The organism is Nicoliella sp. ESL1113 (assembly GCF_058509245.1).
This window is the reverse complement of record NZ_CP196387.1, coordinates 865,069-1,326,441: the sequence shown is the minus strand read 5'-3', so window position 1 is coordinate 1,326,441 and position 461,373 is coordinate 865,069. Positions and strand designations below refer to the sequence as shown.

The following is a 461,373-nucleotide window of genomic DNA, read 5'->3' as shown; positions in this document are numbered from 1 at the left end:
ATTTAATTGCGCAAGGTGATAAGCCAAACGTTGCGATTAAGCAAGTTGCTAAGTTACACCAAATTAAAAAGCAAGAAGTTTATAACCTATATCACCATATTGAAAAGGAGGATTGACCATTTATCGTGAGTCGCTTTAGTGAAAAACATCGAATCACTTATTATGAAACTGATAATCAGAATCGAGTTACGTTACCAATGCTCCTTAACATGGCAATTTTAGTTTCTGAGGATCAAAATGAAGAGCTTGGGTTAACCAATGAATTTATTGCATCGTTTGGGGTAACTTGGGTGGTCATTCAATATGATTTAGAAATTAATCATCTTCCTAAGACGGATGAAAATATTACCATCCAAACCCAATCGACATCTTATAATAAATTTTTTGCCTTTCGAGAGTTTTGGATTTTAGATGAGAAGGGCAGTCAGTGCGTTTACATCAAAAGCTTATGGGTTTCAATGAATATTGAACAACGGCGTTTAGCACCGATCCCGCATCAAATTGTGGATCCTTATCAATCTAATGCTGTGAAGTTAACTCCTCGAATTAAAAAGCCACGCAAGATTGAATCATTATCTAATAGTCGCCAGTATCGAATCCGTTATAGCGATATTGATACGAATATTCACGTCAACAATACTCGTTATTTGGATTGGATGACTGATTTATTACCATATGATTTTTTAGTTCAAAACATTCCTGCTCACATTAACCTAAAATATGATAGCGAAGTGCGTTATGGCAACGTAATTGAAAGTAATTATGAACATCAAGAAATTGATGGAACCGTTGTTACGAAGCACGAAATTTATCACAATCAACAATTAGCAGCAATTGCTAATATTACTTGGCAACACGATGGCGAGGTAGATTAAACATCTGGTTCGCTTTTTTTAATGCTTTATAATGGTATATAATAAGCATGATAAAAATTAACAACAATAGGGAGATTATTTTATGAAGGTTTTAGCATTGGATACTTCCAATCGCCCCCTAAGTATCGCGATCTTAGAGGATCAACAAATTTTAGCAACAACGACAACAACGACGCATCAAAAACATGCTCAATACTTACTACCGATTATCGATAATCTAATGAAAGATTGTGGAATGCAGCCCAGCGATTTAGACCGCGTGGTAGTTGCTGATGGTCCTGGCTCTTATACCGGAATTAGGATTGCAACTGCGACTGCTAAGGTATTAGCATTTACCCTAGGGATTAAATTAGTGGGGGTTTCTAGTTTGCAAACATTGGCTTTGAATATCAATATTGAAGGTCAATTAGTGAATTCAGTGTTTGATGCCAGAAATGAGAACATGTTTACTGGATTGTATCGGATTCAAAACGGACGCCCAGTTGCAGTGATTCCTGATCAACACGTTTCATTATCCCGTTGGTTGAGTAAAATGGAGGCCTATCAAAATGAATCGATTATTGGATTAGGTGATGCTAATCATTTTAACGATCGCTTGCCTGCTAATTTTACGATGATTAATAATTTAGATAACCTTCCTCAAGCTGCAAACCTAGGACTATTTGGCGAGACTTTACCACCAGTTCAAGACATTGATACGTTTGTTCCTAATTATTTGAGATTGACGAAAGCAGAAGCCGATTGGCAAAAACTACACCCAAAAGAGGATTCAAGTTCATATGTTAAAAAAGTTTAAGCAATGGTACCATAGCCTATTTTTAAAAAGTGAAGCAGTATTTCGTGAACAACAAATTGCGGTTAAAAACCATACGATTGAAATTAAAAATGTTAAGTACTTTATTGGAAGGGCCATGGTTACAGATACCCCGGAATTATTAAAGATTGAAAAATCTGTTTATGACGGCAAAACTCCATGGAACTACAATACGATGCTAAGGGAACTTAAGCGTGATCAAGACCGTTTATACTTAGTAATTAGATATCATGATCAATTGGTTGCATTCATTGGTTGTGCAATGTTTGATAATAATAAGGAATGCCATATTACGAATCTAGCGGTTCAAAAAGAATTTCAACATCGGGGGCTTGCATATTACTTGTTAACGGTAATTATTAAAAAAGCGCGTCGCATTGACTATTCAAAAATCACGCTAGAAGTGAGAAGTAGTAATTATCGTGCTCAGCATCTTTATGCTGATTTAGGATTTAAACGCTCAGGCATTAAAAATAACTACTATATTGATAATCAAGAAGATGCCATTGATATGACGCTAGATATTAGTGAAATTGATAATAGCCCAATTAATTATGGATTATAATTTGGAGGAATAATTTTGAAGCGTAATTTAATCATGTCATTTGAGTCTAGTTGCGATGAAACTAGTGTCGCAATTATTGCAGATGGCAATCAAATTCTTTCTAACATCGTAGCCACACAGATCAATAGCCATAAACGATTTGGTGGCGTAGTTCCAGAAGTTGCTAGTCGTCATCATATCGAAGAAATTACCATCTGTATTCGTGATGCGATGCAAGAGGCCAATGTTACCTATGATGATTTAGATGCCGTGGCCGTTACCTATGGGCCTGGATTAGTAGGTTCGCTTTTGATCGGGGTGACTGCTGCTAAGATGGTTGCGTGGGCTCACCACCTTCCGTTAATTCCAGTCAACCACCTCGCGGGGCATATTTATGCTGCTCGCTTTGTCGAACCAATTGAATTTCCAACCCTTGCATTAGTCGTTTCTGGTGGCCACACTGAATTGGTTTACATGCCCAAAGAGGGCCAGTTCGAAATTATTGGTGAAACGCGCGATGATGCCGCTGGTGAAGCCTACGATAAAATTGGTCGGGTGTTAGGGATTAACTACCCCGCAGGCCCTACTGTTGATGCGATGGCAGCGAAGGGTAAGGATACATTTAACTTTCCACGAGCAATGGATAAGTCATCTAATTATGATTTTAGTTTTAGTGGGTTAAAGAGTGCCTTTATTAACACTTACCATCACGCAGAACAAGTAGGTGATAAGTTGAATCATGATGACCTGGCAACTAGTTTTCAAAATGCGGTCGTAGATGTTTTAGTAGATAAAACACTGCGGGCGTTGGAGAACTACCCAGTCAAACAATTGATCTTAGCAGGAGGAGTAGCTGCCAACAATGGACTGCGGACACGCTTGCAATCAGCAATTGATCAACTACCAAATACGAAATTAATAATGGCGCCACGCAAACTATGTGGTGATAACGCTGCGATGATTGGTGCAGCTGGCTTTATTATGTTTAAAGAAGGGCGTTTTGCAGGCCTCGATTTAAATGCTGACCCGAGCCTTGAGTTTGAATGGGCTCCTGATGTAACTCAATAAAATTCAAAAAGGACTGAATCAAAATTTTTGATTCAGTCCTTTTATTTACTCATTATTTAAATCTTCGAGTTCTAAACTTAGTTGAGTCCACTGATCTGATAGTTTTTCATTTTGGTGGTTGACTTGATCGAGATTCTTTTGGAGTTCCTCAAGTTCACTAATCTTTTGATCAGCAGCTAGTTGGGCCATTCGATCCTCGATTTGAGCGTGTTGTTCGCTGAGCTTGCCCATTTGTTCCTCAATTTCGCTGATTTGGCGTTCTAATTTACGTCGTTGCTTTTGGTCTTGCTTACTCTTTTGGTAATCGACCTTGCCCTTCGATTCGGTGGGTTGAACCGCTTCGGGATGTTCAGCAGCTAATTTAGCGGCCTCGTGTTGTGCTTGGGCGATTTGATCTTCCTTTTTTTCGATATAGTAATCATAATCCCCTAGGTATCTTTCTGATCCTTCAGGGGTAATTTCAATAATTTCGCTAGCAACTTGGTTAATGAAGTATCGATCGTGTGAAACGAACAGGATCGTCCCATCAAATTGCTTCAATGCATTTTCAAGAACTTCGCGACTTTCAATGTCCAAATGGTTAGTGGGTTCATCGAGAATTAAGAAATTATCGTGATCCATTGATAATTTGGTGAGCATCAAACGCGCCTTTTCACCACCAGAAAGGTTACCGACGACTTTTTCAACGTCATTACCAGAAAATAAAAAGCTCCCTAAAATGGTTCTAATGTGGCCTTCTGGAGTAGTAGGGTAGTCGTCCCAAATTTCATTTAAAACGGTTTTATTACTGTGTAAGGAAGTCTGTTTTTGATCGTAGTAGCCAATGCTGACTCCGGTCCCGAATGAAACGGTCCCCGCTAATTTTGGTAGCTTGCCTAAAATGGTTTTTAATAGGGTCGACTTACCAACCCCGTTGGGTCCGATAATTGCAATCGATTGGTGCTTTTTTTCGTCAATGTTAATTGGACTAGCTAGAACCTGATCATCATAGCCGACCGCCAGATTCCGAACTGTTAAAACGATGTTACCACTGGGCTTTGCTTCTGAGAATCGAAATTGAGCGACCTTATTATTATCAAATGGTTTTTCGAGCTTTGGCATTTTTTCTAATTGTTTACGACGTGCCTGAGCACGGTTAGTAGTCGATGCCCGAACGATGTTTTTATCAATAAAGTCCTGCATTTTTTTAATTTCAGCTTGCTGTTTTTCATACGCATGGAGCCGTTCAGCATAGCGCGCTTGTTTTTGCTTCACAAAGCTAGTGTAATCACCTTTGTAATATGTTAGCGTTCCGTTATCCAAGTCATAGACTTCATTGACTAACTTATCCATGAAGTAACGGTCATGTGAAATGATCAAAAGCGAACCAGGATAGTTTTGGACGTAGCCTTCCAACCATGTGATCGTTTCAACATCTAAGTGGTTGGTTGGTTCATCTAAAATAAGGAGGTCGCGTTTTTCAAGGAGCAGTTTCGCTAATGCGAGTTGGGTTTGTTGCCCACCTGAAAGAGAATTAACGGGTTGTTCGTAGAATGATTCTCCAAAACCAAATCCGTTTAAAACCGCCTTGATTTCAGCTTTATAACTGTACCCATGATTAGCGGTAAAGTTAGCCTGAATCGTGTCGTATGATTTAGTGACTTCTGCTAGTTTTTGTGGATCTTGATTAACCTGTTGATCACTCATTTGTATTTCTAACGCGTGCATCTTGTGTTCCGTTTTAATTAATTCTGCGAACACGCTTAACATCTCATCCCAGACGTTTCGTTCTGAATGAAGACCCGTATTTTGTGAAAGATAGCCAATTGTAAGGCCGTTTTTTTCAGTAATCTTCCCTTCGTCGATGCTTTCTTCACCAATGATCATTTTAACTAGCGTTGATTTACCGGCTCCATTGCGGCCAACGAGCCCGATTCTAGCATGATTTTCAATATTCATATTAACATTTGTGAAAATTGGCACACCATCGAATCTTTTGGTTACGTTATTTACTTGTAAGATTTGCAAGTCCTCACCCCTTTATATTATAGTAGTTTAAGGATAATTTTATCATAATTTACATATAATATGAAATTATGAAAATCGATATAATTGATTAATATTTCACAAAGTCTTTTTTTATGATAAAATAATCTGGAAACGTTTTTTATGAACGAAAATGCCGGGAGGAAAGACTTATGGCTGAAAATAAAATTCCACGGGCAACCGCAAAAAGATTGCCGATCTATTATCGATACCTTACGATTTTACATGACTCAAACGTTGAACGAATCTCATCAAATAAATTTGCGGACGCAATTCAAGTGGACTCTGCTACGATTAGAAGGGATTTTTCCTATTTTGGGGCGCTTGGTAAACGTGGCTATGGTTATGATGTTGAGAATTTATTGAATTTCTTTAAGCGGATTCTAAATGAAGACCGTTTGACTAACGTTGCATTAGTCGGGGTCGGAAACTTTGGACAGGCACTACTGAACTTTAATTTTCATCGTGATAGCAACGTTAGGATTGCTGCTGCCTTTGATACTAAGGAGCGAATGATTAACACAATTCAAAACGGGGTCCCCATTTATTCATATGAAGAAATGGTTCAACAATTAAGGGATCAACAGATCAAGGTCGTTATTTTAACTGTGCCTTCTAAAGTGGCCCAAGAAGTTTGCGATAATGCCATTAAAGCGGGAGCGGAGGGCTTTCTTAACTTCACCCAGGTCCGTCTATCAACTCCCGAGAACGTAACGGTGCAAAATGTTGATTTAACGAATGAGTTACAGACCTTGATTTACTTTATTGAACATTACATTAAGTAAACCTTTAGATTCAAGATTCCTAGTTTTAAATCATCGCATTATTAATCTGATTTCGATAAAATGTTCATGCAAAGTTGCATGAGCGTTTTTTTATTTGGGCAGCGGTCAAAATGTTTGCAATTAAAATTAAAAGAATATATATTAAAGATAACAATTAGCACTGACATAGTTCAAGTGCTAAATTTATGTAAACTTAATTGGAGGGATTAATGTGTTAAAGCCATTAGGTGATCGTGTGATCGTTGAAGTTGAAGAGGAAAAGGAAAAGACAGTCGGCGGGATTGTCTTAGCAAGTAATGCTAAGGAAAAGCCCCAAACTGGAAAGGTAGTCGCTGTCGGTGCTGGACGGATCTTGGATAACGGAGAGACAGTTGCACCAGCAGTTAAGGAAGGCGAAACCGTTCTATTCGACAAGTACTCTGGCACTTCCGTTGACTACGAAGGCCAATCCTACTTAGTTTTACATGAAAAGGATTTAGTTGCAGTTGTCGACTAATTAATAAATTAAAATTAAAATCATAAAAAACAAAAAATAATTTCATGAGGTGATAATTGATGGCTAAGGAAGTTAAATTTGCAGAAGATGCAAGAAAATCATTACTTAACGGTGTTGATAAATTAGCTAATACGGTTAAGACTACTTTAGGACCAAAGGGACGTAACGTTGTCCTAGAAGAAGGTGCTGGTCCAAACATCACAAATGATGGGGTAACTATTGCAAAGGCGATTCAACTCCCAGATCATTTTGAAAACATGGGAGCTAAATTAGTTGCTGAAGTTGCTTCCAAGACTAATGACATTGCTGGTGACGGGACTACGACTGCCACTGTATTGACCCAAGCAATCGTCAACGAAGGCTTGAAGAACGTTACCGCTGGTGCTAACCCAGTTGGCGTTCGCCGCGGAATCGAAAAGGCTACCGAAGTAGCTGTAAAGGCATTACACAAGATGTCACACGAAGTAAAGAACAAAAACGATATTGCTCAAATCGCTGCCATTTCTTCTGCTAACAAGCAAGTTGGTGAATTGATTGCCGATGCAATGGAAAAGGTTGGTAACGACGGGGTCATTACCATTGAAGATTCCCGTGGGGTTGAAACTAGCCTAGATGTCGTTGAAGGAATGCAATTCGATCGTGGTTACATGTCACAATACATGGTGACTGATAACGATAAGATGGAAGCTAATTTGGATAATCCATACATTCTAATTACTGACAAAAAGATTAATAACATTCAAGACATTTTACCAGTTCTTCAATCAGTGGTTGAACAAGGGCGTTCACTCTTGATCATTGCTGATGATATTGGTGGTGAAGCATTACCAACCCTTGTTTTGAATAAGATGCGTGGGACCTTCAACGTGGTTGCTGTCAAAGCTCCTGGATTCGGTGATCGTCGGAAGGATCAATTACAAGACATCGCTACTTTAACTGGTGCAACTGTGATTACTGACGACTTAGGATTAAACCTAAAGGATGCGACCCTAGAACAACTAGGTCAATCTGCTAAGGCAAACATTACTAAGGATAACACTACGATCGTTCAAGGTGCTGGTGACAAGGCTAAGATTGCTGATCGGGTTAGCGAAATTAAGACCCAAATTGAAAAGACGACTTCTGACTTTGACCGTGACAAGTTAAAGGAACGCCTTGCTAAGTTAGCTGGTGGAGTTGCTGTTGTTCGTGTCGGTGCTGCGACCGAAACCGAATTAAAGGAACGTAAGTACAGAATCGAAGATGCTTTGAACGCTACGCGGGCTGCCGTTGAAGAAGGCTACGTTCCTGGTGGTGGAACAGCTTACATTAATATCTTAAAGGATATTGATGCCATTAAGGCTGAAGGCGATGAAAACACCGGGGTTCAAATCGTTCGCCGTGCATTGGAAGCTCCAGTTAGACAAATTGCTCACAATGCTGGGGTTGATGGTTCCGTGATCGTTGACCACCTTAGAGGTCAAAAACCTGGAATTGGTTACAATGCTGCTGATGGAACTTACGAAGACATGATCAAGGCTGGAGTTATTGACCCAACCAAGGTTAGTCGCTCAGCACTTCAAAACGCCGCTTCTGTTTCAGCATTGTTATTAACTACTGAAGCCGTAGTAGCAAACGAACCAAAGGATGATAATAACACCCCAATGCCTCCACAACCAGGTATGGGCGGCATGATGTAATTTAAATTAAGCTCTGCTTTAAAAGAATCGCTATTTAGCGGTTCTTTTTTTGTTAATAAAATTCAATATGAAATATTTACCAAATTGTAGTAAAATTAAGAATTGCATAAACAAATTTATATTATCTTAAAAAATGAAGACTTAAAAAGTGAGGTCATTTTCATGTGGCGTTATTTAAAACGATTAGTAATTGGGAAGCCATTGAAATCAACTGATGAGGGTGGTAATTCCTTGAATAAATTTAAGGGATTGGCTTTGCTCTCTTCTGATGCTCTTTCATCGGTTGCTTATGGGACCGAACAGATTACAGCGGTATTGTTGACCCTTTCAGTAGCTGCTTTAGTTTACCAAATTTGGATTTCAGCATTAGTTTTGATTCTTTTGCTGGCAATCACGTTGTCCTATCAACAAATTATTTACGCCTATCCATCTGGTGGGGGTGCCTACCTAGTTGCTAGTGATAATTGGGGGCGGACGACTGGGTTAGTTGCTGGTGGGTCCTTACTAGTTGATTATATGCTGACCGTGGCGGTTTCGACCACTTCTGGAACCGAAGCAATTACGTCTGCAATTCCAGCACTATATAATTATCGAATCCTGATTTCATGCTTGATCGTAGTATTAATTATGTTACTGAATTTACGGGGGATGCGTGAATCAGCATCGATTTTGACGGTGCCGGTTTACCTATTCATCTTTATGATTTTTATCATGATTATTTGGGGTGGGTATAATATTTTAACTGGACATATTACATACCAAGCTGCTAGCGCAGTTGGTACCCCAGTCCAGGGAATGACACTGCTATTATTCTTCAAGGCTTTTTCTTCTGGTTCTTCATCGCTAACTGGAGTGGAAGCAATTAGTAACTCGGTTCCTAACTTTAAAAAACCCCGTGAAAAGATGGCTTCACATACGCTTGCTATCATGGCTTTGATCTTAGGGTTCTTCTTTGGTGGGATTACACTTTTGAGTTATTACATGGGAATTAAGCCGAATGCACATGTGACGGTGCTGTCACAAATTGGAGCAGGCGTATTCGGCCATGGTGGAATTATGTTCTATGTATTACAACTTTCCACCGCAATGATTTTAGCAGTGGCTGCAAACACTGGCTTTTCAGCATTTCCAATTCTAGCTTATAATTTAGCACGCGATAAATTTTTACCGCACGCCTACTTGGATAAGGGTGATCGGTTAGGATATTCCAACGGGATTATTTCACTTGCGATTGGGGCATTGATCCTAATCATTATGTTCAATGGGGAAACGAACCTCTTAGTACCCCTGTATTCCATCGGGGTATTCATTCCATTTACACTTTCACAGTCTGGGATGATTTTACATTGGCGCAAGCACCGTGAAGGAGCATGGGTCTTAAAAGCGACCATTAATTTCATCGGGGCGTTGATCTCGGCAATCCTAGTTGTTTTCTTATTGCTACTCCACTTTGTAAACGTCTGGCCATACTTCATCGTGATGCCACTATTGATCCTTTTATTTTATCGCATCAATGAGCATTATCGTAAGGTCGGCACCCAACTGGAAGTTAGCCATAAGGCGCAAGAAATTCCAGAATCATTTAGTGGTTCGACTGTAATTGTTTTGATCAGTGACGTTACGACCATGACGATGAATGCGATTACCTATGCTAAATCGATCAGTGATGATATCATTGCGATGCATGTTTCGTTTGATTCTAATCCAGAACGCGAAAAAAAGGTGGCCAACGACTTTAAGGTTGCGTTCCCAGAAATTCGGTTCGTTGATATTCATTCATCATATCGCTCAATCGTTAATCCAACGTTGCGCTTTTGTGATGTGATTGCCAAGCGTGCCGAACACGACGGGAATACAACCACTGTATTGGTTCCGCAATTTGTCCCTAAGCATCATTGGCAACAAATTCTGCATAATCAAAGTGGTTTACGGTTGCGTGCAGCTTTAAACTCACGTCAAAACATCGTGGTAAGCACTTATAATTACCATTTGAAATAATTAATTAAACGGGAGTTATCGCTATATTACAATTGTGATAACTCTTTTTGATTGGGTTGTTTTTAGATTGTGAGATTTGTATAATTAAATTTAATAATTATTTTTCAAGGGAGGTGGAATGGTGAAGTTAAAAATAATTGTCTGTTTATTTGCGACAATGCTTATATCGGCAATTTTGACGCCATTTGTTCGTAAATTGGCATTTAAAATTGGGGCTGAAGACGATCCCAATAAACGGCGCGTCAATAAGGTTCCAATGCCAACGCTTGGTGGGTTATCAATATTTGCATCCTATACTTTTGCAACGGTCGGCTTAATGCGGAACTTAATTCCAGGACCTCAGTTGTGGGGAGTCCTGGGTGGTGAAATATTGATTGTTTTAACCGGGGTGTTAGACGATATTTATACCTTAAAACCGCGTCAAAAAGTGTTTGGGATTACCTTAGCATCGTTATTCGTTTTCTTTTTTGGACATGTTCGAATGACCGTTCTAACATTGCCGCTACTGGGATCATTTCATTTAGGCTGGTTAAGTTTGCCGATTACTTGGGTTTGGATCTTGGCAATTACTAACGCAGTGAATTTGATTGATGGACTCGATGGATTAGCTACTGGAGTCGCAATTATTGCATTATCGACAATGGGGATTACTGGAATGTTCTTCTTGAATGTGGGTAATACATACGTATCAATCATGATTTTTACTTTGGTTGTAGCATGTGTTGGCTTTTTACCATATAATTTCTTTCCTGCTAGAATTTATCTAGGGGACACGGGATCGCTATTTATTGGTTTTATGATTTCAGTGTTTTCACTAAACGGATTAAAGAATGCAACGTTCATTACAGTCATCATTCCAGTAATCATTCTGGGGGTGCCAATTACTGATACTGTATATGCCATTTTAAGGCGATTATTGAATCGGCAACCAATTTCACATGCTGACAAACATCATTTGCATCATCGATTAATGCAAATGGGATTGACCCATCGGCAAACCGTATTAGTGATTTATGGAATTGCGATGATCTTTTCATTTATCTCGCTTCTCTACCCCATTTCCAACCTATGGGGCATTATCTTACTTACGATCGCAACCTTGATTGGATTGGAATTGTTTGTGGAGTCAATTGGATTAGTTGGCAAGAATCGGCAACCACTTTTAAAATGGATTAAACGATTAGTTAAAAGTACCACTAGTAAAAGTAATCATTAAAAAAGGATCTTTCGCCTCATTTATTTGAGCTCGATTGATCCTTTTTTGTATCGATCCTTACCCTGATGGTAATCGACTTCGAAATATTCCTGTTCACCAGTTGTAATTTTGGCACGATTATTTAATAGTTCAACGATTTGTTTTTCAAATGCGCTAACCCCATCCGCTGGAATGGCAACGGTAACGGTAACGTCAGCACCATATTGAATATCATCAATATAGACATCCTCTTGGTTTAAGTGGTACTTAAGTGGTTCAAGAAGTGAATACTCAATTTGAATGTTAATCTTAGTTTGGAGGATTCTTTCTACGACGCCGACGCTATTGATTGCTTCCGTCGTGGCGTTACTATAAGCACGAATAAGGCCACCAGCACCTAATTTAATGCCCCCAAAGTAACGGGTAACTACGACTGCAACGTCATGGAGCTGTTTTAATTTAATTGCATCTAAGATTGGTAAACCAGCAGTTCCAGACGGTTCTCCATTATCACTTTTTCTTTGAATGTGGTCATCTTGACCCACCATGTAAGCATAACAATTGTGGGTCGCGGTTTTATTTTCCGCTATAATTTGATCAACGAACGCCTTAGCCTCATCCTCACTTTTAACACGTTTAACGCTACCGATAAAGCGTGATTTTTTAATAATGATTTCATTTGCACCGCTATCCTTAACGGTTAAATATGTTTGTTCTTTTTCCATATTGAAGACCTCCTTTAAATTTTTGCGTATTTAATGATTAGGTGATGTTTATGATTAAAGAGATAATTGAACTTTATGGCAGACAAATTAACTTAAATGAAATCGCTGCCGAACTATTAAATAATCCATTATTAAAAAGGCGAATTGCAATTAAGCGACTGGGAAACCAAATTGAGTGTCAACGTTGTGGCAGTCGCAGTAACTTACAAAATGCTTTATTACCAGGGGACCATTTTTATTGTCCGAAATGCATTAATTTAGGACGCATTATTGATACTTGTGAATTGGGGTTTGTTGATGAACCAAATCAATTTCAGAGGTGGACGGACGTTCTAACCTGGCAGGGCACTTTAACTGATGCTCAGAAAGTTTGTTCAAGATCGATTATCGATCATTTTCAACAACATCGTGATCACTTATTGTGGGCAGTCACTGGTGCTGGTAAGACAGAAATGCTATTTCCTGGAATTGAGTGGGCATTGCAAAATAATTTACGGATTGCAATTGCTTCACCCAGAGTCGATGTTTGTATTGAATTATTTCCCAGAATCCAACAAGCATTTGCCCATATACCTATGATTTTATTACATGGACGGCAAACTGAAAAGTATCAATACTCGCAATTGACGATTTGTACGACCCATCAGCTATTGCGTTTTTACCATGCGTTTGATATTTTGATTATTGATGAGGTCGATTCGTTTCCATATGCTCAGGATGCGGGGTTGCATTATGCAGTGGAAAATGCAATTAAGAAAGGGGGCACCAAACTTTTCTTAACCGCAACACCAAGCGAAGAAATACTACGGTCAGTCCGTACAAAACAGCTTTCAATCAGTTATTTACCATTACGGTATCACCGCCACCTATTGCCGCAAATTAAAGTTCACTTTGTTCCTAATTGGCGGATCAAATTAGCAAAGCAAAAATTACCTAATCGGTTGATTCAAATGTTAATCCTTAAGGTCAAATCAAGGCAACGATTTTTGCTGTTCGTGCCACACGTTAGTGACCTAGCTTTGGTCAGTGAAGTTTTAAAAAGTCGATTGAAGCTCGAGAGCCGTTTTGCAACCGTTCATTCTGAGGATGCGCAACGCTTAGAAAAGGTAGCCGCAATGCGTAATAACGAACTAGATTTTTTAATTACCACCACGATTTTAGAGCGGGGGGTTACGTTTCCTGGAATTGATGTAATTGTTTTGGGAGCCGATGAGGATATTTTTTCCACCTCAGCTTTAGTTCAGATTGCTGGTCGGGTAGGGCGCAACAATGATCGTCCGTTTGGGGATGTAGACTTTTTTGTCCACAGTAACGCTAAAAATGTTTCAGGAGCTTATCGCCAGATTGCCTATATGAATCGATTGGGGGCTGCCAAAAAGAATGAATAATTGTTTATTATGTGGTAGCTATTTATCAATGGCGCCTACGATCGATTGGCTATTAAGCTTGCGTTCATTCGAAAATAGCTGGCTTTGTGATACTTGCCGAAAACAATTTATGAAAATTGATTTTGAACAAGCGTGCCCAATTTGCAGTAAGCCGAAACAAGCTGGGAAGAACTGTATTGATTGTATCGAGTGGCAATCACGTTCAAAATTAACATTTGAGAATCACTCATTATATGAATATAATTTAGCAATGAAAAACTTTATGCACCGTTATAAATTTCTTGGCGATTATCGGCTAAGGAACATTTTTTTAGATGAAATGAGTACTTATGCAAAGAATAGTCGGCGGCTGATCGTACCAATTCCATTAAATCCACAAACGATGAAGACGCGGGCCTTTAATCAAACGATTGGTTTCTTGGACCTGCAATTGTTGCAGTGTTTAGAAACGAAGGCCAAAGAAAAGAGAATGGATCAGTCTAAACTAGGTCGTGATCAACGTAAATTAATGGAACAGCCATTTAAGATGGTTCCACAAGAAATCATTAAAGTTAATGATCAAGACATATTAATAGTTGATGATGTTTATACCACTGGAACGACGATTCACTATGCGGCGCAGTTGTTGCTTGAACATGGTGCTAAATCCGTTTGTGGACTTACGTTAGCGCGATAATCAAATAGATTTAACGTTTATTATTTTAAAACGGTGCTGAAAATGTTAAAATGGATTAGATTAAATAAATAATAGATAAAATCGGGGAAGATTCCCCTTTTAATAAAACTGATTCTTATTTTAAGAAAGGAAATTGATTTAATGCCTAATATTTTAAAAAAATGGGTAGAAAGCGACAAACGCGAAATTAAAAGACTTAGTAAGATTGCCGATAAAGTTGGTGAATGGTCTCAAAAATATCGCAAATTAAGTGATGAAGAATTACAAGCTAAAACACCTGAATTCAAAAAACGTTACCAAAATGGTGAAACTTTAGATGAACTATTACCAGAAGCATTTGGGGTAGCTAGAGAAGCTGCTCGGCGGGTCCTTGGATTGAATCCATTCCACGTTCAAATTATGGGTGGAATCGTTCTTCATGAGGGGAACATTTCCGAAATGAAGACCGGGGAAGGAAAGACCCTTACTTGTACGATGCCAGTTTATTTAAATGCAATTTCTGGTGATGGAGTTCATGTTATTACTGTGAATGAATATCTTTCAGAACGTGATGCTACTGAAATGGGTGAACTATATAACTGGTTAGGCTTAACTGTCGGAGTTAACTCCTCAGACAAGTCTGCTGAAGAAAAGCGTGAAGCATACGCTGCTGATATCACTTATTCCACTAACGGTGAAATTGGATTTGATTACCTCCGTGATAACATGGTGGTTTATAAGGAAGACATGGTTCAAAGACCACTTAACTTTGCTGTGGTCGATGAAGTTGACTCCATCTTAATTGATGAAGCTAGAACCCCATTGATCATTTCAGGACAAGCGACTGCATCTTCTGAACTTTACAATTCAGCTGATCAATTTGCTAAGACTTTGACTAAGGATAAGGATTACAAAATTGATTTGGAAAGTAAGACGATTGCCCTAACTGATCAAGGAATTAGTAAGGCTGATAAATTCTTTAATTTAAAGAACTTATTTGACACTGAAAATACTGCTCTTACCCACCATATTGACGAAGCTTTACGGGCTAATTACATTATGCTGCTCGATAAGGACTACGTTGTGCAAGATGATTCCGTTCAAATTGTTGATTCATTTACTGGACGGATTATGGAGGGACGTCGTTTTTCAGATGGTCTTCATCAAGCGATTGAAGCCAAGGAAGGCGTTGAAATTCAACAAGAAAGTAAGACGATGGCTAACATCACTTACCAAAACCTTTTCAGAATGTACAAGAAGCTTTCCGGGATGACTGGAACTGCCAGAACTGAAATTGAAGAATTCCGTGAAATTTATAACATGGAAGTTATTTCAATTCCAACTAATAAACCAGTTGTTCGTTTAGATGAACCTGATATTTTATATCCTGATTTAAATTCTAAGTTCGAAGCCGTAATTGAAAGAATCAAGAGACTTCACCATGCTGGGCAACCAATCTTAGTTGGGACCGTGGCTGTTGAAACTTCAGAGTACCTTTCTAAACGCCTAGACGAAGAAGGCATCGATCATGTGGTCTTGAACGCTAAGAACCATGCTAAAGAAGCTGAAATTGTTAAGAATGCTGGACAAAAGGGTGCCGTTACGATTGCTACTAATATGGCTGGTCGGGGAACTGATATTAAATTAGGACCTGGGGTGGTTAGATTAGGTGGACTTGCAGTAATCGGAACCGAACGGCATGAATCACGGCGGATCGATAATCAACTTCGTGGTCGTTCTGGACGGCAAGGTGACCCTGGTTTATCACAATTTTACCTTTCACTTGAAGATGATTTGATGCGTCGATTCGGTTCTGATCGGATCAAGAACCTTCTTCAACATCTTAAAATTGATGGTGACAACGCCGCAATTAAGAGTCATATGATTTCTAGACAAGTTGAATCTGCTCAAAAACGAGTTGAAGGGAATAATTACGATTCACGGAAGAACGTCCTTCAATACGATGATGTTATGAGACAACAACGGGATGTTATGTATAACGAACGTTATGAAATTATCGAAGAAGATAAGTCACTTGGTTGGGTATTACTACCAATGTTCGAAAGAACGATTGACCACGTTGTTAATTTACATGCTCAAGGGAGCAGTGAAAACTGGGATTTGCAAACCATTTTGGATTTTGCAATTAGCGCTTTGATCAGTCCCGATAAGATTAGTTTATCCGACTTACAAAACAAGTCACGTGACGAAATTAAAAACTACCTAAACAACATTGCAAAGCAAAACTACAAGGAAAAGGAATCTGAACTTTCAGATCCTTCACAATTACTTGAATTTGAAAAGGTTGTTTTATTAAGGGTTGTGGATTCACACTGGACTGACCATATCGATGCCATGGATCAATTACGACAATCCATTGGGCTTCGTGGATATGGACAATTAAATCCATTGGTTGAATACCAACGTGAAGGTTATCGGATGTTTGAAGAAATGATTGCTGATATCGATTATGATACCACTAGATTATTTATGAAGGCAGAAATTCGTCAAAACCTAGAAAGATAATTCTAATTAAGAGCGAAGAGACTGAAAAGTTCCTTCGCTTTTTTGCGTTTAATCCTAAGGAGGAATTTGAAATGGAACTCAGTGAAGCCAAAAATAAAATTGAAAAAATTCAACAAGCCATTAACGGCTTTAGGGGGTCACTTTGACTTAGATGCTTTAAATGATAATATTCATTTAAATGAGCATCGGATGGCTGAACCAGACTTTTGGAATGATCAAAATAAGGCCAAGCAGCTAATTGATGAGACGAATCAAATGAAGCAAAAATACGATAGTTATAATAACCTTGCCGAAGCCGCTACCGATTTGTCGGTTAATTTAGAATTATTAGAAGAAGAAAATGATCCAGACTTAATGAGTGAGTTTGAGAACAACTTAACTAAAGTAGAAAAACAATTAAATGATTATCAATTGAATCTACTTTTATCAGGACCATATGATCATAACAATGCAATTGTTGAAATTCATCCGGGGGCTGGTGGCACTGAATCGCAAGATTGGGGATCAATGTTATTTCGGATGTATACCCGTTGGGCTGAGCAACACCACTTTAAGTTAGAGACTTTAAACTACCAAGCTGGTGATGTTGCTGGAATCGATACAGTTACCTTTATGGTAATTGGGACCAACGCTTATGGATTGATGCAGTCTGAAAAGGGAGTTCACCGCTTAGTTAGAATTTCACCATTTGATTCTGCTGGACGGCGGCACACTTCCTTTGCCTCAGTTGATGTTATGCCTGAATTAGATGATAGCGTTAATATTGAGATTAACCCTGCTGACTTACGAATTGATTATTTCCGTGCCAGTGGGGCTGGGGGTCAACACGTTAATAAAACATCTTCTGCGGTTCGAATCACCCACGAACCCACTGGGATTGTTGTATCTAGTCAAGCGCAACGTTCACAACTACAAAATCGTGAAACGGCAATGAACATGTTAAAATCAAAGTTGTATGAACGGGAAGAGGAAAAGAAAGCCGAACAAAAAGCCAAAATTGAAGGTGAACAAAAAGAGATTGGCTGGGGTTCACAAATTCGTTCCTATGTTTTCCATCCTTACACGATGGTAAAAGACCATCGAACTAATTATGAAACAGGAAATGGCCAAGCGGTAATGGATGGGGATTTAGATCCATTTATTAATGCTTACCTTCAATGGAAACTAAGCCAGAGAAATCCTGATTAATCGATAAAGGACGGATGTTGATATGCAAATTCAAATACAAATACTGTTAGCGTTAATTATTTTTATTATTCAGCCTGTTTTTTGGGTTGGATTAATTCGCACTTATTTATTATCCAAGAAACGCATTAAAAACACGCGAAATACTTTTCATAACGCGATTTATCCTCGGCACTTTGAAATTGTTCAGTTTTTTATTAACCTATTTTTACTGGGAATTTTGGGTGCGGCCTTCACCGTTACGGTCGGTCCCGTAATGACGATGGTTTGGCTAGTGATTTATCAAGTACTATCGATCATTAATTTATTGCTGATCCCTAGGTTGATTTTTTCGTTCGAGATTTTAACCATTGCTTTAATTACTACAATTGTTATTAATTTGAGTGGGGTTATTAATCAATTTATTCATGTTGAATCATTACGTAAATACGGGATTAGTTTAGCAGCCACTGGTGATTTTAATTATATTTTTTTAGCTAGTCTGTTTTTATTAGGATTAGCAATAATCGTCTTCAAAGATGGTGGGAAGTATAACGTACCGATTATTGAACACAACGAACGGAAAACAAGGATTGCAGGTTATCCGTTCAGGAGTATTAACGTGGTCCCACTGTTTTTGTTTATTCCGGGTGATTTTATTCACAGCACAATTCCGTTTTGGCCTGTTTTTATGCTTAATGGGCATTCATTTGCATTTTTATTTGCACCAATATTATTTGGCTTTAGAATGACCGTCTTTAAGCTGTTCCCCCGAGCTGTGTTTAAGAAACTGGGGGGACAATTTGCTAAACTAGCTATTTTAGGATTATTGTTGACAATCGTTAGTTACTTCTTTCCAATTATCGTCGTCCCCGCATTGGTTGGGTTGTTACTTATCTTTTGGTGGATTAACATTCATGCTAAGTCAGTTGATAAGGGGAGTGGAGATTGGTACTCTGAGGTGATTAATGGTGTGCGAATCGTCGGGATTGAACCGCAAACCCCCGCTGCTAAGATGAATTTGTCAATTGGAGATGTCATCTTAGAAGTGAATAATCAATCGGTTACAAATGAAAATGAATTTTATCGGGCCCTTTTAAAACAGTCCACTTATTGTCGATTAAAAGTTAAAAATCGGAAGGGTCAATTAGCAATTACTGAAACCGCTATTTTTAGCAATGCTCCCCATGAGATCGGAGTAGTGTTATTTAAACAGGAAAGTTAAAGATATTATTAGTGTCTATGCTTACATGTAGACACTTTTTTTGAATGTGATAATATTAATTTTGAACTTTAATATTCGAAAGGAAATCAATCATGAAAACGAAAAAATTAATGAAATCTCGTAATAATCGAATCCTAACTGGCGTATTGGGTGGCTTAGCCGAATACTTTGGCATTAACGCACGTTATCTAAGGATTGCATATTTAATTTTGACAGTTTTATTTATCAAGACATTAATTCCAGTGTTTTTATATCTTTTAATGATGGTCTTAATGCCAAATGATTATGGCAAAGATAGTCGTCAATTTAATAACTCATTTGGTAATCGACAATCTGATTCATCCTCAAGGGGTCGCAAAATTCTTCATGATGTTGAAGAAAAGGACGATTTAAAATAAGGGAGTTAATTAAATGAGTTTTTTTAAACAAGTATTATTGAACATGCTAGTTTTCGTTGCATTAGCTGGTTTCTTACAGCAATCAGGAATGTTTTATGTTTCTGGGCTGATGGCCGCACTAGGTGCAGCGTTCGTTCTATCGATTTTAAATGCGTTAGTAAGACCATTCATTACAGTTTTATCACTGCCGATCAATATTTTAACGTTAGGATTATTTAGCATTGTTATTAACGGATTAATGTTAGAGATGACCTCAGCACTAGTTGGTAAGGATAGTTTTTACTTCTCTTCGTTTGGCAGTGCGATGATTGTGGCAATTATTTTATCAATTTGTAACGCGATTTTTGCTGACCATTATTCACGTCAAATTCGCAAATAAAGTGTATCGAAAGTGCATATCATGATAAAATTAATTTAGGTTTCTTTTAACGATCGGAGGGATTTAATTGGCTGAAATAGTAACCGTAAAAGACCTTGTTGATAATACACGGTTAAGCGTTGCTTATGGATCAGAGTATTTGGACCGATTAATTACAACTAGTGATATATCGCGTCCGGGGCTTGAACTAACGGGGTATTTTAATTATTATCCTGCAAAACGGATTCAACTTTTGGGAATTACAGAAACATCCTTTGCAAAGGGAATGACCAGTTCTGACCTTTACGATGTAATGGTGAAGATGTGTCAGCCAGAAACACCTGCTTTTGTAATTTCAACCCAATTAGATCCACCTGAAGAACTACTAGAAGCAGCTGAAAGTAAGCATATTCCAGTTCTTTGCTCTAAGTTAACGACTTCACGAGTACTTAGTAATATGACTAATTATTTAGAAGCTAAACTAGCTGAAAGAATGTCAATTCATGGAGAATTAGTTGATATTTATGGGCTAGGGGTTTTAATTACCGGAGATTCTGGAGTTGGAAAAAGCGAAACGGCTTTGGAACTGATTAAGCGTGGCCATCGATTGATCGCAGATGATCGAGTAGAAGTCTACCAACAAGATGAGCAGACTCTAATCGGACAGGCACCACGCATCTTGCGGCATTTATTAGAAATCCGAGGAATCGGCATCATCGATGCAATGAATCTATTTGGAGCAGGAGCGGTAAGAAGCGATACTCGGGTCGATTTGATCGTTCACCTTTCAAATTGGTCCAAGGATACGCCTTTTGATCGATTGGGTAATAATAATGAATCACAACGTTTTTTTGATGTTGACGTTCCCAAAATCAATATTCCAGTTAAAATTGGGCGGAACCTAGCAGTACTAATTGAATCCGCCGCAATGAACTTTAGAGCTCGTTCGATGGGTTATGATGCAACGAAAGTTTTTGATGATAACCTTAAGAGTTTGATCAAGGAAAACTCAATTCGGGATTCAAAGGCACGAGCACAAGAGAAGAACATCGAATTAGAAAACGAAGCAGCCATTCATAAATCGGATGATGAGAAACATAAATAGTTGAAGGGAATGAATTCTAATCATATTAGCATTAAATCCAATTGCATTTAAATTGGGCCCAATTCAGGTGCATTGGTATGGTATTTTTATCGCGAGTGCCGTTATATTAGCAGTATACCTATCAGTGCGTGAGGGTAAAAAGCGGGGCATTAAGCCTGATAACATCTATGACATGTTATTGTGGGCATTGCCATTTTCAATTATCAGTGCTCGTTTGTACTACGTAGTTTTTCAATGGGGTTATTATCAGAATCATATTGACGAGATCATTCGAATCTGGGATGGTGGAATTGCAATTTATGGTTCCTTGATTGGAGCTGCAATTGTAATTATTATTTTCTGTCGCAGTCGGTTGATTCCAGTCTGGTTAATGTTGGATGTTATTTCGCCAACCGTACTTTTAAGCCAGGGAATTGGGCGTTGGGGTAACTTTATGAACCAAGAAGCCTTTGGTCAAGTTACTAGCCTTTCTTTTCTTCAACATCTTCACCTACCATCATTTATTATCAATCAGATGTACATTAGTGGAATGTATCGCCAACCGACGTTTTTGTATGAATCATTGTGGAGCTTCTTGGGGGTAGCGATCTTATTATCACTACGGCATGTTCCGCACTTCTTTAAGCGTGGCGAGGTGTTTTTGAGTTATGCCCTTTGGTACTCATTTGGACGCTTTTTTATTGAAGGAATGCGCACTGATAGTTTAATGATTGGTAGTATTCGAGTCTCACAATATCTATCGATCGTTTTATTCGTAGTTGCGCTTGGTTTAATCGTTTATCGTAGACGTAAAATTCCAGATGCTAGTTGGTACTTAGATGGCTCAAAACAACTATTAAGATAAAGGATGAATTTAAAAATGACAGAAAAAATTGCAGTATTAGGTGCTGGTTCATGGGGTAGTATGTTGGCTAATATTTTAGCGCAAAACGGGCATGATGTAAGATTATGGTCCTACAAGCCTGCACAAGTTGATGAATTAAATAATCAGCATACTAATTCTAAATATTTAAAAGATTTTACCTTTTCAAATGCTTTAGTAGCTTATTCAGATATGAAAGCTGCTTTAGAGGGGGTTGATGACGTTTTATTCGTTGTTCCCGCTCAAGTGACTCGTTCGGTTGCTAAGCAGGTGAACCCAATTTTAACTGAATTAGGTATTCAACCGAACATAATTCATGCTAGTAAGGGAATTGAAGAAAAAACATATAAACGAATGTCAGAAGTGTTAGCTGATGAAATCGATCCAGATAACCGTCGTTCAATTTCAGTTATTTCAGGACCGAGTCAAGCTGAGGATGTTGCTCGTGGTGACATTACGTTGGTAACCACTGCTAGCGAAAATATGCAAGATGCTGAACACATCCAATCATTGTTCATGAATGATACTTTTCGGGTTTATACAAATGATGATATCATCGGAGTTGAAATTGGAGCTGCACTTAAAAACATTATTGCGTTAGGAGCGGGGGCACTAGTTGGCCTTGGCTATGGTGATAATGCCAAGGCATCACTAATTACTCGGGGCCTAGCTGAAATTTCTCGATTGGGGACCTCATTTGGTGCCAATCCATTGACGTTTATCGGATTATCCGGGGTTGGTGACTTGATTGTAACTGCGACTAGTTCTGATTCCAGAAACTGGCGGGCCGGAAATCAATTAGGAAAGGGCCAAACCCTAAAAGACGTTATTGATAATATGGGAATGGTAATTGAAGGGGTTGCAACCACCCGTGCTGCTTATGAATTAGCTAAGCAAAGAGGCGTTGAAATGCCAATTACTTCCGCAATTTATCACGTATTATATGATAATGCAGACATTAAAGAATCTATCGCTAAGTTAATGCAACGCCAAGGTCGTTCTGAATTAGCTTAATAATTAAAAAATCCATCGATTAGGAGTTATAAAAATGAAAAAAATTAGAAAAGCAATCATTCCCGCCGCAGGGTTAGGGACTAGATTTTTACCAGAAACAAAGGCAGTGCCAAAGGAAATGTTACCAGTTGTTGATACCCCTACGATTCAATTAATCGTTGAAGAAGCGAAGGCTTCTGGAATTACTGATATTTTAATTATTATTGGGCGTAACAAGCGTAACATCGAAGATCATTTTGATTCTAATCCAGAATTAGAAGATAATTTAGCACGCAAGCACAAGGATAAGATGTTGAAAGCAGTTCAAGAAACAAATGGGATGAATATCTACTTCATTCGTCAAAACCATCCAGATGGTTTAGGGGATGCTGTTTCCACTGCACGTAGTTTTGTTGGCGATGAACCATTTGTAATCATGTTGGGTGATGACATTGCTAAGGCTGAAGAACCACTTACAAAGCAGTTGATCAACTGTTATGAAGAAACTGGTGAATCCACTCTTGCTGTAATGCGTGTCCCTCATGAAGATACTGCTAAATACGGAGTAATTGCACCGACTAAGGAAATTATGCCTGGTCTATACGATGTTGACAGCTTTGTTGAAAAGCCAGATCCAGATGATGCCCCTAGTGATCTTGCAATCATTGGTCGTTACTTATTAACACCAAATATTTTTGATATTTTGGAAAAGACGAAACCAGGTAAGGGCAACGAAATTCAATTGACCGATGCGATTGATACTTTGAATAAGAGCCATAAGGTTTATGCTCATGAACTAGTTGGCTCCAGATATGATACTGGAAATAAATTTGGATGGTTAAAGACCAATATCGAATACGGTTTGGAACATCCAGAAGTTAAGGATGACCTTCGTCAATACATTAAAGATCTTGGCAAGCAATTAGCTGAAGAAGATCAAAAATAATCAGTTGGGTGCAAACTATTAGACAAAGATACTTATTAATAGTAAGCTGAGTACATTGATTATTTATGTGAGGAGAGTTGTGCAATGGAAAGTTATGATGTAATTGTGATTGGAGCAGGACCTAGTGGAATGACAAGTGCCCTATATGCTTCAAGAGCTAATTTATCAGTGTTAATGATTGACCGTGGAATTTACGGTGGTCAAATGAATAATACCGCTGAAATTGAAAATTACCCTGGGTTCAAATCAATCTTAGGACCTGATTTGGCTAAGAACATGTACGAGGGATCGATTAACTTTGGTGCTAAGTATGGTTATGGAACGGTAGAATCAATTGAAGACCAGGGAAAGACTAAAATCGTTCACACCGATAATGGTGACTATGAAGCCAAGACTGTGATTATTGGAACTGGGTCACAATATCGGAAGCTTGGGGTGCCAGGTGAAGATGAATACGGTGGTCGTGGAGTTTCTTATTGTGCGGTATGTGATGGGGCGTTCTTTAAGAACAAGGAAGTCGTAGTTGTTGGTGGTGGTGATTCTGCCATTCAAGAAGCCCTCTACCTAGCCCAACTAGTTTCTAAGATTACCATCATTCATCGACGTGGTGAACTAAGAGCCCAAAAGGTGCTCCAAGACCAAGCGTTCGCAAATGATAAAATCAACTTCATTTGGAATACTAACGTGACTGAAGTGGTTGGTGATGACGCTAAGGTGACTGGTGTGAAAACCGTTAATAACGAAACTCAAGAAACCGGTGAAGTGCTCGCAAGTGGAGTGTTCATCTACGTTGGAAACCTCCCAATTACGGGGGCTTTCAAAGATCTAAACATTACTGATGATAATGGTTGGATCAAGACTAATGATCGGATGGAAACTGCTAAGCCTGGTATCTTTGCAATTGGTGATGTTCGAGCAAAGGAATTAAGACAAGTAGTGACGGCCGTAGGTGACGGTGGTATCGCGGGACAGAATGCTTTCCATTACATTCAAAATATGTAAGGTGCTTATTCTTTCAAAAATAGACAACGGTGTTAAAATAAAGTAAACGAGTGGGGGAGGAATCTTCCCCACTTTTTATTACGCTAAAATATTAATTAATTAATTAATATTGAAAGAATTGAAGGGGGATAAATTAGATGGCAGAGATTAATCGAATTACGGATAATAAATTCGACTTGGTTTCAGATTACCAGCCAACGGGGGACCAACCTAAAGCCATTCAAGAGTTGACTGATGGAGTAAAAAAGGGTGATAGGGAACAAATCCTATTGGGAGCAACTGGAACCGGGAAGACGTTTACTATTTCTAATGTGATTAAGAATTTGAACAAACCCACTTTGGTCCTGTCCCATAATAAGACGCTTGCAGGACAGCTCTATAGTGAACTGAAGCGCTTTTTTCCCCATAATGCGGTTGAATATTTCGTTAGTTATTATGATTACTATCAACCAGAAGCATATGTGCCTTCCAGTGATACCTATATTGAAAAGGATTCTTCGATCAATGATGAAATTGATCAATTGCGGCATGCGGCTACCAGTGCGTTGCTAGAACGTAACGATGTAATTGTCGTGGCATCTGTTTCTGCAATTTTCGGGTTAGGGAGTCCTAAGGAGTACTTTGACCACACGATTCCGCTAAAAGTCGGGCAACAAATTGATCGAAATACGTTGCTACGGGAGTTGGTCAACATTCAATTTGACCGTAATGACATTGATTTTCAACGCGGTCGGTTCAGAGTCCGTGGCGATGTGGTTGAAGTCTTTCCCGCTTCTGGGAGTAAGTATGCCTATCGGATTGAATTCTTTGGCGATGAAATTGATCGAATCAGAGAAGTTGATACTTTAACTGGCGAAATTATCAGTGATAAAGATAAAATCGTAATCTTCCCAGCAACCCACTTTTTAGCTGATGATCAGATTATGGATCACGCTTTGGATGGGATTCAAAAGGAACTAAAAACGCAACACGCTAAGTTAGAGTCAGAGGGTAAACTACTAGAGGCCCAACGACTGAAACAGCGGACCACATACGATATTGAAATGATGCGTGAAATGGGTTATACCAACGGGATTGAAAATTATTCTCGATTCATGGATGGCCGTAAACCAGGCGAACCCCCTTACACGTTGATGGACTTCTTTCCGAAGGACTTTTTAATGGTCATTGATGAATCTCACCAAACGATTCCCCAGGTTGGGGGGATGTATAATGGTGATAAGGCCAGAAAAGAACGTTTGATCGAATATGGGTTTAGGTTGCCGAGTGCCCTTGACAATCGACCATTAAAAATGCCTGAATTTGAGGATCACATCAACCAAGTTATTTACATGTCCGCAACCCCAGGACCATACGAATTAAAGCATGCTGACCAGGTGGTTCAACAAATTATTCGGCCAACCGGATTATTGGATCCAATCGTAAAGGTGCGGCCAATTATGGGGCAGATGGATGATTTAGTGGGTGAAATCAACCAAAGAATCGAACGCAACGAACGGGTTTTCGTGACAACGTTGACCAAGAAGATGTCAGAAGATTTGACTGATTATCTCAAGGATCTAGGAATCAAGGTACGCTACTTGCATAGTGATATCAAGACTTTAGAGCGGACCAAAATCATCCACGACCTCCGTGCTGGTAAATTCGATGTGTTGGTCGGCATTAACCTCTTGCGGGAGGGAATTGACGTCCCTGAAGTTTCATTAGTAGCAATTCTAGATGCTGATAAGGAAGGTTTCTTGAGAAATGAGCGTTCACTGATTCAAACCATCGGACGGGCAGCCAGAAATGAAAACGGTGAAGTAATCATGTACGCTGATTCGATGACCGATTCAATGAAAAAAGCAATTGATGAAACGCAACGGCGGCGTGAAATTCAAGAAAAATACAATCATGAACATGGAATTACGCCACACACGATTAAAAAAGCAATCTCCCCAGTTATCTCGGTCAGCGGGGATAAAATTGAGGCTGAAAATGCCGAGTCGAATAACGAAATTATTGAAACTGATTTTAAGAAAATGACGAAACCAGAAAAACAAGCAATGATTGGGCGGCTGGAAGATGAAATGCAAGATGCATCGAAGCGTCTTGATTTTGAACATGCTGCGAACCTTCGGGATACGATTATTGAACTACAAGCAAAAATGTAAGGATGGTGCTAAGTGTTAAACGATAAAATTATTATTCGTGGGGCGCGCGAACATAACCTCAAGGACATTAACGTTACAATTCCTAAGAATCAATTAACGGTGATGACTGGTTTATCGGGCTCTGGAAAAAGTTCATTGGCCTTTGATACGCTATATGCAGAGGGACAACGTCGCTACGTAGAAAGTCTGTCTTCCTACGCTCGGCAATTTTTAGGCCAGATGGATAAGCCCGATGTTGATTCGATTGAAGGGTTGAGTCCAGCCATTTCGATCGATCAAAAAACAACCTCTCATAATCCCCGTTCAACAGTGGGGACCGTTACCGAAATTAATGACTACTTTAGATTGTTATGGGCACGGGTCGGGACGCCGATCTGCCCTAATGATGGAACCAAGATTACTAGTCAATCGGTCGATCAAATGATGGGTGAGCTAATTAACTTGCCAGAACGCACACGGCTCCAGATCTTAGCTCCCGTTGTTCGTGATAAAAAGGGGCAACATAAAGAGCTGCTCAAAAAAATTAAACGTGAAGGGTTCGTCCGCATCCAAGTTGATGGTGAAGTAATGGACTTGGATGATTCGATTGAATTAGATAAAAACAAACGGCATACCATCAATGTCGTGATCGATCGAATCATTATTAAAGATGGAATTAAATCGCGGTTATCGGATTCATTGGAAGCGGCGTTACGGTTAAGTGATGGGTATGCAATTGCCGATTTCATGGGCAAACGTGATAACATGGTCTTTTCAGAACACTATTCATGTCCATTTTGCGGTTTTACGGTTGGTAAGTTAGAACCCCGCTTGTTCTCTTTTAACTCACCATTAGGGGCTTGTCCTGACTGTGATGGGTTAGGGGTCAAACTTGAAGTAGATCAGGATTTAGTGATTCCTGATCGGACTAAGACCTTGGCACAGGGGGCATTAGCACCTTGGAACCCAATTAGTTCAGAATACTACCCGAACATGTTAAAACAGGCGTGTGAGCAATTCGACATCGATATGAATACTCCGTTCAATAAATTGCCGAAAAAGCAACGTGATCTAGTGCTTTATGGTTCGGGAAAGAAGCAGTTCCATTTTAATTTTGAAAGCAATTTTGGTGGGACGCGTGATCTCGATATGCCATTTGAAGGGGTCATGAATAATATCGATCGAAGGTTCCATAGCACCAATAGTGAGTTCACGCGCAAAACAATGCGTGAATACATGACTGAATTGACCTGTCAGACTTGTCATGGCTATCGGTTGAACGAACGGGCATTGTGTGTGAAAGTGGCCGATCAAAACATTAGTCAAGTATCAGCAATTGATGTTGAAAAAGAATTGAATTACTTTCACCAACTTCATTTTGGTGAAAAGGATTCTGTGATTGCTAAACCGATCATTAAGGAAATTATTGATCGCTTAACCTTCTTGAAGAACGTTGGGTTAGATTATCTTACCCTGGCCAGAACTGCTGGCACCCTTTCTGGGGGAGAATCACAACGGATTCGCTTGGCAACACAAATTGGTTCTAATCTTTCAGGAGTGCTTTACGTCTTAGATGAACCTTCAATCGGGTTGCACCAAAGGGACAACAACCGCTTGATCAAATCGTTGCAATCAATGCGTGATTTGGGGAATACGTTGGTCGTGGTTGAACACGATAAGGATACCATGGAGGATGCGGATTACATTGTTGATATCGGCCCTGGAGCTGGGCAAAATGGTGGGCAGGTGATGGCTGCTGGGACCCCAGCACAGATCGCTAAGAACCCTAAATCATTGACGGGTCAATATCTTTCTGGTAAGAAGTTTATTCCAGTTCCTTTAAAACGGCGAAATGGCAATGGTAAAAAAATTACAATTACTGGAGCACAGGAAAATAACCTAAAGGATGTAACGGTTAGTTTCCCCCTTGGTGAATTTGTAGTTGTTTCTGGCGTATCTGGTTCCGGTAAATCAACGTTAGTTAACACAATCTTAAAACGGGCCCTCGCTCAGAAACTGAATCATAATTCAGCACGGCCCGGGAAATACAAGTCAATTCGTGGCTACAAGAACATCGAAAAGTTAGTTAGTATCGATCAAAGCCCAATCGGCAGGACCCCGCGGAGTAATCCAGCCACTTATACCGGTGTTTTTGATGATATTCGCGATCTCTTTGCGGAAACCAACGAGGCTAAGCTACGCGGGTATAAGAAGGGCCGTTTCAGTTTCAATGTGAAGGGTGGCCGATGTGAGACTTGTCATGGGGATGGAATTTTAAAGATTGAAATGAACTTCCTCCCCGATGTCTACGTTCCCTGTGAGGTTTGTCATGGAAAGCGTTATAACGCTGAAACCTTGGAGGTTGAATATAAGGGCAAGAATATTTCAGATGTTTTAGACATGACGGTTAGCGAAGCCCTGAAGTTCTTTAAGGCAATTCCTAAAATCACTCGGAAATTGAAGACGATTGATGAAGTCGGGCTTGGCTATGTTAAACTAGGTCAATCCGCCACCACGCTTTCCGGTGGGGAAGCCCAACGGATGAAGCTGTCAGCTGAACTGTACAAAAAATCAAACGGAAAAAACTTCTACATCCTTGATGAACCAACGATTGGGTTGCATACCGATGACATTGGACGACTCTTGAAAATTTTGCACGAGTTAGTTGATAAGGGCAATACGGTATTGGTCATTGAGCATAGTTTGGATGTGATTAAAACAGCTGATTACTTGATTGACTTAGGTCCCGAAGGTGGGGATGGTGGTGGCCAAATCGTTGCGACTGGTACCCCAGAAGAAGTTTGTCAGGTTAAAGCTAGTTATACTGGCCAGTATCTAAAACCGGTTTTGGAGATTGATACTGAAAGAACTGAAAAATTAAATAAATGATAAGAAAAAGACGAATGTTCGTCTTTTTTTGTTTTATGATCAAAAAGAAACACCAGGTATGTTATACTAAAAGTTATGGTGATTTAAGCCATCTAAAAATAAAATTAATTACATTAAAACCATTTCAATAATAAGGAGGGGAATCGGAATGCCACAAATTAAATCACATCAACCTCGAATCGTTGTGATTGGCGGTGGAACCGGGGTCCCAGTGATTCTACGGGCACTTAAGGATAAAGACGTCGACATCACTGCAATTGTTACTGTTGCTGATGATGGAGGATCATCCGGGGTGCTTAGAAACTACATTAACGTGGTGCCACCTGGTGATATTCGAAACGTAATCGTGGCATTATCAGATGCTGATCCTGAATTTTTGAAGCTGTTTCAATATCGTTTCAAGGGAAGCGATAAATTTTTAGCTGGACATGCAATTGGTAATTTGTTGATTACCGCTTTATCTGAGATGAAGGGTAATATTTTTCAAGGGGTTCAAGATTTAACTCGGATTATGCAGGTTAAGGGACACATCTATCCAGCTAGTGATGATCTAATTACCTTGCACGCTGAATTTACTGATGGAACGCAATTAGCTGGAGAATCCGAAATTACTAAGGCCCATAAGATGATTGAACGAGTTTGGGTCGATCGTGATGATCAAATGGGGGCCCCTAAGGCTGTTCAACCGGTCGTCGATGCAATTTTAAACGCTGATCAAATCGTCTTAGGACCAGGTAGTTTGTTTACTAGTATTTTACCGAATTTAATGATTCCAGAGGTACATGATGCGGTCCTTCATACAAGTGCAGAAATTGTTTATATCTGTAATATTATGACCCAAAGTGGCGAAACGAATGGCTTTACTGATTCAGATCACGTTGCGGTTTTGAATCGTCATTTTAAACATAATATTATTGATGCGGTAATGGTGAATAATAAAAAGGTCCCAGTAAACTATATTCACCGCAATGAAGATGAAAGTTCAATTCAAGTTACCCATGATCAATCAGGGCTTTTAAATCAAAATTGTAAGGTAATTACTTCTGATTTCTTAAAACTTCATGACCATGGTGCTTACCATAACGGTGAAGCGGTATCAAATGAGCTTTTGAAGCTGATTGATAATAAATAAATGGGTGACGGAATGGAGTGAGATAAATGTCGTATGCTAGTCAAGTCAAAAAGGAGCTAACGACGCTTAAGGTTCATAGAGAGAACGCTAAACCAGAGTTAATGGCATTGATTAGAATGAATGGTTCTTTAACGATCGTTAACCATGAATTAATTTTAAATGTTCAAACCGAAAACCCTGCGATTGCTAGGCGAATCTATCGTTTATTATTAGAATTTTATGATGTTGAGAGTAATTTAATCGTTCGCAAACGAATGAAATTGAAGAAAAATAATGTATATGTAGTACGAATTACTACCAATACCAAAAAGATTTTAGATGATTTGGGGATTTTAAAGGGGTATGAATTAGTTGAAACGGTGCCGCTTGCACTACTGGAAAGTGATTCCCAAGTTCGTTCTTATTTGCGGGGAGCTTTTTTAGCTGGTGGCTCTGTTAATAATCCAGAAACATCGCGATATCACTTGGAAATTTATTCGTTATACGAAACCCACAACGAAATGATTACTGAGATGATGAATCGTTATCACCTAGAAGCCAAGACCACTAGTCGACGCAGTGGGTTTATTACCTATTTAAAGGGTGCTGAAAAAATTGCTGATTTCTTGCAGTTGATTGGCGCCACCAACTCGATGTTACACTTTGAAGATATTCGAATTGTCCGTGATATGCGTAACTCCGTCAATCGCTTGGTCAATTGTGAGAACGCCAACATGAATAAGGTGGCCAATGCCGCAACGAAGCAGATCGCAAGCATTAACTTTATTGCCGAAACGGTTGGTTTAGACCAGCTTCCAGATAAGTTACGCGAAGTAGCCGAGATTCGCTTAGAGAATAAAGAAGTGACCCTAAAGGAACTTGGTGAATTGGTGCCCAGTGGGGTAATTTCTAAGTCAGGAATTAACCATCGCTTGAAAAAGATTAATGACTTTGCTGAAAATCTGCGCATGCAAACTGAGGAACGGATTGCGGCAATGGAAAACGAATAGTTAATAAAAGGGATTGAAATGAAATTAGGTCAAAAATTAAAAAAATCAAGGAATAAAGTTAATTTAACCCAAAACGACGTTGCTGATCATCTGCACGTTTCTAGAAAAACGGTGTCTGGATGGGAAAATGATAGGAGCGTTCCTGATATTTACACGATTAAACAGCTTTCAGAATTATATAATACGGATTTGATTGCAGTTTTGGATCATCCAAAAGCTAAGGAGCACAGTACTAACAAGGGTCATCAAATTAATTATGCCTTAATAGCTTGGTATTTTAATTTGTTAGCAATGGGGCTGAATTTATTTAATTTATTTACGGGATTTCTAGATTTTTCTTTTTTCGTTGAAATAATTGCTATAATTCTATTCTTTTCAATCCACGTTTATTATTTTAATAATAAAGTTACAATTAGAAATAAAATGCCATTTTCATGGTTATTTTTATTAGTGATGACAGCACTATTTTTTACCTTACAAATCGAAAAGCTAGCTCGATTAGGATTTGAAATTGCTACTTTTACGTATGTCGGTGCTCTTTTTAGGGCAATTGTCCTTGACTATGGTGTTTTAATTATATTTACGTTTAAAGAAGTCAGGGGAAAAAATTAATTTTTAATATCAATTAAAAACACACCTTAGAACGGTCTTATTGACGGTTTGAAGGTGTGTTTTTATTAGATGTTAATTTAAAAATTAGTTAATGGAACTTGGATGATAGTCAGCAATACAAAATAAATGATCATTGCAATTATTAATTGATGCCAATGGGCGTGCAACGTAATTTTAAAAGCATTAGACCACTTTGCAAGATAATTACGATCGGATTGGAATTTAATGCCATGAATGGTTTGAATTGAAACGGTAGCAAACATATAGATTAAAACAATATAGCTGATATTGAAAATAATTTTGATTAGTGATCCACCAATATTGTTTAATGAAAAGTTGCTAATGATCGAACCAATTCCACCAAAAACTACCGCCGTACTAATGAAGCATAGTGCTTTAGTTATCCAAGCAATTGGGATTAATGAAAGGATTACGTAAATAATCAGAATCCTGATTAAATATGTTAAAGCCGCTATTAAAGTATAAACGGTTGGCACTGCTATTAGGGTGCTTAAATCATCAGCATTTAAAGCACTGATGATTAGGTTAGCTATAAATAATAGAACGGCTATAATTGCCCACCATTTAATTGTAGAACGAGTCACCCTTAGATTTAAGATGATTTTATCGATTATGTTTTCCATTGTTCCTCCTTGTTAAATATTAAATTAGTTATTGTACAATTTATTATGAGTATAGTATCAAAGCATTGATAAAAATGGTAGCTTATCCCTATTTCTAAGGGTGAATTACTGGGCGGATTTATGGTTACAAATTCGATTGAAAGCTTGCCAAATCAATGTTTTAACGTGTCTTATTTTCTAAGCCCCAATTTTTATAAACAAAAAAGCAGTAGCCAATTAATTGACTACTGCTTTTAAATTAATTATCCCAATTATAAGGGATTAATTATTTTTTAGTATCTTTATCTTGTTCATTCTTGCTGGTCATAATTCCATCTAGTAATCCATACTTAACGGCTTCTTCAGCAGTTAAGTAGTTATCACGATCGGTATCACGGTTAACCTTAGCAACCGTTTGGCCAGAGTTTTCGGATAAGATCTTGTTTAACATCTTTCTAGCGCTCAAGATGGATTCTGCTGCGATTTCAATATCGCTTTGCTTTCCTTGAGCACCACCAGATGGTTGGTGAATCATAACTTGGGCGTGTGGTAATGCGAAACGTTTGCCCTTAGTACCTGATGAAGCAAGTACACTGGCCATTGAAGCAGCCATCCCCATTACAATCACTTGGATATCTGACTTAACGAAGTTCATTGTATCGTAAATCGCCATTCCAGAAGTGATGACCCCACCTGGTGAGTTAATGTATAGGTAAATATCTTTATCAGAATCTTGTGCATCCAAGAATAATAATTGAGCAATAATTGAGTTTGCCATATCGTCTTCGATTGGGCCGGATAACATGATAATCCGATCCTTTAATAACCGAGAGTAAATGTCATAAGCTCTTTCGCCGTTAGCGGATTGCTCGATTACAGTTGGGATTAAGTTCATTTTAAATGTCCCCCTAAATTTTGATTTAATTTGAAAATTAGACTATTTAAATTCTATCTTAATAGTCAATGAAGGTCAAAACATTTGCCCACAAAGCGATGTATAAAATCACTGCAAATAATTGAATTATCTGCTCCGATTGACACCATTATACATCGGCTATGTTATTATTTTAAATAATGATATCACGATTGGTGGGGGAAACAACATGGAAACCGTATTGATTACTGGGGCAACTGGAGGACTTGGAATTGAATTTGCTCAATTGGCTGCTAATGATGGCCATCAACTGATTTTAGTGGGCCGTAACGCTGATAAGTTAACCCACCTGCAAAGTAAATTAGCGCAACGATTTAACGTGCCGATTAACACGATTACCGTTGATTTTAAAGATCTATCAGCTGCCCAAACCATCTTTGACCAGGTTCAATCAGCTGGCCTGACTGTTGATTATTTGATCAACAATGCGGGATTTGGTGGCCAGGGGACATTCATGGATCGTACGGGTTCACAAGATATTAACATGCTACATGTTAATGCTGAAGCCCCCACGCGGTTATTAAAATTATTTCTCCCCCAGTTTGTTAAGCGCAACGCTGGACGGGTGTTGAACGTCGCTTCGGTGGCAGCGTTGGTGCCTGGTCCGATGCAGGCCGAATATTTTGCCACTAAGGCATACTTGGCTTCGCTTGGCAACGCCGTCAGCTCTGAATTATCAGATACACAAGTAACCGTGACCACCCTGTTGCCTAGCGTAACTGAAACAGGCTTTGCTACGGCTGGAAACTTAACTAGCACCAAGCTATTTGCCCACGGTGCCAATGCTAGTAAGGTTGCTAAACGGGGCTATCGTGGAATGATGAAGGGGAAGCTAAATGTTTTTGCTGGATTGCAATGGTGGCAACGACCATTAGTGCGATTTCTCCCGATTTTGCCCAAGAATTTAGTAATGGCAGTTATCAAGCGCCAACAAACGAATCAATAAAAAAAACGTTAGCAGTAAAGCTGCTAACGTTTTTTATCTGAGTGCGCCTGGGGGGAATCGAACCCTCATCTCAAGAACCGGAATCTTACGTGCTATCCATTACACTACAGGCGCATATGATTATATTTTTCAATCGAACAATATAAAACTATATCGTAAAAATGATGAAATTGCAAGGGGCGTTATTAGAAATTTAAACAGTAAGGCCTATGTTTTGCAAATTATGAAAGCGGTTGATATACTGCAATATAAAGATAATTATTACCTAGTAAATTGCTTTGACAGTTGTTTTTGTTCAAAAATTTTATTGAGCAATGGGGCTGACACTAGCAGTAAAAAGTGGTAGTATACTGTTGTACTGCTTTAAAATAATATTTATCTTATTATTTCCTAAAGGAGGAAAATTCAGTATGACTGTAAAAATTGGTATTAATGGTTTTGGACGCATTGGACGTTTAGCTTTCAAGCGGATCCACGAACTTAACTCAAGCGACATCGAAGTGGTAGCTATCAACGATTTAACTACTCCATCAATGTTAGCTTACTTATTGAAGTACGACTCAACTCACGGTAAGTTCCCAGGTAAGGTTTCTTCAACTGACACTGGTATCGTGGTTGACGGTAAGGAATACCCTGTATACGCAGAAAAGGATGCTTCACAAATTCCTTGGGTAAAGAACAATGGTGTTGACTATGTTCTTGAATGTACAGGTTTCTACACTTCAGCTGAAAAGTCACAAGCTCACTTGGACGCTGGCGCAAAGCGTGTCTTGATCTCAGCACCTGCTGGTCAAATCAAGACTGTTGTTCCTGGTGTTAACTTGGACACTCTTAACGCTGACGACAAGATCGTTTCTGCTGGTTCATGTACTACTAGTAGTATTGCACCATCAGCTTACTTCTTGAACAAGGAATTCGGTATCAAGGTTGGTACTATGACTACTATCCATGCCTTCACTTCCACTCAAGCTATCTTGGATGGTCCTAGAGGTAAGAAGATGAGAAATAACCGTACTGCTAGCGCAAATACGATTCCTCATTCAACTGGTGCTGCTAAGGCGCTTGGTTTAGTTGTTCCAGAATTACAAGGTAAGTTAAACGGTGTTGCTCAACGTGTTCCATTAGTTGACGGTTCATTAACTGAATTAACTGCTATTTTGGACAAGAAGGTTACTGCTGACGAAGTTAATGCAGCAATCAAGAAGCATACTGAAGGTAACGAAGCTTTCGGTTACGCTGAAGATCCAATTGTATCAAGTGATATCATTGGTGATACCCACGGATCAGTATTTGATCCTACCCAAACTGACGTAACTACTGTTGGTGATGACCAATTAGTTAAGGTTTGGACTTGGTACGATAACGAATGGGGCTTCACTTGTAACATGGTTCGTACTTTATTGAAGTTTGCTCAACTATAAAAAGCAGTTTTAATTAAATTAAATAATTAAAATCTAAAAAAGGTGGGGGAGGTTACTCTTCCACCTTTTTATTATATTTAACATTTTAATATGGCTGACCTTTTGCTTTGAGATTAGGTTCTAAATGCTGTATTATTAAAAGTGTTAAGTTAATATTTATTTAGGAGGTATCTAAATTGGCTAAATTAACTGTTTCTGATTTAGATTTAAAAGATAAAAAAGTATTAATGCGTCTTGATTTCAACGTTCCAATTAAGAATGGTGTAATCGGTGATGATAACCGTATCGTAGCAGCACTTCCTACGATCAACTATGTTGTTGATCATGGTGGTAAAGCAATTATCTTCTCTCACCTTGGCAGAATCAAGAGTGAAGACGATAAAAAAGAATTATCACTACGCCCAGTTGCTGAACGGCTTTCAAACTTATTAAATAAGCCAGTAACTTTCGTTCCTACTACTGAAGGTCCTCAATTAGAAGATGCTATCAATAAGATGAACGACGGTGATGTTTTATTAGTTGAAAACACTCGTTACGAAGATGTTGTTAACGGTGAATATGTAAAGCGCGAATCTGGTAATGATCCAAAACTTGGTGAATACTGGGCTTCACTTGGTGATGTATTCGTAAACGATGCATTTGGTACTGCTCACCGTTCTCATGCCTCAAACGTTGGAATTGCTAAGGCAATGGAAGCTGCTGGTAAGCCAGCTGCGGTTGGTTTCTTAATGGAAAAGGAAATCAAGTATCTTGGCAATGCCGTTAATGATCCTAAGCGTCCATTTGTTGCCATTTTAGGTGGTGCTAAGGTTTCTGATAAGATTACCGTTATCGATAACTTATTAGATAAAGCTGATAAGGTTATCATTGGTGGTGGAATGACTTATACTTTCTACGCTGCCAAGGGAATCAAGATTGGTAATTCATTAGTTGAACAAGACAAAATCGATTTAGCTAAGCAAATTTTAGACAAGGCTGGCGACAAGTTAGTATTACCTGTTGACAACGTTGTTGCTGATAAATTTGCTAACGATGCTAAGACTGAAATCGTTGAAGGTGACATTCCTGATGGAATGATGGCTTTAGATATCGGTCCTAAGTCAATTCAAGAATTTGAAAACGTCTTAAGAGATGCTAAGACTGTTGTTTGGAACGGACCTATGGGTGTGTTCGAAATGAGCAACTTCGCTAAGGGAACTTTAGCAGTTGGTGATTTCTTAGCTAACTTACAAGATGCTACTACGATTGTTGGTGGTGGTGACTCTACTGCTGCTGTTAAGCAATTAGGAATCGCTGACAAGTTAACTCACGTTTCTACTGGTGGTGGAGCTTCACTTACTTATCTTGAAGGTAAGACCCTTCCAGGAATTGCTGCAATTTCCGATAAATAATTTTGATTATTTATTAAAAGTCGTGCTGATTGCACGGCTTTTTTGTTTACATATATTTTCCTTAAGTTTCCAATCCGAATTGCTTAAGGAAAAATATTTATAGTAAAATGATTGGGTACGAAGACACTCAATCGTGCTAATATCCTGATAAGGGGGAGCTTATTAATGAGTGCCCAAAAACGGGTTCCATTTATTGGAGCTAACTGGAAGATGTACTTGATGCCAGATCAAGTGATTCCATACATCGAAACGATTAAAAATCAAATTCCGCGGCCAGCTGAAGTCCAGGTGATGATTGCGGCTTCACCACTGTACCTATGGCCGCTATTAGAACATGCTAGTGGGACCGATGTCATTATTGGCGCTGAAAATTGTGATTATCATGATACCGGGGCTTACACTGGTGAGGTTAGCCCGAAGGCGTTGGCTGAGGCTGGTGTTACCTATTCGATTGCTGGTCATTCTGAACGCCGCCATTATTTTGATGAAGATGATGAAGTCGTTAATAAAAAGGTTCATGCATTGCTGCGGAATCATATCAATCCGATTGTTTGTTGTGATGAGACGTTAGTTAGGACCGAGACTTCAGACGGGGTGCATTGGGTGGTTAGCCAGGTGATCGCAGCATTTAAAAACGTTTCAGAATCAGATGCGTTGCATATGATGATTGCCTATGAACCGCGGTGGGCAATTGGAACTGGAATTACCGCTAGTTCAGCTGAAGCTGAAGAGGGGTGTGCATTGATCAGGCAAACGATCAGTCGGCTTTATTCATCAGAAATTGCCGATTCCATTCGAGTTTTATACGGTGGAAGTGTTAATCCCAAAAATGTAAAGGCACTAATGGCACAACCTGACATTGATGGTGTTTTAGTCGGAAGTGCAAGTCTTGATCCCAAAGAATTCCTAAATTTAATTCATTATTAATTTTTCCGATAATTATAGTTGATTTATTGGTTTTAAAAATCAAAAAATGGTATCATAACAATGTAGATGATGAATAAATGATATATTTATTCAGTTTTAAAGGGGTGTTGGACAGTCCCTGATAAAATGTTTCATATTTTGTCGTAAACTTTGTTTTGCAAGGTTGTTCATACTACGGCTCATTGGTTTTGTACCCAATGGGTAATTAACTTTCACTTAAGGAGAGAATACAATGTCAATTATTTCCGATATTTTTGCTCGCGAAGTCCTAGACTCACGTGGTAACCCTACTGTTGAAGTAGAATTATATACTGAAGCCGGTGCTTTTGGCCGTGGAATCGTTCCATCTGGTGCCTCAACTGGTGAACATGAAGCTGTTGAATTACGTGATGGCGACAAGAACCGTTACATGGGTAAGGGTGTTCTTAAAGCCGTTGACAATGTTAACAACATCATTGCAAAGGAAATCGTTGGTTACGATGTAACTGACCAATTAGCTATTGACGAAGCTATGATCAAGCTTGACGGTACTCCTAATAAGGGTAAGTTAGGTGCTAACGCTATTTTAGGTGTTTCTCTAGCTGCTGCTCGTGCTGCTGCTGACGAATTAGGTGTTCCATTATACAACTACTTTGGTGGTTTCAATGCACACTTACTTCCAACACCTATGATGAACGTTATCAATGGTGGTAAGCATGCTAACAACAAGGTTGACTTCCAAGAATTCATGATTATGCCCGTTGGTGCTAAGAGTGTTAAGGAAGCTATTCGGATGGGTTCAGAAACCTTCCATAACTTAAAGAGCATCTTAAACGACCGTGGTTACTCCACTGCCGTTGGTGATGAAGGTGGATTTGCTCCTGACTTACAAAACAACGAAGAACCATTCGAAATCTTAGTAGAAGCAATTACTAAGGCTGGTTACAAGCCAGGTAAGGACATTTCAATTGCCTTTGACTGTGCTTCATCAGAATTCTACGATCCAAAGACTAAGAAGTACAACTTAGTTGGTGATGGTAAGTCATACTCAGCTGATGAATTCGTTACTTTACTTGAAAGCTTAGTAGACAAGTACCCAATCGTTTCAATCGAAGATCCTTTGGATGAAAACGAATGGGAAGACTGGCAAATGGCTACCCGTCGCTTAGGTAAGAAGGTTCAAATCGTTGGTGATGATTTATTCGTTACTAACACTGATTACCTAGCTAAGGGAATTAAGATGGGTGTTGCTAACTCAATCTTAATCAAGCTTAACCAAATCGGTACCTTAACTGAAACTGTTCGTGCCGTTGAAATGGCTAAGGAAGCTGGATACACTGCTATCATCTCACACCGTTCTGGTGAAACTGAAGATACTACTATCTCAGACTTAGTTGTTGCTCTTAACGCTGGTCAAATCAAGACTGGTTCAATGAGTCGTGGCGAACGGATCGCTAAGTACAACCAATTAATGAGAATCGAAGACCAATTAGGCAAGGTTTCTCAATACAAGGGAATTCACTCATTCTACAACTTGAGTGAACAAGCTCGTGAAAACATTATCAACAAGTAATTAAATTTATTTGCTGCTCAAAAGCTTTGGAACTTGGTTCCAAAGCTTTTTTGTTGTGTTATGATAATAATTAATATGATTCGGGAGCTGAATTAAGGGATGCAGAAGTTAAATTGGAAACAAATTGCGTATTTATGGGATGGAGCGTTAGTTGGTCTTGCCGTTGGTGCGGTGGTGAGCCTCTTTCGGTGGTTGATTGAAATGGACTTAGACTGGGTCAAGCAGCTTTATCAAGCGGCCCATGTGAATCATCTCTGGTTGCTTTTAATGCTGTTGATCAACATTTTAATCTGTTTGTTCGTGGGGTGGTGCATTAAAAAATCGCCAGACATCAAGGGTTCTGGAATCCCACAGGTCGAGGGCCAGCTTGCCAACCGTCTTGATTATCCCTTTTGGCCGATCCTATGGAAAAAATTCGTTGGCGGGGTGCTTGCGATCGGGAGTGGATTGTTCTTAGGTCGCGAGGGACCATCGATTCAACTGGGTTCGACGACTGCCCAGGGCATTGCTAAGTGGCAAGGGTTAACCGGCAGTGCCCGACGGGTGGCAATTGCCGCTGGGGCGGCAGCGGGGTTATCGGCTGCCTTTAACGCCCCGATTGCCAGTGCGTTATTTGTCCTGGAAGAAATTTACCATGAATTTCCAATGAGGGTCTGGCCGACTACCATTTGTGCCTCCATTGCCGCCAACTTTGTTTCAACGGAGGTATTTGGCCAAACGCCGGTGCTTCATATTGAATATGCACATTCATTCCCGCTTGATCAATACTGGTTGCTAATTATTTTAGGAATCTTATTGGGGCTGGGCGGCATTGTTTACCAACAGGTAACTTTAAATGCCCAGTGGTTCTACCGTCCGTTTCAATTTATGGCTAGTAACTACTTCGTAATGATTCCGTTAGTGCTGGTGATTCCGATTGGTTACTTCCTCCCGATTACGCTTGGGGGTGGGAATGGACTGATTTTAGCAATTGCGAATGCGGTGCCCGGAATTTTAATGCTATTAGTGTACTTAGTAGTTCGTTTTGTTTTTGCAACCCTTTCATATGGCTCGGGGGTTCCTGGGGGGATCTTTCTACCGATCTTAACGCTAGGGGCAATTTTAGGCGCACTATATGGTCAGGTACTAGTTAGTTGGCACTTGATTGCTGCTGGATTAGTAATTAATTTAATCATAATTTCGATGGCAGCGTATTTTGCCTGCATTACTAAATCACCATTTACAGCAGTCCTGTTAATTACAGAAATGGTCGGGACCGTGACCCATTTGATGTCGCTCGCGGTCGTTTCGTTGGTTGCATACGCCGTAGTAGACTTATTGCATGGGCAACCGATTTACAGCCAAATGTTGACCAATTTATTGAAGCGCCGTGATTGATTTTTACTACATTGGAAACCACCAGTTAGATATGGTAAAATGTTGAATAGTAGATTGAGCCTTGAAGAAAATAGGAGGCATTATTTTGTATAACTTTTTAATGACGATATTTTGGATCATTAGTATTTTGATTATTATTGCAGTACTAATGCAACCAGCTAAAACTAACGATGCAATGTCATCTTTGACCGGTGGTGCTGACGACTTATTCTCTAAGTCTAAGCCACGGGGATTTGAAGCATTTATGCAAAGAGTAACAACGGTTCTTGGGATTTTATTCTTTGTGGATGCACTTGCGCTAGTTTGGATCTCATCACATTAATTAAGAAACCTTCTGTTTTACGGCGGAAGGTTTTTTATTATATATTATTGGCGCTATTGAATTACTTTAAAATTAAATAATGTTAAAATATAAGTAGTTAAATTACGAAAATAAAATCGATTAAAATCGAAATCTAGAAATAATGAGGAAACTATTTTGGAAGATAATAAATTAAAAGACGAAATTGAGGCTGTTCTTAAGCAAAATGCAAAGACTAGCTTTGAAGTAAGCGAGCTATCTGATGAATTAGGTTACCATGGTTCAGAAGCCTTTAAGTTAATTGTTCAAGAATTAGCACGCTTAGAGCGCGAAGAAAAAGCCCTAGTTACCCAAGATGGCAAGTTTACAGTAAACCCTAAAGCAATGAAGCCACAGGGGATTTTCCATTCAAATCAAAAGGGATTTGGGTTTGTGGACTTTGATGAAAATGAATCCGATGCATTTATCGCTCCTGAATTTACGATGCATGCAATGAATGGTGATACTGTTGAAATTGAAATCGTAGCACCTGGTGAACCAGACTCAGACAGGGGTCCAAAGGCTAAGGTTACTAAGATTTTAGAACATAATTATACCCAGGTAGTGGGTAATTTTGTTCAAACTGGTGATGATGATGGTTATTACGGCCAAATTGAATTAAAAGATAAGAAGCTACTTAAATTTAAGTTCTTTGTTACAGAAGTGGGCTTGAAACCAACAGCAGGGGAAGTGGTGACTGCTGAAATCACTGAATACCCAAATGATGAACATCCAGAAGCGATGGTGGGAATTGCCAAGCAAGTAATTGGGAGTGTTGATGATCCAGGAATCGATATTCTTCAAATTGTTTACGCTCATGATATCCCATCTCAATTTCCTGAAGATGTTTTACAAGAAGCTGACGCAATCCCAGATCACGTATTAGATTCTGAGTTAGCTGGTCGTGAAGACGTTACTGACCAAAACTTGGTGACGATCGATGGGGAAGCTTCAAAGGATTTAGATGATGCCGTTACCGCTTGGAAACTACCAAATGGTAATTATCACCTTGGAGTTCATATTGCCGACGTTAGTCACTACGTTAAGCCAGGAAGTTTATTGGATGAAGAAGCTTATAAGCGGGGGACTTCCGTTTATTTGACCGATCGGGTAATTCCAATGTTGCCACGGCGATTATCCAATGGAATTTGTTCATTGAACGAAGGGGTAATTCGGTTATGTATGAGTTGTGAGATGGAAATCACCCCAGCTGGAAACGTTGTTAAGCATCGAATCCACCCTAGTTTTATGCGTTCTAAGGCACGGATGACGTATACTGCCGTTAATAAGATCTTAGAATCTAAAGATCCCCAAACGATGGAAGAGTATTCTGAACTAGTGCCAATGTTTGAAACAATGGGTGAATTACACAAAATTCTATACAAGCATCGGAAACAACGTGGTGCAATTGACTTTGATGATCGCGAAGCTGAAATCATCGTGGATGAAAAAGGGCACCCCATCGACATTAAGTTACGGGTGCGGGGCACTGCTGAAAAGATGATCGAATCATTTATGTTAGCAGCTAATGAAACCGTTGCCCAACACTACAGTGAAAAGCATGCGCCATTTATTTATCGGGTCCATGAAACGCCTGATGCAGAACGGGTTAAAAAGTTCTTTGAATTTTTAACTGCGTTTGGAATCGATGTGAAGGGTGATCCCGCTAAATTAAAGCCAAAGATGTTACAAAACGTGCTCAAAAAGGTTGCTGGTAAGCCTGAAGAAGCCGTTGTTTCAGTAATGATGTTAAGAAGTTTAAAACAAGCTCGTTATGCTGATCAATCACTTGGTCACTTTGGGTTAGGGGCTGAATTCTACACCCACTTTACTTCGCCAATTCGGCGTTACCCTGATACTACTGTTCACCGTTTGATTCATTACTATGAAGATAACGGAATTAATAAGGAAAGTAAGGCCAAGTTTGGTGGCGGCTTATTAGAAGAAGTTGCTGATCATTCATCTAAGTGTGAACGACGTTCGGTTGATGCTGAACGTGATACCGATTCGATGAAGAAGGCCGAATACATGGCTGATCACATCGGCGAAGAATTTGATGCTACGGTTAGTTCCGTGCTTAAATTTGGGATGTTCATTGAACTACCTAACACCGTTGAAGGGCTTGTTCACATTAGTCGGATGAAGGATGATTATTACGAATACGTTGAAAAGTTCTTAGCGTTAGTGGGACGGCGGACGAAGCGGACCTATAAGATTGGCCAAACCGTACGCGTCAAGGTAGTAGGTGCAGATCCTGCACAAAGTACGGTTGATTTTGACATTGTTAATCCAGAAAAAACGCCAACTAGCGACTTGTTGCCAAAACAAAGTCATGGTCACGGTGGCGGCAATCGTCGTTCTAACAACAATCGGAATGGTAATCGCAATCATCGCAACGGTGGTGGCAATCGTAATAGTAATCATGGCGGCGGTCAAAAACGGAGTCACTCTAATAATAACCATCATGGTAATGGTCACAACAATAATAATCACCGCTCCCATTAATCAATTAACTTAAGGTGAGGTGAAATTCTATGGCTAAAAAAAAGCGACAACCAAATGATGATAATTTGATGGCGCAAAACCGAAAGGCGCGGCATGACTATACGATTGAAAGTACGATGGAAGCAGGCATGGTCCTAAGAGGAACCGAGATTAAATCAATTCGCGATCGGCGGGTGAATCTAAAGGACGGTTTCGTAAGAATTAGGAATCATGAAGCCTACTTGGAAAACGTACACATTAGTGAGTACGCTGAGGGGAATCAATTTAATCATGACCCGTTGCGCAATCGGAAATTATTGCTCCATAAAAAAGAAATTACCCGCTTATTAAATGACACTAAAGCAAAGGGAATTACAATCGTTCCACTTAAAATTTATATTAAAAATGGTTTTGCTAAGGTTTTAATTGGTGTTGCTAAGGGGAAACATGAATATGATAAGCGTGAAACATTAAAGAAACGGGATCAAAACCGTCAAATTGATCGCGTCTTGAAGCATTATTAAAAGCGATTCTTAATTTGTTTGAGAACCGCTTTTCGTGGTTACTGGAATGTTTAATGATGATAAAATTAATTAGGGGTGTTTGTAAATGAAGCAGTTTATTCATAATGATTGGTGGGATGTTTTAAAACCAGAGTTTGAAAAAACCTATTATCAAAATTTAAGACATTTTTTAGTGGATGAATATAGTCACTATCAGATTCATCCAGCGATGAACCAAATTTTTGAAGCGTTTCAGTGGACCCCCTTTAGTAAGGTTAAAGTCGTCATCTTAGGCCAAGACCCATACCATGAACCAAATCAAGCAGTCGGGTTGAGTTTTTCTGTAATGCCTGGGGTACCTGTGCCACCATCGCTTAGAAACATTTATAAGGAACTATATAGCGATTTGGGGATTAAGCCTGTTAACCATGGTTTTCTTGAAAAGTGGGCCAAACAAGGGGTGTTACTTTTGAACTCGGTTCTAACCGTCAGAAACGGGGTTGCCTTTTCCCACAAGGGGAAGGGCTGGGAAGAACTCACGGATGCTGCGATTCAGAAACTGTCTGAACGGCCGCAACCAGTTATTTTTATATTATGGGGTCGAGCAGCGCGCGATAAGGTTAAATTTATCAATACACAAAGTAATATTGTTTTGGAGTCTGCCCACCCTAGTCCGCTCTCTGCTAATCGGGGGTTCTTTGGCTCGCGTCCATTTTCTAAGACCAATGAGGCCTTAGTGGCAATGGGTGAACGGCCGATTGATTGGCAACTTCCTGAACATGTTGATTTTCAACAAGCACTAGCGGATTTAAATGCACAGTAATGGAGGATTACAAGATGGATCTATTTGAAAGTTTAAAGAACAAGGTAAGCCAAGCTCAAAAAACGATTGTTTTCCCTGAAGGTGAAGATATTCGAATTATTGAGGCGACTAGTCGATTAGCCACAGATGGAGTTGTTAAGCCAATTCTACTAGGGAAACCAGCAACGATTAAGCGGGTTGCTGATGAATACGAAGTTGATTTAAGTCAATTGACGATTTTTGATTATTTAAATTTACCAGAGGATGAATTAGCGGAATACGTGACTGCACTGGTTGAACGTCGTAATGGGAAGACCGATGAAGCAACTGCTAAGCAATGGCTAACTGATCCCAACTACTTTGGGACCATGATGGTTTATTTAGATAAAGCCGATGGAATGGTTTCTGGAGCTGCACATCCAACTGGTGATACCGTTCGTCCCGCCTTACAAATTATTAAGACCAAGCCAGGAATTAAGTTGGTAAGTGGTAGTTTTATCATGCTCAAGGGTGATCAACGTTATGTATTTGCTGATTGTGCGATCAACTTAGAGTTAGATGCGAATGGAATGGCTGACGTAGCGATTGCTAGTGCTGCGACTGCAAAACAATTTGGAATTGATCCTGCTGTTGCGATGTTGAGCTTTTCAACTAAGGGGTCCGCACGTGGTCCAATGGTTAAGAAGGTCCAAGAAGCGACTGAATTGGTTCATGAAAAGCAACCTGATTTAGCAGTTGATGGTGAATTACAATTTGATGCTGCGTTTGTTCCTGAAGTCGGTGCTAAGAAGGCTCCAGGATCTAAAGTAGCGGGTCGCGCAAACGTCTTTGTATTTCCTGAATTACAATCTGGGAACATTGGATATAAGATTGCACAACGTTTGGGTGGCTTTGAGGCCCTCGGACCAATCTTACAAGGACTCAACAAGCCGGTCTCTGATTTATCTAGGGGCTGTAATGCTGAGGATGTTTACAAGGTTGCCATCATTAATGCACTTCAATCAATCGATTAATTATAAGGGGTTAATAGCTTGAAAAAAATAACCGTTGACACCCCTGAAGCAACCATGCAAATCGGTAAAAAAATTGCTCCTTTCTTGCAAGCAGAGGATTTACTGCTATTAGATGGCGATCTCGGTGCAGGGAAAACAACTTTTACCAAGGGGCTTGCTGCAGGATTAGGAATTAAAAGAAATGTTAAAAGCCCGACTTTTACCATCATTCGTGAGTATCAAGATGGTCGCTTACCACTTTATCATATGGATGCCTATCGTTTGGATGATGGTAGTGGGGATGAATTAGGATTAGAAGAATATTTTAATGGTGATGGAATAAACGTTGTGGAGTGGGCTAATTTCGTTGCTGATGAGCTACCTGATAATTATTTAAAAATTATTTTCAGACGTAATGATGAATTAGGCCCTGAATCTAGGACCCTTTTTTTTGAGCCCCACGGAAGTCATTTTCAAACCATTTTAAAAGAAAGCTTGGATAAAGATGGCAAGCAATGATAATCAGATTTCAATTGAATTAGCAGATTGGAATGATGCTAACGCAATTTTAAAATTAATGAAACAATTAGTCACTGAATCTGATACTTTCACAGTTGATCCAGGACTAGCTGATTTATCAATTGAGCAAGAGCAACGTCAAATCATGCTAATTAATCAGACCAGGAGTAACGTTATTTTAGTGGCTCATTTTGGCGACTTAATTATTGGAATTGTTACAGTGCAACAACTGCTTGATTCAAAAGATGGTGAACTAGGCGTGGCCGTATTGAAGCGATTTTGGAATAATGGGATTGGCAGTGCGCTGGTGGATGAAGCCTTGAATTGGGGCAGTTCGTTTAGTAATTTACAGCGGTTTGTCTTGACGGTTGAAAATCAGAATCAAGCTGCAATTCATGTTTACCATAAACTAGGTTTCATTGATAATTTTGGCTCACGAGTGATTGCTGTCCCTGGCAATGAACGATCGACTACTGAAATGATTTGTCATTTAAAATAAAAAGATGTTAATGGAGATTACCATTAACATCTTTTTATTTGATGATTTTTACAAATTGTTTGATTGCTTCATCGCCAAATTGTTGTTGTTCATACCTTAAGATGTTGGCACATGCAAGACTGTCATCTAAGGCATTGTGATGATGATTTAACTCGATGTTCAAATTTTTACAAACGGTGTTTAGTTTGAAGTTCGTGAAGTTAGGGAATAGTTTTCGGGTCACGGCCACTGTATCTAAGGTTAAGTATTGTGGTTGGACCAATTGATAGCGTTCTAAACTCTTTTTTAAAACGCTATTATCAAAGTTAGCGTTATGAGCAATAACCAGATGATTAGGGCTAAAAAACATTTTAATTTTTTCCCATACCTCAGGAAATGTTGGCGCATTAATTACGTCTGATTCATGGATACCGTGCACTTCAATGTTTCGCCAAAAGAATGGCATCTCTGGGTTAATTAACGTGTAAAATTCACTTGCAATCTCGTTATTTCTAACCACCGTTAATGCTAGTGAACAAGCGCTAGCACGTTTAAGAGCTGCCGTTTCAAAATCAATTGCAATAAAATTCATGGAATTATTTTCCTTTCTATCCTTTTTAATAATTAGTTTATTCATAATTGGGGCGTTAATTCATGGTAAAATTATAGTATATCGATTTAAGAGGGACGATTTGTATGCATAATTTTAATCCAAAAATAAAAAATTTAAAAATTAAAACTAATGAACCACTATCAAAATATACTTTTACTAAAACTGGTGGGAATGCAGATTATTTGGCGTTACCAGATAATGAAGAGCAGTTAAGTCAACTATTAAAGAGTGCGAATGAATTTGGCCTACCAATTACAGTATTGGGTAATTCTAGTAACTTAATTGTAAGCGATAATGGAATTCGTGGGATTACAATCATTTTAACTCATTTGACCAAGATTAGCGTCAATGGAAATAAAATCATTGCTGAAGCTGGTGCTGCACTAATCGATGTCGCAATTGCTGCGCAAAAGCATGGATTATCAGGAATGGAATTTGCTGCTGGGATTCCTGGTAGCGTTGGTGGTGCTGTTTATATGAATGCTGGAGCGTATGGTGGTCAAACCGCTGATGTAGTTAATTACGCAACAATCGTTGGATTTGATGGTAGTGTGCGTAAATTAAATAATGCCGAATTAGAGTTTGATTATCGCCATAGTATTATTCAAAATGGTCATAATGCAATTATAGCTGCTGAATTTGAGTTGCAACCTGGTAATCAAAGTCAAATTTTAGCTAAAATGGACCATTTTAATGCTTTACGGGCATCAAAGCAGCCACTTGACCTGCCATCATGTGGGAGTGTCTTTAAAAGGCCTAAGAATCATTTTGCTGGTAAGCTAATTCATGATTCTGGATTGCAGGGCTACCGATTCGGCGGAGCGCAAGTATCTACTAAGCACGCCGGATTTATCGTTAACGTTGGCGGAGCCACTGCAACTGATTACATCACGGTGATCCACCACGTCCAAGATGCGGTTTATCAAAATAGTGGGATTCACTTAGAAACTGAGGTTAGAATTATTGGTGATCGGTAATTATAAAAAATGGAATTGGAGTTGAGATGATATAAATGGTGATTATTGAGTTAATTATTTTACTAGTTGTATTACTATTAATCTCGACAGTCATTAGTCACTACCTACCCATGATTCCAGGTAGCTTGATTCAAATTGGACTAGGGCTGTTGTTATCTGTTTTTACAAAATTTCAAATTAATTTTGAAACTGAATGGTTTTTATTACTATTTATTGCCCCCTTGCTTTTTAATGACGGGAAACGGTTTCCCAAACGAGAGCTTTGGCAGTTAAAATTACCAATTTTTATTAATGCCATCGCTTTAGTTGTGATTACAATGTTAGTTGGGGGCGTAATAATCAATTGGATGATTCCAGAGATGCCGTTTGCAGTTTGTTTTGCGTTAGCAGCAATTCTTTCTCCTACGGATCCAGTTGCTGTTCAATCAATTGCGAAACGTTCTAATTTACCGAGTGGCATTTTACACTTGGTTAGTGGTGAAAGCTTGATCAATGACGCTAGCGGGCTAATTTGCTTTAAGTATGCGCTAGCAGCTGCAATGACTGGAAAATTTTTGTTAACTAGTGCAGTTGGTGATTTTTTCTACATCAGTATTGTGGGATTAATTATTGGAATCGTAATTATGTATTTGCTGTTAAAGGCACGTGATTATTTATATGATAGTGGGATTAACAACATTATTTTTTATACGGTCGCTTACTTAGTCACGCCATTTGTGATTTACTTTATCAGTGAAGAATGGTTTCATGCTTCTGGCGTGATTGCGGTAGTTAGTGCTGGAATCACCATGCATGTTAAGGATCGTAAGATTGCAAATGTTAATCCTGAATTAACGTTAGTTACTGAGAAGACCTGGAACGTGGTCATCTATATTTTAAACGGAATTATTTTCTTACTGCTTGGTTTTTCATTACCGCAAGCAATGGGCAAGAGTATTCAAACGATTCAGTTGGGAACGATTGATCCGATCATTTATGCTGTGGTTACGTGGCTATTACTACTTGCGATTCGGTTCGTCTGGATCGTAGGATATCAATTCGTGGCTAATCGTTGGAATTATAAAAAGGTCAATTTAAGGGTGGCATTGCTATCTGGGCTATCCGGAGTGCGGGGAGCAGTTACGATGGTGGGGGTCCTATCGATTCCAGTGCTCACTGCTACGGGGAGAAATTTCCCAGAACGGCCCATGGTGTTGTTTATATCTGCTAGTGTAATTATTTTAAGCTTACTTAGTGCCATTATCTTCATTCCATTATTGACTGAAAATCAACAAGAACAGATTGATGACAATAATTACATTTCTAACGATAAGGCACAGATTAAATTAGTGCAATCTGCAATTAATAAGGTCCAAAAAAGCCAAAATGAATACAATCAACAAGCAGCGTTCGATTTAATATTTCAATATCAATTAATGCTTAGAAAGTTAAAACATGATTTAAGATCTAATCAATTTAATGATTTTAGTTTCAATAATGAATTAGCACTGCGTAGGATCGCGTTTAGTGGTGAGCGGAAAGCCGCCCAAGGGTTATACGATGATGGTGTGATTAAACGGGATGAGTATTTTGCAACAGTTAAAATGATTAATCGACGCGAAACGGCAATGTTAGATTCAGTCGGAATGAATACCTCTCGTTCTAGTTTTATAAGTGATATTTCCACTTTCCTGTCTGGAATTCGTAGTTTTTTCATTGCGGGACGTCGTTTTAATCACCGTGACGAAATGTTGAGAAAACATTGGGGCTTGATAATTGAAACGTTAAGTCAGGCTGCCATTCAAGAGGTTAAAAACTACCTTAACAGGTCGGATATTGATTCTAGTTCCTTTGAAAATCAAATGGTTGATCACATCATTGTTTTTTATCGAAATCGAATCAACCGCATTAATTCAGTCCATCAAGATGATTATCAACAACAATTAAATAATTTGCAGGTTCGTGGTTTTGGAGCTCAACGCCTCGAAATTCAACGTTTATTAGATACTAATCAAATTGACTGGGAAACTTCCAATGAGCTTAGGCAACACATCAATTATTTGGAAAATGTGATGATGAGTCCATTAAACGAAAGTGAATAACTAAAAAATGTGTCCGTAATTTTTAATTATGGACACATTTTTATTTATGCTGGTTTTGATTAATTGAAATGACCCAATAAATCGTAATTTGGATTGCCATCATGGTGGCTGTGAATATCATCATATCTGGTTTCCACATTTTAATCAGTGGCATAATAAATAACCTGGGGCTTAAAAATAAGTAAAGCGTATGCAACCTTAAAAACCGTCCGATAAAAACCCCCACTGAAGAGGTAAATGTAAAAATAAGAACGATTATCCAGTAAATGACTTGTGATTTTAATCTGAATTTATTCATCAGTGATTTAACTGTAAGTGATAATGACCAAGTTCCAACAAACGCACAAACAATGGCACTGATGACTAGCATCATAAAATTAATCCAAATTGGATCGGATAGTTTCAAAAGGCCGGTTAAATTATCATAAGGGTTTAATAGCGATAAATGAAATAAATCCGTAAGAATGTAGGGTGCATTTGGATAAAATAGTATCCAGATGATTAGTAGCGGCCAGTAAAGGATACTTGCATTAATTATTTCATGGTTCAAGTGGAAACTAATTTCAATTGGAATATAGGCTAAAAACGTATTTAGTAATAAGAAATTGAAGGGTTGTTTGACAAAAAAACCGGTAATTATAAACCAAATCGCAAAAAAAATGCGAACCTGCCAACTTTTTGAAAGATGCACTAGAAAACCTCCCCTTATTTTAATTAAAGTCTATTTTAATTAATTCTAACAAAAATGTGTTAATTTTAGAACGCTGTTTAAAAATAAGTTCTTAATATCGTGATATAATAAAGCTAGCGTTAATATTTGGAGGTTATATGATGAGTAACTTTTGGAGTAATCTGTTTACTCTTAGCCATTTTAGTAGCTTAATTGATATTCTAGTGGTTTGGTTCATTACATACGAATTGATTATTTTGCTACGTGGAACTAAAGCAGTTCAATTGTTTAGAGGAATTATCGTAATTGCGATAATTAAAATCCTTAGTGTTTTGTTCGGGCTGGGAACTGTTTCTTGGATGGTTGATCAGGTCATTAACTGGGGATTTATTGCAATTATCGTTATTTTTCAACCAGAAATTAGACGGGGCCTTGAACATTTAGGACGCGGTTCTTTGTTGTGGCATACTAAAAATCAGAATGAAGAAACTGAACAGATGATTGAGGGACTTGATAGCGCAATTCAGTACATGTCCAAACGAAGAATTGGGGCCTTGATCACGATTCAAATGGAAACTGGCCTTGAGGATTATATTGAAACAGGAATTGAATTAGATGCTCATATCACAGGGGCATTGTTAATTAATACGTTCATTCCGAATACTCCACTTCATGATGGAGCAGTAATTATTAGAAACCATCGAATTGCTGTTGCGGCAGCATATCTGCCCCTTTCACAAAGTACGATGATTCCAAAAGAGTTAGGGACTAGGCATCGTGCTGCGGTTGGGATTTCTGAAGTTACCGATGCCCTTACGATCGTGATTTCAGAAGAAACTGGTGAAGTTTCAATTACAAAGGATAATGAATTGCTGCGCGGGATGACCCAACAAGATTACCTTAAATTTTTACGGGATCAACTGATCAAAAAACAACAAATTAGCCATAATATCTTTACGATGATTGGGAGTTGGATCAGTAATCTTAGTAAAAGTGGAAAGGGGAATTAGACATGCGTAAATTCTTCAACAGCACTTTTTTCTACCTAATTCTATCTTTAATATTTTCGATATTACTATATGCATACGCTAATCAGGATAAACTTAACTTTACTAGTAATAAGAATAGCAATATCACGCAATTAGCATCTACTAAAAATGCTAGCGTTTCCGCTAATTTACAGTTAAACGTTAATAGTAGTAAGTATTTTGTTACTGGATATCCTGATAAAGTTAGCGTATCGCTAAGTGGGCCGACAGCATTGGTTACCACAACGACTAATACCCAAAATTTCCATATCTATGCTGATTTAAGTAAATTAGGGGTTGGAAAGCATCGGGTTAGATTATCTCAGGATGGTTTAAATTCAGAGTTAAAATATAAAATTAATCCATCTTATATCACCGTTAATATTCAGCCTCGTCAGACGGTAACGCTTCCAGTAACCGCAAGCTATGATAAGAGCATGATTTCATCTGGTTACCATGTTGGAAGTGCGGTTGTGTCTGATGCTAAAGTTAAGGCCACTGGGGCTTCTAGTGAAATTAGTAAGGCTGTGCGGGTGATTGCCAAGTTGAACCTATCTCAAAATACTAATAAGACCGTTAATTCACAGGCGATATTAGAAGCTGTTGATCGGAAGGGCAACACCGTGAACGTAATTTTAACCCCTTCAACTACGAATGTTTACTTGCCAATTAGCAGCGGTAATTTCAAGGAGTTACCAATTAAATATCAGATTGATAATAAGGCATCTAATAAGACCTATTCAGTGACTTCTAACACTGAAAAGGTTAAGGCATTTGGTACTTCTAGTGAGTTGGACAATTTGAAAAACGTTACTGCTAATATTGATGTTAGTCGAATTACTGCTAATGAAACCAAAACGATTCAGCTTGATAAGTCACTCAACAAGGTTAGTGGCTTTGATCCAGAAAAAATTAAAGTGAATATAAAAGTTAAAGATAAGTAAGAAATGAGGAGTTAATAATGAAATATTTCGGAACCGATGGAGTTAGAGGAGTTGCAAATCGTGATTTAAGCCCAGAGCTGGCTTTTAAATGTGGGCGTGCTGGTGGTTATATTCTGACCAAGCACTCTGATAGTAAAATCCCCCAAGTACTAGTTGCTCGTGATACCCGAATTTCTGGTCAAATGCTTGAAGAAGCACTGATCGCTGGATTGTTATCAACTGGAATTGAGGTTTTAAGATTGGGAGTCATTACGACTCCTGGTGTGGCATATTTAGTCCGAACTCAGGATGCAGCTGCTGGGGTAATGATTACCGCTTCTCATAATCCAGCAGAATATAATGGAATTAAGTTTTTTGGTTCAGATGGTTACAAACTTTCTGATGAGATGGAAGAAGAAATCGAAGCAATCCTAGAAGCTGATAAGGATGAATTACCACGTCCATCAGCAGAAGGATTGGGAACTGAAGATGATTTTTCTGAAGGTGCTCAAAAATACATTCGATTCTTGAATCAGACCGTTTCTGATGATATTGCTGGAATGCATATTTGTGTCGATGCTGCTAATGGTGCCACTAGTAACTTGGTTTCGCGTCTTTATGCTGATGCTGGAGTGGAATTTGACACGATGGCTACCCAACCAAACGGGCTTAATATTAATGATAACGTTGGTTCGACCCATCCAGAACAACTTCAAAAAATGGTCGTTGAAAAGGGTGCAGAGGTCGGATTTGCGTTCGATGGTGACGGAGATCGTTGCTTGGCCGTTGATGAAGAAGGAAACTTAGTCAATGGTGATAAGATTATGTTTATCTGCGGCAAATACATGGCAGAGCATGGTCGCTTGAAACAAGATACCATTGTTACCACGGTTATGAGTAATTTAGGGATGTATAAGGCCATGGAAGCAAATGGGATGAATAGTAAGCAGACTAAGGTTGGCGATCGGTATGTCGTTGAAGAAATGAACGCTGGTGGTTATAACCTTGGTGGTGAACAATCTGGCCATATCGTATTTTTAGATTTCAATACGACTGGTGATGGAATGTTAACTAGTCTTCAGCTTCTCCACGTAATGAAGGATACTGGTAAGAAACTATCAGAATTAGCGGCTGAAATGAAGACGTACCCACAGAGCTTGATCAACGTTAAGGTAGCTGACAAAAATTCAGCATTAGATAACCCTTCTGTTAAGAATGTAATTGAAAATGTTGAACACGAAATGAATGGTGATGGTCGGGTATTGGTAAGACCAAGTGGAACTGAACCATTATTAAGAGTAATGGTTGAAGCCCCAGATCAAGATACGTGTCAAGAAAATGCTGAAAAAATTGCCAAAGTGGTTGAAAAAGAATGTGGAATTGAATAAAAATATAAATTAAGAGGTCGGTTAGTTAGGCCTTTTTATTTTGCCATTTTTCTCTAATTTAGATATACCAATTTAATATTTTAATAGTTGACATATTGCACAGACCGTTGTAAAGTATCTACTTGAACGATTAAATATGAGCTTAATTATTGTCTATACCAATTTAAAAATAATATGATTAAAAACAAAAGGGGATTAAAAATATGTGTGGAATTGTTGGAGTAACCGGTAATGATAATGCCGTAAAGCTTCTAATTCATGGACTTGAAAAACTAGAATATCGGGGTTATGATTCTGCCGGAATTTATGTTAATGATCAAGATGGAAAGGACTATCTTGTAAAGCGGAAGGGAGCAATTGCCGAATTAAAGGCGGCGATTACACCCGAAGTACATGGTAGTACTGGAATTGGGCATACTCGTTGGGCCACTCATGGTGGAGTAACGGTTGAAAATGCACATCCACAATTTTCGCAAGATGACCGTTTTTACCTTGTTCACAACGGTGTGATCGAAAATTACAAGGAATTAAAGAAGCAATATCTTTCAGATGTTGATTTCACTAGTCAAACCGATACTGAAGTGGTCGTTCAATTAGTTGATCATTTTGCAGTTAAGGAAGGAATGACTACGAAAGAGGCATTCTTAAAGACAATCTCATTACTTAAGGATGGAGCTTCATACGCATTCTTATTAATGGATCGTGAACAACCAGATACTTTGTATGTTGCTAAGAACAAGAGCCCATTATTAATTGGACTTGCTGATGGTTTTAACGTTGTTTGTTCTGATTCAGTTGCAATGTTAAATGTTACCCATGAATTCTTGGAACTTAAAGATGGTGAAGTGGTAACTGTTAAGCCAAATTCAGTTGATATTCAAGATTGGCAAGGTAATCACATCGAAAGAGAACCATTCCATGTTGATACTGATGCTTCAGAAGCAGACAAGGGCATTTACCCTTATTACATGCTTAAGGAAATCAACGAACAACCAAATGTATTAAGAAAATTATCCCAAAAGTATCTTTCAGAAGATGGCGCTTCTAAGATTGATCCTAAAATTTTAGATGCAATGAAAACGGCCGATCGGCTCTACATCGTAGGAGCAGGGACTAGTTATCACGCTGGGTTAGTTGGGAAAAATCTGTTTGAAAAATTAGTGGGGATTCCAACCCAAGTGGAAGTTGCTTCAGAATTTGCCTATGATGATCCATTGTATTCTGAAAAACCATTCTTTATTTTCTTGAGTCAAAGTGGTGAAACTGCTGATAGTCGGGTCGTATTACAAAACGTTACGAAGAAAAACTTCCCAACTTTAACAATTACTAACGTTGAAAATTCCACCCTTTCACGTGAAGCAGACTTTACATTGTTGCTTGATGCTGGTCCAGAAATTTCAGTTGCTTCTACGAAGGCCTATACAGCTCAAATTACGCTAGAAGCCATTTTAGCGAAGTCACTGGGCGAATCACTCGGCTTAAAGCGGGCGATTGACTTTAACCTTAGACAACAACTTGGTGTCGTAGCTACTGGGATGCAGGCGGTAATCGACGAAAAGGAACAAATCGATTCCATTTCTAAGAACTACTTTGTTGAAGCTACCAAGGCGTTCTACATTGGACGGGGAATTGATTACTATGTTTCATTGGAAGCAGCGTTGAAGTTAAAGGAAATTTCCTATATTATTGCTGAAGGGTTTGCTTCTGGTGAATTGAAGCATGGAACCATCGCTTTGATTGAGGAGGGAACTCCGGTAATTGCAATCGTTACGCAAGCAAAGACTGCTGGGTTAACTAGAAATAACCTCGAAGAGACTAAGTCACGGGGTGCTAAGACCTTTACGATTTCAACCGAAGCATTAGCTGAGGATGATGATGATCTTGTTTTACAAGATGTTGACGAAATGCTCACTCCATTATTAAGCGTTGTTCCAGCCCAATTACTTGCTTATTACACTAGTTTGAACAAGGGCTTGAATGTTGATCGGCCACGGAATTTAGCAAAGAGTGTTACTGTGGAATAATTAAAGTTAGCGTTTTTTGATTTGATTTGTGCTAAACTGGACTTAATTATTCATCAATTAAAGAGGTGGTGGCATAATGAAATTTACTAAAAAACGCAAAACTAGTAAAAATGATCAACGCAAACAGGCGACATGGGAAAAGTTTAAAAATCAACAAAATAAATTAAATGCCGATCGTCGGGGCGTTAAACAAAAATAAATCAATAGATTTAAAATCCTTAAAATTAATCTTAATTTTAAGGATTTTTTTTACATTTTCTTAAAAAGATTATGTTATTCTAACAATAATAAAAATAAAGAGGGGAATTTAAAAATGAATAGGAAGTTCAGAACTGCATTCATTGGTCTAATGACCATGATGCTTAGTATTAGTTTACTTGGAGTACATAGTGCTAAAGCTGACACAGCTTCTGATTTTATTAGTAAGTTGTCACCAGTTGTAAAAACGGTTGCCGCAAAATATAATCTTTATCCATCGTTGATGTTAGCTCAAGCTGCGTTGGAAAGTAGCTATGGACAAAGTACGCTTGCTACCAAAGATTATAATTACTTTGGGATTAAGGGTTCTTATAATGGACAATCTGATACTTTAAAGACCGCTGAATATAATAGTAGTGGTGCTATTTATTACGTTAATTCTAGTTTTAGAAAGTACCCCAATGCGCAAAGCTCATTAGAAGATTACGCTCAAATGATTCGAAATGGTTTAGTGGGGGCTTCTAGTTTTTATTCTGGCACCTGGAAGGAAAACGCCAAGTCTGTTAATGATGCTGCGACCGCTTTGGTTGGTAAGTACGCTACCGATCCAAACTATGCTAATAAGTTAATTAGTATTATTAATCAATATAATTTAACGACGTTAGATGGCGGAATTACTGAACAAAGTAATTCGGTTGCTGACAACAGTAGCTCGACTACTGCATCAACCAATGCTACTACATCAACCAGCAATACTAATAATTCAACGAATACTAGTGATGTAAAGGTTAGTTATTCACTTGGTGATTCTAATGAATCGGTTCCACTATCTAGTCAATTTAAAAAACAAGCACTTTATAATAAAATCGAGGGCACTAGCAGTAATGTTAAGAGTTATAAGTGGAAGGCGAGTCTAAAGTCAGGATCGCTAGTTTATGCTGACAACGTTGGCTATGCTACGGGAACTTCTGGGAATCAAACTTGGTATCGAATTCGGCTTACAAAGAATACTAATTCTAAGAAGTACTGGGTAAAGGCCCAAGCTTTAAACTTTCCATCGGTTAAGTATTTTAAGTTATCAACCAGTGTTAGCTCGAATTTAATTACTAGTAAAATTGCTTATAGTCATATTTATGGTTCTGATACGCTCGCCAGCAAAATTACAGATTCAGAAATCGCTAATCGGGTTAAGTATAATGCGAATATGATTGGAATTTCAGGTAGTAAGGGGAATGCGCAGATTTGGATTCGTTATAAGATGAGCAACGGCAATAACGCCTGGATTCAAATTAAACATGTGAATGGAATTCAATACTTACCAGTCAGTCTTACTAAGCGGCTGAGTTCTCAATATGGTAAGTATGCCCTTTATAACATTGTTCCAGGGACTGGAAAGGCCCAAGAGCAGAGCTGGAATACCGTTTCAGAATCATCAATTTCAAACGTTAAGGTCGATTCGCTATCAGTCGATACTAATTCTAAATTAATTTGGGCTCAAATTAAAATTGGCAACCAAAAGTATTGGATCAACAATTCAGCTTTGTACTAATTTTCCTTTCGGATTATTATTATGTTTGTTATAATGTTATTTTGTTGTATATCTAGTTAACGAAATCAAATTTAGGAAGTATTAAAAATGGCAGAAGAACAATACAAAATTAAAGTACAAAATGTAACTAAGGAGTATGACTTATTTAAGACCCAAACTGATAAGTTAAAATCATTCTTCTCAATTAATAATAAAAATATTCCGCATTTCTGGTCACTAATGGGGGTTTCATTTACCGTTAAGCCAGGGGAAGCACTTGGAATCATTGGGGTAAATGGGTCAGGAAAATCTACAATTTCTAACATTATTTCTGGAATTATTCCACAAACAACTGGCCAAGTCGATGTTAAGGGTGATACTTCAATCGTTGCAATTAACTCAGGACTGAAAAAGAATTTGACCGGTCGAGAAAATATTCGGTTAAAGTCATTGATGCAGGGATTAAACAATCAAGAAATCGATGAAATGATGGATGATATTATTTCATTTGCAGATATTGGTGATTTTGTTGATCAACCAGTTAAAAGTTATTCAAGTGGGATGAAATCGCGTCTTGGATTTGCAATCGCTGTTCATATTAAGCCCGATATTTTGATCATTGATGAAGCCCTATCAGTGGGGGATGATACCTTCTATCAAAAGTGTGTGGATAAGATTTCTGATTTTCGTAAAGAGGGTAAGACGATCGTTTTCGTTAGTCATGCTTTGAAGCAGGTTGAATTACTTTGTGATCGGGTTGCTTGGATTAATTATGGAAAGTTAAAACAAATTGGACCAACTGCTGAAGTAATTGCTGAATATCGTAAGTTCACCGCTTGGTTTAAAAAGCTTTCTAAAAAAGAAAAGAAGCAATTTGAAAAGCAACAAAAGGACATACAAAAGAACTTCGATATCAATGCCTACGAAAAAGAAGTTATTAATGAAACAGAGGCCGCAGATCCTAGCGCTAAAAACGTTTCAAGCGAAATTAATCACCGCTTTTACGGGTCAGTAATTAGTGAAAAGATGTCATTTACATCTAAATTGGCTACGTTTTTGGTTGCAGTGGGTGTTATCTTCTTTTGTTTAGTTAATGTTTCTGGTCATCGGATTAGTCATGTGATGGCTAAGCCAGCTAGCCTATTAAAGCCTACTAAGGTCTTAGAGGTCCCTAATAATCGGACACATACCACTAAAATTGTTTATAAAAAGACGCATCACAAAAAATAATTAATAGGGGAGCGAGCATATGGCTGATGAATATAAAAGTCACGAAACACTGACTTTAATCGAGGAAATTACCCGTTTAGATGGTTCTAAGTATATTGAAATTAGCGATATGGTCCAGAATGGACGTGCTGAATTGGCAGCTGAGCGTGGTTTGATTAAGGAAGTAAGAATTATTCAATTAAACATTCCCCATTCAATTCACGTTATTAATTATGAAAAATATATTAATCAGAATTACACGATGCCAGGGGAAAAGTTTGACCACTTTGATGAGTGGAAGAAGACCCCTGCGATGCAATTAGAAATTGAAGCCATCTTAAAAGAAAATCATGTTGGTTAAAATAAAAATCAGGCTCTTCTTGCTTAAGGGGGCCTGATTTTTTAGTCAAAAAAAACAGCCATTTAAGTAGGCTGTTTTTTGGATATGTGTCTGATAAATTAGTAGGTGCGAAAGAGAAATAGATATACCAATCATCAGGGAATCGGAATTATGTATTATTTAATAAAATTAAAGTTCTTAACATAAACTTATTCTTTACAAAATATATATTAACAAATTGTCCCATAAATAGCAATGATAATAATGTAAAAATGGCTAATATTTTTTGATAATAAAAAAAGTTAATTTGACTTTCATAAAATTATCAAGATATAATTAATATAAATAAATATTAATTGGTTGGAGCGCACGCTTTCAAGAATTCTTCTGTTTTGGGTTGGCAGAATTCTTTAAAGCGGGCGTTTTTTGTTTTAGGAGGTTTTTTAATGGCGTTTTTATTCAATATAATTTTGATATTAGTTAGTGCTTTTGCAATGGGGAAAATTGCCGAATGGCTTAAAATCCCGATTGTAGTAGGACAATTGCTGGCAGGCTTAATTATCGGCCCTGGATTATTGAATTTGATTCACCTAAACGGATCGTTAAAAAATTTAGCCGATTTAGGAGTAATTATATTAATGTTTTTAGCAGGCTTAAATAGTGACGTTCAATTATTGAAAAAGTATCTTAAGCCTAGCTTAATTGTGGCATTGGTGGGTATTTTATTTCCAATGATAATTACAAGCATTTTTGGGATTTTAATTAGTTGGCCAACTAAGGATGCTTTGTTCTTAGGGGTTATTTTTAGTGCGACATCTGTCTCAATTACTGTTGAGGTGCTTCGCGAAATGCGTAAGCTGAATAGTCGTGAAGGAATCACGATTTTAGGGGCTGCTGTGGCAGATGATGTATTAACGGTGGTTCTACTCGGAATCACAGTAGCGTTCACTGGAGAGCGGTTAAGAGGGCAAATTACGGCTGGGATGAACAGTGGGTTAATAATTGGTCTTCAAATCCTGTTTTTTGTTGTGATTTTTATAATTGCAAAGTATTGCATTAAGCCGCTTTTAAAAATCTTTCAACGGATATCATTTCCATATGCTGTTTCAATCATGGCTTTAATAATTGGTTTATTATTCGCCGAAGGGGCGGAATTGATTGGTTTAAGCGCAATTACTGGCTCATTTTTTGCTGGTTTGATAATTGGACAACACCCCGTTAAAAGATTAGTTGATAATCAAATTAGTTCATTGGGGTATTTACTGTTGATACCGACGTTTTTTGTTAGCATTGGATTGGAAATGAAGTGGTCTGGAATTATTGATCAATGGGCCTTATTTATTGCCCTTACTTTTCTAGCAGTCATCACGAAGTTAATCGGAGCTGGGCTCGGGAGTCATTTAATGGGATTTAAGTGGTCGAGTAGTTTCGTGGTTGGTGCGGGGATGGTTTCACGTGGTGAGGTCGCGTTGATCATTGCGCAGATTGTATATGTAAATCATTTACTATCAGTTGATCAGTATTCTACGATTATCGGTGCGATAATTGCTTCGACCATTATTTCTCCATTTATTTTAAAACTGAGCTTTAAATTAATAAAATAGCCAAATAAAAAAGCCCTCAGCGAGGGCTTTTTATTAGTTCTTAGGATTTCTTGTTTCCCTGGAGTGAATTGGGTGGAGAATCCGTTTTTGAACTAGGTATTGATCATGTTGCATATTAAAGAATAGTGGTGAAATTTCTTGAACGGTATTGCTAAATTCCAATCCATACCAACTAACTGGAGAAGCAGTGATATTTTGTAGAAAAATCCGTCCTGAAATCAATTGTTTGTCCAATTGACTAACCTCTGTATTTAAGGCTAAATCAGATGGCCGTTCGTTGATCAAAATGAATTTGAAGTCCCCGACGGTCCGATTTTTAATCGTTGAGTAGTGTTGGACTTGCTTTTCGATAACCCCTTGTTCGATCAAGTTATTAACGATTTGGTGCAAGTAGACACTAACCGTTTGTGGTTTTCTGAACCCTAGATAGAGCTGCACGTCAACCACGTTATCAGTGTCTAATAGGTCAACAGTGTAGTTACTTTCGTATGGCGAACTAGTTTCGTTCACAGTCACGAACCAGTACACTTTAGCCCGCTTGGGTTCCTTATCCAAGATCGAGTACATGGTGTTTCGTTTGATTTGATAATCTTTTTTAATTTTAGTCATGTAAACTAAATTAGAGGTGAAGTAAGGAATTGAGCTATCCTTACTGAGGGCGCTTAACTGATGCTTATAGTCTTCAAGTGAAACGTATTCACTTTCTCTTTCATAGTGGTCACGCCGCTTGTTACCAAAGAACCAGATGATCATTACATATAGGATTCCCATCATGATGAAGAAGGTAACGTAACCACCCTTAACGAACTTAACTAGACTTGCTAGGAAGAAGATCGATTCGATGATTGCAAAGAACGATGCAATGCTATATGCGAGGACCCGATTCATGTGACTAGACAAGAACTCAAACAACAAGATGGTCGTCGATAGCATCGTGATCGTAATTGCTAGACCATAGGCAGCTTCCATTTTTTCAGAACTACCGAAGAACCAAACGACAAAGAGCGTGATTCCACATAAGATCCAGTTAATAGTGGAAATGTAGATCTGACTTCTCACGTTACTAGGGTGTTTGATGATAAAACGGGGGAGGAAACGCAACCCAATGGCTTCATCGACTAACGTGTATGATCCAGTGATCAACGCTTGCGAAGCAATGATCGCAGCTAACGTAGCGATGATGATCGCAAATGGACGCACTTCGCTAGATAACATTGAATAAAATGGGTTGATACTGCCCATGGCACTGAATACGGGATCCTTAGCATGGGTAATGACCCACGCCCCTTGGCCAAAGTAGTTCAAAATCAATGATAAATAAACTAATGGCCAAGTAAAGTAGATGTTCTTCTTCCCAACGTGACCCATGTCTGAATAAAGTGCTTCAGCCCCGGTCGTAGCCAAGAAGATACTTCCTAAAATAAAGATTCCAGCCTTATTACCAGGACTGAAAAGGACTTCGAAAGCATAGTATGGATTTATGGCCTTAATAATTGCTGGGTATTGAGCCATGTTGACTAATCCAGCGACAGCTAGGAACCCAAACCACACAATCATGATGGGACCAAATGATTTACCGATCGTCCCGGTCCCGAACCGCTGAATCAAGAACAGCCCCAAGAGAACACAGGTGGTAATTACCAACACGTCTGATTGAGAATTGCTAAAATGTAGCCCAGCGATCGTTTGGTTTTTCAATCCTTCGATCGAAGAGGTAACGGTCACTGCAGGGGTCAACGTCCCATCCGCTAGCAGTGCGGCCCCACCAATTAAGGCGGGCCAAACTAACCATTTCGCTCTTTTTCTAACTAATGCATATAACGCAAATATTCCACCTTCGTGGTTATTATCGGCGCGCATCGTAATAATTACGTATTTAACGGTGGTGATAATCATTAAAGTCCAGAATATCAATGAAATGGCTCCAATGATATAATCAGGTGTGGCATCAGCCATCTTTCCCTGGTCACCAATAATCGCATTCATTACATAAAGTGGCGATGTACCTATATCACCATAAACAATTCCGATGGCGATTAAAGTTCCCGCCAACGTCAGTTTATTTAAGTTAGCCTTCATGACTAAGCCTCCATAAAATTTGGTTATTTAGCTCTAAATCAGTTAAAATAATTAACTGATTATGAACAAGCTTTTTTAAAGAATATGAAAAGATTATCACTAATCGGTGATTTTTGAAAGGAAAATTTATACTTTTGTTTATTCAATTAAAGAAAATTTTTACTGATAAGCTCTTAATTATTTCTTTTGGAGTCTTATTAGTTGTTAACATCCTTGGTAGGATTAGGTTTGCTGATATTGATTGGGGCACAATTGGGACGCTATTTTCATTAATGTTAGTGATTCAGTTGTTAAACGAATTAAATCTTTTAATTAACGTTAGCGATCGGTTAATTAAAATTGTTAAAAATAGTCGCCAATTTGCCCAATTAATGATTTTGATTGCATTTTGTGGTGCAATGATAATGACTAATGACGTAGCAATCATCTCGATTTTACCACTATATTTATTTACCGCTCAAAAATACGATCTGCCAATTATTGTTCCGGCGGTATTGATTACCGTGGCCGCAAATTTAGGCAGCGTTTTAACACCGTTCGGGAATCCCCAAAATTTATTTTTATTTAATTACTATCAGCTGCCTGCCAGTATTTTTTTTGCAATTACAGTTCCAATCGTGTTGATGAGTCTGGTTGTTTTGATGTTAGGGACCCTTTTGATAACAAAAACACCGTTTCAAAATCAAGTGGCTGTTTCTAAGGTCGGAAATCGGAGGGCTTTATTTTCTACTTTGGGGTTAGCAATCGTCGTGTTAGCAGCAGTTTTTAATTTGGTGCCAATCCCGTTAGCCGTAGGATTATCAATTTTAGTAACGTTGTTAATTGATAAACGGCAACTTTGGCGGGTCGATTATTCCTTATTACTGACCTTTGCTTGCTTCTTTTTAATTTCTGGAATTTTAAGTCGCAATCAATTTATTAACACGAGTTTGGATTGGCTGATGCACAGCACCACAAGCACTTATCTGACCGCAATTGGTGCTAGTCAATTCATTAGTAATGTTCCTGCAGCTGTACTATTAGCCCACTTTACACATAATGGACAAGCCTTGCTATTAGGGACCAATGTTGGTGGATTAGGAACGTTAGTAGCTTCATTGGCTAACCTATTAGCATTGAAACAAGTGGTCGCATTCGATAAAACGATTGCATTGCGCTTTATTAAGGTATTTACGATTATTAACGTCATTTTGTTGATTATTATCGGAATTATCGGTTGGACAATGCTTATAATTTGATATTGTTATTTTTGATGTGAGATAATGAATAAAATAATATCCTTAATCGAAGGGGTCGTGAACAAAATGTACGATGATTTAAAAGGAAAAGTTGCTGTAATTACTGGTGGTTCTAAAGGAATCGGTAAGGCAATTGCAAAGAGACTTGCTAAGGAACACATGAAGTTAGTTGTGAACTACAATTCCGATGCTAAGGGTGCTGAAGACACTGTTGAATTGATCAAGAAAAACGGTGGGGATGCAGTTGCGGTTCAAGCTAACGTTGCTACTGAAGAAGATGTGCAAAAAATGTTAGATGCCGCCATTGATAATTTTGGTGGATTAGACTTATGGATCAATAATGCTGGACTTGAAAACAAGGCCCATACGCATGAAATGTCACTTAAGGACTGGAACAAGGTCATCGGTGTTAATTTGACCGGAACTTTCTTAGGGGCTCGTGCAGCACTTAGATATTGGGTTGAAAACAATAAACCTGGTAACATCATTAACATGTCGTCAGTCCATGATCAAATTCCTTGGCCTACTTTTTCACACTATGCTGCTTCCAAGGGTGGGGTGAAGATGTTCACTGAAACGATTGCTTTGGAATACGCAAAAAGTGGCATTCGGGTAAATGCGATTGCTCCTGGAGCGATTAATACACCAATCAATGCTGAAAAGTTTGCTGATCCTGAACAATTGGATGCCACTAAGCAATTAGTGCCAATGGATCGAATTGGAAAGCCAGAAGAAGTTTCTGCTACCGCTGCTTGGTTAGCATCTACAGAATCCGGTTATGTTACTGGTGATACCATCTACGTTGATGGTGGGATGACACTATACCCTGATTTTGAAAGTGGCAAGGGTTAAAATAATTTAATTACCCGAAATGATATTAAGGGAGTCGCACGTGGTTGCGGCTCCTTTGTTTTTGGTGATTGATATTGCTATAATATGATTGCGTTTGAGCTTTACTAATCGCTGAAGGAAAGTAGTGAAAAAAATGCAGAACTATATTTTTGACTTTGATTTAACATTAATTGATTCTGGGCGGGTGAACGTTCTCTCCACTCAATCTGCTTTTGATAAAATGGGATTTCCAAAACCGACTGCTGAGGCAGTTAGTTACTATACGGGAATTCCGATTGAAAAATCATTTCCCAAGATGGCACCAGAAAACATTAGTCGTCCTGAATTACAAAAATTAATGAATGTATTTGTAAAAGAGTATGAAAAACTAGAGCCTGGAAATTTAAAATTATTCCCAGGAATTAAAGAAACGCTCGCGAAGTTAAGTTCAGAAGGAAAACAACTATTCGTTGCCACTAGTAACCGCAGCGAAGTCGTTATTAGAAACACAAAGGCGCTTGGTATTTATGATTATTTCACCGAGATTGTCGGATTCGATATGGTCGAACATGCCAAGCCAGCGCCTGATACGGTGCTTAAAATCGTTGCTGATCATAATCTAGATAAGAATGAAACGATAATGATCGGTGATGCAACTTTTGATCTTGAAATGGGTAAAAACGCTGGTGTCCATACTGCTGGGGTCGTCTGGGGTGCGCATGATGTTAAAGCACTTGAGATGGTACACCCAGATTACTTATTAGAACGGGTTCCAGAACTATTGGATATTAAATAAGCTTGGCAACGGATTTTCCGTGGCCAAGCTTTTTATTAGATTGCGTTATTACCGATGTTCTTTGGAATGAGTAGTGTTTCGATGAATGGATAAATCATTAATGCAGCGAGGAATATAAATCCGAAGTGATAAGCATTGCTACTACTAGTGATAGTTGCAACCATGCTGACGACCACCGTTATCAATGAGACCCCGAGCCCTTGTGATAATGTTTGGGTTACCGCATTCAAAGTATTTGCACTGGTGCGATCCTTAAAACTGATATCAGCAAACGACAGGGCGTTATATGCAGTCAAGGCCAGTGAGCGTCCCACCCCGTTGATAAATCCTAAAATCATTACTAATCCGGCGGGTGAGCTGACTTGTACGAATGCAAATCCAAATGATGAAATTAAGATGATCATTACGGCCGTTAAGATTGCAGGGCGAAAGTGAATTGTTTTAACGAACTGATTAGCAAAAGTTTTAGCAACAATGTTGCCTAAAAAGATAAAAATCACGTAAAATGATGCCTTGATTGGTGAGTAATGAAGAATTGTCTGCAGGTAAATCGTTAATAGATATGGCATTGATCCTATCGAGACCCATAGAAATGATCCACCAGTTTGAAAGATGCGAAACGACGTTACTTGTAATGACTTGATGGAAAATAGTGGATGGTTAGAATGAACTAGGTGCAAACCTGCAATAACGGTAATTACAATTCCAATTAAAACCAGAATGCCAGCGAATCCCCATTCACTTTGCCCGTGGGTAGCAATTTCAGCTCCAATTAAAATTAATCCTGAGGCAATTGCAATTTCAATAAATCCTAATAAATCGAATTGCGCTTCTGGATGGGTTTCATTGTGGGGAATTAATTTGATTCCAAATAAAATGCTAATTAAGCCAATTGGAATGTTGATCAAAAAGATCCATCGCCACGATAAATAATTAACGATCAATCCACCAATTACTGGTGCGATTGATGGTGCGATCAATGCTGGCCAGACTAAGTAGGTAGTGATTTCTAGTAGTTTATCAGCAGGGGCTTTTTGAAGAACGATCAATCGGGAAGTTGGAACCATTAGCGATGCTGCTACTCCCTGGCAAAAACGACTGATTAAAACAAATGTAAATCCAGGAGCAATTGCATTTGTAAATGAACTAACGGTGAATAATAGTACCGCAACTAGCCAAGCGGTTTTTTGACCGTAGCGATTTGCAATCCAACCACTTAACGGAATAAAAATTGCCATTGTAATTAGATATACACTAACCACTAGTGAAATCGTAGCTGAACTAACTGCTAGATTCTTACTCATTTTAGGAAGGGCAGTTGTAACGATTGTCGAATCCATAATTTGCATGAATAAGCTAGAGGCCATTAATAATGCTAATTTTCGATTAATGATGAAAGCCTTCTTTCCTATATTTATAACTTATTCATGATAACACTAAAGAATATTATAAGGGTAGGAAACAATGGTAATATTATTATTTGATAGTGTGTTAAAATTACTATAGTTAATTAACAAAAGGAGAATTTAAAAATGAACGCTGTTTTTAAAATTTTATTGGTTATATTTTTAGTGTTATTTGTAATTACACTATTAATCGCTTTAATTCAAGGAATTAGAATTAAGAATAAGTCTAGTAAAACCTGGGGACTATTCGCATTGGTAATGGCAATTTTTTCAGTGGGGAGTTTTTGGGGGGTCAGCGCCTCTAACCATTCTAATTCAAATGAATCACAGGCTATTAATAATAGTTCTAGTGCAAAGAATGATAGTTCCAACTCGTCAGGATCGACTAGTAGTTCAGCGAATGATTCAAGTAAAAGCGATTCTCAAAAAAAGGCATCTGAATCTTCGAGCGTAAGCCAAATGAAGCAGAATCAAAGTGAGAAAAATTTTGAATCACGTGACAGACGTAATCGTGATATGGCAAACCGTCGGCAAGAACAGATGCTTGCTAAACGCGGTACTGATAAAAAGGGTTATGAAAAACAGATTAGCGGGGTTCCAGACCAATCATCACACGTAGTTGAAAAAGTGACTTACGATGGTAATGATAAAACGGTGGTTACGATTTCTAGTGACCTAACCATGGGGAATCGACGTGAAAACCAACACAATGCCTTTACCGTTTGGAGTGGGATAAAACGGATTGCATACTTACATCATGTGAAAACTAATGTTATTATTAAAGACCATAAGGGTAAAGAGATTGCAAATACTAGTAATAATCGGTTTAATTATTTAGAATAATAATGATATAATCAGTTCATAACTACTATTGAGAGGTGTTATAAATGAGTCGAGAAGTAATTGAATTATTTAAGGACTACTATGTAAAGAATGAAGAATTGATGAATAACTTTGAAGATCACGGAGATGTTGCCGATTTAAATAAGGCAATGAATGAATTGAATCAAAAATTTGTTGACGAATACTTTGTTAAGACTGGTGACCGTGTTGAACCAGATAAGATTGCTGATTTAATCGCAAATACAATTGCTAAAGATGATGACGATTCAGCTAAATAGGATTAGAATAAGCATGGCTAATTTAGCGGTGCTTTTTGTTTTTAAATGCTAATTGTTACTTAAAATGATAGACTATTAGATGATAATAATTTTAATTGAAAGAAGTGACTTTAATGTTTGGAGAAAGAAGACGATTCAATCCATTCTCATTGTTGGTTGGGATTTTATCGATTATTTTAGCATTGATTGTTATTAAGAATCCCCTTAGTTCAACCTTTTCATTGATTTATATGATTGCGATTTTATTAATCATAGATGGCTTTTCCCGCTGGAGTGATATTAAATCAATTCGCACTTATAATAAAACATGGTTATATGTTGGAGCTGGTTATGATATCTTTTTAGGAATCGTAATGTTCTTCGCTCCTTGGGTAGGAGTGGTTTTGATCTGGTTCTTATTTGCCGTATCGGTTATTTTTAATTCTGGATTGGAGCTTTGGCTCAATCAAAATGCGTTTGAGAGCCGCGACGGTGGTTATTGGTTTAACGTCATTTTAGGTGGATTAGGGGTCATTGCAGGAGTTATCATTCTTTTCAATCCTTATTTAGCAATATCTGTACTTTTATTTACGATTTCATTTTTCCTAATGTTTTACGGAGTGATCAAAATCATTCGTTCTGTCTAGTTAGATCAATTTGAAACCTGTATCAGGGCCTTTTAAGGCTGGTCTGGTATTTCTGACTAATGGAAAATAATGAGTGATATTACAGATAATCATGATCATGTTCATCAATAGACAGTAGCTTGGAAATGGATAGCCAAGCTGCTGCCTATTTTTTAAACTACTATTATAAATTTTCGCTAAAATAATTGATTTTATACTTAGTAAAATATAGTATTGATAGTGGATATAGTCTCGGGGAAAAAGCAAAATTACGGAATACTTAAATTAAAAAAGTTACATATTTAGTGAAAAATATGATCATGATTGGGGTGTCCTTATTATGTTTGGGAAAACAAATAAATTTAAAAAATTAAAAGAGAAAAAATTACTTAGAAAAGTAAAAAAACAATGGGTAGTAGTTTCGATTGCATTCTTTGGAATGGTAGGAGCTAACGCTGTTAGTTCTAAGCAAATCGAAGTTAAGGCCGATTCTAATGTCAGCAGTCAGGCACTTACATCCAGTGCGAATACCGATAGTAGTGGTAGTGCTAATGCTGCTTCTTCATCAGGGAGCAGTAATAATGCTTCCGCTGCCAATAGCAGTAGTGCTAATTCTGCTTCTTCAGCTGGTAGTAGTAATAACGCTTCCGATGTCAATAGCAATAGTGCTAATTTATCAACGAACGTTAGTGATACGCTTGACCAATCCGACTTAGATTACAAGTCTGGTGACGATAATGGATCAGGAGGCAACGACAGTACCACGTCTAGTGCCATTGCATCTGCAAGTGCTTCCGTTGCAGCATCACAAAAATCAGCAGTGCAATCAATTTCTGATAACATTAGTAAAGTTTCTGAAGCAATCTCCACAGCTAGTTCTTCAGCTACGGTAGCAATGAGTAGTGCTCAAAGTATGAACAGTAGCTTTGCCACCCAAAATACAACGAATAGTCAAACTGCTGATAGCCTCAGTAAGAAATTAAGTTCAATTACTAGTGATCAACAGGTCTTGAGTAGTTTAGCTGCTTTAGACTCTAACAATGCTAGTTTAACGAGTGCATTTAGTTCGTTAAATGCGGCTTCTTCTGCTGCGCAAACTGAAATGCAAAATATTAATGCAATTGTTACGCAGTTATCCAGCTCTGCTGATTCTGCTAGTTCTATTCAAACCATAATGGGGTCTAATTCAACAGCCATTGGAAGTGCTTCTTCAGTGGCTAGTCAACAATCATCAGTAGTAAGTAGTATTGCTTCTGGTTCGATTTCTGCGACCCAGGTCAGCTCGGCCCAAAGTGCCAGTTCAGTGGTACAAACGGCAAGTAGCCAGGCTAGCGTTGCTGAGGGCTCGTTTAACTCGCTTAATACTCAGTTATCTGTGATTAACGATAGTTTTAATGCCTCTTTATCAGTATTATCTAGTAACCAAAGCCAATTAGAAACCAACGTAAGCGTTTCTAATAGTCTGGCTAGTACTGCGATTGTCAATGAATCATCAATTGTTAATAGTATCGCTTCAAATGCTGTGAGTTCTGCTAATGCTGCGGTTTCATCAATTGCTAGTTACGCTCAGTTAGCAAGTGCCGCTAATCAATCTATCATTGCTAGTAGCACTGCAACTGCTGCATTAGTAAGTGCAGCCACTAACTCGTTATCCAGCACGAGTAGCGCCTTAGCTTCATTAAGTTCACTAGCAAGTAGCAATCCTAATAATAGCGATGTTGCTAGTTCGCTTGCGGCTGCTAATAGTGCATACCAAGCGGCTAGTAGTGCGTTGGGGGATGCTATTACTAACTCTAGTTCTTCGACTAAGTATGCAAATGGAATTGTAAGTATTAAAAACGACATTGACCAATTTTTATCACAAGCAACTGCCAATGCTGCGTCTGCCAGTGCTGCCAGCGTCGCCGTTGCTAGTGCAGCTAATGCGAACGACTTTAAGACCGCCTTTAGTAATGCCAGTAGTGCGGTTAGCGCAGCTTCGTCAGCAAATACCGCTGCTAATAGTGCAAGTCAGTATAATTCATTGGTAAGTGGTGCGACCCAATCATATGCAATTTATGATAACGCCGTTCAATCAAGTACGGCTTACATTGGCTCCCAATCTAGTACCGTCAGTGCTGATTTAATGAGTGCTAATGACAATGTCAACCAAAGCAATTCTGCAGCAATGGACTCAGTCACAAGTAATAACAATAGTTCAATTGCTAGTATGAGTGCATCAAATAGTGCCGCCAATAGTAATAGTGTTGCCACTGGTAGTTTTGTCAGCAACATCGGTTCTTATTCATCAGCTGCCATCGTTAACGGCACTGATCTATCAAATGCAGGTAGCCTTGTTAATAGCTTGAATTTTTACAACTTTCAAAATTCAGCAGTTTCGAGTGCCTCATCAGCCATTTTTTCAATGGCAACCCAGGTTTCCAATGCTGATTTTGACTTAAATCAAAACCAAAGTACTGCTAATAGTGCCAATACAGTGGTTGCTAGCAATGCGGCTTCTGCTAATTCAGCTGCGAGCCTAGCTCAATCATATTCTGCCAATGTAGCTAGTTTGAGTGCGTTCATTAACTCGGTCACGGCTAACCATGGTCCAGCTTCACAAACGGCTTCTGCCGTTTCAGCTGCTGCCTCCTATGCCGCCAGTGCAAGTTCTGCTGCGTCCGTTGCGAATTCGTTTGCTGCAATCGTCAGTTCCGCTGAATCGGTTGCTAGTGGTGCTAATTCGACTGCGAGTGCTGATCAGTCTAACATTGCCAGTTTGGCACAGTCAGCTAGTGTGGCAGCTTCACTAGCAAGTAGCGTGATCAGATCTGATACCGATAGTGCTAGTAGCGTGGCTGCTAACGCCAGCAATAGTGCATCCAGTGCTAATTCAGTCGCTAATAGTGCCCTCAGTGGCGCTCAATCCGCCCAAAGTTCCGCTAATAATGGAATTAGTGCGGTTTCTTCAGTGACGCAAAGTACTGGTTCGCTTGCTAGTACCGTCAATTCGATTAATAACACGGTTACCCTAAACAGCTTTAATAATTCAGCCAACAAGGTCATTAATAGTAATGCTTCCGTTGCAAATTCTGCAAATTCAGCTGCGAGTGCTGCCAATGTTGCTGGACTTAGTGCTAGTAGCAACGCCCAGTTCCAAAGTAGCCAAGTTACGATTAACATCTCGGCTGCCTCTTCTGCAGCCTCCCTTGCGAATTCATATACAGCAATGGTTAATAGTTACCAAAGCCAAACTGAAACTGAGTCGGTCGCCCAAAACAGTGCTCTGGCATCTTCTTATGCCGCTAGTGCATCACAAATGGCCATTTTAGCTAGTTCTGCAACCGTTAGTGCGCAAAGTTTCTCCAATGCGGCTAACCAAGCGGCTAGCAAAATCAGCAACTACCTATCAATTGCAAATAGTGCTAATTCAGTTGCTAGTTCTGCATTATCCACCATTAATACTGCCAGTGCTAACATTACCAGTGAAATTAGTTCAGTTGCTGCTGCACAATCCACGGCCAATGCGATTACTGGGAGCTCAGGTAGTCTAGCTGCCAATGCGGGGAATAATAATTACTGGATCGGTAAGAACTCCAGTGGGACTAATTCCAACTCATCAAATGATGCCATTGCTTCTGATATCGCTTCTTCAAATGCCGTTGTTGCTTCCAGTGGGGTTGATAAGGCAACTTGGGCTAGTAGCATTAATCCTGATAATGCTGACATTAGAAGTGATGTGAGCGTTGCCTCCAGTGCTAACCAAAAGGCTTCAGAGGCTAACAGCATCATCGGAAGTGTTCATAACTATGCCAATCAGGCCAGTGCCGATGCTACTTCATACTCAAACCAAGCAACGACTTTATTTAGTGACATTAATAGTTATAATGCGATTGCCTATTCAGCTTCAGCCACAGCAATGAGTCTCGCAAGCATGGGTGAAAATAGCAGTGCTAACCAATACATTGCATCTGCTAGTGCAGCTCTTTCTTCGGTAAGCTCTTATGCAGCAATTCTTAGCAGTGCTAATTCTGCGGTTTCATCTGCTAGTTCAGCACTTGAGAGCTTGAATGCAACCATCAGTAGTTACTCTGCAGTTGCTAATGATTCTCGGAATCTTTCCAGTTCCGCCGCCAGTGATGCACTAAGTCGGGTAGCATCACTAGCTGGTTCTTCCGGTGGTTTTGGTGATCGGGGGAGTATCGTTGCTTCCAATGCTGCCAGTCAAGCCATTGCCAATAGTGCCGTTGCCATCTCGGCTGCCAACAAGACCGGTTGGGACAGTAGCACCATTGGGGATAACATTAATATTAATATGAGCAGTAATGCGGTCTTAATTAGTAGTGCTAATTCCGTGGCGATTGCTCAGTCATCGTTATATCCAGATAATAGTAAAATTGCGGCAGAAGTGTCTGCGAATAGCGTCATCCTCTCTAGTGCCCAGTCGTATGCTACTGCTGCAAACCAAGCTAGTAGCGATGCCGTCAGTGCTAAGTCTCAAGCTGAGTACTACAGAGATAGTGCAGTTAGTTATGCGGCCCTGACTAGTTCGGCTAATGCAAACGTTGCTAGGGATATTTCAATGTTTGAACAAGCCTCTAAAGCTAATGACAGTGAAGGAGTGCAAAAGTGGATCAATAGTACCTGGGATGATACCCATACAGCCGATAGTTATCAATCACTAACCAGTCTGGCGACTGATAGTGCACTTACTCAGCAAAGTATTGCTGATAGTGCCAGCAATGCGGTCCAAAGTTATGCTGATGCGATGGGTTCGCTGAAAAATGGGATTACCTACAATGCCAGTGTCGCAGTGGATGCTGGAGTTGCCGAATCCGCTTACCGCGTGGCTTCTGCTAATGCTAGCACGGCCAATACGGGGACGATTTCTGCTTCCAGTGCCACCGATGCCTCAAGTGCTGCTCAAAACGCACTAAGTTCTGCCAATTCAAATGCGATCGTTGCTTCCAATACTAAATATTCGGTTGATTCTGCAATTGCTGATATCAACAGTGCCGCTAATTCTGAAAGTGGGGTCTGGGGTAATCAAGTCAGCAGTGAAGCCTCTGCCGCAACTAGTTACTCCACTGTAGCTTCATCGAACGCATCGGCTGCCATGTCAGCTGCTAGCGATGCAAATAGCTACAACCTGTTAGCTAGTTCTGCTGCCGTTGCTGCTAAGAATGCCGAAGCTCTTTTAACCTACTACCGTAACGATGCCACTTCGAATGCATCCCAAGCTAGTACCGTCACTGGAATTAATGGTGGTGATCCAAACCCAGGATTGGCGCAAAGTAACGCTACTAATACGTCCAACGATGCCAGTGTGGCAGTGGTTGAACGTTCAATTCTAGATAGTGCCAATTCAGCAGCAGCTAGTTATGCTGCTTTAGCCCAAACGGCTTCTAATTCCGCAAGTAGCTACACCAGCGTTGCAACTACTGCTAATTCCAATGCCATCGTTGAAGGGAATCGGGCGGTTACGAACCTATACTCATTACAGGCTTCTTCCAATGCCTCACAGGTTGCTGCTGCTTCAACTAGTGCCCAGGGAGTCGTTAAGTCCACTCAAGCCATTAGTTCTGCCGCAACTTCGACCGTTAACAGCTTAAGTGCCGTTTATGCCAGTGCTTCCGCTGCATTACAAAGTGCTCAGGATATTTACAACAACCAGGGTGGTAATAATGATCGGGGGAGCTCCTGGATCTCTAGTGCCGTTAGTCAGGCGAGCTCGGCAGCTTCGCTTGCTAGTTTAGCGCTGTCCAATGCCCAAGCCGCATCTAATAATGCAAGTATTGCATATGTGAGCGCTAATAGTACGGCGAGTGCAATCTCAATTCAAAACTCAACTGCGATCTCTGCTAATAGCGTTGCGCAAAGTGCGTCAGCCACATCTGATCGGAGTGCTGGGAGCTTCGCTGCTTCCGTTAACTTCGCTGCCTCTTCCGTCGCAGCCATGAACAGTAATGTTTCACGGATTGCTTTATCATCTGCGCAAAGTGATAGCAATCGGAATAGTTTAGCTGCTTCGACTGGGAATAGCATGGATTCGATTGCTGAATCGAACTACTCGGCAGCTTCTGAATTCCACCAAGCACACCAATCTGCTAATTCAGCTGCTACTTCTGCTAATACGGCCAGCAACGATGCAAAAACCACTTCCCAAGCTAACAGTGTGGCCGGCAGTATTAACAGTGCGGTCAATAGCTTGTCAACGGCGGGTAGCAATTCCGCTAGCGCCATTACCACGGCTTCAAATGGAGTCGATGCAAATGTCGCAACGTTCCAGAATTTAAACATTCATAACCACGTTGACTCTTCAGTTGCCGGCTGGAGTGATACGGTTAACTCTGCCGCATCCGTATTGAGTTCTGCAAGTTCTGCTGCAAGTTCTGCAACTGCTGCGCTTAGCAATGACAGCACTGGGGCTAGTACCCAGGCTAGCATCGCAAGTAGTGCTAATTCAGTTGCGAGTTTGAACGCCTCACTTGCTAATAGTTACTATAACTTGGCATCTTCATATGCAACGAATTTGAACGGCAGTCTATCTGGATCACAGGCATCTAGTTTTGCCAGTTCCGCTTATCTTCAAGCTTCAACGACTGCTTCGATTGCTAATTCTGAATCTGCCGTTGCAACCACTGCTTCAGCATCTGCTAATAGCTATTCGGTTGATGCTAATTCACAAGCAGTTGTCTTAAGTGTGGCTAATTCAAATGCCACCAACGCCTCCGTTGCTGCTAGTTCCGCCACTAGTTTTGCAGTGAGCTATGTTACTAGTGAAATGAGCAGCGCTTCTTCCACCGCTAGTTCAGCAAGTAGTACCGCTAGTTCTGCTAGTTCACAGGCTAGTGCGGCTAATTCTGGCGCCCAGAGTGATTCTGCAATTGTGCAAAATTACAACAGCGTTACCGCCTCCGCCAATTCAGGGCTTTCTAGTTCGACCAGTAGTGCGGGGAGTAGTCGGGATGACGCTAACTCAGTTGCTAGTTCCGCTAGTGCAATGAATTTTAATTACTATAACAATAGCGACCTAGTTAAGTATGTTTCTGCGGCTAATTCTAACTATAGTGATGCCAACAACAATAGTGGTATTGCTTCTTCAGCTACCATTACCGCAAGCACGGTCAACTCGCTTGCTAGTTCACATGCAATCAACGCTTCCAACGAAGCTTCCGAAGCAGCAGTGCAGGAGTCGATTGCCAATAGTTTATGGAGTGCTACTAATTCAGACAATAGCGATAATAGTAATGCCCCGAGTGCCATGAGTAATGCTGAAGCTGCTTCTAAAGCGGCTTTACTAGCCAGTTCCTACAACAGCGCTGCGCTATCCGATTCAGCGCTGGTAAGTGGGGAACGCGTGACCGCTTCGATTGCTAAGAGTACCGCAATTAGTGCTAGCAATGCTGCATCAGCTGCGGCCTCCCAGGCTAAAGTCAACGCCAGCATGGCATTGGCTAACCTGTATTCTCAAGAAGCGGGGACTCAGATTTCGAACACTAATTCTGATGTAGCAGATATTAGTGCAAATAATTCGCTTACTTCCAGTGCAGCTAGTTTAACTAGTGGCATGACTTATAACACCTCTATTAATAATGATAGTGCCAATAGTTACAATGGTGGTGCCCAGTACTGGTCTAGCACCTATCCTGACACCAGAGCTTCAGAAGCAGTCAAAAGCATCGCTGCATCTGCTGGTGGTGCGACTTGGGTAGCAGGGAGTGCAACCAGTGATGCGGAAAGTGCTAAGTCGATCGCTAATTCAGCGGCCGTTGTGGCTTCATCTGCCAATAGCGTTGCCCAGTCCCTGAGTGCGGATGCAGCTAGTGAGAGTGCGGCTGCCACGAGCGCATCGGCTAATGGAGATCCTAGCCTAGCTAGTTCCGTGGCCAGTGTGGCTTCCAGTACAGCTGTCCTAGCTTCATCGGCTTCGGTAGTGGCCGCTGCCCAGTCAGTAATTGCAAGCGAACAAGCCACTCGGGCTGGTCGAGATTGGTACTTTGCGGGATCTGCCAATTCATATACGCAGTCTGCATCCACTTTCATTAGCAACGCAATTGCGGCAAACAGCTATGCTGATAACGCCTCTAACGCTGCTAAGTCTGCAGATGCCGATAGTGCATCGGCTTCCGCTAACAACCAATCGGTAATCAATACGAACCCATCCATAACTAGTACCAGTTCCGCAATTGCTGATTCTACCGCTTCTGCCAACAGTTATAGTACGGCGGTTTCATCAATGGCTAGCTACGTGAATAGCCTGGCTAGCTACAACTCTGGACTGCCATCGTTTGGTTCGCAAATGGCCTCAATGAGTTCTGCTAGTTCTGCTGCTAGTTCTGCAAGTACGTTAATTAGCAGTATCAACAGTGCGGTCACTAGCGATATGAGTAGCTATTCTAGCGCCGTTACGGCAGCTAGTTCTGCTACCAATGCGGCTTCGATTGCCTCATCTAAAGCTGCTTCTTACGCTAGTGAAGCATCATTGTACGCTAATTCTTCAGTAGCGGTTAATGGCTCATCGGTTCCGTTCGTTGATCCTAGCTCAGCCTCCATTTTTGCTTCCGAGGCGAGCGCTCAGCTATCAATTGCCAGTGCTGCTAATTCCACGGCGGTCAGTGCGAACTCCACCGCGAGTGCCGTTAATAGCCAGTTGATTAGTTATCAAGCCGAGATTTCTTCGCAAAACTTCCAGCTCTCACAGGCAAATTCGATGGCTAGTCAAGCGGCATCGGCAGCATCCTCAATTGTGTCATCCACAATTGCTAGCGGTAGTTCGTTTACCAACAGTTTATCGAACGATGCAAAGGGGTATCAAATTACTTCAGCTAATGACGATCCAGCTGCGATGGCTTCTAGTGTTGTTAATTCCGTTTACCCAGCGGTTTCTAGCAACTCGAGCACCACTAGTTCAGCGCACAGTGAGACGGCTTCACTAGCCAGTGCGTATGCTAGCAATTCCACCATTGGGAGCCAATTATCAGCATTTGCTTCAAGCACTAGTGTTGATAATTCAATTGCTTCTAATGCATTTAGTGATGCTGGGGTCCAACTTTCCAGTGCTAACTCTGCTTATAATGCGGCATCCAATGCGGTTTCTGCAATCAACAATGATTCGGTTGCCCTTTCCAATGCCAATAGTGCGTTGGCTTCCGCTAGTGCTGAAATTGTGATCGCCCAATCAGAACACAACGGGCCATTGGCTAGCTCGGCTGCTTCAGCCGTTGTTGAGCAACAGTCGATTGCATCAAAGGCTGCGAGTGATTCATCGCTACAAGCATCGATTGCCAACCAGAACAATTCATTGGCTAAGTCTTATCAAAATAATGCATTGAACGACAGCACCACAGCTAGTGCTAAGGCTAACGATGCCGTGATCAACAACGCTCGGGCCAATGTTACCGTAGATTCATACAACACTAGCGTGGCCCACAGTGCGACGGTGGTTTCCTCAAGTTCCGCAAGTTCGAATGCGGTTGATACTGGGAACACGAAGGACAGTTTAGATTCCAGTTACACTACGGCAAGTGGGATTGCTCAATCTAATCAATCCATCTTTAGTCAAGCCAGTCAAGCAGCCGGGAGTTCCGCACCGCGGATCAGCAGCTACAATGCTAATCAACTATCCATTGCTGCTAGTGCTGCTGCTGAAAATAGCAACGCCATCGCGGATGCGACTCAACAAAGCGCTAGTGCTTCGACTGCTCTTAGCAATGCTAACGCAGCTTCGACTACCGCCAGCGTTGCGGAATCAACCGCTAGTGTGGCATCATCAAATGCTGCTGCTGCTTTAAGCGCTGCTAATTCACCATCGATCACTAGTGCGTCCGCAATTGCATTGAAGGAAAGTGCTAGTTCGTTGGCATCGGCTGCCCAATCTGCCCAAGCAACGGCATCTAGTGCTGCGAGTGCTGCGAGTGCGGCTTTTGATAGTGCCAAGGCGGCTTCAATGGCAGTTAATACCGATAAGCAAAAGATTTCAGATGCTAACGTGACGCTTATCAGCGCCAACGCTGCCATTAGCAACGCCATCATTGCCAATAGCTATGCCGATGATGCTTCCACTACGGCATCGACCGCTAATTCAAACGTAGCCCAAGCACAATCTGATTCAAGTGCTATTAGCACGAACTCAGCAACTGCCAGTGGTGATTCTGATAGCATCAGAAACGCTTCTGCTGCGGTCCAGAGTCAATCTGCATCGGTTTCAAATGCAGTGTCAGTAATAGCAACTTTAAACTCTAATAATAGTAGTTATTCTGACGTTTCTAGTGCCGCAAGTGCAGTAAGTAGCGCTAATTCCGCCTACAGTAAGGATGTCAGCACTGCTAGTTCAGCTGCTAGCTTAGCCAATTCTATTACGGCTCAGATTGCACAGCTTTCCGCTTCAACTACCTCGAACGTTACCAGTGCGGAATCATTCAATAGCAGTGTCCAATCTGCTGCAACCTCTGCATCCACTGCCGCAGCCCAGAGTGGTGATTCTAACGCTGCTTCGACTGCCAACAATAACACCATTTCTCCAGCCAGTGGGGTAAGTGATCAAGCTAGTTCCGCTAGTGCCCACGCTTCCGCTGTACAATCCTTGACGGACCAGTTAGCATCCGCAAACTCAGCCGTCCAAACGGCCATGACCGATGCTAGCCAACAAGCTTCTAAAGCTAGCTCCGCTGCTAGCTTTGCCGCTAGTTACGTGAGTTCCGTTGTTTCATCAGCTAGTTCGACGGCCAGTGCTGCCAGTCATTCTGCAGCATCCAGCGCCACTAGTGCTGATTCAGATGCGAATGGTGCCAACACGGATGCAAATAGCACCAGTGACGCCCAAGTTTCGGCATCATCATCAGCTAGTTTAGCATCGAGTCGGGCTTCAAATGCAGTTGCCACGAACAGCCACGCTCAAACCATTTCGGCTGGCAGTAATTCTGAAATTGCCAGTGCAAAGGCAAGTGCTTCTTCATACGCTTCTGATGCAGTCTCAAAGACCGCTGAAGCTAGTTCCGCAGCAAGTAACGCAGTCAACTTTGTAAGCAGTGCTAATAGTAACGCTGCGGCTGCAAGTACTGCTGCTTCCCAAGCTGCATATGAGGCTTCGCTAGCCAGTTCGTATTTGAACAACACGAACAGCGCGGTTGCAGATAAAAGCGACGGGCCAACGGCTCAAAGTAACGCTAGTTTAGCATCAACAGCAGCGGTATCCGCTAGCTCATTTGCTTCGCTAGCTAGTTCATATTCCACTGCTGCAAGCGATAATCTCAAATCGGCCAATAGTCTATCCTCATTAGCCAGTTCCGATGCACAGATCACGAGTGCCGATGCTGACGGGGCAACGATTGCTTCAGCCCATGCTGCAACGACTTCGAATTCAGTTGCGATTAGCCAAGCCAGTTCAGATGCTGCTAATAGTTCTGCGGCTGCTAATCAAGCTGCTAGTTCAGTTAACTCGGTCGTCTCAGCATCGAACAATAGTTTTGTTTCGACCCAGGCTTCAACCGTTAGTTCAGCTAACAGTACGATTGCCTCAATCACTTCATCAATCAACTCAGCGCAAAGTGCGATTGCTTCTGCAAAGTCCGTCACTAGTGGAGCGACGAACAGTAATCCTGCAGATGCAAGTACCGCTAGTGCTGCTCAACAACAAACTGCCAGTCTAACCTCTTTGGTATATAGCATGGCAGCTTCCATTTCAAGTGCTGCTGCGACTGCAAGTTCAGCCGCCAGTGCCACTGTTTCTTACAACGATTCCGATGCTAGTCAGCGGGCCAGCGTTGCTACTAGTGCTGCTGATAGTAATGCCAGTGTCGCCAGCGCTGCTAACAGTACCGCTAGTGCTGATGTTTCATCGAATATATCATCGAGTGCATTCGTTTCATCTGCAACTAACAATACCGCCACCGTGGCGAGTGAGACTGCGATTACCGCAAGCAATGATCCTAGCAATGCCGTGGTTTCTAAGGCTGCAGCAGACGCTAGCTCAGCTGCCGCTACTAACCAATCGTTATCGAGCCAGGTTACGATTCAATCTAGTGCTGCGGTAAGTGCTGCTGGAACGCTTAGTGCTGCCAACCAGGCCATGGGAAGTTATGCAAGTCAAGCAGCTAGTGAAAGTGCCGCTGCTTCATCAGCATCTACCGCTGGAAATGTTTCAGCAGCGGTTAGTGCTGCCTCTGCGGCCGAATCATATGCTAGCCAAGCTAGTTCTGAATCGGCAATTGTTTCGAGTGCCTCAACTGCTGCTAGTTCTGCATCATCTGCAATTTCATCGTTCACCGCGTTGATTCAATCAGCTAGTTCGGTTGCCGATAGTGCGAGTGCAGCGGTGGCTAGTTCGGTGGCTTCTTCTGCAGGCTCTATTATTTCAAATGCTACGGTTTCAGTGAACAGCTATTCAGCTGCCCAAGCCGATGACCGTTCCGCATCCGTTGCTAGTGTGGCCACTAGTTCATTGCGCTCCACTACTAGTTCTAGTGCATCTGTTGCATCATCAGCCAATGCCGATACGCAGACGGTGGCTAGTCAATATTCAAATGCACCAATCAGTAGTGCGTTATCATCCCTTAATAGCACCACTAGCAACGATAACGCGAGTGCTTCCAGTGCGCTTTCCAATGCAGTTACCCAGGATTCATTAGCATCGAGTGCCTTTGCAACTGCATCGAGTGCCGTTATTGCAACTAGCTCAGCTGCAGTGGTCGTGTCTTCTGCACGTTCCACGGTCGCATCTGCTTCCGCTGCGGTATCCAATGCTATTGCTAACAGTAAGGCTCCAAACATCACGTCATTGATCAGTGTGATAGTTGCTGCCGAAAGTCAAGCGGCTTCAGCTGTTAATGCTGCTTCAGTAGCTAGTAGCCAAGCGGTTGTTGCCACTTCCACTGCCCAACAGGCACAAAGCAATGCCACTGATGATTCACTAGCAGCTAGTTCGCTAGCCAACGATGCCGTTATCAACAATGATCGTGCCCATATTGTGGTTAATTCATACCATGCTAGCGTTGCTAATAGTGGAACTGATAGCAGCACTTCATTAGTTAACTCAAGCACCAGTGTTGCCCATAGTTTTAACAGCGGGGTTAATTCATTATCAACCGCTAATTCGAGCGTTTCAGTAACTAATTCATCAACTAACAGCGCTGCTGATAGCCAAGCAGGTAGCTACGTTGACACTAGAGTTGGTAGCTACAATTCAGTTCAGAGCTCTGTTGCTAGCGTTGCATTTTTAAATGCTACTAATGCTACGTCCGTATTGAACAGTGCTAGTTCAGATGCTAGTTCTGCTCAATCCGCTGCTGATAGTGCCTCTTTGGAAGCCAGTCATCAAGCATCGATTGCTAGTTCTGCCTCCGCACAAGCCAGCGCAGACCTCAGCAGCGCCAATTCAGCTGGGGTTACTAGTGCTGAAACGGCATCGCTGCGCAGTAATGCTAATTCAATGGCATCAATTGCTGCTGCTGCCAGCACCGCTGCTGCTACTCAAGCCGATAATGCATCGATTGCTGCAGCTAAGGCTAGTTCAGCCAGCTTAGTTGCCGTTTCCGCTGCTAGCGTGGTCAACAGTGCTAATGCCACCGTTAAAAGTGCCAGTGTTGCCATCAGCAATGCGGCAGTAGCTAATAGTGATGCCGATTCCGCTGATGCTGTTGCTAGCTCAGCTAGTGATAATGCTAAATCCGCTGGGATTGCTAGTATTATTATCGGATCAACGTCCAGCGTTGCTAGCTCGACTGCTGATCAGATCAATAATTCTTCAACGGCTATCAATAGCCAATCACCAGCTTTGAGTAGTGCTGATTCATTGGTCAACAGTCTCAACAACTTCAATAGCACCTACATCAGTAGTCAAATGAGCGCGATGAGTAGTGCCAAAGCAGCGTTCAGTAATGCTAGTTCGGTCGCTAGTTCAGCCGTATCTGCAGCCAGTGGGATTGAAAGTCAAATTGCATCCCTTTCTGGCGTTGCGAGCCAAAATGCCGCCAGTGCTGCTGCTAATAGTAGTGCCGCCAAATCAGCTTATATTGCCGCATCTAGCTATGCATCAACGGCAGGGGATGCTAGTGGTGCTGCCAGTGAATTAAGCAGTGCTCAAACGGCATCCATTGCTGCATCAAATGAAAATGCAGCTGTCCAATCTGCCTCCGCTGCGATTACATCCCTCAAGGCTCAATTAGATAGCTTGAACGATTCAACGACTAGTGCTTCACAAATCGCGAGTGCGAACGTGACTGCTGCTTCGACTGCGGCCAGTGCGGCATCCAGTATCGTTGCTTCCGTGATTGCTAGTGCCGAAGCGGTTGCCAACAGTGCAAGCAGTCAGGCGGCGAGTGCTAATTCGATCGCAGCTCCTGCTGCCAGTGCTAATCCTTCGTATGCAATTGCTGCTAATGATAGTGCGGAATCGAATGCGGTAGTAACTTCATCTAAGGCGGTTGATGCGCAATCTGCTAATCAACATGCCCAAACGATTACCACCAGCGATTCTGCAATTGAGAGTGCTAAATCACAGGCATCATTAGATGCTTCTGATGCAGTTGTTAAGTCAGCCGATGTGATCATTGCTAAGAGTGATGCTAACAGCATTATGAGCGCCGCCAAGAGTGATGCCGCTGCTGCCAATAGTTATTCAAATGATGCATCGAACGACGCATCACTAGCTAATTCAGCATCATCTGCCGCTAGTTCAGCTGCGCAAGCAAGTAACGCACCGTTGGCTGTCGAACAGGCCAGCATTGCGGCGAGTGCCGCTTCCGCAGCCAGTGCTTCTGCCGCCAGCGCTTCTGCTCACTCCAGTGCGGTGCAATCCGAAAATGCATCTGCATCGAGTGCCGCTAGTCGGGCGCAAAGTGATGCCAATATCGCAAGCCAAGATGCAAACGACGCCCAAGTCCAATATGATCGTGCGAAGATCATTGCCGACTCAATTGCCATCAGTCAGGCTAGTGCTGCTGCTAGTGAAGCTGCCAGTGCAACTCAGTCAGCTAAATCTGCAGCAGATTCAGTTACTTCGGCTTCTAACAACAGCGTGGTATCCAGCTATGCAAGTGTTACTAGTTCTGCTAACAGTACGGTTGACTCCGCTTCTGCATTTATTAGTAGTGCTAATAATGCCATTAGTAGTGCCAAGAACGTTGTCAGCAGCGCCAGTGATGCTAGTGTTGCCAATAGTGCCCAGAGTGCAACTAATAACTTGAGCTCTGAGGTGGCCAGCGCTTCTACAGCTGCTTCAAATGCAGCATCAACTGCTAGTCAAGCCGCTAGTCAAGCCATTTCTTATAATGATAGTCTTGCTAGTGGACGGGCTAGTTCCGCTAATTCTAACGTTGATCACGATTCAGCGACCGCTAGTTCACATGCTAATGAGGCAAGTGCAGCTGTAATTACAAATAGTACGGCCATCAATACTGCTAGTTCTGAAATTAGCAATACTGATAAGATTGCTAGTGAAACGGCAGCTACTGCTAACATGGATGCAAGTAACTCAGCCATTACTAAGGCTGCTGCTGATGCTAGTTCAGCCGCTGCTTATAACCATTCATTGGCAAGCAACATGAACAGTAATGCAGAAATTGCTAAGAGTGCTGCAATCGTTCTTAGTTCTGCAAATCAAGCAATGAGTAGTTATGCTAAGCTCACTGCTAGTGCTAGTGCTGCAGCATCGTCAGCATCTGCTGCGCATGATGTTTCAAAAGCCGTTAGCGAGGCTTCGATTGCTGAATCAATTGCTAGTGAGGCAAGTAGTGAATCGATCGTTGTTTCTTCTGCTGCTTCAGTTGCTAGTTCCGCTTCAGCTGCAATTTCATCATTGGCTAAGCTAGTTAAATCAGCTAGTTCGGTTGCTGATAGCGCTAGCAGCACTGCTTCCAGTGCCTCAACTGCTGATTCACAGTCCGCATCAGCAAGTGCATCGGCCTCGGCAAGTGCGTCGGCATCAGCAAGTGCGTCCGCATCAGCAAGTGCATCGGCCTCGGCAAGTGCGTCGGCATCAGCAAGTGCGTCGGCCTCGGCAAGTGCATCAGCATCAGCGAGTGCATCAGCATCAGCAAGTGCGTCGGCCTCGGCAAGTGCATCTGCATCAGCGAGTGCATCTGCATCCGCACATTCATCCGCTGCAGCTAGCAACCATTCCGCGGCAAGTAGTGCTGCGAGTGGATCAAAACACAGTAGCCATGCTAGTCATGCTAGTCATAGCCATAGTCATGCTTCGAATGCGCACTCTTCAGCAAATAGTGCTGGAACCACTAACCATCATGGAAGTACTGCAATTGGGTCATCTAGACCTAATTCAAGTGGATATTATGAATCTAAACATGGATTACATGCTAGTCATGATTCCAACGTAGCTTCTAATAATAAGCAGGGTAAGTTACCACAAACTGGCGAAAGTCAAACAACGGTTCGTTATAGTTTGTTGGGAGCACTTGCATTAGGATTATCTGGATTCTTCTTCGCCGCATATAAGCGGAAGAGACGGAAATAATTAAAAGCCTTCAAAACTGATCAATTCGTTTTGAAGGCTTTTTAATTTGGGCTTAATTGTTCGATGATGGCTACTAAGGGCGGTCCATTGTACTAAGATCTTATTGTTAGGACGACTTTACAATCGAAATAATGCTAATTAAAAGGCGTCAATAATCACAATTGAGTAATTATTGACGCCTGTATTTAAAGATTTAATTATTGATTTGATGGATTAATATGTGATTAAAGCTATGATATATGAAACTATGATATTAAATGCAGTTGTAATTATGTGGTGAAACTATGTCGTGAAGCTATGTGGGAAATTGATTATGCGTTGGCAAAGACACCTTTTCTTACTCTAACAAGGTGCCAAGCTAGTCCTAAGACTGCACCGAGCAGTGCTGGAACGACCCAATCCATTCCGACACTGGCAAATGGGAAGAAGCCTTGTTGGAACTTAGCGAGTGCCAATGCGAAACCGCTTTGGCTAACGACTGGTGGGAATGCTGCGAACATATCGAACAGGGCGGGAACCGCTGTGAACAATACGACCATTCCGTATACGACTGGGTCGCGCTTGAATAGTGGGGAGGTAACTGATAATAAGATCAGTACCATTGAGAATGGATAAAGGAACATTAGCATTGGAGTTGACCATAAGATGATTTGGTCTAATCCTAAGTTAGCAGTTAAGAACGATGCTAAACAGATGAATGTTAACCAAGCATGGTAACTAAACACTGGGAAGTGCTTGTGGAAATCCTGGGCAAATGCAGCTACTAGTCCAACGGCAGTGGTTAAACAAGTTAACGTGATCAATGCGGCTAATGCAGCTTGCCCGGCACTACCAAAGTAGTGAGTCATAATCTGGGAGAATGTGCCCCCACCATCTGGACCGAGCTTGTAATCGTTCAGACTAGTTGCACCGAGCCAGATCAAGACAACATAGATTAGACCTTCCACGCTTACAGAGAGGACCCCAGCTTTTGCAGTGACCTTGGCATTGCTAGTAGCCTTAGTCTTACCAAGTTGGCGGACGGCTTGGACTACTGTAACCCCAAATGCTAAACCAGCAAGGGCATCCATGGTGTTATAACCTTCTAAGAAACCGTTCAAAAATCCGTTGTGTTGGTATGGAGCGGTTACTGCTTGTAAGTTGGCTTTCCCCATTGGTGAAGCGAAAGCGAATAGGAAAATTGCGAATAGCATTAATAAGAAGAGCGGATTTAAAACCTTGCCGACCTTGTCCATGATGGAGGATTCACGATATGAAATGAAATATGCGAACCCAAAGAATAGGGCGGAAAAGACTAACAACCCAACCGTGTCGTACTTAGCTGGTAAAAATGGTGCCACCCCAACGGTAAATGGAACCGATGCAGTTCTGGGGGTTCCGAATAATGGTCCGATGGTCGCATGAATCAAAACCATGAACGTGACGGCAAAGGCAGGGCCGAGGGGTTTACCGATGTCATAGACCCCTTCAGAACGAGTAATGCTGATCGCAAGGACCGAAAGGAGGGGTAATACGACCCCCGTACAAAGGAAACCGAGGGTGGCGACCACCCAGTTTGCACCTGACATTTGCCCCAAGTGAATTGGGAAAATGAGGTTACCGGCTCCAAAGAAAAGCGCGAATAGTAACGAACTGACGGTTAAATATTGTTTCCAAGTCAATGGATTGGGATTTAAATCTGTATCTTGCATAAAATGATGCCTCCGTAATATATTTTTTGAAACCTAACTGTGAATTAATAATCTGAATCGGACTAATGTCGCTTTCCAATGAAACCACCCCCTTAAATTGCAATAAAAAAGCACCCTTATCCAAAAGAATAAGGGTGCTCACACACGGTACCACCTTAATTACGAGCACAAAAACACTCGTCGCTAAATACGTACTAACATACGCTAACGCTGTAATGGGCGTACCCAATGTAGATTACTGATTTCGTCACATTGCTCGAAAGTGATTGTTCGTCATGAATATGAATACTCCCTCTCACCTAACGGAGCTCGCTGAATTCGCCATCATGATTACTTTTCTTTCTCAAAGCATGTCTCTTTTATTTGTAACAATCATATCGGTAAAATGATTATAAGTCAACCTTTTTTTGATAAAAAAATTAAAATAAAATTAAAAAAGTTGGACGCTTGCCCAACTTTTTTTAATATTATCTAATAAAACTAGTCATAATCCCACCAATTAACACCATGGCGACACCACCAACTGTATAAACTAGTGCCTTGCCAGTTTTGTGTTCACGAAGAATGACCAGCCCACCGAACGTGGAAACCACCACGCACATTTGGGAAAGGGTGAATCCAGTTGAAACCCCGTTTAAGGTAATCGAGATTAAGTATCCAGCCGTCCCAATCCCGGAGTTAAATCCGGTCAGGATGTTTTTGAAGGTGGCCTTTTGAAACAGGGGCTTTTGTTCGCGAAAATCCTTGATCAAAAGCGAAAAGATAATCGCACCAATAAACATCCCTAACGATTGGGGTGGGAACGTCGACCAACCGTCAGAACCAGTAATCTTAGGGAAGGTTGAACAGGCAGTGTACCCAATTCCAGAACCGACGATCAATTCGATCAAGCTCTTGGTAAACTCACGCTTGCTGATCGAGTTTTCATGGCCACCATTACCGGTTCTAGTGGTTAATACGACCCCGATAACCACTAGGATCACGGCGGTAAAACCGATACCCTTTGCAAAGCCAGATTCCCAACTACCAAAGAAGAGGACTCCAATGATGTTAACCCCGACTAATTGAAGGCCAGTAACGATTGGGGTGGTGGTCGAAACCCCTAGCTTACGGAATGCATTGTACTGAGTCAACTGGCCAAGCGACCAGCAGGCCCCACCCAAGACACACCAGAATACATCATCTACGGTGATGGTTGGCTTTTTGATCAACCACACTAGGATTCCAACAACGAGGGCTCCATAAGTCGTTCCCAATAGTTGTTGGATCGGCTTACCACCCATGAAGTGGACCCACAACGGGGTGATTCCCCAAAGCAATGCGGGAATTAATCCAATTAGAATATCCAAAATCTTTCCTTCTATCTATAAAAAATTAGCTACGCAGTCTATTATACTCCAACATGGCTTGGCCAGTAACCGATTTTTTAGATTTAATCGAATCAATTGGCGTTCCCGAATAAAGGATTTCACCACCGTAGCGCCCCGCTGCTGGGCCGACATCGATTAGCCAATCGGCGGAACTGATCACTTCAATGTTATGTTCTACGATGATCAATGTGTTATTAGCAGCCACGAGTTCCTTGAATAAATTAATGATTGTGCCAACATTGAACATGTGCAACCCAGCGGTCGGTTCATCCAAAAGGTAGATTTTACCCGTTTGATTCAATTGCAAGGCAAGCTTTAGGCGTTGTAACTCCCCGCCAGATAGGGTATCTAATGATTGACCGAGTGAAAGGTAGTCCAAACCGACTCGTTGCATATTGATTAATGGTTTTTCGATTTTGGCGGTTTGCTTGAAAAACGGAATTGCCTGGGCGATCGACATGTTCAAGACTTGGCTGATGTCTTTACCCTGGTATTGATATTTGAGGGCTTCGTCGTTGTAGCGTTTCCCATTACATGCCTCACAGGTCTGAATAACTGGGTCCATGAACGCCATGTTGGTGATCACGACACCCTTCCCCTTACAGACGGGACACTTTCCCTTTCCGTTGTAGCTAAAGAGGGTCCGTGAAACATGGTTGGCATCGCCGAACAACTTGCGGATCTCATTTAAAATATCGAGGTAGGTGGCAGGAGTGGCGCGAATATTTGCACCGACGGCATCTTGTGACAGGTCGATGTAAGGTTCGGTCAAATGATCCTTGATGGCTTGCATCAACGAGCTCTTTCCTGAACCAGCGACCCCAGAAATGACGGTCTCAACACCGAGGGGAATTTGGACGCTGACGTCTTTTAGGTTGTGGACTGAGACGTTTTTTAAATCGAGCGTCTGGGTAGCTTTACGGGGGTGTTCATTAAATTTTAATTTAGCGCGCAGGCATTTACCCGTCAACGTGTCTGATTTTAAGAGTTCATCATAGGTACCGTCAAAGGTAATGTGGCCACCTTCCGCTCCCGCTTTAGGGCCAATCTCAACGACGTATTGGGCGATCGGAATCAATTCTGGATTGTGTTCGACAATCAAGACCGTATTGCCGTTATCGCGCAACTTGGTCAGGGCGTGTTTGATCAACTGGATGTCCTTGGGATGCAGACCGACACTGGGTTCGTCTAGGATGTAGACCATATCGACTAGCGAGCTGTTCATGAACTTTGCGATCTTGATCCGCTGGGTCTCACCGCCAGAAAGCGTTTCGGTTGTCCGATCCAAAGTCAGATAACCCAGCCCCAAGTCGATCAGTGATGCAATCTTGGTCGATAGTTCGCGGATAATCCCTTGGACCAACGGGGTCTTGATGGTCTTTAAAAAGGCGAGGCCGTGGATGAGGTCCATCTGCAAGACGTCAGCGATATTTTTGCCGTTGATTTTACAACCTAGGACAGGTTTTCTGAGCTTGGTACCATGACAAACTGGACAGGCGTGGTGGTCAACGATTTCTTGGATCGCCTTTTGGTGGTGTTTACCCTCGGCGCTGTTGATGATCGAACGTTTGATTCGCGGGATTAATCCTTCATATAAGATGCTCTTCCGCCAAATCTTTGGGGCATCCGTTAGCTTTTGTTGGGGAGCGTACAACAATAGATCTAATTCGTGCTTCGTGTAGTCCTTGATTGGTTTATCATTATCGAATAATCCGGTGTGGGCATAGCGATTCCACCGCCACGTGTGCGGACCGAAACTAACGAAGGTGATCGCACCTTCATTTAATGATTTATTGTAATCTAAAATTTTGTCGGGATTGATATCATCAACATAGCCCAGTCCTTGGCAGTTCGGACACATCCCCTGGGGCAAATTAAATGAGAACGTATCTGAATACCCTACCCAGGGCTTACCGTCCCGTGAGAACAACAGGCGCATCAATGAATAGATTCCAGTGTATGTAGCAAGTGTCGAACGCGGGTTCTTGCCAATCTTTTTTTGTTGAATCACGATCGCAACGGGGAGGTTATCGATCTTATCAACGTGGGGTTGACCATACTTAGGTAGGTATTGCTGGGTAAAACTAGGGAACGTTTCGTTTAATTCCCGCCGTGAGTTAGCGGCGATCGTATCAAAAACCAGTGATGATTTTCCAGCACCAGACAAACCGGTAAAAACGGTAATTGCGTGCTTATGAATCTTTAAACTAATGTCTTTTAGGTTGTTCTGATGGGCATTATGAACAACGATGTATTGACTTTCGGACATAAAACTTCCTCCTCAATTAATTATTATCCTAATCTTATAATTAATGCAGGGGTTGGGCAAAGATAATGAACTCAAAGGCAATTGAGCGTAAAATAGATAGTTCAAAGGGAGATGAAGATTTCATGGAAACTGATATTCGCCAAGATGTGCGCAACAAGCTGCAGTCTGGTAATTTTGATTGTGCCAAGGAACTAACGCTTTCGATGTTCAGCGGCAAGCATAAAATGTATATTTTATGGGAACTGCGGCATGGGGATGCGATTCACTTTAACCAATTTACCAGAATTATTCCAAACGTTAGCCGCAAGGTATTGACCAATCAACTCAACGAATTGATCCAAGATAGCATCGTTGAAAAACACGATTACAACGAGGGCAAGGTCAAACGGGCCAGCTATCAATTGACCGCGATCGGGAAGAGTCTGCTGCCGATATTGACGATGATGTATGAATGGGGCGAAAAAAGGATCAATCAATTAAAGCTGGATCCAATCTATCAGACCAAGAACTTTCATCCGAACGTCTAGGTAGTTACCTAAAAGTAACTAATTGTTAGTAAGTAACGCCTCTGATATCCTACTATTAAATCATAAATTAATGGAGGAATTATTATATGAAGTTACAATTAGCAATCGATTTAGAAGACGTGGATGGCGCAATCGAATTGATCAAAAAGACCAAGGACAGTGTCGATGTCTTTGAATACGGGACCCCGTTAGTGATCAACTTTGGTCTAGAAGGCTTTAAGAAGATTCGCGACACGTTCCCAGACATCACATTACTAGCTGATGTTAAGATCATGGATGTGGCAGCTTACGAAGTTGGCCAAGCAGTCAAGTACGGCGCAGACATTACCACCATCTTAGCCGCCGCAGAAGATCAATCGATCAAGGATGCCGTGGAAGAGGCCCATAAAGATGGCAAGGAACTGCTCGTTGACATGATCGGCATCGAAGACGTGGCAACGCGGGCGCGTGAGATCGATGCAATGGGGGCTGATTACATCGCCACCCATACTGGTTATGACTTACAAGCTTTAGGAAAAACCCCATTCGAAACGTTTAACACGATCAAGGCAAACGTGAAGAACACTAAGACCGCCGTGGCTGGTGGGATTAAGCTCGATACAGCCGCTAAGATCATTGCCGAACAACCAGACCTATTGATCGTCGGTGGTGGAATCGCGACTGCCGATGACCCAGCAAAGGCGGCGCGTGAAATTAAGACGATGATCGAAACGGGTGAATAAATTGCCAACTAGTTCATGGAAAACGATCTTAGCAGAATTAAATACTGCGGATGTAGCAGTTGATGACGCTGCGCTGACCTTGATCCATTCTGCTGAGCGGATTTTCGTTGCTGGGGCGGGACGTTCTGGGTTGGCCAGCAGTGCATTTGCAATGCGGATCGGTCAGCTCGGTAAACCAGTCACCGTGGTTGGGGAAACGACGGCCCCAGCGTTTACGAATGCCGACTTATTAATTGTAGCTAGCGGTTCGGCTAAGACGCCATCGATCGTTGCACTGGTGCAAAGAGCGCAGCAGTTGGGCGGGCAAGTCTGGCTACTGACGGCGACAAGGGACAGTGAGTTAGCGCATTTCGTTGATCACGTTACCGTTTTACCTGGCAAGGGTAAGTTCACAACTAATAAGGATACGGTCCAACCGATGGGCGCACTTTTCGAACAAGCGGTGTGGCTGTTCGGAGATTCCGTTACCTTAGAATACATGCATCAGTACCAAATCACTGAGCATGCGATGCAACTCAACCATGCCAATTTAGAATAATCTTTGAATCGGTTGATTGTGAAATCAACCGATTTTGTTATTAAAAAGTAAAGAGTGAGCATATTTCAGCATTTCACAATCATTCCTTGTTATAATTTAGTTACAAGTAAAGGAATGATTATTAATGTACAAAGAAAAAGTAATTGAAAAAATTGAAGAAGATTTTATGGATAAGTTTTATAATCAACAAAAGCCCAACACGGATAGTCGGGTTTCAGTTACACTAGCAAATGAAGAATTTATTAATCTCGCCAAAAGTATTCATGCTGAATACGAAGATGACATTAGTCGGGACGAATATGTTGCAGAACTTGTGAAGTTAGATTGTAACCACCCGAAGGGGATTTTTAATTTTGCAATTAATGTTGAAGAATATGGATATGTAGTTCCTGATTTTGCCCAAAAGGCTGATAATAATAATTTAATGTTGACCCAATATGGGGAAGCTCTGTATGGAACGCTTAAGTTCGATAAGGGTGAATAGTGAACTAATATTGATGATTCGTGGGATCGCTTTGAGCGGTCCTTTTTTGTATCTAATCAGGAGGCTTTTAAATGAAAAAAATTAATTTTAATGGCGTTTCACTACCAGCAATTGGCATGGGCACTTGGCACATGGGGAGCACAGAAGCTAATTATGCGCAACAAAAAACGACCTTACAATTCGGGATCACACATGGTGCGACCGTCATCGATACCGCTGAACAATATGGGAATGGTGATTCAGAACGGTTAGTGGGGGATGTCATCAAAGATTTTGATCGGGATTCGTTATTCATCATCTCCAAATTCTACCCCTTCCATGCGCAGCGTAAGCAAATGCAAAAAGCACTAGATGATAGTTTACAACGGCTTGGGACTGACTACTTGGATCTATACCTCTACCACTGGCCAGGGAGCACGCCGTTAGCCGAAGTTGTGGATAACATGGTGGCCATGAAACAAAGTGGCAAGATCAAGCACTGGGGGGTCTCGAATTTTGACCTTAGTGATATGCAAGAGCTTTGGGCGGTCCCACATGGTCAGGAGGTAATGGCAAATGAAGACCTTTATAACATTGGTTCACGGGGGATCGATTATGACTTACTGCCTTGGCAACGCGATCATAAAGTACCGTTGATTGCCTATGCACCGATCGATCAGGCTGATCGCCGCGGGGCTAAGATTACTAGGCAACAAGCATTGGTGGAAGTGGCACGGCGGCATAACGCGACTGAATTTCAGATCATGTTGGCCTGGGCGATCCGCGATGGCCAAACCCTGGCGATTCCACAAACCAGTGATGAAGACCATATGCGATCCAATCTTGCGGCCGCAGACATTGCATTGAGTAGTGATGATCTAGCATTGTTGGACCAGGCATTTCCAAAGCCAACCAGTAAAAAATCGTTGGATATTATTTAATGTACGATGATTGTAATAGCAATCGCTTTAATATATACTTTTTTACGGATAAGGAGGTGTAATTTTGAAAAAACAGTCAATTTTCAAAAAGATTTTTTTAATGTTTTTATCATTAGGTTTTATTGCGTTATTTAGTTTGTTTTTAGGAACGCAAACGCATGCTGATAATACCAATGCTATGTTGCAAGATTCGTTTGTAACTGGAGCCAGCATTTCTGGAAATAAGGATAGTTCTGGAAACTACGACTACTATAAGGGAGTCAACGCCACTTGGGGTTTCAATATTCCAGCTGGTAAGGCCAAGAACGGTGATCAAATTAACGTCACGATCCCCCCACAGCTGAGGGTGCAAAGTGACTATATATAATTTTGATATCGTTGGTAAAGATGGCAAAACGTATGCAAATGCAGCTGTTGATGCATATAATAATAAAATTACCATTACTTTTAACTCCAACGTTGATAATCTGAACTCAGATGTTACGGGTTCCTTTACAGTCGGGGTGAATTGGGTATCTAAAGAATCCACTTTTCCGCAGACGATCACCATTAATTGGCCAGTCACAGGGAATGTTTCATATAACGTTGCAGGGGCTGGGACTCCTGACAGTAGTGAAAAAGTATTTAAGTATGGATATGCAGATACATCTGATCCGTACTTAATTCACTGGGTGGTTAGAGTTAATTATGCTCAAGCACAAGTGGATAATGCCGTTTATACTGACACGCTAGGTGATGGTCAACAACTCATTCCTGGTTCTGAAAATGTTACAAAGGTGACTTTCGATCCGGACGCTAATTGGGACGGCTTACCATATAAACCGATTTCAACGGTTGAAGCCAGTGCCATTACTGAAGGCAACGGCGGTTTTAACGTTCAATTGGGGAATATTAATAGCTTATATGTGGTTACTTATGACACGCGAGTTAATGATGATGGTAAAGCTAAAGATTATGCGAATACCGGGGTCCTAAGTGGTAGTAATATTTCTAGTCAAACGAAATCAACAACGGCTGAAATTCAGACCGGCTCTGGAACATTGAATAATTTATTCAACGAAACTGGTAATAAGATCTGGCAGGATAATAATAATCAATATAAGGTTAGACCATCTTCAATCGTAGTGTACTTATTTAGAAACGATAGACAGTTCCTAAGCCAAACGATTTCAGCGGATAATAATTGGCGTTATAGTTTTAATAATTTACCAATTTATGATAATAATGGTAAAGCGTACAAATACGCAGTTAATGAAAATAGTGTTCCTAACTACGTTACTAGCTATTCTAGTAGCGGTAGTGACATGGATATTATTAATTCATATAGCGCAAGTAGTTCTGCATCTACTGGCAGTGATTCAGGAAGTTCTGGTGGCTCAACTAGTTCTAGCAATAATGCTAGCAGCACTGATTCTACTGGCAGTTCTAGTTCAACTGACAGTACGGGAAGTTCAAACAATACTTCTGGTAGTTCCACTGCTAGTTCTACGAACAGCGGCTCTAGCTCAACTAGTTCGCAAAGTTCGACTAGTTCTACGAACAGTAGCTCTAGTACAACTAGTTCACAAAGTTCGACTAGTTCTACGAACAGCGGCTCTAGTACAACTAGTTCACAAAGTTCGACTAGTTCTACGAACAGTAGCTCCAGTTCAGCTAGTTCACAAAGTTCTAACAATACTTCTTCTAGTAGCAGTGCTTTAAGTAGTAGTTCCTCGAATAGTTCTAGTGCGTCAAGTTCCAATAGCAGTTCAACTAGTTCAAGCACCACCAATAGTAGTAGTTCAATGAGTAGTGATAGCTCATCCAGTAATAGTGATTCATCCTCAAGCACTACTAATTCACAAAGTGACTCTAGTACACCTGCTGGTTCAAGTGATTCTAGTAGTTCGGCATCCGTAGTGCATGGGTCTTCAAGTAATAATTCATCTAATCGATCAAAACCAAACATTAATCGGCTCCCACAAACTGGCGATACGAATAATCTTTACGTTTATCTATTAGGAATTTTTATTCTAGGACTCGCTGCATTATTGATTAGAAAGACATTTAAAAATAAATAATTAATTTTATAAAGGATCGTCAGCTATTAAATTAAATGGCTGACGGTTTTTATTATAAATAACAATTTTTAATATCTATTTTTGGTGTATTATATTTTGCATTTTATTTTAAATAGATTAAAATTGTATTAAGAAAAGGGTGTGATATAAATGTTAGTTAATAAGTTAAAATATCGGAAAACCAAAGAAAAAAAGGTTTTACATAAAGTAAAGAAACAATGGGTTGTTTTAGGGACAGCAGCCTTAACGATTTTAGCTGCAGGAGCTGGTTCGCCAGAAGTAGTGAATGCTGATGCTAACGTTAGCTCGAACCTAACTAACAATCAGACTAGCAGTGGGGATGAGGGATCTTCGGCGGAGACGACTAAGAGTAGCGCTGCTGAATCATCAAGTGGCAGTACTTCAACTAGTAGTGCATCCACAGGTAGTAGCGCAAATTCATCAACTGATAGCAATGCTACTAGCAGTAGCGCTAGTGTAACCACCAGCAGCACTGCTGTAACTAGTAACGACTTTCAAGTAAGTGCACCATCATCAACGCCTGCTGAAGATGGATTGTTGGAATATCGGTTAGAGGGAGTAGATGCTGCCAGCACGCCTGATTCCAATGTTGTAAGTAATGCTTCATTGGTGGATAGTGCGCCATCAATTGAAAAAGCATTTTATGTTGGTTCTGGATACTCATATACTGGAAATAATTCCAGTACGACCTATAGTTTTTTCATGCAGCATGCTCTTAGTGGGGCTGCTAGCGTTTATAACGCTAAAATGACTCTTCAACCAGCAAGTAAAACCATCAATGGACAAACTTATTCATACAATGAAGCGATTGTATTTGCTAACGATGCAAGTGGCAATCCATTCTTTACCAGTGGTGCTGCCAGTGCATTTTCTAATTTGAGTGTTTACTATGCTGATAGTGCAAATAGCGTTATTAGTAGTTCGGCAATCCCTAGTGATCAAATGGGAAGTTACTTTACGTTTATTTATTCAAATGCTGATTTCTCATCTAATAGTACAGCGTCGGTGTTGTTATTTAGCATGCCTTCCGACTTTAATAGCAATATTGATTTGAAGCTAGGTGAAACGGCTGGCTGGTCAATTACTTTTGACCACAGTGCTGGATTGAATTCCGATTATAATTCAAGAGCAGCTAATGATCGTAATACTAATAACCATTCTGATCCTACTATTAGCCCAGTTGGTGGTGGTGCTTCATTTAATCAAGATGTTGGTTCAGTTGCAACCTTCGATTATCACTTTGCAGGTAATTCATCCGCTAATGGGCTTCCTTCCACTCAGTACTTAACTGGTAGTTATATTTATTCTGGTAATAGCTTCTCAGTAGCCGTGCCATCTATTGCTGGCTACACGTTCACTAGCGCAGCTGCTAACGTGGGCAACGTTAGTGCGTCCGCAGATGCATCTGGATCTAGTTACGTCACTGGAACGATTGGCTATATGCAATTGGTTTCTTTATACTATAACCCAGTTACGGTTTCAGATACCTTTAATTTCTATGATGAAAATAATTCGAATGCAGCATTGCCAAGCGCTTCTTCGGTAACGGTAAGTGGTGATTATTCATCTGCAGTCGGGAGTTTAGCATTACCAGCTGGGTATGAATTAGGTTCCAATGCTGATAATAATTCTTTAAATGGCTTGACCTTCGGGACTTCTAACGCTACTTATTCGGTTTATTTGAAACACCAGATCCTGTCTTATTCTGCTGGAGTAAGTGGGGTTGCGGATGCTACTAAATCACAAGCATATACTAGAACCGTTAACTACGTAGACAATAATGGTAGTGCAATTAGTGCCGCATCGACATTCACTTCTGCATTTACCCAGACTGCAACTTCTTATGATGCAGTTACCAAGCAAGTAACCGCTTATGGTGATTGGACACCGGGCTCATTAGTATTTCCAGCGGTTTCAAATTCGATTACGGGATACACGTTAACAAGCTCTGCTCCTGCACAAAACGTTGCTTTAAACGATAATGAATCTGCATTCTCCGTGAATGTTGTTTATTCAGAGAATTCAGTTGTTGATACCTTTAACTATGTAGATTCAAACAACAGAGTGGTTGCCTCAGTTAGCGTTTCTGGATACCCATCTAGTATTGTTGACACCAATAGCCTGTTGAGTTCAGCACCATCAAACTATGTCTTTGCATCAGGTGCCAATACCTCCTTTTCTGGCTTGAAATTCGGAACCAGCGGTTCCACATACACTGTTTCATTGGCTGATAAGACCCAATCATTCTCAGCAGGTGACAGTGACTTTAGTGGCACCAACCTTTCCGCAGGTGACTTTTCAAAGACCGTTACCCAAACGGTAAGTTACTTGGTTTCTGGTACTAATACTCCAGTGCAATCAGCAACGTCATCTTCAGTAACGTTCACGCGTGGTGGAACTTATAACTACGTAACTAAGTCCACTGCTTATTCTGATTGGTCTCCATCTAGTGCATCTTTCTCATCAGTTGATACTTCAGTAGCTGGATACACGGTTACTTCATCCGCAGCTGCACAAACGGTTTTGGCAAACGATTCTAATACTGCAGTATCAACAGCGGTGCTTTATTCAGAGAATTCAGTTGTTGATACCTTTAACTATGTAGATTCTAACAACAGCGTGGTTGCCTCAGTTAGCGTTTCAGGATACCCAGCTAGTAGCGTTAACACCACTAGTCTGTTGAGTTCAGCACCATCAAACTACGTCTTTGCATCCGGTGCGAATACTTCCTTTTCTGGCTTGACATTCGGATCCAATGGTTCCACATACACGGTTTCATTGGCCGATAAGACGCAATCATTCTCAGCAGGTGATAGTGACTTTAGTGGCACCAACCTTTCCGCAGGTGACTTTTCAAAGACCGTTACCCAAACGGTCAGTTACTTGGTTTCTGGTACTAATACTCCAGTACAATCAGCAACATCATCTTCAGTAACGTTCACGCGTGGTGGAACTTATAACTACGTAACTAAGTCCACTGCTTATTCAGATTGGTCTCCATCTAGTGCATCTTTCTCATCAGTTGATACTTCAGTAGCTGGATACACGGTTACTTCATCCGCAGCTGCACAAACGGTTTTGGCAAACGACTCTGATACTGCAGTATCAACAGCGGTGCTTTATTCAGAGAATTCAGTTGTTGATACCTTTAACTATGTAGATTCAAACAACAGCGTGGTTGCCTCAGTTAGCGTTTCTGGATACCCATCTAGTATTGTTGACACCAATAGCCTGTTGAGTTCAGCACCATCAAACTATGTCTTTGCATCAGGTGCCAATACTTCCTTTGCTGACTTGACATTCGGATCCAGTGGTTCCACATACACGGTTTCATTGGCTGATAAGACCCAATCATTCTCAGCAGGTGATAGTGACTTTAGTGGTACCACCCTTTCCGCAGGTGACTTTTCAAAGACCGTTACCCAAACGGTTAGCTACTTGGTTGCTGGCACTAATACTCCAGTACAATCAGCAACATCATCTTCAGTAACGTTCACGCGTGGTGGAACTTATAACTACGTAACTAAGTCCACTGCTTATTCAGATTGGTCTCCATCTAGTGCATCTTTCTCATCAGTTGATACTTCAGTAGCTGGATACACGGTTACTTCATCCGCAGCTGCACAAACGGTTTCAGCAAATGATTCTAATACTGCAGTATCAACAGCGGTGCTTTATTCAGAGAATTCAGTTGCTGATACCTTTAACTACTACGATGGCAACAGTGTCGTTGGATCAACAGTTACCGTTTCTGGTTATCCATCCAGTGTGGTTGATGTAAAAACGATTACTGATTCCGTTCCTGAAAACTATGAATTAGCTTCAGGAGTAGCTACATCTTTAGATAGTTTAACGTTTGGCACCTCTGCAGGATCATATGCAGTTTCGTTAGCTCACAAGACCAAGACGTTCTCTGCTGGTGATACTAACTTTAGTGGAACTAGCTTTTCTGCTGGTGACTTTACACAAACTTACACGAGAACGGTTAACTACTTGGTTTCTGGGACTAATAATTCATTGCAACCAGCAACAACGGAGACGGTAACGTTTACTCGTGAAGGCATTTACGATTACGTTACTAAGCAATCTATCTACACTAGTTGGAGTCCAGAAAGTTCTTCTTTCGCCGCAGTCGCTCCTTCAATTAGCGGTTATCAAGTAGTATCATCAGCACCAGTATCGACAGTTAATCCTAATGGTGCCGACTTTACATCTAGTGTTGATGTTACCTATTCTAAGAATCCGGCTGCATCATCTACGAGTGCCACCCAGTCTTCATCATCCGATGATGGCTATGTATCTTATGCTAATAGCGTTGGTAGATTGTCTGGAGCTTTTGTGATCTCATCATTGAATGGTAGTTTTGTGACTGATAGCAATTATTCATCAGCTAGCGCTACTTCGACCACTAATGCTTCATCATCGAATGATAGCTCATCATCTGCCGTTGGTTTTGTCCCATCAACTGATTTTCCACAATATATGGAAAAAGTTAAAAATGATTCATTATCAAAATCATCTGAATTTAAGCGGGGCACGGGCACGACTAAGGAAGAAGTTACCAAGGCTAAAAACGCAGTTAAGAAGGCTAAGGCAAAATTAGCAAAGGCTAAAACAGCTAAGGCTAAGAAGACTGCTAAGGTTAAATTAGCCAAGGCCGAAAAGAAATACACTAAGGTTGCTAAGTTGTACGCTGCTGAGAAATAATCTAATTATTAGCAACGATAACTTAAGTTCTAATTTATGTTAATTTTGATTACCAAAAGCACCCATCGATAATTTATATTGATGGGTGCTTTTTGGTGTCTTTTCATTTACAAATAATATAAAATTGTATATAACATATTATGTAGGAAAGGACTGTGATTAAAGTGATTAATAAAATGAAATATCGCAAAGTTAATAACAAAAAAGTATTACATAAAGTAAAGAAACAATGGGTCGTCGTAGGGACTGCAGCATTGGCATTGATGGCGGCAGGAGCTGCTCCTGAAGTTGTTCATGCTGATACTTCAGCAAACGTTTCCAGTAGTCAAGCTAATAGTAGCGCTGTCGATTCAGCGACTGATTCAAGTGCGGGAAGTAGCACTGCTTCTTCTGCATCATCAGCCACTAGTAGTGATACCAATAGTTCAACAAGCGCTTCAAGTGTGGCATCTGCTAGTTCATCAGTACAAACTGAATCTAGTAGCAGTGCCCAGACGAGCTCCAGTTCCGATTCAGCATCCCAATCATCTGCTGATGACTTACTATCATATCGTTTAGGGGTCGAAGACACCGCTAGTTCGACAGATAGACCTACTGGATCAGCTGTAACGAATGTTTCGCTGGTATCTAGTGCGCCAGCAGCTTCAAACCAGTTAGCACCATCTGCATTCTATTCTTTATCTGGCAGTAGCGTTTCATTGGGATTTTCCGTTAGTGGCACTAATTCTGCTGTTTACCATGCAGCTGTAGCGAATGGATCTGACAACCTAGTTTACGCTAATAGTAACGGAGTTTCTCCAGTTAAGGGAATTGCTAACCTAGTTCAACACCAATTGATTAATGGAACAGAAACTTCTTCTTCCGTTAATGCAAGTAGCTATGTTTCCATTAACTATAGTGCTTCCACTACGACTGCACCAGGTTCAACCTACACAATTGTAACGATTAGTCAGGGCCCACTAGTAACTAGTGCTAACGGCTATTATTATGATGGCGATAAATCATGGTGGACGTTTGATGTTCAAAGTAATACCGCCTTCAGTAGTGCGAATGTTGGACCAATTCAACCCACCGTTGGGGTTTATAAAGTTCAGCCCACTCCAATCGTTGTTAATTATGTAGAAGGTGGTAGTACTTTTGCGAGTGCATATGTAACTGCTGATAATCTATATGTTGGTAATTCATACTCGGTTAATGTTGATACTCCTAGTGGGTACACTTATTCTAGTGCTACGAATAACGTTAGTAAATCGATTTTTGCTTCAGGAAACACCGTTATAAATTCTGGAATTACCTATAGTAATTATGCTACTAGTCCTACGATTACTGTTTACTATAATAAGACCGCTGCGACCAGTAGTGCATCAAGCAATACTAGCTCTGCAGGTAGTAATACATCGGGCAGTGCCAATTCAGCCACCGTTAGCGGAAGTGTTAAATTAATCGATACAGCGAATAGTAATGCGGTAATTGGTGGGGTCAATTATAGTGGTGTAATCGGTGGAGCGGTTAAATACTCTGTTTCAAGTGCAGTGCAAAGTTTGGAAAATAATGGTTATAAGCTGATCACTGATGCAAGCAAGGTGCCATCATCAGATCAAATTATTTTAAATGCTGATAATAATAATTATGAATTTGATTTTACCCACAGTACAGCATCTTATACCGCTGCAGATAGTAGTTTTTCAAATGGGGTTACTAAGGATAACTTAGCTAAGACCTTTACTAGAACGATTAACTACGTTGATGCTAATGGTAAGCAAGTTGCTAACCCAGTAACACAGGTCGTATCTTACACTCGTTCTGCAACTTATGATTATGTTACTAAAGTGATCACTTATACTAATTGGCAGGTAACTGGGAGTGCTAGCAGTTTTGCCGCTGTTACATCACCATCGGTTGCAAGCTTGACACCTTCACAAAGTTCAGTTGCTGCTGTTGATGTTCCAGCAGATTATAAGTACAGTCAAGATAATATTACCGTGACTTATGGAACGGGCAGTTCTGCTTCATCATCTAGTACCAGCAGTTCGACCTCATCCGCTAGTTCTACGGCATCTTCGAGTGCCAGTGGATCTTCATCCGCATCGTCCAGTGCTGATTCGTATGCTATTTACAGTTACAATTCGACTAATTTACCATCTGGCTTAAATGCTTCTGACTTAACGCGGACGTTTAACAAGTCATTTAGCCTTTATAATAACAGTGGTCAAATTATTAAACAGGTCTCAGTTCCAGTAACTTACTATCGTTCAGCTGTTTATAAAAATGGGACTTTTACAGGTTACTCACTAGATAATAGTGGGGTCGCAAATGCCCAAACAGCTGTTGATGCTACTGGTAACAATGGAAATGAATGGTTTACGAATAGTAATTCAGTTACCCAAAGCGCATTGCTCAGTGCATTTGGTAGCGACTACAGTCTTGATGTTTTAAGTAATTGGCAGAGTGTTGTTAATGACTTGACTAGCAATAATGGATCATTATTTGCATACAAGTCAGTTACCCATGCTAATGATAGTACAAGCACTAGTAGTTCTAGCTCCGATACTAGTTCATCTGCATCATCTTCTTCATCAAGTGCTTCTAGTTCCAGTTCATCGACTTCAAGTAGTTCTGCAACTAGTTCAACCACTAGTGATGCTTCTAGTGCTAGTTCATCAGCTACTTCAAGTGCTAGTGATTCAACGGCTACTAGTACTACTGATTCATCGACTGCTACTGACACTAGTACCAGTGATTCAACTGCAGATGACGATACGAGTGATTCTGACTCATCAACAACTTCAAGTTCAGATGATGACACCACTAGTGATGATAATAGCGCTAGCGATGGAAGCACTGATGTTAAGGATGATAATACTACCTTGAGTTCAGATGATGGTACTGATGACACTAACAGTGCCGATGGTTCCACTACTGATAAAACTAGTTTAACCAGTACCAAGAGTGCAGGTACCAATGGCACTAGCGCAAAGAATAGTAGCAAGAAGAGTAAGCTACCACAAACAGGTGAAGAGAATGACGTTCAAGCAGAAGTATTGTTAGGATTGATCATGCTTTCATTTGCGGGCATCTTTGGTGGCCTATATATCAGAAAAAGAAATTAATTAATTTTTAATCAACAGGAGGGGGATGCCGTTATGATTTTGGCATCCTTTTTGTTTGAATATTAAAATAAATCAGAACGTAAGAAGTGATTGGCTATCAAATTTTATTCATATCAATATTTAACTCATAATTCACACCTATTAGATTATTTGTTTATTGGTTTGGGCTTGTTAATTAGTTTAATGATTATCGTGATTGGAATTAAATATTCTAAGGATCGAACTAATTTAAAATTTCGCAATATCCTAATTGTAATGTTTGCATTTGCTGCTGCAGTGATTTGCTTGGAGGTTGGCAAGCTGCAAAATCAGGCGTCTACGCAAAGTGATGCGATTCAAATTGCTAGAATTATGCAAAAAGTAAGTCAGGATCAACATGTTTCGATTAATAATATTTACTCCAGTTCCCCGACGATTAGCAAGCAACTAGTCATGAAGGTCAACGATAAATACTATGAGGTCGATATTAATTCAACGACTGATGTTTACTCAACTAAGCGGGTGCATCCGTTTGCGAATAAAATCGAGTATGTAAAAAGGGGTGGTTTAAACTTAAGCGTTAGTGGCAGTCAATATCTAAACATTGCTGGAAAACTATTGATTGGTTTTTTAATGTTAGTATTTCAGATTAACCTTTCTGGTAAGGGGAACTTGGATCCAGCCAATGCAGTTGATGAGTTGCAAAACTACGTCTTAGGTGGAATTGTTGGGGGAACCGTTTTTAACCTTAGCATTTCGATTTTGGAATTTATTGTGATTGTTCTGATATGGACAATGATTATTTTTAGTAGCAAGGTCTTGATCAACGAAAGCGATTTCTTTAAAAACTTGATGAATGGAAGCCCGAAGGTGTTAATTAATAAGGGGCGGATTGATGTTGCGACAGCACTTAAAAGTGGGGTTTCTGCAAGTGATCTAGTGTTCAAATTAAATAATTCTGGGGTGAATGATTTACAACAAGTTAGCAAGGTCACCTTGGAACAAAATGGTGAATTGAATATTAATAATTACCATGATACGACAACTAATTTACCGATTATTACCGATGGGAACGTTAATGAGGACGTTTTAGATCATATTCAGAAAAATCAAGATTGGCTAATGCAACTGTTAGCCAAACAACATCATGACATTAAGGATGTTTATTTAGGACAAATTATTAACGGTGATTTAGTATTGACGCTTTATCCTAAGCAGGGAACTCCATTGATGAAGTTTTTACCAAATGAGATTATTCATTTAAGGGATGTATTAACTAAGCGTAAATAATTAAAGAGCAGCTGCTCATATTTGGGCAACTGCTCTTTTTGGTTATTACGAAAAAAATACAAATAATTTACTTAATTTATAATTTAAAATGATAATCTTTTAATGAGGAACTTATTAATTACGAAGGAAGCGTGGCGTTATTGGCATACAGAATAATTCAGATCACTGATACTCATTTACACAATACTAACGGAGTCAAGGAAATGCTACAGCAGTATAGTCCGAACGATAAGCTGCAATTGGTATTTGATGACATCTTTAAGCATCGCAATGATTATGATGCCTCGTTGATTGCGATTACCGGTGATTTGATTCACGAGGGGAATAAGTTAGACTATAAGAACTTAAGAAAATACCTAAATCAGCAAAGTGATCGAATTGGGGTGCCAATTTTCGTTACTTTAGGGAATCATGATCGCACTAGTGAATTTTTTAGTGGGTATTTAAATGAGCCAGCAAAAGATCATTATTATTATAAAATTGAGATTGATGATTATGACCTTTACTTTTTAGATACTAAGTTTAAAAATATGTCGCAAGGCTATTTAGATGCGAAGCAACTAACTTGGTTAAAGGCCGAATTGTTAAAATCCAGTAATCCCCATTCTTTAATGTTTATGCACCATCCTTCGGCAGGCGTTCCAATGGGTAACATGAATTTTAGTATTTTACAAAATAGTGATGAATTGTACGATATTATTCGCGGATATAATGTGCTAGGGATGTTTACAGGTCATGTTCATTTTCCAGCAATCTTTTATCGGGAGGGCGTAATGAATGTGATTGGTGATTCTACTGCATACCACATTGATTGTCGTAATGCCCATGATCATGTTTATAAAGATTCAACTAGCTATAACATCGTAGACATTGATGGCGATAATATCGGGGTACGCAGCGTCTATTTGGTTAGTGACAATAAATTCGTTGATAATGTTAATGGCCATATGAAAATTGGGAGTACTGACTTTGTAGATAAAGATGTCTTTACCGAGTCATAGTAAAAGGGATTCCACTTTATAGTAGAATCCCTTTTATTATCATTATTCAACCTGAGCTTGTTGTTTTAATTTTTGATTCCAAACGTACCAACCGAAGAATGAGTTCACGTTGCAGGCAATGAACAACATAATCATGATGGGGTTGAAACTAACCGTCCAAAGAACGATTTCCAGTGAATTTCCAATGATCCAAAGAATGAATTGGCTACTGCTGAAGCGACAAATAAGCAGGATTTGAGCAAAGACCTGGACGACCGTGCTCATTGAATCGATCCAAGGATGGGGATCTAAAGTCGGTGTGATCAATGGGACTCGTTGTAAAAACATTCCCAAGATGACCCAGCCAACTAGTACGGCAACTGTTAAGAGCAACCAGCCCCGCGCAGACAGTTCCTTGACCTGAACTTCATTGTTATCCCCCACGGGATGTTCAATATTACGCTTGTTCCATGCATAGATCCCAACAAATTGAGAAATAAAGAAGTATGTATATAGATAAACTTCACCGTATAGATGTGCTTTGAATGAAACGTAGATGTAAGTGATGTTGCTAAGCATTCCCCAGAAAAAATTAGTCATGTTACCATCTGAGTCTAATACGACGCTCATGATGTTCGTGACACCGGAAAATAAGCTGACTAACCCGATGATCGTTAAATCAGGGGCAATTGAAAAGTGATTATTATTAAACAGTAAGAACCACGAGCAGACCTGTAGAATTAGTAGGACTACTAATTCAATTAACAATGGTTTGCGCATGTTTTGTACTGCTGAGGCTAATTTGGTAGGGTGGCTAGCCAATTGCCATCCAGATTTAAAAATCTGCCACTTGGAATTTTCTACCATTACCAACACTTCCTAATTAATATTGAGTTTAAAATAATTTTATGCCTGCTTTGATAGCAATGTCAATAAAAAATGTGAATGCTTTAGCAATTGTTGTTATAGTATGAAAATCAGTTTTATATTTATTGATTTTAACAATCACCATTAAATCAATGATAAAATAAATATATTAATAATTTTACATAAAACAGGAGAAGCACATGGCTGTAGAAAAAGACGAATTGCAATTTGAACAAAAAATATATGATTACTTGGCCAACCTAGGTGGGACTAAGCAATGGCAACAAGTTGATTCAATTAAAACTACTGATGATCTTTGGGCAAACTTCCGTAAGATTGTTTACCAATTGAATCAGGATAAGCTCATGCAGCCTTTGAGTGATGCAGAATTTAACCAAGTTAAAGCAGAGTTGATCAGCCAGACTAAGACACCTTATTATGCTGGGGTATTTTTATATGGTGTTGGCGGAAAGTCGCAGGTGGAAATTGACCGAGACGATGGCAAGCATGTTTATTTAACGCTGTTTGATCAAGATGAAATTGGTGCCGGAAACACGGTGTACCAAATTGTGCGCCAGGTGCAAAGAAAGAACGTCATTAGCGGAAAACGAGATCGTCGTTTTGATACGACGCTGTTGATTAACGGTCTGCCGATTATTCAGATTGAGGAGAAGGCGGATGGGAGAAGTGCAAAAGAAGCGTTAAATCAAATGCATCAATATATTGATGAAAATCAATATTCTGACATTTTTTCAACGGTACAAATTTTAATTGCCATGACCCCGCATGATGTTCGTTACATGGCAAACACCACTTCCGAAGACTTTAATACTGACTTTGCATTTCGGTGGAAACAAAATGGTGGTAATCAATTACCAATTCAAGACTGGAAGGAATTTGCTGATCAATTCCTATCGATTCCAATGGCCCATCGAATGGCAACCAACTACATGATTTTAGATAATACACCTAATCGCCAATCGATTAAGGTAATGCGTTATTATCAAGTTTATGCTACTCAAACCATTATTCAGGAATTGAAAAAGCATGATTTTAGTGATCAAAATAATGATAATAAAAAAGTTGGGTATATTTGGCATACTACTGGTTCTGGTAAAACGATTAGTTCTTTTAAGGCCGCTTTTTTGGCATCTCGACTTCCTAATGTTGATAAGGTAGTGTTCTTGGTTGATAGAATCGCACTAACGAATCAAACTGCTGAAGAGTATAAAGCATACGATCCGAATGCGAACGCAGATAATAAGGGTGGTATCGTGTCTGATACTGCCAATGTTTATGATTTGAAACGCAAGCTTAAGTCTAAAAATAAGACTGACATTGTGGTTACTTCTACCCAGAAAATGTATCGATTGGTCAGCAGGGATGATTTTACTTCTGATGATAAAAGAACCGTTTTTATTGTTGATGAAGCCCACCGTTCAGCCAGTGGTGATATGCTAAATGAAATCAGGGAGGCGTTTAAAAAGTCTGCTTGGATTGGTTATACGGGAACTCCTAACTTTGACCCTAAGAATGGCCCCACGACTCAACAGGTGTTTGGGGAACCGCTCCATCGCTACGTAATTAGCGATGCCATTGCCGACAAGAATGTATTAGGCTTTAAGGTCGATTTTCAAACTACGCTGCCTTACGATGAGCTTAAGGAAAAATATCTACCAAAATATTTCCACGATAAGTATCCTGAATGGTCCAATACCGATATTCATCATCGAATTAATTCATTAACCGATGAGGATATGGATGATGCGCTTGGCAGTAGTGTTTACGATATGCAACCGGCCCACATTACCGAAGTGGTTAGTGACATTTTGAAGTATTGGGATAGCCGTTCTGTCAACGGTCGCTACAACGCAATGTTTACAACCAACATGGGTGGAAGAGTGGCTTCTTCGCCAATGGCCATTGCCTATTATAATGAATTTAAAAAGCAAATGGCGGCAACTGGTAAACACCTAAAGATTGCGGTTACCTTTAGCCAAAACACTTCTAATGATGATAACCAACTGGAAAATAATCGTGGATTATCAATGCTGATGGATGAATATAACCAAGAATTTAACACTAAGTTTGATAGTAAGACTGTTAGCGAGTACTTTGAAGACGTATGTAGTCGACTGAACCGTACTGCTAACGATAAAAATTACTTGGACTTAGTGATTGTGATTAATCAACTATTAACCGGATTTGATGCGCCATATTTAAACACGCTCTATGTTGATCGGACGCTAAAGGGTGCTAACTTGATTCAAGCGTACTCTAGAACCAATCGAATCCAAAACATGCTTCATAAGCCATATGGACATATCGTTAATTATCGGTGGCCATTTAATAGCGAGAAATTGATGCGTCAAGCATTAGCAGTCTACTCTAATCCGGATTCAGCTGACTCAAATGGTGTTATTTTGCCTGATGATGACACTGTATTAGCCAAAAAATACAATGATGTTAAAGAAGAATTAAGGCAAACGGTAGCTGAGTTAGCTAACCTAACTGATCATTTTAGAGCAGCGCCGAAGAGTGAAGATAAGCAGAATGAAACTTATAATCAACTAAATAAGTACAACCGAATCTTATCAAAACTCAAGCAATACGATGAGTTCGTTGATGAGGGTGGCGAACAGGTTCTCAAATCTGTTGGGATGACACCAGATGATGAAGCCCGATTAACTGGGGCAATTGCATATGATGTTAAAAAAGATATTGCTGAACGGGAACACCTTGATCCAATCGAACTCGAAATGAAAATGGAACACGTCAAAGAAGTTACTGTTAATTACGATTACCTTCACCAGTTAATTGCTGAATATGCTAATCACGTTCATAATCAAGATGTGAGCGATGCGGAATTAGATAAGTTAAGGAACGAAATTTTAAAGATGCTCGATTCACTTGATCAAACCGATCAAAAGTACTCACGGCAGGTCCGTACTTTGATGGATAAGGACTTTAGAACTGAAGTTAAGTATCCATTGCAACCAGACCAAATTGAGGAATTAATTAAAAGTAGCGGCCAGAGTTGGTCACAAACTGAAATCAAAAACTTTATTAACCAATGGGGGCTGGAAAACGCGGATGTGCAGAAGTTAATTGAAGATTTAATTAGCCAGCACCACGTTGAAAAGGATGATTTGCAACATTCTGATAAGCTGGAAACGGTGATCAACCGTGGTAAATCCGCATATAAGCAGGATGCTAATGATGAAGCCGTCAGAAAGTTAAGCAAAATCAGGTATTATAATAAGATGAAAGAGGCATTTAAAAAACTCGCCGATAGAATTAAAAAACAAATTTAGGAGTGTTAATAATGGCAGAAAACAAGGCACAAGACATTACTGGTCAATTATGGAATATGGCTAACGAATTACGTGGAAACATGGATGCGGTCGATTTTCAAACTTATATTTTAGGATTCATGTTCTACCGATACCTATCAGAACACCAAGAATTATTCTTGAAGTCCCAAGACTTCTTTGAAGTTAAACCAGGCCAAGATATTAATGATGCCTACGCTGAAGCAGCTAAGGAAGATGGCGTAGAGGACTATCTAGAAGCAATTGCGGAACGTGATGGTTACGCAATTCGGCCGGAAGACACGTGGGAAAGTATCGTCAATAAGGTGGAAAACGGGACCGTTGTTCCTGAAGACTACCAAAACATGTTTGATCACTTTAATGAAAATGCTTCTTTGAACCACGGTGCTGAAAAGGATTTCCGAGGTGTGTTTGCGGATATTAACCTTGGTAACAGTCGATTGGGAAGCAACACGAACGATCGGGCCAAGGCATTGAGTAAGATCGTCAACTTGGTTGATAAATTTAACTATAATGATGAAGATGGTCATGATATCTTAGGGGATGTCTACGAATATCTAATTGCTCAATTTGCTTCTAACTCTGGGAAGAAGGCTGGGGAATTCTACACTCCCCATGAAGTTTCTGAAGTACTGGCTAAGTTGGTTACAATTGGGTTACCAGATAACGATGAACCATTTGATGTATTGGATCCAGCAATGGGTTCTGGTTCATTACTACTAACGGTTCAAGGCGAAGTGCCAAACGGCCAAAAGAAGGGGAAGGTTCGTTTCCATGGTCAAGAGCTGAATACCACGACCTACAACTTGGCGCGGATGAACCTAATGATGCATGGAATTGGTTATCAAAACATGCAGTTACGAAACGGTGATACTCTCGAGGGCGATTGGCCTGACGGAATCGATGAAAACGGGATCGAACACCCCCGTTTCGTTGATGCAGTGGTTGAAAACCCTCCATACTCCGCCCACTGGGACAACAATGAGGGAAAATTAAAGGATCCGCGTTTCAAGGAATATGGTGCATTGCCACCAAAGAGTAAGGCTGATTATGCATTCTTGCTCCATGGTTTGTATCATTTGAAACCAACTGGTTCTATGGCCATCGTCCTACCACACGGGGTGCTATTCCGAGGCGCAAAGGAAGGCAAAATTCGGGAAGGACTCCTAAATAAGAATCAAATTGATGCAGTAATTGGGTTACCTGAAAAGTTATTCTATTCTACATCAATCCCAACTGTGGTAATTGTTTTGAAAAAGCAACGGGATAACCGTGACGTGCTATTTATTGATGCTAGCAAGGATTTTGAAAAGGGCAAGAATCAAAATATTTTACGGCCAGAAGACCTGGATAAGATTGTTGAAACTTACAGGAATCGTAAGGACGTTGATAAGTATGCCCACGTTGCAACGCCCCAAGAAATTGAAGAAAATGACTTTAACCTAAACATTCCACGATATGTAGATACTTTTGAACCAGAACCTGAAATTGATATTGAGGCTGAGGAACAAAAGATTGCTGAAATTGATGCTGAATACCAAAAGGTAGAAGCGGAATTTAATAAGATGAAGGCTGACTTAGTTTGGACGGATCAACAGGATAAGTAAAACTAACCAGTAAAGGCGTGCTCTCATATTTTGAGGGTACGCCTTTTTTAGATAAACATGTTTTGAAGAAACCGTGCCATCAATTAGCCTATTTAATAGGAACTACCATTTATATGACTTATTAATAAAAAATGGTTGTAAGAATATTCATTTAAAATATGACCATGTGGAAAGCATTTCAAATAAACACGGCTTTATAAACCAAATGGATCAATTCAATAACTATTCAGTTGCAAGTAAAGACCTATCTAATTACTATGTTATAAAAAGGGGTTACTTTGCTTACAATCCTTCCAGAATAAATGTTGGATCAATAGCGTATAAAGATGATGGAGATACTTCAGTTGTTTCATCTTTATATGTTTCTTTTAAAACGAATGATAAATTAGATTCAGAGTACTTTTTAAATTGGTTTAAAACAGATTCCTTTAATATACAAAGGAAAAGATTATCTGAAGGTGGAGTCAGAGATACTCTTTCGTTTAATCAATTATCAAAGATGATTATTAGTATTCCAAACTTAGATGAACAAAAGCAGATTAGTAAAGTATTTGAAAATCTTGACCACCAAATCGAACTCCAACAATCCAAACTCGATCACCTATAATAGCTTAAAAAAGGCTATCTTCAAAATATGTTTATATAATTAAAAAATGGAACCCGCCTTCAAAAGGTGAGTTCCATTTTAATTATTTTTTATCCCTGCAACTTCGTCCCAATCGTCAATATAATCTCCCGCGCCCCTAATAAATCATTGATTCCATAGACGATCGAATTTAAATTATTATTCACTTTGAGGTTTAACGTATTGGTCACTTCATTAAAGTAGAATCTATCGTCTAATGCATTTGGCAAGGAGGCTTTAAACTCAGTCATGTTAAACATGTTTTGTTGATATTCAACTAACGAATTTAAAAAGCGAACTGTGGATGAAGCATCACTATGGTAATCAACTTCTGAAACAAAAAATTGACGATTTAAAAGATACAGCACAATTTCAACATTAGTATACTTATTTTTTCGATCATCATTAAAAAACGGGGTAAGCCGCTGACTAAATTGATATATGACCGTTTGCATCTGTGTATTGTTATCGACATTCATTGGAAAAATCCCACAACCTTGGTACTCATAACCAGGAATTGTGCAATTTTGCAATTTTTTATTAATAAAATCATATTGCTCATTATCTATAAACAATCTAGCTCACTTCCTTTTTAACGCTGATGCCATTAAAGCAGTACGAAGCCCAAGAATGATGTTAATACCATCAACTAAACTAGAATTATCGATTAATTGGGCCTGGGTAATTAAATCGCCATTATTATTAACCATATATTTATTACTAATGGGCGCGATGGCATCACACATTTCGCGAAATGCATTGATATCAATTGTTTTATTTAGCATCTTACAGATGGTTTGGTATGTACTATCAAACTGATAGCGGTTGGAACTAGTATTCATAAATGTAACATAATTGGGATTAATTTGGGCTAAAAAAATACCTAAATGATGATAATGATTTTTCCGAGCATCAAATGGATATGTTTTTTGTTCGAGTTCGATTAAATATCCTGGAATTTTATTTCCATTATATTCACACTCAGTCTCTGAACAGATTGTGTATTCATATCCTGGAATAATATTTTCCTTGATCTCATCAAGGGCGTTAATAATATCTTGATCATTAAATTTCGTTATATTCACATCCATTCTGTAAAATTTGATTCTGGAATCAGTGGCACTAGTGGCTTAGAATGCCAAAGGTTAACATGGCATTACGAGCTCCTAAAAGGACATTAATGTTTAAAATAATTTCTGGGAGACTGACGTTTGAAGGAACGAATAGTGTATTTTGCAGCCGATTAAAACCAATTCGATTGTCAACGACATTCGGAATTAAGTTATCAAAATATTCATGATTAACTGGGTTATCGATATATTCTGGTAATGAATTTAAAAGGTTGAAGGCTGTAAGTGAATCGTTAAAATATGAACCTTCGTAAATAAAAGCACCATTATTTGGGGAAACAAAAATGATAAGTTCCGCATTCACAAAGTAATTTTGGCGTTCATCATTAAAGAATGGAAACAATGGTTGTTTTAATTCAATCGCAATGGCAGGAGTCTTTTGATCTTCCACATTTAAATCGATGGTTTTTAAATCCTGGTATGTGTAACCAGCAATTAAATCATTTTCGGCAAAGCTGCGTATTTCACTAATCACTTGGTCGTTAAAAAAGTCCATAATTAAGAACCTCCTTATTCAAATATCGAAGTAATCAAATTACTTCTTAGACTTAAAAGAATGTTAATTCCACTGACTACTTTGATCGGATTGATTTCATCTGCCATCGTCGTTAGACAGCCATGTTGATCAATGAAATATTTATAACTATCCATGGGTTCAATTTGGTTACATAGTTGATTAAACTGATCGGCGCTGATTTGATTGCCTAAAAGATTACAAATCAAACTATATGCATTATTTAATCCGTATTCAGCAGGACTAGGGGTGGCCTCATTGATGATAACAGCATTGGAAGTACTGTCGTTAGTAAGAATAATGCCTAGCATCACATTCCCATCATTTATTTCATTGAATTGATTCATTTTTTGTTCAATGAGCATAAAGTATTCAACGGCATCTTCCCCTAATTCAGCATTTCGGACTAAACAATCTGAAAATTGATACCCAGGTAGGATAAACTTTTCTAAACATTCAATTATTGGGTCAACGCTTGAGTTATTTAATTTCATTTTGTGCACCTCTTAGAGTAATAAATATTGTTTTTACGCAAACTTACTGTTGGGTCAACTTTGTGCCCATCGTTAAAATAATGGCTCTAGCGCCTAATAATGCATTAATTCCATAAATAAATGATTTTAGATACTTATCTGATTGTAAATTGAACGTTTCTGATCTTTCGTTGAAGAAGAAACGATCGTCTAAAATAGATGGGATTGAAGCCATTAATCCCGGTAATTGAATGGGGTTATTTTGGAATTCAGGGAGGGACTGTAGAAATTGTAAGCAAGTGATCGCTCCTGGTTGAACTGCAATTTCCGAAATTGCATATTGGCCGCCCAGTGGATATAGGGCAATGTCTGCACTAATGGAATCGTTTTTACGATCATCTTTAAAATAGGGCGTCAATGATTGGGAAAAGTGAAAGATCAACGTTTCGACAGTTTGATTCTCATCAGCTTTTAGTTTGACTTGTTCACATCCCCTATATGTATATCCCATGATGGTATCTACATCTAATCGCTGGTTAATAAAATTTAGTTGTTCTGGATTAACAAACATGAATTAGGAGTCCCTTCTTTCTAGATTACAGCGGTAATCAATAGTGTTCTTAAGCTAAGCAATCGATTAATGTTATCAACTAGCATAACGCTATCTTCAAATGGAACGGTGATACTTAATCCGCCGTTATCATCAATTTGATATTTATTACTATCAATTGGGACGGTTCTTTCACAAAGCGCTTTAAACTCATCAAATGACATGGGTTTAACATTACCTGAAATAAAATCATAGGTGTTTTCAACGTCTGGCTTGATGGAGTTGGAATCAGTGATGGTTACTAAACTTGAACGCTTATGGGATAAAAAAATATTAGTTTTAACGTAGTTATCTGCTTTGGCATCGAATGGGAACGTACTTTGCTCTAATTCAATTATGTGTCCAGGTAATAAAGACGCACTTTTATTATCCTGAACGTATTGATAACCTGGTAAAAGATTGTTTTTGAGTTCGACAATGACTTTCTTTAAATTGTTATCGTTAAATTCCATTTAAATAACCTCAGTTCCCTTAATTTAATGTGAAAAGATAACTTAATTGTATTGATTCAGCAAAATAATGTCAATTTGCGAGAACTGTTGATGTTTATTTTATATAAATTAAAAAGTTTGGCAGTTAGATTTCGATCTAAGTCAAACTTTTGAATGGGGATTTATATATATAAAAGTGGCTGCAAAGGGGGGACAATGCAACCACTTTTTAGTGAAATGTATATCAATGAGGGAATAAAATCCTTATGAAGGATAATTATCTATCATTCTGAATGAAATAAATATTTATTTTGAGAAGTCAGATGCAGGGGTTTTGCTTTTTTCTGACTCGGAGGAACGTTTTTTATTCGAATAATTAGGATTTTCATTAGAATTAGTTGTCTTTTGAGATTTATGATTTTCAGTATAATTCTGTGAAGCTGCGTTAGCTTCATAAAATGACTGAGTAACAAATCCGCCAACGGTGGCAACTGAAGCAGTCATTACCATTACAGAAAATGCCTTCTTCAAATTCTTGAAAAAATTAATTTTTGTCATAATAAAACCTCCAATTCATTCAGAATTCGATAATTATGTAATTAGAATTTAATTACAATTAAATGATACCACACTTATGTAATTTTAATGTAAAAAAATGATTTAATTGTTGTAAAGTTATAAAAAAACAGCATTCAGTGAGCTATTTCATTCACTGAATGCTGTTAAATTAAATGTTATTTACGGTAGTAAGTAGCGGCGTCCCCAAACTTACCACTTCTGTTACCACTAAAGTAGATTTTATCTTTACTATAGATCTTAAATTGATACTGAGTGCTACCAACACCATTATTATGGTAAGTCCCCTTAACAGTGTATGAATTAGATCCTGTTTTTTTATAGCTCAATGCATCTACAGAATCAGGGTTAATCGGTGCAAAGCGATGGGTCGAATAAATACTGTTCTTCTTAATTACGGTGCGACCATTACTTGATTGATAGCCGTCCTTTTTAATTCGCGTCGTTTCCCAGGTTCCGTGTAATGCAGAAGGGGTGCCCTTATGCCACGTTGCAGCATTAGCAATGTAATTTGTTGATACTCCGACTGTAAATAGTGCAATAATAAAGATTAATCCCTTTAAAAATTTATTGTTTTTCATATTATCAGCTCCTATGTAATTTATTTTTACTTAAACCATTTGGTTTGTTTTTCGTCAAGAACAAAGTAGAACGTTTTACTTGTTGCTTTCCATTTATGTTTACCAGTAACAACGTAACCGCCTCCAGTACTCATGACCCAATCACTAACTGATAAATGAGTGCCCCTTTTAATTTTACCAGCATTGTGGAATTGATTGTCGGCCTCATCTTTACCAACTGTGACTCGATATACCTTGACCGTTTTGGTGGTTTTGACACTATGGGTGGCCGTATTAGCATAATCATAACCAGATGCACTTGCCACGTTATGGTATGTAAATAGCCCAAATGATACTGTCCCTAAAATGACAATCAAGGATTTCAATTTCATATAAATCCCTCCTTTCCCTAATAATAACTCATTATCAAATTAATAAAAGCCCATAATGCTCAAAAATTAGCACTATGGACTCTTAAATTATACTTTGATAACGATCTTACCAATATTCTTCTTATCTAACATGTATTCTTGGGCGGCTTTAGCGTCCTGTAAATCAAAGGCATCACTGACCAATGGCTTTATTTTACCACTTTCGAATAATTTACTGGTCTTATCAACAAAGTCGGTAATTAATTGCGCCTTGTATTCTGCTGATCGAGTGGAGAGGAGCGTTCCAGTGATGCTAACCCGTTTAATCATGATGTAGCGAAGGTTAACGTCATTAACGATACTACCGCTTAAATCACCAATCAAAACAATGTGACCATCAGTAGCAACTGCGTTCAAATTATGTTGAAAGTAATCTGCTCCGATAAAGTCGAGGATTAGGTCAACGCCCTTATGGTCAGTAATCTTATCTACTTCAGTTTCGAAATCTTGCGTTTGATAATCGATTGCGTAATCAGCACCGTTTTGCTTGCAGATGGCAGTCTTAGCAGTGCTGGAAGTCGTGATAACGGTTGCATTTTTCAGCGCTTTGGCTAATTGAATAGCAGCAGTACCAACGCCACTAGCACCTGCATGGATCAAGACGGTTTGATTAGCCTGTAAGTTACCGATCCAAAAGAGGGTTTGGTATGCGGTAATATAGCTTTCGGGCAAGCTAGCTCCCTGCGAGTAACTGAAGTCATCTGGAATGGGGATAATTCGGTTGGCAGAGACTGAAACAAATTCTGCATATCCGCCTTCATCAACTAGTGCAGCGACTCGTTGGCCCACCTTAATAGCTGAATTGGATTCAACAACTTCACCGGCAACTTCCAGGCCAAAAATGGTGTCATCATCCTTACGGTGGCCATTGGCCCATGCCAGGTCAACATGATTAACGCCAGTCGCATGTACCTTAATTAAAACATTGCCACTAGGTACAGCGGGCATTGGTACGTCAACGATGGGATTGGCCTGCTTTAAACTATGAATTGTTACTGCTTTCATGGTGTTAGCTCCCTTACTAAATATTATTTTACTTTTAAAATACATTAGCTTTTTAGGAGCTGATTGTCAAATGATTGGTATAAAACTAATTAAAGATGTCTATGTTCTTGATCTGGGTTAGGGTGGTAATGAATTGCTGGGCCTCTGCTTTTGATAATCTGTTCATAATATTGGCTAATTTATCATTGATGCGCTTTCTTAATTGGACCTGGACCTTGGCAATTTCCATTCCACTTGGGGTTAACTTCACTATAATATCCTTACTATTTTGGGGCGTTGAATAGCGAAGCAGGATCTGATGGTCACATAATTTTTTGATAGCTCTAGAAATAGTGGGTTGCGATAGGTGTAGGATTTCAGGCAGCTGTTTGGCATATGCGCTTTGCAACTTACCAACCGCTGCGATTACGTGCATGTCACGAGTAGTGAGATTATTAATTGCATCAGCGATATCTTTACTTGGTGCATGTTTTTTTAACCATTGTTTTTCATTATCGTCCTTTGAATCTTGCGCGAGCATTTGACTGATGATGCTCATTACTTGCTCTGATGAACTCATTTGTGACTCCTTTCTTTTTTATTCGCATGAATAAAAATTGCTTTTAAATTATTTAATGATATACTGAAAATGTATTCATGTGAATACAAATTTAAAATGGATGAAGGAATAATTATGAACAAAATTAATGTTATTTTAGGCAGTTCGCGTGAAACCGCCCTGGGTAAAAATCTAATTAACTATTTTAAAAATCATCAAACCGAATATGAAAAAGCAACTGGCGACCAATTTAGATTATTAGAGGTGGGGAGCTATCAATTACCATTCTTCTATGAAGCGTTACCACCGTTGAATAACCCAGCTCGTCATTTGAAAACGAACGAACAACGATGGTTAGACGACATGCAGGCTGCCGATGGATACATCTTCTTAACGCCTGAGTATAACCATTCGTTTCCCGCGGTGTTAAAAAATGCGATTGATTATTTGGCAGGTGAGATCAATAATAAACCGACAATGATCGTTTCTTATTCTAATAATGGTCGGGGCGGTCAGTTTGGGGGACTCGAATTGGGTCCCGTATTAACGAGGTTAGGGGCATTAGTGTTACCACCACAAGTATTAATCGGCAGTGTTCAAAATAACTTTGCAGCCGATGGATCCTTGTTATCCGATGCGCCATCTGGTGATTACTATGGAAAGAAATTGTTACAAACAGCAAGAAAGATTGCATTTTACACGGACTTATTGAAAGCCCATCCATTTAAGTAGGCTTAGAACAGTTTGATAATGATGACCCCCGCTAACATGATTATAATCCCCGCATATTGAATGATGGTAATATGCTTCTTGGTTGCTCCCATGATTCCGAATCGGTCAAAAATGACCCCACCAAATAAATTCCCTAACAGCGTCAGTATGACTGCGGTTCCAGCCCCGATAATTGGGCTGAGGTATGCATTGGCTAGGACGTAAAAAGCTCCGAGGGCTCCACCGATCCAGATCCACCAAGGATGACCAGTACCAAAAGCATTACCAACTTTTCGGTAGCCATGATCTGTAAATGCGGCAATGATGAATAGAATCACCGTTCCCACTAAAAATGAAATGAGTGCTGCATGGATTGAAGAACCAAGCACTATTCCCAAGTGTCCGTTGATCGGAGTTTGGGATGCTTGAAACATTCCAGCGATTAGTCCGATGAATTGCCAAACGTGTTTACCATGTTTAACATCGTTTTCCTCATCTTTTTTAATGACGATCATAAAAATACCACTTAGTAAAATGATGATTCCGATGAGGCGAATGATGGTGAATGGATGAACGGGGGCTTTGAATAGCCCGAAATTATCAATGATCATTCCCATCAATATTTGGCCTAAAATTGGCATGACCACCGTTTGGACCGCGCCTAAATAAGGAAAGATAATGATGTTGGCAGTCAATCCGATTACCCCGAGTGCTCCGCCTAGCCAGATCCAAGCAGGTTGGTTAACAAAGAGGTTCCCAGGGACCAGTAGTGATCCACCTAAGACTAGATTAGCGATCAATAGCGTGATCGTTCCAATTGTAAATGATGTCATTGATGCTAAAAAGGGGGAACCTTGCATGGTGTTTTTTAATTTGGTGTTAATTGATGTTTGAATAGGCAACACCAGTCCAGCGATGATTCCAATTAAAAATGTCAAAAATAAAATCTCCTTAATTTAGTATTACTTTTATTTTACTATTTTAGCTTTAAACTTACTTAATATTAGAGCCATTATTTTTGTGTTTTAAAATCGGCTGTTTTAATATAGTGATTGAATTGAATCTAAAGTTAAAAATAAAAAACGAGAGGATTTGGTGTTATGCATTTGAACGAAGTTTATATTGAAAGAGTTAAGGGACGGGAAGTTTTTGATTCTCGTGGTAATCCTACGGTTGAAGCCGACGTTATTTTAACTGACGGTACGTTGGGAAGAGCCGAAGTACCATCTGGAGCTTCAACTGGTGAAAACGAAGCGATTGAACTTCGTGATGGTGGCAAACGTTTAATGGGTAAGGGGGTTACCAAGGCTGTTGGTCATATTAACAACGAAATTAGTAACGCTCTTCATGGAGTTAGCCCATTTGATCAACGCCAAGTCGACCAAATCATGATCGAATTAGACGGGACGCCTAATAAGGCTAAGTTAGGGGCCAATGCAATCTTAGGAGTCTCAATGGCAACTGCTCGTGCTGCTGCTGAATACTTTAACGAACCATTGTATCGTTACCTTGGTGGGGTTGACATTGAATTACCACAGTCATTCCACAACGTTATTAACGGTGGTGAACATGCCGATAACGATATTGATGCACAAGAATTCATGATTACACCACTTAAAAAGACTTCTTTCCGTGATGGAATCAATAAAATCGCTGATGTTTATCACACCTTAAAGAAAGTCTTAGAAGCTGAAGGCTTTGAAACTGGTGTTGGTGATGAAGGTGGATTCGCACCAAACATGAAGCACACTGAAGAAGCCGTGGAAGCCCTTTACAAGGCAATCAAGCAAGCTGGTTACGTTCCAGGTGAAGACATCGGAATTGCGATGGACTTTGCAGCATCCTCTTTCTACGACAAAGATAGTGGTAACTATAACTTTGAAGGCAAGACTTATACGCCTGAACAATTCATTGACTACGTTAGTGATTTAGTTGATAAGTACCCCGCAATTATGTCAGTTGAAGATCCAATGGATGAAAATTCATGGGATGACTTTGTTACCGCTACTAAGCGTTTGGGTGACAGAGTTCAAATCGTTGATGATGACTTGATCGTTACGAACCCTAAGTTTATCCGTAAGGCAATTAAGCTGGGTGCGGGTAACACCCTCTTGATTAAATTGAACCAAATTGGAACGGTTTCTGAAACCCTAGAAGCAGTTCGATTAGCGCGGAAGAACAACTTTAGAACGATGATCAGTCACCGCTCTGGTGAAACTGGTGATACATTCGTTGCAGACTTTGCAGTTGCCGTTAATGGTGGCGAATTGAAGGCTGGAGCAATGGCTCGTTCAGAACGGGTTGAAAAATACAATGATATTTTAAGGATTGAAGAAGCAATGCATGATTTAACCCCCGTTGCTCACTATCCAAATGATGTTGATTTAGATTAACCTTCAAAATGATTATTAGGGCTCCTGAGTGTTTTGGCATTCAGGAGTTTTTTGATTCCAATTTAGTTGTCTTTTATTCTGTAAAATTTTAGAATAGTTATTAAACCCTTTATGAGGAGGTGTTTAATAATGGATAACCAAGGAGGACTAGCGTTAACTGATAAGGAATCTAACTTACAGATTTTAAAGGCGATTGCTAGTAATGGATTAGGGGCATTTAGTTTTGGGATTTTCGATTATGGAATCAGCTTTATGTTACTGCATGCCACTAACTCGCCACTGAGCTTTGGAATGGGATTGGTAGTGGCCCCCTTAATGAGTTTGATCTTTTTTATTCCAATTGGTAACTTTGTGGATAATCATGATCATAAACGAATCATCTTTTGGGGATTTTTATTACGCTTATTTGGGTTTGGGTTATTAGCAATTGCATTGCCACACTTTCACGGAATGGGATTATTGATTCCAGTAGGGTTATTCATCGCAATTGATTCGTTACTAGTTAACGTCAGAAACACTGCCTATTCAGCATCGATTAAGCAATTGGTGAACCGAAGTCAAATTGCTAAACTGAGTTCTTTGACCACTGCCTGTGCATCGGCTTCGCGGATTTTATCACCAGTGTTTGGGGTCCTTTTATATTCATTGATCAGTATTGAAGGATTGATAATCCTGGAAATGGTTGCAACTGTAATTGCACTTCTGATTATGATGTCACTTCATTTTTATGAGGCAGAACCCAGTGAAAAAACAGCACAGGGGGCTTCACAGCTGCAACAATTCACAGAAACGTTGCATTACATGAAGAAACGACCGTTTATTAGGGATACGATTATTTCAGAAATCGTAGTCAATTTCTTCTTTACCGCTGTTGTGACGGGGAGTCCATTCATCATTGTGAACGAATTGCATATGAGCAATCAAACCGTGGTGTTCGTTGAAATGGGTTATTCGATCGGCTATCTACTGGGGAGTCTATTGATGACGTTCACTAAAAACCAGCGTCATTTTGCCGAGAAGGTGATTGCAGCATTGATATTGAATGGACTGTCGTTACTAGGCCTAGGAACGTTATTTGCAATAAAGCCGAGCCCTTTGATGGTGGGCATTTTTGGATTATTATTAGCACTATTAATGGACTTTGCATTTGCCATCTTCGATCTTGCAATTGAGATTAGACTACAAAGTACCGTGCATACCCATATTTTAGGTCGGGTTAGTGCGACGCTTTATACCGCTAGTTTTGCAATCATGCCAGTGGGGACGTTGGTTTATACGCTGCTGTTCGATATTTTTAAGCATGGCAGTTACGTCTTGATCGTTAGTGGAATTTTATTAGTAATCTATGCAACCCTTAGCACGTCAATTTTTGTACGTGATATAAAACGAGATGACGAATTTCTCTTAAAACGTGTTAAATAATGATATGATATAAGTACTATTAAATAGGAGTTGAATTATTTTGAAAAGATTACAAATGCCATTTTTAATGTGTTTACGTAGGGGTAAGTTTAAGCCAGATGAAGTATTTACCGGAGTTGATGATTTAGAAGGGCTCACGATCGACCTATCTGGAATTAACAAAACCAACGAAGAGTTAATTAAGGATCCTAACGATGATGATGAATTAAGATTTTTAATTACTGCTGGTGATGATGAAATCAGTACCACTGAATTTTATATGAGCCAGGTTTTTGAAACTAAAATTAATTTTGAATGGGCTGACAAAAAGTTCGAAATTAGCTTTAAATAATAATGGGGGTGTCCAATTGGGGCACCCCTTTTATTATTGAGAGAGGACGGCTACAAAGGCTTTAAATTAAATGAATTAAAGGACAATCGGTTGAATTTAAAATAATATTTTCAAAAATATGATCCTAGCATCGTTGATTTAACGGGGCTAGGATCTTTTTTGCATATTTTATCTTCATATATATCTTTTATGATTCTAATTTATTTACAATATTAAATTATAATCTTTACAAACTTAATACATTAAATTTACTTTAAGTTTAATTTCATTTGATAATATTGTTATTGAAAGTGAGGAGATATAATTATGAGAGCTAATAAAGCTTTAAAATTTTTGGCAGGAGTTTTATCAGTTTTGACGTTAGGGGCTACGCTTGCTGCGTGTAGCTCAAGTAAATCATCAGATTCAGATAAGGTAACAAATATTACTTATTGGCATGTTAACGCCCAGACAATGGGTGGACAAACTGTTAACAAATTAGTTAAGGAATTTAACGATACACATAAGAACATTAAGGTGACCGCAAAGTATAATCCTAATATGTACCAAGGATTAATGCAAAACCTGCAATCTGCACAAGCATCTGGAACGGTTCCAGATATTGTACAAGTTGGATGGTCATATTCCAACTACTTCTCTAAGACATTTAAATATATGACACCAACCGATGCACAAAGCAAATTTGATTCAGGAAGTAACTTTATTAACAATAATTTCTCATCCAAGACTTTATCATTCGCAAAGAACAGTGATGGTAAATTAGTTGGATTACCTTATTCATTAAGTACTCCTATCCTATATGTGAACAATGACCTACTTAAAAAGTATGGCATTAAGTCCAGTAGCTTAAGTACTTGGGAAGGGGTTAGAACCGCTGCTAATAAGATTAAATCAGCAAGTAGTGGTAATACCTACGGGGTATACATTCAAGAACCTAGTGACACTTGGGCTCAACAAGCAATGATGTTAAGTAATGGTGCTAATATCCAAGAAAATGGAAAGGCAACATTTGCTAGTTCCCAAGGAATCAAGGCTATGCAATTCTACCAAGACATGGTTAATAAGGACAAATCTGCATTGCATACTCAATGGGATCAAGGAATTGATGACTTTATCACTGGTAAGGTTGCAATGATGTTCACGACCGTTGCCCAAGCTTCTCACATTAAGAGTGGTGCTAAGTTCGATGTAACTTCTCAAACTGCACCTACCTTCTCTGGTCACGAATTGAAGGTTCCAGTTGGTGGGTCAATGCTTGCAATTACTTCCCAAGATTCAGCTAAGCAAAAGGCTGCTTGGACATTTGAAAAGTTCCTTTACAAGAACTCATCACTTGTTGATTGGACTAAGGCAACTGGTTATTTACCACCAACTAAGGATGCCGCTAACTCAACTGAATTTAAGCAATACTTTACTAAGATGCCATTACTAAAGGCTGCTAACTCAGAATTGGGCAACGCTGTTCCTTGGACTTCATTCCCTAAGAATGGTTTACAAGCAGAACAAACATTGATCGATGCTAAAAGTAAGATTCTTGCAGGTAGCAATGTTTCTTCAGCACTAAAGGAAGCTCAAGATAAGATTAATTCTCAACAATAATAGTTTAAATGGGGGTTTAAAGATGCTTCATCAGATAATTCAGATAACAGACACTCATTTAAAAAACACCACTGGTGCTAAGCAAATGAAACAACAATTTAGCCCAAATGATAAACTACAACTAGTGTTTGATGATATTGAAAAAAATAATTCAAAAGCTGAGTTTATTGTGATTACTGGTGACCTTATTCACGAAGGCAATCAGACGGACTACAAAATGTTGAGACGTTATCTTGATCAACAAAGTGAAAAGCTAGGAATGCCGATTTACGTAACGTTAGGTAATCATGATCGCACTGCTGATTTCTATAAGGGATATTTAAATCAAGAAGCTAAGGATAAGTACTACTATAAAGTTTCCTCACCTGATTATGATTATTACTTTTTAGATACTAAGCATGGCAATATTGAACAGGGATATCTAAGCAGTGATCAATTAGATTGGTTATCTAATGAGTTAAGCAAATCAGACAAGAGTTCAATTATCTTTATGCACCACCCAGCCTATGGGGCTCCATTAAAGTACATGAAGTATAGTATTTTACAAAATGGTGATGAATTTTACGACATCATTAATGGTAAAAACGTTATTGGAGTATTCTCGGGACATGTTCATTTTCCAACGAGTTATAACTATAACGGCATCTTTAATGTAATCGGTGATTCGACTGCATACCATATCGATTGTCGAGACCCATACGATCACGTTTATTGTGACGCAACTAGCTATAATGTCATTGATATTGACGATAATAATATCGGGACGACTTTGGTTCAGCTATTAAGCGATGGCCATGGCCCTAGCAATATTAATGGACACATTAAAGTTGAGGACATTGAATTTTTAGATAAAGGTAAATTTAAATAGTGCAACGAACTGACCTCCTAATTATTTAGGAGGTCGCGTTGTTAATGAAAGTATTTAATAAAACGGGAGCGGTTAAATGACTAATAATAAAAAGGGGAGTTGGAAATCTTTTCTATACTTAACCCCAGCCGGACTGATAATGTTAATTTTTCTGATCATACCAATTTTGTATACTATTTATTTAAGTTTCTGCGATTGGAATTTGATCTCACCAGATAAAAACTTTGTCGGGCTAAAAAACTATATTTCATTATTTACAGACCCAACTAATTTAAAAGTAATCCTTAATACGGTTGTTTATATTATTTTCCTATTAATTTTGAACTTTATTGTTCCTTATTTCATTTCAATTATCGTTCAGTATTTTATTTCCAAAATGAAGGGGATTTATAAGATCATCTTTTTCATCCCAAGTTTATTTTCATTAGTGGTTGGTGCAATGCTATTTTCTTGGTTATTGAATCCGGTGGCTGGACCAGTTGCTGAGCTCTTTCACACAATCGGAGTCAAACTACCGCAATGGACCAATTCTGGTGGGATGGCAGTTACGGTGCTTTGTTTGATTGCTAACTGGAAGGTGTTCGGTTATAACTTTATTTTGCTCTTAACTGGATTGGGAGCAATTCCTGAGAATATTTTAAATGCAGCTAAGATGGATGCAATTCCTAAATGGCGGATGGTGAAAGACATTGTTATGCCAATGAACAAAAGCATTAGTATGTACGTGTTGATTTTGACCGTCGTGCAGGGGCTTCAATATGTATTTACCCCAATTAGTGTAATTACTCAAGGGGGTCCTAATTATGGATCATCCAATGTGATTTATCACACTTATTTAAACGCCTTTGTTTTATATAAGACCGGTGATTCCGCTGCAATGGCAATCTTTACTTTTATTATTTTCCTCATCTTTTTATTCTTAGAAATTAAATTTGTTGAAGGAAAGGAGATTTTTGGCAATGAAGGTTAATAAATACACCGCTTGGCACGTGATTTTAATTATCGTATGTTTAGTTGCAATTTTACCCGTTATCTTTATGATTGGGAATTCATTTAAAACGGTCCAAGAATCGTATCAAACTCCACTGCAATTTATCCCTAGTCACCCTTCGTTAGCTAATTATATTACCCTTGCGAAACAATTAAACATCATTCAATTGATCTGGAACACCTTTTTTATGGCTAGTTTGGTAACCTTGGGAAAGGTATTTACAGGATTATTAGCAGCGTATGCCTTTAAGTACCATGCTTTTAAGGGTAAGAAATGGATTTACTTTGTATTTATGGCAACGATGTTTGTTCCATTTACAATGACAATGATTCCGAACTACTTAGTTATTTCGAGAGCGCACCTTTTGAATACAATTATCGGGGTCGTTTTACCACAACTATGTGATGCTTCTGGAATCATGTTATTTGTTAAATCAATGGGTAAGATTCCATATAGTTTGATTGAGTCTGCTAAGATCGATAATGTGGGTGATTTTAGGATTTTTAGAAATATCGTTCTACCATTATTGAGACCAAGTATCATCAGTATGGGTGCGTTGTTCTTCATTAATTCATGGAATGAGTATGTATGGCCAACCTTGATTTTGAAGAATACTGGTAGCTTTACACTGCCATTAGCATTACAGAACTATATCTCCAGTGAAGGGGGAACTAACTTCCCACTGGCAATGGCTGTCGCAACAATTATGATTATTCCACCACTATTGATTTATATTGCGCTTCAAAGATACATTTTGAACAATATCAGTAGTGCGGGACTAAAATAAGAGAGGGATTTTAAATGAGTACTTCAGGATCAAGCGTTGAATTAAAAGATGTTTCTAAAAACTTTAAAAATAGTTCAGTAATCAAAGATATGAATTTAAAGATTAACCCCAGCGAATTTTTGGTTCTACTAGGGCCTTCAGGATGCGGAAAGTCTACTACCTTAAGAATGATTGCGGGACTTGAAACACCAAGCGATGGTGAAATCATTTTTGATGGTAAGGATGTTAAGAATACCGCAAGTGGTGAAAGAAACATTGCCATGGTATTTCAAGATTATGCGCTCTATCCAAATATGACGGTTAGACAAAATATCGAATACGCACTTAAGGTTCACAAGGTTAGTAAAACAGAAATTAAGAATCGGGTTGAAAAGATTCTTGAGTCACTCGACTTAGTTGACCATCAGAAGAAATATCCTGCTCAGTTGTCAGGGGGACAAAAGCAACGGGTGGCCCTTGGCAGGGGAATGGCTAAGAAGAGTCGGATCTTTTTACTTGATGAACCTTTATCCAATATTGATGTTCAATTACGTGAAAAGGCACGGGATGAAATCATTCGGCTTCATAACGATAGTGAACAGACGATTATTTACGTTACCCATGATCAAATGGAAGCAATGGCTCTGGGTGATCGAATCGCTGTAATCAATGATGGTAAAATTCAAATGATCGATAGTCCTAAGAAGATTTATGAAGAACCCGCTAATCTGTTTGTTGCTAAGTTTATTGGAACGCCAAGGATTAATCTTTTTGATATTACATTCCAAAATGCGACTCCATACCTTGAAAATGAATATTCATTGGCAAAAATATTACCTGATAAGATTAAATTGGATAATAGTAAAAGTTACGTTTTAGGGATCAGATCCGAAAATGTTTTAGTTAATAATTCAGATTCTGGAATTAAGGCGAACGTTAAATATGTAGTCGATTATGGAAAGTATTACGAGCTAACCCTTGAAACTAAGAATGGAACAACGTTTAAAGCGAACGTAAGCGATTGGGATGGCAGTAATAAAGAAGTTAGCGTTTCATTTAATAATCAGAAAATAATTGTTTTTGATAAAGAAACTGGTGAAAGAATTTAGTTGACCATTAATAAAAGCTCATTAGTCTATCCTAGGGTGGATTAATGGGCTTTTTAGATTGGCAAGGATATTATTGATTGATTCAATTACTAAATTCACCTATGCTTGTTTTAAAACCATGGGGGGATGCAAATGAATTTACAGAAAGTCACTGCTGATGCATATAAATATTATTTGATTGACCTAAAACGCTTTGATGGGCATTTAAATAGCTTTGCCACTAGTCAAGAAGATTTGCTATCTGCTGCTTTTTACCAGGGTTTAGCTAGTGTTTATCTTGGGAAGAAATATCGTCACGATGATGTGGTTAATCAACCATTTGAAGAGGATAAAGATTTATTTGGGGTCGCTACTAACGAAGCAATTGCAACCTTAGCACATCGATTTATTGAAAATTATGATATTTATTTAAGCGATAATGAGGATGATAACTTTGTGATTAGTGGCGGGCGACGGTATTATTTCACCGTAAAATCAAAGGGGTTCGTTGACTAAATTCGTCCCTTTATTTGATTGCTGTTTGGAAATTAATGATTAAGGATTGATATCATATTGTTGCTTTAGCGTTGAATTCGTGTAAACTAACATTTAGCTTGAAACTAAAGGAGATAGATTATGAAATTAAGAAAAATGGTGTTTACTACTTTATCAGCTAGTTTATTATTGTTTGGCACTGGTGTTACTGCGGTAAATGCTGCAACTTCAAATTCTTCATCCACGACCAATACGACTGCAGAAACTAAAAAGTACGTAAAGACTTTTCCAAAGGCAATGCAGATGACTTGGTATTCATACAATAAAAAGACTGGTTATACGGCTGTAAAACTGACTAAGAATCAACTGACCGTAACGAATAACGGCAAAACGAATGCTAAGATTACATTACATGCTTATAAACAACATGATGCTAAAAAGGTTACCAAGGATCAGGAAAATTGGATTTATGCCTGGAAAACTGGTGGCTGGCTAGAGACTTATGATTGGGATCAACAATATGGCTCAGGCAGCTATTTTAAGGTTCAAACTGTCAATAAGCATAAGACGTTATCAATCAGATCGATGCAATCGAACGTTGATTCAGGAACATACTATCAAACTAAACAGTTAGCTAAGAAGTATTCAAATCAAAAATCAGCGAATTCAAACGTATTGATGTAAAAAATAGGGGGTTACTTGGATTTTTTCCAAGTAACCCTCTTTTTAATGTTAATTTTGAAATGATTAATAAATATAAAATCAATTGATTAGATATTAACATTATAATATGATTATTAAAAATACTTGTTTACATAAAAAATTCAAACAACTATTAGGGAGAGAATGATAATGGCACATGAAGCAGTTGCGAAAGTAGAAAATGTTTTTATTAATTATATACCTACTAGTAGTAATGTTGAGACAGTAATTAGATTAGTCTATAAGGGAATGCTTGATAAGCAGTACCATAGTAAATTGAAGCCGTATATATATTTAAAGTTTACTTCAATTAAAGATCTTGATACTAAGGTAGGCGGACTCAATTTAAATGCATTACTTAAAGAACGCAAAATTTTTAATAACGATTATTTTAGTGATAAGAAAAAATCACATAAATTTGAAAACGAATTGATAAGTAGGTGTAGTGGTAAAGCTTTCATTATTGATATGGATTTTAGTAATGGGATCAATGATTTTAATTCTAATAATTCTTTGATTGCGGTTATTAATGATAATGGGAAGCTTGATTTCAATACTGCATCGTTAGTGCTAAACCCTAATTCTGTTAAAGAAATTAATGACGTTAATAATCTCTTAAGTTTACTTAACGCCCGTAAACCAATTAAAATCGATTCATATTTAAAGATTGATGATCAAGTAAATATTGATGGGTTAATTTGGCGTGATGGTAATAACTACTTTTCGATTAACGGGCAATTTAAAATTAATGATAATTATGAACTATATGATTTAGATTCAAATGCTAATTATCAAGCTACGCCTATTTCGGATGGCTTATTTTATTCACTAAACAATTCATGTGATGCTTTTTTCGTCCCTAGTAATAGCTATCAACATCAAGTTGCTCAAAAAACGATTGATCAATCCGCAGAAGTCAATAATGAATATAATCAAGAACTATTGAACACTAAGGGTGATGCGATCTTAGCCCACTTTGTAGACGTTTTAGACCATAAATATTCGTTTTTATTTAATGAGCAAGATATCGCTAACTTTCATAACTCCGTTAAAAGCTTTCCATTAACCATCTTAGCTGGTCTTAGTGGCTCTGGAAAATCTAAGATTGCAACGGCATATGCTGATGCAATGGGGATTAAAAATGATGAGCAATTTAATTTGGTTTCAGTAATTCCAGAATGGCAGAGTGATTCAGACCTACTTGGCTATGTTGATGTTGTTAAAAATATTTATAGACCGAGTGCTTCAGGAATTGCGGATACCTTAATTGCAGCGAATAGAAACCCCAACAAAATATATTTGATCGTGTTGGATGAAATGAACCTTTCCAAGGTTGAACATTACTTTGCACAGTTTCTATCAGCCATAGAAAGAGATCCTAATGAGCGTAAAATTAAGCTTTATAATTCTAATGAACAATCGATGATTACCAATAGTGATGTGTATCCTCATGAAGTCTTTATTTCAGATAACGTTCGGTTTATTGGAACTATTAATATTGATGAATCGACCTTTGAATTGTCAGATAAGGTCTTAGATCGGGCTAACTTAATTAAGTTATCAAGGGTTCCATTTACAGAATTGGATAACTTACCAGCTAAAAAAGCAGTTCGAACTGAAGAAATCTCTTTTGATACTTATCAAAAGATGATTCATAATGATCAATTTACATTTGAAATGAACTACTTGAATTTTTTTGATGAACTATACGATGCAATTAATAAAGCAATGCCTACGGTCGGTTTTAGCTGGCGAACCATTAATAACATCAGGGTATTTATGTCGAATGTTAATGCATACAATAATGATAACTACGGTTTTGATACCAGGGTTGCATTTGACTATCAAATCGCCCAAAGAATCTTACCTAAGATTCGTGGGAATAGACAGATGTTAGCACCATTGTTGGATAATAATAATTTGATCAACCTATTTAATAAATACGCAGATATTTCAGATTTTAGTGTAACGAAACAGCAATTAACACAAAAATTAAGAGAGATTAAGGTGATTGGATTTGCAAACTAGGGTTGTCTTAAAGCCAGGCCATGGTGATTTGATAGGATTTACCCCTGCGGGTGATAACGTGGTGATAGCCAAGGAGAATACCTATACCTACCTAAGCGTAAAGATTGGCAAAGACGAACGCTTTTATTTAGAAGGCCTTGAAAATATCGATGGAATTGATAAAAAGCGCGCCAAAAACGGGCGTTACTATATTGATCAAGACCTGGAAATCCCACTTTATGATAATAAATTGAATAAGGATGCTTATTTAAAAGGCTACTATAAGATGATGGTTACTAATGGGGAACAAATTGGCTACGCTTGGTTAAAAATAGATAGTAAGTTTTTTGATGCTGACAAACGATACAATCAAATGGTGATTGATATTGAGCGGGCTTTTAAGGATTTATCTAAAACGGCGATCGATCGCAAATCACGGGTTAGATATATAACCGCATTGGATGATTTAGCCCGATTTTTAGATCAAAATTTCGCTATTTTTCAAAATGTATTGGTTGATTTACGCAAACATACGCATATTGATCTATTACGTCAATATAATTGGAGCCATTCATTACGGGGGCGGCTGGATAATCGGTCCTTAAGGATGATGAATCGCCACGGAAATCAAAATTATTTTATTCAAAACAACACCGTTAACTTCAATAATCGCACTAATCAAGCCTTGAAGGCGAATTTACGACAGATATGTATGATTTTAAATGAACACTTTAATAAGATTACTTACACTTTGATTAGTGGTTACTGCGATTTGATTAATGACTTTTTGAGTAACTCATGGATGAGTTCCGTTAGTGATGTTCAAATTAACGGTCAACCACATCAGATTAACTATAGCTATCGCTTTATTAGTAATTTTTTAACTAAGTTGATTGAACTAAGCCAATCCCAAATTACGTTAGCCGCTAAGTCTAATCATTTTGCACTAGCAAAAAAGAGTAGCTATGATCTATATGAATATTGGGGCTACATCAGAACATTATTGGCACTGAACCAACTAGGGTTTCGGGATGTCGCGGGGTGGAGCTTAGCTGATCAACTAACAAAAATTAAGAACATTCGACTAGGCTTGCCGAAAGAAACCCAGGTTAAGATGACTAAAACAATTCAGTTGGCAGGTCAGTCATTTGATATTACCGCTGTAGTTGTTTACAACGATGTAATGCTTAGTCCATTTAACAAAAAGAAGCAAAAATATAATAAAATTTCTAGTAAATATATTTGGATTGATAGTATCCACTACAAGCCCGACATTAGAGTGGATCTTTTTGACGTGGATAATGTTTTTGTAGGTAGCTTTATTATGGATACTAAATATCGAGCAATGGAAAACATCTTAAAATATGATAAAAACGATAAATACGCCCAAGATAATAAAGATGTTCGCGAACAGTTGCTAGATTATTATTACAAGGTTAATAGTTCAGTCATTTTTAAATCGGATCGGTATCCAAAAAATTTACCAATAAATATATTCAGGATTATTAGTAAAGTTGGGATAATTAATCCCGTTGCAGAGACTACTAGTATGTTGAATGGAATTGAACCAGTTTTAACAATTCCTGGTGACGACAATCAAAATTTACGCTCATTTATCGAGACGCAAATCAACACCTTAATAATTGGATTATCCTTATTAAACAGGTAATTAGTTGGTTAAGTAGTGTACTTAGATATCGTTGATTATTAATTTATTAATGATGTATAATTACTATAAATATTTTCGGGAAATTATTAGTTAAGAGGGGTGTTTTTAATGGGGCAACTACCCGCCAGGGAACAATTACATTCAGAACAAATTGAAGCATTAGGTTCTAATAAAAATCAAGATCAAATTATATTAGGGGTCGCTGGTGGTGGTAAAACGGTGATTGCTATATATCGTGCAGTTGACCTCTTAGCCGATGTTGACAGTTTATTTTTTGACAAACAAAAAGTCCTGATCTTAACTTTTAATAATGCAATCCATTCATTTATCAAGAATAATATTAATCAGATTGCTAATGGTGAAGATAATATTGATGTTAATACGGTCTATACATATTTTAGGGATATCGTAAATAGTTGTTCTCCGAAAGAAGAATTAAAGTTATTAAATAAGCATGAGTATGACTATTTAGTGTCCGCTAATCGATACTACGCTGATAATCAATGTGCCGCCAATCATGATGTTAGTCGCAAAGCAACTGCAATTGCGGAAACAATAAATAATAAGATTATTAATGGCCTTGTAAATGAAGCTTATCTTGATAATCCTGATAATAACATTTGGAAAAAAGATAACCTAAGCCTAGATGATGTTAAAAAGGCGATTAAAGATGAAATCAAATGGATGCAGGATAATGAAATTGCATACAATGATGAAGAAAGTTACTTACAAGTAAGTAGGGTAGGGCGGAGCTCTTTTAACCTTGGTAAAAAAGGTGGTAATCAACGAAAATTAGTATATGATATTTACCACAAATACTATCAAAAACGTGATGCTTATCGTAATTCGAATGGTGAATCTAGGATATTTAGCTATTCCGATGTTTATCGGTTAGTAAAGTATATTCAGATTCCCGAAAGTCAAAAATATGATTATATCATTGTTGATGAGGTGCAAGACCTTTCACCAGCGATGTTCGATGCATTAAGTTATTTGCGGAAAACTAATGGGCACACTTACTTTACATTACTGGGAGACCTTTCCCAAAACATTTACGGTCGACGGATGTCATGGAAGAGCTTGGGACTTCAAATTAACCGTGGTAATAGTCATCGCATCAAGCATAATTATCGGAACACGTATCAGATTTCAAAGGTTGGAAAAGACTTACTAGATTATTGTAAGTTGTACTACTCTTTTGATGTTGAATCCGATTCATATCGGGAAACTGATTCAGCATTCATCGAACCAGATTTATCCTCTAATCAAAATGGTCATCCAGTATTTGCTGTGAATGATGACGACGAAATGGTGATTAGAATGGTTAAAATGGCTTTAAAAAATGACGAAAATATATTGATAACGTATCGCAGTAAGGATGATCGTAAAAAAATAATCGAACTACTGGATGGAAAGTTCATATCATACAGCAGTTCTTATGATGAAGACAATGGTAATAATAAAGTTTTTGTTTTATCCATGAAAAGGATAAAGGGATTGCAATTCCCAAATGTTATTGTTTATTGTTTTGATTCTATGGATGCCGATATTAACCGTGAAGAAATTGTCGATTCTGATGGAACCGTTAACTATGATTTAATGAACGATGAGGAAGCCAATATTTTTTATGCTCAACAGTATGTTTCAATTACCAGAGCTGAAAAAATTCTAATGTTAGTTTATAAAAATCCCAAAACTGCTAATTTATTGCAAGATATTTGTTCAGATGGTTCCATTCGATTCATTTAATGAAATTGCACTCAATTATTGATAATTTCGAATCAATCTAAAAATCCTAGTTCCGCTTAATTGCTGGAACTAGGATTTTTGCTAAAAGTTATCTTTTCGATAATTTTGATTTTTAGTGATTTGATCACTAATGGGTTGCCATATTTTCACTTGATACTGATTGTTATTACGGATCATGATCCGTTGGGCTCTTTTAGCGTAGCCAGCCATTGAGTACTTTTCACCATATCTTTTGTGGGTGAGGTACATTTTAGTGGCGATTTTCTTTTGTGGGATGCAATGTGCTAATTTTTGTTTGTTTTGGTTGATATGCTCACTAGTTAGTTGCTTATGAAAATCAGATTTTGAGCGGATTACCCGTTCATTTTGATCCCAGACCATCCGATAGTTAATATTCCAATAAAAACTTTTATGGTTATCAAATTTATACTTATCAACCTGCAATCTACGGATATGACGCAACATTTTCTTACTTTTATAATGGAATTTATAAACTGATTTAGGCCTCATTGTAACCATTTTACCGTTAAATAAAAAGCCAAGGTAGTCAAACCATGCTTGATGGAATTCGTTATTGAATAATCGCTTAGTCCCATCAACGGCATCATAATTAAAGACCTTCGTCTTGTTCGTTTCGATCGTTAACTTTGTTTCAGTCGTACAAATAGACTTAACCAAGTTGATAAAATCATGAATATCAACTTCTTTTTGGTCTGCTAACTTAGGGATAACAATTACGAAATCATCTGAGTATCTGCGATACATACCGTTGTTTTTGGCAACTAATTGATTTATTTGCTTATCAAATTCAATCATGTATACATTTGCGAGGACGGCACTGATTGCGGTTCCTTGAGGGATGCCCACTGAATTGGGGCCGTTGACTTTTAATTGCCCCGAATGAATCAAATTACCAAGTTCACGGTGGCTTCTTGTGTAATATGGAGCTTGATTACGATTTAACCCAAGTTTCTTAAGTGCGGGGCTGATTTCAGATTCATTTACGTATCGATATGCAGTGATCGATTTAAAAACTCGTTTCCAGTCAGATGGTAAAGCATTGACTTTTAGCACCTTACAAAGGGCCGTGGCTAATTTTTTATGTCTAATATTGTTAAAGAAGCTTTTAAAATCACCCTTAATGATCCAACAATCTTTTAATGTGATGACTTCATCAAAAACTTCCTTGGCAGCAGTAATATTAGATCCCTTAAGGAGTTTACGATATGCAGTCGGAACTTTGAATAGCCCTAAATCATTAATGTAATCTTCGTACTTTGCACTTAGTTCATTAGCGTAGTATGAATAAACTAGCTCATCGTGGTGAGCAACCAATGAAATAGGGCGTTTCTTAGATTTTACGTACCCCTTGAATTGATGTTTGGCCCGATGATAAATCTTGCTTTCCTTATATTTTAAAATCAAGGGGTGGAATCGATAACTAGCAATTTTGTCTTTGTTGGTTACAACGGAATCGAAGAACCGTTTAGCGTTTTTAGGACTTAAATTACGATCAAAGTGTTTATAGCGCTTGTTGATGACGTTACTAAGTACTTTTTCTTCATCCATATCATTTCACTCCTAGCAAATAAAAAAAGACCCACAAAATGCGGGTCCATCGGAAATCATCAGTTAACATACGACGGATAGAATCGTAATAAGCAGTTAACTGTGTCTAACGCTCTGTCACAAATATAATCAACGATTTAATTATAATTCCAGCAAGGAGAGCTCCGATAATCAATTAAGCTACCCGGGAAGGAAAGATTCCCTCCGTTCTAAATTAGTTTTCATTATAGATAGACATCGACATAACGAACTTACGAATTGTCTGAGTTTAACGCTTCATACTTGGTAGTAAACTAGCATTGCTGGAAAATGCCATTGCGTTAAGTATGTTTAATATACAGCTAATTGAAATCGAAATCAAGCATCCTAATTTGTTGCAATATTTTAATTAATTTTCGATTGATTGAACGTATTTTTCAAGTTGAGAATATAACTTGTTGAGCTTATTTTGTAATTTATTGATTTTAGTTTTACTTGCCTTTTGCTTTTTTAAGCGTTGGATTTGTTTGAATAGTTTTTTGGATTCATTATCATATTTGATTAACTTGGGATCGGTTTTTTCCTTATTGAAAAGCGTGAAGAACTCTTGGAATGAATGGGCAATCGTATCCTTATCCTCATTAGTGGAGTAGTTACGATACCAAATAAAATTATTAGAATCAATGTTAAATCCGATGTTCTTGCTTGGATCAGATTCATTGCGAGTGGGGGCCGAATTGAGTGCTTTGTTGACCTGGGCTTGAGACGAAAACTTTACGGTTTGCCCTGATTTGGGATCATTGTATCCATAATCGGGGGTATATTTAAATGAAACGACACCATGAGCTCCTTGCAATGGTAGTCCTGCATGTTCGGCATGCACGGTAATTTCGTTGGGCACAAGATTAAAGCTATTTACTGCCACGAATCCACCAAATGTTAATGTAATTAAAGCTGATAAGGACAAAATTTGCTTTTTCATTTAACCATCTCCAATAACGATTTTTATATAATAATTATACCATAATAATAATATTAATTTAAATAGATAGATTATTTGGATGTGATTATAAATTAACTAAAATTGCATAATATTTATTTTATAGTATTATTAAAGATATAGGAATAAATATCTGAGATAAGCAATTGATTGACATTTATAAAAAAAACGGATATAATTGTAGTCAAGAATGAGTGATAGATACTCTACGGAGCCTATTACGCTAAAAGTCCTTTCATCTTCTTGATGAAGGGGCTTTTTTGTTTAAGGGGTGGGTAAGATTGGCAAATCACAAATATTTTCTAGCGATTGATGAACAAATTGAGTTGCTTAAAAGTCGTGGGCTAGTGATTAATGATGAGGAACGGGCCTTTAAATATTTATTGACTAATAATTACTATGACATTATTAATGGCTATAGCAAGTATTTTCAGAAGGATCCGAGCTCACATGATGATCTTTATTTATCGAATGCTACGTTCGATGAAGTGTGTAATCTTTACTTTTTTGATAAGAAAATCAAACAAACTTTATTTAACAGTATTATTAACGTTGAACATCATTTAAGATCAATTTTTTCATATCGATTCTCTGAAGAACACCAGAAAATTAGGTACCCCTATTTGAACATTAATTTTTATGATCACGCCCAAACTTTGGAAATGGGATATACACTTTCCAGACTAACTCGTGTGATCAGTAATAACGCCAGGTATAAAAATAATGCAATCTATCATTATGTTCATGCATATGACGATGTCCCTACATGGGTGTTAGTTGAATTTTTGGATTTTGGAACGTTATATAATCTGATCAAGGGTTTGAACAAAAATATGCAAAATAAGATTGCGCTGGATTTAAGTGATTTTATTCTTACGAACAATCATGATTTTAATGATCAATTTACACCCAAATGTATGCTCTCCTTTATCAAAAATATTCATGAAATTAGAAATGTTTGTGCACACAATAACCGTTTGATTGGTTTTACCTGTCGTTCCGATTCTGTTTATTTTCCCTTCTTACATAATCAATACGGAATTACAAAGGATATGCAAAGAAGAAAGACTTTTTCGACCTTTATTAGTATGCAGTGTTTCTTAAGTAGGGTGGAATATGCAACGCTGAATAATACGATTAGGAAGCGCTTTAGAACCCTATCTAATAAGCTGGATTCAATTGATATTAATTGTATTTTAGATTCGTTAGGATTTCCACCAAATTGGCAAGAACAAGATACACTTCCCCAATAAAAAAACTGATCTCGATTGAAGATCGAAATCAGTTACTATTATTTTTTTAATGATGATTAAATCCCAATTCCTGCTTGATTTTTAATCGAATCTAAATATAATTCTATTTTAGTCGCTTTGATGATTTTTTCAAAATCATCAAGGCCATTCTCTTCTTGATTGTTGTTAACAGCATTTAAATTTTTTCTATCATTCATAATGACCCACCCCTATTATTTTTTGACCAAGTTCATTTTATCATAAAGAAATAGTAGATTGTTAAATAAGCTCCATTAGAGACAGATAATTTTTTGTGTCTCTAGGAACCTGATTTAAGCTTGTTTTTATCGATTTTATGGGGGCCATTGACACTTTATTTGTTTAGGGGTAGAATTATGTTCCTGTATTTTCAGAAATATCAATTCAGTAACCAGATAGTCGATCGAATATCTGGTTTTTTATATCCAGTTAGCTAATTCTGGTGAACTCGTGAGCGTTCGATTCGCTCATTAGCCCTTGCACCACAAATTAATAATTGAAGGGAAGTAAAGGTATGGAAAAATTATGCGCAGCTCAGTTGCAAAGAAACATCTTTATGATGGACGGTAGTTTCGACGATAAGTTTAGTTTTCTCAAGGCCCTTACTTTAATATCTAAGAATGCTGAGGAACACCCCAGTGCAATGGTTTTATATTCTGAAATTTCCGATGATTATACGGTACCTGATAATTATTTGGATAATAACAAAATCTGGAATCGCATTTTGAACCAGATCGATGTTATACCAGGTTTTAGAACGAGTCGGGTGGTTTCAGTTGCTGCGACTTCGGTTTTTAGGTACTACCAAAATGTTAGCATGTATAAGACGTTGAATGGCACTTTAAAATCAATGTCAGAATGTCCTGACTATGGTTATGATCAACGAATTGATGATTATGATCAATTTGAAACTAATCCAGAGATTAAGAAATTAGATAATGCGATGAAGGCCGTCGAAGGGATACTGAATAGTCAAAATTCTGACATCATTTATGATAAGCAACAAGTTATTAATCTGGACTTCGATGATCATCCAGACCCATTAACCTATCAAGAACTAATTAAACGGTTAAACAAATCCTTCAGTTAATTTTAATTTGTAGTGGCATATACTTTTATATAAAGTGAAAAAGATTGCTAATTTAGCAATCTTTTTTTGTGGAATGATAAATTTAAATCTGTTTAGATTGGTAAGTTATTGTAGAAATAAAAAATAGCCTTCGATAAATACAATTTAGTTATCGAAGACTATTTTAAAATTGATAATATTAAATGCTATTTTGCGTTCAAAGTTTTTGGAGTTGACTTAGATAGGTAAAAAGTACCAAATCCCTTTGCTTTAATACCTGATCCTTGCTTCTTAAAAGTAAAGACCTCTTCCTTGGAGTTATTATAGTTTGCTTCAATGTAGTAGGTCCCATTGGTTACCTTATATTTTGGATCAGCACCTGTTACAGATTGGGAAGTCTTATACTTTTTGTTTGCCCCATAGTAAAGGTTTCCAATAGTAAAATTATCCTTACTGATGGTAAATGAAGTACGGTAGTACTTACCATACTTAGCTTCGCTTTTATCAACAGCGTTATGTTTAGATGCAACCCAAGTTCCTTTAAATTCGCTTGGAGTTCCACTTTTCCATGAATCAGCATTTACTGTAGCTGAAGTTACGCTTCCAAAAGTCACGAAAACTAATGATGTTAATAATAACTTTTTTAAATTCATTAAAATCACTCCTATGTAAATATTGTAAATCTATTTCCAAAATTAATTATAACAATTTATAGTTTATAATACTATAAATTTAACCTAGCTTTGATATTTTAATAGTTGTATTAATTATTTTTTGTTGATAAATTAATTAGGTTCAATGTTGATGGTGGAAGTGAGTTTCTATGTTTGGACTTGCCTTTGTTATCATCAACGTTGAAGGCAATGGATGATAGGGATATTAGAACGATACTTCGCCGCCGCTTCAATTCCTTGGCACTCACTAAGTAGATTGTCTTCAATTTTTGGATCAATCGTTAGTGTTTTGTGATGCAACATGAATTTTTGTTTAACGGTGGCTAAGTCCTAAATGTTAAGAGTAGCCAAAAACTTATTAAATTCCCGCCATTGGAATTTCATCATAAGCATTCGGACAATTAATAAAAGATTGCTTCCAGAGTAGCCATTTGGTTGTTGTCATTCTGGTATTGGTTTGCTTAATTTTATTTGGAAGCTGAAAAAGAATTAATTACCGTTCCCGTGCTAAAGTTTACATTATTAAATATGCTAACCTAGCTGATTTAGCTTGCTTAAAACATTTAATCTTACAACGTGAAAAACAACTCAAAGAGTAGCCGTGAACGGTTACTATTTTATTATGACCGTGGCAATTATTGAGCTAGATCAATAAGGGGGGCTTGTAAGTTAGGTGCATTCCTAGAAACTACTTTATTAAGTGGCGTAAACCAGTTAGAATTAACCTATACATAAAATTAGGAGTGGTGGAGTATGGTAGTGCCTAAGTTGAGATTTAGGGAGTTCGGGGATGAGTGGGAAGAAAGTAAATTAGGAAGCTTAACAGAAGCTTTAAAGGATGGTACACATGCATCATTTAAAGATGATAAAAGTGGAGATCATTATTTGCTAAGCACTAAGAATATAAAAAATGGTAAGTTAATAATAAATGATGATGAAAGAACTATTAGTTTAGATGATTTTAATTTAATTATTAAATCATTTAAACCAATAGCTAATGATATTTTACTAACAATTGTTGGAACGATAGGAAGAACCCTAATTTTTGATGGAAATACAAAAATTGCATTTCAAAGAAGTGTTGCTTATTTACGTTTTAAAGATAAAGATATTAAATATTTTAATTCTCTTTTTCAAACAAGTATTTTTCAAAATAAATTAAAACAACGTACATCAATATCGGCCCAACCGGGAGTATACTTAGGAGACTTAAAAAGATTACAAATTATGTACTCCTCAAATCATTATGAGCAACAAAAAATAGGCCAATTCTTCACTAAGTTAGATCAGTTAATTAACTTGCAAACTGATAAAGTAACCCACCTTAAACAGCTTAAAAGGGGCTATTTACAAAAGCTATTTACTAAGCAAGGTAAGAGCATCCCCGAACTTAGATTTAAGGAGTTTGATTCAAATAAGATTATAAAAAAACGATTAAGAAAATTGCTGAATAAAAATTCTTTAAAGAACAATAGTCTTTATGAATATGTGGAGAGTGTTTCAAATAAAAGTGGCTTTATTAAGCAAACAGATCAATTTAATGATTATTCCGTTGCAAGTAAAGATTTATCTAATTATTATGTTATAAAACCACGTATGTTTGCTTATAACCCTTCTCGTATAAATGTTGGTTCTATCGCTTATAAGAACAAAAATGATCAGGTTTCGGTTGTTTCACCTCTATATGTTTCTTTTTCTACAAAAGATGAATTAAATGATGGATATTTGTGGAACTGGTTTAAGACGGTAAATTTTGAAAAACAAAGAAAAACATATTCAGAGGGTGGAGTAAGAGATACATTATCATTTAATCAGTTGTCTAATTTTAATATATATTTACCATCATTAAAAGAGCAACAAAAGATAGGGCAGCTATTCAGCACCTTAGATCATCAAATTGAACTACAAGCAGCCAAGCTAACAAAACTTAAGCAACTAAAGAATGGCTATCTACAAAAGATGTTTATATAACGACTAAGACACCCAGTTAATGCTAGGTGTCTTTTTATTACCACTTATCTACCTATTTAAGTGAACTTGATCACTGACGGCGTGTGAGTGGCAAAATGAAAAGGCCATCCATATAAATGAATGACCTTACATCCCTTCCCCTTAATGCTGTTTATTTTTTGACCATCAAATTGACCACTATTGACCATCAAATTGACCACTATTGACCATCAAATTGACCACTATTTAAACTTAAATAATTGCACTTAATAGATTTAAAAACAAACAAAAAGCCCGTTATGCCAGCGTTTATAGCGCTTTAGCATAACAGGCCTTTTTCAATAAATGGAGTCGGCGGGAGTCGAACCCGCGTCCGAGCATATTGCCACCCGAATATCTACGTTCATAGGGATACTATTTGCGCGTTCACTAGTCAAAACGCCGCATTCCAAGGCAGACATGGCTAGCTAACCTGATTAGTCTCTTCTAATTACTTCAGGTGTGAGCAATTAGCGTAAGTCCACTTAATTTAGGACCCGGCACTAACCCATGGACGAGGCTAGACGGATCACGCTGAGCATACTGTTTAGGCAGCTACGGCGTAGTTGTTTGTATTATTGTTTGCAGTTATAATAGAAAACTGAGCGTTTTTAACGTGGTCGATGCCACGGAGCGCAATTCAGGCTCAACCTATACCCGTCGAATCCATAACGACCCCGATATAGTACTCATAATATCTTAGCATAATTTATAACAATGTCAAAATGATAAGCTTTTATTATCAAATTATAAAATGTCCCACTTAAATCTGAAATTACGATATAATAAAAATACTAGGCGTCAAAATTTTAATGGGGTGAAGTAATTGAAATCGACTACGATTGCCAGCGAGAAGACGCATGCTTTTTATATTAAATTAAAGCGTTCGCCAATGGCAGACTGGTTCGTTCCCGAATTAGAACATCAAGTTAAGGTTAATAAAGTAAAGCTACCTAAGCATTCTTTGAAGAATGAGTTTAAGGTAACCAGGTTTGGCTATTTCAATAAGCATGCTTGGTACTTTTTTAGTAACGATTCTGTCTCGGGATGGCTACCGCTAAAGAGTGTTCGCGAGAATTATCGGCGGTTAGCGGTTACTGCGGTTGAACAAAAATCTGATACGACTCAAGATAGTTACTTAGCGGCCGTTTTAATGTTGTTTCAATACTCAGGTAGTGATTTTAGCGTTGATGAACTGGATAGTTTATTTAGTAATTCTCAAATGGATTATCCAATGCCATCAGACCTTTTTACGATTATTGTTGAACGCACAGGGTCCTTTAAAAATTTATCTAATAAAAAATTACGGCGGTTGCGGAATCACCTGCGTCGGGAACGGCCCATTATATTATGGGTGTCAGGAAGTAAAAATGCTGACAATTCGGCAATTTTGTTGACGGGCTTTAATAAAAAGTTATTTTTCTATATTGATCCGCGAACGGGTGGGGTGCACACCATGACGAAAAAAGCACTAGTTAAACGTTGGAAAGCGGCTGGCTATCTGGCGATTAGTTACTAAAATAATGTTTATGAAACAATTAGAAGCTTCTTCGATTAATTAAGATCGGGGAAGCTTTTAATTTTTAAACGAGGGGCCTACTTATGGAGTCGATAAATATTCCAAACCATTATCAACGGAATGACCATTAGAATACTCATTAAAATGGTTTGGTGTTGATATGCATTTAAAATGGGACGGTAGCTAGCAGTGACCGAAATCACGACTGATAGAATAACGGAGCTACCAATTTGATGAAAAACATTGAGGGTTCCTGAAGCTGCTCCAGCAATGTTGGGGCTAGTGTTAGCAACTCCAGCCGTGGTTAGTGGACCAAAGGATAGTCCTTGACCAATTCCAATAACAATCATTGGAAAACCAACGCTAATCCAATAGCCGTATTTTAAATTAATTAATGCGGTTAATAAAACCCCAGTAAACGTGACGAACATCCCTAAAAATAAAATCGTAGAATTCTTAAATCGACTTGCCATTTTAGATTGCACTGATCCAAAAATAAACTGAGCGATTGTTTCTGGCATGTAGCAAAATGCAGCAATTAATGGTGTATATCCATAGTAAAACTGCATTACTCGTGGAATGATGAAGAAATAACAAATCATTACACCAATGTAGAAAAATCTGGATATATATGCGGAAACTCTTTCTGGATCTTGAAATAGTTTGAGCGGCATGATGGGGTGGTTGGTTTTGAATTCCCTGATTATAAAAATAACGATGAGCAATACGCCAATAATTCCAGAAGGTAGTTGGTAATTACTACCATCAATACTATATACGATTGCTAAAAAGCCTAAAAATGATAATACTGAGCCTAAGTAATCTAATTTTCCCCTTGAATTGGGGGCTTTGCTAGGAACAAATAAAACGGTAATGATGAAGAGGATGATGCCGATTGGCACGTTAATAAAAAAGCCCAGACGCCAAGAGGTGAATGTGGCAATAATTCCACCAATTACTAGGCCTACACTGGTTCCCAATCCTGCTGTAATTCCATAATAGGCAATTGCTTTGGCCTGTTTATCGCCGTTGTAGTTATCAAGGATCAACGCAAGTGACGTGGGAGCTAATATTGCGGCACCAATTCCCTGAAATGCTCTCATGGTGATTAATATTCCACTAGTTGTTGATATTCCCACTAAAAATGAACTAGTGCTAAATATGGTGAGACCTGTTAAAAAAATGCGTTTTCTACCATAAATATCGCCGAGGCGCCCGCCTAAAAGAAGCAGGCTACCAAACATCAACGAGTAGATGTTAGTTATCCAAGTTACAGATTGTGAATTCATGTGAAGCTCTCTAGATATATTGACGGTGCTAGTAAAGACAACGGAAATATCTAGTATGATTATAAAGTAGCTAATCAAAACAATTGGTAAGATAATGCCAAAACTTCTAATTGTTTTCAAAATTATTCAACCCCTAATTAATTATTAGGATTATGATAAAACTTATAGTTAGCTGTAAGTCAAATGTTCTGGAGAATTCAGCCCTATTCCTTGAGCGAAAACAAAACAACTAATAATGGTAGGATTGCGGCTAAAATTGAAAAAACATTCGCAAAGTTATTAATCACGCCCATTAATAGCGCTCCCAGAATAAAACTGAACATGATTATTAACGTATCGAATAAAATGCCGCGGGCCTTTGGATCTTTATTCTTTAAAGTTTCGTATAGGTTATTCATTGTTTTGCTAACGTTGCCCGTCATCATTAGTGGATTAAAGCTATTGCCCTTTAATATTTTAAACTCTTGTAATTGAGCTGAGGCTGCGATGGCTAGTAGGCCAACGATAAGCATGTCGGGGAGCAGCTTCGCCAAGCTGCCTGAAATTAATAAGAGCATCATTTCATAAATGATGATCACTCGCTTGCGGGTACTTTCCTGTTCAATTTGGTGTTGAATTAATTTAACGATCAATATGCCTAGGGCAAAGAACAGAATTGAGATAATATATTGCAAGGATTTACCAAATTGAAGTTGGCTTAAACTAATTCCCAATAAAATATTATTCCCAGTTTGTAATCCTGCAAACACACCGCCGTGGTCTAAAAACGTATAGCTATCGATACTACCGCTAACCATTGCTAAGAGCATGCCAATTAGTAGCCCTTCATAACTTTTATAATTTTTCATATTTTGCCCTCCGTTTGGAACTAATGTTAGATTAAATCGCTTAACAATTTATTTTCCCTGAATAAAAAAAGACCGCCCAAATAGATTATAATTTGGACGATCTTCCCCGCGGTGCAAACCCGAATGAAATAAAAAATTCATTCACTAGACGTTAACGGGTCTATCGGAAACCGCTTTTATTCTTAAAAGAAATTGTTATTAAATTCAAGGTAATATTAGCACCAACTTTTTTAGTTGTCAAAGAAAATCAAGATTTGATTAAATGCAAGGGGGAACTGTTGTTATCCTTAGCAACCCTAGTTATTCCATCGATTGCAAATGGCATCGCTATTTAGTAAGTTGAACGTTATTCAAATAACATCGTGTTGTAGTAATTACCATGAATATACTTGGTAGCCATCGCCATTTGCGTTGCGTTACTATTTAAGATGTTTTTGCGGTGGCCCCATTTTTCACCAACAGCATCATTGTACATATATTCATTAATTAGATTAATCGTGGTGGTTGCTGGACTATCCGTTGAGCTTAATATTTGAATATTTTCTCCAAGGATGTAATCTGACCAGCCTAGTTTTTCGCGCAGCGAGTCAACTTTCCAAGTACCGTCTGAATTATAGTGGGTAATTTCACCATTTTTGACGTATTCGTTGTGTAACTCGTTGTTACGCTTCTTAGCTAATGTATAAAGGTGGCTATTCCAAGTTAGGGGATCTTTGCCATTTTGATATCTCAAATAATTAACATAGTTTAAAGCTACGTTTTGATTACTATCAGTATTGAACGTTCTCTGGATGCTTCCGCTGGGCTTTTGCAACATTAAATCAGCAGCTAAGACCCAGTATAATAACTTGGCCTTTTTAAATTTGACCAGATAGTATTTAATGCCCCAGTCACTCATTTGTCCATCAACGATGGTTCCCTTGGTCATATCTTTAACTTTTTGGACACCATAATCAGTTGATGTCTCACCAGTGGGGAATTGGGTAAATTGCAAATTAGTACTGGCAAATTGATAAATCACCTTGGTCCCGTTAGGATAGTTAGAATTACTTAGATATGGATTGGGATCAAATACTTTATAACGATCTGTAACGTTAGCATTAAAATCATTTAATACTAGGTTAATAGTGTCCGATGATTGGCCTGCTAACGGATTATTATCAGCATGAACGCTGGCTTCAGTCATACCAAAAGTGAACATAGTAATGACTACGGTTATAATCGCGATTGATTTTGTCTTAAAGTTAATAATAAGTTCATTCCCATCTGATTTTTTTGAATTATGTAACCATGAACATTATAGCATTAATTGAACGATTTAATTAAAAAGGGTTGAAATAAAAAAACTGAGCTCACATTATATTGATCTCAGTCTTTCAAACACTATTTAATTTAGCTTTAAACTAGTACTTACCAATCTTAATCGTAACGGTACTTAGCCGACTCGGGTTTTCCTTAGTGGTAATGCCATTTAAGTTATTTGTCTTTGCGATTCTAGTTAACCCATTAATTGCAAACGTTGCTTTATCCCCGACTTTAAATCCATCAAAAGTCTTGGTACCACTAGTGACGGAAGCATAGGTCAAGTTAGTTTTGGAATCTTTAATGACAAACGTAGCGCTGCCTTGAAATTTCTTACCGACCTTCACAATTTCACCCTTAATTGAGTATTTTTTGTGGAAGTAAATGGTGTTGTTCGGTTTTAATGCCTTTAATTTTTTAACTGAGATACTTTTGTTAATTGGTTTATATTGAGTGGTATCAATGTGTGAATATTTTACCATTGTTGACCCTGACTGATCGGAAGCTTTCCCACAAGCAGCTAATAGTAAAGTCAGTGAGGCGACTCCTATCAATAGTCCTTTTTTCATTATTAAAATCTCCCTTAACTAAAACGATAATTCATTAATTTTCAGAATATTGGTTTTAGATTTGAATGTCAATTCTAATCATGGTGATTTAATAAAAACATAGTGAAATGAAATCAAAAAAGCCACTTCTGATCAGAAGTGGCTTTGCATATCACCCGCACGGGAATCGAACCCGTAACTCCGCCTTGAGAGGGCGACGTCTTAAACCAGTTTGACCAGCGGGCAAAAACTAGAACACCAATTAGTATAGATTAATCCCTAAAACTTGTCAATTAAGTATTGTTAGCTAGATTTTGGTTTGACAGATTTTTTAAAAACCGTTATTATAGTTAGGTAACAATTATTGGGTATTCGCCAAACGGTAAGGCAGAGGACTCTGAATCCTTAATTTACTGGTTCGATTCCAGTATACCCAATCGGTTATTAAGTCGCTGTATTTATAGGATGCAGCGGCTTATTTTGCTTTTTAATAGTTGCTTTTGAAGGATTGACAATTGCTCTATTATATTTTGTGTCAATTTACTTTCCTTTTGAAAGTAAACCATCTATAATTATTATTTTGATGTCTCTTATAATCCTATGTTTATATATTATTAGAAAGTAGTGATGAAATGATAAAGCTTGCAAAGCGCTTTTTAAACAAGTGGGCAGCCCTCGGGGCTGTTTTATTTATGGTTGTTCAAGTAATAACCTTCTTATATTTACCTACTTTGACCGCTGGGATAATTAACCAAGGAATCGCAAAACATGATATAAATTACATTATTGGTCAAGGGACCATAATGTTTTTCCTTTCGATCTTATCCGTAGCTGCGGCAGCCGGTAATATTTATTTTGCAGCTACCCAATCGCAATTGATGGGTAAAAAAATTCGTTCTGCAATTTATCGGAAGGTAATTTATTTTTCTGAACAAGACCTGGGTCGTTTTGGTGATTCTTCATTAATTACGCGGGCCACTAATGACGTGGTGCAAATTCAAAACGTAATGGTCAATATGCTTAGAATGATGATCATGTCACCGCTTATGTTGATCACGGCCATTATTTTGGCATTTACAATGAGCCCTAAGTTAACGATCATTTTTCTAATCTCGTTGATTATTTTGGTGGTTGTTATTTACTTAATTATGCATCAAGCAATTCCATTATTTAAGAGTATTCAAGATAAGACTGATGATTTGAACCTTGCTTTTCGCGAGGGCTTGACGGGAGTGCGGGTAATTCGGGCGTTTAACCGCGATGATTATGAACAAGAGCGTTTTGATCACTATAATCATAATTATATGAATACGGGGTTAAAGGTTTATCGTTTAACCGCAATGTTGTTTCCGCTTCTTACCGTGATATTGAATTTTACGAACATTGGAATTATTTGGTTCGGTAGTCAATTGATTGCTGGTCAATCCTTTGCAGTTGGAAACCTAGTAGCGTTCATGAGCTATTCGACACAAATTTTAATCAGTTTCACCATGCTATCATTTGTCTTTGTCTTTTTACCAAGGGCATCTGCTTCAGCAGCTCGGATTAATGAAGTATTGGAGCAGGAAAATACAATCACTGATCCTGCTCAGCCAATTCAACCAAATGAAAGTGGTCAAGCAACTTTAGAATTTGATGATGTGAGTTATCGTTATGAACATGCTGAAGAGTGTGCATTATCTGGAGTTTCATTTAAGGTCCATTCTGGACAGACGTTAGCGATCATTGGGGGGACTGGTTCTGGTAAATCCACCTTAGTCAATTTAATTCCGCGCCTGATCGAACCTGAAAAGGGGACCATTAAGATTGATGGATTAGCCATTAATAAAATGACGCAACATGAATTGCACAAGTTAGTTTCAATTACGCAACAAAAGGCGGTTTTATTTAAGGGGACCGTTAGAAGCAACATGCAGTTCGGTAATGAACATGCTAGCGATGATGAAATTTGGCATGCGTTAGATGTTGCTCAAGCATCTGATTTCATCAAGGCTGAAGATGGGCTTGATACCAAGGTAGAACAAAATGGTGAGAATTTCTCTGGTGGGCAAAAGCAACGTTTAGCGATTGCTAGAACCATTATCAAAAAAGCGCAGATTTATGTGTTCGATGATTCTTTCTCCGCCTTAGATTTTAAGACCGATGCTAATTTAAGAGCAGGGTTGAAGACGGATTCACAAATCCAGAATGCAATTTCAGTCATTGTTGCCCAACGGGTTTCAACGATTGCGAATGCCGATGAAATCATTGTCCTAGATGACGGTAAGGTGGTTGGCCAAGGTACCCATAAGCAATTGTTAGCTAATAATGATACTTATCAATCAATTGTAAGTTCTCAGATTAAGTCAGGAGGTGAATCGAATGCCAAGAAATAATTTTAAGAAACCTCGTAAGGCCCAGAACTTTTGGCAGTCGACCTTCAGATTAATTAAATATCTTAAGCCATGGCGAATTAGTCTAATTGGTGTTTTTATAATGACGATTTTGTTCGTTCTTTTGGATATCATTACTCCTAAATTATTAGGTGAAGCTACTACCATCATCTTTAATGGGGTTGCAAAGGGGATTAAGACCAGTAATGGCTTGTTGGCCATCAATTTTGGTGCAATCGTTAAAATCTTAATTTTAACTGGGACTTTATTCCTAGTTTCTGGAATTTTAAACGTTGGGGTCCAACGCATCATGGCCTCAATTTCACAAAAAGTAGTTTACAAGCTAAGAAAAGACCTCAAAGCAAAGATGAAAAGATTACCAGTATCCTACTATGATCAACACTCGCATGGTGATATCATGTCGCGGGCTGTGAATGATATGGATAATATCTCAACGATGCTGCAATCGAACTTAAGTCAATTGATCAACAGCATTGTGATGATCATTGGGGTAGTTGTGATGATGCTAACGATTAGTTGGCAGTTGACGCTGGGTGCGTTGATCACGGTGCCATTAAGTTTACTTTCCGTGGGCTTCTTAGCGCCACGTTCACAACGCTACTTTAGTGCTCAACAAAAACACTTGGGGTTAGTGAATGGCCAGGTAGAAGAAAACTTTGCTGGTCACAACGTTGTTAAAACGTTTAATCGTGAAGACGAGGCGATTCAAAACTTTGAAGAACAAAATGAGGCCTACTATAAATCTGCTTGGAAGGCGCAATTCATCTCTAGTTTTATGTTTCCAATGATGAACTTCATCAAGAACTTAGACTACGTTTTTGTTGCGATTATCGGTGCAGTTCAAGTGATCTCTGGTTCCGTTACGATTGGGAACGTTCAGGCGTTTTTACAATATACCGATATGTTTTCCCAACCGATTACATCATTAGCCAATATTACCAATACGATTCAATCGACCATTGCTTCTGCTGAACGGATTTTTGAGGTGCTAGATGAATCTGAAATGAAACCCTCAGATACAAAACACCAGAATAAAGTTGATAATGGGGATAAGATTCAATTTTCAGATGTTGATTTTAGTTATGATCCTAACGTTCCGTTAATTGAAGGTTTTAATTTAGATGTGCCGAAGGGTTCTAGTGTTGCGATTGTAGGACCGACCGGGGCTGGTAAAACGACCATCATTAACCTATTAGAACGTTTTTATGATGTTGATGGTGGAGCCATTAGAATGGATGGCTTGGATACCCAACGGATGCCGCGGCCGTCATTGCGTTCTCACATTGCGATGGTACTTCAAGATACGTGGTTATTTACAGGAACGATTTTTGATAATATTAAATATGGAAATGCAAATGCCACTGACGCAGATGTCTATAAAGCTTCACGCGAAGCCCATGCCGATGAATTTATTCGTAAATTACCTGATGGCTATGATACGATTTTGAACGAAAGTGCTTCTAATATTTCACAAGGGCAACGCCAGTTAATAACGATTGCGCGAGCATTCATTGCTAATCCAGAAATATTGATTCTGGATGAAGCAACCAGTTCAGTTGATACTAGAACTGAAATGTTAATTCAACATGCAATGGATAAGTTGATCAAGGGGCGGACTAGTTTTGTGGTTGCCCATCGACTTTCTACGATTCAAAATTCTGATAAGATCGTGGTCATGGCACATGGACACATTATCGAAACTGGTAATCATGACCAATTATTGGCAGCTGGCGGTTTTTACGCTGATTTATATAACGCTCAATTCTCTGGCAATGATCTTAAAGTTGAATAATTATTAAAGAAAGAATGACTTATGGTCGTTCTTTTTTATTTATGTGTGCAAAATCGTTATAATAGTAAAAAAGGGATGGTGGATTACATAATGAAATATCAATTGCCTGCAGGATCTAAAATCAAATTGATTGCACTTCGTGTGAGTGATTTGGATTCGATGATTGATTTTTATACTCAAATCGTCGGATTAACATCAGTTAAAAGAACTGAAAATATTGCCTATTTAGGAACCAATGAACACCAGGTTTCGTTGACTCTTAGGAAGGTTGATAATCCAGTTAAGGAACATAATGCCGCAAATGTTGATCGATTTGCATTTAAATTTCCCTCTAGCAAGAGCTTGAAGCAATTGCTATTACACGTTAAAAACTTGGGAGTGAAGTTATCGCCAATTCAATATAACCATAACTTTGAATGGATTGAATTAACAGACCCAGAAGGAAATCACATTATTTTATACGCTGAAATTAATGGGGTGACCTTGGTTGATGACCATTCGATTCAATGGCATCATGAAGAAGAAGATACGATTCCAGTGAATCGCTTTTTGCGTGATGAAGATACCCGTCTCAAACGCATTCCAGATGATGCCGAACTATCTTGGATTGAGCTAGGGATTAGTAGTATTGAAAAGGCGCTAGCTTTTTATCAAGCATCGGTCGGAATGGATATCTTACCTACCGATCGAAAGGATACTAAGACGTTGGTCCTCCCCAATGATCATTCTCAACAAATCGTTTTAACTGAAAAACCTGATGTTGCTGACCATGATTACGAAGGTTTAGGAATCGACTACATTAGCTTTAAGATGATTCGTAGCAATGATGTTGATGGCCTCTACCACCAGATCGAGTCGATTGATGGTGGGGTTCACTATGACCAAGTTGACCATCTACTATTTATTAACGATCCAAACCAAATTAATTTAACTTTTTCTGTTTGGTAGAAGGTGACGTTGATGAAATTTGATTCAACGGTTGCTCTTATCCATAAATTAGTCGATGATCGTACGGTTCCAGGGGCAGCATACGCATTTTATGATGGGCATAAATGGTGCGATGCTGTCTATGGCGATCGTCAATGGATTCCTAAGTCGATTCAACTAACGCGGGGGTTAACATATGATGTTGCTTCATTAACCAAGGTGGTGGCAACGCTTCCCGTAATTTTACAGTTGATAGAAGAAGATCGCTTGGGACTACAAGATTCAGTTAGCGCCTATTTGCCCGAGTGGCAATTTCCTGAAGTTAAGATTTTTAATTTATTGACGCATACTTCTGGAATTGAGGGTTATATTCCAAATCGCAATCAATTAAATAAAGCGGAATTGACTAATGCATTGTTAAGTCAGTTACACGTTGGACCTAATTTAAATCATAAAATGGTCTATGCTGATGTTAACTTTATCTTTTTAGGTTGGATTGCAAGTCGAATCCTAGGAGCGCCAATTCAGCAATTAGCTGTCGAACGGGTTTTTAAACCATTAGCGATGAAACATTCTACGTTTACCCCCACACCGTCTGAATGCGTTGCAACCGAAGTATTAGCTAACGATGTGGTGCTGCAAGGACGAGTCGATGATCCTAAGGCAAGCGTGTTAGGGGCTGATTGTGGTTCAGCAGGATTGTTCACTACGATGGGGGATTTGATTAAATTTACTGATGAGATGCTACATCCGACTGGCCGCATTTTAAGCCCAGCAACGATTAACAGTCTGTATAGCGACCATACGATTAATGGAAAATTGGGTCGTTCATATGGTTGGGCCGTTGATCATTTTAAGACTGATTATATTTGGCAAACTGGGTATACCGGCACCGCCGTGGTTATCGATGCGGTGAACGATCAAGCATTGATCTTATTGACCAACCGCATTCATCCCAATGCGCCGAATGAACCATTTATTGCTAAGCGCAATCAGATTATTGATTCATTTTTAAACCTTAACTAAAAAGACCGTTCGACAATTGCCGAACGGTCTTTTATTAGTATGATTCTGGAACTTCAATTGCAGCTTGTTTACTGAAATCTTGGTCTGGATATTTATTATGCAGGGCCGTTAGCAGCATCCGCTTTGCTAATTGACCATTTCGAGCTAGGATTGGTCCATGAAAGTAAGTGCAATAAACATTCTTATAAATGGCACCTTCTGATTGGTCCTTTCCATTATTACCATACCCTTTGATGATCTTACCAAGTGGTTTTTCACCCGCACCTAAATAGGTAACTCCTTGGTGATTTTCAAAGCCCTTGTAGGTATCACCATTTTCACCATTATGGATCGAGATGTTACCAATGAAGCGATTATCATGTTGTTGTTCAGTGTGGTGGTTTAATGCCCCGATTCCAGGGATTTTATCACCGTTAGCATTAACGTAGTATTTACCAAGCATTTGGAAACCACCGCAAATTGCGACCATTGGCTTGCCTGCGTCGATGTATTTGATCAATTCTGCCTTTTTCTTTTGAAGGTCCTTGGAGACGATTGATTGTTCAAAATCCTGTCCACCACCAAAGACAGCAAGATCGTAATCATCAGCCTTAAAATTGGTGTCTAAACTCACGACATCTGAGTCGACTTGGACGCCCATTTGTTTACCATAGTATTTGAGCGCTAAAATATTGCCATAATCACCATAGGTATTCATTAAATCACCATAAAGGTGGGCGATTCTTAATTCGTATTTAGCCATTATTCAATCCCCCTTTTGATGTAACCCTTGGTTGCAAAATCATTGCGAATCTGAATCATTGCAGTGTAGGTAGCAAGGATGTAGACCTTCTTAGTCGGGAGGTTAGGAATTTCAGCAACGATTTTTTCTAGGTTGGGTTGGACTTCGTGTTTGTAATCTGGCACACCAGCAATTTTAAGTCGGAAGGTAATGTCTTTATACCGTTCTCCACCAGTAATAAATTTTTTGATGTTCATGTGAGGCAACCGTTCAAAATCACCGTCCCAGATCCAACTGGTGTCAATCCCATCCGCATAGTTAGCGTTCAACAACCCAATGAATGAGAATGGATCTCGATCGGTAGAAATCATATCAATGACTTGATTAAGCCCAACTGGGTTTTTCACTAAAATTAACGTAACTTCCTTATCACCAACTTTAATGATTTCTTGGCGACCAAAAATGTGTTCATTATTATGGAAGGCTTTTGCAATTTTTTCTGGTTTAACCCCCATGATGCGTCCGACTGAGTAAGCAGCAAGGGCGTTATAAATATTATAGATTCCACCAATATCAATTTGGAAATGGTCACCTTCAATGTCAAATTGAGATGATGTCGGTAATAATTCATTGATCTTGGTTAGTTGAAAATCAAGGTGGGGGCGCTTATAACCACAATTAGGACAAAAGTAATTGCCTAAATTACTGTAAGTAATTGAATGGTAATGGAGGATGTTCTCGCACTTAGGGCAGAGCACTCCATCGGTATTGGGTTTGGCTTTAATATCATTTTCAGCTAGTTCTGGGTGATCGTTGAATCCATAGAACAGCCGCTTATTTGGTAAATCATCAGAATTAAAGATTGGCGCATCGCCATTAGCGATGATTGTAGCGTCAGGAGCTAACTTAGCACCATCTAAAATCTTTTGATAGGTAGTATAAATTTCACCGTAGCGATCCATTTGGTCACGGAAAATATTGGTAAAGACCATGGCCTTTGGTTTGATGTACTTAGTAACCTTGATTACATTGGCTTCATCGACTTCTAAGACGGCGACTGGTTTAGCATCCTTAGTATTCTTGGCTCTTAAGAACGTCGTCACGATTCCCTGTTCCATGTTAGAACCAGATGGATTTGTTAATACATTTTGATACTTTTGTTTAAGGACCTGCACCGTTAGAGCGGTTGTCAAAGTCTTACCGTTCGTCCCAGTAATGATGATTACATCGTAATTTTGACCCATTGATTTTAACACTTCGGGGTCGATCTTGGTGGTAATCTTACCTGGGAGTGAACTTCCACCCTTTAAAAAGGTGTGTAAGAACCAGTATGAAGATTTACCGACTAAAGTAGCAATTTCACTTCTTAATGACATCTGCGCCATTCCTCCAATTGATTTAATCAAATGATAATTTTAACATATTTTAAATTGAAACCCACTAAAAAGGGACTAATTTTACGGAAAATCAAAAATACATAGCTATCGAAATTCATTTATAAATCAGCTATAATAGGATAGTAGTTTATTTATATGAGAGAGGGATTTTTAAATGGCCCAGCTTTATTTCCGCTATGGCGCAATGAATAGTGGTAAAACAATTGAAATTATTAAGGTGGCCCATAATTATGAAGAAGAGGGTAAATCAGTCATAATTATGACGAGCGGCTTAGACACACGGGATGGTTTTGGCATGGTGGCCTCGCGAATCGGTTTGAAACGCAAGGCCGTGCCGATCATGGACGATACGGATGTGTTTGAATACGTCAAGCAAACGAACCCAGATGCTAACTGTGTATTAGTTGATGAAGCCCAGTTCTTAAAACGGGACCATGTTTTACAACTAACACGGATTGTTGATGAATTAGGGATTCCGGTAATGGCATTCGGCCTTAAAAATGACTTTCAGAACCATTTGTTCGAGGGTTCTGAGGCATTGTTGATCTTTGCTGATAAGATCGAAGAGATGAAAACCGTTTGTTGGTTCTGCGATCGCAAGGCCACGATGCCATTGCGCTTTCAAGATCATCATCCAGTTTATGAGGGTGAACAAATTCAAGTAGGTGGTAATGAATCATACTATCCAGTTTGCCGTAAGCATTACTTTAATCCACCGTTAGATAAAATATAGAAAGTGAGGCGCACCATTAATGAGTAGCGATTTTGAGAAAATTTTTGATAAACTGCAAGCCGCAGTTGACCGTTATGACGAGTTGAACGAATTGATCAGTGACCCAGAAGTGATTGCTGACACACCACGGTTTATGAAGCTCTCTAAGGAAGAGGGGAGTTTGCGTGATCTAGTTGCTGCATATAATAAGTACAAACAGATTACGGATGCGATTGCTGAAGATAAGGCAATGTTAAATGATAATTTAGATGATGATATGACCGAAATGGTCAAGGATGAATTAAATGATCTGACCCAACAGGATGAAGAAATCGAAGAAAAGATCAAGATCATGTTACTACCACAAGATCCGAATGATGATAAAAATATCATTATGGAAATTCACGGAGCCGCTGGTGGTGACGAAGGAAGCCTTTTTGCTGCTGATTTATTCAATATGTATTCCAAATATGCTGAAAAGCAGGGATGGACCACTGAAGTGATTGATAAGAATGAAACTGAAGTTGGTGGATTTAAGGAAATCACCTTGATGATCACAGGAAGTAAGGTCTATTCTAAACTGAAGTTTGAAAACGGAGCCCATCGGGTGCAAAGAATTCCTTCAACCGAATCAGCTGGTCGAATTCATACCTCCACTGCTACAGTTGGGGTCATGCCTGAAGCAGAAGATGTCGATATCGATATTGATCCAAAGGATATCAGAGTGGATGTTTACCGTTCTTCTGGAGCTGGTGGTCAACATATTAATAAGACTTCATCGGCTGTGCGGATGACGCATTTGCCCACTGGAATCGTGGTAACGATGCAAGATCAACGTTCCCAACAACAAAACCGTGCTAAAGCAATGCAAATCCTACGGGCGCGGGTTTATGATTATTACCAACAAAAAGAAACCGCAGCGTATGATGAACAAAGAAAAAACGCTGTCGGAACTGGTGATCGTTCCGAACGGATTAGGACCTATAACTACCCACAAAATCGGGTCACTGATCATCGGATTGGTCTGACACTAAATAAATTGGATAAGATCATGAACGGTGATTTGGAAGAAATTATCGATGCTTTGATTATTTCTGATCAAGCCCATAAGTTGGAGCAATTGAGCAATGGTTAATTCAATTACTTTTTTTGAAGCCCAGAAAAGGGCTTCTTTGTGTATTAAGGACCATAACATGGATGAATCGGTAGCTAACTACCTATTGATTCATCGATTGAAGTGGTCTGACACGGATTTATTATTACACTATCGTGATTTCATGTCTGAAAGTCAATTAGCCCAGTATCAAGAAGATATTAACCGTTATCTAGACGGACAACCCCCTCAATACATTATTGGAACTGCTGATTTTTATGGCCACACGCTCAATGTTGACCCAGCTGTTTTGATTCCCCGTCCAGAAACTGAAGAGCTAGTTGACTGGATTTTAGAAACGCACGACGATGAACCCATATCAGTTTTAGATGTTGGCACTGGGAGCGGTGCGATTGCAATCGCCTTGCAAGCGGAACGAAAAAAATGGTCGATTACTGGATCAGATATTTCGGAATCAGCTTTAAAAGTAGCTGAACAAAACGCGAACGTTCGTAAATTACCAATAAAATTCGTGCAAAGCGACCTTTTTTCTTCAATTTTTTATAAAAAATACGATTTAATTGTCAGTAATCCCCCATATATTTCGGAAAATGAGGTAAAATATATGGATGAGAGCGTTATTAATTTTGAACCACATTTAGCTTTGTTTGCTAAAAATAACGGTCTTGCGCTTTATCAAGGTATTGCTGATCATTTTAGATCCGTCGCCAAGCCGCATGGTGAAATCTTTTTGGAAATTGGTTTTCATCAGGAGTCCGCAGTAGTTGCAATTTTTGAACATGCAGTTCCCGATGCTAAAATTGAGACCAGAAGGGATTTTAATGGTAATCAAAGAATGGTTAGAATCAAATATTAAGGAGGGATTGGAGTTTGGAAACTCACATTTATCAGCCTAATGAAATTAAACAGGCTGCTGAAGATATTAAGCGCGGTGATTTAGTTGCCTTTCCGACCGAGACGGTTTATGGACTTGGCGCTGATGCAACTAATGAAGCGGCGGTAAAAAAAGTTTATGCGGCAAAGGGACGACCAAGTGATAATCCATTGATTGTGCATGTTTCTGGAATTGAGGCAGTTGAAAAATACGCAGAACCACTTTCCGAACCTGCTAAGCAATTGATTAAGACATTTTGGCCTGGCCCTTTAACAATAATCTTTAAATTAAAGCCTGATAGTCTTTCGAAGGCGGTCACTGGTGGTCTAGATACTGCAGCGTTTAGAAATCCTAAAAATCAAGTTACGATTGATTTGATTAAAACCGCTGGCGTACCATTAGTTGGTCCATCTGCGAATACTTCAGGCAAGCCTAGTCCAACCACTGCAATGCATGTTTACCATGATTTAAATGGTAAGATTGCGGGAGTCATTGACGATGGCCCCACTGATATCGGGGTCGAATCAACCGTTTTAGACATGTCAACTGACGTGCCAGCCATTTTAAGGCCAGGGGGCGTGACTGCAGAACAGCTACGCGCTGTCCTGGGTACCGTTGACGACGAAAAACATAGTGTGTCTGGCAGCGAAGCGCCTAAAGCGCCGGGCATGAAGTATAAACACTATGCACCAAATGCACAGGTCTACATCGTTGATCACGATGCTGATTGGCAACAAGCTAGTCAATGGGCCGCTGCTCAACCTACTAAGGTCGGCGTAATGACTACCGATGCAGTAATGAACAGTGCAAAGTGGCCCGCAAACGTTGAACTATTTAGCTTAGGAGCTGATGTAAAGTCAGCCAGCCACTTGTTGTTCAAGGGTTTACGGCACTTTGATGACGAACCCGACGTTAAAGCGATTTTAACTGAGGGTTTCAAAGCGGATGGATTAGGTGAGGCATACATGAATCGGTTGAACAAATCAGCTGGTCAAATGCATTTTGAGATTAAAAAATAACTGGTTGTTTACAAGTATCATTTTTGGAATATAAAACATGAGGGGTTTTAATAATGATTAAATATGATTATCGTGCAGCAGATCCAGAACTATGGGCAGCAATTGACAATGAAAAGAATCGCCAACAAGATAACATTGAATTGATCGCATCCGAAAACATCACTTCCGATGCCGTTATGGCAGCCCAAGGGACTGTTTTGACCAACAAGTACGCAGAAGGGCTTCCTGAAAAGCGTTACTACGGTGGTTGTGAATTTATCGACGTTGTTGAACAACTTGCCATTGATCGTGCCAAGAAGCTTTTTGGTGCCGAATTTGCCAATGTTCAACCCCATTCTGGTTCCCAAGCCAACCAAGCTGCTTACGCTGCTTTCTTAAAGCCTGGTGACAGAATTTTAGGAATGGACCTAAACGCCGGTGGTCATTTGAGCCACGGTGCGAAGTTTAACTTCTCAGGAAAGATTTATGACACTTTCACTTACGGTTTGGACCCTAACAGTGAAGAATTGGACTATGACGCCATTATGGAAGCCGCTAAGGAAGTTCAACCTAAGATGATCGTTGCCGGAGCTTCTGCTTACAGCCGAATCATTGACTGGAAGAAGTTCAGAGAAATTGCTGATGCTGTCGGTGCATATTTAATGGTAGATATGGCCCACATCGCTGGATTAGTTGCCACTGGTTTACACCCAAGTCCAGTTGGCATTGCCGATGTTGTTACCACTACTACCCATAAAACTCTTCGTGGACCTCGTGGTGGTTTAATTCTATCCCAAGAAAAGTATGCTAAAAAGATCAATTCCGCAGTCTTCCCAGGAACTCAAGGGGGTCCACTAGAACACGTGATCGCCGCTAAGGCTGAAACCTTCTACGAAGACTTACAACCAGAATACAAGACTTATTGTGAACAAATCATCAAGAATGCCAAGGCAATGGCAAAGGTATTCAACGATTCCGATAACGTAAGTGTTGTATCCGGTGGAACTGATAACCACTTATTAAACTTAGACTTAAGTAAGACTGATATTTCTGGTCGTCAACTACAAGAAATGTTAGAATCAGTTATGATTACTACCAATAAAGAAATGCTTCCAAATGATAAGCGCAAGCCAACAGAAACCAGTGGAATTAGAATTGGGACTCCTGCCATCACGACCCGTGGATTTAAAGAAGCCGATGCCACTCGCGTTGCTGAATTAATCTTGGACGTGATTAATGGACATGACGATGACCAAGTAATGAAGGAAGTTCGCGCTGGAGTTCAAGGATTGACTGACGCTCACCCAATCGAATGGTAAGCTAAAGGAGATTTATAATGGGTAAACTTGAAGTGATGAATCATCCATTGATTCAACATAAATTAACGATTATTAGGGACAAAAATTGTGGAACGCGTGAATTTCGTGAGGTGACGAATGAGATTGCACGGCTCCTAGCCTTTGAAGCATCGCGTGATTTACCCGTTGAAAATGTCGAGATCGAAACCCCAATGGGGAAGACGACCTCAAAGCAATTAGCGGGTAAAAAATTGGCCGTGGTGCCCATTTTACGGGCCGGCATTGGAATGGTCGATGGAATGCTTGATTTGATTCCAGCCGCTAAAGTTGGCCATATCGGGATGTATCGGGATGAAGAAACTTTCGAACCACATGAATATTTTGTGAAATTACCTTCCGATATTGACCAACGGCAAATTTTTGTTGTGGATCCAATGCTTGCAACTGGTGGTTCCGCAAATATGTCAATCGATGCGCTTAAAAAGCGTGGTGCTAAACCCGAAAACATTAAATTTATTTGCTTAGTTGCTGCTCCAGAGGGAGTCAAAGCGCTTCAAGATGCCCATCCAGATGTCGACATCATTGCAGCAGCCCTCGATGATCACCTTGAAGACGGGTATATTTTTCCTGGACTTGGTGATGCAGGGGACCGCTTATTTGGCACGAAATAGAAATAAGGGAAAGTATCGCCTAGTTTTAGGCGATACTTTTTTATTTGATATTCTTTAAGATGTTTGTAATGTAAATTAACGCAAATTTACTTTTTGCTTTGAAATAATTTTAAAACAGTGGTAATATTTCTAGTGTATTTATTAAGATAAATACAAATTCACTTTTGAATAAATAATCTTGTATATTTATTACATTTGAATTGTAATAGGTGTATCATAGTTGGATAGGTTACATGAAAAGAGGTGAAATTCTTGAATGATAAAATTTCAACTTTCCACCTTGGTGGATTAACATTTAATATTGGTAATATGGTTGCGGCAACAGTTGCTGCAGCAATCGTATTAGTGATCGTAGTTTGGTTGTCGCGTAATTTGCAAGTGCGTCCCACTAGTAAGAAACAAGCCGTGTTAGAATCATTAATTGATTTTTCTAATACGACTACGCGTGGTTCAATGAGCGATAACGATGCTGCTAGTTTTAAACTCTATGGATTTGTTTTATTTGTCTTAATTTTTGTGTCAAACCAATTAGGTTTAATGCTTCAAGTAGATGTAAATGGTGTCACTTACATTAAGAGTCCAACTGCGGATCCAATGTTTACGATGACATTAGCATTGTTCACAATTACGCTATCTCACTACGTAGGTGTTAAGAAGCTTGGGTTTGGGGGGTACTTTAAGAATACGTATCTAGAACCATTCGTATTCTGGTTCCCACTCGCATTGTTTGAAGAATTTTCGAATTTCCTAACCTTAGGACTTCGTTTATTCGGGGTTATTTATGCCGGTGAAATTCTTTTGAAACTTGTCGGTGGTTTGGCATTCTCAGATGGAATTGTCACCATTATCGGGTTAGCACCAATTGAGCTAATCTGGCAAGCGTTCTCAATTTTCCTAGGTGCGATCCAAGCCTACGTGTTTGTAACCTTAACTTCAGTATATATTAATGGAAAAATATCTGCTGAATAATATTTTTTAAATTGTCTATAAATAAGGAGGACTATAGTTATGGGATTAATCGGAGCTGGTATTGCTTTAGCAGGTGCTGCCATCGGTGGTGGTATCGGTGATGGTATCGTTGCTTCTAAGTTACTAGAAGGAATGGTTCGTCAACCAGAAATGCAAGGTAAGTTATTTACTAACATGTTTATTGGTGTTGGTTTGGTTGAAGCTATGCCTATCTTAGCTGTCGTTGTTGGTTTCATTCTTATGGGTAAGTAATTTAAAACTCAAACATTACATTGACGTAAGGAGGTGTCAATAGATGCTTTCACAGTTGGTATTCGGAGCTGAATTAGCTTACGGAACAATGCTTTACTACTTAATCTTGTTCTTAGTTCTAGTATTCTTGATTAAAATTTTTGCTTGGAAACCGATCAACAAAATGTTGAACGAACGGACTCAACAAATCGTTAGCGATATTGATTCTGCAAAGCAAAAAAATCAAGAAGCCGATAGTTTAGCTAAGCAACGTCAAGCAGAACTTGACAAGTCACATGATGAAGCAAGTACGATTATTAGTAACGCTAAGCAATCAGGTCAAAAGCAACAAGAACAAATCGTCTCTGACGCACAAAACGATGCTCAAACCATCAAGGACAATGCTCACAAGAGTATTGAACAAGAACGTCAAGACGTCTTAGCAAATACCAAAAATGATGTGGCAAACTTATCTATTGAAATCGCTTCTAAGATCATTCAAAAAGAATTAAACGCAAACGACCAGAAGGCGCTAATTGATTCTTACATCGAAGGGTTGGGGAAGCAAAATGAGTCTAGATAAAGTTACATTTTCAAAACGCTACGCGAAAGCGTTATTCGACTTACTAAAGGCTGATAATGAACTAGATTCTGGTTATGAAGACTTACAGTCAATTAAGGCGGTCTTTGAAGATAACCCTAGTTTTGCTCCGGTATTGAGCAACGTTAGCTTTCCAGAAGCTGATAAAGCTAAATTAGTTAAGTCAATGATTGATAGTGCTAGTTCAAAATACATTCAAAACTTAATTCAGGTTTTAGCTGGTAGTGATAATATGGATAAAATGGTTGCGACCATTGATGCCTTTACTGACATTTATGATGAATATAACCATATTGTTCACGCTGAGCTAATCAGTGCCGTTGCTCTTGACGCTGAACAACAATCTAAATTAAAGGACGCCTTTGCTAAGCGCACTGGTGCCAAGAAGGTTGTTTTGGATAGCAAGGTTGATCCAAGTATTATTGGTGGTTTAATTATTAAATCAGCAGATGTTACCTTTGATGGGAGCGTTAAGTCAAAACTTAATCGCGTAAAGCAACTCCTATTAAAGTAAACGATATCTAAATCGAAGAGGTGAAAACTTTTATGAGCATTAAGGCTGAGGAAATTAGTGCTTTAATCAAGCAACAATTAGCCGGATACAAGGACGAGCTCTCAGTTGAAGAAACTGGTGTCGTTACCTACGTTGGTGACGGGATTGCTCGTGCTCACGGTCTAAATAATGCACTATCTGGTGAATTACTTGAATTCTCAGATGGCGTTTATGGAATGGTTCAAAACCTCGAAAGCAATGATGTTGGTATCGTTGTTTTAGGTGATTTTGATGGTATTCGTGAAGGCGATTCCGTTAAGCGAACTGGCCGAATCATGGAAGTTCCAGTAGGTGAATCAATGGTTGGACGGGTCGTTAACGCCCTTGGTCAACCAATCGATGGTAAGGGCGACATTAAGAGTGATGGGACTCTACCAATCGAACGTAAAGCTCCTGGAATCATGGACCGTCAAAGTGTTGAAGAACCATTACAAACTGGGATTAAAGCCATTGATGCATTAGTTCCAATTGGTCGTGGTCAACGTGAATTAATTATCGGTGACCGTAAGACTGGTAAGACTTCAATCGCAATTGATACGATCTTGAACCAAAAGGATCAAGACATGATCTGTATCTACGTTGCCATTGGACAAAAGGATTCAACTGTGCGGAGTCAAGTGAATACGCTTGAAAAGTTTGGGGCAATGGATTACACGATCGTTGTTTCTGCTGGTCCATCAGAACCAGCTCCATTACTTTACATCGCACCTTATGCTGGGACTGCAATGGGTGAATACTTCATGAATAAGGGTAAGCATGTTTTGATTATCTACGATGATCTTACTAAGCAAGCTAATGCTTATCGTGAACTTTCATTGATCTTGCGTCGTCCTCCAGGTCGTGAAGCTTATCCTGGTGATATCTTCTACACCCACTCCCGTTTACTAGAACGTTGTGCTAAGTTGAACGATAAGTTAGGTGGCGGTTCAATTACCGGACTTCCAATCGTTGAAACTCAAGCAGGGGACGTTTCAGCATATATCCCAACCAACGTTATTTCCATCACTGATGGTCAAATCTTCTTGAACGCTGATTCATTCTACTCTGGAATTCGTCCAGCCATCGATGCCGGAACTTCTGTTTCCCGTGTTGGTGGGGATGCCCAAATCAAAGCGATGAAGAAGGTTGGTGGGACCCTTCGTTTGGATCTTGCATCATATCGTGAATTGGAATCATTTGCTCAATTTGGTTCTGATTTGGATTCTGCAACCCAAGCTAAGTTGAACCGTGGTGCTAGAACCGTTGAAGTTCTTAAGCAACCACTTCATGATCCAATGCCAGTTGAACAACAAGTCCTTGTACTTTTCTGTTTAACTCGTGGATTCTTGGACAAGGTTCAATTAGGTGATATCCAACGTTATCAAGAAGAAGTAATCGACTTCTTCAAGTCTAACCATCAAGATATCTTAGACAGTATTGTTAAAACTGGTAACTTACCAGATGAAGATACATTTAGTAGTGCTGTTAAGGAATTTGCTCAAAATTTCCAACCAAGTCAATCTCAAGAAGACGATAAACAAACTAACTAGCTTGAAGGGATGGTGAAACAATGTCTTTGAATGATGTTAAACATCGCATTCAATCAACTAAAAAAACACATCAAATTACCACTGCGATGGAAATGGTGCAAACTGCAAAGTTGACCCAAATCCAAAAGCATGCGGTTAGTTATGAACAATATGTTTCACGTGTTAAAGCGGTTGTATTGCATTTAGCTAAGACTCATTTATTAGATAACTTTAATTCCTCAAGTAAGTCAAACTCCAAGGGTAAGACTGCCTATCTAGTTATTACGTCTGATCGTGGAATGGTTGGAAGTTATAATAGTAATGTGATTCGCGGTGCGAATGAATTTATTCAAGAGCACACACCAAATAACGACGATTACCTATTATTAGCAGTTGGTGGAAACGGTGCCGATTTTTATAAGAAGCGTGGTGCAAACGTTGCTTATGAATACCGGGGCGTTTCTGATATTCCTACTTTTAGAGAAGTAAAGGAAATTGTTGATACGGTAACTTCGATGTATAATGATGGTGTCTTTAGCGAACTTTACGTTTGTTATAGTCATTTTGTGAACCGAATGACTTCAAACTTTCGGGCTGAAAAAATGTTGCCATTGGATGACGAAACAATTAATACTGGAAAGAGTGGGGATGTGAAAGCATCCGAAATCGGTCCTACTTATGACGTTGAACCAGATGAAGGTTCCGTATTGCGGGTTGTAATTCCCCAATACACTGAAGGGTTGATCTTTGGAGCAATCCTAGATGCCAAAACTTCTGAACATGCTTCTAGTTCAACTGCCATGAGTGCTGCATCTGATAATGCGGAAGATTTAATTGGAAAGTTACAATTACAATATAATAGAGCTCGTCAAGCTGCAATTACCACTGAAATTACTGAAATTACAGGTGGTCAAGAAGCCTTGAAGCATTAATATGGGAGGAATTAACGAATAATGAGTACTGGAAAAGTTATCCAAGTAATCGGACCAGTTATTGACGTTGAATTCCCTGCGGATGTTAAATTACCTGATATCAATACTGCCCTTAAGATTAAGAGTGGTAATGATGATAAAGATTTAGTTACTGAAGTTATGTTGGAATTAGGTAACGGTGTTGTTCGGACCATTGCCATGGACGGAACCGATGGTTTACGTCGTGGAATGGAAGTCGAAGATACTGAAGCCCCAATTTCAGTACCTGTTGGTGACGATACTTTAGGTCGGGTCTTTAACGTTCTCGGTGATACAATCGATAACGGTCCTGAATTCGGTCCAGACGCTGAACGTTGGCCAATTCATAGAGACGCACCAGCATACGACGAATTAAGTACTTCAACTGAAGTGCTTGAAACCGGAATTAAGGTTATCGACTTATTAGCACCATACATTCGTGGTGGTAAGGTTGGACTTTTCGGTGGTGCCGGTGTTGGTAAGACTGTTTTAATTCAAGAATTAATCCATAATATTGCTCAAGGACACAACGGAATTTCTGTTTTCACCGGTGTTGGTGAACGGACTCGTGAAGGTAACGATATGTACTTCGAAATGAAGGGTTCGGGTGTTCTTAAGCAAACTGCCATGGTGTATGGACAAATGAACGAGCCACCTGGTGCCCGTATGCGGGTTGCCTTGACTGGTTTAACAATTGCTGAATACTTCCGTGATGCTAAGGGTTCTGACGTGCTATTGTTCATTGATAACATCTTCAGATTTACCCAAGCCGGAATGGAAGTTTCTGCCTTGTTAGGACGGATTCCATCAGCCGTTGGTTACCAACCAACGTTAGCTACTGAAATGGGTCAATTACAAGAACGGATCACATCAACTAAGAAGGGTGCCATTACATCCATCCAAGCTGTTTATGTTCCTGCCGATGATTATACCGACCCTGCTCCAGCAACTACTTTTGCTCACTTGGATGCCACTACTAACTTGACGCGTTCATTAACTCAACAAGGGATTTATCCAGCCGTGGATCCATTGGCATCTACTTCTTCTGCACTTGACCCTGCTATTATTGGTCAAAAGCACTATGAAGTTGCCAATGAAGTTCAACAAGTACTTCAAAGATACCGTGAACTACAAGACATTATCTCTATCTTAGGGATGGATGAATTGTCAGATGAAGAAAAGACGATCGTTAACCGTGCTCGTCGGATTCAATTCTTCTTATCACAAAGCTTTAGTGTTGCTGAACAATTTACTGGTCTTCCTGGTAAGTACGTTCCTGTCGAAAAGACTGTTGACAGTTTCAAAGCCATCTTAGATGGTAAATACGATGACATCCCAGAAGATGCATTTAGAAACTGTGGTCCAATCGAAGACGTTGAAGAAAACGCTAAAAAGATGAAGGCAAACGCTAACAACTAAGGAGGGTTCTAATTGGCTGATAACTCAGTATTAACCATTAGTATCGTTACTCCTGATGGAATGGTCTATCAAAATGACCAAGCTTATCTAGTAATTGTTAAAACCAAAACTGGTGAACTTGGGATTATGCATGACCATCTTCCTGTTATCGCTTCTCTAGAAGTAGACGAAGCGCGAGTTAAATACGATAATGGTAAAGAAGATGAAATTGCCGTTAATGGTGGTTTTGTTGAATTCTCCAATAACGTTTTAACCATTATTGCCGATAGTGCTGAAAAGCAAGGCGATATTGATGTTGAACGTGCTGAACGGGCACGTGATCGGGCTAAACAAAGACTGGAAGAAGCACAAAGTAAACATGACAATCAGACTATTACCCGTAGTCAAATTGCCTTACAACGTGCCGTCAACCGGATTCACGTTGCTCGTCATTAATAAATTTTAATAAAAGAGATTGCAAAAGAGTAATAACTTTTGTGGTCTCTTTTTTTGCTATGTTACAATTAAGGAATATAAAAGATATTTAGTATAAAATGTGATATAGTAGTGAAATAGGGAAGGTCGGATTTATGGTACATTCTAGTTTGATTATTTCAATTGTAACAATTGTTAGTCATTTGTTTTTTATTTCAATTGCTTTTTGGTGGATTCAAGATATTCACATTGAGCGATACATTAGGATGCATGAACCACAAGCAAAAATGATGATCGTGATGTTATCCGTAGTTGTTGGATTCATCTGTAGTTCATTTTTTATCGACATTATTAATGCGATTTTAGGCTTGTCCGCTTTCACTAAATTGCTCTAGGAGGTTTTGTTGTTTTGGATAAGATTGTTGTGCAGGGTGGCAATCGTTTAACTGGTGAAGTACATATCGAAGGTGCTAAAAATGCTGTTTTGCCTTTGTTAGCTGCTTCGATCCTCGCTAGTAAAGATAGAGTAACCCTCGATAACGTTCCATTGTTATCAGATGTATATACAATGAACGAAGTCCTTCGTTTTTTAAACATTAAAATTGAATTCAATAAAAATAAAAATCAAATTATTTTGGATGCTTCTAAGAATATTTCATCAGAAGCACCTTTTGAATATGTATCAAAAATGAGAGCTTCAATTGTTGTGATGGGTCCATTGTTAGCCCGCTTGGGTCATGCAAAGATTGCCCTACCAGGTGGTTGTGCGATTGGATCGCGACCAATTGATTTACATTTAAAGGGGTTTGAAAAATTAGGGGCTCGGATTGAACAACATGACGGGTATGTCGAAGCTTTTGCTGAGGACGGCCTTGTCGGTAGTGATATTTACCTTGATTTTCCAAGTGTTGGTGCTACTCAAAACATTATGATGGCTGCTACCCTTGCTAAGGGTAAGACCACCATTCGCAATGTTGCCCGTGAGCCAGAAATTGTTGATCTGGCAATGCTCCTTAATTTAATGGGTGCAAAAGTGGTTGGTGCTGGGACTGAAACACTTAAAATTGAAGGTGTTAAAGAGTTGCACGGTGCTGAACACAGTGTTGTACAGGATCGAATTGAAGCTGGGACCTTTATGGTGGCGGCTGCAGCCACTCAAGGTGATGTTTTGATTCTGGATGCGATTGCTGAACACAATAAGCCATTGATCGTTAAAATGCGTGAAATGGGAGTTACGATCATCGAAAGAGATGAAGGAATTGAGGTAATTGGTCCTAAGCAGCTAAAGCCGACTGATGTTAAAACGATGCCTTATCCTGGTTTTCCGACTGATATGCAACCGCAAATGACAATTTTGCAATTGTTAGCCAATGGGACCAGTACGATGACTGAAACGGTTTTTGAAAATCGTTTCATGCATTTAGAGGAACTACGGCGGATGAATGCTCATTATACAATTAATGGTCGGACCGTCGTAATGCAGGGTCCAACTGATTTTAACGGAGCTGAAGTTTCTGCAACTGATTTAAGAGCTGGTGCGGCATTGGTAATTGCTGGATTGGCTGCTAAAGGAATTACAACTGTTGGTCATCTACAGTACTTGGACCGTGGATACTATAACTTCCATGGTAAATTAGCTGCCCTTGGTGCTAAGATTAAGCGAATTAATGTTAGTGAAGATGGTAAAATCATTTTAAAACAAGGGACTAAGGAAAATAGATAATAATTGTTTTGAATTGTAAAGGAGTTCTTTAGAACTCCTTTTTGTATATGTTAACTAATATAAACTATGCTATAATTAATTAGTTGCATTAAAAGTTTTTTTCAGGAGGAAATTGCAAGATGGCAAAAGACATCGGCATTGATTTAGGGACTGCCAACGTTTTGATATATGTTGTTGGTAAGGGAATTGTTTTAAACGAACCCTCAGTTGTAGCTGTGGACGTTAAAACTGAAAAAGTATTATCAGTAGGAAGCGAAGCTTATCGGATGGTGGGGCGGACACCTAGTAACATCCGAGCCATCAGACCTCTAAAAGATGGGGTTATTTCTGACTTTGATGTTACTGAAAAAATGCTTTCTTATTTTATTAATAAATTGAACGTAAAGGGCGTTATGTCCAAACCAAAAATTATGATTTGTGCGCCTACTAATATCACTAACATTGAAAGAAAGGCAATCATCCAAGCCGCTGAAAAATCTGGTGGCGGTAAGGTCTATCTAGAAGAAGAACCAAAGGTTGCTGCAATCGGTGCTGGAATGGATATTTTCCAACCATTTGGAAACATGGTAATCGATATGGGTGGTGGAACTAGTGATATCGCAGTCATTTCACTTGGTGATATCGTTGCAAGTAATTCGATTCGGATTGCTGGTGATAAGATGAACAATATGATCGTTAGCTACATTAAGGATAATCATGGTTTGATTATTGGTGATCATACTTCAGAACGCATCAAGATCGAGATCGGGACTGCTGTTAAGGACAAAAAAGATGAAATTCGTACTATGGAAGTGCGGGGACGGGATGCACTCTCTGGAATGCCACGCTCGATTACAATTGATAGTAATGAAATCTGTGATGCACTTTCAGATGCCGTTGATACCATTGTAAGTGGTGCAAAGGACGTTTTAGAAGTGATTCCACCAGAATTGGCTTCGGATATTGTTGATCGTGGAGTAATGCTCACCGGTGGTGGTGCATTATTACGTAAAATTGATCAAAGAATTTCAGATGCTTTAACGGTGCCTGTGGTCATTTCTGAAAAACCACTTGATAACGTTGCAAGGGGTGCTGGAGCACTGCTTGAACATATTGATAAAACTGAAAGCAAATAATTATATTAGAGAGTAGGTGTTTATTTGCGTAGGCTTTTAATTATGATGGTGCGCGGGTATCAAAAAATTATTTCACCATTGTTGCCGCCTAGTTGCCGCTACTCACCAACATGCTCTGCATATACGATTACTGCAATTAAGGAACACGGGGCACTTAAGGGAATCATCATGGGGATGGCACGTATTTTAAGGTGCAATCCCTTTGTTAAGGGTGGTTACGACCCCGTTCCAAAGTACTTTACAATTTTTAGAAATAAACGCGCACGTGATGAATATCGGCGTTCAATGAATTTAAAGTAGTCGCTCATGTGATCCGACTACTTTTCTTTTTAGGGGGGATATCATGAGTAAAAAGAAACAAAATATTGAAGTTAATATTACTGAAAAAACTAATTCGAAGGGATTTTTAATTCAAACGTTAAAAATTAATTCAGACGTTATTGGTGAGATTACAACCTCAGATACTGGAATTGTAGCTGATTATCGTCATAAAAAAACCTTTCCTGTAAAATCAGTTGATGAAGGAATTGAAAAGTTAATTAGTGAGTATAATTTACACCATTAATAATTAACGTCAATATGATAGTCGAGGAGGCTTGATTTCATTGGATCGGACTGATGATGAAAATAGCAAAAACGATAGAGATAATCGAATTGATTGGGGAATCATTTTAAGTGTAATGCTTCTAGCGGTAATTGGAATCGCTTCGATTTATGTTGCCGTGTCACACGATAATAATTCTTCGAGTGTAGTTAGTAAGTTGATTCCGCAAGTTCTGTGGTATGCAATTGGAGCGGTAGCTGTAGTCGTGATCATGCAATTTGATTCTGAACAACTTTGGAAATTAGCACCATTAGCTTATTGGTTCGGAATTGCGTTATTGGTGTTAGTGCTCTTCTTCTATAGTCGAGCGTACGCTGCACAGACGGGGGCGAAAAACTGGTTTGCAATTGGACCCTTTACTTTTCAACCATCGGAAGTAATGAAGCCAGCATATATTCTGATGCTGGCAAAGGTAACCGTTGAACATAATGATAAATACACCCATACCCCCAAAAACGATTTACTTTTATTATGGCGGATGGTTCTTTGGACCTTACCAATTGTTGTTTTAATGAAGTTACAAAATGATTTTGGGACTATTTTGGTGTTCGTTGCCATCTTTGTTGGGTTTATGGTTGTCTCTGAAATTACTTGGAAGCTTTTAGCGCCACTATTTGGGGCGGGAGCACTGGTCGGATTGGCTACATTGTGGTTAGTGACCTCCACTCCAGGACGTAATTTATTGACCCATTTTGGTTTTCAACTCTATCAATTCCAACGAATTGATAGTTGGTTGAACCCTTCTGCTGATACCACTAACCAAGGTTATCAACTATGGCAAAGTATTAAAGCCGTTGGTTCAGGGGGGATTACTGGAACTGGATTTAACGTTTCTAAGGTATACGTTCCAGTTCGTGAATCAGATATGATTTTTTCAGTCATCGGAGAGAACTTTGGTTTTATTGGGGGCTGTATCTTAATTTTTATTTACTTCCTTTTAATTTATCAAATGATTCGAGTTACTTTCGATACTAGAAACGTTTTTTATGCATATATTTCAACTGGGGTTATCATGATGATTTTATTCCACGTTTTCGAAAATATTGGAATGAGTATCGGACTATTACCATTGACTGGGATTCCACTTCCGTTCATTAGTCAGGGTGGATCTTCGTTGATTGGTAACATGATGGGAATTGGATTGATAATGTCGATGCAATACCATAATAGAAGCTATATGTTCAGTCGACGGCCTAAGAATTTTTCATAACTAGATTGACATTAGATTAGTTAATTTGTATACTATAAATTAGTAAGTTAAAGATGAGTAAATGGTTAGCAAACAGTCAGAAAGCTTTCGGTCGATGTGAGAAAGCGTTGCATTCATTGAAGATGGTCTTTACAAAATAGTTTACGGTGAGTCGATCGATTAGCCGTCAATGATTAACGACCATTATATCGTTAAGTAAAATTACTTGTTAAGACTGCTACTGCGAAGTAGTGGTAAATAAAAGGTGGTACCACGAAAACTCTTCGTCCTTTCCCTAGGATGAAGAGTTTTTTTATTTGAGGAGGAAATTAAGTTGATTAAGTTTAAAGATGTATCAAAGGTCTTTCAGCTTAAGAACAACCAATTAAAGGCGGTCAACGACGTTAATTTAACGATTGACGACGGTGATATCTTTGGAATTATTGGTTATTCTGGAGCTGGGAAGAGTACGTTAGTGAGAATGTTAAATGGTTTGGAAACTCCAACCACAGGGTCTGTTGAAATCAATGGTCATGATATTGCCAAGCTAAGTGGGCGTGATTTGCGAGAACAACAAAAGCAAATTGGGATGATTTTCCAACACTTTAACCTACTATGGTCACGGACGATCATTGAAAACGTGACGTTACCCCTAGAACTCGCCCATGTGGATAAGGCAACGCGTGAACAAAAGGCCAAAAAGCTACTAGCATTAGTGGGCTTAAAGGGTCGTGAATCAGACTATCCTTCAGAATTATCAGGTGGTCAAAAGCAAAGAGTTGGGATTGCTAGGGCGTTGGCAAACAATCCTAAGATTTTAATTTCTGATGAAGCCACCAGTGCTTTGGATCCCCAAACCACTGATGAAATCTTAGACCTATTGATTAAAATCAATAAGGACCTTGGCATCTCAATTGTTCTAATTACGCATGAAATGCATGCGATTAGAAAGGTTGCTAAAAATGTAGCCGTAATGGAAAATGGTGAGATCGTAGAACGCGGGACGGTGAGTGAAATCTTTAACCATCCCAAGCAATCAATTACCAAGCGATTCGTTAGTGAGAATGATACTCCTGATGGTAGCGACACGATGATGGCATTGGATGAGTTAGTGAGCCGTTATCCAAATGGATCGATCATTAAGTTGATCTTCAGTGGTGAACGTTCGCAATCACCAGTGGTATCACAAGTTGCTAAACAACGGCCAAACCTAGAAATTAACATTATTGAGGGGGCTTTACACCCAACTCAAAATGGAACGATTGGGGTATTAGTCATTCAATTACTTGGTGATTCAGAAGAACAAAAAAAAGCACTACAAGACTTTAAAGAATTAAAAGTAGAAACGGAGGTCATTAGCCGTGGGTAATCAAGGGTTAAGTTCTTATTTTCAATTTAAAAACGTTAATTGGCCAAATATGTGGGCAGCAACCTGGGAAACGATTTGGATGACTTTAGTGGCAATGATTTTAGTTGCGGTAATCGGAATCGTATTGGGGCTCATCTTGTTTGAAACACGCGATAAAAAGGGATTTTGGTATCGAGTATTGAATATCGTAGTTTCAGTATTGGTCAATATCTTTAGATCGATTCCATACATTATTTTGATCGTGTTGTTATTACCAATTACAAAGAACATCGTGGGAACGATTATTGGCCCCACCGCTGCAATTCCTTCATTGGTCATTTCAGCAGCACCATTTTATGCGCGAATCGTTGAATCTAACTTCCGTGAAATTGACAATGGCGTGATCGAAGCAGTGAAGTCAATGGGAGCCACGAACTGGGAAATTATCTGGAAGGTATTGATTCCAGAAAGTACTCCTGCATTGATCGCCGGTGCGACCGTGACTACGATTTCATTGATTTCATACACTGCCATGGCCGGAGCCATCGGTGCTGGTGGTTTAGGAAACCTAGCCTACCTTGATGGATTCCAATCGAACAACAATAGTATTACCTTAGTGGCAACTGTCATTATTTTGATTTTTGTCTTTATTGTGCAATACGTTGGGGATGCATTCGTTAAGGGCACTGATAAACGAGGACTATAATTAAGGGGGTACAACAATGAAAAAAGTCGGTTTCTTTCTTTCCTTAATTATTGCGTTTATTGCGTTGCTAGTGATTGGACCCGGTGAAACACATTCTAAAAATTCATTGACCATTGGGGCTTCAAATGTGCCCCACGCCCAAATTTTGAATCACATTAAACCAGAATTGGAAAAAGAGGGGATTCATTTGAACATCCGAGTTTTCCAAGACTACGTATTGCCAAATAAGGCACTTGCTTCTGGTGAACTAGATGCCAATTACTTCCAAACGATTCCATTTTTGGATCAATGGAATAAGCAAAATAATGGCGACTTAGTTGATGTGGGGGCCGTTCATTTGGAACCAATGGGGATTTATTCTAAGAAGGTCAAAAGTCTGAAGGACTTAAAGGATAACGCTACCATCTTGGTAAGTAATAACGCTCCTGATTATGGAAGAATTTTACAATTGTTCCAACAGGCGGGATTAATCAAAATCAAACCTGGCGTTAGCATCGAACAAGCGAACTTCTCAGATATCGTAAGCAATCCCAAGCACTTGAATTTCAAGACTGGATATGAACCAAAGCTACTTCCCGAGATCTATGAAAACGGTGAAGGTGATGCGGTCGCAATTAACGCTAACTACGCGGTGCAAAGTGGTTTGAATCCTAAGAAACAAGCGATCGCGCTTCAAAAGAGTGATCCACATTCGCCATACAATAACATCGTCGTAGTCAGAAAAGAAGATCGGAATAAACCACAAATTAAGAAATTAATGAAGGTGCTGGAATCCAAACCAGTTCAAAAATGGATTTATGATCACTATAAGGGTGGGGTTGTTCCTGCTCATAAGTATTAATACGCAAAAGGATTGGAAATTTTTTCCAGTCCTTTTTTGTTTGACTTTTTTAATATCTATATGTATAGTTAGTTACATAAGTAATTAACTGATTATTAACAGTGAAGTTTTGAAGGATGTGAGAATCAATGCAGTTTGACTTTGATAGTGCAGAGCCGATTTATTTACAAGTGGCTAACCAGATTGAAGATGCTATCTTTACGGGAGCGTTTCCCGAGAATGAACAGATTCCATCGACGACTGAAATATCAAAACAGTTTCATATTAATCCAGCAACGGTATTAAAGGGGATGAACATATTGGTGAGTGAAGGACTATTAGAAAAACGGCGTGGAATGGGGACGTTCGTTACCATTGACGGTCAAAAAAAGGTGGTTGAAAAACGGCGGGCTAAGTTCTATGACGATTTTATCTTAGACCTAATTAATGAGGCCGATAAATTAAAGCTAAATCAAGATGATGTTTTGAAATTAATTCAACGGGGGTATCAAAATGAGCACGATTAAAATTGAGCATTTAAACAAGCATTTTCACAAACAAAGCGTATTGAATGATATTAACTTAACGTTTGAATCCAATCAAATTTACGGCTTATTGGGGCGGAATGGAGCAGGGAAGAGTACCTTGTTGAACATCGTTACCGACCGAATCTTTGCTAATTCCGGGCAGGTGAAGCTGGATGGGGCCGTGATGCACGATAACGGCGATGCGTTGTCCAAGGTCTTTATGATGAGTCAGGATAATTTGTACCAAGAATCAACGAAGGTCAAAACCATCATCAAGACGACTGCTGCGGTTTACGACGGCTTTGACCAACGCTTAGCTGACGAGTTGATCCGTAAGTTCGATGTGAACGTTAAGACTAAGTTCGGCAAGTTATCGACCGGGTACCATTCAATCGTGAAGCTGATTATTGCACTATGTGTGCCAGCCGAAGTGGTGATCCTCGATGAACCGACATTAGGCCTTGATGCTAACCACCGTGAGTTGTTCTATTCCGAATTGATTCAATCCTACAGTGACCATCCACGGACGTTCATCATCTCGACACATTTGATCGATGAAGTGGCCAACATCGTTAGTGACGTTGCAATTATTGACCATGGTGATGTAATCGTGAGTGGGGACAACGAATCGGTTTTAAAGAACGCCCATACGATCACGGGACCGGAAAAAGAGCTCGACGAGTACTGTGCCGGGTTGAACGTTATCGGTACTAAGCAATTGGCGAACTTAAAGACGAACTACGTTTACGGACCACTCAATGATGACCAACGGATTCCTGATACGGTCAAGATCGAAGGGCTGGATTTACAAACGCTGTTCATCTACCTAACGAAACGGAAGGGGGAGTTAGAAAATGATGACTAATCGAATGAAAGACTTACTCGTCGTGAGCATCAAGGACTATTTAAAGGTTTTTGGATTCCTGGCCTTATTATTTATCGCTTTTTTAGCTGTTCTTTTAATCTTTGACAATTTATTTGACGGTGGTGATGCACCTTCGATCCGCTCGATGCTAACTTATTTTAATTTTCCGCTTTTATTTTCGGCAGCGTTGATTTTTAGTTACTTTGATCAATGGTTCTTGATGAAGGTGCAAAATGGTTTTGCTAGGGGCCAGATTTTTAAGAATGATTTCTGGATGATTACATTAATTACTGCTTTCGTTACCATTTTGGAACGCATTTTGCACCTAAGTTGGCTGGGTTCTAATCCGACTTACAATGGCTTTTTTACGAATCCATTGGTAAACTTTTTAGCCCTTTTGATTATATCATTTTTAGGGAACTACTTATTGTTTATTGCAGCCGAATCTTTAGGGGCGTTTTTGAACCTGTTTTCGAAGAAAATACGGAATTGGATTGCAATATTAATTGTATCTGGCTTTTTGTTCGTTAGTATCTCTTTATTTAATGAAGCGGCGTTTGGAGTTGGAATGTTGGTCTCGAATCACGTTATTGATACTCAGACGGTTGAAAACATCTTGAAATTAACGATGAGCGTATTATTTGGGTTTAAAGAACACGGCGCTTGGAACCCACTCAACATGATCGTGACGATGTTGGTGGGTGCTGGCTTGCTGACTTGGTTGGCTCGCTTTATTATCTTGCGCGTCCAGGTTCGCAGAAGTTAGGGTGTCGAAAAAGAGAGGGGGGATTAATAATGGATAGTCGATTAAAGGCGAGTTTGAAAATTGACCTTAAGAGCTTTTTAAAATACTTGGGTTGTTTTATTTTGGGCCTATTATTAGTTAAATTAATTATTCCTGGGGGATTTAGTTTAGCTAGTGGCCATGGCTTATGGTTGTCAAAGAATGATGTTTCTTCAATTCCTGAATTGATACTATTACTTAGTACGGTCTTTATTGGGATTAACTTTGATTTAGCTTTTAAAAGTAAAATTCAAAACAGCTTTTCTAGAACCCAACTATTTAAGAATGATATGTTATTGATTGTTGCGTTATCGGTTGTGATTGCATTTTTAAATCGGGTTTTTAATTTTAGTTTGATTGACGATACGTTTAATTCATATAATGGTTTCTTTTCAATTGGCTTTTTGAATGTGATCACTATTTTTATTATCAGTATCCTATATGGCTACTTTTTACTTTCAATTGGTGAATTTTTAGGAGCGTTCTTCAATTTATTTTCTAAGAAAATTAGAAAGTGGATTGTGATTCTATTCTTTGTCGGGTGGGTAATGGTAACGGTTGCGTTGTTTAGCATTACTGCAATTGGAATCGAAATATTCGTTGCCAACCATTCGATTGACTCCGATACTATTGATAATGTTTTGACAGCTATTTTTAATTTATTGTTCGGCTATCGGCGTGATGCACCATCTAATCCAATTAATTTGATCATCACATTACTAGTGCTGAACGGCATTTTAACTTTGTTAATTCGGTTTATTATTCGTCACTTACAACTCCATCGGAACTAAAAATTATCCTGAAACGTAACTATTCTATTAATTAATATGCTATAATGAAGTTTCTGAGAACGATAGATAGGACGGTAAAAAAATGACAAAGAAAATGCACGTTGCACTCCTCTTTGGGGGTAACTCTTCAGAACACGATGTTTCGAAGCGTTCAGCTCATAATATTTACGATGCAATGGATAAGAATAAGTACGAAGTCAGCTTATTCTTAGTGACTAAGGATGGATATATCCTTAGCGATGAAGATTCCCATCGCGTTTTTGATGGTGAAGATGAAGATACAGTAGTGGCATCTGTAATGCCTAATGTTGACCAATCAGATCCATTGGCTAATATTGCTAACCTTGGTAAGATCAAGGATGTAGACGTTTTCTTTCCTGTAATTCACGGAAATTTGGGGGAAGATGGGACGATTCAAGGCCTCTTTAGACTCCTGCAAAAGCCATGGGTCGGCAGTGGAATCTTGGAATCCGCAATGGCTTATGATAAGGACATCACTAAAAAGATGCTCAACCTTTACGGCGTTCAAAATACCAAGTATGTTTTATTGACTCCTGATAACGAACAGGACTATTCATACGACCGCCTGGCCAAAGAACTTGGTCCTAAAATCTTCTTAAAGCCTGCTAACCAAGGTTCATCAGTTGGGATTCATGAGGTGAACAATGCTGAGGAATACCAAGCTAGCTTAGCAGATGCTTTTAGATATGATTATAAGGTCTTAGCTGAAGAAGCCATCGAAGGCCCTGAAGAACTTGAAATCTCGATTTTAGGGAACGAAAAGCCAATTGCTTCTAAATTAGGGGCAATTCGGGTGCCAGAGAACGACGAATTCTATACTTACGAAAACAAATTCGTGGATGCCAGTGAAGTGAAGTTCGATATCCCAGTGCAAGTTTCTGAAAAACTAGCCAATCGAATTACCGATATGGCATTGACTGCCTATAAGGCACTCGGTTTAAAGGGAATGGCACGGATCGACTTCTTAGTTTCTAAGGATGAAGAACCTTACTTGGGAGAAGTTAATACCCTTCCTGGGTTCACTAACATTAGTTTATATCCACAACTATGGGGTGCTTCTGGAATTTCTTACACCGAATTAATTGATCGCTTAATTGAATTGGCCTTCGCTGAATATGCGAGAAGACAAAAGCTCCATTATGACTTTACTCCCCTTGGGAAGGAAAAGTTATCTAAATAGTAAAAAAACATCCATTTTTGGATGTTTTTTTTCATTATTAGCGTATTTAATAATATGGGACTAAATTAAAGGGGGCAAATGCAATGGTATATCGTTGTAAATGGGCGCAAAAGGATCCGCAGTTAATGGTCTATCACGATGTTGAGTGGGGGGTCCCAGAGTATGATGATCAAAAATTGTTTGAGTTAATGACGTTAGAAATTTTTCAAGCGGGATTGAGTTGGCTGACGGTGCTAAAAAAGCGGGCGGCGTTACGCAATGATTTTGCTAACTTTGATTTTGAAGTGGTTAGTAAATATGGTGCTGATGATTTTGAAAGATTGATGGGTGATGCAGCCATTATTAGAAATCGCGCGAAGATTCAAGCCACGATCGATAATGCTAAGGTCGTGCAATCGTTATCAACATCTGGACAATCCCTTTCTGATCTTTTGTGGCAAAATACCAATAAAAAACCGCTAAATCATTTTAGAAAAACTGTTGAAGAATTAGATGTAACTGATTTTGTTAAACCGTACGTTAAACAGTTCAAACAGCTGGGCTTTAAGCGCTTAGGGCCAACAACGATGTATTCTTTTTTGCAGGCTGCTGGGGTCGTTAATGACCATGAGACCAAGTGTTTTAGATACCAACAAATCATAAATTTTGATAAAAGAGATTGCTAATTTTAGTTAATATATATTATGATGATCTAAAAGGAATAGGAGACATTCATGGAACCAATTAATACGTATAATATTGATAATGGCTCTATTAAAATATTAGGTAGCCAAATTAGGAGAAAACGTAAACAACTTGCTATTTCTCAATCTGAACTTGCCGAGGGGATTTGTACGCAGGGATTGATCAGTCAGATTGAAAATAAAAATATTTCGCCGAGCATTGACACCATTTATAAAATTTGTGAACGCTTAGACTTAAGTGTTCATGATGTAATTACAAAGGGAAAAACTAAAAACAAGACCTTAGATAAAGTTGAATCAGCTATTTGGAATCGTCAGTATGCTAATGCCGATCAGTTGATCCAACAAATTAATGTTACTAACTTAGCCAATCGAGAACTGAAATGTCGCTATTATTGCTACTTAGGAGATATTCAATACAAGCTGAACTTAGACTATGAAGCTGCGATTAAAAACTTTAACGAAGTGTTAATCAAGTATAGTGGCATCAATAAACAAAACCTTTATACAACTTGGGCCCATATTGGAATTGCTAAGGCCTATTTGATGCTTAAAAACCAAAATCAAGCAAATCAATTTAATGAATTAGCACGTGCATATCTTGAACTGCATCAGTTTAGCTTACGTAAAAATTTTAAATTACTGGTGAATATTTACGTTGAAGCGATTAATTTGCACCATGAATTATTAAAATACGATGAAGCAATGCTCTTAAGCACAGTGGCATGTCAATTTTTGCTTTCTGTAGATTCAATGTATCAATTAGGAGCATTGAACTTAGCAATGGCACGGAGTTTGATCGCATCCAATGCGCATCAAAAAGCAATTAGCTATTTAGATCGAGCCCATCATTTTGGAGATGTCAACGATGACTCCCACATTGTTGATCAAGTTCATCAGCTTAGAAATCAAGTTATTAAATAAAAATCACCTTCCTTGAACGTTCGAGGAAGGTGATTTTTTATGATTGTTATTTCTTTTTATTAATCGGTTGGTTATTTTGATCAGTTCTAACGATTAAAACATCACAGTTAGCAGCTTTGCTGACATAATCAGTAACTGATCCCATCATTAACCGTTCAAATGCACTTAAACCAGTTGCACCCATAATGATTACATCTGTATGGTATCTTTCTGGGACTTCTCTTGCGATGACTACTTTGGGAGCTCCATATTCAATTGAATAGTCAATGTTAGTAACTCCTGATCGATTGGCTTGATCTAGATAATCATCAAGGATTTTTTTAACGTTTTCGGTTGCTTCTTCAATCATCGAGCTATCAAAGCTAGAAATATTTTGAAATGAACGCGTATCGATTACGTGGACCATGTGGATACTAGCCTTAGTTTCACTAGCAATTGCAACGGCCTTATCGAAAGCTAGTTTAGCCTCCTTGGAACCATCAACAGGAACTAAAATGTTTTGGTAGTTACTTAGCATACTATCGCCTCCAAATATATTTTAAATTAGTTAGTAATTAAATCAAGCTAAAGCAACTTTATTTTTTGCCAAAGTATTGTGCCATTGCGATCTGAAAACCAATGACTAAAAAGCAGGCAATGATCATCATCCAAAATAATAGTTTATCATTAGCAATGAAGAGGGGAATTAGAAAACATCCCCCACAGATGATGAAAATGATCCCAAAAACCTTTACTAATAAACTCAGTGCGGGAATGCTTTCGGGATGGAACACTAAGAATGGTTTGTTTTGATGTCTAAATAAAAAGATACCAATTCCAAACATAAGTGCCGCAAAAATAATCGTTAAGATGATGACTAACATAAATTTCTCCATTCTATTTCAGATAGCCACGTTGGGCATTCTGAATTTTTTGATACTGATTACCAAAGGCTCTTTCATATTTCCCATTAGCCTTTGGTTGGTAGTAATTAGCGTTTTTAATCTGATCAGGTAGATATTGTTGTTTTACCCAATCACTAGGGAAATCATGTGGATATTGGTAGTTAAGCCCATGGCCTAACTTTTTAGCACCCTGATAATGGGCATCCTTAAGGTAGGGTGGAATTTCACCAAAGTTACCATTTTTAACATCTTTAATAGCAGCATCAATTGCTGAGATTCCAGAATTTGATTTTGGCGAGACGCAAAGTTCAATAATAACGTCTGCAAGCGGAATCCGTCCCTCTGGTAAACCGAGTTTATCCACTGCTTGCACTGCCGTTACAGTCCTAGCACACAATGGTGGGTTTGCTAGACCGATGTCTTCATATGCAATCACCATTAATCTACGCGTTAAAGAGTTGATATCACCAGCTTCGATTAATCGTGCTGCATAATGAAGAGCGGCATTAGCGTCAGACCCACGGATTGATTTTTGAAATGCTGAAATAACATCATAATGGGCATCTCCATTTTTATCAGCACTGAGCAGCTTTTTTTGTAAACAATCCTCAACGTCTGATAATCGAATGTGGATTATACCATCTTTACTAGGGTCAGTTGAATTAGCTGCTAGTTCCAAAGCGTTCAATGAACTTCTTAAGTCACCATTGGTAGCGGTAGTTAGTAGCGCTAGTGAGTCTTCATCTAATTGAATCGATAACTTACCGAGTCCATGCTCAGAATCCTTTAATGCTCGATTGATCGCACTTTTAATATCTGATGGGGTGAGCGGGTATACTTGAAAAATTGCAGTTCGGCTTCTAATTGCTGGACTAATATTAATATATGGGTTTTCGGTAGTAGCACCAATTAAAATGATGCGCCCACTCTCTAGGAGTGGTAATAAGAAATCTTGTTTTGTTTTATCTAATCGATGGATTTCATCTAATAACAAAACCACGGTGCCACTCATTTTAGCCTCTTCGGCAACGATTTGTAGGTCTTTTTTAGAATCAGTTGCGGCGTTTAGTTTGCGAAATGCATATTTAGTAGAACCGGCAATGGCACTGGCGATACTGGTTTTACCTGTACCAGGGGGACCATATAGAATCATTGATGAGAGGGTCTTTGCTTTTACCATTCGACTGATAATTTTGCCTGGGCCAACTAAGCCTTGTTGGCCCACAATGTCCTCAATTTTTTGAGGACGCATACGATATGCTAAGGGTTGCTGCAAAAAATGGCCTCCTACTTAAATAGATTTTTAATTTTATCAATAAATGAAGTTGGTTTTTGATCTTGATTATTATTAGATTGTTCGGAATTAAATAAGTTAGGGTACTTTTGACGTAGTTCAACGGGGCTAACGTTGATTGCATCAGAAGCGGCATAAATGACTCCGTAACTATCTGGTTTATTGAAGTAAAACGAATCGTTTCTAATTGTGAATTTTACGTTGTTTTGAGATGCAATTTTCATGAATGGGCCAATGGCATCTTGGCCAGCCTGTCCGTTTACCAAGACTTGGTAATCAGGATGGTTCTTAATTTCAGTTTGGAGGGCTTGTTGGGCCTGTTGTGTCCCTAGATCTTGAATGGTGATTGCTAAAGAAACCCGTTCTCTAAATGTTCCAAGGTACTTTCTTTGTTCATCTGGATTTAATTTTGGAGTACCAACTGAAGATTGCTCTAATCGATTGTTTACTGAGTTATCATTATCTGACATTTGAATCCCTCGCTTTAATTTATTTGATAGTTAGATTGTATAACAAAAAAAGTGTTTCGCGAAAGCGAAACACTTTTTTGAATCGAAATTCATCCTATAGCTTGTTGTAGTATTCAACAATAAGTGATGAATCGATATCAGCGTTAAGGTCATCCCGTTGTGGTAAACGGTTTAATGAACCTTCAAGCTTATCTGCATCAAAGGTAACGTATGCTGGACGACCAACAACGGCTTCAACAGCATCCTTGATGATTTGTAAGTCTTTTGACTTTTCACGAACGGCAACCACTTGGTTAGGTTCTACTTCATATGATGGAATATCAACACGCTTACCATCAACAGTAATGTGACCGTGGTTAACTAATTGACGTGCTTGACGACGAGTAGTTGCTAAACCTAAACGGTAAACAACGTTATCTAAACGACGTTCAAGAAGGATTAAGAAGTTATCCCCATGGGTTCCTTCCTTAACCTTACCCGCACGAACGAATAAGTTTGAGAATTGACGTTCAGTCATACCGTACATGTAACGAAGCTTTTGCTTTTCACGTAATTGAGTACCATATTCTGAAAGTTTTTGACGACGACCTTGACCATGATCACCAGGTGCGTAAGGACGACGAGCTAATTCTTTACCAGTTCCTGATAAAGATACACCAAGACGGCGAGAAATTCTCCAACTTGGACCTGTATATCTTGACATAAATAAATTCCTCCAATTATTTTTTGGAGTAAAATAATCCGTATATACACTTAGTATTCGTGCATATTGCTTTGCAATGTTCACCTCAGCAGCCGGAGGGTTACTTATTGAACCAGAGTGGCAACAATATGTTGACGAGCTTACCGTGTACTGCTGCATTATTTTACACAATTACCTATTGTATCTGGATCTAACTATTTTGTCAAATGTTCAGCAAAAGTACTTACAAATTGACTTAAGACGGCCTCATCTTGAGCTGAAAACCGATTTTCAACTGGCGCATCGATGTCCAAAACTCCAAATGGTTCACCGTTCGAAAAATTGATTGGTAGCACGATTTCAGATTTACTATTTGCATCGCATGCAATGTGTCCTGGAAATTGATGAACATCAGCAATTCTTAAAATTTCATTATTTTTGAATGCGGTTCCACAGACCCCATTTCCATTTTGAATGTGGACGCATGCGACCTTTCCCTGAAATGGACCTAACAGCAATTCATCGTTCTTCTTGACGTAGCGATAAAAGCCCGCCCAGTTGATCTGATCAAGTGATTCGAAGAGAAGAGCGGATGCATTAGCCATGTTGGCGACGGAATCTGTTTCGTTAGTTAATAGTGCATCTAGTTGCTGTACAAGTATTGATTTAGAACTCATTATTTTAAATTCCTCCAAAATAAACTTAAAAAAATATCATATGTTATAATTTTAATTGATTAGTGATTTTTATCTCAATATTGGCTATAATATAATGAATAGTATCAATTTACGGACGAGAAATAAACTAAAACGGCTATTTATGTTTAACAAAGGTGTGGGAGCGTATATGGAAAATTCAGCTGTAGGGATATTGGTTGCGATTGTAGTGGTAGTCCTAGTCATCTATCTTGCAATTGTTGCTTACCAACATTACATATTAAAACAAATGAGGGTGCTTGAAGCTAAGTTCGAGCAGGTTCAATCAGTGCCAATTCAAGATGAACTGGATGATGCTAAAAAAATGAATCTATCCGGAGAAACCCTGGAGCAATTGAATGGATATGATGAAGGATACAAAGAAATCATTAGTGATGATTTCGTTACGATTACTGAACATCTAAAAGAAGCAATCAAGATTAGCAAGACTTTGAATTTCTTACGGACGAATCAAATTTACCATTCAATCAATCGATTGATCGGTGATGTTACCCAGCGGGTGCAAATGATTCAAGCGGGATTAGCTCAAATTAAGGATTTGGATAAGCGTCATCAAAAAATCATTCAGGATTTGAATCAAAAATACAAGCAGATGCATTCAACATTGCTTAGTAAGAACTATCTTTATGGTCCCACTACTGACAACTTGGAAATTCGTTTGACTAAGGCGGAAGAAAAGTTTAGTCAGTTTAAGGAATTATCTGAATCTGGTGATTATGAAAGTGCTGAAAAGCAATTACCAGAATTATCTGGACAAACCGATCAATTACAGGCTTTTTTAGATGAAATTCCTAAGATCTACAAAAGTTTGACCGCTGAGTATCCAGAACAAGTTGCAGAAATTAAGCAGGGGCATCAAGAGATGGTCGCTGCTGGGTATCATTTTGCTGATGATAACATTGAGGGAGCGATTGAATTTGTTAATCAACAAATTCAAAAGAGCTTAGATAACTTAAAGGATTTAGAGTTAGCCCAAACTAAGAGCAGCAATCATCAGATTGATAAAATGATCGATCAACTCTACGATGCGATGGAATTAGAAATCACTTCTAAAAAGCGCGTCCAAAAACAAATTGATGTTATTTCAGCGTTTATTTCACACGCCCAAAAGCAAAATATTGCTTTGATGAGTGAGTTGAAACAACTTGATAAGAACTATGATTTAGATCATCAAGAAATTGAAACGACCCGTGAATTAGCAGAACAAATCAAAGCAATCGACATCACGAATCAAAATGATTTACAATCAATTGCTGATAATGATGCTGTTTATTCTAAAATTTCGGAACACATTAGTGATGCTAAAAAAGCGTTAAGTCAAATTGAGGCTCAACAAAGAGAAATTGACGCTTCCGTTTCTAATTTAAACGAAGAAGAAGAAGCGGCCGTAAATGCCATCCAAAATTTTGAATTGCAAATGCACACCATGAAGCGAAAAATGGAAAATCTCAATTTGCCTGGGATTCCAGATGATTATATGGATGCCTATACATTGGTTAGTCGCGAAATTCAACAACTATCCCAAGATATGAATCAAACTAAAATTAGTATGGACACCATCAACGAGCAAATTAGTGTAATTAAGTCCGACGTCGATAATTTATTGGAACGAACGAATACGCTATTAGATAGCGCAGTGTTATCTGAGCAAATGATGCAATATGCGAACCGCTATCGCAATAGCCATCCTGATATTGCACAAGCAAGTCAACGGGCTCATTATTTATTCGATAGGGAGTATCAGTACGAAGAAAGTTTAAACGTAATCGTAACGGCTTTGAATACGATCGATCCTTCGATTTATCAAAGAATTCAAGATGCTTATTATCGTCATAAATAATTAGCTAACTAAAAGTAACCATTTATGTTAATCTAATAACATAAATGGTTTTTTTCTGTTATAATATAAAGTTAGAATTTTAAATTGGCCGGACTAATAATTTAAAAGAAGGTTTATTATGATTTATTTTGATAATAGTGCAACTACTAAGGTGGATCCTGCAGTATTAAATACTTACGATCAAGTAAGTGATAAGATTTGGGGGAATCCTTCTAGTTTACATCGCTTTGGTGAAGAAGCATTTAATTTATTGAATCAATCACGCAAACAAATTGCTGATTTATTAGGTGTTCAATCAAATGAAATCTTTTTTACCAGTGGTGGAACTGAGGGTGATAATTGGGTCTTAAAGGGGACTGCCATTGAAAAGCGGAAGTTTGGTAAGCATATCATTACGACTGCTGTTGAACATCCCGCGATTCATGAAACTTGTGAACAACTCAAACAATTAGGGTATGATGTTACCTACCTTCCTGTTGATAAGGAGGGGCGGATTTCAATTGCTGATCTAAAAGCGGCGATTCGCAAGGATACGATTTTAGTGTCGATCATGGCCGTTAATAATGAAATTGGAACGATTCAGCCAATTAAAGAGGCGGCTGAAGTGTTAAAGGACTACCCTAGTATTCATTACCACATTGATGCCGTGCAGGGAATTGGAAAGGGCATTTCTGATTTGATCATGAATGACCGCGTTGACTTTATCACGTTCTCCGGCCACAAGTTCCATGCGCCCCGTGGGATTGGCTTTATCTACAAGCGCGCTGGAAAGAAAATTGCGCCATTAATGACTGGTGGAGGCCAAGAACACAACCTCAGAAGTGGGACTGAAAACTTGCCAGCAATCGCTGCAATGGCTAAGGCGGTCCGACTCTTGTTGACCGATGAAAAAGCCAAGGCCAAAAAACAAGCTGATATTAAATCAACGATTTATAATCACATTAAGGACTTTGATAAGGTAACGATTTTTTCTAAAAATCAACCTAATTTCGCTCCCCACATCCTATGTTTTTCAATTTTAGGGGTCCGTGGTGAAACGATCGTCCATGCATTCGAAGACCATGATATTTACATTTCGACGACGAGTGCATGTTCTTCAAAGGATCATGTGCCATCAGCGACGTTGACTGCAATGCAAGAACCGACAGAACTATGTACTAGTGCGGTGCGTGTATCATTGGATGCGAATAATACAATCGAAGAAGCAGTTGAATTTAACCGCGTTTTTGATCAACTATACAAGAAATTTAGCAAATTAAGCTAAGGAGGTACTAATGCAATATAGTGAAATTATGGTCAGATACGGTGAATTATCCACCAAGGGTAAGAACCGAAAAGACTTTATTAAGCAACTAGGGAAGAACATTCGCCATGTGTTGCATGATTTCAAGGATATCCACGTTAATCCCCAACAAGATCGCTTGCACGTGGATCTTCATGGTGAGGATTACGATAAGGTAATCGAACGGCTCGAAGGGGTGTTTGGAATTGAGACACTGTCACCTTCGATCAAGTTGGATAAAGATATTGACCATGCCAAGGAAGTGGCGCTTCAAATGGTCAAGGACCAATACCAACCAAGCATGACCTTTAAGATCAACACGATCAGACAAGACAAGAACTATCCACTAGATACCTATGATATTAACGATAAAATGGGTGGTTACATCATCGATAATATTGAGGGTATCAAGGCCAAGATGAAGCAACCAGACATTGAGATTCGAGTGGAAATTCGGATGAACGGAATCTTTCTCTCCAGTGAAACAATCAAGGGTGCGGGAGGACTACCAGTTGGAACAGGTGGTCGGGCAACGATGATGCTATCTGGTGGAATTGATTCACCAGTGGCGACCTACCTTGCTATGAAGCGGGGGGTTAAGGTCGATATGATCCATTTCTTCAGTCCACCATATACTAGCCCCCAAGCCTTAGCAAAGGCCAAGGAGTTAACGTCTCAAGTGGCGAAGTTCGGTGGTAATATCCAATTTATCGAGGTGCCATTCACGGAAGTTCAAGAAACGGTGAAGGAAAAGGTCCCAGAAGGTTATTTGATGACGATTCAACGGCGGATGATGCTTAGGATTGCTTCTGAAATCACCCGCAATCGGCATTGCAAAGGGGTCTTTACTGGTGAATCATTAGGGCAAGTAGCTTCGCAGACCTTAGAAAGCATGATGGCCATTAACGATGTTACGAACCTGCCCGTATTACGGCCACTGGTATCGATGGATAAGACTGAAATTATCCGGATCGCTGAAAAGATTGGCACTTACGATCTTTCAATCATGCCATTTGAAGATTGTTGTACCATCTTCACGCCGCCTTCGCCTAAAACCAAGCCAGACCTTGAAAAGACCCGTCATTATGAAACTTACATTGACGTGGATGCTTTGACCAAGAAGGCCATTGCTGGGATTAAGGTCACTGATATCAAACCAGGCGAAGAATTCTTAAACCAAAATCAAGATGTATTTTCAGAATTATTATAAAATTAGTTGACGATTAGACGCTGATTGATTATGATAGTTACCAAGAAGTAAAATACTGCGAACAAGAGAGTAATTTAAATTGGTGTCCAGAAAGAGACCTGCATCGTTGCGAGGGTTTTCATCATTTTAAATGAAGGTACCTTGGGAGTTGATTTACTGAAGCCTAGTAGGTAAATTCGGTTGACCCCGTTAAGCTGTCACATGAGAGAAATCGATTTGATCGGTTTAATTTAGGTGGTACCGCGAAGCACTTCGTCCTATTCGACGAAGTGCTTTTTTGTTTGCAAAATTTAAAATTAAATGAGGTGTTTTTTATGACTAAGGATATTAAAATGCCACCAAAGTATGACCATAATGCAGTTGAAGATGGCCAGTACCAAGAATGGCTTGATGAAGATGTCTTCAAACCTAGTGGTGATCAAAAAGCAAAACCATATTCAATCGTAATTCCGCCGCCTAATGTTACTGGAAAACTGCATTTAGGCCATGCTTGGGATACGACTTTACAAGATATTTTAATTCGCCAAAAGCGGATGTTAGGCTATGATACACTCTGGTTGCCAGGGATGGACCATGCTGGAATTGCGACCCAAGCGAAGGTTGAAGCTAAGCTCAATAGCGAAGGCATCACCAGATATGACTTAGGACGCGAAAAGTTCATCGAAAAGGTGTGGGAATGGAAGGATGACTATGCCGCAACCATTAAGAAACAATGGGGTAAGTTAGGCCTCTCCCTTGATTATAGTCGGGAACGCTTCACGTTAGATGATGGTCTATCAGCTGCCGTGCGCAAGGTGTTCGTGACCCTCTACAAGAAGGGTCTCATCTACCGTGGTGAATACATCATTAACTGGGATCCAAAGGCGCGGACCGCATTGTCCGATATCGAAGTTATCCATAAGGATGACAAGGGTGCCTTTTACCACGTTAAGTATCCATTCACCGATGGAACTGATTTCAACGGTAAGGACTATATCGAAATCGCAACCACCCGTCCAGAAACGATGTTTGGGGATGTGGCGGTTGCTGTTAACCCAACCGATGAACGTTACAAGGACATCGTTGGCAAGCACATTCGAGTGCCATTAGTTGATCGTGAAATTCCAATCATTGCCGATGAATACGTAGATAAGGAATTTGGGACTGGGATGGTTAAGATCACCCCAGCCCACGACCCAAATGACTTTAACGTTGGTAACCGTCACGACTTGAAGCGGATCAACACGATGAACGAAGACGCTACGATGAACGAAAACGCCGGTAAGTACAAGGGCATGGACCGTTTTGAAGCTCGTAAGGCGATGACTGACGACTTGGAAGCTGGCGGCTACATGTTAAAGGTCGACCCAATCGTCCACGCTGTTGGGCATTCCGAAAGAACCGGGGTCCAAGTTGAATCCCGCCTTTCGACCCAATGGTTCGTTAAGATGAAACCACTTGCTGAACAAGCCTTGAAGAACCAAGAAACAGATGATCGGGTTAACTTCGTGCCAGAAAGATTCGAACACACCTTCGAACAATGGATGGACAACATCCATGACTGGGTTATTTCCCGTCAACTATGGTGGGGGCATCGGATTCCTGCTTGGTACAACAAGCAGACTGGTGAAACCTACGTTGGTGAAGAAGCACCTAAGGATATCGAAAACTGGGAACAAGACAAGGATGTCTTGGATACATGGTTCTCATCTGCTTTGTGGCCATTTTCAACCATGGGTTGGCCAGACACTGATTCCCCAGACTTCAAGCGTTACTTCCCAACCAACACGTTAGTTACTGGTTATGACATCATCTTCTTCTGGGTTTCTCGGATGATTTTCCAAAGTCTTGAATTTACCGGTCGTCGGCCATTCAAGGATGTCTTACTCCACGGTTTGATTCGTGATGAACAGGGTCGTAAGATGAGTAAGTCGCTTGGCAACGGGATCGATCCAATGGACGTGATCGATAAGTACGGTGCCGATGCATTACGATGGTTCTTATCTAATGGTTCTACGGCAGGACAAGACGTGCGGTTCAGTTACGCGAAGATCGAATCCGCTTGGAACTTCATTAACAAAATCTGGAACGCCAGTCGTTACGTTATCATGAACTTAGGCGACATGGAAAAGCCTGAATTACCAGACCCCGCCAAATGGAACTTAGCTGACCGCTGGATCCTAAGTAAGCTAAACGGCCTTGTCAACCAAGTGACTGATCAATTTGATAAGTACAACTTTGGTGAAGCTGGGCGGGCGCTTTACAACTTCATCTGGGATGATTTCTGTGATTGGTACATTGAAATGAGTAAGGAAACCCTTACTGGTGACGATGAAGAAGCTAAGCAAAACACCCGTAACGTATTAGCCTACGTCTTAGACCAAACATTACGGTTATTGCAACCAATTATGCCATTCGTAACTGAAAACATCTGGCAAACAATGCCACATGAAGGCAAGTCATTAGTGGTTGCTGCATACCCAGTTGACCACCCTGACTTTAATGATCCTAAGTCAGAAGCTGATATGGATAGCCTCATTGATTTGATCAAGGCGGTTAGAAATATTCGTTCCGAAGCCAACGCCAAAATGTCTAGTGCGGTCGACATCTTAATTAAGACTGATAACCAAAACCTAAAGGACATTTTTGAAGGCAACCAAGGCTACATCGAACGCTTCTGTCACCCTAAGACCCTAGAAGTCGGTAGTGATGTTCAAGTGCCTAAGTTAGCGATGACGAGTGTGATGACTGATGCTGAAGTCAGCATCCCATTAGCAGAATTGGTTAATTTAGACGATGAAATCAAGCGTTTGGATGGTGAAATTGAACAATTTAATTTTGAAGTTCAACGTGCTGAAAAGAAATTAGCGAACGAACGTTTCGTGCAAAACGCCCCCGAAGCAGTGGTTAATGCAGAACGTGAAAAGCTAGAAGATAACAAGGCGAAGTTAGCTGCAACCAAGCAACGCCAAGCCGATCTAAAAGCACAATAATTAATTATGATTTAGCAACTAAGCCCCGGGCAGTCGATGTTACGGGGCTTTTTTGTAGGGAGGAACGAAAAACAATGGACTATCAAGAAGCACTAGCCTACATTCACGGACGGGTCAAGGCACACAAAGATGCGACGATGCAACGAATGCAAATATTAATGGAAAAACTTGGTCATCCAGAGCGGCAAATTCATGCGATCCATGTTGCTGGTACGAATGGGAAGGGTTCGGTCGTAGCATTTTTAAGTAATCTGCTTCAAGAAAGCGGACTTACGGTCGGCACGTTCACCTCGCCGTTTTTATTGCGGTTCAACGAGCGGATCAGTGTTGATGGCACCCCGATCAGTGATGATGAAATTGTGCGCTTAGTTGAAAAGGTACAGCCAATCGTTGCAGAAATCGATGCAGCAATGCCAAACGAAGGACCGACCGAATTTGAAGTCTTGACCGCAATGATGTTTGCTTACTTTGCGGAGGGCCATGCAGATGTTGTGATTGTCGAAGTCGGTATCGGTGGTGATAATGATTCAACGAATGTGATCACTCCTGACTTATCAGTGATTACCACGATCGGGTATGATCACATGCAATTTTTGGGCAATACATTGGAATCGATTGCAGGGCATAAAGCAGGCATTATCAAACCGAACGTCCCCGTGGTAATTGGTAGGATTGAACCTGGGCCCCGAAAGGTTATTATCGACCGTGCCACGGATGAACATTCTGACATTAAGATGTTAGGGACCGATTTTGATGTTCATCCACATTCGATTGCAGGTTGGCATGAACAATTTGATTTCGCGAGTGAGAATGAACAAATCAAGGGGATCGTTTTGAATATGATGGGTGATTTTCAGATCGATAATGCAGCAGTAGCGATTGAAGCGTTTATCACCTTGATGAATAAGCAAAAGACTCCGTTTAACAATAAAATGATCAAAGCGGGCATCCTAAATACCCAGTGGGCAGGACGGTTTGAAAAATTAAACGATCAGCCCCTAGTGATTATTGATGGAGCTCATAATATGCCCGCCATCAAAGAAATTGAAAAAAATATTAAAAATCATTTTTCAGATCGTGAAATTTATATTATACTTGCTATATTGGCAGATAAACAATATTTACCAATGATTGAAGCGCTTGCACAAATTAAAAATGTGCATTTAGTTTTAACCGAATTTGAGGGACCTAATAAGCGCTCCGCAGCAGATTTATCAACGATCGTTAGTAAAGTTGAATCGGTCAATCAAATTGAATTCGTGAATAATTGGAAGGAAGCCATTTTAAGAGTGACTAATCAAATGGGCCAAGATGATGTGTTATTGATCACTGGATCGTTGTACTTTATATCTGATGTGCGAGCATTATTTACAGATTGATAACTAATTGTTTAACTTAAGATTAAGTTATTTGAAAAACCTTTTATTATTAGTGTTAATTTAGTTAAAATTAATCACGAGTGATTTAATTCAAGTTGAAGAAAATATGATATACTAAAAATGATAAATTCATATTAGTATATATGAATACGAAGGGATGAACGTCGTGTTTGGATTTGGAACAAAAAACATTGGGATTGATTTAGGGACAGCTAATACCATTGTGTATGTTGAAGGAAAGGGAATTGTTTTAAGAGAACCTTCCGTTGTTGCTAAAAATACTAAAACTGGCTCAATTGTGGCAGTTGGTGAAGAAGCTCGGAATATGATCGGTAGAACACCTGCTAGTATCAAGGCAATTCGCCCAATGAAAGATGGGGTAATCGCTGATTACGATACCACTGTAGCTATGTTGAAGTACTACATCGCTAAGACCTTAGGGCATTCAAGTGGTAAGCCATATGTTATGGTTTGTGTACCAAGTGGGATTACTGAAGTTGAAAAACGTGCAGTTATTGATGCTACTCGGGTTGCAGGGGCTCGTGATGCTTATGTAATCGAAGAACCATTTGCAGCTGCGATTGGTGCTGGATTACCAATCATGGATCCAACTGGTAGCATGGTAGTTGATATTGGTGGTGGAACTACTGACGTTGCTACAATCTCACTGGGTGGAATTGTTTCTAGCCGCTCAGTTCGTGTTGCTGGTGACAAGCTTAACGAAGCGATTGCTACTTATGTTCGTAAAAAGCATAATTTATTGATCGGTGAAAGAACTGCCGAACGGCTTAAATGGGAAATTGGTTCTGCATCATTAGAAGATGCTAAGAACATCGAAGGAACAACCGTACGTGGTCGTTACCTGCTTACTGGTTTACCAAAGGCCGTTGAAATATCAGCTGAAGACATTTCGACTGCCATTCATGAACCGATCTTGGAAATTATCGGAACCGTTAAGGAAACGCTTGAAGAAACTTCTCCAGAAATCGCTGCCGATGTTATCGATCATGGGATCGTACTTACCGGTGGGGGTGCATTACTTAAAAATCTTGCTGAAGTTATTTCAGATGAAACTCAGGTTCCAGTATCAATTGCTAAAGACCCGCTTGATTGTGTCGCAATCGGAACTGGTGAATCACTAAAGAGTATTGACGTAATGAAGAAAAAATAAAAAAACAATCACTGCGGGAGGGCTTATGCTTCCCGCTTTTGTTTTTATAAATTAAAATTTATGGAGGGGCAATTATGCACAAATTTTTCTCCAATCGAAAATTGGTAATTGTCATGGTGTGCGTTGTTATCAGTATTGGCTTAATGACGTTTTCAGTTGCGGTGCGGAATCGTAAAGCCACTCCGCCGTTAATCCAACAATTTGGTAATGACGTTGCTGGATTCACTAATACTGTCGTGTCAACACCAGTGAATATTATAAGCAATGGATTTGGTTCGATCGGTAGCTTGTTGAACACCTATCAAGAAAACCAAATTCTAAGTAAACGGGTTAACGAGATTACTTCAACTCAGGTTCGTGATGAAGCGTTACAACGTGAAAATGCCAAATTAAAGAGTCAATTAAAATTAAACGATACGCTTACTAGCTATAAAGCGATTAATGCAGCTGTAATTACGAGAACCCCTTCATCATGGCAAAATCAAATTATTATTAACCGTGGTGCAAATGCGGGCGTTAAAAAAAATATGCCAGTATTAGTCGATACTGGATTAGCTGGTCGGGTTTCTGAAGTCAATAAAACTAATAGTAAAGTTGAATTGATTACTAATAATAATGCAGCGACGAACCGTTTTGCGATTCAGGTGAATGCCACTAACGGAAAGGTCGTCAACGGAATTATTTCTGGCTACAATAAAACAACTGGGTTAGTTGAAATGGGTAATATTACGACTAAATCTAAGATTAAAGTTGGCCAACGGGCATATACTAGTGGATTAGGTGGAATCACACCTAAGGGTCTATACATTGGAAAAGTGGCTAAGGTTTCAACTGATGACTATGGTTTGTCATACAAGATCTATATTAGCCCTGCTGCCGATCTAAATGATATCGAAGCAGTGACAGTAGCTAGTCGTGCTCAGTAGGGGGGATTGAAATGCTAAGGAATTCACCACTAAGGTTTTTATTTCCCATTGGCTTATACGTTGCATTTTGCTTAGATGGATCAGTTAGTCAAATTTTTAGTAAACAGTTATTTGGTGCCCAGTCGTTTGTTCCCAATTTAACATTACTATGGTTGATCTTTGGCTTGCTATTTGAAAATGAAATTAATTTACACTTGGGATTATGGGCAGCTTTGGTTGGATTTATAATGGACTTGTTCTACTTTGGAACGTTGGGGGTCTTTTTATTTATCCTCCCACTTACAATTTACATTAGCCGATTCCTATATCGTTATCTATCGGCAACGTTTATTTCTGGATTTTTAATTTATTTCATTGGCCTTACGTTGACAATGTCATTTTCATTTTTTGCAAATCGCTTTGTTCATCTAGCTAATATTACGGTATCCAATTTTTTAGTGTCTGTTTTGGGACCTAGCCTTGCATTTAATCTAGTTCTATTTATTATCACTTATTACCCGATTTCAGTGTTATTTAACCGCTATCGGGAAAAGTCATAGGGGGAAATTGATTTGAAAGCAGTTAGCTTAAAAGGGACTAAAAATGGTTATGAAGTAGTGTTAGATGAATCGGCGTCAATGACAGCGATTCTTAGTGAATTAGAAGTAATGCTGAACCAATTGGATCATGATTATCCAACTAAGCGAATGCATTTAGACATTGTTACTGGGAAACGATTACTTTCTAAAGAACAATTGAATAACATTCGGCAACTATTTAATAATTATAAGCACTTATTGATCAATCAAATTAGCAGTGAAGTGATTACGATTGAACGTGCTAATCAAATTAAGGAATCGGAAAACGTTCATGTTATTGTGCAAACGATTAGAAATGGCCAGGTTTTTGAAGCAACTGGTGATGTGTTATTCTTGGGAACGATTCATGAAGGTGGTAAATTAGTTACTAACGGTAATATCTATGTTTTAGGAAGCGTTTATGGAATCGTTCAAGCTGGTTTCCCTAATTCTGAAGATAGATTAATCGTTGGTGATTTACATAATGCGCAACAAATAAGAATTGGTGAACAATTTGATATCGTTGCTGATAAACAAATTGGTGGTTCTTTTCAAAATGTTGCATATGTAAATGATTTGCACACATTAGATTATGGTAAAATAAAGGAGTTAAAAAAAATTAACCCTAAATTTTACAATCGAATTGGAGGAATTATGTAATGGGGAGAGCAATCGTCGTTACCTCTGGTAAGGGTGGGGTTGGTAAAACGACCACTTCTGCAAACCTGGGGGTAGCTTTAGCCCTGATGGGTAAAAAAGTTTGTCTAATGGACTTGGATATCGGATTACGTAATCTAGATGTTATTTTAGGGTTAGATAATCGAATTATCTATGACATTGTTGACGTTGCTAGCGGTCGTGCTAAATTACGTCAAGCATTAGTTAAGGATAAAAGATTCGATAGCCTATACGTCTTGCCTGCAGCACAAAATACCAATAAAAACGCTTTAAATCCCGAACAAGTTAAGGGAATCGTTTCTGAATTAAAACAGGAATTTGAATACGTATTTATTGACTGTCCTGCTGGGATCGAACAGGGATTCTTAAACGCAGTTGCGGGTGCAGATGGTGCAATTGTGGTCACGACTCCAGAAATTTCTGCGGTTCGGGATGCTGATCGAGTAATCGGACTATTAGAACAACATCCACTTAAGGAACAACCAAAGCTGATTATCAACCGAATTAGAAAAAACATGATGGAAAACGGCGATACGATGGATATTGATGAAATCACTCAACACTTGGGCATTCAATTGTTGGGAATTGTTGTCGATGATGATGCCGTAATTCGTACTTCTAACCATGGAGAACCAATTGTAATGAATCCTGATAATCAAGCTTCACAGGGTTATCGAAACATTGCAAGAAGGGTTAATGGTGAAACCGTTCCGTTAATGCAAATTGAAGAAACGAGTGGGTCCAAAAAATCATTTTGGAATAAACTAGGGAACCTATTTTCTAAAAAAGATTAAGGTAAATCTTGACGAAATGATGATAATGTTTTATAATTCCATTAATTAAATTAAAGACATTGATCAGGAATTTGTTCATCATTATTCCACAGAAAATCTACGATGATGAGATGTAGATGAATAATGCGAATCTTTCACGCCTGTGAGTCGTTATCTCTGAAGATTATTAGGAGATTACCGTTTTAACGCGTTATTGTTGTAGTTTAGTAAATAAACTCATTGAGTTTCATTGTGTGAGCAATGGAAAAATCTGAGGTGGAACCACGATTAAATCGTCCTCTTAAGTCCCTGACTTAAGAGGACTTTTTTTATTTACTAAACTCACTAAGGTAGTTTGCTTGAGCAGGCTATAAATTGAGGTGGAACCACGTTGGACACGTCCTCTTAGATTAATTTCTAGGAGGACGTTTTTATTTATAGAAGGGAGCTAATTAAATGCTTAATTATATTATTGAGATTTTACCATCACTACTATCAGGGGTTAAAATGACCCTCCAAATTTTCTTTTTGACCCTTATTTTTTCAATTCCATTAGGAATCGTTGCTGGGGTTGGATTAATTTCCAAATTTAAGCCGTTAAAAGCGGTACTGGAATTTTATGTTTGGATCATGCGGGGAAGCCCACTACTATTACAATTGATCTTTGTATTCTATGGATTGCCAATGATGCCTGGGATTCAAATTGTTTTTCCACGATTTGATGCGGCACTCTTTGCATTTGTTTTGAATTATACTGCATACTTTGCCGAAATCTTTAGAGGGGGATTACAATCGATCCCTGCAGGCCAATACGAAAGTGCACGGGTATTGAGATTATCATATTGGCAAACGTTTAGAAAGATTATCGTGCCACAAGTGGTTAAAATTGTAATTCCATCGATTGGTAACGAAGTAATTAACCTCGTCAAAGATTCTTCATTGGTTTATGTCATTGGAATCGGAGATTTACTTAGAGCCGGAAACGTTGCATCTGCACGTGACGTTACCTTATTACCATTGGTACTAGTTGCCATTATTTACTTAGCTTTAACTGCCATTTTGACGTTCATTTTACGGCGGGTTGAAAAACACTATAGTTACTGGAAATAATTAAAAAGGGGGAATCACAAATGCTTGAATTAAAAAATATTACTAAAAAATATGGTGATCGAACAATTATTGATGGCTTAAATGCTGAAATCAAAGATAATGAGATTATGTGTATCGTAGGACCATCTGGAGCTGGGAAAACGACCTTGCTGCGTTGCATTAGCGGATTAGAAAAAATTAATGGCGGCGAATTTATATTAGATGGGCAACGATTTGATCCATCAGCAACTGAAAATAATTTAGTGGGGGTCGTTTTCCAAGATTTTCAACTATTTCCTAATTTAACGGTAATGCAAAACATTACGTTAGCTCCCGAGTTAGTTTTAAAACAAGATAAGGCGACTGCACGTGAAAAAGCACAGGCATTAATCAATAAATTGAACCTAGATGGGAAGGAATCGCTTTACCCATTCCAACTCTCTGGTGGGCAAAAGCAACGGGTCGCAATTGTGCGGGCCCTTGCGATGAATCCAAAGATTATTTGCTATGATGAACCAACGTCTGCGCTTGATCCTAATTTACGGGATGAAGTTGCTAAAATTATTATTGATTTAAAACAAACTGAAGTGACCCAAATCGTGATTACTCATGATATGGATTTTGCTAAGAAGGTTGCAGATGATATGCTGAAGGTTCAACCAATTAAGTAGGGAGGGATAACATGAAAAAAATTTATAAATGGTTATCAATTGCCCTGATATTGGTGGCTGCGATTAGTCTGAGCGGTTGTGAATTAGTGACCCAGCGTGCTAATACAGAAAATACCTGGAATAAAATCAATCAGAAAAAGAAAATTGTGATTGGATTAGATGACAGTTTTGTTCCATTTGGTTTTGAAACCAAGGCAGGTAAAATAACTGGTTATGATATCGATCTTGCTAGAGCTGTATTTAAGCAGTATGGCATTAAGGTGGATTTTCAGCCAATCGACTGGTCTATGAATGTAACTGAACTACGGAATGGAACGATTGATTTAATTTGGAATGGGTTGACTGTAACCGCAGAGCGGGCTAAAAATATTTCATTTTCGGAACCCTACCTTTATAATGATCAAGAGTTGGTAACGTTAAAGAGCTCTAATATTAAGAATTTTAATGAGATGCAGAGCAAAGAATTAGGAACTCAGACTGGATCTGCTGAAATTATCAGTTTAGACCAACAACCAAAAATTTTGAAGGATAAGATCAAAAATAAACAACCAATCTTGTATGATTCATTTACCAATGCATTCATTGATCTAAATGCTAAGCGGGTCAGCGGTTTGTTGATTGATAGTACTTATGCTAACTACTATATTAATCATGAGGCGACGCCTGATAAGTATAATACTTACGTTGGGTCATTTCCTAAATCTAAGCTAGCGGTTGGGGTTCGGAAGGGTGATAAAACCTTGAGAAATAAGATTAACCAATCATTGAATCGCATGGCTAAAAATGGTGAACTCAAGAAAATCACGCAAAAATGGTTTGGGAATCAATATAACTCACCATTACTTAATAAATACGATAAATAATAAGCGGGCGGTTGCTCGTTTTTTTGTTTGATATTTCATGGGGCATAATTTAATATTACATTATGTAGTTTTTAAAGGGGGAATTATATTTGAAATTGATTAATGGTGTAAACCTAGAAGTAATTTCAAATGATAAGTTTAAGAGTAACAGCATTATGATTGATTTTATCGAACCTCTCGATCATAAAAAATTTGCAGCATTTTCAATTATTTCTGAAATGATGCATAGTGGGAACCAAGAATATCCAGAACAATCCTTACTGGCAAAGCAGCTTTCGAATATGTACGGGGCTAACTTTGAGACGGATGTCCTTAGACGTGGTCATTTGCATGTATTGAGAATCAACATGTCTTTTCCGAACCAAAAATACTTACCAACAGATGAATCAATTTTTGAAATGGCGGTTAGTTTTTTAAATGCCGTCATTTTTAAACCGCTTGCCAAGAATGGGGCGTTTGATTCAGATGCTTTTGAAATTAAAAAGCGAAACATCATTAATTATGTAAAGTCGATTCCAGATAATAAGCAATACTACGCATCCAATCAGTTAATGGATTTGTACTATCAAGATAATCCTGATTATGCTCAATTATTATATGGAACGGTCGATCAGTTAATGGCTACAGATCCGAAAAGAACGTTTGAAATCTACCAATCAGCGCTAGCTAATTCACAGATTCAAATTTATGTACTGGGTAACGTTGAAGAATCAAAGGTCCAACAAGCGTTCACTAAAATGGATTTTACGCCACGAAATGAAGAGCATTTAGACCTAAAGACTTCATACCAGCCTGTTCAAGCGGTTCGTAAAAAGACTGAAGTTCAAAAGATAAATCAAAGTAAATTGGATATTGCGTACTACCTTCCTGTTTTATATGATGACGATTTAAAATACGCCGCGATGTTATTTAACAGTTTGTTCGGTGGAACGCCTAATTCAAAGCTATTCAAGAACGTTCGAGAAAAGAATAGTTTGGCATATTACGCAGATAGTTTATATACTGCTGCTTATGGGATTGTGATCGTTCAATCTGGAATTGACGCTAAGAATTATGATCAGGTCTTAAAAATTATTGCTGAACAACTAACTGCGATGCAGAACGGTGATTTTACCAATGAAGATATCGAAAGTGGCAAGGCGGAGTTGATTAGCAGACGGTTATCTGGTTTAGATAGCCCATTTTACCTAATTGGGAAGGCCAGTTCGGATGCTTTGACCCATCAAAATATTTCTGTTTCGGAATGGTGTAACCATGTGAATAATGTAACCAAGGCGGATATTATTAAAGTGGCCAAACAAGTTGAAATGCAAGCGATTTATTTCTTAGAAGGGCAGGCTGATGATGACGATGAATAAAAAACACTACCCTGTATATGGAGATACCGTTTACTCCAAGCGCTTAGCAAATGGATTATTGGTAATTGTGGTACCAAAGCCTGATTACCATCGGACCTATGCTACGCTTGAGGTTAATTATGGTTCAATTGATAACGAGTTCATTCATCCTGATACAGGCAAACCAGTGAAGCTTCCAGCTGGAATCGCGCACTTCTTGGAACATAAAATGTTCGATAAAGATGGATACGATGCATTCGACCTATTTAATAAATACGGAAGTAATGCCAATGCTTACACTAGTTTTACGGATACGAACTACCTATTTTCAACGACTAATCACGTGAAAGAAAATTTAAAGATCCTATTGGACTATGTTCAAATTCCATACTTTACCCAAACAAAAGTGGAGAAGGAAAAGGGGATTATTGGCCAAGAAATTCAAATGTACAATGATGAACCGAACTCACGCATCTTTTTCCAAACGTTACGGAACCTCTACCCCGATTTTCCATTGAATCAAGACATTGCCGGTTCGGTCGAATCAATTGCTAAAATCACTGCTGAAGATTTAAATTTGGCATATCGGGTCTTTTATCAACCCAGCAATATGACGCTTAAAATCGTTGGTAACGTTGATTTTGCAGAAATTATTCAATTTATTGAAGCTGATCAATCAAAGAAGCAATTTGCAGCCCCCGTCAAGATCGAACGAATCTTTCCAAAACAAGCCCCTTACCAATTTTTAGCTTCACACCATGAACATATTGGAATATCAAGACCCAAAGTCGCACTTGCGATTAAGGGGATTCAGCCACTCGCTAAGGGAGCAAACGAAGCCAAACAAGAAATTGCAATGACCCTACTTTTGAGCGTATTATTCTCCGAAAATTCGCGGTTATATTCTGAACTATACGATGAGGGAATCATTGACGATTCATTTGGTTATGAATTAGATTGTGAACGTGAATTTTACTTTTTATTTTTGTCCGTTAATACTAACCATCCACAAGCATTTATCGATCGCATCTTAGAAGTGCTTAAAAATGTAAATACTCACTTAGATGACTTGAAAGCTGATTTTGAATTGATTAAAAAAGAAAAGCTTGGCCAACGGGTCTTAATGATGAACTCACTAGAAACAATTGCCACAAGATTAGGCAATCAAATGAATGATTTCACGAATCTATATGATGAAATAGAGATTACAAATTCAATTCAAATATCCGATATAAAGGCTGCTGCTGATCATTTATTTGACTTAAAAGCAGTTACAACTAATATTTTTGATTAAGAAATTGTTCAATCTACAAACTAGTGTTATCTAGCAACAATTGTTATGATATACTTAATAATGTGAAAATTTAAAATATATTGAGGTAATTTTGATGAGTGAAGAAGATAAAAAAGGAACAACATCAATTGGTCAAACATTACACGATGCCCGTGTGAAAAAGGGACTTACAATTGATGATCTTCAAAATAATACTAAAATTCAAAAGCGGTACTTAATTGCAATTGATGAAGATAAATTTGATGAACTACCCGGTGATTTTTATGTTCGGGCGTTTGTTAAGCAATATGCTGATGCTGTTGGGTTAGATGGCACCGAATTATTGAAACAATTCGATGAGGCACTTCCTGAAACTCAAAACCCAGAATATGTTGATAAAGTCAGTGAAGATAAAATCGCTAGCAGAACGGCACAACGGAAAGTAGACGATCGTAATATGACGATTAGAAGATACATTCCAGTGACGATCATTTCTGTTGCGGTGGTCCTAGTGATCCTAGTGATTTGGTTTGCTGCTGCCAAGAGTTCTAAGAATTCTCAACAAACTAACATTAATAGTGGTAGTTCGGTTTCAGTTTCTGGATCGTCTAGTTCTAGTAGTGAATCCAGCAGTGCCAAAAAGGTGACTAAAAAGACAACTAAAAAAGCACCTGCATCAAATACTACGATCAAATCTGAAAGTACATCTACTGATGGTGGGACTTATAGTGTTACGACTAAGAAGTCCGCTAGTGAAATCAAGATTGAAACTTCTGCTAAGGCATGGGTAAGTATTAATGCAAATAGTAGTAATGTTTATCAAGCATCACAAGATGCAAACGTTAACCATACCGTTAAGCTACCAAGTAACACGACTTCTGCAACCCTTAACTTAGGGAATGCAACTGCTACTAAGCTTTACATTAACGGAAAAGCTGTTAAATTAACTAGCAATTCACAAGTTCAAAACATTACTTTTAACTTTAGTAAATAATATTGATAAAAAGCGGGGTAGTTTTACCCGGCTTTTTATTTGGAGGTTTTTTAATGAATTTACCAAATAAATTAACGCTGTTAAGAATCTTTTTAATTCCCATTTTTATTTTAGTTTTAGTACTGCCGATTAGTTGGGGGTCAGTTACCATTCTAGGTAGTACGATTGCGATTAATAGCTTGCTTGGGGCAATAATCTTTGCCGTGGCAACAATTACTGACTTCTTAGATGGTCAAATTGCAAGAAGACAGCATCTTGTTACTAATTTTGGCAAATTTGCAGATCCACTAGCTGATAAAATGATCGTGATGAGTGCCTTTATTATTTTAGTTTCATATGGCAAAGTTCCAGCTTGGGTTGCAGCAATTATTGTTTGTCGCGAACTTGCAGTCACGGGGTTAAGATTGATCGTAGTTGAAAACGACGGTGAAGTGATTGCTGCAGCTTGGCCTGGTAAAATTAAGACGGCTTCACAGATGTTTTCGATCATTTTCTTATTTATGAATAACTTTATTTTTAGCTTAATTAAAGTGCCGATTGGTGAAATTTTACTATATATTTGTTTGTTTTTTACCGTTTACTCTGGTGTGGAATACTTTATTAAAAGTGGATCTGTATTTAAAAATTCAATTTAAAATTATTACGTATTTAAATATTGAGGGTGATAAAATGGCAAATCGGTTTCAAACACAGTTAGTTAAAAAGATGATTGCTTCTGGCCTTACAATCACAGCTGCAGAAAGTTTGACTGCTGGCATGTTTCAAAGCACGTTAGGGGATGTCGCTGGCGTATCAGCGATTTTTCCGGGCGGATTTGTTACCTATGCTAATGAAGTGAAACATCAGTTAGTTGGGGTTGATGATGAAACGATCAAGCAATTTGGGGTCGTTTCCGAAGAAACTGCAATTGAGATGGCAAGTGGGGCGAGTCAGATTTTAAATACTAAGGTCGCAGTTTCATTTACGGGAGTCGCTGGGCCAGATTCACTGGAAGGAAATCCTGCGGGAACGGTTTGGATTGGCCTGAGTTTTGTGGGCCATCCAACGATTGCTAGCGTTTATCACTTTCAAGGCAATCGAGACGAAGTTAGAAGATCAGCGGTTGCAAAGGGATTTGAAATGCTTGCTCAACGATTAGAACAATAAAAAACGAACTTTTGTTTGCATTTTTGATAATTGATTAGTATAGTATATAAAGATGATTTTTTGGAAACGATAAGGAGGAAAATGAATGGCTGACGAACGCAAGGCAGCACTTGACGGTGCATTAAAGCGAATTGTGAAGGAGTTCGGTAAGGGTTCCATTATGCGGATGGGAGACCGCGGTGATACGCGGATTTCGACTGTTCCATCAGGTTCATTAGTTTTAGATAATGCACTTGGTGTAGGTGGATATCCACGTGGACGGATTGTTGAAATCTATGGACCTGAAAGTTCTGGTAAAACTACGATTGCTTTGCAAGCCGTAGCAGAAGTTCAAAAGCAAGGTGGGACTGCAGCATACATTGATGCAGAAAACGCCTTAGACCCTGAATATGCAACTAACTTAGGGGTTAATATTGATGACTTATTGCTCTCCCAACCTGATACGGGTGAACAAGGGTTACAAATAGCCGATGCCCTAGTATCTAGTGGAGCGATTGATATCGTGGTAATCGATTCAGTGGCTGCACTAGTTCCAAGAGCTGAAATTGAAGGTGAAATGGGTGACACCCACGTTGGTTTACAAGCGCGTTTGATGTCACAAGCTTTAAGAAAGCTATCTGGGACGATCAATAAGACCAAAACGATTGCATTATTTATTAACCAAATTCGTGAAAAGGTCGGCGTGATGTTCGGGAACCCAGAAACGACCCCTGGTGGACGGGCCCTTAAGTTCTACTCCACGATCCGCCTAGAAATTCGGCGTGGTGAACAAATTAAAGATGGTACTGATATTATCGGAAGTCGCGCTAAGATCAAAGTTGCCAAAAACAAGGTTGCTCCTCCATTTAAGCGTTGTGAAGTGGATATCATGTATGGAAAAGGGGTTTCTCAAGACGGTGAATTAATTGATATGGCTGCTGATAAGGATATCATTAATAAAGCTGGTTCTTGGTACTCGTACGGAGAAGATCGTATTGGTCAAGGGCGTGAAAATGCTAAACAATATTTAGTTGAACATCCTGATGTTAAAGCTGAAATCTACAATAAGGTTCGCGTAGCTTATAATATGGGCGGTGCTGCTGAAAAAGAAGCTGCTGAAGGCACTCCTAAGGATGGTAATGCTAAGTCTGATGCCGATAATCAAAAAGATAAATAAATAATAAGATAGGTAAATTGAGTTAACTTAATTTACCTTTTTATTTTGAAATGGTTATAAGTTAGTTGACACTTTGCTTTCTAAAATTTAAAATGGGTAAGTGTGATAGTAATCAATAACATCTAAAATACTGATTAATTAATCATTGTTTGATGATGCGGAGGTGTTATAGTGCCATTTATTTATTTAATCCTCGTCGCAATCATCGCTATTATCGTTGGTTTTTTTGTTGGAAAAGCAGTGCATCAAAGTGCAACTGAAAAGCGTCTTAACGCTGCCCATCAAAATGTCGATGACATTTTAGCTGAGGCAAAGCGTCAGGCAGAGACTACTAAGAAAGAATCAATTCTTGAAGCACGTGAAGAAAGTAATGACTATCGATCAAAAATTGAAAAAGAATTAAAGGATCGCCGTTCTGAAATTCAAAAGCAAGAAGATCGATTATTACAACGTGAAGATTCCCTCGATCGCAAGGAATCATCATTAGAGAAACGTGACAATTGGTTTACTAAAAAGGAAGCCCGTCTTAACGCAGACGAAAAACAAATTGCCAAGCGACAACAAGAAGCAGAATCACTCGTTGAAAAACGTCAACTTGAAGTCGAAAGGGTTTCATCTCTATCACAAGATGAAGCACGCGACTTGATTATCAAGGAGACCAAGAATCAATTAGCTGACGAGCGAGCCAAGATGATTAAATCCAGTTATGATCAGGCGCATCATGATGCAAATGAAAATGCTAAGGATTTGATCGTTCAGGCAATTCAACAAAGCGCTGCTGATACCGTTTCAGAAACAACGGTGTCTGTGGTTAACTTACCAAGTGATGACATGAAGGGACGGATTATCGGACGCGAAGGTCGGAACATTCGGACTTTTGAAACGTTAACTGGAATTGATTTAGTAATTGATGATACTCCAGAAGCCGTTATCCTAAGTGGTTTTGATCCAATTCGAAGGGAAGTTGCCAAAATTGCCTTGGAAAAATTGATTAAGGATGGCCGAATTCATCCAGCTCGGATCGAAGAGATGGTTGAGAAAAGTCGTCGTGAATTAGATCAACACATTCAAGAAGTTGGCGAAGATGTCATCTTTGACTTAGGAATTCATTCAATGAATCACGAATTGATTAAGTTAGTTGGTAAATTGAAGTATAAAATGTACTTCGGACAAAATGCTTTAAGTCGGTCGATTGAGGTAGCAAAGCTCACTGGAGTATTAGCTGCTGAATTGGGTGAGGATGTTACATTAGCAAAACGCGCAGGATTATTACACGAAATTGGACTGGCTGTGGATCACGAAGCTGATGGATCGCACGTTAAAATCGGTGCTGATTTAGCTAAAAAATACCACGAAAGTCCAGTGATTATCGATTCTATTCAAGCTGATGACAGTACTAATTCGACAAAACCACGTTATGTGATTTCAGAATTAGTTGCCGTTGCTGAAAAGATTTCGATTTCCAGACCAGGAGCAAAGAGTAAGTCATTAGAAAGCTTTGTTCACCGTTTGGATAGTTTAGAAAAAATTAGTAATAGTTTTAAAGAAGTAAAACAAAGCTATGCAATTCAAGCTGGGCGTGAAATTAGGGTCATCGTTAATCCTGAAAAAGTTTCAGATACCCAAGCAGTTGTATTAGCTCGCAATATTAAACGTAAGATCGAGTCTGACATGGAATACCCAGGTCACATTAAGGTTACGATTATTCGTGAAGTTCGATCAGTTGAATATGCTAAGTAGAAAAGACCATGCAGTGGTCTTTTTTATTTACTTTCTTCCGTGTTAAAATTAAATAAAATGCTTTCGAAAAAAGAAACGAGGACCCAGATTAGATGAGATTATTATTTGTTGGTGATACTGTTGGTAATATCGGAGTGTCGATGCTACAAGAATATCTACCAAAGTTAAAGAAGGACTTAAAGCCGCAGCTTACCATTGTTAATGGAGAAAATTCCACTTCAGTGGGTAGGGGAATTAGTCACAAGGGATACAAGCAAATTATGAATGCTGGAGCAGATGTGATCACCTTAGGTAACCATGCCTGGAACAATGCTGAGCTGTTAGACTTTATCGATGATACGCCCAACTTAATTCGTCCAGCTAATTATCCTGGCCCAGATGTCCCCGGAAAGGGTTATACGGTTATTAACGTAAATGGTAAAAAAGTGGCTGTGATTAATTTGCAGGGGTTAGTTTTTATGGATAATCTAAACAATCCATTTGATACGATTGATGGGATTTTAGATGCACTTAAAAATGACATTGATTATTGTTTGATTGACTTTCATGCTGAAACCACTAGCGAAAAGACAGCAATTGCACGCTACTTAGACGGGCGCATTTCGGCATTGATCGGAACGCATACCCATGTGCAAACTAATGACTACCGTATTTTACCTGGTGGAACTGCGTTTATGAGTGATGCTGGGATGACTGGTCCATACGATAGCGTATTAGGGATGCAGACTGATTTAATCTTGAAGCGGTTTATTACTCAGCGTCCAGTGCGATTTGCGGTTGAAGAAAATGGGGCTGGAATCTTATCTGGTTGTGTTATCGATATTAGTGATCGTACTGGGCTTGCTACAAAAATTCGCCCCATCTTAATCAATCCAGATCACCCGTATGATAAATAACAGAATGAAAGGAACTTTATAATGGCAAGTGCAGCGAAACTAACGCCGATGATGCAACAATACCAAGCAGTTAAGGATCAATATCCAGATGCTTTTTTGATGTATCGATTGGGGGATTTTTATGAATTGTTTAATGATGATGCTGTTAAAGGCTCACAAATTTTAGAATTAACCCTTACTAGTCGCAACCGTAATTCTAAAGACCCCATTCCAATGTGTGGGGTGCCACATCGGGCGATTCAAAACTACGTTGATATTTTAGTGGATAAGGGTTATAAGGTCGCGATCTGTGAACAAATGGAAGATCCTAAATCAGCTAAGGGAATGGTCAAGCGTTCAGTAACCCAGTTGATTACACCAGGAACAAGAACTGAATCAGGGGTTGCGAATGCCAAAAATAATAACTACCTTACTTCGTTAGTTTACGATGCTCAGAACAATCAATATGGTTTTGCATATTCTGAGCTTTCAACTGGGGAGCTACGTGCAAGTGCTTTAAATAGTGAAGCCGCCATTATTAATGAGTCCCTTAGCTTACAAACCAAGGAAATTGTTGTTGATGATATGGTTAGCGCTGAATTGATCAAGAAATTCGAAAAGTTAGGAATCTTAGTTTCACACCAAAAGGGTGTCAAAAAAATGGCTGAAACTAGCTATCTAACTCAAAAATTGCCTACCGATGTTCAAAAAAGAAGCGTCGCAATTCTTTTGACATATATTACTGAAACGCAAAAAAGGGATCTAGCCCATCTCCAGCAGGCAATTTCGTATGAACCTTCATATTTTTTAAAAATGGATCATAATTCTCAGTATAATTTGGAACTGTCACAAAATATTCGAACGAAGAAAAGGTCCGGAACTTTATTGTGGTTACTGGATAACACTAAAACAGCAATGGGTGGACGGAAATTAAAGCGGTGGTTAACGCGTCCGCTGATCAAGAAACAGGCGATCGTTGAGCGACAAAATGCAGTTCAGGAACTACTGGACCACTATTTTGAACGGAGTCAACTTCAAGAGGCTTTGATTAAGGTTTATGATTTAGAACGCCTTTCTGGTCGGGTAGCTTTTGGAAATGTTAATGGTCGTGATCTAATTCAATTAAAAACTTCTCTGAATCAAATTCCACAAATTAAGTATTGCTTAGAACAGCTCAATCCCAAAGTATTAGGAGGGATTTACCGAAATATCGAACCTGTTGACGATGTTGCGAACTTGATTGATGCTGCAATCGTTGAACAACCACCGATCTCAGTTACCGAGGGTGGGGTGATTCAAGATGGCTACAGTCGTCAATTGGACCAGTATCGAGATGCAATGAAAAACGGTAAGCAATGGTTAGCTGATTTAGAGGCGCGTGAACGAAAGGCAACTGGTATTAATAACTTAAAGATTGGCTATAACCATGTTTTTGGTTATTATATTGAAGTGACTAAGGTGAACTTGAATAAGTTACCACGCGACCGCTATGAACGAAAACAGACCTTAACCAATGCAGAACGCTTTTCTACACCAGAATTGAAGGAGAAGGAATCGTTAATCTTAGAAGCTCAGGAAAAATCAAAGAGTTTAGAGTACGATTTATTCTCTGAAATTAGGGAACAGGTCAAAAAATCGATTCAACGGCTTCAAAAATTAGCGGATGCAATTTCTACGTTAGACGTACTCCAAAGCTTTGCTAGCATTAGTGAAGAATACCGCTGGGTCCGCCCCACATTAGATGATAATCATGACTTAGAAATTATTGATGGACGCCATCCGGTAGTTGAAAAGGTAATGGGGCGGCAAGTTTATGTTCCTAATAACATTGAGATGGATCATGATACAAATGTGTTATTGATTACAGGGCCTAATATGTCTGGGAAAAGCACTTATATGCGTCAATTAGCATTAACGGTTATAATGGCTCAGATGGGGTGCTTTGTCCCCGCCAAATCAGCACAAATGCCAATTTTTGATCAAATATTTACTAGGATTGGTGCAGCTGATGATTTAATTAGTGGCGAAAGTACCTTTATGGTCGAAATGAAGGAATCTAATCAAGCTTTGCAACAGGCAACGCCCAATAGCTTAATCCTATTTGATGAACTAGGACGGGGGACTGCGACCTACGACGGGATGGCTTTAGCACAGGCGATTATCGAATACGTTCATGATCAAATTCATGCGAAGACCCTGTTTTCCACTCATTACCATGAATTAACAGCCTTGAACCAGGAGCTTCCACATCTGAAAAATGTGCATGTGGGGGCTAGTGAAAAAAATGGTGAACTAGTGTTTTTACACAAGGTAAAACCAGGAGCAGCTGATAAGTCATACGGAATTCATGTTGCTAAAATTGCTGGACTACCAAGCCCGCTTTTAAAACGCGCAGACGTGATTTTAAAGGACTTAGAGGCACACTCTAATCATGAAGAAATAAATTCTCCTGCCTTGGATGCACAACCACAGCCGCAACCAGATGAGTTAGCACAACAAGATCAGCAACTGGCGTTATTTTCAGAACCACTAGCTGATGATAAATTAGTTAAGCATAGCAAAATTGAAAAGCAAGTTTTGGTCGATTTAGCTAAAACTGATTTAATGGGAATGACACCAATGGATATTATGAATAAGGTTTACCAATGGAAAAAACGGTTGAATGATTAATTAAGAAGGGGGCAGTTCGATGGGAGCGATTCATAAATTATCACCAATTTTATCGAACCAAATTGCAGCTGGGGAAGTAGTTGAAAGACCAGCTTCTGTAGTTAAGGAACTAGTCGAAAATGCAATCGATGCGGATAGTACCCAAATTGATATCAACGTTACTGATTCTGGATTTAATAGCATCCAAGTGATTGATGATGGTAAGGGAATGGATCCAGATGATCTGCCCTTAGCTTTTACTCGTCATGCAACTAGTAAAATTAGCGATCGCCGTGATTTATTTAACGTGCATTCGCTCGGGTTTCGAGGTGAAGCCCTACCAAGTATTGCCTCCGTTTCTGATGTAATCGTAAAGACTTCTAACGGGACCCAGGGAGTCGAATATCATGTTCGCGGCGGCAAAGAAATTGATAATAAGCCAGCCGAATTACGGCGCGGGACTACCCTAATAGTGCAAAACCTATTTTTTAATACGCCCGCACGGCTGAAGTATATGAAGACGCCTTCTACGGAATTATCAAAAATTACCGATGTTTTAAATCAAATTGCACTGGGGCATCCAGAAATTTCATTTTCCTTGGTGCACAACGGTCGAGAGCTGCTCAGAACCTCTGGACGGGGAGATCAGCTCCAAGTCTTAGGCGGCATTTATGGTGCTAAAAAAGCACAAAAAATGCTTGCCTTTGAGGGCCATGATTTAGATTTTAAAATTAGTGGCTATTTTAGCCTGCCCGAATTGACGCGGGCAAATCGGAATTACGTAGTGGTGATTTTGAACGGGCGCTTCATTAAAAATTATCAAATCGTCAGAGCCATTGTTGCCGGATATGGCTCTAAATTAATGGTGGGTCGCTACCCGATCGCAGTAATTAACATTCAAGTTGACCCCACCCTAGTGGATGTGAATGTTCATCCAACGAAGCAAACTGTCCGCGTCAGTAAGGAAGATGCACTTTGTAATCTAATTACAAATACGATTGCGAAACGGTTCTTAAATCAAAATTTAATTCCAGATGTAATGAACCGTGAGCGTTCGGTAAAGCCACGCTACCATAATGATCAAACAGCATTTGATCTTAATCGTCAGCCTAAACATTATCATGTTGATACAGACCATGATTCTAAAACGGTAGCCAAGACAGAGAATATAAATCCTACGGTTATTGAACCAGACCAGCAAACAACGCCTCCCAAGCTGATAAAAATCAACACAAGAAAAGATTTATTTGGCACCGCCGTTGATAACTTTGTTGAACATTATCGGAATGAACCATTGGCAATGACTAGGCCGTTTGCTGAAATGCAGTCAAACCCCAACCAAACGTCAAGTGAGGTTCATAATGTCGATTCATCAACTAAGTTTCCGAATTTGATTTACATTGGACAAATGCATGGAACATATTTATTGGCAGAATCTGATGATGGGCTGTATATTGTTGACCAGCATGCTGCTCAAGAGCGAATTAACTATGAACGGTTTCGTAAATCGATAGGGAATGTTGCCAATGATCAACAGGATTTATTAGTGCCGATTGTGTTGGAGTATTCCACAACTGAAGCAATTAAATTGTCTGAACGTTTAGATTTACTTCAAGGAATTGGGATCTTTTTGGAACCTTTCGGTAAGAATAGCTTTATTATTCGTCATCACCCGACTTGGTTCGTTGCTGGGCAAGAAGAGGCAACGATTCGCAACATGGTGGATAGCGTTTTGAATAATGGTAAAATCACGGTTGCTCAATTTAGGGCTCAAACTGCAATTATGATGAGTTGTAAACAGGCAATTAAGGCTAACCATCATTTGGATCGTAAACAAGCAGTATCACTACTTGCACAACTGGAGAAAGCCGAAGATCCATTCAATTGTCCCCATGGTCGTCCGGTGTTGGTTCATTTTACGAATTACGATATGGAAAAAATGTTCAAACGGATTCAAGACCCACATCAAAGCCAGAATAAACGGGATTAAGGAAGGTAAAATTAAATGTATGAATATTTGAACGGCTACGTGACAGTCGTTACCCCCAGCTACATTGTATTGGACGTAAATGACGTTGGTTATTTATTGTTCACTGCTGATCCATACCGCTATCAAGTTGATACCCAAACGAAGGTCCGAATTTACATTCATCAAGTTGTGACGGATTCATTTCAATCGCTATACGCTTTTCAAAGCCGCGATGATAAAGCATTGTTCGAAAAGTTAATTAACGTTTCTGGAATCGGCCCCAAAAGTGCGAATGCAATTATGGCGGGCAATCAAAACCAGGGCCTTTTGCGGGCAATTAACGAAGAAAATATTACCTTTTTGACGAAGTTTCCAGGAGTTGGTAAAAAAACTGCAAAGCAAATCGTTTTAGACTTAAAGGGTAAAATTGATGATTTGTTTCAGGCGGTGGAATCAACGCCTGCGGATTCTGCAGATGATTCGTTAGCTAATAATGATACTAAGGAATTAAAGGACGCCTTAGGTGCATTAAGTGCGCTAGGGTATTCTGCTAGGGATATAAAAAGGGTTGAAAAGCAACTATTGGCATTTAATGAACCCATGGATACCAATCAGTATTTAAGTGAAGGATTGAAACTGTTAACTCAATATTAGAAGGGGGGATTTATGATGGCAGATGATAATCGAATCGTATCTGGTAGTTCTCAAGGAAATGATGAATCTGCAGTGGAAAAGTCGTTGCGCCCACAAACGTTAAGCCAATATATTGGTCAAGAACAATTGAAGCATGAACTATCAATTTATATTCAAGCGGCTAAGCAACGAGAGGAGTCATTAGATCATGTATTGTTGTACGGACCACCTGGACTGGGGAAAACGACCTTAGCAATGATCATCGCACGTGAAATGGGGGTTAATATTAAAACCACCAGTGGGCCTGCGATTGAAAAACCTGGCGATTTAGTGGCACTATTAAATGAGTTGCGGCCTGGGGATGTTTTGTTTATTGATGAAATTCATCGGTTACCTAAGGTAGTGGAAGAGATGTTGTACTCGGCAATGGAGGACTTTTATATCGATATCGTTGTTGGCCAAGGGCCAACCGCCCATCCAGTTCACTTTCCACTGCCACCGTTCACGTTAGTAGGAGCTACGACCCGTGCTGGAATTTTAGCAGCCCCGTTGCGGGATCGATTTGGGATCATAGAACATATGAATTATTATGAAGTTGCTGATTTACAGGAAATTGTTAAGCGAACTGCTGATATTTTTCATACAAAGATTAAAGAGCAGGCTGCCCATGAAATCGCTAGAAGATCACGTGGAACACCACGGATAGCGAATCGCTTATTAAAACGGGTTCGTGATTTTACACAGGTTTCTGGTCAATCAAGTATTGAATTACCAGTTGTAGCGCGTGCATTAGAGTTATTAAAAGTTGATGAAATGGGCCTTGATGCAACCGATAAAAAACTGTTGACTACGATGATCAAGATTTATAATGGTGGTCCGGTCGGGTTGAATACGATTGCTGCTAATATTGGTGAAGAATCCGATACGATCGAATCAATGTATGAGCCATACCTGTTGCAGATTGGATTTTTAAAACGGACTGCTCGCGGTCGAATGGTTACTAATGAGGCCTATGAGCATTTTCACTTAAAACCAGTAGACTAATTGGCTGATTTTTGTTAAAGTAGTATATAAATAAGGAGTGTAATTAATTATGCAATATTCAAGTTTTATTTTTATCGCGCTAATCATTGTTGTGATGTACTTCACCATGATTCGGCCACAAAAGAAGCGGCAACAAGAACACCAACAAACTATTAATAACATTAAGCAAGGCGACAAGGTTGTAACCATTGGTCGTCTTCACGGTGTCGTTGATTCTATCGATCGAGAGAATAAGACCGTAACATTGGATTGTGACGGCATCTTTCTTGAATTCGATCTAAACGCAATTGCTAGTGTTACTGCTGCTCCAGTAGCTGCTAGTCAAGATGATTCAAAATCAGAATCAAATGATACTGATTCAGCTGCTGATGATAGTGCTGCTAAGTCAGATGAATCAGCAAAATAATTTTAATTGACCTTTGGAAAGCCTGAAGTTACTCAGGCTTTTTTTAATGTTATAATTCAGTTAACAAATAAAAAAGGATGGCATTATGAATACTCAAGAAAAAATCGTTAATGCAATTAAACAATTCGATACAATTATTATCCATCGACACCAACATCCAGACCCAGATGCGATCGGCTCACAGATGGGACTAGCCAATATTATTAAGGAGTCATTTCCAAATAAGCATGTTTACTGTGTTGGAAAACAGTACACAGGTTTTAATTGGTTAGGGACTGTTGATGAGATTGATGATGATGTTTATAAAGATGCTTTGGTAATGGTATTAGATACTGCTAATCAACCTCGTGTTGACGACGATCGTTACACTAAGGGGAAAATGTTGATTAAGATCGACCACCACCCCAATGATGACCAATTTGGTGATTTAATGTGGGTCCAACCAGAAGCCTCCAGTACTAGTGAGCTTGTTTATGATCTTTACAGCGCAAGTGCTGATTTAAAGATCAATGCTGAAGCTGGACGGTTATTGTATGCCGGAATCGTTGGCGATACCGGTCGTTTTAAGTATCCTTCTACTTCTGCCCATACGTTCGCCGTGGCCGCTGGACTTGCTCAATTAGACTTTTCAACTAGTGATGTCAATCAAATTGAAGATGAAATCGATCTACCATTAGCGCGCCTATCTGCATATGTTTACCAAAACCTTCAAATCTTGGATAGTGGTGCGGGTTATATTATCTTGACCAACCAAATTTTAAAGGATTTAGAGTTAGGTGACGAAAGTACATCTGCAGTAGTTCCCCTCCCTGGTAAGCTTAAGGAAGTGAAGAACTGGGCCATTTTCGTTCAACAAAAAGATGAAACCTATCGGGTGCGGTTGCGTTCTAAGGGTCCCGTGATCAATGAAATTGCGAAACATTTCGGTGGGGGTGGCCATCCATTAGCGAGTGGTGCGGTTGCTAAAGATGATGCAGAAATTAAGCAGGTAATTGCAGCAATCAGTGATGCTGCACAGAATTATAAAGGAGTAATTGCCTAATATGAGTACCACTTTTAAACAGTTCAACTTCAAGCCGTTTATCAACGAAGCATTGGAAGAATTAAAATTTACCGAACCAACACCGGTTCAAGCTAAAATGATTCCAGTGATTAGAAAGGGGAAGGACGTTATTGGTCAATCTGCTACTGGAAGCGGTAAGACCCACGCTTTTTTACTTCCAATTTTTGATCAATTAAATCTAGATAAGCAGGTTGTTCAAGCTGTAATTACCACCCCTAGTCGGGAGTTAGCCTATCAAATCTATGAAAACGCTAAGCAGTTAGCTAGCCATAGCGACAAGCCAATTCACATTGCTAATTACGTGGGTGGAACTGATAAGCAACGCCAGATTGAAAAATTAGAGCACGAACAACCTCAAATTATTATTGGAACGCCTGGGAGAATCTTGGACTTAGTTAACACCCAAGCCCTCGATTTACACACTGCGAATCATTTAGTAGTCGATGAAGCTGATATGACCCTAGACCTGGGGTTCTTAGGCGAAGTGGACAAAATTGCGGCTAGTTTTGGCGATGACCTACAAATGATGGTCTTTTCAGCTACGATTCCACAAAAACTAGAACCATTTTTGAAGAAGTACATGAATCAACCAGTCTCAGAAGAAATCCCAGTCGAATCAGTGATTAGCCCTACCGTTGATAACTTTTTGATTTCTACTAAGGGTCAGGATAAAAATGATTTGATTTATCAACTGTTAACGATTGGTGAACCGTATTTGGTGTTGATCTTTGCTAATACCAGAACACGGGTCCAAGAAATCCACGACTATTTAGTAGGACAGGGACTCAAAGTCGGAATGATCCAAGGTGGAATGAAGCCGCGAGAACGCAAGCGCATCATGAAGCAGGTCCAACGCCTTGAATTTCAGTTCGTAGTAGCGACTGATTTAGCTGCACGGGGGATCGATATCGATGGGGTTTCTGACGTGATCAACGATGATATCCCAGAGGACTTGGACTATTTTATTCACCGTGTTGGTCGAACTGGTCGCAAGGGGATGGCTGGGACTGCCATTACGCTTTATCAACCTGGTGAAGAAGAACGCGTTGCTGAACTTGAAAACATGGGAATTAAGTTTCAACCTAAGGCGATTAAGGACCATGAAATCGTTGATTCATATGACCGTAATCGCCGTAAGACCCACCGTAATCGTTCTAAAAAGCTAGAACCAACTATGATTGGGATGGTGAAGAAGAATAAGCGGAAGGTCAAGCCGGGCTACAAGCGGCGCATTAAGAACGCCATTAAACGAAATGATGAATTTAATCGGCGGGTTGAACAACGTAATGAAGCCCGTCAACAACGGAAGCAAAAGAAGCAAAGTTCCCAACGATACCGTTAATTTTTCAGTGCAAAAGTTGGCTCAATAGTTAAAAATATTGTATAATTGAGTTGAATAAAAATACAAATAACAAATTGGAACATCCAAAATCTAAATGGAAATTAGGGACAGGTCGGTTATTGCAAGGTCTGCAAGTTTAGATTGCGGGCTATCCATTTCAAAGTTACGCTACTCAGCGTTATTGAGAATTAAAGAGGTAAACGAAAACATCGTTGCAAGTAAAGTGGTACCGCGTTAAAAGCGTCTTTACTAGCAACGGTGTTTTTGTGCCTTTGGAGGGGTTTATTGATGAAAAAATTAAGTAGTAGTGAAATTCGCCAAATGTACTTGGACTTCTTTGAAGAACGTGGTCACACGATCATGCCAAGTGCATCATTGATTCCAGTTGATGATCCATCATTATTATGGATTAACTCTGGGGTTGCCACCATGAAGAAGTATTTTGAAGGACGGGTTGTTCCTAAGAATCGTCGGATGACTAGTTCCCAAAAAAGTATTCGGACTAACGATATCGAAAATGTCGGAAAGACTGCTCGGCATCAAACGCTATTTGAAATGTTAGGGAACTTCTCAGTGGGGGATTACTTTAAAAAAGAAGCCATCCATTGGGCGTTCGAATTGCTAACTTCAGAAAAGTATTTCGGTTGGGATAAAGATAAGCTTTACATGACCGTTTATCCTGAAGATGAAGATGCCAGAAACTTTTGGATCGAAGCAGGAGTTGATCCTAGTCATTTGATCGACATGGAAGATAATTTCTGGGATGTTGGCCAAGGGCCTTCAGGTCCCGATTCAGAAATTTTCTATGACCGTGGTGAAAAGTTCAACGACTTGGCACCCGATGATCCAGAAAACTATCCTGGTGGGGAAAACGAACGTTACCTTGAAGTTTGGAACATCGTGTTCTCCCAATTTAACCACAAACCAGATGATACCTACGAACCACTTCCTCGGAAAAACATTGATACGGGGATGGGACTCGAACGGGTGGTTTCAATTTTCCAAGATGCACCTACGAATTTTGAAACCGACTTATTCTTACCAATTATTGAAAAGACGCAAGTACTCAGTGATGGCCGTGAATATGGTAAGGTGCACGCTGATGATATTTCATTTAAGATCATTGCTGATCACGCTCGGGCAATTACGTTTGCCATCAATGATGGTGCGATTCCATCCAACGTTGGCCGTGGATATGTGATTCGCCGATTGATTCGGCGGGCAATCGTCGCTGGTCGAGATCTTGGGATTACTGAAAACTTCTTGTATAAGCTCGTCCCAGTAGTTGGTGAAATCATGAAGGCGTTCTACCCAGAAGTATTGAAGAATGCTGATTACATTGAAAAGGTTATCAAATCAGAAGAAAATCGTTTCAATGACACCCTATCAGATGGTTTGAACCTCTTGAACGACTTGATGGATCAAGTGCGGGCTTCAGATGGTAAGCAAATGAGTGGAGCCGATGCATTTAAGCTTTACGATACCTATGGATTCCCATTTGAATTGACTCAAGAATACTTGGCTGACGCTGGAATGAGCGTGGATGCTGAAGGGTTCAAGAATGAAATGCAAAAGCAAAAGGATCGGGCACGTAACGCCCGTGACGATGGCAATGCCATGAGTGTTCAACGCGACTTGCTAGTTGACATTAAGACCCCTAGTGAATACGTTGGTTACACCCAATTGATCGTCGAAAACGCGAAGGTCGAAGACATCGTGTTTGATGAAAAGCTTGTGGATCAAGTCAAAGCGGGGAAGGCTGAAATTATCTTTGATAAGACGCCGTTCTATGCTGAAATGGGTGGTCAAGTGGCCGACCAAGGGGTCATCGAAGATCACGATGGGAACCTAGTTGCCAAGGTGCTCGATGTCCAACACGCACCGAACAACCAAAACTTACACACCGTTGAACTATTTGAACCAATGCAAAAGGGTGCGACTTACAAGTTAGTCGTTGACCGTCACTTCCACAGCAAGGTGGAAAAGAACCATACGGCAACCCACTTGTTGGATCAATCATTAAGAAACGTACTTGGTGGTCATACTCAACAAGCTGGTTCACTAGTGGAACCAGACTACTTGCGGTTTGATTTTAACCACTTTGGTTCTGTGACTGATAAAGACTTGAAGAAGGTTGAACAAATGGTCAACGACCAGATCTTTGCGGAACTACCAGTGACCACGATCGAAACTGATCCAAAGACTGGGAAGGAAATGGGTGCCGTAGCCGTATTTAGTTCTAAGTACGGTAAGAAGGTCAGAGTGGTTAGTGCTGGAGATTTCTCAATCGAATTCTGTGGTGGTGATCACGTTAAGAACACGAATGAAATTGGCTTGTTCAAGATCGTTTCAGAATCAGGAGTTGGTGCTGGAGTGCGGAGAATCGAAGCCGTTACTTCCCAAGAAGCATACGAATTTCTGAATGACAAACAATCCCTATTGAACAAGATTGCAGTTGAATTGAAGACTAAGCAAATCAAGGACGTGCCAAATAAGGTAACTCAACTTCAATCAGAAGTTAAGGAACTACAACAAAAGCAAGAATCCCTTGAAGCTAAGATTGCTGGTCAACAAGCTAACAACGTTTTTGAAAATGTAAAGGACGTTAATGGCGTTAAGATCATTACTGGGATTATTAAGGATTCTGGAATGAACCAACTTCGTCAACTAGCTGATACCTGGCGGACAAAGGGACTATCCGATGTGTTAGTGCTTGGAACTAACAGTAAGGATAAGGCGAACCTAATCGCTGCCGTTAGTGATGAAAAGGTCAAGGCTGGCTTAAAGGCTGGCGATTTGATTAAGGCAATCTCTGCTAACATCAATGGTGGTGGGGGCGGCCGTCCTAACATGGCGCAAGCTGGTGGGACAAATCCTGCTGGTTTAAACGACGCGATGAGCGCTTCATTAGATTGGCTTAAAGAACAAAAATAGTTAAATAAAAAGACTCTAATGGTTGAAAATCATTCAACCATTAGAGTTTTTTTCGTTATGTATGCTATAATAAGACAACTGGTTAATAATGAACGAATTAATTAATGTTTTGATTCAATTTGAGATTTATATTGATTTTTAGTAAAATTAAGCTGAATGTTATAATTTGTGAGGTGTTGTAGATGTCTTCTTTAGATAAAACGATGTACTTCGATTTTAATAAAGCACCGAAAGATGTACATGATACACTTTTAATTGTGTACAAAACCCTAGAAGAAAAGGGTTATAATCCATATAATCAAATTGTTGGTTATTTAATTTCAGGAGATCCAGCATATATTCCTCGTTTTAACGATGCTCGAAATTTGATTCGACGTCATGAACGTGATGAAATCATTGAAGAATTAGTGCGTTTTTATCTTGATAAGAATAAAAAAAATGAGGATATAAATAAATGAGGTTAATGGGATTAGATGTTGGTTCAAGAACCGTTGGAATTGCGGTTAGCGATCCGCTCGGCTGGACAGCACAGGGTGTTGAAATTATACCGATCAATGAAGATAATCAAGAGTTTGGGTGGCATCGTTTAGGGGAACTAGTTGCTAAATATGAGGTGACTGGATTCGTTATTGGCCTCCCTAAAAACATGAATAACACTTCTGGCCCACGGGTGGATGCTTGTCGAAAGTATGCATGGATGGCTAATCAGCGATTTGGCATTCCATTTGATTTTCAAGATGAACGATTAACGACCGTAGAAGCCGAAAGAATGCTAGTTGAAGAAGCAGATACTTCTAGAAAAAAGCGTAAGAAAGTAATCGATAAAGTTGCTGCGGAATTAATTCTGCAGGGTTATTTAGACCGTAAGGGAAAATTAACGAACGAATAAAGGAGAATATAATGACTGAAACAACAAATGAAGATGGTAAGCAACAAATTACCCTAGTTGATGACCAGGGGAATGAGGAGCTTTACACGATTTTATTCACATTTGAATCAGAAGATATGGGCAAGTCCTACATCTTAGTTTACCCTGCTGGTAAAGAAGATGACGATGAAGTGGACATTGAGGCGTATGCACTACCAAAGGGTGAAGATCCTGCTGATCCTCAAGGTGGCCAGTTAATGCCGATTGAGTCTGAGAAAGAATGGGATATTGTTGAATCCGTTCTAAATACATTTTTAGATAATGATTCAGACGAATAATATAACGACTCCCAGCTAAGTGTTGGGAGTTTTTTTGTGAATTACTAACTGCAATAATGTTTCATGATAAAATAATGCATGAAGTATTTGGAGGGAATTTAATAATGAGTGAAACTAAAAAGCGGTTCAAAGCTAAGATTGGTAATCGAACGTATACGTTCGTTGGCAAAAGTTCAATGGAGCATATGCATGCAGTAACAGATTTGATGAATAAGCAATTGAACCAATTAAATCAACTATCTTCAAGTATTAGTTATGAAGATGCAATGGTATTACTAGCCTTTAATGCAATTTCAGATCAATTAAAATTACAAGGACAATTGGATCAAATTGAATCCAAATCAAAAAATGAATAATGATGTTGACGATTATAATATTACTATTACTATTTATTAGTACCATTATTGGTTATAGAAGGGGATTGGTGGCTAGCTTATTTATGATTGCTAGTTACATTGTTTCATTTTGGATCGCATTGCACTTTGCTGAATACCCTAAAAGTTGGATTCTAGCTATTTTCAATAGTGCTGATTCATCAATAGTTAGTATAATTGCATTCTTGGGGACTTTTGTAGTTTGCTATTTAATAATGATGCGAATTAGACGAATATTACGAACCATTACGAAACTACCGATTTTAAAACAGCTAGATGGTATTTTAGGTGCATTTAGTGGTTTTTTAATGTGCTATGGAATGATTTTAATCGTTTTAAACTTGTTATTAAGGGCTGATGGAACTTGGTTTGCAACTCAATACGTTAACTCTGGAATTGCCCAAATGATTGTAAATCAAACCCCAATCATTACCCCTAATGTAGTTTATCACTGGTTAAACTCTAATTAAGGAGGATTGAATTATGAATTCAAAGGTTCTTGATACCCTTGAGTATAATAAAATTAAAGAAGCGATTCATGGCTTTTTATCAACTAGTACTGGGAATAGCGAATTGCGTCGCTTAAAACCCATTAGTGATCGAAAGTTAATCAAAACCGCACTATTAGAAACTGATGATGGTGCACATATATTAAGATTACAAAAGGCAATGCCATTAGTGACGTTAAATGATATTCGTCCCTATATGAAGCGCTTAACGATTAACGCTAGTTTGAATGGAACTGAACTAGCTCAAATTATGCAAGTATTAATCACTGTTAATCGATTAATGACTTTTTTTGATAATTTACAGGCAAATAAAGTGGAACTTCATCGTCTTTATGATTTGATTCAATCGTTTGCGTTGATTCCAGAAATTACAACAAGGTTGCAAAAAGCTTTAAACCCTGATGGACGGCTTTTGGATTCAGCTTCTGAGGAACTATATGGCTTAAGAAAGCGAATTTCACGGACTGAAAATAACATTCGTAATCGGATGGGCAAATACCTGCGGGGCAATCAAGCTAAGTTCCTTAGTGAATCGATCATTACAATTCGTGACGAACGGTATGTAATTCCAGTGAAAGCTGAAGCCAAATCTAAGTTTGGCGGAATCGTTCATGATCAAAGTGCTTCTGGACAGACTTTATACATCGAACCTGCTGCAGTAGTTGAGCTCAATAATCAATTACGGCGTGATCAATTGGCTGCTCGCCATGAGGAAGTTAAGATTTTAGCTGAACTTTCCTCGATGGTCGCTCCGTACCAAGACGAAATTATTGCTAATTTCAAAATCATTGGTCATTTAGATTTGATTAATGCAAAGGCTCGTTATGCTAAACAAATTAAGGCTACCTTGCCACAAATTTCTGCAAAGAATGTTTTAAATCTAAAAAATGCTAGACATCCATTGATCGATGTTAATAAAGTCGTTGGTAATACGATTGTGCTTGGTGATGAGTATCGGGCAATTATTGTGACTGGTCCTAATACTGGTGGGAAAACAATTACGATTAAAACGGTTGGATTACTACAACTAATGGCTCAATCAGGTTTGTTTATTCCTGTTAATGAGGGCAGTCAGGTGGCTGTTTTTGATAATATTTTTGCCGATATTGGGGATGCACAATCAATTGAAAATAATTTGAGTACTTTTTCCTCCCATATGGATAACATCATTAAAATTTTGCGTAACATCACTAAAAACAGTCTCGTTCTGCTTGATGAAGTGGGTGCTGGAACCGATCCTAAGGAAGGTGCGGCCTTAGCAATTGCCATTTTAGACCAAATTGGAGTCGTCGATAGTGAAGTGATTGCTACGACTCATTATCCTGAGCTAAAGGCGTATGCTTATAATCGTCCCCAGACGATTAATGCCTCAATGGAATTTGATATTGAAACGCTCAAGCCCACATATCATCTCTTGGTGGGAGTGCCTGGGCAAAGTAATGGGCTAAATATTGCAGAACGCCTTGGAATGAAAAAAAGCGTTATTCAAGAGGCCCGTTCATTTACTGATACAAGTAGTCAAGAAATCAATAATATGATTAAACAACTAGCTGATCAAACTAAGCAGGCTCGTGAAGATGCTGAACAACTACGGATCCAGTTGAACGATGCGACTAAGTTACACCAAGAATTGACCGATAAGTTTAACCAATACGAGCACCAACGTGAACGGTTGAATCAATCCGCAAAAGAAAAAGCTAATGAGGTGGTTGCTAAAGCTAAGAAGCAAGCGGATAAAATTATTGCCGAGCTTCATGAAAAGCAAAAGCACCTTTCTGAAACAGCCGTTAAGGAAAATGAATTAATGGATGCTAAGGGAAAGTTAAACTCTTTGCATAATGATTTGAGTTTGAAGAATAACCGAGTTTTAAAACGTGAAAAGGCTAAGCATGATTTTCACAAGGGTGACGATGTGATGGTTAAGTCATATGGTCAACCTGGTGTTTTAGTTGATAAAATTGGTAATCATAATTGGGAAGTCCAAATGGGTATTCTTAAAATGAAAATTGACGAATCCGACCTAGAAAAGTTGAGCCAACCCAAAAAAGAGCCCAAGCGTCAATACAATACAGTTAGACGGACTAAGTCTTCAGGAATGTCTTCTTCGCTAGACCTTAGGGGTCATCGGTATGATGAGGCGATGCATGAAGTTGATCGTTATATTGATGCAGCGCTACTAGCTGGTTATCCGTCTGTGACGATCATTCATGGGAAGGGGACGGGTGCACTTAGAAAGGGTGTTACCGACTATTTAAAGCGCAATCGACGGGTAAAGAGTTTTGGCTATTCACCAGCTAATGCAGGTGGGGATGGTTCGACCGTTGTTAAATTTAAATAGTGTACAATGCTTTTTAATTGCATTTAATTGAAACCGTGTTAAACTAGTTAAAAATAAGAATTTTAGGAGGTAATTTGATGGTTACGGAAACGACTGATAAAACCTTTGAACAAGATACTGCTAAGGGTGTTACTCTAACTGATTTTTGGGCAACATGGTGTGGTCCTTGCAGAATGCAATCACCAGTTGTTGATCAACTTTCTGAGGAAATGGGTGATAAGGTTACGTTCAATAAAATGGATGTTGACCAAAACCAAGAAACGCCTCAAAAATTTGGGATTATGAGTATCCCAACCCTATTGGTTAAAAAAGACGGTAAGGTAGTTGATAGTATTGTTGGGTACCATAGTAAAGAACAACTTGCTAAGGTATTGGATCAATACGTTGATTAATAATTGAATAAATAAAAAATCATGGCTAATGTTAGTCATGATTTTTTTTGTTTATTCTTGCTCACTATCTTCAGAATCGTTATTTTCTTGAATTTGATCTGAAATGACATCAAATGGGGCAACTGCTTCAAATTCATCAGTGGTATTTTGGGGATCAATATGAACGCTAACGATTACTTGTCCCTTTTTAAGTTTCTTTTTATCAAGCTCTGCTTCAGTGACTAATCCACGTTGTTGTTCAATTGATTGGGCTAAGAATCCAGATTCAAACATGAAATCGGCATCATGATCAGCATTAATTCTAGCATCAACGATTGGACCACTCACTAACCACTCAATTAGATTTTCACTTTCCTTATTCATTGTAAGATGGCCTAGCCCTGATTGCTCAAAGAAGATGGCCAATTCGGATTGATTATTAGTGGCGTATTTGCGCGCCATTCGTTTGCCAGCCCAGTAAAGAATACTATGAACGTCATCACCTAGCAGGTCAGTAATTACTTCATCGCGTAGGAAAGCTGCTGGCCAATTATTTTTTATTTTCGGATTGGTAATGAATTTTTGATATAATTCTTTAGTCATATCCGTTCTCAACCTCAATTCTTTTTCATTTATGAATTCCATTATACACGCACTAAAACATTTTTGGCGAACCTTTTAAACTATCTTATATCTTGAAGGTTGGTTAAAAATGTTAGATAATATAGTTTCATAACATTCGAAAGAGGGATCAACAATGAATTCACAACCAATTGGATTCATGGATTCTGGAGTTGGTGGCCTGACGGTTGCCAAAGAGGTCATTACCAAGCTGCCGAACGAATCAATTGTTTATTTCGGTGACGAAGCCAGATTACCATATGGTGAAAAAAGCCAATCACAGATTCAAGTTTTTGCAATGCAGATTGCACATTTTTTAATAAAAAAAGATATTAAGCTGTTGGTGGTCGCTTGTAATACAGCTACTGCTCAGGCACTTCCTGTTTTACAGCGCGCACTGTCAATTCCAGTAATTGGTGTGATCGATCCCGGAAGTCAATTAGCAGTTAAAACGACGCAAAATAATCGCATTGGGGTAATTGCAACTAATGGAACCGTCAAGAGCCATGCTTATGAGCAGGAATTAAAAAGGTTGAACAAGAATGTGGATGTCTTTAGTCTAGGATGTCCACGATTTATCCCCATGGTTGAGGACGGTAAGTACCATAGCCCGTTAGATCAATCAATTGTAGATGTTGATGTCAAGCCGATGCTAGGCCATGATATTGATACCTTAATAATGGGGTGCACTCACTATCCCATTATGCGATCGTTGATTCAAAAAGCAATTGGCAATGATATTAAATTAGTTGATCCAGGAATAGCGGTATGTGAACAAGTAGTTGAGGTGTTACGCCAGTCAGGCCTTTCAGCGCCTGCAGATCATTTGGCAACTTATCAATTTTTTACCACTGGTTCAATTGATAAATTTGTAACGATTGCCGAAGATTGGCTTCAACGTTCAATTACCGCTAGTCATGTTGAATTAACAGAATTGGAGGATGAATAATGACGGATTTAATCATTGCCACTAATAACCAAAACAAGGCTCGAGAATTTAAGGAAATGCTTGCCCCGCATGGATTTAACATTAAGACTTTAGCTGATTTTCCATCAATTGGTGAAATTGAAGAAAACGGGACTACTTTTGAGGAAAACGCGACCATTAAGGCTAGTACAGTTGCTAAAATTACTGGGCATTCTGTTTTAGCTGATGATTCAGGACTGCAAGTAGCAGCCCTAAATAATGCTCCAGGTGTCTATTCAGCGCGTTATGCAGGTGATCATGATGATGAAGCTAATAATCGCAAATTATTGGCAAATTTAAAGGGGGAAAAAGACCGTTCGGCAACGTTTAGGACTTGTTTAGTGTTGTTCAAGCCTAGTGGCGCTAAATTAGTTGTAAATGGTGATATTCATGGAGAAATTTTAGAATCACCGCGTGGGAACAATGGCTTTGGATATGATTCACTATTTTACGTTCCCGAAAAGCAGCTTTCAATGGGTGAGATGACTGATGAGCAAAAAAATGTGATTAGTCATCGGGGCCGAGCTACTCAAAAATTAGTGGATCAAATTGACGAATGGTGGAAAAATAACCAATAAAAAAAGACGATTTTAAATCGTCTTTTTTTATTGATTATTTTAATTAGTTTAATACTAATGGACTCTTTGGTAACTCGATGCCAGCATCTGAAATTGCATCTAAGTAGTGCCCTAAGAATTCGTGTTGAATGTATAGTTGTTGACCATTCTTAGTTTGGATGTTGACTTGAATTGCAACGTTACCGTCAGGAGTGTTGGTAGCTCCCCAAACATCTGGAGCAGCGATGATGTCTGGATATTGCTTAACGTATTCATCATTGACTTTATTAATGATATCAATCGTTTTTTCTACTGGAGTATTACCATTGATTCTAATTTGGATAATGGCCCGTGTTTCACTCCGATTCCGATTAGTGATCGCAGCAACTTGACGGTTTGGAATGTAGTTAACATATCCATTAAAACTAGTTAATTCAGTCGTTCTTAAATTAACTGATGTTACCGTTCCTTCGATCGATGAACCGTTGGTAAGGGTCAAGGTTGCGTATTCACCTACATCGATTTGTTTTTCGAATAGGATCAAAAATCCAGTAACGATATCGGTAACCAGTCCTTGAGCCCCGATCCCGATTGCCACACTGAAGATACTAGCACTGGCAAGTAAGGTACCGATTGGTACGCCCACTTCGGATAGTACCGAGTAGATCCAGAAGAACACTAATCCGTATTGAAATGAGTTCTTGGCAACTACGTGTAAGGTCGTGATTCGCTTGCTTGAATTTTTAGTGTTATTGCTTTTTCCATATTGTTTAAAAGCCTTATTGATAAAGAACTTTCCCAACCGACTAATGATAATGAAAAAAATCGAAATGATAACGACTGAAAAAATCGTACTAGTTAAGTTGTTTAATATTTTATCCCATTTGAATGTTGCTAAGTATTTTTGAATAAATGAACTATTTTTAGTAATCACAGATTCTGCGAAAAACATTAACTAATTCCTCCTTAGATATAATAACAGTATTTTAACACAGATTTATCAATATAATTAGTAATTAACTTTAATTGTCAAACTTTGGTTAAAATGATATTCTTAATTGTAGGTTTAATAATTAATTGTTGGGAGGGATTTAGATGACTGCAGGTATTATTGCCGCTTTAGCTTTTCTATTATTAGTAATTTTCATTGGTGTATTTTTATTGAAATTGGTTACGACCTTAAATGAAGTTAATCAAAGCTTAAAATCAATTACCAATGATGTGGACGTACTTTCTAATCAAACTGAAAAGATTTTGGCAAGTTCTAATTCAATGCTTAAGGATTTAAACGACAAGGTCAATACAATTGATCCTGTCTTTCAAGCAGCAGCTGACTTAGGGGTTAGTGTTTCAGAATTAAATGATTCTACTAAAAACCTTACAAGCCGGGTTAAAAATGGTGGTAAATTAGGCTTTGGTGGAAAAGTCTTAAGCTTAGTTGGTAAGTCCGCTTTTGGTAACAAGAAAAAGAAAAGTAAAAAATAATCAATTTTAGAGGTGTTTGTTATGAGTAAAAAAGCAGGATTCGGATTTGGTTTATTTTTAGGATTGACTGGTGCCGCTGCATACTTTGCATTTAAGCGTTTAGACCCAGCCAAACAAAAGGAAATTGTTACAAAGGTAAATAATACTGCCCATGATTTAAAGGATCGGGCAGTTGATTATGCATTTTATGCTAACGATGCGCTTTCCGATGCCAAGGAAACGTTAGGACAAAAAACAAATGAAGTTACCGATAACGCAAAGCAAGCGTTTAACTCCGCTACTGATAAGATTAATGATCGTTTCCAAGAGGCTTCTGATGATGATAATGATGAAAGTAACACTACTCAATTTCACACTGCCGCAGATCGTTTAAGAGACGAACTAGGGAGTACATCTGAAGATGCCCAAGATGATATCGTTGTTAATGCTGATGATGTCTTCAAAAATGACAAAAAAGTGGAAACCTTTTATCCCAATGGCACTTCCAAATAACTTAATATACTTAGTTTCAAGCCCTCTCAATATTGAGAGGCTTTTTTATTTATAAATTGATTGCAGTGATGATATTTGTTATATTAAAAAGGATTAATTTATATGTAAGCGCTATTATAAAGAAAAGGAAGGCTATTTCATGGAAAAACAAACGGTCACCATATACGACGTTGCTAGGGAAGCAAATGTTTCCATGGCAACTGTTTCACGGGTGGTAAATGGAAATAGTAATGTTCGTAAAAATACGCGTGATAAGGTATTGGGTGCAATTAAAAAGTTAAATTATCATCCTAATGCAGTTGCAAGAGGGTTAGCCAGTAAGAAAACCACTACTATTGGGGTAATTGTACCAGATGTTACTAATATTTATTTTTCTGAGTTAGCCCGCGGGATTGATGATATTGCTGCAATGTACAAATATAATATTATCTTAGCTAGTTCCGACGGGAATGAGGAAAAGGAAAAGCGGGTCTTTAATTCTTTGATGACTAAGCAAGTTGATGGAATTATTTTTATGGGTCATGATGTTGAACCGACGCTTAGGGGGCTATTTGAAGGATCGACTGTTCCAGTCGTATTGGCTGGAACGGTTAGTAAAAATCAACTAGAAGCAAGCGTTAATATTGACTATCAAGCAGCTGCTTCAGAAGCGGTTAGTAACTTAGTGGCAAATGGTTGTTCTAAGGTGGGGCTGGTTTGTGGTTCACTAGATTATGCAATCAATGCTGATTATCGAGTAGTTGGTTATCGGAGGGGACTTGCTGACAATGATATCCATTTTAATAGTGATTTTATTTTTTCTACGGATGAAAGTTATCAATCTGGTTATGATTTAGCACTTCGCTTAGTTCAAGCGGGAATCGAAGGGGTCTTTGTTAGTGATGATGAACTAGCAGCTGGTATCTTGAATGGACTAACTGATAATGGGGTTAAAGTTCCCAATGATTTTCAAATTATAACTGGTAATGATACTAAGTTTACTCGTGTTGTGCGCCCTCAATTATCTTCAGTAGTTCAACCTCTTTATGATATTGGGGCAGTCGCAATGCGATTATTAACTAAGCTGATGAATCATGATGAGGTTGACGAAAAAAACGTACGACTTTCTCACCAAATTATTAAACGTGATTCAACTAAGTCAAATTAATTTAGAATGGAATGATAATTATGAAATCAAATGAGGCGCTATTGATTATTGATTACACAAATGATTTTGTAGCTGATAAGGGTGCTTTGACATGTGGAAAGCCAGCTCAAGAACTTGACGATTCAATTGTTCAGTTAGCTGATGAAATGAAGGAACAAGGGGCTTGGATCTATTTTCCGACCGATGTTCATACCCCTAATGATCCTTACCATCCTGAAGCTAAGCTATACCCACCCCATAACGTTCGCGATTCATGGGGTCGACAGTTATTCGGGCATGTTGATGATTGGTATCAACAAAATCAAGGGGATGAAAAGGTTCACCTTTTTGATAAGACCCGTTATAGTTCGTTTGCTGGGACTGACCTTGATTTAAGGTTACGTGAACGCCATGTTGATACGCTCCACTTAACGGGAGTTTGTACTGATATTTGTGTATTACACACGGCAATGGATGCGTACAATCGTTGTTATAATTTAGTAGTTCACAAATCATGTGTGGCAACACTGTCAGATGAAGCGCAGAGTTGGGCTTTGAATCATTTTCAAAATTGTTTAGGCGCAAAAGTGGTTGATTAGGGTTGTTACCTTGATTAGCTTTTTAGATATTGCTATAATTGTATTTGTTTAATTTAGGATTATAAAGAGAGGAGTGCTTAATTTATGTCAGGACATTCAAAATGGCATAACATCCAGGGACGTAAAGGTGCTCAAGATGCTAAGCGTGGAAAGATTTTCCAAAAAATATCACGTAACTTATACCAAGCTGCGAAGGCTGGTGGTGTTGACCCAGACGGTAACCCCCAATTGCGGCTAGAAATGGACAAAGCTAAGGCAGCTAATATGCCAAAGGCAAACGTTCAACGTGCATTGGACAAGGCTTCCGGTGTTGGTGGAGCTAAGTTCGAAGAAATTACTTACGAAGGTTATGGACCTGGTGGAACTGCCGTAATGGTTTCCGCCTTGACTGATAATAAGAATCGGACTGCTTCTGCAATCCGTTCTGCATTCACCCACCATGGTGGTTCATTAGGTGCCTCTGGTTCCGTTTCATACCTATTCGACCGTAAGGGATACATTGTGATCCTTCGCGATGGTTTAGATGTGGATGAAGATACGATGTTAATGGATGCTTTGGATGCAGGTGCCGATGATATGAAGGCTAGTGATGATCGTTTTGAAGTCTTCACCGACCCATCGAACATGCAAGCAGTTAGGGATGCACTTCAAGAAAAGTATGATTTAGATACTGCTGAAGTGAAGATGATTCCAAATACAACAACCGAAGTTCCAGAAGCTAAGTTATCACAATACACTGGCTTAATCGATGAACTATCTGAAAACGATGACGTTCAAGATGTTTACGAAGCCGCTGAATTACCAGATAACGTTGAATAATTAACTTAATATTTATTTGTAAATCCCCAATCAACTTTTTTAGTTGGTTGGGGATTTTTTGATTGGGATAAATATAAATTGCGTAATTAATTATTAAGGAGGGGATATTATGGATGTTAAAACGCTGATTACTTCAGTCTTGATAGAAGCTTATCAAGCGCGCTCAGCAGATGTGTATATTGTACCCAAGCAAACTAATTACACGATCGAACGTCATTATAATAATCAAATCATCACTGTTAAATCAATTCCTAAATCAATTGGACTGAAAATAATTAATTACTTTAAATATAATGGGAACATGTTAATTAGTGAACATCGCCGTCCGCAGATGGGAGCAATGGAGTGGCAACATGAAAATTATCATTGTTATCTACGATTTTCAACCGTTGGGGATTTTAAAAGTCGTGAAGCAATGGTAATTAGACTTATTTATCCGCTGGATAGCCATTCGCTTCATTTTTTAAAACCTGAACAATACCAAAGTTTAAAGCAGCGGTCCGTTCAAAGAGGGTTAATTGTGTTTTCAGGGCCCACTGGTTCTGGAAAGACGACTACGATCTATCATTTGGCACGTGAATATAGCGTAAATCAAAAGGTTATGACAATCGAAGATCCAGTCGAAGTTTACGAACCTAGTTTTTTACAGCTACAGGTTAATTCGGATGCTTTGATGAGCTATCAAGAACTGTTAAAGGTAGGACTTAGAAATCGACCTGATATATTTATCATTGGTGAAATTCGTGATGCCAGTACCGCTCAAGCAGCAGTTCAGGCTGCTTTAAGTGGTCATTTAGTGTTGACCACCCTGCATGCTAAAAGTCCATTAGGCGTGATTGAGCGTTTAACTAATTTAGGGGTGCAGCTCGATTATTTAAAACAATGTTTAAATACAATTTCATATCAACGGCTCTTGTTTAGCAACGATGGGCAGCCTAAGGCCCTCTTTAATTTAGTCACGGCTGAAGACATTTTTGAACAACATTTAACCCAAACCGATTCAATTAAAACCTGGCGCACTGATTTAGATCAACTAGTGAGCGCTAAACTAATTGGTGATGAGGAGCGAAAGCGGGTGTGGTATGGCTAAGCGACTTTCAATTAAAAAGCAATTACAATTTTTTGAATCCTTAAATGCACTTTTACAAAATGGATTTTCGATTGGTGAGGCAATTAAATTAATCAGTGAATTACATGTTAAGGATCAATTTATTGATAACATAATAAATCAATTGAATGCTGGGGAATCCTTTGCCAACGGATTGATTAACTACATTCCAGTTGATATCGTTAATCAAATTGAAATTGCTGAACAACATGGACAGCTAGTTAATACCCTTCAAAGCATCCAAAAATTTATTGAAGAACGTAATAAGCAGCGAACTAAACTGAATGCACTATTGATTTATCCGTTCTTTCTAGTGGGCTTATTGATGATCATTATTGTGGGAATTAAGTTATTCGTAAGTCCCCAATTAAGCATGATTGGTGGTTCAGATTCAATAAAAAATAATGGTCAAATTTGGTGGTGGCTATTGTTACCGCTTTTTTGTGGCAGCCTAATTTGTTTTGGAATGTGGCTGCGCCAACAAACTCGAATTAAGCGAGCTGAGTTTTATGCGCGGGTGCCTATTATTGGTGGAATCATTCAATCATATTATGCATACTTTTTTGCAAGTAACATTTCATTATTAATGGCCAGTGGTTTAGAAGCCAGATCGATTGCCACTGTTTTAAAACGATTTCAAGCTAATTCAATTTTATTTGAAATTGGCAGGGAGTTGGAATTATCGATTCAGTCTGGTCGCTCAATTAATAGTATTATTGAACGACATGCTTTTTTACCGAATGAGGTGGGACTATTCTTTGATCATGGCGATCAAGCTCAGTTAGTTGCTAAGAAACTAGCTGTTTATTCTAAATTATCTTTTGATAAGATGTGGAATCAGTCTCAACGCCTCATTTCAATTGTTCAACCAGTTATTTTTGTGGTGATTGGAGCGGTAATCGTAATCACCTATTTAAATATGTTGTTACCGATGTACGATACATTAAGCGAGGTTTATAAGTAATGAAATTTAAATTTAAAAGCCAAAGAGAAGCATTCACATTAATTGAAATGACGATCGTGTTATTTATTATTTCCCTTTTGATTTTAATCGTTATTCCGAATTTAACCAACCAAAGAAACAATGCCAAATCAATTCATGGTACTGCGATGGAATCGGTGGTGCAAACCCAAATTGATAGTTATTTGAATGAAAACAGTGATGATAAGGTCACCTATGCAATGCTAGTAAGCAATGGATACTTAAGTGAAAAACAAGCTAAACAAGCCCAGCAAAATGGGATTCGAATTGTTGACAATAATGCGCAAAAATAGATCTGGATTCACACTGCTAGAATCTTTGATCGTAATGGTGATTGCAATTATGGTATTAATGATTGGCATAATTGGTGTGAATGGTCATAGCGCTGGTCGAATGCAAGAACGAATCTTTTGGCAATCTTTTCAAAAACAGTGGCAATATTCAGAACGCTTAGCGGTTGAAAAACAAATTAAGGTAAGGGTTGTTTTTTATAAACATCAGCTACAGTTTATTTATGCTAATGATACGCCATTAGAACAGCTGAACTACCCAAAGGGACTGGTTAATTTACAGCCAAGAGAAGAAGTGATTATCAAAAGTAATGGGCACGTTAGCCCCAAAACGATTAATTGGGATTCACAAAATTATCAACGAAAAGTCAAACAAACTTTTCAATTAGGGTGGGGAGTTTATCGAATCAAGTATGAATAATAGGGATGGATTTACTTTAGCCGATTCATTATTAGCGTTATTGATCATCAGCACAGCAGTAACCTTTTATTTGACGTTTTTGCAAACGATTAATGTTAAATTGATGAATAGTAGGATTAGAATGGAACGAGAACGGGAACGGTATGAAAAAGTTATTATGGAACAAAGTAGGCACTAGAAACGCCTTTACCATCGTAGAAAGTATTATTTCATTGATGATTGCCTCAATGGTGGTTTTACTTTGTGGAATAATTATCAACTATAGCTTGAATCGACGCCAGCAGGAGAATCATCTGACTGCTTTTCATATGTATTTACAAATGCTCGAATCTGATGAATATCGATTTAAGTACGTTTCAAATGAATTAGACAGGCTTAATTTAACTGCTCACCATAAAAAATATCAGCTTTCATTATTAAATAATAGTATTAAAATGACTACCGATCATGGTGGATACGTCCCATTAATCGATGGGGTTAGTCATGTTGAATGGAGTTATCATAATCGAATTTTAAAAAGTAAGTTAATAATGGAAAATGGGGATGTATTTAACGCCAGATCATTATTACCAAAAACGGGGTAGTCAATAATGAGAACAGCTTCAATGACTTTGATTGCAATAATTATTTTATTGTTAATGACAACACTGCTATATTTTCAAATTAAGGCAATCAATGGAGAAATTCGTACTAATAACTCAATTAGTCTCGACTATCAAAAACGGGTAGAATTGGTTTTAAAATCGCAAAAATAATTAAATCGTTGTCAATCTTGAATTTATTCACAATTTTCTGGTAATATTGATGTTGGTTATTGTCTAATCACTTTACCTAAGGAGGTTGAGAATACTGGCTAAAAAAGATACTGAGACTCTTTTTAAGGTATTGGATCAATCGACTGAGTTATTGCAAAAAGCATTGAATTTATCTTATCTAGATTCATTTATTGAAAATGGAAATAACATGTTAGATAATAATAATGTTCATATTGAAAATGATCAACCAAATTCCGATGTTGCTGACCAATTAAAGTCACTATATGAACAGGTTGATTATCAAAATATGGATTCTGAAGATGTTCGTAAGGCCATTCAAATGATTATGATTAAGGCAGTCGTTCAGGATAAAATTCAGGCTAACCACCAATTAACACCTGATACAATTGCGTTCATCATTGGCTATTTGCTTACGCGGATCTTTAAGTCCCAGTCTAAGATTAATATTTTGGACTTAGCAGTTGGTAGTGGGAATTTATTAATGGCAGTGATGCATCAATTATCTTCTGAATTACATGCAGATGTGCATGGCATTGGAATCGATAATGACGATTCACTATTATCAATTGCTGGGATTAACGCTGAGATGCAACAATTACCAGTAGAATTAATCCACCAAGATTCGATCAATAACATTTTGGTAAACAATGTGGACTTAGTAATTTCAGATCTACCAATTGGATATTATCCGATTGATGAAAACGTACGAAATTATGCCACTAGTTCTAAAAATGGTCATTCTTTCGCCCATCATCTATTGATCGAGCAGGGAATGAACCATGTTAAACCAGGTGGTTTTGGGGTATTCTTGGTTCCTAGTAATTTATTTCAAACTGAGGAGTCAAAAACACTATTGAAGTGGATGCAAGATAATGCATACCTGCAAGGGATGTTGAACCTGCCTCGTGAGCTATTTTCAAATCAAAATACTCAAAAGGCAATTATGATCTTACAACGCCACGGTGATGGTGCAAAGCAAGTGAATAAAATCATGATTGGTGAATTTCCTTCATTCAAGGATCAATCTGCGTTTCAAAAATTTATTGCAGAAATCGTTGAATGGGAACAAAAGGATTTATTAGCTAAGTCATAATACTATTTTTAAGGAGAATAATTATGGGAAAATCAATTGCAATTAACGCTGGTAGTTCAACTTTGAAGTACAAATTGTTCGAAATGCCATCTGAAAAATTAATTTCTAGTGGGGATATCGCAAGAATTGGGATGCCCGATTCAACCGTATCGATTAAGTATGGAGACGGAAAGAAATATAAGGATACCCTAGATGTTAAGGACCATGAAGAAGCAATCAAGTTGGTATTAGACAAGCTATTGAGCCTTGACATTATTAGTGATTACAATGAAATCACTGGGGTTGGCCATCGGGTCGTTGCTGGTGGAGAAGAATTTAAAGATTCAGTTGTTATTGATGATGACGTTTTACAAAAGCTAGCAGACTTATCAGAATTAGCACCACTTCATGAACCTGCTAATATCTTAGGAATTAAGGCATTTAAGAAGATTTTACCAAACGTTATTAGTGTTGCTGTGTTTGATACTTCATTCCATACCACAATTCCTGAAAAGAACTATACCTATGGAATTCCTTATGAATATTATGAAAAATATGGTGCTCGTAAGTACGGTGCTCATGGAACTAGTTACCGTTACGTTAGCCAACGAGCTGCCGCAATGCTTGGTAAGCCAGTTGAAGACCTTAAGTTGATCATCATGCATATTGGTGCCGGAGCTTCAATGTGTGCCGTTAAGGGTGGTAAGTCATACGATACCTCAATGGGATTTACCCCACTTACTGGTGTGATGATGGCCACTCGTTCTGGGGATGTTGATCCTTCCGTTCTTTCATACGTAATGGAAAAGGAAGGCATTGATAAGCTCAGTGACATGATAACGATCTTGAACAACAAATCTGGATTACTTGGTGTATCAGGCGTTTCTGCTGATATGCGTGAAATCGAAGGGGTTCAAGATAAGAATCATCGGGCTTATCTTTCAAGAGAAATGTACAAGAATAGAATCATTCGCTACATTGGTCAATACATTGCTGAAATGAATGGTGTTGATGCGATCGTATTCACTGCCGGTGTTGGTGAAAATGATATCATGATTAGACAAGAAGTTACCGACGAATTAGGCTACTTTGGCATTGCAGTTGATCCAAAGAAGAATGATATTCGCGGTGAAGAACGTGATATTAGTACTGATGATGCTAAGGTTAAGACTTTGTTGATTCCTACTAATGAAGAATTAATGATTGTTCGGGATGTTGAAAGATTGAAAAAGAACTAAATCATTATCAAATAAAAAAGGTAGCTGATCGGCTACTTTTTTTATTTCAACTAAAAGTGAAATAAATTCATTTAACTTTTTATAAAGTGAATTATTATTGATATAACGCTAAATTACTCTCTCGCTTGGTGCTAGCGTTTTTTTAACTTGGTTGTGATTTTTTATGAACCCAGTTTATACTAATTTACATTATAAAGGAGTGTTTAAAATGGGACAAAAAGATGAACAAATGTCCAAAGAACTTAAAGAACGCCATGTTCAGCTAATTGCGCTTGGCGGAACGATTGGAACGGGACTATTTTTAGGAGCTGGTCAGTCAATTCATTTTGCTGGGCCATCAATTCTACTTGCATACATAGTTGCTGGAATTGCCTGTTTCTTTTTAATGCGTTCACTAGGGGAACTATTGATGTCCAATCCTGATAGTACCTCATATATTGATTTTATTGCTAAATACTTGGGTCCTAAATGGGGATTCATTACTGGATGGACCTATTGGGTCTCATGGATTGCAATTGCGATGGCGGAAGTCACTGCCGCTGGTCTGTATATGAAATTCTGGTTTCCGTGGATGCCACAATGGCTACCCGCGTTGGTAATTTTGATTATTTTATTCTTATTAAATTCGATTACCGTATCTGCTTTTGGTGAAACTGAATTTTGGTTTGCAATCGTTAAGGTGGTGGCAATTATTTCTCTGATTGTTGTTGGAGTCGTATTACTTTTGATTCATTACCAAACTTCAGTGGGAGCAGTTAGCATTGGTAATTTAACCCATGGTAAGTTCTTTGCCAACGGGGCAGCGGGCTTCTTTCTTTCTTTTCAAATGGTGATCTTTAGTTTTGTGGGAATTGAAATAATTGGGATGACCGCTTCTGAAACGAAGAATCCAGAGCGGGTCATTCCAAAGAGTATTAATTCGGTACCAGTTAGAATCCTGCTCTTTTACATTGGATCATTAATGGCTTTGATGGTGATTTATCCTTGGAACGATATTAGTCAAAATGCCAGTCCGTTCGTCCAAGTATTTGAAAACATTGGAATTACTTCTGCGGCTGCGATCATTAACTTCGTGGTTTTAACCGCCGCTGCTTCGGCATGTAACAGTGCGGTCTTTACCACTGGGCGGATGCTTTATTCGTTGACTGGCAACGAATCAAATCGGTTCAGTAAAAAGATGCATCGACTTTCTAAGAAAAAGGTCCCGAGCAACGCCATTTTAGCTTCGACTTTAATCATTGCGATTGCCGTAATCTTGAACATGGTGATTCCAGAAGGAGTCTTTACGTTCATCGCCAGTGTGGCAACGACTTGTTTCATCTTTATTTGGGGCTCGATCGTAGTTACTCATATTAAGTACAGAAAGCAGGTCAAGGCTGATAATCAAGAGGATAGACTAAAATTTAAGACCCCTTGGTTCCCGTTATCCGACTATTTTGTAATTGCATTCTTAGGAATGGTCGCAGTTGTGTTACTATTTAAATTTGATACTTTAATTGCGTTGGTTGGTTCGATTATTTGGTTGATCGTAATTTACATGGTTTACGTGATCGGTACCAAAAGAAATAAATAATTTTGCAAAGCTACTTTCAATTTGGAAAGTAGTTTTTTTGTAGCTTCTTTTTGAAAAAACCGAAAACGATGTAATATAATGTTAAATATGAGGGTGATTGAGATGAATTATTTTACAGCAGATACGCATTTTTTTCATAAGGATATTTTAGGTTTTAATGACTTTGCACCACGGCCGTTCAAAGATGTTTTTGAAATGAATCAAACCATTATTCAAAACTGGAATGAACGCGTCAAGCCAACCGATACCGTTTATCATCTAGGTGACATTGCCCTATATTTTATTAAGCCCATAAAAGAAGCCTATCGACAGATTTTTGAAGTGCTTAAACAATTAAACGGTAATTTAATTTTGATCAAGGGTAATCATGATAGTCGTGATTTTTTTAAGTACTTAGATAAACATAATTTTATTGTGAATGGAAAACCTAAGTTTCAATTCCATGACGTAGGCGTAATCATTAAGTTCAATCATCGGCAATACTATATGACGCATTACCCAATGATGTTAGGAATTGTTCATCAAATCATTAATTTACATGGGCATATTCATCATTACGCAGTTCCAATTAAGGAGAACATTAACGTCGGCATTGATAGTCCAGAATTGGATTACCTGGCAAAGCGCCCCCCATTTGGCGCCCCATTATCTGAAGCAGAAATCGAAACGATAATTGAGCAAAAGGCAATTGATTTTGCAAAAAGACATTAGAAGGGATGATTTCGTTGACAGAAAAAATAGCAATTCTGCATACCAATGATATGCATTCACATTTTGAAAATTGGCCAAAGATTAGACGTTACATCAATAACCAGCGTAATAAATTAGAGGCTGATGGTTATCAGGTGTTAGTTTTTGACGTTGGAGATGCTTTTGATCGGGCCCACCCACTAACGGAAGCGACTAACGGTCAAGCCAACATCCATCTAATGAACGAAGTTAAATATGATGCCGTTACGATTGGTAATAACGAGGGGCTCACGAATACACATTCTCAAATGAATCATCTTTATGATGATGCGAATTTTGACGTTGTGTTGGGCAATTTAAAGGATTTAAAGACTGGCGAACAACCTAAATGGGCTAAACCCGTCAAGAAAATCGTAACGAAGCAGGGGACGCGAGTATTGATTATGGGGTTCACAGCTCCATACGTATTGACCTATCCGCTAGTGGGGTGGCATCCTATTAATGAGCAAGTGGCCATTCAAAAAATGCTTGAACAATATAAGGGTCAATATGATGTCTTGTTTATGTTATCGCATCTAGGGATTGGAAATGATCGCTCCAATGCAGTTAAGTATCCTCAATTTGATGTTATTTTCGGTTCACATACGCATCACTTATTAGTAAATGGTGAATTGGATAATGATACCCTCCTTACTGGTTGTGAAAAGTGGGGTCATTATGTTGGAACGGTAAAACTAGAAATTGGCGATGATCATAAATTCATAAGTAAATCGGCTTCCGTTGTAAAAACAGCTGATTTACCGGCACTGGCTAGTGATCAAGCCGAAATTGATGGATATGAACTAAAGGGCGAGCAACTCTTGGCTAACCGCAAAGTAGCAGCAATTGACCATCAGATGAAGATGGACTGGGTTCATGGTGGAGAATTCAGTCAAATTGGGCTCGCTGCAATGAAACACAAGGCAGGCACTAAGGCGGCAATTATCAATGCGGGTTTATTTTTGACCGATTTACCAGCGGGGGTAGTTGATAAAAATCAAATTCATAAATTGCTGCCCCATTCTATGCATGTAATGAAAACGACGTTAAGTGGCTATAACTTATGGCGCTTGATGAGGGAAATTGAAAAAAATAAACGCTTTTTAAGTCGTTTTCCGCAAAAGGGAATGGGCTTTCGAGGTGATATTTTTGGTAAAATAGAGTTATCAGGGATTGAATATGATGCTAAAAATGATATTGTAAAATTTGATGGGACAGTGGTAAAAAATGAAGAACGCTACTCGATCGCATTGTTGGACCACTATTTATTTATTCCATTTTTTCCAACTGTATCAATTGCGGGTGAGAATCACATGTATTATGATCAACCATTACGGGATGTCTTCAGTGATTATTTAGCAACTCAATATCCACTGAATAAAAATTAGAGCGGAGGAGTATCTTGGACCGAAACAAAATTGAAGAACTATTTGAAGAAAGTCGAACCAGTCGAAAACCATTGGCAGAAATTAGCCAAACGAATGATACGGATTTATTGATTAATGGATATCATTATCAATTAGTTACGAATAAGGGCGAAGCGTTCGATATTGAAGAATTAAGTCTTGCTTACAATACCTTTTTTAGTAAGTATGATTATATTTTGGGTGATATTGGATATGGTCAACTACGTTTAACGGGTTTTTATTCTGATGATCGAAATGTTAATCCGACTAATAAGATTAGTGCAGTAAGCGATTTTTTAGTTGAATATTGTAATTTTGGTGCTCCATATTTTATTTTACACAATCAAGAGGTAAAGAGAGTAAAACCAACTAAACGGAGGGGTAATCGTAATAGTCGCTCAACCAATAGCAATCGAGGCCGCAGTCGGAGGACAAGTGCTAAGCATGCTTTTATTGAGGAGAAAGTGACTAAAAGAAAGCCGCCGTTGGAAAAGCGAAAGTCAATGATCGTTTCTGAATCAAAGGAAAAGGGCAAACGACATTTCAAAATTAGACAGAAGCAAAAGTAAAGGAGAATCAATTTAATTTATGAAACGTTATAAGGGATACTTTATTGATTTAGACGGGACCATTTATGCTGGTAAAAAAAGAATTCCAGCGGCTAAGCGTTTTATTGAGCGGCTTCAGGCAGCAGGAATTCCGTTTTTATTTGTTACTAATAATACGACCAAGTTACCTAGGGATGTGGTCGCAAATTTATCAGAAAACCACGATATTCATGTTGATGAATCAAATGTATATACAGCTGGGCTAGCGACTGCTGATTTTATGAATGATGATGCAGATGCTACTCATCGTAAGGCATATGTAATTGGGGAAACCGGTTTGGTAGATGCACTTGAAGCCCGCAATTTTGAAATTACTAGTGATAATCCTGATTATGTAGTAGTTGGATTAGATACTGAGGTCACTTATGAAAAATTTTGTGTAGCGACCCTTGCGATTCAACATGGGGCTAAGTTCATTGGAACCAATCCAGATACTAATATCCCAAATGAACGCGGAATGTTGCCAGGCGCTGGATCATTAGTAGACTTAGTTCGTTATGCAACTCAAACTGTTCCCACTTTGATCGGAAAGCCTAAGGCGATCATTTTAGAAAATGCTTTAAAAATTATTGGCTTAAAAAAAGAAGAAGTGGTGATGGTTGGTGATAACTATATGACTGATATTTCGGCTGGAATCAACTTCGGAATTGATACTTTATTAGTATATACTGGAGTATCAACTAGAGAACAGATTGCTCAAAAGGATATTAAGCCAACTTGGCAAATTAATTCTTTGGATGATTGGAAATTAACTAATGATTAGCAATTGGCGAGATTATCTTTTTTGCCTATTATTAGAGCTTTTTTGTTTAAGTTTAGCAATTTTTTTAGTCGTTAATTTAACACCGCTTTACTGGATTGATATTCATTTAATGAATTTAGAACGGTCAACTGGAATCAAAGCGAATTTTATTATGGGTGATTATTTAAGAATCATAAACTATATTCAAAATCCTTTTTATCAACACTTAAAATTTCATCATTTTGCCTCAACTGCTAATGGAATCAAGCATTTTAGTGATGTTAAACATTTAATTATTTTCAACAATCTTTTTATGGTTGTTTCAGGGTTGTTTACTTTGAGGGGAATAATAAAATTATCATTGTTAAAGCAACGATGGAGAATGATGGTACCGATTAAGGTGTTAATGATTACGTTATTAGCATTGGTAACGGTTGTATTAGTTAATTTTGATAAGTGGTTTATCCTTTTTCACAAATTGGTTTTTAGAAACCAAGATTGGATTTTTAATCCTGATTACGATCCCATTATTAATGCACTGCCAATTGGTTTTTTCGTTCAATCATTTTTGCTATTAATTATTTTCATCGCCGTTTTAAATTGCTTATTATATTATCTTGGTAAACGCGATCTAAAATAAAAAAACCACCGTTACGGTGGTTTTTATTTACTAATTTTTTCTTTGATTAGCCCAATGATCGCTGGCATTAATGAAATCAAAATAATTCCTAAAATAACTGCTGAAAAATGTTCTTTGATAAAAGGAATATTACCGAAGAAGTATCCAGCACCGCAACAGATTAATACCCAGGTGAAACATGCAGGAATGTTGTGGATAGCGAATCGTTTGTAATTCATTTTACTGCTAGCAGCAACGAATGGGATTAATGTCCGAATGATCGGCATAAATCTAGCTAAAAAGATTGCTGCAGAACCGTGCTTTTTAAAAAAGTAGTTTGTTTTTTCGATCTGTTCTGGTTTAATTACTTTTTGCACCCATTTGTTATTTAGCATTTTTGTTCCTACTTTCGAACCAATTAAGAAATTAATTGAATCTCCAGCGATTGATGCAATTAAAAATAATCCAATAAAAATCCAAATATTTAAAGAATAACTAGCATTTGCAGATAGTGCTGCAGCAGCAAATAATAATGAATCCCCCGGTAAAAACGGTAGGATGACTGCACCAGTTTCAATTAATATGACTAGAAATAAAATTAGATAAGTCCAGTTTCCAAAGTTGTTAACAATATTGATAATATGTTTATCAATGTTTAGTGTGAAATCGATTAATTGTCCCAAAAGACTCGCTCCTCATAAATTTTAGTAATTACATTCTAGCAGAAAAGGTAATAGCCGATTCGCTTTTGCAATCTAATTTATAAAAAAATAAAAGATAGCATTTGATTTTATCTGCAAAACCATGGATAATATTTAGTGTTTGATTAATTAATTTTGAACAAGTAGGAGGATTAAAATGACTGAATACCCACAATTAGAAACGAATAAAGCAAATGGGTTATATGCTACTATCGAAACCAGCAAGGGAAACATTAAAATTCAACTATTTCCTGATGAAGCCCCTAATACTGTAAAAAATTTTGTTGAATTAGCTAATGCTAATTATTATGATCATTGTAGCTTTCATAGGGTGATTAATGATTTTATGATTCAAACTGGCGATCCAACCGGAACGGGTAATGGTGGTGAAAGTATTTGGCATCAACCATTTGAAGATGAATTTTCTGATCAACTCTATAATATTCGTGGTGCAGTATCGATGGCTAATGCTGGTCCGAATACAAATGGAAGTCAATTCTTTATTGTTCAAAGTAAGAAAATCAATGCTGAAATATTAAATCAACTTGAAGACGCTAATTTTCCAAAACCAATTATTGATGCTTATAAGAAGAATGGTGGGACCCCGTGGTTAGATTTTAGACACACTGTTTTTGGCCAAGTGGTTAGTGGAATGAACGTTGTTGACAAGATAGCTAATGTTAAGGTTGATTCAGCTGACAAACCATTGCAAGATGTTTTAATTGATCAAATTAAAATTTCTAAATAAAAAGGGTTGACTTAAACTGTTAATCTTGTTAAGATATTTTTTGTTGTCATAAAGACATCGATTGATTTATAAAATAAATTCAAAAGATGTTGACATTAATCAACACTTTGTGATAACATTTAATAGTTAGTTTCAAATCATAAAAGAAGCTGACTGAAGTAGATCTTTGAAAACTGAACAAAATTATGACAAAAAATGTGTAAGGAACTTCATTTTAAATGAAGTACAAAAAACTTATGCGAAGTCAATTCGCTTTAAAAAGTAACAAAATTAAGAAGAGCTAACGTTAAGCTTTTCATCATAAGATGAGAGTTTGATCCTGGCTCAGGACGAACGTTGGCGGCGTGCCTAATACATGCAAGTCGAACGAACTTCCGTTAATGATAGTTGATGCTTGCATTAACTTGACTTAACATCGAAGTGAGTGGCGAACTGGTGAGTAACACGTAGGTAACTTGCCCTAAAGCGGGGGATAACATTTGGAAACAAGTGCTAATACCGCATAACAACAAAAACCGCATGGTTTTTGTTTGAAAGATGCGTTTGCATCACTTTAGGATGGACCTGCGGCGTATTAGCTTGTTGGTGGGGTAATGGCCTACCAAGGCAATGATACGTAGCCGACCTGAGAGGGTAATCGGCCACAATGGGACTGAGACACGGCCCATACTCCTACGGGAGGCAGCAGTAGGGAATCTTCCACAATGGACGCAAGTCTGATGGAGCAACGCCGCGTGAGTGAAGAAGGGTTTCGGCTCGTAAAACTCTGTTGTTAAAGAAGAACAAGTTTGATAGGAAATGATCAAGCTTTGACGGTATTTAACCAGAAAGTCACGGCTAACTACGTGCCAGCAGCCGCGGTAATACGTAGGTGGCAAACGTTGTCCGGATTTATTGGGCGTAAAGCGAGCGCAGGCGGTTTTTTAAGTCTGATGTGAAAGCCTTCGGCTTAACCGGAGAAGTGCATCGGAAACTGAAAAACTTGAGTGCAGAAGAGGACAGTGGAACTCCATGTGTAGCGGTGAAATGCGTAGATATATGGAAGAACACCAGTGGCGAAGGCGGCTGTCTGGTCTGTAACTGACGCTGAGGCTCGAAAGCATGGGTAGCAAACAGGATTAGATACCCTGGTAGTCCATGCCGTAAACGATGAATGCTAGGTGTTAGAGGGTTTCCGCCCTTTAGTGCCGCAGCTAACGCATTAAGCATTCCGCCTGGGGAGTACGACCGCAAGGTTGAAACTCAAAGGAATTGACGGGGACCCGCACAAGTGGTGGAGCATGTGGTTTAATTCGATGCTACGCGAAGAACCTTACCAGGCCTTGACATCTCCTGCAAAGCTAAGAGATTAGCCGTTCCCTTCGGGGACAGGATGACAGGTGGTGCATGGTTGTCGTCAGCTCGTGTCGTGAGATGTTGGGTTAAGTCCCGCAACGAGCGCAACCCCTATTATTAGTTGCCAGCATTCAGTTGGGCACTCTAGTGAGACTGCCGGTGACAAACCGGAGGAAGGTGGGGACGACGTCAAATCATCATGCCCCTTATGGCCTGGGCTACACACGTGCTACAATGGACGGTACAACGAGTTGCGAAACCGCGAGGTCAAGCTAATCTCTTAAAGCCGTTCTCAGTTCGGATTGCAGGCTGCAACTCGCCTGCATGAAGTTGGAATCACTAGTAATCGTGGATCAGCATGCCACGGTGAATACGTTCCCGGGTCTTGTACACACCGCCCGTCACACCATGAGAGTTAGTAATACCCAAAGTCGGTGCAGTAACCTCTTTTGAGGAGCTAGCCGCCTAAGGTAGGACTGATGATTAGGGTGAAGTCGTAACAAGGTAGCCGTAGGAGAACCTGCGGCTGGATCACCTCCTTTCTAAGGAATAATTCGGAACCTTACACAGTCATAGTTTTGTTTAGTTTTGAGAGGTCTACTCTCAAACTTGGTTCTTTGAAAACTAGATAATATTTTAATTTTTCCAAATTATTGAATTGTATTAAATACAATTTCAACCGAGAACACCGCGTTATTTTGAGTTTTTTAAATTAGTTTTATTCGTATTTACTCAATTAACCAAATACCACTACGTGGTAATAGGTTAAGTTATTAAGGGCGCATGGTGGATGCCTTGGTACTAGGAGCCGATGAAGGACGGGACTAACGCCGATATGCTTCGGGGAGCTGTACGTAAGCTTTGATCCGGAGATTTCCGAATGGGGAAACCCAATAAATTTAATCGTTTATTATTCAATGACGAATTCATACTCATTGAAAGGCAGACGTGGGGAACTGAAACATCTAAGTACCCACAGGAAGAGAAAGAAAATTCGATTCCCTCAGTAGCGGCGAGCGAACGGGGAACAGCCCAAACCATCGAGTTTACTCGGTGGGGTTGTAGGACTGAACATTTGAGTTACCAAAGAATTAGATAGTCGAAAGATCTGGGAAGTTCTGCGACACAAGGTGATAGCCCTGTAGACGAAATCTAATTCCCTCAGTTCAGGATCCTGAGTACGGCAATACACGTGAAACATTGCCGGAATCCGGGAGGACCATCTCCCAAGGCTAAATACTCCCTAGTGACCGATAGTGAACCAGTACCGTGAGGGAAAGGTGAAAAGCACCCCGGAAGGGGAGTGAAATAGTTCCTGAAACCATGTGCCTACAAGCAGTTAGAGCCCGTTAATGGGTGATAGCGTGCCTCTTGCAGAATGAACCGGCGAGTTATGATAACATGCAAGGTTAAGATGAAAAGTCGGAGCCGTAGCGAAAGCGAGTCTGAATAGGGCGCCATAGTATGTTGTGATAGACCCGAAACCAGGTGATCTACCCATGTCCAGGCTGAAAGTGTGGTAAAACACACCGGAGGGCCGAACCCGTGTACGTTGAAAAGTGCTGGGATGAGGTGTGGGTAGCGGTGAAATTCCAAACGAACTTGGAGATAGCTGGTTCTCTCCGAAATAGCTTTAGGGTTAGCCTTGGAGTCGAGAATCATGGAGGTAGAGCACTGTTTGGGTGAGGGGCCCGTCTTGGGTTACTAAATTCAGATAAACTCCGAATGCCATTGATTTATATCCAGGAGTCAGACGATGAGTGATAAGATCCACCGTCGAAAGGGGAACAGCCCAGACCACCAATTAAGGTCCCTAAATATATGCTGAGTGGAAAAGGATGTGGAGTTGCATAGACAACTAGGATGTTGGCTCAGAAGCAGCCACCATTTAAAGAGTGCGTAATAGCTCACTAGTCGAGTGATTCTGCGCCGAAAATTTACCTGGGGCTAAGCATATTACCGAGATTGTGGACGCAACTTATGTTGCGTGATAGGAGAGCGTTCTAAGGGCAATGAAGCCAGACCGTAAGGACTGGTGGAGCGCTTAGAAGTGAGAATGCCGGTATGAGTAGCGAAAGATCAGTGAGAATCTGATCCACCGAATGACTAAGGTTTCCTGGGGAAGGCTCGTCCTCCCAGGGTTAGTCGGGACCTAAGCCGAGGCCGAGAGGCGTAGGCGATGGATAACAGGTTGAGATTCCTGTACTAGTTAACTATGTTTGACCGATGGAAGGACGTAGGAGGCTAAACGTAGCATCCTGTTGGATATGGATGTTCAAGCACTAAGTCAGGTATTGAGTCAAATGCTTAATACCGTGTTGACAAGGTGTGATGAGGACCGAAATTTAGTAGGGAAGTCGTTGATGTCACACTACCGAGAAAAGTTTCTAGTTAGTAGTTAACTACCCGTACCGCAAACCGACACAGGTAGTCGAGGAGAGAATCCTAAGGTGAGCGAGTGAACTCTCGTTAAGGAACTCGGCAAAATGACCCCGTAACTTCGGGAGAAGGGGTGCTGCACTATGTGCAGCCGCAGTGAAAAAGCTCAGGCGACTGTTTATCAAAAACACAGGTTTCTGCAAAATCGTAAGATGAAGTATAGGGGCTGACGCCTGCCCGGTGCTGGAAGGTTAAGTGGATGAGTTAGCTTCGGCGAAGCCCAGAAACGAAGCCCCAGTAAACGGCGGCCGTAACTATAACGGTCCTAAGGTAGCGAAATTCCTTGTCGGGTAAGTTCCGACCCGCACGAAAGGCGTAACGATCTGAGCACTGTCTCAACGAGAGACTCGGTGAAATTGAGATACCTGTGAAGAAGCAGGTTACCCGCGACAGGACGGAAAGACCCCATGGAGCTTTACTGTAACTTGATATTGGGTGTTTGTATAGCTTGTACAGGATAGGTAGGAGCCATAGAAGTCGGGACGCTAGTCTCGATGGAGGCATTGGTGGGATACTACCCTCGCTGTATGAACACTCTAACCCGCACCACTGATCGTGGTGGGAGACAGTGTCTGGTTGGCAGTTTGACTGGGGCGGTCGCCTCCTAAACAGTAACGGAGGCGCCCAAAGGTTCCCTCAGAATGGTTGGAAATCATTCGACGAGTGTAAAGGCAGAAGGGAGCTTGACTGCGAGACATACAGGTCGAGCAGGGACGAAAGTCGGGCTTAGTGATCCGGTGGTACCGTATGGAAGGGCCATCGCTCAACGGATAAAAGCTACCCTGGGGATAACAGGCTTATCTCCCCCAAGAGTTCACATCGACGGGGAGGTTTGGCACCTCGATGTCGGCTCATCGCATCCTGGGGCTGTAGTTGGTCCCAAGGGTTGGGCTGTTCGCCCATTAAAGCGGTACGCGAGCTGGGTTCAGAACGTCGTGAGACAGTTCGGTCCCTATCCGTCGCGGGCGTAGGAAATTTGAGAGGAGCTGCTCTTAGTACGAGAGGACCGGAGTGGACATACCGCTGGTGTACCAGTTGTGCCGCCAGGCGCATCGCTGGGTAGCTATGTATGGATGAGATAAACGCTGAAAGCATCTAAGTGTGAAACCCACCTCGAGATGAGATTTCCCATTCCTTTATGGAAGTAAGACCCCTGAAAGATGATCAGGTAGATAGGCTGGAAGTGGAAGTGCAGTGATGCATGGAGCGGACCAGTACTAATTGGTCGAGGACTTAACCAAGTAAGGTTGTTCTCACGGAAGAATAAAATATTATCTAGTTTTGAGAGAACGAAGTTCTCACAGATAAATAGTGTGGTGATGATGGCCAGAAGGATACACCTGTTCCCATGTCGAACACAGAAGTTAAGCTTTTGAACGCCAAAAGTAGTTGGGGGATCGCCCCCTGCAAGGATAGGACGTTGCCACGCAATTATTCCGGCATAGCTCAGTTGGTAGAGCACCTGACTGTTAATCAGGTTGTCGACGGTTCGAGCCCGCCTGCCGGAGTTCTTGGAGAGTTGTCCGAGAGGCCGAAGGAGCATCATTGGAAATGATGTAAACGGGTTAAAGCCTGTTTCGAGGGTTCGAATCCCTCACTCTCCATACTATGTTGTATGACCCGTTGGTCAAGTGGTTAAGACACTGCCCTTTCACGGCAGTAACATGGGTTCGAATCCCGTACGGGTCATTAGTAATTAATTTTACTAATGATATAAAATTGCAAAAAAATGGTCCGTTGGTCCAGTTGGTTATGACGCCGCCCTGTCACGGCGGAGATCACGAGTTCGAGTCTCGTACGGACCGTTTTTTGATTAATTCAAAAATTAAATATTTACCCTAGCAATTTTTTTGGCTCGGTAGCTCAGTTGGTAGAGCAACGGATTGAAGCTCCGTGTGTCGGCAGTTCGATTCTGTCCCGCGCCATTTACGGAGGGGTAGCGAAGTCTGGCTAAACGCGGCGGACTGTAAATCCGCTCCTTCGGGTTCGGTGGTTCGAATCCACTCCCCTCCATAATTTAGGGATATAGTTCAAGGGCAGAATACCGGTCTCCAAAACCGTTGATGTGGGTTCGATTCCTACTATCCCTGTTTAATGCTATGGCGGTATTGGTGAAGTGGTTAACACATCGGTTTGTGGATCCGACACGCGTGGGTTCGATTCCCACATACCGCCCTTAATTCAAACTAAATAGTTTGATTATTAGGCTTTATCCCATGGTGATAACTTTCTTTAATAGTTTGAAATGGCGGTATAGCCAAGTGGTAAGGCAGAGGTCTGCAAAACCTTTATCACCGGTTCAAATCCGGTTACCGCCTTTGTTTTATATTTTTTGCCGGAGTGGCGGAATTGGCAGACGCGCTGGACTCAAAATCCAGTGACCGTTTAGGTCGTGTGGGTTCGAACCCCACCTCCGGTATCTTAAAAAAGATTCTCATATTTACTATGAGAATCTTTTTTTGTGCTTTTGATTAATTTTTGAACAATTGAATCATACCATTCTTTTAATTCGATTACTTTTATGATACTCTTATATAGTTATGAGTCTATTCCCGATAGGATTCACATTCAGTGAAGCTGCCTTGTAACCAAAATAATTAGGGGGAATTAATATATTATGAGAGAAAGACATTTATTTACTTCAGAATCTGTTTCTGAAGGCCATCCAGATAAAATTGCTGATCAGATTAGTGATGCAATTTTAGATGCACTACTTGCAAAGGATCCAAATGCACGGGTTGCTTGTGAAACTTCAGTCACAACTGGATTAGTGCTTGTATTTGGTGAAATTTCTACGACTGCATATGTAAATATTCAGAAAGTAGTTAGAGATACAATTAGAAGAATTGGTTATACTAACAGTTCTTTAGGCTTTGATGCTGATACTTGTGCTGTAATGGTTGCAATTGATGAACAATCACCAGATATTGCACAAGGGGTTGATGATGCTCTTGAAAGCCGTGAAGGATCAGACGACGATATTTTAAATAAAATTGGTGCTGGTGATCAAGGAATTATGTTTGGGTATGCGATTGACGAAACTCCTGAATTAATGCCACTTCCAATTTCACTTAGCCATAAATTGATGCGCAAAACTGCAGAAGTTAGAAAAAATGGTACCATTTCTTATTTAAGACCTGATGCTAAGGCTGAAGTTACGGTCGAATATGATGACAACGATAAACCATTTAGAGTTGATACAGTTGTTATTAGTACTCAACACAGTCCAGAGGCTAATTTAGATCAAATTAGGGAAGATATTATAAATAAAGTCATTAAAGTAGTTATCCCTAATGATTTACTCGATGATAAAACCAAGTATTTCATTAATCCAACTGGTCGTTTCGTAATTGGTGGTCCACAGGGTGATGCTGGTTTAACTGGTCGAAAGATTATTGTTGATACCTATGGTGGGGCTGCTCATCATGGTGGAGGAGCTTTTTCAGGTAAGGATGCTACTAAGGTAGACCGTTCTGCTAGTTATGCTGCAAGATACATTGCTAAAAATATCGTTGCAGCAGGGCTTGCTCATAAAGTTGAAATTCAACTTGCTTATGCCATTGGGGTTGCAGAACCTGTTTCGATTTCAATTGATACTTATGACACGAGTGAATTTTCAGAGGAAGCTTTAACGACAGCTGTTCGAAAGGTATTTGATTTGAGACCTGCTGGAATTATTAAAATGCTTGATCTTCAAAGACCAATTTATGAACCAACTGCTGCTTATGGACACTTTGGTAGAACTGATGTTGATCTACCATGGGAACACACAGATAAAGTTGATGAATTAAAATCATTATTTAATAAATAATTAAATAAAAAGCCCACCTATATTAACGGGTGGGCTTTTTATTATTTAAGATAGGTGGAAATATGAATAACGAACAAAATAGTGAAAAGAATACCTTAATTATTACAATTGCGTTATTTGTTGGAACTTTTTTAAGCTCGATCGAAGGAACAATTGTGTCAACAGCAATGCCAACGATCGTTGGAGAACTACATGGAGTTTCACTAATGAATTGGGTCTTTTCTATTTATTTATTAACCAGTTCAGTTGCAACCCCCATTTATGGGAAATTATCTGATCAACTTGGCAGAAAAAGAGTTTTAATTACTGGCTTGAGTGTCTTTATTGCTGGTTCATTATTATCTGGATTAGCTACCAGTATGCAAACGTTGATTATTTGGCGTGCAATTCAAGGAATTGGTGCGGGCGTGATTTTACCCATTTCATATGCAATAATTGCTGATATCTATCCATTTTCCAAACGTTCTAAAGTAATTGGCTTAAACGGAGCAGGGTGGGGGATTTCAGCTGTAATTGCACCATTATTGGGAGGATTTATCGTTGATACATTTAATTGGCGTTGGATTTTTCTATTAAATATTCCAATTGGTTTAATTATATTAGGGGTAATTGCATTCTATTTGAATGAAGATCATGATCGAAAGACAATGAATATTGATTACTTAGGGACGATTTATTTAGCAGTAATTCTATTATCCTTGATGGCAATGATTCAACTCATTGGTGATCGCAATATTAATTTAGGTCGACTAGCGTTTTTATTTGTTATTTTGTTCGTTAGCTTTATTTTATTTATTCGAAGAGAACATTCATGTGTCGAACCAATTATTCCGATGGGCATGTTTAAACATCGTTCCTTTGTTGCTCAAAATATTGTAACGTTTTTTATTAGTGGCTTTGTAATGTGTATTGAAGTTTATGTTCCCAACTGGATTCAAGGATTAATGGGATTAAGGGCGTCCCTTGCTGGATTAGCAATTACACCTAGCTCGATTCTTTGGATATTAGGTTCATTTGTATCAGGTTGGTTAATTACGCGATTACATTCCAGAGATGTTACGACCATTGGAATCGTTTTAGTATTAATAGGTGCTTTTGGATTAGTGCTTGCTCCACAAACAATGGCATTTAATTTATTTATCTTATTAACATCAATTTGTGGGTTAGGATTTGGGATTGCCACTACGAATCCGATTGTCGTAGTACAAAATAAAGTTGCTGACAATAATGTTGGGGCTGCCACTTCATTTAATGTTTTGTGTCGAACGGTTGGACAAACCTTATTTATTGCAATTTTTGGAATCTTTATGAATACTTCATTAAGGGTCGGGACCCTGCAAGTTTCTGGAACTTCAATTAAAATGATTAACAAGCTAATGGATCCAGTCACAGCAGCAACACTTCCTGCTAAGCTACTCCCTAATTTAAAAAATATTTTGTATAATTCCCTGCATGATGTCTTTTTAGTGGGGACGGTTATTGTGGCTTTAGCTTTAATTATTAATATTACTTATCGTAAAAAAGATGTTGCCTAGAATTTAGGCATCATCTTTTTTGGATGGCAATCAAAATGGGTGGATTATTGACCTGATTGATGAATTGATATTTTAATACTGTGAACTCTTTTTGATTGAGTTGTTCAGAAAATTGAATTACAAGCTCTTTTTCATTTTTACCCCCAGGGTGTCCATAGTATAAAACGATCGTTATGATACCATTTGGCTGTAACCGTGCTAGGCACGCCTTGATTGCTGGAATGGTTGTATTAGCAGTAGTAATTTTTTTATGGTCACTACCTGGCAGATAGCCTAAATTAAAGGTTGCAGCCCGAATTAGTTGTTCAGGTGGAAGGGTATTATTTATTTGTTCATGACCGCGATGATAAAGTTTTACTTGGTTCAATAAATTCTGCTCTGCCAGTCGTTTATTGGTATGCTCAATTGCTAATTCTTGAATGTCAAAACCATAAACCATTCCATTGGGTCCTACCAAATTTGCTAAAAATTCTGTGTCATTGCCGTTGCCTACGGTCGTATCAATAACGGTGTCACCGTGTTCAACGACCGTTTGGAGTAATGAATGGCTGTAATATAAAGCGGGTTTGATTTTCATGATAACGATTCGTCCCTTCATTAAAATTAAATGAGTAGTTCGCTTGCTTTTATGAGTTAACTTTGCTATTATAACATTAAATTGAACAACATAAATTAGACGAAATAGTAGTGGGCTTAATTTTTTTCAGAGACTAAATGGTTAGTGTGAATTTAGATAATTAACCGACGAACTCATCGTTATTAATTCTTAATTGAAACTAATAAATAAGTAGATTAAAACGTTTTCCGCGTTAAGGACTCGAGTGCTTTGCCTTTTTGGGTAAAGAATTTAGGTGGTAACGCGGAATAATCGTCCTATAGAATTTTTTTCTATGGGGCTTTTTTGTTGTTTAAGAAAAGGGAGGAATATAAATGCCTTACGATCACACAGATATTGAAAAGAAATGGCAACGCTACTGGGATAAGCATGATACTTTTGCAACCAGTGATGATTATGATAAAGAAAAATACTACGTTTTGGATATGTTCCCTTATCCATCTGGAAAAGGACTACACGTTGGTCATCCAGAAGGATACACCGCTACCGATATTATGGCGCGGATGAAGCGGATGCAGGGTAAGAACGTCTTACATCCAATGGGGTGGGATGCATTTGGGCTCCCTGCTGAACAATACGCAATGAAGACTGGCCACCATCCTGGTAAGTTTACTGAAGAGAATATTCAAACCTTTAAAAAACAAATTAAATCGCTTGGTTTCTCATATGATTGGCATCGTGAAGTGAATACCACGGATCCTAAGTACTACAAGTGGACCCAATGGATTTTCGAACAATTATATAAGAAGGGCTTAGCCTACGAAGATGAAATCGAAGTAAACTGGGCACCTGATTTAATGGGTGGGACCGTGGTTGCCAACGAAGAAGTAATCAACGGTAAGACCGAACGGGGTGGCTTCCCTGTTTATCGGGTTCCAATGCGCCAATGGGTCTTACGAATTACTGCCTATGCTGATCGCTTGATCGATGACTTAGACGACTTGGATTGGCCTGAAAGCATCAAGGAACAACAACGTAACTGGATCGGCCGTTCCGTTGGAGCGAGTGTTGATTTTAAGGTTAAGGGCCATGAAGACAAGAAGGTAGAAGTATTTACCACCCGTCCAGATACTTTATTTGGGGCTACATACATGGTTTTAGCTCCAGAACACGACTTAGTTGATCAAATTACCACCCCTGACCAAAAGGATGCCGTTGCTGCATACCGCAAGGAAGTTTCAACCAAGTCCGATTTGGAAAGAACCGATTTGAACAAGAATAAGAGCGGGGTCTTTACTGGAGCTTACGGAATCAACCCAATTAACGGTGAAGAAGTGCCAATTTGGATTGGTGATTACGTTCTTTCATCATACGGAACTGGTGCCATCATGGCTGTTCCTGCCCATGATGACCGTGATTATGAATTCGCTAAGAAGTTTGATTTACCAATTAAGCCAGTCATCGAAGGTGGCGATACCACTAAGGAAGCATACACTGGTGATGGAAAGCACGTTAATTCAGGCTTCTTAGATGGAATGGATAAAAAGACCGCCATTAAGGCCGCCATTGATTGGTTAACTGAACATCATGCTGGACATAAGAAGGTTAACTATCGACTTCGTGATTGGATTTTCTCACGGCAAAGATATTGGGGAGAACCAATTCCAGTTATTCACTGGGAAGATGGTGAAACCACTTTAGTACCAGAAGATGAATTACCATTGAAACTACCAGATGTCAGTGATCTAAAGCCATCTGGAACTGGTGAAAGTCCACTTGCTAATGTATCTGACTGGGTCAACGTTGTTGATAAAAACGGTCGGAAGGGGAAGCGTGAAACCAACACCATGCCACAATGGGCTGGGAGTTCATGGTACTTCTTACGCTACATCGATCCGCATAACGACAAGCAACTAGCAGATCCTAAAAAATTAAAGTACTGGCTACCAGTTGATCTCTACGTTGGTGGAGCTGAACATGCGGTCTTGCACTTATTGTATGCACGGTTCTGGCACAAGGTATTGTACGATCTCGGCGTCGTTCCAACTAAGGAACCATTCCAAAAGTTAGTTAACCAAGGGATGATCCTAGGAACCAATCACGAAAAGATGTCCAAGTCCAAGGGAAATGTTATTAACCCTGATGATATCGTGAAGGAATATGGTGCTGATACGCTGCGGCTTTACGAAATGTTCATGGGACCATTGACTGAAGCCAAACCTTGGAGTACCGAAGGAATTCAAGGTTCATATCGTTGGTTGAACCGTGTTTGGCGGTTATTCATGGATGATAATAACCATCTCCGTGATCGGGTAACGAACTTTAATGATGGTAAATTAGATAAGGTTTATAACCAAACTGTTAAAACCGTAACTAATGACATTGAAAAGATGCGGTTTAACGTTGCAATTTCACAAATGATGGTTTTCATCAATGAAGCATACAAGGCTGATAGTTTACCATTTGCTTATGTGGAAGGCTTTATTAAGATGCTTTCACCAATTGCTCCCCACATTGCTGAAGAACTATGGAGCAAGTGTGGTAACGATGAATCAATTGCATACGAAGAATGGCCAACTTATGATGAAAGTAAGTTAGTTGAATCCACTGTGCAAATGGTAGTTCAAGTCAACGGGAAGGTCCGTGCCCACATCAAGACATCTAAGGATGCTGACAAGGATTCAGTTGAAAAGCAATCCTTAGCAGATCCAAAGGTAAAAGAATTTACTGATGGTAAGACGGTTCAAAAGGTAATTGTAGTTCCTGGTAAAATCGTTAATATCGTCACTGATTAAAATAATTTTCATTTTTTAAAAGTCCGCCAAATGGTGGACTTTTTTATTTAAGCTTTATTATCAAATGGCAAATAGATATTGATATCGCTTGCTTTTTTGATTAGAATAAACAAGTTATGTAATTTTTTATCAAGAAATCGGGTTAGAAAGTAGGAAATAAAAATGCAAGAAAGTCAAAGGGAATCTGAAGTGGAATTAGCTTCTGGGGATACAGAATCGCGAGATACAATGCTAAGGGGCTCCGCTTGGATGACCGCTGGTAGTATTTTATCTAGGATCTTGGGAGCAGTGTACATCATTCCATGGCGAATTTGGTTTGCAGGATTCTTCTTTCAGGCGAACGCCCTCTATGTTCAGGGATATAACGTTTATGGAGTGTTATTGATTGCAGCCATTGCTGGAATTCCATCTGCGGTTGCTAAACAGGTGGCTCATTATAATACTTTAAATGAATATGGAATCGGCTTTAAGCTTTATAAACGGGGGCTGTTATTATCAATCAGTACCGGGGTCATCTTTGCGGGATTGTTATACTTTGCAGCACCGTTTTTAGATAATGGCGATCAAAATGTAATTCCGGTAATGCGAGCGTTAGCGTGGGCAATCTTAATCATTCCTACAATGAGTTTAACGCGGGGCTTTTTTCAAGGGTATCAAGACATGGCGCCTTCAGCAATTTCGCAATTCGTGGAACAATTAGTTCGGGTTGCTTACATGTTGGTAACAGCGCTATTGATTATGCATCTTGGCGTGATCAAGGGTGATTGGATCACCGCTGTGTCTCAGTCTACTTTTGCTGCCTTTATGGGTGCGGTAGCGGGATTGTTAGTTTTAGGTTATTACTATTTTAAACGGCGGAATTACTACCGTCGCCTAGTTGATAATAGTAACAATCAATTAGAAGTTAAGACCATTCAACTATATCGAGAAATCATCACCCAAGCCGTTCCATTCATTATATTGGGAGCCGGCGTTTTGATTTTTCAATTGATCGATCAGTTTACCTTTTTTGATTTAATGCGGATTTTCAGGAATTATCCAGAAGTTGTTTTACAAAAACTCTTTGCCATTTATGCGGGAAATGCTAATAAGTTAGTGATGATTACGATTTCATTAGCTTCTGCATTGGCAATTACAGTAGTACCGTTGCTGTCTAAAGCTTATACTAATAATGATACTGACGGAATTCGTCGTGAAATTATTAGTGGATTGATTCTATTTGAATTTATTATGATTCCATCAGCGTTGGGGATGGCTGCCATTGCAGGACCGTTGAACCGTTTATTTAACGGAACTGGTTATGGCCATTTATCTGCTAATATCCTTTCGTTTTATTCAATTGTCTCGATCGTCCTCGGTTTATTCACGGTCATTTCTGCTATCATGCAGGGGATTTATCAAAATAAATTGGCGGTTAAGTTCTTTATTATTGGGACCATTGTCAAATTAATCTGTCAGGTTCCAGCAGTTGCAATGTTTGGAACTTTCGGGCCGTTAGTATCAACTTTGCTGGGCTTCTTAGTAACAAATTGGTTAATTCTGCGTTCCTTGACGCGCCAATTTCATATTAGTTATCGGCTAGTGGTTAAGAGAACTAATCAAATTTTGCTGTTTTCGATTTTGACATACGTTACTGCTTTGATATCAGTTTTTGCGCTTAACTGGTCATTAGGACACTTTATGAATATTCAATCCACGGTGGGGAGTGGAATCGTGACCCTTTTTGCTGTCTGCCTGGGTGGCTTTGTTTATTTATACTTAACCTTAAAGACGCGTATCGCAGATCAAGTCCTAGGTGCTCGCATCGGGCGCTTAAGAACGACGCTACACATTAAATAAAAATCCCCCTAAGCTAATGGCTTAGGAGGATTTTTATTATGCTTCGTACGTCTTCATAAATTGGGGAATGTGATGAATAATTTGATGTGGTAAAACAACGTATTGGCTTTTAGCTAGTTGATCTGCAATGGCACTATGGGTATAAACTGCAGCAACGACGGCATTTTCCTTATTAGCGAATTGAGCAACAAAGCCACCGACCATGCCAGCAAGCGTATCACCCATTCCACCAGTGGCTTGAGCAGGAGTACCAACTGTATTTTCATAAACCGCGTCTTTAGTATAGACTTGGGTTCGATGCGACTTTAAAACAACAATGGCATTTAGTTGATCGCGAACGGAGCGGTTCTTATTAGTATCTGACTGATCAGCAAGTTTGATTCCAGATAATCGTTGCCATTCAACTTGATGGGGAGTAAAGATTAGGTGGGCATCTGGCAAGGATAAGTGCTGGTTAGCTACCATTGTGATCGCAGATCCGTCAATCACTAAAAATTGGTTCGGCTTAACGGTTTCAAAAACCGCCTTTAAAACCGCTAACGCTTCATCATCAGTACCAAGTCCGCACCCAATTACGATTACATCCGCACCACTTATTGAGGTCTTTAAAGTAGCCGAGTCATGATAATCGGCCACCATTGCTTCTGGTAGTTGGGAGTGAATGCTGGTGCGATTGACAGGATCGGTCAAAGTCGTGACTAATCCCGCTCCTGAATAGACGGCGGCCATTGTGGCCATAATAATCGCACCACCGAAATTAGCGTTGCCACCAACTAGCGTGATATGGCCGTACGTACCCTTAAAACTATTATCAGGTCTAACTCTAATCGTTTGTTCGACGATCGATTTATTAATGTATTTCATTGTTTCCACCTCTTGAATTTATTATACCATTCTATTTTAGCTGCTTTAAACATGTCAACTATTTTAAGTTATGCTAAAATTGAAATAGCTACATAAATTTAGGAGGTTAATCTTTATGACTGTTGATTGGAAACAAAAAGCAAAGGATTATCAAGAAGATTATTTACAAGATTTAAAGGAACTCGTATCAATTGATAGTGAACGTGATGATGAACATGCAACTGATGAATTTCCACTTGGACCAGGTCCTGCAGCTGCATTGGCTAAGTACTTAGAAATTGGGCAACGGGATGGTTTTAAAACCAAAAACTATGATAACTTAGCTGGTTATATTGAATACGGTGATGGTGATCAGACCCTAGGAATCATTGTGCATGCCGATGTAATGCCAGCTGGTGAAGGTTGGAACACCGATCCATTTGAATTAACGACTAAGGATAACGTTCTTTACGGGCGGGGAACTTCTGATGACAAGGGCCCAGGACTAGCAGCTTATTACGGATTAAAGATGTTAAAAGATGCTGGGATTAAACCTAAATTTAAGATCCGCTTCTTAATTGGGACTGATGAAGAAAGTAACTGGACTGGAATCAAACACTATTTATCATTAGAACCAGCACCTGACTTTGGCTTTTCTCCTGATGCTGAATTTCCAGTCATTAATGGTGAGAAGGGAAACACTACTTTTGTAACCACATTTAGTGGTAATAATAATGGTGAAGAAGATACCGAATTTACCCTCCGTAGTTTTAAATCCGGATTACGTGATAATATGGTCCCAAGAGATGCGTTTGCAGTATTGGAATCTGATAATAATGAAAAGGTTTCAGATGATTTTACTAAATTCTTGGATTCATACCCAGTTAGCGGTGATTCTCAAGTTACCGATGGGGGCTTGCAATTGCACGTGATTGGTAAATCTGCTCACGGAATGGAACCAGACGATGGTGTAAATGCGGGGACTTATTTAGCACTGTTCCTCAGTCAATACCAATTTGCGGGTGATGCAAATAACTTTATTTCATTTATTGTTAATAAACTGCACAACGATTCCAGAGGTCACCATTTAGGGATTAACTTAACTGACGATGTAATGGGTGATCTAACAATGAACATTGGAATCATGCGTTTCGATATTAAGGATGGTGGAATGGTCAACACTAATTTCAGATATCCAAAGGGCATGGGACCCGCTGATATTATGAAGGGGTTAAATGCAGGTGCTAAGGGTGGCAAAGTGACCCAAGAAGATGATATGGGTCCCCACTATGTATCAGCCGATGATCCAATCGTTAAAACATTGGTCTCTGTATACAAAGACCTAAGTGGCGATGATGAAGCAAAGCCACACGTTGTTGGTGGGGGATCATTTGCACGGCTAATGGAAAGAGGGGTCGCTTTCGGAGCCCTTTTCCCATGGACTAAGAATACGATGCACCAAGCTAATGAATTTCAGCCAATTGATGATTTAATGTTAGCAATGGCGATTTATGGTAGTGCTTTAGCTAAACTGAATGAATAATAACTAAATCAAAAATCCGTCTAAGGTTAAATTCATGGTGAATTCAACTTTAGACGGATTTTAATTTTTAAACATTAAATTTTAGAACGGCAGCATCAATTTGTTTTAATACAATTGGCAGATTACTTGGATTTGATAAGTCATATTTTTGAAGGTCGATTTTAATCTTAGGACTTTCATCATATTCAATAAACCAATTTTGGTATGCTTCCCATAATCGATAATAATAATTCTTTAATTCGGGGTTCTTATCAAATTGTTCATATTCACGCCCTCTTTTTTTGATCCGATTAAGAATCGTGTCAAAATCAGCATAAGCATATACCATGAGGTCTTGATGGGGACTGGGAATCGAAGAAAGATCACTGCGCATGTTCATTAATAGTTCATTATAGACCGCAAGCTCAGTATCTGAGATATTACCATCGATATTATTCTGTTTTGTAAACAGGGCGTCTTCATACATTGAACGGTCTAAAACATTGTGATTTTGTTTTAATGCCCTTTTGATCATTTTAAAACGTTTGTTCAAAAAGAAAATTTGTAGTAGAAAACCATATCGCTTTGGATCACGATAGTATAATGGTAATACGGGGTTGTCACCTACAGGTTCATAATAAGGGCGGCTATTGAAGTGCTTAGCAAGTTTACCGGTCAGGGTCGTTTTACCAACGCCGATCATTCCAGAAGTAATTATCAAAATTTAACCTTCCTTTACTTAACAACATAAAATAGAAGGCACTTAACCAATTTAATTAGTTAAATGCCATTTTTAATGGGCTATTTGCTAGAGTTTTGACTAGTTGCTGATGATGAATCAGCAGCACTGCTTGAAGCATTACTAGCAGAGTCAGCATTAGAATCTCCATTTGGGTTTTGACCATTCGTTTGAATTAACCCCTTAATATCAGTTAATAATTGATCGGTAGTACTGATCTTAGTACTAGTATCGCGTTTAACAAGTTTATTAACGACTTTAACAATTATGAAAACTACAAATGCGATAATTAAGAAGTTAATGATGGAGTTAATAAAAGAACCTAGCTTAAAGTGGGCTTTGCCCACTGTGAACACGATTCCGGATAGATCAATTTTTCCTAAGAAAATTCCAATTAATGGATTGATCAAGTCAGAAGTAAGGGACTTAACGATAGCAGTGAATGCAGATCCAATAATGACCCCGACGGCTAAATCAATTACATTTCCTCTAGCAATAAAAGCTTTAAAATCTTTAAGCATAATGACTCTCCTTTGTTTAGCATAGCTAGATATTATATAATATATTTATATTCTAACAGATAATTTGTAAATCTTATAATAAAATGTAGAAATGGTGGTTTATTGAATAAAAAGGATTATATTTGGCTAATTGTTTTCATATTGATAGTGGTAATTACTACTTTTGTAATCACGATGAATTTAAACATTAGCGAATTTCAAATCATTACAACGTGGGTAATTGTTTGTATTTTGTTACAGATTACTTTAACTTCAGTAATTATTATCAAAACTAAACAAAAAATAAAACAGCAACATAAATCTGAAGATGAGGAATGATTAAAATTAAAGATAAATATTCACAAATTTTAAAGTCGTTCATGCGATTCGGAGTAATCGCTACCTTTAGTGTAACGACTTTTTCAGTTTTAGAAACTAGTGTTTACGCTAAAAAAGTTACAACTAAAAAAGTGGTAACAGCCGTTAATGGTAATCAAAGCCAAACGATTAACTTAATTTTAAAACCACGCTCTGAAAATCAACTAAGTAATTATATCGATCGCACTGTTACGCCGGGTAACGATAATTACCGTAAGTACTTAACCCCCAAACAGTTTGCTAAAACATATGGTCAGTCTAGTGGGACGATTAACGTTATTACTAAGTATTTTAAAAAGTATCATCTTAAGACGACCGTGTATTCTGGGAACTTAAACGTTAAGATTACCGGTAAAACTAAGAATGTTGAAAAGGCATTCAAAGTTAAGCTAAATAATATTAAGGTAACTGGAGATAGTTATCAAAAAACTAATCATAAGTATAAGTTACCTAACAATATTAACAATAAGACGTTAGGCATATTTGGATTGAATAATAATACTTATACTAATCCTGAAAAAACAATCACTGCAAAACTATCTAGTCAACAAAGCAAAATTAATACTTATCAGGGAGCGCCTCAAAAATTTATGGATACCTATAATGCAGGAGCGCTTTATAAGAATAACCACGTTGGCGCAGGGCAAACCATCGGAATTATTTCATTTGCGAAGTTCCATGCTAGCGATGCAAATAAGTTTTGGGACTCAGAAGGAATTCCTGCCAAGGCGAACCGAATCAAAACCTATCAAATTGGGAAGAGTTCCTATAATGGTGAGGATGAAACTGCAATGGATGTTGAGCAAGCTGGTGCAGTTGCTCCTAAAGCCAATATTAATGTTTACGTAAGCAATCCATCCGCAACTGGAATGATCAATTCATTTGCAACTGCGATTTCCAAAAATGTGGTCAGCACCCTATCGGTTAGTTGGGGACAAAGTGAAAACCAGGTTAAAAGTCAGATTAAAAGTGGGCTACTACCAGCTAACTATAATCAAATTATGAATTTATTATTCCAACAAGCTGCGGTTCAAGGGATTAGCGTATTTGCTTCTTCTGGTGATAACGGTGCTTATGATGGGATGGGTGAGAATCGGTACCCGAAGTTAACGGTTGATACACCAGCTAACTCACCATATGTAACTGCAGTTGGTGGAACAACGTTACCAAGAAACTACACTATTAATGGAAAGAAATATACTGTTGCTCAAGAACGGGCATGGAGTAATGACTTTCTATATCCTAAATTTGATAATCAACCAACGCTAACACCTACTAAGAACCCTGCCAAGTGGATAACAAGTTACTTTTCAGGTGGTGGTGGGGGCTTTAGTACCCTCAATTCTGTCCCTGATTACCAATCTGGCTTTAGTGGGGTTGGAACATTTCGGGCGAGTCAAATTTGGGAATATAGTAAGGGCTATTTGAACCGCTTAAATAATCCCCAAACGATCATTGGAACTCGTGAAGGACGGAACCTTCCTGATATTTCTGCCAATGCTGATCCAAATACAGGCTATTCTTCTTATCATAATGGAAAATGGTTCGTTACAGGTGGCACTAGCGTGGTCAGTCCCCAAATTGCAGGGATGGCTGCTGTTATCAACAGTGCGCAGGGGAAAAGAATGGGCTTTTGGAATCCGCAAATTTATCGGTTTGCAGCGGCTTCTAACTCACCATTTACCCCGTTAGATAGCGCGACTAATAATAATAATCTTTACTATACGGGACAACCTGGTAAATTATATAACCAAGCAACTGGATTAGGAACGGTTGACTTTGGTAAATTAAATACTGCCTTTAGCAATCAAAAATAAAAATAACGCCCATGGTGGGCGTTATTTTTTTACAATATTTTTACAGCCTTTTTACAGTAAACCGAACTTTAAGATGATCTTTATTTCTAATTGTTCGTGTTTTTGTTGACGGATTTCCATTCAATTGGTATCATTAAAGTACCAAATTAATAAAGGAGACTTTTTGATGGAAGTTGCACTCGTAATGGGATCAATCTCAGATTGGCCAGTAGTAAAGCAAACTGCTGAAATGCTTGATAGATTAGGAGTTAGTTATGATAAGCACGTCATTTCTGCTCATCGGATGCCAGAACAATTACAGGAATTTGGCTCTAAAGCAAAAGACGAACATTATCAGTTGATTATTGCTGCTGCTGGCGGTGCTGCCCATCTCCCTGGGATGATGGCTGCTAATACTACGCTTCCAGTGATTGGAATCCCTGTTCAGACCAAGGCTTTGAACGGGATGGATTCATTGTTATCAATGGTTCAAATGCCATCTGGAGTTCCAGTTGCGACCGTTGCGATTGGTAATGCTGGTGCTAAGAACGCAGCAATTTTAGCTGCTCAGATCATTGCATTACACAATCAAGATGTAAATCAAAAACTAGTTCAGTTCAGAAATGAACAAACCGAGGAGGCTATCAAGAGTAATGACCAACTCAATTAAGACTATTTTGCCACCAGCCACCATTGGAATCTTAGGGGGTGGCCAATTAGGCCAAATGATGGCACTAGCCGCTAAGTCAATGGGATATAAAGTGGGCATCTTAGATCCAACCCCAGGGGCACCTGCAGCCCAAGTTTCTGACTTTCAAGTCGTGGCTGATTATGATGATCAAGCCGCACTCGAAGAATTGGCTCAAAAATCAGACGTTTTAACCTATGAATTTGAAAACGTTGATCAAAAAGCCCTTTCAAAAGTGACGAACTTAACTGATGTCCCCCAAGCAATCGATGAACTAACGATTACTAGTCATCGGCTGCATGAAAAGAATTTCTTAAAGGATAATGGCGTTCCAGTGACTGAATTTGCCGCTGTCAACACGGCTGATGATCTAAAACAAGCGGTTGCAACGATTGGTTTTCCAGGCATTCTCAAGACCTGTGAGGGTGGTTATGATGGCCATGACCAAATCGACATCAATGATCAATCAGATGTTGAAAAAGCGCTTAGCCAGTTGAACGATCGTGAATGGATCTTTGAAAAGAAACAACCATTTGTAAAGGAAGTTTCAATCATGGTCACAAGGGATGCTAGTGGCAAGATCATTCCATTCCCATTGAGTGAAAATATCCACAAACACCACATCCTTCATACCAGTATCGTTCCAGCGCGCGTCGATTCAGAAGTGCACGAACAAGCCAGTCAAATTGCAACTAAAATTGCCGATGGCTTAGCACTCGTTGGGGTATTAGGGATTGAATTTTTCTTAATGGCTGATGGACGACTATTGGTCAACGAATTGGCACCACGGCCCCATAATTCAGGCCATTATTCGATTGAGGCCTGCAATGTTTCACAATTTGAGGCCCACATCAGAAGTATTTGTGGACTCGAAATTCCCACAATTACCCAAGACCACAAAGCAGTGATGGTCAATTTATTAGGTGATAACCTTACAAAAGCGCGCGAAGATTTACCAAAGAACCCCGCATGGCACTTCCATGATTATGGGAAGGCTGAAATTAGACCAGGTCGCAAGATGGGCCACATCACCGTAATCGGGGATTCATTCGACGATTTATTAGCACAAGTTAACCAATTTAAATAAGGAGTGCATTCAAATGGCATTAGTTGCTTCAGGAAAAACCAAAGAATTATACACTACAGACGATCCGAAAGTATTACGCGTTCACTACACTAACCACACCACTGCAGGTGATGGGGAAAGAAATGAATTGATCGAAGATAAGGGAGCAGTCAATAACCAAATTTCGAGTTTGATTTTTGGCTACTTGAATTCCAAGGGCGTTGCGACCCACTTCGTGAAACAATTGGACGCCACTGATCAATTGAACAAGAGCGTTCACATGATTCCACTAGAAGTGGTAATTAGAAACCTTGCTTCAGGGCATTTCCAAAAACGGTTTGGAACTAAGTATTTACAAGCCCTAAAGAAGCCAGTCGTAGAATACTTCTTTAAGAGCGACGAACTCCACGATCCATTGGTTAACGATTCTGATGCCGAAGCACTTGATATTGCGAGTGAAGACCAATTGGTAACGATGCGTGAGACCGCCTTAAAGGTTAACCAGTTAATGAAGCAACTATTTGAATCAATGAACATCATCCTAGTTGACTTTAAAGTTGAATTTGGGATCACTGATGACGGCCAAATTATCCTTGCTGATGAAATTTCACCCGATTCATGTCGTCTTTTAGATGCTGACACAAAGCAATCCCTAGATAAGGATGTGTTCAGAAAGCAAACTGGTGACATGATGACTGGTTATCGTGAAATTCTATCAAAATTACAAGCAGCGCTACAATAGGGGGATTCTTAAAATGTATTTAGCTAAAATCTACGTTACGCACAAACCATCAATTCTAGATCCACAAGGTGAAGCTGTTAAGAATGCTTTACACCGTTTGGATTACACTTCAATCGAATCCATTTCACAAGGAAAGTTCTTTGAAGTAAAGATCAAGGCTGATAGTAAGGATGCTGCGGTTAAAACGATCGAATCAATTTGTAAAGATTTGTTAGTGAACCAAAACATGGAAACCTACCGTTATGAAGTAGAGGAAGGATAGAGACCAATGAAATTCGCTGTAATTAGTTTTCCCGGTTCTAACTGTGATTGGGATATGTATTACGCAATTAAAGATGCGCTTGGTGAAGATGTTGACATGGTCAGATCAGATGAAACTAATTTGGATCAATACGATGGCGTAATGATTCCTGGTGGCTTTTCTTATGGTGACTACTTAAGAAGTGGTGCGATTGCTCGTTTTGCACCCGTTATGCCAGCGGTCAAGAAGTTGGCAGATGCTGGTAAGCCAGTCCTTGGGGTCTGCAATGGATTTCAAATCTTAGTTGAAGCTGGGTTATTACCAGGGTCACTGCAAAATAACGTTAGCATGGAATTTATTTCTGATTGGGCCCCTTTGAAGGTGGTCAACCCTAATACGATGTTCACGAACGGCTATCAACCAAATCAAGTCATTAACATTCCCATCGCCCATGGGGAAGGAAATTACTACTGTGATGATGCAACGTTACAAGAATTAAAGGATAACCATCAAATTGTCTTTACTTACGAAGATAATCCGAACGGCAGTTACGAAAACATTGCTGGAATTACCAACAAAGCAGGGAACGTCTTGGGAATGATGCCCCATCCTGAAAGAGCGGTTGAAGCCATCTTAGGTGGGACCGACGGCCTAACTTTATTCCAATCAATCTTAAATCAAGTGAGGAGCTAATAGCAGTGCAAAAACAAGTTGAACTTTCCCCCGAAGAAATTAGAGATAAAAAAATTTATCGTGACTGGGGATTAACTGATGGCGAATATGATTTAATTTCCAAAAAACTTTTAAAACGCCTCCCAAATTTTACTGAAACTGGTTTGTATTCTGGAATGTGGAGTGAACATTGTTCTTATAAGAACTCCAAGCCCATTCTACGTAAGTTTTGGACTAAGGGCTCCCGCGTGATTCAAGGGCCTGGTGAAGGGGCTGGGGTGTTAGACATTAACGATGGCCAAGCCGTTGTCTTCAAGGCCGAAAGTCACAACCACCCAAGTTTCGTGGAACCATACGAAGGGGCTGCAACCGGAGTGGGTGGCATTATCCGTGACATCTTCTCAATGGGTGCCAAGCCAATTGCTTCACTCGATAGCCTCCGCTTTGGTGAATTGTCTAACCCTAAGAACCGCTTTTTATTAGATAAGGTCGTAGCTGGAATTGCCGGTTACGGTAACTGTATCGGGATTCCAACCGTCGGTGGTGAAATTAGTTTTGACCAGTGCTACGATGGTAACCCACTTGTCAACGTTATGTGTGTCGGAATCATGGATCAAGCCGATATTGAAGCTGGGCGGGCTCATGGAACTGGGAACTCGATCATCTATGTTGGTGCAAAGACTGGGCGCGATGGAATCAATGGTGCGACCTTTGCTTCTAGTCAATTCAGTAAGGAAGAAGAATCCGACCGTTCTGCCGTTCAAGTCGGGGATCCATTCATGGAAAAGCTCTTGGTCGATGCCTGTCTCGAAATTACGCACAACCACAGTGATATCCTAGTCGGGATTCAAGATATGGGAGCCGCTGGGTTGGTCTCATCTTCTGCTGAAATGGCTGCCAAGGCTGACAGTGGAGTGGACTTGAACTTAGACCTCGTGCCCCAACGTGAACAGGGAATGACGCCTTATGAAATCATGCTTTCCGAATCACAAGAAAGAATGCTCCTCTGTGTTAAGAAGGGCCATGAACAAGTCGTTTTAGATGTTTTTGAAAAGTACGGCTTAGATGCAGTCGTAATTGGGAACGTTAATGATGATGGCCAGTATCGACTTTCTCAACACGGTCAATTGGTTTGTGATATTCCAACCAAGACCTTAGTCGATGACGTTCCAGAATACACCCACCCACTAGTTGAACCAGCTCGGCTCAAAGCCCCCGCTGCTGAATTTACACCTGAATTTGATGATTTAGGGGCAATGGTCAAGCAAATTTTAGGCCAAGCAACGATTGCTTCGAAGCAGTCTGTTTATCGCCAATACGATAGTCGGGTTCAAGCCAACACCGTCTTAGCACCCGGAAGTGATTCCGCAGTGGTTCGGATCCGTGGCACTAAGAAGGCGCTTGCGATGACGACTGACTGTAACGCCCGTTACATCTACTTGGATCCATTCCAAGGGGGGCAGATCGCCGTTGCCGAAGCCGCTAGAAATATCGTGGCGAGTGGCGCACTGCCAATTGGGATTACCGATTGTTTGAACTTTGGGAACCCCGATGATCCTGAAAGCTACTTCGAAATGAGCAAGTCTGCTGAAGGAATCGCAAAGGCCTGTGAACAATTCGATGCACCCGTAATTGGCGGGAACGTTTCACTTTATAATGAAACTGATAATCAAGCGATTTACCCAACCCCATTGATTGGGATGGTCGGGTTGATCGAATCAAACGACAATATTACCAAATCGGATGCTAAGGCTGCTGATGAACTCGTCTACGTAGTCGGCAAAACCTTTGATGACTACAGTGGTTCAGAAATTCAAAAGTTATTAGCTGGTAAGATCAGTGGTAAGATCGACCACTTTGACTTAGCAACTGAGGCTGAAAACCAAAAGCTCGTTCATGAAGCAATTGTCAACAAGCTCGTTGACAGTGTCCATGACGTTAGCGAAGGGGGACTGATCGTGACCCTCTTAGAAACCCTGTTTGCAAACGGTCTCGGCTTTAACGGGAAGGCTGACTTGACCCGTGAACAACTATTTGCGGAAACCCAATCCCGCTTTGTGATCACCGTTGCCAAAGCCGACCAAGCAGCATTTGAACAACTAGTTGGTGATCACGCGACATTATTAGGGACGACCACTGATGATCATGAATTGAACCTAGCATTAAGCAACGATAATTTAAAATTAGATGTAAATGAAATGAATCAAATTTGGAAAGAGGGACTCTCATGGCTAATGAAGTCAAAAGCTTAAATGATGAATGTGGTGTCTTTGGAATCTGGGGGACTCCTGATGCAACTCGCTTAACATACGACGGGTTACATGCATTACAACACCGGGGGCAAGAAGGGGCTGGAATTGCCTCTAATGACCATAACCAACTTCATAGATACCGCGGTTTAGGTTTATTGGCCCAAGTATTTGAAGACCCACAAACGTTGGAAATCTTGAATGGAAATTCAGCAATTGGTCATATTCGCTATGCCACTGCTGGAAGTCACAGCATTAACAACATCCAACCATTCTTATTTGAAAACACCAAGAATCACTTCGCCATTTCGCATAACGGGAACTTGACGAATGCGGATACGTTAAAGAAGGAATTAAAGGCCAAGGGTGTTCAATTCCAATCCGATTCCGATAGTGAACTCTTCGGGGACTTGATCGAAGTTTCTGAAATGGATGACTTCACTGACAAAATCAAGGATGCTGCGAATCGGATGCACGGTGGTTTTGCATACGTCTTGATGTCAACCGATGCAATGTATGCGATCAGTGACCCTAACGGCTTACGGCCATTGGTAATGGGGAAGCGTGCCGATGGTAGTGTCGTGATCTGTAGTGAAACCTGTGCATTAGACCAAGTCAAGGCCGAATTTATCCGTGACCTCGAACCAGGGGAATTGATCAAGGTCGACAACGACGGGATTAAGATCGACCATTATACAACTGACACCGAATTAACAGTGTGTTCGATGGAATACGTTTACTTTGCCCGTCCAGACTCCGTAATTCACGGGGTCAGCGTCCACGAAGCTAGAAAGCGCATGGGAGCCCAAGTTGCCCGCGAACATCCCGTTAAGGCTGACGTCGTAATCGGGGTACCCAACTCATCACTCTCCGCTGCGATTGGGTATGCCAACGAAAGTGGAATCCCATACGATATGGGAATGATCAAGAACCAATACGTTGCTAGAACCTTCATCGAACCAACCCAAAAGAAGCGTGAACGCGGGGTTTCAATGAAACTATCCGTGGTCAAGCCCGTTATTGAAGGCAAGGACATCGTCTTAGTCGATGATTCGATCGTGCGGGGAACCACTAGTCGCTACATCGTGCAATTATTGCGGGATGCGGGTGCGAAGTCGATTCACGTGCGGATTGCGTCTCCTGACTTGAAGTTCCCATGTTTTTACGGAATCGACATTCAAAAGCCAAGTGAATTGATTGGGGCTAACTACAGTGTTGATGGCATTCGTGACCAAATCGGGGCCGACTCACTCGGCTACCTTAGTGTAGAAGGGTTGATCGATTCGATCGGCTTGAAGTCTAATAACAAGTACCACGGGTTATGTACGGCCTACTTTGATGGTAAGTACCCCACCCCACTTTATGATTATGAAGAAATGTATGCAAAGGAAGCAAAGCGTTTACACCTATATGAAGGGATGAATTAGATGGCCGACCAATATAAAGAAGCGGGCGTTGACATTGAAAGTGGCGCCCAAGCGGTTAACCAGATCAAATCGATCGTAAAAGCCACCCAGGATGCAAATGTGATTGGTGGCATCGGTGGGTTTGGTGCCGAATATAGTTTGAAGGACAGCTTTACGAAGTTCAAAAACCCAGTTTTGATCTCTGGAACTGACGGGGTGGGGACGAAGTTGTTGTTAGCAATTCAAGCCCACCTCCACAACACGATCGGAATCGATTTAGTTGCAATGTGTGCAAATGACATTTTGGCCCAGGGTGCAGAACCACTCTTCTTCTTGGATTATGTCGGGGTCGGCAAACTAGACCCTGCTCAAATGAAGGAGATTGTTTCTGGAATCGCGGATGGGTGTAAGCAAGCTGGCTTATCACTAATTGGTGGTGAGATGGCTGAAATGCCCGGCATCTATACCAATGGCGACTACGATTTAAGTGGATTTGCCGTTGGGATTGGTGATAAGGATGAATTGTTGAGTGCCGATAACGTTAGGGAAGGCGATGTCTTGATTGGCCTGGCTTCTAGCGGGGTGCATTCAAATGGTTTCTCGTTGGTCCGTAAGATCATCAAAGACGCAAAGCTAGACGTTGATAAGACCTATCCTGGGTTCGATCAGCCGTTGATTAACGCGTTATTAGAACCCACTAAGCTCTACTACCATGCGGTCAACCCATCGATTCAAGCCGATTTGATTCACTCGATCGCCCACATTACGGGTGGGGGGATCGCTGATAACCTTTCACGCAGCATTCCAGATGACTTGACCGCCCAGATTGACCGCAGTAGCTGGCAAGTCCCAACGCTCTTTAAGGCACTGCAAGAATGGGGTCACTTGGACACAAGTGATATGGACCAGGTCTTCAACCAGGGAATTGGAATGGTATTAGTGGTTCCAAAAACAAACGTGGCCGCCGTTGAAAAGAACTTAGCGGCACAATCACAAGCATATTATCAAATTGGTAAGGTGGTGAAACGCAATGCAGCAGCAGTCGAAATCAACTAATGCCAAGCCCCTTCCAGTCGCCATTTTCGCCTCTGGGAACGGGACCAATTTTGAAGCGATTGCGAAGGCTGATTTACCGATCGATATTAAACTATTGATCTGTGATCACCATGATGCATACGTTTTAACGCGGGCCGCTAAGTTCGGCGTCCCAGCATTGGTGGTGGAAGCAAAGAAGGGTGTTACTAAGCAACATCGCGAATCGATCATGTTGACCCACTTACGGGCCGCTGGGGTCGAGGCCATCTTTTTAGCTGGCTACATGCGCATCATTGGCCCGACTTTATTGGATGCTTACCCCAAGAAAATCATCAATATTCACCCGGCATTACTGCCTAATTTTCCAGGATTGCACGGAATTGAGGATGCTTATGCAGCCAACGTTTCCAAAACTGGAGTGACAATTCACTATATTGATTCTGGGGTCGACACGGGTCAAATTATCGCCCAACAAAGTGTTGATCGGTACCCAGATGATAAGATTGAAGATTTAGAAACTAGGATCCATGATGTTGAACATCAACTATATCCAAACACAATTTTTGAACTAATAAAAAAAGGAGTGCTCTAAATTGAAAAAGTTAGCATTATTAAGTGTTTCTGATAAAACTGGAATCGTCGATTTCGCCAAACAACTGGAAGAACGTGACTACGAAGTGGTTTCCACTGGCGGAACTTTGAAAGCATTATTGGATGGTGGGGTTGACGCAATCTCAGTTGAAAAAATTACGAATTTTGATGAAATGCTTGATGGTCGGGTTAAGACTCTACACCCCCGCATTCACGCTGGAATCTTAGCGCGTCGTGATAACAAAGAACATATGCAACAAATTAAAGATCAAGGCATCGATCCAATCGACTTAGTATGTGTGAACCTCTACCCATTCAAAGAAACGATTGAAAAACCAGACGTAACCGATGCTGATGCAATCGAAAACATCGATATTGGTGGTCCTTCAATGTTAAGAGCAGCTGCTAAGAACAGCCAAGATGTGATCGTCATTACCGACGTGAACGACTATTCTGAATTCATTAAGCGCTACGACGCCGATGAATTAGATGCTGCTTACCATCGCCACTTGGCTGCGAAGGTCTTTCGTCACACTGCAGCATACGATGCCTTGATCGCTCAATACTTAACCAAGGAAGAATTCCCAGAAAAGCTCACTTTAACTTACGAAAAGGTTCAAGACATGCGTTACGGTGAAAACAGTCACCAAAAGGCTGCTTACTACAGTGAACCAATTCCTGAAAAGTACTCACTTGCAAACGCAAAGCAACTCCATGGGAAAGAATTATCATACAACAACGTCCGTGATGCTGATGCTGCGCTACGGATCATCGCTGAATTCCCAGAAAAGCCTGCGGTAGTGGCATTAAAGCACATGAACCCATGTGGAATCGGGACTGCTGATGACCTATTAACTGCTTGGAACCTGGCTTATGAATCAGATCCTGTTTCCATCTTTGGTGGAATCATCGCTTTGAACCGCGAAGTCGACCTAGCCACTGCTGAAAAGATGCACGCAATCTTCCTAGAAATCGTCATTGCTCCTTCATTCACTGATGAAGCCTACGACGTTTTAGCTAAGAAGAAGAACATTCGACTATTGACATTGCCATTTGGCCCAATCGATCCTAAGGGCAAGGACGAAGTGAGTGTGCTCGGTGGGATGTTAGTTCAAGACCGCGATCTTCTTCACGAAGCGCCAGCTAACTTCAAGGTTGTTTCCAAGGTTCAACCAACCGCAGCTCAATTAAAGGCATTGGCATTCGGCCAAAACGCCGTTAAACATGTTAAGAGTAACGCCATCGTTGTTACGACTGATAGCCAAACCCTAGGAGTAGGTGCTGGGCAACCGAACCGAATCGATTCAACTAAGATTGCGATCGAAAAAGCTGCTGACAAGCCTAACTTTGCCAACGCCATTTTAGCTTCCGATGCATTCTTCCCAATGGATGATTGTGTTGAATTTGCTGCTAAACATGGAATCAAGGCCATCGTTGAACCAGGTGGAAGTATCAAGGACAAAGATTCAATTGCAAAGGCCGATGAACTCGGTATCGCATTAGTATTCAGTGGCGCCCGTCACTTTAAGCACTAATATATTTGGGAGAGATTAGGATGGAAAATTGGCTTTTGGTTGGTTCTGGTGGTCGTGAATATTCAATCGCAAAGAAGTTAGTTGAAAATGGCGATCGAAACGTTTACGTAGCTCCAGGAAACCCAATGATGAATCAAATTCAAAACGTGGGGACCGTTGACATTGATGAAATGGACTTTCAAGCCCTGGTGGAATTTGCAAAGCAAAATCACATTGACTGGACGATTGTGGGCCCCGAAGCCCCATTATCGATGGGAATCGTGGATGTTTTTAGGGAAAATGATCTCAACATCTTTGGTCCCACTAAGGTTGCTGCTCAATTGGAAAGCTCCAAGGCCTATGCAAAGCAGATCATGGCAAACCGTGGCGTGGCTACTGCTGCCTACCAGGAATTTCAATCGGCAGCTGCAGCAATCGAATACGTTCGTAAGGGTAGCTTTCCGGTGGTGATCAAGGCGAACGGTCTTGCCGCTGGGAAGGGTGTCATCATCGCTAAGGACGAAGCGACTGCCGTGGATTCGATTAACCACCTCTTTGAACTCAAACCTGATTCTGAAGTATTGATCGAAGAATTCATGGCGGGGCAAGAATTTTCCTTTATCGTAATGGCGAACGGTACTAATGTGGTCCCGATGCGGATTGCCCAAGATCATAAGCGGCTCAAAAACGACGACCAAGGACCTAACACCGGTGGGATGGGGGCTTATAGTCCCGTTCCGCAGTTTAGCCAATCCGTAGTGGATGGGGCAATGAAGGACATCATCATGCCCGTCTTAGAAGAAATGAAGGCCCAGGGTCATCCCTTTACCGGATTTCTTTACGCCGGCTTGATTCAAACTAAGACCGGTACTAAGGTGATCGAATTCAACGTGCGGATGGGTGATCCAGAAACCCAGGTTATTTTACCCCAATTAGAGGATGACTTCGGGTCCGTAATTGAACAATTAATGGCAGGGAAAACTGTGAAACCAAAGTGGCAGACTGGTCAATACTACTTAGGAGCAGTGATTGCCGCTGCCGGTTATCCAGCTGAACACAAGGACCACTTACCATTACCACGGTTTAATGATGATCAGATCAGCGTTAGTTATGCCGGGGTCGCTGAAGTTGATAACCAACTCGTCAGCCATGGTGGCCGAGTGTTGATGGTCATTGCCAACGATTCAGACTTAAAGCAAGCTCAAACCAAAGTAAATTCAGCACTGAGCCAATTTGTTAATTCTAATGACTATGAGTACCGAACTGATATTGGTAGTAAAGCTTTTAAATAATAATCCAAAAGAAGCTGGATTTTTTAAAATCTAGCTTCTTTTTTTGTTGTTTTTTCTTTTATGATTTGGCATGATAGACTGTATATAAACAAAATTAGTGGGTGAAAAAATGGAAACGATTCGTTTGAACAACATGCAATTTCATTCCCACATTGGGGTATTGCCTGAAGAACGCGTTGTCGGGCAGGATATTCAAATCGATGTGATAATGAAAACCAACTTTAAACAACTAGTAACATCTGATGACGTAAAGGATACTTTGAATTACGGTTTGGTATTTGATGAGGTTGCTTCCGTAGTGGCCAACAGCCGTGTTGAATTAATTGAAACCTTAGGAGCAAGCATCATTGCCGAGGTTCAAAAGCACCACGGTGCGCAATTGGATCGCCTGATCGTCAAAATCAGAAAAATCGCCCTGCCAATCGACGGGGTTTTGGATAACGTGGAAATTGAATTGGAAGGGTAATTATTTTGACAACTGCATATTTAAGTTTAGGGAGTAACCTAGGCGATAAGCTAAACGAGCTTCAACAAGCTATCGACCTATTGAATCAAGCTGCTAATGTCACCGTTACTAAGGTCTCTGATGTTTATCAAACATCGCCAGTCGGTGGAGTGAAGCAGGATGACTTTTATAACATTGCGGCCCAAGTTCAGACCAGTTTGAGTGCCGAACTGCTTTTGAGTTTGATTCATTCAATCGAACAAAAACTCCATCGGGTCAGAAAAATTCACTGGGGACCTCGGACGTTGGATATTGATATTATTTTATTCGGCAACGAACATATCGTTAGCGAGACACTGGTGGTTCCCCACCCAGAAATGAATAATCGTAAGTTTGTTTTACGACCATTGATGCAGATCTATGACGGTGATGCTACTAAATTACAAGCGGCCTATGATCGAATCGATGGCCAAGAAATTGAAGGGATTGGAAGTTTGATCAAGTTATGAATGAAGAACAACAAAATAAAATCGAATCAGCAGTTAGGGACATCCTAACAGCGGTCGGCGAAGATCCCGATCGTGAGGGACTAGTTGAAACCCCCAAGCGGGTGGCCAAGATGTACGGGGAGGTTTTTTCATCCCTCAATAACCAGTTTACTAATTATAAGGTCTTTAATTCAGACGTTGAGGATAACGGGACCGTGATCGTCCGTGACATCCCATTTTATTCGATGTGCGAACACCACTTATTACCATTCTTTGGCAAGGTGACCGTGGCATACGTCCCACGGGATGGCAAAATTATCGGATTAAGCAAGATTCCGCGCTTAGTCGACTTTGTGGCTAGTCGGCCCAGCGTTCAGGAAAACATTACCCACCAAATTGGGGTCCAACTAGATGACATTCTTCATCCAAAGGGGGTCGCCGTAATTGCCGATGCTCGCCACATGTGCATGGAGATGCGGGGGGTCAAAAAAGAAGCCGGCAGCACTAGAACCACTTATTATCGAGGCATTTTTAAGGATCCAACCACTAAACGTGAATTGTTAGAAGAAATGAGGCTGAACTAGTTGAATAAGGAATATCAAGATGGACTCAATCAAATTAACCACACTATGAAATACGATGGAATGGAACGGATCGACCTGCTCAGCAAAATTGTTAATAAGATGGTTGAAAATCAGCCGAAAAGAACCGTTATTCGTGTGGCTGGAACTAATGGAAAGGGAAGCACGGCTCAGCTGATCAATAATATTTTATTATCAGCTAACAAATCAGTTGGGCTATTTACCAGTCCATACATCCTAGATCCCCTAGAACAAATTCATTTGCAGGGCCACCAAATCACTTCAGATCAATTCTTATCAGCCGAAAAAGCAGTTCGAACGAAGGTAAGCCAACTGGGAATCGATTTTGAAAATGACATTTCGGAATTTGAGACCTGGTTTTTGATTGCGGTGCAGTCGTTCATTATGGCCAAGGTCGATTTCATGATCTTGGAATGTGGAATGGGTGGTGAGTTGGATGCGACCAATGCGATTGACCACTCGGACTATAGCATTTTTACTTTGATTGGGTTGGACCATTTTAAATTCTTGGGGGACACGCTCGAACAGATTGCGACAACGAAGGCGCGGATGATTCGTGAAGGAGAACAGGTCATCAGTTATCCGAACCAGCCTCCCGTAGTGGCGAAAATTATTGACCAAGTGGCCAATGCCCGCCACGCTTCGGTTAACGTTGCTAATGATATTAAAACATTCGATGTGATAATGAGTTCTCCTACTGATTTCATGGCTTTATTATTGGTCTATCATGATTATGTGCTGCCACTCACCACTAATTTACACGGTAGGGCACAGTCTGAAAACATCAAGCTGGCCATTAAGTGGTGGGAAGTCTATGAACGTGATCACCCCGATTCAATTGATAGGGGGGAATTATCAAAAGGAATTGAAGTGACTGAAAAGCTCGGATGCTTTAGCACCCTTTCGAATGGGTGGATCGTTGACGGGGCTCATAATCGAGATGCCATCCGTGCATTCGTAGATACCGTTAATGAGTTAGGGACACAACAAGTTAAATTGATTATGGTCGGTTTTTTAGCTGATAAGGAAGTCGAACAATGTGTTCATGAATTACAGGGGATCAAACACGCCATTTTTTTGACCGTGACACCTGATAATCCAGATCGCAGCTTACCTGCCAAAGAACTATACAAATTGTTCCAAAATGAACCGGAAGTCAAATCTGGTACCAATTCGGTCTTTAATGTGGAAACCATTGCTGAGGCGGCCAAAACATTTGATGAAGTTGATCCAAAATCAGAAGATTTAAAATTAGTCGTTGGCTCCTTTTATACGGTCAGGGGCGTGATGGAAGTGATCAACGGAAAGGAAGCTTAACATGCCAGTTAAAGAAGTACCCATGCAAAACCAAAATGATTTAATCAACATTGAGATTCCACAAGCCTATGTGAATGAGCGACTACGTAATTTGTTGCAGCTCTTACACATTAACAACTGGGGGGCCGATCCACTATCAATGGTGATTAGCAAGGTTCAACTACACCAACTCCTAAATAGCAAGGAAATCTTGCATCCCGATTTAGTTACTGAGCTGACCGCCATTTACAAGCGCCACCAAATTATGCTGCGGGGGGCTAACTTTGCGTTGGACCTTACCATCGATCCTGCGGTAATGGCCATTTTGAATACTAGTCCTGATTCCTTTTTTGACGGCGATGCGACCCTAAACGATCAAAAGATTTTGACCAAGGTCGAATCATTTATGGCTAATAACACTAAGATTATTGATCTAGGGGGCCAATCAACGCGCCCTGGTTATCAAGAGATCACTCCCGCAGTGGAGATTAAAAGAACCGTTCCATACATTAAAATGATCAAAAAAGCCTTCCCTGAGGCCATCATTTCTGTCGATTCATATAAGCCCGATGTAATTAAGGCTGTCTTGGATGCTGGGGCTGACATCATTAACGATGTGAACGGATTTGAAGATAATCCCGCCAAGCTAAAATTGGTTGAAGAATACCATCCCGCATTGGTTGCGATGTATAATAATCGGATTAGTCAATGGGGACCAGACCAACTACCGAAGTTCTTTGCCAATCGGAAAAAGATGTTCGCTGAAATTGGCATTCATGATGATAACTGGGTCATTGATCCAGGAGTTGGGTTCTTGGCTAAGGATAGTCAGGCCACAGATATCGACTTGATCAGAACGATTCGGGAATTGAGTGAAATGAACATCCCAACGTTAATTGCCATCTCGCGCAAGAGCATGTTCAAGAAGTTGTTTGGCATCGATGCTTCGCAAAACATTTGGTCCACCCTGGTGGCAGAATTGATGATGGTCCACATGGGGGGCCAAATCATTCGGGTGCACGATTATGAAGAGACCAACCTAATGTTACAGATGCGTAAGCAACTGGAATTTCCAAGGAGCAACCAATAGGATGGACGCGCGTGCAATGCTTCAATTAATTGAGCGGCTCCATGATTCTAGATACCAGATCAAAGAGACCGCTTACCAAACGGCGCGGCAATTCATTCAACAAAATTCAGCCGCAATGTTCGATCGTAAAAACATGCATGGTCACTTTAGCGCCAGTGCGTTTGCTTGGCAGGATCAATCGATTTGGTTCATTAAGCATCCCTACCTCCACACGATCTTATTACCAGCGGGGCACGTCGAACTGGGTGAGACTCCATTAATGACTGCGCAGCGTGAGTATCGTGAAGAGACTGGCTTTGCGACCCATCCAATCAATGATTCATTGAACGGCTTGCGGGACTTAAATATCATTTCGATTCCTGCTAATCCATTAAAAAATGAGGGGGCTCATTTTCACGTTGATTTGCGGTATGAATTAGCGATTAGTTCCCAACAACGGGCCCAAGCCGAACTGCCTAGTTTTTTGATTGATCGTTGTGAAGCCCCAGGTGAATTTCATAAATATTTTGATCAGCGAAAATAAAAAGGAGAAGACAACTGTCTTCTCCTTTTTATTAGAATGCCCCAAGCAGGATTCGAACCTGTACTTGATAAAATCAAACAGCGACCTGAACGCTGCGCGTCTGCCAATTCCGCCATTGGGGCAAAGCAACATTCATTTTACTATAGTTTGGAAATAAAATAAAGCTGATTATCATAATTTAGTTGCTAAATTACGAGAAATGGTTATTATAAATAACTAGGAATTATGGTAAACTGCTTTTCAACTTTTGTTAAGAAATGGCAACGTTGGTAGTTTGCTAAACTATTTTTTGATACAATTAGTATTTGAAGAATATTTAAACTTAATTTAAAAATAAATAAGAATTGATAATAACAAAGGGGAAAATTAATATGTGTGGATTCACTGGTTATGTAAATCAAAAGGATGTCCCTAGCAATACGATCGTTAATATGGCAAATCGGATCAGACATAGAGGTCCTGATGACGAACAATACTTTCAAGATGATCATATTTCGATGGGATTTCGGCGCTTATCCTTCCTTGATTTAGCACATGGTGGGCAACCAATGTTTAGTGAGGACAATACTAAGGTCTTGACTTTTAATGGTGAAATTTATAACTATGAAGAGATCAGAGAAGAATTAAAGCAAAAGGGTTACAAGTTCTATACTGACGTTGATTCTGAAGTTTTAATTCGCGGTTATGAAGCATGGGGTCCAGAACTACTTAAAAAGCTCCGTGGAATGTATGCATTCGTTATCTATGATAGCAAGAAGCAAGAAATCTTTGGGGTTCGTGATCACTTTGGGATTAAGCCGCTTTATTACTACGATGATGGTGATGCCTTCATGTGGGGTTCAGAAATTAAGGCTTTCTTGGATAACCCAATGTTCAATAAAGAGTTAAATATTGATATGTTGCCAATTCACTTAAGTTTTGAATTTATTCCATCTCGCGATACCATGTTCAAAAATGTTTATAAGGTATTGCCAGGACAATACTTTATTCACCACATTGGCGGCGAGACTGAATTGCACCGCTACTTTAGATTTAATTACGATCACGTTGATGAAAATCAAACCATTGATGGTGATGCTAAGCAAATTAGTAAGATCGTTAAGGATTCCGTTGAAAAACACATGATCTCAGATGTTCCAGTGGGGAGCTTTTTATCAAGTGGAGTTGATTCCAGTTACGTATTGAATGAGGCTTCGAAGCTAAAGCCAATTCAATCATTTTCACTTGGTTTTAAAAACTCGAAGTACAGTGAATTAGCATGGTCAACAGAATTTGCGAAGGAAATCGGTCAAAAGAATACGCCCGTATACATTAATGGGGATGATTACTTTAATTTCTTACCAACCATGATGTATTACATGGACGAACCGCTCTCCAACCCATCTGCCGTCCAACTTTACTACTTATCCAAGCGGACGCGCCAAGACGTAAAAGCCGCACTATCTGGTGAAGGAGCCGATGAATTTTTCGGTGGTTACAATACTTACTTAGAAGCATTTCCGTTCGAACGCTACCAAAAATGGGTTCCTAAGTCAGTTCGGAAGGGCTTGGCTGCAGTGGCTGAAAAAATGCCACGGTTCCATGGTCGCCGTTTCTTGATCAGAGGGGCTCAACCACTTAGTGAGCGTTACTATCGGGTTAACTACGTCTTTAACTACGATGACCGTGCCAAAGTCTTGAAGGATCCATCGATCAACCAGGATTCAGGACAATTCACTAAGCACATCTTTGATGAAGTCAGTGGTAAGGATGAAATGACGCAAATGCAATACTTCGATATCAATACGTGGTTACCATTTGATATCTTGCACAAGGCCGATCGAATGAGCATGTGTAACTCCTTGGAAGTGCGGACTCCATTGGTCGATCGTGAAGTGGCTGCGTTTGCTGCTACGATGCCAATCAAGACGCGAATCCATAAGGGTGAAACTAAGGTCTCATTGCGTAGAGCGGCAATGGCTGCGTTACCCGAAAAGGTTGCTAATAAGGAAAAATTAGGTTTCCCATCCCCAATTGCTTCATGGATGAACATGCCTAAGTTCCACGAACAAATTGAAGAAGCATTCACTTCTGACGTTGCGCAACGGTTCTTTAATGTTGATGAATTACAACGAATCGTAAAGGAACACGCAAGCGGAAAATCAAATATGCAAAAGATTTTCACAATTTATACTTTCATTCTTTGGTACGAAGTATTTTTCCCAGAAAATACATCTGCTGATACGATCAAAAAAGTTCATAAAACAAAATAATTTTGTTTTAGGAAGGGTGAATTGCAGTGGCTTTAAAAAGCGCGGAAATTATCACACTACTACAAGAGCACGCACTGTTGACCAAGGTCGTAGGGCCGATCGACCAAGTCAGCTTTACAAATATTGAATATGACTCTCGGGCGATCAAATCCAATGGCTTATTCTGCTGTAAGGGTAATTTTAAGCCCGAATACCTGACGGCTGCCGTTAACAACGGGGCCACTGGTTACTTAGCTGAACAAGAACTGCCCACTGCTGCGGATTCCTTACCTGCAATTATTGTTAGTGATGTGCAAAAGGCAATGGCCTTATTAGGAGCGGCATTTTATGGCTATCCCCAAAATGAGCTATTCATTATCGCCTATACTGGGACGAAGGGCAAAACAACTGCTTCTTACTTTACCGATGCTAGTTTGCAGGAAGTAACGAACGGGCGGACCGCAATGTTTTCAACCATTGATACGGTCGTTGGACCCAAACCGAGTCAACGCTTTAAGTCCCATCTGACTACTCCAGAATCACTAGATGTTTTTAAGCATATGCGAATGGCGGTTGATAACGGGATGACAACTTTAGTGATGGAAGTATCATCGCAAGCATACAAGAAAAATCGGGTCTATGGATTACACTTTGATGTCGGGATCTTCTTGAACATTTCACCAGATCATATTGGAGCCAATGAACACCCGACGTTTGCTGATTACTTGCATTGCAAAGAACAACTGTTGGTCAATTCGAAGGTCTGCATTATTAATGCTGAGACTGATTACTTGAACGACGTTTATCAAACTGCCAAGGCGACTTCTCAACCAGCTGATATCTATTTGTTCGCTCGTAAACATGCTAAAACTCAATTACCGTTACCGATCGATTTTAGTTACATCAGTACTGCAGATACCCTGGAACATAATGCAATTAAGGTATTTGCAAATGATGAACGGGCAAAGCGGTTATCAATTGCAGCTGATTATCAACTAGCGCTTGCTGGTGATTATAATGAATCGAATGCGATGGCTGCAATCATTGCCGCTGCTTTGGCTGGTGCCAATGCAGAGCAGATTGATCGCGGGCTGGCTAGCGTTTTGATTCCTGGACGAATGGAAAGTTATCATGCTAATGGCCATGGAACGGTTTACGTTGATTATGCCCATAACTACGCTAGTATGCACGCCCTGCTAGGATTCTTAAAACGTGAAAATCCAGCAGGGAGGGTAATCGTTGTGGTCGGTAGTCCTGGAAATAAGGGTGAAGATCGGCGTGAAGGGTTCGGCAAGGCCTTGACCGAAAGCGCCGATGTGGCTTTTCTTACGACTGATGATCCAGCATTTGAAGATCCAAAAGCAATTGCAAATGAAATCGATGCCCACATTGATCATCACCGAGTTGAGGTGCACTTTGAAATGGACCGCAAACAAGCGATTGAACGGGCAATCAATGCAGCTGGTGAACACGACATGGTCGTAGTCGCTGGTAAGGGACGCGATCCATATCAAAAGATCAATGGCGTCGATGTGCCCTACGAAACCGATTCGGTAGTAGTTAAAAATATCTTGAAGGGATTCTAAAATAATGAGTGAAACAGAATTTACCCCGATTTTGTTGGGGAGTGATTTTAATTGTTATGGAATGGCACGCTCACTTTATGAAAAGTATGGTAAACCAGTGAAGGCGTATGCCGAAATTCAGTTAGCGCCGACACGGTTCACTAAGATCGTTGATTTAGAGCTGATTCCAGGCTTTAGTGAAGATCCAGCATGGATCCAAGCAATGTTAAAATTAAAAGAACGTTATGCTAATCATCCAGAACCCGTCATCTTAATTGGGTGTGGGGATGGTTATGCTGAATTGATCTCGAAGCATAAAAAAGAGTTAGAAGATGTGTTCGTTTGTCCGTACGTAGATTATGATTTGATTCGGCAATTGAACAGTAAGGAAAATTTTTACAAGACCTGTGATAAGTATGACCTGCCCTACCCAAAGACTAAGATCATCAGCAAGGATATGTATGAAGACGCTGAGCCAATCGAGCAACCATTTGGCTATCCAGTCGCTTTGAAACCGACGAACAGTGTGGAATGGCTCGATGTGCACTTCGAGGGACGCAAAAAGGCGTTTACGATCAAGTCTGAAAAGGAATTTAATGAAATCGTTGGCAAGATTTATGATAATGGGTACCAATCTGATTTGATCTTGCAGGACTTCATTCCGGGTGACGACAGTAATATGCGGGTCTTGAATGCCTATGTGGATAAGAACCACCATGTTAAGATGATGTGTTTAGGTCATCCGTTATTAGAAGATTGTGCACCATCTGCGATCGGCAATTACGTTGCGATTATTCCAGAGTACAACCAGGTCATCTATGATCAAATTAAAACGTTTTTAGAAAAGATTGGTTTTACTGGGTACGCTAATTTTGATATGAAATACGACGTGCGGGATGGTTCGTTCAAGTTATTTGAAATTAATCTGCGGCAAGGGCGGAGTAGTTTCTTTGTTACCTTGAATGGCTATAATTTAGCGGATTGGGTCGTCCAAGACTACGCCTTTGACTCCCTCGATACTAAGCCAACCGTCTATGCGAATGATGATCCTGAAAAATATTACCTCTGGTTAGGGGTCAGTGTTTCAGTTTTCAAGCAATACGCCAAGGACAATGTTGAAAAGCATGCCGCGCTGAAACTGATTGATAAGCATCAATACGGCACGACATTCTGGTATTCCAAGGACCGCAATTTAAAACGGTGGGCATTGATGAAGTGGATGTTCCACAATTATAGTAAGAATTTTGCGAAGTACTTTGCAATTAATAAGGGGTAGTTCGAATGAAGCACTTTTTTTCGATTATCGGGGGAATGGGGACCGAAGCGACTGAAAGTTATATCCACCTTTTGAATCAACGGACACCGGCCCATCGCGATCAAGACTATTTAAATTATATCTTGGTTAACCATGCGACGGTCCCAGATCGGACTGAGTACATTTTGGACCATACCAAACCCAGTCCGCTCCCTGATTTAATTGAAGATATTAAACAACAATCACAGTTGCATCCCGCCTTTTTTACGTTACCCTGTAATACGGCGCACTACTTTTTTGATGAGTTACAGTCGCAAACGGACGTGCCAATTTTACACATGCCCCGTGAAGCGGTAAAGGAGATCAAAAATAAGTATCCAGCTGTTAAGCGTGTCGGATTGATTGCCACTAACGGAACGCTACATGACGGGGTTTATGACCATGAAATCAAGGCGGCCGGTTTAACAGTCGTGAAGCCTACTGATGAGATCAGAAATGAGACCATGAACCTGATCTATCATGACATCAAGGAAAACGGGACGGTCAATGAGGAGCGTTATCACCATATTTTAGATCGAATGGTCAACGAATTAAAAAGTGACATCGTCATCCTGGGCTGTACCGAGTTATCTGTTGCTGAAGAACGGGCTGGTAACCATTCCTATCCCGTAATGGATGCGCAATCAGTATTAGTAGATCGCACGATCGCACTAGCTGAACAGTATCGAAAAGCAAAATAAAAAGATCCCAAAAGTTGAAATAACTTTTGGGATCTTTTTTTACCTTAGTGCAAGTGATTGGGCAATGATTGCCGCTAAAATAGTGCAAGATAATCCAAGTGTATCCAAGCGCGTTAGGACTTGTGATTCTAATTTTTGATAACTCCGTTCGATCACTGCGACTGAGATAATGCAAAGCACGTCACTAATGATAACGGAAATCGCACTATGGTGAAAGATCCGAATGCTAATCACGAATTGACTACTGATGATCAAAAAATAAAAGATCCTGGACCAAATCAGCGATTGAATAATTCGTTTTGCATAGTCGCGAGTGAAACCAGTGATGAGTGAAATAATCAATAATCCCCATAGCACAAAGTTCAATGTGACCCACATCGAGATGGCCCCCTTTAAAATTAAATTATATTCTCATTTTAGCATACTTAAATTTAAGAATTATTAAAGGATGCGTGCAAAATAATAATATAAGTGTTATATTGTTACTGTATTCTAATTAAAAATTAATTTTTGAGGTGATTGTTTATGACAAGAAAGATCGGTGTAATCGGAAGTGGGCACGTTGGTTCAACGGTTGCCCATTACATAGTTTCAGCAGGATTTGCGGATGAATTGGTGATGATCGACACCAATGAAGCCAAGGTCGTCTCAGATGCAGTTGATTTAAGAGATGCAATGCCTAATTTACCATTCCATACAAATATTACGGTTAATGATTATTCAGCATTAAAGGATGCCGACGTAGTGATCTCAGCAATGGGGAAGGTTAGCTTACAAAGTAGTGAATCTTCAGACCGATTTGCTGAATTACCATTTACCAGTGCTCAGGTAAAAGAAGTTGCTGAAAACCTTAAAGAATCTGGTTTTAACGGGGTGTTAGTTGATATTTCTAACCCTTGTGATGTAATTACTTCATTCTATCAAAAATACACTGGCTTACCAAAGAATCAAGTGATCGGGACTGGAACTTTATTGGATTCAGCACGAATGTTACGTGAAGTCAGTGAACAATTACACGTTGACCCCCATTCAGTTCATGGTTACAACTTAGGGGAACACGGTAATTCTCAATTTACTGCTTGGTCGACCGTAACCGTTTTTGATAAGCCAATCACAGAATTAGCTGCTGAAAACGGCCTAGATCTAGATGCTTTAGATGATGGTGCTCGTAAGGGTGGTTTCGAAGTCTTCAAGGGGAAGCAATACACTAATTACGGGGTGGCCACTGCCGCAGTTAAATTAGCCAATGCTGTTTTATCCAATTCATTGAGCGTGTTACCAGTTTCTAACTATCAACCTGATTTAGACGTTTACTTATCATATCCAGCCGTTGTTGGTCGGAAGGGTGTTGTAAAACGAGTTGAATTAGACTTAACTCCTGAAGAACAAGCCAAGTTACAAAAATCAGCTGACTTTATCAAGGGGAACGTAAAGAAGTATAGCTAAAAATAAAAAGTCATTACCATTTAGGTAGTGACTTTTTATTTTGAATGTGTTACAATATTTTATTGTAATGCGGGTATAGTTTAGTGGTAAAATATGAGCTTCCCAAGCTTAGGTCGCGAGTTCGATTCTCGTTACCCGCTTTATCGAATCTTCGATAAATCAATCAATGATAAAAGAGTAGTAGGGACTTATGAATATGTAGCGATTTCGGGATGGTGCGAGCCGAATTATCCATGGTCTTGAAGGCGTGCTTTTTAGATTTTAAATTTTGAATATTAAGCGGATAATCATATCAATTAGAGTGGTACCGCGGATTATAAAACCATCCGTCTCTTGCAAATTTTATTTGCAAGGGACTTTTTAATTTTTCAGGAGGAAATGACATGGATAAATACAAACAACAAGTTGCTGCGTTGATTAGTTCTGCACTTGATGCTGAATCTGGCTTAGACCAAGAAACCGTATTACAAAAAATCGAACGGCCCAAGGACTCCAAGATGGGGGACCTTGCCTTTCCTACCTTTACATTGGCGAAGGTCTTACGCAAGGCACCGCAAATGATTGCCAATGACCTAGTTGATAAGATCGATGCAACTGGTTTTGAAAAGGTCGTTGCAATGGGACCATATGTTAACTTTTTCCTGAGCAAGCCTGAATTTAGTCGTGATGTTTTAACGACCGTTCTATCCCAAAAAGCAGATTACGGTCAAAATCAAGATGGTAAAAATGGGAACGTGCCAATTGATATGTCATCACCAAACATTGCCAAGCCCATTTCAATGGGGCACTTGCGTTCAACTGTAATTGGAAACGCCGTTGCCAACATTTTAGCTAAGAACGGCTACCACCCAATCAAGGATAACCATTTAGGTGATTGGGGGACCCAATTTGGGAAGTTGATCACCGCTTATCTGAAGTGGGGGAACGAAGAAGACGTTAAACGCGATCCAATCAACTACTTAGTGAAATACTACGTTAAATTCCATAAGGAAGACGTTGAACACCCAGAATTAGACGATGAAGCTCGGGAATGGTTCAGTAAGCTAGAACATGGTGATAAGCAAGCCACTGAACTATGGAAGTGGTTCCGCTCCGTATCATTGGAAGCCTTCAACCAAATTTACGCTAAATTAGGTGTTACGTTTGATACCTATAATGGGGAAGCATTTTACAATGACAAGATGCCAGAAGTGATTCAAATGTTAAAAGATAAGCATCTTTTAAAGGAATCACAGGGGGCGCAAATCGTTGACTTGAGCAAGTATAACTTAAACCCTGCCTTGATCTTAAAGAGCGATGGGGCTTCACTATACATTACCCGTGATATTACGACTGCAATTTACCGTGATCGTGAATACCATCCCGCAATGAACCTCTACGTGGTTGGTTCAGAACAAACTTATTACTTCAAGCAACTAAAGGCCGTCCTAGAAGAAATGGGTGTGCCTTCTGCTAAGGACTTACACCACATTCCATTTGGCTTGATCACTGTGAACGGAAAGAAGCTCTCAACGCGTTCTGGGCGGATCATCCTATTGGACGAAGTATTGAATGATTCGATTGCATTGGCTAAGCAACAAATCGAAGAGAAGAATCCAGATCTTAAGAACAAGGATGCAGTGGCTCAAGAAGTCGGTGTGGGAGCCATTATCTTTGGTGACTTGAAGAACGATAAGATGGATAGTATCGACTTTGTGCTAGAAGATCAACTAAGATTTGAAGGGGAAACAGGTCCATACGTTCAATATTCCAGAGTGCGGGCAGAAAGTATTTTAAGACGGGTCCCTGAATTCAATGCAGACAGTAGCAGCCGTGACTTAGACGATCCTGAATCATGGGAGATCATCAAATTATTGAATGACTTCCCAATGATCGTTAAGGACGCATGTGCTGACTTTGAACCATCAGTAATTGCGAAGTATTCCTTACGCTTAGCAAAGGCATTCAATAAATATTACGCCCATACTCGCATCCTTGATGATAAGCAAATGCTAAATGCCCGTTTATCATTAGTTAAGAGTGTCTCAATCGTATTGAAGGAATCATTAAGACTATTAGGTGTTAAGTCACCCGATGAAATGTAATTTATTAAAAATCTGTCATTTTATAATGGCAGATTTTTTGGTTTAAATCGTTAAAATTATTACCAAAATCATATCAAATATCTTAATTATGGTACAATTAAGGTTAATATTTGAAGGGGGCGAAATGCCTTTAATGAAACAGAATCAATCTAGTTCGGTGGGGGAATTCACACACACCTACTGGCAAAAATTTAGAAAAGTGCAAAAGTACATTTGGCATCGTTATCATATTAATCGTTGGATTATTATGGTCGTAATGGGAATTATTTTTTCGATGAGCACCTATTTAACGTTCGTTGCCAAAACAATGGACGTTCAAAATCTTAATTCATCGTTAAAACGTTCAACGGTTATCTACGATGTTAGTAATAAAAAGGCTGGGGAGTTATATTCTCAAAAGGGAACCTACGTTGGGATGAAAAACATTTCGCAAAACGTTCCAGATGCGATCCTATCTACTGAAGATCGGCATTTCTATAGTGAACATGGTTTTTCAGTTAGCGGGTTCGGCCGTGCCGGCCTCTTGTGGTTGAAAAATAAAGTTTTAGGGCATGATTACATTAGTGGTGGGGGAAGTACGATCACCCAACAACTAGTGAAGAACGCCTATCTATCACAAGAACAAACCTTTTCTCGAAAGTTGAAGGAACTGTTTATTTCGATTCAGGTTGAAAACGTCTATTCTAAAAATCAAATTTTAACGATGTACATGAATAATGCCTACTTTGGTAATGGCGTTTATGGGGTCAGCGATGCCGCAGAGCGTTACTTTGGGACATCGGTCAAGAACCTACCAGTTCAAGATGCAGCGGTGCTAGCAGGGATGTTGACGAATCCGAGTGGTTATAATCCGATTGATCACCCTAGATTAGCTTTACAACGTCGGAATACCGTCTTGGACTTAATGGTCGAAAATGGCAAACTGACTAGGGCGGCAGCTGCTAGGTACAAGGCGCAACCAATTGAAGTTAAGGATAATTATACCTATAAGGATAGTTATCGTTATCCTTATTACTTTGATGCAGTTATCAATGAAGCGATTAGTAAGTACGGGCTGAGTGAAGCTGATATTATGAACCGTGGATATAAAATTTATACTAACTTGAACCAAAGTCAGCAAACTGCAATGCAAAATAACTTTAATGATCCTAGCATGTTCCCGAACAATGCTGCTGATGGAACCAAGGTCCAAGCGGCTTCGATCTCTGTCAATCCACAAACTGGGGGCGTAAATGCAGTGGTGGGTGGTCGTGGTAAACATGTTTTTAGGGGTTATAATCGTGCTACCCAGATGAAACGTCAACCTGGTTCGACCATGAAGCCACTTGCGGTCTATACTCCAGCGTTGGAGAATGGCTATAATTTTGACTCAGAACTAGTCAACGCAAAGAAGTCGTATGGTAAAAATAAATATACCCCACAAAATTATGACGACCAATATACAGGGAAGGTCCCAATGTATGAAGCATTGGCCCAAAGTATGAATGCGCCTGCAGTTTGGTTATTAAACAAGATCGGGATTCAAAGTGGTTATGAATCGGTAAAGAAATTTGGAATTCCGCTTTCTAATAGTGATAAGAACCTTTCATTAGCACTAGGTGGACTTTCAACTGGGGTTTCTCCCCAACAAATGGCTGGTGCATATACAGCGTTTGCAAATAATGGGGTAGCTACCAAACCTTACTATATTCGTAAAATCGTTGATGCCTCTGGGAACGTAGTGATTGATAATACTGCGCAACAAAAGGGGACGCGGGTGATGTCTGCGACGACCGCTAAAAATATGACTAGTATGATGCTAGGCGTTTTTGATAACGGAACCGGAGTCGATGCAAAGCCATATGGCTATCAAGTGGCCGGAAAAACTGGTAGTACAGAGGCCGATTCGACAGCCGATGCTGATGCAACTCGTGATAAGTGGATCATTGGGTATACGCCGAATGCGGTGGTTGCTACTTGGGAAGGCTTTGATGATACCAATAGCAATCATCATCTTGAAAACCTTAGTGGAACTGGAATTGGGCCTCTATTTAAGAGTGAAATGACTTCGATCATTCCGACTACTAAGCAGACTCAATTTGACGTTAAGGATGCCCAAACGATTATTGATGAACGAAACAGTAGTAATAACAGTAGTAGTAGTTCTAACATTTGGGATAATGTTAAGAATGGCAGCAATAGCATTAGTAAGAACATTGAAAGTGGTTTTGATAAAGTGAAAAAACAAACTAGTAAATGGTTCAATGATGCTAAACAATTCCTTGGTGGCAAGTAAAATTACGGACTAAAAAAGTCCTACTGAATATTAAATTCAGTAGGACTTTTTTTGGTTAATTATTTTTTGCTACTTGATGAATCGGAGCTTTCTGAAGTGATGTAACTAGCTAGGATATCCTTTAATTGGTTATCCTTGATGTCAACGTTACCGTTTCTAAGTACTTTCGCAACGATGTTGTGTAATACAGTACTATCTGACATTTCTGAAGTTACGATTTGATCCTTCAATTCGCTAACGTGATCCTTGTAACTCCCCTTAGCAGGGTGGTTAACCATTTGAATTACTTGGTAACCATATTGAGTCTTAACAGGGGTAGTAGTGTAGTCACCCTTCTTTTCAAGCTTATATGCTGCCTTCTTGAATGCGGAGTCAACAGATGATGAAGTATTATCAAATGCTGGTAGCCGTCCACCCTTGTTCTTAGTGGAAGTATCAGTAGAGTACTTCTTAGCTAAGGTAGCAAAACTAGTGCCGCTCTTAAGTTGGCTAATTACAGTTTCAGCGGTTGACTTCTTAGCAACTAAGATCGTGTTAACAGTAATCTTAGGTTGGTAACTCTTGAATTGCTTTTGAAGTGCTGAATCGGAGAAATTAGTGTTAGCCCGAACTGCTTGTTCTAACAAGAGGTTATCTCTAATTTGGCCCTTGAAAGTTGAATTAGTAAGTCCTTGTTGTTGAAGAACTGCACTAAATTGTGATCCATATTGGGACTTGTATTGATTAAATAGCTTGTTAACCTGTGAATCTTTAACCTTGCTACCATAGTTTTTTTCAAGTACCTTGTTCAAAATCATTTGTTGAAGGACTTGTTTACCATTAGAAGTTTCCTTCAAGCTACTGTAGTATTGGCTTTGAGTAATCTTACCACCATTAGTAGTTGCAACAGCGGAACTACCACAGGCTGCTAAGGTTAAACTCAAAAATACTCCGGCTACTCCAACTAGCCATTTTTTCATAAAAAAAACACATCCATTCGTACAAAATTAATATAAGTATTGATATTCAACATGTTCCAATATAACACAATTCGGATTTCATCGACACATGCAAAATTGACCTTAAACAAAAATTAAATGAAACGACTATTTTAACTTTTTGATCGTTTGATTGATGATATCGAGGTGGGGTTGAATTTCAAATGAATATTCGCTGATGATAGTTTGAACGTCATTAATTGTTTTTTGACTTCTGGTTAATTCAGCTTTGAATTTATTCAACGCATCCGTGAATTGAGCGCGGTCATGATTAAATTTTTGGGCTTGCTCAGTTTTTTGAATTGCAAAATTTTTAACATTCGTAAAGAATTGTTGAGGTGATTCACGGTTTGCTACTAAATAGACCCCCAGCGCACCAGCTGAAACACCGACTAACTTGGCTAATCCCTTCATGCTTATTCCTCCACTTGTTCCTTAATTGCATGTGCAATTTCATTATATTTAGCGTCATCGTATTGCCCAGAATTATCCGCAAAGTCCATGCTGAAGCCGTCCTTATTTGAATATCTAGGAATTAAATGAAAATGGGAGTGAAATACGGATTGGTAGGCCACTTCACCATTGTTGTTGACGATATTCATCCCCTTGATATCAGGGTTGAACTTACGGATTCCACGGGCGATCTTAGGGATGCGGGCAAAGACCTGGCTGGCAAAGTCAGCATCATATTCATAGATGTTTGGAACGTGTTTTTTAGGAATCACTAACGTGTGGCCAGGAGTGGCTTGTGAGATGTCTAAAAACGCTTTGACAACGTCGTCTTCATAAACAGTGTAGCTGGGGATATCCCCGTTGATAATTTTACAAAAGATACAATCAGTCATATTAATTACCTACCTTATTATTTATTAAGTTAATTATACACTATCCAAAAATGCTTTTGAAAATAAAGGGTCATCTTTGCATTATGCTATAATATAGTTAAACCAAAAATAGAGGAGGAATTGAATTGTCCTTAGAGGTAAAAAACGTAATTGGGGGCTATTCACAAGTTCCCGTATTAAAGGATGTTTCATTTGACGTTCAAGACGGTGAACTAGTGGGATTGATCGGGCTCAACGGAGCTGGAAAGTCCACTACGATCAACCACATTATCGGGTTATTAACCCCATTTTCAGGGTCGATCGAGATTAACGGGTATCAAATTACCAACAATAATGAAAAGTATAAACAACAGCTCGCCTACATTCCAGAAATTCCGGTGTTATATAACGAATTAACGCTGCGTGAACACATTGAAATGACGATCATGGCGTATTCACTTGACCATGATCAGGCGTGGAAAAAGGCCCACCAACTATTAAAAACGTTTCGACTCGATAACAAACTGGAATGGTTCCCCGTTGACTTTTCCAAGGGGATGAAGCAAAAGGTGATGATCGTTTGTGCGTTTATGACCGATGCCAAGATGTTTGTGATCGACGAACCATTCTTAGGGCTTGATCCGCTGGCAGTTAACGATTTATTGGCGTTGATTAAAGATCGTAAAAAACAGGGCTGCAGTATTTTAATGTCAACACACGTTTTAGACACTGCCGAACGCTTTTGTGATCGCTTTGTATTGATCAACGATGGTCAAATTAAGATTGAAGGGGACCTAGCTAAAATCAAGGAAGCATTCCCGAATGCGGGCGATTCCTTGAACAACATCTATCTTGCGCTAGCCAAGGGTGAGGCGTAATGAGCGATTTATTTAAACAACGTTTAGCCCACCATCTAGGTGAAATGGCCAAGTATATGCGTTATGTATTCAATGACTTTTTTGTGATTGCACTGATGTTTTTGATCGGGGGGCTGGGACTATCATATTCGAACCTCTTGAAGCAATTGCACCCTGGGCTTTGGTGGTCAGGAATCGTTATTTTATTAGTGACCCTAATGGGCCAAGTTTTTAGTCACCTCGCAACGCTGATCGAACCAGCTGATCGGGTTTTCTTAATTCCACGGGAAGCCGAGATGGTCAATTATTTAAAATCAGCACGTAATTATAGTATTTTAATGGCGTTGCTCCCCCAATTAGCAATTTGGTTCGTGTTATTACCATTTATGCGGGTAACGATGAATTGGAGTTTGTTCGATCTGGTGGGGGTTTTATTGACGATGGTCTTCTTGAAGAGTGCCGACATTGATGGAGCTTTGAATCAAGCTTACTACCACCAATCGCATCTGCGACTTAAGTGGCTGCTAAATGTGGTTGCACTAGGGATTACAGTTTTAATTCCCGCTTTAGGGATGCTGATCAGCGCTTTATATCTGGTTATGACAGCTGCTAAACAACGGCACCTTGCTAATAAATCGCTTGATTGGCGTTATTTAATCGAAATGGAAGATACGCGAATGCTTGCGCTTTACAAGTTCTTCAACCTCTTTACCGACGTTCCAAACATTCAAGGGACGACTAAACGGCGCCGCTACCTTGATTTCTTGATCAATAGAATCAAAGTGACGCCCAAGAACGTTTATTTATACCTTTACGGGCGCTCAATCGTCAGAAATGGTGAATATAGTGGCTTACACATTAGGTTAACGGTGATTGGCGCAATCCTATTAGTGGGGGTTGGTGGGACCTACCTCCCAATTTTAATTGGGTTGTTGTTCCTGTACTTGATCGGTTTTCAATTAATTCCATTTTATTTTCACTTTGCTAACAATGTGTTCACCCACGTCTATCCAGTTGCTCCCCAGCTCCAAATTGCCAGTTTTAAAAGGATTATTTCAATCTTATTGCTGGTTTCAGCCGTTATTTTCTCGATCATGACCTTGATTGGAAGTCATTCAATCGTCACAGCTGGGCTTAGCTTGATTTTAAATCTTGTTGAGGTTTGGGCACTCACGAATCAATTGATCACTAATAAAATTAACAAGAAGTTAAACTAAAGGAGTTTCAAATGCGAGTAAGACATAAATCATGGGCCAAGCCCTACATCGAATCTAAACCTGAACTAATCGTTACCAATGCCGAAGAATGGGTTGGAAAATGGAACCAACGCTTTACAAAGCAACAACCGATCCACTTAGAAATCGGGATTGGGAAGGGGCAATTCATCATTGAAATGGCCAAACGCAATCCCGAAATCAATTTCATCGGAATCGAACTACAAGAGTCAGTAATTGCGGTCGCCTTGCGGAAGTTAGTCGAAGAGGGTCTGACTAACGTTCAATTAGTGGAAACCGACGGCGCTTTGGTCAATACGCTGTTCAAGGCGGGAGAAATTGATAAGATGTACCTTAACTTTTCTGACCCCTGGCCTAAAAAGCGGCATGCCAAGCGTAGATTGACCTCACCTGATTTCTTAGCTAGCTATCGAGACGTATTAAAAGCTGGTCATCAACTTGAATTTAAGACTGATAATCGGGGACTGTTTGAATATTCATTGATTTCGTTCAATCAGTTTGGGACCAGCTTTGAGTTTGTATCTTTAGATCTACACAATAGTCCTGAACAGGCTGAAAACGTTGAAACTGAATACGAAGCTAAGTTTAGTCAAAACGGCCCAATCTATAAAATTGTGATAACGTTTAAAACTGCTTAATTGGGTGTATATCTGTTTTATAAAGATCGATGATTTGACCTCGTTGATTGGCAGTAAATTGATATTCAATAATTGTTTGATGATTTAAGATGTTGATCCCACCGAGGTAATAATTTTCGGTAATTAATTGATATTCGGGCCGTAACCATGTTCCATAGATTTTTTGAAGCGCAAAGTGGCGGTGGAGTTGTTGATAGATTCTTTTTTCAATTTTAGCGTGCACGCCTGCTTTGATAAATCCTAAAGCTGCAACGGCAATAATGCTGAGCCCCATTTTCATTTTCGTTCTATTTTTCAATAATTACACCTGATTTCTATTGAATTTGACGCTATACTATTATTATAATCAAAACAGAATAATTTGCTTGTGATTTAAGTTATAATTATTAGCATGGATTTAAAGGGAGGAATAACCATGGAAGAATTACAACCAATGAACTTATCAGAACTAAAGCAAAAGATTGCCAACGGTAAGTACATGCTTTTTTTCACCGCTAGTTGGTGTCCTGACTGTACTGTTATTAAACCAGCAATGCCTGAAATTGTTGCCAATCACCCCGAATACACTTTTCTTTCAGTTGATCGAGATGATAACATTGATTTAGCTGCTGAATTAAATATTTTTGGCATTCCCAGCTTCGTTGCCTTTGAAAACGGTGAAGAAGTGGGCAGATACGTTAATAAGGAACGCAAGACGCAAGCGCAAGTCGAAAACTTTATCGGCTCTTTAAACTAATTTTAGAAGGAATGATACAAAAGTGATAGCAAGTTATAATCCATCCCAAATGGGGGATGTTTTAGTTGTAATAATGCACCCAGATGTTGAAGACCAAGTCGTTGAACATAAAGGTGATGTTTTCAAAGTCTCAGCAGCAGAATCTGGACAAACTTTGGGATTTAACTTTTTTGCAGCGAGTCAGATTTTACCAGCGTTAAAGGATCAAAACGGACAAGTAACTTTGACCGCAGATGACGTTGCTAAATTGAACGTTGTTCTAAAGGATGCTGGTTTTACAGATCAACTAGTCGTTGATGAAGAGCCTAAATTCGTGGTGGGGTACGTAAAGACGGTTACTGACCATCCTAAGTCGACCCACCTTAAAATCACTGAAACTGAGGTCCAAGATGGCAAGACTCTTCAAATTGTCAGCGGTTCTCCAAACATGCAAGCAGACATCAAAGTTGTAGTTGCAGAAGTCGGGACGATGATGCCAAGTGGCTTGATAATTTGGCCTGGTGAATTAAAGGGCGTTACAAGCGATGGGATGATCTGTTCTGGAAGGGAACTTAGGTTGCCGAACGCACCTCAAAAACCTGGGGCGTTGATCTTACCTGATGATTACCAAGTTGGCACTAAATTTGATTTTATAAAAGCACAAAATCTATTTGAATAAGGAGTTGGTCACTCCTTATTTTTACATAATCTAATAATTTAACGTAAATTAAGGGTGAATAAAATGAATCACTATGATGGACCAGCGTTTTATAGACGCTTTTTACAAAAACCAAAATCAAATGATAATCAAGATAGTTATTCTAACAATAAGATGACTAGGGGCAATCGAAAAGATATCCGAGGCACGGGTGACTCTAGTAGCGGTAATTTTAGAACTAATGGTGAGAACATGATTTCTAAAATGACGAATGCTTTCACGCCAAAGGGCAATTATGCGAAAAGAGTCGTTGGTGATGAATATTTAAACGAGTCTAAGCTGGGCCGTTACTATCTGAAAATAATTCAGCAATTAGATAAGCAGGATTTTGATTGTATTTTATTTGACGATGGGTTGGATACACGTGCCAATTCGGATCTAATTCAATTTGGCGCTGTTGATGAACATCCAGAAAGTGCTGCTGCTGAGCAATTTTCAGATGATTTCACTAGCGATGCTATTGAAAATGCCAGTGGGTTTGAATCAGCAGCCAGCAGTCATTATGCTAATCCGACAAGTGATGAGGAATACTATCAACGCTTACAAAATGAGCAATCCGATGCAGATAAGGGGATCCAGTCTGCTTCTGATGTAGCGCCGTCTTCTAAAGCATCGCATCATTTTGAACCTGATTCTCAATCAGTTGAGGCTGTTGATAACGATGCCGATGAAATGAATGATTCCGTTGATCGAAGTAAAAGTAGTAGCGAAGCAACCCCGCAGGATAAGACGCAGCGTTCTGAATCGGCATTTGTTGATACAAAACAGTCCGCTAATTCTAAAACCCCTAAGCGTGGGTTAGGGCATCCGCTTTCTGCGATCTTAAATAATGAACAAGATGCTCAAAAAGATGTTGAATTTTTCAAAGATGGTTTGAAAGAAGTGAAAGCAGCCCAGGAAGATGAACACCCTAAGGCTATCGCACGACCATCGGATGTAAAAACACTGCAGCCAACACCTGATGATGAGCCGATTGACGAACCAGCAAATAATGATGATAGTGATAAATCTGGCCATGAACTATTAAGCAGCGGGACTGAATACGAGCATGGTTATCAGTTCCCGCGCTTTAGCATGTTAAATGAACCGCACTTCCAAGATGATGATGATTTGGATGATTGGATCATTAAACAATCAGAAATTTTAGATCGAACTTTACATGCATTTCACGTTAACGCTGAAGTTGTTGATTGGACCAATGGGCCGACCGTTACCCAGTTCCAAGTGAAGTTAGCGTTGGGGGTTAAGGTTAGTAAAATTACTAATCTAAACGATGACTTAAAACTAGCGCTAGCCGCCAAGGACATCCGAATTGAAGCCCCAATCCCTGGGCGGACGACGGTGGGGGTCGAAATTCCAAATCCCAAGCCGCGCCCAGTAATGCTATCAGAAGTTTTAGATGATCAATCATTTAAAAATGCTCAATCACCGTTGACGATTGCTTTGGGGGTCGATCTAACTGGAAAGCCACAGGTAACCGATATTTCAAAAATGCCCCATGGGTTAATTGCCGGTGCCACTGGTTCAGGGAAGAGTGTGTTCATCAACAGCCTATTGGTATCACTGCTTTATAAAGCGACCCCAGCGCAACTGCGGTTATTATTGATTGATCCAAAGGCGGTCGAACTAGCCCCTTATAATAAGCTTCCACACCTCTTGGCCCCAGTAATATCAGAACCAAATGAGGCTTCCGCTGCTTTGAAGTGGGCGGTCAAGGAGATGGATGAACGTTATGAAAAGCTAGCCGCTGGTGGTGCTAGGAATATTGAGCAGTTCAATACCAAGGCTGATGAAAATAATCAACCTGAATTGAAAATGCCATACATTGTGATCATCATTGATGAGTTGGCTGACTTAATGATGGTGGCATCAACTGAAGTGCAGGATTACATCGTTAGAATCACCCAAAAGGCTCGGGCAGCTGGAATTCATTTGATCGTTGCCACACAACGGCCAAGTGTTGATATTGTTACGGGGACCATTAAGAACAACATTCCAACTCGAATTGCGTTCATGGTTTCAAGTCAAGTTGACTCTAGAACGATTATTGATACTGCGGGTGCGGAACGTCTTTTGGGACGTGGTGACATGCTCTATTTAGGCAATGGAAAGAGTCAGCCGTTGCGGATTCAAGGAACGTTCGTTACCAATGAAGAAATTGAGCGCATCACTGCTGCGGTTAGGACCCAAGGGACGCCTAAGTATGCGTTTAATCCGAAGTCGTTGTTGAAAAAGGTCAATATGGTTCAGCAACAAGATGAACTAATGCCTGAAGTATTGGCTTATATTGCAAAGGAAAATACGGTTTCCACTTCGAAATTACAACGGGTCTTTTCGATTGGCTATAACCGTGCAGCCACTTTGATCGATGATTTAGAACAACAGAATTATATTTCTGGTCAACATGGTTCTAAGCCACGTGAAGTATATCTTACTGAAGATGATTATAAAAAATTAAATCTTTAATAATAATTAGTAGCTATTCAGGGGGATTCTGCTAATATAAAAGAGTGCCAGAATAGGTAGGGGGAAATAAAGTTGGATAAGAATACAATTTACCATTTTGTTGGGATTAAAGGAACTGGGATGAGTGCGATGGCTTTGATCTTACATGATCAGGGTTATCAAGTTCAGGGTTCTGATATTGACCAATATACTTTTACGCAACGGGGATTGGAACAAGCAGGGATCGATATTTTACCATTTGATCCTGATAATATTCATGAAGGGCTCACCATCGTTGCTGGAAATGCATTTAAAGATGACCATCCAGAAATTGCGAAGGCCCGTGAAATGGGTTTAAGGATTTATCGCTATCATGAACTACTTGGTGAAATGATCAATGGCTATACTAGCATTGGAATCGCTGGTGCCCATGGTAAGACCAGTACAACTGGTTTATTAGCCCATGTTTTGAGTGGGATTTCTGCTACTGATTACCTAATCGGTGACGGTAGTGGGAAGGGTGTGCCAGATGCTAGATTCTTTGTTTATGAAGCTGATGAATATCGTCGTCATTTTCTAGCCACTAGCCCAGATTACGCAATTATGACTAACATTGATTTTGATCATCCCGATTACTATACTGGAATCGATGATGTATTCGATGCTTTTCAAACTTTTGCTAATCAGGTTAAGAAGGGAATCTTTATTTGGGGTGATGACCAAAACCTACGGAAATTAACTGCTAACGTGCCGATTTACTCTTATGGGACTAATAAGGATGATGATTTTAGAGCCGTAAATATTAAACGGACAACTGAGGGATCAACTTTTGATGTCATTCATAATGACAAGGAACTAGGTAACTTTAAGATTCCACTGTTTGGTGAACATAACATCTTGAACTCACTTGCAGTCATTGCGGTTTCATACTTTGAAGATGTTAATTTGGCTGAAATTAGAAACGAGCTTTTAACTTTCAAGGGGGTTAAAAGACGGTTTGCACAGCGCAAGGTCTCAGACATGGTCATTATTGATGATTATGCGCACCACCCATCGGAAATCAATGCCACTTTGGATGCTGCTAGACAAGAATACCCTAATAAAGAAATTGTTGCGGTTTTCCAACCCCACACTTTTAGTCGGACGATTGCCTATTTAGATGACTTTGCTAAGAGCTTGAATAAGGCGGATAAAGTCTACGTTACTAAAATCTATGGTTCACCACGTGAAAAAACGGGGAATGTTTCGAGTCAAGATTTAGTTAATAAAATCACTAAGGACGGTGGATTGATTCAAGCTGAAAACCTATCACCACTGCTCGACTATAAAAATGCCGTAATCATCTTTATGGGGGCTGGTGATATTCAAAAGTATGAAAAAATTTATGAAAATTTGTTAAATGATTTACGGCCAAACGTAAATTAATGGTTAAAATGATTTATGATTACCAATTAGTTTGGTATAATTGTCTAAATAGTTTATATAGATGTAATTTATAGAAAAGAGGGATTTCCTTGAATAATTTTGATCAACCAACAGATAGAAGAGCTGTTAACAACGCCGTCGGGGTCAATTCATTTTTTGCCCGCGTTTACGGTTGGATGGGTTCTTCGATTTTAATTTCAGCATTGGTTGCATTCTTAGTAGTTAAAAATGGAATTTCGATGTCTGGTGGTGCCGCACTAGTACTAATGTTAGTTTGGGCGTTTATCCCATTCTTCATTCAACACGCAGCGATGCGTAATGCCGGGTTAGGCTTGGCGTTATTGTTTATTTATTCGGCAATGACCGGGTTCGTATTCTCGAACATCTTGATGGTCTACACGAGTACATCGATCGTAGCAGCATTCGTTTCGAGTGCGAGCTTATTCATTACGATGAGTGTGTATGGATTTATCACGAAGAAGAGTTTAGCTAAGATGGGCACGATCTTGACGGCGGCATTGATCGCCATCATCGTGGCGATGTTGATTAACATGTTCTTACACATCGGGATGTTATCACTTATCATCTCAATCGTTTCAGTGGTGATCTTTACCGGATTGACTGCTTACGATACGCAAATGCTAAAGCAATTCTATAACCAAAATGGTGATAGTAGCTCCGCTACTGGAATTGCTATTGGTGGAGCATTGATGCTTTACTTGAATTTCATTAACTTGTTCTTGAGCTTATTACAAATCTTTGGAGCAGGCGGCAATAACCGTAACTAATCATTACTAAAAAGAAGGGACTTTCGATGATAATATCGAAGGTCTCTTTTTTAAATCGCTTTGAATTGTTATATAATGTTAAAAGGAATAATTCGAAAATAACGACTAAGGAGATTATACATGGCTGATAAGAGACTACTATTAATTGATGGTAATAGCATCGCATTTAAAGCTTTTTATGCCCTCTATCAATATGACGATCGATTTACTAATCATGATGGCTTACATACCAGCGCCATCTACGGATTTAACACAATGTTAGACAACATGTTAGATGTTGTTAAGCCCACTGCTGCATTGGCTGCATTTGATGCTGGTAAAACTACTTTTAGGACTAAGTTGTTCCATGAATACAAAGGTGGTCGTAAAAAAACACCAGTAGAATTGATAGAACAGTTCCCATATATTGAAGAGCTTTTGCATGCTCGCGGAATTAAAAGTTACAAGTTACCAGACTATGAAGCAGACGATATTATCGGGACGCTCGCTAAACAGGCCGAAGCTGATGGCTATGAAGTGACCATCGTTACTGGGGATCGCGATCTCACCCAGCTATGTTCTGATAAAACTACTGTTAGTATTTCTAAGACTGGTGTTAGTCAAACTCAACATTACACTGCGGATTACGTGAAAGAAACGATGGGGATTACACCAGCTCAAATCATTGATTTAAAAGGCTTACAGGGTGATAATTCCGATAATTATCCTGGCGTTAATAAGGTGGGACCCAAGACAGCTGATAAATTAATTAAGCAGTACGGTTCGATCGAAAACTTATATGCGCATATTGATGAAATTACCGCTAAAAAGTTAAAGGAGCACTTGATTGAAGATCATGACCAGGCGTTATTATCTAAGCAATTGGCTACTATTGACCGTAATGCACCGATTAAAATTGGCGTATCTGATTTGGCTTATTTAGGAGATCAATCAGCTGAATTAACTGCTTTTTATCAAAAAATGGATTTCAGAAAATTCCTAAGTGAAATGGATAGTCAACCTGATCCTGATGTTAAATTTACGGTCCTAGATGAAAATAATATTAATGAATTATCGGACTTAGGCTCAGAATTGACTTTTTACCTAGCCATGGATGGTGATAATTATCACACCGCACCGTTTGTAGGGTTTGTAATTGGTACGAGTGCTGGTTGGTACGTATCGAGGAATGTGGAATTATTAAAGCAATCCCCGCTAGCGGATTTATTGGCTGATTCTGCCATTAAGATTGATGTTTTTGATGCTAAGCGGGCCTATGTAGGATTACATCGGCTTGGCGTTGAGCTTAATCATGTTGATTTTGATATGCTATTGGTTTCTTATCTTTTGAATACTAATGATAATCGGAATGATTTAAGTAGGGTTGCTAGTGAACATGGTTACTACAATGTTCAAAGTGATGAAACTGTCTATGGGAAGGGTGCTAAACGCACCATTCCAGCAGATGATGACGTTTTATTTGGCCACTTGGCAGCCAAGGCAAATGCGATCTCAGAATTAAAGACGAAAATGTTTCAAGAACTAGCCGATCACGATCAAACGAAACTCTACGAGCAAATTGAACTGCCAATTGCATTCGTTTTGGCACGGATGGAAATTAATGGAATCGCAGTCGACCAAGATCAATTGAGCGCAATGGGCAGTAAGCTATCTGAGCGGATTGCCGAATTTGAACAGGCCATCTATAATGAAGCTGGCGTAGAATTTAATATTGGCTCACCCAAACAACTCGGCACCATTTTATTTGAGAAATTAAAATTACCAGTTATTAAGCGAACTAAGACGGGTTATTCCACCTCAGTGGACGTTTTAGAAAAGTTAGCTCCTGATGCGCCAATCGTTGATGATATTTTAAAATATCGTCAATTAGCGAAACTATCATCGACTTATGTTGATGGACTCCTAAAAGTAGTTTCACCCGCAGATAATAAGGTCCATACGCGTTATTTGCAGACTTTAACACAAACGGGAAGACTGTCTTCAGTTGATCCGAACTTACAAAATATTCCGATTCGGACTGATGAAGGCCGCCAGATTAGACGCGCGTTCGTCCCTAGCCATCCCGATTGGCAGATCTTTACTTCTGATTACTCACAAATTGAATTAAGGGTCTTGGCATCGATCAGTGGTGATACCAATATGCAAGACGAATTTTTGCACAATGATGATATTCACGCTTCAACTGCTCGGCGGATTTTTGGATTGACTTCTAACGATGAAGTGACCCCTAATTTAAGAAGACAGGCTAAGGCCGTTAACTTTGGGATTGTTTATGGAATCAGTGACTACGGATTAGCTCGTAATACAGGGATTAGCCGTGCTGATGCTAAACAGTTCATTGAGAAGTACTTTGCTGAATATCCAAACGTTCACAAATATATGCAAGATTCAGTTGAACAGGCCCATGAAAAGGGGTATGTTGAAACGCTGACCAACCGTAGGCGCTATTTGCCAGATATTAATTCTCGTAATTTCAACCTTCGTTCATTTGCTGAAAGGACGGCGATGAACTCACCAATTCAGGGAAGTGCCGCTGATATTATTAAGATTGCGATGATTAATATGGAAAAAGCAATTAGTGGGATGCAAGCAAAGATGTTATTACAAATCCATGATGAATTAGTTTTTGAGGCCCCAGCGGAAGAAATTCCCGTTCTCGAAAAGCTGGTTCCTAAGGTAATGGATTCCGCAGTTAAGTTACATGTACCGCTAAAGGTAGCTAGTCACTTTGGCGCTACTTGGTACGATGCAAGTAAATAAAGAGAGGTTAAAAAATGCCAGAATTACCAGAAGTTGAAACCGTCCGTAAGGGACTGACCGAATTAGTTAAGGGTGCTCACATCAAAAGTGTTGATGTAATTTACCCTAAGATGCTAAACGTAGAACCGAAAACATTTATCGACTGCCTAACTGATAGTACAATTACTAAGATTGACAGACGGGGGAAGTACCTATTATTTAGGTTGGACAATGGGCACACCGTTGTTTCACATTTACGAATGGAAGGTAAGTACGACGTTGAAAAAGACGGCACTAAGCCTAGTAAGCACACCCATATTATTATGCATTTGGCCGATGGTCGGGAATTAAGATATAACGACAGTCGGAAATTCGGTCGGATGTATTTAATTAAAAATGGTGACGAAAAGACCCTTTCAGGATTAGGAACGATTGGTCCCGAACCAACCGAATCAGATTTAACGTTTGATTACATGAAACGGATCATGAATAAAAGTCGTGGGAAAATCAAGCCATTTTTATTGAACCAAGACCATATTTCTGGATTAGGTAATATTTATACTGATGAGGTCCTTTGGATGAGTAAAATTCATCCAGAACAACAGACTAATTTGATTTCAGATGAACAGATCAGCGAATTACGGAAGAATATTATTAAAGAAATTGCCCTGGCAATTAAGGGTCATGGAACGACCGTTCATTCTTATTCGAATGCCTTTGGTGAAGCAGGCCAGTTCCAAAGTCAATTGCATGTGTACGGCAAAAAGGGCCAACCTTGTGAACGTTGTGGAACCCCAATTGAAAAAATCAAAGTTGCTCAACGGGGGACTAGCTTTTGTCCCAATTGTCAACGAATCGTAAGTGCTAATGACTAAGTTATTAGGCTTAACTGGTAGCATTGGGACTGGTAAATCCACCGTTAGTAGGGAATTGTCAGCCCATGGCGTTCCAATTATCGATGCGGATGCAATTGCCCACACCCTCCAGTTAAGGGGGACCGATTGTTATAATGAGCTTGTAGAAGAATTTGGCAAAGAGATTGCGGGCGAATATTCCATCGATCGAAAACGCTTGGGGGAAATCGTTTTCGCAGACCCTGCCAAATTGTTGTTATTGAATCGGACGATGGATATATACATTCGTGGGATGATTTTAGATCAAATTCATGATTATAGCCTAAAACAAATTGACTTGGTGGTCTTAGATGCACCTTTGTTATATGAATTAGGGTATGCAAATTATGTTGATTTGGTAGTGATGGTTACATGTGATCCAACAATTCAAGTTTCGCGACTTAAAATGCGTAATCACATTAGCACCACACAAGCAGTTCGTTTAATTGGTAAGCAGTGGCCGCAATCAATTAAGCAAAATTTAGCAGATGTGGTCATTAATAACTCAGGTTCGATTAGTCAAACTAGCCAACAAGTGTTAAAATTACTGGATAAATTACGATAAAACGATGAGGTGATTAAGATGAAATGTCCCCATTGTCATAAAAATAGTTCAAAGGTAGTTGATTCCAGACCTACCAATGATGGGACTGTAATTAGAAGACGCCGTGAATGTGAAAAATGTGGATATCGCTATACCACTTTTGAACGAATTGAGTCGGCACCACTATTAGTGATTAAGCATAATGGGAATCGCGAGGAATTTAGTCGTGATAAGATGTTACGCGGGATTATTCGCTCTGCCGAGAAAAGACCCGTTTCAATGGATAAAATGACTAAAATCGTTGATGAAGTTGAAGCTAAGGTTAGATCGATCGGCGAAACAGAGGTTTCCAGCCAACTAATTGGTGAGTATGTGATGAAGGCTTTATCAGATGTTGATGAAATTGCGTATATTCGTTTTGCAAGTGTTTATCGGCAGTTTAAGGATATGACGGTATTTTATAATGAAATGAAAGAAGTCATGAACCGTGATCATGATAAGGAATCAAAGGATAATGATAAATAATGGCTAATCAATTAACACAAAATGATCCTCAGGCAGGCTTTATTGTTGTTAAAAATGAACGATTATCTGATTTAGCGAGTGAATCCATTGATTTGTTGTATCAACCAATAATTGGCTGCAATGCGACTGCATTGATTCGCTTGTTTTGGAGATATAGTAATGAACAAAAGGTTGATTATAGACAACGCTCTCACTATGACTTATTTTCGTTTCTTCAATTTGATTTTAGGGAGTTTACGGAATGTCGCATCAAATTAGAAGGGGCGGGGCTTTTGAAAACGTTCGTGCAACCAACGGATGCTAAACCGATAATGTTATATCAACTAGTGCCCCCACTAACGAATCGCCAGTTTTTTAATGACGATTTATTAAGCTTGGCACTATTGGAAAACATTGGTGAAAAGATGTATCACGAGCTTGCCGACCGTCTTTTGATCAAGCCCTTTCCAATGGAACATGCGTCAGAAATTACTCAAGATTTCTTGGATTCATTTCAGATCGATGCTGATCAACTCACCAATCAACCGAATACGATTGGTAATTTAAAGCAAGAATACGATTTGAATGATACCCAGAAACCAACCCCTAATTCACAGCCTCAATTAGCGGCTAGTGATGATTTTGATTTTCAATTGGTCTTAGACAGTGTTGCAAAGTCGTATGTGCGGATTGATCAGGTGAAAAAGAACTATAATTTAATCTTGAATGAACACCGTTTGTATGGCATTGACGAGCTCGCATTGGCTAGGTTGATCATTCAGTCGACTAACATTAAGAACAATGTTTTTGATCCTGAAAAATTAAAGATTTTGGTCAATCGGATGTATCAAAAAGCGCCAGTAAAACAATCGGTGCCACCTAATCAAAATGCTAATAATGATGCTGAAACTCAAAATGATGATTTTAGTGATCAGGAAAAATTACTATTAAAAAATGTAAGTCAATTTCCACCACTTCAATTTTTACAGAATTTAAAACATCAACTGGGTGGTTTTCCCTCCAGTTCTGAAAATAAAATGATTGAAGAAATGTTGAACCGTAACGTAATGAACACGAGCGTAATCAATATGTTGGTCTACCACATTTTGGTGGATATGAACAAAACCCAGCTTTATCAAGATAGCTTTGAACGAATCGCAAACGAGTGGGTTCAAAAATATCATGTTAAAACGACGCGGGATGCAATGCTTGCCATTAAGGATTACAATCGTAAAAAAGAGGCTAGCAGTAATAATGGTAGCCGTAATTTTCAGGGAAATGGTGGCTATCGCAGAAAGCAACCAATGGTCAAAAAGCCGGTCCCATATTGGCTAAGAAAGGACTATCAACCCGATGTAAAGCCAATCAGTGAGGAAAGCCTAAAGAAGGGCAAGGAAATGCTTAGAAAATTCCGTGAAGATAATTAGGGGGTGTAAATATTAAAAAGTTGGAAGAAGAATTACAGAACGTGTTGAAAAATCATACTGGCAATGAAAGTAGTTACCGTGATTTAATGAATCAAGCTTGCTCTGATCCTGATGTTCAAAAGTTTATTAATGAACATCATATTAGTAACGATGCGGTTCGCCATTCTGCCTCCCGCATTTATGAATACGTTCAACAAAAGAATAAGTTATCACGCGGTGGGGAAATGATCCCTGGATATCAACCACAATTGACATTTGATGGGAAGTTGATCGATATTACCTACTCACCGACCCTAGCGACGATTGAAAAACAAAAGACGAAGGCAATGAAGGATCGGGTTAAGTCGATTGCAATGCCAAAGCAAACTCGTGATGCTAGTTTTGACAGTTATCTAATGAGCAGTGACGCACGGGTGCACCTCCTAGAAGTTGCAATGGATTTTATCCATCGTTTATCTGATCATCCTGATCAATTTGTTAAGGGGCTGTATCTTTGGGGAACGTTTGGGGTTGGTAAGACATATACCCTCGGAGCAATCGCAAATGAGCTTGCTAAAAAAGGCTTATCTTCGACTTTGATTAACTTTCCTAGTTTCACGGTTGAATTAAAAAATTCAATTCAATTTAATACGACTGGTGCTAAAATTGATTCAGTCAAGAAGGCCCCAATTTTAATGATTGATGATATTGGAGCCGACGTGCTTTCTGAATGGATTCGAGATGAAGTATTGGGAGTTATTTTAGAGTATCGAATGCAAAATGAGTTGCCGACACTATTTAGCTCAAATTATTCGATGAATGCCCTAGAAGAAGATCATTTACCCTACGATAAACGGAATCAAGAAGATAAGGTCCGTTCTGGAAGAATTATGCAAAGAATTCGTTTTCTAGCGAATGAGTACCAGATGGATGGTAAAAATATGCGTTTGCAGTAAGCTAGGTGTTTTACTTGACATTATTGCTAAATAATAGTTTAATGATAATTGAAAAATCTTTACTAGCTAAAAGTGTTTGAAGACATGATTTGCGAATCCAAATTTATTAGGGAAGAGGGGCATTTGCTGAAAGTCCTTCTAATTTGGTCGGAAGTTACCACTTCATTTGACTGCCTATTGGAAATAATAGGTCGTTTGGTTAACGTTAGATACTAAATTAAGTGTTCATAGGCTTATTTACTATGGATAATTGGGTGGAACCGCGCTTATTACGACGTCCCATGTGTGCTCATTGAAGTACGCATGGGACGTTTTTTAGTCTAGTAAAGATAATAATATTAAAGGGGATCATAAATATGGCTCAACTTTCATTTGAATTTCCAGACGGCAGCGTAAAAGAATTTGACGCTGGCGTTACGACAGAAGATATCGCAAAGTCAATTTCAATCAGTTTGGCTAAAAAGTCAGTTGCTGGTAAGGTTGATGGACAATCATTTGGTTTGAAAACACCACTTCAAAAGGGTGGTAAGATTGAAATTGTTACTAAGGACGATGCAGAAGGTTTGACTGTTTTACGGCGGACTGCTGCACAATTATTAAAGGCCGTATTAGCAGACTCATTCGCAGACATTCGCTTCGGGGAAAGTACTTCTGATGAAGATGGTTTCTTTGTTGATACTGATAAGAACGATCGTCAAGTCAGTGCTGATGAATTAGATGGTTTAGCTGATAAGATCAACCAATTAGTTAAGGATGATGTACAATTAGAACGCAAGGAATTATCACTTGAAGATGCTTTAAAGCAAGTTGATGGTGATCCTTACCAAGCTGTTTTAGTTCGTAAGTTAGCTAAGGACGATAAGGTGGTCTTCTATCAAATCGGCGATTACTTGAGCTTAGGCGAAGGGGTCGTATTACCAGATGCTAAACCACTTAAGTTCTTCAAGCTCCTTTCAGTTGCTGGTGCTTATTGGGAAGGGAAGTCATCTAACCCAATGTTACAAAGAATCTACGCAACTGCATTCTTTAAGAAGGATGATTTAGAAGCAGACTTAAAGCAACGCCAAGAAGCAAAGGAACGTGACCACCGAGTAATCGGTAACCAATTGGACCTCTTCTTCGTTGACCCTAAAGTGGGTGCTGGGCTTGCTTATTGGATGCCAAATGGTGCTACGGTCCGTCGGGTCATCGAACGTTACATTATCGACAAGGAAGTAAACAACGGCTACCAACACGTTGTTACGCCAGTATTGATGAATCTAGACGTTTACAAGACTTCAGGACACTGGGCACACTATCGTGAAGACATGTTCCCACCAATGGACATGTGTGATGGTGAACAACTAGAATTACGGCCAATGAACTGTCCTAGTCATATTCAAATCTATAACCACCATATCCGTTCATACCGTGACCTTCCAATGCGGGTAGCTGAATTAGGAATGATGCACAGATTTGAAAAGTCAGGAGCATTAAGTGGTTTACAACGGGTTCGTGAAATGACCTTAAATGATGGTCATACCTTCGTTGCACCAGACCAAATCCAAGAAGAATTCAAGAAAATCTTGCACTTAATGATGGAAGTTTACGCTGACTTTGACATTAAGGAATACCACTTCAGATTAAGTTACCGTGATCCTAAGAATACTGAAAAGTACTTTGATGATGATGAAATGTGGAACAAGTCTCAATCAATGCTTAAGGGTGCCATGGATGAACTTGGCTTAGACTACGTGGAAGCCGAAGGGGAAGCTGCATTCTACGGTCCAAAACTTGATGTTCAAACTTACACTGCTTTAGGTAATGAAGAAACGCTTTCCACGATCCAATTAGACTTCATGTTACCAGAACGTTTTGATCTTCATTACGTTGGAGAAGATGGTAAGGAACACCGTCCAGTTATGATTCACCGTGGATTAGTATCAACGATGGAAAGATTCGTGGCTTACTTGATCGAACAATACAAGGGTGCATTCCCAACTTGGCTAGCACCAAAGCAAGTTAAGATTATCCCAGTTAGTGAAGAAAAACATGGTGACTACGCTCGCAAGGTTAACGAAAAACTTCGCAAGGAAGGAATTCGTTCCGAAGTTGACGAACGGGCTGAAAAGATGGGCTACTTGATTCGTGATGCCCAAACCCATAAGATTCCATACACGATCGTGGTCGGTGACGAAGAAGTGAAGAACGAAAACGTTTCCGTTCGTCGTTATGGACATGAAGAAAGTAATACAGAATCATTTGCTGATTTTGAATCACAAATTAAAAATGATATCAATAACTATTCTCGAGAAGATTAATTCATTCTTGACGGATTAGTTAGAAACTGTTATATTATTAGTAACGATAAAAAGCAGAAGCATCCCGCTTCTCGCCTGAGTGATAATTGTCGCTGGGCAAATGTACGGTAAAAAATCTGAATTTGATTCGGATTAAAAAGCGGGTGCCTTAGTGCGCCCGCTTTTTCTGCTTTTTAAATTATTTGGAGGTGGATTACCATAGCAAACGATATGATGGTCAATGAAGGAATTCGGTCTCGCGATGTCCGTTTAATTGACGCTCAAGGCGAACAACTCGGTGTGAAGACTAAGGCTGAAGCATTGAAGTTAGCAGAGGATGCTAATTTAGATCTTGTTTTAGTTGCACCTAAAGCAAAGCCACCAGTTGCAAAGATTCTCGATTACGGTAAGTACCGTTTCGAACAACAAAAAAAGGCTCGCAAGTCTCGTCAAAGTCAAAAGACAATCAGCGTCAAAGAAATTCGTTTAAGTCCAACCATCGACACGAATGACTTTAATACGAAGTTAAAGCGTGTTCAAACATTCTTAAGCAAGGGTGCTAAAGTGCGAGTTTCAATTCGTTTCAAGGGGCGTGCAATTACCCATAAAGAAATTGGTCGGGATGTCTTAAATAAGATGGCCGATGCAACTAAGGATGTTGCGGTTGTTACTCAAAGAGCTAAAATGGAAGGGCGGAGCATGTTCTTAATGCTTGCCCCAAACGACAATGAAAAGAAATAATTATTAAAATTATAATTATTATTATTTTTGAAGGAGGATATTTATAATGCCTAAGATCAAAACTAACCGCGCCGTAGCAAAGCGTTTCAAGAAGACTGCTAAGGGTGGTTTAAAGAGTGCGCATGCTTTTACTAGTCACCGTTTCCACGGTAAGACTAAGAAGCAACGTCGTCAATTACGTGGAACTCACGTAATCTCAGCATCAAACACTAAGAAGTACCTTAAGTTATTAAAGTAATTTAATTTGAGAACCATTATTTAGGAGGAATTTAATATGCCACGAGTTAAAGGTGGAACCGTTACACATGCACGCCGTAAGCGCATGCTAAAAGCAGCTAAGGGATACCGCGGTGCTAAGAGCCGTTTGTTCAAGACTGCTAAAGACCAAGTTATGAAGTCACGTACTTATGCATTCCGTGACCGTCGTAACAACAAAATCAACTTCAGAAAGCTTTGGATTGCACGGATCAATGCTGCTTCCAGAATTAATGGCTTAAGCTACAGCAAGCTTATGCACGGTTTGAAGTTAGCAAATATCGAAGTTAACCGTAAAATGTTAGCTGATTTAGCTGTTAACGATGCAGATGCATTTAAGGCATTCGCAGAAGCTGCTAAAAAAGCTTTAGCATAACAGAAATTAAAACTTTCACCAGACATTTTACTTGGTGAAAGTTTTTTTATCTAAATTGGATTGCCGTGTTGTTTACACTAAACACGGTTACATAATATTTAACTATGGGGAGAAGCTATGATCGAAAAATTAAAACCAACCTGGATGGTTTCAGCAATTTATGATTTAAAGCCGGCGCGTTTACAATCAATGGGGATTAAAGCAGTATTCACAGATTTGGATAATACGGTTATCCCTTGGAACAATCCAGACGGCACTCCTCAATTACGAGCTTGGCTTTCGACTTTAGCCGAGTTCAATATTCGCCTTGTGGTCATTTCTAATAACAAGCATTCACGAGTTAAGCGTGCGGTTAGTAATTTAAAATTATCATTTATTTCACGGGCGATGAAGCCGCTGCCGAATGGCATCAAGCGGGCTTTAAAACAATATCAACTTGATCGTGATCAAGTCATTATGGTCGGAGATCAAATCATGACCGATGTTTGGTCCGCAAATAATGCTGGCGTGCGGAGTGTATTGGTCAAGCCACTCGTGAATAGTGATGCTTGGATTACCGGAGTGAATCGTAAAATTGAAAAACGGGTAATAAGAAAGTTACAACAAAAGTACCCGAATCTTAAATGGCAGGAGGATATTAATTAATAATGGAAGATGAAGAATTAAGATGTGTTGGCTGTGGAGCTAAGATTCAGACCACGGACCCAGATGGTTTGGGATTTGTTCCTGCATCAGCCCTTAAAAATGCAGTTGATAATGATGAGGATGTTTACTGTAAACGGTGTTTTAGATTGCGTCATTATAATGAGATTTCACCAGTAAGTTTGACTGATGATGATTTTAGAATGTTGCTAAGTCAAATTCAAGATACCGATGCCTTGATCGTCTATGTAGTGGATATCTTTGATTTTAACGGAAGCTTAATTCCAGGATTACATCGTTTCGTCGGTGATAACCCCATCTTGATGGTGGGAAATAAGTCTGATTTATTACCTAGTTCATTTAAGCGGAGTAAATTGGCTGACTGGATTCGCCAGCAGGCCAATAAAAATGGGATTCGGCCAATTGATGTTGAATTGGTGTCCGCTAAAACTAACGATTCGGTTGACCACCTACTAGAAGTGATCGATAAGAAACGCAAGGGTCGCGACGTTTACGTAGTTGGGGTGACCAACGTTGGTAAGTCGACCTTGATTAACCAAATTATTAGACAAAGCACGGGGATTAAGGAATTGATTACGACTTCCCGTTTTCCTGGGACAACGTTAGATAAAATTGAAATCCCACTAGCCGATGGGAAACAGATTATTGATACTCCAGGGATCATTCACGCTCAACAGATGGCCCATTATTTGAACGGACGGGATTTAAAAATCGTGGCACCACAGAAAAAAATTAAGCCACGTTCATACCAATTAAATCCAGAACAGACGCTTTTCTTTGGTGGCGTGGCACGCTTTGACTATGTTGTAGGTGATCGTAAGCATGGTTTTACTGCATACGTTGAGAATAATCTTTTTGTCCATCGGACGAAGTTAATGAATGCTGATGCATTTTATGAAAAACACCTTGGTGATCTATTGACCCCGCCAAGTGGGGATGATCTAAAGCAATTTCCGAAATTAGTGCGGCATGAGTTTAAAACCACTGAAAAAAGTGATTTAGTAATTGAAGGATTAGGTTGGGTAACCGTTCCTGCAGGCGTAGTGGTTGCAGGATGGGCTCCCAAGCAGGTTGCCGTTTTAATGCGGCGTTCAATGATATAGGAGAATTTAAATGAACTTAAGAGGGAAACAAAAACGATTTTTAAGAGCGAAGGCGAACCGAATGAGACCATTGTTTTCGATTGGTAAGGAAGGGCTCAGTGATAATTGGTTGAACCAAGTTAATGATGCGTTGAACAATCGCGAATTAATGAAGGTCAACATCTTACAAAACTCTGCGGTAGAACCCGAAGATGTTCGTGAATTTGTGGAACATAATAGTGAAATTCAAGTAGTCCAAACAATTGGCCGCACGGTCTTATTATTTAAGATTGCGGATCAAGCTAAAAATCGGCATATTTCTGAGGATGTTAAACAAATCTAGAGGTAATTGATGATGAATAAGGTCGTATATCAAAGTAATGTTAAAACGCTAACGCAAATAATTGGTCATCGTGAAAATGGGCAAAACATTGGTTTATTGGGTGGGACTTTTAACCCAGTGCATACTGGTCATTTAATTATTGCAGATCAAGTGAGAAGCCAACTGGGCTTGGATCGAGTCTTATTAATGCCAGATGCCGTCCCCCCACATGTTGATCCAAAGCGCGCAATTGATGCGAGCCATCGGGTTAATATGTTACGATTAGCAACAGAGGATAACCCTAAATTAGGGATTGAATTATCCGAAGTCCTGCGGGGCGGGAAGAGTTTTAGTTTTGATACGATTAAGGAGTTGACCCAACGCTTTCCTAATAATAACTATTACTTTATTATTGGTGGTGATATGGTAGAGTATCTTCCAAAATGGTACCGAATCAATGACTTGATTAAGATGGTCCAATTCGTTGGGGTTAAGCGAAGTGGCTATCCAATCACTTCCAAGTACCCAGTGGTTTGGGTCGATGTTCCGATGATGGATGTTTCTTCAACGCTGATTAGGAGCAAGGTTCACCAAGGCCAGTCGATTCGTTATTTAGTACCCAGTGCAGTTACTAATTATATAAGGGAGAATCATCTTTATGAGTGAAGTATTTTTGAATTATCAAGAAAATATTGTTTCGTATGATCGAGCCGAATTATTAAAGCGTTTAAATGCGGCACTGCGTCCTAAGCGATTTGCCCATGTGCAAAGAGTTGAACAAATGGCGATTAAATTAGCCCAATTGAATGGCGTGGATACAGAAATGGCCAGTATCGCCGGATTAGTTCATGATTACGCGAAACAACGCCCCGATGAGGACTTTGTGAAAACGATTAAGGAATATCGATTAGACCCCACTTTGCTCAACTACGGTAATGCAGTTTGGCATGGTTACGTTGGTTGGATCCTAGTTAAAAATGAATTGGGCATTCACAATATTGATGTTTTAAATGCCGTTAAGTATCACACGATTGGTGCTCCATACATGAGTAAGTTGGCACAAATTGTCTACATGGCCGATTATATCGAAACCGGTCGTGATTTTCCTGGGGTGGAAGAAGCCCGTGCGATTACGTTTGACAATTTAGCGAATGGAGTGGCTTATCAAACCTTCCATACGTTAGATTATCTAGTCAATCAACATGTTGCGGTTTTTCCAAAAACAATTGATACTTTTAATGCTTGGGTACCTAACTCCGCATTGTACAGAGAGGATAAATAATAAATGATGAATAGTAAAGAAAAATTAGAAGTCGTTGTAAAAGCTGCTGATGATAAAAGAGCTCACGATATCGTGGCTCTAAACGTTGAACAAGTCAGTTTGATGGCTGATTATTTTGTGATTATGGACGCTGCTTCTAATCGGCAGGTAAAAGCAATTGCTGAAGCGATCGTTGATGAATCAGAAAAAGCATCGATCAATGTTAAACAAGTTGAGGGCAAGAATGAAGCTAAGTGGATTTTGATCGACTTAGGGGATGTTATCGTTCATGTTTTCCAAAAGGAACAACGTGAATTTTATGACATTGAAAAATTATGGTCTGACGCTGCTGAATTAGATTTGAGCAGCTGGGTCGTTGAATAATGATCTACAGTGAATTCGCTGAGTTATACGACGAATTGTTCGATCCAGAAATGTACGTGAAGTGGGTTGGCTTTGTTGAAAAATATGCTAAGTCCAAAGCATTTTTAGACTTAGCATGTGGGAACGGACGAATGGATATCGAACTTGCCAAGCGGGGGTTTGAACCAGTAGGGCTAGATTTATCCACCGACATGCTAGCGATTGCCAGTCAAAAGGCGGATCAAAGCGGAGTGCATTTCCCCTTGTTAAATGGGAATATGCTTGATCTAGAGGGCTTGGATGCCTTTCAGACCATCACTTGTTTTGATGATTCAATTTGTTATCTAGAAGATGCAGACCAGTTGTTACAAATGTTTACCCAGGTCGCACAACACTTGAGTGCAGATGGGGTCTTCTTGTTCGATGTGATCACCCCTTATCAGACCGATGTCGTTTATCCAGGGTATATGTATAATTATCATGATGAATCAAGGGCCTTCATGTGGCGTTCATATTCAGGGGATGCCCCCCATTCGGTCGAACATGATCTATCGTTTTTTAACTATAATCCAGCTAAAGAAGCCTACGATGAGATATCTGAATTACATTTAGAACGGACCTATCCAATGCCAACCTATCTTAAGACGCTCAAGAAGGCGGGATTCACTAACGTTAAACCTAGTGCTGATTTCGGTGATGCCGAGGTTCAACCTGATACGACACGGTGGTTTTTCGTTGCGAAAAAGGAGTAACTGATGTTATCGGCTGTCGGCATTGTTGCAGAATATAATCCGTTTCATAACGGGCATCTTTACCAGCTCCAAATGGCAAAACGCTTAGTCCACGCTGACGTTACAGTTGCCGTAATGAGTGGTAATTGGGTGCAAAGAGGCGCTCCTTCAATTGTTGATAAGTGGCAGCGGACTGAAATGGCATTGGCGGGTGGCGTCGATCTAGTAGTCGAGTTACCAGTTTTTGGAGCAGTTCAGCCTGCTGATATCTTCGCGTATGAAGCCATTCGGATCGTTGATCAATTAAAGTGTGATGCCTTAGCGTTCGGCTGTGAACATTCGAACTATGATTTTAAACGGCTGGGCCAATTTAAAATGAAGGGTGATCAACAGCACTTTAAAGATTATCAGCAGAGCTATCCTGCTTTATTGCAAGCAGTGGTTAAATCTCAGTTAGGGGTGGCAATCGACCAACCTAATGATATCTTGGCTTTTAACTATGCGCGTGCAGTTCATAAATTGGCGAGTCCGATTAAATTGGTGCCCATCGAGCGAATCGGTAGTCAACATCATGATCAAAATTGGCAGACTAAATTTGCTAGTGCAACTGCCATTCGTCGTGCACTATTGGCGAAGAACGATGATGCAGGGGTATCAGAAGTGTTGCCAGCAAGTTCGCGGAAGCTATTGTTATCATCAACACCGCAGCTGTTGGATTGGTCACTTTTTTGGCCCCAGTTGCGTTATCAGTTATTAACGACTTCACTGGCTGATTTACGATCGGTTTATCAAATGACCGAGGGTATCGAATCAAGGCTAAAACAAGCTGCCATTCAAAATGCTCGTTTCACTGACTTTATTGATGCCGTTAAGACCAAGCGCTACACCTATCCGCGGATTCAGCGGTTATTAGTGGCCACATTATTAAAATTGGACGCGCACCAAATGCTTGGTCAATCTCCATACATTCGGGTATTAGGTTTTAGTCCACTTGGTCGACAGTATTTAAATCAGGTCAAAAAACAAATTGATTGGCCAATTATTTCAAAGATAAGTCAATCAGTGCTACAATCACAGTTGGCAGTTGAATTTAAGGCTGGGATGTTGATTCAGATGCAAACCAATCAGTTCGAGGATTTGTATCGGCACCCAATTATTAAAAAATGAAGCTATCAAGGAAATTACCTTGACATTAAAATTGCTAATATGTATAATTAATCACGTTGCATTAGGAGGAACTGCTATGAAATGGTATTTGAGTGATTTAAAAGATTACAAAGCTGTACCACTTTCTGAAAAAGTTGAATTAGATTTAAAGGATGACCTTTTATCTAGATACTCTGATCAAATCATTGATGTTCAGCCTGTAAATGTTGAATCATATGTTTTTTATAATCAGGGGAAGGCAATTGTGAATGCACAGGTCAAGGGCGAAATTACGGTTCCGTCATCTCGTTCATTAACGCCTGTTAAATTGCCATTAGACTTTAGCATTAATGAAGTCTATGTTCCAGATGAAGCTGCCTTAAGGAGCTTCGAACAAGATGATAGTAACGCTAACGAGATTGCATTGGTCACCGATGAAGATGGGGCCATTGATTTTGATAAATCCGTAGCTGATAATATCATTCTGCAAATCCCAATGCATATTCTGTCACCGGAAGAGTCCGAACTAAACATTATGCCAGAAGGTGATGATTGGCAAGTAATTTCGGAGGATGACTATAAACATCCTAAGACAGATGATAAACCAGTTGATCCACGTCTTACCAAGTTAAAAGATTTCTTTAATCAAGATTAGTAAGGCTTAAAAATTTCACTAGTGGATATTTTAAAAAGAAGGAGGGGTTTATATTGGCTGTACCAGCAAGAAGAACTTCTAAAGCTAAGAAGCGCATGCGTCGGGGTCACATTAAGTTGAATGTCCCTGGTTTGACTCCATGCCCAAATTGTGGTGAATTACGTAAGTCACACTTCGTTTGCCCAAGTTGTGGTTATTACGATGGTAAAGATGTTATTAGTAACACTAATAACTAATTATCAGGATTAAAAAAGCTTTCAGAACACCATGGGTTCTGAAAGCTTTTTATTTTTCTGCTAAAACGATTAGACGTTGCTTAAAAATATCTAATTTATGTTAAAATGGAATTATATGAAAAAATTGAAGGTGGGACAGTTATGACCAATGTATTGATTGTTGAAGATGAAAAAAGTCTCTCTCGTTTCGTTGAATTAGAGCTAAAGCATGAAGGATATGACGTTACGGTTGCTGGAAACGGTCGGGATGGACTTGAAGAAGCAATTAATGATGACTTTGATGTCATTTTACTCGATTTAATGCTTCCTAAATTGAACGGAATGGAAGTGGCACGTCGATTACGTGAAAAGAAGGATACCCCAATTATTATGATGACCGCACGTGACTCAGTAATTGATCGGGTATCTGGATTCGATCATGGAGCCGATGATTACATCGTAAAGCCATTTGCAATTGAAGAATTACTTGCGCGGATTCGGGCCCTCTTACGGAGAATTAAGATCGAAGGTCATCAAAAAGCCCAAGAACAAAAGGTGGTTCACTTTAAGGACCTTACGATCGAAAAGGAAAGTCGGATCGTGCGGCGTGGTGACGAGGTAATTGACCTTACCAAGCGGGAGTACGAATTACTATTAACGTTAATGGAAAATGTAAACGTTGTCTTAGCACGTGACGTTCTCTTGAACAAGGTGTGGGGTTACGATTCAGATGCTGAAACGAACGTGGTTGATGTTTACATTCGTTACCTGAGAAATAAAATTGATCGCGACGGCGACAAGAGTTACATTCAAACCGTGCGTGGGACAGGATACGTGATGCGTTCATGATTTCAAAACAAGATAAGCAACAATCACAAAACGCATCATCTGATGACGTTAGTAACGGGAGAAGATGGATTTCCTTAAAATGGAAATGGTCTGTCGGCACGTCGGTAGTTGTTTTTCTAGTTGTATCAATTTTTTCATTCTTAATTTATAATCGCTTTTCTGATGTATTATTAGATCAGGAAATGGACCATGTCAAAAGTACTTTGAATAGCGTTACGAATCGTTTGGAATCACTCGATAAGTTCGATCACGATAACGTTTACAATGTATTATCACCGCGCTTAAATCCAAATCAGCGCGATGACCAATTAGTGGCTCCTGATTCAGTGTTCAACGATTTATCGCGTAATAACACTTCGATCAGTGTTTCCGATGCGAAAAAACAGTCTTTATTTATGGTGGGTAATTCTAATCCGAAGCCGTTGACGCATTCGATCACTAGTAAACGGGTGTACAGCGATCGAGTGAACCATTCACTTGTGTTAATTGGTGATGCGCCCATCTTTAAACGGGGAACGCGGAGCGTGGTTGGTTACGTTCGAATCGTTGATCAGTTAAATGATTATCACTCATCAACGAACAAGTTAGTCGCTATTTTACTATTATTATTGATCATGACAACTGCGATATCATCACTACTAGCGTATGCTATGGCTGCTTACTTGCTACGACCAATTAATAAAATTAGGCGCACCATCGATGAAGTTAGTGATTCCCCGAAGACTTCTAAGCGGGTGCCCAAGCTAAATCAAAATGATGAATTAACTGATTTAGGGACCCTGTTCAATGAAATGCTTGATACGATGCAACGCTATATTGAGCAACAGCAACGCTTTGTAGAAGATGTTTCACATGAATTAAGAACGCCTGTGGCGGTGATTCAAGGCCACATGGACTTACTAAAGCGTTGGGGGAAAAAAGATCAAGTCGTGCTTGATGAGTCGATTGATTCATCGATTGCTGAAATTAATCGAATGAAAAGCTTGATTAATGAGATGCTTGAGCTATCCCGTGTGGAACAGGCCAGTTTAAATTATCGAGATCGCATCACGAATGTTGAAGAAGTGGTGGAACAGCAATTTAATGATTTTAAGATGTTGCATCCAGACTTTAACTTCACGTTTGATAATGACGTTAGAAAACCGGTTTATGCACAGATCTACCGTAACCATCTCGAACAGTTATTGATCATTCTTCTGGACAATGCGGTTAAATATTCAGCCGAGCGTAAGATCATTCACGTTTCATTATCCCGCAATATGCGAAGTGTTGAATTATCGGTTCAAGACTTCGGTGAAGGAATCAGTCAAGAAAATATGCGCAATGTTTTTGATCGTTTCTATCGAGTTGATAAGTCAAGAAGCCGTGATCAAGGTGGTAATGGATTAGGTCTATCGATCGCAAAACGATTGGTTGAGGCTTACCATGGTAAGATTGCCGTCGAAAGTTCAGTTGGTTCGGGTTCGATTTTTAGTGTCTCATTGCCAATTTTAAGCAAGGAACAACGATTGGCATTAGAAGCAAGGGATGCTGAAAATAATAATGAAGCTAACCTGTAGATAAAAAAAGAATTGATAATTTTAAAATTATCAATTCTTTTTATTTACTTGCGATTTTGTTTTCCAGCATTACGGTTCCGATTTCTCTGGTTATTATTACTGGATTGATTAGTTTGCTTAGGCTTATTTTCTGTGGCTACTAAGGATGATAAATCAACTTTTTTCGGTGGATTTTTTTTAGCAGCTTCGGCCACTTCTCTTCTGATCTTTGGACGGTACAGATTAATGATCAGGGTTTGGATACATGCAAAAATTCCGCCAATGAAGAAGTAGATTCCCAATCCAGCAGGAGCTTGAAAGGCAATTATTAATATGAAGATGGGACTAATGAATAGCATTGCCTGCATTTGTTTTTGTTGTTCTTTTGGTAGTCCCTGTTTGGATAATAAGGCCTGAATAATATAAGCAACGAATGAGAGGATTGCTAATGCGATGTTTTTATCGCCAAGCTTGATTCCAAAGAAAATGGTTTTGGAAAGTTCGGGTGAGAATCGAATTGCTTCGTACAGTGCGGCGAACACTGGTAGTTGAATCAAAATTGGTAAACATCCGATTCCACCAGTCATGCTGACCCCATTTTCACGGTATAGTGACATCATTGCTTGGCTGGCAGCTGCCTGTTCTTCTTGGGTTTTAGCAGCCTTTTGATGTTTTTTGATTTCATCTAGTTGTGGTTTTAACAGGCTCATCTTTTCTTGTTGAGTAGTAGACTTACGCATTTGATTAACCATCAGTGGCAATAGCACTAATCTAACTAATACGGTAAGGACGATCAATGCCCAACCATAACCACCAACGAACTTAGCGATCAAATTCATGATGCTTTCGCCTGTTTTACCGAATAGATCATAATACCATCCGTATGGTTGGCCGTTCTTATCGGTTTGGACACAACCACTTAATAATAGGACTAATGAACCAGCCATTGCTAGTGCACTCAGTCGTTTTAACTTTTTCATTTAAATCAAAAATCCTTCCTATAATCATCATAATATGCTATTTAAATATCGTAATTTAATCACGGCGAATTTGCAAATTAAATCGTGGTAAAATTATGAAAAGCATCGTGCTTAGTGAAACTAAGGTTAATATCAGTTACCTCTGCAGCACTGTTTGATGGTTGTCTAACTTGATCTACGAATTGATCTAATTGTTTGTGCTCACCTTGAGCCAAAATCCGTACTGATCCATCCGCTAGGTTCTCGACGGAACCATTAATATTGAGTTGTTCAGCAACTTGTTTGGTTGCCCATCTGAATCCGACCCCTTGGACGGTTCCATAAACGATTAATTCTAAAGTTGGTTTCATTTCATTACCTCTTACTTAAAAAATAGTTAACAATAAAATTATATCACAATAAATATGTTAGAATATTAATTGCGGATTATACAGGAGAAAATAATGGAAAAAATTACATCAAATCAAAATCGCCAGGTCAAAGCCTGGACGAAATTAAAAACCAAACACGGGCGCCAAGGGGCTGGCCAATACCTATTAGAGGGATGGCACTTAGTTTCTGAAGCCATTAATTATGATCAACCAATCGTTACGATAATCGTGACCCAAGCGCGGCTAGATGCTGACGGGGATTTCTTTGTTGATAAATATGATTATGTCGTAGTGACTAATGAAGTTGCGAACCACATTAGTGATACTAAAACCCCCCAGGGCATTTTTGCCGTGGTTGAAATTCAGCCGAGTGCCCAAGTAGCAGCTAATTATGCTCAAGGCGGATGGCTACTATTGGATCAAGTTCAAGATCCAGGTAATATCGGAACGATGGTTCGGACTGCCGATGCAATGGGGCTAACTGGAGTCGTTTTTGGTTCTGGAACGGCTAGTCAGTATTCTCCAAAGGTATCACGAGCAATGCAGGGCAGCCAGTTCCACGTTCAAATTGCTGAAGCAGACCTCGCTGAATGGATTAACGAATATCATGAACAGGGTTATCCAGTTTATGGGACTGAGTTAAATCCGAACGCCGTTGCGCTAAGTACAATTACTCCACAATCCAACTTTGCATTGGTAATGGGCAACGAGGGCAATGGAATGCAATCGGCGTTGCTTGCGACCACTGATGCTAATTTATTTATCCCAATGAAGGGAAATGCTGAATCCTTGAACGTGGCGATTGCTGCTGGAATCGTAATGTTTCACTTACAAAAGTAGGGAGGAATCATTTTGGATGCTTCTAATTGGCGCAATGATAAGGAGTACGTCTCAATCGTTTCAGATTTATTGGCGCAACCGTTAGTAAAGCGGATGGCCACGATCGTCCAACACCATCACTCTACCAGGCTTAATCATTCGATTTACGTTTCATACGTTAGCTATCGAATTGCTAAAAAATTCCATTTGAACTATCGGGCCATTGCACGTGGGGGATTGTTACACGATTTTTTCTTTTATGACTGGCGGGTCACTAAGTTCAATTTAGGTTCACACGCCTTTATTCATCCCCGCGTAGCATTAAAGAACGCTGAAAAAATAACTGAGCTTTCACCAATGGAACGCGACATTATATTAAAACATATGTGGGGCTTTACATTGGCACGACCAAAATACAAAGAGAGCGTTATTGTATCATTAGTCGATGATTATGCAGCAATTCATGAATTTTTAGGACCGTTTAACCGAAAAGTAAGGAAAATATTTGAAAAAATTTGAAATATCGATAAAATGGATAATACATGATTATTTATTACAGGAGGGATTTTTTATGGACGAATTAAAAGCTGATCAATGTGCTCCAGATTTTCACCTTTGCCCAAAGTTTCAAAAGACATTTGCGATTTTAGGCAAAAAATGGAATGGATTGATCATCGAAACATTACTAAATGAAGGCCCCCTCAGATTTAAGAACATTGCTAAGACGATTAGTAAGTGTAGTGATCGAGTTTTAGTTGAACGCCTTAAAGAACTAGAGGCCGAAGGAATCGTTTCCAGAAATACATTTAAGGATTCTTCATTGATCCAATATCAATTGACCGCAAAGGGACTAGAGCTAGAGCCCATTATGAGCTCAGTTCATAATTGGGCGAATAAGTGGTTCGCCTAAAAATAGGCTTGATTAATTGCTATGAATAGTTTAATATCAAACTAGATATGTTTCGATGAAAAATTAGTAGGTTGACCGTTTCACAGAGAAGCTATAGATGCTGAAAGTAGCTATAGGTCGATTGAATTCATTTTCTGAACAGATATTGGGAGTTTGTTAATGAACAAAAAATATCCGGTGATCACCGTTATTGATTTTGAGAGTAGATGGCTTTGATCTAGCATCTAAAGTAGGGTGGTACCGCGCAGCTTCGTCCCTTTTTGTAGGGATGAGGCTTTTTTTTGTGCAATTAAGGAGGATAAAGATGAGTTTAAAGGATGAATTAAGTCAAATTCATGATCGTGGAATTAAAGCCATTAATGATGCGACTGATATTAAAGCAATTCATGAAAATATAAAGGTAAAGCTATTGGGGAAAAAGGGTCCCATTACTAAGGCGTTACGGGGGATCAAAGACCTTGCAGTTGAAGAACGGCCCAAGGTCGGTAGCTATGCTAATAAGATTAGAGATGACCTACAAACTGCATTGGATGCTAAGGTCGCTGAATTAGAAGCCAAGCGATTGAATGCTCAATTGGCTAATGAAAAAATTGACGTGACGTTGCCTGGTACACCAGTAGCCAAGGGTCATCCCCATGTCATTCAGTCGATCATTGATGAAATTACGGACTTGTTCTTAGGGATGGGTTATTCAGTGCTTAGCGGTCCCGAAGTGGAAGAAGATAAGTATAACTTCGAAATGATGAACCTACCAAAGGACCATCCAGCACGTGATATGCAAGATACTTTTTACATTACAGATGAAATCTTGATGCGGACCCAAACATCACCAATGCAGGCGCGGACGCTTGAAAAGCATGACTTCGCCAAGGGTCCACTAAAGATGATCTCACCAGGGGTTGTTTATCGACGTGATACTGATGATCCCACTCACTCACATCAATTCCATCAAGTTGAAGGAATGGTGGTTTCTGAAAACGTTACGATGAGTGATCTAAAGGGGACCTTGGAACTATTGACCCATGAGTTATTTGGCGACAAATTTAACGTGCGGCTACGGCCAAGTTACTTCCCATTTACCGAACCATCAGTTGAGGCTGATATTACCTGTTTTAATTGTATGGGTAAGGGTTGTAGCGTATGTAAGGGCAGCGGCTGGATTGAAGTTTTGGGGGCTGGAATGGTGCACCCAAACGTCTTGAAAAATGCAGGCGTCGATCCTGAAAAATACACTGGCTTTGCATTCGGTTTAGGACCTGATCGGCTTGCAATGTTGAAATACGGGGTCTCAGATATTCGGGACTTCTATTTAGATGATGTCCGCTTCCTATCTCAATTTAACTAAGGAGTGTTAAAACATGCTTGTTTCTTATAAATGGCTAAAAGAATACCTGGACTTGAACGTCCCTGTCGATAAATTAGCCGAAAAGATCGAAAGAACGGCCGTTGAAGTTGATGGCGTAGTGCGTCCAGCTGACGGGCTTAAAAAATTAGTGGTTGGGAAGGTCGTTTCAATGGAAGACCATCCCGATTCAGATCACCTGCATATTTGTCAAGTTGACGTTGGTGAAGATGAACCGATTCAAATCGTGTGTGGAGCACCGAACGTTCAAGTTGATAAAAAGGTGATCGTCGCTGAAGTAGGCGCTAGGGTTGGCGATAACTTAAAAATCAAACGTAGTAAAATGCGGGGCGTAGTTTCCAACGGGATGCTTTGTGCGTTAGATGAAATTGGTTTTGCTAAGGATGTGGTCCCAAAGGAATGGTCAGAAGGAATTTACTTCCTGCCATCAGATGCTAAGGTGGGCGATGATGTTTATCCATACATCGGGATGGACGATGAATTGATCGACCTAGACGTTACCCCTAACCGTGGAGATATGTTGAGCATTTACGGCACGGCCCATGAACTAGCAGCGATCTATGATTTACCACTGAAATTAGACCATCCTGATTTAAAGGAAACTGGTAGCAATAAAACTAGCGATCTGATTAGTGCTACTGCTGATGATTCCATCGCACCGAACTTTAATGTACGGGTATTATCGAACGTCAAGGTTCAAAGTAGTCCCCTCTGGTTGCAGATTCGGCTTTGGAATGCTGGAATTAAACCAATTAATAACGTTGTTGATGCTACTAATTACATCATGCTCAAGTATGGACAACCGATGCATGCTTATGATTACGATCAACTCGTGGATCATCAGTTGGTCGTTCGGCACGCCAAGGACGGGGAACAATTAAAGACCCTAAATGAAAATGATAATGAATTGGTGGCAGATGACATTGTGGTGGCAGATGCTAAGCAACCAGTGGCGTTAGCTGGAGTAATGGGTGGTTTTGATAGCCAAGTGACTGCTGATACCAAGACCGTTGTGTTAGAAAGTGCTACTTTTGATCCAGTCAAGGTCAGAAAGACTGCACAACGTCATTTGATTCATACCGATGCTTCCCAACGCTTTGAAAGAGGTGTTGATCATGGTAGTGTTCAAGAAGCTTTGAATGCCGCTGCTGAGTTGATTAGTACTGATGGGAACGCGGTCGTTGAAAATGGAATGGTAACGGCCAGCGATGACCATGCCCAACCACGCGTGGTTAAAACCACTGCTGCGCGGATCAATCAGGTATTAGGAACTGAACTAAGCATTGCTCAAATTACTGCAATCTTTGAACGATTAGGCTTTTCAGTTGTGGAAAATAGTGGTGAATATACCGTGACCGTGCCAGTGAGACGTTGGGACATCAGTATCCCAGCTGACCTGTTCGAAGAAGTCGCAAGAATTTACGGCTACGATAACATCCCTAGTACATTGCCACTTAGTCGGACGACGGTTGGGCGCCTAACGCCTAAACAAGCGCTAATTAGAAAAACGCGCAACGTTTTAGAGGGCGCTGGATTGACCCATGCGATTTCATATGCATTAACTTCCGCTGATAAGGCAGCTTCATTTATGATGCGGCCAAGTTTTGCTACGAACCTAAGTTTCCCAATGAGTAGCGATCATACGACCCTTCGGATGAACCTCTTAAGTGGGTTATTGGATGATATTGCATATAATCAAGCCCGCAGCGTCAACGATGTAGCTTTATATGAACAAGGACGCGTTTTTTATAAGGATGAAGAATCACAATCACGGCCAATTGAAGTGGAACACGTTGCCGGGGTAATTACGGGTTCTTTGACCCCTAGTACTTGGGATCATAAGTCGACTGAGACCGACTTCTATCAAATTAAGGGAATCGTCGATTTATTGTTAGCTGAATTGAACGTTGCTGGGGATGTTGAGTATAAGGCTACCAATCAATATTCAGACATGCACCCAGGGCGGACAGCTAACGTTTATGTCCACGGACACTTTGTAGGGTTTGTGGGCCAGATTCATCCGAGTGTCGCTAAGCAATACAAGATCAAGGCGACCTATGGATTTGAATTTGATCTACAACAGCTAATTGATATGCCTAAACAAGACCAACAATCAACAGCCATTTCTAAATATCCTTCAGTTAGTCGTGATATCGCAATGCTAGTTGATCAATCGGTTACGAACCAACAGATCGTATCCGTCATCAAGAAACGCGGGGGCGCATTTTTAACTGACGTCCACCTCTTTGATATTTTCGAAGGCAAGGGGATTCCAGCTGGTAAAAAATCAGTTGCATATTCACTTACCTATCAAAATAAGCATGATACAATGGTTGATGATGATGTTAATAAAGCATTTGAAAAGGTTACAAAGGCACTGCAAAATGAATTTGACGTCACAATTCGTTAATTTGAACCCGCTCAAATGTTCAAAACGATTGGGGGCGGATTAATTGAGCGAACATCATTCTGATTCTGATCAAGATCCGCAGGAAGTTGCTAAGTTTGGTAAAAAGATCATTCTTTGGATCGTTTCGATTTTAATCATTTTATTCATATTCATTGTATTTTTAGGGCATAATTACATTAAAACATCTTTAAAGCCTTTGAATCCGAACAATCACCAAACAACTGAGGTCAATATTCCAATGGGGGCCTCGGATAAAAAAATTGGTTCGATTTTGCAAGATCAAGGGATCGTGAAAAGCGGGATCGTATTTAATTATTATGTAAAAGCCCATAATATTAATAATTTTCGTTCTGGGTACTATGAATTTTCACCTTCAATGAGCTTGCACCAGATTGCGAGCCTTTTGAAAAAGGGTGGCTCTGCTGAATCCATTCGGGCGTTACGTGGTAAGGTAGTGATCAAAGAGGGTGACAATATATCGACGATTGCTGATACGGTGGCCCAACGAACTAATTACAGTCGTAACGAATTCCTTAGTTTAGTCAATGATAAAAGCTTTGTTAAGGAACTTGCCAAGCGTTATCCAAAACTGCTAGCTTCACAGACTAAGAGTAAGGATTTACGCTATCAATTAGAAGGGTATTTATATCCTGCTACTTATAGTGCGAATGGCACCAGTAATTTGAAGCAATTAGTTACCCAGATGGTTGCCAAGTCTGATGCGGAATTAAAACCATACTATAATCAAATTAAGAAAAAGAATTTAACCGTTCAACAGCTATTGACGATTGCCTCACTAGTACAGGGGGAAAATGTTAATACTAAAAACGGTGCAATTATTGCTGGAGTTTTATATAATAAAATCAATGCTGGATTACCTTTGAATTCTTCAATTGCGGTAGCATATGCTTCGAATAATTATTTGCATAAATTGACCAAAAGCGATTATCTGGTAAAATCAGCATATAACCTTTCGATTTATACTGGGTTCGGACCAGGTCCGGTCAATAACCCCAGTTTAAACTTTATCCTTGCGGCATTAAATCCCAAGGAACAATCAAAGGGTTATTTGTATTATTTAAATGATCAGAGCAATAAGCGCGTCTTTTATTCTCAAAATCAGATCAGTTCACTAAAAAGCATTAGTAAAGACACGACGAAGCAAGATGACTAGGGGAGATTTATAATTATGACAGAAAAAAGAAAACGGCCGGTTGTAATTGGGGTTACGGGTGGTTCCGGAAGTGGTAAGACAACTGTTAGTCGGGCCATTTTTAACCACTTACTAGGCAATTCGCTAATGATTTTACAACAAGATGCTTATTATAAGGATCAATCACATAAAACGATGGCACAGCGTGAATTAACCAATTATGACCATCCATTAGCTTTTGATACTGATTTATTGATTGAACAAATCAATCAACTACTGGATTATAAATCCATTGAAAAGCCAGTCTATGATTACACCCATTTAACAAGAAGTACTGAAACTGTGCATCAAGACCCAATGGATGTTATCATCTTAGAGGGAATTTTAGTTTTGGATGATAAAAGACTTCGTGACTTAATGGACATCAAGGTGTTCGTTGATACTGATGATGATATTCGACTGATCAGAAGAATTAGACGTGATACCCAAGAACGGGGACGGACGGTGGATGAAGTAATCCAGCAATATTTGGATACGGTTCGTCCAATGTATCATGAATTTATCGAACCAACTAAACGGAATGCAGATATCATTATTCCTGAAGGTGGAAAGAACGAAGTGGCAATTGATTTATTAACCACTAAAATTAAGTCCATTTTAATTCAACACGGGGATCATCGTGTTGAAAATAACATTGACACATCAATTTAATTAAACTTGAAAGGATGATTTAAATGCCAGCTGATGAAAAATTTCCAATGACTGCTGAGGGGAAAGCGAACCTCGAAAAGGAATTAGACGATCTTCGCTTGAATCAACGGCCCCAAATTATTGAAAGAATTAAGATTGCACGGAGTTATGGTGATCTATCAGAAAACTCCGAATACGAATCCGCTAAGAATGAACAAAGTATGTTAGAGGGGCGTATTTCGACCATTGAACACATGCTTCAATATTCAGAAGTGGTTGATAATGCAGATACTGATTCTGACATCGTGAACGTTGGGAAAAAGGTTACCTTTGTTGAACAACCAGATGGTGATGCAGAAACTTACCAAATCGTGGGAGCTGCTGAATCAGATCCACTGGAAGGAAAGATTTCTAACGATTCCCCAATTGCAAAGGCCCTATTAGGCAATCGGGTCAATGATGTTGTGACCATTAAAATTCCTGCCGGTGATATGACCGTTAAGATCACTAAGGTTGAGTAATGCTTAGATAATCGTAAAAAAAACGAGTTCAGTTTGCTGAACTCGTTTTTTTTATGCTTTTGGTTTGCGTTTGATGATTATTAATCCACCGATGATAATCAGAGAGACGGCTGATATGATCAATCCTGGAGTGAGTAATGGTGGCCAATATGATAGTTCGAAATCATACTTCCCTGGTTTGAGCTGGGCCCCAATGAACATATTCGACCACTTCTTAATTGGATGTGGTTTGCCGTTCACTAGCAATCGCCAGCCCTTCGAATAAGGAATCGTTGTTGTTAGGGCTTGGTGATTCTTTGTGATCTGAATCTGCCCCTTGAACATGCGGCTGTTAAATGCGGTGATCTTGGCGGCGTGTTGTTTTAATTGATTGACTTGTTTTTCGAAGGCTTGGTTGTTGAACTGGTAGAGCGTAAAGTTTTGCAATAATAAATTCGTTTTCAATAATTCAATGTTGATCGTGATCGGTTTACCCTTGTCATTTGAGGCTACGTTTGCAATCACGGTATTACGAAAAGTAGGGTATTGATTTAAAACCAATCCATTGCGATAGACCTTCACGTTTTGGCTATCTTGAGAACTACCGAAGTTGATTGAACTGCCGAACGTTAGGTAGTACGAGTCATTAGTCTTTGGTGTAAACGTCAGCATCATGCTGGCTGGTTTTAATAGATCTTGTTTTTGAATAAACGTCCCTGTCAAATTGGACTGGTGTGGAACGTTTCTAAAGGTTGAACTATCAAAATTGATGGCTGTAAATAGGCGATCATTGGTATCGTTGCCCATCATATTATTTATGATATTTGATTGATAACGGGTCGGATCAGTTGCTAGATTACTTTGGAAGACCTGTTTGTTACTTGCAAAAGCGATTGGGAGGGCTTCTTGGTTTTCATACGTTTGCACGTGATCCCTAGTTCGCAAAAGGTGGTAACGATTCAAGTCTGGTCTAGTCGTAAGTGGCTGTAAATATTGATCAGAGCTGGGATTATCGGCATTGAGCCAATATTTCATTGAGAGCAGTGCATCTGATAGCACGGTTCCGTTCGAATATTCGGTAAAGCCATCCCCATCTGGTTGACCAATGTTTTCCATGAACTGGGGCGTGGCCCGTTCGAAAGTAGAGGAGAAATGGTCACCACCATTATAGCTGACCTCGAATGGATCATCCTTAGTTCGGTAAAATGTCTTGCCGATACGGTAAAATGAATCGTCATTATCCTTGATTTGATCGACCGGCCGTTTTAAGTTGCTGGTGTAATCAACGTAATTGGAATTGGTAACGTATGAAATATTGTTCAATGAACTAAAGACGTTATAACCCATTTCTCCGCAGATCAGGATAATGATAGCGACTGGAAAGTAATTATTGTTGCGCACCCAAAATATCAATAGGGTGGCTGCAATCATCAGGATAATCCCGATGGAAACGTTTTCTACCGTTAAGAAATTATTGAAGGTCTTAAAATTGAACGTAATGTAAAGGATCCCACTAGCAATGATTGCAATTACCACTACTTTGGCCCATTCGCGAAGGAATTCGATTTGATTAAGCGCTTGACAAGCGATCCAGACCAACCAAAAACAAAAGATAAATGAAAAGCGGTATGGATACCAGATTGGGAATTGCATTGCATGCCAGAACAAATCGAGTGGCTGGAACATCATCGAGATAACTAAAAACCCAGTGATCAGTCCAGCAGCGATTCTTTGGCGAAGTTTGAATCGATTGATAAAGAAAAATGAAACGAATCCGATAATGGCAACGCTACCGACAAAGACGTTCGGCGTTCCGTTCGGCATTTGGTTAAAGTTAAATGCGCCGTTAAAGAACTTAGCTAGCATCTTGAGTGGAGCGTATTCAAACTGCCATTTGAATTTGGTGACCGTGTAACTCGCCTTACTGATCAACAGAGCCGCAAAAGTCGGCATTAATAAACAGGCGGCCAGTCCTCCCGCAAGTAAGGAACTGATTGCATACCGAATTGTATTGCCAATAAATTGGCGTTTTGAATGCCATTTGGTTATTGAATAGTATGCAAAATACAAGATTGAAAAAATACAGATCATGTAGGCCATATAGTAGTTAATGATGAGCATTGCTGCTAAACTAAATAGGTATGTTTTCCACTTTTGTTCATCGATGAGTAGTTCAATTCCTAAGACGATCAATGGTAACATATACATTGCGTCTAACCAGATTAAGTTAAGTTGGTTAGCGATGATCCAGCCGTTCAGTGCGTATACGGTTGCCCAACCTGGGATTAAAATCTTTGAAGTAGCGGTTTTTTTGAAAACGAGATAACCAAAGCTCAATCCTGCCAGTCCGTATTTGATTAAGGTGACCAATAAAATGCCGCTTGCGAGGTTTTTTAACGGGAACAATAATAGGATTAAGTTAATGGGACTAGTTAAGTAATAAGCCCATAAACCGACCATTTCACCCCCGAGGGCTTTAGAGAATGAATAAAAGATGCTGGTCGGGTCTGAGATGATGGCGTGCTTAAAATAGGCATAAAAATCGACGTATTGTTGGCCCATATCGACAGTTAAAATACTTTGGTCACCAAATGGCGCCATGTTGCGATAAGCGAAGTAACATGCCATAATAACAAATGGAATTAAAAAACTGAGTAATAAGAACCAATAAGTTTTACAAAAGCGTTTCATTAAATTTCGCACCTCAAATATAAAATAAGTTAAAAAAGCAATAATTTTATTGTACAATCAATCAGAAGTAAATAAAATATCATTATAGGAATAATTATGAAATGCGTAAGGGGATTTAATTGTTTTGAATAATTTTTTTAAGGGCCTTTTTAGTCACCATAAAAAAGATGGTGAATCCAAGATTTCATTCCGATTGAATTTTATATTCGTAATCGTTGGAATCTTGTTTGCTGCGTTAATTGGTAAATTAGCGTATTTGCAAGTGATCGATGGGAATCAATACAAGGCTGAAGTTAATCGTTCAGATACGACGATCAAAACTGATAATGTCCAACGGGGGATGATTTATGATTCGACGGGACAGTTATTAGTTGGTAATAACACACACCGCGCGATTACGTACACTAAGGGGATCAATGTTTTACCATCTAAAATGTATGAAATTGCAAATGCATTAAGTCAATACATTACCGTACCGACCGATACCTTAACCAAACGGCAAATGGCGAATTACTATATTGCCAATCCTACTAACGCTGAAAACGTTAAAAATAAGCTCAATGGTAATTACACGACTGATAATTTGACTGAAAAAGAAGTCGACTACGTTTTAAAAAACGTTGATTTAAATAGTAAAATGGAGAATCCAGCAACGATTTATACCAAGATGAACGGGGCTTATCAACTTTCAACGACTTACATTAAGACCAATAACGTAAGCAACAAGGAAGTAGCTGAAGTCGGTGAGCACATCTCCGAAATGCCTGGGATTCAAATTGGGACGAGCTGGTCACGTGAATATCCACAAGGCAGTGCCATTCAAAGTATCATCGGAACGGTGTCATCTGAAAAGGTCGGTTTGCCTAGTGATCGGATCAATGAATTGCTTTCTGAAGGATACTCTAGAAATGATAGCGTTGGACAAAGTTATTTGGAACAGTTATATGAACCAACGTTAATGGGAACTAAGGCCCAGACCCAAGTGGAAGTAACAAGGGGCACTAGTGTGACCAAGGAAATTAAAAAGTATGGTGGACAAAAGGGTGATAACCTGCAGTTGACCATCAATAATAAGTTCCAAAACAAATTGCAAAGTTTAGTGCGCGATGCTGAAAGTGGTAGTGTTGGTGATTCAACTGGTGCTTATGCCGTGGTAATGAATCCCCATACAGGTGCGATCATCGGGATGGCCGGTGTCAATCGCGATCCAAAGACTGGTAAGGTCACTTCCAATGAACTAGGTGCGATTAATAACTCCATCGTTATGGGGTCCGTGGTAAAGGGAGCAACCGTGTCAGGAGCATTGATGGATGGTGTGATTACACCGACGAACGATATTTTGACTGAAAAACCAATTATCACTGGTGGAACAAAGAAGACTTCTTGGTTTAATAAAAATGGTGAAGCGAACATGAATATCGATGCTTCGACTGCTTTGGAAGTTTCATCTAACTCCTATATGATGCAATTAGCCATGAAGGAAGGCCACTTTAAGTATGTCGAAGGTGGTCCGTTGACCATGAACCCAAACGTCTTTAATACGATGCGCGGTTACTTTAATCAATTTGGTCTCGGTGTGAAAACGGGAATTGATATTCCTGGAGAATCAGCCGGAATTCAAGGGCTAGGTGGCGCTGCTAATATCGGGCATGCCTTAGACCTTTCATTTGGGAACTATGATGCATACACTACTTTACAGATTGCACAATATATTTCGACGATCGCAAATGGTGGCTATCGTCTACAACCTCATATCGTCCAATCGATTCGAGGAACGACTGCGAGTGGTAAGCTAGGACGGGTGAAGTATTCATTCGAACCAAAGGTCTTGAACGAAATCAACATGACGCAGGCCCAAAAGAAGGTCGTTACCGATGGATTCTATGATGTTGTCCATGGGACTAATGAGTACAAGACTGGTATTAACTTAAATACGATCAAGCCATCCGTATCAGCTAAGACGGGGACTGCGCAAACTTACTATGGTGGTAAACACGGTAACGAAACGGTTACACTGAGTTTAGGTTCGTATGCCCCTTCATCAGATCCACAAGTGGTGGTGGCCCTAGCAATTCCGAACTTGCCAACCGATGCAGAAGACAATAACACTAATTTGGCGAAGGAAATTTACGCTGCTTACTGGAAATATGTCCAATCAACTTCGACATTGAGCAATGCAAATTAACTGTTAAGTAATTTTCCTTAACAATCTTTTTGAAATTACTAGCAAAATGACTGAAAAAATGATAGAATGATTTAGTCAATAGTTGTTAAACTCAATTAAAAAACTAATTAATGTTTGGGGGGATAATAATGCGCGTACACATTACCTTAGAATGTACTGAATGTCACGAACGTAACTACTTATCTAGCAAGAACCGTCGGAACAACCCCGATCGTCTAGAACTAAAGAAGTATTGTCCACGTGACCGTAAAGTTACTTTACACCGTGAAACAAAATAAGGCTTGGGGGTTAACCCAAACCTTTTTTATTATCTAGGATAATTAAAATGAATAAAAAAGCACTTAGAAATCAAATTATAGCGGCTTTAAAAAACACACAGCATGTAGATCAAAATTTATATCAACAGCTATTTACGCATCCAGATTGGCAATCTGCTAAGACAGTCGCAATTACGCTTAGTTCTGCGATTGAGCTTGATACCGCTCCAATCATTGCACAAGCTTTAAAAGCTGGTAAACGCGTCGTAGTACCGCGCACGCTACCCGACTTTCAAATGGAATTTGTTACTTATGATGCCACGACAAAACTGTTTAAAACGAAGTTCGGGATTATGGAACCAACGAATGGACTGGTGATCGAAAAGCATTTGATTGACCTGATCATTGTACCAGGGCTCTCGTTTGCCACCCAGACCCATGACCGACTTGGCTTTGGGGGCGGATTTTACGATCGTTACTTGGCTGATTATTTAGGCAATACGATTAGCTTAGCTTTACCTGCTCAATTGTGTGCGGTTCCCAATTGGGACGTAAACAAGTATGATATAAGGGTAAAAACAATTATTAGCTAATGGTGTGCATTTTTGAAAAATAGGGGAGCACAAATCAATTCGAAACCGTTCGTTACCTATACACTATTAGGGATAATGGGATTGGTGTTCATAGTGATGAGTCTGGATGGTGGAACTGCCGATGTTGCTAATCTAGTTCGCTTCGGGGCTAAATATAATCCGTTGATTATTGATGGTCAGCTCTGGCGATTAGTAACCCCGATCTTTATTCACCTGAGCATTACCCATATTTTATTTAACGGAATTACGTTATACTATATGGGAACTCAACTAGAAACGTTATTTGGCCACACTCGGTTCGCTTTGATTTTCTTTATCTCAGGAATTGTTGGTAATTTAGCTAGTTTTGCATTTAATGATGGGCTGTCCGCAGGGGCTAGTACTGCGATCTTTGGATTGTTCGGCTCCTTTTTGATGATTGGAGAAGTCTTTTGGGAAAATCCATATATTAAGCAAATGACGAGATCATTTATTTTCTTTATTTTGTTGAACTTAGGATTTAATCTTTTTTCATCAAGCATCGATATCGCAGGGCACATTGGTGGTTTAGTAGGTGGGTTCCTATCCGCCTATTTTGTTGGGCTACCAAGAAAGCGCTTTATTTCATTACCTAAGCAGATTTTAGCTACAATCACACTGGTTATCATCGCAGTAGCCTTATTCTATGTCGGATATGTTGGAAAGTACTAAATTATTAGTGCATTTTACTTTAGGATGTGGGACAATGAAAACGTTGTATGATGTTCAACAATTACTAAAACAATTTGGAATTTATGTTTATGTTGGAAAACGACTGTGGGATATCGAAGTAATGGCCCTCGAACTGGATCATTTACACGAGGCTCACGTTATTTCTGACAAATCTTTTATCAACGCAAAATTAGTTCTGAATCATGAACATAGGATTGAAGAACGAAAAGAAGCGCGGAAACACGATTTAGGAGGAATTTAGTAATGGCAGCAAATAAATTAATTGGAATTGACTTAGGTGGGACTACTACCAAGATGGCTTTTTTAACTACTGACGGTCAAATTTTGGACAAGTGGAAAATTGATACTGACGTTAGTGAAAATGGTAGTCACATCGTTCCAAATATTATTAAGTCAATCAATGAAACCATGGATAATGCTAACCACGTTAAAAGTGATTTCATTGGAATTGGAATGGGGACCCCAGGAACTGTAAACCGTGAAAAGGGAACTGTTACAGGGGCATATAACCTCAATTGGACCACTCCACAACCAATTAAGGAACAAATTGAAAAGGGTGTTGGCCTTCCATTCGTTGCTGATAACGATGCCAACGCTGCATCATTAGGTGAATCATGGCGCGGGGCCGGAAGTAAGGAAAGCGATGTTGTCTTCGTTACCTTAGGAACCGGAGTCGGTGGTGGAGTTATCGTTGATGGTGAATTAGTTCACGGAATCAACGGTGCTGCCGGTGAAATTGGTCACATTACCGTTGTCCAAAACGGTTACCTATGTACTTGTGGAAAGCGTGGTTGTCTAGAACAATACGCTTCCGCTACTGGGATCGTTCACGTTGCCAAGGACTTAGCTGCTAACTTTACTGGGACTTCTCGGTTAAAGGAATTAGAAGATGCCCGCGAAGAAATTACTTCTAAGATCATTTTCTACTTAGCAGATAATGGTGATATTTTAGCTAACCAAGTCGTAGATCAAGTTTGTTCATACTTAGGACTTGCATTAGGAAACATCGGAAACATCTTTAACCCAGGAAGTATCGTGATTGGTGGAGGGGTTTCTAACGCTGGAAATACCCTCTTACAACCAACGACTAGATACTTCCAAGAAAATGCATTTAAGCCAGTTCGTGACTCTACTCGCATTCGTTTAGCCCAATTAGGGAACGACGCAGGGGTAATGGGAGCTGCCGAATTAGCTGAAAAGGCATTTGGAAGTAGCAAATAATTTTTTGCATGAGGGGACTGATTAAATTTTGTCAGGCTTAACATTTTTCATTACGCTTATTGTTATTTTAGCCGTTTGGGGGGCATGGTTCCTCATCAATCGTTACCGACTAAAACAAGTCGCAAATGTAATTGATGAAACCCAATTTAACGCGTTAAAACGACGCGCCCAAATTGTTGATCTGCGTGAAAAACGTGATTTTAACGCTGGCCATATCTTGGGGGCACGGAGTATTCCGTATTCTACCATTCGTCAATTTTATGGCGATATTCGGCCTGATTTACCAGTCATTTTATATGATCAAGGGCAAACCATTAGTACACGCGCGGCACTACTTTTGCATAAAAAGGGGTATCGTCAGATCTACGTCTTAAAAAATGGTTATCGAAATTGGAATGGCAAGACTAAAAAAAGAGATGCTTAGTTTAATATAAGCACCTCTTTTTTTAGTTATTATTGATTTAGCCTTGGTGTGCAGAACGGCTCTTTCTTAATGAACGCTTTCTGTTTTCTTCATACTTAGCTTCTTGATCTTCGATTGGATCAACGACTGCTTTTTTGAATGAAAACATTGCACCTGCAACACAACCGACAGTTGCGAATACGCCAGCTAAAAATCCTTTACTGAAATTGCGCATAGTAAAGCCTCCTCTTTAGATTTACTTTCAATTATATTATGCTTTATTTATAGTAATTTATCCAGTATGATGGATAAGAATTTTAATATTTAAGGCAAAGGATGCTGTTAATTATGAAAACAATGATTTTTGCACACCGTGGCGCTAAACATGATGCACCAGAAAACACCTTGGTAGCATTTGAAATGGCGATTCAAATGGGCGTAGATGGAATTGAAACTGATGTTCATTTAACAAAGGATCGGCAGTTAGTTATTATTCATGATGAGAATGTTCAAAGAACCACTAATGGGCATGGTTTAGTTAAGGACTTTACTTTGGCAGAATTAAAACAGCTAAATGCTAATCAAACCCATCCGAAATTAGGCAAGCAGAGGATTCCGACATTGGATGAAATGGTCCAATGCTTGGTGCAAAATCATTTTACGGGGGCCTTGAACCTAGAAATTAAAACTGATCATATTCATTATCAAGGGATTGAGGAATTAGTTGCTAACTACTTTGCGACCCATGATTATAATTTTAGTTTGATCTACTCTAGCTTTAACCTGGCGACTACGGAGCAGATGGCTCGACTAGCTCCGCAGGTCGAAACTGCGGGACTGATGATTTATCATTACCGTTCGATGCGGCATCTATTTAAACAAAAATTAATTCATAATTTTCATCCAGAAGTTAGGATATTGATGGCCCACCCCATTTTTAGTTTCCATCGTTACTTCAGACCGTGGACCGTCAACCAAAAGTTCGAAATCGCATTTTGTTTGCATCGTCACTATCACGGATTGATTACTGATGATCCGCGGTTAGCGTTGCAAATGCGCAAAAAATTTCAAGGGGATATTTAATTGCAAAAGGTATTAGGAATCGTAGGGCCAACTGCGGTTGGTAAAACAGCATTATCCATTCAATTAGCAAAGCAATTCAATGGCGAGATTATTTCAGGAGATTCGATGCAGGTTTATCGTCATTTAGATATTGGAACGGCTAAGGTGACGCCTCAGGAAATGAATGGTGTTACCCATCATTTAATCGATATCAAAGATGTTAACGAACGCTACTCAGCTGCTGATTTTGTTGCAGATGCGACCCATTGGATCGATGACATTAGCGCACGGGGGCGGTTACCAATTATTGTTGGCGGGACTGGCTTTTATTTGCAGGCCCTCTTGGATAACCTCGCTTTGGGGGGCGATGATGAAGCCGATCGAAAGCTCAGAACTGAGTTAAAAGCCCAGGCGCAGTCGATCGGTAACTACGCAATGTGGCAACGTTTAAAGCAAGTTGATCCCGTTGCTGCAACGCAAATTCCAGTTAACAACGTTCGCAGGGTAATTCGGGCATTAGAGGTTTACCAAAAGACGGGACACCGATTCTCTGAACAACCCCAATTGGCATCGAATCAATATGACTCGCTTTTGATCGGATTGAATGCAGAACGTGCGTTAGTCTATGAGCGGATTAACCAACGCGTTGATTTGATGTTACAAGACGGATTGCTCGATGAAGCCCAGTGGCTATTATCACAAGGTGGAACCGATTTACCTGCTGGAAAGGGGATTGGTTATCGAGAACTGTATCCATACTTAAGCGGAGCCATTGAACGAGACGTCGCAGTTGCTAAAATTAAACAGGATTCTAGACACTATGCCAAACGACAACTAACCTGGTTTCGGAATAAAATGAATGTTAAGTGGTTTAACTTATTACAACACCCGACGACATTAAAAATGGTTGAAGAAACCGTTCAAACGTGGTTAAATAAATAAAACGGGTTCTGATGTTATAAAAAGTAACATAAATCCTTGACGGATGGAAAAAAGATGATATGATTATAGATGTTGGAGGGAAACGTTATGAGCGAAAAAGAACTACGCCGTTCATTATCGGTATTACCGATTGGAACTGTAATGAAATTAACCGACTTGACTGCAAGACAAATTAGATATTATGAGGAACAGGGATTGGTATTACCCAAGCGTAACGAGGGGAACCGTCGCATGTATTCTCTAAATGATATCGATCGAATCTTGGAGATTAAGGACTTCTTAGGAGAAGGGTTTAACATTGCGGATATTCAAGCGGTCTTTGCCAAACGAGAGGCTAAACGCAAGCAGGAACAAGAATCATTATCGAAGTCGATTTCAGATGATGAAGCAAGGCGTTTATTGCATAAGGAGTTTTTAAATCTCGGTGGACTAGCTGATAATGGTAACCCTTTTAACAATCCGATGTAAAAATTGATTTCCAACGTGAGGAGCGATTTATTTATGGCAACTAAGCATGATTACACAAAAGATGACATCAGACGAATGGTTAAGGAAGATAACGTTAACTTTTTAAGATTAATGTTTACCGACCTATTCGGAACTGTTAAGAACGTCGAATTACCAATTAGTCAATTAGATGAATTATTGGATGATAAGATTATGTTCGATGGTTCTTCAATTGAAGGATTCGTTAGAATTGAAGAAAGTGATATGTACCTATTCCCAGACCTTTCTACTTGGATGACATTCCCATGGAGTGAAGAACATGGCAAGATTGCTGGAGTGATTTGTTCAGTTAGAAAGCCAAACGGAGAATACTTTGAAGGGGACCCTAGAAATAACCTTGTTCGGGTCTTATCAGACATGAAAAAGGCTGGTTTTTCATCATTTAACATTGGACCAGAACCAGAATTCTTCTTGTTCAAGATGGATGAAAATGGCAATCCTACTACAAAGCTGAATGATTCAGGTAGTTACTTTGACCGTGCTCCAATGGATCAAGGTGAAGATTGTCGTCGTGAAATTGTGCTTACATTGGAAAAGATGGGCTTTGATGTTGAAGCTGCCCATCACGAAGTTGCTCCAGGTCAACATGAAGTTGATTTCAAATACGCAAATGCGTTAGAAACTGCAGATAATATCCAAAACTTTAAGATCGTGGTTAAGACGATTGCTAAGAAGCATGGTTTATATGCAACCTTTATGCCAAAGCCACTTAGTGGAATTAATGGTTCAGGGATGCATATGAACATGTCATTATTTAACGAAGATGGTAACACCTTCTTTGACAAAAATGGTGAATTAGAATTATCAGAAACTGCTTATTACTTCTTGGGTGGATTATTGAAGCATGCCAAGGCTATTGCTGCAATTGGTGATCCAACCGTTAACTCATACAAGCGTTTAGTACCTGGTTATGAAGCTCCTGTTTACATTGCATGGTCTGCTTCAAACCGTTCACCACTTGTTCGGATCCCTGCTTCTCGTGGAATGGGGACTCGTTTGGAACTACGGAGTGGTGATCCTACTGCTAATCCATACATGTTTATTGCAGTGCTACTAGAAGCTGGTTTAGATGGATTAAAGAACAAGATCAAGCCAATGCCTGAAACTAGCCGTAATATCTACAAGATGGATTCAGAAGAAAGATCTGATAACGATATCGAAAGTCTTCCAGAAACATTAAAGGATGCTTTAAATGAATTAGCTAAGGACGACGTTATTAAAAACGCACTTGGCGAACGTTTGATCAAGGGCTTCACGACTGCTAAGCACCTTGAATATGACGCATACAAGATTCAAGTTTCTGAATGGGAACGTAAGCAATACATGGAACACTATTAAAATAAAAATTAATTTATCGATGAGACTATGGTTTTATTCCATGGTCTCTTTTTTTATTGATTATAAATATGATGAATATATATAATATGTATATTTATTGCCCTCGTTTACCTTTAATAATTATAAAGACCTTTACATGTGAGTGCTCATTTTGTATGATATTAAGTGTATAGTGCCGTAAATGGATTGCGAAGAGGGAATGTTAGAATGCTTTATAATAAACTTAGATTTAACAAGGTAAACGATAAGAAAAAGCTTAAAAAGATTAAAAAGCATTGGGTAGTGGTATCGCTATCAATGCTGACTGTAATGGGCGGAGGTAGCGTAATTGCGCATGAAGATGCAACCGCTAATGCCAGTACGTTAACTCAATCGGCAAGTGATAGTAATGCCGATGATGATGAGTCAAGCATTGCTTCATCATCAACCAATGCAGTGCAATCAAGTTCGATCAATGCTACAAATAGTAACAGCGAACAGAGAGATAGTGTACAAAGTACCAGCTCTAGTAGTTCTGCACTCAGCACCACTGATGCTTCGGTAAGTGCTGATTCAACCACCAGTTCGAGTGTTATCAGTAATACCCAGAGCTCAGCAAGTACGACTAGTGCATTGGATAGTACCAGCAACGATAGTCAATCGAGTGCTAGTGCTGATCAATCCAGTAGTAGTGATAACACTAGTCAATCATCGGATAGCCAATCTGATGCTGCGCACCAAAGCAATGCCAGTGCGATTGCACAGGTGAAGAGTAGCCTTGCAAAGATTGACTCATATGCTAGTGCCATTAATAGCTTGGCATTAGTCACGATTCAAAATAGTGGAGCCATCAGCGCTAACGATAGTAACGTTAGTGCTGTTTCGTCTGCCTACCAAGTGGCCCAATCTTACAGCGCCAACGGGAGTGCCGAAAGTACTGCTGCGCAGTTACTTTCCACCAAACTCACTGCTGAAGTACTTAATGCTAGTGATCAAAACTCACTGGCTTCTTTAGTCGCTGCTAATTCGGCTTACTATTCCATGATGTCGAACGCCTATCTGGCCGCCAGCAACGCCGTAGTGGTCATGAACAGTGAATATCCAGATCAAGTGGACGCTGCGGGGCTAAGTGATCGAATTGGCGATACCACGACCCAAACGACTGACTATTCTAAAGTGACCCCAAATAACACCACTACCACTGTTAATAAAGATCTTTCTGGGACCCAAACGACTTTGAATAGTCCTCAACAGTTCGGAACTAGCTTCACTCTGAACGGGACTGCCAATGGGACCTCCACGCTAACTGGAAATAATCCAGTCCCATCCCTAGACTTTTCATCGAATACCCTGACTTTGACTAATGACAAATCCCAGAGTACCAATGTTGCTTACAATGGTTCACTGGACCTAAGACAGTCCTTTACACTGGACGGTAATGTGACCCTCAGTAGTAACGCTGATGGGATCGGGTTCGTGCTCTACAAGGGTTCTAGAAATCAACAGGGGCTTGCTGGTGGTGGAATTGGGATCAACGGAATTCCGAATGCCGTTGGTTTTAAGCTCGATACGTTCCCCGATACTCCTGCCAACGGAAATACGCAGACTCAATTGGATGGGGATTTGGATGTTTACAGAAATTCTGGTATTTACTCAAACCTTTATATGCTTAGTGGAGATCCATATCCATCACCCTACGGGGCGTTTGTAAATACCGATTCCAGCGGTTACGGTCACATTAACGAAAGTACCGTCAAAAGTATTGACGCCAATAGTGGAATCAATGCAACCGATGGTAATGCACATCGGATCGTGATTTCCTACACTCCTTCCAGTACTGCTGGGAAGGGGACATTAACTGCGACTATCTATGATAGTAGTGGTGCTAACTCAGTTACATTTTTGCAGGGAATCACCTATGATCAAAACGATCCAGCAACCTACTTTAACTTAACGGCAGCGACTGGTTATTCTGTAGCGACCCAGACAATTAAGTTAAACAGCATGACCTACACCTCGATGCAAAAGGCCAATATTAACTACGTCGATCAGACGAGTGGCCAAATTTTACACCGGGATACTTTGGAAGGGGATAGTGGCGGAAAATTAAACTACTCCACAAAGGAACTCCTGAATAGTTATATCAATAGTGGTTACGTCTTAGATAGTGATGGCTTTACCAATAGCTCCGACAATACTTACTTTGATAATAACGACTTAGTTGATCAAAACTACTACGTGCTCTTACACGAAAAGACCACTGAAGTAACCAATACCAAAACCGTAAATCGGACCATCCATTACCAATACGCAAATGGATCATCCGCCGCAAATGATGTGAACCAAACGGTTACGTTTACCCAGACTCAGACCACTAATAAGCTAGGTACGACTACTGGAAGCTGGACTCCTAGTGGTAGCAATTCATTTGCCGCTGTTCCTTCACCAACGATCAGTGGATATACTGCAAATCAAACTAGCGTAGCAACGATTAGTAACGTTAGTGATAGCACTGGCAACATCGTTACGACCGTCGTATACAACGTTGACCAGGGGAGTTTAGCCTCATCGTACGCCAACAACGCCTCGAACGCTTCTGCCAGTGCCTCATCGTATGCTGCAGGGGCCCAAAGTGATGCAACAACTGCGGGTCAGGATTCCAGTAATGTTCAAAATAACAGTAGTAACGCTAGCAATGCGGTTAATAGCGCTAGTAGCCAAAATTCACAACTAAGCTCGTTAGCTAGTGCTAACTCTGGTAATCCTGCGGTGCAATCATATGCCTCCCAGGCCAGCACTGCCAGTCAATCGGCCCAAAGTGCTAATGCTCAAATTAGTGTTTTAAGTTCAACGGCGAGTGTGGCTGCCAGCAATACCCAATCAGCGGCAAATGCAGCGAGTGCTGCCGCTAGTTCGGCGAGTTCCAATAACGCAGCCGCCACTGCACAAACCAGTAGTGCGAATAGCTACATGTCGCAGGGCAACTCAAGTGCCGCTTCAGTTGCCGCCCAAAGCGCTTCTAGCTACGCTTCTTTGGCGAGCCAAAATGCGCAATCGGCAAGTAGCTTTTCCCAAATTGCCAGTGGCCAAAGATCAGCTGCTGATACTGCAGCATCCCAAGCAAACAGTTATATGAGCGTTGTTAGTTCAGCTGCCAACGCAATTAGCCAGGCCAATTCTGGGGCTAACAGCGTCGTTGTTGCTTCCCAAACTGCAAATACCTCAGCCAACGCCAGTTCTGCCAATAGCACGGCTCAATCAGCTTCAACAACTGGGAATAGTGCGGTCAGTGCTGTCAGTGCAAGTAATAACGTTAGTAGCGACGCCAGTGCTACTAATTCAGCCACTGGTGGAACGAATAGTATCTACAATTCTGCAATGGATAATTCCAGAAGCGTCAATAGCATTGCTGCAACCATCACTGGGAATTCGGCCATCGCTAGCGCCCAAAATGTGATTGCATCTAATTTCAATGGGAATGGGTTAAACTCGTTGAATTCCGATGCTAATAACCAGAGTAGCTTGGCCAACAGTGCCAGTATGGCATATGGCAGTGCTGCTAGTGCCATCAATAGTTTGAATTCCGTAATTAGTTCTGCTAGTTCCCAAGCCAGTTCACATGCGAACCAAGCGGTGCAATATAATTCGAACGGGAACTATTCTGGAGCAACGAACGAAAATTCATTTGCATCATCTTACGCCAGCATTGCCGCTAGTGCTGCCCTGCAAGCTAGCTCCCAAGCTTCAATTGCCGCCAGCAATTCGGTCGTGGCCGCCAATGCAAATTCCAGCGCTAGCTCAGATCAATCAGCAGCCAGTGCCCCCGCTAGTGCAATTAGCAGTGCTTATTCAGCCGTGCTCAACGCTAGTTCGGCTAATTCATATGCCAATGGGGCGAATAGTGCATCTAGTCAGGCTTCATCATACGATCGCCAAACCGCTTCCGCCAGTGCTGTAGTAAGTATCTTCTCCAACGGAATTAATGCTGCTAATTCCGTTGCTACTAATACTTCTGGGCAAGTCTCATTCTCAGCCTCACTGGCTTCCCAAATTGCCAGTCAAGCCAGTGAATACTATAGCGCTTATTCTAGTAATTCGCAGATTTCAACGGCTTATTCCGAGATTACTTCTTACCAATCCTCAGTTGTCAATCCAGCCATTGAACAAGCATCTTCTGCTTACTCAGTAGTTACCTCGGCTAGTAGCTATGCCACCCAACAAAGTCGGGCTGCGTCTATTGCCTCCAGTAATGCTGATACTGCCAGTGCCCAGGCTTCAACGGCTTACTCATCAGCATCAGCGGCCGCCCAAAATGGTGATTACAGTACCGCTTCATCCAACTCAGTGTTGGCATCGTCTGCAGCATCTAACGCCGCTAGTCAATATTCAAACGCAAGTCAGGCTTTGATCAATGTCTCTAACGCTAATCAATCTGCTTCTGCAGCTAATTCGGTGTTAAGTAGTGCGAATGCAATCCTTAGTTCAGCCAATGATGCGATTGGTAGTGCGGTTTCATCTGCCTTTAGCGCGTACAATAGTGCAAATGCCAGTGCGGGGGCTTCTAACGCTGCTAGTCAGGCCAATGCCGCTAAGATCTTGGCGTCATTAGCCTTTGCTAACTCTAGCTTAGCTAGTTACTATAAGAGTCTGGCGAGTTCAGCCGCTGCTGCCACTACTAGTATTGCGAACGAATTGAATAATCAAGCCAATGGATCGAGTGCGGGTTCACTAACTTCGCTCCTTTCGCTACAAAGTAGTATTGCGAGTTCAGCTGCAGGTGTTGCCACTTCCGCAATGGATGCTGCAAATGGTTACTATAGTAGTGCAACTAATAATTACAACGATGCGCAAAGCGCGGCTTCCGCAACGGATAGTTATAATGGGGTGAACACCAGTGCCACTATTGCGTATAATGCTCTTTCCAGTGCTGCTGCTGCTGCTAGCAATGGTGATGCATCTTCTATTTACAGGAGCCAAGCTGCCAGTGCCGATGTAGTGGCGAGTTCAGCAGCTAGTCAGGCAAGCAGTGCGGCTATTCAAACTAGTATTGCTACTGTTTCAGCGAGTTCCAATGCTTCTGCTGCCCAATCCGAACAGACCAAAGCTAAAGATGCTGCCGCTGCTGCCATCGCCGCCCTCAATTCCGCCCAGGCCACCGCAAGTATTGCTGCTGCTAACCAGAGCAATGCCAACCAGGTGAGTTCAGCCGCGACCCAAATTGGGACGGTGGGCTCCGTTAATGCTAGTGCGGCTAGCTCTTACAGCGTTGTTGCTTCAAATGCTGCAAGTTCGACCAAAGATATTAATAGCTCAGCCTCAAACAGTGCGAGTGCAGTTGAAACCCTGGCAAGTCAAAACCCTAGTAACTACGCTTTAAGTAGCTACGCCGTCGTGGCAAGTAACGCTGCCTATAACGCTAGTTTTTATAATTCAGACGCTGCGGTTCAATCGGGGATTACATCTAGTGCTTACTCTGTGGCTTCCTCGGCTGCAAGTAGCATTGCTAGTGCTAGTTCAGCGATTGCATTAGCCCCTGGTGCTTTAAGTTCCGCCACCAGTTCGGCCGCTAGTGCCTACATCTCTGGTAATCAATCGTTGGGTGATAGCTTTACCGCTGATGCAAATTCAATTGCAAGTAACGCTGCTTCAGCGGCCAGTGTTGCCGCTAGTCAAGCGGTTGTTGTAAATACGCAAACTGAAATTGCTAAAAACGCCGCCAGTCAGGCTAGCAACGACGCTAGTAACGCCGCCAGTGCGAACGCTTTGATCAGTAGTGCTTCTGCTGCCGCTACTTCGCTATCCAGCGATTCAGCAACTGCTAATAACGCAATTAACAGCGCCACTACTGCAGCTAGCAATAGTTACAGTGGTGCAAGTGCTAGCGTGAACGCTCTTAATAGTGATCAATCATCAGTGAGCTCGTACGCCAGTGCCACTAGTTCCGCTGCTTCAGTTACCAGTAGTGCGACCAGCGTGGCCAATAGTAATAGTGCGATCGCCAGTTCGTTAGCCACTGCCAACCCTAAGAACAGCTTCGTTGGTAGTCAAGTTGCCCTAGTCAATTCTGCTAACGTCGTTGCCAACAGCGCTAATGCGGTGGCAAGCAGTCAAAATAGCATCGCCACCCAAGCTAGCCTCAGTGCCTCTAAGGCGGCTTCCATTGCCAGTCGTGACCAGGAAAATGCCCAGGATAAGTTGAATACCCTTGATCAACTGAGTTCCCAAGCTGCCAATGCCTACGCTACCGGGAACAATCAGTTGGGGAGTTTGTATCAACAACAAATCACTTCGCTGTCTAATGCGATCGGATCGTCGAACAGCGACATCAATGTTCAGTCACAAACGATTGCGGCTAATAAGACTGCAGCTGCTTCTGCATTTAATGCCGCTAATGCCGCGATGAACAGCGCAACTAGTGCCGCTTCGGTAGCTGCCAATGCCATTAGCGTTGCCAGTTCAGTGGCCAGTGCCGCTGCCAACGCTGCTAATAGCGGTAATAATAACGCTAGTTCAGTCAACGCGAACCAATCCGCAATTAACGGGATTAGTGGGGCCGCTATTGCGAACGGTAGTGCAATTAATAGTTACGCCAGTGCTGCAAACAGCGCCAACACTGCGGCGTCGGCTTATAACTCTACGGCAGCCAATGCTGCTGGATCAGCTTTGGCCCTGGCTACAAGCAGCGCTAGTAATTCAGCCATCGTTAGTGCGGCCAGCCAAGCTCAACAGGCGGCAAGTAGTGCTCATTCAAACTCAGTTGATGCTAGTTTACAATCGAGTATCGCTAACTCAGCATCATCAGTTGCCAATGCTTTAAATTCAGCCATCTCAAGTGGCAAGAATTCCATTAATGATATTGCTAACAGCGTTGCGAGTCTCTCAGCAAGTGCTGATTCAGCATTTGATGCTGGGCAAGATAGTGATGGAAACAGCTACATTAGTACCGCTAATTCGATGGTTGCCACTGCAAATAGCATTGCTAATTCAGCTAGTGGCACCGCCAGTTCGATTGCATCGTTAACCAGTGTGGCTAGTTCAGCTGCTAGTCAAGGCATCGTGGATGCCCAAAACGCTAGTCAAAACGCTGCGAATGCCTCCGCTGCCAATAGCCTGGCCAACAGTATCGCTACGACTACGATCTCTGGTAATAATGCTGGGGTCCAAACCTCCCAGTCTGCTTCTAGCATTGCATCGACTACCGCAATCGTTGCCCAATCAGCATCGGTCAATAATTCGAATGCCTCATTCAATGCTTATTTAGCATCCAGTGCGGCCAGCAATACGGCTTCATACGCTAGCGACATTAGTAGTAGTGCAAATAGCCTTGCGCCGCTAGCATCTAACAACGCCTCTAATGCGGTCGTTTTTGCTCAAAATAGCGTGGTCCAATCTGCTAATACAGCTGCTGCTAACTTGAGCAGCACTGCTAATGGCTGGGCCAGCGCCGCCAATAGTGCTAGTCAACTAGCTTCCTCTGCAAACTCGAACGTTAGTCAGGCTAACTACAACGCTGCTCAAACCGCTTCGCAGGTGAACGCACTCAATAGTCAGGCCGCTGCTGCATTTAATACTGGGAATACTGACTTAGGGAAGATCTTAGCATCCCAAGCTGCTTCAAACGTGGCTGCGATGAATTCCTATCAATCCGTTGCAAATAGTAACGCCCAGATCACTGCCGATGCATTGAGTACCGCTACGACTGCTGCTACCAGTGCCATTCGGGATGCCTCTTCTGCTAGTGCGCTACAAAGTGTTGCGAAGAGTGCTTATTCAGATGCGCTTGCAAACCTTAATCACGCTCAATCAGCAGCAGCTAATAATTCCACGAACCAATCCGTTGTTAGTTCAGCGAAGGGGTTGGTAGTCAGTGCGGATAGCAGTGCGGTTACCTATACAACGAGCGTTAGTGTATACGCTAGCGCTGCGTCTTCTCATGCTAACAATGTGAGCAATTATAGTAGCACCGCTAGTTCCAACGCTTCTTTCGTAGGGACATTGTTGAGCAGCAACCCTAGTAACGCTGTTTACCAGAGTTACGCCATTCAACTAAGCAGCGCTAATTCAACGCTATCGTCATACCAAAAGGATGCCAGTTCACAATCCAGCATTGCGAAATCGGCTAGTTCAGCTGTTGATAGTATGAAGGTGACCATCGGTAGTCTTAATACTGCTGTTGATGGCTTTAACGCATCATTTAATTCCAACTCCAGTTCAGCTCAATCCGCCTACCAAGCAGGCTCATTAAGTTCAGGGGACTCCTACACGAGTGCCGCCAATAGTAATGCGGCTTCTGTTCAAACAGCGGCTACAAACGCTAGTAAACTAGCATCAAGCATTGCTGCTGCTACCAGCACCGCCAGCAGCGCTGCCAGTAAAGCTGCATTAGACGATAGTAGCGCCCAATCGGTCAATGCCTCGGTCACATCCATTGGGGCTGCCGTTAGTGCTGCTAGTGCTAGTGCAGCCATCGGAAGCACTGCAATGAACAGTGCGAATAGCAAGGCAAGTAGTCTGAACAGTTCGAATGCGTCGATCGTGAGCGGCATCAGTGCCCAAGCTCACTCTGCTACCACTAGTTCACTGGCCGCCGCTACTTCACAAGCTAATTCAAGCGTGGCATCAAACGCCAGTGCGGTTGCCTCATTTACTAGTGCCAACTCCTCAAATAGCTTTGTTAATAGCTTGGCGGGTGACATGACGAGTGCCGTGAGTCAAGCAGCGAATGCGAATACGAATGCTCAAATTCAATCGAGTCTTGCAAGTAGTGCCGACGTAGCAGCGCAAAGTGCCACGATTGCTGCCAAATCCGCTTCAATGGTTGCTAGTGGGGCGGTTTCCAAGGTCAACTCCTACGCTAGCAAGGCCAATAGTGCCTATGCGAACGGGAAGTCTGATACTGGTGATTTCTACAGCAACATGGCCTACACTGCTCTAGACGAGCTCTCGAATGCTAATTCAACAATTACTGCCCAATCCACCGCTGCTAGCAACGCCAATAGTGCGGGGGCGAGTGCACAAGCTCAGGCCCAGACCGACTCAACGAATGCTTCACTTGCTAGTTCTGCTGCTGAACAAATCAAGGCCAGCTTAATTGCCGCCAGTCAAGCCAGTGCGAACGCCACCAACGCTGGTAACGATGCCAGTGCAGCTAATACCGCTGCCAACAGTGCTAGCGCCCATGCTTCCAATATCGTTAATAGCGTTACTAACGCTTCCAACAGTGCGAACAACGTTAGCATGAATGCGTACCAAGCTGCTCAAACCGCTAGTGCTGCCAGCAAATCCGCTAGTTATGCTAATTCGGTGGCGAGCGCTAACCCTAACAACAGTAAGGCCCAATCAATCGCTTCTGTTGCCAACAGTGCCGCAACTGTAGCTAGTCAACAGGCTTCCGCAGTTAATGGTGCCACTAGTACCGCCAGTGATTTGAGTAGTGCAATCACATCTGCCAATAATGCTGCTAATTCTGCACGGGATTCTGCCAGATCCGAGGCTACCATTGCCAGCAATGCCGCCGCTAGTGCCGCTTCTGCATTTAGTCGTGGCGATACTTCTGCTGCATCAGATCAATCAGTGATTGCTAGTCAGGCTAACTCATCTGCTGAATCATACAATGCTATTGCATCTGGTGCTGATAGCGCTGCTAACAGCGCTTCGAGTGCTTTGAATTCACTTGCTAATTCGGTAGCAACCGTCAATAGTTCTGCTGCCAGTGCTAATGCCCAGGTCAGTTCCGCTAATAGCGATGCTAGTTCGCTCAGCAGTGCTAATTCAGGGGCGTCATCACAGGTATCCGCTAATAACAACCTGGCATCCAGTGCATCTGCCACGGTTCAAGCCAGCTTTAATGCTGCTAGCACCAATGCTGATCAAGCTCTTTCTGCATCAAGTACCGCTAGTTCGGCTGCTGGTCAGGTCAATAGCGTTTACGTTAACGCCAATATCGTTTCTTCATCGGTAGTGTCAGCTTATTCCAACAATCCTGCAGTGAGTGCCGCCGTAGCCAGTGTCAGTGCAACGTTCAGTAGCATCAGCAGCTTGAATGCTGATGCAGCATCACAAAGGAGCAACGCAAGTGTGGCTGCATCGAATGCGGCACGGCTTGCTGCCAACTTTAATAGCTTGAACCAAGCAACCATTTCCAACGCGAACATGGTGAACTTCTACACCAGCCTAGCCAGCCAGGCCTATGCTGACGGCAATCAATCGTACGGGGACCAATTCAACGCCAATGCGGCTGGTTTGGTGAACCAGGTCCAATCTGCTACGACGACAGCTTCAACACTAGCTAGTCAAGTTACCACCGCTACTAACAGTGCCAAGAGTGCTGCGACCCAAGCCCAATCTGATGAAAACAGTGCGAACACGTTGAACGCCCAAATCAATACGACCGTAAATGCACTCAACGCTGCTAGTCAAGCTTCCAGCGCCGCTAGTTCGGCTGCTAATACTGCCCAATCCACTAGTTCAACGAAGTCATCGATGGATTCAATTGCCAGTGGGGCATCCGTTACTAGCAACACCGCCCAATCCAGTGCTGATGCTGCGAAGAGTGCTGCCAGCGTTGCTAATTCGATCGCCTCTTTGCACCCTAATGATAGTACGGCACAAAGTGCTGCCAGTGCTGCTAATTCGGTCGCATCCGCTGCCCAATCAGCTGCTGATTCAGCCCAAGCGGCTTCCAGTGCTGCATCCAATGCCGCTTCTCAACTCAACAGTGCTAGTGCAACTGCTAGTGATGCAATTTCAAATGCTAATGCTCATGCCAGTTCCGCTAGTGCTGCTGCTAATGATGCCGCTAGTGCCGCCCAAGCGGGGAATTCATCAGCTGCTAGTGATGCGGCTAGCAAGGCTGCTTCATACGCCAGTCAAGCTAGTCAAGATTCAGCCGCCGCTAACTCTGCGGTTAATTCAGCCACTTCTGCGAGCGCGGCTCTTAGTTCTGCCAACGCTAACTTGAGTTCTGCTAACTCGATCGCAGGTAGTGCCAACAGTGCCGCTGGTTCATACAGCAGTGTGACCAACAATGCTGTCAACAGCGCCAGTGTAAACTCAAGTGCCGTTGATAGTTATAATCAATCAATGCAATCGGCGCAAAATAGTTTGTCCGCCGCTAGCAATGTCGTTAATTCCGCCACCACCAGTGCGAACAGCCAAGCTACTAATACTAGTGAAGTCGCTAATGCCACTAGTCAAACGAACAGCAGTGTCGCTGGTGCCACGGGATCCATCAACAGCGTTACTTCCAACTACCCGAATAACGCTACCATTAGCTCACAAGCTTCAGTGGCTAACTCTGCAGCCGACCAAGCAAGCAGTGCCAATGCAGTTGCCCAACAGCAATCATCATTCGCCAGTTCTGCTGCATCGGTTGCTAATAGTGCTTCCAGTGCGATGGATGCTCTTAACAGCGTTGCTAACAAATCGGCCAGTGTCGGGAAGTCATATGCCGCCGCTGCTAGTGATGCCGCTAACCGCAATGATTCGACCACCACAAGTATCTACAATAACCTGGCCAGCTCTGCGCTCAGCGATGTGAACAGCTATGTCGGTTCTGCTAACAGTCTGTCCAGTGTTGCCACTTCTGCCAATACTGTCGCTAGTGGTGCACAAAATGCGGCCACTTCCGCCCAGGGAGTCGTTAATTCCGCTAGTTCAGCAATCGCAAGTGCTGCGATTGTCGTTAGCAATGCCGCGGTTGCCCAAAGCATTGCCAATGGTGCCTCTACCGCGGCCCAATCAGCTGGTGTTACCGCTAGTTCAGCTGCAAGTAGTAATCAAGCTGCCAGTTCCGTGGTTAGTTCGATCAACAGTGACAGTACGATTGCCAATAGCGCTAGTGCTGCCCAATCGAACGCCAATGCTGCTAACTCTGCTGCCCAATCTGCACAATCAATTGCGAGTGCTAATCCATCCAACAGTGCGGCGCAAAGTGCTGCCAGTGATGCGCAATCAGCTGCTAGTCAAGCCAGTTCTGCTGCTAACCAGGCCAGCTCCGCCAGCGCAGACGCATCATCGGCGAAGGCTAAGGCTAGTTCCGCTGCCGACGTGGTCTCATCTGCTGCGAGTGCTGCTAGTTCGAATGCTGCCGCTGCTAGTTCCGCTGCCAGCGTTGCTTCAAACGCCGCCCAAAGTGGGGATTCAAGTACCGCTAGTTCCGCTGCTAGTCAAGCCAGTGCCTTTAGTTCGAATGCGATTGTTAACTCCAATGCCGCTAATTCCGCTACCAGTGATGTTAATAGTGCCCAATCAACGGTTAGTTCCGCTAACAGCGCAGTTAGTTCTGCGAATAGTGTTGCCTCGAACGCTAATAGCACCGCTAATTCTTACATTAATGTTGCTTCGAGTGCTGCTTCAGCAGCTAACAATAACTCTGGTTCTGTTAACGGTTATAACGGGTCGGTCCAAAGTGCCCAGACCCAGATCGGGAGTGCTAGCAACACCGCCACTGCCGCTGCGAATGGTGCTAATAACGCAAGTGTAGCCACTAGCCAAGTGGCTAGTGCTACCACTCAGGCCAATGGTTCCGCTAATTCAGTGGCGAGCCAGGTCAATAGCCTGAATTCTGCTTACCCAAGCAACGCTGCAATCAACACGCAATCATCAGCAGTTAGTTCTGGTTCTGGTGTGCTTTCCAGTGCCAACCAGGTTGCCCAACAACAATCTGGAATTGCCAGTTCCGCAGCTTCAGTCGCCAATAGTGCCGCCAGTGCCACCAGCGTGGTCAACAGTACGGCCACTAAATCAGCGAGTGCTGGGAACTCATTCGCATCTGCCGCCAGTGTTGCTGCCAGCAAGGGTGATTCAGAGATGGCAAGCATTTACAATAGCTTGGCCAGTTCCGCGCTCAGCGACGTGAGTGGGTATGCTAGCGATGCGAATAGCTTAGCTTCCACCGCCACCAATGCTAATAGTGTGGCTAATGTGGCATCTAGCGTTGCTAGTTCCGCTCAATCGGTGGTAAACTCCGCTAGTTCCATCATTTCAACGGCACAATCGCAGGCTAACGATGCTGCCAGTGCCGCTAGCTTTGCTTCCGCTGCTACCAACAGTGCGCAATCCGCTAGTGCTACGGCATCTACTGCTGGTTCTAATGAAAGTACTGCCCAAAGTGCCAACGATGCTGCTAGTGCTACCAACAGTGCAGCTCAATCAATCGCTAGCGCTGCTCAATCTTCTGCTGATGCTGCCAATTCTGCCGCCCAAAGTGCAGCTTCAATCGCATCTGCTAATCCAAATAGTGCGACGCAAAGTGCTGCCAATGCGGCTCAATCTGCAGCAACACAGGCCAGCAGTGCGGCTAATTCAGCAAATTCTGCTGCTAGTGTAGTATCATCTGCAGCTAATCAGGCCAGCCAAGCCCAATCAAAGGCATCCAATGCCGCTAGTGCCGCCAGCTCCAACGCCCACGTTGCCAGCTCGGCTGCGAGTGTGGCTAGTTCAGCTGCCCAGGCTGGTGATTTCAAGACCGCCAGTGCTGCTGCATCGGCTGCTTCTGATGCGAACAGCGCCGCTAGTTCGAACGCAATTGTTGCTAGCTCGGCTGCTCAATCTGCGCAATCGGCCAGTGCGGTCGTTAGCTCCGCTGCTGACGTGTTCAGCTCCGCCAATAGTGCGCTCAGCTCTGCCACTAGTGCCGCTAGTTCATTCAACAGCGTAGCCTCTTCGACAGCGGCTAGTGCCAGCAATAATGCCAATTCGATCAGTGCCTTCAACGGTTCGATGGGCAGCGCCCAAAGCCAGTTCAATTCAGCTTCTAACTCTGCTAGTTCTGCAGCCAATGCAGCTCAATCCGCTAGTTCAGTTACCAGCCAGATTGCTGGATCCACGAGCCAGGCTAATTCGGCTGCTACTAATGCGACTGATCAAATCAATAGCTTGAGCTCTTCATACTCCAATAATAGTATCGTTAGTGGTCAGGCCAGTGTGGCCAACTCCGCTGCAGGCCAGGTTTCCAGCGCTAACAGCGTTGCTCAACAACAATCAGCAATTGCTAGTTCAGCCGCTTCGGTTGCCCAATCCGCCAATAGTGGGATCAAAGCCCTTAGCAGTAGTGCCAACCAAAATGTGGCTTCCGGGAATTCATACGTTTCAGCAGCCAATAGTGCTGCTAACGATGGCGATTCCAAGACCGCTAGCATCTACAACAGTCTCGCTAGCTCTGCTTTGAGTAACGCCAATAGCTACGCTAACTCCGCCAACAGCTTGGCAACGATCGCCAGCTCAGCCAACGCGGTTGCCAGTGGGGCCCAAAGTAGTGCCCAATCTGCTCAATCAGTCGTTAGCTCCGCTAGTGCAACCGTCAATACTGCTCAATCGCATGCCACAGCAGCTGCCAATGCTGCCGATGCTGCTAGTTCTGCTGCCAGTGCTGCTTCTGCTGCTCAATCACAAGCCAGTGCTGCCAATGACAACAGTAAGTCCGCTAGTGCCGCAGCTTCGGCTGCCAACTCGGCGCACAGTACGGCTAGCTCGGCTGCTAATTCAGCCAATGCCAGCGCCAGTGCTGCTAATGCTGCTGCGAGCGAGGCGAACTCAATCGCATCTGCTCAACCTAGCAACAGTGCCGCCCAAAGTGCAGCCAGTGATGCCAATTCGATGGCTTCACAGGCTAATAGTGCCGCTAGTTCTGCAAACAGTGCGAATAATGCTGCTTCATCGGCCGCTGATCAGGCTAACTCGGCATCTAGCATCGCCTCCAGTGCTGCATCCGCTGCGAACTCGAATGCCAACGCCGCTAGTTCAGCTGCCAGCGTTGCTTCATCCGCAGCCCAAAATGGCGATTCCAATACCGCTAATTCAGCCGCCAGCCAAGCCAGTGCTGCTAATTCCGCCGCTAGTTCGAACGCTAACGTTGTCAGTTCCGCGAACGCCAACGCCCAAGCTGCAGGTTCGACCGCTAGTTCCGCTGCGAGTGTAGCTAGTTCCGCTAACCAAACGGCATCCAGTGCTAATAGTACGACTAGCTCATACAATAGCGTCGCTTCCAGTGCAGCCTCCGCGGCTACTAACAATGCCCAATCCGTCAATAGCTACATCGGCTCGCTCAATAGTGCCGCCACTCAGATTGGGAGTGCCAGCAACACCGCCACTGCTGGGGCCAACACCGCTAATAACGCCAGTTCCGTTACTAGTTCGATCGCCAGTGCGACTGGTCAACTGACCAGCAGTGCCGCAGGGACGATCAGCGCCATCACGAGCCTGAATTCGGCAGTGCCTAGCAATGCGGTCATCAATGCGCAATCTGCGGCCGCTAGTTCTGCCGCTGGTCAACTCAGCAGTGCCAACAGCGTTGCCCAAGCACAATCTTCAACGGCCAGTTCTGCTGCGGTCGTTGCCAATAGTGCTCGCAGTGCCGTTGATGCACTTAGTTCCGCTGCCATAAGCTCCGCTGCAATCGGGAAGTCGTATGCCGCTCAAGCTAGTCAAGCCTCTGCTGCCGGTAAAACGACTGATGAAAGCTTCTACAATAGTTTGGCGAACTCCGCTGCTAGTGACGTAAGTAGTTATAACAATGCTGCTAGTTCGCAAGCAGTCGTGGCCACCAATGCTGGTAATATAGCTAATAGCGCTCAAAACACCGCTAACTCAGCAAGTAGCACCGCCAGTGCTGCTGCTAGTGTCATTGATGCAGCTAATTCTGCTGTAACTGCTGCCGCTTCCGCAGGGCAAACGGCGAGTGAGGCGAATGCGAATGCCAGCTCTGCTTCCGCCACCGCCAATGCTGCTAAATCCAGTAGCGATGCCGCTGCCAGTGCTGCCAACAGTGCCAATGCTTCGAATGCAGCCACTAGTTCAACGGCCCAAAGTGCGAATGCCGCCGCCAGCGCTGCGCAATCGAGTGCCGAAAATGCGAACGCCGCTGCTTCCGCCCACCCAGATAACAGTGCGGTGCAAAGTGCTGCCAATGCTGCTAACTCTGCTGCTGCCCAGGCGAACAGCCTCGCTAGTTCGGCGAATGCCGCTTCCGTGGTCGCTTCTTCAGCAGCTGATCAAGCCAACGCCGCTAAGAGCAGTGCTTCGAATGCTGTTTCTGCCGCTAGTGCCAACGCCAGTGCCGCTAATTCTGCTGCCAGTCAGGCGGCCAGTGCGGCTTCCAATGGTGATGCCAGCACCGCTAGTTCGTATGCAAGTCAGGCCAGTTCCTTTAATTCCGCCGCCAGCGATAATTCTAAGGCTGCCAGCTCAGCAGCTAGTGTTGCCCAATCGGCCAGTGCGGTCGTTAGTTCCGCAGTCAGCGTGGTCAGTTCGGCCAATTCTGCTGCCAACAGTGCCAGTTCCGCCGCTGGTTCTTACAGCAGTGCCATTAACAGTGCGGCTTCTGCTGCGAGTGCCAACACCAATTCGGTCAATAACTACAATAGTGCGATGAGCGATACCCAATCCAAGCTCACCAGTGCCAGTGCTACCGCCAGTGGTGCTGCGAGTGGCGCTTCCGCTGATCATTCGGCTGCCGATGGGATTACCAGTGCCACCGCACAAACGACCAGTGCTGCCAATAGTGAAAACGCCCAGGTTAACAGCCTGAGTTCTGCATATTCAAGTAACAGTGCGGTCAGTGCCCAGATCGCCAACGCTAATTCTGCTGCTAGCCAGGTCAACAGTGCCAACCAAGTGGCCCAAAGTCAATCAACGGTCGCCAGTTCCGCTGCTTCAGTTGCTAGTAGCGCGGCCAGTGCCGTTAGTTCACTCAGTAGTGCTGCTAATAAGACCAGTTCTGATGGAGCTTCCTATGCAGCCGCTGCGAGTGTGGCGACCCAAAGTGGTAACTCGAATGCCGCCAGCATCTACAACAGCTTGGCCAGTTCTGCGCAAAGTGAGATGGTCAATGCCGCTAGTTCGGCAAGTAGCTTAGCTGATCAAGCCACTGCTGCGAGCCACAGTGCAGATGATGCTAAGGCTGCCGTTATTGCGGCTCAATCCAATGCGACTGTCGCTAGTCAGGCCGTTTCACAGGCCCATGCCAGTGCCAACGCCGCAGCGAGTGCCGCTAACTCCGCAGCTAGTGCTGAATCGAATGCGAGTGCCGCCGCTTCCAATGCAGCCTCCGCAAATGCTAATAACGACGCTGCCAATACTGCTGCTAATGGTGCCAGTGCTACTAACAGTGCTGCTCAAGCCAGTGCAGGAGCTGCGGATGCGACTGCTAGTGCTGCGCAATCAGCAGCTAGCGAAGCCAACTCGATTGCAAGTGCCCATCCAGATAACAGTGTGGCGCAAAGTGTCGCTAGTGCTGCTAATTCAGCATCATCACAAGCAAGCAGCGCCGCAATTGTTGCCAATGATGCCGCCAATTCTGCTAGTTCCGCCGCTGCTCATGCTAGTTCCGCCCACGCCAATGCTTCCAGTGCTAACAGTGTCGCTCAATCCGCAGCGAATGCCGCTAGTTCCGCCGCTATCGTTGCTTCTTCGGCGGCCCAAGCTGGTGATTCAAGTACGGCTAGCTCCGCTGCTAGCGTTGCCAGTGCCAACAGTTTCACCGCAAGTAAGCAGGCTGACGTGGCCAGTGTTGCCAATAACGATGCCCAATCCGCCAGTGCTACCGCGAGTGCCCAGGCAAGTTTGGCCAGCTCTGCCAACAGTGTCGTTGCCAGTGCTAGTCAGACAGCTAGTTCCGCTAGCCAAGTGATTTCCAATGCCGTGGTCAACTCCAGTGTTACCAATAATGACAACGCCGCTATCGATCAGGCCCAATCAAAGATCAATGCAGCAAGTAGTTCCGCTGATCAATCTGCGACTGCGGCCAATAACACCAATAGCGCGGTAAGTAGTAACGCCAGCGCCACTTCACAGGCGAACGGATCCGTTACCAGCACCGCCAGTCAGGTGAATGCACTCAGCTCTGCATTCAAGGATAATAGTGCGGTTAGTCAACAGGCCTCACTAGCCAATAGTGCTGCTAGTCAAGCTGCCAGTGCCAACAGCGTGGTTCAACAACAATCCCAAACTGCCAGCTCCGCTAATTCAGTTGCCAATAGTGCCAACAGTGCGCTCAACTCGCTCAGCAGTGCCGCTGCTCAAACGGCTACCGACGGGAAGTCATACGCCGCTGCCGCTAGTTCAGCTGTCACTGCAGGCAACTCGAATGTCGCGAGCGTCTTTAACAGTTTGGCCAGTTCGGCAATCAACAGCCTCAGCAGTGCTGTAAGCGCTGCTAGTTCATTAGCTGGAGTGGTTAATTCTGCGAACAGCGTTACTAGTGCTGCTAGTGGGACTGCTAGTGCAGCTCAATCAGTGGTGAACGCCGCCAGTGCAACCGCTACCAGTGCCAGTGCGAATGCTAGTGCTGCCGCCAGTGCTACTAACGACGCTAGTTCCGCTGCATCGAATGCGAATGCCGCTAGTGTTAACGCCAGTGCCGCTGGTTCAAATAACCAGGCCACAAGCAATGCGAGTGCCGCAACCAGCACCGTTGCCCAATCCGCTGCTGCCAGTGCTTCCGCTGCCCAATCGGCTGCCAACGATGCGAATGCGATTGCATCAGCTAACCCAACCAACAGTACGATCAGCTCTAACGCTGCCAACGCTACGAGTGCCGCCAGTGTTGCTAGTTCCGCTGCTTCCGTTGCGAATGCTGCTCAACAATCCGCTAGCCAAGCCAGTGTGATTGCTTCATCCGCCAACAGTGTTGCCCAATCGAATGCGGCTGCTGCAAGTTCGGCTGCCATTGTCGCATCTTCTGCCGCTAATAACGGTGATGCTTCAACGGCTAGTGTTGCTGCTAGTCAAGCTAGTGCCTATAACTCCATCGCCAGTGATGGGGCAAAGGCTGCCAGTTCCGCTGCTGTAACGGCATCATCGGCAAGTAACGTTGCCAGTTCGGCCGCCAGTGTGGTCAGCTCAGCCAACGGAATCGTTACCAGTGCCAACCAAGCGACCCATTCCGCAGCTAGTTCCGCTAGTCAAGCCGCCGTTAATTCCAGTGCCGTTGATAGCTATAACGGTTCAATGAGTAATGCGCAAGGTCAACTAAGTGGGATCAGTAATGCCGCTTCCGTTGCCGCTAGTGTTGCTGGTAATAATGCTACCAATACTGTCAACAACGCTAGTTTAACTAGTGTTACCAATCAATCGGTCGGCAGTGCAACTGGTCAATTGAACAGTTTGAGTTCACAATATCCTAATAATAGTGTGGTAAGTGCTCAAGCAGCACTTGCTAGTTCTGCTGCCAATCAAGCTGCAGCTGCTAATCAAAATGCACAAAGCGATGTTGCTACCGCCAGTTCTGCTGCTTCGATCGCCGCCAGTGCCAATAGTGCTGTTGGATTAGTTACTAGTGCTACTGTTAAGACCGCTAGTGTTGGTAAATCATATGCGGCAGCTGCTAGTGATGCTGCCAGCAAGAATGATTCGAACGCTGCAAGCATCTATAACAGCTTAGCTAGCTCCGCACTCAGTGATGTGAATGACTCCGTGCAATCGGCTAGTCAACTGGCTGTAGTGGCCAGTGGTGCTAATAGCACTGCAAGTAGCGCCAATGCAGCTGCCAGCGCTGCCCAATCAACCGCATTTTCTGCGAGTGCGGTGGTCTCAGCAGCTCAATCGACTGCCAACTTTGCCATCAGTGCCAATAGTAACCAATCGAATGCTTCTGGCGCTGCCAACACGGCAAATGCTGATAACAGTGCCGCTGCGAGTGCTGCTAATAGTGCGAATGCAGCAAGTGTAACCGCCAGCTCTGCGGCTGCCAATGCGCAATCACAAGCGGCTTCAGCCAATTCTGCGGCCAGCTTAGCTAGTTCGGTTGCTAACAACAATTCTGCGACCGCCATTGTGAAGAGCGCCGCCAGTGCTGCTAGTTCGGCTGCAGCAATTGCTAATAGTGCGAATGCGAACGCCCAAACGGCAAGTAGTGTTGCATCATCAGCCGCTAGTCAGGCGAACTCAGCGAGTGCGATCGCTTCGAGTGCAACCAGCGTCGTTAACTCAAATGCGAGTGCGGCTAGTTTCGCTGCCAGCCAGGCTGCTTCAGCTGCGAATAACGGGAATTCCAGTGCTGCTAGTTCATATGCTAGTCAAGCCAGTGCCTTTAATTCTGTAGCCAGCGCCAATTCAATGGTTGCAAGCAGCGCTAAGGACACAGCTCAGGCTGCGAACTCAGTTGCCAGCCAAGCCGCTAGTGCCGCTACTTCAGCCAACAATACGGCCATCAGTGCCCACAATGATGCTGGATCGTACGCTAGTGTCGCTAGTTCTGCAACCAATGCTGCCAGCAACAATGCAGTCGCATTTAGTAGCTATGTTCAAACGACCAATAGTGCTCAATCCGTAATTAATAGCGCAAGTAGTGTTGCCAGCCAGGCTGCTAGTGCAACAACGAGTGCTAATTCCCAGTTCAGTGTAGTTGCTTCATCGACCGCTCAGGCCAATGTTATTGCCCACAGTGTTACTGACCAACTCAACAGTCTGAGTGGTTCATTTGCTAATAACAGTGCCATCAGCACGCAGGCTTCAGTTGCTAATTCTGCAGCGACCCAATTGGCGAGTGCTAATGATGAATTGCAACGGCAGTCATCGGTTGCTAGTTCGGCCAATCAAGTTGCCAATAGTGCTAGCAACGCGGTTCAATACTTGAGTGATACTGCCAGTGCAGCTACAAGTGATGGGCAACAATACGCCTCCGCTGCGATTGAAGCTGGTAACCTTGGTGATAACAACGTCCAAAGCGTTTACACGAGTCTTGCTAGTTCCGCATTGAACAAGGTGACTTCCCTTGCCAGTGCTGCAAGTCAAGTAGCAGCGACTGCTTCTGCAGCACGCGCGGCAGAAGGTGTTGCTAATAGTGTCGCTAATTCCGCTCAATCAGTAGCTAGTGCTGCTGCAAATACAATCGCAAATGCGCAATCAACTGCCAATACGGTCGCTCAACAAACCAGTTATGCTAGTGCCGCTAGCAATGCTGCTAATTCAGCTAGTGTTAACGCTAGTGCTGCGATCGCCAATGCGCAAACTGCCAGTGAAGCTGCTATTAATGCGAGTGCGAATAATGCATCTGTATCAGCAAATAGTACTGCAGCCCAAAGCATGGCTACTGCGACCACGAGTGCCGCTAGCGTTGCCAATGCGATTGCATCTGCCAACTCAGCTAACGGGACGGCGCAAAGTGCTGCAAGCGCCGCTAACTCAGCTGCATCAGTCGCTAGTGGAGCTGCAAGTACGTTCAATTCAGCTGCTAGCGTGGCTGCATCTGCGAATGTCCAGACCAGTGTTGCTAACTCGGTGGCCCAAAGTGCTACCATTGCTGCAAACTCAAATGCGGTGGCGGCTAGTTCTGCTGCACACGTTGCTTCGACAGCAGTCCAAAATGGTGATGTTACGACCGCTAGTGTTGCCGCTAGCCAAGCCAGCGCTTATCAAGTCGCTGCTAGCAACAATGCTTCAGTCGTTAGTTCCGCTACCAACGTGGCTAGTGTCGCTAGTTCACTCGTTAGCTCTGCTGCTAGCGTAGCCAGTGTTGCCAACAGTACCATTGCTAGTGCACATAGTAATGCTAGCTCAAATGCTTTGGTAGTTGCTTCAGCAGTTAGCGTTGCTAATAGTCTTCAAAGCGCAATCAGTGGTTATGACGATTCAATGAACAGTGCTGAAAATATTATTGGGAGCGCAAGCAACTTTGCGAATGCTGCTTCTAACAATGCTGCTAATTCCAGTGCCCAGGTCCAATCAGCGAACCAATCGACTAATCAAGTCGTTGCCTCAGCTAACCAAGCTGGCACTCACGTTGCTAGTTTGAGTGCTGCTCATCCTGACAACGCCGTGTTGAACGCTCAATCAACATTCATTAGTTCTGCAGCTGGACAAGTTGCGAGTGCAAACGGGGTTGTTCAATCACAAGCCCAGGTTGCTAGTGTTGCTGCATCTACAGCTAGTGCGATCACTAGTCAAGTGCAATCGCTCAGCAGTGCAGCTAGTTCGAATGCTTCGGCAGGACGCGCATTTGCCGCCCTCGCTAGTTCTGCGGCTGCCCAAAACGATGCACGCAACGCCCAAACCTACACCAGTTTAGCTAATTCAGCATTGACCAACGTCCAATCCGCTGCGCAAAGTGCGATCGGCTTAATGGCCAGTGCAAGCGCTGCGAATACCAGTGCTGCAAATGCCTACAGTGCCGCCAATGTTGCCCGCTCAACTGCTGATTCGATCGCAGCTAATATTTCAGCTGCGGTAGGTAAAGCTGATGCTGCGGCCATGGCAGCTGATTACGTCAGTGCTGCCACTTCCGCTGCTAGGGCTGCTGCAACGACTGCCGATCTTGCATCTGGCGTTGCCCAAAGTGCAGCCCAAATGAGTATGAGTGCCGCCAGTGAAAATAATCAGGCCGACTCAAGCTTAGTGCAATCCACTGCTAATGCTACTAATGATTTGGCTAGTGCTACGCAATCGATTGCTTTCGCTAATGCTGGGAATAGCGTCGTGAATAGTGCTAATCAAGTGGCTCAATCTGCTGGGGTAGTTGCAAATTCCGCAGTAGTGACCGCCAAATCTGCTGCTACGGTCGTTGCGAGTGAAAATGACGTGGTTAATAATGCTAAGCAAAGTGCAGCCTTTAATGCTAATATTGCTAGTTTAAATGCTAGTTCTGCTAGTTCTGCTGCCAGTGCTGCCATTAATGCGGCTGCCAGAGGGGCGAACGATTCAGCTTCAGCAGCTGCTAGTCAAGCTGCGGTCTTTAATTCAGCCGCTAGTGCTGCATCACAGGCTGCCAATTCGTTCACGGCGGTTGCTTCATCAGCCAATGGCTTGGTTAATTCAGCCGCTAGCGCCTTTAATTTTGCTTCTACGGTAGCCACGACTGCACATCAAGCTGCCCTTAGTGCGTTTGCATCTGCACAGGCTGCAGAACAAGCCGCTCGTAAGGAATCGAGTGCGGTAAGTGCATACGATCGTTCGATCGATAGTGGCCAAGCCCACGTTAGTTCAGTTGCCCGTGTTGTTAACACGACAGCCAGCGCTACTGGGTACGCACAGTCAGCAACTGATCAAATGGCCAGCGCTGCTAGTCAAACTACTAGTTTCGTTAACAACGCTGCGGATGCGATCGCAAGCTTGAACACTTCCGTCTCTAGCAACAGTGCCATTAGTGCTCAGGCTTCGATTGCCAGCGTTGCTGCTAGTCAAGCTAATTCTGCTGATCAAGTTGTTCAACAACAATCCCAAATTGCCAGTGCAGCTGCCTCAACTGCCAATAGTGCAACCAGCGTGGCCAACGGGCTTAGGGATGCTGCCGTTCAATCGGCCAGTGCAGGGAAGGCCTATGCTTCTGCTGCGTCGGTTGCCGATAGTCGTGGTGATTCGAATGCAGCAGTTACTTTGCATAGCTTAGCGCAGGCTGCTTCAACGGCCGTTGCTTCCGCCCAAGTAAGTGCTGATCAACTATCAGGGGTTGCTGAAACAGCTAATGAAACGGCACGTTCAGCCCAAAGCGTTGTATCCACTGCACAGCAAGTGATCAATTCCGCCAGTGCTACCGTGACTGCTGCGATGAGAATCGCTAGTCAGACTAGCTTTGCTACTAGTTACGCAGGTGCGGTAAACAGCGCACAAAATACCTTCAACAGTGTCGATAGTTCTGTTAGTGACCAAAACAGTGCAATTGCTAGTTTAGCTGCTGCGACCGCCCAATCTAGTGGGTTTGTTGATGGGCAACGCTCAATTGCGAACAGCTTAGTTGCAAGTAACGCTAACAATAGTTTGGTTAATTCTCAAGCTCAGATCGTAAGTTCCGTAGCGATCGTTGTCAGCTCAGCTAATTCCGTGGCGCAATCAAACGCTAGTGTTGCTAGTCAAGCCACTAGTACGGCGCAAGGAATCAGCCTGCAGCTTCAATCGTTGAGCAGTAATGCTGCCCAATCCGCTAGTGTTGGTCGTTCCTATGCTGTTCAGGCCAGTTCAGCAGTTGCTGCTGGTGATGAGCATGCTGCCAGCATTTATGATAGTTTGGCCAACGCTGCGTTAGGGCTAGTTAATTCTGCGGCTCAGGCTACTACCCAACTCAGTCCAGCGCTCAGTTCAGCTAACCAAGCCGTTGCCAGTGCCTATGCTGCAAATAGTAATGCCCGTAGCATTGCGGATTCAGCCGCTAGTGCAGCCAGTGTCGCCGTCGTGGCTGCTCAATCGACCGTTAGTGCTGATCAACTCAATCAAGCACGGCAAATTGCACAGTCAGTGGCCAGTCTCACCAGTTTTGCGAATAGCCAGGCTGTGAGTGCTGAGCAAAGTCGCAATACCGTAAGCAGTACCGCTAGTGGGATTAATCAAATTAGTACCGCTGCCAGCGGGGTGCTCAGTGCTATTAATAGCGTAGCAACCGCCAATTCCGCCGTTAGCCAAGTGGTTCAACAAGCTAGTGTGGCCAACAGTGCCGCCAGTCAACTCGCCAGTGCCAACAGTGTTGCTAATCAACAATCATTGCTCGCAAGTCAAGCTGCTTCAAATGCTGATCGGGCTGCTAGTGTTGCTACAACGATCAATAGCAATGCTCAAAGTGTTGCTTCAGTGGGGCAAAGCTACGCTAGTCAAGCTAGTCAATACTATGCCCAGGGCAGTTCTGCAATGGGTAGCGTCTATGCAGGCTTAGCACAGTCCGCTTATAGTACCGTTGCTACTTCTTTGAATGCGGCTAGTCAGATGGCATCGGTCGCTAGCTCGGCTAATTCGGTTGCCACTACGGCACGTGCATTAGCTTCAACTGCCAGCTCGACTGCCAGTTCTGCTAGTGCCACCATCAATGCAGCCCTAGTGACCGCCCAATCAGCAGCTAGTTCTGCAGTGGCAGCCAGTTCAACTGCCGTTCGTACCAGTACGTTTGCGAACTCAGCTTCTGTGTTCACGATGCTTGCTTCATCCGCTTATTCAGGGGTCAACACCCAGGTCAATCAGACTAGCTACTACGCTAGTGTGGCCAGTTCCGCTAATAGCCAAACAACGAGTGGGGCGCGTCAGATCAATAGCATTGCAAGCATGACCAGTAGCGTAAGTAGCATTGCCACCGTCGTTAATGCGCTTAATTCCGATACCGCTAGTGCTAATAGTCAAACCAGTTTGGCATCTAGCTATGCGGCTTCACTCAGTGCTGATAACAGTAGTGCGAACCAAGTGGTTACGACCGCAGTCGCTCAGGCCAACTCGATCAATAGCGCTGCTAGCTCGGCATACGCTCAGGGTGATTCAAGTACTGCAAATAGCCTTGCCAATACGGCTCAGCTAGCGTTGAGCATTGCTGATAGTGGCATTGCGAGAATGAATAGCAATTCTGTTGCTATGAATTCAGTCAACTCGATCGCTTCCAGTGCGGCTAGTCGGGCGGTTAGCGATGCCAGTGCAGTTGCTAGTTTAGTGGCTCAAGCAACGTCTCTTCAATCATCGTTCGTTACCAGTAGTTCTGCTAGTTCTGCGCAATCCAGCAGTTCCAATACTAGTTCGACTAGTACTTCAAGTAGTAGCACTAGTGATTCGTCCACCGCTACTACTGATTACTATGCAACTGGGATGAAAGATGCTAAGCTGAATAAGCACGTTCGCTCCACATTGGCTGATGACTTAAGTTACAAGGGAGCTTATGATGGTTACATGGCCGGTGCGAAGAAGCAGGCCCAAAGGATTGATAATGACGATGCAACTTATGCTGCTAACTATGCAAAGGCTTACCGAGTAGGGCTTAGAGACTACAAAGCGGGAGTAGCTAAAGCAAAGACGCAAAGCATGCCAGTTAGTTCTGTCAGTGGCAAGGCCCTCGGCTATCAAAACGGGTACGTTGCCGCCTTCAACAATAAGTTCAAGCAACATGCGAAGTACGTTTACAATACTAAGACGCTTTACGTTTATAACGATGCAACGTTCACTAGTAATGGTCGGATCGTTAAACGGGCTAAACTTGCCCAAAACAAGGTCTACGAATTTGCCATTAAGAAGATCAAGCTTTCAAAGAATGGGTTAGTTCGTTACTACGTTAAGAGCCACCTTTCATCACAAAACGTTAGCGGTTACATTACCGTCAAACCTAGTTTCGTGAAGAATGCTTACTATCAATCAAGTGATGTTGCTAATCACAGTCGTAAAACGGTTCGGGTCATTAATCCGAAGGGGGCTTGGACGCACAGTGATAAGACGTTCGAGACGAACAACCGTCACTTTAAGACCGGCTCTAAGATCAAGATTCAACGGGTCGTTAAGTACAAGGGATTAACTAGGTTCTACCTAGGCAACCACCGTTATATTACAAGTAATAAGAAATTCGTTAAGTTCATTTAGTGTACGAATTCTCAGTTTAAAAAAACAGTCGTTTAATAACGGCTGTTTTTTTATTTCATTTTATAAAATTGCTTCTAAAGCGCTTCAGCTAGCGATTAACGGGTGCTTAATATCTTCGCAAAATAATTTACAACCGAAATAACTTAATGTATCATTAATAAAGTGAATCCAATTATAAAAACATAATAAGCATAGTATGGAAGTTGATTTAATGAATAGTTTAGCAAACGAAATTAATAATGCGGCTAGTCAAGCTAGTCGGATTGGAAATGAAATTAGTTCCTACGCCCAAGATACCTCCCATATTAATGACGGCGTTATTGGAACGATTAATATGATCGATAAATTAACTAGTGATTTTTCCAATGACCTCGAATTAAAAAATCAAATTTGGCAAGCAAGCTTGACTGGTAGCCAGGCGAACAGCTTAAACCAAATCGCACAGTCTAATTTAGGATTGACTAATCAATACTTAGAACAGGTCGATAGTAATAACCAAATGGCCCGCTCGCTAACCGCATCCGCTGATCAAATGAACCATACGATGGATTCATACATGGAATTGGCAAATAGCTATGCTGATGAGCTTAATTTTGGCATTGCCGACGTTTATAAGAGCTTAGCTAGTTCGGCGGCAGCCCTATCTGGAAAGGTCACATATGACGATTCATTGCAGTCGTTATTGATCGATATCCAATCGATTGGCCACCAGCTATCCCAGCTACGGACCAATTTTTATGATGACTTAGCCACGATCAAATTAAATAGTTCGACAATGCTTTCGACTTATAACCAAGTCGTTGACAGGGTCGATAGTCTCGCCCAAGAACGTGAATTGATGCAAAGTGCACAGTCCGCAAATTCAGCGGCTAAGTCGTTCAGCAATTCGCTGGCAGGGGTGTTAAGTCGAGTCGCAGCTCCAATTCATGAGGCTAGCTCGATTAACGCTGCGGTCGATAATGAGCAGCTCACGACAAAATCATTGGTTGCTACTGCGATGAGAAATATTAACATGCTGATCGACAGTCAACAAAAGCTTACGCACTTTGCTTCGTTAGCTCATGATAATATGGCTGCAAGTGCAGCTTCACAGGCGATGAGCCATCAAGTTATAGCTCAATCCTTTCAAGATAGTGCACAAGCTGCTTTTGAACAGACCCAGTCGTTAGTTGCGGTGATTCACTCACTCAATAGTGATAATCAAAATGTTGATCAGATTACGTCCCTTGCGGTTGCCAATATTAATTCATTCAACGTTTCAATTAGCAAGGCCTATACGAATCGAAATTACGTTGCAACGAATCAGCTGGCTAGTAAAGTCTCAACGGCGGGGAGTATCATTGACAGTGGATTAAATAAAATGAGTTCGAACGCATCAAGGATTCACTATGCGAACCAAATGGTGTCCGCGAACGTCGATACGATTGCGAGTGGGAATAGTGCAATTAGTGAATTGCGTCGTGAGACTGCTAGGCTAGGGCAGGCCGTTGCTAGTGCTAATTCAGCGGCTGATATTAGTCAATTACTGCAGATGGCTGCTGAATTAGGTGATTTTTCTGATGGCAAGGCCAATTTTGCCGAAGAGTATCAAAACGCCCATGCTAATTTTGAAAATGAATATCAAGCAGGGAAGGCCCAGGCTAGGGATGATCACATTGTCTCTAAGGAGCTAGCGAATAAATCCCGTTCCTATCTGGAAGGGTATGTGGAAGCGTTCAATAATAAGCTCATCATCCATCCGAACGATTCTTATAATCGGAAAACGATTTTTCGTTATGGCCAACGCAAAAAAGCTAGTCATAAATCCAGAATCAGTTTTTATGATGCCCGCTTGAAACGTTTGGGACTCTACCGCCGCACTGTAATGTTATACTATGTCCGCAAAATTAAGTGGCATGGATTTAAAAAATTGCAGTGGGTTGACGGTGATCAATTCATTTTGGTTAGCAATGCACTTTATTAGTAAAAATTAAAAAGCGTACAATAAGTGCATTTTTAATAAGTAATTCCAAATTTTGGGGAATGTTGGGTGATTAAATTTGTTTCACTGTTACAGACTTATTAAACAAATATCTCTATAAATAAAATATTAAAAATTCGAATAATATAAATAAGCAATTGGCTTCTTTACAAGTTAGTTGCTTATTTTTTATTTTGATGAAGGGCTTTGATATTTAACTAATATACTGTTGTATCTAATTGTTACACAGAAATATTATAATAATTCTATTTACTATTGTTATAAGGTCAACTGGTGGTATAATGACAGTTGAATATCTATTGTCTGTTATAATTTTTATCGCCTTTTAGGGGCAAAATTAACGATAAATTTAAATAGGAATTATGTATCGATCAGTATAATGGGACAATTGATTAATTATTGTATCAATAGTAATATCCAAACATAAGGGGGAATTACTTTGCTTTATAACAAATATCAATTTAATAAAGTAAATGATAAAAAAGTACTTAGAAAAGTTAAGAAGCAATGGGTTGTTGTTTCCTTATCAATGTTAACAGTACTTGGTGGAGGAACTGCCATCGCCAACGAGACGGTTCATGCCGACACGACTGGGGATGCTAACTATACTTCTGACGGTTCGAATGCGGATCGTGATGAATATAATGCGGACTCAAGCACCAATGTAAGTTCTAGCACGACTAGTAGTTCAAGTAGTGCTGACTCTAGTACTGCTAATAATAGTGGAAATAACGTTAGTTCAAGCCTAACTAATGCTTCTAATCAAAACAGTAATTCAACAAGTAGCGCGACTGATACGAGTGCTGCTAAGGATTCCAGCAGTACGACTTCTGCTAGTTCATCAAGCGATAATAATGCTTCTAGTTCTGCTAATAACAGCAGTTCTTCAAATGAGCAAAGCGCAAGTAGTGCCAGTGGCGATAACGCTAGTTCACTCAGTGTTAGTTCACTCAGCTCTAACTCTACTTCTAGTGACAGTATCAGTAAAGATGCTAGTCTATCTAGTGCTGCGCTTTCATTAGCTGCTAAGGCGACTGTATCTAGTAGTACAACTAAGAGTACTGATAGTTCATCGACTTCGAATAGCTCTTCACAAGATAGCAGTTCGACTACTGATCAATCTAGTACTGCTTCAGACAATGCAGTTCAATCTAGCGTGATCTCAGTTAGTGCTGCTAACGTAAGTGATAGTGCTTATGTTACATCTTCTCAAATATCCGATCTACAAACGGTAGTAGCTAATTCCAATAACGTTGTTTCAACGTTAGATGTTAACAAGCTATCTGCTTCGGATGCGGCGAACGTGGAGTTGTTGTATCGGGATGCTGATGATGGATTAGGTGATACTAATACCAATAGCCTAACTTCAGCCATCGCTAGTGTTAGTGCAGCGATTGCTTCTGCTAATTACGTAGCGACTCAATATTCACAGGGAAGTAGCCAAGTAACTTCAGCTTCTGCGGTTGCAAATTCTGCGAACATCCTGTCGATTCGTTACGCCGATTCATCGACCAATACCAGTAGTCAAGCAGCTAGTAAGGGGGCATTGTCCGCTAGTTCAGCCTACAGTAGCTTGTCAGCTTATGTTACAACACTGACGCTGCAAAGTGTGTTTGCCCAAAACACATTAACAACGTTAAATTCTTTATCGGCTGCGTTATCGGCTGCTTCAAGTGCTTCGGCAAATGGGGCCACTTTAGATTCCTCTTCAATGACGAGTCTATATAGTTCAGCTGCATCCGCTGTATCAGCAACTAACGGTTATTACACCGCCAATAGTAATGCGTTATCAAGCCTTAGTGCTGGGACGGTGACCGTTAGCAGCTATGCTACGATAGTTTCCAATGCCACCAGTGCGACGGCATCACAGGCCTCTGTAAATGCCAATAGTGCAGGGACGGCCAGTGGGTTCATTAACGTTACAACGGCTGCTCAGTTTGATGCGGCAATGTTAAATTCTAACATTACCCACATTAACGTCGATGGAAACTTTAACTTGTGGAGTAAATATCCAAGTACTACTGACGATATTCGTAATTCACATAATGGAACTTTCACGGTAAATGGATTGCAGATGAATGGAACCACGTCCACGATTGACTTTGCAGGTGCCTCTTATGATGTTACTAACGCTAACAATGTGATTATGCAAAACTTAACGGCATATGGGATTGATTTCTACGGACCCATTACTGCTCGTTATACCGGTGGTCAGAATCTGTACTATGATAATGTTACCTATACCGGAAGCCAATTAGCATACGCTACGACTACGAATCTATATTTGGGGAACCCGAATAACACTGCAGATACGTTTGCTCAGCAAAACGGCGGAATTAACGTTAATGATAATCCAGTCAAGAGTACCGTCATCATTAACGGGGGGCAAAACTACACGCCAAGCCAAACTGGAACTGGAAGCGGAGGACCAACCTATGCAGCAGCCCAAGGGTATCAAATGGGAAATGCTGATGCTACTGGTGGTTCGAACCAACAAAACTTCCAAGTGGCTTCCGTTGAATTTTTACCAGGGGTCACATTTAATGGATCTACTTACGATGGAAATGTTATGGAAATCTCAACTGGTGGGAATGCCACTATCGACCATGGGGCTAACGTTACCCTTTCACCTGCTGGTTATGATGGTGAAAATGATGTAATAAATAATGCGAATGCTGGAATTGTTTTATATGGGACCGGGAACGTGAACGTTAATGCCGGGGCAGTTTTAAACGTTAACCCCAGAGTTAACACGAAGGCGAACTGGTATCAAGCGGGTGCTGGTTATCAAAAATATTATCTACCAATGGCAATTTATGCAGCTAATGGTGGGAACATTAACGTTGTTAATGGGGCCCAGTTAAACGTGAATGCAGACGGTAGCATTCCTTCTAATATAACTCAATATCCAGTCGCAAATGCCGGGGGTCAAAATAACTCTGGTTTGATTTACTTAAACGGAGCTTCTAATATTAACGTTTCTAACCAGGGTCAATTGAACATTACCGGGAAAAACATGAGTACGGTTAGCACTTCCGGAATTTTAATTTCTGGAAATAGTAACATGAATTTATCTAGTAAGTCAGTTTTTACTGAAAGTTTTGATGGTAAGGGTGCAATTTCATTAATTAACGCCCAAGGAAATGTTGTTATTAATGATCCTCAAACAGTTAAGTTAGTTTCTAATAAAAATACTAGTTCAGTGATGATGACCGGGAGTGTCACCATTAAGGGGCAAGCGGTTACATTTGCTGATTCTAACTATGCAACAACTCAGTCTAATAATAATAAATATGGACCTTATAAAGGGGTTATTCTAACCGAAAGCAGTAGTACTAGTGGTGTCACGGTTCAATACTTTGACCCTACGACTGGGCAGACATCTACTGATCCCGCTAACTATGTTTTGAACGGAAGTCCTTTTAATAGATCAATGTCATCGATTGCGGGAAATGGTGACCTTAGTACTTATATCGAAATGGACCACGTTAATGATGTTCAACTTGGTGGGATTAATTATGATCCTACAACCGGATACATTTCTGGATGGGCAACCCCAGGGTCTTACATTAAGATTCCATATTATGCAAATGGCGTTACTACTGCAGCTCTTTATGCGGGAAGTGATTTTGAAAAATCCGATGATCCAGCCGATACTGGTGTTAATTACGTTACTAAAACAGATGCAGACGGAAACTGGAGCTATACAATTCCTACTGATCCTAATGATCCTAGTGATAGTCCAAGGGGTGCGGCGAATACAGCTTATAACAATTACCAGCTCTATGTTACTGCGCATTTGAACACCGTTAAAGCGACCAAGGAAGCCACCCTGAACGTAATGGCATACGACGATGGGAAAGCTTTAAAGGCTGCTAACAGTAATGAAAGTAGCAGTAGTTCATCATTGTATCCTGATTATACTGCTGGTCAGAATTATGCTAATGGTTATAACCAAGGGCAGAGTGACATTAACTTTAATAACGCCGTTTATAATAATTCGCTTGATTATCAATTAGGGTATAAACTTGGGTACGCTTCAAAGCCTGATACGCTTGCTGGTAAATACTATGATGCTGCTAAAAGTGCGGTTACTTCTAACCAAAGTTTATTTGTTCCCGCGGGAAGTAGTAAAGCAGCTGTCGCAAGCAGTGCAGCATCATTTGCTAGTTCGGCATATGGATTTACGTCATTGGCTTTGTCTAAAGCTATTAGTGCCGCTAGTCAATATTCTAGTTTCCAATTTGTGGATTATTACAAGAGTCAGCAGGCCTCTATAGCTAATGTAATTTCTGCTGCTCAACAGACCATTGCAGATAATTATTCTACTGCAGTGAAAAACTTATCAATTGCTGCCAGTGCTTATTCAGATGGGAATCTACAATTCTTTGGAAATGCAGCTTCGAACCCATCTACGAGTGGTGCGATTGCGAGTGCTACTGCTACTACCAATTCCAGCTATGCTATCGCTTACATGAGTCAGGCCAGATCATTAGCAGCTCAAGCTGCCACCGCAATTAACGCTGCAGCCTATATCACATTAGCCAGTTCATATTCAACGATTTTATCCGGGACTGCCAATACCACCACTACGGATTCTTCAGTTACTTCATCCGCACTGGCTGCTGCTGATGTTGGATATACGCCACTGTCACTGGCTGTTTCTACAGCATCCTATTATGCAGGTCTTGCTAGTTCCAATTCAATCGTTCTGGATTCAATTATTTCTGAAGCTAGTGTAGGGGTTCAGACTGCTAATTCTGTAGCTGCTCAGGCTTCTATTGCCTCTACGACTGCTTCAGCCAACTCACAATCTGCTATTAATGCTAAATCTCAAGCCGCTGATCAAGTTAGCAGTGCCTCATCCTACACTAGCGCTGCTAATAGTACCTATAGTATCGCCTCATCCATTGCTGCTTCTGCTAGCGCTAAGGCAAGCAGTGCAGCAAGTGTTGCTAGTGAAAATGGGAATAGTAGTAATCAAGCTACCTTGAATTCAATTACTAGTGCAATTAGTGATGCTGCTAAAGCGGTATCGGACCAAACTTCAAGTGCTGCTTCGGCCTCAGCAGTGGCCACATCACAATTAAGCTCTGCAACATCAGCTTCTTCTGCGCTATCATCTGCAGCAAGTGCGGTCTTTTCAAATGCTGATTCGGCTATGTCAACAGCAAGCATTGCTCAGTCATATTATAATAGTCTTTCAGCGATAAGCAGTGGCGATCTTGGCAGTGCTTCAGCGGCCCTAAGTAATGCTAAATCGTATGCATCTGCTGCACTAGCTCAAAAATCATCAATGGATGCTGCGATTACCAGTGTTAATGCTGCAATTTCTTCAGCAGCAATAGCAGCAACAACTGCTTCTACTGCTGCGAATTCGGCAGCTAATGCAGCAAATTCATTAGCTAGTCTTGCTAGTAGTTTAGACCAATTCAATTATAATCCAGCTAGCGATGAAGCGACTGCAAACGCGTTAATGAGTCTTGCTTCTTCCGCCGGTAGTACTTACACAAGTGTTGCTAACTTAATTCCGCTTGTCTCGCAAAATGCGTCTGCACAGAACCTGAATGCACAAAGTACAATTGCGAGTGTTAACTCAGTTACAAGTACTGCCAGTGCTCCGGCCAATACGCTTTCCAGTGCGCAAATCTCCACTCCGAACAATGCCCTTATCAATAATTACGTTAATCAGGGATCAACTGCTGAATCTAATTTAGCGTCATATGCCTCACTAGTTGCTTCACTAAGTTCTGCAATTGTAACCCAAAGTAGCTATGCAACTGCTGCAAGGAATAAGTGGTTAGAAATACAATCTAGTAGCCCAACTCCATTAGATAACGCGAGTGGTGCTTATAATGATGGGAGTTCTGCCTACAGTGCTGCTTCTGCTAACTTAAGTTCTGCTGCTCAATCATTTCTTTCTACCGGGTTTGTTACGTTATCTTCTGCCCAAAATTCAGCAACTGCCGCTGAAGGAGCATACGATGCGTTATCTGTAGCTGGAGATTCACTTTCGTCACTTAATACCGAATTGAGTAGCGTCAGGGATAGTATGGTCAGTGAATCAGCTAACCTTTCTATCGCTGCTTCTAATGCTGCATCGGTTGCTACCGATGTCAGCAATATGGCCAAAAACGTTTCATCAGCCCAAAGTTACGCTAGTGATGCTAATTCTGTTCAATCATCTAGTGCAAATAGTTACAGTTCGCAAGCGTCGGGTTATTCATCTGCGGCGAGTGCTTCTTCAAGCATGGCTTCAAACGATGTTCAATCGATCAGCACCCAAAGTAGTGCTGTCAGCTCAATGGCTAGTTTGTACCCAGTCAATGCGTCGAATGATTCTACGACTTCGAGCGTCGCTGCGGTCGTTGCGAGTGCCTCTGGGACCATTGCGAGTGTTTCTGCTATTGCATCCTCTGCAAGCAATGATGCAACTAGCGCTAGTTCATCTGCAACGAGCGCTAGTTCAGCTGCGAGTGCTGCAGCATCTTCTGCTGCTAGCTACGCAACTGCTGCCAGAAATGCGTATAATGCAGCCTCTACGAATGCATCCCTAGCAAGTAATGCATACTCAACTGGTGATAGTAGTGCTGCTTTATCATATAGTGCCCAGGTTGCAAGTAGTGCGAGTGCGGCTCTGAGTGCTGACAATGCGGCTTCAGTTGCTAAGAATAGTGCCCAAAGCTATGCTTCGCTAGCATCCAGTGCATCGACTAGGGCATCAATTGATGCTTCGATCGCAAGTTCAGCTGCCAGTGCTGCTAATATCGCCTTCAACAATGCATCGAGTGCGGTTAATAATGCGAATAATAGTGGATCTAATTCTGCTAATTCTGCGAATACTAGTGTTAATAATCTTTCAGCACAATTTGCAACGGCATTTAGTGGGGCTAGTGTCCAAAATGGGATTGTTCAATCCGCTTACGCTACCACTCAATCGGCTTCCAGTGTGGTAACTAGCTATTCAGCTGCCGGTAACAGTAGCGCTGCGATTGTAAATAGTTACGCTAGTAATTCCGTTAATTCTGGAAATCCAGTAATTATCAGTGCGCAGAGTGCAATCAATTCAATTAATAGCCAGCTTAATTCATTGAACAATGATGAAGCAACTCAAGTATCCAATGCATTAACTGCAGTTTCACAAGCTTCTATCGCTATGAGCGGTTTCAATATCTATAGTAAAGCTGTTAGTCAAGTAACTTCCATGGCTTCTTCTTACTATTCATTAGCTCAATCTGCGGCATCAGCAGGAAATGCTTCAGACGTTAATAAATATAACTCATTGACAGCAAGTGCAGCTAAGAATACTAATAATTATGGACAGTACGTTACTCAAATGGGTTCTACGATGAGCAGTATTGTTAGTTCAGCCCAAGGCTATGCTAGCCAAGCCATTTCAGATGCTAATTATGCAGCCACTTTAAGTGCCTCAATCACCGATCTTACCAACAGCGCCGCCTCCGCCAGTGCGGCTGACAGTGATGCTAGTGCTGCGGGGAGCTACTTTAATACTGCTGGAAGCTACTCTGGAAATGCACAGAGCTCCAGTTCGATGGCCAACTCTGCCTCGACTGCGGCATCGAGTGCGGCTAGTGGTGCTACTAGTGCCGCATCAACTGCGGCTAAAAGTGCTGCTGATGCCAGTTCAATCGCTAGTTCAATGGCTAGTGCGGCTTCTGCTCAATCTAGTAACGCAGCGTATAGTTCGTATGCTTCCCAGGCAACTTCGGAAGCAAATGATGCCAGCAGCGCCGCTAGCAGAGCATCTTCTGCTGCTAGTCGGGCTAATAGTGCCAATTCAGTGGCCAGTTCGCAAAGTGCCATTGCATCCAGTGCTTCAGCTGGCGCCGGTTCGGCTTCAACTGCGGCTTCTTCAGCTGCGATTGCGGCTTCTTCAGCTGCAAATAGTGGAAATAGTTCCGCAGCTAGTTCTGCGCGGAGTGCCGCTAGTTCAGCTGCTGCTGCTGCAAGTACTCAGGCCAGCATCGCTAGTGTAGCGGCATCGACCGCATCCAGTGCTGCCGCTGATGCTAGCAACGCTTCTAATGATGCTTCGAATGCTTCAGCTATCGCTAGTTCAGCTGATAGTGCTGCCCAGAGTACAGCCAATGCGGCTGCTGGGAACAGTAGTGCTGCTACGAGCGGATCCGCCAGCGCAAATTCGATCAATAGTTCTGCTTCCTCTTATAATAATTCCATTGCAAATGACGCTAGCGCACTCAGCGGATACGTTAGTTCTGCCAATAGTTACGCTTCCGCCGCTCGCTCGGCTGCCGTTGCCACCAGTGGACTCAATAGTTCAGTAGGGAGCATTGCAACGCAGATTGCATCCTTAGCATCTGCGAACTCCTACAATACGGTTATTTCTAGCGCCAATTCAGTTGCAGTTGTCCAAAGTGGGGTTGCTTCGCTTGCGTATGCTGATGCTGTGAACCAATCATCAACTGCTAATTCTGCTGCTGGGGACGCCGTTGCGGCTTCAAACCAAGTTAACCGTGACATTTCCGCTGCTGCTTCTAACTACGCCAAGGTTTCGAATGCGGTTGTTTCTGCTAACAGTGCCTATGCTGCCGGAAACGTTAGCCTCGGGGATTCCTTTGCTACTAACGCTTCGAATGCTGCGGCTGCGATGTCCGATCAAGCCAATGACATTAGTTACCAGTCATCAGTGGCTTTAGTGGCTCAAAATACCGCTTCTGCTGCGGCTAGTCAAGCCATCATTGATCAAGGCAAGGCCAACCAAGCATTGTCTGTAATTTCAGTCGCCTTTAATTCGGCTTCTGCTGCCAATTCGACGGCTTCATCTGCTTCTAGCAATGCATCTACGAACACTTCATCTGCCAACAGTGCTAGCTCAGTTGCTAACAGTGTTAACAGTGCTAACTCGACGAATGCCAGTCTTGCTAGTTTATACGCCAGCATTGCGGTTTCATATGCTAGTCAAGCAAGCAGTAACTTCGCCAGTGTTTCTGCTGCGAATAGTACGATCGCAAGCGTTTTTGCTTCCAATTCTGCAAACTCAACACTATCTACCTACGCTTCCGCTGCTAATTCTGCTCAAGTGGCCATCAGTGGCTACAATAGTGACGCTGGGCTTCAATCTAGTATCGCCATCAGTGCTGCTAGTGCAGCTGGTTCGTTACATGCCTCCGATGCGTCTCTATTGTCTAATGTCAATAGCTATTCTGCGGCCGTGAGTTCATACGACTCAGCTGCCAATTCTTATTATCTAGCTGGGAACGTCTCCAGTGGTGATACGAATGCTTCGAACGCCAAATCTGCGGTAAATAGTGCTAGTTCAGTTGCGCAGACAATGTTGAATAATTCCAGCTCAATTCAAGATTTGACTAATTCAGCTAGTGTAGCAGCTTCTAAGGCTGCAGCTGATGCTAGTGGGATTGCCACTCAATTGAATTCCTTTAATAGTGCCTCATCCGCATTTTCAAGTGCGGCTTCTAACGCTAGTAACGGTAATTCTGCCGCAAATAGTGCTTCTGGAATCTTCAGTAATATGAATAGTGTAATGAATTCGGCCTTTGGTTCTAATTCCGTTTTCATGTCTGAAATTGCTTCTTATCAAAGTTATATTCACAGTGTCAATAGTTCGGTTGCTTCTGCTTATCCAACTGGATCTTCACAGACTGCATACGTTCACTCCTACTTTGCGAAGGATCCTAATAATACTACCTTCAGCACTGCTAATTCACATGTAAACGATGGATTCCAAACTGTTAATACTGCCAGTGGTGGAACCCAGGTTGAAGTTTATTTGATTGACAGTTTAGCTCAAAATATTACTTCGCTATGGAGTCAAATGCATGCCATTGCTGGCGGGATTGCCCAATACTCAACTGCCGTTTCAAGTTTATCTGCAGCAGCATCTGCTGAATATGCTAAAGGTGATATTACGGGTGGAAATGCCTACGTCTCAGCTGCCAATGTGCAGGCAAGCAGTGCTAATGCATTATTCGGCAGTTTTGGGATTGCGACCTATCCAATTGAGTCGTTGACCCATGGGGCTGGATATGCGGTAACTTCTACAGCTGCATATGGTTCACAAGCTGCAGATGGTTATACCGAAATTTCGAATGCCTACGTTTCCGTTTCTAACGCTGCCTCTGCCGCTGCTAGTGGTGGGACTTCATCGGCCAATTCAGCGCAAAGTTCCGCCAATTCTGCTAGCACGGCTGCTTCTACCGCTGTGAATGGAGCCAATGCTGATGCATCGAAGGCCTCTCAATACAACAAGGACGCCTCATCTGCTGATTCTGTCGTTACCAGCTACTCCAATAACGCGACCCAGCAGGGGACGGTAATGAGTAACATCGTTAGTCAATTCAGCGGATCCAGTAATGCGGCGTTAAGCAGCGCTAGTTCGCAATACAGTGCTGCTAGTTCAGCCTTAGGCAGTATTAAGTCCAGTGCTGATTCTTACGCTGCTACCGCTAGTTCGCAATACATTATCGCCAGCAGTGCGGCTAGTTTGACGAACAACGACAGTGTTGCTGCCAGTGTTAACGCTAGTTTGGCGAACCAAGCTGCTTCGCAAGCTATTGATGCTAATAGTGCTCAAAATTACACGCAGGCGGCTTCTTTGACTGCGAATGCATCTAGTTATGCGTCTGCTGCTTCGTCTGCCGCTGCTGCTGCGCAAACTGATAGTGGCAATGCTGCTACTGCAACGCAAGCCGCTTCGGTTGCTGCTTCTCAAGCAGAATCCGCCCAAAGTGATGCAGCGGGCTACAATACTTCCGTTAGCGTGGCGATTTCCAATGCCCAAGCGGCTGCTTCCGCCACTAGTGACGCCAGTGCTGCATCTAGTTACGCAAGTCAAGCATCCAGTTACAATAGTAATGCACAAAGCGATAGTGCTGCGGTCCAAAGCGATGCCAGTGCGGCAAGTAATAATGCTACTTCGGCATCTAACAATGCTGCGAGTGCATCAACGACTGCAAGTACGGCTGCTGCGAGTGCCAGTGCTGCCCAATCAACTGCGAATGCCAATAAGAGTAACGCTGCAATTCAATCGTTAGCATCGAGCGCCTCCACTGCTGCCTCAACGGCTGCTTCAGCTGCTGCGGTTGCTAGTTCTGCTAATAAACAGGCTGCTTCTGATTCATCGAATGCGATTGTCCAAAGCAATAGTGCTACTTCAGCTGCCAATGCTGGCTCAACGGCTAACAGTATTGCAAGTAGCGCCGCTAGTGCTGCATCCACGGCTGCCCAATCTGGTAATTCTTCGGCCGCAAGTACGGCGCGTTCAATCGCCAGTTCGGCTGCTAACGACGCCTCAAATGCCGCTAGTGCTGCCGCTGCTGCGAAGAAGTCTGCTGACTCATACGCAAGTGACGCTAGTGCTGCCAACAGTACCGCATCCAGTGCTAACAGTACCGCATCTTCTGCATCTAGCACCGCATCCAGTGCGAATAGTGCCGCTAGTTCCAACGCTTCTGCCGGAAGTGGGGCTTCAAGTGCTACCTCTGGAACTTCCAGTCAAGCAAGCAACATGAACTCCGCTACTAGCATTAGCACTAGTACCGCGAAATCATACGCTAACTCGGCATCGTTCTACGCTTCAGAAGCTAGTTCTGCTGCCGTAGCTACAAGTAACTTCAATACGCAAGTTACTAGTAACGCGACTGCTGCCAATAGCTTAGCTTCTGCTAACGGGCAAAACCAGATCGTGCAAGCACAAGCTAAGTTGGTTAACTCTGCTTCTGCTGCCGCAGCTGGCGCTCTTTCTGACGCTAACAACCAATCCGCTGCTGCTAACAGCGCCTATGCGAATGCATCCAGTGCCGTTGCTAGTGCGATCGCTGCTTCGACCGCTGCCAGTGTGGCCGTAAGTAACGTTAACAGTTTGGTTAGTGTTGCCAATAGCTACTACACGAATGGGGACGTTACCAACGGTTCCATCTTTGCTTCCCAAGCATCTGCAACTGCTTCTGGGATGGCCGCATTATCTACGGCTGCTTCCAATGCCGTGATTGCTGCCTCCAGTGCGACTGTTTTGGCTTCGAGTGCTGCATCGGCTGCCATCTCTGATCAAGCCGTTGCTTCATCCGCTGCCAGCGTTGTTGCCAGTGCTACTAGTGCTGCTAGTTCAGCCGCTAGTCAAGCATCTGGTGCCAACTCGAACGGTAGTAACAACAATAGTACCGCTAGCAACGCTAACACCGTTGCCGGAAGCGTGGCTGCTGCGAACGGAACTAACGCTAGTTTAGCGAACTCATATGCATCGAATGCATCATCATCCGCTAGTTTAGCTGCTTCCAATAACGGTAGTGTTACCACGGTTAATAGCAGTATTGCTGCCCTAGTGAGTGCCAATACTTCGAATGCATCAATCGCTAGCTATGCTGTTTTAGCTAGTTCGGCTAGTGTTGCAATCTCAGGATTTAATTCTGATGCGCAAACACAAAAGAGCTTGGCTGAAAGTGCTGCGAGCGTTGCCAACTCAATTCACAATGATTCTGACGGTTCATTGAGTGCCGCAATTTCCACGGCTTCAATCGCTGTTTCCAATAACGTATCTTCCGCTAACTCTGCTTACCTTGCTGGAAGTACCAGTGCGGGTGATAGTTTTGCTGCTGCCGCAAGTAGTGCTGCTGCAACTGCAAGCACTGCTGCTCAAGCAATGCTCAATAATTCTAGTGCCATCCTCAGTTACACTAATATCGCCAGCACGGCTGCTTCTAAGGCTGCTCAAGATGTCCAACAAATGGGCGTTCAGATCAGTGCATTTAATAGTGCCGCTAGTGCTGCCAGTGCTGCAAACTCCGCTGCTCAAAGTGGGGGGAGTACCGCATCCAGTGCAAGTAGTGAAGCTTCATCAGCTTCTGCTGCGATTGTGGTTGCAGGATCAACTGCTGCTGCAAACGATAGCGTCATTAACTCCGCTTACATCGTTACAAGTTCAGTAGTTAATGTCATGAGTGGAAACGTTATATCTGCCAACTCAATTGCAAGCTCAGTTAATGCATACCTTAACAATGATCCAAGCAATTCGACCTTTAAGAGCGCTGCTTCAGTAGCCGCCAGTGCCGTTAATGCTATAAATGGCTTTAATGCCGATGCATCATTGCAAAATAGTATTGCATCTGCTGCTTCTGCTGCAGGGACTTCACAAGTTGCTTTGATTGCTTCTGCTAGTTCCACTGCTTATAATGCCGTGGCTAATGCTAATAATTACTATGCTCAAGCTGCCAGCGCTTACACCAGTGGTCAAATTAGCTTAGCTAGTGGATTTACTAGCCAAGCAGTTGGTTTTGCAAGTACTGCTAGCTCAGCCGCCGCTGTTGCAACAAGTGCTGCAAGTAATGTGTCTAGTTGGGCATCTACGGCTGCAATTGCTGCTTCAAATGCTAAGAACGACTTAGCTAGTGCATCTAGTGTCATTGTTTCAATGACCTCCGCTGCATCTGGCGCTTCATCCGCTGCATCCAATGCTGGATCAGGCACATCTTCTGCTACTTCCAGTGCAAGTAGTGCAGCTTCATCCGCAAGTAGCATTGCAAGTAGTGCCGCATCCGGTGCGAATGCGAACGCCAAGGTTGCATCGAGTGCTAATTCAGTTGCTTCATCCGCTGATGCTGCCGTTACTAGCTACTCCAACAACACGAATGGTATGAGCTCTGCCATGAGTGCAATCGTAAGTAATTCCGCTAACGCAAGCAATTCTGCAATTAGTGCTGCTAATTCAGTCTTCAACAGTGCTAGTTCTGGTTTGACCAGTGCCAAGACTGCTGCAGATAGTTACTCTGCAACCGCTAGTTCCGCTTACAGTGCAGTTAGTTCCGCTGCTTCTGTTGCTAATAGTGCCAGCACGATGGCCAGCATCAACGCAAGTATTGCGAGTGCCAACGCTTCCGCTGCTGCTGCTGCAACATCAGCTGGAAACTACGCCCAAGCTAATTCATTGAACTCCAATGCATCAGCTGCGGCAGCCTCCGCTGCGCAAAATGCTGCTGATGCGAATGCTGCTAGTTCAGTTGCTGCTTCAATTACGCCTGCTGCGGTCAGTGCTGCTAGTTCCGCTAGTTCCGAAGCTGTTGTTGCTTCTGGCTTGAACAGCGCTGCTTCTGCTGCTTACCAAAGTGCTGAAAACGCTAGTGCTGCTGTTAGTTACGCAAGCGCTGCGGCAATTTCTTCTAGCCAAGCATCCATTTACAATGGTAGCGCCCAAAGTGATAGCGCTGCGGTACAAAGCGATGCCAGTGTTGCAAGTAATAACGCTACTTCAGCATCCAACAATGCAGCGAGTGCATCAGCAACTGCCAAAACGGCTGCTGATAGTGCCAGTGCTGCTTCAGCAACCGCCAGTTCCAACAAGGACAACCCTGTAATTCAATCGTTAGCATCGAGTGCTGCTGCCGCGGCCTCCTCGGCTGCTTCCGCTGCTGCGGTTGCTAGTTCTGCTAATACGCAGGCTGCTTCTGATTCCTCGAATGCAATCGTACAAAGTGGTAGTGCTAATTCTGCTGCCGCTGCTGGATCAGCTGCTAATTCGACTGCTGCTTCTGCCGCTTCTGCTGCTTCCTCTGCTGCTCAAAAGGGTGATAGTAGTACTGCATCAACAGAGGCATCGATTGCTAGTTCTGCTGCGAATGCTGCATCAGCTGCCGCTAGCGCTGCCGCTGCTGCGAAGAAGGCTGCTGACTCATACGCAAGTGATGCTAGTTCTGCTAACAGTACCGCATCTAGTGCTAACAGTACTGCATCTTCTGCATCTAGCACCGCATCCAGTGCGAATAGTGCTGCTAGTTCAGCCGCATCAGGTTCCACTGCTGGATCAGGCAGTGCATCACAAGCTAACAGTGCCGCTGCTAGCGTATCATCAGCAGTTGCAATTGACGCTAATGCTGCTAATGCCGATGCTAGTGGGGCAGAATCATCTGCTAAGATCGCTAGTTCCGCTGCGATCGTAACCAGTGGTTACAATAGTACGGCTGTATCACAATCTGCTGCGATTGCTAGTTTAGCTTCTGCTAACCCAAGCAATGCCGTAGTAAGCAGTGCCAATACCGTTGCTGCTTCACTTGCTAGTCAAATTGCTAGTTACAACACTACGGCTTCCAGTGCCAATGTAGTTGCTTCAAATGCTGCAAGTTCCGCCAGAGCTGCTGCTAACCAAGCAAGTTCTGATAGTGTTGCCGTTTCTAATGGTGTAACTACCGTTAGTGCATTGGCTAGTCAAGCTAACGCTGCTTATGGTGAAGGAAACACAGTTGCTGGATCGATCTTTAATGTTCAAGCATCCAGTGCTGCTGCTAGTCTAGTTGCTTACCAAACCGATGCGCAATCTCAATCTAGCATTGCTGCTTCAGCATCTACAGCTGCATCTAAAGCTGCTTCCATTGCGGTTGATGCTGAAAATTCTGCATCAATTGTGGAAGTATCATTATCCAGTGCTGATAGTACCGCATCTAATGCTGCTAGCGCTGCCAACAATGGTTCTAGTACCGCTACTTCAGCTAGTTCAGTTGCCGCTAGTGTAACTGCAGGTGACAGTGCCAATGTTTCAGCTGCTAACTCATATGCAGCCCTTGCATCTAGTTATGCAACTACTGCTAATGACAGTGCTTCTAGTGTTAATAGTGTTAACAACAGTCTCGCTAGTTTGGCGCAAAGCAATAATGTTAACCCATTGATCACTAGTGCTGCTAGTGCTGCTAACTCGGCTAATACTGCCATTGCTAGTTACAATGCTGATGCGCAAAGTCAAAAGGCAATTGCATCTAGCGCCGCCTCTGCTGCAACGAGTGTTAAAGCAACTGATGAAAGTCTTAGTGCATCCATTGCAGCTGCATCTAGTGCAGTTGCTAACAACATCGCTGCTGCTAATTCAGCTTACATTGCTGGTAGCAATACCGCTGGGGACAGTTATGCTAAACAAGCTGGTGTTGAAGCATCCAATGCTTCCACGTATGCACAATCAATGGTTGCTAATTCAGCTTCCATCGCTAGTTACACTTCCGTAGCCAGTGTGGCTGCTTCTAAGGCTGCTGATGATGTTCAAAGCATTGCAATTCAAGTTAGTTCATTCAACAGTGCTGCCAGTGCTGCTAACAGTGCTGCCAGTGCTGCAACGAGTGGTAATACTGCCGGAAGTGGAGCTTCATCTGAAGCTAGTTCCGCAGCTGTTGCTACTTCAACCGATGCTTCAAATGCCAATGCTAATAGTGCTTCAGCAAGTTCTGCTTACAGTACTGCTAGTTCAGCTGCTAGCGTAGTGAGTGGGGACGTTCAATCAGCTAATGTCATCGCTGGTTCGATCAACTCCTACTTCAACAGTAATTCTAGTGACTCCGTCTTCATTAGTGCATCATCTGTCGCATCCAGTGCCGTTAGCGCAATTAACGGTTACAACTACGATGCTGCTACGCAAAAGAGTATTGCTGGAAGTGCATCGACTGCGGTTACTTCACAAATTGCTGTAATCACGACTGCTAGTTCTGCAATTTCCAGTGCTATCAGTGCGATTGCTAGCGCTAATACGCAAGCTAGTGTTGCCTACATGACTGGGAAGAATGCTGATGGATCTAGCTACACATCAATTGCAGTATCTATTGCTACTGTTGCAAGTCAACAAGCCGATAGTGCATCTAGTGCTGCTGCTGCAACGACTAGCTTAACTAAGGTTGCAAGTACTGCCGCTAGTCAAGCCGTTACCGATGAAAGTGCCGCTTCCGGTGCTATCCTTTCAATTGTTTCTGCTAAGGCCGGTGCTGATTCAGAAGCTGCTTCGATCGCTGCATCTGGTGCTTCAGGTAATAATGCCAACGCCAGTGGTGCTGCGAGTGGTGCTGCTTCCGATGCCAGTGCTGCAGGTAATTCTGCTACTTCTGCAAATTCAGCTGCTAAGTCAGCAAGTGCTGCTGCTGCTTCGGCAAATGCCGCTGCCTCTGCAAACCCAAGCAATACGGTAATTAGTTCAGCAGCTGCTGCCGCTAATTCTGCTGCTTCCGCTGCCAACTCAGCTGCAAACGATGCAAGTTCCCAAGCATCGATCGCATCGAGTGCTGCGACTGCTGCTTCTGGTGATGCAAGCACTGCCAGTTCTGCTAATAATGCTGCATCTAATGCTAATAAAGCCGCAAATAGTGCTGCTGCTGCCGCAAGTAGTGCTGCCCAAAGTGGTGATAGTAGTGCCGCATCATCAGCTGCATCAATTGCCAGTTCTGCTGCTGCTGCTGCCAAGGCTGCCAGTGATGCTGCATCAGCTGCCGCTAGTGCCGCTAGTTCCCACGCTGCAATTGCAAGTTCAGCTTCTAACCAAGCTGCTAATGACAGTAGTGCTGTTGCTAGTGCTAACTCTGCTGCCACGAGTGCTTCCAATGCTGCTAGTTCAGCCGCATCTGGTTCGACTGCTGGATCAAGCAGTGCATCACAAGCTAACAGTTCCGCTGCAAGTATTGCTAGTGTAGTTTCTACGGCTGCCAGTGTTGCTAATGCCGATGCTAGTGGGGCAGAAGCATCTGCTAAGATCGCTAGTTCCGCTGCAACCGTAACCAGTGGTTATAACAGTACTGCTTCATCACAAGCTGCTGCAGTTGCTAGTTTAGCTTCTGCTAACCCAAGCAATGCCGTAGTAAGCAGTGCCAATAGTGTTGCCATTGCGCTTGCTAGTCAAATTGATAGTTACAATACTAAGGCTTCTAGTGCCAATGTAGTTGCTTCCAATGCTGCTAGTGCTGCTGTTGTTGCTGCATCTCAAGCTGCTAATGATAGTGTTGCCGTTTCTAATGGGGTAAATACAGTTAGTGCATTGGCTAGTCAAGCTAACAGTGCCTACAAAGAGGGAAATGCCACTGGTGGATCAATCTTTAATTCTCAAGCATCAAGTGCCGCTGCTAGTCTAGTTGCTTACCAAACTGATGCGCAATCTCAATCTAACATTGCTGTTTCAGCATCTACAGCTGCATCTATTGCTGCTTCCATTGCGGTTGATGCTGAAAAGTCTGCATCAAGTGTGGAAGTATCATTATCAAGTGTTGATAGTACCGCATCTAATGCTGCTAGCGCTGCCAACAATGGTTCTAGTACCGCTACTTCAGCTAGTTCAGTTGCCGCTAGTGTAACTGCAGGTGATAGTGCCAATGTTTCAGCTGCTAACTCATATGCAGCCCTTGCATCTAGTTATGCAACCACTGCTAATGACAGTGCTTCTAGTGTTAATAGTGTTAACAACAGTCTCGCTAGTTTGGTGCAAAGCAACTCTACTAACCCAGTGATTATCAGTGCCGCCAGTGCTGCTAACTCGGCTAATACTGTCATTGCTAGTTACAATGCTGATGCGCAAAGTCAAAAGTCAATTGCATCTGGCGCCGCTGCTTCTGCTGCGAGTGTTAAAGCAACTGATGAAAGTCTTAGTGCATCGATTGCTGCCGCATCTAGTGCCGTTGCTAACAACATCGCTGCTGCTAATTCAGCTTACCTTGCTGGTAGCAATAGCGCTGGGGACAGTTATGCTAAACAAGCTGGTGTTGAGGCATCCAATGCTTCCACGTATGCACAATCAATGGTTGCTAATTCAGCTTCCATCGCTAGTTACACTTCCGTAGCCAGTGTTGCTGCTTCTAAGGCTGCTGATGATGTTCAAAGCATTGCAGTTCAAGTCGGTTCATTCAACAGTGCTACCAGTGCTGCTAACAGTGCTGCCAGTGCCGCAACGAGTGGAAACAGTGCCGGAAGTGGGGCTTCATCTGAAGCTAGTTCCGCAGCTGTTGCTACTTCAACCGATGCATCGACTGCCAATGCTAATAGCGCGACTGTAAGTTCTGCTTACAGCGTTGCTAGTTCAGCATCCAACGTCGTCAGTGGTTACGTTCAATCAGCTAGTGTCATCGCTGGTTCGATCAACTCCTACTTCAACAGTAATTCTAGTGACTCCGTCTTCCAAAGCGCATCTACTGTCGCATCCAGTGCCGTTAGCGCAATTAACAGTTACAACTCCGATGCTGCTACGCAAAAGAGCATCGCTGGAAGTGCATCAACTGCGGTTACTTCACAAATTTCTGTAATTAGTAATGCTAGTTCCGCAATTGCCAGTGCCATCACTGCCATTTCCAATGCTAATACGCAAGCTAGCTTTGCATTTTCAACTGGTAAGTACTCGGATGGATCCAGCTACACATCAATTGCAGTATCTATTGCTACTGTTGCAAGTCAACAAGCCGATAGTGCAGCTAGTGCTGCTGCTGCAACGACTAGCTTAACTAAGGTTGCAAGTACTGCTGCTAGTCAAGCTGTTAACGATGAAAATGCCGCTTCTGGTGCTATTCTTTCAATGGTTTCTGCTAAGGCCGGTGCTGATTCAGAAGCTGCTTCGATCGCTGCATCTGGTGCTTCAGGTAATAATGCCAACGCCAGTGGTGCTGCGAATGGTGCTAAATCAGATGCCAGTGCTGCAGGTAATTCTGCTACTTCTGCAAATTCAGCTGCTAAGTCAGCAAGTACTGCTGCTGCTTCTGCAAATGCCGCTGCCTCTGCAAACCCAAGCAATACGGTAATTAGTTCAGCAGCCGCTGCTGCTAATTCAGCTGCTTCCGCTGCCAACTCAGCTGCAAACGATGCAAGTTCACAAGCATCGATCGCATCGAGTGCTGCGACTGCTGCTTCTGGTGATGCAAGCACTGCCAGTTCTGCTAATAATGCTGCATCTAATGCTAATAATGCTGCCAGTTCTGCTGCTGCTGCTGCAAGTACTGCTGCCTCAACTGGTGATAGTAGTGCCGCATCCAAGCAAGCATCAATTGCCAGTTCTGCTGCTGCTGCTGCCAAGGCTGCCAGTGATGCTGCATCCAGTGCCGCTAGTGCAGCTAGTTCCCACGCTGCAATTGCAAGTTCAGCTTCTAACCAAGCTGCTAATGACAGCAATGCTGCTGATAGTGCTAACTCGGCTGCTAAGAGTGCTTCCGATGCTGCTAGTACAGCCGCATCAGGTTCCACTGCTGGATCAGGCAGTGCATCACAAGCTAAGAGTTCCGCAGCTAGCGTATCATCAGCAGTTTCAATTGCCGCTAATGCTGCCAGTGCCGATGCTAGTGGAGCAGAATCATCTGCTAAGATCGCTAGTACCGCTGCGACCGTAACCAGTGGTTACAACAGTTCGGCTGCTTCGCAAGCCGCTGCGATTGCTAGTTTAGCTTCTGCTAACCCAAGTAACGCCGTTGTAACGAGCGCCGTATCATTTGCTACCTCTGCTGCTGGAACGATTGCTAGCTTAAATGTTACGGCATCTTCTGCTAACTCAGTTGCTGCTTCTGCTGCTTCTGCTGCTAGTTCCGCAGCTGTGCAAGCATCCAGTGATAGCGTTGCCGTTTCTAAGGGTGTGGATGTGGTCAACACATTCGCTAGTCAAGCTAACTCAGCTTACGCTACTGGTGATGCTACGGTCGGATCGATTTACAACGTCCAAGCATCCAGTGCTGCTGCTAGCCTAGTTGCTTACCAAAGTGATGCTTCGACTCAAGCTTCGATTGCAAGTGCCGCTTCTGTAACCGCTAGTTTAGCTGCCAGTGCTGCAGTTGCTGCTGAAAGTTCTGCATCCAGTGTTGAAGTTTCATTGGCAAGCGCCTCCACAGCTGCTAGTTCAGCTGCCAGCGCTGCTAACAATGGGGCAACGAGTGGGGCTGCCAATACCAGCACCGCTAACTCAGCCAGTGCCGTTGCCGGAAGTGTCAACTCAGGTGATGCTACCAACGTTGCTTCTGCTAACTCATACGCTGCCGATGCATCATCATCAGCTAGCTTAGCTAGTTCCAATGCTACTAGCATCAATTCTGTAAACAGTAACATTGCGAGTCTTTCATCCGCAAACTCTGGGAATGCATCCGTTGCTAGTGCCGCTACTGCTGCTAGCTTAGCTAATAGCACCATCGCATCACTCAATATTGATGCGCAAGCTCAAAAGAGTACGGCTGCCAGCGCTGCCATCGTTGCTACTAGCATCCACAGTGTTGGTGATAGTTCCGCTAGTGCTGCGATTTCCAGTGCCTCCGTTGCGGTTTCTAACAACGTTGCATCTGCCAACTCCGCTTACCTAGCTGGTAACACCAGTGAGGGTGATAGTTATGCCAAGACGGCTAGTGAAGCTGCTTCTACTGCTAGCGTCACTGCCCAAACGATGATCAACAACTCCAGTGCAATTCTTTCGTTGACTAACATCGCTAGCCTTGCCGCTTCTAAGGCTGCTAATGATGTGGTTCAAATTGGGGTTCAAATCAGTAGCTTTAACTCAGCATCATCTGCCGCAGCATCCGCTGCCAGTGCCGCTAATGGTGGAAACAGTGCTGCTAGTTCAGCATCATCTGCCTACAATTCAGCTACTTCTCAAATTAGCGCCAACTTTAGCACTGCTGGAACTGATGTAACATCTGCTAACTCATACAGCGTGGTTGCATCGAGTGCTGCTAGTGTGGTTAGTGGGGTAAATAGTTCAGCTAACGGCTTAGACAGTACCGTTAACAGTTACTTGAACAACGATCCAACTAACTCCGCATTCAAGAGTTACGCCTCATCTGCTAATAGCATTACTGCTACGATTAACAGCCTCAATACTGATGCCCAAAATCAAAAGAGTACCGCATCCAGTGCTGACTCTGCTGTTAACTCATACTACACATTGATCAGTAACGCTTCCGCTGCGGTATCCAATGCCTCTCTTGCTGCTAGTGTTGCCAACAGTCTTGCTGTTTCAGCTTATGAAGCTGGCAATACTTCAGGTGGTAGTGCTGCGATGGTCAGTGCTGCATCATACGCTGCCTTTGCTAGTTCCACTGCGGTTGCAACTAGTGGTTATGCTTCACTTTCAACTAGCTTAACGACGGTTGCAAGTACTGCTGCTAGCCAAGCCGTTGATGATGAAAGTAATGCTAACGTTGCCCTTGGTTCATTGAATAGCGTTGCTTCAGCTACTAGTTCCGCTGCTGCCAATGCTGGAAGTGCTGGTAGTAACGCGGCTTCTAGTGAAGCTTCTGAGGCTAATTCAGCTAATAGTGCTGCATCGACCGCTGCTAATGGGGCCAATGCAAACGCTAGTGCTGCATCGATCGCTAATTCAACTGCATCATCTGCTGATAGTGTTGTTACTAGCTACTCCAACAATGCTACGCAACAATCATCATCAATGAGCAATTACGTTTCAAACAACCCAAGTAACGCTGCTATTAGTACTGCTAACTCAGAATATCAAAGTGCTAGTGCTGGATTATCAAGTGCTAAGAGTGCTACTGATGGTTACTCAAATACTGCAAGTTCTGCTTACAGTACCGCAAGCTCCGCAGCCTCCGTTGCCAATAGTGCTAGTGTAGCCGCAAGTATCAACGCTAGTCTTGCTAACTCTAACGCAAGCAATGCCATTGCTGCTAATAGTGCTGGTAACTACTCATTAGCAAGCAAGTACAATTCTGCTGCTGCTAATAATGCTGCCGATGCTTCTAATAATGCGGTTACTGCTAATAATGCGAGTGACACTGCAGCTACTGCTACTAAGTCGGCACAAGCTGCTGCTAGTTCTGCAACTTCCGAAGAATCGGTTGCTTCTAGCTTGAACAGTACCGTTAACTCTGCTGTTGCCGCTGCTTCAACCGCCAGTGCCGCTGCTAGTTATGCGAGCCAAGCAAGCAGCGATTCTAGCGTTGCTTCATCTGCTACCAGTGGGGCTTCATCGGATAATGCGAAGGCCAGTGCTGCTGCTGGTTCTGCTAGTTCAGATGCTAGCTCAGCTGCTAAATCAGCTGATTCTGCTAGGACAGCTGCAGCTAATGCTAGTGCTAGTGCTGCTATTGTCAACTCAGCTGCCTCTGCTAACCCAAGTAACGCTGTAATTAGATCCGCTGCATCAGCCGCTAATTCCGCTGCTTCCGCTGCAAACTCAGCTGCAAACGATGCAAGTTCCCAAGCATCGATTGCATCGAGTGCTGCGAATGCTGCTTCTGGTGATGCAAATACTGCCAGCTCTGCTAATAGTGCTGCTAATAGTGCAAGCACGATTGCATCTAGTGCTTCCGCTGCTGCAAGCACCGCTGCCCAAAGTGGTGATAGTAGTGCTGCATCCACGCAAGCATCAATTGCTAGTTCTGCTGCTGCTGCCGCTAAGTCTGCCAGTGATGCTGCATCCAGTGCCGCTAATGCTGCTAGTTCCCACGCTGCAATTGCTAGTTCAGCTTCTAACCAAGCTGCTAATGACAGTAGTACTGCCGCTAGTGCTAGCTCAACTGCATCCAGTGCTGAGAGTGCTGCTAATTCCGCTTCTGCTGGATCTGGTGCTGGGGAAAGCAGTGCAAAACAAGCTAATAGTGCCGCTGCAAGTATTGCGAGTGCGGTTGCCATTTCTGCTAGTGCTGCTAACACTGATGCCAGTGGGGCAGAATCATCTGCTAAGATCGCTAGTTCCGCTGCGACCGTAACCGATGGTTACAACAGTACGGCTTCATCGCAAGCTGCTGCAGTTGCTAGTTTAGCTTCTGCTAACCCAAGAAACTCTTTAGTATCTAGTGCCAATAGTGTTGCTGCTTCGCTTGCTAGTCAAGTTGCTAGTTACAACAATACGGCTGCTAGTGCTAATGCAGTTGCTTCAAATGCTGCGAGTGCCGCCAGGGCTGCTGCTAATCAAGCTAGCGCTGATAGTGTTGCCGTTTCTAATGGGGTAGTTACAGTTAATGCGTTTGCTAGTCAAGCTAATAGTGCCTACAACGATGGAAATCCAACGGCTGGAGCAATCTTTAATTCTCAAGCCGCTAGTGCCGCTGTTAGTCTAGTTAATTACCAAAATGATGCATCTAATCAAGTTGTAATTGCTAGCTCTGCTTCTGCAGTAGCATCTAAAGCTGCTATCGATGCGGTAAATGCTGAAAACTCTGCTTCGATTGTTGAAATTTCATTAGCAAGTGCCACTAGTGCTGCTAATTCAGCCGCTAGTCAAGCATCTGGGGCCAACTCCAATGGTAATAGCGAAAACAGTACCGCTAGTTCCGCTAATTCAGTTGCCGGAAGTGTCTACAGTGGTGAAGCTGAGAACGTTAGCCTAGCGAACTCGTATGCTTCCGATGCATCATCATCAGCTAGTTTAGCTTCATCGAATGCTGATAGTATTGCGGTTGTTAATAGTAGTATCGCTAGTTTATTCAAGAGTAATTCTCTTAACCAATCCGTCTCTAGTGCTGCTAGTGCTGCCGCTTCTGCAAATGCTGCAATTGCATCGCTCAATACTGATGCTCAATCACAAAAGATCACGGCATCCAGTGCTGCTAGCGTTGCCAATGCTATTCATGCTTCTAATTCAGCACTTAGTGGTACAATTTCCAGTGCTTCAACTGCAGTTTCTGACAACGTAGCTTCCGCTAACTCAGCTTACCTTGCTGGTAGTACCAGTGCTGGTGATAGCTACGCTGCTGTTGCAAGTACGGCTGCAAGCACCGCTAGTGCCACTGCCCAAACGATGATCAATAACTCAAGTGCAATTGCATCATTGACTTCGGTTGCCAGTGTGGCTGCTTCTAACGCTGCTAATGACGTTCAACAAATGGGTGTTCAAATCAGCAACTTCAATAGTGCTGCCAGTGCTGCTAATAGTGCCGCTAGTGCTGCAACGAGTGGAAACGCTGCCGGAAGTGGGGCATCATCAGAAGCTAGTTCCGCATCTGCTTCGACATCTACTGCCGCATCGACTGCTAATGCTAATAGTGCCGCTGTAAGTTCTGCTTACAGTACCGCTAGTTCCGCATCCAGCTTAGTCAGTGGTTACGTTCAATCAGCTAGCGTCATCGCTGGTTCGATCAATTCCTACTTCAACAGTAATTCTAGTGACGCCATCTTCAGTAGCGCTGCTTCATACGCATCCATTGCCGTAACTGCAATTAGCAGTTACAACTCCGATGCTGCTACGCAAAAGAGTATCGCTGGAAGTGCATCGTCTGCGGTTACTTCACAAATTGCTGTGATCACGAGTGCAAGTTCTGCAATTGCAAGTGCTATTAGTGCCATTAATAGTGCTAATACGCAAGCTGATTTTGCCTTCAGGACTGGTGATAATGTCACTGGTTCCAGCTACACTGCAATTGCCTTAGCTGCCGCTTCCACTGCAAGTCAACAAGCTTCATCTGCCGCTAGTGCTGCTGATGCAACGACTAGCTTAACGACAGTTGCCCAGAGTGCCGCTACTCAAGCCGTTAACGATGAAAGTGCCGCTTCAGGCGTAATGCTTTCCTTGGCTGCTGCTAAGGCCGGTGCAGATTCAGAAGCTGCTAAGATTGCTTCTGCAGGGGCTAATAGTGATAGTAGTGCTGCATCCAGCGCTGCTGCCGCTGCTGGTTCTGCCGCTACTTCTGCTAATTCAGATGCTAGTTCCGCATCTAACTCTGCTGCAGACGCAAGCAAAGCTGCTGCGAGTGCTGCATCTACTGCATCAGCTAACCCAAGCAATTCTACAATTAGTTCGGATGCATCCACAGCTAGTTCCGCTGCGTCAACGGCTAGTTCCGCTGCGAGTGCTGCTAGTTCCCATGCTTCAATTGCTAGTTCTGCCGCAAGTCAAGCTTCTGCTGATTCATCTGCTGCTAGCTCAGCTAATAGTGCTGCTAATAGTGCCAGCTCCGCTGCATCTAGTGCTGCCAGTGCTGCAAGTACTGCTGCCGCAAGTGGTGATAGTAATGCCGCATCTAAGCAATCATCCATTGCTAGTTCTGCTGCCAGTGCTGCTAATAGTGCCAGCGCCGCTGCTTCCTCTGCTGCCAGTGCTGCGAAGAACCACGCTTCAGAAGCTAATTCCGCTGCAAGTCAAGCTTCAGCTGACAGTAGTAATGCTGATAGTGCCAACTCTGCTGCCACGAGTGCTTCCAATGCTGCTAACTCAACCGCTAGTGCTGCCAGTGCTGCCGCTGGTAACAATTCTGGTACCTCATCTGCAGCCAATAGCTATGGATCTGCAATTGGTACCAACACTTCGAACGCAACAACTGATGCTAGTCAAGCTTCCACATATGCATCAGAAGCTAGTTCCGCTGCCGTAGTTGTGAGTGGCTTTAGCAGCAATGCCCAAGGGCTTGCTTCTTCCGCTAACGCATTAGCTTCCGCTAACCAAAGCAACACGTATGTTCAATCACAATTAGCATTGGTTAACTCAGCTGCTGCTGCGATTGCTAGTTACAGTGCCGATGCAGCTGTTCAATCTTCAACTGCCAATAGTGCTTACGCAGTTGCATCTAGCGCCGCTGCGAGTGCCGTTGCCATTTCGAATGCTGCTAGTGTGACAGTAAGTACCGTTAACAGCTTAGTTTCCGCTGCTAATAGTGCCTACACTAAGGGTGATGCCAATACCGGTTCCGTTTACGCGGCCCAAGCATCTGCTGCCATTCCTGGATTGAGTTCACAAGCTTCTGCGGTTGCATCAGCTGCTGCCCTTGCATCGAGTGCAACTGTTGTTGCATCTGATGCTGCATCTAAGGCTAAGGCTGACGAAAGTAATGCTTCGATTGCTCTCAGTGCTGGCTCAGCTGCCGAAAGTGCTGCTAGTTCCGCTGCGAGTGCTGCAAACAACGGTGCTAGTGCTGGTAGTGCTAACAACAGTACTGCTAGTTCCGCTAATGTGGTTGCTGGAAGTGTCAACTCAGGTGATGCTACCAACGTTGCTTCTGCTAACTCATACGCTTCTGATGCATCATCATCAGCTAAGTTAGCTAGTTCCAATGCAACTAGCATCAATTCTGTAAACGATAGTATCGCTACGCTTGCCAAGAACAACTCCTTGAACCAATCAATTGCGAGTGCTGCGACTGCTGCAAGTACAGCTAACTCGATGATCAATTCATACTCTGTGGATGCAAGTTCACAAGCATCTATTGCTTCGAATGCTGCTGCTTTAGCTACTAGCGTTCATGGTTCAGATGGTTCACTTTCAACTACGATTTCAAGTGCTTCGGTTGCAGTTGCAACGAACGTCGCTTCTGCTAACTCCGCATACTTGGCTGGTAACACCACTTCTGGTGATAGCTATGCTAAGACTGCTAGTGAAGCTGCTTCTACTGCTAGCGTCACTGCCCAAACGATGATCAACAACTCCAGTGCAATCTTTAGTTACACTAACATCGCTAGTGATGCCGCTTCTAAGGCTGCTAATGATGTTGTTCAAATCGGCGTTCAAATCAGTAACTTCAACAGTGCTGCTAGTGCCGCTAATAGTGCCGCCAGTGCTGCAACGAGTGGTAACGCCGCCGGAAGTGGGGCTTCATCTGAAGCTAGTTCAGCATCTGCTGCTACTTCAACTGACGCTTCGACTGCCAATGCTAATAGTGCCGCTGCAAGTTCTGCTTACAGTATCGCTAGTTCAGCTGCTACCACGGTAAGTGGTTACGTTCAATCAGCTAGCGTCATTGCTAGTTCGATCAACTCCTACTTCAACACTAATTCTAGTGATGCAGTCTTCAGTAGTGCTGCTGCATACGCATCCATCGCCGTTAATGCAATTAACAGTTACAACTCCGATGCTGCAACCCAAAGATACATCGCTGGAAGTGCATCGAGTGCCGTTACTTCACAAATTGCTGTGATCACGACTGCTAGTTCCGCAATTGCCAGTGCTATCAATACAATCTCTAGTGCAAATGTACAAGCTGGCTTTGCATTCTCAACTGGTAATAACGTCAATGGATCAAGCTACGCATCCATTGCCGTATCTGCCGCTGCCTTTGCAAGTCAACAAGCTTCATCTGCCGCTAGTGCTGCTGATGCAACGACTAGCTTGACGAAGGTTGCCCAAAGTGCCGCTAGTCAAGCCGTTAACGATGAAAGTGCTGCTTCAGGCGTAATGCTTTCATTGGTTGCTGCTAAGGCCGGTGCTGATTCAGAAGCTGCTGCAATCGCTTCTGCAGGAACTTCCGGAGATAACTCTAAGGCCGCTAGTGCTGCGAGTGGTGCTAAATCAGATGCCAGTGCTGCAAGTAATTCTGCTACTTCTGCTGGTTCAGATGCTAAGTCAGCAAGTGCTGCTGCTGCTTCGGCAAATGCCGCTGCCTCTGCTAACCCAAGCAATGCGGTCATTAATTCCGCAGCTTCCGCAGCTAACTCTGCTGCTTCCGCTGCCAACTCAGCTGCTAGCGATGCAAGTAATCAAGCATCAACTGCTTCGAGTGCCGCATCTGCTGCCGCTGATGATTCAAGCGCTGCGAATGCTGCTAATAGTGCCGCATCCAATGCTAACAGTGCCGCAAGTAGTGCTGCTTCCGCAGCAAGTACGGCTGCCTCAACTGGTGATAGTAGTGCCGCATCATCAGCTGCATCAATTGCCAGTTCTGCTGCTTCTGCTGCCAAGTCTGCCAGTGATGCTGCTGCCAGTGCCGCTAGTGCTGCTAGTTCCCACGCTGCGATCGCTAGTTCAGCTTCTACCCAAGCTGATAACGATAGCAAGGCTGCATCTGCCGCTAACTCAATTGCATCCAGTGCATCTACTGCTGCAAGTAGTGCTGCTAGCGAAGGAAGCAACGGAAACAATTCAGCTAATAGTGCAAGTAGTACGGCTGCAATCGCTAGTTCTGCTGCTATTTCATACGCAAGTGGTGCTGATGCGAATGCTTCCGCTGCTAAGATTGCTAGTCAAACCGCATCATCTGCTGATAGTGTGGTAACTAGTTACTCTAACAATGCTACTCAACAATCTTCAGCAATGAGCAACTACGTTTCTAACAACCCAAGCAACGCTGCAATTAGCAGTGCTAACTCAGCATATCAAAGTGCTAGTTCAGCCCTTAACAGCGATAAGAGTGCCACTGATGGTTACTCCAGTGCTGCAAGCTCTGCTTACATTGCTGCAAGCACGGCTGCATCAACTGCTGATAGTGAAGCTAACAATGCCAAGACCAACGCTAGTCTTGCAAGCACCAACGCTATTCAAGCCATTTCAGCTAATAGCGCTGGTAACTACTCACAAGCCAGTGCTTACAACTCGACTGCCGCTAGTTTCGCATCCGCTGCCGCTACGAATGCTGATAATGCTAAGACCGCAAGTCAAACTGCAGCCTTAGCTACTGCAGCTGGACAAGCTGCTGCTAATTCTGCTGCATCTACTGCAGCCGCTGCCGCAGCTCAAAACAGTGTTGTTAACTCGGCCGTTGCCGCTGCTTCTACCGCCAGTGCCGCTGCTAGTGATGCCAGTGCTGCTAGCTCTGCTGCCAGCCAAGCTGCTGGTGATAGTAGTGCTACTAACTCAGATACCAGCGTAACTTCAAGCGCTGCTTCTGCCGCTAGTTCCGCTGCCAGTCAAGCTACTTCTGATAGCTCGGCTACTTCATCTGCTGCTAACGCTGCCAACAATGCTGCTTCTGCCGCTAACAGTCAGGCTTCCGCACACTCTGGTAACAGTTTGATCAGTTCTGCCGCAAGCACCGCAACCAGTGCCGCCAGTGCTGCTAACTCAGCTTCTTCTGAAGCATCGAGTGCTGCATCGATCGCATCGAGTGCTAACTCAACTGCAACGAGCGCTAACTCTGCTGCCAGTTCCGATTCAAACGATGCTTCAACGGCTTCAGCAATTGCATCCAGCGCCGCTGCTGCCGCTAGCTCTGCCGCCCAAAGTGGTGACAGTTCTACCGCATCCAGTGCTGCTTCAGTTGCATCGAGTGCCGCTAATTCTGCGAATGCTGCTAAGTCCAGAGCCGACAGTGCTGCATCCGCTGCCGCTAGTGCCGCTAGTGCCGCTAGCTCTGCTGCTTCCAAGGCTGATAGTGCAAATAGCACTGCAACCAGTGCCGCTTCAGTTGCTAGCTCCGCTAACTCAGTTGCTTCATCTGCTTCCGCTGCTCAAAGTGCCGGTGCCGACAGTGGCTCCGCCGCTTCCAGCGTGGCAAGTAGCCAATCGGCTGCCGTAAGTAGCGCTGCTAATAACGCTAACAACGATGCATCTGCTGCATCTAGTTACGCTAGTCAAGCTGACTCCGCTGCTTCTGCTACTAACAGCATCAGTAGTAGTGCCCAAAGCGATGCTTCACAAGCCAGTGCTGCTGCTAGTGCAAATCCATCTGATAGCTTCATCCACTCGCAAGCTTCAATTGCCTCGGATGCTGCAAACACCGCTAATAGTGCTCAATCAGATGCTGATAAGCAATCCAGTGCTGCTAATAGTGCTGCTAGTGCTGCCAGTGCCGCTGCTTCGAAGGCGACTGCCGATTCCAAGGCAGCCAGCGATGCCGCAAGCACGGTCAACAGCTTAAGTTCTGCTGCTAGTTCCGCCTTTGCTGGTGGTGATACTTCTGCCGGAAGTATCTACAACAGTCAAGCTTCCGCTACTGCTAGTGGAATGAATAGCCTTCAAAGCGATGCCAGTGCTCAGGCTTCAATCGCCAGTGCTGCTAAGTCCATCGCTAGTTCCGCTGCTTCAGCTGCAATCAGTGATCAAAGTGTCGCTTCCAGCGCTGCTGCGGTTGCTAGTTCCGCTAACTCCGCTGCTACTTCTGCAGCCCAAAGCGATGCTGGTAACAACAACACCAACGCATCAAATGCTGCTAGTGGGACTTCGAACTATGCATCTAACGTTGCTAATGACTTTAACGCCACTAGTAACAATGCCTCAATTGCGGCTTCTGCTTCCGTTGCCGTTGCTAGTGATTCTGCTCAAGCATTGAATTCTGCTAGCTTGGTTAACTCGATCGTTGCTGCTAATTCCAGCAATGCTACCATTAGTGCTGCGGCTCAAGTTATCAACTCGGTCGCACCACAAATGGCTAGCTTGAATGCCGATGCTTCTGCACAAAAGAGTTTGGCATATGCTGCGACTGCTCAAGTTAGTTCAGTTGCCGTAGTTGCTAACAGTGCCAATGCTACTGCTAGTGAAGCTGCACGGGTTGCTAACATTTACTCATCATTAGCTGCTAGTGCTACTGGTGTTCACGATTACCAAAACGCAAGCAAGTACAATTCATCTGCTGCTACTAATGCTGCGACTGCAAGCGCAATGGTCTCAATTGCATCAAGCGCATTCAGCGTTGCTGAGGCTAACTCCGCGGTTGCTTCATCCGCAGCCATTGCAGCTGTCAATGATGAAAGTGCTGCTAACTCATTGTCAGCAGTGGTTAATGCTGCTACGCAATCTGCTGAACAAGCTAGTTCGGCTGCTAGTGATGCTGCACGGGCCTCATCGGCTGCTGCAAACGGTCAATCAGACGTTGATGCAGTTGTTAAGGATTCACAAGTAACTAGTTCGGTAAGTGTTCAAACTGCATCGAATAGCTTGGTTGCTTCACAACAAGCCCAAAGTGCAATGAACGCTGCTCAAGGTGCTGCTAAGGATGCAGCCGCTGCTTCATCAGCTGCGACTGCTTATCCTAAGGATCAAGTTGTTCAATCAAACGTTCAACTTGCTTCCTCCGCTGCTTCAGTTGCCAATAGTGCTGCTAGTCAAGCTTCATCGGCTGCCAGCGTTGCTAGTTCTGCTTCTGCATTAGCTAAGAGTGCTAGTCAAACTGCTAATTCCGCATTGAGCGCTGCTAATAGTGCCAATGCTTCAGCCCAAAGTGCTGATTCAGTAGCTAGTGTTGCTGCACAAAGTGGTGACAGCATGACCGCCAGTTCTGCACGGTCAGTTGCTGAATCTGCTGTTGCAACGATTGTAATTTACAGAAACCAAGCCGATAGCGCTGCTAGCGAAGCTGCTTCATTAGCTTCCGTTGGTTCAGCTGCTGAATCGACTGCCACTTCTGATAACAACGTTGCGCAAAGTGCTAGTTCAGTTGCGAGTGCTGCAAACTCCGCAATCAACAATGAAATTGCTGCTGCGAATGCTGGTACTAACACTGCATCGCAAGTGAATAGCTCTGCTAATTCTATTGCTTCAGTTGCTGCGAGTGTGGCTAGTGGTGCTAACATCAACACCAGTGCAATTGATAGTTATGCAAGCGTTGCTAATTCAGCATCAACGGCTACCGCTACTGATAACGGTTCGGTTGCCAGTGCAAATAATGCAATTGCAAGCATGACTGCTCAATTCCCAACGAATAGTGTTCTTGCTACTCAAGCCAGCGTTGCTAGCTCTGCTACTAGTGCTGTAAATAGCTTGAATAGTGATGTCGCTACTCAAAACAGCATTGCAAGTGCTGCTAAGTCTGTTGCTCATTCAGCTAGTGCAGCTGTAAGTTCGGCTAACAATGACATTCAAAAGGATGCTACTTTCGCTAGTTCTACCGCTGCTCAAGCTACTTCTTACTATGTAAATGGTAACCGGAGTGCTGGTGACATTTACAACAGTCTTGCTACTTCAGCAATGAGGGATGCAATGACTAACAGCACATTGGTTAACTCAGCTGCTTCGTTAGTTGCTTCTAACCAACAAGTTGCTAGTTCTGCTGCTGCTAAGGCACTTGCTGATCAAGTTGCAGCCGATTCGTTGAATGCAACGACATCATCAGCATTGAGTCTTGCAAATGATGCTTACCTAGCTGCTTCGAATGCTAGCGTTGCCGTTAGTGATTCCGTAGTAACTAGTTCTGCAAACAGCACTACTAATAGCGCTGCTGCATTTACGAGCTACGCATCTAGCGTTGACTCAGTAATTAACTCCAATGCAATCGTTGCTACGCCAGTAATTAGTGCTAACAATAGTTCAGCTGCTGCTGGTGCAAGCCTCTTGGCTTCAATTGCTAGTGCTAACTCAGGCGATGCTTCTCTTGCATCACTTGCTTCATTAGCAAGTAGCGCTGCTTCAGTTACGAATGCAGCTGCAATCTTTGCTGCTTCGGTTGCGGTTACGGTTAGTTCCGCTAACAGCACCACTAGTTCAGCAAACAGCGTTGCACAAAGTGCGCGGACTGATGTAAACAGTGATAATGCTGCTGCTTCTAGTGCTGCTTCAGCTGCCAGTGCTGCTGCTAACGTTGGTAACAATAGCGTTGCTAGTTACTCTCGTTCAGTTGCAGATGCTGCTGCTAGTGATGCAGTCGTTAAGAACAGCATTGCTAACAGTGCCGCTGCAGCTGCGAGTGTTGCTAATTCAATTGCAGTATCGCTTGCTGGAACAATCAGTATGAACAGTGCTCTTGCATCCAGTGGAAGCAGCGTTGTTTCCTCCGCTGCGAGTGCTGCGCTTAGCTACAGCGCATCAGTTAGTGCTGCTAAGTCGAGTGCATCTAGTGCCGCTAGTTCATCAGCTAGCAGCGCATCATCCAGTTCATCAGCTACTAGCTCCGCTTCATCTAATGCTAGTTCTGCCGCTGATTACTACAGTGCTGGATTGAACGATGCCGAAAGTGGCATTGCTAAGAATGCTTCATATGCTAGTGAAGCAACCTACCAAGGTGCTTATGATGGATACGTTGCTGGATCTAACAATGCTTCATCGGTTGTTGCTTCTGGAGCTTCATCAGTTTATGCTAGTGACTTTGCGAGAGCTTATGAAGTCGGACAAAGTGATTATGCTAGTGAATACGCACGTGGTAAAGCTGCTGCTAAGGCTGATACGATTGCTACATCGTCGCTACGTGGTAAGGCAAAGGGATATGTTGATGGATACGTTAATGAATTCAACGCTAAGTTGGCTAAGCATTCATCATATGTCTACAACAAGAAGAAGATTTACCTTTACGACAAGGCAACGTTTGCAGTTGATCAACGGTTAGCTAAGTCTAGCAAGATGTCCGGTAAGAACATCGATGGATTCAAGATCAAGAAGATTGCGGTTTCTGCTAGTGGCCTCGTTCGTTACTACATCAAGAACGTAATCTCTGGTTCAAAGGGTGCTTACATCACTGCGAACCATGCTTATGTAGCCAATGTTTACTATCAACAATCAGACCTGAATGGAAGCAATACCGTTAAGGTTATCAATCCTAAGGGTGCAATTGTTCATGGTGAAAAGGGCTTTAAGACCAGCAAGAAATTCTACAAGGTTGGTTCTAAGGTCAAGGTAAACAAGGTCGTTAAGTACAAGGGAATTACTCGTTTCTACATTGGAAAGGGTAAGTACCTAACCAGTAACAAGAAGTTCGTTAAGTTCATCTAGTTATTGATTAAAACATTTTAAAAAGGGGTGCCGATTTGATCGGCCCCCTTTTTAATTTTGTGATTGTCTTATGCTGGATTCAATGCTATAATACAAACAACATATAAAGTTGATATCCTTTAAGAGTTGACCAGAGAGTCGCCAAGGTTTGAGATGGTATGGGTGTGGACTATAGCACTGGATACATACTTTAAGACCAAACCAAAGGGCTTTTCTGATTATCATAATCGGGAAGCCCTTTTATTTTTTACCGATATCAAACTCATCTAAGCAACCCCAGCGAGGGTAGTTGAACCTACCTAACCGCTTTCGAATTGATTTGTTTTTTGAGGAGGAAATATAATGATTCAAGTATCAAGTGATCACCATTTCTTAAACATTAATGATTTATCAAACTTACAAATTAATGATTTGATTAAATTGGGTGAACAATTTAAAACTGGTAAAAAAACGGTCCAGCTAACTAGACCGGTCTATACTGCTAATTTATTTTTTGAAAATAGTACGCGCACCCATAGTTCGTTTCAAATGGCTGAAAAAAAACTAGGCATCGAATTAATTAGTATCAATCCAGCCACTAGTTCGGTTAAAAAGGGTGAGTCGCTGGGCGATACAATTAAGACCCTACAAGCAATCGGCATTGACATCGCCGTTGTTCGCCATGCAAAAACTGGTTGGTATCAACAATTAGTTGATGATGAAAACATCAGACTATCATTGGTGAATGCAGGGGATGGCAGTGGCCAACATCCATCGCAAACGTTGCTAGACTTGATGACGATTCATGATGAATTCGGTTCATTTTCAGGGTTGAACATTGGCATTATCGGTGATCTTGCTCATTCACGAGTGGCCAGATCAGATGCCGAAATTTTAAATCGATTGGGCGTCAACGTCTTCTTCAGTGGGCCTAAGGAATGGTATCCAGCAGACTTTGATCAGTTTGGAACTTACTGTGGTGATGTGGATGAGATGCTACCTAATTTAGACGTGGTCATGTTATTACGGGTGCAATTGGAACGCTTGAATGAAAATGCGGTCGCATCATTCACCCCTAGTGATTACTATCACACCTATGGCCTGTCCGAGGAACGGGCGCATTTAATGAAGGATAGTGCCATCATTATGCATCCCGCTCCCGTTAATCGAGGGGTCGAAATTGCTTCTTCATTAGTAGAAGCTCCCCAGTCGCGAATCTTTACCCAGATGCATAACGGGGTGTTCGCACGCATGGCAATTTTAGCTACTATTTTGGACCAACGTGGATTATTGGAGGATTAATTGATGAAAACCTTAATTAAGAATGCCCGTTTGAATGACCAAATCGTTTCAATTTTGATCGAAGATGGTCAGATCGCTGCGATCGATTCTAATATCGATGTTGCCGTCGATAAAACCTTTGATGCACAAAACAACCAGGTCATCCCTGGATTAGTCGATGTGCACGTGCACTTCAGAGACCCTGGTTTGACCTATAAAGAAACGATCGAAACTGGTAGTAAGGCCTCTGCGCATGGTGGATTTACGACGGTCTTTGCAATGCCGAACGTTAAGCCCGTTGTTGATAACCCTGCTGATTTTGCGAAGATGGTTACTAAGAACCAACGGGACGGCGTGATCAAAATCAAGCAATACGCTGCGATCTCAGGAGACTTAACCGCAGATCAAGTAACTGATATGCGTGATATGGCAGACCAAGGCGCCATCGCCTTTACCAATGATGGACATGGGGTGCAAACTGCTGATACGATGTATCAAGCAATGCGATTAGCCAAGTCAGTTGAACGCCCAATCGTAGCCCACGTTGAAGATGATAGCTTGATTCATGGTGGAGTGATGAATGCGGGGCCAGCAGCGGATAAGCTTGGCCTCCCAGGCATGAGTAGTTTGAGCGAATCTGCTCAATTAGCCCGTGACTTAGTGCTTGCCAATGCGACTGGTGTTCATTATCACGTTGCCCATATTTCAACGAAAGAGTCCGTTGAACTGTTACGTATCGCCAAGGCCAAGGGCTTACACGTGACCGCAGAAGTGTCGCCACACCACTTGTTGTTGGATGATTCAATGATTGAAATGGACAATCCGATGATGAAGATGAACCCACCATTGCGTAGTCCGAAAGATCGGGCCGCATTGATCGCTGGGTTATTGGATGGCACCATCGACATGGTAGCGACTGACCATGCGCCCCACAGCGTCGAAGAAAAAAGTGGCTCAATGAAGACGGCTTCATTTGGGATCGTTGGGATTGAAACTGCATTCAGTTTGATTTACACTCACTTTGTAAAGAGTGGCCTAGTTGATTTGCAGACGGCATTAAAGTGGATGGTTCAAAACCCAATCAATGCATTTCACTTGACCGATGCGGGGCAATTACGAGTTGGGGATGCTGCAGATTTGGCGATCATGGATCTAGACCACCCATTCCAAATCGATGCCGCTGACTTTTTATCGAAGGGCAAAAATTCACCATTCATTGGTGAACAAGTTTACGGGAAGACGATTGCAACATTCGTAGCTGGCAAGCAAGTTTATTAATCACACATTTGAGGAGGATCACAATGAAGCGTTACTTAGTATTAAAAAATGGATCTGTATATTCTGGAGAAGGGTTCGGATCTAATAAGGATGTATTCACTGAAGTTGTCTTTAGTACGGGGATGACTGGTTACCAAGAAACGATTACTGATCCCAGTTACTACGGTCAAGCAATGGTATTTACATACCCATTGATCGGTAACTATGGAATTAACAGCGATGATTTTGAAAGTTTCCAACCCGCAGTCGATGCGATCATCGTCCACGAATTAGCACGACGGCCTAGTAATTTCCGTTCGGTAATGAGCCTAGCACAATATGCTGAACAAGAAGATTTACCTGGCTTGACGGGTGTTGATACGCGGAAATTAGCGAAAGAAATCAGAAACGAAGGTTCGATGCCAGCGGTGATCGTTAGCGAATTAGACCAAAAGAAGATCGATCAAATGTTTCAACGTGATTACCAATCTGAATTGATCGCCAAGGCACGGCAAGTCGCTACTAAGAACATTTACCAAGCGCCCAGTGATGGCGTGCGAATCGCATTGCTCGACTTTGGGTTGAAGGAATCGATCGTCAAAGCATTAACGAAGCGGAATGCCAACGTGATCGTGTTCCCAGGTAGCACCCCCGTTAAAGAAATTATGGAATCGCATCCAGCTGGGATCTTATTATCTAATGGGCCTGGTGATCCTACTCAATACCCATACGCTCTCGAAACGATTCGTGAGCTGCAAGAACACTACCCATTGATGGGAATCTGTTTAGGGCATCAATTATTCTCGCTTGCCAACGGGGCGAAGACTTACAAGATGAAGTTTGGTCACCGTGGGTTCAACCATGCCGTTAGCGACATTGAGTGTACCCGACGGAACTTTACTTCCCAAAACCACGGGTATGCTGTTGATCGCGAATCACTAAAAGATACCGATTTGATCATTACCCATGAAGAAATTAATGATGGCACGGTCGAAGGGGTCAAACTAAAGGGCCACAAGGCATTTTCAGTTCAATTTCACCCTGATGCCTGCCCTGGACCACATGATTCTGAATACATGTTTGATAAATTCATTAAGCTAATCAAGGAAAACAACGGAGGTCAAAACTAATGCCAAAGCGAACTGATATTCATAAAATTCTTGTTATCGGATCCGGTCCCATCGTGATCGGCCAAGCTGCTGAGTTCGATTATTCTGGTTCACAAGCCTGTCTTTCATTACGCGAAGAGGGCTATGAGGTGATCTTGATCAACTCCAATCCAGCCACCATCATGACCGATAAGGAAATTGCTGATAAGGTCTTTGTTGAACCAATCACGTTAGAATTTGTTTCCAAGATCATCAGACAAGAATTGCCAGATGCCATTTTACCTACCTTAGGGGGGCAAACTGGTTTGAACATGGCCAAACAACTGGCTGATTCGGGAATCTTAAAAGAACTCCACATTGAATTATTGGGGACTAAGCTGCATGCGATCGAAGAGGCCGAAGATCGTGAATTGTTCAAGGACTTAATGGAACGCTTGCACGAACCAGTCCCAGAATCACGAATCGCAACGACCTTAGAAGAAGCCCAAGCATTTGTGGCCGAAGTGGGTTATCCAGTTGTGATCAGACCTGCCTACACGCTTGGTGGGACCGGTGGTGGTTTTGCCTATAACGATGCCGAATTGAATGAAATCACTACCAACGGATTGGAATTATCACCAGTGACGCAGGTCTTGGTTGAAAGATCGATTGCTGGATTCAAGGAAATTGAATTTGAAGTGATGCGGGATGCCTCTGATAATGCATTGATCGTGGCTTCAATGGAAAACGTCGATCCAGTCGGGATCCATACTGGGGATTCAGTGGTGGTCTCACCAACCCAGACGCTTTCAGATCGTGATTACCAAATGATGCGGGATGTGGCCTTAAAGATCATTCGCGCCCTTGAGATCGAAGGTGGGGTCAACATCCAAATGGCGCTAGACCCGAATAGCTTCAAGTACTACATTATTGAAGTGAACCCACGGGTTTCACGTTCATCGGCATTGGCTTCTAAGGCAACTGGTTATCCAATTGCCAAGATGGCCGCTAAGATCGCCGTTGGTCTTCACTTGGATGAAATCACGAATCCGATCACAGGAACCACGTTAGCTGAATTTGAACCCGCTTTGGACTACGTAGTCACAAAGATTCCTCGTTGGCCATTCGATAAGTTCCCCGCTGCCAGTCGGAAATTAGGGACGCAAATGAAGGCGACCGGTGAAGTAATGGCGATTGGGCGAAACTTTGAAGAATCGATCCTAAAGGCCGTTCGTTCACTTGAAATTGATGACAAGTACGTCTTTGATCAACGCTTGGCAAATGTTGACACCCAGGACTTATTGGATCAATTAGTGCCAGCCCAAGATGACCGGCTATTCGTGATTTGCGAACTGTTAAGAAGGGGCGTTGCACTTGAAAAGATTCATGATATCACTAAGATCAATGAATTCTTCTTGGACAAGTTCTTACACATTATCGAAATTGAAACGCAATTGAAAAACAACCAAGATGAAGAGACATTGCGGCTTGCCAAGCAAAACGGGTTTACTGACGACGTGATCGGTAAAATCTGGGGCAAGACCGGCGATGAAATTAGAGCGCTCAGAAAACAAACCGCTGTGTTACCAGTTTACAAGATGGTCGATACGGTCGCTGGTGAATTTGAATCCAAGACGCCTTACTACTACGGCACCTACGAAGATTCAGATGAATCAGTCGTGACTGACAAACCATCGATTCTAGTAATTGGTTCTGGTCCAATCAGAATTGGGCAAGGGGTGGAATTTGACTACGCCACCGTCCATAGCGTTAGAGCAATTCAAAAGGCGGGCTACGAAGCCATTATTATGAATTCGAATCCAGAAACGGTTTCGACTGACTTCTCGATCTCAGATAAACTATATTTTGAACCATTGACGCTTGAAGACGTCTTGAACGTTATTGACCACGAAAAGCCACTAGGGGTAGTGGTTCAATTTGGGGGTCAGACCGCCATTAATTTAGCAGAACCACTGCATGAACGGGGCATCAAGATCCTAGGGACCACCGTTGAAGACATTAACCGTGGTGAGGATCGGGAATTATTCGGTGAAGTGATCGATCGGCTAAAATTACCACAGCCAAAGGGTGCGACTGCCACCACCGTTGATGGAGCCGTGAAGGTTGCCAACGAAATTGGCTACCCAATCTTGATTCGGCCTTCATACGTGCTCGGTGGGCGGGCAATGGAAATCATTACCTCAGACGACGCATTACGTGAATACATGAACCGAGCCGTAAAGGTGTCAAATGAACATCCCGTCTTGATCGATTCATACCTCGTGGGTTCAGAAGCAGAAGTCGACGTCATTTCTGATGGGAAGAACGTTGTCATTCCAGGAATCTTGGAACACATTGAACGGGCCGGAATCCATTCTGGTGATTCAATGGGGGTTTATCCACCACAAAACATGCAACCAAACATCAAGGAACAAATTATTGAGGACTCAATTAAGTTGGCAAAGGACTTGAACACGGTCGGCTTAATGAACATTCAATTTGTCATCCACGATAACAAGGCATACGTGATCGAAGTTAACCCACGGGCATCGAGAACCGTTCCATTCCTATCCAAGGTTACCCACATTTCAATGGCCCAAGTGGCAACTCAGGTAATGCTTGGCAAGAGCTTGCCAGAATTAGGGCTTTCAGAAGGCTTGGTTCCAGAACCACAGACCGTCCACGTTAAAGCCCCCGTATTTAGCTTTAGCAAGTTACCAGCCGTCAACAGTACCTTAGGACCTGAAATGAAGTCGACCGGGGAAGTAATGGGTTCAGATACCACCTTCCCAAAGGCGCTGTATAAGGCATTCGTGGCTTCTGGGGTGAAGGTCCCAGACCACGGGAACGTTCTCTTTACAGTTGCTGATGCTGACAAGCAGGAATCATTGGAACTAGCTAAACGGTTCAAGGCGCTTGGTTTCCAAATTCAAGGGACCGAACAAACTGCTAAGTTCTTTGAACAAAACGGTTTGACTGCCAACAAGATCGACAAATTAGAAGAGTCTGAGAACAATGCGATCACCGAACTACAAGATGATCAGCTCCAAGTATTAGTGAACACCGTTGACAATACGAAGCGGGCCGCAAACGACGAAAGTCAGATCAGAGCGACCGCAATCGAAAATGAAGTGCCATTATTCACTGCATTGGACACGGTCTCAGTCTTCTTGGATGTGTTAGAAGCACGTTCATTTGAGATCAAGCCATTATAATTAGGAGGAACACGATGACTAAGTTAGATTTAACAGGCCACATTAACGGGGTTACTTTCGATCAATTGTTCTTGAACGCATCTGGGGTGCACTGCCAAAGCACTGAAGAACTAGATGATTTATTGAACAATGAATACATGGGGGGGATTGTGACCAAGAGTGCCACCCTTGAAAAGCGGGATGGAAATCCAGCGCCACGCTACTATGAATTCGAACAGGGATCGATTAATTCAATGGGGCTACCCAATTATGGCTTTGACTACTACATTAAATATGTATTAGGTGAACATCAAAAGCCAACGATCTTATCAGTGGCTGGTCTATCAGCAGCTGATGATGTGAAGTTGTTACACCAAATTCAAGATTCTGACTATCAAGGTTTGACCGAATTAAATCTTTCCTGCCCGAACGTGATCGGCAAACCCCAAATGGCTTATGATGTTGAGGGGACCGCAGCTTTATTGACTGAAATCTTTTCATTTTACAAAAAGCCACTCGGGGTCAAATTACCACCATACTTTGATCTAGTGCACTTCGATCAAATTGCTGAAGTCTTGAACCAATTCCCGTTGACGCATGTCAATTCGATCAATTCAGTTGGTAACGGCCTTTGGGTCGATGTAGCCAGTGAATCAGTTGTGATCAAGCCTAAGGGTGGCTTTGGTGGCTTAGGGGGCCAAATGGTATTACCAACGGCCTTGGCTAACGTGCGGGCCTTACGGCAACGGTTAAATGATTCGATCAAGATCATTGGGACCGGGGGTGTCAAGACGGGAGCAGATGTTTTCGCCCACATCCTTTGTGGTGCTGAATTGGTTTCAGTCGGGACCCAACTCCAAATGGAGGGCATGGGTGTTTACCAACGACTCACCGCAGAATTAGAACGAATCATGGCTGATAAGGGCTACAAGTCATTAGCCGATTTTCGTGGCAAACTTAAAACAATTTAAAATCAAAAATATTTATCCAAATTTTTAAATTATGATATCATATAATGTAGTTAACTATATCCAGTTGGCTACATTTTTGTTTTAAAGCGAATGTGGTCTTAAAACATGAAATAGAGCGAGGGTAAACAATGAATAATGATAATTTAGACACTAGTGCTGATGAACTCAGTGCTAGTTTAGATGCCAAAATCGAACATCTAAATGCATTGCGGAATGCTTTGCACCAAAACGACGATTTAACTATCTATCAATTAATTAACGCTGAACGTTTCAATTCCATTATGGAACCAGCGGAACCATTGGATGATAAATATGATGTTTCACTATTAGTGAGTGATTTAAGAACTGAACTAAGCCACTACTTAAGCCGTCGGTTAATTAAATACTTAGCACAAACATATCCATTTTTTTATTACAATGAATATAAATTCGGCCATTTTTTGATTTACTTCGGTAATTGGTGGGACCATAAGTTATTCGGTGAATTAGATGTCTTAGCCGTTAATTTCAAATTTAAAGAAGCTGAATTGGATCAATTAAAGCGTTCATTTGAATTAGAAGCTGAAAACAAAACGTTTTACTCTGATCAAATCATGGAAATCACTGATAACAACCAGGAATTACAAACCATGATTGATTCTAAAAATGATCGTGATGAAAAGAAGAGTGAATTGAAGGTCGCAATCCGTGAAAATGAGTCCAAGTTCACGATGCCTTGGGATGCAGCTAAGGTTAAAGAAGAGCATCATCAATTGACTAAGCAGTATAAAAAACTAGTGCATGAAGACGAATTGGCTTCAGAGGGGGCTAAACAAATCAAGGAAAATGAATCTAAGATCCTCGATTTAAATAAGGAAGATACGATCATTAGTTATGAAAAGCAAAGTATTCGGGATGCTTTTCAAACTTTTAGCGATTTCATGGAAAATCAATCACACCTTTACCATGACTACATGAGCAGTTTGGCTAAGCACGAAGGGGTGGACAGTAATGAAAGATAGTGATCGGAAAATGAGCATTGCGCTATTTGAATATAATCAAAATCTAAAAAAGGGCCTAAGCAACGGGGCTGACTACACTAAGATATTCGATAATATGATCTATACTGATGATAAAAATGAATTATTAGATTCAATCAACCAGTTGATCGACTTTAAGCTTGATGGGGATTTTGTTACTTATCCAGTTAAATATTCTAAGGCTGACCTGTACCTAATCTTCATGGCACGGTTATTAGAAGAGCATAATATTTCATCAATGATTCAAATGGATATGAACGGGACTGCAGGGGATGTCGTTCAACGGCTAACCCAATTGGATGATGGCGATGCATTTAAATTTATCGTCAATGAAAGTGCGGTTGCATATACAGACGTGAAGCATGGTGAGCATATCTTCTACCAAGACTTTGCTACGAAGCAAACTCAATTTAACAGTGATTCACTCGTGAACTTATTTGTGGTGAACTTGAATCCAGAAGTGGGCTCGACTCCAATCATCATTGCAGTGAACACCCTAATTGAGTTTGCTAAGTATATGCAAAATGATTTTGGGTATGATGTGGATTATAGTATTTTAGCAGTCAACAACAATCATTTTCACGCCTTTAAAAACCCTCAGATTCCGGTTCGAATCATTGATGAGCTATTTATAAGTGCTTCGCAAAGCGGCTATTCCCTAATGTCATATCAATTTACGGGAGCCCAATTGGACTTAGATGGTGTGAAGTTAAACATCTTTAATAACGGTGATGATGAACAACCAGATTGGGGCCTGCAGGTAGTGGATGAGCACGAGAACGTTTCTTGGTTCCAGTTATTATTAAAGTACGACTTTCTAAAGAATTGGTACTTAGATAACCTTGCCGATTTAGAAATCGACGCAAAATAATTACAGGGAGGGGCTCATTTGGATTTTAAAACGCTGTTAATCAATGCGGTAAACTATTACCGTCAATATGAACAAAAAAATCAACTCCAATATTTACCAGATACCAGGTTCAAGAATGCATTTGTTGAATTGGACGTTTCTTTTGCTAAGCTTGCAGATATGATGGGTTGGTTTATTGCTAAAGCAGAGCGTCCGACCGAAAGTTCTGCTGAATTATTGGCTCAATATGCAAAGGTAATGCGGGCATTTTTACTAGTTGCCAACCTGAGAAATTGGAATCGTAATGTTTTGATCGATGATGCAGAGTTGACTAAATTAAGTCATCAATTTACAAAAACAGATCTAAGCAAGATTTACCTAGCAACTAAAAATATGTTATTTGCTGCTTACTTTAAACACAGTCAAGCTGATTTTAACCATGCGTGGAAATTATTTTTGAAACTAGGGTTAGCTGATTTAGGGTTCAGCGTTGATGATATCAATACTGAATTCAACCACCAGGTTAATTTGGACCGCGATTGATCCCAAATAATTTAAAATTATGGATTGACACATTTCGTTTCATCTCGTATAATCATTAATGTTGTTTGAATGTCGCAGTAGCCCAGTTGGATAGAGCAACGGTCTTCTAAACCGTAGGTCGAGAGTTCGAGTCTCTCCTGCGACATTAAAGATGGCATTAAAAAAACATTAGTCTTTTTGGACTAATGTTTTTTTGTGGCTTGACTTTTGATGATTAGGTAGGCTATACTAGTCATTGTTGTATTTGTGGACTTCCACAGCTACAACCGCACGATTTAAGTATTAAGTTCGCGTTTTACGACGCTTAATTTCGGCGAGTCTAAGCAAATTATTTAAGGAGGTGCACATAAATGTACGCTATTATTATTACAGGTGGTAAGCAATACAAGGTTGCTGAAGGTGAATCAATCTTCGTTGAAAAGCTCAATGCTAACGAAGGTGATAAGGTTACCTTTGACAAGGTTGTATTCGTTGGTGGTGACTCAGCTAAGGTTGGTGCTCCACTAGTTGATGGTGCTTCTGTTTCAGGAACTGTTGAAAAGCAAGGTCGTGAAAAGAAGATTACCATTTTCAGATACAAGCCTAAGAAGGGTTCTCAATCCAAGAAGGGTCACAGACAACCTTACACTAAGGTTAAGATTGACTCAATCAAGGCTTAATTAAGGAGTTATTAATGATACAAACAATTATTGATTATCAAGGTGATTTGATCACTTCATTCGAATTAACAGGCCATGCTGATTCTGGTGAATATGGTCAAGACATTGTTTGTTCAGCGGTCTCGGCATTGTCGATTACTACGACGAATGCTTTACGGACGGTTGCTGGAGTTACCCCTGATGTTCAAAGTGATGCCGTTAACGGTGGATTATTGATCGTCAAGGTGCCAGTCATTAGTAATCACGAGCAGTCATTGAAAGTCCAGACGTTGCTTGCAGCGTTTGAATTAGGCATGACTGAGATTGCGAATAGTTATTCACAATACGTTAATTTAAAAATAAATCGATAATTTCCATCCGTGGAGGTGTAATCAAATGTTAGAAATGAACTTACAATTCTTCTCTCACCATAAAGGGGGAGGTTCAACTGCTAATGGTCGTGACTCAGCTGGTCGTCGTCTAGGAACTAAGATTCCTGATGGTGGTATGGCTACAAAGGGTGCAATCATCTACCGTCAACGTGGTACTCATATTTACCCAGGTAAAAATGTTAAGCGTGGTGGCGATGACACTTTATTTGCTCTTGCTGACGGGATCGTTAAGTTTGAACGTTTAGGCCGTAACCGTCGTCAAGTTTCAGTATACCCAGTATCTGAAGCTGTCGCTAAATAATACGGATAAAAGATAACTAAGGAGCCTTAAGGGGCTCCTTTTTATTTTGTGACCGATAATCACATAGTTGCCAAGTATGTTATAATATTCAAGATAATTAAGATATGAATATCATTGTTTCTACTATAGGAGGAATAACAATGGCTACAATTTCAACTGCACAATTTAAGAATGGTTTAACAATCGAAGTGGATAACGCAATTTGGAAGATCATCAGTTTCCAACACGTTAAGCCAGGAAAGGGTGGCGCTTTTGTTCGTTCTAAGTTAAAGAACCTAAGAACGGGTGCCGTTCAAGATAAGACTTTCCGTGCCGGGGCTAAGATGGAACAAGCTCCAATTACGACTAGAAAGATGCAATACCTTTACGGTGATCCAACTGGTTGTGTCTTCATGGATATGGATACTTACGAACAAATCACGATTCCAGAAAACCAAATTGAAGAAGAAATGAACTACCTTCAAGAAAACATGGAAGTAAACGTGATTCAATACGGTAGTGAAACCCTTGGGGTCGACTTACCAAATACGGTTGTTTTGGAAGTTGCTGAAACTGAACCAAGTATCAAGGGAAATACCGCTTCAGGTGGTTCTAAGCCCGCAACCATGACGACTGGGTTAGTAGTCCAAGTCCCATTCTTCGTTAACTCTGGTGACAAGTTGACCATCAATACTACGGATGGGACTTATATCTCCAGAGCTTAATTACAATATCAATACCGGCATTTAATGAAAGGGTGATATTTATGGCAGAGAGTAACACTTTATTAAAGGGTAGCAAGGAAAACGGCGGTTCGATCAATATTGCCCCGCGGGTGCTTGAAATTATTGCAAGCATTGCTGCCGTTAAAGTTCCCGGAGTGGAAAGAATGCGTGGTTCATTTGCTACGGGAGTGAATGAATTATTTGGTCATAAAGATTTTGGAAAGGGGATCAAGCTTTCCTTCAATGATCAAGACCAAGTTAGCGTTGACATCTATGTCTATGTTGATTATGGTGTCTCAGTTCCTAAGGTAGCATTAGAGATTCAAGATAAGGTCAAACAACAGTTATTGTTCATGACTGAGTTGGATGTCTTGGATGTTAATGTTCATGTTGATGGGATTGTGCATGCTCATTCTGAAAGCAAAATTGATCCTGATGATTTATTTGCGGATAACGATAAGAGTAAGGGTGAGTAAAAAGTGAGTTTAAATCGGCACCAAATTAGAGAGCTTGCTTTTCAGACCTTGTTTGCAATTAATACAAATAAGGAAACTGATAAGGAAAGTTTTTTCCATGTAATTGTAAAAGATGATGAAGCTAATTACCCTGATTATTTACGTCAATTAGTTGACGGTGTGTTAGATCATGAATCTGAATTAGATTCACAGATTAGCAAATACTTAGGGCAACGCTGGTCGATCAGCAGAATTGCCAAGGTCGATCTGATCATCTTACGAATTGCATTTTACGAACACGATTATGTTGATGATATTCCAGATAAAGTTGCGATTAATGAAGCAATCGAACTGGCTAAAAAGTATAGTGACGATCGTTCCCGTCGTTTTGTTAGCGGCGTGCTTTCCCACTTGGTCGAAGACTAATCAAATTCGAAAATTAATAATAATTTAATTTTATTATAAAGGATTCGTACATTGTGCGAATCCTTTTTTAAATTAATCTTGGTTATGCTAAAATAAAGATGGGTACGAAACAATTAAGTTCATAAAAAAATCAAGGGGTTGAATGGAATCATGGCACAAATTATTGATGGAAGAGCATTAGCAAAGAAAACTAATGACGAAACTAAGCAAATGGTTAATGAATTACATACTTTAGGGATTAAGCCCTGCTTAGCAGTCATTTTAGTTGGGGACGATCAAGCTAGTGCCCGTTATGTTAGAAATAAGCATAAAAAGGCAGAACAATTAGGGATCGAATCCATCGTGAACCACCTGCCTGCCGAAACAACACAATCTGAATTATTAAAAGTTGTGAATGAATATAATGACGATGCATCAATCGATGGGATTTTAGTTCAATCCCCACTACCAAAACAAATTGATGAACAATTGATTACCAGAACGATCAAACCTGAAAAAGACGTTGATGGTTTTCATCCCGTTAACGTTGGAAACCTATTTTTAAATGAACCGAAGAACTATCCCGTTGCCTGTACCCCTAAGGGTGTAATGGCAATGTTTAAAGAATATGACATTGATTTGACTGGTAAAAAAGCAGTTGTGATCGGTAGAAGTGCTATCGTTGGGCGACCAATGGCAGCATTGCTGATTAATGCGAATGCGACGGTTACGGTGCTCAATCACTATTCAGAAGATGCTAAGCACTTTATTAAGGAAGCCGATGTAGTCGTTGCTGCGACCGGTAAGTTGCACATGGTATCAGGTGATGACTTGAAAGCAGGGGCAACCGTAATTGATGTTGGCCAAAACTTAAATGAGGATGGCAAGTTAGTCGGGGACGTGGATTATGACTCTGCTGAACCAGTTGCTGGCTACATTACACCAGTTCCAGGTGGAGTTGGCCCAATGACAATTGCGACCTTGATGCGTCAAACCGTTGAACTGGCATCATGGGGGGCGAAGAATAAGAATGGTAGATAGTCAACAGTATTTATCAGTCACTGCATTGAACCATTATATTAATCTAAAGTTTGAAAAAGATCCTTACTTGAAAGTGGTTTATGTTACTGGTGAAATTTCAAATTATAAGGACCGCAAAGGCCATAAATACTTTTCAATAAAGGATGACAAAAGTAAAATCAGTGCCGTGATTTGGGCATCCGATTTTAGGAACGTTATGTTTGAACCTAAAGATGGGATGAAAGTTAATATTGTTGGACGTGTTTCTACCTACACTGTGGGTGGTAACTACCAACTGTATGTTACCAAAATTGAGCCAGAAGGCGTTGGTTCATTATTTCTAGCTTTCGAACAGCTAAAAAATAAGCTGAACAGTGCAGGGTATTTTAATGAAGCCCATAAGAAACCACTTCCACAATATCCGAATCGAATTGCGGTTGTTACCTCTGAAAGTGGTTCAGTAATTAAGGATATTATTACCACCGTGAGAAGACGGTTTAAAATTGCTCAAATAGTGTTGTTTCCAGCCGTAGTGCAGGGAAAAGCAGCTGCTAACAGCATCGCTAACCAAATCAAACGCGTAAATTCAATAGGTAATTTTGATACAATGATCGTTGGTCGTGGTGGGGGGTCTATTGAAGACCTTTGGCCCTTCAATGAACAACCGGTGATTGACGCTATTTATAACTCTAATATCCCGATAATATCATCGGTAGGGCATGAGACCGACAATACGATTGCTGATCTAGTTGCTGATAGACGTGCAGCTACACCGACTGCGGCTGCAGAATTAGCGGTTCCCGATTTCGCAAGTATCTCTAAACTTATTAATAATAATAGTGAATTTTTAATAAATAATTTTTCTAACTACATTAGTAGCCAAAAGAATTTATTAAATGAAATTATGAATTCATATATTTTTAAACAACCGCAACGTTTATATGAGATATACGTTCAACAATTAGACACTTTAGTTGATCAATTAAATAGTTCTTTGTATGGTCAGATAGAGTATAAGCAAAAACAGTTACAAAACTTAATTTATCAATTGAACTACCAATCACCAAATAGTTTGATTCAAAATGAACGCAATCAATTGAACCTGATTGAACAGCAGTTACAATCTAAAATTAATAACATTATCAATAATAAGGACTATACCTTTAGAAGAATCGTTGGTAATTTGAATCATTTAAGCCCGCTCCAAACAATGAGTCGGGGCTACACCTTTGTATCAAAGAATGATTATGCAGTTAAAAAAATCACCGATTTGAACGTTAATGATCAAATTGATTTGACGTTTATCGACGGGGTTGCTAAAGCTGAAATTAAACAAATTATAAATAGGGAGCTCGATTAATTATGCCAGAAAAACCATCTTTTGAAGCCAATATGCAAGCATTACAACAAATCGTTCAACGATTGGGACAAGGAGACGTGCCATTAGAAGAAGCGTTGAATCAATTTCAACGGGGGGTCGAAATTAGCCGAGAATTAAAAATGACCTTAGCTAATGCTGAGAATAAGTTGACCCAAGTAATGAATGATGATGGGACCCAAAGTAACTTTAACAGGGACCAGGGAAATTAAAATGCCCATTGATGAACGGTTAAGGGATTTTGAAGCTCGTTATCGAGCTGAAATTAATTCCTTTTTAGTTGAAAACCTGCCAGTGGATGTTGATCAACCAAGACTATCAGAATCGATGCTTTATTCAGTTGCAGCGGGTGGAAAACGGCTTCGGCCATTATTGACCCTAGCGACCCTAAAGACGTTTGGGGTCCCAATTGATCATTCTCGATTAAAGGGTGCCTGTTCGGTTGAATTACTGCATACCTATTCATTGATCCACGATGATTTACCCGCAATGGATAACGATGATTTAAGGCGGGGCCAACCCACGAATCACGTCCGATTTGGGGCTGGAATGGCCACGCTGGCGGGTGATGGATTATTGACGCTTGCTTTTCAGTGGCTGGTCGATAATGATTTATCCCCTGAAACGAAGGTGGCGTTGGTATCTGAACTCAGCAAGTTAGCCGGGCCATCTGGGATGGTTGCAGGCCAAGCTGATGATATTTATTATGAAAACCAGCAGTTGGCATTTAGTGATCTAAAGAAGCTGCATCGCCATAAGACTGGTGACTTAATCATATATTCAGTGAGAGCTGGGTTCATACTAGCTGATCATCAAGACTGCAATGATGAATTGAATCAATTTGCAGAGGCGTTCGGGTTAGCATTTCAAATTTATGATGATATTTTAGATGTGACTAGTACTGCCAAGCAATTGGGCAAGCCGGTTCACCAGGATGCGATCAAGAACACCTACCCGAATTTATTTGGGCTCGACCGTTCTTATCAAGAGTTATCGAAGACGATTGATACTGGGCGGGCAGCCTTACAGAAGATTCAAATCGAAAAAAATATTGATACGTCACTATTGGCATCGTTTTTTTCGTATTTTCAAGTTTAATGGAGCGGAAGCATAAATGGAAAAGCAAAGAGTAGATATTTTGTTAGTTGCGCAGGGGCTTTTTGACTCGCGTGAAAAGGCTAAACGGGCGGTCATGGCCGGAGAAGTCTTGGGTAAAAATGAGGAACGATTGGACAAGCCCGGTGAACGGATCCCCATTGATACCAAATTACACTTAAAGGGCCGTGCTCTGCCATACGTTAGTCGCGGTGGTTTAAAGCTTGAAAAAGCGCTACGGGTGTTCAAAATTGATGTTAGTGGACTAATCGTTCTAGACATTGGTTCTTCGACCGGTGGTTTTACAGATGTAATGCTCCAATCTGGTGCTAAACAAAGTTACGCCCTTGATGTTGGTAGTAACCAGTTGGTTTGGAAACTGCGCAATGACCCACGAGTAATCGTAATGGAGCACACCAATTTTCGGTATAGTAAGCTAGCTGACTTTACTGATGGACAACCAGAATTTGCGTCGATTGATGTTTCATTTATTTCATTGCACTTAATCTTACCGCCATTAAAACAGATCATTAAGCCGAATGGCGAGGTCGTGGCATTAGTCAAGCCTCAATTCGAAGCTGGTCGAGAAAACGTTGGGAAACATGGGATCGTTCGTGACCATAATGTGCATGTAGCCGTCTTAAATGATATCGTGCAATTTGCAGTGGCGAGTGGCTATTCTGTATTAGGCCTAGACTACTCACCAATTAAGGGTGGCGAGGGCAATATTGAATTTTTGATTCATTTAAAGTCAGTTGACCAGCCCATGATTTCACCCGATGTTTCCGTTGATCAAGTATTACAACGAGCTGATGAAACATTGAACGTAAAGAAATAGGATCAAAGGGGGGTTCTGAATTGAAAAAAAGAGATCGACAACACATGATAAAACAGTTAATTAGTAAGGAAGCAATTCGCAATCAGGCTGAATTTGTTAAAATGCTGGATGCGGTGGGCGTTAAAGTAACCCAAGCGACGGTCTCTCGTGACATTAAAGAAATGCGGTTAGTAAAAGTACCCTCCCGCTCTGGTGGCTATAAGTATAGTTTGCCACAGGAGAAAAAAATCAATATTGAAAAGAAGCTCCAACAAGCAGTTGAGGATTCTTTGATCTCAATTGCGGTGCAAGATAAAAACGTGATGATTAAGGTCTCGCCCGGAAGTGGGCCCGTGATTAGTTCATTAGTAGGTAAAATGAACTATGATGAAATTTTTGGGACGCTTTCTGATGATAGCACGATCTTAATTATTTGTACTTCTGATGATGCCGCTAATCAATTACGAGACAAATTGAATCAACTAGTGGTAAAATAAAAAGACTTAGATAACAAGTCTTTTTTTAGTATAGGGGGATTTCTCCATTGCTACAGGAATTAAATATTAAAAATTTAGCGATTATTGATCATATTGATGTTAATTTTGAAGACCATATGACCGTTTTGACCGGAGAAACCGGAGCCGGAAAATCAATTGTAATGGATGCGATCGGATTATTAGCTGGGGGTCGCGGTTCTAAGTCTTTGATTCGGACTGGTTCAGATAAATTAGTTCTGCAGGGGCAATTCGTCTTTCCTAAGGCGGGATTAACCTATCGACTATTGGATGAGCTCGGGATCGATCATGATGATGATAACGTGATTTTACAACGTGAGATTACCCGAAATGGGCGGAACGTTTGTCGGATTAATGGGATGTTGGTGAATACGAATACGTTAAAGCGTGTTGGGCAAACGATCGTTGATATCGAAGGGCAACACGATCACCAAGAACTATTGCGTCCCGAACGGCATCTACATTTACTGGATGAATTCATTGGAACGCCGATTAAAAAAATTCGGGAACAATACCAAGAAAGTTACCAACGGTTCCGCAAGTTAAAACAACTGGTCGCAGATAAGAATAATAACCAACAACAATGGGCTCAACACATTGACATGCTTCAATTCCAAGTCAATGAAATCAGTTCAGCGAACCTTTTGGAAAACGAAGAGGCTGAACTAGTGAGTGAGCGCGACCAATTATTGAACCATCAAAACATTAGCGATGCCTTGAAGGGGAGTTTTGTGCACATCAATGGTGATGATACGCTCAGTCCGTTGGATATGATCGGGGATGCGATGAATTCAATGCAGTCGATCGAACAATATGGTGAAAATTATCAAGCGATTAGTGCCGATTTACAAAATGCTTATTACGCCCTTCAAGATGCTTCCAATCAAATTTCACATGAATCTGATCTACAGGAATTTGATGCGAATCGTCTTTCTGAAATTGAATCTAGATTAGATTTGATCTATCAGCTCAAGCGGAAGTACGGAGACTCAATTCATAAGATCTTAGCTTATTATGAGCGGATTAGTGATGAGCTCGCCCAAACGGAAGCTGATCAAAGCGATAGCAGTGATTTGGATGCGCAGCTTTTAAAAGCTGAAACGCAATTACAAAAACAAGGTGAGCAAATGAGCACCATTAGGCATCAGTATGCGATTAAGCTGGCCCAATCGATTCATAAGCAGTTAGCAGATTTATACATGGCGCAAACACGTTTTGAAGTTCATTTTGAACCATTGGCTGCCCATCACTATACCAGTAGCGGGATTGAGAACGTCTCATTTTATATTCAAACGAATCCTGGGGAAGGATTCCATGAATTATCTAAAATTGCATCTGGTGGGGAACTATCTAGAATCATGCTGGCATTGAAGACCATTTTCGTTAGTGCCCAGGGCATTACTTCAATTATCTTTGATGAAGTTGATACTGGAGTCAGTGGTCGGGTCGCTCAAGCGATGGCCGAAAAAATCAGTGCAATTGCTGAGACCGAGCAAGTTTTGTGTATTACCCACCTGCCCCAAGTCGCTGCAATGGGTGATCATCATTACTTTATTGGCAAACAGGTAATAAAAGACCGCACCAAAACGACCATTAAAAAGTTAGACCATGATCAACAGGTCTCTGAACTGTCTAGAATGCTAGCAGGTAAGAAGGTAACTAAGTTGACCCTCGAACACGCAGGTGAAATGTTAAAGATGGCCTCTGAAAAGAAACAGCTTTAATCTTAATAATGGGTTGATAAATTAGTCAAAAAAAGTGATAATATAAATAATAGTTTATTTTGAGGGGATATCTAAAAATGGTCAAAAGAGGAATGTTAATTGTTTTATCGGGGCCTTCTGGGGTTGGAAAGGGAACCGTTAGAAAAGCGCTTTTTAATGAACCAGACGTTGATTTTCAGTATTCAATTTCTATGACGACTAGAAAACCACGGGATGGCGAAAAAAACGGGGTTGATTACTTCTTTGTTTCGAAAGAAGAATTCGAAGAAAAAATCAAAAATGGTGAGATGCTAGAGTATGCTAAGTATGTTGATAACTACTATGGCACCCCACTCGAATACGTTAACCAAACCCTTGAATCGGGCAAGGATGTCTTTTTAGAGATTGAAGTAAATGGTGCGATGCAGGTTCGTGCTAATTCACCTGAAGGGGTATTCGTATTTTTGACCCCACCTGATTTATTGGAATTAAAGAACCGTTTGATCGGCCGGGGGACTGATGAAATGGAAGTCATTAATAAGCGGATCCATACCGCAGTTGGTGAAATTAAGATGATGCGTAATTATGATTATGCGGTTTTGAACGATGAAGTGGCAAATGCTGTTGCTAACATCAAAAACATCGTTAGAAGCGAACGACTAAAGGTTACTCGGGTAATGCCCGATTACCTTTCCATGTTAGGAGATGAAAATTAATGTTATTATACCCATCTGTTGATAAATTACTAACTCAAGTTAACTCTCGTTATTCTTTGATCATGTTGGCCAGTAAGCGTGCCCATGAACTAGATGATGGTGCTAAGCCATTATTATCAGAATACAAGTCACAAAAATCAATCGGAAAGGCGTTCGAAGAAATTGCTGCGGGCGTTGTTCAGATTGACCGTTAGACTGATTGTTTTACTCTAGAAACCTTTGTGAAATTCACAAGGGCTTTTTTAATATTCGGAGGTTAAAATGATTCAAAATTTAAACGTTGCCCTTTATGTCACTGGTAGTATTGCTGCTTATAAGAGTTTATTGATGACTAGATTATTAGTAAAAGCGGGGGCCCATGTACGGGTCTTAATGACCGATGGTGCATGTAAATTTATTCAGCCATTGAGTTTTCAAGCCCTTTCTCATTTTCCAGTCGTAACCAATCAATCTGCTGGGATGCATGACGACCAAATTACCCATATTGAATTAGCCCAGTGGACTGATTTAGCATTGGTAATGCCTGCTGATGCGAACACGATTGCGAAGATGGCCAACGGGATTGCTGATAACGAGGTGCTGACGACTTTACTAGCTACTAGTGCAAGGAAGGTACTCGTCCCTGCCATGAACGATCAGATGTTGGCAAATCCTGCGACCCAGCGTAATTTAGCGACCGTTCGTGCTGACGGGGGCATAATAATTGACCCCACGGTTGGCTTTTTAGCAGAGGGCTATGAAGCTAAGGGCCGAATGGCTGAACCTGAATTTGTCCTTGAGCAACTAATGGCATTGAATGCTCCGACTGAATTGCCCTTAAAGCATGAACGGGTGCTAGTAACAGCGGGAGCCACTCGCCAGCCAATCGATCCAGTCAGATTCATTACGAATGCTTCTTCAGGCAAAATGGGGATTTCCGTTGCCAAAGCAGCTGCTAAGCTAGGGGCTGATGTTACTTTAATCTGTGCTGACGTTAGAGTGGCGATTCCAAACGGGATGAAAATAGTTCGGGTGGTAACTAGTGCGGAATTGAAGACCGCTGTGCTACAATTAATGAATGAAAACGATGTATTAGTAATGACTGCTGCTGTTGCCGATTTTGAATCGTTGCATGTTCAAAACCAAAAAATTAAAAAGAATGCTCAATCGGAAACGTTCACCCTCCAATTTAGGGAAGCTGCCGATATTTTAAAGGCGGTTGCTAAGGTGAAACGGCCTGATCAGTATACGGTTGGTTTTGCGGCTGAAACTAATAACCTAAAGCAAAACGCGTTAAAGAAGCTTCGTGACAAGGGGTTGAACATGTTAGTAGCAAATGATGTTGCTAATCAAAAAATTGGCTTTAGTAGTGATGATAACCAAGTGACGTTCTTTTTGGACGATCACGAACCAATTCAAACTGCAGTATTACCTAAACAACAGATTGCAGATCAATTAGTTCGGCTGATTGCCACTGATTTAAAATAAGAAAGGATTCGATTTGCGGTGAAATTTGCACAAGTGTTAGTAGACGTTCCGACAATGCAAACTGACAAACCATACACTTACAAAATTCCAGATGCACTAGCGGATGACTTAAAGTTAGGGATTCGAGTGATCGTTTCATTCGGTCGTGGAAAGCGAAAAGTCCAGGGCTTCATTGTTGGTTTTACTGACCATGTTGATTATGACGGGGAAATCAAGCCCATTGATTCGATCATGGATTTAACCCCTGCTGTTAATTCTGAGATGTTGCAACTTTCTGCCTGGTTGGCGAAAACGACATTTGCGTTTCGAATTAGCTGTGTGTTAACGATGTTACCAAGTGTTATGCGTGCCAAATCGACCAAGGTATTAAGAACGACCGGAAAGCCATTAAGTAAAGAATTAATGGCTTTATTTGGTGATCGTAGCGAGCTTAAATACAATGAAGCAGATTTTACGCCAGCCCAAATGAGGGCGATAATTGATGCGGTGCAATCAGATCAATTATCAGTCGATTATGTGGTTAAAAACCAAGCGCGCCCTAAGCAAGTCGTAAAGATTAGCGCTAATCAAGATGTTAATGAATTACAAGCAGCCCTTGCAAACGTTAGTAAACGAGCTACGGCTCAGCAAAAGATCTTAAAGTGGTTAATTGATAATCCTGAACGTCAAATTGTTCAATCAGCATTGTCCAGTGAACTGGGGATTAATGTTTCAACGATTAATACCGCTGTTAAAAATGGCTGGGCGCGAAAAGAAATGGTGACCGTTTTACGTGATCCCGCTAATCATCATATTGACAAGAACTATCCACTGGCCTTGAACGATGATCAACGAGTGGCAGTTGAAAAGATCGCAGCTTCGATTAAAAGCGAATCAGACGATGTCTACCTTCTAGAAGGGGTGACTGGTTCTGGTAAAACCGAGGTGTACCTTCAAGCGATTCAAAAGGCATTGGTAGCTGGTAAAACAGCCCTAATGTTAGTTCCAGAAATTGCATTAACGCCCCAGATGGTCAATCGGGTCAAGGGACGGTTCGGTAATTTAGTTGCCATGTTGCATAGTGGCCTTTCAATGGGCGAAAAATACGATGAATGGCGGCGGGTGAATTCAGGCGATGCTAAAATAGTGGTGGGGGCTAGATCAGCTGTGTTTGCTCCACTAACCAATATCGGGGTCATCATCATGGACGAAGAACACGATAGTAGCTATAAGCAAGAAGATCCACCCCGCTATAATACCCGTGACGTTGCCAAATGGCGTGGTCAATATAACCACTGTCCAGTTGTGTTGGGTAGTGCGACACCTTCCTTAGAATCACGCGCTCGTGCTGGGAAGGGGGTCTATCAGTTATTAATGTTACCCCATCGGATCAACCATCAATCTTTACCAGTCGTCAACGTTGTCGATATGCGTAATGTGGTGAAGGATGACGGTGAAACTGATTTTTCCAGGCCCCTTTTAGCAGCGATTCAAGATCGGTTGGACAAACACGAGCAATCCGTTTTAATGCTTAATCGACGGGGCTATTCTTCATTTCTAATGTGTCGGGATTGCGGCTTTGTTTTGAAATGTCCTAATTGTGATATTTCATTAACTTTGCATTTAAATGGGCATCGGATGCAGTGTCATTATTGTGGATTTGAGCAACCGATCCCCAATGTGTGTCCGATTTGTCATGGGCATCAGCTCCGTTCATTTGGAACCGGGACCGAAAAAGTGGAACAAGAGCTGAATCGGCTATTCCCGAACGCCAGGGTAATTAGAATGGATGTCGATACTACGAAGCGGAAGGGCGCCCATGAAAAACTACTGGCTCAATTTGGTAGTGGGCAAGCTGATATTTTATTGGGGACCCAAATGATCGCAAAGGGGCTTGATTTTCCAAACGTGACCTTAGTCGGAGTCTTAAATGCCGATACTTCACTAGAGCTCCCTGATTTTCGGGCGAATGAAAAAACCTTTCAACTATTGACGCAGGTCAGCGGAAGAGCTGGTCGGGCTGAAAAGAAGGGCGAGGTTTACATTCAGACTTTTAATCCCGATAATGAGGCCATCCAATTCGCTAAGAATCAAGACTATGAAGCTTTTTATCGTTGGGAAATGCGGTTGCGCTTTATGGCTAACTATCCGCCATATTTCTTTACGATTCGAGTGACCGCCAGTGCAAACTATGAAAATCAAGCTGCCAAGACCATTTATGAAGTTAACCGCTTTTTAAGACAGCATTTAGGGAATCGCAACATCATTTTAGGACCAACACCATCCGCGATTTCACGGATTAATAAAAAGTATTATTATCAAGTACTGGTTAAATATAAACACGAACCAAAGCTCCCGCAGCTATTGGAATATATTTTAAATCATTATCAAACAGCGACGCGGCACGGAATCTATATTTCAATTGATTCTGAACCCGTCAGCTTTATGTAAGGAGAATTTGCAAATGACATCAATTGTATTTATGGGGACCCCATCCTTTAGCGTTCCCATCTTAAAGGGACTAGTTGAAAACGGCTACGATGTTCAAGCAGTCGTCACCCAACCCGATCGACCAGTCGGCAGAAAACGGGTTTTGACCGCTTCACCAGTCAAACAAGCCGCCATTGAATTGAATTTACCAGTATTGCAACCAGCAAAGATCAGTGGTAGTCCTGAAATGGATAAAATAATTTCATTACAGCCCGACATTATCGTTACAGCTGCTTTTGGCCAATTTTTGCCAGATAAGTTATTATCGGCAGCTAAAGTGGCTGCGATTAATGTTCATGGTTCATTACTACCCAAGTATCGTGGTGGTGCACCAGTTCAATATGCCATTATGAATGGTGATTCTGAAACTGGCATTTCAATTATGTACATGGTTAAGGCCATGGATGCTGGGGATGTAATTGCTCAACGGGCAATTCCGATTGAATCAAATGATGATACCGCTTCAATGTTCATTAAGTTGAGTGATTTAGGCCGCACGATGATATTGGATGTGATTCCTCAGTTATTAAATGGAACGGCTGATCGGACACCACAAGCAGATGCTGAAGTGGTGTTTTCACCAACCATTAAACGGAGTGAAGAACGGCTTGATTTTACTCAACCAGCTCGATTAGTGGATGCGAAGGTACGCGCGCTACGACCTGATCCAACTGCCTTTACGATTTTAAATGGCAAGCGGACTAAGGTATGGCAGACAACGCCGCTCACGGATTCGACTACCGAACGACCAGGGGTGGTAGTAGCAAAGACTAAAAAACAATTGGTGATCGCAGCGGGGGATTCAACAACGTTACAACTAGATGTAATTCAACCAGCTGGTAAGCCAAAACAAAAGATCAGTGATTACTTGAATGGTGCGGGGCAATCCATCCAGGTCGGGGAGCAAATTATTACCAATGACTAAACAAGATAATCCACGTCAATTAGCAGTGATTACACTGACTAAAATTGAACAGGGGGCGTATTCGAGCCTCCAATTGAATCAAATTATTCAAAATAGCAATATCGAAGAACGGGATGTAAACCTTTTAACAAATATTGTGTACGGGGTCCTTCAACATAAATTAACGTTAGAATATCAAATTGCCCCCTTCATCAAGAATCCTAAAAAGGTCCAACCATGGGTATTAGTTCTTTTAAAAACAGCTTTGTACCAAATGGAATACTTAGACCGCATTCCCAATCGGGCCATCTTCAATGAATCGATTAACATTGCTAAAACGATGGGGCACGATGGCATTCGCAAGATGGTCACTGGCATCTTGCATCAAATGGACCGCAATGGCGTGCGCAAACCTGATTCGATCAAAGATCCAATTGAACGCATGCAGGTGCAATTCAGTGTCCCCAGTTGGATCATTCAACAATTGATCAATCAAGTGGGGGCAACTAAAACGACGCGCATTTTAGATTCGCTGAATCATCCCGCTAAGCAATCAGTTCGGACGAATACCGCTTTGATCGATCAAGAACGATTAACGCATCAGTTATCATCAGCTGGCTTTGTGGTTACCAAAAGTCGTCTTGCTGATGAAGGGCTGATATTAAAGGAGCGTTCTGCGAACTCGGCAGTTGAATTTAAGAACGGGGAATTAACGATTCAAGACGAAAGTGCAATGTTACCCGTCGAGACCATGACGATCAAGCCAGATCAGCTGATATTAGATGCCTGTGCGGCGCCCGGTGGGAAAACGACGCAGATTGCAGAACGCCTGGCGCTACAAAAAAGTGGCCAGGTAATTGCACTCGACTTACACGCCAGTCGCTTGAAACAGGTGGTCAAAAATTCCCAACGGATGCACTTAAATGAATATATTAAGACCAAGACGCTTGATGCACGACAATTGGATTCAGTTTATGATGATCAAACCTTTGATCAAGTGCTTGTGGATGCCCCTTGTTCAGGGTTGGGCTTGATGAGACGCAAACCTGAAATTAGGTATGAAAAAACGATTCAAGATATAGAACACCTTGCCAAGATTCAATTAGCGATTTTAAATGCGATTGCCCCCAAAATTAAAGTAGGTGGTCAATTAACGTATAGTACTTGTACCATTATCGATCAGGAAAATCATGATGTATTGGTGCAGTTCTTGGACCAACATCCTGAATTTAAAATGCTGCCCATTGAGCTAGATAGTATTCAATCTAAGAGTGGTGAGGTAAGAATTTATCCGGATGACTTTGATTCAGATGGATTCTTTGTTGCAAATTTAGTAAAAACAGGTGATTAGATTAATGAGATTAAAAATTGCTTATCAGACTGATATCGGAATGGTGCGCCCCAAAAATGAAGACGATGCCTCATTTTTTTATGATCAAAATCATAATTTGCTAGCAATTGTTGCTGACGGCATTGGCGGTAATCGTGCTGGCGAAGTTGCTTCCAAGATGGCAGTCGATGGCATTGGTAAACGCTTTGAAAAGGAACGCTTACAATCGATCGAGCATGCTGCCGATTGGTTCGATCAACAAATTAATTTTGAGAACCAAGAAATTTTGGCAATTTCGATGCATGATCAACAACTAAGGGGAATGGGGACCACTTTTGTAGGGGTGATTGGCTTAGATCAAAAATACATTATTTGTAATATTGGTGACAGTCGTGGGTACGTATTTCGAAACGCTAAGTTAACCCAGTTGACGGAAGATCATTCCTATGTAAATGAATTGATCAAGGCTGGTAAAATTAGTAAAAAAGATGCGCTTTCCTATCCTTACAAGAACGTGATCGTAAGGAGTCTCGGAATTTCTAATCATGCTGAACCGACGATTTCAGATGGAGCTATTCAATTAGGAGATCAATTTTTACTTTGTAGTGATGGGTTGACCGACTTAGTTTCAGAGTCCGTAATTAAGTTAATATTGGCATCTAGTCGTTCCACTGACGATAAATGCCGCAAATTAGTGGAAGTGGCGAATCAGAACGGTGGCACTGATAACATCACGGTTTTAATTATTGAAACTCAATCTGATCAAGGAGTTGATGATCATGATTAAGGGACGTTTATTAAACGGTCGTTACCGAGTTATTGATCAAATTGGTCAGGGGGGGATGTCTGATGTATACATTGCAAAGGATGTTCAAACCAATCGATTTGTGGCTGTAAAGTTCTTACGGGTCGACTTTCGCGATAATCCGCATACTAAGGCGCAATTTAAAAGAGAAGCACTGGCAATTAGCCATTTGAATAGCGAACACATCGTCAAAATATATGGATTCGAAGAAGATGATGGGATTCAATATTCAATCATGGAGTACGTTAAGGGGACGAACCTCAAAAATTATATTAAGGAACATGCTCCCATTTCGGTCCCGAACGTGATTAAGATTATGAATCAGATCTTAGATGCAGTCAGTGTTGCCCATCAAAATAACATTGTTCATCGTGATTTAAAGCCTGAGAACGTTTTGATCGATGGTTCAGAAAATGTGAAAATCACCGATTTTGGAATCGCAATTTTTGCAACTGAAAATACGCTGACGCAAACTAATTCGATCGTAGGTTCGATTCACTATCTATCTCCTGAGCAGGTCCGAGGTGAGGTCGCAACGAAGCGTTCTGACATTTATTCACTCGGAATCATTATGTATGAACTCCTTACAGGACAGGTACCATTCGATGGTGATAATCCAGTATCGATTGCTTTAAAGCATTCTAAGGCTCCATTGCCACCGATTAACAACGGCAAAAATAAGATTCCGCTCGCAGTCGAAAATGTCGTCTTACAAGCGACTGCTAAAAATCCCAAGGATCGGTTTGAATCGATTTCTGAAATGCAAAAGGCATTAAACATCGCCCCCCATTTAAAACGGGTGCTACGGTTTACCCCGCAAAATTCATTTGATGTTGAAGATGAAACTAAAGTCATGAATTTTGATGATCTAAATTTATTGGATAATACGGCAGATGGTTCATCGAATTCCAATAAATCGGTTAAAAATCCTGGAAAGGTTTTTTGGGGGACTTGGGTCGGAGTTGTCGTTGGCATTTTGGTCGTCTTCGGATTGACGGTCCACTTCTTTTTTGTCCAGGTCCCATCTTTAAATGGGCTCTCTAAAGAGCAAGCAATCAAGCGATTACAATCAACTGGCCTACAGGTCGACCGTATTAAGTATCAATATGCTGATAACGTGCCGATCAATCAAGCGTTCAATACTGATCCAGCAGCCAAGCGCTGGCTATTTCGTAACGATAAGGTCACGTTAGTACTTAGCAATGGGGTCAGTAAAATTGATTTGAGTAATTATATTGGCCAGGATTTCGATGTTACCGCTAAGGAGTTGGAAAACCAAGGCTTTACGGTTGAAAAAACGTACTCTAGTTCTGATACGTTCGGCAGTGGTAAAATTTTAAAACAGAATTTTATTCCGGGCAATTCATATAGTCCTCGGAATAAAACGATTAAATTTGAGGTGTCTGACGGGATTAAGCAGTTCATGATGAAACGCTTGATCGGGCTAAGTAGGGATGAAGCTGCTAGTTATGTTCAGATGATGGGGTTAAATCCAACCTTCGATTATCAATATAATGATGAATATCCAGCTGGAATCGTGTTCAATCAAAATCCAGGGGATGGCTTGACCGTTTATAATGGTGATAACATTATTATTTCAGTTTCCAAGGGTGAAAAGGCCAATGGAAAAGAAAATGGTTCCCATACTTTAAACGTTAATGTTAATTTACCATATAAGAGTAATAACAATAATTCGAACAATATCGATATTTACGTTAAGGATGAGGATAATTCGATCGATCATCTTTATCGACGAATTACGATTTATCAAGATACTAAGTTCATCATTCCATTTAAGTTGGACGGAAAGACCCCCGGTGAATATAAAATCATTCGGGATGGTAAAACCATCAGCTACGTTAAAAATATTAATTAGGATTTTTTATCTAGATAAAATTTAGTATAATAAGATAAAAGGGGTGTTTAATTGGCAAAGGGCAGAATTTATCAATCATTGAGCGGTTTTTTTGACGTTCATTCTGATGGCAAGACCTACCGTACGCGGGCGCGTGGTAACTTTCGAAAACACGGGATTAAGCCGGTCGTGGGTGACATCGTAGAGTTTGAAAATGACTATATTTTAAGCGTTGCTGAACGCAAAAATGCGCTAGTGCGCCCGCCGTTAGCAAATATCGATCAAGCGGTGGTGGTCACCGCTACGACTGAGGCTGAGTTTAGTATTAATTTATTAAATCGGCAGTTGATTGCGCTTGGTATCAGCCATATCAAGCCGATCATTTATTTTACTAAGTTAGATTTATTAACGCCGAAACGCTTTTCTACCATTCAATCGTTAGCTGATGATTACCAAAAAATTGGGTACACGACAATTTGTGCGCATCAGCAATCTGATGATGATTCATTGCAAAATCTAAAAGCACATTTTGCGAACTGTTTAACTGTTTTTATGGGGCAAACGGGGGCTGGTAAATCAACGTTATTGAATAAGATTCTCCCTTCTTTACACCTGGCAACGGGTGAAATTTCTCAAGCATTGAACCGAGGGCGGCATACGACACGTAAAGTCACCTTGATTCCGATTGCAGGTGGATTAGTTGCTGATACTCCTGGTTTTTCATCTTATGATACTTTTGACATTGATTATCGAGAACTAAGGGATTACTTTCCAGAATTTGTTCGCAACGCTCCTGATTGTAAGTTCAGAGGGTGTTTACATGTGAATGAACCTGGTTGTAAAATTAAAGCAATGGTTGCTGATGGTGAAATATTAAAAAGTCGTTACGATGATTATTTGCAGCTATTTAATATGCTCAAGAACCGTAAGCCCATTTATAATAAAAAGAAATGAGGAAAATGAAAATGATTAAAGTAGCTCCATCAATTTTAAGTGCAGATTACGTTAATTTACAAAGGGATATTGAAAAGGTTGAAAAGGGTGGCGCTGAATACCTCCATATTGATATCATGGATGGGATGTTCGTTCCAGCCATTTCATATGGTCCTAACTGGGTCAAAGCCATCAGACCGATCTCAAAGATGATCTTAGATGTTCACATGATGGTGCAAAACCCAGAACGCTACATCGATACCTTTGCCGATGCTGGTGCTGACTTGATCGGAGTCCACGTTGAATCGACTCCCCATATTCATCGGGCCCTTCAAATGATCAAGAATCAAAACGTGAAGGCCGAAGTAGTGATTAACCCAGGGACTCCTGTGGAAGCAATCAAGCCCGTTTTATATTTGGTCGATCAAGTGTTAGTAATGACCGTTAACCCTGGTTTTGGGGGCCAAAAGTTTATTCCAGAAACCGTTAAGAAGATCGCTGAACTAAACGCCATTAAGAAGGAAAATGGCTATGACTTTGATATTGAAATTGACGGAGGGATTAATGACCAAACCGTCAAAGAAGCCTATGATGCTGGTGCAACGGTAGCCGTTGCTGGTTCATATGTATTTGGTGCTGATGATCCTGCAAGTAAGGTTCAAGCAATTAAGGATGCGACTAAGTAATGGTAAAGAGGATTAACTTGTTAAGCGGCGGTCCGGTCGAAAACTGGCCTGCAGCGATTGAAGAACGCCAAGTTGATGGTGATTGGATTGGCGTTGATCGAGGGACACTACGGTTGATTAAATTAGGCTACAATCCCATTTATGCAATTGGTGATTTTGACTCAATGAGCTCAGCTGAATTGAAGTTAGTCCAAGCCCACGTTCATGGCAATCATCAATCTAATCCAGAAAAAGACGATACCGATACTCAGTTAGGCTTAAAGGTTGCAATTGAACGCTTTCATGCCGATGCAATTGACATTTATGGTGCAACTGGCGGACGAATCGATCACTTTTTGGCAAACTTTTTGATGGTTTTAGAATTACGGTTTAGAGCATACGCGCCCAAGATTCGCTTGATCGATAAGCAGAATACGATTAGTTATTTTTTACCGGGCAAGCACACCATTACAAAAGAACCCGATAAAAAGTACCTGGCGTTCGTGCCGTTGAACAAAATGACTTTGACGCTTAATGATGAAAGATATCAACTAGATCAATATCCAATTCAAAATCCAGTTTCTTTGGCTAGTAATGAATTTATTGGCGAGACTGGCCACTTTGAATTTGATCAAGGGGTCATGGCAGTAATTCAAAGCCGTGACAAATAAAAAAAGACCAGTTATAAACTGTGAAGAGCCCTCTATATGTTGGACAGAAAATGTTCAGCATATGGGGGTCTTTATTTTGGCAAAATATAGTTATGAATTTAGATTAAAAGTTGTTTTAGAATATCTTTCTGGAGTTGGATCAACTACGTTTAACCATAAATATAGCATTGAGGGTGTTGCAACAGTCTACTCATGGTTAAAGACGGATAAAAAGTTTGGTAAAACAGCACTATTCAATAATAATGGATGTCATGTTAACCATAAAAGAGCCCAAAGAATCATGTAAAAATACAATTTACAGTGACAACTATAAGAGGAAATGTTTAGATAATGCTCAATGAAATCAATTTTCCATATTATGAAAATTGAAATGATGAACAAGGATTATAATACCAAAAAATCTTTAATCAATGCGATGAAAACATGGATTAAGGATTACAATAATATATTAAAAAAAACTAGGATACCAATCACCAAATTAATATTTGGGATTGATATCCTAGTAAAAAGTATTAGTCCAACCTATTGGGATCATATCAAAATTATTTGATTACTTGAGCTAAATTAATATGATATTCAGCCTGTAATGCTTAATCTAAAAAGTAATATTCTACTGACATATGATCGCTAAAAGCCATTTGATAGATACGATCATCTGACATTTTCAATATATAATAACAACTATTTGTTGTTCTTGACACTTTAGCATTGACTACTTCTTTGAGTTTTAGATCTCCGCTTAACATTAAAGGGTAGTTCTCTATCTATTACAAGTTGCCTAAAAAATAAATCAATAGCTTTACTTTGTGTTAATCCAATACTTTCCAGAACTTCTTTAGCTTGATTTTTTAAGTTCTCATCAATTCTGACGTTAAGGTTTGATTTCTTTGCCATTATTTTCCTTCTGTTCTTTTAATGTGAAACACTTAATCGTTTATGCATTAATGAAAACATGATATTATTAAGTTTGTTAGTATGGTGCTAAATTAATTAAAGAGGGGTTGTAAAATACAATGTTATTAAATTTCGATGCTTCAACCATTAAAAATATTATCAAGAGACACAATGTCTCTATAATGAAAGATTATGATTTAAAATTATACGGTCCAGAATTTTTAAAGCAATTCGACCTAGAAGATCCAATTCCATATACCGAAAAATATGATGCCATTGATCCAAAAGAGTTAGATTTAATAGAATATAAGCAAGTCAAAGAACATGAATACTCATTTAAAATAAATATAAGAAATGAATCTAATAGAGATTATATAAATCCCGAATTTTCATTACTACCAATTGACACCGAAAATTTAAATTCAAAGGGCTTACTTGCACCAATTTTAACAGATGGAGGTCATATCTTTGAAGAATTAAATGATATGTCTATTTCTGGTTTGGACTTTGATAATTATTCTTACCGTGTAAGAGATGGAATACCCGGAAAAAACAAAATTACATATGTTGAGTTTGGGAATAAAAAAGATATTTTAATGCCCATAGTAAGTCCTACGGAATTAATAGATAAATTATTTGCCATAGATATTTCTGTTGCTGAATATATGGAGGAATCCAGAACAGACGGAGAGTTTGGTCTTTATTAGGGATTTCTTTTCTATGATTCAGATAATAAATCTTATATAAAGTAACGATACATTTGTATTTTTTGTATCGTTACTTTATTTATTTGATTTTTCTCGATTACATTTACGCCAAAGCATTTGTAAATTATCAATCCGTTTAACCAGGCATTAAAAAGCATCCAGAACATTGTTAAGCATTCAATTTTGCATATTGATCAAGGAATTCAATATCGGAATGATAGTTGGAAGCTATTCATTCCATGTCCCTTAAGAGAACATTTTTAATTGATACTCAAATGGAATCAATTTTCCATATCATTAAAATTGAAATGATGAACACGCATTATGATACCAAAAATCCTTAATCAATGCGATGAAAACATGGATTAAGGATTACAATAATAATATATTATTAAAAAAACTAGGATACCAATCACCAAATTAATATTTGGGATTGATATCCTAGTAAAAAGTATTATTCCAACCTATTAGGGTTAGAATAATACTTTTTTATTTAAAGTCATTAGACACGAGTAACCTTACCTGATTTTAAGGTACGGGCACTAACCCAAACTTTTTTAGGTTTGCCATCAACTAAAATCCGAACTTTTTGCAAATTTGGCTTCCAGCTACGACGTGAAGAATTTAAGGCGTGAGAACGCTTGTTACCGAAATGGGTTCTCTTACCGCTGATAAAGTCTTTAGCCATGATAATGCCTCCTTACATTTATTTTTTATTCTTTGTTTTAATACACTACAATAATTTAGCATATTATCAGTCTTTTTGCAATACTTTTCTTTCAAGTATTTTTACTTGACAGCTTCATAATTCAAATTCGGGTTCAACTCTTTTGATTGTGCAGTTCTTGTGGTAATATTAGTAATTGTTTATAGTGTATTTCGAATCTTTTAAGGAGGCTATTGGATTGGCCGTTAAAATTAAGACAAAGTATGGAATTGTTGATATCAGCAGTGAAGTAATTGCTTCAGTGGTTGGTAGTGCAACTACTGATAATTATGGAGTCGTAGGAATGGCTAGCAAAAAGCAACTCCGTGATAATGTCAATAGTATTTTAAGAAATGAAAACTACTCAAAGGGAGTAGTCGTTAAACAAGAAGTGAATGGGATTGCGATTGAAGTAAACATCATTGTTAGCTATGGGACTAAGATCTCTGAAGTATGTCGTAATGTTCAATCAAAAGTAAAATATAATTTGGAAACCATGCTTGGCATTACTGCCAACGCAGTTAATGTGATAGTCCAAGGGGTTCAAGTTTTAAACGATTAAATCTAAACTTACCTCTTGTCTAGGGGGATATCAATTGATAGTAACGGAAATTGACAGTCATCAATTCAGAAAGATGATTCAAGCGGCCGCAGCAACGCTTAAAAACAATGCTGATTTTATTAACTCTTTAAATGTGTTTCCAGTGCCAGATGGCGATACTGGAACGAATATGAATTTATCATTAGCTAGTGGTGCGCAATACGTTGCCAATTCGAATAGTAATTCCGTTGGTGAGCTAGCCGAATCATTAGCAAAGGGGCTCTTAATGGGTGCACGGGGGAATTCTGGAGTGATTTTATCACAAATTTTCCGCGGATTTGCTAAATCGGTTAACAAAAAGCCAACCTTGGATGCTAAGGATTTGAACGATGCGCTAGTCGAAGCTACTAAAACTGCTTATCGTTCTGTGATGAAACCAACCGAGGGGACCATTTTAACGGTCATTCATGGGGCAGCCGAAAAAAGTCGGGAAGTCTATTCCTCCATGGATGTTGCTGAACTCATGGATGTGGTTAGTGATGCAGCCGATGCTGCATTGAAGACGACTACCGATTTATTACCAGTCCTAAAGCAGGTCGGCGTGGTCGATTCTGGTGGCCAGGGACTAGCATTTGTACTTAGGGCGTTCGCTGATTCATTGAACGGTCGGGAAGTATCCGTTGCCAAAAACGATCCTACTGATGCAGATGTGGCTGAAATGATTGATGCTAAGCATCACAAGAGTGTGCAGGGTGAAATCGATCCTGCTGATATTAAATATGGTTATTGTACCCAGATAATGGTCAGAATTGGGCATGGTAAGCAAGTTGATCAAAAATTTGAATACCAACCATTCTATGATTACCTGGCTAAGCTGGGCGATTCCTTATTAGTAATTAACGATGATGAGATCGTTAAGGTCCATGTTCATACCGAACACCCTGGAAAAGTCCTAGCTTGGGGGCAACAATTTGGTGATTTAGCAACGGTAAAGGTTGATAACATGCGCCTTCAACAAGAAGATATCATCAATAATGATGCCGACGATGAACCCACTAAGGATGAAATCGACCGTCCAAATGATACGGCGGTCATTGCCGTTTCCAGTGGGCAGGGGATTGGCACGCTCTTTAATAGTTTGGGCGTTACCGACTTGATCAACGGGGGGCAAACAATGAACCCTAGTACTCAAGATATCGTTGATGCGATCAATAATTCACATGCACAGCGCGCTGTGATCCTACCTAATAACAGCAACATCTTTTTGGCAGCCGAACAGGCAGCTAAGGTTGCTAACGTGCCGACCGTTATCGTTCATACGAAGACGGTTCCGCAGGGGATGACTGCGATGTTGGAATATGATCCATCAGCCGATTTAGAAAAGGTAAAATCAGCCATGGAAGCTAATTTAGAGTTTGTCAAAAGTGGTGAAGTTACCCAAGCAGTTCGGGACACCGAATTGGACCAGGTTCACATTAAAAAGAATCAATACATGGGCATTGTAGATGGTAAAATTACCGTTACTAGTTCGAATATGATCGATGCTGCGACCCAAATGGTAAAAGCAATGTTAGATGAAGATAGTGAAGCAATCACCATTATTTACGGAAATGGTGCGAATGAACGTGAAGCTCAAAAGTTAAAGGATAAGATTATGAAAATGGATGAAGACCTAGAAGTTGAAATCCATGAGGGTGATCAACCGATCTATCCATTTTTAGTTTCTGTTGAATAAAGGTAATTAATCGGAATTATTTCCGATTTTTTTATTCGGAGGTGGTTGAAATTACTAATTTGAATGACGCAGTTATCAATTTGGACGGAGTTGGTCCTAAAAAACAACAGGTATTGAATAGTTTAGGCATTAAAACGATCAATGATGTTTTGAATTATTTTCCGTTTCGTTATGATAATTTCAATGTTCAATCATTATCTGAGATTCCGCCACAATCACAAGTTACACTGCGGGGGCTGGTCTTAGATCAACCGCAGATATTCAGATATGGTTATAGGCGGACGCGGTTGACCTTTTTAATGCAAGTTGAAAATAATGCGATTCGGGTCCATTTTTTCAATCAACCATGGTTGAAAAAGCAAATCACCACCAATCAGCCGATTGTTATTTTCGGGCGTTTAGACCTGCAAAAACTATCGATGGTGGGAATGCGAATTATTAGTACCACGACCAATAAGATGGAGCCAATTTACTCTGTAAATAAAACGATCAAGCAATCGACCCTAAAAAGTTTAATTCAAGAGACCTACGATCAATATCAAGATCAAATAGAAGAAATACTGCCATCATCTTTGCGTGAACGCTACCAACTAGAATCACATCGCCAGGTAATCCATGATATGCATTTTCCAGCGACGCTAGAAGACTCTAAGCTAGCGTTGCGCACCGCTAAGTTTGAAGAATTTTTTATTTTTCAAATGCGGATGCAGTTATTACGATTGCGTGATCATGATTTTACAGGGGTTAACATTAATTACGATCGGAAAGCCGTTGATGCGTTCATTGAACACCTCCCGTTTAAATTAACGGGAGCGCAGTCAAGGGTGGTTAATGAAATTCTTGCGAACTTGAACAATCATTCCCAAATGAATCGATTGCTACAGGGGGATGTGGGTAGTGGTAAAACGATCGTTGCAGCGATTGCGATCTATGCTGCGGCTACTGCAGGGTACCAAAGTGCTTTGATGGTCCCAACTGAAATCTTAGCGGAACAACATGCTAATGGTCTATCCCGCATTTTTGCTGATTTCCCCCTTTCGATTGTATTGTTGACGGGGGATACCAAACCAGCGGTTAGAAAGGAAATCCTTCCCCGTATAAAGAGTGGGGAAGTGGATCTTGTGATCGGGACGCACGCTTTAATTCAATCTGACGTTGAATTTAAAAACCTGGGGTTAGCAATCATTGATGAGCAGCACCGCTTTGGGGTTAATCAAAGAGGAGCACTTCGGAAAAAGGGGGATGCACCTAACGTTTTGACAATGACTGCGACCCCGATTCCCCGAACGATGACCCTGACTGCTTATGGAGAAATGGATGTTTCAGTAATCGACGAGCTGCCGGCTGGCAGAAAGCCGATTATTACCTATTGGATCACTAGTAACCAGTTCACCAATGCACTGCCTTTCATCTTGGAACGCTTAAATCAACATGCGCAAATGTACGTAATCGCACCGTTAATTGAAGAATCTGAAAAGTCTGACATGCAAAGTACTGAGTCGATTTTTGAAATGCTGGAAAATTATTTACCAGGATTCAAGATCGGCTTGTTGCACGGTCGGATGAAGGATGAAGAGAAAAACGCCATTATGGATGCCTTTAAAAAACAAGCATTACAAATCCTGGTTTCAACGACCGTGATCGAAGTCGGGGTTGACGTTCCAAATGCTTCATTGATGCTGATTTTTAATGCCGATCACTTTGGGTTAGCCCAATTGCATCAATTAAGGGGGCGTGTCGGTCGTGGCGACAAACAATCCTATTGTATTTTGGTTGCCGATCCTAAAAATGAAGTTGGTAAAAAACGAATGGCAGTCATGGTCGACACCACGAATGGTTTTATCGTTGCTCAAAAGGATTTAGAGTTGCGTGGGTCAGGAGATGTCATGGGTCGCCAGCAATCGGGACAGGTGCAATTTAAGGTCGGAGATCCAGTAGCCGACTTAGTAATGCTTTCATATGCACAAATGGAAGCTAAAAATATCGTCAGCGATCCTGAATGGACCGTTCAGACTGATAATTTACCGTTAGTTAAATATTTAAATGATGAATCGCTGAATGATTCGTTAGATTAGGAGAGATATGATGAAAATTGCTGTTGATGCAATGGGTGGCGATTATGCACCTACTGAAGTTGTAAAGGGGGTTGAAATGGCTCGTGACCTTTATCCAGATATGGAATTCCAATTATACGGTCCTAAAGACCAGGTCGAGCCATTAGTAGCAAATAATGAACGGATTACACTAATCCATACTGACCAGGTGATTGAAATGGGTGAAGAACCCGTTAAAGCAATCAAGAATAAAAAGGATTCGAGTATGGTCCAAGCCGCACAAGCCGTTCATAATGGGCAAGCTGATGCATTTTTGTCTGGTGGTAACACTGGCGCATTACTAGCTGCTGGTTTGTTCATCGTTGGTCGAATCAAGGGAATCGAACGGCCCGCATTGACTACAACGTTACCGATGGTCGAGGGGCCAAATGATAAGTTCGTAATGCTCGACGTGGGGGCGAATGCTGATTCACGGGCATTCCATCTATACCAATACGCATTTATGGGAAGTTACTATGCTGATGCCGTCTTAGGAATTAAAAACCCACGGGTGGGGCTTTTGAACAACGGGACCGAAGCCGATAAGGGTGACAAGTTGCACAAGGCCGTCCACGAACTCCTGGCTGCCAACCACGATCTGAATTTTATTGGTAACGTTGAATCCCGTGAATTATTGAACGGGGCTGCTGACGTTGTTGTCACAGATGGTTTTACTGGGAACGCTGCTTTGAAGAGTACCGAAGGAACTGCATTGACGATGCTAAATTTGATCAAAAGTAGTATAATGAATGGTGGTTTAAAGGATAAGCTGGGTGCTTATTTCCTTAAGGATACCTTTAAGCAAATCAATACGAAGTTGGATTATTCTAAGTATGGCGGTGCGGTTTTGATCGGGGTCAAGGCACCTGTCGTAAAAATGCACGGCAGTAGTAAGGCGACTACCGTACGGAATACTTTAGGACAAATTCATACCATGGTCGAATCCAATACGGTCGGTCAGATTGTTGATTACTTTAGCGCCCATGCTGATGCAATGAAGGCAATTAAGCAAGAAGCAAAGAATAACTAAATTGGTGAGGGATAACAATGACAAAAGATGAAGTTTTTAATAAAGTAGCTGATATGATTGCTGATCAATTTGAATTTGATCGCAGTAAGGTTACTGGTTCTTTGAACTTTAAAAATGATTTGGATGCTGATTCGATTGATTTTGTTGAATTTGTTTTGAACTTAGAGAGTGAATTTGGCGCTAGTATCGATGATGACGATGCTGAAAAATTAAATACGGTCGATGAAGCCGTTGATTATATCGTTAGTCATTCTTAAAACATTAGAATACATTTAAAGGGGGCGATTACTTTTGGTAATCGCTTTTTCTTGAATTAATATTAGGAGTGAAATTAAAAATGGATGCAGTCTTTGATAAAGAATTAGCGGATAACTATGGAATTAAATTTAATAACGAAACGCTGCTGGATGAAGCATTTACACAAGCTTCATATGTAAATGAACACCCTGGCCATCATTTAAAATTTTACGAACGAATTGAGTTTCTTGGGGATGCTGTTTATGAACTAGTGGTTTCTGAATATATTTTTAAACGGTATCCCAATTTACCTCAAGGCCAATTAACCCGTTTAAGAGCAGCGATGGTAAATGAACAAAGTTTTAGTAGCTTTGCTCGTGAATGTCATTTTGATAAGTACATTCGATTGGGGCACGGTGAAGAAAAGGCGAACGCGCGGAACCGCGACTCATTACTTTGTGATATTTTTGAATCATTTATTGGTGCAGTGTACTTAGACCAGGGGATGGAACCGGTAGTTCGGTTCTGCCATAAGGTCATTTTCCCAAAACTGGACGCAGGTTGGTTTGATGAATTTTTTGATCATAAGACCGAACTACAGGAAAAAGCACAGGTCAACGGGCCAGTGGCGATCGAATACCACTTATTAGATGAAAATGGCCCCGAAAATCACCGTCGTTTTAAGGTTTCCGTTACCATTGATGGGAAGGAATATGGAATCGGTAGTGGCCATTCCAAAAAGAATGCGGAACAAGGAGCTGCTAAGCAGGCGCTCAAGCACTTTAATTAATCTTTATAGAATGGGGTATTATTTTGAAACTAAAATCAATGCAATTAGTTGGTTTTAAATCATTTGCTGAAAAGACAACGATTGACTTTCAAAGCGGTTTAACAGCAATCGTTGGACCGAACGGGAGCGGCAAAAGTAACGTGATCGAAGCAATTCGGTGGGTCTTAGGTGAACAATCTGCTAAACATTTACGTAGTACTAAAATGACCGACGTGATCTTTTCTGGCTCTAAGAGTCATCGGGCTTTGAACCGTGCTGAAGTAACCCTAACTTTTGATAACTCCGATCACTATTTAAATACGAATTATACTGAAGTAACAGTAACTAGAAAATTATTTCGTAATGGTGATAGCATTTATTATTTAAATCAAAAGGAGTGTCGGCTAAGGGACATTAATAATTTATTGATGGACACTGGGGTCGGAATTGGTTCTTTTTCGATCATTTCACAGGGAAACGTCGAGGCCATCTTCAATAGTAAGCCAGAAGAGCGGCGTAATCTCATTGAAACGACCGCTGGCATTTATAAGTATCGCCAGCGCAAACAGTTAGCCGATCATCGATTGGGCGAGACCAATGATAATTTGAGTCGGGTCAATGATATTATTTTAGAGTTAGAATCACAGGTCCAAACGTTACGGACCCAGAGTAAAGCGGCAAGTGAGTACCAACGATTACAAGCATCGCTTGGTCAGTGGCACCAAAAGCAATTATCTGGCAATGCACAACGATTCGTGGCTGAGTACACGGCAAATGAAAAAGCGTACCAAGAAGCAGACGAGCGGGTAAAGGCTTTAAATCAAGCAATTGACAGTTTAAGACAACAAAAGCAAGGCACCCAAGCCCAACTAGACGAACTGACGATTGCTCAAGACAATGCCCAATCAAAGCTGCTCAAAGCGACTAGTCAAATGGAGCAATATAACAGTCAAATTAAGTTAGCTTCCCAGCAATCAACCTTTAAAACGGAGCAGTTAACCAATGCTAAGGCTGACTTAGAACACCTCGTATCACAGTATTCAGAAATTGAAAATCAAGTCATTACAGCAAATGAGGCTCAAACGACCCAACAAAACATCATTGAACAACATCAAGCTCAATTAAAGGCTTCACGGGTAAAACAACTAGCCGCCAAGCTAACGACCGTTAACGAGCAATTGACATCATTTAGGGATCAATATTTAGAATTATTGCAACGGTCAAGTGATCTTAAGAACCGTTTGAACTATGCCAGTAAGGATAGCGAACAATTTCATCGTCAGCAAACAGCGATTAACGCAAGGATTACTGATAATCAAGCTGCAGTCGAGAAGCTCAAAGGACAGCTCCAACGGCTAAAAGATGCCTTGGACACCAAACAATCTGCCTTGCATAAGATTAATGATCGAATTGCTAGTAATAACTCACAAGTGCAAAGGTTGCGTCAATCGGCTGATCATAACCAAAGTGATTGGTATCGAGCGTTGCAAAAAAGTCAAGAACTCAAGGCTAATCGGGATGGATTGGTTGAGTTTCAAAATCAACATGGCGGCTATCTTCAGGGCAGCCGTAATTTGTTGAACCATCGCGATGAGTTGAACGGCATTATTGGCTCCGTTGCTGACTTTTTAGATGTTGAAAGTGACTACGTGAATGCAATTGAAACTGCATTGGGCAGTCGGCTGCAACAAATAATGGTAACGGATAATCAAAGTGGTCGAGAAGCGATTCAGTTCATGACGGTTCATAAACTGGGGCGCGTCACGTTATTGCCAATTAACAGCTTGACTAATCATTCCGTCCCGCCAGCCATTTTAAAGCAAGCGAAACGGATCGAAGGCTTTGTTGCCGTTGGAAATCAGTTGGTCCAAATGCCCGCTCAGTATCAATTAGTGCGCGATTATTTGTTGGGAAATGTTTTGGTGGCAGTAGACCTAGCGGCAGCGATAAAAATCGGGACTGCGATCAACCATCGGTTTCGGGTAGTCAGCTTAGATGGCCAGGTTGTTAATGCAGGAGGATCGATCACTGGTGGAGCGAATCAAAAACGGTTCACTGGGATGCTAGTTCAAAAGGAAAAGTTGCATCAATTAAATCAAGCTGTTCAGGAATCGAAACAAAAGCTAGCTTCTTTAGAGCAATCAGTTAAAACCAGTCAAGCTGATTTAAAACAAGCTCAACAGCAAAATGATTTAGATCAACAAAATCAACTAGCGCTTAAACAGGATGTTCAAATGTTGAGCGGACAGGTGCAACAGCTGCAAACGACAATTGAAAATAAGCAACGCGAGGCTGCTAGTCAACGCGTTAATTTACAAACGTTAAGCGTTAATTTTGCGCAAGCTGCCGATGTGGATTTTAAGGATGAACTAGCAGCGGTTAACAAACGCATTTCAGAAAATCAATCCGCTGTAAAACGGGCAAATCAAGCTAAGCAGGACTTAGAACAACAACATCAATCAGCGCTAAATGATGAGCAAACCAAAAGAGAACAACTACTATTGGCCCAGTCAGAGGCACGGCACGTTGAACAAAAGATCACCGATTTGAATGCCCAATTAGCAACTAACCAAAGCCAACAGATTAAGTTGAACCAAACAATCGAGCATTTAAATGAACAAATTAATGGTCAATTGACTAGTGCTGCTTTAAATAATAAGATTGGCGTTGTTAAGCAAAATCAAGCTGATTTAAAACAGCAGATTGCAGATACAAAGCAGTCAATAACCAAACTAAAGCAAGTACTTGCACCGATTGATGAGCAAATTACTCAAAAACAAGATGCATTGTTGCAGACCCAATCTACCGTTGAGCATTTAAAACAACGGATCCAGGCAACGACCGATCAATTAAAATCAGTGCGGACGCTCGCCAGCCAAAAATATGGACTGACTTTGCAACAGTTAGTTGATTGCACCGTTAATGAGGATTTAAAAGCAATTAACCAACGCATGACGAAGCTTCAAACACAAATCGAAGCCTTAGGGCCAGTCAATATAAATTCAATCACGCAATTTGATGAGGTGAATGAACGCTATCAATTTTTAAAACAACAGGCTGATGATTTGATTCAATCGAAACGCCAATTAGAATCGACGATGAACCAGATGGATGCCACCGTTAAGCAACGGTTCAAAACGACTTTTGATCAATTACAATCAGCATTTCGCACCACCTTTAAGGAAATTTTTGGTGGCGGGGATGCTAAGTTGAAACTGACTGATCCGCACCATCTTTTAACTACTGGGATTGAGATTATGGTCCAACCACCTGGAAAGCGTTTTAGAAGCATGTTATTGCTTTCGGGTGGTGAACGTTCGTTAACTGCAATCGCACTGTTGTTTTCGATTTTAAAGCTGCAACCAGTGCCATTTGTAATTTTGGACGAAGCTGAATCAGCACTAGATCCTGCTAACGTGGATCGGTTTGCACGCTACATCCAAAGGCTAAGGGATCAGACTCAATTTATCGTGATTACGCATCGGAAGGAAACGATGGTTTATGCTGATAATTTATATGGGGTCACGATGCAAGACTCTGGCATTTCTAAGGTCTTGACGGTCGATTTAAAAAACGCGCAAGCAACGAAGGGATGATATAAATGGGATTATTTGATATTTTTAAACGTCGCAATAAAAAGAAAGATCAACAATCTGAAGCAGATCAAGGGGAATCCAAAAATGCTCAATCTTCGGTTAGTGTTGAATCTAGTAGCGCTAGTTCAGCCAGTCAGACCAGTAGTGAGCAAAGTAGTGACTCCTCACAAGCAATCGCAACCAGTTCAGATGCAGTTAGTGAATCTGAGTCTTCAACAAGTACCGAACCCGTTACTAGCAGTGAAGAAGCGGTAGATTCTTCTGCTAGCGGAGAAGTTAAATCTGTCGAATCAACGCAATCAATTGAGCCAAGTGCTAAAGCAAGTTCAACTAGTGCTGAAAATGAATCTGTTGAATCAAATTCTTCACTTCAAGACCTTGAATCTTCTTCACAATCAAGTGAAGATTCGGCGCAATCAGCAACTGCGGCTGATGAAGAACATGTTGAACCACAAGAACCAGAAAAACCAGAAGAATCACAAGAACCAGAAACTGAACCGCAAGAAGAAGCCACTAAGTATGAACATGGGCTTGCCAAGTCGCGTTCATCATTTGGGCAACGCTTAAATAAGCTCTTCGCTAACTTTAGGTCCGTGGATGAAGAATTTTTTGAAGACCTGGAAGATACTTTGATTGAATCCGATGTTGGTTTTGATATGGCGGTCAATTTGACTGATGAACTTAGGGATGAAGTGAAGTTAAAAAACGTTAAGTCCAGAAATGAAGTTCAAAACGTCGTAATTCAAAAGTTGATCGAACTATACGACCAAAATGGCAATGGTGAGACCAATCAGATCAACTTTGCTAAAGAGGGACCGACCGTGATTTTATTCGTGGGGGTCAACGGGGTGGGTAAAACCACCACCATTGGTAAGATGGCAAAGCTGTATCATGACCAAGGCAAGAAGGTCTTGTTGGCTGCTGCTGATACATTTAGAGCCGGTGCGATTCAGCAACTAGACGTTTGGGCCAAGCGTGATGAAGTTGACATTGTTAAGAAACCTGAAAAAAGTGATCCCGCCTCAGTCGTCTTCGATGCGGTCCAAAAAGCCAAGAAGGGGCAATACGATGTTTTATTCGTTGATACAGCTGGACGGTTACAAAATAAAGTTAATTTGATGAATGAGCTTTCCAAGATGAAGAAGATCTTGACCCGTGAAATCCCAATGGCGCCCCATGAAGTAATGTTAGTATTGGATTCTACGACCGGTCAAAATGCATTGAATCAGGCCAAGTTGTTTAAGCAGGTGACCGATGTAACCGGAATCACGTTGACGAAACTAGATGGAACCGCTAAGGGTGGAATTGTGTTAGCAATTAGAAACGAGTTGCATATTCCAGTCAAGTACGTCGGATTAGGTGAACAAGTTGGTGACTTGCAACCATTCAACGCTAGTGACTTTGTTTATGGATTGTTCAAGGGGTTATTAAAATAATTGACGGAACGTCGTTAGATTATGTATTCTATAAGCTAAAGGAATCTTAACTGGGGGCATCGCTTTGGAATTATCGAAGAATTACCGAATTAATTCGTTATTATCGTTTTATGAACCATTACTGACGAATAAGCAGAATAGCTATATGCAACGCTACTATGTTGATGACTATTCATTGGGAGAGATTTCAGAAGAGTTTTCAATTAGCCGCCAAGCAGTTTACGATAACATCAGGCGGACTGAATTGATTCTTGAAAAGTATGAATCTCAACTCCACCTTTATCGTGATTTTGTGTCGCGCAACCAGAAGACTGATCGCATTAGGGATTACGTTAAGGTTAATTATGCTGCCGATGCAAAGTTAGTGGGATTAGTAGCTGATTTAGAAAAAATAGAAGAAGAATGAAAGTGGTGAAATAATGGCATTTGAAGGTTTAACTGAACGACTCCAAAAAGCCATGCGAAATTTACGGGGCAAGGGTAAAGTTAGCGAATCTGACTTAAGAGCAACCATGCGTGAAATTAGATTGGCGCTATTAGAAGCCGATGTTAATTTTGGCGTGGTTCGGTCATTCGTTAAAAAAGTCCAAGCACGTGCTAAGGGTGCGGATGTTTTAGAGGGATTGAACCCCGCTCAACAGATCGTTAAAATCGTTGATGAAGAATTAACGAAGATGATGGGTGAGACGGCAGTTCCCCTTAATAAATCTGATAAAATACCGACCGTGATCATGATGGCTGGTTTGCAAGGGGCCGGGAAAACGACGACAGCCGGTAAGTTGGCCCTTAAATTAAAGGATGAACAAAAAGCCCGTCCGTTAATGATTGCAGCTGATATATATCGACCAGCTGCCATTGACCAATTACAACAGGTTGGTCAACAAGTTGACGTGCCAGTCTTTGCAATGGGGACCGATGTTGATCCGCGTGAAATTGTTGAAAAGGGAATGGCACAGGCCAAGGAAAATCATAATGACTATGTGATTATTGATACCGCTGGTCGCTTGCAGATCGATGAAAAACTAATGGATGAGTTAAAGGACATCAAGGAAATGGTGCATCCCGATGAAATTCTATTAGTGGTAGATGCGATGACTGGTCAAAACGCCGTTGAAACTGCCGAAGGTTTCAATGATGCATTAGACGTGACCGGGGTCGTATTGACGAAGTTAGATGGTGATACCCGTGGTGGAGCTGCATTGTCCATTCGGGCCGTGACCGACAAACCGATTAAATTCGTTGGACAGGGTGAAAAGCTAACCGATCTAGATGTTTTCCACCCTGATCGAATGGCTTCACGGATTCTTGGGATGGGTGATATCCTTTCGTTGATCGAAAAGACCCAAAAGGATTATGATCAAAAGCAAGCCGAAGAGATGGCTGAAAAGATGCGTGAGAACACCTTTGACTTTAACGACTTCTTGGATCAGATGAAGCAGATTCAAAAGATGGGGCCCCTAGAAGACATCATGAAGATGATTCCAGGGATGGCGAATAACCCAGCTTTAAAAAACGTTAATATGGATCCAAAGGATATTGCACACATTGAAGCGGTGATTTATTCAATGACTGCTAAGGAACGTGAAGATCCAGATTTGTTGAATCCATCCAGACGTAGAAGAATTGCAAGGGGGTCAGGGAGACCGATTCAAGAGGTTAACCGCATGATCAAGCAGTTCAATTCGATGAAGAAAATGATGAATAAGATGTCGAACGGTAACATGTCCGGGATGGAAAACATGATGCAAGGCCTTGGTGGCAATATGCCCGGGATGGGTGGCGGCATCGGTGGCAAACTGTCTAACCTTGCTATGAAACGAATGGCACGTAAAATTAAAAAGAACAAGAAACGCCGCAATAAGAAGCGGAAAAAGTAATTTAAAAAGTCATTACCGCTTACCTGTGGAATGGCTTTTTAATTTGGGAGGGACTTAAAATGGCTTTAAACTACCAACAAGTATTAATGGCTGCTAATGTAGTGATCAAGGCGGGGAACGTCCCGAACATTGTCGGTGAAGCTGGAATTGGTAAGTCAGCATTGGTGGCTGATTTAGCAAGCCAAAATGGTGCTCGATTATTTACGACCGTTGTCAGTTTATCTGAAAAGGGTGACCTAGCGATCCCAGTCCCACCGCTGACCAGTGATTCATTTATTGAGACGCAAGCCTACGGAAAATTAGCTGACGTTCAATTCGGTTATGCTCACCAGTTGATCGAGATCATCCAATTTGCGGAAAAGCACCCCACACAGCCCATCTATTGGTTCTTAGATGAATTCAATCGGGGTAGCCAAGGCGTTCAAAGTGAATTGATGAACTTGGTGTTGCAACGCTCGATCAATAGTTTACGCCTGCCTGATCAAGTCCACATTATCATTGCTGAAAATCCAGATGCAACCATGAGTGGTTTTTCAGATAGTGAATATCAAGTATTCGGTGGTGACGATGCCATCAAGGATCGGACCGTTCGCCTGGTAATGAAAACCGATATTAACGATTGGCTAAATTGGGCGCAATCAGATGCGCACATCCACCCACTGATTATTAGTTATTTAAAACAACATCCGACGATGCTCAGTACTAAAATCAGTGGGGATGATCTTTTTCCAACACCCAGAGCATGGGAGCGTCTGTCTAATAATTACTTTGAGCTATTGAAACTGCCCGTTGAACAAAGGCAGTTAATTCAACTAGATATTTTTGCTGGTGATATTGGTAATCAGGCTGCCGTAGCACTTCATGAATTTTTAAGCCAAAGCGATCGAAGCGTTATCGCTGATCAGTTGTTTGAAATTGAATTGCCAGCCGCGCTTCAGCAGTTTATTAATTTAGATCAAGTAGCGCGGGTGAATGTCCTTAAGGTAGCGATTCAAAGGCATTTAAAGCTAACTAGTGATTTTGTGAAGCGGCTCCTTAGATTAATGGAAGACGTTAATCCAGATGGTCAATATGCTTGTTGCTTAGCATTGGTCGATAATCCAGAGCAAATTGAGCAGTTGTATCAGGGAGCTAAGGCCGATCGAATCGGTTATCAAGCATTGTATCGACAAATTGAGCAAGTCGGTTTTGATAACCTTTAGTGGGGGGTGAGTGCAATGCAAGTAGCCAATCGCTTAGCTGCCTTACAAAACAATGCAGACGATGCAGAAAATCAGATCGATCTCATTATTAGTGGGCAGTTGATTCAAATCCTTAAAACCACGCGGTACTATGGTGAATTATTATTACAGCTCCCCAGGAGGTTCGATGGTGCTTTTCAGGGGGCCATCGGCATTACTTGGTCCGTCGATCGAATTGTTATTATGATCAACCCCGATCGGTTTTGCAAGGCCAACTTCACGGCTGATCAATTAGACTTGGTATTAAAGCAAATTGCTTTGCACCTAACATTTGCCCACCCTCTGATGTATCCACGGGTGAACCAGTTGAACCAATTGGCATGCGATCTTGTCATTGATCAATACCTCAATGATCGATTATTAGCACAGGTAAATTTTCAATTCGGATTGAATCTACACGATCAAATGGGTTCGCATTACTATTTGACCCAATTAGCACGAATTAAACCTAGCAATCAGCAGTCATCGCAAAGGCAAGTAGCTGCGCTAATGCAAAAGCGTCGCCAAAAATATGATGCCCATTCTGGTTGGCAAGCATTCAATGAGCAAGAACGGGCTTTACAACGAGGCCAGTTGAAACAAATGGTAAATCGCGCTTGGCGACAGACACCGACTAAGCAACGTGGCACCATGCCTGGAAACGTAGTTGCAGCGATCGATCATGACGCTAAGGCCCCTAAGATAAAAGATTGGCGCCATTTATTACAAGTGGGGTTAGGGATGCTGCCATTTGAAAAGCAGGATTCAAGGGCCCGCTTTAATCGGCGGCAGGGATACCGAATGGAACTAGCTGGTCAAATCAGCAATACGATCAGAAGGATTAATATCTTTGTCGATAATTCTGGTTCGATGGGCGACCAAGAAATTAGTCGGTTGTTAAATGAAATTAGCCGATTTTTGAACCAAACAGCGGCCCTAGTGACCATTTATAGTTTTGATTCGGTAGTTCATTTTAAATCCAGTTACCATGCTAATAATGGTCATCAGATTAAATATCAACGAAATGGCGGCGGTGGAACGAGCTTTCAAGCGATATTTGATTTTATGAATTCACAACGTAATAAGTTTAATGATACTTTAACCATCATCATGACGGACGGTCATGGAGAGAAGTCGATCAACGTCCATGACTTTAACAATATCGTGTGGATTTTAACCACGTCAGTAAATGAGTTTTCGCTCCGAAATTCATTTCCAGGACGAATGATTTCAATTGATTCAAAACGATAGTTGAGGAGGGGTTTCAATGCAATTATTAGATCCAACAACATTAAAATCATTATTTAATGGTGATCAAAAGATTAAACGTGCATTTTATTTGCTAACCGACCAATGGCAATTAGTTGATGATGATAACCCGTTTATGCCTAATCAGATCACACCAGAGATCGTTGGGCTTGCCAAGCAGTTGTTATCGACAGAGTTGATCGATGCTAAGGTTGACTTTAACGATTATCAATCGGTCCAAGCCTTTATTATGCGTAATAATAGCTATATCGATTCGGCGGCTAAGGCAAGCCTTTTGGGTCGTTTCGAATGATGAGTTGAAAAAAATCAGTGGTGTAAAGAAAAAAACCTTTACATCTTGTTGAATTACTGATATATTATTATTTGTTAAAAGAAATATAGGAGGTGTTTGAATGTCAGTTAAAATCCGTTTAAGAAGAATGGGTTCAAAGAAGCGTCCTTTCTACCGTGTCGTTGTCGCAGACTCAAGAAGTCCTCGTGATGGTCGTTTCATCCAAATCGTTGGTACTTATAACCCACTTACTCAACCATCACAAGTTAAGCTTGAAGAAGACGATATCTTGAGTTGGTTAGGTAAAGGAGCACAACCTTCAGATACTGTTCGGAACTTATTATCAAACGCAGGTATCATGAAGAAATACCACGAATCAAAATCCACTAAGAAATAAGTGATTAGTAATGACGACTAATTTTGACAAGTTAATTAAAACAATCGTTAAACCTCTGGTGGAACATCCAGATGATATTACTATTCAGCATAATGAGACTGACCGGTTTTATGAATATCATTTACAAACCAACCCTAAGGACGTGGGAAGAATCATCGGTAAAAAGGGCCACATTGCCCAGACGATTCGGACCATTGTCTACAGTGTCCGTGTTAATGGTAATAAACGGGTTAGATTGATTATTGAAGATGGTCAAAAATAAGGCTCTTAAATAAAACCACTGGTTTTATTTAAGAGTTTTTTTAGTTCAATTATAGAAGGCAGGTAATTATCATTTCATACTATAACATTGGTAAAATCGTAAATACCCAAGGAATTCGTGGCGAAGTACGGGTCATTTCAACGACCGACTTTCCAGAAAATCGCTTTGTTGTCGGCAATCAAGTGACCGCATTTTTGGCAAACGGGAAGCAAGTGGAATTAACGATCGATAAGGTTCGGACACAAAAGAACTTTGTCATCCTGCATTTTAAGGGGTTGGATTCGATCAATGATATCGAATTTTTAAAACCATCCACACTTAAAATTACTGATGCTCAATTATCAGCAGATGACCTAGCAGAGGGTGAGTATTATTATCACCAAATTTTGGGCTTAGCCGTATATGACTTAGCTGATAATTATTTGGGTAAAATCACTGATATTATGGATACCGCAGCAAACGATGTTTGGATCGTTACCCGCGAAAATGGTAAAGAGTTACTTTTACCAAAAATAAACGACGTAATTAAAAAAGTTGATTTAGACCAACAACGAGTAACCATTGATTTATTGGAGGGCTTAGAATAATGAGAATTGACGTGCTTAGCATTTTTCCGCACATGTTCGATGGTCCAATGAAGGAATCGATCGTGGGTAAAGCCATTGAAAAGGGTATTTTAGACGTGCATGTGACTGATTTTCGTGATTATTCCACCAATAAACACCATAATGTTGATGACTATCCATTTGGTGGTGGTGCTGGAATGTTATTACAGGCCCAACCTGTATTAGATGCATTTGCGGCGACCCAAGCAGCTGCTAAAAAAGATGCTCATTCTACTGGGCGAGTGATTTTAATGGATCCTGCTGGCAAACAATTTGATCAAGCAGTGGCTGAAGACCTCTCCAAAGAAGACCATCTTACTTTCATTTGTGGCCATTATGAAGGATACGATGAACGCATCAAGACCGTAGTTACCGATGAATATTCAATGGGTGATTTTATCCTGACTGGTGGCGAGCTGCCAGCAATGACGATTATCGATGCAACATCCCGCTTATTGCCAGATGTTTTAGGAAATCAGGAGTCCGCTCCTGGCGATTCCTTTTCAACGGGGTTATTGGAATATCCCCAATACACCAGACCAGCTGATTTTAGGGGGATGAAAGTTCCAGACGTATTGATTAGTGGAAATCATCAAAAGATTGCTGAATGGAAGCAAAAAGAGGCTTTAAGAAAGACGTTATTAAGACGGCCAGATTTAATTGATTATGCAAAGTTAACCGCTGAACAAAAAAGGTTATTAGCTGAGGTC

The 461,373-nt window shown here is 40.8% G+C and carries 371 protein-coding genes, 16 tRNA genes, 3 rRNA genes, 1 other RNA gene, 2 pseudogenes, 1 riboswitch and 6 other annotated features (2 of these 400 cut by a window edge); of the genes and pseudogenes, 331 read left to right on the top strand and 62 right to left on the bottom strand.

The window, feature by feature from the left end; translation table 11 throughout:
- The 5 genes from rsmI to tsaD form a co-directional block, all read left to right on the top strand.
- On the top strand, window positions 1–116 hold the end of the coding sequence (gene rsmI / locus ACSYTJ_RS05745) for a 16S rRNA (cytidine(1402)-2'-O)-methyltransferase (protein ID WP_491719723.1). It extends 772 nt beyond the left edge of the window; only the last 116 of its 888 coding nucleotides appear in the window; the start codon falls outside the window, past its left edge; it ends in the stop codon at window positions 114–116.
- Window positions 117–125: 9 nt separating this feature from the next.
- A complete protein-coding gene (locus ACSYTJ_RS05740) occupies window positions 126–875 on the top strand; it encodes an acyl-[acyl-carrier-protein] thioesterase (protein ID WP_491719722.1) in 750 nt (249 codons plus the stop codon).
- An 82-nt stretch (window positions 876–957) separates the two neighbouring features.
- Window positions 958–1,671, top strand: coding sequence for a tRNA (adenosine(37)-N6)-threonylcarbamoyltransferase complex dimerization subunit type 1 TsaB (gene tsaB, locus ACSYTJ_RS05735; RefSeq protein WP_491719721.1), 714 nt, complete (start codon window positions 958–960; stop codon window positions 1,669–1,671).
- The gene (gene rimI / locus ACSYTJ_RS05730) at window positions 1,655–2,254 is read left to right on the top strand and encodes a ribosomal protein S18-alanine N-acetyltransferase (RefSeq protein ID WP_491716643.1); all 600 of its coding nucleotides are present in this window, start codon (window positions 1,655–1,657) and stop codon (window positions 2,252–2,254) included. Before tsaB ends, rimI begins: the two co-directional genes overlap by 17 nt.
- A 33-nt stretch (window positions 2,255–2,287) precedes the next feature.
- Window positions 2,288–3,301 (top strand): tRNA (adenosine(37)-N6)-threonylcarbamoyltransferase complex transferase subunit TsaD, encoded by a 1,014-nt coding sequence (gene tsaD, locus ACSYTJ_RS05725; RefSeq protein WP_491720136.1) that lies wholly within the window; start codon window positions 2,288–2,290, stop codon window positions 3,299–3,301.
- A gap of 45 nt (window positions 3,302–3,346) precedes the next feature.
- Here tsaD and ACSYTJ_RS05720 read toward each other — a convergent pair whose 3' ends face one another.
- Window positions 3,347–5,308, bottom strand: a complete 1,962-nt coding sequence (locus ACSYTJ_RS05720) for an ATP-binding cassette domain-containing protein (RefSeq protein ID WP_491719720.1) — start codon at window positions 5,306–5,308, stop codon at window positions 3,347–3,349.
- A 170-nt stretch (window positions 5,309–5,478) separates the two neighbouring features.
- On the opposite strand from ACSYTJ_RS05720, the gene ACSYTJ_RS05715 reads away from it, so the two are divergent.
- The 5 genes from ACSYTJ_RS05715 to ACSYTJ_RS05695 all read left to right on the top strand — a co-directional run bounded on the left by ACSYTJ_RS05715 (window position 5,479) and on the right by ACSYTJ_RS05695 (window position 11,500).
- Window positions 5,479–6,111 carry a redox-sensing transcriptional repressor Rex gene (locus ACSYTJ_RS05715; protein WP_491716641.1) on the top strand — a complete coding sequence of 211 codons (633 nt, stop codon included), beginning with the start codon at window positions 5,479–5,481 and terminating at the stop codon, window positions 6,109–6,111.
- Window positions 6,112–6,322: 211 nt separating this feature from the next.
- Window positions 6,323–6,607, top strand: a complete 285-nt coding sequence (gene groES / locus ACSYTJ_RS05710; protein ID WP_491716640.1) for a co-chaperone GroES — start codon at window positions 6,323–6,325, stop codon at window positions 6,605–6,607.
- A 59-nt stretch (window positions 6,608–6,666) separates the two neighbouring features.
- Window positions 6,667–8,286 (top strand): chaperonin GroEL, encoded by a 1,620-nt coding sequence (groL, locus tag ACSYTJ_RS05705; protein ID WP_491716639.1) that lies wholly within the window; start codon window positions 6,667–6,669, stop codon window positions 8,284–8,286.
- 162 nt (window positions 8,287–8,448) lie between these two features.
- A complete protein-coding gene (locus ACSYTJ_RS05700; protein WP_491716638.1) occupies window positions 8,449–10,284 on the top strand; it encodes an APC family permease in 1,836 nt (611 codons plus the stop codon).
- A gap of 118 nt (window positions 10,285–10,402) precedes the next feature.
- Window positions 10,403–11,500, top strand: coding sequence for a glycosyltransferase family 4 protein (locus tag ACSYTJ_RS05695; RefSeq protein WP_491716637.1), 1,098 nt, complete (start codon window positions 10,403–10,405; stop codon window positions 11,498–11,500).
- A gap of 20 nt (window positions 11,501–11,520) precedes the next feature.
- Here the strand turns inward: ACSYTJ_RS05695 and ACSYTJ_RS05690 are convergent, their stop codons facing one another.
- The gene (locus ACSYTJ_RS05690) at window positions 11,521–12,204 is read right to left on the bottom strand and encodes a YigZ family protein (RefSeq protein ID WP_491716636.1); all 684 of its coding nucleotides are present in this window, start codon (window positions 12,202–12,204) and stop codon (window positions 11,521–11,523) included.
- Between the two features lie 50 nt (window positions 12,205–12,254).
- Here ACSYTJ_RS05690 and ACSYTJ_RS05685 point away from each other — a divergent pair, with 50 nt between their 5' ends.
- The 17 genes from ACSYTJ_RS05685 to ACSYTJ_RS05605 all read left to right on the top strand — a co-directional run bounded on the left by ACSYTJ_RS05685 (window position 12,255) and on the right by ACSYTJ_RS05605 (window position 32,580).
- Entirely contained in the window at window positions 12,255–13,592 is a 1,338-nt protein-coding gene (locus ACSYTJ_RS05685; protein WP_491719719.1) for an ATP-dependent helicase ComFA, read from the top strand.
- Window positions 13,593–13,911: 319 nt separating this feature from the next.
- The gene (locus ACSYTJ_RS05680) at window positions 13,912–14,268 is read left to right on the top strand and encodes a ComF family protein (RefSeq protein ID WP_491719718.1); all 357 of its coding nucleotides are present in this window, start codon (window positions 13,912–13,914) and stop codon (window positions 14,266–14,268) included.
- A gap of 141 nt (window positions 14,269–14,409) precedes the next feature.
- Entirely contained in the window at window positions 14,410–16,773 is a 2,364-nt protein-coding gene (gene secA, locus ACSYTJ_RS05675) for a preprotein translocase subunit SecA (protein ID WP_491716633.1), read from the top strand.
- Window positions 16,774–16,844: 71 nt separating this feature from the next.
- Window positions 16,845–17,961, top strand: a protein-coding gene (gene prfB, locus ACSYTJ_RS05670; RefSeq protein ID WP_491719717.1) for a peptide chain release factor 2 whose coding sequence is annotated in 2 segments (ribosomal slippage) — window positions 16,845–16,916 and window positions 16,918–17,961 — 1,116 coding nt in all. Because the reading frame shifts where the segments join, the coding sequence is not laid out codon by codon here.
- A 22-nt stretch (window positions 17,962–17,983) separates the two neighbouring features.
- On the top strand, window positions 17,984–19,162 hold the full coding sequence (locus ACSYTJ_RS05665) for a PDZ domain-containing protein (RefSeq protein ID WP_491719716.1): 1,179 nt from the start codon (window positions 17,984–17,986) through the stop codon (window positions 19,160–19,162).
- Window positions 19,163–19,254: 92 nt separating this feature from the next.
- Window positions 19,255–19,560, top strand: a complete 306-nt coding sequence (locus ACSYTJ_RS05660) for a PspC domain-containing protein (protein WP_491716630.1) — start codon at window positions 19,255–19,257, stop codon at window positions 19,558–19,560.
- 13 nt (window positions 19,561–19,573) lie between these two features.
- Window positions 19,574–19,939, top strand: coding sequence for a phage holin family protein (locus tag ACSYTJ_RS05655; protein WP_491716629.1), 366 nt, complete (start codon window positions 19,574–19,576; stop codon window positions 19,937–19,939).
- A gap of 67 nt (window positions 19,940–20,006) precedes the next feature.
- Complete coding sequence (gene hprK / locus ACSYTJ_RS05650) at window positions 20,007–21,023, top strand: HPr(Ser) kinase/phosphatase (protein ID WP_491716628.1); 1,017 nt, start codon at window positions 20,007–20,009, stop codon at window positions 21,021–21,023.
- Window positions 21,024–21,036: 13 nt separating this feature from the next.
- Window positions 21,037–21,867 carry a prolipoprotein diacylglyceryl transferase gene (gene lgt / locus ACSYTJ_RS05645; RefSeq protein ID WP_491717309.1) on the top strand — a complete coding sequence of 277 codons (831 nt, stop codon included), beginning with the start codon at window positions 21,037–21,039 and terminating at the stop codon, window positions 21,865–21,867.
- Window positions 21,868–21,882: 15 nt separating this feature from the next.
- Window positions 21,883–22,899, top strand: coding sequence for an NAD(P)H-dependent glycerol-3-phosphate dehydrogenase (locus ACSYTJ_RS05640; RefSeq protein WP_491716627.1), 1,017 nt, complete (start codon window positions 21,883–21,885; stop codon window positions 22,897–22,899).
- Window positions 22,900–22,933: 34 nt separating this feature from the next.
- Complete coding sequence (gene galU / locus ACSYTJ_RS05635) at window positions 22,934–23,824, top strand: UTP--glucose-1-phosphate uridylyltransferase GalU (RefSeq protein ID WP_491716626.1); 891 nt, start codon at window positions 22,934–22,936, stop codon at window positions 23,822–23,824.
- 84 nt (window positions 23,825–23,908) lie between these two features.
- Window positions 23,909–24,826 (top strand): thioredoxin-disulfide reductase, encoded by a 918-nt coding sequence (trxB, locus tag ACSYTJ_RS05630; RefSeq protein WP_491716625.1) that lies wholly within the window; start codon window positions 23,909–23,911, stop codon window positions 24,824–24,826.
- A gap of 137 nt (window positions 24,827–24,963) precedes the next feature.
- A complete protein-coding gene (gene uvrB, locus ACSYTJ_RS05625) occupies window positions 24,964–26,979 on the top strand; it encodes an excinuclease ABC subunit UvrB (protein ID WP_491716624.1) in 2,016 nt (671 codons plus the stop codon).
- 12 nt (window positions 26,980–26,991) lie between these two features.
- Window positions 26,992–29,847: an excinuclease ABC subunit UvrA gene (gene uvrA / locus ACSYTJ_RS05620; protein WP_491719715.1), complete on the top strand. Its 2,856-nt coding sequence runs from the start codon at window positions 26,992–26,994 to the stop codon at window positions 29,845–29,847.
- Between the two features lie 148 nt (window positions 29,848–29,995).
- Complete coding sequence (locus tag ACSYTJ_RS05615; protein ID WP_491719714.1) at window positions 29,996–30,979, top strand: gluconeogenesis factor YvcK family protein; 984 nt, start codon at window positions 29,996–29,998, stop codon at window positions 30,977–30,979.
- A 26-nt stretch (window positions 30,980–31,005) separates the two neighbouring features.
- Window positions 31,006–31,968, top strand: coding sequence for a DNA-binding protein WhiA (gene whiA / locus ACSYTJ_RS05610; RefSeq protein ID WP_491719713.1), 963 nt, complete (start codon window positions 31,006–31,008; stop codon window positions 31,966–31,968).
- An 18-nt stretch (window positions 31,969–31,986) separates the two neighbouring features.
- Entirely contained in the window at window positions 31,987–32,580 is a 594-nt protein-coding gene (locus tag ACSYTJ_RS05605; RefSeq protein WP_491719712.1) for a helix-turn-helix transcriptional regulator, read from the top strand.
- 77 nt (window positions 32,581–32,657) lie between these two features.
- Here ACSYTJ_RS05605 and ACSYTJ_RS05600 read toward each other — a convergent pair whose 3' ends face one another.
- Window positions 32,658–33,224, bottom strand: coding sequence for a hypothetical protein (locus ACSYTJ_RS05600; protein WP_491719711.1), 567 nt, complete (start codon window positions 33,222–33,224; stop codon window positions 32,658–32,660).
- Between the two features lie 265 nt (window positions 33,225–33,489).
- The gene (locus ACSYTJ_RS05595; protein WP_491716618.1) at window positions 33,490–34,098 is read right to left on the bottom strand and encodes an ATP-dependent Clp protease proteolytic subunit; all 609 of its coding nucleotides are present in this window, start codon (window positions 34,096–34,098) and stop codon (window positions 33,490–33,492) included.
- Window positions 34,099–34,306: 208 nt separating this feature from the next.
- On the opposite strand from ACSYTJ_RS05595, the gene ACSYTJ_RS05590 reads away from it, so the two are divergent.
- Window positions 34,307–35,083, top strand: a complete 777-nt coding sequence (locus ACSYTJ_RS05590; RefSeq protein WP_491719710.1) for an SDR family NAD(P)-dependent oxidoreductase — start codon at window positions 34,307–34,309, stop codon at window positions 35,081–35,083.
- 42 nt (window positions 35,084–35,125) lie between these two features.
- Here the strand turns inward: ACSYTJ_RS05590 and ACSYTJ_RS05585 are convergent.
- Window positions 35,126–35,197, bottom strand: a tRNA-Arg gene (locus ACSYTJ_RS05585).
- 296 nt (window positions 35,198–35,493) lie between these two features.
- Here ACSYTJ_RS05585 and gap point away from each other — a divergent pair.
- The 12 genes from gap (at window position 35,494) to ACSYTJ_RS05525 (ending at window position 47,890) form a co-directional block, all read left to right on the top strand.
- Window positions 35,494–36,504, top strand: a complete 1,011-nt coding sequence (gene gap, locus ACSYTJ_RS05580; RefSeq protein ID WP_491719709.1) for a type I glyceraldehyde-3-phosphate dehydrogenase — start codon at window positions 35,494–35,496, stop codon at window positions 36,502–36,504.
- Between the two features lie 176 nt (window positions 36,505–36,680).
- On the top strand, window positions 36,681–37,895 hold the full coding sequence (locus tag ACSYTJ_RS05575) for a phosphoglycerate kinase (RefSeq protein ID WP_491716615.1): 1,215 nt from the start codon (window positions 36,681–36,683) through the stop codon (window positions 37,893–37,895).
- Between the two features lie 165 nt (window positions 37,896–38,060).
- On the top strand, window positions 38,061–38,822 hold the full coding sequence (gene tpiA, locus ACSYTJ_RS05570; protein WP_491716614.1) for a triose-phosphate isomerase: 762 nt from the start codon (window positions 38,061–38,063) through the stop codon (window positions 38,820–38,822).
- Window positions 38,823–39,054: 232 nt separating this feature from the next.
- Entirely contained in the window at window positions 39,055–40,374 is a 1,320-nt protein-coding gene (gene eno / locus ACSYTJ_RS05565; RefSeq protein WP_491716613.1) for a phosphopyruvate hydratase, read from the top strand.
- A gap of 99 nt (window positions 40,375–40,473) precedes the next feature.
- Window positions 40,474–41,751 (top strand): ClC family H(+)/Cl(-) exchange transporter, encoded by a 1,278-nt coding sequence (locus ACSYTJ_RS05560; RefSeq protein ID WP_491719708.1) that lies wholly within the window; start codon window positions 40,474–40,476, stop codon window positions 41,749–41,751.
- Between the two features lie 85 nt (window positions 41,752–41,836).
- Entirely contained in the window at window positions 41,837–42,073 is a 237-nt protein-coding gene (secG, locus tag ACSYTJ_RS05555; protein WP_491716611.1) for a preprotein translocase subunit SecG, read from the top strand.
- A 156-nt stretch (window positions 42,074–42,229) separates the two neighbouring features.
- Window positions 42,230–44,596, top strand: coding sequence for a ribonuclease R (rnr, locus tag ACSYTJ_RS05550; RefSeq protein ID WP_491719707.1), 2,367 nt, complete (start codon window positions 42,230–42,232; stop codon window positions 44,594–44,596).
- 29 nt (window positions 44,597–44,625) lie between these two features.
- Entirely contained in the window at window positions 44,626–45,099 is a 474-nt protein-coding gene (smpB, locus tag ACSYTJ_RS05545) for an SsrA-binding protein SmpB (RefSeq protein ID WP_491716609.1), read from the top strand.
- 85 nt (window positions 45,100–45,184) lie between these two features.
- Complete coding sequence (locus ACSYTJ_RS05540; RefSeq protein ID WP_491716608.1) at window positions 45,185–45,901, top strand: uracil-DNA glycosylase; 717 nt, start codon at window positions 45,185–45,187, stop codon at window positions 45,899–45,901.
- 14 nt (window positions 45,902–45,915) lie between these two features.
- Window positions 45,916–46,893 carry a phosphate acetyltransferase gene (gene pta, locus ACSYTJ_RS05535; RefSeq protein WP_491716607.1) on the top strand — a complete coding sequence of 326 codons (978 nt, stop codon included), beginning with the start codon at window positions 45,916–45,918 and terminating at the stop codon, window positions 46,891–46,893.
- An 18-nt stretch (window positions 46,894–46,911) separates the two neighbouring features.
- Window positions 46,912–47,391 (top strand): tRNA (adenosine(37)-N6)-threonylcarbamoyltransferase complex ATPase subunit type 1 TsaE, encoded by a 480-nt coding sequence (gene tsaE / locus ACSYTJ_RS05530; RefSeq protein ID WP_491719706.1) that lies wholly within the window; start codon window positions 46,912–46,914, stop codon window positions 47,389–47,391.
- The gene (locus tag ACSYTJ_RS05525) at window positions 47,378–47,890 is read left to right on the top strand and encodes a GNAT family N-acetyltransferase (RefSeq protein WP_491719705.1); all 513 of its coding nucleotides are present in this window, start codon (window positions 47,378–47,380) and stop codon (window positions 47,888–47,890) included. The genes tsaE and ACSYTJ_RS05525 overlap by 14 nt, the downstream gene beginning before the upstream one ends.
- A gap of 34 nt (window positions 47,891–47,924) precedes the next feature.
- Here ACSYTJ_RS05525 and ACSYTJ_RS05520 read toward each other — a convergent pair whose 3' ends face one another.
- On the bottom strand, window positions 47,925–48,461 hold the full coding sequence (locus ACSYTJ_RS05520) for a 3'-5' exonuclease (protein WP_491719704.1): 537 nt from the start codon (window positions 48,459–48,461) through the stop codon (window positions 47,925–47,927).
- A 104-nt stretch (window positions 48,462–48,565) separates the two neighbouring features.
- On the opposite strand from ACSYTJ_RS05520, the gene murB reads away from it, so the two are divergent.
- Window positions 48,566–49,459 (top strand): UDP-N-acetylmuramate dehydrogenase, encoded by an 894-nt coding sequence (gene murB, locus ACSYTJ_RS05515; protein WP_491719703.1) that lies wholly within the window; start codon window positions 48,566–48,568, stop codon window positions 49,457–49,459.
- A 35-nt stretch (window positions 49,460–49,494) separates the two neighbouring features.
- Entirely contained in the window at window positions 49,495–51,540 is a 2,046-nt protein-coding gene (locus tag ACSYTJ_RS05510; protein WP_491719702.1) for a cation:proton antiporter, read from the top strand.
- Between the two features lie 40 nt (window positions 51,541–51,580).
- On the opposite strand, the gene ACSYTJ_RS05505 is transcribed toward ACSYTJ_RS05510, so the two are convergent.
- On the bottom strand, window positions 51,581–52,231 hold the full coding sequence (locus ACSYTJ_RS05505) for a DUF1361 domain-containing protein (protein WP_491719701.1): 651 nt from the start codon (window positions 52,229–52,231) through the stop codon (window positions 51,581–51,583).
- Window positions 52,232–52,371: 140 nt separating this feature from the next.
- On the opposite strand from ACSYTJ_RS05505, the gene cdaA reads away from it, so the two are divergent.
- The 9 genes from cdaA to ACSYTJ_RS05460 all read left to right on the top strand — a co-directional run bounded on the left by cdaA (window position 52,372) and on the right by ACSYTJ_RS05460 (window position 62,452).
- Entirely contained in the window at window positions 52,372–53,220 is an 849-nt protein-coding gene (cdaA, locus tag ACSYTJ_RS05500) for a diadenylate cyclase CdaA (protein WP_491716600.1), read from the top strand.
- A gap of 2 nt (window positions 53,221–53,222) precedes the next feature.
- Entirely contained in the window at window positions 53,223–54,182 is a 960-nt protein-coding gene (locus ACSYTJ_RS05495; RefSeq protein WP_491719700.1) for a CdaR family protein, read from the top strand.
- A 17-nt stretch (window positions 54,183–54,199) separates the two neighbouring features.
- Window positions 54,200–55,549 (top strand): phosphoglucosamine mutase, encoded by a 1,350-nt coding sequence (gene glmM, locus ACSYTJ_RS05490; RefSeq protein WP_491716598.1) that lies wholly within the window; start codon window positions 54,200–54,202, stop codon window positions 55,547–55,549.
- 203 nt (window positions 55,550–55,752) lie between these two features.
- A complete protein-coding gene (glmS, locus tag ACSYTJ_RS05485; protein WP_491719699.1) occupies window positions 55,753–57,573 on the top strand; it encodes a glutamine--fructose-6-phosphate transaminase (isomerizing) in 1,821 nt (606 codons plus the stop codon).
- 76 nt (window positions 57,574–57,649) lie between these two features.
- On the top strand, window positions 57,650–57,772 hold the full coding sequence (locus ACSYTJ_RS05480) for a hypothetical protein (protein WP_491719698.1): 123 nt from the start codon (window positions 57,650–57,652) through the stop codon (window positions 57,770–57,772).
- A 114-nt stretch (window positions 57,773–57,886) separates the two neighbouring features.
- The gene (locus ACSYTJ_RS05475; protein WP_491719697.1) at window positions 57,887–59,320 is read left to right on the top strand and encodes a glucosaminidase domain-containing protein; all 1,434 of its coding nucleotides are present in this window, start codon (window positions 57,887–57,889) and stop codon (window positions 59,318–59,320) included.
- A gap of 87 nt (window positions 59,321–59,407) precedes the next feature.
- A complete protein-coding gene (locus ACSYTJ_RS05470) occupies window positions 59,408–60,529 on the top strand; it encodes an ABC transporter ATP-binding protein (RefSeq protein ID WP_491719696.1) in 1,122 nt (373 codons plus the stop codon).
- Between the two features lie 19 nt (window positions 60,530–60,548).
- On the top strand, window positions 60,549–60,869 hold the full coding sequence (locus ACSYTJ_RS05465) for a hypothetical protein (RefSeq protein WP_491719695.1): 321 nt from the start codon (window positions 60,549–60,551) through the stop codon (window positions 60,867–60,869).
- A gap of 425 nt (window positions 60,870–61,294) precedes the next feature.
- Window positions 61,295–62,452 carry a cation:proton antiporter gene (locus ACSYTJ_RS05460; protein ID WP_491719694.1) on the top strand — a complete coding sequence of 386 codons (1,158 nt, stop codon included), beginning with the start codon at window positions 61,295–61,297 and terminating at the stop codon, window positions 62,450–62,452.
- Between the two features lie 33 nt (window positions 62,453–62,485).
- On the opposite strand, the gene ACSYTJ_RS05455 is transcribed toward ACSYTJ_RS05460, so the two are convergent.
- A complete protein-coding gene (locus ACSYTJ_RS05455) occupies window positions 62,486–64,531 on the bottom strand; it encodes a KUP/HAK/KT family potassium transporter (protein ID WP_491716591.1) in 2,046 nt (681 codons plus the stop codon).
- Between the two features lie 134 nt (window positions 64,532–64,665).
- Here ACSYTJ_RS05455 and ACSYTJ_RS05450 point away from each other — a divergent pair, with 134 nt between their 5' ends.
- The 3 genes from ACSYTJ_RS05450 to ACSYTJ_RS05440 all read left to right on the top strand — a co-directional run bounded on the left by ACSYTJ_RS05450 (window position 64,666) and on the right by ACSYTJ_RS05440 (window position 67,396).
- Window positions 64,666–65,769, top strand: coding sequence for an SLC13 family permease (locus tag ACSYTJ_RS05450; RefSeq protein ID WP_491719693.1), 1,104 nt, complete (start codon window positions 64,666–64,668; stop codon window positions 65,767–65,769).
- A 66-nt stretch (window positions 65,770–65,835) separates the two neighbouring features.
- Window positions 65,836–66,621, top strand: a complete 786-nt coding sequence (locus ACSYTJ_RS05445; RefSeq protein WP_491717308.1) for a glucose-1-dehydrogenase — start codon at window positions 65,836–65,838, stop codon at window positions 66,619–66,621.
- Between the two features lie 133 nt (window positions 66,622–66,754).
- Window positions 66,755–67,396 (top strand): HAD family hydrolase, encoded by a 642-nt coding sequence (locus ACSYTJ_RS05440; RefSeq protein WP_491720135.1) that lies wholly within the window; start codon window positions 66,755–66,757, stop codon window positions 67,394–67,396.
- A 35-nt stretch (window positions 67,397–67,431) separates the two neighbouring features.
- On the opposite strand, the gene ACSYTJ_RS05435 is transcribed toward ACSYTJ_RS05440, so the two are convergent.
- Window positions 67,432–68,763, bottom strand: coding sequence for an MFS transporter (locus tag ACSYTJ_RS05435; RefSeq protein WP_491719692.1), 1,332 nt, complete (start codon window positions 68,761–68,763; stop codon window positions 67,432–67,434).
- 165 nt (window positions 68,764–68,928) lie between these two features.
- On the opposite strand from ACSYTJ_RS05435, the gene ACSYTJ_RS05430 reads away from it, so the two are divergent.
- The 4 genes from ACSYTJ_RS05430 (at window position 68,929) to ACSYTJ_RS05415 (ending at window position 86,978) form a co-directional block, all read left to right on the top strand.
- Window positions 68,929–69,645 (top strand): DUF1328 domain-containing protein, encoded by a 717-nt coding sequence (locus ACSYTJ_RS05430; RefSeq protein ID WP_491719691.1) that lies wholly within the window; start codon window positions 68,929–68,931, stop codon window positions 69,643–69,645.
- A gap of 44 nt (window positions 69,646–69,689) precedes the next feature.
- The gene (locus ACSYTJ_RS05425) at window positions 69,690–69,923 is read left to right on the top strand and encodes a hypothetical protein (RefSeq protein WP_491716586.1); all 234 of its coding nucleotides are present in this window, start codon (window positions 69,690–69,692) and stop codon (window positions 69,921–69,923) included.
- A gap of 104 nt (window positions 69,924–70,027) precedes the next feature.
- On the top strand, window positions 70,028–70,549 hold the full coding sequence (locus ACSYTJ_RS05420; protein ID WP_491720134.1) for an HdeD family acid-resistance protein: 522 nt from the start codon (window positions 70,028–70,030) through the stop codon (window positions 70,547–70,549).
- A 319-nt stretch (window positions 70,550–70,868) separates the two neighbouring features.
- Complete coding sequence (locus ACSYTJ_RS05415) at window positions 70,869–86,978, top strand: beta strand repeat-containing protein (protein ID WP_491719690.1); 16,110 nt, start codon at window positions 70,869–70,871, stop codon at window positions 86,976–86,978.
- A 311-nt stretch (window positions 86,979–87,289) separates the two neighbouring features.
- On the opposite strand, the gene brnQ is transcribed toward ACSYTJ_RS05415, so the two are convergent.
- The 3 genes from brnQ to ACSYTJ_RS05400 all read right to left on the bottom strand — a co-directional run bounded on the left by brnQ (window position 87,290) and on the right by ACSYTJ_RS05400 (window position 92,308).
- Window positions 87,290–88,669 (bottom strand): branched-chain amino acid transport system II carrier protein, encoded by a 1,380-nt coding sequence (gene brnQ, locus ACSYTJ_RS05410; protein WP_491716583.1) that lies wholly within the window; start codon window positions 88,667–88,669, stop codon window positions 87,290–87,292.
- 127 nt (window positions 88,670–88,796) lie between these two features.
- Window positions 88,797–89,025: a binding site (T-box leader), on the bottom strand.
- A 111-nt stretch (window positions 89,026–89,136) separates the two neighbouring features.
- Window positions 89,137–90,018: a GRP family sugar transporter gene (locus ACSYTJ_RS05405; RefSeq protein ID WP_491716582.1), complete on the bottom strand. Its 882-nt coding sequence runs from the start codon at window positions 90,016–90,018 to the stop codon at window positions 89,137–89,139.
- 25 nt (window positions 90,019–90,043) lie between these two features.
- Complete coding sequence (locus tag ACSYTJ_RS05400; RefSeq protein ID WP_491719689.1) at window positions 90,044–92,308, bottom strand: ATP-binding cassette domain-containing protein; 2,265 nt, start codon at window positions 92,306–92,308, stop codon at window positions 90,044–90,046.
- Window positions 92,309–92,373: 65 nt separating this feature from the next.
- On the opposite strand from ACSYTJ_RS05400, the gene ACSYTJ_RS05395 reads away from it, so the two are divergent.
- From ACSYTJ_RS05395 to ACSYTJ_RS05345, 11 genes are all read left to right on the top strand, one after another.
- Window positions 92,374–92,835, top strand: a complete 462-nt coding sequence (locus ACSYTJ_RS05395; protein WP_491719688.1) for a winged helix-turn-helix transcriptional regulator — start codon at window positions 92,374–92,376, stop codon at window positions 92,833–92,835.
- Window positions 92,836–92,921: 86 nt separating this feature from the next.
- Window positions 92,922–93,557, top strand: coding sequence for a 3-hexulose-6-phosphate synthase (gene hxlA / locus ACSYTJ_RS05390; RefSeq protein ID WP_491719687.1), 636 nt, complete (start codon window positions 92,922–92,924; stop codon window positions 93,555–93,557).
- Window position 93,558: 1 nt separating this feature from the next.
- Complete coding sequence (gene hxlB / locus ACSYTJ_RS05385; protein ID WP_491719686.1) at window positions 93,559–94,095, top strand: 6-phospho-3-hexuloisomerase; 537 nt, start codon at window positions 93,559–93,561, stop codon at window positions 94,093–94,095.
- 124 nt (window positions 94,096–94,219) lie between these two features.
- The gene (locus ACSYTJ_RS05380; RefSeq protein ID WP_491716577.1) at window positions 94,220–94,579 is read left to right on the top strand and encodes a hypothetical protein; all 360 of its coding nucleotides are present in this window, start codon (window positions 94,220–94,222) and stop codon (window positions 94,577–94,579) included.
- Between the two features lie 71 nt (window positions 94,580–94,650).
- A complete protein-coding gene (locus ACSYTJ_RS05375; RefSeq protein WP_491719685.1) occupies window positions 94,651–95,499 on the top strand; it encodes an aldo/keto reductase in 849 nt (282 codons plus the stop codon).
- A 64-nt stretch (window positions 95,500–95,563) separates the two neighbouring features.
- Complete coding sequence (locus tag ACSYTJ_RS05370; RefSeq protein WP_491719684.1) at window positions 95,564–95,866, top strand: hypothetical protein; 303 nt, start codon at window positions 95,564–95,566, stop codon at window positions 95,864–95,866.
- Window positions 95,853–97,559 (top strand): collagen binding domain-containing protein, encoded by a 1,707-nt coding sequence (locus tag ACSYTJ_RS05365; RefSeq protein ID WP_491719683.1) that lies wholly within the window; start codon window positions 95,853–95,855, stop codon window positions 97,557–97,559. The genes ACSYTJ_RS05370 and ACSYTJ_RS05365 overlap by 14 nt, the downstream gene beginning before the upstream one ends.
- A 150-nt stretch (window positions 97,560–97,709) precedes the next feature.
- Entirely contained in the window at window positions 97,710–102,287 is a 4,578-nt protein-coding gene (locus ACSYTJ_RS05360) for a beta strand repeat-containing protein (protein WP_491719682.1), read from the top strand.
- A gap of 176 nt (window positions 102,288–102,463) precedes the next feature.
- A complete protein-coding gene (locus ACSYTJ_RS05355) occupies window positions 102,464–105,397 on the top strand; it encodes a mucin-binding protein (RefSeq protein WP_491719681.1) in 2,934 nt (977 codons plus the stop codon).
- 90 nt (window positions 105,398–105,487) lie between these two features.
- The gene (locus ACSYTJ_RS05350; RefSeq protein ID WP_491719680.1) at window positions 105,488–106,666 is read left to right on the top strand and encodes a DUF3290 family protein; all 1,179 of its coding nucleotides are present in this window, start codon (window positions 105,488–105,490) and stop codon (window positions 106,664–106,666) included.
- 140 nt (window positions 106,667–106,806) lie between these two features.
- Complete coding sequence (locus ACSYTJ_RS05345; RefSeq protein ID WP_491716571.1) at window positions 106,807–107,667, top strand: metallophosphoesterase family protein; 861 nt, start codon at window positions 106,807–106,809, stop codon at window positions 107,665–107,667.
- 42 nt (window positions 107,668–107,709) lie between these two features.
- Here ACSYTJ_RS05345 and pnuC read toward each other — a convergent pair whose 3' ends face one another.
- Window positions 107,710–108,513, bottom strand: a complete 804-nt coding sequence (pnuC, locus tag ACSYTJ_RS05340) for a nicotinamide riboside transporter PnuC (protein ID WP_491716570.1) — start codon at window positions 108,511–108,513, stop codon at window positions 107,710–107,712.
- A gap of 200 nt (window positions 108,514–108,713) precedes the next feature.
- On the opposite strand from pnuC, the gene ACSYTJ_RS05335 reads away from it, so the two are divergent.
- The 3 genes from ACSYTJ_RS05335 (at window position 108,714) to ACSYTJ_RS05325 (ending at window position 114,059) form a co-directional block, all read left to right on the top strand.
- Entirely contained in the window at window positions 108,714–111,827 is a 3,114-nt protein-coding gene (locus ACSYTJ_RS05335; RefSeq protein WP_491719679.1) for a type I restriction endonuclease subunit R, read from the top strand.
- A gap of 11 nt (window positions 111,828–111,838) precedes the next feature.
- Window positions 111,839–113,452: a type I restriction-modification system subunit M gene (locus tag ACSYTJ_RS05330; RefSeq protein WP_491719678.1), complete on the top strand. Its 1,614-nt coding sequence runs from the start codon at window positions 111,839–111,841 to the stop codon at window positions 113,450–113,452.
- Window positions 113,453–113,525: 73 nt separating this feature from the next.
- Window positions 113,526–114,059, top strand: coding sequence for a restriction endonuclease subunit S (locus ACSYTJ_RS05325; protein WP_491719677.1), 534 nt, complete (start codon window positions 113,526–113,528; stop codon window positions 114,057–114,059).
- A gap of 89 nt (window positions 114,060–114,148) precedes the next feature.
- Here the strand turns inward: ACSYTJ_RS05325 and ACSYTJ_RS05320 are convergent, their stop codons facing one another.
- The 11 genes from ACSYTJ_RS05320 to ACSYTJ_RS05270 form a co-directional block, all read right to left on the bottom strand.
- Complete coding sequence (locus tag ACSYTJ_RS05320) at window positions 114,149–114,652, bottom strand: hypothetical protein (RefSeq protein ID WP_491719676.1); 504 nt, start codon at window positions 114,650–114,652, stop codon at window positions 114,149–114,151.
- 6 nt (window positions 114,653–114,658) lie between these two features.
- Entirely contained in the window at window positions 114,659–115,168 is a 510-nt protein-coding gene (locus tag ACSYTJ_RS05315; protein WP_491716564.1) for a hypothetical protein, read from the bottom strand.
- Between the two features lie 31 nt (window positions 115,169–115,199).
- Window positions 115,200–115,703 (bottom strand): hypothetical protein, encoded by a 504-nt coding sequence (locus tag ACSYTJ_RS05310; RefSeq protein WP_491716563.1) that lies wholly within the window; start codon window positions 115,701–115,703, stop codon window positions 115,200–115,202.
- Window positions 115,704–115,717: 14 nt separating this feature from the next.
- The gene (locus ACSYTJ_RS05305; RefSeq protein WP_491719675.1) at window positions 115,718–116,215 is read right to left on the bottom strand and encodes a hypothetical protein; all 498 of its coding nucleotides are present in this window, start codon (window positions 116,213–116,215) and stop codon (window positions 115,718–115,720) included.
- Window positions 116,216–116,258: 43 nt separating this feature from the next.
- Window positions 116,259–116,765, bottom strand: a complete 507-nt coding sequence (locus ACSYTJ_RS05300) for a hypothetical protein (RefSeq protein ID WP_491719674.1) — start codon at window positions 116,763–116,765, stop codon at window positions 116,259–116,261.
- Window positions 116,766–116,785: 20 nt separating this feature from the next.
- Window positions 116,786–117,256 carry a hypothetical protein gene (locus ACSYTJ_RS05295; RefSeq protein ID WP_491719673.1) on the bottom strand — a complete coding sequence of 157 codons (471 nt, stop codon included), beginning with the start codon at window positions 117,254–117,256 and terminating at the stop codon, window positions 116,786–116,788.
- Window positions 117,257–117,541: 285 nt separating this feature from the next.
- Window positions 117,542–117,793, bottom strand: a complete 252-nt coding sequence (locus ACSYTJ_RS05290) for a hypothetical protein (protein ID WP_491719672.1) — start codon at window positions 117,791–117,793, stop codon at window positions 117,542–117,544.
- A gap of 176 nt (window positions 117,794–117,969) precedes the next feature.
- Complete coding sequence (locus ACSYTJ_RS05285; protein ID WP_491719671.1) at window positions 117,970–118,392, bottom strand: hypothetical protein; 423 nt, start codon at window positions 118,390–118,392, stop codon at window positions 117,970–117,972.
- Window positions 118,393–118,418: 26 nt separating this feature from the next.
- Window positions 118,419–118,763 (bottom strand): hypothetical protein, encoded by a 345-nt coding sequence (locus tag ACSYTJ_RS05280; protein ID WP_491719670.1) that lies wholly within the window; start codon window positions 118,761–118,763, stop codon window positions 118,419–118,421.
- Window positions 118,764–118,850: 87 nt separating this feature from the next.
- Window positions 118,851–119,807 carry an NAD(P)H-quinone oxidoreductase gene (locus ACSYTJ_RS05275; RefSeq protein ID WP_491719669.1) on the bottom strand — a complete coding sequence of 319 codons (957 nt, stop codon included), beginning with the start codon at window positions 119,805–119,807 and terminating at the stop codon, window positions 118,851–118,853.
- A gap of 85 nt (window positions 119,808–119,892) precedes the next feature.
- Window positions 119,893–120,366: a MarR family winged helix-turn-helix transcriptional regulator gene (locus tag ACSYTJ_RS05270; protein WP_491716555.1), complete on the bottom strand. Its 474-nt coding sequence runs from the start codon at window positions 120,364–120,366 to the stop codon at window positions 119,893–119,895.
- 114 nt (window positions 120,367–120,480) lie between these two features.
- Between ACSYTJ_RS05270 and ACSYTJ_RS05265 the strand changes: the two genes are divergently transcribed.
- On the top strand, window positions 120,481–121,077 hold the full coding sequence (locus ACSYTJ_RS05265) for an NADPH-dependent FMN reductase (RefSeq protein WP_491719668.1): 597 nt from the start codon (window positions 120,481–120,483) through the stop codon (window positions 121,075–121,077).
- Between the two features lie 2 nt (window positions 121,078–121,079).
- On the opposite strand, the gene ACSYTJ_RS05260 is transcribed toward ACSYTJ_RS05265, so the two are convergent.
- Window positions 121,080–121,994, bottom strand: a complete 915-nt coding sequence (locus ACSYTJ_RS05260; protein ID WP_491719667.1) for a DMT family transporter — start codon at window positions 121,992–121,994, stop codon at window positions 121,080–121,082.
- A gap of 168 nt (window positions 121,995–122,162) precedes the next feature.
- Between ACSYTJ_RS05260 and eno (ACSYTJ_RS05255) the strand changes: the two genes are divergently transcribed.
- The 13 genes from eno (ACSYTJ_RS05255) to ACSYTJ_RS05195 all read left to right on the top strand — a co-directional run bounded on the left by eno (ACSYTJ_RS05255) (window position 122,163) and on the right by ACSYTJ_RS05195 (window position 137,136).
- Entirely contained in the window at window positions 122,163–123,449 is a 1,287-nt protein-coding gene (eno, locus tag ACSYTJ_RS05255; RefSeq protein WP_491717307.1) for a phosphopyruvate hydratase, read from the top strand.
- Between the two features lie 129 nt (window positions 123,450–123,578).
- The gene (locus ACSYTJ_RS05250; RefSeq protein ID WP_491719666.1) at window positions 123,579–124,871 is read left to right on the top strand and encodes an MFS transporter; all 1,293 of its coding nucleotides are present in this window, start codon (window positions 123,579–123,581) and stop codon (window positions 124,869–124,871) included.
- Window positions 124,872–124,911: 40 nt separating this feature from the next.
- Complete coding sequence (locus ACSYTJ_RS05245; protein WP_491716551.1) at window positions 124,912–125,202, top strand: hypothetical protein; 291 nt, start codon at window positions 124,912–124,914, stop codon at window positions 125,200–125,202.
- Between the two features lie 306 nt (window positions 125,203–125,508).
- Entirely contained in the window at window positions 125,509–126,801 is a 1,293-nt protein-coding gene (locus ACSYTJ_RS05240; RefSeq protein ID WP_491716550.1) for an ABC transporter substrate-binding protein, read from the top strand.
- A gap of 22 nt (window positions 126,802–126,823) precedes the next feature.
- Window positions 126,824–127,669, top strand: a complete 846-nt coding sequence (locus ACSYTJ_RS05235) for a metallophosphoesterase family protein (RefSeq protein ID WP_491719665.1) — start codon at window positions 126,824–126,826, stop codon at window positions 127,667–127,669.
- 76 nt (window positions 127,670–127,745) lie between these two features.
- Complete coding sequence (locus ACSYTJ_RS05230; protein ID WP_491719664.1) at window positions 127,746–128,639, top strand: carbohydrate ABC transporter permease; 894 nt, start codon at window positions 127,746–127,748, stop codon at window positions 128,637–128,639.
- Window positions 128,629–129,447, top strand: coding sequence for a carbohydrate ABC transporter permease (locus ACSYTJ_RS05225; RefSeq protein WP_491716547.1), 819 nt, complete (start codon window positions 128,629–128,631; stop codon window positions 129,445–129,447). The genes ACSYTJ_RS05230 and ACSYTJ_RS05225 overlap by 11 nt, the downstream gene beginning before the upstream one ends.
- A 14-nt stretch (window positions 129,448–129,461) precedes the next feature.
- Entirely contained in the window at window positions 129,462–130,535 is a 1,074-nt protein-coding gene (locus tag ACSYTJ_RS05220) for an ABC transporter ATP-binding protein (protein ID WP_491719663.1), read from the top strand.
- A 132-nt stretch (window positions 130,536–130,667) separates the two neighbouring features.
- Complete coding sequence (locus ACSYTJ_RS05215; RefSeq protein ID WP_491719662.1) at window positions 130,668–131,030, top strand: hypothetical protein; 363 nt, start codon at window positions 130,668–130,670, stop codon at window positions 131,028–131,030.
- Between the two features lie 120 nt (window positions 131,031–131,150).
- Window positions 131,151–131,693, top strand: a complete 543-nt coding sequence (locus ACSYTJ_RS05210) for a hypothetical protein (RefSeq protein ID WP_491719661.1) — start codon at window positions 131,151–131,153, stop codon at window positions 131,691–131,693.
- Between the two features lie 168 nt (window positions 131,694–131,861).
- Window positions 131,862–133,739, top strand: coding sequence for an McrB family protein (locus tag ACSYTJ_RS05205; protein ID WP_491719660.1), 1,878 nt, complete (start codon window positions 131,862–131,864; stop codon window positions 133,737–133,739).
- Complete coding sequence (locus tag ACSYTJ_RS05200; protein WP_491719659.1) at window positions 133,729–135,387, top strand: hypothetical protein; 1,659 nt, start codon at window positions 133,729–133,731, stop codon at window positions 135,385–135,387. The genes ACSYTJ_RS05205 and ACSYTJ_RS05200 overlap by 11 nt, the downstream gene beginning before the upstream one ends.
- 108 nt (window positions 135,388–135,495) lie before the next feature.
- Window positions 135,496–137,136 carry a UvrD-helicase domain-containing protein gene (locus tag ACSYTJ_RS05195; RefSeq protein ID WP_491719658.1) on the top strand — a complete coding sequence of 547 codons (1,641 nt, stop codon included), beginning with the start codon at window positions 135,496–135,498 and terminating at the stop codon, window positions 137,134–137,136.
- An 81-nt stretch (window positions 137,137–137,217) separates the two neighbouring features.
- Here ACSYTJ_RS05195 and ACSYTJ_RS05190 read toward each other — a convergent pair whose 3' ends face one another.
- Both ACSYTJ_RS05190 and ACSYTJ_RS05185 read right to left on the bottom strand, forming a co-directional pair.
- Window positions 137,218–138,705 carry a reverse transcriptase/maturase family protein gene (locus tag ACSYTJ_RS05190; protein ID WP_491719657.1) on the bottom strand — a complete coding sequence of 496 codons (1,488 nt, stop codon included), beginning with the start codon at window positions 138,703–138,705 and terminating at the stop codon, window positions 137,218–137,220.
- A gap of 388 nt (window positions 138,706–139,093) precedes the next feature.
- Complete coding sequence (locus tag ACSYTJ_RS05185) at window positions 139,094–139,666, bottom strand: hypothetical protein (RefSeq protein WP_491719656.1); 573 nt, start codon at window positions 139,664–139,666, stop codon at window positions 139,094–139,096.
- A gap of 299 nt (window positions 139,667–139,965) precedes the next feature.
- Here ACSYTJ_RS05185 and ACSYTJ_RS05180 point away from each other — a divergent pair, with 299 nt between their 5' ends.
- The gene (locus ACSYTJ_RS05180) at window positions 139,966–140,937 is read left to right on the top strand and encodes an Abi family protein (protein ID WP_491719655.1); all 972 of its coding nucleotides are present in this window, start codon (window positions 139,966–139,968) and stop codon (window positions 140,935–140,937) included.
- A 56-nt stretch (window positions 140,938–140,993) separates the two neighbouring features.
- Here ACSYTJ_RS05180 and ACSYTJ_RS05175 read toward each other — a convergent pair whose 3' ends face one another.
- A complete protein-coding gene (locus ACSYTJ_RS05175) occupies window positions 140,994–141,134 on the bottom strand; it encodes a hypothetical protein (protein ID WP_491716537.1) in 141 nt (46 codons plus the stop codon).
- Window positions 141,135–141,469: 335 nt separating this feature from the next.
- Here ACSYTJ_RS05175 and ACSYTJ_RS05170 point away from each other — a divergent pair, with 335 nt between their 5' ends.
- Window positions 141,470–142,045, top strand: coding sequence for a hypothetical protein (locus tag ACSYTJ_RS05170; RefSeq protein WP_491719654.1), 576 nt, complete (start codon window positions 141,470–141,472; stop codon window positions 142,043–142,045).
- A gap of 185 nt (window positions 142,046–142,230) precedes the next feature.
- Here ACSYTJ_RS05170 and ACSYTJ_RS05165 read toward each other — a convergent pair whose 3' ends face one another.
- Window positions 142,231–142,677: a hypothetical protein gene (locus ACSYTJ_RS05165; protein WP_491719653.1), complete on the bottom strand. Its 447-nt coding sequence runs from the start codon at window positions 142,675–142,677 to the stop codon at window positions 142,231–142,233.
- Between the two features lie 774 nt (window positions 142,678–143,451).
- Here ACSYTJ_RS05165 and ACSYTJ_RS05160 point away from each other — a divergent pair.
- Window positions 143,452–144,669, top strand: coding sequence for a restriction endonuclease subunit S (locus ACSYTJ_RS05160; RefSeq protein WP_491719652.1), 1,218 nt, complete (start codon window positions 143,452–143,454; stop codon window positions 144,667–144,669).
- 322 nt (window positions 144,670–144,991) lie between these two features.
- On the opposite strand, the gene ssrA is transcribed toward ACSYTJ_RS05160, so the two are convergent.
- Window positions 144,992–145,366, bottom strand: a transfer-messenger RNA (tmRNA) gene (gene ssrA, locus ACSYTJ_RS05155).
- A 147-nt stretch (window positions 145,367–145,513) separates the two neighbouring features.
- Between ssrA and ACSYTJ_RS05150 the strand changes: the two genes are divergently transcribed.
- Entirely contained in the window at window positions 145,514–146,206 is a 693-nt protein-coding gene (locus ACSYTJ_RS05150) for a C39 family peptidase (protein ID WP_491719651.1), read from the top strand.
- A 77-nt stretch (window positions 146,207–146,283) separates the two neighbouring features.
- Here the strand turns inward: ACSYTJ_RS05150 and ACSYTJ_RS05145 are convergent, their stop codons facing one another.
- The 5 genes from ACSYTJ_RS05145 to ACSYTJ_RS05125 form a co-directional block, all read right to left on the bottom strand.
- The gene (locus ACSYTJ_RS05145) at window positions 146,284–147,615 is read right to left on the bottom strand and encodes an MFS transporter (RefSeq protein ID WP_491719650.1); all 1,332 of its coding nucleotides are present in this window, start codon (window positions 147,613–147,615) and stop codon (window positions 146,284–146,286) included.
- Between the two features lie 83 nt (window positions 147,616–147,698).
- Window positions 147,699–148,343 (bottom strand): YoaK family protein, encoded by a 645-nt coding sequence (locus ACSYTJ_RS05140; RefSeq protein ID WP_491716532.1) that lies wholly within the window; start codon window positions 148,341–148,343, stop codon window positions 147,699–147,701.
- A 346-nt stretch (window positions 148,344–148,689) separates the two neighbouring features.
- The gene (locus ACSYTJ_RS05135) at window positions 148,690–149,544 is read right to left on the bottom strand and encodes a CAP domain-containing protein (protein WP_491716531.1); all 855 of its coding nucleotides are present in this window, start codon (window positions 149,542–149,544) and stop codon (window positions 148,690–148,692) included.
- Window positions 149,545–149,746: 202 nt separating this feature from the next.
- A complete protein-coding gene (locus ACSYTJ_RS05130) occupies window positions 149,747–150,214 on the bottom strand; it encodes a hypothetical protein (protein ID WP_491719649.1) in 468 nt (155 codons plus the stop codon).
- A 151-nt stretch (window positions 150,215–150,365) separates the two neighbouring features.
- Window positions 150,366–150,439 (bottom strand) — tRNA-Glu (locus ACSYTJ_RS05125).
- A gap of 119 nt (window positions 150,440–150,558) precedes the next feature.
- Between ACSYTJ_RS05125 and ACSYTJ_RS05120 the strand changes: the two genes are divergently transcribed.
- The 5 genes from ACSYTJ_RS05120 to ACSYTJ_RS05100 all read left to right on the top strand — a co-directional run bounded on the left by ACSYTJ_RS05120 (window position 150,559) and on the right by ACSYTJ_RS05100 (window position 156,331).
- Window positions 150,559–150,630 (top strand) — tRNA-Gln (locus ACSYTJ_RS05120).
- Window positions 150,631–150,825: 195 nt separating this feature from the next.
- Window positions 150,826–152,568 carry an ABC transporter ATP-binding protein gene (locus ACSYTJ_RS05115; protein WP_491719648.1) on the top strand — a complete coding sequence of 581 codons (1,743 nt, stop codon included), beginning with the start codon at window positions 150,826–150,828 and terminating at the stop codon, window positions 152,566–152,568.
- Window positions 152,555–154,378, top strand: a complete 1,824-nt coding sequence (locus tag ACSYTJ_RS05110; protein ID WP_491719647.1) for an ABC transporter ATP-binding protein — start codon at window positions 152,555–152,557, stop codon at window positions 154,376–154,378. The genes ACSYTJ_RS05115 and ACSYTJ_RS05110 overlap by 14 nt, the downstream gene beginning before the upstream one ends.
- A gap of 90 nt (window positions 154,379–154,468) precedes the next feature.
- On the top strand, window positions 154,469–155,326 hold the full coding sequence (locus tag ACSYTJ_RS05105) for a VOC family protein (protein WP_491719646.1): 858 nt from the start codon (window positions 154,469–154,471) through the stop codon (window positions 155,324–155,326).
- Window positions 155,327–155,338: 12 nt separating this feature from the next.
- A complete protein-coding gene (locus ACSYTJ_RS05100) occupies window positions 155,339–156,331 on the top strand; it encodes a serine hydrolase domain-containing protein (RefSeq protein WP_491719645.1) in 993 nt (330 codons plus the stop codon).
- 34 nt (window positions 156,332–156,365) lie between these two features.
- Here ACSYTJ_RS05100 and ACSYTJ_RS05095 read toward each other — a convergent pair whose 3' ends face one another.
- Together ACSYTJ_RS05095 and ACSYTJ_RS05090 are read right to left on the bottom strand one after the other, a co-directional pair.
- Window positions 156,366–157,073 (bottom strand): type 1 glutamine amidotransferase, encoded by a 708-nt coding sequence (locus ACSYTJ_RS05095; RefSeq protein ID WP_491719644.1) that lies wholly within the window; start codon window positions 157,071–157,073, stop codon window positions 156,366–156,368.
- Window positions 157,073–158,428 (bottom strand): MurT ligase domain-containing protein, encoded by a 1,356-nt coding sequence (locus ACSYTJ_RS05090; protein WP_491719643.1) that lies wholly within the window; start codon window positions 158,426–158,428, stop codon window positions 157,073–157,075. Before ACSYTJ_RS05090 ends, ACSYTJ_RS05095 begins: the two co-directional genes overlap by 1 nt.
- Before the next feature lie 175 nt (window positions 158,429–158,603).
- Here ACSYTJ_RS05090 and ACSYTJ_RS05085 point away from each other — a divergent pair, with 175 nt between their 5' ends.
- The 30 genes from ACSYTJ_RS05085 (at window position 158,604) to ACSYTJ_RS04940 (ending at window position 184,041) form a co-directional block, all read left to right on the top strand.
- Window positions 158,604–159,182 (top strand): thymidine kinase, encoded by a 579-nt coding sequence (locus tag ACSYTJ_RS05085; protein WP_491719642.1) that lies wholly within the window; start codon window positions 158,604–158,606, stop codon window positions 159,180–159,182.
- Between the two features lie 19 nt (window positions 159,183–159,201).
- A complete protein-coding gene (gene prfA / locus ACSYTJ_RS05080) occupies window positions 159,202–160,296 on the top strand; it encodes a peptide chain release factor 1 (RefSeq protein ID WP_491716522.1) in 1,095 nt (364 codons plus the stop codon).
- The gene (gene prmC / locus ACSYTJ_RS05075; RefSeq protein ID WP_491719641.1) at window positions 160,289–161,131 is read left to right on the top strand and encodes a peptide chain release factor N(5)-glutamine methyltransferase; all 843 of its coding nucleotides are present in this window, start codon (window positions 160,289–160,291) and stop codon (window positions 161,129–161,131) included. Before prfA ends, prmC begins: the two co-directional genes overlap by 8 nt.
- Window positions 161,132–161,145: 14 nt before the next feature.
- Window positions 161,146–162,168 (top strand): L-threonylcarbamoyladenylate synthase, encoded by a 1,023-nt coding sequence (locus tag ACSYTJ_RS05070; RefSeq protein ID WP_491716520.1) that lies wholly within the window; start codon window positions 161,146–161,148, stop codon window positions 162,166–162,168.
- Window positions 162,169–162,221: 53 nt separating this feature from the next.
- Window positions 162,222–163,466 (top strand): serine hydroxymethyltransferase, encoded by a 1,245-nt coding sequence (glyA, locus tag ACSYTJ_RS05065; RefSeq protein WP_491716519.1) that lies wholly within the window; start codon window positions 162,222–162,224, stop codon window positions 163,464–163,466.
- Between the two features lie 17 nt (window positions 163,467–163,483).
- Entirely contained in the window at window positions 163,484–164,116 is a 633-nt protein-coding gene (gene upp, locus ACSYTJ_RS05060) for a uracil phosphoribosyltransferase (RefSeq protein ID WP_491719640.1), read from the top strand.
- A 252-nt stretch (window positions 164,117–164,368) separates the two neighbouring features.
- The gene (gene atpB / locus ACSYTJ_RS05055) at window positions 164,369–165,085 is read left to right on the top strand and encodes a F0F1 ATP synthase subunit A (protein WP_491716517.1); all 717 of its coding nucleotides are present in this window, start codon (window positions 164,369–164,371) and stop codon (window positions 165,083–165,085) included.
- Between the two features lie 39 nt (window positions 165,086–165,124).
- Window positions 165,125–165,337 carry a F0F1 ATP synthase subunit C gene (gene atpE, locus ACSYTJ_RS05050; RefSeq protein WP_491716516.1) on the top strand — a complete coding sequence of 71 codons (213 nt, stop codon included), beginning with the start codon at window positions 165,125–165,127 and terminating at the stop codon, window positions 165,335–165,337.
- A gap of 43 nt (window positions 165,338–165,380) precedes the next feature.
- Complete coding sequence (gene atpF, locus ACSYTJ_RS05045; protein WP_491716515.1) at window positions 165,381–165,899, top strand: F0F1 ATP synthase subunit B; 519 nt, start codon at window positions 165,381–165,383, stop codon at window positions 165,897–165,899.
- Window positions 165,886–166,431 (top strand): ATP synthase F1 subunit delta, encoded by a 546-nt coding sequence (gene atpH, locus ACSYTJ_RS05040; RefSeq protein WP_491716514.1) that lies wholly within the window; start codon window positions 165,886–165,888, stop codon window positions 166,429–166,431. The genes atpF and atpH overlap by 14 nt, the downstream gene beginning before the upstream one ends.
- A 32-nt stretch (window positions 166,432–166,463) precedes the next feature.
- On the top strand, window positions 166,464–167,999 hold the full coding sequence (gene atpA / locus ACSYTJ_RS05035) for a F0F1 ATP synthase subunit alpha (RefSeq protein ID WP_491716513.1): 1,536 nt from the start codon (window positions 166,464–166,466) through the stop codon (window positions 167,997–167,999).
- 20 nt (window positions 168,000–168,019) lie between these two features.
- A complete protein-coding gene (locus ACSYTJ_RS05030) occupies window positions 168,020–168,910 on the top strand; it encodes a F0F1 ATP synthase subunit gamma (RefSeq protein WP_491716512.1) in 891 nt (296 codons plus the stop codon).
- Window positions 168,911–168,931: 21 nt separating this feature from the next.
- Window positions 168,932–170,347 carry a F0F1 ATP synthase subunit beta gene (gene atpD / locus ACSYTJ_RS05025; protein WP_491716511.1) on the top strand — a complete coding sequence of 472 codons (1,416 nt, stop codon included), beginning with the start codon at window positions 168,932–168,934 and terminating at the stop codon, window positions 170,345–170,347.
- A gap of 12 nt (window positions 170,348–170,359) precedes the next feature.
- The gene (locus tag ACSYTJ_RS05020) at window positions 170,360–170,782 is read left to right on the top strand and encodes a F0F1 ATP synthase subunit epsilon (RefSeq protein WP_491716510.1); all 423 of its coding nucleotides are present in this window, start codon (window positions 170,360–170,362) and stop codon (window positions 170,780–170,782) included.
- A 134-nt stretch (window positions 170,783–170,916) separates the two neighbouring features.
- On the top strand, window positions 170,917–171,156 hold the full coding sequence (locus tag ACSYTJ_RS05015) for a DUF1146 family protein (RefSeq protein ID WP_491716509.1): 240 nt from the start codon (window positions 170,917–170,919) through the stop codon (window positions 171,154–171,156).
- Window positions 171,157–171,170: 14 nt separating this feature from the next.
- Window positions 171,171–172,484 (top strand): UDP-N-acetylglucosamine 1-carboxyvinyltransferase, encoded by a 1,314-nt coding sequence (gene murA / locus ACSYTJ_RS05010; RefSeq protein WP_491716508.1) that lies wholly within the window; start codon window positions 171,171–171,173, stop codon window positions 172,482–172,484.
- 119 nt (window positions 172,485–172,603) lie between these two features.
- Window positions 172,604–173,599: a rod shape-determining protein gene (locus tag ACSYTJ_RS05005; RefSeq protein WP_491716507.1), complete on the top strand. Its 996-nt coding sequence runs from the start codon at window positions 172,604–172,606 to the stop codon at window positions 173,597–173,599.
- A gap of 24 nt (window positions 173,600–173,623) precedes the next feature.
- Window positions 173,624–173,899 carry a membrane protein insertion efficiency factor YidD gene (gene yidD / locus ACSYTJ_RS05000; RefSeq protein WP_491719639.1) on the top strand — a complete coding sequence of 92 codons (276 nt, stop codon included), beginning with the start codon at window positions 173,624–173,626 and terminating at the stop codon, window positions 173,897–173,899.
- Between the two features lie 43 nt (window positions 173,900–173,942).
- Window positions 173,943–174,164 (top strand): DUF2969 family protein, encoded by a 222-nt coding sequence (locus ACSYTJ_RS04995; protein ID WP_491716505.1) that lies wholly within the window; start codon window positions 173,943–173,945, stop codon window positions 174,162–174,164.
- A gap of 115 nt (window positions 174,165–174,279) precedes the next feature.
- Complete coding sequence (locus ACSYTJ_RS04990) at window positions 174,280–175,413, top strand: FtsW/RodA/SpoVE family cell cycle protein (protein WP_491717306.1); 1,134 nt, start codon at window positions 174,280–174,282, stop codon at window positions 175,411–175,413.
- A gap of 313 nt (window positions 175,414–175,726) precedes the next feature.
- Window positions 175,727–176,761: a methionine ABC transporter ATP-binding protein gene (locus tag ACSYTJ_RS04985; protein ID WP_491719638.1), complete on the top strand. Its 1,035-nt coding sequence runs from the start codon at window positions 175,727–175,729 to the stop codon at window positions 176,759–176,761.
- Complete coding sequence (locus tag ACSYTJ_RS04980) at window positions 176,754–177,446, top strand: methionine ABC transporter permease (protein WP_491716503.1); 693 nt, start codon at window positions 176,754–176,756, stop codon at window positions 177,444–177,446. Before ACSYTJ_RS04985 ends, ACSYTJ_RS04980 begins: the two co-directional genes overlap by 8 nt.
- A 16-nt stretch (window positions 177,447–177,462) precedes the next feature.
- Window positions 177,463–178,287 (top strand): MetQ/NlpA family ABC transporter substrate-binding protein, encoded by an 825-nt coding sequence (locus ACSYTJ_RS04975; protein WP_491716502.1) that lies wholly within the window; start codon window positions 177,463–177,465, stop codon window positions 178,285–178,287.
- Window positions 178,288–178,415: 128 nt separating this feature from the next.
- Window positions 178,416–178,793, top strand: a complete 378-nt coding sequence (locus tag ACSYTJ_RS04970) for a GntR family transcriptional regulator (protein WP_491716501.1) — start codon at window positions 178,416–178,418, stop codon at window positions 178,791–178,793.
- Window positions 178,780–179,658, top strand: a complete 879-nt coding sequence (locus ACSYTJ_RS04965; protein ID WP_491719637.1) for an ATP-binding cassette domain-containing protein — start codon at window positions 178,780–178,782, stop codon at window positions 179,656–179,658. The genes ACSYTJ_RS04970 and ACSYTJ_RS04965 overlap by 14 nt, the downstream gene beginning before the upstream one ends.
- Window positions 179,648–180,424, top strand: a complete 777-nt coding sequence (locus tag ACSYTJ_RS04960) for a hypothetical protein (protein WP_491719636.1) — start codon at window positions 179,648–179,650, stop codon at window positions 180,422–180,424. Before ACSYTJ_RS04965 ends, ACSYTJ_RS04960 begins: the two co-directional genes overlap by 11 nt.
- Window positions 180,425–180,453: 29 nt before the next feature.
- Window positions 180,454–181,233 carry a hypothetical protein gene (locus tag ACSYTJ_RS04955; RefSeq protein WP_491719635.1) on the top strand — a complete coding sequence of 260 codons (780 nt, stop codon included), beginning with the start codon at window positions 180,454–180,456 and terminating at the stop codon, window positions 181,231–181,233.
- Window positions 181,234–181,315: 82 nt separating this feature from the next.
- Window positions 181,316–182,434 carry a D-alanine--D-alanine ligase family protein gene (locus ACSYTJ_RS04950; protein ID WP_491716497.1) on the top strand — a complete coding sequence of 373 codons (1,119 nt, stop codon included), beginning with the start codon at window positions 181,316–181,318 and terminating at the stop codon, window positions 182,432–182,434.
- Between the two features lie 83 nt (window positions 182,435–182,517).
- Window positions 182,518–183,099 carry a DNA-3-methyladenine glycosylase I gene (locus tag ACSYTJ_RS04945; RefSeq protein ID WP_491719634.1) on the top strand — a complete coding sequence of 194 codons (582 nt, stop codon included), beginning with the start codon at window positions 182,518–182,520 and terminating at the stop codon, window positions 183,097–183,099.
- Window positions 183,100–183,147: 48 nt separating this feature from the next.
- Window positions 183,148–184,041, top strand: a complete 894-nt coding sequence (locus ACSYTJ_RS04940) for a helix-turn-helix domain-containing protein (RefSeq protein ID WP_491719633.1) — start codon at window positions 183,148–183,150, stop codon at window positions 184,039–184,041.
- Between the two features lie 46 nt (window positions 184,042–184,087).
- Here the strand turns inward: ACSYTJ_RS04940 and ACSYTJ_RS04935 are convergent, their stop codons facing one another.
- The 6 genes from ACSYTJ_RS04935 to ACSYTJ_RS04910 form a co-directional block, all read right to left on the bottom strand.
- Window positions 184,088–184,558: a universal stress protein gene (locus ACSYTJ_RS04935; RefSeq protein WP_491716494.1), complete on the bottom strand. Its 471-nt coding sequence runs from the start codon at window positions 184,556–184,558 to the stop codon at window positions 184,088–184,090.
- A gap of 58 nt (window positions 184,559–184,616) precedes the next feature.
- Window positions 184,617–184,904, bottom strand: a complete 288-nt coding sequence (locus tag ACSYTJ_RS04930; protein WP_491716493.1) for a hypothetical protein — start codon at window positions 184,902–184,904, stop codon at window positions 184,617–184,619.
- A 13-nt stretch (window positions 184,905–184,917) separates the two neighbouring features.
- A complete protein-coding gene (locus tag ACSYTJ_RS04925) occupies window positions 184,918–186,201 on the bottom strand; it encodes a replication-associated recombination protein A (RefSeq protein WP_491719632.1) in 1,284 nt (427 codons plus the stop codon).
- A gap of 11 nt (window positions 186,202–186,212) precedes the next feature.
- Window positions 186,213–186,689: a DUF1694 domain-containing protein gene (locus ACSYTJ_RS04920; protein WP_491716491.1), complete on the bottom strand. Its 477-nt coding sequence runs from the start codon at window positions 186,687–186,689 to the stop codon at window positions 186,213–186,215.
- A 94-nt stretch (window positions 186,690–186,783) separates the two neighbouring features.
- Complete coding sequence (gene rpsD / locus ACSYTJ_RS04915; protein ID WP_491716490.1) at window positions 186,784–187,392, bottom strand: 30S ribosomal protein S4; 609 nt, start codon at window positions 187,390–187,392, stop codon at window positions 186,784–186,786.
- Window positions 187,393–187,586: 194 nt separating this feature from the next.
- Window positions 187,587–188,048 carry a GAF domain-containing protein gene (locus ACSYTJ_RS04910; protein ID WP_491719631.1) on the bottom strand — a complete coding sequence of 154 codons (462 nt, stop codon included), beginning with the start codon at window positions 188,046–188,048 and terminating at the stop codon, window positions 187,587–187,589.
- Between the two features lie 169 nt (window positions 188,049–188,217).
- Between ACSYTJ_RS04910 and ezrA the strand changes: the two genes are divergently transcribed.
- From ezrA to trxA, 36 genes are all read left to right on the top strand, one after another.
- A complete protein-coding gene (gene ezrA, locus ACSYTJ_RS04905) occupies window positions 188,218–189,927 on the top strand; it encodes a septation ring formation regulator EzrA (protein ID WP_491719630.1) in 1,710 nt (569 codons plus the stop codon).
- A 118-nt stretch (window positions 189,928–190,045) separates the two neighbouring features.
- Window positions 190,046–191,191: a cysteine desulfurase family protein gene (locus tag ACSYTJ_RS04900; RefSeq protein WP_491719629.1), complete on the top strand. Its 1,146-nt coding sequence runs from the start codon at window positions 190,046–190,048 to the stop codon at window positions 191,189–191,191.
- Window positions 191,192–191,201: 10 nt separating this feature from the next.
- Complete coding sequence (gene thiI, locus ACSYTJ_RS04895; RefSeq protein WP_491719628.1) at window positions 191,202–192,419, top strand: tRNA uracil 4-sulfurtransferase ThiI; 1,218 nt, start codon at window positions 191,202–191,204, stop codon at window positions 192,417–192,419.
- Between the two features lie 48 nt (window positions 192,420–192,467).
- Window positions 192,468–192,682, top strand: a binding site (T-box leader).
- A gap of 51 nt (window positions 192,683–192,733) precedes the next feature.
- Window positions 192,734–195,391 carry a valine--tRNA ligase gene (locus tag ACSYTJ_RS04890; RefSeq protein WP_491719627.1) on the top strand — a complete coding sequence of 886 codons (2,658 nt, stop codon included), beginning with the start codon at window positions 192,734–192,736 and terminating at the stop codon, window positions 195,389–195,391.
- A gap of 74 nt (window positions 195,392–195,465) precedes the next feature.
- Window positions 195,466–196,770 carry a bifunctional folylpolyglutamate synthase/dihydrofolate synthase gene (locus tag ACSYTJ_RS04885; RefSeq protein WP_491719626.1) on the top strand — a complete coding sequence of 435 codons (1,305 nt, stop codon included), beginning with the start codon at window positions 195,466–195,468 and terminating at the stop codon, window positions 196,768–196,770.
- A gap of 166 nt (window positions 196,771–196,936) precedes the next feature.
- Window positions 196,937–197,941 carry a rod shape-determining protein gene (locus ACSYTJ_RS04880; protein ID WP_491717305.1) on the top strand — a complete coding sequence of 335 codons (1,005 nt, stop codon included), beginning with the start codon at window positions 196,937–196,939 and terminating at the stop codon, window positions 197,939–197,941.
- A gap of 74 nt (window positions 197,942–198,015) precedes the next feature.
- The gene (gene mreC / locus ACSYTJ_RS04875) at window positions 198,016–198,867 is read left to right on the top strand and encodes a rod shape-determining protein MreC (protein ID WP_491716483.1); all 852 of its coding nucleotides are present in this window, start codon (window positions 198,016–198,018) and stop codon (window positions 198,865–198,867) included.
- 11 nt (window positions 198,868–198,878) lie between these two features.
- A complete protein-coding gene (gene mreD, locus ACSYTJ_RS04870; RefSeq protein WP_491716482.1) occupies window positions 198,879–199,406 on the top strand; it encodes a rod shape-determining protein MreD in 528 nt (175 codons plus the stop codon).
- 12 nt (window positions 199,407–199,418) lie between these two features.
- Window positions 199,419–200,084, top strand: a complete 666-nt coding sequence (locus tag ACSYTJ_RS04865) for a septum site-determining protein MinC (RefSeq protein ID WP_491716481.1) — start codon at window positions 199,419–199,421, stop codon at window positions 200,082–200,084.
- On the top strand, window positions 200,084–200,896 hold the full coding sequence (gene minD / locus ACSYTJ_RS04860) for a septum site-determining protein MinD (RefSeq protein ID WP_491716480.1): 813 nt from the start codon (window positions 200,084–200,086) through the stop codon (window positions 200,894–200,896). The genes ACSYTJ_RS04865 and minD overlap by 1 nt, the downstream gene beginning before the upstream one ends.
- Before the next feature lie 435 nt (window positions 200,897–201,331).
- Entirely contained in the window at window positions 201,332–201,985 is a 654-nt protein-coding gene (locus ACSYTJ_RS04855) for an amino acid ABC transporter permease (RefSeq protein ID WP_491716479.1), read from the top strand.
- Between the two features lie 20 nt (window positions 201,986–202,005).
- Complete coding sequence (locus ACSYTJ_RS04850) at window positions 202,006–202,635, top strand: amino acid ABC transporter ATP-binding protein (protein WP_491716478.1); 630 nt, start codon at window positions 202,006–202,008, stop codon at window positions 202,633–202,635.
- 11 nt (window positions 202,636–202,646) lie between these two features.
- On the top strand, window positions 202,647–203,498 hold the full coding sequence (locus ACSYTJ_RS04845; RefSeq protein ID WP_491719625.1) for an amino acid ABC transporter substrate-binding protein: 852 nt from the start codon (window positions 202,647–202,649) through the stop codon (window positions 203,496–203,498).
- A gap of 89 nt (window positions 203,499–203,587) precedes the next feature.
- Window positions 203,588–204,856: an EF-P 5-aminopentanol modification-associated protein YfmF gene (yfmF, locus tag ACSYTJ_RS04840; protein ID WP_491719624.1), complete on the top strand. Its 1,269-nt coding sequence runs from the start codon at window positions 203,588–203,590 to the stop codon at window positions 204,854–204,856.
- Window positions 204,840–206,129, top strand: coding sequence for an EF-P 5-aminopentanol modification-associated protein YfmH (gene yfmH / locus ACSYTJ_RS04835; RefSeq protein WP_491719623.1), 1,290 nt, complete (start codon window positions 204,840–204,842; stop codon window positions 206,127–206,129). Before yfmF ends, yfmH begins: the two co-directional genes overlap by 17 nt.
- Window positions 206,130–206,223: 94 nt before the next feature.
- Window positions 206,224–207,102, top strand: coding sequence for a helix-turn-helix domain-containing protein (locus ACSYTJ_RS04830; protein WP_491716474.1), 879 nt, complete (start codon window positions 206,224–206,226; stop codon window positions 207,100–207,102).
- Between the two features lie 53 nt (window positions 207,103–207,155).
- A complete protein-coding gene (gene pgsA, locus ACSYTJ_RS04825; protein ID WP_491716473.1) occupies window positions 207,156–207,737 on the top strand; it encodes a CDP-diacylglycerol--glycerol-3-phosphate 3-phosphatidyltransferase in 582 nt (193 codons plus the stop codon).
- A 34-nt stretch (window positions 207,738–207,771) separates the two neighbouring features.
- Window positions 207,772–208,248 carry a nicotinamide-nucleotide amidohydrolase family protein gene (locus ACSYTJ_RS04820; RefSeq protein ID WP_491716472.1) on the top strand — a complete coding sequence of 159 codons (477 nt, stop codon included), beginning with the start codon at window positions 207,772–207,774 and terminating at the stop codon, window positions 208,246–208,248.
- Window positions 208,249–208,333: 85 nt separating this feature from the next.
- Entirely contained in the window at window positions 208,334–209,404 is a 1,071-nt protein-coding gene (recA, locus tag ACSYTJ_RS04815; protein WP_491716471.1) for a recombinase RecA, read from the top strand.
- A 180-nt stretch (window positions 209,405–209,584) separates the two neighbouring features.
- Window positions 209,585–211,144 carry a ribonuclease Y gene (rny, locus tag ACSYTJ_RS04810; protein WP_491717304.1) on the top strand — a complete coding sequence of 520 codons (1,560 nt, stop codon included), beginning with the start codon at window positions 209,585–209,587 and terminating at the stop codon, window positions 211,142–211,144.
- A gap of 92 nt (window positions 211,145–211,236) precedes the next feature.
- Window positions 211,237–212,040, top strand: coding sequence for a TIGR00282 family metallophosphoesterase (locus ACSYTJ_RS04805; protein ID WP_491719622.1), 804 nt, complete (start codon window positions 211,237–211,239; stop codon window positions 212,038–212,040).
- A gap of 21 nt (window positions 212,041–212,061) precedes the next feature.
- Window positions 212,062–214,689, top strand: coding sequence for a DNA mismatch repair protein MutS (gene mutS, locus ACSYTJ_RS04800; RefSeq protein WP_491719621.1), 2,628 nt, complete (start codon window positions 212,062–212,064; stop codon window positions 214,687–214,689).
- A 19-nt stretch (window positions 214,690–214,708) separates the two neighbouring features.
- Window positions 214,709–216,658 carry a DNA mismatch repair endonuclease MutL gene (gene mutL, locus ACSYTJ_RS04795; protein WP_491719620.1) on the top strand — a complete coding sequence of 650 codons (1,950 nt, stop codon included), beginning with the start codon at window positions 214,709–214,711 and terminating at the stop codon, window positions 216,656–216,658.
- A 15-nt stretch (window positions 216,659–216,673) separates the two neighbouring features.
- Window positions 216,674–217,291 carry a Holliday junction branch migration protein RuvA gene (gene ruvA, locus ACSYTJ_RS04790; protein WP_491716467.1) on the top strand — a complete coding sequence of 206 codons (618 nt, stop codon included), beginning with the start codon at window positions 216,674–216,676 and terminating at the stop codon, window positions 217,289–217,291.
- A 15-nt stretch (window positions 217,292–217,306) separates the two neighbouring features.
- Window positions 217,307–218,314, top strand: coding sequence for a Holliday junction branch migration DNA helicase RuvB (gene ruvB, locus ACSYTJ_RS04785; protein WP_491716466.1), 1,008 nt, complete (start codon window positions 217,307–217,309; stop codon window positions 218,312–218,314).
- Window positions 218,315–218,363: 49 nt separating this feature from the next.
- Entirely contained in the window at window positions 218,364–218,720 is a 357-nt protein-coding gene (gene yajC, locus ACSYTJ_RS04780; RefSeq protein ID WP_491716465.1) for a preprotein translocase subunit YajC, read from the top strand.
- 85 nt (window positions 218,721–218,805) lie between these two features.
- Complete coding sequence (locus tag ACSYTJ_RS04775; RefSeq protein WP_491716464.1) at window positions 218,806–219,762, top strand: DHH family phosphoesterase; 957 nt, start codon at window positions 218,806–218,808, stop codon at window positions 219,760–219,762.
- Between the two features lies 1 nt (window position 219,763).
- Window positions 219,764–221,125: a DEAD/DEAH box helicase gene (locus ACSYTJ_RS04770; RefSeq protein ID WP_491719619.1), complete on the top strand. Its 1,362-nt coding sequence runs from the start codon at window positions 219,764–219,766 to the stop codon at window positions 221,123–221,125.
- Window positions 221,126–221,413: 288 nt separating this feature from the next.
- Window positions 221,414–224,059: an alanine--tRNA ligase gene (gene alaS, locus ACSYTJ_RS04765; RefSeq protein WP_491719618.1), complete on the top strand. Its 2,646-nt coding sequence runs from the start codon at window positions 221,414–221,416 to the stop codon at window positions 224,057–224,059.
- Between the two features lie 182 nt (window positions 224,060–224,241).
- Window positions 224,242–224,517, top strand: coding sequence for an IreB family regulatory phosphoprotein (locus tag ACSYTJ_RS04760; protein WP_491716461.1), 276 nt, complete (start codon window positions 224,242–224,244; stop codon window positions 224,515–224,517).
- Window positions 224,514–224,948 (top strand): Holliday junction resolvase RuvX, encoded by a 435-nt coding sequence (ruvX, locus tag ACSYTJ_RS04755; RefSeq protein ID WP_491716460.1) that lies wholly within the window; start codon window positions 224,514–224,516, stop codon window positions 224,946–224,948. The genes ACSYTJ_RS04760 and ruvX overlap by 4 nt, the downstream gene beginning before the upstream one ends.
- Window positions 224,949–224,959: 11 nt before the next feature.
- The gene (locus ACSYTJ_RS04750) at window positions 224,960–225,265 is read left to right on the top strand and encodes a DUF1292 domain-containing protein (protein ID WP_491716459.1); all 306 of its coding nucleotides are present in this window, start codon (window positions 224,960–224,962) and stop codon (window positions 225,263–225,265) included.
- 104 nt (window positions 225,266–225,369) lie between these two features.
- Window positions 225,370–225,621 (top strand): cell division protein ZapA, encoded by a 252-nt coding sequence (locus ACSYTJ_RS04745; RefSeq protein WP_491716458.1) that lies wholly within the window; start codon window positions 225,370–225,372, stop codon window positions 225,619–225,621.
- Entirely contained in the window at window positions 225,621–226,109 is a 489-nt protein-coding gene (locus tag ACSYTJ_RS04740; RefSeq protein WP_491719617.1) for a CvpA family protein, read from the top strand. The genes ACSYTJ_RS04745 and ACSYTJ_RS04740 overlap by 1 nt, the downstream gene beginning before the upstream one ends.
- 13 nt (window positions 226,110–226,122) lie before the next feature.
- Window positions 226,123–228,486: an endonuclease MutS2 gene (locus ACSYTJ_RS04735; RefSeq protein WP_491719616.1), complete on the top strand. Its 2,364-nt coding sequence runs from the start codon at window positions 226,123–226,125 to the stop codon at window positions 228,484–228,486.
- Window positions 228,487–228,563: 77 nt separating this feature from the next.
- Entirely contained in the window at window positions 228,564–228,878 is a 315-nt protein-coding gene (trxA, locus tag ACSYTJ_RS04730; protein ID WP_491716455.1) for a thioredoxin, read from the top strand.
- 51 nt (window positions 228,879–228,929) lie between these two features.
- Here trxA and ACSYTJ_RS04725 read toward each other — a convergent pair whose 3' ends face one another.
- Complete coding sequence (locus tag ACSYTJ_RS04725) at window positions 228,930–229,460, bottom strand: YslB family protein (protein ID WP_491716454.1); 531 nt, start codon at window positions 229,458–229,460, stop codon at window positions 228,930–228,932.
- 154 nt (window positions 229,461–229,614) lie between these two features.
- Between ACSYTJ_RS04725 and murI the strand changes: the two genes are divergently transcribed.
- A complete protein-coding gene (gene murI, locus ACSYTJ_RS04720) occupies window positions 229,615–230,427 on the top strand; it encodes a glutamate racemase (RefSeq protein WP_491716453.1) in 813 nt (270 codons plus the stop codon).
- Window positions 230,427–231,023 carry an XTP/dITP diphosphatase gene (locus ACSYTJ_RS04715; RefSeq protein ID WP_491719615.1) on the top strand — a complete coding sequence of 199 codons (597 nt, stop codon included), beginning with the start codon at window positions 230,427–230,429 and terminating at the stop codon, window positions 231,021–231,023. Before murI ends, ACSYTJ_RS04715 begins: the two co-directional genes overlap by 1 nt.
- A gap of 43 nt (window positions 231,024–231,066) precedes the next feature.
- On the opposite strand, the gene ACSYTJ_RS04710 is transcribed toward ACSYTJ_RS04715, so the two are convergent.
- On the bottom strand, window positions 231,067–231,954 hold the full coding sequence (locus ACSYTJ_RS04710) for a mechanosensitive ion channel family protein (protein WP_491716451.1): 888 nt from the start codon (window positions 231,952–231,954) through the stop codon (window positions 231,067–231,069).
- A gap of 143 nt (window positions 231,955–232,097) precedes the next feature.
- On the opposite strand from ACSYTJ_RS04710, the gene ACSYTJ_RS04705 reads away from it, so the two are divergent.
- From ACSYTJ_RS04705 to ACSYTJ_RS04610, 20 genes are all read left to right on the top strand, one after another.
- Entirely contained in the window at window positions 232,098–232,487 is a 390-nt protein-coding gene (locus ACSYTJ_RS04705; RefSeq protein ID WP_491716450.1) for a DUF948 domain-containing protein, read from the top strand.
- 21 nt (window positions 232,488–232,508) lie between these two features.
- Entirely contained in the window at window positions 232,509–232,979 is a 471-nt protein-coding gene (locus ACSYTJ_RS04700) for a hypothetical protein (protein WP_491716449.1), read from the top strand.
- Between the two features lie 139 nt (window positions 232,980–233,118).
- On the top strand, window positions 233,119–234,126 hold the full coding sequence (gene ccpA, locus ACSYTJ_RS04695; protein ID WP_491719614.1) for a catabolite control protein A: 1,008 nt from the start codon (window positions 233,119–233,121) through the stop codon (window positions 234,124–234,126).
- 20 nt (window positions 234,127–234,146) lie between these two features.
- Window positions 234,147–234,704, top strand: a complete 558-nt coding sequence (locus ACSYTJ_RS04690; RefSeq protein WP_491719613.1) for a cysteine hydrolase family protein — start codon at window positions 234,147–234,149, stop codon at window positions 234,702–234,704.
- 84 nt (window positions 234,705–234,788) lie between these two features.
- On the top strand, window positions 234,789–235,523 hold the full coding sequence (locus ACSYTJ_RS04685; protein WP_491716446.1) for a YebC/PmpR family DNA-binding transcriptional regulator: 735 nt from the start codon (window positions 234,789–234,791) through the stop codon (window positions 235,521–235,523).
- A gap of 109 nt (window positions 235,524–235,632) precedes the next feature.
- Window positions 235,633–236,613: a competence type IV pilus ATPase ComGA gene (gene comGA / locus ACSYTJ_RS04680; RefSeq protein WP_491719612.1), complete on the top strand. Its 981-nt coding sequence runs from the start codon at window positions 235,633–235,635 to the stop codon at window positions 236,611–236,613.
- Window positions 236,606–237,595: a competence type IV pilus assembly protein ComGB gene (comGB, locus tag ACSYTJ_RS04675; protein WP_491719611.1), complete on the top strand. Its 990-nt coding sequence runs from the start codon at window positions 236,606–236,608 to the stop codon at window positions 237,593–237,595. The genes comGA and comGB overlap by 8 nt, the downstream gene beginning before the upstream one ends.
- Window positions 237,595–237,906 carry a competence type IV pilus major pilin ComGC gene (gene comGC, locus ACSYTJ_RS04670; protein WP_491716444.1) on the top strand — a complete coding sequence of 104 codons (312 nt, stop codon included), beginning with the start codon at window positions 237,595–237,597 and terminating at the stop codon, window positions 237,904–237,906. The genes comGB and comGC overlap by 1 nt, the downstream gene beginning before the upstream one ends.
- The gene (gene comGD / locus ACSYTJ_RS04665; protein ID WP_491719610.1) at window positions 237,893–238,324 is read left to right on the top strand and encodes a competence type IV pilus minor pilin ComGD; all 432 of its coding nucleotides are present in this window, start codon (window positions 237,893–237,895) and stop codon (window positions 238,322–238,324) included. Before comGC ends, comGD begins: the two co-directional genes overlap by 14 nt.
- Window positions 238,317–238,502, top strand: coding sequence for a hypothetical protein (locus ACSYTJ_RS04660; protein ID WP_491716442.1), 186 nt, complete (start codon window positions 238,317–238,319; stop codon window positions 238,500–238,502). Before comGD ends, ACSYTJ_RS04660 begins: the two co-directional genes overlap by 8 nt.
- Window positions 238,468–238,908, top strand: a complete 441-nt coding sequence (locus tag ACSYTJ_RS04655) for a competence type IV pilus minor pilin ComGF (RefSeq protein WP_491719609.1) — start codon at window positions 238,468–238,470, stop codon at window positions 238,906–238,908. Before ACSYTJ_RS04660 ends, ACSYTJ_RS04655 begins: the two co-directional genes overlap by 35 nt.
- 6 nt (window positions 238,909–238,914) lie before the next feature.
- Window positions 238,915–239,079, top strand: a complete 165-nt coding sequence (locus ACSYTJ_RS04650; RefSeq protein ID WP_491719441.1) for a hypothetical protein — start codon at window positions 238,915–238,917, stop codon at window positions 239,077–239,079.
- 85 nt (window positions 239,080–239,164) lie between these two features.
- Window positions 239,165–240,193 carry a class I SAM-dependent methyltransferase gene (locus ACSYTJ_RS04645; RefSeq protein WP_491716440.1) on the top strand — a complete coding sequence of 343 codons (1,029 nt, stop codon included), beginning with the start codon at window positions 239,165–239,167 and terminating at the stop codon, window positions 240,191–240,193.
- A gap of 23 nt (window positions 240,194–240,216) precedes the next feature.
- Window positions 240,217–241,410 (top strand): acetate/propionate family kinase, encoded by a 1,194-nt coding sequence (locus tag ACSYTJ_RS04640; protein WP_491716439.1) that lies wholly within the window; start codon window positions 240,217–240,219, stop codon window positions 241,408–241,410.
- 208 nt (window positions 241,411–241,618) lie between these two features.
- Window positions 241,619–242,983, top strand: a complete 1,365-nt coding sequence (locus tag ACSYTJ_RS04635; protein ID WP_491719608.1) for an amino acid permease — start codon at window positions 241,619–241,621, stop codon at window positions 242,981–242,983.
- A 102-nt stretch (window positions 242,984–243,085) separates the two neighbouring features.
- On the top strand, window positions 243,086–243,694 hold the full coding sequence (locus ACSYTJ_RS04630) for a metallophosphatase (protein ID WP_491719607.1): 609 nt from the start codon (window positions 243,086–243,088) through the stop codon (window positions 243,692–243,694).
- A 14-nt stretch (window positions 243,695–243,708) separates the two neighbouring features.
- On the top strand, window positions 243,709–245,100 hold the full coding sequence (locus tag ACSYTJ_RS04625; protein WP_491719606.1) for a bifunctional metallophosphatase/5'-nucleotidase: 1,392 nt from the start codon (window positions 243,709–243,711) through the stop codon (window positions 245,098–245,100).
- Between the two features lie 14 nt (window positions 245,101–245,114).
- Entirely contained in the window at window positions 245,115–245,687 is a 573-nt protein-coding gene (locus ACSYTJ_RS04620; protein ID WP_491719605.1) for a YutD family protein, read from the top strand.
- A 19-nt stretch (window positions 245,688–245,706) separates the two neighbouring features.
- A complete protein-coding gene (locus tag ACSYTJ_RS04615) occupies window positions 245,707–246,489 on the top strand; it encodes a TIGR01457 family HAD-type hydrolase (protein WP_491716434.1) in 783 nt (260 codons plus the stop codon).
- On the top strand, window positions 246,482–247,108 hold the full coding sequence (locus ACSYTJ_RS04610) for a TIGR01906 family membrane protein (protein WP_491716433.1): 627 nt from the start codon (window positions 246,482–246,484) through the stop codon (window positions 247,106–247,108). Before ACSYTJ_RS04615 ends, ACSYTJ_RS04610 begins: the two co-directional genes overlap by 8 nt.
- A 23-nt stretch (window positions 247,109–247,131) precedes the next feature.
- Here ACSYTJ_RS04610 and ACSYTJ_RS04605 read toward each other — a convergent pair whose 3' ends face one another.
- Window positions 247,132–247,770: a VTT domain-containing protein gene (locus ACSYTJ_RS04605; RefSeq protein ID WP_491716432.1), complete on the bottom strand. Its 639-nt coding sequence runs from the start codon at window positions 247,768–247,770 to the stop codon at window positions 247,132–247,134.
- 175 nt (window positions 247,771–247,945) lie between these two features.
- Between ACSYTJ_RS04605 and ACSYTJ_RS04600 the strand changes: the two genes are divergently transcribed.
- From ACSYTJ_RS04600 to ACSYTJ_RS04525, 16 genes are all read left to right on the top strand, one after another.
- Window positions 247,946–248,536, top strand: coding sequence for a peptidylprolyl isomerase (locus ACSYTJ_RS04600; protein WP_491716431.1), 591 nt, complete (start codon window positions 247,946–247,948; stop codon window positions 248,534–248,536).
- A gap of 301 nt (window positions 248,537–248,837) precedes the next feature.
- A 16S ribosomal RNA gene (locus tag ACSYTJ_RS04595) occupies window positions 248,838–250,413 on the top strand.
- Window positions 250,414–250,634: 221 nt separating this feature from the next.
- Window positions 250,635–253,551 (top strand): 23S ribosomal RNA (locus ACSYTJ_RS04590).
- A 71-nt stretch (window positions 253,552–253,622) separates the two neighbouring features.
- Window positions 253,623–253,739: ribosomal RNA gene (gene rrf, locus ACSYTJ_RS04585) — 5S ribosomal RNA — on the top strand.
- Together the 16S, 23S and 5S rRNA genes with 10 tRNA genes alongside form the textbook arrangement of a ribosomal RNA operon.
- 6 nt (window positions 253,740–253,745) lie before the next feature.
- A tRNA-Asn gene (locus ACSYTJ_RS04580) sits at window positions 253,746–253,818 on the top strand.
- Between the two features lie 5 nt (window positions 253,819–253,823).
- A tRNA-Ser gene (locus tag ACSYTJ_RS04575) sits at window positions 253,824–253,914 on the top strand.
- A 13-nt stretch (window positions 253,915–253,927) separates the two neighbouring features.
- A tRNA-Glu gene (locus ACSYTJ_RS04570) sits at window positions 253,928–253,999 on the top strand.
- Between the two features lie 42 nt (window positions 254,000–254,041).
- A tRNA-Asp gene (locus ACSYTJ_RS04565) sits at window positions 254,042–254,115 on the top strand.
- A gap of 47 nt (window positions 254,116–254,162) precedes the next feature.
- Window positions 254,163–254,235 (top strand) — tRNA-Phe (locus ACSYTJ_RS04560).
- 5 nt (window positions 254,236–254,240) lie between these two features.
- Window positions 254,241–254,323: transfer RNA gene (locus ACSYTJ_RS04555), tRNA-Tyr, on the top strand.
- A 6-nt stretch (window positions 254,324–254,329) separates the two neighbouring features.
- A tRNA-Trp gene (locus ACSYTJ_RS04550) sits at window positions 254,330–254,400 on the top strand.
- A 12-nt stretch (window positions 254,401–254,412) separates the two neighbouring features.
- Window positions 254,413–254,485, top strand: a tRNA-His gene (locus ACSYTJ_RS04545).
- Window positions 254,486–254,557: 72 nt separating this feature from the next.
- Window positions 254,558–254,628, top strand: a tRNA-Cys gene (locus ACSYTJ_RS04540).
- Between the two features lie 16 nt (window positions 254,629–254,644).
- Window positions 254,645–254,729, top strand: a tRNA-Leu gene (locus ACSYTJ_RS04535).
- A 114-nt stretch (window positions 254,730–254,843) separates the two neighbouring features.
- Window positions 254,844–254,925, top strand: a riboswitch (SMK box riboswitch).
- A gap of 2 nt (window positions 254,926–254,927) precedes the next feature.
- The gene (gene metK / locus ACSYTJ_RS04530) at window positions 254,928–256,121 is read left to right on the top strand and encodes a methionine adenosyltransferase (RefSeq protein ID WP_491716430.1); all 1,194 of its coding nucleotides are present in this window, start codon (window positions 254,928–254,930) and stop codon (window positions 256,119–256,121) included.
- 62 nt (window positions 256,122–256,183) lie between these two features.
- On the top strand, window positions 256,184–257,656 hold the full coding sequence (locus ACSYTJ_RS04525; protein WP_491719604.1) for an MDR family MFS transporter: 1,473 nt from the start codon (window positions 256,184–256,186) through the stop codon (window positions 257,654–257,656).
- A gap of 10 nt (window positions 257,657–257,666) precedes the next feature.
- On the opposite strand, the gene mnmM is transcribed toward ACSYTJ_RS04525, so the two are convergent.
- Window positions 257,667–258,233 (bottom strand): tRNA 5-(aminomethyl)-2-thiouridylate-methyltransferase MnmM, encoded by a 567-nt coding sequence (gene mnmM, locus ACSYTJ_RS04520; protein ID WP_491719603.1) that lies wholly within the window; start codon window positions 258,231–258,233, stop codon window positions 257,667–257,669.
- An 85-nt stretch (window positions 258,234–258,318) separates the two neighbouring features.
- Window positions 258,319–258,535 (top strand) — a binding site (T-box leader).
- Window positions 258,536–258,586: 51 nt separating this feature from the next.
- Between mnmM and leuS the strand changes: the two genes are divergently transcribed.
- Together leuS and ACSYTJ_RS04510 are read left to right on the top strand one after the other, a co-directional pair.
- Window positions 258,587–261,007, top strand: coding sequence for a leucine--tRNA ligase (leuS, locus tag ACSYTJ_RS04515; protein ID WP_491719602.1), 2,421 nt, complete (start codon window positions 258,587–258,589; stop codon window positions 261,005–261,007).
- A 162-nt stretch (window positions 261,008–261,169) separates the two neighbouring features.
- Window positions 261,170–262,846, top strand: coding sequence for a putative polysaccharide biosynthesis protein (locus ACSYTJ_RS04510; protein ID WP_491716426.1), 1,677 nt, complete (start codon window positions 261,170–261,172; stop codon window positions 262,844–262,846).
- A gap of 36 nt (window positions 262,847–262,882) precedes the next feature.
- On the opposite strand, the gene ACSYTJ_RS04505 is transcribed toward ACSYTJ_RS04510, so the two are convergent.
- Window positions 262,883–263,710 carry an NAD(P)H-hydrate dehydratase gene (locus tag ACSYTJ_RS04505; RefSeq protein WP_491719601.1) on the bottom strand — a complete coding sequence of 276 codons (828 nt, stop codon included), beginning with the start codon at window positions 263,708–263,710 and terminating at the stop codon, window positions 262,883–262,885.
- 115 nt (window positions 263,711–263,825) lie between these two features.
- Between ACSYTJ_RS04505 and pepV the strand changes: the two genes are divergently transcribed.
- Window positions 263,826–265,232 (top strand): dipeptidase PepV, encoded by a 1,407-nt coding sequence (pepV, locus tag ACSYTJ_RS04500; RefSeq protein WP_491719600.1) that lies wholly within the window; start codon window positions 263,826–263,828, stop codon window positions 265,230–265,232.
- A 67-nt stretch (window positions 265,233–265,299) separates the two neighbouring features.
- Here pepV and ACSYTJ_RS04495 read toward each other — a convergent pair whose 3' ends face one another.
- A complete protein-coding gene (locus tag ACSYTJ_RS04495) occupies window positions 265,300–265,935 on the bottom strand; it encodes a deoxynucleoside kinase (RefSeq protein WP_491720133.1) in 636 nt (211 codons plus the stop codon).
- A 185-nt stretch (window positions 265,936–266,120) separates the two neighbouring features.
- Window positions 266,121–266,471, bottom strand: a pseudogene (gene mscL, locus ACSYTJ_RS04490) (large conductance mechanosensitive channel protein MscL); the annotation flags it as partial.
- A 314-nt stretch (window positions 266,472–266,785) separates the two neighbouring features.
- Here mscL and ACSYTJ_RS04485 point away from each other — a divergent pair.
- From ACSYTJ_RS04485 to ACSYTJ_RS04405, 17 genes and pseudogenes are all read left to right on the top strand, one after another.
- Window positions 266,786–268,645, top strand: coding sequence for a S53 family peptidase (locus ACSYTJ_RS04485; RefSeq protein WP_491716423.1), 1,860 nt, complete (start codon window positions 266,786–266,788; stop codon window positions 268,643–268,645).
- A gap of 163 nt (window positions 268,646–268,808) precedes the next feature.
- Complete coding sequence (gene purE, locus ACSYTJ_RS04480; protein ID WP_491719599.1) at window positions 268,809–269,294, top strand: 5-(carboxyamino)imidazole ribonucleotide mutase; 486 nt, start codon at window positions 268,809–268,811, stop codon at window positions 269,292–269,294.
- Window positions 269,278–270,399 (top strand): 5-(carboxyamino)imidazole ribonucleotide synthase, encoded by a 1,122-nt coding sequence (gene purK / locus ACSYTJ_RS04475; RefSeq protein WP_491719598.1) that lies wholly within the window; start codon window positions 269,278–269,280, stop codon window positions 270,397–270,399. Before purE ends, purK begins: the two co-directional genes overlap by 17 nt.
- Window positions 270,400–270,412: 13 nt before the next feature.
- Complete coding sequence (gene purC, locus ACSYTJ_RS04470; protein ID WP_491716421.1) at window positions 270,413–271,120, top strand: phosphoribosylaminoimidazolesuccinocarboxamide synthase; 708 nt, start codon at window positions 270,413–270,415, stop codon at window positions 271,118–271,120.
- Window positions 271,121–271,133: 13 nt separating this feature from the next.
- Window positions 271,134–271,382, top strand: a complete 249-nt coding sequence (purS, locus tag ACSYTJ_RS04465) for a phosphoribosylformylglycinamidine synthase subunit PurS (protein WP_491716420.1) — start codon at window positions 271,134–271,136, stop codon at window positions 271,380–271,382.
- A 6-nt stretch (window positions 271,383–271,388) separates the two neighbouring features.
- Entirely contained in the window at window positions 271,389–272,054 is a 666-nt protein-coding gene (gene purQ, locus ACSYTJ_RS04460; protein WP_491716419.1) for a phosphoribosylformylglycinamidine synthase subunit PurQ, read from the top strand.
- 5 nt (window positions 272,055–272,059) lie between these two features.
- On the top strand, window positions 272,060–274,285 hold the full coding sequence (gene purL / locus ACSYTJ_RS04455; RefSeq protein ID WP_491719597.1) for a phosphoribosylformylglycinamidine synthase subunit PurL: 2,226 nt from the start codon (window positions 272,060–272,062) through the stop codon (window positions 274,283–274,285).
- On the top strand, window positions 274,261–275,709 hold the full coding sequence (gene purF / locus ACSYTJ_RS04450; protein ID WP_491716417.1) for an amidophosphoribosyltransferase: 1,449 nt from the start codon (window positions 274,261–274,263) through the stop codon (window positions 275,707–275,709). Before purL ends, purF begins: the two co-directional genes overlap by 25 nt.
- Complete coding sequence (gene purM / locus ACSYTJ_RS04445) at window positions 275,710–276,744, top strand: phosphoribosylformylglycinamidine cyclo-ligase (protein WP_491719596.1); 1,035 nt, start codon at window positions 275,710–275,712, stop codon at window positions 276,742–276,744.
- The gene (gene purN, locus ACSYTJ_RS04440) at window positions 276,719–277,315 is read left to right on the top strand and encodes a phosphoribosylglycinamide formyltransferase (RefSeq protein WP_491716415.1); all 597 of its coding nucleotides are present in this window, start codon (window positions 276,719–276,721) and stop codon (window positions 277,313–277,315) included. The genes purM and purN overlap by 26 nt, the downstream gene beginning before the upstream one ends.
- A 1-nt stretch (window position 277,316) precedes the next feature.
- Entirely contained in the window at window positions 277,317–278,849 is a 1,533-nt protein-coding gene (gene purH, locus ACSYTJ_RS04435; RefSeq protein WP_491716414.1) for a bifunctional phosphoribosylaminoimidazolecarboxamide formyltransferase/IMP cyclohydrolase, read from the top strand.
- A gap of 20 nt (window positions 278,850–278,869) precedes the next feature.
- Window positions 278,870–280,120 (top strand): phosphoribosylamine--glycine ligase, encoded by a 1,251-nt coding sequence (gene purD / locus ACSYTJ_RS04430; protein WP_491719595.1) that lies wholly within the window; start codon window positions 278,870–278,872, stop codon window positions 280,118–280,120.
- Between the two features lie 109 nt (window positions 280,121–280,229).
- Window positions 280,230–280,586, top strand: a complete 357-nt coding sequence (folB, locus tag ACSYTJ_RS04425; protein WP_491719594.1) for a dihydroneopterin aldolase — start codon at window positions 280,230–280,232, stop codon at window positions 280,584–280,586.
- A gap of 5 nt (window positions 280,587–280,591) precedes the next feature.
- A pseudogene (folE, locus tag ACSYTJ_RS04420) lies at window positions 280,592–281,637 on the top strand (GTP cyclohydrolase I FolE).
- Entirely contained in the window at window positions 281,638–282,972 is a 1,335-nt protein-coding gene (locus tag ACSYTJ_RS04415) for a bifunctional folylpolyglutamate synthase/dihydrofolate synthase (protein ID WP_491719593.1), read from the top strand.
- Between the two features lies 1 nt (window position 282,973).
- The gene (gene folP, locus ACSYTJ_RS04410) at window positions 282,974–284,041 is read left to right on the top strand and encodes a dihydropteroate synthase (RefSeq protein ID WP_491719592.1); all 1,068 of its coding nucleotides are present in this window, start codon (window positions 282,974–282,976) and stop codon (window positions 284,039–284,041) included.
- Window position 284,042: 1 nt separating this feature from the next.
- Entirely contained in the window at window positions 284,043–284,564 is a 522-nt protein-coding gene (locus ACSYTJ_RS04405) for an NUDIX domain-containing protein (RefSeq protein WP_491719591.1), read from the top strand.
- 37 nt (window positions 284,565–284,601) lie between these two features.
- Here the strand turns inward: ACSYTJ_RS04405 and ACSYTJ_RS04400 are convergent.
- Window positions 284,602–284,686 (bottom strand) — tRNA-Leu (locus ACSYTJ_RS04400).
- Window positions 284,687–284,935: 249 nt separating this feature from the next.
- Between ACSYTJ_RS04400 and asnB the strand changes: the two genes are divergently transcribed.
- Genes asnB through ACSYTJ_RS04380 form a run of 4 tightly spaced genes read left to right on the top strand, consistent with a single transcriptional unit; the run spans window position 284,936 to window position 290,355 of the window.
- Window positions 284,936–286,816 carry an asparagine synthase (glutamine-hydrolyzing) gene (gene asnB, locus ACSYTJ_RS04395; protein WP_491719590.1) on the top strand — a complete coding sequence of 627 codons (1,881 nt, stop codon included), beginning with the start codon at window positions 284,936–284,938 and terminating at the stop codon, window positions 286,814–286,816.
- Window positions 286,817–286,842: 26 nt separating this feature from the next.
- Window positions 286,843–288,381 carry a UDP-N-acetylmuramoyl-L-alanyl-D-glutamate--2,6-diaminopimelate ligase gene (locus ACSYTJ_RS04390; RefSeq protein WP_491719589.1) on the top strand — a complete coding sequence of 513 codons (1,539 nt, stop codon included), beginning with the start codon at window positions 286,843–286,845 and terminating at the stop codon, window positions 288,379–288,381.
- Window positions 288,382–288,385: 4 nt separating this feature from the next.
- Window positions 288,386–289,636 carry a carboxylate--amine ligase gene (locus ACSYTJ_RS04385; RefSeq protein ID WP_491716406.1) on the top strand — a complete coding sequence of 417 codons (1,251 nt, stop codon included), beginning with the start codon at window positions 288,386–288,388 and terminating at the stop codon, window positions 289,634–289,636.
- Window positions 289,637–289,641: 5 nt separating this feature from the next.
- A complete protein-coding gene (locus ACSYTJ_RS04380) occupies window positions 289,642–290,355 on the top strand; it encodes an aspartate/glutamate racemase family protein (protein WP_491716405.1) in 714 nt (237 codons plus the stop codon).
- A gap of 39 nt (window positions 290,356–290,394) precedes the next feature.
- Here ACSYTJ_RS04380 and ACSYTJ_RS04375 read toward each other — a convergent pair whose 3' ends face one another.
- A complete protein-coding gene (locus ACSYTJ_RS04375) occupies window positions 290,395–290,733 on the bottom strand; it encodes a DUF1516 family protein (RefSeq protein WP_491716404.1) in 339 nt (112 codons plus the stop codon).
- Window positions 290,734–290,880: 147 nt separating this feature from the next.
- On the opposite strand from ACSYTJ_RS04375, the gene ACSYTJ_RS04370 reads away from it, so the two are divergent.
- The 4 genes from ACSYTJ_RS04370 to ACSYTJ_RS04355 all read left to right on the top strand — a co-directional run bounded on the left by ACSYTJ_RS04370 (window position 290,881) and on the right by ACSYTJ_RS04355 (window position 296,160).
- Entirely contained in the window at window positions 290,881–291,801 is a 921-nt protein-coding gene (locus ACSYTJ_RS04370) for an L-lactate dehydrogenase (RefSeq protein WP_491716403.1), read from the top strand.
- Window positions 291,802–291,870: 69 nt separating this feature from the next.
- Window positions 291,871–291,941 (top strand) — tRNA-Gly (locus ACSYTJ_RS04365).
- 243 nt (window positions 291,942–292,184) lie between these two features.
- The gene (gene argS / locus ACSYTJ_RS04360; RefSeq protein ID WP_491719588.1) at window positions 292,185–293,885 is read left to right on the top strand and encodes an arginine--tRNA ligase; all 1,701 of its coding nucleotides are present in this window, start codon (window positions 292,185–292,187) and stop codon (window positions 293,883–293,885) included.
- 133 nt (window positions 293,886–294,018) lie between these two features.
- Window positions 294,019–296,160 (top strand): transglycosylase domain-containing protein, encoded by a 2,142-nt coding sequence (locus ACSYTJ_RS04355; RefSeq protein WP_491719587.1) that lies wholly within the window; start codon window positions 294,019–294,021, stop codon window positions 296,158–296,160.
- A gap of 59 nt (window positions 296,161–296,219) precedes the next feature.
- Here ACSYTJ_RS04355 and ACSYTJ_RS04350 read toward each other — a convergent pair whose 3' ends face one another.
- The 3 genes from ACSYTJ_RS04350 to ACSYTJ_RS04340 all read right to left on the bottom strand — a co-directional run bounded on the left by ACSYTJ_RS04350 (window position 296,220) and on the right by ACSYTJ_RS04340 (window position 297,982).
- Window positions 296,220–297,119: a peptidylprolyl isomerase PrsA gene (locus ACSYTJ_RS04350; RefSeq protein WP_491716400.1), complete on the bottom strand. Its 900-nt coding sequence runs from the start codon at window positions 297,117–297,119 to the stop codon at window positions 296,220–296,222.
- Window positions 297,120–297,245: 126 nt separating this feature from the next.
- The gene (locus ACSYTJ_RS04345) at window positions 297,246–297,551 is read right to left on the bottom strand and encodes a hypothetical protein (protein ID WP_491719586.1); all 306 of its coding nucleotides are present in this window, start codon (window positions 297,549–297,551) and stop codon (window positions 297,246–297,248) included.
- Between the two features lie 2 nt (window positions 297,552–297,553).
- On the bottom strand, window positions 297,554–297,982 hold the full coding sequence (locus ACSYTJ_RS04340; RefSeq protein WP_491719585.1) for an HIT family protein: 429 nt from the start codon (window positions 297,980–297,982) through the stop codon (window positions 297,554–297,556).
- 125 nt (window positions 297,983–298,107) lie between these two features.
- On the opposite strand from ACSYTJ_RS04340, the gene ACSYTJ_RS04335 reads away from it, so the two are divergent.
- From ACSYTJ_RS04335 to trmB, 3 genes are read left to right on the top strand one after another with little or no spacing between them, the layout of a single operon-like run.
- Complete coding sequence (locus ACSYTJ_RS04335; protein WP_491719584.1) at window positions 298,108–298,839, top strand: ABC transporter ATP-binding protein; 732 nt, start codon at window positions 298,108–298,110, stop codon at window positions 298,837–298,839.
- Window positions 298,839–300,035: an ABC transporter permease gene (locus tag ACSYTJ_RS04330; protein ID WP_491719583.1), complete on the top strand. Its 1,197-nt coding sequence runs from the start codon at window positions 298,839–298,841 to the stop codon at window positions 300,033–300,035. Before ACSYTJ_RS04335 ends, ACSYTJ_RS04330 begins: the two co-directional genes overlap by 1 nt.
- Window positions 300,036–300,046: 11 nt before the next feature.
- Entirely contained in the window at window positions 300,047–300,691 is a 645-nt protein-coding gene (trmB, locus tag ACSYTJ_RS04325) for a tRNA (guanosine(46)-N7)-methyltransferase TrmB (RefSeq protein ID WP_491719582.1), read from the top strand.
- Here trmB and ACSYTJ_RS04320 read toward each other — a convergent pair.
- Window positions 300,678–300,989 carry a hypothetical protein gene (locus tag ACSYTJ_RS04320; RefSeq protein ID WP_491719581.1) on the bottom strand — a complete coding sequence of 104 codons (312 nt, stop codon included), beginning with the start codon at window positions 300,987–300,989 and terminating at the stop codon, window positions 300,678–300,680. The genes trmB and ACSYTJ_RS04320 overlap by 14 nt on opposite strands.
- A 117-nt stretch (window positions 300,990–301,106) precedes the next feature.
- On the opposite strand from ACSYTJ_RS04320, the gene ACSYTJ_RS04315 reads away from it, so the two are divergent.
- The 27 genes from ACSYTJ_RS04315 to ACSYTJ_RS04185 all read left to right on the top strand — a co-directional run bounded on the left by ACSYTJ_RS04315 (window position 301,107) and on the right by ACSYTJ_RS04185 (window position 326,321).
- The gene (locus ACSYTJ_RS04315) at window positions 301,107–301,427 is read left to right on the top strand and encodes a thioredoxin family protein (RefSeq protein ID WP_491716393.1); all 321 of its coding nucleotides are present in this window, start codon (window positions 301,107–301,109) and stop codon (window positions 301,425–301,427) included.
- Window positions 301,428–301,449: 22 nt separating this feature from the next.
- Complete coding sequence (gene ytpR / locus ACSYTJ_RS04310; RefSeq protein ID WP_491716392.1) at window positions 301,450–302,085, top strand: YtpR family tRNA-binding protein; 636 nt, start codon at window positions 301,450–301,452, stop codon at window positions 302,083–302,085.
- Window positions 302,086–302,148: 63 nt separating this feature from the next.
- Entirely contained in the window at window positions 302,149–304,590 is a 2,442-nt protein-coding gene (locus ACSYTJ_RS04305; protein ID WP_491719580.1) for a DNA translocase FtsK, read from the top strand.
- Window positions 304,591–304,662: 72 nt separating this feature from the next.
- Complete coding sequence (gene murC, locus ACSYTJ_RS04300) at window positions 304,663–305,994, top strand: UDP-N-acetylmuramate--L-alanine ligase (protein WP_491716390.1); 1,332 nt, start codon at window positions 304,663–304,665, stop codon at window positions 305,992–305,994.
- 89 nt (window positions 305,995–306,083) lie between these two features.
- Window positions 306,084–306,782 carry a Bax inhibitor-1/YccA family protein gene (locus ACSYTJ_RS04295; protein WP_491719579.1) on the top strand — a complete coding sequence of 233 codons (699 nt, stop codon included), beginning with the start codon at window positions 306,084–306,086 and terminating at the stop codon, window positions 306,780–306,782.
- 120 nt (window positions 306,783–306,902) lie between these two features.
- On the top strand, window positions 306,903–309,542 hold the full coding sequence (gene polA, locus ACSYTJ_RS04290; protein WP_491719578.1) for a DNA polymerase I: 2,640 nt from the start codon (window positions 306,903–306,905) through the stop codon (window positions 309,540–309,542).
- Window positions 309,543–309,556: 14 nt separating this feature from the next.
- Window positions 309,557–310,396: a bifunctional DNA-formamidopyrimidine glycosylase/DNA-(apurinic or apyrimidinic site) lyase gene (gene mutM, locus ACSYTJ_RS04285; RefSeq protein ID WP_491719577.1), complete on the top strand. Its 840-nt coding sequence runs from the start codon at window positions 309,557–309,559 to the stop codon at window positions 310,394–310,396.
- A complete protein-coding gene (gene coaE, locus ACSYTJ_RS04280; RefSeq protein WP_491719576.1) occupies window positions 310,389–310,979 on the top strand; it encodes a dephospho-CoA kinase in 591 nt (196 codons plus the stop codon). Before mutM ends, coaE begins: the two co-directional genes overlap by 8 nt.
- 18 nt (window positions 310,980–310,997) lie before the next feature.
- The gene (nrdR, locus tag ACSYTJ_RS04275) at window positions 310,998–311,483 is read left to right on the top strand and encodes a transcriptional regulator NrdR (protein WP_491716385.1); all 486 of its coding nucleotides are present in this window, start codon (window positions 310,998–311,000) and stop codon (window positions 311,481–311,483) included.
- Window positions 311,483–312,889 carry a DnaD domain protein gene (locus tag ACSYTJ_RS04270; protein WP_491716384.1) on the top strand — a complete coding sequence of 469 codons (1,407 nt, stop codon included), beginning with the start codon at window positions 311,483–311,485 and terminating at the stop codon, window positions 312,887–312,889. The genes nrdR and ACSYTJ_RS04270 overlap by 1 nt, the downstream gene beginning before the upstream one ends.
- 20 nt (window positions 312,890–312,909) lie before the next feature.
- Window positions 312,910–313,824 carry a primosomal protein DnaI gene (dnaI, locus tag ACSYTJ_RS04265; protein WP_491719575.1) on the top strand — a complete coding sequence of 305 codons (915 nt, stop codon included), beginning with the start codon at window positions 312,910–312,912 and terminating at the stop codon, window positions 313,822–313,824.
- 356 nt (window positions 313,825–314,180) lie between these two features.
- Window positions 314,181–316,124 carry a threonine--tRNA ligase gene (thrS, locus tag ACSYTJ_RS04260; protein WP_491719574.1) on the top strand — a complete coding sequence of 648 codons (1,944 nt, stop codon included), beginning with the start codon at window positions 314,181–314,183 and terminating at the stop codon, window positions 316,122–316,124.
- A 45-nt stretch (window positions 316,125–316,169) separates the two neighbouring features.
- Window positions 316,170–316,299: a sequence feature (ribosomal protein L20 leader region), on the top strand.
- A gap of 35 nt (window positions 316,300–316,334) precedes the next feature.
- The gene (gene infC, locus ACSYTJ_RS04255) at window positions 316,335–316,844 is read left to right on the top strand and encodes a translation initiation factor IF-3 (RefSeq protein WP_491716381.1); all 510 of its coding nucleotides are present in this window, start codon (window positions 316,335–316,337) and stop codon (window positions 316,842–316,844) included.
- A gap of 46 nt (window positions 316,845–316,890) precedes the next feature.
- Window positions 316,891–317,082, top strand: a complete 192-nt coding sequence (gene rpmI, locus ACSYTJ_RS04250) for a 50S ribosomal protein L35 (protein WP_491716380.1) — start codon at window positions 316,891–316,893, stop codon at window positions 317,080–317,082.
- A gap of 36 nt (window positions 317,083–317,118) precedes the next feature.
- The gene (rplT, locus tag ACSYTJ_RS04245; RefSeq protein ID WP_491716379.1) at window positions 317,119–317,475 is read left to right on the top strand and encodes a 50S ribosomal protein L20; all 357 of its coding nucleotides are present in this window, start codon (window positions 317,119–317,121) and stop codon (window positions 317,473–317,475) included.
- Window positions 317,476–317,592: 117 nt separating this feature from the next.
- Window positions 317,593–318,120 (top strand): YqeG family HAD IIIA-type phosphatase, encoded by a 528-nt coding sequence (locus tag ACSYTJ_RS04240; protein ID WP_491716378.1) that lies wholly within the window; start codon window positions 317,593–317,595, stop codon window positions 318,118–318,120.
- A gap of 2 nt (window positions 318,121–318,122) precedes the next feature.
- The gene (gene yqeH, locus ACSYTJ_RS04235) at window positions 318,123–319,241 is read left to right on the top strand and encodes a ribosome biogenesis GTPase YqeH (RefSeq protein WP_491716377.1); all 1,119 of its coding nucleotides are present in this window, start codon (window positions 318,123–318,125) and stop codon (window positions 319,239–319,241) included.
- 10 nt (window positions 319,242–319,251) lie between these two features.
- Window positions 319,252–319,563: a ribosome assembly RNA-binding protein YhbY gene (gene yhbY / locus ACSYTJ_RS04230; protein ID WP_491716376.1), complete on the top strand. Its 312-nt coding sequence runs from the start codon at window positions 319,252–319,254 to the stop codon at window positions 319,561–319,563.
- A gap of 12 nt (window positions 319,564–319,575) precedes the next feature.
- Complete coding sequence (locus tag ACSYTJ_RS04225) at window positions 319,576–320,208, top strand: nicotinate-nucleotide adenylyltransferase (RefSeq protein ID WP_491717301.1); 633 nt, start codon at window positions 319,576–319,578, stop codon at window positions 320,206–320,208.
- The gene (gene yqeK, locus ACSYTJ_RS04220; RefSeq protein ID WP_491716375.1) at window positions 320,201–320,824 is read left to right on the top strand and encodes a bis(5'-nucleosyl)-tetraphosphatase (symmetrical) YqeK; all 624 of its coding nucleotides are present in this window, start codon (window positions 320,201–320,203) and stop codon (window positions 320,822–320,824) included. Before ACSYTJ_RS04225 ends, yqeK begins: the two co-directional genes overlap by 8 nt.
- A 6-nt stretch (window positions 320,825–320,830) precedes the next feature.
- Complete coding sequence (gene rsfS, locus ACSYTJ_RS04215) at window positions 320,831–321,187, top strand: ribosome silencing factor (RefSeq protein ID WP_491717300.1); 357 nt, start codon at window positions 320,831–320,833, stop codon at window positions 321,185–321,187.
- On the top strand, window positions 321,187–321,918 hold the full coding sequence (locus ACSYTJ_RS04210; protein ID WP_491719573.1) for a class I SAM-dependent DNA methyltransferase: 732 nt from the start codon (window positions 321,187–321,189) through the stop codon (window positions 321,916–321,918). The genes rsfS and ACSYTJ_RS04210 overlap by 1 nt, the downstream gene beginning before the upstream one ends.
- A gap of 3 nt (window positions 321,919–321,921) precedes the next feature.
- Window positions 321,922–323,064: a nucleotidyltransferase gene (locus ACSYTJ_RS04205; RefSeq protein ID WP_491719572.1), complete on the top strand. Its 1,143-nt coding sequence runs from the start codon at window positions 321,922–321,924 to the stop codon at window positions 323,062–323,064.
- A gap of 76 nt (window positions 323,065–323,140) precedes the next feature.
- Window positions 323,141–323,698 (top strand): DUF177 domain-containing protein, encoded by a 558-nt coding sequence (locus ACSYTJ_RS04200; RefSeq protein ID WP_491719571.1) that lies wholly within the window; start codon window positions 323,141–323,143, stop codon window positions 323,696–323,698.
- A gap of 53 nt (window positions 323,699–323,751) precedes the next feature.
- Window positions 323,752–323,934, top strand: a complete 183-nt coding sequence (gene rpmF, locus ACSYTJ_RS04195; protein WP_491716371.1) for a 50S ribosomal protein L32 — start codon at window positions 323,752–323,754, stop codon at window positions 323,932–323,934.
- A 141-nt stretch (window positions 323,935–324,075) separates the two neighbouring features.
- A complete protein-coding gene (locus ACSYTJ_RS04190) occupies window positions 324,076–324,762 on the top strand; it encodes a response regulator transcription factor (RefSeq protein WP_491716370.1) in 687 nt (228 codons plus the stop codon).
- The gene (locus ACSYTJ_RS04185; RefSeq protein WP_491719570.1) at window positions 324,759–326,321 is read left to right on the top strand and encodes a sensor histidine kinase; all 1,563 of its coding nucleotides are present in this window, start codon (window positions 324,759–324,761) and stop codon (window positions 326,319–326,321) included. Before ACSYTJ_RS04190 ends, ACSYTJ_RS04185 begins: the two co-directional genes overlap by 4 nt.
- 44 nt (window positions 326,322–326,365) lie before the next feature.
- On the opposite strand, the gene yidC is transcribed toward ACSYTJ_RS04185, so the two are convergent.
- Complete coding sequence (gene yidC / locus ACSYTJ_RS04180) at window positions 326,366–327,280, bottom strand: membrane protein insertase YidC (protein WP_491716368.1); 915 nt, start codon at window positions 327,278–327,280, stop codon at window positions 326,366–326,368.
- A 77-nt stretch (window positions 327,281–327,357) separates the two neighbouring features.
- Window positions 327,358–327,630, bottom strand: coding sequence for an acylphosphatase (locus tag ACSYTJ_RS04175; RefSeq protein ID WP_491716367.1), 273 nt, complete (start codon window positions 327,628–327,630; stop codon window positions 327,358–327,360).
- Window positions 327,631–327,723: 93 nt separating this feature from the next.
- Between ACSYTJ_RS04175 and ACSYTJ_RS04170 the strand changes: the two genes are divergently transcribed.
- The 8 genes from ACSYTJ_RS04170 to greA all read left to right on the top strand — a co-directional run bounded on the left by ACSYTJ_RS04170 (window position 327,724) and on the right by greA (window position 335,517).
- Complete coding sequence (locus tag ACSYTJ_RS04170) at window positions 327,724–328,491, top strand: TrmH family RNA methyltransferase (protein ID WP_491716366.1); 768 nt, start codon at window positions 327,724–327,726, stop codon at window positions 328,489–328,491.
- Between the two features lie 12 nt (window positions 328,492–328,503).
- Window positions 328,504–328,989, top strand: a complete 486-nt coding sequence (locus tag ACSYTJ_RS04165) for an HD domain-containing protein (RefSeq protein ID WP_491716365.1) — start codon at window positions 328,504–328,506, stop codon at window positions 328,987–328,989.
- 52 nt (window positions 328,990–329,041) lie between these two features.
- A complete protein-coding gene (locus ACSYTJ_RS04160) occupies window positions 329,042–329,380 on the top strand; it encodes a winged helix-turn-helix transcriptional regulator (protein ID WP_491716364.1) in 339 nt (112 codons plus the stop codon).
- A gap of 43 nt (window positions 329,381–329,423) precedes the next feature.
- Window positions 329,424–329,641: a binding site (T-box leader), on the top strand.
- Between the two features lie 43 nt (window positions 329,642–329,684).
- Window positions 329,685–330,725, top strand: coding sequence for a phenylalanine--tRNA ligase subunit alpha (gene pheS, locus ACSYTJ_RS04155; protein ID WP_491719569.1), 1,041 nt, complete (start codon window positions 329,685–329,687; stop codon window positions 330,723–330,725).
- Between the two features lie 13 nt (window positions 330,726–330,738).
- Entirely contained in the window at window positions 330,739–333,153 is a 2,415-nt protein-coding gene (gene pheT, locus ACSYTJ_RS04150) for a phenylalanine--tRNA ligase subunit beta (protein WP_491719568.1), read from the top strand.
- A gap of 43 nt (window positions 333,154–333,196) precedes the next feature.
- Entirely contained in the window at window positions 333,197–334,327 is a 1,131-nt protein-coding gene (gene mltG, locus ACSYTJ_RS04145) for an endolytic transglycosylase MltG (RefSeq protein ID WP_491716361.1), read from the top strand.
- 15 nt (window positions 334,328–334,342) lie between these two features.
- A complete protein-coding gene (gene udk, locus ACSYTJ_RS04140; protein WP_491716360.1) occupies window positions 334,343–335,017 on the top strand; it encodes a uridine kinase in 675 nt (224 codons plus the stop codon).
- 23 nt (window positions 335,018–335,040) lie between these two features.
- The gene (gene greA / locus ACSYTJ_RS04135) at window positions 335,041–335,517 is read left to right on the top strand and encodes a transcription elongation factor GreA (RefSeq protein ID WP_491716359.1); all 477 of its coding nucleotides are present in this window, start codon (window positions 335,041–335,043) and stop codon (window positions 335,515–335,517) included.
- Window positions 335,518–335,568: 51 nt separating this feature from the next.
- Here greA and ACSYTJ_RS04130 read toward each other — a convergent pair whose 3' ends face one another.
- Window positions 335,569–338,187 (bottom strand): YfhO family protein, encoded by a 2,619-nt coding sequence (locus ACSYTJ_RS04130; RefSeq protein WP_491719567.1) that lies wholly within the window; start codon window positions 338,185–338,187, stop codon window positions 335,569–335,571.
- Window positions 338,188–338,311: 124 nt separating this feature from the next.
- Between ACSYTJ_RS04130 and ACSYTJ_RS04125 the strand changes: the two genes are divergently transcribed.
- From ACSYTJ_RS04125 to ACSYTJ_RS04095, 7 genes are all read left to right on the top strand, one after another.
- Window positions 338,312–340,372, top strand: coding sequence for a peptidoglycan D,D-transpeptidase FtsI family protein (locus tag ACSYTJ_RS04125; RefSeq protein ID WP_491719566.1), 2,061 nt, complete (start codon window positions 338,312–338,314; stop codon window positions 340,370–340,372).
- A 128-nt stretch (window positions 340,373–340,500) separates the two neighbouring features.
- Window positions 340,501–340,650: a 50S ribosomal protein L33 gene (gene rpmG / locus ACSYTJ_RS04120; RefSeq protein ID WP_219054531.1), complete on the top strand. Its 150-nt coding sequence runs from the start codon at window positions 340,501–340,503 to the stop codon at window positions 340,648–340,650.
- A 47-nt stretch (window positions 340,651–340,697) separates the two neighbouring features.
- Complete coding sequence (locus ACSYTJ_RS04115; protein ID WP_491716356.1) at window positions 340,698–341,222, top strand: 5-formyltetrahydrofolate cyclo-ligase; 525 nt, start codon at window positions 340,698–340,700, stop codon at window positions 341,220–341,222.
- A gap of 75 nt (window positions 341,223–341,297) precedes the next feature.
- Window positions 341,298–341,912, top strand: coding sequence for a rhomboid family intramembrane serine protease (locus ACSYTJ_RS04110; protein ID WP_491717299.1), 615 nt, complete (start codon window positions 341,298–341,300; stop codon window positions 341,910–341,912).
- Window positions 341,913–341,946: 34 nt separating this feature from the next.
- A complete protein-coding gene (locus ACSYTJ_RS04105; RefSeq protein WP_491716355.1) occupies window positions 341,947–342,174 on the top strand; it encodes a YqgQ family protein in 228 nt (75 codons plus the stop codon).
- 2 nt (window positions 342,175–342,176) lie between these two features.
- Entirely contained in the window at window positions 342,177–343,154 is a 978-nt protein-coding gene (locus ACSYTJ_RS04100; protein WP_491716354.1) for an ROK family glucokinase, read from the top strand.
- A gap of 28 nt (window positions 343,155–343,182) precedes the next feature.
- Entirely contained in the window at window positions 343,183–343,578 is a 396-nt protein-coding gene (locus tag ACSYTJ_RS04095; protein WP_491716353.1) for a rhodanese-like domain-containing protein, read from the top strand.
- 37 nt (window positions 343,579–343,615) lie between these two features.
- On the opposite strand, the gene ACSYTJ_RS04090 is transcribed toward ACSYTJ_RS04095, so the two are convergent.
- Window positions 343,616–343,792, bottom strand: coding sequence for a DUF3042 family protein (locus ACSYTJ_RS04090; RefSeq protein ID WP_491716352.1), 177 nt, complete (start codon window positions 343,790–343,792; stop codon window positions 343,616–343,618).
- A gap of 113 nt (window positions 343,793–343,905) precedes the next feature.
- Here ACSYTJ_RS04090 and ACSYTJ_RS04085 point away from each other — a divergent pair, with 113 nt between their 5' ends.
- The 41 genes from ACSYTJ_RS04085 to ACSYTJ_RS03885 all read left to right on the top strand — a co-directional run bounded on the left by ACSYTJ_RS04085 (window position 343,906) and on the right by ACSYTJ_RS03885 (window position 441,304).
- Window positions 343,906–344,640 (top strand): glycerophosphodiester phosphodiesterase family protein, encoded by a 735-nt coding sequence (locus ACSYTJ_RS04085; protein ID WP_491719565.1) that lies wholly within the window; start codon window positions 343,906–343,908, stop codon window positions 344,638–344,640.
- Entirely contained in the window at window positions 344,641–345,561 is a 921-nt protein-coding gene (gene miaA, locus ACSYTJ_RS04080) for a tRNA (adenosine(37)-N6)-dimethylallyltransferase MiaA (RefSeq protein WP_491719564.1), read from the top strand.
- An 87-nt stretch (window positions 345,562–345,648) separates the two neighbouring features.
- Window positions 345,649–346,029: a MerR family transcriptional regulator gene (locus ACSYTJ_RS04075; RefSeq protein WP_491716349.1), complete on the top strand. Its 381-nt coding sequence runs from the start codon at window positions 345,649–345,651 to the stop codon at window positions 346,027–346,029.
- 33 nt (window positions 346,030–346,062) lie between these two features.
- Complete coding sequence (gene glnA / locus ACSYTJ_RS04070) at window positions 346,063–347,406, top strand: type I glutamate--ammonia ligase (protein WP_491716348.1); 1,344 nt, start codon at window positions 346,063–346,065, stop codon at window positions 347,404–347,406.
- A gap of 207 nt (window positions 347,407–347,613) precedes the next feature.
- Window positions 347,614–373,635: a mucin-binding protein gene (locus ACSYTJ_RS04065; protein ID WP_491719563.1), complete on the top strand. Its 26,022-nt coding sequence runs from the start codon at window positions 347,614–347,616 to the stop codon at window positions 373,633–373,635.
- A 211-nt stretch (window positions 373,636–373,846) separates the two neighbouring features.
- A complete protein-coding gene (locus ACSYTJ_RS04060) occupies window positions 373,847–375,598 on the top strand; it encodes a hypothetical protein (protein WP_491719562.1) in 1,752 nt (583 codons plus the stop codon).
- A 457-nt stretch (window positions 375,599–376,055) separates the two neighbouring features.
- Entirely contained in the window at window positions 376,056–409,598 is a 33,543-nt protein-coding gene (locus ACSYTJ_RS04055; RefSeq protein ID WP_491719561.1) for a beta strand repeat-containing protein, read from the top strand.
- 342 nt (window positions 409,599–409,940) lie between these two features.
- The gene (locus tag ACSYTJ_RS04050) at window positions 409,941–410,879 is read left to right on the top strand and encodes an aspartate carbamoyltransferase catalytic subunit (protein WP_491719560.1); all 939 of its coding nucleotides are present in this window, start codon (window positions 409,941–409,943) and stop codon (window positions 410,877–410,879) included.
- 3 nt (window positions 410,880–410,882) lie between these two features.
- Window positions 410,883–412,136, top strand: a complete 1,254-nt coding sequence (pyrC, locus tag ACSYTJ_RS04045) for a dihydroorotase (protein ID WP_491719559.1) — start codon at window positions 410,883–410,885, stop codon at window positions 412,134–412,136.
- Between the two features lie 23 nt (window positions 412,137–412,159).
- Complete coding sequence (locus tag ACSYTJ_RS04040) at window positions 412,160–413,245, top strand: carbamoyl phosphate synthase small subunit (protein WP_491716342.1); 1,086 nt, start codon at window positions 412,160–412,162, stop codon at window positions 413,243–413,245.
- On the top strand, window positions 413,245–416,418 hold the full coding sequence (carB, locus tag ACSYTJ_RS04035; protein WP_491719558.1) for a carbamoyl-phosphate synthase large subunit: 3,174 nt from the start codon (window positions 413,245–413,247) through the stop codon (window positions 416,416–416,418). Before ACSYTJ_RS04040 ends, carB begins: the two co-directional genes overlap by 1 nt.
- Window positions 416,419–416,432: 14 nt before the next feature.
- Window positions 416,433–417,368 carry a dihydroorotate oxidase gene (locus ACSYTJ_RS04030; protein WP_491719557.1) on the top strand — a complete coding sequence of 312 codons (936 nt, stop codon included), beginning with the start codon at window positions 416,433–416,435 and terminating at the stop codon, window positions 417,366–417,368.
- 128 nt (window positions 417,369–417,496) lie between these two features.
- On the top strand, window positions 417,497–418,369 hold the full coding sequence (locus ACSYTJ_RS04025; protein ID WP_491719556.1) for an exonuclease SbcC: 873 nt from the start codon (window positions 417,497–417,499) through the stop codon (window positions 418,367–418,369).
- Entirely contained in the window at window positions 418,359–419,258 is a 900-nt protein-coding gene (locus ACSYTJ_RS04020; protein WP_491716338.1) for a hypothetical protein, read from the top strand. Before ACSYTJ_RS04025 ends, ACSYTJ_RS04020 begins: the two co-directional genes overlap by 11 nt.
- An 18-nt stretch (window positions 419,259–419,276) precedes the next feature.
- Window positions 419,277–419,780, top strand: coding sequence for a 2-deoxyuridine 5-triphosphate nucleotidohydrolase (locus ACSYTJ_RS04015; RefSeq protein WP_491719555.1), 504 nt, complete (start codon window positions 419,277–419,279; stop codon window positions 419,778–419,780).
- Window positions 419,781–419,851: 71 nt separating this feature from the next.
- Window positions 419,852–419,925 (top strand) — tRNA-Arg (locus tag ACSYTJ_RS04010).
- Between the two features lie 109 nt (window positions 419,926–420,034).
- Window positions 420,035–420,111: a sequence feature (ribosomal protein L21 leader region), on the top strand.
- Between the two features lie 19 nt (window positions 420,112–420,130).
- On the top strand, window positions 420,131–420,439 hold the full coding sequence (gene rplU / locus ACSYTJ_RS04005; protein WP_219054511.1) for a 50S ribosomal protein L21: 309 nt from the start codon (window positions 420,131–420,133) through the stop codon (window positions 420,437–420,439).
- 14 nt (window positions 420,440–420,453) lie between these two features.
- The gene (locus ACSYTJ_RS04000) at window positions 420,454–420,789 is read left to right on the top strand and encodes a ribosomal-processing cysteine protease Prp (RefSeq protein WP_491719554.1); all 336 of its coding nucleotides are present in this window, start codon (window positions 420,454–420,456) and stop codon (window positions 420,787–420,789) included.
- A 25-nt stretch (window positions 420,790–420,814) separates the two neighbouring features.
- On the top strand, window positions 420,815–421,111 hold the full coding sequence (gene rpmA, locus ACSYTJ_RS03995) for a 50S ribosomal protein L27 (RefSeq protein ID WP_491716335.1): 297 nt from the start codon (window positions 420,815–420,817) through the stop codon (window positions 421,109–421,111).
- A gap of 140 nt (window positions 421,112–421,251) precedes the next feature.
- Window positions 421,252–421,815 (top strand): elongation factor P, encoded by a 564-nt coding sequence (gene efp, locus ACSYTJ_RS03990; RefSeq protein WP_491716334.1) that lies wholly within the window; start codon window positions 421,252–421,254, stop codon window positions 421,813–421,815.
- A 41-nt stretch (window positions 421,816–421,856) separates the two neighbouring features.
- Entirely contained in the window at window positions 421,857–422,291 is a 435-nt protein-coding gene (locus tag ACSYTJ_RS03985) for an Asp23/Gls24 family envelope stress response protein (protein WP_491716333.1), read from the top strand.
- A gap of 3 nt (window positions 422,292–422,294) precedes the next feature.
- The gene (gene nusB, locus ACSYTJ_RS03980; protein ID WP_491719553.1) at window positions 422,295–422,696 is read left to right on the top strand and encodes a transcription antitermination factor NusB; all 402 of its coding nucleotides are present in this window, start codon (window positions 422,295–422,297) and stop codon (window positions 422,694–422,696) included.
- A gap of 150 nt (window positions 422,697–422,846) precedes the next feature.
- Complete coding sequence (locus ACSYTJ_RS03975; protein WP_491716331.1) at window positions 422,847–423,716, top strand: bifunctional 5,10-methylenetetrahydrofolate dehydrogenase/5,10-methenyltetrahydrofolate cyclohydrolase; 870 nt, start codon at window positions 422,847–422,849, stop codon at window positions 423,714–423,716.
- On the top strand, window positions 423,706–425,055 hold the full coding sequence (xseA, locus tag ACSYTJ_RS03970) for an exodeoxyribonuclease VII large subunit (RefSeq protein ID WP_491719552.1): 1,350 nt from the start codon (window positions 423,706–423,708) through the stop codon (window positions 425,053–425,055). Before ACSYTJ_RS03975 ends, xseA begins: the two co-directional genes overlap by 11 nt.
- A 2-nt stretch (window positions 425,056–425,057) precedes the next feature.
- Entirely contained in the window at window positions 425,058–425,285 is a 228-nt protein-coding gene (locus tag ACSYTJ_RS03965; RefSeq protein WP_491716329.1) for an exodeoxyribonuclease VII small subunit, read from the top strand.
- A 1-nt stretch (window position 425,286) separates the two neighbouring features.
- Window positions 425,287–426,171, top strand: coding sequence for a polyprenyl synthetase family protein (locus ACSYTJ_RS03960; RefSeq protein ID WP_491719551.1), 885 nt, complete (start codon window positions 425,287–425,289; stop codon window positions 426,169–426,171).
- 16 nt (window positions 426,172–426,187) lie between these two features.
- The gene (locus tag ACSYTJ_RS03955) at window positions 426,188–427,006 is read left to right on the top strand and encodes a TlyA family RNA methyltransferase (protein ID WP_491716327.1); all 819 of its coding nucleotides are present in this window, start codon (window positions 426,188–426,190) and stop codon (window positions 427,004–427,006) included.
- Between the two features lie 20 nt (window positions 427,007–427,026).
- Entirely contained in the window at window positions 427,027–427,482 is a 456-nt protein-coding gene (gene argR / locus ACSYTJ_RS03950) for an arginine repressor (protein ID WP_491716326.1), read from the top strand.
- Window positions 427,483–427,529: 47 nt separating this feature from the next.
- A complete protein-coding gene (gene recN, locus ACSYTJ_RS03945; RefSeq protein ID WP_491719550.1) occupies window positions 427,530–429,224 on the top strand; it encodes a DNA repair protein RecN in 1,695 nt (564 codons plus the stop codon).
- A 77-nt stretch (window positions 429,225–429,301) separates the two neighbouring features.
- On the top strand, window positions 429,302–429,919 hold the full coding sequence (gene gmk, locus ACSYTJ_RS03940; protein ID WP_491716324.1) for a guanylate kinase: 618 nt from the start codon (window positions 429,302–429,304) through the stop codon (window positions 429,917–429,919).
- Window positions 429,919–430,113, top strand: a complete 195-nt coding sequence (gene rpoZ, locus ACSYTJ_RS03935) for a DNA-directed RNA polymerase subunit omega (RefSeq protein ID WP_491716323.1) — start codon at window positions 429,919–429,921, stop codon at window positions 430,111–430,113. The genes gmk and rpoZ overlap by 1 nt, the downstream gene beginning before the upstream one ends.
- A 67-nt stretch (window positions 430,114–430,180) precedes the next feature.
- Entirely contained in the window at window positions 430,181–431,386 is a 1,206-nt protein-coding gene (coaBC, locus tag ACSYTJ_RS03930) for a bifunctional phosphopantothenoylcysteine decarboxylase/phosphopantothenate--cysteine ligase CoaBC (RefSeq protein WP_491719549.1), read from the top strand.
- Between the two features lie 18 nt (window positions 431,387–431,404).
- Window positions 431,405–433,816, top strand: a complete 2,412-nt coding sequence (gene priA / locus ACSYTJ_RS03925) for a primosomal protein N' (RefSeq protein WP_491719548.1) — start codon at window positions 431,405–431,407, stop codon at window positions 433,814–433,816.
- A 13-nt stretch (window positions 433,817–433,829) separates the two neighbouring features.
- Window positions 433,830–434,780 carry a methionyl-tRNA formyltransferase gene (fmt, locus tag ACSYTJ_RS03920; RefSeq protein WP_491719547.1) on the top strand — a complete coding sequence of 317 codons (951 nt, stop codon included), beginning with the start codon at window positions 433,830–433,832 and terminating at the stop codon, window positions 434,778–434,780.
- Entirely contained in the window at window positions 434,773–436,110 is a 1,338-nt protein-coding gene (rsmB, locus tag ACSYTJ_RS03915) for a 16S rRNA (cytosine(967)-C(5))-methyltransferase RsmB (protein WP_491719546.1), read from the top strand. Before fmt ends, rsmB begins: the two co-directional genes overlap by 8 nt.
- Before the next feature lie 4 nt (window positions 436,111–436,114).
- Window positions 436,115–436,876 (top strand): Stp1/IreP family PP2C-type Ser/Thr phosphatase, encoded by a 762-nt coding sequence (locus tag ACSYTJ_RS03910; RefSeq protein ID WP_491719545.1) that lies wholly within the window; start codon window positions 436,115–436,117, stop codon window positions 436,874–436,876.
- Entirely contained in the window at window positions 436,869–438,770 is a 1,902-nt protein-coding gene (pknB, locus tag ACSYTJ_RS03905) for a Stk1 family PASTA domain-containing Ser/Thr kinase (RefSeq protein WP_491719544.1), read from the top strand. The genes ACSYTJ_RS03910 and pknB overlap by 8 nt, the downstream gene beginning before the upstream one ends.
- 51 nt (window positions 438,771–438,821) lie before the next feature.
- Window positions 438,822–439,703, top strand: a complete 882-nt coding sequence (rsgA, locus tag ACSYTJ_RS03900) for a ribosome small subunit-dependent GTPase A (RefSeq protein WP_491719543.1) — start codon at window positions 438,822–438,824, stop codon at window positions 439,701–439,703.
- A gap of 11 nt (window positions 439,704–439,714) precedes the next feature.
- Window positions 439,715–440,368: a ribulose-phosphate 3-epimerase gene (rpe, locus tag ACSYTJ_RS03895; RefSeq protein WP_491717298.1), complete on the top strand. Its 654-nt coding sequence runs from the start codon at window positions 439,715–439,717 to the stop codon at window positions 440,366–440,368.
- Window positions 440,368–441,018, top strand: a complete 651-nt coding sequence (locus tag ACSYTJ_RS03890; protein ID WP_491719542.1) for a thiamine diphosphokinase — start codon at window positions 440,368–440,370, stop codon at window positions 441,016–441,018. The genes rpe and ACSYTJ_RS03890 overlap by 1 nt, the downstream gene beginning before the upstream one ends.
- Window positions 441,019–441,094: 76 nt before the next feature.
- Complete coding sequence (locus ACSYTJ_RS03885; protein ID WP_491719541.1) at window positions 441,095–441,304, top strand: transposase; 210 nt, start codon at window positions 441,095–441,097, stop codon at window positions 441,302–441,304.
- Window positions 441,305–441,720: 416 nt separating this feature from the next.
- Here the strand turns inward: ACSYTJ_RS03885 and ACSYTJ_RS03880 are convergent, their stop codons facing one another.
- A complete protein-coding gene (locus ACSYTJ_RS03880) occupies window positions 441,721–441,912 on the bottom strand; it encodes a type II toxin-antitoxin system RelB/DinJ family antitoxin (RefSeq protein WP_491716312.1) in 192 nt (63 codons plus the stop codon).
- 119 nt (window positions 441,913–442,031) lie between these two features.
- Here ACSYTJ_RS03880 and ACSYTJ_RS03875 point away from each other — a divergent pair, with 119 nt between their 5' ends.
- Window positions 442,032–442,619 carry a hypothetical protein gene (locus ACSYTJ_RS03875; protein WP_491719540.1) on the top strand — a complete coding sequence of 196 codons (588 nt, stop codon included), beginning with the start codon at window positions 442,032–442,034 and terminating at the stop codon, window positions 442,617–442,619.
- A gap of 502 nt (window positions 442,620–443,121) precedes the next feature.
- Here ACSYTJ_RS03875 and rpmB read toward each other — a convergent pair.
- Window positions 443,122–443,307 (bottom strand): 50S ribosomal protein L28, encoded by a 186-nt coding sequence (gene rpmB, locus ACSYTJ_RS03870; RefSeq protein ID WP_219054488.1) that lies wholly within the window; start codon window positions 443,305–443,307, stop codon window positions 443,122–443,124.
- 217 nt (window positions 443,308–443,524) lie between these two features.
- Between rpmB and ACSYTJ_RS03865 the strand changes: the two genes are divergently transcribed.
- The 17 genes from ACSYTJ_RS03865 to trmD form a co-directional block, all read left to right on the top strand.
- Window positions 443,525–443,887, top strand: coding sequence for an Asp23/Gls24 family envelope stress response protein (locus ACSYTJ_RS03865; RefSeq protein ID WP_491716310.1), 363 nt, complete (start codon window positions 443,525–443,527; stop codon window positions 443,885–443,887).
- A gap of 34 nt (window positions 443,888–443,921) precedes the next feature.
- Window positions 443,922–445,601 carry a DAK2 domain-containing protein gene (locus ACSYTJ_RS03860; protein ID WP_491719539.1) on the top strand — a complete coding sequence of 560 codons (1,680 nt, stop codon included), beginning with the start codon at window positions 443,922–443,924 and terminating at the stop codon, window positions 445,599–445,601.
- A gap of 50 nt (window positions 445,602–445,651) precedes the next feature.
- Window positions 445,652–447,676, top strand: a complete 2,025-nt coding sequence (recG, locus tag ACSYTJ_RS03855; protein WP_491720132.1) for an ATP-dependent DNA helicase RecG — start codon at window positions 445,652–445,654, stop codon at window positions 447,674–447,676.
- 10 nt (window positions 447,677–447,686) lie between these two features.
- Window positions 447,687–448,724 (top strand): phosphate acyltransferase PlsX, encoded by a 1,038-nt coding sequence (plsX, locus tag ACSYTJ_RS03850; protein ID WP_491716308.1) that lies wholly within the window; start codon window positions 447,687–447,689, stop codon window positions 448,722–448,724.
- 17 nt (window positions 448,725–448,741) lie between these two features.
- Window positions 448,742–448,981: an acyl carrier protein gene (gene acpP / locus ACSYTJ_RS03845; RefSeq protein WP_491716307.1), complete on the top strand. Its 240-nt coding sequence runs from the start codon at window positions 448,742–448,744 to the stop codon at window positions 448,979–448,981.
- 80 nt (window positions 448,982–449,061) lie between these two features.
- The gene (rnc, locus tag ACSYTJ_RS03840) at window positions 449,062–449,751 is read left to right on the top strand and encodes a ribonuclease III (RefSeq protein ID WP_491716306.1); all 690 of its coding nucleotides are present in this window, start codon (window positions 449,062–449,064) and stop codon (window positions 449,749–449,751) included.
- A 38-nt stretch (window positions 449,752–449,789) separates the two neighbouring features.
- Complete coding sequence (gene smc, locus ACSYTJ_RS03835; protein ID WP_491720131.1) at window positions 449,790–453,326, top strand: chromosome segregation protein SMC; 3,537 nt, start codon at window positions 449,790–449,792, stop codon at window positions 453,324–453,326.
- 5 nt (window positions 453,327–453,331) lie between these two features.
- Window positions 453,332–454,762 (top strand): signal recognition particle-docking protein FtsY, encoded by a 1,431-nt coding sequence (gene ftsY, locus ACSYTJ_RS03830; RefSeq protein ID WP_491719538.1) that lies wholly within the window; start codon window positions 453,332–453,334, stop codon window positions 454,760–454,762.
- Window positions 454,763–454,826: 64 nt separating this feature from the next.
- On the top strand, window positions 454,827–455,168 hold the full coding sequence (locus ACSYTJ_RS03825; RefSeq protein ID WP_491716304.1) for a putative DNA-binding protein: 342 nt from the start codon (window positions 454,827–454,829) through the stop codon (window positions 455,166–455,168).
- Between the two features lie 13 nt (window positions 455,169–455,181).
- Window positions 455,182–456,639: a signal recognition particle protein gene (gene ffh / locus ACSYTJ_RS03820; RefSeq protein WP_491719537.1), complete on the top strand. Its 1,458-nt coding sequence runs from the start codon at window positions 455,182–455,184 to the stop codon at window positions 456,637–456,639.
- A gap of 59 nt (window positions 456,640–456,698) precedes the next feature.
- Entirely contained in the window at window positions 456,699–457,841 is a 1,143-nt protein-coding gene (locus tag ACSYTJ_RS03815) for an ATP-binding protein (protein WP_491719536.1), read from the top strand.
- A 15-nt stretch (window positions 457,842–457,856) separates the two neighbouring features.
- Window positions 457,857–459,110 carry a vWA domain-containing protein gene (locus tag ACSYTJ_RS03810; protein WP_491719535.1) on the top strand — a complete coding sequence of 418 codons (1,254 nt, stop codon included), beginning with the start codon at window positions 457,857–457,859 and terminating at the stop codon, window positions 459,108–459,110.
- 16 nt (window positions 459,111–459,126) lie between these two features.
- Complete coding sequence (locus tag ACSYTJ_RS03805; RefSeq protein ID WP_491719534.1) at window positions 459,127–459,420, top strand: hypothetical protein; 294 nt, start codon at window positions 459,127–459,129, stop codon at window positions 459,418–459,420.
- A gap of 100 nt (window positions 459,421–459,520) precedes the next feature.
- Window positions 459,521–459,796 (top strand): 30S ribosomal protein S16, encoded by a 276-nt coding sequence (gene rpsP, locus ACSYTJ_RS03800; RefSeq protein ID WP_491716299.1) that lies wholly within the window; start codon window positions 459,521–459,523, stop codon window positions 459,794–459,796.
- Between the two features lie 10 nt (window positions 459,797–459,806).
- Window positions 459,807–460,058, top strand: a complete 252-nt coding sequence (locus tag ACSYTJ_RS03795; RefSeq protein ID WP_491716298.1) for a KH domain-containing protein — start codon at window positions 459,807–459,809, stop codon at window positions 460,056–460,058.
- 71 nt (window positions 460,059–460,129) lie between these two features.
- Window positions 460,130–460,645, top strand: coding sequence for a ribosome maturation factor RimM (rimM, locus tag ACSYTJ_RS03790; RefSeq protein ID WP_491720130.1), 516 nt, complete (start codon window positions 460,130–460,132; stop codon window positions 460,643–460,645).
- A protein-coding gene (gene trmD, locus ACSYTJ_RS03785) for a tRNA (guanosine(37)-N1)-methyltransferase TrmD (protein WP_491719533.1) crosses the window boundary here: on the top strand, window positions 460,645–461,373 show its 5' portion. 36 nt of this gene lie beyond the right edge of the window; only the first 729 of its 765 coding nucleotides appear in the window; its start codon is at window positions 460,645–460,647; the stop codon falls past the right edge of the window. The genes rimM and trmD overlap by 1 nt, the downstream gene beginning before the upstream one ends.

What these genes read in the sequence shown, in the direction of transcription:
- ACSYTJ_RS04995 (WP_491716505.1), top strand. Translation starts at nt 173,943, where the DNA reads ATGAGTAAAAAGAAACAAAATATTGAAGTTAATATTACTGAAAAAACT.
- pepV (WP_491719600.1), top strand. Translation starts at nt 263,826, where the DNA reads ATGACTGTTGATTGGAAACAAAAAGCAAAGGATTATCAAGAAGATTAT.
- trxB (WP_491716625.1), top strand. Translation starts at nt 23,909, where the DNA reads ATGGAAAGTTATGATGTAATTGTGATTGGAGCAGGACCTAGTGGAATG.
- pta (WP_491716607.1), top strand. Translation starts at nt 45,916, where the DNA reads ATGGATCTATTTGAAAGTTTAAAGAACAAGGTAAGCCAAGCTCAAAAA.
- ACSYTJ_RS04830 (WP_491716474.1), top strand. Translation starts at nt 206,224, where the DNA reads ATGAGTGAAGAAGATAAAAAAGGAACAACATCAATTGGTCAAACATTA.
- ACSYTJ_RS04405 (WP_491719591.1), top strand. Translation starts at nt 284,043, where the DNA reads ATGGACGCGCGTGCAATGCTTCAATTAATTGAGCGGCTCCATGATTCT.
- atpE (WP_491716516.1), top strand. Translation starts at nt 165,125, where the DNA reads ATGGGATTAATCGGAGCTGGTATTGCTTTAGCAGGTGCTGCCATCGGT.
- ACSYTJ_RS05540 (WP_491716608.1), top strand. Translation starts at nt 45,185, where the DNA reads ATGAAGCAGTTTATTCATAATGATTGGTGGGATGTTTTAAAACCAGAG.
- ACSYTJ_RS04775 (WP_491716464.1), top strand. Translation starts at nt 218,806, where the DNA reads ATGAATACTCAAGAAAAAATCGTTAATGCAATTAAACAATTCGATACA.
- ACSYTJ_RS04650 (WP_491719441.1), top strand. Translation starts at nt 238,915, where the DNA reads ATGAGAACAGCTTCAATGACTTTGATTGCAATAATTATTTTATTGTTA.
- rplT (WP_491716379.1), top strand. Translation starts at nt 317,119, where the DNA reads ATGCCACGAGTTAAAGGTGGAACCGTTACACATGCACGCCGTAAGCGC.
- leuS (WP_491719602.1), top strand. Translation starts at nt 258,587, where the DNA reads ATGCCTTACGATCACACAGATATTGAAAAGAAATGGCAACGCTACTGG.
- purC (WP_491716421.1), top strand. Translation starts at nt 270,413, where the DNA reads ATGGCATTAGTTGCTTCAGGAAAAACCAAAGAATTATACACTACAGAC.
- ACSYTJ_RS04885 (WP_491719626.1), top strand. Translation starts at nt 195,466, where the DNA reads ATGGACTATCAAGAAGCACTAGCCTACATTCACGGACGGGTCAAGGCA.
- gmk (WP_491716324.1), top strand. Translation starts at nt 429,302, where the DNA reads ATGGTCAAAAGAGGAATGTTAATTGTTTTATCGGGGCCTTCTGGGGTT.
- ACSYTJ_RS03975 (WP_491716331.1), top strand. Translation starts at nt 422,847, where the DNA reads ATGGCACAAATTATTGATGGAAGAGCATTAGCAAAGAAAACTAATGAC.
- trxA (WP_491716455.1), top strand. Translation starts at nt 228,564, where the DNA reads ATGGTTACGGAAACGACTGATAAAACCTTTGAACAAGATACTGCTAAG.
- ACSYTJ_RS05115 (WP_491719648.1), top strand. Translation starts at nt 150,826, where the DNA reads ATGATAAAGCTTGCAAAGCGCTTTTTAAACAAGTGGGCAGCCCTCGGG.
- argS (WP_491719588.1), top strand. Translation starts at nt 292,185, where the DNA reads ATGGATAAATACAAACAACAAGTTGCTGCGTTGATTAGTTCTGCACTT.
- ACSYTJ_RS04715 (WP_491719615.1), top strand. Translation starts at nt 230,427, where the DNA reads ATGACGGATTTAATCATTGCCACTAATAACCAAAACAAGGCTCGAGAA.
- metK (WP_491716430.1), top strand. Translation starts at nt 254,928, where the DNA reads ATGAGAGAAAGACATTTATTTACTTCAGAATCTGTTTCTGAAGGCCAT.
- ACSYTJ_RS05090 (WP_491719643.1), bottom strand. Translation starts at nt 158,428, where the DNA reads ATGTCATTAAGAAGTGAAATTGCTACTTTAGTCGGTAAATCTTCATAC.
- ACSYTJ_RS05205 (WP_491719660.1), top strand. Translation starts at nt 131,862, where the DNA reads ATGGCACATGAAGCAGTTGCGAAAGTAGAAAATGTTTTTATTAATTAT.
- ACSYTJ_RS04210 (WP_491719573.1), top strand. Translation starts at nt 321,187, where the DNA reads ATGATCTACAGTGAATTCGCTGAGTTATACGACGAATTGTTCGATCCA.
- pyrC (WP_491719559.1), top strand. Translation starts at nt 410,883, where the DNA reads ATGAAAACCTTAATTAAGAATGCCCGTTTGAATGACCAAATCGTTTCA.
- tsaB (WP_491719721.1), top strand. Translation starts at nt 958, where the DNA reads ATGAAGGTTTTAGCATTGGATACTTCCAATCGCCCCCTAAGTATCGCG.
- thiI (WP_491719628.1), top strand. Translation starts at nt 191,202, where the DNA reads ATGCAATATAGTGAAATTATGGTCAGATACGGTGAATTATCCACCAAG.
- ACSYTJ_RS04770 (WP_491719619.1), top strand. Translation starts at nt 219,764, where the DNA reads ATGAGTACCACTTTTAAACAGTTCAACTTCAAGCCGTTTATCAACGAA.
- ACSYTJ_RS05100 (WP_491719645.1), top strand. Translation starts at nt 155,339, where the DNA reads ATGAAATTTGATTCAACGGTTGCTCTTATCCATAAATTAGTCGATGAT.
- ACSYTJ_RS04735 (WP_491719616.1), top strand. Translation starts at nt 226,123, where the DNA reads ATGAATTCAAAGGTTCTTGATACCCTTGAGTATAATAAAATTAAAGAA.
- rpsP (WP_491716299.1), top strand. Translation starts at nt 459,521, where the DNA reads ATGTCAGTTAAAATCCGTTTAAGAAGAATGGGTTCAAAGAAGCGTCCT.
- ACSYTJ_RS04640 (WP_491716439.1), top strand. Translation starts at nt 240,217, where the DNA reads ATGGGAAAATCAATTGCAATTAACGCTGGTAGTTCAACTTTGAAGTAC.
- upp (WP_491719640.1), top strand. Translation starts at nt 163,484, where the DNA reads ATGGGTAAACTTGAAGTGATGAATCATCCATTGATTCAACATAAATTA.
- rpmA (WP_491716335.1), top strand. Translation starts at nt 420,815, where the DNA reads ATGTTAGAAATGAACTTACAATTCTTCTCTCACCATAAAGGGGGAGGT.
- purQ (WP_491716419.1), top strand. Translation starts at nt 271,389, where the DNA reads ATGAAATTCGCTGTAATTAGTTTTCCCGGTTCTAACTGTGATTGGGAT.
- ACSYTJ_RS04745 (WP_491716458.1), top strand. Translation starts at nt 225,370, where the DNA reads ATGAGTGAAACTAAAAAGCGGTTCAAAGCTAAGATTGGTAATCGAACG.
- ACSYTJ_RS05615 (WP_491719714.1), top strand. Translation starts at nt 29,996, where the DNA reads ATGCCACAAATTAAATCACATCAACCTCGAATCGTTGTGATTGGCGGT.
- ACSYTJ_RS05130 (WP_491719649.1), bottom strand. Translation starts at nt 150,214, where the DNA reads ATGAAAAAAGGACTATTGATAGGAGTCGCCTCACTGACTTTACTATTA.
- ruvX (WP_491716460.1), top strand. Translation starts at nt 224,514, where the DNA reads ATGAGGTTAATGGGATTAGATGTTGGTTCAAGAACCGTTGGAATTGCG.
- ACSYTJ_RS04740 (WP_491719617.1), top strand. Translation starts at nt 225,621, where the DNA reads ATGATGTTGACGATTATAATATTACTATTACTATTTATTAGTACCATT.
- ACSYTJ_RS05135 (WP_491716531.1), bottom strand. Translation starts at nt 149,544, where the DNA reads ATGTTCACTTTTGGTATGACTGAAGCCAGCGTTCATGCTGATAATAAT.
- rplU (WP_219054511.1), top strand. Translation starts at nt 420,131, where the DNA reads ATGTACGCTATTATTATTACAGGTGGTAAGCAATACAAGGTTGCTGAA.
- purN (WP_491716415.1), top strand. Translation starts at nt 276,719, where the DNA reads ATGCAGCAGCAGTCGAAATCAACTAATGCCAAGCCCCTTCCAGTCGCC.
- ACSYTJ_RS04340 (WP_491719585.1), bottom strand. Translation starts at nt 297,982, where the DNA reads ATGACTGATTGTATCTTTTGTAAAATTATCAACGGGGATATCCCCAGC.
- ACSYTJ_RS05030 (WP_491716512.1), top strand. Translation starts at nt 168,020, where the DNA reads ATGTCTTTGAATGATGTTAAACATCGCATTCAATCAACTAAAAAAACA.
- ACSYTJ_RS05605 (WP_491719712.1), top strand. Translation starts at nt 31,987, where the DNA reads ATGAAATTAGGTCAAAAATTAAAAAAATCAAGGAATAAAGTTAATTTA.
- ACSYTJ_RS05395 (WP_491719688.1), top strand. Translation starts at nt 92,374, where the DNA reads ATGAACTCAAAGGCAATTGAGCGTAAAATAGATAGTTCAAAGGGAGAT.
- ACSYTJ_RS05095 (WP_491719644.1), bottom strand. Translation starts at nt 157,073, where the DNA reads ATGGCTAAATACGAATTAAGAATCGCCCACCTTTATGGTGATTTAATG.
- ACSYTJ_RS05280 (WP_491719670.1), bottom strand. Translation starts at nt 118,763, where the DNA reads ATGAAATTGAAATCCTTGATTGTCATTTTAGGGACAGTATCATTTGGG.
- ACSYTJ_RS05360 (WP_491719682.1), top strand. Translation starts at nt 97,710, where the DNA reads ATGTTAGTTAATAAGTTAAAATATCGGAAAACCAAAGAAAAAAAGGTT.
- ACSYTJ_RS04970 (WP_491716501.1), top strand. Translation starts at nt 178,416, where the DNA reads ATGCAGTTTGACTTTGATAGTGCAGAGCCGATTTATTTACAAGTGGCT.
- ACSYTJ_RS04330 (WP_491719583.1), top strand. Translation starts at nt 298,839, where the DNA reads ATGAGCGATTTATTTAAACAACGTTTAGCCCACCATCTAGGTGAAATG.
- ACSYTJ_RS05005 (WP_491716507.1), top strand. Translation starts at nt 172,604, where the DNA reads ATGGCAAAAGACATCGGCATTGATTTAGGGACTGCCAACGTTTTGATA.
- comGB (WP_491719611.1), top strand. Translation starts at nt 236,606, where the DNA reads ATGGCTAAGCGACTTTCAATTAAAAAGCAATTACAATTTTTTGAATCC.
- ACSYTJ_RS04920 (WP_491716491.1), bottom strand. Translation starts at nt 186,689, where the DNA reads ATGTCAGATAATGATAACTCAGTAAACAATCGATTAGAGCAATCTTCA.
- ACSYTJ_RS05700 (WP_491716638.1), top strand. Translation starts at nt 8,449, where the DNA reads ATGTGGCGTTATTTAAAACGATTAGTAATTGGGAAGCCATTGAAATCA.
- prmC (WP_491719641.1), top strand. Translation starts at nt 160,289, where the DNA reads ATGGTTAATTCAATTACTTTTTTTGAAGCCCAGAAAAGGGCTTCTTTG.
- ACSYTJ_RS04355 (WP_491719587.1), top strand. Translation starts at nt 294,019, where the DNA reads ATGAAACAGAATCAATCTAGTTCGGTGGGGGAATTCACACACACCTAC.
- ccpA (WP_491719614.1), top strand. Translation starts at nt 233,119, where the DNA reads ATGGAAAAACAAACGGTCACCATATACGACGTTGCTAGGGAAGCAAAT.
- ACSYTJ_RS04600 (WP_491716431.1), top strand. Translation starts at nt 247,946, where the DNA reads ATGACTGAATACCCACAATTAGAAACGAATAAAGCAAATGGGTTATAT.
- coaE (WP_491719576.1), top strand. Translation starts at nt 310,389, where the DNA reads ATGACTAAGTTATTAGGCTTAACTGGTAGCATTGGGACTGGTAAATCC.
- ACSYTJ_RS05195 (WP_491719658.1), top strand. Translation starts at nt 135,496, where the DNA reads ATGGGGCAACTACCCGCCAGGGAACAATTACATTCAGAACAAATTGAA.
- ACSYTJ_RS05665 (WP_491719716.1), top strand. Translation starts at nt 17,984, where the DNA reads ATGCAAATTCAAATACAAATACTGTTAGCGTTAATTATTTTTATTATT.
- glmS (WP_491719699.1), top strand. Translation starts at nt 55,753, where the DNA reads ATGTGTGGAATTGTTGGAGTAACCGGTAATGATAATGCCGTAAAGCTT.
- ACSYTJ_RS04615 (WP_491716434.1), top strand. Translation starts at nt 245,707, where the DNA reads ATGAAACGTTATAAGGGATACTTTATTGATTTAGACGGGACCATTTAT.
- ACSYTJ_RS05660 (WP_491716630.1), top strand. Translation starts at nt 19,255, where the DNA reads ATGAAAACGAAAAAATTAATGAAATCTCGTAATAATCGAATCCTAACT.
- infC (WP_491716381.1), top strand. Translation starts at nt 316,335, where the DNA reads ATGATGGTCAATGAAGGAATTCGGTCTCGCGATGTCCGTTTAATTGAC.
- ACSYTJ_RS05085 (WP_491719642.1), top strand. Translation starts at nt 158,604, where the DNA reads ATGGCCCAGCTTTATTTCCGCTATGGCGCAATGAATAGTGGTAAAACA.
- ACSYTJ_RS05275 (WP_491719669.1), bottom strand. Translation starts at nt 119,807, where the DNA reads ATGAAAGCAGTAACAATTCATAGTTTAAAGCAGGCCAATCCCATCGTT.
- ACSYTJ_RS04910 (WP_491719631.1), bottom strand. Translation starts at nt 188,048, where the DNA reads ATGAGTTCTAAATCAATACTTGTACAGCAACTAGATGCACTATTAACT.
- ACSYTJ_RS04030 (WP_491719557.1), top strand. Translation starts at nt 416,433, where the DNA reads ATGACTAAGTTAGATTTAACAGGCCACATTAACGGGGTTACTTTCGAT.
- ACSYTJ_RS05285 (WP_491719671.1), bottom strand. Translation starts at nt 118,392, where the DNA reads ATGAAAAACAATAAATTTTTAAAGGGATTAATCTTTATTATTGCACTA.
- ACSYTJ_RS05140 (WP_491716532.1), bottom strand. Translation starts at nt 148,343, where the DNA reads ATGAAAAATTATAAAAGTTATGAAGGGCTACTAATTGGCATGCTCTTA.
- ACSYTJ_RS04090 (WP_491716352.1), bottom strand. Translation starts at nt 343,792, where the DNA reads ATGCGCAATTTCAGTAAAGGATTTTTAGCTGGCGTATTCGCAACTGTC.
- ACSYTJ_RS05165 (WP_491719653.1), bottom strand. Translation starts at nt 142,677, where the DNA reads ATGAATTTAAAAAAGTTATTATTAACATCATTAGTTTTCGTGACTTTT.
- ACSYTJ_RS04685 (WP_491716446.1), top strand. Translation starts at nt 234,789, where the DNA reads ATGTCAGGACATTCAAAATGGCATAACATCCAGGGACGTAAAGGTGCT.
- ACSYTJ_RS05470 (WP_491719696.1), top strand. Translation starts at nt 59,408, where the DNA reads ATGGCAGAAGAACAATACAAAATTAAAGTACAAAATGTAACTAAGGAG.
- smpB (WP_491716609.1), top strand. Translation starts at nt 44,626, where the DNA reads ATGGCTAAAAAAAAGCGACAACCAAATGATGATAATTTGATGGCGCAA.
- greA (WP_491716359.1), top strand. Translation starts at nt 335,041, where the DNA reads ATGCCAGCTGATGAAAAATTTCCAATGACTGCTGAGGGGAAAGCGAAC.
- ACSYTJ_RS05495 (WP_491719700.1), top strand. Translation starts at nt 53,223, where the DNA reads ATGCGTAAATTCTTCAACAGCACTTTTTTCTACCTAATTCTATCTTTA.
- ACSYTJ_RS05400 (WP_491719689.1), bottom strand. Translation starts at nt 92,308, where the DNA reads ATGTCCGAAAGTCAATACATCGTTGTTCATAATGCCCATCAGAACAAC.
- secA (WP_491716633.1), top strand. Translation starts at nt 14,410, where the DNA reads ATGCCTAATATTTTAAAAAAATGGGTAGAAAGCGACAAACGCGAAATT.
- ACSYTJ_RS05455 (WP_491716591.1), bottom strand. Translation starts at nt 64,531, where the DNA reads ATGAAGGCTAACTTAAATAAACTGACGTTGGCGGGAACTTTAATCGCC.
- ACSYTJ_RS03810 (WP_491719535.1), top strand. Translation starts at nt 457,857, where the DNA reads ATGCAAGTAGCCAATCGCTTAGCTGCCTTACAAAACAATGCAGACGAT.
- prfA (WP_491716522.1), top strand. Translation starts at nt 159,202, where the DNA reads ATGAGTAGCGATTTTGAGAAAATTTTTGATAAACTGCAAGCCGCAGTT.
- ACSYTJ_RS05520 (WP_491719704.1), bottom strand. Translation starts at nt 48,461, where the DNA reads ATGAATTTTATTGCAATTGATTTTGAAACGGCAGCTCTTAAACGTGCT.
- ACSYTJ_RS04315 (WP_491716393.1), top strand. Translation starts at nt 301,107, where the DNA reads ATGGAAGAATTACAACCAATGAACTTATCAGAACTAAAGCAAAAGATT.
- comGC (WP_491716444.1), top strand. Translation starts at nt 237,595, where the DNA reads ATGAAATTTAAATTTAAAAGCCAAAGAGAAGCATTCACATTAATTGAA.
- ACSYTJ_RS04050 (WP_491719560.1), top strand. Translation starts at nt 409,941, where the DNA reads ATGATTCAAGTATCAAGTGATCACCATTTCTTAAACATTAATGATTTA.
- ACSYTJ_RS04270 (WP_491716384.1), top strand. Translation starts at nt 311,483, where the DNA reads ATGGCTAATCAATTAACACAAAATGATCCTCAGGCAGGCTTTATTGTT.
- ACSYTJ_RS05465 (WP_491719695.1), top strand. Translation starts at nt 60,549, where the DNA reads ATGGCTGATGAATATAAAAGTCACGAAACACTGACTTTAATCGAGGAA.
- groL (WP_491716639.1), top strand. Translation starts at nt 6,667, where the DNA reads ATGGCTAAGGAAGTTAAATTTGCAGAAGATGCAAGAAAATCATTACTT.
- ACSYTJ_RS05300 (WP_491719674.1), bottom strand. Translation starts at nt 116,765, where the DNA reads ATGTTTGTTAATCCAGAACAACTAAATTTTATTAACCAGCGATTAGAT.
- rsfS (WP_491717300.1), top strand. Translation starts at nt 320,831, where the DNA reads ATGAATAGTAAAGAAAAATTAGAAGTCGTTGTAAAAGCTGCTGATGAT.
- pknB (WP_491719544.1), top strand. Translation starts at nt 436,869, where the DNA reads ATGATTAAGGGACGTTTATTAAACGGTCGTTACCGAGTTATTGATCAA.
- ACSYTJ_RS04190 (WP_491716370.1), top strand. Translation starts at nt 324,076, where the DNA reads ATGACCAATGTATTGATTGTTGAAGATGAAAAAAGTCTCTCTCGTTTC.
- ACSYTJ_RS04110 (WP_491717299.1), top strand. Translation starts at nt 341,298, where the DNA reads ATGGGATTGGTGTTCATAGTGATGAGTCTGGATGGTGGAACTGCCGAT.
- yidC (WP_491716368.1), bottom strand. Translation starts at nt 327,280, where the DNA reads ATGAAAAAGTTAAAACGACTGAGTGCACTAGCAATGGCTGGTTCATTA.
- mutS (WP_491719621.1), top strand. Translation starts at nt 212,062, where the DNA reads ATGGCAAGTGCAGCGAAACTAACGCCGATGATGCAACAATACCAAGCA.
- glmM (WP_491716598.1), top strand. Translation starts at nt 54,200, where the DNA reads ATGAAATATTTCGGAACCGATGGAGTTAGAGGAGTTGCAAATCGTGAT.
- ACSYTJ_RS04075 (WP_491716349.1), top strand. Translation starts at nt 345,649, where the DNA reads ATGAGCGAAAAAGAACTACGCCGTTCATTATCGGTATTACCGATTGGA.
- ACSYTJ_RS05435 (WP_491719692.1), bottom strand. Translation starts at nt 68,763, where the DNA reads ATGGCCTCTAGCTTATTCATGCAAATTATGGATTCGACAATCGTTACA.
- glnA (WP_491716348.1), top strand. Translation starts at nt 346,063, where the DNA reads ATGGCAACTAAGCATGATTACACAAAAGATGACATCAGACGAATGGTT.
- ACSYTJ_RS05220 (WP_491719663.1), top strand. Translation starts at nt 129,462, where the DNA reads ATGAGTACTTCAGGATCAAGCGTTGAATTAAAAGATGTTTCTAAAAAC.
- ACSYTJ_RS04610 (WP_491716433.1), top strand. Translation starts at nt 246,482, where the DNA reads ATGATTAGCAATTGGCGAGATTATCTTTTTTGCCTATTATTAGAGCTT.
- purF (WP_491716417.1), top strand. Translation starts at nt 274,261, where the DNA reads ATGGCTAATGAAGTCAAAAGCTTAAATGATGAATGTGGTGTCTTTGGA.
- ACSYTJ_RS04225 (WP_491717301.1), top strand. Translation starts at nt 319,576, where the DNA reads ATGAATAAGGTCGTATATCAAAGTAATGTTAAAACGCTAACGCAAATA.
- ACSYTJ_RS05105 (WP_491719646.1), top strand. Translation starts at nt 154,469, where the DNA reads ATGAAATATCAATTGCCTGCAGGATCTAAAATCAAATTGATTGCACTT.
- ruvA (WP_491716467.1), top strand. Translation starts at nt 216,674, where the DNA reads ATGTATGAATATTTGAACGGCTACGTGACAGTCGTTACCCCCAGCTAC.
- ACSYTJ_RS05685 (WP_491719719.1), top strand. Translation starts at nt 12,255, where the DNA reads ATGATTAAAGAGATAATTGAACTTTATGGCAGACAAATTAACTTAAAT.
- ACSYTJ_RS04385 (WP_491716406.1), top strand. Translation starts at nt 288,386, where the DNA reads ATGAGTGAAACAGAATTTACCCCGATTTTGTTGGGGAGTGATTTTAAT.
- ACSYTJ_RS05510 (WP_491719702.1), top strand. Translation starts at nt 49,495, where the DNA reads ATGGTGATTATTGAGTTAATTATTTTACTAGTTGTATTACTATTAATC.
- trmB (WP_491719582.1), top strand. Translation starts at nt 300,047, where the DNA reads ATGCGAGTAAGACATAAATCATGGGCCAAGCCCTACATCGAATCTAAA.
- yfmH (WP_491719623.1), top strand. Translation starts at nt 204,840, where the DNA reads ATGATGACGATGAATAAAAAACACTACCCTGTATATGGAGATACCGTT.
- ACSYTJ_RS04950 (WP_491716497.1), top strand. Translation starts at nt 181,316, where the DNA reads ATGACAAAGAAAATGCACGTTGCACTCCTCTTTGGGGGTAACTCTTCA.
- mreD (WP_491716482.1), top strand. Translation starts at nt 198,879, where the DNA reads ATGCTAAGGAATTCACCACTAAGGTTTTTATTTCCCATTGGCTTATAC.
- ACSYTJ_RS03815 (WP_491719536.1), top strand. Translation starts at nt 456,699, where the DNA reads ATGGCTTTAAACTACCAACAAGTATTAATGGCTGCTAATGTAGTGATC.
- ACSYTJ_RS04900 (WP_491719629.1), top strand. Translation starts at nt 190,046, where the DNA reads ATGATTTATTTTGATAATAGTGCAACTACTAAGGTGGATCCTGCAGTA.
- ACSYTJ_RS04345 (WP_491719586.1), bottom strand. Translation starts at nt 297,551, where the DNA reads ATGAAGGGATTAGCCAAGTTAGTCGGTGTTTCAGCTGGTGCGCTGGGG.
- ACSYTJ_RS04510 (WP_491716426.1), top strand. Translation starts at nt 261,170, where the DNA reads ATGCAAGAAAGTCAAAGGGAATCTGAAGTGGAATTAGCTTCTGGGGAT.
- ACSYTJ_RS03965 (WP_491716329.1), top strand. Translation starts at nt 425,058, where the DNA reads ATGCCAGAAAAACCATCTTTTGAAGCCAATATGCAAGCATTACAACAA.
- ACSYTJ_RS04990 (WP_491717306.1), top strand. Translation starts at nt 174,280, where the DNA reads ATGCTTCTAGCGGTAATTGGAATCGCTTCGATTTATGTTGCCGTGTCA.
- polA (WP_491719578.1), top strand. Translation starts at nt 306,903, where the DNA reads ATGGCTGATAAGAGACTACTATTAATTGATGGTAATAGCATCGCATTT.
- ACSYTJ_RS03955 (WP_491716327.1), top strand. Translation starts at nt 426,188, where the DNA reads ATGGAAAAGCAAAGAGTAGATATTTTGTTAGTTGCGCAGGGGCTTTTT.
- yhbY (WP_491716376.1), top strand. Translation starts at nt 319,252, where the DNA reads ATGAACTTAAGAGGGAAACAAAAACGATTTTTAAGAGCGAAGGCGAAC.
- ACSYTJ_RS05315 (WP_491716564.1), bottom strand. Translation starts at nt 115,168, where the DNA reads ATGGATGTGAATATAACGAAATTTAATGATCAAGATATTATTAACGCC.
- ACSYTJ_RS04855 (WP_491716479.1), top strand. Translation starts at nt 201,332, where the DNA reads ATGCTTAATTATATTATTGAGATTTTACCATCACTACTATCAGGGGTT.
- ffh (WP_491719537.1), top strand. Translation starts at nt 455,182, where the DNA reads ATGGCATTTGAAGGTTTAACTGAACGACTCCAAAAAGCCATGCGAAAT.
- murI (WP_491716453.1), top strand. Translation starts at nt 229,615, where the DNA reads ATGAATTCACAACCAATTGGATTCATGGATTCTGGAGTTGGTGGCCTG.
- recA (WP_491716471.1), top strand. Translation starts at nt 208,334, where the DNA reads ATGGCTGACGAACGCAAGGCAGCACTTGACGGTGCATTAAAGCGAATT.
- ACSYTJ_RS03880 (WP_491716312.1), bottom strand. Translation starts at nt 441,912, where the DNA reads ATGGCAAAGAAATCAAACCTTAACGTCAGAATTGATGAGAACTTAAAA.
- pheT (WP_491719568.1), top strand. Translation starts at nt 330,739, where the DNA reads ATGCTTGTTTCTTATAAATGGCTAAAAGAATACCTGGACTTGAACGTC.
- ACSYTJ_RS04760 (WP_491716461.1), top strand. Translation starts at nt 224,242, where the DNA reads ATGTCTTCTTTAGATAAAACGATGTACTTCGATTTTAATAAAGCACCG.
- ACSYTJ_RS05380 (WP_491716577.1), top strand. Translation starts at nt 94,220, where the DNA reads ATGTACAAAGAAAAAGTAATTGAAAAAATTGAAGAAGATTTTATGGAT.
- rpoZ (WP_491716323.1), top strand. Translation starts at nt 429,919, where the DNA reads ATGTTATTATACCCATCTGTTGATAAATTACTAACTCAAGTTAACTCT.
- rpsD (WP_491716490.1), bottom strand. Translation starts at nt 187,392, where the DNA reads ATGTCAAGATATACAGGTCCAAGTTGGAGAATTTCTCGCCGTCTTGGT.
- ACSYTJ_RS05690 (WP_491716636.1), bottom strand. Translation starts at nt 12,204, where the DNA reads ATGGAAAAAGAACAAACATATTTAACCGTTAAGGATAGCGGTGCAAAT.
- ACSYTJ_RS04945 (WP_491719634.1), top strand. Translation starts at nt 182,518, where the DNA reads ATGGTATATCGTTGTAAATGGGCGCAAAAGGATCCGCAGTTAATGGTC.
- efp (WP_491716334.1), top strand. Translation starts at nt 421,252, where the DNA reads ATGGCTACAATTTCAACTGCACAATTTAAGAATGGTTTAACAATCGAA.
- ACSYTJ_RS05235 (WP_491719665.1), top strand. Translation starts at nt 126,824, where the DNA reads ATGCTTCATCAGATAATTCAGATAACAGACACTCATTTAAAAAACACC.
- rpmG (WP_219054531.1), top strand. Translation starts at nt 340,501, where the DNA reads ATGCGCGTACACATTACCTTAGAATGTACTGAATGTCACGAACGTAAC.
- ACSYTJ_RS04630 (WP_491719607.1), top strand. Translation starts at nt 243,086, where the DNA reads ATGAATTATTTTACAGCAGATACGCATTTTTTTCATAAGGATATTTTA.
- ACSYTJ_RS05600 (WP_491719711.1), bottom strand. Translation starts at nt 33,224, where the DNA reads ATGGAAAACATAATCGATAAAATCATCTTAAATCTAAGGGTGACTCGT.
- ACSYTJ_RS04185 (WP_491719570.1), top strand. Translation starts at nt 324,759, where the DNA reads ATGATTTCAAAACAAGATAAGCAACAATCACAAAACGCATCATCTGAT.
- mreC (WP_491716483.1), top strand. Translation starts at nt 198,016, where the DNA reads ATGCACAAATTTTTCTCCAATCGAAAATTGGTAATTGTCATGGTGTGC.
- ACSYTJ_RS04955 (WP_491719635.1), top strand. Translation starts at nt 180,454, where the DNA reads ATGGATAGTCGATTAAAGGCGAGTTTGAAAATTGACCTTAAGAGCTTT.
- ACSYTJ_RS04200 (WP_491719571.1), top strand. Translation starts at nt 323,141, where the DNA reads ATGAAATGGTATTTGAGTGATTTAAAAGATTACAAAGCTGTACCACTT.
- hxlA (WP_491719687.1), top strand. Translation starts at nt 92,922, where the DNA reads ATGAAGTTACAATTAGCAATCGATTTAGAAGACGTGGATGGCGCAATC.
- ACSYTJ_RS04725 (WP_491716454.1), bottom strand. Translation starts at nt 229,460, where the DNA reads ATGACTAAAGAATTATATCAAAAATTCATTACCAATCCGAAAATAAAA.
- yqeH (WP_491716377.1), top strand. Translation starts at nt 318,123, where the DNA reads ATGGAAGATGAAGAATTAAGATGTGTTGGCTGTGGAGCTAAGATTCAG.
- ACSYTJ_RS05475 (WP_491719697.1), top strand. Translation starts at nt 57,887, where the DNA reads ATGAATAGGAAGTTCAGAACTGCATTCATTGGTCTAATGACCATGATG.
- thrS (WP_491719574.1), top strand. Translation starts at nt 314,181, where the DNA reads ATGGCTCAACTTTCATTTGAATTTCCAGACGGCAGCGTAAAAGAATTT.
- ACSYTJ_RS04805 (WP_491719622.1), top strand. Translation starts at nt 211,237, where the DNA reads ATGAGATTATTATTTGTTGGTGATACTGTTGGTAATATCGGAGTGTCG.
- glyA (WP_491716519.1), top strand. Translation starts at nt 162,222, where the DNA reads ATGATTAAATATGATTATCGTGCAGCAGATCCAGAACTATGGGCAGCA.
- eno (WP_491716613.1), top strand. Translation starts at nt 39,055, where the DNA reads ATGTCAATTATTTCCGATATTTTTGCTCGCGAAGTCCTAGACTCACGT.
- atpH (WP_491716514.1), top strand. Translation starts at nt 165,886, where the DNA reads ATGAGTCTAGATAAAGTTACATTTTCAAAACGCTACGCGAAAGCGTTA.
- galU (WP_491716626.1), top strand. Translation starts at nt 22,934, where the DNA reads ATGAAAAAAATTAGAAAAGCAATCATTCCCGCCGCAGGGTTAGGGACT.
- ACSYTJ_RS03985 (WP_491716333.1), top strand. Translation starts at nt 421,857, where the DNA reads ATGGCAGAGAGTAACACTTTATTAAAGGGTAGCAAGGAAAACGGCGGT.
- mnmM (WP_491719603.1), bottom strand. Translation starts at nt 258,233, where the DNA reads ATGAAAATCAAACCCGCTTTATATTACAGCCATTCATTACTCCAAACG.
- minD (WP_491716480.1), top strand. Translation starts at nt 200,084, where the DNA reads ATGGGGAGAGCAATCGTCGTTACCTCTGGTAAGGGTGGGGTTGGTAAA.
- ACSYTJ_RS05560 (WP_491719708.1), top strand. Translation starts at nt 40,474, where the DNA reads ATGCAGAAGTTAAATTGGAAACAAATTGCGTATTTATGGGATGGAGCG.
- ACSYTJ_RS04505 (WP_491719601.1), bottom strand. Translation starts at nt 263,710, where the DNA reads ATGAAATACATTAATAAATCGATCGTCGAACAAACGATTAGAGTTAGA.
- ACSYTJ_RS05250 (WP_491719666.1), top strand. Translation starts at nt 123,579, where the DNA reads ATGGATAACCAAGGAGGACTAGCGTTAACTGATAAGGAATCTAACTTA.
- ACSYTJ_RS05110 (WP_491719647.1), top strand. Translation starts at nt 152,555, where the DNA reads ATGCCAAGAAATAATTTTAAGAAACCTCGTAAGGCCCAGAACTTTTGG.
- fmt (WP_491719547.1), top strand. Translation starts at nt 433,830, where the DNA reads ATGACATCAATTGTATTTATGGGGACCCCATCCTTTAGCGTTCCCATC.
- ACSYTJ_RS05425 (WP_491716586.1), top strand. Translation starts at nt 69,690, where the DNA reads ATGAGTCGAGAAGTAATTGAATTATTTAAGGACTACTATGTAAAGAAT.
- ACSYTJ_RS04375 (WP_491716404.1), bottom strand. Translation starts at nt 290,733, where the DNA reads ATGTGGGTCACATTGAACTTTGTGCTATGGGGATTATTGATTATTTCA.
- ACSYTJ_RS05305 (WP_491719675.1), bottom strand. Translation starts at nt 116,215, where the DNA reads ATGAAATTAAATAACTCAAGCGTTGACCCAATAATTGAATGTTTAGAA.
- comGA (WP_491719612.1), top strand. Translation starts at nt 235,633, where the DNA reads ATGGATGTTAAAACGCTGATTACTTCAGTCTTGATAGAAGCTTATCAA.
- ACSYTJ_RS04130 (WP_491719567.1), bottom strand. Translation starts at nt 338,187, where the DNA reads ATGAAACGCTTTTGTAAAACTTATTGGTTCTTATTACTCAGTTTTTTA.
- ACSYTJ_RS04930 (WP_491716493.1), bottom strand. Translation starts at nt 184,904, where the DNA reads ATGTTAGTCATCATCTTAACGATTATTTTTGCGGCACTTATGTTTGGA.
- ruvB (WP_491716466.1), top strand. Translation starts at nt 217,307, where the DNA reads ATGGCAGATGATAATCGAATCGTATCTGGTAGTTCTCAAGGAAATGAT.
- ACSYTJ_RS04020 (WP_491716338.1), top strand. Translation starts at nt 418,359, where the DNA reads ATGAAAGATAGTGATCGGAAAATGAGCATTGCGCTATTTGAATATAAT.
- uvrB (WP_491716624.1), top strand. Translation starts at nt 24,964, where the DNA reads ATGGCAGAGATTAATCGAATTACGGATAATAAATTCGACTTGGTTTCA.
- brnQ (WP_491716583.1), bottom strand. Translation starts at nt 88,669, where the DNA reads ATGCAAGATACAGATTTAAATCCCAATCCATTGACTTGGAAACAATAT.
- comGD (WP_491719610.1), top strand. Translation starts at nt 237,893, where the DNA reads ATGCGCAAAAATAGATCTGGATTCACACTGCTAGAATCTTTGATCGTA.
- ACSYTJ_RS04380 (WP_491716405.1), top strand. Translation starts at nt 289,642, where the DNA reads ATGAAGCACTTTTTTTCGATTATCGGGGGAATGGGGACCGAAGCGACT.
- ACSYTJ_RS05210 (WP_491719661.1), top strand. Translation starts at nt 131,151, where the DNA reads ATGAAATTAAGAAAAATGGTGTTTACTACTTTATCAGCTAGTTTATTA.
- atpA (WP_491716513.1), top strand. Translation starts at nt 166,464, where the DNA reads ATGAGCATTAAGGCTGAGGAAATTAGTGCTTTAATCAAGCAACAATTA.
- xseA (WP_491719552.1), top strand. Translation starts at nt 423,706, where the DNA reads ATGGTAGATAGTCAACAGTATTTATCAGTCACTGCATTGAACCATTAT.
- ACSYTJ_RS04940 (WP_491719633.1), top strand. Translation starts at nt 183,148, where the DNA reads ATGGAACCAATTAATACGTATAATATTGATAATGGCTCTATTAAAATA.
- smc (WP_491720131.1), top strand. Translation starts at nt 449,790, where the DNA reads ATGCAATTAGTTGGTTTTAAATCATTTGCTGAAAAGACAACGATTGAC.
- ACSYTJ_RS04170 (WP_491716366.1), top strand. Translation starts at nt 327,724, where the DNA reads ATGGAAAAAATTACATCAAATCAAAATCGCCAGGTCAAAGCCTGGACG.
- ACSYTJ_RS04085 (WP_491719565.1), top strand. Translation starts at nt 343,906, where the DNA reads ATGAAAACAATGATTTTTGCACACCGTGGCGCTAAACATGATGCACCA.
- rsmB (WP_491719546.1), top strand. Translation starts at nt 434,773, where the DNA reads ATGACTAAACAAGATAATCCACGTCAATTAGCAGTGATTACACTGACT.
- udk (WP_491716360.1), top strand. Translation starts at nt 334,343, where the DNA reads ATGACAGAAAAAAGAAAACGGCCGGTTGTAATTGGGGTTACGGGTGGT.
- ACSYTJ_RS04060 (WP_491719562.1), top strand. Translation starts at nt 373,847, where the DNA reads ATGAATAGTTTAGCAAACGAAATTAATAATGCGGCTAGTCAAGCTAGT.
- carB (WP_491719558.1), top strand. Translation starts at nt 413,245, where the DNA reads ATGCCAAAGCGAACTGATATTCATAAAATTCTTGTTATCGGATCCGGT.
- ACSYTJ_RS04690 (WP_491719613.1), top strand. Translation starts at nt 234,147, where the DNA reads ATGAAATCAAATGAGGCGCTATTGATTATTGATTACACAAATGATTTT.
- ACSYTJ_RS04750 (WP_491716459.1), top strand. Translation starts at nt 224,960, where the DNA reads ATGACTGAAACAACAAATGAAGATGGTAAGCAACAAATTACCCTAGTT.
- ACSYTJ_RS04485 (WP_491716423.1), top strand. Translation starts at nt 266,786, where the DNA reads ATGATTAAAATTAAAGATAAATATTCACAAATTTTAAAGTCGTTCATG.
- pgsA (WP_491716473.1), top strand. Translation starts at nt 207,156, where the DNA reads ATGAATTTACCAAATAAATTAACGCTGTTAAGAATCTTTTTAATTCCC.
- ACSYTJ_RS05215 (WP_491719662.1), top strand. Translation starts at nt 130,668, where the DNA reads ATGAATTTACAGAAAGTCACTGCTGATGCATATAAATATTATTTGATT.
- ACSYTJ_RS03805 (WP_491719534.1), top strand. Translation starts at nt 459,127, where the DNA reads ATGCAATTATTAGATCCAACAACATTAAAATCATTATTTAATGGTGAT.
- ACSYTJ_RS03910 (WP_491719545.1), top strand. Translation starts at nt 436,115, where the DNA reads ATGAGATTAAAAATTGCTTATCAGACTGATATCGGAATGGTGCGCCCC.
- pnuC (WP_491716570.1), bottom strand. Translation starts at nt 108,513, where the DNA reads ATGGTAGAAAATTCCAAGTGGCAGATTTTTAAATCTGGATGGCAATTG.
- whiA (WP_491719713.1), top strand. Translation starts at nt 31,006, where the DNA reads ATGTCGTATGCTAGTCAAGTCAAAAAGGAGCTAACGACGCTTAAGGTT.
- ACSYTJ_RS05480 (WP_491719698.1), top strand. Translation starts at nt 57,650, where the DNA reads ATGAAATTTACTAAAAAACGCAAAACTAGTAAAAATGATCAACGCAAA.
- atpD (WP_491716511.1), top strand. Translation starts at nt 168,932, where the DNA reads ATGAGTACTGGAAAAGTTATCCAAGTAATCGGACCAGTTATTGACGTT.
- folB (WP_491719594.1), top strand. Translation starts at nt 280,230, where the DNA reads ATGGAAACGATTCGTTTGAACAACATGCAATTTCATTCCCACATTGGG.
- ACSYTJ_RS05190 (WP_491719657.1), bottom strand. Translation starts at nt 138,705, where the DNA reads ATGGATGAAGAAAAAGTACTTAGTAACGTCATCAACAAGCGCTATAAA.
- ACSYTJ_RS05230 (WP_491719664.1), top strand. Translation starts at nt 127,746, where the DNA reads ATGACTAATAATAAAAAGGGGAGTTGGAAATCTTTTCTATACTTAACC.
- ACSYTJ_RS05335 (WP_491719679.1), top strand. Translation starts at nt 108,714, where the DNA reads ATGGCTGTAGAAAAAGACGAATTGCAATTTGAACAAAAAATATATGAT.
- ACSYTJ_RS03890 (WP_491719542.1), top strand. Translation starts at nt 440,368, where the DNA reads ATGGTAAAGAGGATTAACTTGTTAAGCGGCGGTCCGGTCGAAAACTGG.
- ACSYTJ_RS05330 (WP_491719678.1), top strand. Translation starts at nt 111,839, where the DNA reads ATGGCAGAAAACAAGGCACAAGACATTACTGGTCAATTATGGAATATG.
- alaS (WP_491719618.1), top strand. Translation starts at nt 221,414, where the DNA reads ATGAAAAAATTAAGTAGTAGTGAAATTCGCCAAATGTACTTGGACTTC.
- ACSYTJ_RS05430 (WP_491719691.1), top strand. Translation starts at nt 68,929, where the DNA reads ATGAACGCTGTTTTTAAAATTTTATTGGTTATATTTTTAGTGTTATTT.
- mutM (WP_491719577.1), top strand. Translation starts at nt 309,557, where the DNA reads ATGCCAGAATTACCAGAAGTTGAAACCGTCCGTAAGGGACTGACCGAA.
- ACSYTJ_RS03960 (WP_491719551.1), top strand. Translation starts at nt 425,287, where the DNA reads ATGCCCATTGATGAACGGTTAAGGGATTTTGAAGCTCGTTATCGAGCT.
- plsX (WP_491716308.1), top strand. Translation starts at nt 447,687, where the DNA reads ATGAAAATTGCTGTTGATGCAATGGGTGGCGATTATGCACCTACTGAA.
- ACSYTJ_RS04845 (WP_491719625.1), top strand. Translation starts at nt 202,647, where the DNA reads ATGAAAAAAATTTATAAATGGTTATCAATTGCCCTGATATTGGTGGCT.
- ACSYTJ_RS05290 (WP_491719672.1), bottom strand. Translation starts at nt 117,793, where the DNA reads ATGACAAAAATTAATTTTTTCAAGAATTTGAAGAAGGCATTTTCTGTA.
- rnc (WP_491716306.1), top strand. Translation starts at nt 449,062, where the DNA reads ATGGATGCAGTCTTTGATAAAGAATTAGCGGATAACTATGGAATTAAA.
- ACSYTJ_RS05295 (WP_491719673.1), bottom strand. Translation starts at nt 117,256, where the DNA reads ATGGAATTTAACGATAACAATTTAAAGAAAGTCATTGTCGAACTCAAA.
- purD (WP_491719595.1), top strand. Translation starts at nt 278,870, where the DNA reads ATGGAAAATTGGCTTTTGGTTGGTTCTGGTGGTCGTGAATATTCAATC.
- ACSYTJ_RS05375 (WP_491719685.1), top strand. Translation starts at nt 94,651, where the DNA reads ATGAAAAAAATTAATTTTAATGGCGTTTCACTACCAGCAATTGGCATG.
- ACSYTJ_RS05525 (WP_491719705.1), top strand. Translation starts at nt 47,378, where the DNA reads ATGGCAAGCAATGATAATCAGATTTCAATTGAATTAGCAGATTGGAAT.
- ACSYTJ_RS05445 (WP_491717308.1), top strand. Translation starts at nt 65,836, where the DNA reads ATGTACGATGATTTAAAAGGAAAAGTTGCTGTAATTACTGGTGGTTCT.
- ACSYTJ_RS04960 (WP_491719636.1), top strand. Translation starts at nt 179,648, where the DNA reads ATGATGACTAATCGAATGAAAGACTTACTCGTCGTGAGCATCAAGGAC.
- ACSYTJ_RS05640 (WP_491716627.1), top strand. Translation starts at nt 21,883, where the DNA reads ATGACAGAAAAAATTGCAGTATTAGGTGCTGGTTCATGGGGTAGTATG.
- ACSYTJ_RS05270 (WP_491716555.1), bottom strand. Translation starts at nt 120,366, where the DNA reads ATGAGTTCATCAGAGCAAGTAATGAGCATCATCAGTCAAATGCTCGCG.
- acpP (WP_491716307.1), top strand. Translation starts at nt 448,742, where the DNA reads ATGACAAAAGATGAAGTTTTTAATAAAGTAGCTGATATGATTGCTGAT.
- ACSYTJ_RS04175 (WP_491716367.1), bottom strand. Translation starts at nt 327,630, where the DNA reads ATGAAACCAACTTTAGAATTAATCGTTTATGGAACCGTCCAAGGGGTC.
- ftsY (WP_491719538.1), top strand. Translation starts at nt 453,332, where the DNA reads ATGGGATTATTTGATATTTTTAAACGTCGCAATAAAAAGAAAGATCAA.
- ACSYTJ_RS05595 (WP_491716618.1), bottom strand. Translation starts at nt 34,098, where the DNA reads ATGAACTTAATCCCAACTGTAATCGAGCAATCCGCTAACGGCGAAAGA.
- ACSYTJ_RS04000 (WP_491719554.1), top strand. Translation starts at nt 420,454, where the DNA reads ATGATACAAACAATTATTGATTATCAAGGTGATTTGATCACTTCATTC.
- ACSYTJ_RS04935 (WP_491716494.1), bottom strand. Translation starts at nt 184,558, where the DNA reads ATGCTAAGTAACTACCAAAACATTTTAGTTCCTGTTGATGGTTCCAAG.
- ACSYTJ_RS05265 (WP_491719668.1), top strand. Translation starts at nt 120,481, where the DNA reads ATGAACAAAATTAATGTTATTTTAGGCAGTTCGCGTGAAACCGCCCTG.
- ACSYTJ_RS04965 (WP_491719637.1), top strand. Translation starts at nt 178,780, where the DNA reads ATGAGCACGATTAAAATTGAGCATTTAAACAAGCATTTTCACAAACAA.
- nrdR (WP_491716385.1), top strand. Translation starts at nt 310,998, where the DNA reads ATGAAATGTCCCCATTGTCATAAAAATAGTTCAAAGGTAGTTGATTCC.
- rpmI (WP_491716380.1), top strand. Translation starts at nt 316,891, where the DNA reads ATGCCTAAGATCAAAACTAACCGCGCCGTAGCAAAGCGTTTCAAGAAG.
- ACSYTJ_RS04525 (WP_491719604.1), top strand. Translation starts at nt 256,184, where the DNA reads ATGAATAACGAACAAAATAGTGAAAAGAATACCTTAATTATTACAATT.
- ACSYTJ_RS05355 (WP_491719681.1), top strand. Translation starts at nt 102,464, where the DNA reads ATGAAATATCGCAAAGTTAATAACAAAAAAGTATTACATAAAGTAAAG.
- ACSYTJ_RS04370 (WP_491716403.1), top strand. Translation starts at nt 290,881, where the DNA reads ATGACAAGAAAGATCGGTGTAATCGGAAGTGGGCACGTTGGTTCAACG.
- ACSYTJ_RS05680 (WP_491719718.1), top strand. Translation starts at nt 13,912, where the DNA reads ATGAGTACTTATGCAAAGAATAGTCGGCGGCTGATCGTACCAATTCCA.
- ACSYTJ_RS05310 (WP_491716563.1), bottom strand. Translation starts at nt 115,703, where the DNA reads ATGGACTTTTTTAACGACCAAGTGATTAGTGAAATACGCAGCTTTGCC.
- ACSYTJ_RS04025 (WP_491719556.1), top strand. Translation starts at nt 417,497, where the DNA reads ATGAATAATGATAATTTAGACACTAGTGCTGATGAACTCAGTGCTAGT.
- ACSYTJ_RS04350 (WP_491716400.1), bottom strand. Translation starts at nt 297,119, where the DNA reads ATGAAAAAATGGCTAGTTGGAGTAGCCGGAGTATTTTTGAGTTTAACC.
- ACSYTJ_RS04240 (WP_491716378.1), top strand. Translation starts at nt 317,593, where the DNA reads ATGATCGAAAAATTAAAACCAACCTGGATGGTTTCAGCAATTTATGAT.
- ACSYTJ_RS05440 (WP_491720135.1), top strand. Translation starts at nt 66,755, where the DNA reads ATGCAGAACTATATTTTTGACTTTGATTTAACATTAATTGATTCTGGG.
- ACSYTJ_RS05655 (WP_491716629.1), top strand. Translation starts at nt 19,574, where the DNA reads ATGAGTTTTTTTAAACAAGTATTATTGAACATGCTAGTTTTCGTTGCA.
- ACSYTJ_RS05160 (WP_491719652.1), top strand. Translation starts at nt 143,452, where the DNA reads ATGGTAGTGCCTAAGTTGAGATTTAGGGAGTTCGGGGATGAGTGGGAA.
- rpe (WP_491717298.1), top strand. Translation starts at nt 439,715, where the DNA reads ATGATTAAAGTAGCTCCATCAATTTTAAGTGCAGATTACGTTAATTTA.
- ACSYTJ_RS04890 (WP_491719627.1), top strand. Translation starts at nt 192,734, where the DNA reads ATGACTAAGGATATTAAAATGCCACCAAAGTATGACCATAATGCAGTT.
- asnB (WP_491719590.1), top strand. Translation starts at nt 284,936, where the DNA reads ATGTGTGGATTCACTGGTTATGTAAATCAAAAGGATGTCCCTAGCAAT.
- purM (WP_491719596.1), top strand. Translation starts at nt 275,710, where the DNA reads ATGGCCGACCAATATAAAGAAGCGGGCGTTGACATTGAAAGTGGCGCC.
- atpF (WP_491716515.1), top strand. Translation starts at nt 165,381, where the DNA reads ATGCTTTCACAGTTGGTATTCGGAGCTGAATTAGCTTACGGAACAATG.
- ACSYTJ_RS05175 (WP_491716537.1), bottom strand. Translation starts at nt 141,134, where the DNA reads ATGAATGATAGAAAAAATTTAAATGCTGTTAACAACAATCAAGAAGAG.
- gap (WP_491719709.1), top strand. Translation starts at nt 35,494, where the DNA reads ATGACTGTAAAAATTGGTATTAATGGTTTTGGACGCATTGGACGTTTA.
- rimI (WP_491716643.1), top strand. Translation starts at nt 1,655, where the DNA reads ATGTTAAAAAAGTTTAAGCAATGGTACCATAGCCTATTTTTAAAAAGT.
- folP (WP_491719592.1), top strand. Translation starts at nt 282,974, where the DNA reads ATGCCAGTTAAAGAAGTACCCATGCAAAACCAAAATGATTTAATCAAC.
- ACSYTJ_RS04205 (WP_491719572.1), top strand. Translation starts at nt 321,922, where the DNA reads ATGTTATCGGCTGTCGGCATTGTTGCAGAATATAATCCGTTTCATAAC.
- purK (WP_491719598.1), top strand. Translation starts at nt 269,278, where the DNA reads ATGACCAACTCAATTAAGACTATTTTGCCACCAGCCACCATTGGAATC.
- ACSYTJ_RS05185 (WP_491719656.1), bottom strand. Translation starts at nt 139,666, where the DNA reads ATGAAAAAGCAAATTTTGTCCTTATCAGCTTTAATTACATTAACATTT.
- ACSYTJ_RS05715 (WP_491716641.1), top strand. Translation starts at nt 5,479, where the DNA reads ATGGCTGAAAATAAAATTCCACGGGCAACCGCAAAAAGATTGCCGATC.
- ACSYTJ_RS04705 (WP_491716450.1), top strand. Translation starts at nt 232,098, where the DNA reads ATGACTGCAGGTATTATTGCCGCTTTAGCTTTTCTATTATTAGTAATT.
- yajC (WP_491716465.1), top strand. Translation starts at nt 218,364, where the DNA reads ATGCAATATTCAAGTTTTATTTTTATCGCGCTAATCATTGTTGTGATG.
- ACSYTJ_RS05240 (WP_491716550.1), top strand. Translation starts at nt 125,509, where the DNA reads ATGAGAGCTAATAAAGCTTTAAAATTTTTGGCAGGAGTTTTATCAGTT.
- ACSYTJ_RS05170 (WP_491719654.1), top strand. Translation starts at nt 141,470, where the DNA reads ATGGAAAAATTATGCGCAGCTCAGTTGCAAAGAAACATCTTTATGATG.
- ACSYTJ_RS05225 (WP_491716547.1), top strand. Translation starts at nt 128,629, where the DNA reads ATGAAGGTTAATAAATACACCGCTTGGCACGTGATTTTAATTATCGTA.
- ACSYTJ_RS05415 (WP_491719690.1), top strand. Translation starts at nt 70,869, where the DNA reads ATGTTTGGGAAAACAAATAAATTTAAAAAATTAAAAGAGAAAAAATTA.
- ACSYTJ_RS03875 (WP_491719540.1), top strand. Translation starts at nt 442,032, where the DNA reads ATGTTATTAAATTTCGATGCTTCAACCATTAAAAATATTATCAAGAGA.
- ACSYTJ_RS04105 (WP_491716355.1), top strand. Translation starts at nt 341,947, where the DNA reads ATGAAAACGTTGTATGATGTTCAACAATTACTAAAACAATTTGGAATT.
- ACSYTJ_RS05695 (WP_491716637.1), top strand. Translation starts at nt 10,403, where the DNA reads ATGGTGAAGTTAAAAATAATTGTCTGTTTATTTGCGACAATGCTTATA.
- purS (WP_491716420.1), top strand. Translation starts at nt 271,134, where the DNA reads ATGTATTTAGCTAAAATCTACGTTACGCACAAACCATCAATTCTAGAT.
- ACSYTJ_RS04635 (WP_491719608.1), top strand. Translation starts at nt 241,619, where the DNA reads ATGGGACAAAAAGATGAACAAATGTCCAAAGAACTTAAAGAACGCCAT.
- tpiA (WP_491716614.1), top strand. Translation starts at nt 38,061, where the DNA reads ATGAGTGCCCAAAAACGGGTTCCATTTATTGGAGCTAACTGGAAGATG.
- cdaA (WP_491716600.1), top strand. Translation starts at nt 52,372, where the DNA reads ATGAGTAACTTTTGGAGTAATCTGTTTACTCTTAGCCATTTTAGTAGC.
- ACSYTJ_RS04655 (WP_491719609.1), top strand. Translation starts at nt 238,468, where the DNA reads ATGAAAAAGTTATTATGGAACAAAGTAGGCACTAGAAACGCCTTTACC.
- yqeK (WP_491716375.1), top strand. Translation starts at nt 320,201, where the DNA reads ATGAGTGAAGTATTTTTGAATTATCAAGAAAATATTGTTTCGTATGAT.
- rpmB (WP_219054488.1), bottom strand. Translation starts at nt 443,307, where the DNA reads ATGGCTAAAGACTTTATCAGCGGTAAGAGAACCCATTTCGGTAACAAG.
- ACSYTJ_RS04100 (WP_491716354.1), top strand. Translation starts at nt 342,177, where the DNA reads ATGGCAGCAAATAAATTAATTGGAATTGACTTAGGTGGGACTACTACC.
- ACSYTJ_RS05015 (WP_491716509.1), top strand. Translation starts at nt 170,917, where the DNA reads ATGGTACATTCTAGTTTGATTATTTCAATTGTAACAATTGTTAGTCAT.
- ACSYTJ_RS04850 (WP_491716478.1), top strand. Translation starts at nt 202,006, where the DNA reads ATGCTTGAATTAAAAAATATTACTAAAAAATATGGTGATCGAACAATT.
- ACSYTJ_RS04040 (WP_491716342.1), top strand. Translation starts at nt 412,160, where the DNA reads ATGAAGCGTTACTTAGTATTAAAAAATGGATCTGTATATTCTGGAGAA.
- murB (WP_491719703.1), top strand. Translation starts at nt 48,566, where the DNA reads ATGCATAATTTTAATCCAAAAATAAAAAATTTAAAAATTAAAACTAAT.
- ACSYTJ_RS03795 (WP_491716298.1), top strand. Translation starts at nt 459,807, where the DNA reads ATGACGACTAATTTTGACAAGTTAATTAAAACAATCGTTAAACCTCTG.
- ACSYTJ_RS04115 (WP_491716356.1), top strand. Translation starts at nt 340,698, where the DNA reads ATGAATAAAAAAGCACTTAGAAATCAAATTATAGCGGCTTTAAAAAAC.
- ACSYTJ_RS04160 (WP_491716364.1), top strand. Translation starts at nt 329,042, where the DNA reads ATGGACGAATTAAAAGCTGATCAATGTGCTCCAGATTTTCACCTTTGC.
- ACSYTJ_RS05590 (WP_491719710.1), top strand. Translation starts at nt 34,307, where the DNA reads ATGGAAACCGTATTGATTACTGGGGCAACTGGAGGACTTGGAATTGAA.
- ACSYTJ_RS04975 (WP_491716502.1), top strand. Translation starts at nt 177,463, where the DNA reads ATGAAAAAAGTCGGTTTCTTTCTTTCCTTAATTATTGCGTTTATTGCG.
- ACSYTJ_RS04660 (WP_491716442.1), top strand. Translation starts at nt 238,317, where the DNA reads ATGAATAATAGGGATGGATTTACTTTAGCCGATTCATTATTAGCGTTA.
- tsaD (WP_491720136.1), top strand. Translation starts at nt 2,288, where the DNA reads ATGTCATTTGAGTCTAGTTGCGATGAAACTAGTGTCGCAATTATTGCA.
- ACSYTJ_RS04700 (WP_491716449.1), top strand. Translation starts at nt 232,509, where the DNA reads ATGAGTAAAAAAGCAGGATTCGGATTTGGTTTATTTTTAGGATTGACT.
- ACSYTJ_RS04820 (WP_491716472.1), top strand. Translation starts at nt 207,772, where the DNA reads ATGGCAAATCGGTTTCAAACACAGTTAGTTAAAAAGATGATTGCTTCT.
- ezrA (WP_491719630.1), top strand. Translation starts at nt 188,218, where the DNA reads ATGGAAAATTCAGCTGTAGGGATATTGGTTGCGATTGTAGTGGTAGTC.
- pheS (WP_491719569.1), top strand. Translation starts at nt 329,685, where the DNA reads ATGAGTTTAAAGGATGAATTAAGTCAAATTCATGATCGTGGAATTAAA.
- coaBC (WP_491719549.1), top strand. Translation starts at nt 430,181, where the DNA reads ATGATTCAAAATTTAAACGTTGCCCTTTATGTCACTGGTAGTATTGCT.
- ACSYTJ_RS04710 (WP_491716451.1), bottom strand. Translation starts at nt 231,954, where the DNA reads ATGTTTTTCGCAGAATCTGTGATTACTAAAAATAGTTCATTTATTCAA.
- ACSYTJ_RS04305 (WP_491719580.1), top strand. Translation starts at nt 302,149, where the DNA reads ATGAATCACTATGATGGACCAGCGTTTTATAGACGCTTTTTACAAAAA.
- ACSYTJ_RS04065 (WP_491719563.1), top strand. Translation starts at nt 347,614, where the DNA reads ATGCTTTATAATAAACTTAGATTTAACAAGGTAAACGATAAGAAAAAG.
- ACSYTJ_RS05460 (WP_491719694.1), top strand. Translation starts at nt 61,295, where the DNA reads ATGGCGTTTTTATTCAATATAATTTTGATATTAGTTAGTGCTTTTGCA.
- mutL (WP_491719620.1), top strand. Translation starts at nt 214,709, where the DNA reads ATGGGAGCGATTCATAAATTATCACCAATTTTATCGAACCAAATTGCA.